413 protein-coding genes, 1 tRNA gene, 9 pseudogenes and 1 riboswitch (2 of these 424 running past the window's edge) are annotated in these 452,668 nt (G+C 66.3%); of the genes and pseudogenes, 228 read left to right on the top strand and 195 right to left on the bottom strand.

The window, feature by feature from the left end; translation table 11 throughout:
• On the bottom strand, positions 1-1,090 hold the 5' portion of the coding sequence (gene dinG / locus I0D00_RS05590; RefSeq protein WP_213638753.1) for an ATP-dependent DNA helicase DinG. Its footprint begins 1,055 nt before the window's first position; only the first 1,090 of its 2,145 coding nucleotides appear in the window; its start codon is at positions 1,088-1,090; the stop codon falls past the left edge of the window.
• A gap of 111 nt (positions 1,091-1,201) precedes the next feature.
• Between dinG and I0D00_RS05595 the strand changes: the two genes are divergently transcribed.
• On the top strand, positions 1,202-1,666 hold the full coding sequence (locus I0D00_RS05595; protein WP_213638754.1) for a CopD family protein: 465 nt from the start codon (positions 1,202-1,204) through the stop codon (positions 1,664-1,666).
• A 45-nt stretch (positions 1,667-1,711) separates the two neighbouring features.
• Here I0D00_RS05595 and I0D00_RS05600 read toward each other — a convergent pair whose 3' ends face one another.
• From I0D00_RS05600 to I0D00_RS21430, 3 genes and pseudogenes are all read right to left on the bottom strand, one after another.
• Complete coding sequence (locus I0D00_RS05600) at positions 1,712-2,005, bottom strand: DUF1145 domain-containing protein (RefSeq protein ID WP_213638755.1); 294 nt, start codon at positions 2,003-2,005, stop codon at positions 1,712-1,714.
• Positions 2,006-2,131: 126 nt separating this feature from the next.
• Positions 2,132-2,863 carry a PA1041 family peptidoglycan-binding anchor lipoprotein gene (locus tag I0D00_RS05605; protein ID WP_213638756.1) on the bottom strand — a complete coding sequence of 244 codons (732 nt, stop codon included), beginning with the start codon at positions 2,861-2,863 and terminating at the stop codon, positions 2,132-2,134.
• A 130-nt stretch (positions 2,864-2,993) separates the two neighbouring features.
• Positions 2,994-3,356 (bottom strand): annotated as a pseudogene (locus I0D00_RS21430) (OmpA family protein); the annotation flags it as partial.
• Positions 3,357-3,782: 426 nt separating this feature from the next.
• Here I0D00_RS21430 and I0D00_RS05615 point away from each other — a divergent pair.
• From I0D00_RS05615 to I0D00_RS05625, 3 genes are all read left to right on the top strand, one after another.
• Positions 3,783-4,280 (top strand): DUF6231 family protein, encoded by a 498-nt coding sequence (locus tag I0D00_RS05615; RefSeq protein ID WP_213638758.1) that lies wholly within the window; start codon positions 3,783-3,785, stop codon positions 4,278-4,280.
• 21 nt (positions 4,281-4,301) lie between these two features.
• Positions 4,302-4,784, top strand: coding sequence for a YchJ family protein (locus tag I0D00_RS05620; protein ID WP_213640227.1), 483 nt, complete (start codon positions 4,302-4,304; stop codon positions 4,782-4,784).
• 73 nt (positions 4,785-4,857) lie between these two features.
• Entirely contained in the window at positions 4,858-5,985 is a 1,128-nt protein-coding gene (locus I0D00_RS05625) for a hypothetical protein (RefSeq protein ID WP_213638759.1), read from the top strand.
• 54 nt (positions 5,986-6,039) lie between these two features.
• Here I0D00_RS05625 and I0D00_RS05630 read toward each other — a convergent pair whose 3' ends face one another.
• On the bottom strand, positions 6,040-6,603 hold the full coding sequence (locus tag I0D00_RS05630; protein ID WP_213638760.1) for a hypothetical protein: 564 nt from the start codon (positions 6,601-6,603) through the stop codon (positions 6,040-6,042).
• A gap of 112 nt (positions 6,604-6,715) precedes the next feature.
• Here I0D00_RS05630 and I0D00_RS05635 point away from each other — a divergent pair, with 112 nt between their 5' ends.
• From I0D00_RS05635 to I0D00_RS05650, 4 genes are all read left to right on the top strand, one after another.
• Positions 6,716-7,213 (top strand): LEA/WHy family protein, encoded by a 498-nt coding sequence (locus I0D00_RS05635; RefSeq protein WP_213638761.1) that lies wholly within the window; start codon positions 6,716-6,718, stop codon positions 7,211-7,213.
• Positions 7,214-7,219: 6 nt separating this feature from the next.
• Positions 7,220-7,414 (top strand): SEC-C metal-binding domain-containing protein, encoded by a 195-nt coding sequence (locus I0D00_RS05640; protein WP_213638762.1) that lies wholly within the window; start codon positions 7,220-7,222, stop codon positions 7,412-7,414.
• 7 nt (positions 7,415-7,421) lie between these two features.
• Positions 7,422-7,886 carry a DUF2489 domain-containing protein gene (locus I0D00_RS05645; RefSeq protein ID WP_213638763.1) on the top strand — a complete coding sequence of 155 codons (465 nt, stop codon included), beginning with the start codon at positions 7,422-7,424 and terminating at the stop codon, positions 7,884-7,886.
• Positions 7,887-8,056: 170 nt separating this feature from the next.
• The gene (locus tag I0D00_RS05650) at positions 8,057-10,567 is read left to right on the top strand and encodes a penicillin acylase family protein (protein ID WP_213638764.1); all 2,511 of its coding nucleotides are present in this window, start codon (positions 8,057-8,059) and stop codon (positions 10,565-10,567) included.
• A gap of 147 nt (positions 10,568-10,714) precedes the next feature.
• Here the strand turns inward: I0D00_RS05650 and I0D00_RS05655 are convergent, their stop codons facing one another.
• Both I0D00_RS05655 and dcd read right to left on the bottom strand, forming a co-directional pair.
• Positions 10,715-10,942 carry a hypothetical protein gene (locus I0D00_RS05655; protein WP_213638765.1) on the bottom strand — a complete coding sequence of 76 codons (228 nt, stop codon included), beginning with the start codon at positions 10,940-10,942 and terminating at the stop codon, positions 10,715-10,717.
• 211 nt (positions 10,943-11,153) lie between these two features.
• Positions 11,154-11,720 (bottom strand): dCTP deaminase, encoded by a 567-nt coding sequence (gene dcd / locus I0D00_RS05660; protein ID WP_213638766.1) that lies wholly within the window; start codon positions 11,718-11,720, stop codon positions 11,154-11,156.
• 323 nt (positions 11,721-12,043) lie between these two features.
• Between dcd and I0D00_RS05665 the strand changes: the two genes are divergently transcribed.
• Positions 12,044-12,253 carry a cold-shock protein gene (locus tag I0D00_RS05665; RefSeq protein WP_003245585.1) on the top strand — a complete coding sequence of 70 codons (210 nt, stop codon included), beginning with the start codon at positions 12,044-12,046 and terminating at the stop codon, positions 12,251-12,253.
• A 58-nt stretch (positions 12,254-12,311) separates the two neighbouring features.
• On the opposite strand, the gene apbC is transcribed toward I0D00_RS05665, so the two are convergent.
• Positions 12,312-13,400: an iron-sulfur cluster carrier protein ApbC gene (gene apbC / locus I0D00_RS05670; protein ID WP_213638767.1), complete on the bottom strand. Its 1,089-nt coding sequence runs from the start codon at positions 13,398-13,400 to the stop codon at positions 12,312-12,314.
• Between the two features lie 217 nt (positions 13,401-13,617).
• On the opposite strand from apbC, the gene metG reads away from it, so the two are divergent.
• From metG to I0D00_RS05715, 9 genes are all read left to right on the top strand, one after another.
• Positions 13,618-15,654, top strand: coding sequence for a methionine--tRNA ligase (gene metG, locus I0D00_RS05675; RefSeq protein ID WP_213638768.1), 2,037 nt, complete (start codon positions 13,618-13,620; stop codon positions 15,652-15,654).
• 138 nt (positions 15,655-15,792) lie between these two features.
• Complete coding sequence (rsxA, locus tag I0D00_RS05680; RefSeq protein ID WP_213638769.1) at positions 15,793-16,377, top strand: electron transport complex subunit RsxA; 585 nt, start codon at positions 15,793-15,795, stop codon at positions 16,375-16,377.
• Positions 16,374-16,949, top strand: coding sequence for an electron transport complex subunit RsxB (gene rsxB / locus I0D00_RS05685; RefSeq protein WP_213638770.1), 576 nt, complete (start codon positions 16,374-16,376; stop codon positions 16,947-16,949). Before rsxA ends, rsxB begins: the two co-directional genes overlap by 4 nt.
• Positions 16,946-19,246 (top strand): electron transport complex subunit RsxC, encoded by a 2,301-nt coding sequence (gene rsxC / locus I0D00_RS05690; RefSeq protein ID WP_213638771.1) that lies wholly within the window; start codon positions 16,946-16,948, stop codon positions 19,244-19,246. The genes rsxB and rsxC overlap by 4 nt, the downstream gene beginning before the upstream one ends.
• A gap of 138 nt (positions 19,247-19,384) precedes the next feature.
• Entirely contained in the window at positions 19,385-20,416 is a 1,032-nt protein-coding gene (locus I0D00_RS05695; RefSeq protein WP_213638772.1) for an RnfABCDGE type electron transport complex subunit D, read from the top strand.
• Between the two features lie 27 nt (positions 20,417-20,443).
• Positions 20,444-21,061, top strand: coding sequence for an electron transport complex subunit RsxG (gene rsxG / locus I0D00_RS05700; protein ID WP_215730865.1), 618 nt, complete (start codon positions 20,444-20,446; stop codon positions 21,059-21,061).
• Complete coding sequence (locus tag I0D00_RS05705; protein WP_213638774.1) at positions 21,054-21,761, top strand: electron transport complex subunit E; 708 nt, start codon at positions 21,054-21,056, stop codon at positions 21,759-21,761. Before rsxG ends, I0D00_RS05705 begins: the two co-directional genes overlap by 8 nt.
• On the top strand, positions 21,758-22,396 hold the full coding sequence (nth, locus tag I0D00_RS05710; protein WP_213638775.1) for an endonuclease III: 639 nt from the start codon (positions 21,758-21,760) through the stop codon (positions 22,394-22,396). Before I0D00_RS05705 ends, nth begins: the two co-directional genes overlap by 4 nt.
• Positions 22,397-22,509: 113 nt before the next feature.
• Positions 22,510-22,689: a PA3496 family putative envelope integrity protein gene (locus tag I0D00_RS05715; protein WP_213638776.1), complete on the top strand. Its 180-nt coding sequence runs from the start codon at positions 22,510-22,512 to the stop codon at positions 22,687-22,689.
• Between the two features lie 70 nt (positions 22,690-22,759).
• On the opposite strand, the gene gloA is transcribed toward I0D00_RS05715, so the two are convergent.
• The 3 genes from gloA to I0D00_RS05730 form a co-directional block, all read right to left on the bottom strand.
• Positions 22,760-23,152 (bottom strand): lactoylglutathione lyase, encoded by a 393-nt coding sequence (gene gloA, locus I0D00_RS05720; protein WP_213638777.1) that lies wholly within the window; start codon positions 23,150-23,152, stop codon positions 22,760-22,762.
• A 107-nt stretch (positions 23,153-23,259) separates the two neighbouring features.
• Positions 23,260-24,477, bottom strand: coding sequence for an argininosuccinate synthase (locus I0D00_RS05725; protein WP_213638778.1), 1,218 nt, complete (start codon positions 24,475-24,477; stop codon positions 23,260-23,262).
• Positions 24,478-24,609: 132 nt separating this feature from the next.
• A complete protein-coding gene (locus I0D00_RS05730; protein WP_213640228.1) occupies positions 24,610-25,506 on the bottom strand; it encodes a flagellar protein MotY in 897 nt (298 codons plus the stop codon).
• 217 nt (positions 25,507-25,723) lie between these two features.
• Here I0D00_RS05730 and pyrC point away from each other — a divergent pair, with 217 nt between their 5' ends.
• Complete coding sequence (gene pyrC / locus I0D00_RS05735; RefSeq protein WP_213638779.1) at positions 25,724-26,770, top strand: dihydroorotase; 1,047 nt, start codon at positions 25,724-25,726, stop codon at positions 26,768-26,770.
• Positions 26,767-27,441 carry a ribonuclease T gene (gene rnt / locus I0D00_RS05740; RefSeq protein ID WP_213638780.1) on the top strand — a complete coding sequence of 225 codons (675 nt, stop codon included), beginning with the start codon at positions 26,767-26,769 and terminating at the stop codon, positions 27,439-27,441. The genes pyrC and rnt overlap by 4 nt, the downstream gene beginning before the upstream one ends.
• 89 nt (positions 27,442-27,530) lie before the next feature.
• Here the strand turns inward: rnt and I0D00_RS21700 are convergent.
• Positions 27,531-27,653: pseudogene (locus I0D00_RS21700) on the bottom strand (peroxiredoxin); the annotation flags it as partial.
• 206 nt (positions 27,654-27,859) lie between these two features.
• Here I0D00_RS21700 and I0D00_RS05745 point away from each other — a divergent pair.
• Together I0D00_RS05745 and bfr are read left to right on the top strand one after the other, a co-directional pair.
• Positions 27,860-28,078: a bacterioferritin-associated ferredoxin gene (locus I0D00_RS05745; RefSeq protein ID WP_213638781.1), complete on the top strand. Its 219-nt coding sequence runs from the start codon at positions 27,860-27,862 to the stop codon at positions 28,076-28,078.
• A gap of 196 nt (positions 28,079-28,274) precedes the next feature.
• Complete coding sequence (bfr, locus tag I0D00_RS05750) at positions 28,275-28,745, top strand: bacterioferritin (RefSeq protein ID WP_213638782.1); 471 nt, start codon at positions 28,275-28,277, stop codon at positions 28,743-28,745.
• A 122-nt stretch (positions 28,746-28,867) separates the two neighbouring features.
• Here the strand turns inward: bfr and grxD are convergent, their stop codons facing one another.
• The 3 genes from grxD to I0D00_RS05765 form a co-directional block, all read right to left on the bottom strand.
• Positions 28,868-29,194 carry a Grx4 family monothiol glutaredoxin gene (gene grxD, locus I0D00_RS05755; RefSeq protein WP_213638783.1) on the bottom strand — a complete coding sequence of 109 codons (327 nt, stop codon included), beginning with the start codon at positions 29,192-29,194 and terminating at the stop codon, positions 28,868-28,870.
• Positions 29,195-29,326: 132 nt separating this feature from the next.
• Positions 29,327-31,435: a molybdopterin oxidoreductase family protein gene (locus I0D00_RS05760; protein ID WP_213638784.1), complete on the bottom strand. Its 2,109-nt coding sequence runs from the start codon at positions 31,433-31,435 to the stop codon at positions 29,327-29,329.
• Between the two features lie 146 nt (positions 31,436-31,581).
• A complete protein-coding gene (locus I0D00_RS05765) occupies positions 31,582-32,013 on the bottom strand; it encodes a hypothetical protein (RefSeq protein WP_213638785.1) in 432 nt (143 codons plus the stop codon).
• 328 nt (positions 32,014-32,341) lie between these two features.
• Here I0D00_RS05765 and argF point away from each other — a divergent pair, with 328 nt between their 5' ends.
• Both argF and I0D00_RS05775 read left to right on the top strand, forming a co-directional pair.
• Positions 32,342-33,262: an ornithine carbamoyltransferase gene (gene argF / locus I0D00_RS05770; RefSeq protein WP_213638786.1), complete on the top strand. Its 921-nt coding sequence runs from the start codon at positions 32,342-32,344 to the stop codon at positions 33,260-33,262.
• Positions 33,259-34,368 (top strand): ABC transporter ATP-binding protein, encoded by a 1,110-nt coding sequence (locus tag I0D00_RS05775; protein WP_213638787.1) that lies wholly within the window; start codon positions 33,259-33,261, stop codon positions 34,366-34,368. Before argF ends, I0D00_RS05775 begins: the two co-directional genes overlap by 4 nt.
• A 40-nt stretch (positions 34,369-34,408) precedes the next feature.
• Here the strand turns inward: I0D00_RS05775 and I0D00_RS05780 are convergent, their stop codons facing one another.
• The 4 genes from I0D00_RS05780 to ybaK all read right to left on the bottom strand — a co-directional run bounded on the left by I0D00_RS05780 (position 34,409) and on the right by ybaK (position 38,149).
• Positions 34,409-35,197, bottom strand: coding sequence for a PhzF family phenazine biosynthesis protein (locus I0D00_RS05780; RefSeq protein ID WP_213638788.1), 789 nt, complete (start codon positions 35,195-35,197; stop codon positions 34,409-34,411).
• A gap of 111 nt (positions 35,198-35,308) precedes the next feature.
• Entirely contained in the window at positions 35,309-36,067 is a 759-nt protein-coding gene (locus I0D00_RS05785) for a substrate-binding periplasmic protein (RefSeq protein WP_246533177.1), read from the bottom strand.
• Between the two features lie 80 nt (positions 36,068-36,147).
• On the bottom strand, positions 36,148-37,635 hold the full coding sequence (glpK, locus tag I0D00_RS05790; protein ID WP_213638790.1) for a glycerol kinase GlpK: 1,488 nt from the start codon (positions 37,633-37,635) through the stop codon (positions 36,148-36,150).
• A gap of 43 nt (positions 37,636-37,678) precedes the next feature.
• Positions 37,679-38,149 (bottom strand): Cys-tRNA(Pro) deacylase, encoded by a 471-nt coding sequence (gene ybaK, locus I0D00_RS05795; RefSeq protein WP_213638791.1) that lies wholly within the window; start codon positions 38,147-38,149, stop codon positions 37,679-37,681.
• Between the two features lie 96 nt (positions 38,150-38,245).
• On the opposite strand from ybaK, the gene I0D00_RS05800 reads away from it, so the two are divergent.
• On the top strand, positions 38,246-39,004 hold the full coding sequence (locus tag I0D00_RS05800; protein ID WP_213638792.1) for a DeoR/GlpR family DNA-binding transcription regulator: 759 nt from the start codon (positions 38,246-38,248) through the stop codon (positions 39,002-39,004).
• A gap of 146 nt (positions 39,005-39,150) precedes the next feature.
• Positions 39,151-40,680, top strand: coding sequence for a glycerol-3-phosphate dehydrogenase (gene glpD, locus I0D00_RS05805; protein ID WP_213638793.1), 1,530 nt, complete (start codon positions 39,151-39,153; stop codon positions 40,678-40,680).
• Positions 40,681-40,710: 30 nt separating this feature from the next.
• Here glpD and I0D00_RS05810 read toward each other — a convergent pair whose 3' ends face one another.
• The 6 genes from I0D00_RS05810 to speB form a co-directional block, all read right to left on the bottom strand.
• Positions 40,711-41,700, bottom strand: a complete 990-nt coding sequence (locus I0D00_RS05810; RefSeq protein ID WP_213638794.1) for an alpha/beta fold hydrolase — start codon at positions 41,698-41,700, stop codon at positions 40,711-40,713.
• A gap of 159 nt (positions 41,701-41,859) precedes the next feature.
• Positions 41,860-43,545: a choline dehydrogenase gene (gene betA / locus I0D00_RS05815; protein ID WP_213638795.1), complete on the bottom strand. Its 1,686-nt coding sequence runs from the start codon at positions 43,543-43,545 to the stop codon at positions 41,860-41,862.
• Positions 43,538-45,019: a purine-cytosine permease family protein gene (locus tag I0D00_RS05820; protein WP_213638796.1), complete on the bottom strand. Its 1,482-nt coding sequence runs from the start codon at positions 45,017-45,019 to the stop codon at positions 43,538-43,540. Before I0D00_RS05820 ends, betA begins: the two co-directional genes overlap by 8 nt.
• A 3-nt stretch (positions 45,020-45,022) precedes the next feature.
• On the bottom strand, positions 45,023-45,196 hold the full coding sequence (locus I0D00_RS05825; protein WP_213638797.1) for a hypothetical protein: 174 nt from the start codon (positions 45,194-45,196) through the stop codon (positions 45,023-45,025).
• A 95-nt stretch (positions 45,197-45,291) separates the two neighbouring features.
• Positions 45,292-46,800 carry an aldehyde dehydrogenase family protein gene (locus I0D00_RS05830; protein ID WP_213638798.1) on the bottom strand — a complete coding sequence of 503 codons (1,509 nt, stop codon included), beginning with the start codon at positions 46,798-46,800 and terminating at the stop codon, positions 45,292-45,294.
• A gap of 2 nt (positions 46,801-46,802) precedes the next feature.
• Positions 46,803-47,789 (bottom strand): agmatinase, encoded by a 987-nt coding sequence (gene speB / locus I0D00_RS05835; RefSeq protein ID WP_213638799.1) that lies wholly within the window; start codon positions 47,787-47,789, stop codon positions 46,803-46,805.
• A gap of 153 nt (positions 47,790-47,942) precedes the next feature.
• Here speB and I0D00_RS05840 point away from each other — a divergent pair, with 153 nt between their 5' ends.
• Positions 47,943-48,857: a LysR family transcriptional regulator gene (locus tag I0D00_RS05840; protein WP_213638800.1), complete on the top strand. Its 915-nt coding sequence runs from the start codon at positions 47,943-47,945 to the stop codon at positions 48,855-48,857.
• Between the two features lie 33 nt (positions 48,858-48,890).
• Here the strand turns inward: I0D00_RS05840 and metE are convergent, their stop codons facing one another.
• Entirely contained in the window at positions 48,891-51,176 is a 2,286-nt protein-coding gene (gene metE, locus I0D00_RS05845) for a 5-methyltetrahydropteroyltriglutamate--homocysteine S-methyltransferase (RefSeq protein ID WP_213638801.1), read from the bottom strand.
• Between the two features lie 188 nt (positions 51,177-51,364).
• On the opposite strand from metE, the gene metR reads away from it, so the two are divergent.
• The 8 genes from metR to I0D00_RS05885 all read left to right on the top strand — a co-directional run bounded on the left by metR (position 51,365) and on the right by I0D00_RS05885 (position 60,355).
• Positions 51,365-52,282, top strand: coding sequence for a LysR family transcriptional regulator (gene metR, locus I0D00_RS05850; protein WP_213638802.1), 918 nt, complete (start codon positions 51,365-51,367; stop codon positions 52,280-52,282).
• 108 nt (positions 52,283-52,390) lie between these two features.
• On the top strand, positions 52,391-53,047 hold the full coding sequence (locus tag I0D00_RS05855) for a TetR/AcrR family transcriptional regulator (RefSeq protein WP_213638803.1): 657 nt from the start codon (positions 52,391-52,393) through the stop codon (positions 53,045-53,047).
• A 5-nt stretch (positions 53,048-53,052) separates the two neighbouring features.
• Positions 53,053-54,135 (top strand): efflux RND transporter periplasmic adaptor subunit, encoded by a 1,083-nt coding sequence (locus I0D00_RS05860; protein WP_213638804.1) that lies wholly within the window; start codon positions 53,053-53,055, stop codon positions 54,133-54,135.
• Position 54,136: 1 nt separating this feature from the next.
• Positions 54,137-57,289, top strand: coding sequence for an efflux RND transporter permease subunit (locus I0D00_RS05865; RefSeq protein WP_213638805.1), 3,153 nt, complete (start codon positions 54,137-54,139; stop codon positions 57,287-57,289).
• A 144-nt stretch (positions 57,290-57,433) separates the two neighbouring features.
• The gene (locus I0D00_RS05870; RefSeq protein ID WP_213638806.1) at positions 57,434-58,318 is read left to right on the top strand and encodes a GNAT family N-acetyltransferase; all 885 of its coding nucleotides are present in this window, start codon (positions 57,434-57,436) and stop codon (positions 58,316-58,318) included.
• 36 nt (positions 58,319-58,354) lie between these two features.
• Entirely contained in the window at positions 58,355-58,762 is a 408-nt protein-coding gene (locus I0D00_RS05875; RefSeq protein WP_213638809.1) for a GFA family protein, read from the top strand.
• Between the two features lie 469 nt (positions 58,763-59,231).
• Positions 59,232-59,939: a hemerythrin domain-containing protein gene (locus tag I0D00_RS05880; RefSeq protein WP_213638810.1), complete on the top strand. Its 708-nt coding sequence runs from the start codon at positions 59,232-59,234 to the stop codon at positions 59,937-59,939.
• A 44-nt stretch (positions 59,940-59,983) separates the two neighbouring features.
• The gene (locus I0D00_RS05885) at positions 59,984-60,355 is read left to right on the top strand and encodes a hypothetical protein (RefSeq protein WP_213638814.1); all 372 of its coding nucleotides are present in this window, start codon (positions 59,984-59,986) and stop codon (positions 60,353-60,355) included.
• A gap of 11 nt (positions 60,356-60,366) precedes the next feature.
• Here the strand turns inward: I0D00_RS05885 and I0D00_RS05890 are convergent, their stop codons facing one another.
• The 7 genes from I0D00_RS05890 to I0D00_RS05920 all read right to left on the bottom strand — a co-directional run bounded on the left by I0D00_RS05890 (position 60,367) and on the right by I0D00_RS05920 (position 65,399).
• Positions 60,367-61,719 carry a GAF domain-containing protein gene (locus I0D00_RS05890; RefSeq protein ID WP_213638820.1) on the bottom strand — a complete coding sequence of 451 codons (1,353 nt, stop codon included), beginning with the start codon at positions 61,717-61,719 and terminating at the stop codon, positions 60,367-60,369.
• Positions 61,716-62,204 (bottom strand): hypothetical protein, encoded by a 489-nt coding sequence (locus I0D00_RS05895; RefSeq protein WP_213638821.1) that lies wholly within the window; start codon positions 62,202-62,204, stop codon positions 61,716-61,718. The genes I0D00_RS05890 and I0D00_RS05895 overlap by 4 nt, the downstream gene beginning before the upstream one ends.
• 80 nt (positions 62,205-62,284) lie before the next feature.
• The gene (locus I0D00_RS05900) at positions 62,285-62,914 is read right to left on the bottom strand and encodes a hypothetical protein (RefSeq protein ID WP_213638822.1); all 630 of its coding nucleotides are present in this window, start codon (positions 62,912-62,914) and stop codon (positions 62,285-62,287) included.
• A gap of 40 nt (positions 62,915-62,954) precedes the next feature.
• Positions 62,955-63,785, bottom strand: a complete 831-nt coding sequence (locus I0D00_RS05905) for an aldo/keto reductase (RefSeq protein WP_213640229.1) — start codon at positions 63,783-63,785, stop codon at positions 62,955-62,957.
• A 14-nt stretch (positions 63,786-63,799) separates the two neighbouring features.
• Positions 63,800-64,228, bottom strand: a complete 429-nt coding sequence (locus tag I0D00_RS05910; RefSeq protein WP_213638823.1) for a VOC family protein — start codon at positions 64,226-64,228, stop codon at positions 63,800-63,802.
• A 10-nt stretch (positions 64,229-64,238) separates the two neighbouring features.
• Positions 64,239-64,670, bottom strand: a complete 432-nt coding sequence (locus I0D00_RS05915; protein ID WP_213638824.1) for a VOC family protein — start codon at positions 64,668-64,670, stop codon at positions 64,239-64,241.
• Positions 64,671-64,715: 45 nt separating this feature from the next.
• Positions 64,716-65,399 carry a class I SAM-dependent methyltransferase gene (locus I0D00_RS05920; RefSeq protein ID WP_213638825.1) on the bottom strand — a complete coding sequence of 228 codons (684 nt, stop codon included), beginning with the start codon at positions 65,397-65,399 and terminating at the stop codon, positions 64,716-64,718.
• 149 nt (positions 65,400-65,548) lie between these two features.
• Here I0D00_RS05920 and I0D00_RS05925 point away from each other — a divergent pair, with 149 nt between their 5' ends.
• Positions 65,549-68,656: a transglycosylase domain-containing protein gene (locus tag I0D00_RS05925; protein ID WP_213638826.1), complete on the top strand. Its 3,108-nt coding sequence runs from the start codon at positions 65,549-65,551 to the stop codon at positions 68,654-68,656.
• 20 nt (positions 68,657-68,676) lie between these two features.
• On the opposite strand, the gene I0D00_RS05930 is transcribed toward I0D00_RS05925, so the two are convergent.
• Positions 68,677-68,895, bottom strand: a complete 219-nt coding sequence (locus tag I0D00_RS05930) for a VF530 family protein (protein WP_213638827.1) — start codon at positions 68,893-68,895, stop codon at positions 68,677-68,679.
• A gap of 228 nt (positions 68,896-69,123) precedes the next feature.
• Here I0D00_RS05930 and I0D00_RS05935 point away from each other — a divergent pair, with 228 nt between their 5' ends.
• Positions 69,124-69,777 (top strand): peroxiredoxin, encoded by a 654-nt coding sequence (locus tag I0D00_RS05935; RefSeq protein ID WP_213638828.1) that lies wholly within the window; start codon positions 69,124-69,126, stop codon positions 69,775-69,777.
• 65 nt (positions 69,778-69,842) lie between these two features.
• On the opposite strand, the gene I0D00_RS05940 is transcribed toward I0D00_RS05935, so the two are convergent.
• A complete protein-coding gene (locus I0D00_RS05940) occupies positions 69,843-70,481 on the bottom strand; it encodes an FMN-dependent NADH-azoreductase (protein WP_213638829.1) in 639 nt (212 codons plus the stop codon).
• A 136-nt stretch (positions 70,482-70,617) separates the two neighbouring features.
• Here I0D00_RS05940 and I0D00_RS05945 point away from each other — a divergent pair, with 136 nt between their 5' ends.
• Positions 70,618-71,499: a LysR substrate-binding domain-containing protein gene (locus I0D00_RS05945; RefSeq protein ID WP_213638830.1), complete on the top strand. Its 882-nt coding sequence runs from the start codon at positions 70,618-70,620 to the stop codon at positions 71,497-71,499.
• A 66-nt stretch (positions 71,500-71,565) separates the two neighbouring features.
• Here I0D00_RS05945 and I0D00_RS05950 read toward each other — a convergent pair whose 3' ends face one another.
• The 15 genes and pseudogenes from I0D00_RS05950 to putA form a co-directional block, all read right to left on the bottom strand.
• A complete protein-coding gene (locus I0D00_RS05950; RefSeq protein ID WP_213638831.1) occupies positions 71,566-73,200 on the bottom strand; it encodes a BCCT family transporter in 1,635 nt (544 codons plus the stop codon).
• Between the two features lie 600 nt (positions 73,201-73,800).
• Positions 73,801-74,364: a cysteine dioxygenase family protein gene (locus I0D00_RS05955; RefSeq protein WP_213638832.1), complete on the bottom strand. Its 564-nt coding sequence runs from the start codon at positions 74,362-74,364 to the stop codon at positions 73,801-73,803.
• A gap of 88 nt (positions 74,365-74,452) precedes the next feature.
• A complete protein-coding gene (locus tag I0D00_RS05960; RefSeq protein ID WP_213638833.1) occupies positions 74,453-76,006 on the bottom strand; it encodes a BCCT family transporter in 1,554 nt (517 codons plus the stop codon).
• A gap of 344 nt (positions 76,007-76,350) precedes the next feature.
• Positions 76,351-77,598: a M24 family metallopeptidase gene (locus I0D00_RS05965; protein ID WP_213638834.1), complete on the bottom strand. Its 1,248-nt coding sequence runs from the start codon at positions 77,596-77,598 to the stop codon at positions 76,351-76,353.
• Positions 77,599-77,645: 47 nt separating this feature from the next.
• Positions 77,646-78,935: an MFS transporter gene (locus I0D00_RS05970; RefSeq protein WP_246533179.1), complete on the bottom strand. Its 1,290-nt coding sequence runs from the start codon at positions 78,933-78,935 to the stop codon at positions 77,646-77,648.
• 75 nt (positions 78,936-79,010) lie between these two features.
• The gene (locus I0D00_RS05975) at positions 79,011-79,382 is read right to left on the bottom strand and encodes an ethanolamine utilization protein EutQ (RefSeq protein ID WP_213638835.1); all 372 of its coding nucleotides are present in this window, start codon (positions 79,380-79,382) and stop codon (positions 79,011-79,013) included.
• A complete protein-coding gene (locus I0D00_RS05980; protein ID WP_213638836.1) occupies positions 79,379-80,707 on the bottom strand; it encodes an NAD(P)/FAD-dependent oxidoreductase in 1,329 nt (442 codons plus the stop codon). Before I0D00_RS05980 ends, I0D00_RS05975 begins: the two co-directional genes overlap by 4 nt.
• 10 nt (positions 80,708-80,717) lie before the next feature.
• Complete coding sequence (locus tag I0D00_RS05985) at positions 80,718-81,980, bottom strand: FAD-dependent oxidoreductase (RefSeq protein WP_246533235.1); 1,263 nt, start codon at positions 81,978-81,980, stop codon at positions 80,718-80,720.
• Positions 81,969-82,133 (bottom strand): annotated as a pseudogene (locus I0D00_RS21435) (rubredoxin); the annotation flags it as partial. The pseudogene I0D00_RS21435 and the gene I0D00_RS05985, both read right to left, overlap by 12 nt.
• A 5-nt stretch (positions 82,134-82,138) precedes the next feature.
• The gene (locus I0D00_RS05990) at positions 82,139-83,584 is read right to left on the bottom strand and encodes an aldehyde dehydrogenase family protein (protein ID WP_213638838.1); all 1,446 of its coding nucleotides are present in this window, start codon (positions 83,582-83,584) and stop codon (positions 82,139-82,141) included.
• 10 nt (positions 83,585-83,594) lie between these two features.
• Positions 83,595-84,785 carry an aromatic ring-hydroxylating oxygenase subunit alpha gene (locus I0D00_RS05995; RefSeq protein ID WP_213638839.1) on the bottom strand — a complete coding sequence of 397 codons (1,191 nt, stop codon included), beginning with the start codon at positions 84,783-84,785 and terminating at the stop codon, positions 83,595-83,597.
• Between the two features lie 581 nt (positions 84,786-85,366).
• Complete coding sequence (locus I0D00_RS06000) at positions 85,367-86,284, bottom strand: LysR substrate-binding domain-containing protein (RefSeq protein ID WP_213638840.1); 918 nt, start codon at positions 86,282-86,284, stop codon at positions 85,367-85,369.
• An 83-nt stretch (positions 86,285-86,367) separates the two neighbouring features.
• Positions 86,368-87,492: a 2OG-Fe(II) oxygenase gene (locus tag I0D00_RS06005; protein ID WP_338050392.1), complete on the bottom strand. Its 1,125-nt coding sequence runs from the start codon at positions 87,490-87,492 to the stop codon at positions 86,368-86,370.
• Positions 87,493-87,764: 272 nt separating this feature from the next.
• Positions 87,765-89,249 (bottom strand): sodium/proline symporter PutP, encoded by a 1,485-nt coding sequence (gene putP, locus I0D00_RS06010; protein ID WP_213638842.1) that lies wholly within the window; start codon positions 89,247-89,249, stop codon positions 87,765-87,767.
• Between the two features lie 152 nt (positions 89,250-89,401).
• Positions 89,402-92,581: a bifunctional proline dehydrogenase/L-glutamate gamma-semialdehyde dehydrogenase PutA gene (putA, locus tag I0D00_RS06015; protein ID WP_213638843.1), complete on the bottom strand. Its 3,180-nt coding sequence runs from the start codon at positions 92,579-92,581 to the stop codon at positions 89,402-89,404.
• 1,270 nt (positions 92,582-93,851) lie between these two features.
• Between putA and I0D00_RS21830 the strand changes: the two genes are divergently transcribed.
• Genes I0D00_RS21830 through I0D00_RS06030 form a run of 3 tightly spaced genes read left to right on the top strand, consistent with a single transcriptional unit; the run spans position 93,852 to position 96,560 of the window.
• Positions 93,852-94,397, top strand: coding sequence for a methyl-accepting chemotaxis protein (locus tag I0D00_RS21830; protein WP_420850799.1), 546 nt, complete (start codon positions 93,852-93,854; stop codon positions 94,395-94,397).
• Positions 94,398-94,402: 5 nt separating this feature from the next.
• Positions 94,403-95,263, top strand: coding sequence for a nitrate- and nitrite sensing domain-containing protein (locus I0D00_RS06025; protein ID WP_213638845.1), 861 nt, complete (start codon positions 94,403-94,405; stop codon positions 95,261-95,263).
• 10 nt (positions 95,264-95,273) lie between these two features.
• On the top strand, positions 95,274-96,560 hold the full coding sequence (locus I0D00_RS06030; RefSeq protein ID WP_213638846.1) for an EAL domain-containing protein: 1,287 nt from the start codon (positions 95,274-95,276) through the stop codon (positions 96,558-96,560).
• 78 nt (positions 96,561-96,638) lie between these two features.
• Here I0D00_RS06030 and I0D00_RS06035 read toward each other — a convergent pair whose 3' ends face one another.
• The 5 genes from I0D00_RS06035 to I0D00_RS06055 all read right to left on the bottom strand — a co-directional run bounded on the left by I0D00_RS06035 (position 96,639) and on the right by I0D00_RS06055 (position 99,582).
• Positions 96,639-96,845, bottom strand: coding sequence for a DUF2905 family protein (locus I0D00_RS06035; RefSeq protein ID WP_213638847.1), 207 nt, complete (start codon positions 96,843-96,845; stop codon positions 96,639-96,641).
• Positions 96,846-96,854: 9 nt separating this feature from the next.
• Positions 96,855-97,142 (bottom strand): hypothetical protein, encoded by a 288-nt coding sequence (locus I0D00_RS06040; RefSeq protein WP_213638848.1) that lies wholly within the window; start codon positions 97,140-97,142, stop codon positions 96,855-96,857.
• Between the two features lie 90 nt (positions 97,143-97,232).
• Positions 97,233-97,484, bottom strand: a complete 252-nt coding sequence (locus tag I0D00_RS06045; protein WP_213638849.1) for a hypothetical protein — start codon at positions 97,482-97,484, stop codon at positions 97,233-97,235.
• Positions 97,485-97,682: 198 nt separating this feature from the next.
• Positions 97,683-98,804, bottom strand: a complete 1,122-nt coding sequence (gene zapE, locus I0D00_RS06050; protein ID WP_213640231.1) for a cell division protein ZapE — start codon at positions 98,802-98,804, stop codon at positions 97,683-97,685.
• A gap of 25 nt (positions 98,805-98,829) precedes the next feature.
• Positions 98,830-99,582: a helix-turn-helix transcriptional regulator gene (locus tag I0D00_RS06055; protein WP_213638850.1), complete on the bottom strand. Its 753-nt coding sequence runs from the start codon at positions 99,580-99,582 to the stop codon at positions 98,830-98,832.
• A gap of 258 nt (positions 99,583-99,840) precedes the next feature.
• Between I0D00_RS06055 and I0D00_RS06060 the strand changes: the two genes are divergently transcribed.
• From I0D00_RS06060 to cmoB, 6 genes are all read left to right on the top strand, one after another.
• Positions 99,841-100,533: a hypothetical protein gene (locus I0D00_RS06060; protein ID WP_213638851.1), complete on the top strand. Its 693-nt coding sequence runs from the start codon at positions 99,841-99,843 to the stop codon at positions 100,531-100,533.
• A 118-nt stretch (positions 100,534-100,651) separates the two neighbouring features.
• Positions 100,652-103,051 (top strand): endopeptidase La, encoded by a 2,400-nt coding sequence (lon, locus tag I0D00_RS06065; RefSeq protein WP_213638852.1) that lies wholly within the window; start codon positions 100,652-100,654, stop codon positions 103,049-103,051.
• 89 nt (positions 103,052-103,140) lie between these two features.
• The gene (locus I0D00_RS06070) at positions 103,141-103,533 is read left to right on the top strand and encodes a protease inhibitor I42 family protein (protein WP_213638853.1); all 393 of its coding nucleotides are present in this window, start codon (positions 103,141-103,143) and stop codon (positions 103,531-103,533) included.
• Between the two features lie 252 nt (positions 103,534-103,785).
• Positions 103,786-104,358, top strand: a complete 573-nt coding sequence (locus tag I0D00_RS06075; RefSeq protein WP_213638854.1) for a hypothetical protein — start codon at positions 103,786-103,788, stop codon at positions 104,356-104,358.
• A 215-nt stretch (positions 104,359-104,573) separates the two neighbouring features.
• A complete protein-coding gene (gene cmoA / locus I0D00_RS06080; protein ID WP_213638855.1) occupies positions 104,574-105,317 on the top strand; it encodes a carboxy-S-adenosyl-L-methionine synthase CmoA in 744 nt (247 codons plus the stop codon).
• Positions 105,314-106,282 (top strand): tRNA 5-methoxyuridine(34)/uridine 5-oxyacetic acid(34) synthase CmoB, encoded by a 969-nt coding sequence (gene cmoB, locus I0D00_RS06085; RefSeq protein ID WP_213638856.1) that lies wholly within the window; start codon positions 105,314-105,316, stop codon positions 106,280-106,282. The genes cmoA and cmoB overlap by 4 nt, the downstream gene beginning before the upstream one ends.
• Before the next feature lie 81 nt (positions 106,283-106,363).
• Here the strand turns inward: cmoB and pdxJ are convergent, their stop codons facing one another.
• The 12 genes from pdxJ to rpoE form a co-directional block, all read right to left on the bottom strand.
• Positions 106,364-107,110 (bottom strand): pyridoxine 5'-phosphate synthase, encoded by a 747-nt coding sequence (gene pdxJ / locus I0D00_RS06090; RefSeq protein ID WP_213638857.1) that lies wholly within the window; start codon positions 107,108-107,110, stop codon positions 106,364-106,366.
• Complete coding sequence (recO, locus tag I0D00_RS06095; RefSeq protein ID WP_213638858.1) at positions 107,103-107,801, bottom strand: DNA repair protein RecO; 699 nt, start codon at positions 107,799-107,801, stop codon at positions 107,103-107,105. The genes pdxJ and recO overlap by 8 nt, the downstream gene beginning before the upstream one ends.
• A gap of 43 nt (positions 107,802-107,844) precedes the next feature.
• Entirely contained in the window at positions 107,845-108,747 is a 903-nt protein-coding gene (gene era, locus I0D00_RS06100) for a GTPase Era (protein WP_213638859.1), read from the bottom strand.
• On the bottom strand, positions 108,740-109,429 hold the full coding sequence (rnc, locus tag I0D00_RS06105; protein ID WP_213638860.1) for a ribonuclease III: 690 nt from the start codon (positions 109,427-109,429) through the stop codon (positions 108,740-108,742). The genes era and rnc overlap by 8 nt, the downstream gene beginning before the upstream one ends.
• Positions 109,426-109,803: a DUF4845 domain-containing protein gene (locus I0D00_RS06110; protein WP_213638861.1), complete on the bottom strand. Its 378-nt coding sequence runs from the start codon at positions 109,801-109,803 to the stop codon at positions 109,426-109,428. Before I0D00_RS06110 ends, rnc begins: the two co-directional genes overlap by 4 nt.
• 106 nt (positions 109,804-109,909) lie before the next feature.
• Complete coding sequence (lepB, locus tag I0D00_RS06115) at positions 109,910-110,764, bottom strand: signal peptidase I (protein WP_213638862.1); 855 nt, start codon at positions 110,762-110,764, stop codon at positions 109,910-109,912.
• Positions 110,765-110,770: 6 nt separating this feature from the next.
• Positions 110,771-112,570: a translation elongation factor 4 gene (lepA, locus tag I0D00_RS06120; RefSeq protein WP_213638863.1), complete on the bottom strand. Its 1,800-nt coding sequence runs from the start codon at positions 112,568-112,570 to the stop codon at positions 110,771-110,773.
• A gap of 145 nt (positions 112,571-112,715) precedes the next feature.
• Positions 112,716-114,146, bottom strand: coding sequence for a DegQ family serine endoprotease (locus I0D00_RS06125; RefSeq protein ID WP_213638864.1), 1,431 nt, complete (start codon positions 114,144-114,146; stop codon positions 112,716-112,718).
• A 37-nt stretch (positions 114,147-114,183) separates the two neighbouring features.
• On the bottom strand, positions 114,184-114,639 hold the full coding sequence (locus I0D00_RS06130; RefSeq protein ID WP_213638865.1) for a SoxR reducing system RseC family protein: 456 nt from the start codon (positions 114,637-114,639) through the stop codon (positions 114,184-114,186).
• Positions 114,636-115,586, bottom strand: coding sequence for a MucB/RseB C-terminal domain-containing protein (locus tag I0D00_RS06135; protein ID WP_213638866.1), 951 nt, complete (start codon positions 115,584-115,586; stop codon positions 114,636-114,638). Before I0D00_RS06135 ends, I0D00_RS06130 begins: the two co-directional genes overlap by 4 nt.
• An 8-nt stretch (positions 115,587-115,594) precedes the next feature.
• On the bottom strand, positions 115,595-116,191 hold the full coding sequence (locus I0D00_RS06140; protein ID WP_213638867.1) for an RseA family anti-sigma factor: 597 nt from the start codon (positions 116,189-116,191) through the stop codon (positions 115,595-115,597).
• 31 nt (positions 116,192-116,222) lie between these two features.
• Entirely contained in the window at positions 116,223-116,804 is a 582-nt protein-coding gene (gene rpoE, locus I0D00_RS06145; RefSeq protein ID WP_213638868.1) for an RNA polymerase sigma factor RpoE/AlgU, read from the bottom strand.
• A gap of 377 nt (positions 116,805-117,181) precedes the next feature.
• On the opposite strand from rpoE, the gene nadB reads away from it, so the two are divergent.
• The gene (gene nadB, locus I0D00_RS06150) at positions 117,182-118,798 is read left to right on the top strand and encodes an L-aspartate oxidase (protein WP_213638869.1); all 1,617 of its coding nucleotides are present in this window, start codon (positions 117,182-117,184) and stop codon (positions 118,796-118,798) included.
• On the opposite strand, the gene I0D00_RS06155 is transcribed toward nadB, so the two are convergent.
• Together I0D00_RS06155 and I0D00_RS06160 are read right to left on the bottom strand one after the other, a co-directional pair.
• Positions 118,767-119,219 carry a protein YgfX gene (locus tag I0D00_RS06155; protein ID WP_213638870.1) on the bottom strand — a complete coding sequence of 151 codons (453 nt, stop codon included), beginning with the start codon at positions 119,217-119,219 and terminating at the stop codon, positions 118,767-118,769. The two genes, nadB and I0D00_RS06155, sit on opposite strands and share 32 nt — an antisense overlap.
• Positions 119,203-119,457, bottom strand: coding sequence for an FAD assembly factor SdhE (locus tag I0D00_RS06160; RefSeq protein ID WP_213638871.1), 255 nt, complete (start codon positions 119,455-119,457; stop codon positions 119,203-119,205). The genes I0D00_RS06155 and I0D00_RS06160 overlap by 17 nt, the downstream gene beginning before the upstream one ends.
• A 178-nt stretch (positions 119,458-119,635) precedes the next feature.
• Here I0D00_RS06160 and ygfZ point away from each other — a divergent pair, with 178 nt between their 5' ends.
• The 3 genes from ygfZ (at position 119,636) to I0D00_RS06175 (ending at position 122,277) form a co-directional block, all read left to right on the top strand.
• Positions 119,636-120,577 carry a CAF17-like 4Fe-4S cluster assembly/insertion protein YgfZ gene (gene ygfZ / locus I0D00_RS06165; RefSeq protein WP_213638872.1) on the top strand — a complete coding sequence of 314 codons (942 nt, stop codon included), beginning with the start codon at positions 119,636-119,638 and terminating at the stop codon, positions 120,575-120,577.
• Between the two features lie 38 nt (positions 120,578-120,615).
• Positions 120,616-121,452: an HDOD domain-containing protein gene (locus I0D00_RS06170; RefSeq protein WP_213638873.1), complete on the top strand. Its 837-nt coding sequence runs from the start codon at positions 120,616-120,618 to the stop codon at positions 121,450-121,452.
• Between the two features lie 66 nt (positions 121,453-121,518).
• Positions 121,519-122,277, top strand: coding sequence for a substrate-binding periplasmic protein (locus tag I0D00_RS06175; RefSeq protein ID WP_213638874.1), 759 nt, complete (start codon positions 121,519-121,521; stop codon positions 122,275-122,277).
• Position 122,278: 1 nt separating this feature from the next.
• Here the strand turns inward: I0D00_RS06175 and I0D00_RS06180 are convergent, their stop codons facing one another.
• Positions 122,279-123,670 carry a sensor histidine kinase gene (locus I0D00_RS06180; RefSeq protein ID WP_213638875.1) on the bottom strand — a complete coding sequence of 464 codons (1,392 nt, stop codon included), beginning with the start codon at positions 123,668-123,670 and terminating at the stop codon, positions 122,279-122,281.
• Positions 123,671-123,686: 16 nt separating this feature from the next.
• Positions 123,687-124,358: a response regulator gene (locus I0D00_RS06185; protein WP_213638876.1), complete on the bottom strand. Its 672-nt coding sequence runs from the start codon at positions 124,356-124,358 to the stop codon at positions 123,687-123,689.
• A 242-nt stretch (positions 124,359-124,600) separates the two neighbouring features.
• Between I0D00_RS06185 and I0D00_RS06190 the strand changes: the two genes are divergently transcribed.
• From I0D00_RS06190 to I0D00_RS06215, 6 genes are all read left to right on the top strand, one after another.
• On the top strand, positions 124,601-125,863 hold the full coding sequence (locus tag I0D00_RS06190; protein ID WP_213638877.1) for an OprD family porin: 1,263 nt from the start codon (positions 124,601-124,603) through the stop codon (positions 125,861-125,863).
• Between the two features lie 29 nt (positions 125,864-125,892).
• Positions 125,893-126,870: a Bug family tripartite tricarboxylate transporter substrate binding protein gene (locus I0D00_RS06195; protein ID WP_213638878.1), complete on the top strand. Its 978-nt coding sequence runs from the start codon at positions 125,893-125,895 to the stop codon at positions 126,868-126,870.
• Positions 126,871-126,989: 119 nt separating this feature from the next.
• Positions 126,990-127,433, top strand: coding sequence for a tripartite tricarboxylate transporter TctB family protein (locus I0D00_RS06200; RefSeq protein WP_213638879.1), 444 nt, complete (start codon positions 126,990-126,992; stop codon positions 127,431-127,433).
• 1 nt (position 127,434) lies between these two features.
• Entirely contained in the window at positions 127,435-128,943 is a 1,509-nt protein-coding gene (locus tag I0D00_RS06205; protein WP_213638880.1) for a tripartite tricarboxylate transporter permease, read from the top strand.
• Positions 128,936-130,000, top strand: coding sequence for an AbrB family transcriptional regulator (locus I0D00_RS06210; protein ID WP_213638881.1), 1,065 nt, complete (start codon positions 128,936-128,938; stop codon positions 129,998-130,000). Before I0D00_RS06205 ends, I0D00_RS06210 begins: the two co-directional genes overlap by 8 nt.
• A gap of 101 nt (positions 130,001-130,101) precedes the next feature.
• A complete protein-coding gene (locus I0D00_RS06215) occupies positions 130,102-130,983 on the top strand; it encodes a DUF6279 family lipoprotein (RefSeq protein WP_213638882.1) in 882 nt (293 codons plus the stop codon).
• 8 nt (positions 130,984-130,991) lie between these two features.
• On the opposite strand, the gene ung is transcribed toward I0D00_RS06215, so the two are convergent.
• Positions 130,992-131,684 carry a uracil-DNA glycosylase gene (ung, locus tag I0D00_RS06220; RefSeq protein ID WP_213638883.1) on the bottom strand — a complete coding sequence of 231 codons (693 nt, stop codon included), beginning with the start codon at positions 131,682-131,684 and terminating at the stop codon, positions 130,992-130,994.
• Positions 131,685-131,759: 75 nt separating this feature from the next.
• A complete protein-coding gene (locus I0D00_RS06225) occupies positions 131,760-132,662 on the bottom strand; it encodes a helix-turn-helix transcriptional regulator (protein ID WP_246533180.1) in 903 nt (300 codons plus the stop codon).
• Positions 132,663-132,849: 187 nt separating this feature from the next.
• Here I0D00_RS06225 and I0D00_RS06230 point away from each other — a divergent pair, with 187 nt between their 5' ends.
• The 5 genes from I0D00_RS06230 (at position 132,850) to mmsB (ending at position 138,545) form a co-directional block, all read left to right on the top strand.
• Positions 132,850-134,343, top strand: a complete 1,494-nt coding sequence (locus I0D00_RS06230; protein WP_213638884.1) for a CoA-acylating methylmalonate-semialdehyde dehydrogenase — start codon at positions 132,850-132,852, stop codon at positions 134,341-134,343.
• 77 nt (positions 134,344-134,420) lie between these two features.
• Complete coding sequence (locus tag I0D00_RS06235; protein WP_213638885.1) at positions 134,421-135,584, top strand: acyl-CoA dehydrogenase family protein; 1,164 nt, start codon at positions 134,421-134,423, stop codon at positions 135,582-135,584.
• Between the two features lie 73 nt (positions 135,585-135,657).
• Positions 135,658-136,476, top strand: a complete 819-nt coding sequence (locus tag I0D00_RS06240; RefSeq protein WP_213638886.1) for an enoyl-CoA hydratase — start codon at positions 135,658-135,660, stop codon at positions 136,474-136,476.
• Positions 136,477-136,516: 40 nt separating this feature from the next.
• The gene (locus I0D00_RS06245) at positions 136,517-137,620 is read left to right on the top strand and encodes an enoyl-CoA hydratase/isomerase family protein (protein ID WP_213638887.1); all 1,104 of its coding nucleotides are present in this window, start codon (positions 136,517-136,519) and stop codon (positions 137,618-137,620) included.
• A gap of 40 nt (positions 137,621-137,660) precedes the next feature.
• On the top strand, positions 137,661-138,545 hold the full coding sequence (gene mmsB / locus I0D00_RS06250) for a 3-hydroxyisobutyrate dehydrogenase (RefSeq protein WP_213638889.1): 885 nt from the start codon (positions 137,661-137,663) through the stop codon (positions 138,543-138,545).
• Between the two features lie 59 nt (positions 138,546-138,604).
• Here the strand turns inward: mmsB and I0D00_RS06255 are convergent, their stop codons facing one another.
• The 3 genes from I0D00_RS06255 to I0D00_RS06265 are packed head-to-tail and all read right to left on the bottom strand — an operon-like array spanning position 138,605 to position 143,507.
• Positions 138,605-139,909, bottom strand: coding sequence for an HlyD family type I secretion periplasmic adaptor subunit (locus I0D00_RS06255; RefSeq protein WP_213640233.1), 1,305 nt, complete (start codon positions 139,907-139,909; stop codon positions 138,605-138,607).
• A gap of 58 nt (positions 139,910-139,967) precedes the next feature.
• Positions 139,968-142,124 carry a type I secretion system permease/ATPase gene (locus tag I0D00_RS06260; RefSeq protein WP_213638890.1) on the bottom strand — a complete coding sequence of 719 codons (2,157 nt, stop codon included), beginning with the start codon at positions 142,122-142,124 and terminating at the stop codon, positions 139,968-139,970.
• A gap of 30 nt (positions 142,125-142,154) precedes the next feature.
• Positions 142,155-143,507, bottom strand: a complete 1,353-nt coding sequence (locus I0D00_RS06265) for a TolC family outer membrane protein (RefSeq protein WP_213638891.1) — start codon at positions 143,505-143,507, stop codon at positions 142,155-142,157.
• A 322-nt stretch (positions 143,508-143,829) separates the two neighbouring features.
• Between I0D00_RS06265 and I0D00_RS06270 the strand changes: the two genes are divergently transcribed.
• Positions 143,830-158,172: an immunoglobulin-like domain-containing protein gene (locus I0D00_RS06270; RefSeq protein WP_213640286.1), complete on the top strand. Its 14,343-nt coding sequence runs from the start codon at positions 143,830-143,832 to the stop codon at positions 158,170-158,172.
• 80 nt (positions 158,173-158,252) lie between these two features.
• The gene (locus I0D00_RS06275) at positions 158,253-158,591 is read left to right on the top strand and encodes a tryptophan synthase subunit beta (RefSeq protein ID WP_213638892.1); all 339 of its coding nucleotides are present in this window, start codon (positions 158,253-158,255) and stop codon (positions 158,589-158,591) included.
• A 16-nt stretch (positions 158,592-158,607) separates the two neighbouring features.
• Here the strand turns inward: I0D00_RS06275 and lapD are convergent, their stop codons facing one another.
• The 3 genes from lapD to I0D00_RS06290 form a co-directional block, all read right to left on the bottom strand.
• Complete coding sequence (gene lapD / locus I0D00_RS06280) at positions 158,608-160,542, bottom strand: cyclic di-GMP receptor LapD (protein ID WP_213638893.1); 1,935 nt, start codon at positions 160,540-160,542, stop codon at positions 158,608-158,610.
• A 22-nt stretch (positions 160,543-160,564) separates the two neighbouring features.
• Positions 160,565-161,203: a cysteine protease LapG gene (gene lapG / locus I0D00_RS06285; protein ID WP_213640234.1), complete on the bottom strand. Its 639-nt coding sequence runs from the start codon at positions 161,201-161,203 to the stop codon at positions 160,565-160,567.
• Positions 161,204-161,520: 317 nt separating this feature from the next.
• The gene (locus I0D00_RS06290; protein ID WP_213638894.1) at positions 161,521-161,958 is read right to left on the bottom strand and encodes a hypothetical protein; all 438 of its coding nucleotides are present in this window, start codon (positions 161,956-161,958) and stop codon (positions 161,521-161,523) included.
• Positions 161,959-162,184: 226 nt separating this feature from the next.
• Between I0D00_RS06290 and I0D00_RS06295 the strand changes: the two genes are divergently transcribed.
• From I0D00_RS06295 to I0D00_RS06365, 15 genes are all read left to right on the top strand, one after another.
• A complete protein-coding gene (locus I0D00_RS06295; protein WP_213638895.1) occupies positions 162,185-163,651 on the top strand; it encodes a sensor domain-containing diguanylate cyclase in 1,467 nt (488 codons plus the stop codon).
• Positions 163,648-163,875, top strand: a complete 228-nt coding sequence (locus I0D00_RS06300) for a cysteine-rich CWC family protein (RefSeq protein WP_213638896.1) — start codon at positions 163,648-163,650, stop codon at positions 163,873-163,875. The genes I0D00_RS06295 and I0D00_RS06300 overlap by 4 nt, the downstream gene beginning before the upstream one ends.
• A gap of 2 nt (positions 163,876-163,877) precedes the next feature.
• Complete coding sequence (locus I0D00_RS06305; protein WP_213638897.1) at positions 163,878-164,582, top strand: pseudouridine synthase; 705 nt, start codon at positions 163,878-163,880, stop codon at positions 164,580-164,582.
• A 402-nt stretch (positions 164,583-164,984) separates the two neighbouring features.
• Positions 164,985-165,869, top strand: coding sequence for an alpha/beta fold hydrolase (locus tag I0D00_RS06310; protein WP_213638898.1), 885 nt, complete (start codon positions 164,985-164,987; stop codon positions 165,867-165,869).
• Between the two features lie 99 nt (positions 165,870-165,968).
• Positions 165,969-166,042 (top strand) — tRNA-Gly (locus I0D00_RS06315).
• Positions 166,043-166,421: 379 nt separating this feature from the next.
• Positions 166,422-166,598: a DUF3422 family protein gene (locus tag I0D00_RS21440; protein WP_338050421.1), complete on the top strand. Its 177-nt coding sequence runs from the start codon at positions 166,422-166,424 to the stop codon at positions 166,596-166,598.
• A gap of 573 nt (positions 166,599-167,171) precedes the next feature.
• Positions 167,172-167,444, top strand: coding sequence for a hypothetical protein (locus I0D00_RS06325; protein ID WP_213638899.1), 273 nt, complete (start codon positions 167,172-167,174; stop codon positions 167,442-167,444).
• Entirely contained in the window at positions 167,441-167,737 is a 297-nt protein-coding gene (locus I0D00_RS06330; RefSeq protein ID WP_213638900.1) for a LasR-specific antiactivator QslA, read from the top strand. Before I0D00_RS06325 ends, I0D00_RS06330 begins: the two co-directional genes overlap by 4 nt.
• 220 nt (positions 167,738-167,957) lie before the next feature.
• Positions 167,958-168,470, top strand: a complete 513-nt coding sequence (locus tag I0D00_RS06335) for an antirestriction protein ArdA (protein ID WP_213638901.1) — start codon at positions 167,958-167,960, stop codon at positions 168,468-168,470.
• A gap of 597 nt (positions 168,471-169,067) precedes the next feature.
• Positions 169,068-169,349 (top strand): helix-turn-helix transcriptional regulator, encoded by a 282-nt coding sequence (locus I0D00_RS06340; RefSeq protein WP_246533240.1) that lies wholly within the window; start codon positions 169,068-169,070, stop codon positions 169,347-169,349.
• Positions 169,350-169,360: 11 nt separating this feature from the next.
• Positions 169,361-170,188 carry a replication initiator protein A gene (locus tag I0D00_RS06345; protein WP_213638903.1) on the top strand — a complete coding sequence of 276 codons (828 nt, stop codon included), beginning with the start codon at positions 169,361-169,363 and terminating at the stop codon, positions 170,186-170,188.
• A gap of 244 nt (positions 170,189-170,432) precedes the next feature.
• Positions 170,433-171,071, top strand: a complete 639-nt coding sequence (parA, locus tag I0D00_RS06350; protein WP_213638904.1) for a ParA family partition ATPase — start codon at positions 170,433-170,435, stop codon at positions 171,069-171,071.
• The gene (locus tag I0D00_RS06355) at positions 171,068-171,310 is read left to right on the top strand and encodes a hypothetical protein (RefSeq protein ID WP_213638905.1); all 243 of its coding nucleotides are present in this window, start codon (positions 171,068-171,070) and stop codon (positions 171,308-171,310) included. Before parA ends, I0D00_RS06355 begins: the two co-directional genes overlap by 4 nt.
• Positions 171,307-171,831 carry a S26 family signal peptidase gene (locus I0D00_RS06360; RefSeq protein ID WP_213638906.1) on the top strand — a complete coding sequence of 175 codons (525 nt, stop codon included), beginning with the start codon at positions 171,307-171,309 and terminating at the stop codon, positions 171,829-171,831. Before I0D00_RS06355 ends, I0D00_RS06360 begins: the two co-directional genes overlap by 4 nt.
• Before the next feature lie 350 nt (positions 171,832-172,181).
• Positions 172,182-174,131, top strand: a complete 1,950-nt coding sequence (locus tag I0D00_RS06365; protein WP_213638907.1) for a relaxase/mobilization nuclease and DUF3363 domain-containing protein — start codon at positions 172,182-172,184, stop codon at positions 174,129-174,131.
• A gap of 17 nt (positions 174,132-174,148) precedes the next feature.
• Here I0D00_RS06365 and I0D00_RS06370 read toward each other — a convergent pair whose 3' ends face one another.
• On the bottom strand, positions 174,149-175,003 hold the full coding sequence (locus I0D00_RS06370) for a helix-turn-helix transcriptional regulator (protein WP_213638908.1): 855 nt from the start codon (positions 175,001-175,003) through the stop codon (positions 174,149-174,151).
• Between the two features lie 154 nt (positions 175,004-175,157).
• Here I0D00_RS06370 and I0D00_RS06375 point away from each other — a divergent pair, with 154 nt between their 5' ends.
• The 5 genes from I0D00_RS06375 to I0D00_RS06395 all read left to right on the top strand — a co-directional run bounded on the left by I0D00_RS06375 (position 175,158) and on the right by I0D00_RS06395 (position 178,768).
• Positions 175,158-176,357, top strand: coding sequence for an MFS transporter (locus I0D00_RS06375; RefSeq protein WP_213640235.1), 1,200 nt, complete (start codon positions 175,158-175,160; stop codon positions 176,355-176,357).
• 22 nt (positions 176,358-176,379) lie between these two features.
• Positions 176,380-177,306, top strand: a complete 927-nt coding sequence (locus I0D00_RS06380; protein WP_213638909.1) for a LysR family transcriptional regulator — start codon at positions 176,380-176,382, stop codon at positions 177,304-177,306.
• Positions 177,306-177,584 carry an EexN family lipoprotein gene (locus I0D00_RS06385; protein WP_213638910.1) on the top strand — a complete coding sequence of 93 codons (279 nt, stop codon included), beginning with the start codon at positions 177,306-177,308 and terminating at the stop codon, positions 177,582-177,584. Before I0D00_RS06380 ends, I0D00_RS06385 begins: the two co-directional genes overlap by 1 nt.
• Before the next feature lie 84 nt (positions 177,585-177,668).
• On the top strand, positions 177,669-178,073 hold the full coding sequence (locus tag I0D00_RS06390; RefSeq protein WP_213638911.1) for an antitoxin Xre-like helix-turn-helix domain-containing protein: 405 nt from the start codon (positions 177,669-177,671) through the stop codon (positions 178,071-178,073).
• Positions 178,067-178,768, top strand: coding sequence for an RES family NAD+ phosphorylase (locus tag I0D00_RS06395; RefSeq protein ID WP_213638912.1), 702 nt, complete (start codon positions 178,067-178,069; stop codon positions 178,766-178,768). The genes I0D00_RS06390 and I0D00_RS06395 overlap by 7 nt, the downstream gene beginning before the upstream one ends.
• Positions 178,769-178,997: 229 nt before the next feature.
• Here I0D00_RS06395 and I0D00_RS06400 read toward each other — a convergent pair whose 3' ends face one another.
• Positions 178,998-179,846, bottom strand: coding sequence for a LysR family transcriptional regulator (locus tag I0D00_RS06400; protein WP_213638913.1), 849 nt, complete (start codon positions 179,844-179,846; stop codon positions 178,998-179,000).
• A 105-nt stretch (positions 179,847-179,951) separates the two neighbouring features.
• Here I0D00_RS06400 and I0D00_RS06405 point away from each other — a divergent pair, with 105 nt between their 5' ends.
• Positions 179,952-180,656, top strand: a complete 705-nt coding sequence (locus I0D00_RS06405; protein WP_213638914.1) for a haloacid dehalogenase type II — start codon at positions 179,952-179,954, stop codon at positions 180,654-180,656.
• A gap of 17 nt (positions 180,657-180,673) precedes the next feature.
• The gene (locus I0D00_RS06410) at positions 180,674-181,465 is read left to right on the top strand and encodes an aldolase (RefSeq protein WP_213638915.1); all 792 of its coding nucleotides are present in this window, start codon (positions 180,674-180,676) and stop codon (positions 181,463-181,465) included.
• 313 nt (positions 181,466-181,778) lie between these two features.
• On the opposite strand, the gene tnpC (I0D00_RS06415) is transcribed toward I0D00_RS06410, so the two are convergent.
• From tnpC (I0D00_RS06415) to I0D00_RS06430, 4 genes are all read right to left on the bottom strand, one after another.
• Entirely contained in the window at positions 181,779-183,305 is a 1,527-nt protein-coding gene (gene tnpC, locus I0D00_RS06415) for an IS66 family transposase (RefSeq protein ID WP_213638916.1), read from the bottom strand.
• A gap of 61 nt (positions 183,306-183,366) precedes the next feature.
• Positions 183,367-183,702, bottom strand: coding sequence for an IS66 family insertion sequence element accessory protein TnpB (gene tnpB / locus I0D00_RS06420; RefSeq protein WP_338050395.1), 336 nt, complete (start codon positions 183,700-183,702; stop codon positions 183,367-183,369).
• Positions 183,699-184,016 carry an IS66-like element accessory protein TnpA gene (gene tnpA / locus I0D00_RS06425; protein WP_213638918.1) on the bottom strand — a complete coding sequence of 106 codons (318 nt, stop codon included), beginning with the start codon at positions 184,014-184,016 and terminating at the stop codon, positions 183,699-183,701. Before tnpA (I0D00_RS06425) ends, tnpB (I0D00_RS06420) begins: the two co-directional genes overlap by 4 nt.
• Positions 184,017-184,220: 204 nt before the next feature.
• Positions 184,221-185,246: an IS110 family RNA-guided transposase gene (locus I0D00_RS06430; RefSeq protein WP_213638919.1), complete on the bottom strand. Its 1,026-nt coding sequence runs from the start codon at positions 185,244-185,246 to the stop codon at positions 184,221-184,223.
• Between the two features lie 321 nt (positions 185,247-185,567).
• Between I0D00_RS06430 and I0D00_RS06435 the strand changes: the two genes are divergently transcribed.
• The 5 genes and pseudogenes from I0D00_RS06435 (at position 185,568) to I0D00_RS06455 (ending at position 190,047) form a co-directional block, all read left to right on the top strand.
• The gene (locus I0D00_RS06435) at positions 185,568-186,446 is read left to right on the top strand and encodes a SphA family protein (RefSeq protein ID WP_213638920.1); all 879 of its coding nucleotides are present in this window, start codon (positions 185,568-185,570) and stop codon (positions 186,444-186,446) included.
• A gap of 51 nt (positions 186,447-186,497) precedes the next feature.
• Positions 186,498-187,985, top strand: coding sequence for an aldehyde dehydrogenase family protein (locus I0D00_RS06440; protein ID WP_213638921.1), 1,488 nt, complete (start codon positions 186,498-186,500; stop codon positions 187,983-187,985).
• 113 nt (positions 187,986-188,098) lie between these two features.
• Positions 188,099-189,175, top strand: a pseudogene (locus tag I0D00_RS06445) (IS3 family transposase); the annotation flags it as partial.
• Positions 189,176-189,209: 34 nt separating this feature from the next.
• Positions 189,210-189,359, top strand: a pseudogene (locus tag I0D00_RS06450) (IS5/IS1182 family transposase); the annotation flags it as partial.
• A gap of 211 nt (positions 189,360-189,570) precedes the next feature.
• Positions 189,571-190,047, top strand: coding sequence for a MarR family winged helix-turn-helix transcriptional regulator (locus I0D00_RS06455; protein WP_213638922.1), 477 nt, complete (start codon positions 189,571-189,573; stop codon positions 190,045-190,047).
• Between the two features lie 31 nt (positions 190,048-190,078).
• On the opposite strand, the gene I0D00_RS06460 is transcribed toward I0D00_RS06455, so the two are convergent.
• The 11 genes from I0D00_RS06460 to I0D00_RS06510 form a co-directional block, all read right to left on the bottom strand.
• Positions 190,079-190,462 (bottom strand): IS3 family transposase, encoded by a 384-nt coding sequence (locus I0D00_RS06460; RefSeq protein ID WP_274611217.1) that lies wholly within the window; start codon positions 190,460-190,462, stop codon positions 190,079-190,081.
• A gap of 80 nt (positions 190,463-190,542) precedes the next feature.
• Positions 190,543-190,890, bottom strand: a complete 348-nt coding sequence (locus I0D00_RS21835; protein ID WP_420850766.1) for an IS3 family transposase — start codon at positions 190,888-190,890, stop codon at positions 190,543-190,545.
• A gap of 85 nt (positions 190,891-190,975) precedes the next feature.
• Positions 190,976-191,224 carry a transposase gene (locus I0D00_RS06470; RefSeq protein WP_213638925.1) on the bottom strand — a complete coding sequence of 83 codons (249 nt, stop codon included), beginning with the start codon at positions 191,222-191,224 and terminating at the stop codon, positions 190,976-190,978.
• 53 nt (positions 191,225-191,277) lie between these two features.
• On the bottom strand, positions 191,278-191,934 hold the full coding sequence (locus tag I0D00_RS06475; RefSeq protein WP_246533181.1) for an aldehyde dehydrogenase family protein: 657 nt from the start codon (positions 191,932-191,934) through the stop codon (positions 191,278-191,280).
• 158 nt (positions 191,935-192,092) lie between these two features.
• Entirely contained in the window at positions 192,093-193,652 is a 1,560-nt protein-coding gene (locus tag I0D00_RS06480) for a methyl-accepting chemotaxis protein (protein WP_213638926.1), read from the bottom strand.
• Between the two features lie 18 nt (positions 193,653-193,670).
• Positions 193,671-194,435: a class II aldolase/adducin family protein gene (locus I0D00_RS06485; protein WP_213638927.1), complete on the bottom strand. Its 765-nt coding sequence runs from the start codon at positions 194,433-194,435 to the stop codon at positions 193,671-193,673.
• A complete protein-coding gene (locus I0D00_RS06490; protein WP_213638928.1) occupies positions 194,432-195,433 on the bottom strand; it encodes a ketopantoate reductase family protein in 1,002 nt (333 codons plus the stop codon). Before I0D00_RS06490 ends, I0D00_RS06485 begins: the two co-directional genes overlap by 4 nt.
• 48 nt (positions 195,434-195,481) lie before the next feature.
• Positions 195,482-196,276 (bottom strand): ABC transporter ATP-binding protein, encoded by a 795-nt coding sequence (locus I0D00_RS06495; protein WP_420850768.1) that lies wholly within the window; start codon positions 196,274-196,276, stop codon positions 195,482-195,484.
• A complete protein-coding gene (locus I0D00_RS06500) occupies positions 196,273-198,075 on the bottom strand; it encodes a branched-chain amino acid ABC transporter ATP-binding protein/permease (RefSeq protein ID WP_213638930.1) in 1,803 nt (600 codons plus the stop codon). The genes I0D00_RS06495 and I0D00_RS06500 overlap by 4 nt, the downstream gene beginning before the upstream one ends.
• On the bottom strand, positions 198,072-199,109 hold the full coding sequence (locus tag I0D00_RS06505; RefSeq protein WP_213638931.1) for a branched-chain amino acid ABC transporter permease: 1,038 nt from the start codon (positions 199,107-199,109) through the stop codon (positions 198,072-198,074). Before I0D00_RS06505 ends, I0D00_RS06500 begins: the two co-directional genes overlap by 4 nt.
• A gap of 149 nt (positions 199,110-199,258) precedes the next feature.
• Positions 199,259-200,410, bottom strand: coding sequence for an ABC transporter substrate-binding protein (locus I0D00_RS06510; RefSeq protein WP_213638932.1), 1,152 nt, complete (start codon positions 200,408-200,410; stop codon positions 199,259-199,261).
• 720 nt (positions 200,411-201,130) lie between these two features.
• Here I0D00_RS06510 and I0D00_RS06515 point away from each other — a divergent pair.
• From I0D00_RS06515 to I0D00_RS06565, 11 genes are all read left to right on the top strand, one after another.
• Positions 201,131-202,243 (top strand): amidase, encoded by a 1,113-nt coding sequence (locus tag I0D00_RS06515; RefSeq protein ID WP_213640236.1) that lies wholly within the window; start codon positions 201,131-201,133, stop codon positions 202,241-202,243.
• Between the two features lie 24 nt (positions 202,244-202,267).
• Entirely contained in the window at positions 202,268-203,440 is a 1,173-nt protein-coding gene (locus tag I0D00_RS06520) for an acyl-CoA dehydrogenase family protein (RefSeq protein ID WP_213638933.1), read from the top strand.
• Between the two features lie 27 nt (positions 203,441-203,467).
• Complete coding sequence (locus I0D00_RS06525; RefSeq protein WP_213638934.1) at positions 203,468-203,830, top strand: IacB protein; 363 nt, start codon at positions 203,468-203,470, stop codon at positions 203,828-203,830.
• 5 nt (positions 203,831-203,835) lie between these two features.
• Positions 203,836-204,354 carry a nuclear transport factor 2 family protein gene (locus I0D00_RS06530; RefSeq protein ID WP_420850800.1) on the top strand — a complete coding sequence of 173 codons (519 nt, stop codon included), beginning with the start codon at positions 203,836-203,838 and terminating at the stop codon, positions 204,352-204,354.
• A gap of 44 nt (positions 204,355-204,398) precedes the next feature.
• Positions 204,399-205,673, top strand: coding sequence for an aromatic ring-hydroxylating oxygenase subunit alpha (locus I0D00_RS06535; RefSeq protein ID WP_213638936.1), 1,275 nt, complete (start codon positions 204,399-204,401; stop codon positions 205,671-205,673).
• Positions 205,674-205,755: 82 nt separating this feature from the next.
• A complete protein-coding gene (locus I0D00_RS06540) occupies positions 205,756-206,232 on the top strand; it encodes an aromatic-ring-hydroxylating dioxygenase subunit beta (RefSeq protein WP_213638937.1) in 477 nt (158 codons plus the stop codon).
• Positions 206,233-206,242: 10 nt separating this feature from the next.
• Positions 206,243-206,983 carry an SDR family NAD(P)-dependent oxidoreductase gene (locus I0D00_RS06545; RefSeq protein ID WP_213638938.1) on the top strand — a complete coding sequence of 247 codons (741 nt, stop codon included), beginning with the start codon at positions 206,243-206,245 and terminating at the stop codon, positions 206,981-206,983.
• Between the two features lie 100 nt (positions 206,984-207,083).
• The gene (locus I0D00_RS06550) at positions 207,084-208,043 is read left to right on the top strand and encodes a PDR/VanB family oxidoreductase (protein WP_213638939.1); all 960 of its coding nucleotides are present in this window, start codon (positions 207,084-207,086) and stop codon (positions 208,041-208,043) included.
• Positions 208,044-208,060: 17 nt separating this feature from the next.
• Complete coding sequence (locus tag I0D00_RS06555) at positions 208,061-208,561, top strand: flavin reductase (RefSeq protein WP_213638940.1); 501 nt, start codon at positions 208,061-208,063, stop codon at positions 208,559-208,561.
• A gap of 343 nt (positions 208,562-208,904) precedes the next feature.
• The gene (locus I0D00_RS06560) at positions 208,905-210,185 is read left to right on the top strand and encodes an OprD family porin (RefSeq protein ID WP_213638941.1); all 1,281 of its coding nucleotides are present in this window, start codon (positions 208,905-208,907) and stop codon (positions 210,183-210,185) included.
• Positions 210,186-210,241: 56 nt separating this feature from the next.
• Complete coding sequence (locus I0D00_RS06565; protein ID WP_213638942.1) at positions 210,242-210,865, top strand: NIPSNAP family protein; 624 nt, start codon at positions 210,242-210,244, stop codon at positions 210,863-210,865.
• A 102-nt stretch (positions 210,866-210,967) separates the two neighbouring features.
• Here the strand turns inward: I0D00_RS06565 and I0D00_RS06570 are convergent, their stop codons facing one another.
• Positions 210,968-211,852, bottom strand: a complete 885-nt coding sequence (locus I0D00_RS06570) for a LysR family transcriptional regulator (RefSeq protein WP_213638943.1) — start codon at positions 211,850-211,852, stop codon at positions 210,968-210,970.
• Positions 211,853-211,989: 137 nt separating this feature from the next.
• Here I0D00_RS06570 and I0D00_RS06575 point away from each other — a divergent pair, with 137 nt between their 5' ends.
• The 6 genes and pseudogenes from I0D00_RS06575 (at position 211,990) to I0D00_RS21455 (ending at position 215,429) form a co-directional block, all read left to right on the top strand.
• On the top strand, positions 211,990-213,111 hold the full coding sequence (locus I0D00_RS06575) for a muconate cycloisomerase family protein (RefSeq protein ID WP_213640237.1): 1,122 nt from the start codon (positions 211,990-211,992) through the stop codon (positions 213,109-213,111).
• 15 nt (positions 213,112-213,126) lie between these two features.
• Complete coding sequence (gene catC, locus I0D00_RS06580) at positions 213,127-213,417, top strand: muconolactone Delta-isomerase (RefSeq protein ID WP_213638944.1); 291 nt, start codon at positions 213,127-213,129, stop codon at positions 213,415-213,417.
• A 29-nt stretch (positions 213,418-213,446) separates the two neighbouring features.
• Positions 213,447-214,379 carry a catechol 1,2-dioxygenase gene (gene catA / locus I0D00_RS06585; RefSeq protein WP_213638945.1) on the top strand — a complete coding sequence of 311 codons (933 nt, stop codon included), beginning with the start codon at positions 213,447-213,449 and terminating at the stop codon, positions 214,377-214,379.
• 179 nt (positions 214,380-214,558) lie between these two features.
• Positions 214,559-214,849 (top strand): hypothetical protein, encoded by a 291-nt coding sequence (locus I0D00_RS21445; protein WP_246533182.1) that lies wholly within the window; start codon positions 214,559-214,561, stop codon positions 214,847-214,849.
• Positions 214,834-214,959, top strand: a pseudogene (locus I0D00_RS21450) (alpha/beta hydrolase); the annotation flags it as partial. The gene I0D00_RS21445 and the pseudogene I0D00_RS21450, both read left to right, overlap by 16 nt.
• 68 nt (positions 214,960-215,027) lie before the next feature.
• Positions 215,028-215,429: a hypothetical protein gene (locus I0D00_RS21455; RefSeq protein ID WP_246533281.1), complete on the top strand. Its 402-nt coding sequence runs from the start codon at positions 215,028-215,030 to the stop codon at positions 215,427-215,429.
• Positions 215,430-215,453: 24 nt separating this feature from the next.
• On the opposite strand, the gene I0D00_RS06595 is transcribed toward I0D00_RS21455, so the two are convergent.
• From I0D00_RS06595 to I0D00_RS06605, 3 genes and pseudogenes are all read right to left on the bottom strand, one after another.
• On the bottom strand, positions 215,454-215,624 hold the full coding sequence (locus I0D00_RS06595; protein WP_213638946.1) for a hypothetical protein: 171 nt from the start codon (positions 215,622-215,624) through the stop codon (positions 215,454-215,456).
• Positions 215,625-215,720: 96 nt separating this feature from the next.
• Positions 215,721-216,317, bottom strand: a pseudogene (locus tag I0D00_RS21655) (methyl-accepting chemotaxis protein); the annotation flags it as partial.
• Between the two features lie 109 nt (positions 216,318-216,426).
• Positions 216,427-216,878, bottom strand: a pseudogene (locus I0D00_RS06605) (OprD family outer membrane porin); the annotation flags it as partial.
• Positions 216,879-217,273: 395 nt separating this feature from the next.
• Between I0D00_RS06605 and I0D00_RS06610 the strand changes: the two are divergent.
• Positions 217,274-218,002, top strand: a complete 729-nt coding sequence (locus I0D00_RS06610; protein WP_246533183.1) for a tyrosine-type recombinase/integrase — start codon at positions 217,274-217,276, stop codon at positions 218,000-218,002.
• Positions 218,003-218,054: 52 nt separating this feature from the next.
• Here the strand turns inward: I0D00_RS06610 and I0D00_RS06615 are convergent, their stop codons facing one another.
• Positions 218,055-218,249 carry a helix-turn-helix transcriptional regulator gene (locus I0D00_RS06615; RefSeq protein ID WP_213638948.1) on the bottom strand — a complete coding sequence of 65 codons (195 nt, stop codon included), beginning with the start codon at positions 218,247-218,249 and terminating at the stop codon, positions 218,055-218,057.
• 102 nt (positions 218,250-218,351) lie between these two features.
• Here I0D00_RS06615 and tnpA (I0D00_RS06620) point away from each other — a divergent pair, with 102 nt between their 5' ends.
• From tnpA (I0D00_RS06620) to tnpC (I0D00_RS06630), 3 genes are all read left to right on the top strand, one after another.
• Positions 218,352-218,669 carry an IS66-like element accessory protein TnpA gene (gene tnpA / locus I0D00_RS06620; protein ID WP_213638918.1) on the top strand — a complete coding sequence of 106 codons (318 nt, stop codon included), beginning with the start codon at positions 218,352-218,354 and terminating at the stop codon, positions 218,667-218,669.
• Positions 218,666-219,001 (top strand): IS66 family insertion sequence element accessory protein TnpB, encoded by a 336-nt coding sequence (gene tnpB, locus I0D00_RS06625; RefSeq protein WP_338050395.1) that lies wholly within the window; start codon positions 218,666-218,668, stop codon positions 218,999-219,001. The genes tnpA (I0D00_RS06620) and tnpB (I0D00_RS06625) overlap by 4 nt, the downstream gene beginning before the upstream one ends.
• A gap of 61 nt (positions 219,002-219,062) precedes the next feature.
• Complete coding sequence (tnpC, locus tag I0D00_RS06630; RefSeq protein WP_213638916.1) at positions 219,063-220,589, top strand: IS66 family transposase; 1,527 nt, start codon at positions 219,063-219,065, stop codon at positions 220,587-220,589.
• A 240-nt stretch (positions 220,590-220,829) separates the two neighbouring features.
• On the opposite strand, the gene I0D00_RS06635 is transcribed toward tnpC (I0D00_RS06630), so the two are convergent.
• Complete coding sequence (locus I0D00_RS06635) at positions 220,830-221,828, bottom strand: GlxA family transcriptional regulator (protein WP_213638949.1); 999 nt, start codon at positions 221,826-221,828, stop codon at positions 220,830-220,832.
• A 54-nt stretch (positions 221,829-221,882) separates the two neighbouring features.
• Between I0D00_RS06635 and I0D00_RS06640 the strand changes: the two genes are divergently transcribed.
• The 3 genes from I0D00_RS06640 (at position 221,883) to feaR (ending at position 224,126) form a co-directional block, all read left to right on the top strand.
• Positions 221,883-222,362 carry a YybH family protein gene (locus I0D00_RS06640; RefSeq protein ID WP_213638950.1) on the top strand — a complete coding sequence of 160 codons (480 nt, stop codon included), beginning with the start codon at positions 221,883-221,885 and terminating at the stop codon, positions 222,360-222,362.
• A gap of 47 nt (positions 222,363-222,409) precedes the next feature.
• Positions 222,410-223,096 (top strand): DJ-1/PfpI family protein, encoded by a 687-nt coding sequence (locus I0D00_RS06645; RefSeq protein ID WP_213638951.1) that lies wholly within the window; start codon positions 222,410-222,412, stop codon positions 223,094-223,096.
• Between the two features lie 106 nt (positions 223,097-223,202).
• The gene (feaR, locus tag I0D00_RS06650) at positions 223,203-224,126 is read left to right on the top strand and encodes a transcriptional regulator FeaR (protein WP_246533184.1); all 924 of its coding nucleotides are present in this window, start codon (positions 223,203-223,205) and stop codon (positions 224,124-224,126) included.
• A gap of 94 nt (positions 224,127-224,220) precedes the next feature.
• Here the strand turns inward: feaR and I0D00_RS06655 are convergent.
• Both I0D00_RS06655 and I0D00_RS06660 read right to left on the bottom strand, forming a co-directional pair.
• Positions 224,221-225,371, bottom strand: a protein-coding gene (locus tag I0D00_RS06655) for an IS3 family transposase (protein ID WP_213638953.1) whose coding sequence is annotated in 2 segments (ribosomal slippage) — positions 224,221-225,128 and positions 225,128-225,371 — 1,152 coding nt in all. Because the reading frame shifts where the segments join, the coding sequence is not laid out codon by codon here.
• A 59-nt stretch (positions 225,372-225,430) separates the two neighbouring features.
• Positions 225,431-226,000, bottom strand: a complete 570-nt coding sequence (locus I0D00_RS06660) for a hypothetical protein (protein ID WP_213638954.1) — start codon at positions 225,998-226,000, stop codon at positions 225,431-225,433.
• A gap of 355 nt (positions 226,001-226,355) precedes the next feature.
• On the opposite strand from I0D00_RS06660, the gene I0D00_RS06665 reads away from it, so the two are divergent.
• The 17 genes from I0D00_RS06665 (at position 226,356) to I0D00_RS06745 (ending at position 240,833) form a co-directional block, all read left to right on the top strand.
• On the top strand, positions 226,356-228,347 hold the full coding sequence (locus tag I0D00_RS06665; protein WP_213638955.1) for a conjugal transfer protein TraG: 1,992 nt from the start codon (positions 226,356-226,358) through the stop codon (positions 228,345-228,347).
• The gene (locus I0D00_RS06670; RefSeq protein WP_213638956.1) at positions 228,344-228,778 is read left to right on the top strand and encodes a CopG family transcriptional regulator; all 435 of its coding nucleotides are present in this window, start codon (positions 228,344-228,346) and stop codon (positions 228,776-228,778) included. Before I0D00_RS06665 ends, I0D00_RS06670 begins: the two co-directional genes overlap by 4 nt.
• Positions 228,775-229,791, top strand: coding sequence for a P-type conjugative transfer ATPase TrbB (trbB, locus tag I0D00_RS06675; protein WP_213638957.1), 1,017 nt, complete (start codon positions 228,775-228,777; stop codon positions 229,789-229,791). Before I0D00_RS06670 ends, trbB begins: the two co-directional genes overlap by 4 nt.
• Positions 229,788-230,129 (top strand): TrbC/VirB2 family type IV secretion system protein, encoded by a 342-nt coding sequence (locus I0D00_RS06680; RefSeq protein WP_213638958.1) that lies wholly within the window; start codon positions 229,788-229,790, stop codon positions 230,127-230,129. Before trbB ends, I0D00_RS06680 begins: the two co-directional genes overlap by 4 nt.
• A complete protein-coding gene (locus tag I0D00_RS06685; protein WP_213638959.1) occupies positions 230,126-230,398 on the top strand; it encodes a VirB3 family type IV secretion system protein in 273 nt (90 codons plus the stop codon). Before I0D00_RS06680 ends, I0D00_RS06685 begins: the two co-directional genes overlap by 4 nt.
• Before the next feature lie 11 nt (positions 230,399-230,409).
• Entirely contained in the window at positions 230,410-232,836 is a 2,427-nt protein-coding gene (gene trbE, locus I0D00_RS06690) for a conjugal transfer protein TrbE (protein ID WP_213638960.1), read from the top strand.
• Positions 232,836-233,570, top strand: coding sequence for a P-type conjugative transfer protein TrbJ (gene trbJ / locus I0D00_RS06695; RefSeq protein ID WP_213638961.1), 735 nt, complete (start codon positions 232,836-232,838; stop codon positions 233,568-233,570). The genes trbE and trbJ overlap by 1 nt, the downstream gene beginning before the upstream one ends.
• A gap of 13 nt (positions 233,571-233,583) precedes the next feature.
• Positions 233,584-233,775, top strand: a complete 192-nt coding sequence (locus I0D00_RS06700) for a hypothetical protein (RefSeq protein ID WP_213638962.1) — start codon at positions 233,584-233,586, stop codon at positions 233,773-233,775.
• Positions 233,772-234,950: a P-type conjugative transfer protein TrbL gene (gene trbL, locus I0D00_RS06705; RefSeq protein ID WP_213638963.1), complete on the top strand. Its 1,179-nt coding sequence runs from the start codon at positions 233,772-233,774 to the stop codon at positions 234,948-234,950. Before I0D00_RS06700 ends, trbL begins: the two co-directional genes overlap by 4 nt.
• A 12-nt stretch (positions 234,951-234,962) precedes the next feature.
• Complete coding sequence (gene trbF, locus I0D00_RS06710; RefSeq protein ID WP_213638964.1) at positions 234,963-235,670, top strand: conjugal transfer protein TrbF; 708 nt, start codon at positions 234,963-234,965, stop codon at positions 235,668-235,670.
• Positions 235,667-236,653 (top strand): P-type conjugative transfer protein TrbG, encoded by a 987-nt coding sequence (gene trbG / locus I0D00_RS06715; protein ID WP_213638965.1) that lies wholly within the window; start codon positions 235,667-235,669, stop codon positions 236,651-236,653. Before trbF ends, trbG begins: the two co-directional genes overlap by 4 nt.
• 2 nt (positions 236,654-236,655) lie before the next feature.
• A complete protein-coding gene (locus tag I0D00_RS06720) occupies positions 236,656-237,930 on the top strand; it encodes a TraB/TrbI/VirB10 family type IV secretion system protein (protein WP_213638966.1) in 1,275 nt (424 codons plus the stop codon).
• Positions 237,927-238,154 (top strand): DUF2274 domain-containing protein, encoded by a 228-nt coding sequence (locus I0D00_RS06725; RefSeq protein WP_213638967.1) that lies wholly within the window; start codon positions 237,927-237,929, stop codon positions 238,152-238,154. The genes I0D00_RS06720 and I0D00_RS06725 overlap by 4 nt, the downstream gene beginning before the upstream one ends.
• 182 nt (positions 238,155-238,336) lie before the next feature.
• On the top strand, positions 238,337-239,662 hold the full coding sequence (locus I0D00_RS06730) for a type II toxin-antitoxin system HipA family toxin (protein WP_213638968.1): 1,326 nt from the start codon (positions 238,337-238,339) through the stop codon (positions 239,660-239,662).
• Complete coding sequence (locus I0D00_RS06735; RefSeq protein WP_213638969.1) at positions 239,663-239,932, top strand: helix-turn-helix domain-containing protein; 270 nt, start codon at positions 239,663-239,665, stop codon at positions 239,930-239,932.
• Between the two features lie 150 nt (positions 239,933-240,082).
• Positions 240,083-240,442 (top strand): histone-like nucleoid-structuring protein, MvaT/MvaU family, encoded by a 360-nt coding sequence (locus tag I0D00_RS06740; RefSeq protein ID WP_213638970.1) that lies wholly within the window; start codon positions 240,083-240,085, stop codon positions 240,440-240,442.
• Positions 240,443-240,638: 196 nt separating this feature from the next.
• Positions 240,639-240,833 carry a helix-turn-helix transcriptional regulator gene (locus tag I0D00_RS06745; protein WP_213638948.1) on the top strand — a complete coding sequence of 65 codons (195 nt, stop codon included), beginning with the start codon at positions 240,639-240,641 and terminating at the stop codon, positions 240,831-240,833.
• A gap of 11 nt (positions 240,834-240,844) precedes the next feature.
• On the opposite strand, the gene I0D00_RS06750 is transcribed toward I0D00_RS06745, so the two are convergent.
• Positions 240,845-241,243: a tyrosine-type recombinase/integrase gene (locus tag I0D00_RS06750; RefSeq protein ID WP_246533185.1), complete on the bottom strand. Its 399-nt coding sequence runs from the start codon at positions 241,241-241,243 to the stop codon at positions 240,845-240,847.
• 76 nt (positions 241,244-241,319) lie between these two features.
• Positions 241,320-242,021 (bottom strand): DUF6901 family protein, encoded by a 702-nt coding sequence (locus tag I0D00_RS06755; RefSeq protein WP_215730795.1) that lies wholly within the window; start codon positions 242,019-242,021, stop codon positions 241,320-241,322.
• 160 nt (positions 242,022-242,181) lie between these two features.
• Between I0D00_RS06755 and I0D00_RS06760 the strand changes: the two genes are divergently transcribed.
• The 6 genes from I0D00_RS06760 (at position 242,182) to I0D00_RS06785 (ending at position 252,721) form a co-directional block, all read left to right on the top strand.
• Positions 242,182-243,468 carry an ATP-binding protein gene (locus I0D00_RS06760; protein ID WP_213638971.1) on the top strand — a complete coding sequence of 429 codons (1,287 nt, stop codon included), beginning with the start codon at positions 242,182-242,184 and terminating at the stop codon, positions 243,466-243,468.
• Positions 243,465-244,823: a response regulator c-di-GMP phosphodiesterase, NosR family gene (gene nosR / locus I0D00_RS06765; RefSeq protein WP_213638972.1), complete on the top strand. Its 1,359-nt coding sequence runs from the start codon at positions 243,465-243,467 to the stop codon at positions 244,821-244,823. Before I0D00_RS06760 ends, nosR begins: the two co-directional genes overlap by 4 nt.
• Positions 244,823-245,353, top strand: a complete 531-nt coding sequence (locus tag I0D00_RS06770) for a response regulator (protein ID WP_213638973.1) — start codon at positions 244,823-244,825, stop codon at positions 245,351-245,353. The genes nosR and I0D00_RS06770 overlap by 1 nt, the downstream gene beginning before the upstream one ends.
• A 257-nt stretch (positions 245,354-245,610) precedes the next feature.
• Positions 245,611-249,024: a PAS domain S-box protein gene (locus I0D00_RS21465; RefSeq protein WP_246533186.1), complete on the top strand. Its 3,414-nt coding sequence runs from the start codon at positions 245,611-245,613 to the stop codon at positions 249,022-249,024.
• Positions 249,025-249,029: 5 nt separating this feature from the next.
• Positions 249,030-249,464, top strand: a complete 435-nt coding sequence (locus I0D00_RS06780; RefSeq protein WP_213638974.1) for a response regulator — start codon at positions 249,030-249,032, stop codon at positions 249,462-249,464.
• Complete coding sequence (locus tag I0D00_RS06785; RefSeq protein ID WP_213638975.1) at positions 249,461-252,721, top strand: EAL domain-containing protein; 3,261 nt, start codon at positions 249,461-249,463, stop codon at positions 252,719-252,721. The genes I0D00_RS06780 and I0D00_RS06785 overlap by 4 nt, the downstream gene beginning before the upstream one ends.
• A gap of 305 nt (positions 252,722-253,026) precedes the next feature.
• Here I0D00_RS06785 and I0D00_RS06790 read toward each other — a convergent pair whose 3' ends face one another.
• Both I0D00_RS06790 and I0D00_RS21470 read right to left on the bottom strand, forming a co-directional pair.
• Positions 253,027-253,551, bottom strand: coding sequence for a helix-turn-helix transcriptional regulator (locus I0D00_RS06790; protein ID WP_213638976.1), 525 nt, complete (start codon positions 253,549-253,551; stop codon positions 253,027-253,029).
• Between the two features lie 4 nt (positions 253,552-253,555).
• The gene (locus I0D00_RS21470) at positions 253,556-253,876 is read right to left on the bottom strand and encodes a hypothetical protein (protein WP_420850769.1); all 321 of its coding nucleotides are present in this window, start codon (positions 253,874-253,876) and stop codon (positions 253,556-253,558) included.
• 299 nt (positions 253,877-254,175) lie between these two features.
• Here I0D00_RS21470 and I0D00_RS06795 point away from each other — a divergent pair, with 299 nt between their 5' ends.
• The 5 genes from I0D00_RS06795 (at position 254,176) to istB (ending at position 258,369) form a co-directional block, all read left to right on the top strand.
• Positions 254,176-254,643 (top strand): helix-turn-helix domain-containing protein, encoded by a 468-nt coding sequence (locus tag I0D00_RS06795; protein WP_213638977.1) that lies wholly within the window; start codon positions 254,176-254,178, stop codon positions 254,641-254,643.
• Complete coding sequence (locus I0D00_RS06800; protein WP_213638978.1) at positions 254,640-255,215, top strand: PIN domain-containing protein; 576 nt, start codon at positions 254,640-254,642, stop codon at positions 255,213-255,215. The genes I0D00_RS06795 and I0D00_RS06800 overlap by 4 nt, the downstream gene beginning before the upstream one ends.
• Positions 255,216-255,606: 391 nt before the next feature.
• On the top strand, positions 255,607-255,813 hold the full coding sequence (locus I0D00_RS06805) for a helix-turn-helix transcriptional regulator (RefSeq protein WP_213638979.1): 207 nt from the start codon (positions 255,607-255,609) through the stop codon (positions 255,811-255,813).
• A 233-nt stretch (positions 255,814-256,046) separates the two neighbouring features.
• The gene (istA, locus tag I0D00_RS06810; RefSeq protein WP_213638980.1) at positions 256,047-257,732 is read left to right on the top strand and encodes an IS21 family transposase; all 1,686 of its coding nucleotides are present in this window, start codon (positions 256,047-256,049) and stop codon (positions 257,730-257,732) included.
• Positions 257,620-258,369 (top strand): IS21-like element helper ATPase IstB, encoded by a 750-nt coding sequence (istB, locus tag I0D00_RS06815; protein WP_213638981.1) that lies wholly within the window; start codon positions 257,620-257,622, stop codon positions 258,367-258,369. Before istA ends, istB begins: the two co-directional genes overlap by 113 nt.
• 101 nt (positions 258,370-258,470) lie before the next feature.
• Here istB and I0D00_RS06820 read toward each other — a convergent pair whose 3' ends face one another.
• Positions 258,471-259,673: a tyrosine-type recombinase/integrase gene (locus tag I0D00_RS06820; protein WP_213638982.1), complete on the bottom strand. Its 1,203-nt coding sequence runs from the start codon at positions 259,671-259,673 to the stop codon at positions 258,471-258,473.
• A gap of 538 nt (positions 259,674-260,211) precedes the next feature.
• Here I0D00_RS06820 and I0D00_RS06825 point away from each other — a divergent pair.
• Positions 260,212-260,886: a GntR family transcriptional regulator gene (locus tag I0D00_RS06825; protein WP_213638983.1), complete on the top strand. Its 675-nt coding sequence runs from the start codon at positions 260,212-260,214 to the stop codon at positions 260,884-260,886.
• A 61-nt stretch (positions 260,887-260,947) separates the two neighbouring features.
• On the opposite strand, the gene I0D00_RS06830 is transcribed toward I0D00_RS06825, so the two are convergent.
• Both I0D00_RS06830 and I0D00_RS06835 read right to left on the bottom strand, forming a co-directional pair.
• A complete protein-coding gene (locus I0D00_RS06830) occupies positions 260,948-261,829 on the bottom strand; it encodes a HalD/BesD family halogenase (RefSeq protein ID WP_213638984.1) in 882 nt (293 codons plus the stop codon).
• 164 nt (positions 261,830-261,993) lie between these two features.
• Positions 261,994-262,866 (bottom strand): LysR family transcriptional regulator, encoded by an 873-nt coding sequence (locus tag I0D00_RS06835; protein WP_213638985.1) that lies wholly within the window; start codon positions 262,864-262,866, stop codon positions 261,994-261,996.
• A 139-nt stretch (positions 262,867-263,005) separates the two neighbouring features.
• Between I0D00_RS06835 and I0D00_RS06840 the strand changes: the two genes are divergently transcribed.
• Together I0D00_RS06840 and I0D00_RS06845 are read left to right on the top strand one after the other, a co-directional pair.
• Positions 263,006-263,890 (top strand): HalD/BesD family halogenase, encoded by an 885-nt coding sequence (locus I0D00_RS06840; RefSeq protein WP_213638986.1) that lies wholly within the window; start codon positions 263,006-263,008, stop codon positions 263,888-263,890.
• Positions 263,891-263,992: 102 nt separating this feature from the next.
• Positions 263,993-265,240 carry a M24 family metallopeptidase gene (locus I0D00_RS06845; protein ID WP_213638987.1) on the top strand — a complete coding sequence of 416 codons (1,248 nt, stop codon included), beginning with the start codon at positions 263,993-263,995 and terminating at the stop codon, positions 265,238-265,240.
• Between the two features lie 56 nt (positions 265,241-265,296).
• Here the strand turns inward: I0D00_RS06845 and I0D00_RS06850 are convergent, their stop codons facing one another.
• From I0D00_RS06850 to I0D00_RS06870, 5 genes are read right to left on the bottom strand one after another with little or no spacing between them, the layout of a single operon-like run.
• Entirely contained in the window at positions 265,297-265,995 is a 699-nt protein-coding gene (locus I0D00_RS06850) for an SDR family NAD(P)-dependent oxidoreductase (RefSeq protein WP_213638988.1), read from the bottom strand.
• 32 nt (positions 265,996-266,027) lie between these two features.
• Complete coding sequence (locus I0D00_RS06855) at positions 266,028-266,399, bottom strand: tautomerase family protein (protein WP_213638989.1); 372 nt, start codon at positions 266,397-266,399, stop codon at positions 266,028-266,030.
• A 29-nt stretch (positions 266,400-266,428) separates the two neighbouring features.
• A complete protein-coding gene (locus I0D00_RS06860; protein WP_213638990.1) occupies positions 266,429-267,202 on the bottom strand; it encodes an SDR family NAD(P)-dependent oxidoreductase in 774 nt (257 codons plus the stop codon).
• Between the two features lie 15 nt (positions 267,203-267,217).
• The gene (locus I0D00_RS06865; RefSeq protein WP_213638991.1) at positions 267,218-268,147 is read right to left on the bottom strand and encodes a 2-hydroxyacid dehydrogenase; all 930 of its coding nucleotides are present in this window, start codon (positions 268,145-268,147) and stop codon (positions 267,218-267,220) included.
• A gap of 28 nt (positions 268,148-268,175) precedes the next feature.
• Positions 268,176-269,261: a mandelate racemase/muconate lactonizing enzyme family protein gene (locus I0D00_RS06870; RefSeq protein ID WP_213638992.1), complete on the bottom strand. Its 1,086-nt coding sequence runs from the start codon at positions 269,259-269,261 to the stop codon at positions 268,176-268,178.
• Between the two features lie 232 nt (positions 269,262-269,493).
• On the opposite strand from I0D00_RS06870, the gene I0D00_RS06875 reads away from it, so the two are divergent.
• The 5 genes and pseudogenes from I0D00_RS06875 to I0D00_RS06895 all read left to right on the top strand — a co-directional run bounded on the left by I0D00_RS06875 (position 269,494) and on the right by I0D00_RS06895 (position 274,896).
• On the top strand, positions 269,494-270,606 hold the full coding sequence (locus I0D00_RS06875; protein WP_213638993.1) for a mandelate racemase/muconate lactonizing enzyme family protein: 1,113 nt from the start codon (positions 269,494-269,496) through the stop codon (positions 270,604-270,606).
• Positions 270,607-270,731: 125 nt separating this feature from the next.
• Complete coding sequence (locus I0D00_RS06880; protein ID WP_213638994.1) at positions 270,732-271,733, top strand: ABC transporter substrate-binding protein; 1,002 nt, start codon at positions 270,732-270,734, stop codon at positions 271,731-271,733.
• A 204-nt stretch (positions 271,734-271,937) separates the two neighbouring features.
• Positions 271,938-272,654: pseudogene (locus tag I0D00_RS06885) on the top strand (ABC transporter permease); the annotation flags it as partial.
• A gap of 12 nt (positions 272,655-272,666) precedes the next feature.
• The gene (locus tag I0D00_RS06890) at positions 272,667-273,719 is read left to right on the top strand and encodes a quaternary amine ABC transporter ATP-binding protein (protein WP_213638996.1); all 1,053 of its coding nucleotides are present in this window, start codon (positions 272,667-272,669) and stop codon (positions 273,717-273,719) included.
• Between the two features lie 175 nt (positions 273,720-273,894).
• Positions 273,895-274,896 (top strand): ABC transporter substrate-binding protein, encoded by a 1,002-nt coding sequence (locus I0D00_RS06895; protein ID WP_274611218.1) that lies wholly within the window; start codon positions 273,895-273,897, stop codon positions 274,894-274,896.
• A 229-nt stretch (positions 274,897-275,125) separates the two neighbouring features.
• On the opposite strand, the gene I0D00_RS06900 is transcribed toward I0D00_RS06895, so the two are convergent.
• The 7 genes from I0D00_RS06900 to I0D00_RS06930 all read right to left on the bottom strand — a co-directional run bounded on the left by I0D00_RS06900 (position 275,126) and on the right by I0D00_RS06930 (position 281,780).
• Positions 275,126-276,424: an MFS transporter gene (locus I0D00_RS06900; protein ID WP_213638998.1), complete on the bottom strand. Its 1,299-nt coding sequence runs from the start codon at positions 276,422-276,424 to the stop codon at positions 275,126-275,128.
• A 137-nt stretch (positions 276,425-276,561) separates the two neighbouring features.
• Positions 276,562-277,446 carry an NAD(P)-dependent oxidoreductase gene (locus tag I0D00_RS06905; protein WP_213638999.1) on the bottom strand — a complete coding sequence of 295 codons (885 nt, stop codon included), beginning with the start codon at positions 277,444-277,446 and terminating at the stop codon, positions 276,562-276,564.
• 18 nt (positions 277,447-277,464) lie between these two features.
• Positions 277,465-278,325: a DMT family transporter gene (locus I0D00_RS06910; RefSeq protein WP_338050396.1), complete on the bottom strand. Its 861-nt coding sequence runs from the start codon at positions 278,323-278,325 to the stop codon at positions 277,465-277,467.
• A gap of 83 nt (positions 278,326-278,408) precedes the next feature.
• A complete protein-coding gene (locus I0D00_RS06915) occupies positions 278,409-278,822 on the bottom strand; it encodes an aconitase X swivel domain-containing protein (RefSeq protein ID WP_213639001.1) in 414 nt (137 codons plus the stop codon).
• Positions 278,813-280,108, bottom strand: coding sequence for an aconitase X (locus I0D00_RS06920; RefSeq protein ID WP_213639002.1), 1,296 nt, complete (start codon positions 280,106-280,108; stop codon positions 278,813-278,815). Before I0D00_RS06920 ends, I0D00_RS06915 begins: the two co-directional genes overlap by 10 nt.
• Positions 280,109-280,224: 116 nt before the next feature.
• Entirely contained in the window at positions 280,225-280,995 is a 771-nt protein-coding gene (locus tag I0D00_RS06925) for an SDR family oxidoreductase (RefSeq protein WP_213639003.1), read from the bottom strand.
• A 29-nt stretch (positions 280,996-281,024) separates the two neighbouring features.
• Entirely contained in the window at positions 281,025-281,780 is a 756-nt protein-coding gene (locus I0D00_RS06930) for a class II aldolase/adducin family protein (RefSeq protein WP_213639004.1), read from the bottom strand.
• Positions 281,781-282,421: 641 nt separating this feature from the next.
• Between I0D00_RS06930 and I0D00_RS06935 the strand changes: the two genes are divergently transcribed.
• A complete protein-coding gene (locus I0D00_RS06935; RefSeq protein WP_213639005.1) occupies positions 282,422-284,137 on the top strand; it encodes an amidase in 1,716 nt (571 codons plus the stop codon).
• 141 nt (positions 284,138-284,278) lie between these two features.
• On the opposite strand, the gene I0D00_RS06940 is transcribed toward I0D00_RS06935, so the two are convergent.
• The 6 genes from I0D00_RS06940 to I0D00_RS06965 all read right to left on the bottom strand — a co-directional run bounded on the left by I0D00_RS06940 (position 284,279) and on the right by I0D00_RS06965 (position 289,114).
• Positions 284,279-284,530: a hypothetical protein gene (locus tag I0D00_RS06940; protein WP_213639006.1), complete on the bottom strand. Its 252-nt coding sequence runs from the start codon at positions 284,528-284,530 to the stop codon at positions 284,279-284,281.
• Between the two features lie 63 nt (positions 284,531-284,593).
• Positions 284,594-284,899 carry a hypothetical protein gene (locus I0D00_RS06945; protein ID WP_213639007.1) on the bottom strand — a complete coding sequence of 102 codons (306 nt, stop codon included), beginning with the start codon at positions 284,897-284,899 and terminating at the stop codon, positions 284,594-284,596.
• A gap of 135 nt (positions 284,900-285,034) precedes the next feature.
• Positions 285,035-286,273 carry an RNA polymerase sigma factor gene (locus I0D00_RS06950; RefSeq protein WP_213639008.1) on the bottom strand — a complete coding sequence of 413 codons (1,239 nt, stop codon included), beginning with the start codon at positions 286,271-286,273 and terminating at the stop codon, positions 285,035-285,037.
• An 85-nt stretch (positions 286,274-286,358) separates the two neighbouring features.
• Positions 286,359-287,120, bottom strand: a complete 762-nt coding sequence (locus tag I0D00_RS06955) for an ABC transporter permease (RefSeq protein WP_213639009.1) — start codon at positions 287,118-287,120, stop codon at positions 286,359-286,361.
• On the bottom strand, positions 287,117-288,049 hold the full coding sequence (locus I0D00_RS06960; RefSeq protein WP_213639010.1) for an ABC transporter ATP-binding protein: 933 nt from the start codon (positions 288,047-288,049) through the stop codon (positions 287,117-287,119). Before I0D00_RS06960 ends, I0D00_RS06955 begins: the two co-directional genes overlap by 4 nt.
• A gap of 171 nt (positions 288,050-288,220) precedes the next feature.
• Complete coding sequence (locus I0D00_RS06965) at positions 288,221-289,114, bottom strand: LysR family transcriptional regulator (protein WP_213639011.1); 894 nt, start codon at positions 289,112-289,114, stop codon at positions 288,221-288,223.
• Between the two features lie 99 nt (positions 289,115-289,213).
• Between I0D00_RS06965 and I0D00_RS06970 the strand changes: the two genes are divergently transcribed.
• From I0D00_RS06970 to I0D00_RS07015, 10 genes are all read left to right on the top strand, one after another.
• Positions 289,214-290,080 carry a pirin family protein gene (locus tag I0D00_RS06970; protein ID WP_213639012.1) on the top strand — a complete coding sequence of 289 codons (867 nt, stop codon included), beginning with the start codon at positions 289,214-289,216 and terminating at the stop codon, positions 290,078-290,080.
• A 130-nt stretch (positions 290,081-290,210) separates the two neighbouring features.
• Positions 290,211-290,897, top strand: coding sequence for a hydrolase (locus I0D00_RS06975; RefSeq protein WP_213639013.1), 687 nt, complete (start codon positions 290,211-290,213; stop codon positions 290,895-290,897).
• A gap of 73 nt (positions 290,898-290,970) precedes the next feature.
• Complete coding sequence (ycaC, locus tag I0D00_RS06980; RefSeq protein ID WP_213639014.1) at positions 290,971-291,597, top strand: isochorismate family cysteine hydrolase YcaC; 627 nt, start codon at positions 290,971-290,973, stop codon at positions 291,595-291,597.
• A 55-nt stretch (positions 291,598-291,652) separates the two neighbouring features.
• Complete coding sequence (locus tag I0D00_RS06985) at positions 291,653-292,603, top strand: pirin family protein (protein WP_213639015.1); 951 nt, start codon at positions 291,653-291,655, stop codon at positions 292,601-292,603.
• 130 nt (positions 292,604-292,733) lie between these two features.
• On the top strand, positions 292,734-294,530 hold the full coding sequence (locus tag I0D00_RS06990) for a monovalent cation:proton antiporter-2 (CPA2) family protein (protein ID WP_213639016.1): 1,797 nt from the start codon (positions 292,734-292,736) through the stop codon (positions 294,528-294,530).
• A 74-nt stretch (positions 294,531-294,604) separates the two neighbouring features.
• Positions 294,605-299,038 (top strand): DEAD/DEAH box helicase, encoded by a 4,434-nt coding sequence (locus tag I0D00_RS06995; protein ID WP_213639017.1) that lies wholly within the window; start codon positions 294,605-294,607, stop codon positions 299,036-299,038.
• A 281-nt stretch (positions 299,039-299,319) separates the two neighbouring features.
• On the top strand, positions 299,320-300,135 hold the full coding sequence (locus tag I0D00_RS07000; protein WP_213639018.1) for an enoyl-CoA hydratase-related protein: 816 nt from the start codon (positions 299,320-299,322) through the stop codon (positions 300,133-300,135).
• Between the two features lie 3 nt (positions 300,136-300,138).
• Positions 300,139-302,295: an acetate--CoA ligase family protein gene (locus I0D00_RS07005; protein WP_213639019.1), complete on the top strand. Its 2,157-nt coding sequence runs from the start codon at positions 300,139-300,141 to the stop codon at positions 302,293-302,295.
• 222 nt (positions 302,296-302,517) lie between these two features.
• Positions 302,518-304,119, top strand: coding sequence for a BCCT family transporter (locus I0D00_RS07010; protein WP_213639020.1), 1,602 nt, complete (start codon positions 302,518-302,520; stop codon positions 304,117-304,119).
• A gap of 114 nt (positions 304,120-304,233) precedes the next feature.
• Positions 304,234-305,412, top strand: coding sequence for an acetyl-CoA C-acetyltransferase (locus I0D00_RS07015; RefSeq protein ID WP_213639021.1), 1,179 nt, complete (start codon positions 304,234-304,236; stop codon positions 305,410-305,412).
• A gap of 230 nt (positions 305,413-305,642) precedes the next feature.
• Here I0D00_RS07015 and gcvA read toward each other — a convergent pair whose 3' ends face one another.
• Positions 305,643-306,548: a transcriptional regulator GcvA gene (gene gcvA, locus I0D00_RS07020; protein WP_274611219.1), complete on the bottom strand. Its 906-nt coding sequence runs from the start codon at positions 306,546-306,548 to the stop codon at positions 305,643-305,645.
• A 482-nt stretch (positions 306,549-307,030) separates the two neighbouring features.
• On the opposite strand from gcvA, the gene trhA reads away from it, so the two are divergent.
• From trhA to I0D00_RS07065, 9 genes are all read left to right on the top strand, one after another.
• Entirely contained in the window at positions 307,031-307,648 is a 618-nt protein-coding gene (gene trhA / locus I0D00_RS07025; RefSeq protein WP_213639023.1) for a PAQR family membrane homeostasis protein TrhA, read from the top strand.
• Positions 307,649-307,907: 259 nt separating this feature from the next.
• A complete protein-coding gene (locus tag I0D00_RS07030) occupies positions 307,908-309,254 on the top strand; it encodes a sensor histidine kinase (protein WP_246533188.1) in 1,347 nt (448 codons plus the stop codon).
• Positions 309,251-309,877: a response regulator transcription factor gene (locus tag I0D00_RS07035; RefSeq protein WP_213639024.1), complete on the top strand. Its 627-nt coding sequence runs from the start codon at positions 309,251-309,253 to the stop codon at positions 309,875-309,877. The genes I0D00_RS07030 and I0D00_RS07035 overlap by 4 nt, the downstream gene beginning before the upstream one ends.
• Positions 309,878-309,974: 97 nt before the next feature.
• Entirely contained in the window at positions 309,975-310,463 is a 489-nt protein-coding gene (locus I0D00_RS07040) for a GlcG/HbpS family heme-binding protein (protein ID WP_213639025.1), read from the top strand.
• Positions 310,464-310,530: 67 nt separating this feature from the next.
• Positions 310,531-311,025, top strand: a complete 495-nt coding sequence (locus I0D00_RS07045) for a hypothetical protein (protein ID WP_338050397.1) — start codon at positions 310,531-310,533, stop codon at positions 311,023-311,025.
• A 226-nt stretch (positions 311,026-311,251) separates the two neighbouring features.
• Positions 311,252-311,905, top strand: a complete 654-nt coding sequence (locus tag I0D00_RS07050; RefSeq protein WP_213639026.1) for a DsbA family oxidoreductase — start codon at positions 311,252-311,254, stop codon at positions 311,903-311,905.
• 35 nt (positions 311,906-311,940) lie between these two features.
• Positions 311,941-312,816 carry a glutathione-dependent disulfide-bond oxidoreductase gene (yghU, locus tag I0D00_RS07055; protein ID WP_213639027.1) on the top strand — a complete coding sequence of 292 codons (876 nt, stop codon included), beginning with the start codon at positions 311,941-311,943 and terminating at the stop codon, positions 312,814-312,816.
• A gap of 75 nt (positions 312,817-312,891) precedes the next feature.
• Positions 312,892-313,293, top strand: coding sequence for a hypothetical protein (locus I0D00_RS07060; protein WP_213639028.1), 402 nt, complete (start codon positions 312,892-312,894; stop codon positions 313,291-313,293).
• Between the two features lie 158 nt (positions 313,294-313,451).
• The gene (locus tag I0D00_RS07065) at positions 313,452-314,492 is read left to right on the top strand and encodes a sterol desaturase family protein (RefSeq protein ID WP_213639029.1); all 1,041 of its coding nucleotides are present in this window, start codon (positions 313,452-313,454) and stop codon (positions 314,490-314,492) included.
• A 455-nt stretch (positions 314,493-314,947) separates the two neighbouring features.
• Here the strand turns inward: I0D00_RS07065 and I0D00_RS07070 are convergent, their stop codons facing one another.
• The 5 genes from I0D00_RS07070 to I0D00_RS07090 all read right to left on the bottom strand — a co-directional run bounded on the left by I0D00_RS07070 (position 314,948) and on the right by I0D00_RS07090 (position 320,250).
• Entirely contained in the window at positions 314,948-317,260 is a 2,313-nt protein-coding gene (locus I0D00_RS07070) for an AAA family ATPase (protein ID WP_213639030.1), read from the bottom strand.
• Complete coding sequence (locus tag I0D00_RS07075; RefSeq protein WP_246533189.1) at positions 317,235-317,867, bottom strand: ABC-three component system middle component 1; 633 nt, start codon at positions 317,865-317,867, stop codon at positions 317,235-317,237. Before I0D00_RS07075 ends, I0D00_RS07070 begins: the two co-directional genes overlap by 26 nt.
• A 19-nt stretch (positions 317,868-317,886) precedes the next feature.
• Positions 317,887-319,116 (bottom strand): ABC-three component system protein, encoded by a 1,230-nt coding sequence (locus I0D00_RS07080; protein WP_213639032.1) that lies wholly within the window; start codon positions 319,114-319,116, stop codon positions 317,887-317,889.
• A gap of 280 nt (positions 319,117-319,396) precedes the next feature.
• A complete protein-coding gene (locus tag I0D00_RS07085; RefSeq protein ID WP_213639033.1) occupies positions 319,397-319,789 on the bottom strand; it encodes a GFA family protein in 393 nt (130 codons plus the stop codon).
• Positions 319,790-320,082: 293 nt separating this feature from the next.
• Positions 320,083-320,250, bottom strand: coding sequence for a hypothetical protein (locus I0D00_RS07090; RefSeq protein WP_213639034.1), 168 nt, complete (start codon positions 320,248-320,250; stop codon positions 320,083-320,085).
• Positions 320,251-320,284: 34 nt separating this feature from the next.
• Here I0D00_RS07090 and I0D00_RS07095 point away from each other — a divergent pair, with 34 nt between their 5' ends.
• Positions 320,285-320,791 carry a hypothetical protein gene (locus tag I0D00_RS07095; protein ID WP_213639035.1) on the top strand — a complete coding sequence of 169 codons (507 nt, stop codon included), beginning with the start codon at positions 320,285-320,287 and terminating at the stop codon, positions 320,789-320,791.
• A gap of 395 nt (positions 320,792-321,186) precedes the next feature.
• Here the strand turns inward: I0D00_RS07095 and I0D00_RS07100 are convergent, their stop codons facing one another.
• Both I0D00_RS07100 and I0D00_RS07105 read right to left on the bottom strand, forming a co-directional pair.
• A complete protein-coding gene (locus tag I0D00_RS07100) occupies positions 321,187-323,193 on the bottom strand; it encodes a peptidase U32 family protein (RefSeq protein WP_213639036.1) in 2,007 nt (668 codons plus the stop codon).
• A 112-nt stretch (positions 323,194-323,305) separates the two neighbouring features.
• Complete coding sequence (locus I0D00_RS07105) at positions 323,306-325,681, bottom strand: DNA polymerase II (RefSeq protein ID WP_213640242.1); 2,376 nt, start codon at positions 325,679-325,681, stop codon at positions 323,306-323,308.
• A gap of 324 nt (positions 325,682-326,005) precedes the next feature.
• Here I0D00_RS07105 and I0D00_RS07110 point away from each other — a divergent pair, with 324 nt between their 5' ends.
• On the top strand, positions 326,006-326,518 hold the full coding sequence (locus tag I0D00_RS07110) for an eCIS core domain-containing protein (RefSeq protein ID WP_246533190.1): 513 nt from the start codon (positions 326,006-326,008) through the stop codon (positions 326,516-326,518).
• 74 nt (positions 326,519-326,592) lie between these two features.
• Positions 326,593-327,525 (top strand): SdiA-regulated domain-containing protein, encoded by a 933-nt coding sequence (locus tag I0D00_RS07115; RefSeq protein WP_213639037.1) that lies wholly within the window; start codon positions 326,593-326,595, stop codon positions 327,523-327,525.
• Between the two features lie 51 nt (positions 327,526-327,576).
• Here I0D00_RS07115 and I0D00_RS07120 read toward each other — a convergent pair whose 3' ends face one another.
• Positions 327,577-328,236 carry a hypothetical protein gene (locus tag I0D00_RS07120; RefSeq protein ID WP_213639038.1) on the bottom strand — a complete coding sequence of 220 codons (660 nt, stop codon included), beginning with the start codon at positions 328,234-328,236 and terminating at the stop codon, positions 327,577-327,579.
• Between the two features lie 173 nt (positions 328,237-328,409).
• On the opposite strand from I0D00_RS07120, the gene arsN2 reads away from it, so the two are divergent.
• The 5 genes from arsN2 to I0D00_RS07145 all read left to right on the top strand — a co-directional run bounded on the left by arsN2 (position 328,410) and on the right by I0D00_RS07145 (position 332,184).
• Positions 328,410-328,889 carry an arsenic resistance N-acetyltransferase ArsN2 gene (gene arsN2, locus I0D00_RS07125; protein WP_213639039.1) on the top strand — a complete coding sequence of 160 codons (480 nt, stop codon included), beginning with the start codon at positions 328,410-328,412 and terminating at the stop codon, positions 328,887-328,889.
• Positions 328,886-329,128, top strand: a complete 243-nt coding sequence (locus I0D00_RS07130; protein WP_213639040.1) for a DUF6868 family protein — start codon at positions 328,886-328,888, stop codon at positions 329,126-329,128. The genes arsN2 and I0D00_RS07130 overlap by 4 nt, the downstream gene beginning before the upstream one ends.
• 119 nt (positions 329,129-329,247) lie before the next feature.
• On the top strand, positions 329,248-330,159 hold the full coding sequence (locus I0D00_RS07135) for an EamA family transporter (RefSeq protein ID WP_213639041.1): 912 nt from the start codon (positions 329,248-329,250) through the stop codon (positions 330,157-330,159).
• Positions 330,160-330,227: 68 nt separating this feature from the next.
• Positions 330,228-330,542 (top strand): I78 family peptidase inhibitor, encoded by a 315-nt coding sequence (locus I0D00_RS07140; protein WP_213639042.1) that lies wholly within the window; start codon positions 330,228-330,230, stop codon positions 330,540-330,542.
• Positions 330,543-330,645: 103 nt separating this feature from the next.
• Positions 330,646-332,184, top strand: coding sequence for a sigma-54-dependent transcriptional regulator (locus tag I0D00_RS07145; protein WP_213639043.1), 1,539 nt, complete (start codon positions 330,646-330,648; stop codon positions 332,182-332,184).
• Positions 332,185-332,210: 26 nt separating this feature from the next.
• Here I0D00_RS07145 and I0D00_RS07150 read toward each other — a convergent pair whose 3' ends face one another.
• The 4 genes from I0D00_RS07150 to I0D00_RS07165 all read right to left on the bottom strand — a co-directional run bounded on the left by I0D00_RS07150 (position 332,211) and on the right by I0D00_RS07165 (position 335,531).
• Entirely contained in the window at positions 332,211-333,122 is a 912-nt protein-coding gene (locus tag I0D00_RS07150) for an SDR family oxidoreductase (protein WP_213639044.1), read from the bottom strand.
• A 141-nt stretch (positions 333,123-333,263) separates the two neighbouring features.
• Positions 333,264-334,175 carry an alpha/beta fold hydrolase gene (locus I0D00_RS07155; protein ID WP_213639045.1) on the bottom strand — a complete coding sequence of 304 codons (912 nt, stop codon included), beginning with the start codon at positions 334,173-334,175 and terminating at the stop codon, positions 333,264-333,266.
• Positions 334,172-334,954, bottom strand: a complete 783-nt coding sequence (locus tag I0D00_RS07160) for a class II aldolase/adducin family protein (RefSeq protein WP_213639046.1) — start codon at positions 334,952-334,954, stop codon at positions 334,172-334,174. The genes I0D00_RS07155 and I0D00_RS07160 overlap by 4 nt, the downstream gene beginning before the upstream one ends.
• A gap of 124 nt (positions 334,955-335,078) precedes the next feature.
• Positions 335,079-335,531 carry a flavodoxin gene (locus I0D00_RS07165; RefSeq protein WP_213639047.1) on the bottom strand — a complete coding sequence of 151 codons (453 nt, stop codon included), beginning with the start codon at positions 335,529-335,531 and terminating at the stop codon, positions 335,079-335,081.
• Positions 335,532-335,635: 104 nt separating this feature from the next.
• On the opposite strand from I0D00_RS07165, the gene I0D00_RS07170 reads away from it, so the two are divergent.
• Complete coding sequence (locus I0D00_RS07170) at positions 335,636-336,088, top strand: PAS domain-containing protein (RefSeq protein WP_213639048.1); 453 nt, start codon at positions 335,636-335,638, stop codon at positions 336,086-336,088.
• Positions 336,089-336,144: 56 nt separating this feature from the next.
• The gene (locus I0D00_RS07175) at positions 336,145-336,753 is read left to right on the top strand and encodes a hypothetical protein (protein ID WP_213639049.1); all 609 of its coding nucleotides are present in this window, start codon (positions 336,145-336,147) and stop codon (positions 336,751-336,753) included.
• Between the two features lie 25 nt (positions 336,754-336,778).
• Here I0D00_RS07175 and I0D00_RS07180 read toward each other — a convergent pair whose 3' ends face one another.
• Entirely contained in the window at positions 336,779-337,732 is a 954-nt protein-coding gene (locus I0D00_RS07180) for a MerR family transcriptional regulator (RefSeq protein ID WP_213639050.1), read from the bottom strand.
• Between the two features lie 456 nt (positions 337,733-338,188).
• On the opposite strand from I0D00_RS07180, the gene folM reads away from it, so the two are divergent.
• From folM to I0D00_RS07205, 5 genes are all read left to right on the top strand, one after another.
• Entirely contained in the window at positions 338,189-338,893 is a 705-nt protein-coding gene (gene folM / locus I0D00_RS07185) for a dihydromonapterin reductase (RefSeq protein WP_213640244.1), read from the top strand.
• A gap of 21 nt (positions 338,894-338,914) precedes the next feature.
• The gene (folE, locus tag I0D00_RS07190; protein ID WP_213639051.1) at positions 338,915-339,475 is read left to right on the top strand and encodes a GTP cyclohydrolase I FolE; all 561 of its coding nucleotides are present in this window, start codon (positions 338,915-338,917) and stop codon (positions 339,473-339,475) included.
• Between the two features lie 2 nt (positions 339,476-339,477).
• Positions 339,478-339,849 carry a dihydroneopterin triphosphate 2'-epimerase gene (folX, locus tag I0D00_RS07195; protein ID WP_213639052.1) on the top strand — a complete coding sequence of 124 codons (372 nt, stop codon included), beginning with the start codon at positions 339,478-339,480 and terminating at the stop codon, positions 339,847-339,849.
• Between the two features lie 110 nt (positions 339,850-339,959).
• On the top strand, positions 339,960-340,253 hold the full coding sequence (locus tag I0D00_RS07200) for a DUF1244 domain-containing protein (protein ID WP_213639053.1): 294 nt from the start codon (positions 339,960-339,962) through the stop codon (positions 340,251-340,253).
• Entirely contained in the window at positions 340,250-340,591 is a 342-nt protein-coding gene (locus tag I0D00_RS07205) for a HopJ type III effector protein (protein WP_213639054.1), read from the top strand. Before I0D00_RS07200 ends, I0D00_RS07205 begins: the two co-directional genes overlap by 4 nt.
• A gap of 80 nt (positions 340,592-340,671) precedes the next feature.
• Here I0D00_RS07205 and trxB read toward each other — a convergent pair whose 3' ends face one another.
• A complete protein-coding gene (gene trxB / locus I0D00_RS07210) occupies positions 340,672-341,619 on the bottom strand; it encodes a thioredoxin-disulfide reductase (protein WP_213639055.1) in 948 nt (315 codons plus the stop codon).
• Positions 341,620-341,868: 249 nt separating this feature from the next.
• On the opposite strand from trxB, the gene cysZ reads away from it, so the two are divergent.
• The 10 genes from cysZ to I0D00_RS07260 all read left to right on the top strand — a co-directional run bounded on the left by cysZ (position 341,869) and on the right by I0D00_RS07260 (position 355,687).
• Positions 341,869-342,618, top strand: a complete 750-nt coding sequence (cysZ, locus tag I0D00_RS07215) for a sulfate transporter CysZ (RefSeq protein ID WP_213639056.1) — start codon at positions 341,869-341,871, stop codon at positions 342,616-342,618.
• A 465-nt stretch (positions 342,619-343,083) separates the two neighbouring features.
• The gene (locus I0D00_RS07220; RefSeq protein WP_213639057.1) at positions 343,084-344,013 is read left to right on the top strand and encodes a malate dehydrogenase; all 930 of its coding nucleotides are present in this window, start codon (positions 343,084-343,086) and stop codon (positions 344,011-344,013) included.
• 215 nt (positions 344,014-344,228) lie between these two features.
• Positions 344,229-345,455 carry a glycosyltransferase family 4 protein gene (locus tag I0D00_RS07225; RefSeq protein ID WP_213639058.1) on the top strand — a complete coding sequence of 409 codons (1,227 nt, stop codon included), beginning with the start codon at positions 344,229-344,231 and terminating at the stop codon, positions 345,453-345,455.
• Positions 345,456-345,642: 187 nt separating this feature from the next.
• Positions 345,643-346,419, top strand: coding sequence for an HpcH/HpaI aldolase family protein (locus I0D00_RS07230; protein ID WP_213639059.1), 777 nt, complete (start codon positions 345,643-345,645; stop codon positions 346,417-346,419).
• 11 nt (positions 346,420-346,430) lie between these two features.
• On the top strand, positions 346,431-348,512 hold the full coding sequence (locus I0D00_RS07235) for a TonB-dependent receptor family protein (protein ID WP_246533191.1): 2,082 nt from the start codon (positions 346,431-346,433) through the stop codon (positions 348,510-348,512).
• 90 nt (positions 348,513-348,602) lie between these two features.
• Positions 348,603-349,826 (top strand): ATP-grasp domain-containing protein, encoded by a 1,224-nt coding sequence (locus I0D00_RS07240; protein ID WP_213639061.1) that lies wholly within the window; start codon positions 348,603-348,605, stop codon positions 349,824-349,826.
• Positions 349,823-351,592, top strand: a complete 1,770-nt coding sequence (locus tag I0D00_RS21660; RefSeq protein ID WP_213639062.1) for an IucA/IucC family protein — start codon at positions 349,823-349,825, stop codon at positions 351,590-351,592. The genes I0D00_RS07240 and I0D00_RS21660 overlap by 4 nt, the downstream gene beginning before the upstream one ends.
• Positions 351,577-352,722 (top strand): MFS transporter, encoded by a 1,146-nt coding sequence (locus tag I0D00_RS07250; protein ID WP_213639063.1) that lies wholly within the window; start codon positions 351,577-351,579, stop codon positions 352,720-352,722. Before I0D00_RS21660 ends, I0D00_RS07250 begins: the two co-directional genes overlap by 16 nt.
• Positions 352,719-354,503, top strand: coding sequence for an IucA/IucC family protein (locus tag I0D00_RS07255; RefSeq protein WP_213639064.1), 1,785 nt, complete (start codon positions 352,719-352,721; stop codon positions 354,501-354,503). The genes I0D00_RS07250 and I0D00_RS07255 overlap by 4 nt, the downstream gene beginning before the upstream one ends.
• Positions 354,500-355,687, top strand: a complete 1,188-nt coding sequence (locus I0D00_RS07260; RefSeq protein WP_213639065.1) for a type III PLP-dependent enzyme — start codon at positions 354,500-354,502, stop codon at positions 355,685-355,687. Before I0D00_RS07255 ends, I0D00_RS07260 begins: the two co-directional genes overlap by 4 nt.
• Before the next feature lie 76 nt (positions 355,688-355,763).
• Here I0D00_RS07260 and I0D00_RS07265 read toward each other — a convergent pair whose 3' ends face one another.
• The 4 genes from I0D00_RS07265 to I0D00_RS07280 form a co-directional block, all read right to left on the bottom strand.
• Positions 355,764-356,873, bottom strand: a complete 1,110-nt coding sequence (locus tag I0D00_RS07265; RefSeq protein WP_213639066.1) for an NADH:flavin oxidoreductase — start codon at positions 356,871-356,873, stop codon at positions 355,764-355,766.
• 56 nt (positions 356,874-356,929) lie between these two features.
• The gene (locus I0D00_RS07270; RefSeq protein ID WP_476748429.1) at positions 356,930-357,523 is read right to left on the bottom strand and encodes a TetR/AcrR family transcriptional regulator; all 594 of its coding nucleotides are present in this window, start codon (positions 357,521-357,523) and stop codon (positions 356,930-356,932) included.
• 164 nt (positions 357,524-357,687) lie between these two features.
• Positions 357,688-358,170, bottom strand: coding sequence for a glutathione peroxidase (locus tag I0D00_RS07275; protein ID WP_213639068.1), 483 nt, complete (start codon positions 358,168-358,170; stop codon positions 357,688-357,690).
• Positions 358,171-358,320: 150 nt separating this feature from the next.
• The gene (locus tag I0D00_RS07280) at positions 358,321-358,806 is read right to left on the bottom strand and encodes an FKBP-type peptidyl-prolyl cis-trans isomerase (RefSeq protein WP_213639069.1); all 486 of its coding nucleotides are present in this window, start codon (positions 358,804-358,806) and stop codon (positions 358,321-358,323) included.
• On the opposite strand from I0D00_RS07280, the gene I0D00_RS07285 reads away from it, so the two are divergent.
• From I0D00_RS07285 to I0D00_RS07295, 3 genes are all read left to right on the top strand, one after another.
• Positions 358,775-359,125 carry a DUF3565 domain-containing protein gene (locus tag I0D00_RS07285; RefSeq protein ID WP_213639070.1) on the top strand — a complete coding sequence of 117 codons (351 nt, stop codon included), beginning with the start codon at positions 358,775-358,777 and terminating at the stop codon, positions 359,123-359,125. The genes I0D00_RS07280 and I0D00_RS07285 overlap by 32 nt on opposite strands.
• Before the next feature lie 77 nt (positions 359,126-359,202).
• Positions 359,203-361,263 (top strand): phosphate acetyltransferase, encoded by a 2,061-nt coding sequence (gene pta, locus I0D00_RS07290; protein WP_213639071.1) that lies wholly within the window; start codon positions 359,203-359,205, stop codon positions 361,261-361,263.
• Between the two features lie 180 nt (positions 361,264-361,443).
• Positions 361,444-362,349 (top strand): acyltransferase, encoded by a 906-nt coding sequence (locus I0D00_RS07295; RefSeq protein ID WP_213639072.1) that lies wholly within the window; start codon positions 361,444-361,446, stop codon positions 362,347-362,349.
• 16 nt (positions 362,350-362,365) lie between these two features.
• On the opposite strand, the gene I0D00_RS07300 is transcribed toward I0D00_RS07295, so the two are convergent.
• From I0D00_RS07300 to I0D00_RS07340, 9 genes are all read right to left on the bottom strand, one after another.
• Positions 362,366-364,516 (bottom strand): putative bifunctional diguanylate cyclase/phosphodiesterase, encoded by a 2,151-nt coding sequence (locus I0D00_RS07300; RefSeq protein ID WP_213639073.1) that lies wholly within the window; start codon positions 364,514-364,516, stop codon positions 362,366-362,368.
• Between the two features lie 47 nt (positions 364,517-364,563).
• Complete coding sequence (locus tag I0D00_RS07305) at positions 364,564-367,989, bottom strand: CHASE domain-containing protein (protein WP_213639074.1); 3,426 nt, start codon at positions 367,987-367,989, stop codon at positions 364,564-364,566.
• A 167-nt stretch (positions 367,990-368,156) separates the two neighbouring features.
• A complete protein-coding gene (locus I0D00_RS07310) occupies positions 368,157-368,813 on the bottom strand; it encodes a YiaD family glycine zipper/OmpA-like lipoprotein (protein WP_213639075.1) in 657 nt (218 codons plus the stop codon).
• Between the two features lie 147 nt (positions 368,814-368,960).
• Entirely contained in the window at positions 368,961-369,626 is a 666-nt protein-coding gene (locus I0D00_RS07315; protein ID WP_213639076.1) for a YiaD family glycine zipper/OmpA-like lipoprotein, read from the bottom strand.
• A gap of 60 nt (positions 369,627-369,686) precedes the next feature.
• Positions 369,687-370,334 carry an MBL fold metallo-hydrolase gene (locus I0D00_RS07320; RefSeq protein WP_213639077.1) on the bottom strand — a complete coding sequence of 216 codons (648 nt, stop codon included), beginning with the start codon at positions 370,332-370,334 and terminating at the stop codon, positions 369,687-369,689.
• A gap of 130 nt (positions 370,335-370,464) precedes the next feature.
• Complete coding sequence (locus tag I0D00_RS07325; protein WP_213639078.1) at positions 370,465-373,203, bottom strand: winged helix-turn-helix domain-containing protein; 2,739 nt, start codon at positions 373,201-373,203, stop codon at positions 370,465-370,467.
• 302 nt (positions 373,204-373,505) lie between these two features.
• Positions 373,506-374,873 (bottom strand): DUF1329 domain-containing protein, encoded by a 1,368-nt coding sequence (locus I0D00_RS07330; RefSeq protein ID WP_213639079.1) that lies wholly within the window; start codon positions 374,871-374,873, stop codon positions 373,506-373,508.
• A 30-nt stretch (positions 374,874-374,903) separates the two neighbouring features.
• A complete protein-coding gene (locus I0D00_RS07335; protein ID WP_213639080.1) occupies positions 374,904-376,853 on the bottom strand; it encodes a DUF1302 domain-containing protein in 1,950 nt (649 codons plus the stop codon).
• A 229-nt stretch (positions 376,854-377,082) separates the two neighbouring features.
• The gene (locus I0D00_RS07340; protein ID WP_213639081.1) at positions 377,083-378,765 is read right to left on the bottom strand and encodes a fatty acid--CoA ligase; all 1,683 of its coding nucleotides are present in this window, start codon (positions 378,763-378,765) and stop codon (positions 377,083-377,085) included.
• Between the two features lie 625 nt (positions 378,766-379,390).
• On the opposite strand from I0D00_RS07340, the gene I0D00_RS07345 reads away from it, so the two are divergent.
• The gene (locus tag I0D00_RS07345; RefSeq protein WP_213639082.1) at positions 379,391-381,220 is read left to right on the top strand and encodes a long-chain-acyl-CoA synthetase; all 1,830 of its coding nucleotides are present in this window, start codon (positions 379,391-379,393) and stop codon (positions 381,218-381,220) included.
• A gap of 53 nt (positions 381,221-381,273) precedes the next feature.
• Here the strand turns inward: I0D00_RS07345 and I0D00_RS07350 are convergent, their stop codons facing one another.
• A complete protein-coding gene (locus I0D00_RS07350) occupies positions 381,274-381,903 on the bottom strand; it encodes a LysE family transporter (protein WP_213639083.1) in 630 nt (209 codons plus the stop codon).
• Between the two features lie 79 nt (positions 381,904-381,982).
• Here I0D00_RS07350 and I0D00_RS07355 point away from each other — a divergent pair, with 79 nt between their 5' ends.
• From I0D00_RS07355 to I0D00_RS07370, 4 genes are all read left to right on the top strand, one after another.
• On the top strand, positions 381,983-382,948 hold the full coding sequence (locus I0D00_RS07355; protein WP_213639084.1) for a 2-hydroxyacid dehydrogenase: 966 nt from the start codon (positions 381,983-381,985) through the stop codon (positions 382,946-382,948).
• A 27-nt stretch (positions 382,949-382,975) separates the two neighbouring features.
• Positions 382,976-383,974 carry a class I SAM-dependent methyltransferase gene (locus tag I0D00_RS07360; RefSeq protein ID WP_213639085.1) on the top strand — a complete coding sequence of 333 codons (999 nt, stop codon included), beginning with the start codon at positions 382,976-382,978 and terminating at the stop codon, positions 383,972-383,974.
• Between the two features lie 39 nt (positions 383,975-384,013).
• A riboswitch (yybP-ykoY riboswitch) is annotated at positions 384,014-384,124 on the top strand.
• Positions 384,125-384,276: 152 nt separating this feature from the next.
• Positions 384,277-384,858 (top strand): TMEM165/GDT1 family protein, encoded by a 582-nt coding sequence (locus I0D00_RS07365; protein ID WP_213640245.1) that lies wholly within the window; start codon positions 384,277-384,279, stop codon positions 384,856-384,858.
• A gap of 109 nt (positions 384,859-384,967) precedes the next feature.
• Positions 384,968-385,411: a ketosteroid isomerase-related protein gene (locus tag I0D00_RS07370; protein WP_213639086.1), complete on the top strand. Its 444-nt coding sequence runs from the start codon at positions 384,968-384,970 to the stop codon at positions 385,409-385,411.
• A gap of 6 nt (positions 385,412-385,417) precedes the next feature.
• On the opposite strand, the gene I0D00_RS07375 is transcribed toward I0D00_RS07370, so the two are convergent.
• The 5 genes from I0D00_RS07375 to I0D00_RS07395 all read right to left on the bottom strand — a co-directional run bounded on the left by I0D00_RS07375 (position 385,418) and on the right by I0D00_RS07395 (position 388,604).
• Positions 385,418-386,407 carry an NAD-dependent epimerase/dehydratase family protein gene (locus I0D00_RS07375; protein WP_213639087.1) on the bottom strand — a complete coding sequence of 330 codons (990 nt, stop codon included), beginning with the start codon at positions 386,405-386,407 and terminating at the stop codon, positions 385,418-385,420.
• Positions 386,408-386,483: 76 nt separating this feature from the next.
• Entirely contained in the window at positions 386,484-387,305 is an 822-nt protein-coding gene (locus tag I0D00_RS07380; RefSeq protein ID WP_213639088.1) for a M48 family metallopeptidase, read from the bottom strand.
• 205 nt (positions 387,306-387,510) lie between these two features.
• On the bottom strand, positions 387,511-388,128 hold the full coding sequence (locus I0D00_RS07385) for an SOS response-associated peptidase (protein WP_213639089.1): 618 nt from the start codon (positions 388,126-388,128) through the stop codon (positions 387,511-387,513).
• Between the two features lie 33 nt (positions 388,129-388,161).
• Positions 388,162-388,422, bottom strand: a complete 261-nt coding sequence (locus tag I0D00_RS07390) for a putative signal transducing protein (protein ID WP_213639090.1) — start codon at positions 388,420-388,422, stop codon at positions 388,162-388,164.
• Complete coding sequence (locus tag I0D00_RS07395) at positions 388,422-388,604, bottom strand: CPXCG motif-containing cysteine-rich protein (RefSeq protein ID WP_213639091.1); 183 nt, start codon at positions 388,602-388,604, stop codon at positions 388,422-388,424. Before I0D00_RS07395 ends, I0D00_RS07390 begins: the two co-directional genes overlap by 1 nt.
• Before the next feature lie 113 nt (positions 388,605-388,717).
• Here I0D00_RS07395 and I0D00_RS07400 point away from each other — a divergent pair, with 113 nt between their 5' ends.
• Positions 388,718-389,884, top strand: a complete 1,167-nt coding sequence (locus I0D00_RS07400) for a 1-acyl-sn-glycerol-3-phosphate acyltransferase (protein WP_213639092.1) — start codon at positions 388,718-388,720, stop codon at positions 389,882-389,884.
• 64 nt (positions 389,885-389,948) lie between these two features.
• Here I0D00_RS07400 and I0D00_RS07405 read toward each other — a convergent pair whose 3' ends face one another.
• Positions 389,949-390,233, bottom strand: a complete 285-nt coding sequence (locus I0D00_RS07405) for a hypothetical protein (protein WP_213639093.1) — start codon at positions 390,231-390,233, stop codon at positions 389,949-389,951.
• 291 nt (positions 390,234-390,524) lie between these two features.
• Here I0D00_RS07405 and I0D00_RS07410 point away from each other — a divergent pair, with 291 nt between their 5' ends.
• A complete protein-coding gene (locus I0D00_RS07410) occupies positions 390,525-390,731 on the top strand; it encodes a hypothetical protein (protein WP_213639094.1) in 207 nt (68 codons plus the stop codon).
• Between the two features lie 66 nt (positions 390,732-390,797).
• Here I0D00_RS07410 and I0D00_RS07415 read toward each other — a convergent pair whose 3' ends face one another.
• Positions 390,798-391,382, bottom strand: coding sequence for a YajG family lipoprotein (locus tag I0D00_RS07415; protein WP_213639095.1), 585 nt, complete (start codon positions 391,380-391,382; stop codon positions 390,798-390,800).
• 168 nt (positions 391,383-391,550) lie between these two features.
• Here I0D00_RS07415 and I0D00_RS07420 point away from each other — a divergent pair, with 168 nt between their 5' ends.
• Together I0D00_RS07420 and mqo are read left to right on the top strand one after the other, a co-directional pair.
• The gene (locus I0D00_RS07420) at positions 391,551-391,784 is read left to right on the top strand and encodes a hypothetical protein (protein ID WP_213639096.1); all 234 of its coding nucleotides are present in this window, start codon (positions 391,551-391,553) and stop codon (positions 391,782-391,784) included.
• 461 nt (positions 391,785-392,245) lie between these two features.
• Positions 392,246-393,754, top strand: a complete 1,509-nt coding sequence (mqo, locus tag I0D00_RS07425) for a malate dehydrogenase (quinone) (protein WP_213639097.1) — start codon at positions 392,246-392,248, stop codon at positions 393,752-393,754.
• Positions 393,755-393,918: 164 nt separating this feature from the next.
• Here mqo and I0D00_RS07430 read toward each other — a convergent pair whose 3' ends face one another.
• The 3 genes from I0D00_RS07430 to I0D00_RS07440 are packed head-to-tail and all read right to left on the bottom strand — an operon-like array spanning position 393,919 to position 395,186.
• Entirely contained in the window at positions 393,919-394,275 is a 357-nt protein-coding gene (locus tag I0D00_RS07430; RefSeq protein ID WP_213639098.1) for a PilZ domain-containing protein, read from the bottom strand.
• A 60-nt stretch (positions 394,276-394,335) separates the two neighbouring features.
• Positions 394,336-394,758, bottom strand: a complete 423-nt coding sequence (locus tag I0D00_RS07435) for a DUF4124 domain-containing protein (RefSeq protein WP_213639099.1) — start codon at positions 394,756-394,758, stop codon at positions 394,336-394,338.
• Positions 394,759-394,811: 53 nt separating this feature from the next.
• On the bottom strand, positions 394,812-395,186 hold the full coding sequence (locus I0D00_RS07440) for a tetratricopeptide repeat protein (protein ID WP_213639100.1): 375 nt from the start codon (positions 395,184-395,186) through the stop codon (positions 394,812-394,814).
• A gap of 146 nt (positions 395,187-395,332) precedes the next feature.
• On the opposite strand from I0D00_RS07440, the gene I0D00_RS07445 reads away from it, so the two are divergent.
• Positions 395,333-396,259: a universal stress protein gene (locus tag I0D00_RS07445; protein WP_213639101.1), complete on the top strand. Its 927-nt coding sequence runs from the start codon at positions 395,333-395,335 to the stop codon at positions 396,257-396,259.
• Between the two features lie 55 nt (positions 396,260-396,314).
• On the top strand, positions 396,315-397,766 hold the full coding sequence (gene pyk, locus I0D00_RS07450; RefSeq protein WP_213639102.1) for a pyruvate kinase: 1,452 nt from the start codon (positions 396,315-396,317) through the stop codon (positions 397,764-397,766).
• Between the two features lie 114 nt (positions 397,767-397,880).
• Here pyk and I0D00_RS07455 read toward each other — a convergent pair whose 3' ends face one another.
• From I0D00_RS07455 to I0D00_RS07465, 3 genes are read right to left on the bottom strand one after another with little or no spacing between them, the layout of a single operon-like run.
• Positions 397,881-398,654, bottom strand: a complete 774-nt coding sequence (locus I0D00_RS07455; RefSeq protein WP_213639103.1) for an enoyl-CoA hydratase — start codon at positions 398,652-398,654, stop codon at positions 397,881-397,883.
• A 31-nt stretch (positions 398,655-398,685) separates the two neighbouring features.
• Positions 398,686-399,624 (bottom strand): iron-sulfur-binding ferredoxin reductase, encoded by a 939-nt coding sequence (locus I0D00_RS07460; RefSeq protein ID WP_213639104.1) that lies wholly within the window; start codon positions 399,622-399,624, stop codon positions 398,686-398,688.
• Positions 399,617-400,744, bottom strand: a complete 1,128-nt coding sequence (locus I0D00_RS07465) for a GGDEF domain-containing protein (protein ID WP_213639105.1) — start codon at positions 400,742-400,744, stop codon at positions 399,617-399,619. Before I0D00_RS07465 ends, I0D00_RS07460 begins: the two co-directional genes overlap by 8 nt.
• 237 nt (positions 400,745-400,981) lie before the next feature.
• On the opposite strand from I0D00_RS07465, the gene I0D00_RS07470 reads away from it, so the two are divergent.
• Entirely contained in the window at positions 400,982-402,505 is a 1,524-nt protein-coding gene (locus I0D00_RS07470; RefSeq protein WP_213639106.1) for a fumarate hydratase, read from the top strand.
• A 93-nt stretch (positions 402,506-402,598) separates the two neighbouring features.
• Here the strand turns inward: I0D00_RS07470 and I0D00_RS07475 are convergent, their stop codons facing one another.
• Entirely contained in the window at positions 402,599-404,167 is a 1,569-nt protein-coding gene (locus tag I0D00_RS07475; RefSeq protein ID WP_213639107.1) for a DUF3369 domain-containing protein, read from the bottom strand.
• A complete protein-coding gene (locus I0D00_RS07480; protein ID WP_213639108.1) occupies positions 404,164-405,672 on the bottom strand; it encodes a sensor histidine kinase in 1,509 nt (502 codons plus the stop codon). The genes I0D00_RS07475 and I0D00_RS07480 overlap by 4 nt, the downstream gene beginning before the upstream one ends.
• Before the next feature lie 143 nt (positions 405,673-405,815).
• Here I0D00_RS07480 and I0D00_RS07485 point away from each other — a divergent pair, with 143 nt between their 5' ends.
• Entirely contained in the window at positions 405,816-406,634 is an 819-nt protein-coding gene (locus I0D00_RS07485; RefSeq protein WP_213639109.1) for a substrate-binding periplasmic protein, read from the top strand.
• Between the two features lie 121 nt (positions 406,635-406,755).
• On the top strand, positions 406,756-407,019 hold the full coding sequence (locus I0D00_RS07490; RefSeq protein WP_213639110.1) for a YebG family protein: 264 nt from the start codon (positions 406,756-406,758) through the stop codon (positions 407,017-407,019).
• A 10-nt stretch (positions 407,020-407,029) separates the two neighbouring features.
• On the opposite strand, the gene I0D00_RS07495 is transcribed toward I0D00_RS07490, so the two are convergent.
• Both I0D00_RS07495 and I0D00_RS07500 read right to left on the bottom strand, forming a co-directional pair.
• Positions 407,030-407,797, bottom strand: a complete 768-nt coding sequence (locus tag I0D00_RS07495) for a TSUP family transporter (protein ID WP_213639111.1) — start codon at positions 407,795-407,797, stop codon at positions 407,030-407,032.
• A gap of 103 nt (positions 407,798-407,900) precedes the next feature.
• Positions 407,901-408,887 (bottom strand): YeiH family protein, encoded by a 987-nt coding sequence (locus tag I0D00_RS07500; protein WP_213640246.1) that lies wholly within the window; start codon positions 408,885-408,887, stop codon positions 407,901-407,903.
• Between the two features lie 326 nt (positions 408,888-409,213).
• On the opposite strand from I0D00_RS07500, the gene I0D00_RS07505 reads away from it, so the two are divergent.
• Positions 409,214-409,873 carry a hypothetical protein gene (locus I0D00_RS07505; protein ID WP_213639112.1) on the top strand — a complete coding sequence of 220 codons (660 nt, stop codon included), beginning with the start codon at positions 409,214-409,216 and terminating at the stop codon, positions 409,871-409,873.
• Between the two features lie 16 nt (positions 409,874-409,889).
• Here the strand turns inward: I0D00_RS07505 and I0D00_RS07510 are convergent, their stop codons facing one another.
• The 6 genes from I0D00_RS07510 to I0D00_RS07535 all read right to left on the bottom strand — a co-directional run bounded on the left by I0D00_RS07510 (position 409,890) and on the right by I0D00_RS07535 (position 417,592).
• Positions 409,890-410,189 carry a DUF6506 family protein gene (locus tag I0D00_RS07510; protein WP_213639113.1) on the bottom strand — a complete coding sequence of 100 codons (300 nt, stop codon included), beginning with the start codon at positions 410,187-410,189 and terminating at the stop codon, positions 409,890-409,892.
• 13 nt (positions 410,190-410,202) lie between these two features.
• Complete coding sequence (locus I0D00_RS07515) at positions 410,203-411,153, bottom strand: bifunctional enoyl-CoA hydratase/phosphate acetyltransferase (RefSeq protein WP_213639114.1); 951 nt, start codon at positions 411,151-411,153, stop codon at positions 410,203-410,205.
• 112 nt (positions 411,154-411,265) lie between these two features.
• Positions 411,266-413,026, bottom strand: a complete 1,761-nt coding sequence (gene xsc, locus I0D00_RS07520; protein ID WP_213639115.1) for a sulfoacetaldehyde acetyltransferase — start codon at positions 413,024-413,026, stop codon at positions 411,266-411,268.
• A 58-nt stretch (positions 413,027-413,084) separates the two neighbouring features.
• Entirely contained in the window at positions 413,085-414,197 is a 1,113-nt protein-coding gene (ald, locus tag I0D00_RS07525) for an alanine dehydrogenase (protein ID WP_213639116.1), read from the bottom strand.
• A 300-nt stretch (positions 414,198-414,497) separates the two neighbouring features.
• Positions 414,498-415,982 carry a MocR-like pyridoxine biosynthesis transcription factor PdxR gene (gene pdxR / locus I0D00_RS07530; RefSeq protein ID WP_213639117.1) on the bottom strand — a complete coding sequence of 495 codons (1,485 nt, stop codon included), beginning with the start codon at positions 415,980-415,982 and terminating at the stop codon, positions 414,498-414,500.
• A gap of 221 nt (positions 415,983-416,203) precedes the next feature.
• A complete protein-coding gene (locus I0D00_RS07535; protein ID WP_213639118.1) occupies positions 416,204-417,592 on the bottom strand; it encodes an aminotransferase family protein in 1,389 nt (462 codons plus the stop codon).
• A 308-nt stretch (positions 417,593-417,900) separates the two neighbouring features.
• Here I0D00_RS07535 and thiS point away from each other — a divergent pair, with 308 nt between their 5' ends.
• Together thiS and I0D00_RS07545 are read left to right on the top strand one after the other, a co-directional pair.
• A complete protein-coding gene (gene thiS / locus I0D00_RS07540) occupies positions 417,901-418,101 on the top strand; it encodes a sulfur carrier protein ThiS (protein ID WP_213640247.1) in 201 nt (66 codons plus the stop codon).
• Positions 418,102-418,138: 37 nt separating this feature from the next.
• Positions 418,139-418,936, top strand: coding sequence for a thiazole synthase (locus tag I0D00_RS07545; protein WP_213639119.1), 798 nt, complete (start codon positions 418,139-418,141; stop codon positions 418,934-418,936).
• Positions 418,937-418,972: 36 nt separating this feature from the next.
• On the opposite strand, the gene I0D00_RS07550 is transcribed toward I0D00_RS07545, so the two are convergent.
• Complete coding sequence (locus I0D00_RS07550) at positions 418,973-419,788, bottom strand: IclR family transcriptional regulator (protein WP_246533192.1); 816 nt, start codon at positions 419,786-419,788, stop codon at positions 418,973-418,975.
• Between the two features lie 192 nt (positions 419,789-419,980).
• Between I0D00_RS07550 and I0D00_RS07555 the strand changes: the two genes are divergently transcribed.
• Positions 419,981-421,642, top strand: coding sequence for a GMC family oxidoreductase (locus I0D00_RS07555; protein WP_213639121.1), 1,662 nt, complete (start codon positions 419,981-419,983; stop codon positions 421,640-421,642).
• Between the two features lie 68 nt (positions 421,643-421,710).
• Entirely contained in the window at positions 421,711-423,036 is a 1,326-nt protein-coding gene (locus I0D00_RS07560) for an MFS transporter (protein ID WP_246533193.1), read from the top strand.
• Positions 423,037-423,786: 750 nt separating this feature from the next.
• On the opposite strand, the gene I0D00_RS07565 is transcribed toward I0D00_RS07560, so the two are convergent.
• The 5 genes from I0D00_RS07565 to I0D00_RS07585 all read right to left on the bottom strand — a co-directional run bounded on the left by I0D00_RS07565 (position 423,787) and on the right by I0D00_RS07585 (position 430,148).
• Positions 423,787-426,222 carry a GcvT family protein gene (locus I0D00_RS07565; RefSeq protein WP_213639122.1) on the bottom strand — a complete coding sequence of 812 codons (2,436 nt, stop codon included), beginning with the start codon at positions 426,220-426,222 and terminating at the stop codon, positions 423,787-423,789.
• Between the two features lie 50 nt (positions 426,223-426,272).
• Positions 426,273-427,151 (bottom strand): ABC transporter permease subunit, encoded by an 879-nt coding sequence (locus I0D00_RS07570; RefSeq protein ID WP_213639123.1) that lies wholly within the window; start codon positions 427,149-427,151, stop codon positions 426,273-426,275.
• Positions 427,152-427,154: 3 nt separating this feature from the next.
• On the bottom strand, positions 427,155-427,922 hold the full coding sequence (locus I0D00_RS07575; RefSeq protein ID WP_215730879.1) for a taurine ABC transporter ATP-binding protein: 768 nt from the start codon (positions 427,920-427,922) through the stop codon (positions 427,155-427,157).
• Positions 427,923-428,051: 129 nt separating this feature from the next.
• Positions 428,052-429,065 (bottom strand): taurine ABC transporter substrate-binding protein, encoded by a 1,014-nt coding sequence (locus I0D00_RS07580; protein ID WP_213639125.1) that lies wholly within the window; start codon positions 429,063-429,065, stop codon positions 428,052-428,054.
• A 480-nt stretch (positions 429,066-429,545) separates the two neighbouring features.
• Positions 429,546-430,148: a helix-turn-helix domain-containing protein gene (locus tag I0D00_RS07585; RefSeq protein WP_213639126.1), complete on the bottom strand. Its 603-nt coding sequence runs from the start codon at positions 430,146-430,148 to the stop codon at positions 429,546-429,548.
• 325 nt (positions 430,149-430,473) lie between these two features.
• On the opposite strand from I0D00_RS07585, the gene I0D00_RS07590 reads away from it, so the two are divergent.
• The 4 genes from I0D00_RS07590 to I0D00_RS07605 all read left to right on the top strand — a co-directional run bounded on the left by I0D00_RS07590 (position 430,474) and on the right by I0D00_RS07605 (position 434,904).
• Positions 430,474-431,634, top strand: a complete 1,161-nt coding sequence (locus I0D00_RS07590) for an aminotransferase class V-fold PLP-dependent enzyme (RefSeq protein WP_213639127.1) — start codon at positions 430,474-430,476, stop codon at positions 431,632-431,634.
• Positions 431,635-431,654: 20 nt separating this feature from the next.
• Complete coding sequence (locus tag I0D00_RS07595; RefSeq protein ID WP_213639128.1) at positions 431,655-432,083, top strand: GlcG/HbpS family heme-binding protein; 429 nt, start codon at positions 431,655-431,657, stop codon at positions 432,081-432,083.
• Positions 432,084-432,181: 98 nt separating this feature from the next.
• The gene (gene glyA / locus I0D00_RS07600; RefSeq protein ID WP_213639129.1) at positions 432,182-433,435 is read left to right on the top strand and encodes a serine hydroxymethyltransferase; all 1,254 of its coding nucleotides are present in this window, start codon (positions 432,182-432,184) and stop codon (positions 433,433-433,435) included.
• Between the two features lie 86 nt (positions 433,436-433,521).
• Positions 433,522-434,904 (top strand): L-serine ammonia-lyase, encoded by a 1,383-nt coding sequence (locus I0D00_RS07605; protein WP_213639130.1) that lies wholly within the window; start codon positions 433,522-433,524, stop codon positions 434,902-434,904.
• Between the two features lie 335 nt (positions 434,905-435,239).
• Here the strand turns inward: I0D00_RS07605 and I0D00_RS07610 are convergent, their stop codons facing one another.
• From I0D00_RS07610 to thiC, 7 genes are all read right to left on the bottom strand, one after another.
• Complete coding sequence (locus tag I0D00_RS07610) at positions 435,240-436,874, bottom strand: electron transfer flavoprotein-ubiquinone oxidoreductase (RefSeq protein ID WP_213640248.1); 1,635 nt, start codon at positions 436,872-436,874, stop codon at positions 435,240-435,242.
• Between the two features lie 178 nt (positions 436,875-437,052).
• Complete coding sequence (folD, locus tag I0D00_RS07615; RefSeq protein ID WP_213639131.1) at positions 437,053-437,955, bottom strand: bifunctional methylenetetrahydrofolate dehydrogenase/methenyltetrahydrofolate cyclohydrolase FolD; 903 nt, start codon at positions 437,953-437,955, stop codon at positions 437,053-437,055.
• Between the two features lie 18 nt (positions 437,956-437,973).
• Complete coding sequence (gene purU / locus I0D00_RS07620) at positions 437,974-438,834, bottom strand: formyltetrahydrofolate deformylase (RefSeq protein ID WP_213639132.1); 861 nt, start codon at positions 438,832-438,834, stop codon at positions 437,974-437,976.
• 31 nt (positions 438,835-438,865) lie between these two features.
• Positions 438,866-439,795: an electron transfer flavoprotein subunit alpha/FixB family protein gene (locus tag I0D00_RS07625; RefSeq protein ID WP_213639133.1), complete on the bottom strand. Its 930-nt coding sequence runs from the start codon at positions 439,793-439,795 to the stop codon at positions 438,866-438,868.
• An 11-nt stretch (positions 439,796-439,806) separates the two neighbouring features.
• Positions 439,807-440,559 (bottom strand): electron transfer flavoprotein subunit beta/FixA family protein, encoded by a 753-nt coding sequence (locus I0D00_RS07630; RefSeq protein WP_213639134.1) that lies wholly within the window; start codon positions 440,557-440,559, stop codon positions 439,807-439,809.
• 31 nt (positions 440,560-440,590) lie between these two features.
• Positions 440,591-443,041, bottom strand: a complete 2,451-nt coding sequence (locus I0D00_RS07635) for a GcvT family protein (protein ID WP_213639135.1) — start codon at positions 443,039-443,041, stop codon at positions 440,591-440,593.
• A 427-nt stretch (positions 443,042-443,468) separates the two neighbouring features.
• Complete coding sequence (thiC, locus tag I0D00_RS07640) at positions 443,469-445,391, bottom strand: phosphomethylpyrimidine synthase ThiC (protein WP_213639136.1); 1,923 nt, start codon at positions 445,389-445,391, stop codon at positions 443,469-443,471.
• Between the two features lie 386 nt (positions 445,392-445,777).
• On the opposite strand from thiC, the gene I0D00_RS07645 reads away from it, so the two are divergent.
• Positions 445,778-446,167, top strand: coding sequence for a DUF3461 family protein (locus I0D00_RS07645; RefSeq protein ID WP_213639137.1), 390 nt, complete (start codon positions 445,778-445,780; stop codon positions 446,165-446,167).
• A gap of 7 nt (positions 446,168-446,174) precedes the next feature.
• Here the strand turns inward: I0D00_RS07645 and I0D00_RS07650 are convergent, their stop codons facing one another.
• Entirely contained in the window at positions 446,175-446,423 is a 249-nt protein-coding gene (locus tag I0D00_RS07650) for a hypothetical protein (protein WP_213639138.1), read from the bottom strand.
• Positions 446,424-446,614: 191 nt separating this feature from the next.
• Here I0D00_RS07650 and I0D00_RS07655 point away from each other — a divergent pair, with 191 nt between their 5' ends.
• The 5 genes from I0D00_RS07655 to I0D00_RS07675 all read left to right on the top strand — a co-directional run.
• The gene (locus I0D00_RS07655) at positions 446,615-447,595 is read left to right on the top strand and encodes an AAA family ATPase (protein ID WP_213639139.1); all 981 of its coding nucleotides are present in this window, start codon (positions 446,615-446,617) and stop codon (positions 447,593-447,595) included.
• Between the two features lie 20 nt (positions 447,596-447,615).
• Entirely contained in the window at positions 447,616-449,343 is a 1,728-nt protein-coding gene (locus tag I0D00_RS07660) for a cobaltochelatase CobT-related protein (protein ID WP_213639140.1), read from the top strand.
• A gap of 318 nt (positions 449,344-449,661) precedes the next feature.
• Positions 449,662-450,675, top strand: a complete 1,014-nt coding sequence (locus I0D00_RS07665; RefSeq protein ID WP_213639141.1) for a TRAP transporter substrate-binding protein — start codon at positions 449,662-449,664, stop codon at positions 450,673-450,675.
• A 166-nt stretch (positions 450,676-450,841) separates the two neighbouring features.
• A complete protein-coding gene (locus I0D00_RS07670; protein WP_213639142.1) occupies positions 450,842-451,414 on the top strand; it encodes a TRAP transporter small permease in 573 nt (190 codons plus the stop codon).
• A protein-coding gene (locus I0D00_RS07675) for a TRAP transporter large permease (RefSeq protein ID WP_213639143.1) crosses the window boundary here: on the top strand, positions 451,407-452,668 show its 5' portion. 82 nt of this gene lie beyond the right edge of the window; 1,262 of the gene's 1,344 nt are visible here — the first part of the coding sequence; it begins with the start codon at positions 451,407-451,409; the stop codon falls past the right edge of the window. Before I0D00_RS07670 ends, I0D00_RS07675 begins: the two co-directional genes overlap by 8 nt.

The raw sequence follows: 452,668 nt of genomic DNA on the forward strand, positions 1-452,668 counted from the left end.
GCAGGTGCTCCGGCACCAGGCCGCCGACGAAGCGGTGGCGCGGCCGCTCGCGGCCCTCCATGTCCTCGCCGGGCTTGAAGTCGGCCAGCTGCTCGCAGGCGCTGAACATGAACTGCTGCTGGGTCTTGATCTCCCGCGCCAGCTCCGGCACCTGCTCGATCAGCCGCCCCAGGTCCCCCGGCAGCGGGTGCTGGGCCAGCAGCTTGGTGAGGTTCTTGGCCGTCTGCTCCAGCCAGTCGGCGGTCGAGCGCAGGCGGGTGAAGTGGGCGAAGTGACCGATCGCCTTGTCCGGCAGGTGATGACCCTCGTCGAACACATAGAGGGTCTCGCGCGGATCGGGCAGCACGGCGCCGCCGCCCAGGGCCAGGTCGGCCAGGACCATGTCGTGGTTGGTGACTATGACGTCGACCTTGCCCATGCCCTCGCGGGCCTTGTAGAAGGCGCACTGCTGAAAGTTCGGGCAGTGGCGGCTGGTGCACTGGCTGTGGTCGGTGGTCAGGCGCGACCAGGTACCGTCCTCCAGCTCCTGGGGCCAGCTGTCGCGGTCGCCGTCCCACTTGTTGCCGGCGAGCTTGTCGATCATCGCGCCGAACAGCTTCTGGCTCTGCTCGTCGACGTCGATCTTGAAGCCTTCCTCCTCGAACAGCTGGGCGGTGGCGCTCTGGGCCTGGCCCTCCTGCAACAACAGGTCCAGCTTGGACAGGCACAGGTAGCGACCGCGCCCCTTGGCCAGGGCGAAGCTGAAATTCAGGCCGCTGTTGCGCATCAGGTCCGGCAGGTCCTTGTGCACGATCTGCTCCTGCAGGGCCACGGTGGCGGTGGCGATCACCAGGCGCTTGCCGGCGGCCTTGGCGGTGGGTATCGCCGCCAGGCTGTAGGCCACGGTCTTGCCGGTGCCGGTGCCGGCCTCGACCGCCACCACCGCAGGCTCGCCCTCGCGCTTGCCCTCGTCGTCGGCCTTGATAGTGCCCAGCACCTTGGCGATCTCGGCGATCATCAGGCGCTGGCCATAGCGCGGCTTGAGCCCCTTGGCCTCGAGAAAACGGGAATAGGCGCCCTGGATCTGGGACTTGAGTTCGGTACTGAGCATGCTGGTCTGGGCGCGAAAAGGCTGGATAAATTTTCAGTGCTTGTGATCGGCGGCTATCATAGCGCGCTAATCGATCCCGCGCAGAACCGCTTACCCCACTGGAGTACTTGCATGACCCCTTATGCCGCGATTTACGCCCTGCACCTGCTTGCCTCCCTCGTCTGGGTCGGCGGCATGTTCTTCGCCTGGATGGTACTGCGACCCTCGGCGGTCAGCGCCCTGGAGGCGCCGGCGCGCCTGAAGCTATGGCTGGAAGTCTTCCGCCGCTTCTTTCACTGGGTATGGGCCGCCGTGCTGATCCTGCCGATCACCGGCGTGGGCATGCTGCATCTGCGCTTCGCCGGCTTCGAGACGGCGCCGCGCTACGTACACGTGATGATGGGCCTGTATATCGCCATGCTCGCCCTGTTCCTGCGGGTCCAGGCGCTGCAGCTGCCGGAACTGCGCCGGGCGGTGGCCGCGGAGGACTGGCCGAGCGGCGGCGCCGTGCTCGGGCGGATTCGCCGCCTGGTGGGCATCAACCTGATCCTCGGCCTGCTGCTGGTCGGCATCGCCGCCGCCCGCCCCGGCCTCTAGTACCTGCCGGGACGCGCGGGCTGGCTGCCCCTCGCCCTCGCCCGGTCAGGCCTGTTCGGGCGCCAAGGGCAAGGCCTCGGGCTCCTCGGTCTCGGGCAAGGCCAGCAGGTGGAATATCCCGAACAGCAGGACGTGCCCACGCTCGACCCAGGGCCGCGGGCACTGATCGAGGCGCTGCTGGAACAGCAGCAGCTCAACGCCATGAATCAGCAATACGGAGGCGCCGGCCAGGTTCAGCAACAGGGCGAAGGGCTGTACGAACGGGTCGACCAGATTGGCCAGGGCCGCTCCCCAGAACAACGCGGCCAATAGTTTCCCCAGCCCCAGCAATGCTTTCATGACCGCCCCTAACAACTTTCGATGGTGCCGCACCTTAACCGCTTTGGCGTAGTACGACCAGCGCGCCCGGATGTGCGGGCCCCACGCCCCAAGCGAAGCCCGCCCCGGTTTCCAGCCGCACATCGACTATTGCGGCAAAGCCTCCACCTCGGCCTCCACCCGGCGGTTGATGGCCCGCCCGGCCTCGCTGTCGTTGTCCGCGACCGGACGTGACTCGCCATAGCCCACGGCGGAGACCCGTCCCGTATCGATGCCGTGCTGATTGACCAGCACATCGCGTACGGCATTGGCGCGGCGCTCGGACAAAGCCTGGTTGTAGGCATCGGTGCCGATGGCATCGGTATGGCCTTCGACGGTCGTGGTGGTCTGCGGGTACTGCTTCATGAAATCCGCCAGGCTGCGGATGTCATCCTGGGCGTCCTGCTTGACCACCGACTTGTCGAAATCGAACTTCACGTCCAACTCGACCCGCACGGCTTCCACCGGCTCGGGCTCGACGAGTTCGGGAGCGCTCGGATAGACCTTGAGCGGGCAGCCGTTGTGCTGCACCGGCGTGCCGCTCGGCGTGTGCGGACAGCGGTCGCGGCGGTCGAATACGCCATCGCCGTCCTCGTCACCGTCCTGAGCGTAGCAGAGCAGGCCGCCGATCACGGCACCGGCCACGGCACCGCCAGCGGCCCAGGTAGAACTCTCGATTGCGCCAAGGCCGCCACCGGCCACGCCGCCAATCGCACTGCACAGGGGCCAATTTCCCTGGTTGAGCGGCGCCTCTCCCGTACTGGAAGTCGTGACGCAACCCGCAAGAACACTGCTGGCCAGAAGAAGGGGGGCAATTGCCCTCGCTTGAGAAAGCCTCATGGTGTCGGTCTCCTGTGTCACCGGCTGCTTCCGGTCCCCCGGAGTAAAGGTGCATCTCCCCGACTGTACAAGCCGGACCCCGGCAGACGGCCTAAACTGCCGAGGTCTTGCCCCTGTCAGGCGGCAATGGCTAAGGACGCGCCTCGACCTCGGCCTCGACCCGGCGGTTGATGGCACGCCCGGCGTCGGTGGCATTGTCGGCAACCGGCCGCGACTCGCCGTAGCCGACCGCGTTGACGCGCCCACCCTCTACGCCGTACTGGTTGACCAGCACATCACGCACGGCATTCGCCCGACGCTCGGACAGGCCCTGGTTGTAGGCGTCCGTACCAATCGAATCGGTATGCCCTTCGACCACCGTGGTGGTTTGCGGATACTGCTTCATGAAGTCAGCCAGGTTCTTGATATCCCCGTAGCTTTCTTCCTTGACCCGGGACTTGTCGAAGTCGAACTTGACGTCCAATTCGACACGCACTACCTCGGCAGGCTCGGGCATGGCCGGCTCTTCGACCATCACCTCCTCGACCATCACCATTTTTTCCGCTTCGGCCCCATGCACCCAGCAATAGGCCGCGGCCATACCGGCACCGACCGCCGCACCGCCGGCCGCCCATGACGAACTCTCGATCGCGCCCAAGGCGGCGCCACCGACACCGCCGACAGCCGCACAAGTAGGCCAGTCGCTCTTCTGCAATCCGGCACACCCCGTCAACAAGCTGGCCGCTAAAATCACGGGCCCTGCTTTCCTGGTAATGCTCATATACAAGTCTCCTATAGGAATCGGCCCAAAACCGACACTTATGGATTAAAGACGGCAGTTCCACAATTCGCCAGACGATAGGCCCTACGCGAAGGCAATCGGCGGTAGGCCATAAACCGGCGGCACGTTAGTCTCTTGCTCTCGACCCAGGAGCCTTCGATGACTCAACGCCCTTCTTCCCGCACGCCGCAGCAGGCCCTGGCCGCACTGCTCGAGCGCTACCAGCCGGACCGACTGCTGCTGGTGGGCGCGAGCGAACTGCCGGCGCTGGCGGCCTTTCGCAGCGCCCATGCCGGCTGCCAGATCACCCACGCCGAGGCGGGCACCCTGCCGAGCGAGCTGGCCAGCCAACGCTTCGACCTGGCCCTGCTCGTCGACTGCCTGGAGCACCTGCCCAAGCGCACCGGGCTGCAACTGCTCGGCGGCATCCGCAACCTCAACGCCAGCCGCCTCGCCGTACTGGTCGACCTGCACGCCTGCGCCTGGCAGGACACCGACTTCTTCGCCCTGGCGATGCAGGCCAGCGAGCGCTTCCAGCGCGGCGAGCAGACCCTCAGCCTGTTCACCTATGACCTGCTCGACTACAAACAGGTGCCGGACTGGCTCAACGCCAAGTTCTGGGCCAACCCGGAAAACTTCGGCAAATACTGGTGGTGATGCATGCCCACGACCGACTCCATGACCAGCTGCCCGTGCGGCAGCGGCGACCCGCTGGACGCCTGCTGTGGCCGCTATCACGCCGGCGCGCCGGCACCCAGCGCCGAAACGCTGATGCGTTCGCGCTACAGCGCCTATGTCCTCGGCCAGGTCGATTACCTGCTGGCCACCACCCTGCCCGCCCAGCAGGCCGGCCTGGATCGCGAGGCGATTCGCGCCTGGAGCCTGCAGAGCACCTGGCTCGGTCTCGAGGTGGAGAAAGCCGAACTGTTCGGCGGCCAGCCCGAGCACGCCTTCGTCACCTTCACCGCCCGCTGGCACGATGATGCCGGCGAGCACAGCCACCGCGAATGCTCCGCCTTCGTTCAACGCGGCGAGCGCTGGTACTTTATCGACCCCACCGTGGGCCTGAACGCCGGGCGCAACGAACCCTGCCCCTGCGGCAGTGGGCAGAAGTTCAAGAAATGCTGCTCGAGCTTCCTCAACAGCGCCGCCGCCGACTGACAGCCACGCCAAACTCTGCTTGATTTATTGCCCCGGCAACCCGCCTCGCCGGGCAATCGACAAGGAGAGAACTATGTACAAGCAATATGGATGGCTAGTCGCGCTGGCCGGCCTGCTGTTCGGCTGCGCCGGCCAGCCCTCGGGCGAGCCGGTCGACCTGGGCAGCACCGAGCGGGTCAGCCGCCTGTTCGCCTACCCCAACAACTGCAGCGTGGTCTGCTACCGCGACTGGACCCTGGAACAGACCGTACAGCACTACCTGCGCCAGAGCCTGGAGCGCGATGGCTACGGCACCGCCCGGGTCGAGGTAGAGCGCAGCGGCGACAGGGTCTACGCACGGTTCAGCGGCACACCGGCCGGCTACGAGCGCCCGTTGCACCAACTGCTCGACAGCGGCGAGCTGGCCTACCAGGGGGCCAGCCGACTCAACCGCGACGGCAAGTGGCAGTACGACTGGTACTTCTTCCTGCCCCTGGGCATGGCGCTGGAAAACCGCAGGAGCGTCGAATTGCTGCACTTCCCACCGGACTACTCGCTGACCCAGGCCCAGGACTACCTGCGCTCCAGCACCACCGACCGCTGGGCCGAGTTGCTGACGGTCAACGGCGTACCGGTGGCCCAGACGCCGGCCTACCAGACCATCATCGACATCGCCCCCATCGCCGCACCGGCCAGCGCCGGCAGCACCCTGGAGGGGGTCTACGACTACTTCAGCGATTACCAGCAGCGCATGGTCAAGGAACTGAGCGCCGGCAATGGCGGCGCCTCCCTGCCCATGGTCGCCTTCGGCAGCCCGGTGCGCAACTGGGTACAACAGCGCTACGGCGTGCCTCTGGCCGTGCTCGGCCTCGGCCAGATCGCCCCGGCGCCGGGGCGCACGGTGGCGGTACTGGGGGCCAACCATCCCAGCTACATCTGGTACGCGGCCGACCCGAGCAACTACGGCGGTAACCAGCAGAAAGCCGACCAGGCCGGGCTCGAGGTCATGGGCCAGGACCTCTCCGCCGCCTGCTGGCAGGCCGACATGGGGCAGAATCCGGGGGCCGACAGCAGCGCCGTACTCGAGGGTTGCACCCAGAAGTGGCTGGTAAGCGACCGCCAGCAGACCTGCGAGCTGTTCTATACCTCGATCCGCCACCTGACGCCGACGCAGGCCCAGGCCAAGTGCAGCAGCGCGGACGACGCCGTCGCCCGCCATTGACGCACCGCCCTCCGGACGGATGCCACGAGGCCCGCCTAGGCGGGCCTTGCTCTTTCACTCCTGCAGTTTCAGGTGCGAGGTGTCCGGTGGCGGCGCGGCGGGCCCGGACGGCACCTGGCCCATGTCGCTGCCGGGGGGCGCCAGACTCAACTGCGACAGGTCGAGCGCCGGGGCTTGCGGCTGCGGCTTGTCGTCCTGCAGATCGTCGCCCAGGGGCGCGATGCCGAAGTCCGGCGCGTCCACCTCGGCAAACGCGGCCATGTACTCATCCCGCGGCAACACCTTCAGACGCCCCGGGGCGGCCTGCACCTGGCCCTGCGCCGCGGGCGGCCGGCTCGACGGCACCGCCACCCCGGCCGGCGCTGTCACCTCGCCTGCCGGCGCGAGCGAAGGCACGGCGGTAACCTCGACCACGGCCCCGGCGCGCTCCAGGGTGGCGCGGTATTTTTCCGCGCCGGCAGCATCCAGGTTGCTCTTGATCACGATGCGCCGCCCCGAGAACAGCAGGGCGATGCGCTGGGCGTCGGCCTGAAACAACTTGGCCAGATTGGCCTTCACCGACTCCAGTTGCGCGCCCTGCACCAACTGCCCGGCGAAGGCAATCTCGTAACTAGCCATGGTCACACTCCTGTCCTAATCGACGCTCAGTATGGCGCAGGTTTTTTTACCCCCACAACACGTTGCAGCCGAGCACTTGCTTGTTACACTGTGGCGTCCTTCGGAGTAACCAATGTTGTATCAGGCAAAAACTATAAGAATTCTCAGCCTACTGATATTTTTCGGCCTGCTTTCAGGCCTCGGCGGATGCTCCACCTGGATGACGGGTGGTTTCAAGGATCCGGATATCCGTCTGGTCAAGGTCGATGTCGTACGGGCCAAGCTGCTGGAGCAGCGCTTCGTCCTGCGCTTTCGCATCGACAACCCCAACAGCGTAAGCCTGCCGGTGCGCGGCCTGGACTACCGGGTCCATCTCAACGAGGTGAAGCTGGCCGAAGGCGAGTCCGATACCTGGTTCACCGTGCCGGCCCATGGCCATCACGTGTTCGACGTGCCGGTGCGCACCAACCTCTGGCGCCACGTGCGGCAGATCGTCAAGCTGCTCGAACACCCCGACGAGCCGATCCGCTACCGCCTCGACGGCGCGGTGAAAACCGGCTTCATGTTCGGTCGCAGCGTGCACATGTCGCGCAATGGCGAGATAATTCCCGGCGATTTCATCCCGGAGTAGCCCCACATGAACCAACACCCCCACGTCCACGGCCCAGATTGCGACCACGACCATGATCAGCATGAGCACGATCATGTGCATGGCCCGCACTGCAACCACAGCCACCAGGAGCCGGTGCGCAACGCCCTGAAGGACGTAGGCCGCAACGACCCCTGCCCGTGCGGCAGCCAGAAGAAGTTCAAGAAATGCCACGGCGCCTGATCCGCCCATGAGCGGCCTGAGCCTGCTTCTACTGCTGACCGGCGCGCTGCTGGTGCTGGCCCTCGCCTGCTATGCCCTGTTCCTGTGGCGGCGGGTATGGGCGCGGCAGCGCGAGCAGGCGCATGCCGCAGAGCAGCGCCACCAACGCCTCGGTGGCGACCTGCAGGTTCTCGCCGGCAGCCTGCTCGAAGGGCAGCTGCCGCTGATCGAAGGCGCCATCCGCATCAAGGTGCTGCTCGACAACTACGACAGCACGCTGAGCCAGGACGCCCGCTGCGAGGTGTTCCACCGGCTGTTCGCCGCCACCGCCCACGTGCCGACCCATGCCGACTGGAAGGCACTGGACAGGGCCGAACGCCGGCAGCACGAGAAGCACTTCAACGAGCTGGAACTGCAGCACAAGGCCGCGGCCCGCAGCGCGGCGCGCTGGCTGCTCGACGAGGGCCTGGCGCAGACACGCAAGCGCGCCTGATACACCGCGCGCCCGGCCTCTTGCCAGGCGCTGCCGCGCGCTCTACCTTACGCCACACCCTGCCCCGGCCCCCCTGAACATGGCCGCTCGCCTCGGCCGAGTTGCTAGGCTTTCCAGCGGCACCCACGCCATCACCGTCCGATTCCCGCGTCCCGCAAGGAGCCCGTTGCATGCCATCGCGCGCGTTTCGCCCACTGCCGCTACTAGGCCTGGCCACCCTCACCGTCAGCCTGCTGCTCAGCGGTTGCCAGTCCTTTCTGCAGAGTCGCTACAGCGACAGCCTGCACCCGACCCAGGGTATCGTCCGCGTCCAGGGCCTGGCGCAGAGCGTGGTGGTGCGGCGCAATGCCCTGGGCATGCCGCTGATCGAGACCACCACCTTCCACGACGCCCTGTTCGCTCTGGGCTATGTGCACGCCAGCGACCGCCTCAGCCAGATGGTCGGCCTGCGCCTGATGGCCGAGGGCCGTCTGGCGGAAATGGCCGGCCCCGGCGTGCTGGAGATCGACCGCTTCATGCGCGCTGTGAACCTGCGCAAGAGCGCCGAGGTGCTGTACCAGAATGCCTCGCCGCGTCTCAGGCGCTTCTTCGAGGTCTACGCCCGCGGCGTCAACGCCTACCTGTTCCGCTACCGCGACAAGCTGCCGATGGACCTCGCCGAATCCGGCTACCGACCGCCCTACTGGAAGGCCGAAGACTCGGTACTGGTATTCTGCCTGCTGAACTTCGGCCTGTCGGTCAACCTGCAGGAGGAGATTGCCGCCCTGGTGCTGGCGCAGAAGGTCGGCAGCGCGCAACTGGCCTGGCTGCTGCCGACCTATCCGGACGAGCCACTGCCGTTCGAGGAAGCCGCCAAGCTCGAGGGCCTCGCCCTGGACGGCCGGATCGCCGGCCTGGAGGCAGTCAACCGGGCCGCCGGCCAGCTCGCCGATGCCCACATGCTCGGGGTCGCCGCCTCGAACAACTGGGCCATCGCCCCGCGAAACAGCCGCAGCGGCAAGAGCCTGCTGGCCAACGACACTCACCTGCCGCTGTCGCTGCCCTCGGCCTGGAACTTCGTGCAGATCCGTTCGCCGAAGTACCAGGCCGCCGGCGTGTCGATCGCCGGCGTCCCCGCCGTGGTCGCCGGCTTCAACGGCAAGCTGGGCTGGGGCATGACCATGGTCATGGGCGACAACCAGGACCTGTTCCTGGAGAAGCTCAAGCGCGAGGGCGACCGCCTCTACTACCAGGCCGAGGGCCAGTGGCTGCCCGCCCAGGAACGCCACGAGACCTTCTTCATCAAGGGTGAGCGGCCGATCCGCGAGACCCTCTACGAGACCCGCCACGGCCCGCTGCTGAACTCGGTGCTCGGCGAACGCAAGCACCGCCTGCAGCCGCTGCAACTGGGTAGCGGCTATGGCCTGGCGCTGCAGACCGCCCAGTTCGAGGCGGACCAGTCGCTGGACGCGCTCTTCGACCTGTCCCGCGCCCAGTCGGTGGAGCAGGCGTTCGAGGCGACCCGCGAAGTGCGCGCCATCCCGCTGAACATCGTCTTCGCCGACGCCCAGCACATCGGCTGGCAGGTCACCGGACGCTTCCCCAACCGCCGCGAAGGCCTCGGCCTGCTGCCCTCGCCCGGCTGGGACGGCCGCTACGACTGGGACGGCTTCGCCGACCCGATGCTCCACCCCTACGACCAGGACCCGCCGCAAGGTTGGCTGGGCACCGCCAACCAGCGCAGCGTCGCCCGCGGCTACGGCATGCAGCTGTCCAATTCCTGGTACTACCCGGAGCGCGCCGAGCGCATCGCCGCCCTGGCCGGCAGCGGCAAGCACGACCGCGCCAGCATGATCGCCATGCAGTACGACCAGACCTCGCCCTTCGTCGCCAAGCTGCAGGCCATGCTCGCCGCGCCGGGCATGGCCGAGCCGCTGGCCCAGGCCATCGGCGCCCTGCCCCCGGCGCAACGCGACCTCGCCCGCACCGCCCTGCAGCGCCTGCAGGCCTTCGACGGCCGGCTCGCTGCCGACTCGGCCGATGCCGCGCTGTACGGTGCCTTCCTCCACGAGAGCGCACGGCAGACCTTCCTCGACGAATTGGGCCCGGATACCAGTTCCGCCTGGAAGGCGCTGGTGCAGGCCGCCGACAGCTCCTACTCGGCCCAGGCCGACCACCTGCTCGGACGCGAGGACAGCCCGTTCTGGGACGACCTGACCACGCCACAGAAGGAAGACAAGCCGGCCATACTCGCCCGCACCCTGGCCGCGGCCATGAACCTCAGCCAGGCGCGCTCCTGGGGCCAGCTGCACAGCTACGACTGGACCAGCGAGACCACCCAGCTGGCCAAGTACATGGGCGCCAGCCAACGTGCCAGCATCAACGCACTCAAGGGCTACCTGGATCGCGGCCCCTATCCGGCCGGCGGCGACCACAGCACCCTCAACGTCTCGGCCTACCGCTGGGGCGAGAGCTTCGATACCTGGCTGGTCCCGGCCATGCGCATCGTCGTCGACTTCGCCAGCGAGGAACCACTGCTCGGCCTGAACAGCTCGGGCCAGTCAGGCAACCCGGCCAGCACGCACTATGCCGACGGCATCGAGGCCTGGCTCAAGGGGCGCTACATGGTGTTTCCGTTCCAGCCGCAGAACCTCGACAAGGTCTACGGCACGCGGCGGCTGCTGCTGGTGCCGGGGCAATGACTACCGCTCATCGGAAAATTTTGAACCAAGGGCCGAGTGCGCCACTCGGAACACACGGACTTACTCCATAGTTCATCGTTTCAGGGCGCCCGTGGGCGCCCTTTCTTTTGCCTGCGGCCAAGCGGCGACCGCCCTGGCAGCGCCGCATCATTCCTCGCAGATACTGGTCACGGTGATACCGTAACGCTCGAGCAGGCGCACGGCCGGCGTCTGTACCTCATAGGGGCGATCCTTCGGCTCCTCGCGCTCATACTCCCGCTCGGCCATCTGCAGCAGCCACTGCACCGCCTGCTCCATGCTCGGCTTGGCCGCCGACTCGACCTCCAACACCCCGGTCCCCTCGTCTTTGCTGTAGGTAATCATCCACTTAGCCATACGCTGCGGTTCCCTCTCGAAGTCTTTCGGTTATCCCGCCATGGCGGCGGGCGCCATGTGTCTTAGAGTCCACCATCGCCCCGGCAGTTCGCCGACGCCAGTCCCGGGCGTCCGAGCGAGGCTCGCTCAGGGCCCGTGCAGGGGAATCGCCGGACACAAAAAAGCCGGGCTAGACCCGGCTCGTGCATCGCGCCCGCTGTCGCCAGGGCGATCAGGCCTTGGGCAGGGTGACGCCCTGCTGCCCCTGGTACTTGCCGCCGCGATCCTTGTAGGACACCTCGCAGGCCTCGTCGGACTCGAGGAACAGCATCTGCGCCACACCTTCATTGGCGTAGATCTTCGCCGGCAGCGTGGTGGTGTTGGAGAACTCCAGGGTCACGTGGCCTTCCCACTCCGGCTCCAGCGGGGTGACGTTGACGATGATGCCGCAGCGCGCGTAGGTGCTCTTGCCCAGGCAGATGGTCAGCACGTTGCGCGGAATGCGGAAGTACTCGACGGTGCGCGCCAGGGCGAAGGAGTTCGGCGGGATGATGCACACGTCGCTCTTCACGTCGACGAAGCTCTTCTCGTCGAAGTTCTTCGGGTCGACGGTGGCCGAGTTGATATTGGTGAACACCTTGAACTCGTCGGCGCAGCGCACGTCGTAGCCGTAGCTGGAGACCCCGAAGGAGATCAGCGGCGCATTGCCTTCGGTGCGCACCTGACGCTCGACGAAGGGCTCGATCATGCCGTGCTCCTGGGCCATGCGGCGTATCCACTTGTCCGATTTGATGCTCATGGCGGGCGTCCTGAATGGGCTGATGGTGAAAAAGTGAGCGCATCTTACCGGGGCGAGCGAGCGGGTTCAAAGGCTGTCGACCGACGCGCCCCGGCGGCTCGCCGCCCGCCCCCGAGCCATTAATTCGCGAAAAGGCGCACAGAGCATTCGCGCTCGGCGGCAAAAGCGGGTATGGTGACCCCACTGTGCTGCATGTGTCACCGCGAATCGCTACTTGATGCCTAGATTTCGATCCAAACATCGTCCGACTCCTAGTACTCGTTGCACTCAGTCCCGGCCTGGGCTTTTCCAGGGCTGCTATTACTTTTGTTAGGAGATATCACATGTCCAATCGTCAGACTGGCACCGTTAAGTGGTTCAACGATGAAAAAGGCTACGGCTTCATCACCCCGCAATCCGGTGACGACCTGTTCGTACACTTCAAAGCTATCCAGAGCGATGGCTTCAAGAGCCTGAAAGAAGGCCAGCAGGTTTCCTTCGTGGCCACCCGTGGTCAGAAAGGCATGCAAGCTGAGGAAGTTCAGGTTATCTAACCTGCACTGACTAAAAAAAGCCCCGCCTAGGCGGGGCTTTTTTGTGCCTGGAGAACAATCAGTCGTCGCTGACCTTGATGCTCGGCGTCGCCGGCTGCACGGTCTGGGCGATACGCGCACCGACACTGCGGGCCATGGCCTGGTAGAGCATGGCGATCTGGCTCTGCGGGTCGGCGATGGTGGTCGGCTTGCCGCCATCGGACTGCAGGCGGATGGCCATCGACAGCGGCATGGAGGCCAGCAGGTCGACGCCGAACTGCGCGGCCAGCTTCTCGCCGCCGCCCTCGCCGAACAGGTGCTCGGCATGGCCGCAGTTGGAGCAGATGTGCACGGCCATGTTCTCCACCACGCCGAGCACCGGGATATGCACCTTGCGGAACATCTCCACGCCCTTCTTGGCGTCCAGCAGGGCCAGGTCCTGGGGGGTGGTGACGATCACCGCGCCGGCCACCGGCACCTTCTGCGCCAGGGTCAGCTGGATGTCGCCGGTGCCCGGCGGCATGTCCACCACCAGATAGTCCAGATTGTCCCAGGCGGTCTGGGTGATCAGCTGGATCAGCGCACCGGAGACCATCGGCCCGCGCCACACCACCGGGGTGTTCTCGTCGGTGAGGAAGGCCATGGACATCACCTGCACGCCATGGGCCTCGAGCGGCACGAACCACTTCTGCTCCCTGACCTCGGGCCGGGTGCCGTCGGCGACACCGAACATGATGCCCTGACTCGGCCCGTAGATGTCCGCATCGAGGATGCCGACCCGGGCGCCCTCGCGGGCCAGGGCCAGGGCCAGGTTGGCGGCGGTGGTCGACTTGCCCACCCCACCCTTGCCCGAGGCTACCGCGATGATGTTCTTCACATTGGCCAGGGCCGGCACCTGCTCCTGGCCCTTGTGCGCCTCGATCCGGCAGTCGACCTGCACCTCGGCAGAGTCGACGCCCTCGAGATTCTCCAGGGCCATCTGCAGCGTCTGCGCCCAGCCGCCCTTGAACAGCCCGGCGGCGTAGCCCAGCTCCAGGCGCACGCGCACCTGGCCGCCCTGGATATCCACCTCGCGCAGGCAGCCGGCGCTGACCGGGTCCTGATTGAGGTGGGGATCTGTGTATTGACGCAGGGTGGCTTCCACCGCCTGACGGGTCACGACGCTCATGGCAACTCCAGAAAAGACCGAGTAAAACAGACGGCCATCCTAACCGAGCGCCGGCCTCGACGCATGCCCGCCGCCCTCCTGACGAGCGCCGGCGTCGCCGCCACGCATGCCGAGGCCGCAGTCAAGAAGCGCGGGCGGGCGCTCCGGCGGGTGAAAAAAAACCGCTGCGCCTATATAGTTGCCGACCTCCCTAGTGTTACCAGTGCAGCCGATCCCCATGTCCGAAGCCCGCAAGATTCTCGTCACCAGCGCCCTGCCCTATGCCAACGGCTCGATCCACCTCGGCCACATGCTCGAGTACATCCAGACCGACATGTGGGTGCGCTTCCAGAAACTGCGCGGCAACCAGTGCATCTACGTCTGCGCCGACGACGCCCACGGCTCGGCCATCATGCTGCGCGCCGAGAAGCAGGGCATCAGCGCCGAACAGCTGATCGCCGAGGTGCAGGCCGAGCACACCGCCGACTTCGCCGACTTCCTGGTGGACTTCGACAACTACCACTCCACCCATTCCGAGGAGAACCGCGAGCTGTCGGCGGCCATCTACCTGAAACTGCGCGACGCCGGGCATATCGCCACCCGCTCGGTGACCCAGTACTTCGACCCGGAAAAGGGCATGTTCCTCGCCGACCGCTTCATCAAGGGCAGCTGCCCCAAGTGTGCGGCCGAGGACCAGTACGGCGACAACTGCGAGAAGTGCGGCGCCACCTACGAACCGACCGAGCTGAAGAACCCGCGCTCGGCCATCTCCGGCGCCGTGCCGGAGCTGCGCGACTCCAAGCACTTCTTCTTCAAGCTGCCGGACTTCCAGGCCATGCTCCAGCAGTGGACCCGCAGCGGCACCCTGCAGGACGCGGTGGCCAACAAGATCGCCGAATGGCTGGATGCCGGCCTGCAGGAATGGGACATCAGCCGCGACGCGCCCTACTTCGGCTTCGAGATCCCCGACGAGCCGGGCAAGTACTTCTACGTCTGGCTGGACGCGCCGATCGGCTACATGGCCAGCTTCAAGAACCTCTGCGCGCGGCGCCCGGAGCTGGACTTCGATGCTTACTGGAACAAGGGCTCGACGGCTGAGCTGTACCACTTCATCGGCAAGGACATCGTCAACTTCCACGCCCTGTTCTGGCCGGCCATGCTCGAGGGCGCCGGCCTGCGTACGCCCAGCGCGATCAACGTGCACGGCTACCTGACCGTCAACGGGCAGAAGATGTCCAAGTCGCGCGGCACCTTCATCAAGGCGCGCACCTACCTGGACCACCTCAATCCCGAATACCTGCGCTACTACTACGCGGCCAAGCTGGGCCGCGGCGTCGATGACCTCGACCTGAACCTCGAGGACTTCGTGCAGAAGGTCAACTCCGACCTGGTCGGCAAGGTGGTGAACATCGCCAGCCGCTGCGCCGGCTTCATCCACAAGGGCAACGACGGCCTGCTGGTGGCCGGCAATATCGCCCCCGAGCTGACCGACGCCTTCAGCGCCGCCACGCCGTCGATCGCCGAGGCCTACGAGGCCCGCGATTTCGCCCGCGCCATGCGCGAGATCATGGCCCTGGCCGACCGCGCCAACGCCTGGATCGCCGACAAGGCACCCTGGGCGCTGAACAAGCAGGACGGCAAGCAGGCCGAGGTCCAGGCCATCTGCGCCCTGGGCATCAACCTGTTCCGCCAGCTGGTGATCCTCCTCAAGCCGGTGCTGCCGAAGCTGGCCGCCGACGCCGAGGCGTTCCTCAACATCGCGCCGCTGACCTGGGACGACCACCAGTACCTGCTCGCCGATCATCAGCTGAACCCGTTCAGCGCCCTGCTGACCCGCATCGAGCCGGCGAAGATCGACGCCATGATCGAGGCCTCCAAGGAAGACCTGGCCGCCGAGGCCAGCAAGCCGGCCGGCAACGGCGAACTGAGCAAGGAGCCCCTGGCCGCGGAGATCGCCTTCGACACCTTCGCCGCCGTCGACCTGCGCATCGCCCTGATCGAGAAGGCCGAGTTCGTCGAGGGTGCCGACAAGCTGCTGCGCCTGTCCCTGGACATCGGCGACGCCAAGCGCAACGTGTTCTCCGGGATCAAGAGCGCCTACCCGGACCCGAGTGCGCTGGAAGGCCGCCTGACCCTGTACGTGGCCAACCTGGCCGCGCGCAAGATGAAGTTCGGCGTCAGCGAAGGCATGGTGCTGGCCGCCGGCCCGGGCGGCGAGGAAATCTACCTGCTCAGCCCCGACAGCGGCGCCAAGCCGGGCCAGCGAGTCAAGTAGGGCGGCGCCTGGCGCCCCCCGCTACGCTGTGATGACGCGGCAACACGCCGGCCTATGCCGGCTTGTCTGCACCGGGCGCCTTCCCGATAATAGGCGCCCTTTACCCACGGCCCTTGCCTGTCCACAACGGTACCCGCAATGACCGAACTCGCCCTGATCATGGTAAGCGCCATCCTGGTCAACAACTTCGTCCTGGTGCAGTTCCTCGGCCTGTGTCCGTTCATGGGCGTGTCGAAGAAGATCGAGACGGCCATCGGCCTGTCCCTGGCCACCACCTTCGTCCTGACCCTGGCCGCCATGTGCAGCTACCTGGTCCAGCAGTACGTGCTCAAGCCCCTGGACCTGGAGTTCCTGCGCACCATCAGCTTCATCCTGGTGATCGCCGTGACCGTGCAGTTCACCGAGATGGTGGTGAACAAGACCAGCCCGCTGCTGTACCGCGTGCTGGGCATCTTCCTGCCGCTGATCACCACCAACTGCATCGTCCTGGGCGTGGCCCTGCTCAACGCCAACAAGGCCGAGTTCACCTTCATCAGCGCCACCGCCAACGGCTTCGCCGCCGGCCTGGGTTTCTCCCTGGTGCTGGTGCTGTTCGCCGCCATGCGCGAACGCATCGCCATCGCCGACGTGCCCAAGGCCTTCCAGGGTGCGGCCATCGGCATGGTCACCGCCGGGCTGATGTCCCTGGCGTTCATGGGCTTCACCGGGTTGATCAAGCTATGACTCTGGTACTCAGCGCGGTGCTGGCCCTGCTCAGCCTGTGCCTGGTGTGCGGCGCCATCCTCGGCTACGCCGCGGTGCGCTTTCGCGTCGAGGGCAACCCGATCGCCGAGCAGATCAACGCCCTGCTGCCGCAGACCCAGTGCGGCCAGTGCGGCTACCCCGGTTGCAAGCCCTATGCCGAGGCGATCGCCGGCGGCGACAAGATCAACAAGTGCCCGCCCGGCGGCGAGGCCACCATCGCCGCCCTGGCCGACCTGCTCGACGTCGAGGCCGAGCCGCTGGACGCGGTGGAAGGCGAGAAGCCGCAGATGGTCGCCTACATCCGCGAGGCCGAGTGCATCGGCTGTACCAAGTGCATCCAGGCCTGCCCGGTGGACGCCATAGTCGGCGCGGCCAAGCAGATGCACACGGTGATCGCCAGCGAGTGCACCGGCTGCGACCTGTGCGTCGAGCCCTGTCCGGTGGACTGCATCGACATGCTGGAAGTCGGCGGTACGCCGCAGAACTGGAAGTGGCAGCTGCCGCTGCCGCCTGGCCAGCTGATCGCCACTGACCGGGGGCAGGCCGCATGAGCGCGCAGAACATGATCTGGGACATTCACGGCGGCATCCATCCGCCCGAGCGCAAGGAACTGTCCAACCGCTCGGCCGTGCAGCCGGCGCCGCTGCCCAAGCGCCTGGTGCTGCCGCTGAACCAGCACGTCGGCGCCACCGCCGAGCCCCTAGTGGTGGTCGGCGAGGCGGTGTTCAAGGGCCAGAAGATCGCCGAGGCCAGCGGTTTCGTCAGCGCGGCGCTGCATGCACCGACCTCCGGCATCGTCAGCTTCATCGGCCCGCAGCCCTACCCCCATGTCTCCGGCATGCTCGCCCCGGCCATCGTCATCGACAGCGACGGACTGGAGCAGTGGTGCGACCTCGAGCCCTGCCCCGATTATCGCCAGCTGCCCCCCGAGGCCCTGCTGGAGAAGATCCGCCAGGCCGGCATCAGCGGCCTGGGCGGCGCCGGCTTCCCCACCGCGGTGAAGCTCGCCGCGCGGCCGACCCAGAAGATCCACACGCTGATCATCAACGGCACCGAGTGCGAGCCCTATATCACCGCCGACGACCTGCTGATGCGCGAGAAGGCCGCCGAACTGGTCGGAGGCATCGAGATACTGGTCCAGCTGATCCAGCCCGAGCAGGTGCTGATCGGCATCGAGGACAACAAGCCCGAGGCCATCGCCGCGGTCCGCGCCGCCGTGGGCGAGCACCCCTTCGCCGTGCGGGCGTTCCCGACCAAGTACCCGTCCGGCGGCGAGAAGCAGCTGATCCAGATCCTCACCGGCGTCGAGGTACCCAGCGGCGGGCTGCCGGCGGATATCGGCATGCTCTGCCAGAACGTCGGCAGCGCCGTGGCCATCCATGAGGCGGTGGTGCACGGCAAGCCGCTGATCAGCCGCATCACCACCCTCACCGGCGAGGCCCTGGCCCGGCCGATGAACGTCGAGGCGCTGCTCGGCACCCCGGTCGGCGAGTTGCTGGCCTTCGCCGGCCTGCAGGCCGACAAGCTGCACCGCCTGGTCATGGGCGGGCCGATGATGGGCTTCACCCTGCCGGGCCTGGACGTGCCGCTGATCAAGACCACCAACTGCCTGCTGGCCGCCAGCGCCGAGGAACTGCCACCGCCGCCGCCGGCGCTGCCCTGCATCCGCTGCGGCGAGTGCGCCGAGGCCTGCCCGGCCAGCCTGCTGCCGCAGCAGCTGCACTTCTTCGCCCTCGGCCAGGAGCACGAGCAGCTGCGCGCGCACAACCTGTTCGACTGCATCGAGTGCGGTGCCTGCGCCTACGTCTGCCCCTCGAACATTCCCCTGGTGCAGTACTACCGCGCGGCCAAGGGCGAGATCCGCGAGCTGGAGCAGAAGCAGATCAAGGCCGAGCACTCCAAGCAGCGCTTCGAGCTGCGCCAGGAACGCCTGCGCCGCGCCGAAGAGCAGAAGGAAGCCGAGCGCCAGGCCCGCGCCGAACGCGCCGCCCGGGCCAAGGCGATCCAGGCCGAGACCTCCGCCGGCCTGCTGGAGGAAGACGCCGTCGCCGGCGCGCCGACGGCCAAGGTCAGCAGCCTGAGCGATGCCCAGAAGAAGCTGAAGATCGAGGCCAGCATGGCCCAGGTCGCCCTGAAGAAGGCCGAAAAGCAGCTGGCCGCCCACGACACCCCGGAGCTGCAGGCCCAGGTCAAGGACCTGCGCGCCGCCGCCGAGGCCGCGCAGAAGGCCCTGGCCGCCGAGATGGCGAGCGCCGCGCCGGCTGGCCCGATGATCGACGACGCGGCGCTGAAGAAGGCCAAGATCGACACCGCCATGCTCCGCGCCCAACTGCGCAAGCTGGAGAAGCTCGAGACCCCGGACGACGACCAGCAGGCCGAGCTGGCGCGCCTGCGCCAGCAGCTCGAGGAGGCCGAGAAGCTGCTCGCCAGCCTGCAGGACCAGCCCCCTGCCGCGCCCGCCAAGGCGGCGCCGGGCGATAAGGTCGAGCCGCTGAAGAAGGCCAAGGTCGAACTGGCGATGAAACGCGCCGAGCTGAAGAAGGCCGAGAAAGCCGCGGCGGCCGACAGCGAACTGGAGCCCCTGAGAGCGGCCGTCGCCGCGGCCGAGCAGGCCCTGCATGCTGCCGAGGCGGCCTCCAGCAAGCCCGCTCCCGAGCTGGTACGCAGCGAGAAGCGCCCGGTCGACGAGGCCACCCGCGCGCTGAAGACCGAGGTGGCCTTCGCCCGCGCCGACCTGCGCAAGCTGGAGCGCGAGGACAACGCCAGCGCCGAGGCATTGGCGGCGGCCCGCCAGCGTCTGGCCGCGGCCGAGCGCAAGCTCAACGAACAGCAAGAACCTGAATCGTAGGGTGGGTTAGCCGAAGGCGTAACCCACCGAAGGCAGCCTGGCAGCCATCACCGCCGCCCCCTACGGCCGACCGGTGGGTTACGCCGCTACGCGGCCAACCCACCCTACAACTCGATAGCACCTGACACCGGAGCGCCAATGGCCCTGCCCCGTATCACTTCGCCCCACGCCAAGGGCGCCAACCGCACCCAGCAGGTGATGCTGCAGGTGCTGCTGGCCTGCGTGCCCGGCGTACTCGCGCTGACCTGGCTGTTCGGCGCCGGCACCCTGATCAACCTGCTCTGGGCCAGCGCCTGCGCCCTGGGCTTCGAGGCGGCGTTCCTGGCCCTGAGGGGCCGCCCGCCGGGGTTCTTCCTCAAGGACTACAGCGCCCTGGTCACCGCGGTGCTGCTGGCCCTGGCCCTGCCGCCCTACGCGCCCTGGTGGCTGACGCTGATCGCCACGGGTTTCGCCATCGGCTTCGGCAAGCAGCTCTACGGCGGCCTCGGGCAGAACCCGTTCAACCCGGCCATGCTCGGCTACGTGGTGGTGCTGATCTCCTTCCCCAGCGAGATGACCAGCTGGCCGGCACCGCAGCGGGTCGGCCCGGTCGACGGCCTGCTGCACGTCTTCGGCCTCGCCGCCCTGCCCGATGGCTGGACCCAGGCCACCGCCCTGGACGTGCTGAAGATCAACCAGAGCCTGACCGTCGACGAGCTGTGGGCGCAGCACCCGGCCTTCGGCCGCTTCGGCGGCGCGGCGGTCGAGGCGGTCAACCTGGCCTTCCTCACCGGCGGCCTGTACCTGCTGCACAAGCGCCTGTTCACCTGGCACGCGCCGGTCGGCATGCTCGCCACCCTGGCGCTGATGAGCCTGCTGTTCTGGAACGGCAGCGGCTCCGATTCCCACGGCTCGCCGCTGTTCCACCTGCTCAGCGGGGCGACCATGCTCGGCGCCTTCTTCATCGTCACCGACCCGGTGTCCGGCGCCACCAGCAACCTCGGACGCCTGCTGTTCGGCATCGGCGTCGGCATCCTGGTCTATGTCATCCGCGCCTGGGGCGGCTACCCGGACGGCGTGGCCTTCGCCGTGCTGCTGATGAACCTGGCGGCGCCGACCATCGACTACTACACGCGGCCGCGTACCTACGGCCACCGCAAGCCGACCCGCGGCTTCAAGTTGGGGGAATAGCCCGTGCTACCGGAAATCAGCCGTTCGATGCTGAAAAACAGCCTGGTGCTGGGCCTGTTCGCCGTGGTCACGGTCGGCCTGGTGGCGCTGGTCCAGCAGGCCACCGCCAGCCGCATCGCCGCCTCCGAGCGCGCGGCCCAGGTACGCGCCCTCGCCGAGATCCTCCCGGCAGGCAGTTACGACAACCAGCTGCTGGATGACACGGTCGCGGTGCACGACCCCGAACTGCTCGGCAGCAAGGGGCCGCGGCCCGCCTATATCGCCCTCAAGGACGGCCAGCCCAGCGCGGTGATCCTCCGGGCCACCGCGCCGGACGGCTACAGCGGGGCTATCCAGTTGCTGGTCGGTGTCCGCGCCGACGGCCGCCTGGCCGGTGTAAGGGTGCTCAGCCACAGGGAGACCCCGGGCCTCGGCGACAAGGTCGAGCTGAGCAAGAGCCGCTGGATTCTCGGCTTCGACGGCAAGTCCCTGGGCGACCCGGACGAGGCCGGCTGGGCGGTGCGCAAGGACCGCGGCCAGTTCGACCAGTTCGCCGGCGCCACCATCACCCCGCGGGCGGTGGTCAAGGCCGTGCATCGGGCCCTACAGTACTTCGACGCGCACAAGCAGGAGCTGTTCGCAGCCCAGGTGAAGCCCCATGGTTAGCTTTCGCGAGATCACCCTCAACGGCCTGTGGAAGAACAACCCGGCCCTGGTCCAGCTGCTCGGCCTCTGCCCGCTGCTCGGGGTCAGCAACTCGACGGTCAACGCCCTCGGCCTGGCGCTGGCCAGCGCGGTGGTGCTGGTCTGCTCCAACACCGCGGTGTCGCTGGTGCGCGGCGTGGTCAACACCGCCGTGCGCCTGCCCGCCTTCGTCATGATCATCGCCGCGCTGACCACCTGCATCGAGCTGCTGATGCAGGCCTACACCTACGAGCTGTACCAGATCCTCGGCATCTTCATCCCGCTGATCACCACCAACTGCGTGATCCTCGGTCGCGCCGACGGCTTCGCGGCGAAGAACGACCCGGCGCGGGCCGCCTACGACGGCCTGGTGATGGGCCTGGGCTTCGGCGTGGTGCTGGTGATGATCGGCGCCCTGCGCGAGCTGTTCGGCACCGGCGCGCTGCTGGCCAACATGCACCTGCTGTTCGGTCCGCTGGCGGCCGACTGGCAGGTGACCGTCATGCCCGACTACCCGGGCTTCCTGCTGGCCATCCTGCCGCCCGGCGCCTTCATCGTCCTCGGCCTGCTGATCGCCGGCAAGAATCGCATCGACCAGGTGCTGGCCGAGCGGGCCAAGGCCCGTCAGCCCCAGGCTCCGGCGCAGAGCCGGCGGGTGCGGGTCACCGGAGTGATCGAGTGAACGCGGCCAAGCGCTACGAGATCTTCCGCCGGCTGCACGAGGACAACCCGCAGCCGAAGACCGAGCTGGCCTACAGTTCGCCCTTCGAGCTGCTGATTGCGGTGATCCTCTCGGCCCAGGCCACCGACGTCGGGGTCAACAAGGCCACCGCCAGGCTGTTCCCGGTGGCCAACACCCCGGAGGCGATGCATGCCCTGGGTGTCGAGGGCCTTTCCGAGTACATCAAGACCATCGGCCTGTACAACAGCAAGGCGAAGAACGTCATCGAGACTTGCCGCCTGCTCGTCGAGCGGCACGGCGGCCAGGTGCCGGACAGCCGCGAGGCCCTCGAGGCCCTGCCGGGCGTCGGCCGCAAGACCGCCAACGTGGTGCTCAACACCGCCTTTCGCCAACCGGCGATGGCCGTGGACACGCATATCTTCCGCGTCAGCAACCGCACCGGCATCGCCCCCGGCAAGACCGTGCTGGAGGTGGAGAAGAAGCTGCTGAAGTTCGTGCCCAGGGAGTTTCTGCTGGACGCCCACCACTGGCTGATCCTGCACGGCCGCTACGTCTGCCAGGCGCGCAAGCCGCGTTGCGGCAGCTGCCGCATCGAGGACCTGTGCGAGTACAAGCACAAGACCTCCGATGATTGATCTTTCAGTGGAAATGTCGCCCCGCTGATTGAAAAAATCTTTTTTACCCGCCCCGGTTTTGCCGCTATAAGGTGCGCAAATGGCCCCCCGTAGCCAAGCTGGAGTGAAAGCCCATGAGCACTGCCAAAGAAGACCTCGAGCTCGACGACGATTTCGTCGCAGAAGATTCGGACGATGCCGAAGCCCCCGTCGAGGTAGCCAAGACCAACCTGACCAAGCGGCGCATCATCGACAACTTCCTCGAGGAACGACGTCTGCACAAGCAGCTGGCGGAGTACGATTTCGACCTCTAGCCGTCATCTGCCGCACAAAAAAGAAGCCCCGCCTGAGCGGGGCTTTTTCATTTTTCGACCGACTGGCGGCTCAATCGTTGCGCGACGGCGACAGCAGCTCGATCTTGTAGCCGTCCGGGTCCTCGACGAAGGCCAGGATGCTGCTACCGTGCTTCATCGGCCCCGGCTCGCGGGCGATATGGCCGCCGCGGGCGCGGATGTCCTCGCAGGCCTTGTAGACATCGGCCACCTCCAGGGCGATATGGCCGTATCCGGTGCCCGGCTCGTAGCTGTCCACTCCCCAGTTGTGGGTCAGCTCGATCACGCTGTTGTGCGCCTCGTCGCCGTAGCCGACGAAGGCCAGGGTGAACTGTCCTTCCGGATAGTCCTTGCGGCGCAACAGGGTCATGCCCAGCACCTCGGTATAGAAGGCGATGGACTTGTCCAGGTCGCCGACGCGCAGCATGGTATGCAGCAATCTCATCGGTTGTTCCTCCTTGCAAGCCGCTTGTGGCGGCGTAGAAAGCACGACCCCGGCATGGGCCGGGGTCGTTTGACGTCAGGCCATGGCAGGCCGCGGGGCGACTGCCGTTACAGCAGATTACGCCCCTTGTTCGCGGCAATGCGCATGCGCAGCGCGTTGAGCTTGATGAAGCCCGCCGCGTCCTGCTGATTGTAGGCGCCGGCATCGTCCTCGAAGGTGGCGATGTTGGCGTCGAACAGCGACTCGTCGGACTTGCGGCCGACCACCACGACATTGCCCTTGTACAGTTTCAGGCGCACCACGCCGTTCACGTTGGCCTGGGAGGCGTCGATCATCTGCTGCAGCATGACGCGCTCCGGGCTCCACCAGAAGCCGTTGTAGATCAGGCTGGCGTACTTGGGCATCAGCTCGTCTTTCAGGTGGGCCACTTCGCGGTCCAGGGTGATCGACTCGATGGCGCGGTGGGCCTTGAGCATGATGGTGCCGCCGGGGGTCTCGTAGCAGCCGCGCGACTTCATGCCGACGAAGCGGTTCTCGACGATGTCCAGACGGCCGATGCCGTTCTCGCCGCCGATGCGGTTCAGCTCGGCCAGCACGGTGGCCGGGGTCAAGTCCTTGCCGTCGATGGCGACGATGTCGCCGGCGCGGTAGGTCAGCTCGATGTAGGTCGGGGTGTCCGGCGCCGCTTCCGGCGACTTGGTCCAACGCCACATGTCTTCTTCGTGCTCGGTCCAGGTGTCTTCCAGCACGCCGCCCTCGTAGGAGATGTGCAGCAGGTTGGCATCCATGGAGTACGGCGACTTCTTCTTGCCGTGGCGCTCGATCGGGATCTCGTGCTTCGCGGCGTAGTCCATCAGCTTCTCGCGGGACATCAGGTCCCACTCGCGCCAGGGGGCGATCACCTTGACGCCCGGCTTGAGGGCATAGGCGCCCAGCTCGAAACGCACCTGGTCGTTGCCCTTGCCGGTGGCGCCATGGGAGATGGCGTCGGCGCCGGTCTCGTTGGCGATCTCGATCAGGCGCTTGGCGATCAGCGGGCGGGCGATGGAGGTGCCGAGCAGGTACTCGCCCTCGTAGACGGTGTTGGCACGGAACATCGGGTAGACGAAGTCACGCACGAATTCTTCGCGCAGGTCGTCGATGTAGATTTCCTTGACGCCCATGGCCTGGGCCTTGGCGCGCGCCGGCTCGACTTCTTCCCCCTGGCCGAGGTCCGCGGTGAAGGTCACCACTTCGCAGTTATAGGTATCTTGCAGCCACTTGAGGATCACCGAAGTGTCCAGGCCACCGGAATACGCCAGGACTACCTTGTTTACGTCGGCCATGCCAATCAACTCCACGGGGTTGTTCGGGAAAACCCGTGATTCTACTGACCCTGACGGTCAATTTACAGGGGCGCGACAGCTTGTGACGATGAAGCGACAGCTTCTTGCAGGCGTGCGACGCCTGCCGGGCACTCAGGAGCCGGCCGCGGGTGCCGGCGCGGCAGTTTCCGGCGCGGCCTCCACCGCCGGTGGCGGTGCCACCCGCTCCAGGCGTATGCCGACCCGCCGGTTCTTCGCCCGGTTGGCCGCGCTGCTGTTGGGCACCAGCGGATAGCGCTCGCCGTGGAAACGCAGGCTGATCTGCTCCGCCGGCACACCATTGGCCTCGAGGTACCGCTGCACCGCCAGGGCCCGACGGCGCGACAGGTCGCGGTTGGTCAGGCGGTTGCCGCTGTTGTCGGCATGGCCGTCGAGCTGGATGCGATTGACGCTGGGATCGGCCTTGAGAAAGCTCAGGATGATGTCCAGCTTGGCCTGGGCCAACGGCTCCAGGTCGACGCCGCCGCCGGGAAAGCCGACCTGGCTCTGGCGCACCTGCTCGAAGTTGACCGGCAGCAGCTTGGCGGTGCAGGCCAGGTAGTCCTCGTAGGCCTTGCGGAACTTGACCGGCAGCAGGCGCACCTCGAGGCGCTCGCCGCCCTGCAGGGTGCGATGGCGCACCAGCGGGCTGCGGCCCTCGAGCAGGCCGGTGAGCAGGCGCCCGGCCTGGTACTGCGAACTGCTCAAGGGCACCTCGCCGCTGCCAACGCTGACCGCGCCCAGGTTGATATCGCCGCGTCCCGGCTGCCAGGGCGCCGCCGCGGCCAACAGGGTGGCGGTTCCACGGCCCAGCCAGCGTTCGCGCACCTGCAGGCGGAAGGTCGCCTGTTCACCGGCGCGGCGGACGAACTGGCCGGCGCCGAAGTCGGTGATGGGCTGCGACAGACGGCACTCGAACTGGTCGCCGTCCACCAGCCACTCGACCTTTTCCAGGCGGGTCTGGAAGCTGATGGCCGCGGCAGGCGGGGCGAACGACAGGCTGACGAGCATGCCGACGAGCAGGCTGGGCAGACCGAACGGGCTGAGGCGGGACTGACGCACGGCGGGCTCCACGGGGAATTACGGAGTTCAACCGGGGTATCGGTGGCCTGCCGGAAAACTTAAGCCCGGGCGTTGTCCGGCAGCGCCCCAGGCATCGGCCCGACGTGCCCTGGCGGGGCTTTTCCGGTAGCATTCCAACCACGTTTTGCCCGCCCGGAAGCCCCCCATGACCGACCGCCTCACCCTGCTGCGTCCCGACGACTGGCACATCCACCTGCGCGACGGTGCCGTACTGCCGCACACCGTCGCCGATGTCGCGCGCACCTTCGCCCGCGCCATCATCATGCCGAACCTGGTACCGCCGGTGCGCAACACCGGCGAAGCCGAGGCCTACCGCCAGCGCATCCTCGCCGCGCGGCCGGCCGGCAGCCGCTTCGAGCCGCTGATGGTGCTCTACCTCACCGACCTGACCAGCCCCGCGGACGTGCGTGCGGCCAAGGCCTCTGGCTTCGTCCACGCGGCCAAGCTGTACCCGGCCGGCGCCACCACCAACTCCGACTCCGGCGTGACCAGCATCGACAAGATCTTCCCGGCCCTGGAAGCCATGGCCGAGGTCGGCCTGCCGCTGCTGGTCCACGGCGAGGTGACGCGCAGCGAGATCGACGTGTTCGACCGCGAGAAGGCCTTCATCGACGAGCACCTGAGCCGCGTGGTCGAGCGCTTCCCCGGGCTGAAGGTGGTGTTCGAGCACATCACCACCCGCGATGCCGTGCAGTTCGTCGAGGCCGCCTCGGCCAACGTCGGCGCCACCATCACCGCCCACCACCTGCTGTACAACCGCAATCACATGCTGGTTGGCGGCATCCGCCCGCACTTCTATTGCCTGCCGATCCTCAAGCGCAACGTGCATCAGGAGGCCCTGCTCGATGCCGCCACCAGCGGCAGCAGCAAGTTCTTCCTCGGCACCGACTCGGCGCCCCACGCCAAGCACGCCAAGGAAGCCGCCTGCGGCTGTGCCGGTTGCTACACCGCCTATGCCGCCCTCGAGCTGTATGCCGAGGCCTTCGAGCAGCGCAACGCGCTGGACCAGCTGGAAGGCTTCGCCAGCCAGCATGGTCCCGACTTCTACGGCCTGCCGCGCAATAGCGAGACCATTACCCTGGTCCGCGAGGAGTGGCGCGCCCCGGCCAGCCTACCCTTCGGCGAGCAGACCGTGATTCCCCTGCGCGCCGGCGAGACCCTGCGCTGGCGCGTACTGGAGGAGCAGGCGTGAGCGAAGACCTGTACGACGACGAAATCGAGAGCAGCACCCCGTCCGCCGCGCGCCACCCCATGGCGGCGCGCTTTCGCGGCTACCTGCCGGTGGTCGTGGACGTCGAGACCGGCGGCTTCAACTGCGCCACCGACGCCCTGCTGGAGATCGCCGCGACCACCATCGGCATGGACGAAGGCGGCTTCCTCTATCCGGACCACACCCACTTCTTCCGCATCGAGCCGTTCGCGGGCGCCAACATCGAGCAGGCGGCCCTGGAGTTCACCGGCATCAAACTGGACCACCCCCTGCGCATGGCGGTCAGCGAGGAGCATGCGCTGAACGAGATATTCCGCGGCCTGCGCAAGTCGCTGAAGGCCAACGGCTGCAAGCGGGCGATCCTGGTCGGCCACAACAGCAGCTTCGACCTGGGTTTCCTCAATGCCGCCGTGACCCGCACCGGCATCAAGCGCAACCCCTTCCACCCCTTCTCCAGCTTCGACACCGCCACCCTGGCCGGCCTGGCCTATGGCCAGACCGTGCTGGCCAAGGCCTGCCAGGCGGCCGGCATCGAGTTCGATGGCAAGGAGGCGCATTCGGCGCGCTACGACACCGAGAAGACCGCCGAGCTGTTCTGCGGCATCGTCAATCGCTGGAAGGAAATGGGCGGCTGGATGGAATTCGACGACTGACTGCGTCGCAACGCCTGAGAAAGCAAAAAAACCGGCCTAGGCCGGTTTTTTTGTGGGCAGGTGGTCGGCGCTCTCCGAGCCCACCACCTGCCCCTGTCGACCGGCGTATTGCGCCAGGCGCTGTGGCCGAAGCAGGAGTCGAGGGATATGCCGATCCGGTCGACGTTGCGCGCCAGGAACTCGGACATGCGATGTTCGAAGACGATCAGCTCGCACCAACTGATCCGCCCATGGCACACCTCGCTTTTGTGCACCGCCCAGCGTTGTCCGCCCGCCCTCGGCAGCCGCCCCCCGCACACGACCGTTCGTCAGCTTCGGCGAGATTGCGCAACGAACAGCTAAAAGGGTCTTTGACACGCATTCTCATTAACATTAGTATCTTTGCATATCGAACCACTGCCATGCGACGGACCCGACTATGTATGTCTGCCTCTGCGAAGGAGTCACCGACCACCAGATCCGCGACGCGATCTATGACGGGTGTTGCAGCTACCGCGACGTACGCACGACCCTCGGCGTCGCCAGCCAGTGCGGCAAGTGTGCCTGCCTGGCCAAGCAGGTGGTCCGCGAGACCCTGAGCGAAATGCAGAGCAGCCAGGCGGCCCTGGCCTACCCGGCCAGCTTCGTCGCCGCCTGATCGAATCGCCGCAGAAGAGCCGGACCCCGAGTCCGGTTTTTTATGCCCGCAGTGCAGCGGGCAAATGCCTGGATGCGGAGCTTAAGCGTTCGTATTCATATTTACTTTTACTTATATTTCAACCAGTTAAGTTTGACAGTCGCCTCCTGCCAGCCCAGAATTTTAAATTGACTTCCCCCTAAAGGCAGGCTCGGACATGAAAGGCGACAAGAAGGTCATCCAGCATCTGAACAAGATCCTCGGCAACGAGCTGGTTGCAATCAACCAGTACTTCCTGCATGCGCGGATGTATGAGGACTGGGGCCTGAAAAAGCTCGGCGAGCACGAGTATCACGAATCCATCGACGAGATGAAGCATGCGGACAAGCTGATCAAGCGCATCCTCTTTCTCGAAGGCCTGCCGAACCTGCAAGACCTGGGCAAGATCCTGATCGGGGAGAACACCAAGGAAATGCTCGAGTGCGACCTGAAGATCGAGCACAAGGCGCATATCGACCTGAAGGAGGCGATCGCCTACTGCGAAAGCATCGGCGATTACGCCAGCCGCGAGCTGCTGGAAGAGATCCTCTGCTCCGAAGAAGACCATATCGACTGGCTGGAGACCCAGCTCGGCCTGATCGGCAAGGTCGGCATGGAGAACTACCTGCAGTCGCAGATGGACGACTGAAGGCCCGCCTGACCTCTCGAAACGGGCGCCTCTGGCGCCCGTTTTGCTATCCCCCGCTCGGCGAGCCGAACGGCGCGCACAAAAAACCCCGCCATGGCGGGGTTTTCTGCGACAGCGCCGAATCAGGCGTCGGCTTTCTGCACCGCATTCTTGATCAGGGTCTGCAACTCACCCTTCTCGAACATCTCGGCCATGATGTCGCTGCCACCGACCAGTTCGCCATCGACCCACAGCTGGGGGAAGGTCGGCCAGTTGGCGTATTTCGGCAGGTTGGCGCGGATTTCCGGATTCTGCAGGATGTCGACATAGGCGAACTTCTCGCCGCAGGCCATCACCACTTGTGCGGCGCGGGAAGAAAAGCCGCACTGCGGAGCATTCGGCGAGCCTTTCATGTACAGCAGAACGGTGTTGTTGGCGATCTGCTCTTTGATGGTTTCGATGATATCCATGGGGCACCTCAGGACTTGGCTTTACGACGCGGGGTCGACACGGTGGCGGCATTGTAACCAAAAGCCGAGCGCAATGCTCGGCCTTGCCGGCCCCGCCTCGACCAAGACCGCACGACCCGCCGCGGCGGCCGCTCAGGCGGCCGTGACCTCCACCGGCACGCCGTTGAGCGCGGCATTGCCGGACAGGGCATCGAGCTGGCGCTCATCGGTCAGATCGTTGGCGCTGACCCCAGGCTGCCCGCTGGCGATCTGCATCTGCACCCCCGGACGGGCATGCCCCCAGCCATGGGGCAGGCTGACCACCCCGGGCATCACCTCATCGCTGGCCGCCACCTCCACCTCGACGCTGCCGACCCGCGACCGCACGCGCACGCGCTGGCCGTCGGCCAGGCCGCGGTGGGCCAGGTCGGCCGGATGCATCAACAACTGATGCCGCGGCTTGCCCTTCACCAGACGGTGGTAGTTGTGCATCCAGGAGTTGTTGCTGCGCACATGGCGCCGGCCGATCAGCAGCAAGGCATCCGGATCCGCCGGCGGCTGGGCGGCCAGGCGCTGCAGGTCCGCCAGCAGCAGCGCCGGTGCCGCCTGCACCCGCTGCGTCGCGGTCTTCAGGCGCGGCCCCAGGTTGGGCTGGAGCGGGCCGAGGTCCAGGCCATGGGGGTGGTCGCGCAGCGCGGCCAGGGACAGCTTGCGCGCGGAGGCATCGCCATGGGGGCCGGCGCGCAGGCCCAGGTCGATCATCTGCTGCGGGGCCAGGGTCGGCTTCAGCGTCACGCCGGTTTTCGCCGCGTAGGCCTCGGCCAGAGCTATGAAGATCTCCCAGTCGTGCAGCGCGCCGGCGGGCTTGTCCAGCACCGCCTCGTTGAAGCGGGTGACGTTGCGCACGGCAAACAGGTTGAAGGTGCTGTCGTAGTGGTCGTGCTCAAGCGGTGCGGTGGGCGGCAGGATCAGGTCGGCGTGGCGGGTCGTCTCGTTGATATAGAAGTCGACGCTGAGCATGAACTCCAGGCCCTCCAGGGCCCGTTCCAGCTTGCGCCCGTTGGGGGTGGACAGCACCGGATTGCCGGCCACCGTGACCAGGGCCCGCACCTGCCCCTCCCCGGCCGTGAGCATCTCCTCGGCCAGGGCGGACACCGGCAGTTCGCCGCCGTATTCCGGCAGGCCGGAGACCCGGCTCTGCCAGAGATCGAAATGCCCGCCGGAGGACGAGGCCACCAGGTCCACCGCAGGCGTGGTGCAGAGCACGCCGCCGACCCGGTCGAGGTTGCCGGTCACCAGATTGATCAGCTGCACCAGCCATTGGCAGAGGGTGCCGAAGGCCTGGGTGGACACCCCCATGCGTCCGTAGCACACGGCCTTGTCGGCGGCGGCGAAGTCCCGTGCCAGCTGGCGGATGGTCTCGGCCGGCACGCCGCAGCGCGCGCTCATGGCCTCGGCGGTGAGCCCGGCGATGGCACGGCGCACCTCGTCCAGCCCCTCCACCGCCAGGTGGCTGGCGCGCCCCAGGCCCTCCTCGAACAGGGTATTGAGCAGGCCGCACAGCAGCGCCGCATCCTGCCCCGGACGGATGAACAGGTGCTGATCGGCGATCGCCGCGGTCTCGCTGCGGCGCGGGTCGACCACCACCAGCCTGCCACCACGGGCCTGGAGGGCCTTGAGGCGCTTCTCCACGTCCGGCACCGTCATGATGCTGCCGTTGGAAGCCAGCGGGTTGCCGCCGAGGATCAGCATGAAGTCGGTGTGATCGATATCCGGTACCGGGATCAGCAGGCCGTGGCCGTACATCAGATGGCTGGTCAGGTGGTGCGGCAACTGGTCGACCGAGGTGGCGGAGTAGCGGTTGCGGGTCTTCAGCAGGCCGAGGAAATAGTTGCTGTGGGTCATCAGCCCGTAGTTGTGCACGCTCGGGTTGCCCTGATAGACCGCCACGGCGTTGTTGCCATGGCGCCCCTGGACGTCGCTCAGGCGCTCGGCGACCAGGGCGAAGGCCGCGTCCCAGCCGATCGGCTGCCAGTCGCCGCCGACTCGGCGCATAGGCTGGCGCAAACGGTCCGGATCGTTCTGGATGTCTTGCAGGGCCACGGCCTTGGGGCAGATATGGCCGCGACTGAAACCGTCCTGGGCATCGCCCTTGATCGACAGGATCCGGGTGCTGCCGTCGGCCTCGGACTGGGTCTCGATACTCAGGCCGCAGATGGCCTCGCACAGATGGCACGCACGGTGATGGAGGGTCTTGGTCATGGCCTGGCCTCATATTCTTGTTCGAGACGACCGTTGCGGCCGCATGACAGGACTATGGGGACTATGAGGAAACCACGCCAGCAGGGTTCGCTTCATGAATCGACCGGCATCATGCCAGCCGATTCAGCGGTGCAGGCAGCCTGTCCTTAACGGATGGCGGTTACCGTGCCTTTCTTGCCCGTCACCTTGACGTTGACGGTCTTGTAGACGAAGTAGTCCTCGACGTTCACTTCGTAGCGCGGTGCGACGATCAGGTCGGCACCCGAAGTGGTAACGGCTTTGTAGGCTGCTGCGGACTTGGCGGAAGCCACCGGGTCGAGACCCAGGGCAAAACCACCTTCGCCACCGCCATAGGTCACGCCATCGGCGAACTGGCTGTCGCCACCCAACTTGAACACGTTGAATAGGATGCTCACCGAGGACTCACCGGAGATGGACTCACCCACTTTCACATCGGCCTTCAGGTCGGTCTTGACGTTACCGTTCAGCGGCGCGGTCGGCTGGCTGACGTTCTGGCTGGCACAGCCAGTCAACAGGGCGAGGGCGGAGAAAGCGGCGGCGTAGGCTACGTGTTTCATGCAAAACTCCTTTGCATAACATTCCATGGATGTCCCGTTGCGAGACGATGCATTGCCCGAAAAAGGCGCGGGCATCCTAGAAGCCCGCCGACGCCCGGGGCAAGCACAGATGTCAATAATGTGACATCTCGCACGCCGATCGAGGAAAATGCTTACACGGCGCCTACTTATCCATGACCGACCGGACAATTTGCGCCTGCTCGTCATTTCCTTATAAGATCGCGCCTTCCCCGTTTCGTCGCCCCGTGCGGCTCCCAGCCGCAGGTTCTGCCCTTTCCTCGATAAACCTGGCCGTTGAACCTGCGCTGTTGTCAAAAGGTAGTTAACGATGAGCGCAAGACACTTTCTCTCGCTGATGGACTGCACACCGGAAGAACTGGTGAGCCTGATCCGCCGCGGCATGGAGCTGAAGAGCTTGCGCAATCGCGGGGTACTGTTCGAGCCGCTGAAGAACCGCGTCCTGGGGATGATCTTCGAGAAGGCCTCGACCCGCACCCGCCTGTCCTTCGAGGCCGGCATGATCCAGCTCGGCGGCCAGGCGATCTTCCTCTCGCCGCGCGACACCCAGCTCGGTCGTGGCGAGCCGATCGCCGACGCCGCCCGGGTCATGTCGCGCATGCTCGACGCGGTGATGATCCGCACCTTCGCCCACAGCAACCTGGTGGAGTTCGCCGCCCACTCGCGGGTACCGGTGATCAACGGCCTGTCGGACGACCTGCACCCCTGCCAGCTGCTGGCCGACATGCAGACCTATCTGGAGCACCGCGGCAGCATCGCCGGCAAGACGGTGGCCTGGATCGGCGACGGCAACAACATGTGCAACTCCTATATAGAGGCCGCCCAGCAGTTCGACTTCCAGCTGCGCGTCGCCTGCCCGGAGGGCTACGAGCCCAATCCCGAGTTTCTCGCCCGCGCCGGCGACCGCGTCAAGGTGCTGCGCGACCCGCGCGAGGCCGTGGCCGGCGCCCACCTGGTGACCACCGACGTGTGGGCGTCCATGGGCCAGGAAGACGAGATCGCCGAGCGTCACAAGCTGTTCAAGCCCTACCAGGTCGACCGCGCGCTGCTCGATGCCGCGGCCGCGGACGTGCTGTTCCTGCACTGTCTGCCGGCGCACCGTGGCGAGGAGATCAGCGAGGACCTGCTCGACGATCCGCGCGCGGTGGCCTGGGATCAGGCGGAGAACCGCCTGCACGCGCAGAAGGCGCTGCTCGAGTTCCTGGTCGAAGCGGCCTATCACCACGCATGAGCCACTCCCTGCTGCTGAGCCTGCGCGACCTGAGCTGTGGCTACCATGAGCACCGCGTCGTGCAGGACCTCAACCTCCACCTGAACGCCGGCGACATCGGCTGCCTGCTCGGCCCCTCCGGCTGCGGCAAGACCACCACGCTGCGCGCCATCGCCGGCTTCGAGCCGGTGGCCGAGGGCGAGATCCAGCTGGAAGACCAGGTCATCTCCCGCGCCGGCTTCACCCTGGCGCCGGAGAAGCGCCGCATCGGCATGGTGTTCCAGGACTATGCGCTGTTCCCGCACCTGACGGTGGCCGAGAACATCGGCTTCGGCATCCGCAAGCAGGCCAACTGCGAACGCATCACCGAGGAGCTGCTGGAGCTGGTCAAGCTCGGCCACCTGGGCAGGCGCTACCCCCACGAGCTGTCCGGCGGCCAGCAGCAGCGCGTGGCGCTGGCCCGGGCGCTGGCGCCGGAACCGCGCCTGCTGCTGCTCGACGAGCCCTTCTCCAACCTCGACGGCGAGCTGCGCCGGCGCCTCAGCCACGAGGTCCGCGACATCCTCAAGGCCCGCGGCACCAGCGCCATCCTGGTCACCCACGACCAGGAGGAGGCCTTCGCCGTCAGCGACCATGTCGGGGTGTTCAAGGAAGGCAAGCTGGAACAGTGGGACACGCCTTTCAATCTGTACCATGAGCCGCTGACGCCCTTCGTCGCCAGCTTCATCGGCCAGGGCTACTTCATTCGCGGCCAGCTGCTCAGCCCGGATTCGGTGCAGACCGAACTCGGGGTGATTCGCGGCAACCGCGCCTATATCTGGCCGGTGGGCAGCTCGGTGGACGTGCTGCTGCGCCCCGACGATATCGTCTACGCCCCGGACAGCGAGCAGAAGGCGCTGATCGTCGGCAAGACCTTCCTCGGCGCCGCCACCCTGTACCGCCTGCAACTGGCGACCGGCAGCCAGCTGGAGTCGATCTTCCCCAGCCACGCCGACCACCTGCCGGGCCAGGAAGTGGGCATCCGCGTCGCCGCCGATCACCTGGTGGCCTTCCCGGCCCCCGGCAGCATCGCCGCGCACCTGGAACTCGGCGACTCCGGCGTGCGCCGCTACAGCAGCGCCCACTGAGCCGCCGCCCGGTCACCAGATCCGGGCACTGCGGCGCTGCTTACGCCTCGCTCAGGACGAGCCGGCCGCTGGCCACCAGCACCGCATCGCCGGCGATCTTCACCCGCTCGCCCTGCAAGCGGCAGTGCAACTCGCCGCCGCGCGGCGAGCACTGGTAGGCGCGCAACGTCTGCTTGCCCAGGCGCCGCGCCCAGTAGGGAATGAGGCTGCAATGGGTCGAGCCGGTCACCGGGTCCTCGTCGATGCCGATGGCGGGAGCGAAGTAGCGCGAGACGAAGTCGTGCCGTTCACCGGGCGCGGTGACGATCACCCCCAGCCCCGGCAGCCCGGCCAGGGCCCGCAGATCCGGCTGGCAGGCGCGCAGCGCCTGTTCCGAGTCGATCACCGCCATCAATTCCTCGCCCTGGAAGGCGGCCAGCACCGGCAGGCCCAGCGCCTGTTCCAGCGCGGCCGTGACCGGTACCTCGCGCGTCTGGGCAGTGGGAAAGTCCAACACCAGGCGCTCACCCTCGCGCGTCACCCGCAGGGGCCCGGACCGGCAGACGAAGTCGATCGCCTCGCCCGCCTCGCCGTAGCAGTCGAACAGCACCTTGGCGCTGGCCAGGGTGGCATGGCCGCACAAGGGCACCTCGGCACTCGGGGTGAACCAGCGGATGCGCCAGGCGGCCCCCTCCTTCACCAGGAATGCGGTTTCCGCCAGGTTGTGCTCCCCGGCGATCTGCTGCATCAGGCTGTCGCCGAGCCAGCCATCCAGGCGATAGACCATGGCCGGATTGCCGGAAAAGGGGCGATGGCTGAAGGCATCGACCTGGTGAAATTCAAGCTGCATGGCACGCTCCTGCAAGATAGGTCGCCCAGCATGCCCCGAGTCGACCTCGAGCGCCCCATACAGCCGCCCACGAGCTGAACGCTACAGCTCAGCGTTGCAGCTGGCCGTCGCTCAGGGCTCGCTCACCCCATAGCGCTCCAGCAGGCGTTGCAGGCGGCCATCGGCCTGATAGCGGCGCAGGCCCGCCTCGAACAGCTCGGCGTGTCGCCGACTGCTCGCCAGCGCCGGCGAGAAGGCCAGGTAGATGGCCACGTCCGGGCTGCGGCAGCCGGCATTGCGCAGCTGCCCGGCGCGCCCGTGACGGCGCAGCCAAATCTGCATCACCCAGGTATTGGCCACCGTGACGTCGATGCGTCCGCTGAGCAGCTTGTCGACATTCAGGTCCAGGGCGTGGTCGCCATAGGCCTGCTGCACCCGCTGCGGATCGTCGGCATGTGCCTGCACGTAGGCATCCAGTTCACGGCCATAGCTGTAGTCGTTGATCACCCCGAGGCGCTGTCCGTCGAGGTCCCGCTGGACCGCGAAACGCCAGGGGCTGTCGGCCAGCACATAGAAGCACATGCGCGAACGACTCACCGGCGTCGGCGTGAAGAGAAAATCCGGGGCGTCGGCGTGGCCGGCCCCTATCACCGCGTTGATCCGCCCCCGGCGGGCCGCACGCAGGGCCCGCGCCCAGTTGATCAGCCGGTACTTCACCTCGATCCCCGCCTCGGCAAAGATGTCCCGCGCCAGTTCGACGAAGATCCCCGGCTGCGCCGAGCCCGGCTCGCAGTTCACCGGACACCAGGGGTCCCCGGCGATCACCAGGGTTTCCGCCCGCACGCCCGGGCTGCCAAAGAACAACGCCACTGCCAGGCCGACGGCCAGCAAGAAAGGACTCGACCAGGGCCTGGGAGGCATCGGGGTTACTCGCACAGAATGGAAGCACCTGCTTCCAGTTGTAGCAGTTCTCAAGCCTCGCTGCGCACCCGCTGCACTGCGTTCAGCCAGCCGCGGTAGAGCTCGGCGCGCGGCGCGTCCGCCATATGCGGCTCGAAGCGCTGCTGGCGCTGCCAGTGCCCGGCGATTTCCTCCAGGTCGCGGTAGAGACCGGCCTGCAACCCCGCCAGGTAGGCCACGCCGAGCGCCGTGGTCTCGGTGATTTCCGGGCGCTCCACCGGCACGCCGAGGATGTCGGCGAGAAACTGCATCAGCCAGTTGTTGACCACCATGCCGCCGTCCACCCGCAGCGCGCTGGGCGCCGCGGCGCCGTCCTGGCCCATGGCCTCGAGCAGGTCGCGGGTCTGGTAGCACACCGATTGCAGGCCTGCGGTGACGATTTCCTTGATCCCGGTGTCGCGGGTCAGGCCGAAGATCGCCCCGCGCGCCTTGGGGTCCCAGTAGGGCGCGCCCAGGCCGGTGAAGGCCGGCACCAGGTAGACCCCGCAGGCCTCGCCGGTCTGCTCGGCCAGGGCCTCGCAATCGCTGGCATGGCTGATCAGCTTGATGCCGTCGCGCAGCCACTGCACCGCCGCGCCGGCGACGAAGATGCTGCCCTCCACCGCATAGGTGACCTCGCCGCCCAGGCGGTAGCCGACCGTGGTCAGCAGGCGGTTGTTCGAGGTCACCGGGGTGCTGCCGGTGTTCTGGATCATGAAGCAGCCGGTGCCGTAGGTGCTCTTGACCATGCCCGGGCGGAAACAGGCCTGGCCGATCAGCGCCGCCTGCTGGTCGCCGGCCATGCCCAGCACCGGGATCGGCGCACCGAGCAGTTCGCTCGCGCAGGTGCCGAAGTCCGCCGCGCAGTCCAGCACTTCCGGCAGCAGGCTGCGGGGAATCTCCAGCAACTCGAGCAGGTCCTGATCCCACTGCTGGGTATGGATATTGAACATCAGGGTGCGCGAGGCATTGCTGGCGTCGGTGCGATGCACCTTGCCGCCGGTCAGGCGCCACAGCAGGAAGCAGTCGACGGTGCCGAAACGCAATTCACCACGCTCGGCGCGCTCGCGGGCGCCTGCCACGTTGTCGAGTATCCAGCGCAGCTTGGTACCGGAAAAATACGGGTCGATCAGCAACCCGGTCTTGGCACTGACCATCGCCTCGTGGCCGGCGGCCTTGAGCCCGGCGCAGTAGTCGGCGGTGCGCCGGTCCTGCCAGACGATGGCGCGATGGATCGGCTCGCCGCTCACCGCATCCCATACCAGGGTGGTCTCGCGCTGGTTGGTGATGCCGATGGCGGTGATCGCCGCGGCGCTCAGGCCGCCCTGCTGCAAGGCCTGGCGGCAGACCTCCAGGGTGCTGCGCCAGAGTTCCTCACCATCGTGCTCCACCCAACCGTCCTGCGGAAAGAACTGCTGGAACTCCTGCTGCGCCCGCGCCTGCACCACGCCCTCGCGGTCGAACACTATGGCGCGGCTGCTGGTGGTTCCCTGGTCGATGGCTAACAGATAGTGGGACACGGGCAATTCCTTATTGTTGTGGAGTGAGGGGCCAAGCCCCGCCTCAGTTGCGGGCGATGACGGCGAAACGAGCCTGGCTGTACCGGGCCAGCACCTCGGCCGCCAGTTCGACCTCCAGGCCGCGCCGCCCGGCACTGACGTAGATGGTCGCGAAACGCTGCGCCGACTCGTCGATGAAGGTGCGCAGGCGCTTCTTCTGCCCCAGCGGGCTGATGCCGCCGAGCAGGTAGCCGGTGGCGCGCTGCGCCGCCTGGGGCTCGGCCATCTCGGCCTTCTTCACGCCAGCCGCCTGGGCCAGGGCTTTCAGATCGAGGCTGCCGGCCACCGGCACCACCGCCACCAGCAACTCGCCCTTCTCGCTGGCGGCCAGCAGCGTCTTGAACACTCGCGCTGGCTCCAGGGCGAGCTTCTCCGCCGCCTCCAGGCCGTAGGAAGCGGCCTTGGGGTCGTGCTCGTAGCTGTGCACCCGGTGCTCAGCCTTGGCTTTTCTCAGCAGGTCGATGGCAGGCGTCATGTTCGAATGTGAAAACAGGCAACGAAGTTCGCGTACCTTAGCCGAAATCCAGGCCTACGACAGCCTATAATGTCGCGCAAAACAAGGATTCGCCCCATGACCCTGGCGCCGCGCCAACACGACATCCTCAACCTCGCCCGCGAACGTGGCTACGTCAGCATCGACGAACTGGCCCAGGCCTTCGCCGTCACCCCGCAGACCATCCGCCGCGACATCAACCAGCTGGCCGAGCAGGGCCTGCTGCGCCGCACCCACGGCGGCGCGGCGAGCGAGGCCTCGAGCACCCAGAACACCGCCTACGCCATGCGCGCCGGGCAGATGCGCGAGGAGAAGCAGCGCATCGCCGAGGCCATCGCCGCGCACGTCCCCGACCACGCCTCGCTGTTCATCAGCATCGGCACCACCACCGAGGCGATCGCCCGGGAACTGCTCAAGCGCAGGGGCCTGAAGGTGATCACCAACAACCTGCACGTGGCCGCCCAGCTCAGCGCCAAGGCGGATTTCGAGGTGCTGGTGGCCGGCGGCACGGTGCGCAGCGACGGCGGCGTGGTGGGCCAGGCGACCGTGGATTTCATTCGCCAGTTCAAGGTCGACTATGCCCTGGTCGGCATCAGCGGCATCGACGAGGACGGCAGCCTGCTCGACTTCGACTACCAGGAGGTACGGGTCACCCAGTCGATCATCGACAACGCCCGCCAGGTATTCCTCGCCGCCGACTCGAGCAAGTTCGGCCGCAACGCCGTGGTGCGCCTGGGCTCGATCGCCCTGGTCGACCGGGTGTTCACCGACGCGCCGCCCTCGCCCGCGATCAGCCGCCTGCTGCACGAACACCAGGTCCAGCTCGAACTGGTCTGAGCCCCTATCCGTCCCCTCTCCCGACCCCGGGCGACATACCGCTCGGCGCGAAAGCGCGCGCGAGATTGGCGATTGCATGCGCATTCGACTAGTATATTTTCGGAAGTGAACATTGACACATTCGTTTTCGACCACAAGGTGCCGCCATGCCCTCTCGCGCCAACCACGCATCCCCCCTCGCCGAAGTCTACGATCTGGCCGTCGTAGGGGGCGGCATCAACGGCGCCGGCATCGCCGCCGACGCAGCGGGCCGGGGCCTGTCGGTATTCCTCTGCGAGCAGGACGATCTGGCCCAGCACACCTCGTCGGCCAGCAGCAAATTGATCCACGGCGGCCTGCGCTATCTGGAGCACCATGAGTTCCGCCTGGTGCGCGAGGCCCTGGCCGAGCGCGAGGTGCTGCTGGCCAAGGCGCCCCATATCGTCAAGCCCATGCGCTTCATCCTGCCCCATCGCCCGCACCTGCGCCCGGCCTGGATGATTCGCGCCGGCCTGTTCCTCTACGACCATCTCGGCAAGCGCGAGCAACTGCCGGCCTCGCGAGGGCTGCGCTTCGGCCCCGGCAGCCCGCTGCGGGCCGAGATCAGCCGCGGTTTCGAATATTCCGACTGCTGGGTCGACGACGCCCGCCTGGTGGTACTCAACGCCATGGCCGCCCGCGAGCAAGGCGCCCACGTGCACACCCGCACCCGCTGCGTCAGCGCGCGGCGCAGCAAGGGCCTGTGGCACCTGCATCTGGAGCGCAGCGACGGCAGTCGCTATTCCATCCGCGCCCGCGCCCTGGTCAATGCCGCCGGCCCCTGGGTGGCGCGCTTCATCCGCGACGACCTCAAACAGCAGTCGCCCTACGGCATCCGCCTGATCCAGGGCAGCCACATCATCGTGCCCAAGCTGTTCGACGGCGAGCAGGCCTACATCCTGCAGAACGAGGACCGGCGCATCGTCTTCGCCATTCCCTACCTGGAGCACTTCACCCTGATCGGCACCACCGACCGCGAATACCAGGGCGACCCGGCCGAGGTGGCGATCAGCGACGAGGAGATCGCCTACCTGCTGGGCGTGGTCAACGCCCATTTCAAGCGCCAGCTCAGCCGCGACGACATCCTCCACAGCTACGCCGGCGTGCGCCCGCTGTGCGACGACGAGTCCGACGAACCCGCGGCCATCACCCGCGACTACACCCTGGCGCTGTCCGCCCAGCCGGGCGAGGCGCCGCTGCTCTCGGTATTCGGCGGCAAGCTGACCACCTACCGCAAGCTGGCCGAGTCGGCGCTGGCACAGCTGGCGCCCTTCTTCCCGCAGATGGGCCCGAGCTGGACCGCCAGCAGCCCGTTGCCCGGCGCCGAACAGCTGGTCAGTCGCAGCGCGCTGGTCGAGGCCCTGTGCGGCCAGCACCCGTGGCTGCCGACCGCACTCGCCCGACGCTGGGCCTGCAGCTACGGCAGCCGCAGCTGGCGACTGCTCGAGGGCGTGCAAACACTGGGTGACCTGGGCGAAGCGTTCGGCGGCGGACTCTATGCACGGGAGGTGGAGTACCTGTGCCAGGAGGAATGGGTCATGGATGCCGCCGATATTCTCTGGCGGCGGAGCAAGCTGGGACTGTTCCTGACCGCCGCACAGCAACAGCGTCTGGATCACTATCTACACGCGCACTCGCCGGACCTCCACGCTGCCTGACCCGCCAGGCCTGTAGCATGGCCCCATGCACTAGAGCCGGGCCCACAATCCGTGCTGCCGATAGGCGCGCAGATGAGGCAACACCGCCGCCAGCAAGGGTTCCTTGAAGGCGTCCTGGAATCGGTGGGCCAGGCCCGGGATCAGCTTGAGTTCGCTGCCCTGGATATGCGCCGCCACGTGCACGCCGTGCATCGCCGGCAGCAACGGATCGGCGGTGCCGTGCACCACCAGGGTCGGCACCCGCAGGCGATTGAGCAACTCGACCCGGCTCGGCTCGGCGAGGATGGCCAACAACTGACGCTCCACGCCCTCGGGGTTGAAGGCGCGGTCGTAGGCCGTCTCGGCCTGCTGCAGGAGCCGTTCGCGGTCGTCGCTGACCGCCGGGCTGCCGAGTGCGGCGAGCAGGTCGGCCTGCTGTTCCAGCGCCACCTCGCGGCTCGGCGCCTCGCGCCGGGCCAGCAGCGCCAACAGTTCCGGGCTGGGCGACGGCAGGCCCCGGGCGCCGGAGCTGGTCATGATCAGGGTCAGACTCTGTACCCGCGCCGGAACCAGGTCGGCCAGGTGCTGGGCGATCATCCCGCCCATGCTGGCGCCCAGTACATGGAACTGGCGCACGCCGAGAGCATCCATCAGGCCCAGGGCATCGCCGGCCATGTCGCGCAGGCTGTACGGCGCCGACACCGACAGCCCCAGGCGATGACGTAGCGCTCCGTAGGCGAGATCGGCCGCCGGTGCGTCCTGCCGCCAGCGGCTCAGGCCGACGTCGCGGTTGTCGAAGCGGATCACCCGGAAGCCCTGCCCACACAAGCGCCGCACCACCTCATCCGGCCAGTGGATCAGCTGCCCGCCGAGGCCCATCACCAGCAGCAAGGCCGGATCGCTGGCGCGGCCGATGCTTTGATAGGCCAGTTGCACCTCGCCCAGGGCAACCTTGGCGGTCGCCACTCGGGTGTCGCAGCGCTCGACTGCAGCCGACGGCAACCCCCATAGCAGTGCGACGAGAAGAAGAAACACTCGCATGAAAACACCAAAACGCAGAACCCCATTGAGACGCGAGTCTGGTGATATTCAGTCGAGCGCGCTGCCACAGAACCATGACAATTTGATGAATACTGCCGAGCGGCCGTCGCTCACCCGGCCCGCGAGCGGGGCCACCCGCACCAACTGGCCCCACCACGATTATCGTTCGACTCGGCGCAGCGGTGCGCCGCTGCGCTGCGCCGTTTCCCAGTTGGGCGCCAGGCCCACCTCGACCTCCTCCGCCGGCAACATGCCACGGCCGCGCAGCAGATCGGCGGCGCGCTCGGCGAGCATGATGGTCGGCGCGTTGAGGTTGCCGTTCGGCTCGGTGGGAAACACCGAGGAGTCGATCACCCGCAGCCCCGCCAGGCCGCGCACGCGCAGCTCGGAGTCGACCACCGCCAGTTCGTCCTCGCCCATGCGGCAGGTGCCGCAGGGGTGGTAGGTACTCTCCAGGTTGGCGCGGACGAAGGCGTCGATCTGCGCGTCGCTCTGCACGGCCGGCCCCGGCGCTATCTCGCCGTCGCGGAAGGCGTCCATCGCCGGCTGGCCGATGATCTCGCGGGTCAGGCGCACGCAGCGGCGAAAGCCCTCGCGGTCCTCCTCGCGCTGCAGGTAGTTGAACTGGATGCGCGGATGCTCGTAGGGGTCGGCCGAGCGCAGTCGCACGTGGCCGCGACTCTTGGGTTTGTTCGGCCCGGTGAGCACCATGAAGCCGTGGCCCTTGATCGGCTTCTTGCCGTCGTAGCGCATCGCCGCGGGCAGGAAGTGGAACTGGATGTCCGGCCAGCGCAGACCCTGCTCGGAGCGGATGAAACCGCCGGCCTCGAAGTGGTTGGTGGCACCCAGGCCGTCCTTGAACAGCAGCCAGCGCAGGCCGATCAGCAGCTTGCTCAGCGGGTCCATCTTGCTGTTGAGGGTCAGCGGCTGCTTGCAGCCGAACTGGATGTAGATTTCCGCGTGGTCCTGCAGGTTCTCCCCGACCCCGGGCAGTTCGTGCAACAGCGCCACCCCGGCCTGGCCGAGCACCGCCGCCGGGCCGATGCCGGAACGCTGCAGCAGGTGCGGCGAGCCGATCGGCCCGCCGGCCAGGAGGATCTCGCGGTTGCAGAACACCTGCCGGGTGCGCCCGCCCTGGTCGTACTCGATGCCCACCGCACGCTTGCCGTCGAGGAGGATGCGCCGGGTCATGGCCTGGGTCACCACGGTCAGGTTCGCCCGGTCCATGGCCGGGCGCAGGTAGGCGTTGGCGGTGGAGCAGCGCACACCGTCCTTGATGGTCATGTGCATGGCGCCGAAGCCTTCCTGCATGTAGCCGTTGGTGTCATCGGTCTTGACATAGCCGGCCTCGACACCGGCCTCGACCCAGGCGCCGTACAGGGGGTTGCTCATGTGGTTGCCGTTGCTGGTGTGCAGTGGCCCGGCATCGCCGCGATAGACGTCGCCGCCCCGCTCGTAATGCTCGGCCCGCTTGAAGTACGGCAGGCAGTTGCGGTAACCCCAGCCGCGCGCGCCGAGCTCTTCCCACTCGTCGAAGTCGTAGGCGTGGCCGCGGATATACACCAGGCCGTTGATCGACGAGGAGCCGCCGAGCACCTTGCCCCGCGGGCAATGGATGCGCCGCCCGTCCAGGTAGGGCTCCGGCTCGGTCTGGTAGCGCCAGTTGTACTTCTTGGTGTTCATCGGGATGGAGAAGGCGCTGGGCATCTGGATCAGCACGCTGCGGTCGCTGCCGCCGAATTCCAGCACCAGCACCGAGGTGGCCGGGTCCTCGCTCAGGCGGTTGGCCAGCACGCAGCCGGCCGAACCGGCGCCGATGATGATGTAGTCGTATTTCTTAGTCATTGCTCAGGCCCTGTGCATTGAGATTCAGGGGTTTGTTCATGGCGTCGTGGCGTGGCGCGTAGGCGCCCCAACCCAGGCGCGTGGCGAAGGCGCGGGTCAGCCCGAAGTGCACCACCCCGGCCAGCAGGCAGGACGGCAGCGAGGCGGAGACGAAGCTGAACAGCGTGGTATTGGCCAGGGTCTGCGGGTTGAACAGCAGCACGTAGACGCCGAAGCCGACCAGCAGCGCCAGCAGCGCGATGGGGTTGAAGCCGTTCCAGTAGTGGTACGGCGTCTGCGCCTCGGGGGCATAGAGGTGCCGCAGGTTCATCCGTTGCCGGCGCAGGCAGTAGTAATCGGCGATGCCGATGCCGGCCAGCGCGCTGTTCAGCGCCGAGGTCCACACCAGGAAGATGAAGAAGCCGTCGTAGATGCCCGGGGCGACGAACACGATGATCGCCGGCGCCACGCAGAACAGCAGCACCAGCAGCTCCCACCTCAGCGCCCTGAGCGTCTGGCCGGCCAGTTGGCGCAGGCCGACTATCGAGGTGTAGAGGATGTTGATCATGCTGGTGACGTTGGCGAAGGCGACGAAGCCCAGGGCGATGACGCCGAACACCAGGCCGCCGATATGGGTCATCCAGATGGTCGGGTCGCTGTCGCCCAGCGCGGCGGATGCCGTTAGGCCGACCACCTCGCCGAGCACCGCGGCGCCGAAGATGCCGATGATGTTCGGCCAGAACGCGCTGCGCTGGTTCTTGCTCAGCCGCGCCAGGTTGCCGATATAGGGCCACCAGGACAGGCCCGCGGCCATGTTCACCTCCACCGCGATCATGAAGTTGACCCGCTTGTCGGCGAACGGCGCATCCAGCGCCGGCAGGGCCAGCAGTTCGGCGACGCTGCGCTCGCTGAGGATCAGGTAGAGCATCGCGCCCATGATCAATACCAGCGCCGGGGCCACCAGGGTGTTGAACCACTTGATCGAGGTGGGCCCCCTGGCGACCACGAAGCCGGCCAGGAGGATCGCGAAGAAGCCCGAGAGCAGCACCAGCAGCCCGGTCGGCTGGGTCTCGTGCTCGCTCAGCAGGCCGCTCAGGCCGTCGATCGAGCGGCCGAACATCAGCCCCAGCACCGCCAGCCAGCCCATGGTCAGGAACACCACCGCCAGCACGTAGACCAGGCGGCTGCCGTTGCTGCCGAACATGCTGCGCAGGAAGGTGAACTGTTCGGTGCCGTACTTGCCGCAGGGCACGCAGGTGGCGAAGGTCGCCAGCAGCACGCCGATGATGTTGCCGATGACGATGGCGGCGATGCCCTCCTTCACGCCGACGAACAGCGCGGTGGCACCACCGATAAGGAAGGCCCAGGTGGCGATGGCCAGGGCCGAGTTGGCATAGGTGAACTCCCAGAAGCCCCACATGCGTTCGCTGGGCAACAGCGGCGTATCGCCGCGCTGGGCTTCGAGGCTGATATCGACGGTTTTAGGCGTGGTCATGGCTCAGTACCCCCAGAGGTAGAAGCCGATGACCAGCACCAGCGTCATCAGGGTGATCGCGAGATAGTCCGTGGCGTTCAGCGCCCCCGGCCATTGCTCGCCCTTCTCCATCTCCTCGTAGACGCGGATGCGTCGTTCCAGGTCTTGCGCACGTACGCTTTCGGCTTGACTGTTCATCTGGACATAACCTCGTATGGCTCTTGTTATTGGCTACCCGATGCGTCCCGGCACAACGCCTGGCGTTGTGCCGATGGTCTGTTTGCGTCCTTATCTCATGGCAGGGTGATCCACACCGCCTTGGTCTCCAGCAGGTGGTCGAGTTGCTCGGCGCCCAGGTCCTTGCCGAAGCCGGACTGCTTGTAGCCGCCGAACGGCATGGCCGGGTCGATGGTGCTGTGGGCGTTGACGTACACCGAGCCGGCGCGCAGCCGCGGAATCAGCCCGTGCACGCGGCCGAGGTCGTTGGAGTACAGCGCCGCGGCCAAGCCATACAGCGAGTCGTTGGCCAGGCGCAGGGCCTCTTCGTCGTCGTCGAAGGGTGCGGTGACCAGCACCGGGCCGAAGATCTCTTCCTGGACGATGCGCATGTCGTTGCGGCAGTGGGCGAAGATGGCCGGCTGCACGAAGTAGCCGGGACCTGCGACGGCTTCGCCGCCGTACCGCAGCTCGGCGCCCTCGCGTATGCCGGCCTCGATGTAGTTCAGCACCCGCTGTTGCTGTTGTTTAGACACCAGCGGGCCGATAAAACAGTCCGGGTCCAGGCCGGGAGCGAGCTTCAGGGTGCGGGTGTAGGCGATCAGCTCGGCGAGGAAGCGCTCGTAGATGCTGCGATGAATATAGGCGCGGGTGCCGGCATCGCAGACCTGCCCGGAGTTGAAGAACACCCCGTTGGCCACCGCCTGGGCGGCGGCCGGGATGTCGGCGTCGTCCAGCACGATGACCGCCGACTTGCCGCCCAGCTCCAGGGTCAGGCGCTTCATCTGCTCCATGGCCGACTTGCCGACCGTGCAACCGACCGGGGTCGAACCGGTGAAGCTGAGCTTGTCGATGCCCGGGTGGGTGGCCATCGCCGCGCCGACCAGACTGCCGCGCCCGGTGACTATGTTGACCACGCCGTCGGGAATCCCCGCCTCTTGCACCAGCTCGGCGAAACGCAGCGCCGACAGCGAGGTCAGCTCGGCCGGCTTGACCACCAGGGTGCAGCCGGTGGCCAGGGCGGCGCCGAGCTTCCAGGCCATGGTCTGCAGCGGGAAGTTCCACGGCACTATGGCGCCGACCACGCCCACCGCCTCCTTGCGCGTATAGGCCAGGTAGTTGCCCGGCAGCGACGGCTCGACGGTGCGCCCGTGCAGCTTGCTGGCCCAGCCGGCGAAATAACGGAAGCAGTCGACCGTGCCCTGGATATCCACGTCACGGGCCTGGGCGGCGGACTTGCCCATGTCGATCGACTCGATCTCCGCCAGTTCGACGGCGTTCTGCTCGATCAGGTCGGCCAGGCGCTGCAGCAGGCGCTCGCGCTCCAGCGGCTTGAGCAGGCGCCAGGGACCGCCGTCGAACTGCGCGCGGGCGGCCGCCACGGCGCGATCCAGGTCGTCCGTGGTGGCCATGGGAATGCGCGTCAGCAGGCCCTCGGTCGAGGGCTCGATGACCTCGGCGCTCTGGCCGTCGCTGGCCTCGACCCAGGCGCCGCCGATGAACATCTTCTGCGCCTTGGCCAGGAACTCTTGGGTGGCTTCGGATATGCCGAATTGCTGCAGGTACTGCTTAACGATGCTGTCCATGGTCATGCCTCCTGACCGGCGCGGGCCTCGGCGCGCGCGTGAAAGATGAAGCCGATGCTGTTGAGCAGCAGCTGCGCGGCGAGGATCGAGGTCATCCCGGTCGGGTCGTAGGCCGGGGCCACTTCCACCAGGTCCATGCCGACGATATTGCCGCGGCTGCGCTGGGCCAGCAGCTGGATGATCTCCAGCACCTCGTAGTAGAGGAAACCGCCGTGGCTCGGGGTGCCGGTACCCGGCGCGATGGAGGGGTCGAAGCCGTCGATGTCGATGGTGATGTAGTACGGCACGCCGCCGGGAATCAGATCGACTACGCCCTGGGCGCCGAGGCGCCGTACGTCGCGCACCGAGAGAATCTGCGAGCCGGCGCTACGCGCGGCGTCGTAGTCGTCGCGATTGGACGAGGACACGTTGCGGATGCCCAACTGGGTCATGCCGACTATGTGGTTCATCTCCGAGGCCCGGCGCAGCGGATTGCCGTGGCCGTAGCGCACGCCATGGCGCTCGTCGACGAAGTCCAGGTGCGCATCGAAGTGCAGGATGTGGATCGGCCCGCGTCCCTCGAACGCCTTGATCACCGGGGCATGCACCGAGTGGTCGCCGCCCAGCACCACCGGCATGGCGCCGGCCTCGAGGATCTTGCGTACGGCGTACTCGGTGTTGGCGTTGCTCTGCGCCATGTCGGTGTGCACGATGTCGGCATCGCCGACGTCGACCATGCGCACATCGGACGCGGTCAGGTACATCACGTCGTCTTCGTGGTCGTAGGCGCCGGCATGGCCGAAGGAGAACAGCGTGGAGGCCTCGCGGATGCCGCGCGGTCCGAAGCGGGCGCCGGAACGCCATTGGGTACCCATGTCGTTGGGCGCACCGAGAATCGCCACATCGGCGTCCAGTGCCGCCCAGTCGGTGCACACCGGGGACTTGGCAAAGGTGCAGTGCCCCACGAACGGCAGGTTGAGGCGACCGGATTCGTAACCGTGCTTAGCCATGTACAGCCATCTCCATTGTTGTTATCGAGGAGGGGCGGCCCTGCATTGCGACCGCCGATGGACCGACTATGGGCGCAGCTTTTCGTGGAAAAAATGCCCGGCATCAGATACTCATATCGGGTATTCCGATGCATCAACGGCTGGGAGGTGGGGATGATTCAGCTGCAGGACGTCGACCTGAAACTGCTCAGGGTGTTCATGACCATCGTCAAATGCGGGGGCTTTTCCGCCGCCCAGGCGGCGCTGAACGCCGGCCAGTCGACCATCAGCGAGCAGATGAACCACCTGGAGACCCGCCTCGGGGTCAAACTGTGCCAGCGCGGGCGCAGCGGCTTTCGCCTGACCGAGCAGGGGGTGGCGGTGCATGAGGCGAGCCAGCGCCTGTTCGCCGCGGTGGAGGACTTCCGCCTGGACACCGACGTGCTCAAGCAGCACATCAGCGGCATGCTCAACCTGGGGATCATCGACAGCACCATCACCGATCCGGCCTCGCCCCTGCCGAAAGCCACCCAGCGCTTCGTTTCCCGCGGCCACGACGTCCACCTCAACGTCTACGTCGGCAGCCCGGCGGAGCTGGAGGAGCGCGCCCTGGACGGCCGCCTGCACCTGGCCATCGGCCACTTCCCCAGCCATATCCCCGGCCTCGCCTACGCGCCGCTGTACCAGGAGGCGCTGGGCCTGTATTGCGGCCGCCGCCACCCGCTGTTCGGCTGCCAGGCGGAAGGCGCCGAGCTGCTCGCCGAGGTTGCCGACAGCCGCATCGTGGTGCGCGGCTTCATGCAGCAGCACGACCTGGAACAGCTGGGCATGAGCAAGGCCGCGGCCACGGTGGACAACATCGAGGCCCTGGCCATCCTGATCATCTCCGGCGCCTACCTGGGCTTCCTGCCGGTGCACTTCGCCAGCCAGTGGCTCAAGAACGGCGAGATGGCGCAACTGGGCTCAACCCACCTGCGCCTGATGTCGCCCTTCGACGTGATCACCCGCCGCGGCGCGGCGCCGCCGCCGATCCTCCAGGCCTTCCTCGAGGACCTGGCGGCCTGCGCCCGCCAGGGGGCGCCGGGCTGACGCCCCGGCCGCGCCGGACCAGGGCAGGCGACCTCAGGCCAGCTCGGCGCGCAGCTGGCGGGCCGCCGCCACCATATTCACCAGCGCCGCCTCGGTCTCGGGCCAGGCGCGGGTCTTCAGGCCGCAGTCGGGGTTGACCCACAGCCGCTCGGCCGGAATGCGCCGCGCCGCCTTGCGCAGCAGCGCGACCATCTGCGCCACCTCCGGTACCCGCGGCGAGTGGATGTCGTACACGCCAGGGCCGATCTCGTTGGGGTAGGCGAAGCTTTCGAAGGCCTCGAGCAGCTCCATGTCCGAGCGCGAGGTCTCGATGGTGATGACGTCGGCGTCCATGGCGGCGATGGCGCCGATCACGTCGTTGAACTCGCTGTAGCACATGTGGGTGTGGATCTGCGTCTCGTCGCGCACGCCCGAGGCGCACAGGCGGAAGGCCTCGGTGGCCCAGTTCAGGTAATGGTCCCAGTGCGCCCGGCGCAGCGGCAGGCCCTCGCGGAACGCCGCCTCGTCGATCTGCACTATCCTGATGCCGGCCGCTTCCAGGTCCAGCACCTCGTCGCGAATGGCCAGGGCCAGCTGGCGCGCCTGCTGCTCGCGGGAAATATCCTCGCGCGGGAAGGACCACATCAGCATGGTCACAGGGCCGGTGAGCATGCCCTTCATCACCTTGGCGGTGAGGCCCTGGGCGTAGCGGATCCACTCCAGCGTCATCGGCCGCGGCCGGCTCAGGTCGCCGACGATCAGCGCCGGCTTGACGCAGCGCGAGCCGTAGCTCTGCACCCAGCCGAAGCGGGTGAAGGCGTAGCCGTCGAGCTGTTCGGCGAAGTACTCGACCATGTCGTTGCGCTCGGCCTCGCCATGCACCAGCACGTCCAGGCCGAGCTGCTCCTGCGCCTCGACGGCGTGGCGGATCTCGCCGTGCATGGCCTCGGTGTACTCGGCGGCGGACAGCTTGCCCTGCCTGAAGGCCTGGCGTGCCAGGCGGATCGCCGCGGTCTGCGGGAAGGAGCCGATGCTGGTGGTCGGCAGCAGCGGCAGCTGCAGGCGCGCGCGCTGCCGCTCGATACGCTCGGCGAAGGGCGAGGCGCGCTGGCTGTCGGCCGGGGCGATGGCCTCCACCCGCGCCTGCACCGCCGGGTTGTGAATGCGCGATGAGGCCGCGCGACTGGCGTGCACGGCCCGGCTCACGGCCAGGGCGACCTGCACCCCGGCATCCTCCGGCTGGTTCAGGCCGCGGGCGAGCACCGCCACCTCCTCGCACTTCTGCACGGCGAAGGCCAGCCAGCTCTGCAACTCGGCGTCGAGGTGGGTCTCGCGATCCAGGTCGACCGGGCTGTGCAGCAGCGAGCAGGAGGGCGCCACCCAGAGGTTGTCGGCGAAACGCTCCTCGGCCTGGCGCAACTGGACCAGGGCGCGGTCCAGGTCGCAGCGCCAGACGTTGCGGCCGTTGACCACCCCCAGCGACAGCACCTTGTAGGCCGGCAGGCGGTCGACCAGCAACGGCAGCTGCTCCGGGGCGCGCACCAGGTCGACGTGCAGGCCGTCCACCGGCAGGCCCACGGCCAGGCCGAGGTTGTCCTCCAGGCCGCCGAAGTAGCAGGCCACCAGCTTCTTCAGCGGCGCGTGCTGGAGCAGGTGATAACCGCGCTCGAAGGCGTTCTTCCAGTCCTGGGGCAGGTCCAGGCCGAGGATCGGCTCGTCGATCTGCACCCACTCCACGCCCAGGGCCGCCAGGCGTCCGAGGATCTCGCCGTAGACCGGCAGCAGGCGCTCGAGCAGCTCGAGCTTGTCGAACGCCTGGCCCTTGGCCTTGCCCAGCCACAGGTAGGTCAGCGGCCCGAGCAGCACCGGCTTGACCCTGTGCCCCAGGGCATGGGCCTCCTCGACCTCCTCGAACAGTTGCTCCCAGCTCAGCTGGAAGCGCTGGTCGGCGCTGAACTCCGGGACCAGGTAGTGGTAGTTGCTGTCGAACCACTTGGTCAGCTCCTGGGCGTGGCCGCCACAACAGCCGTCGCCGGCGCCGCGGGCCATGGCGAACAGGGTGGCGAGGGTCGGCCGGCCGTCATGGGGGCGGAAGCGCTCGGGGATCACGCCGAGGGTCAGCGAATGACCGAGCACCTGGTCGTACCAGGCGAAGTCGCCGACCGGCAGCAGATCGAGGCCGGCGTCCTTCTGCAGTTGCCAGTGGGTGGCGCGCAACTCACGGCCGACGGCGCGCAGCCCGGCTTCGTCCAGTTCGCCCCGCCAGTGGGCCTCCAGGGCTTTTTTCAGTTCGCGGTCGCCACCGATGCGGGGAAACCCCAGGGAATGGGACAGGGCCATGTCGAAACGCTCCATAGATGCAAATGATGGCGCGCATTGTCGGCAGCCCAGTATCGTGAGACAAACTCAACCTATTCGCCTTGATCTATAGTTTTATTCATGTAGGGTGGCACCTTCTCAGCCACCGATCCGTAGCGCGCTGCCCGCCTGCTGGATGGGTCAAGCGCTCCCCCTACGCCGAGGCCGCCATGCTCGAACTGCGCCACCTGAAGACCCTGCACGCCCTGCGCGAGAGCGACAGCCTGGTGGACGCCGCCGAGCGCCTGCACCTGACCCAGTCGGCCCTGTCGCACCAGTTCAAGGAGCTGGAGGAACGCCTGGGCATGCAGCTGTTCGTGCGCAAGACCAAGCCGGTGCGCTTCACCAGCGCCGGCCTGCGCCTGCTGCAGTTGTGCGACGCGGTGCTGCCGCTGCTGCGCGGCGCCGAACGCGACCTGGCGCGCCTGGCCGGCGGCACCGCCGGCCGGCTGCACATGGCCATCGAGTGCCACAGCTGCTTCCAGTGGCTGATGCCGACCATCGACCAGTTCCGCGACGCCTGGCCGGAAGTGGAGCTGGACCTGGCCTCGGGCTTCTCCTTCGCCCCGCTGCCGGCCCTGGCGCGCGGCGACCTGGACCTGGTGGTGACCAGCGACCCGCTGGAACTGGCCGGCATCACCTACGTGCCGCTGTTCACCTACGAAGCCATGCTGGCGGTGGCCAACCAGCACCCGCTGGCCGCCAAGGCCTTCATCGTGCCCGAGGACCTGGCCGGCGAGACCCTGATCACCTACCCGGTGGAGCGCGACCGCCTGGACATCTTCACCCGCTTCCTCGAGCCGGCCGACATCGAGCCGGCGCAGGTGCGCACCTCGGAGCTGACGGTGATGATGATGCAGCTGGTGGCCAGCGGCCGCGGCGTCTGCGGCCTGCCCAACTGGGCCCTGCACGAGTACAGTTCGCGTGGCTACGTGACCGCCAAGCGCCTGGGCGCCAAGGGCCTGTTCGCCACCCTGTACGCCGGCATCCGCAGCGACATGCTCGACGCGCCCTTCATGCGCGACTTCCTGCTGACCGCCAAGGACACCTCCTTCGCCAACCTGGAGGGCGTCAGCGTGGCGCGCTGAGCCCGGCGCACGGCTGGCGCCGGCCAAGCGCCGTTACACCTTGCGACTTGCCCATCATGACCAACAGTCATAGCATGACCACTGGTCATACTCCGGTACTCGCCTGCCATGCGCTATCAGGATCGCCTGTTCCAGCAACGCCACGCCGCGATACTCGAGGCCGCCCGCCGGCTGTTCCGCGAGCAGCCATGGGACCGCGTGACCATCGCCGAGGTGGCGCTGGCCGCCGGCATCGGCAAGGGCACGGTGTACAAGCACTTTCCCAGCAAGGAGGCGCTGTACGCCCAGCTGGTGCTGGAGCTGTCGCGGAGCAACCTCGACGAGCTGCGTGCGCTGCATGCCGCCCAGCCGGGGCCGCAGGCCATGCGCCGGGTGATCCGCCAGGCCTTCGCGCAGATGCTCGCCGATCCGGTGCTGGTGCAGCTGTGCCTGCTGTGCGACCGCCCGGCCTTCCAGGAGCGCCTGGAGACGCCCTACCGCGAGCAGTTCCTCGCCCTGGAGCACGACTACCAGGAATTGTTCGGCCAGCTGCTGGCCGATTTCCTCGCCGACCACGACCTGTCCCATGACGACTGCCAGTACCTGCTGTGGGGCGTCGAGGCCTGTTTCAGCGGCGTGATGGCGCGCATCGCCTCCGGCGGCTTCAGCCACTGGGCCGAGCCCATCGGCCTGCCCGACTACTTCGAGCGCGTCACCGATTTCATCATCGCCGGGCTGCGCGGCCAGGCCGGCGGCCTGCGCGGCCAGCCCGCCGGCAGCGCGTGATCGGCATGTTCAGTCGACTCAGCAAAAGCCCCTGGCTGATCGCCATCGCCATCAGCCTGCTGTTGCTCCTGTGGCTGCTCAGCGGGGCGATCTTCCGTGCCCAGGACAACGTCGAACCCGACCGGCCCCAGGCCGGTGGCGGCCTGCCCAGGGTCGAAGTCCAGTGGCTGGCGGCCGAGCCGATGCAGCGTCGCCAGGTGGTGCAGGGGCAGATCGAGCCCTGGCGCCGGGTCGAGCTGCGCGCCCAGGTCAGCGCCAGCGTGCAGCGCCTGGAGCGCGACAAGGGCGACAGGGTCGAGCAGGGTCAATTGCTGCTCAGCCTGTCGCCGGACGACCGCCCGGCCCAGGTGGCCCGCGGCGAGGCCGAGGTGCGCCAGCGGCAGAGCGACGTCAAGGCCGCCACCCGCCTGCGCGAGCGCAACCTGATCTCGGCCAACGAACTGCTGCGCCTGCAGAGCGAGCTGGCCAAGGCCCGCGCCGAGCTGGACAGCGCCCGCCTGCAGCTGCGCCACACGCGCATCCTCGCCCCCTTCGCCGGGGTCTACGACCAGCGCCAGGTCGAACTGGGCGGCTTCGTCCAGCCCGGGCAGAGCCTCCTGACCCTGGTGGACATCGACCAGCTCAAGGTCAGCGCGCAGATCGCCCAGCAACAGGTGACCCAGCTGCGCCTGGGCCAGCCGGTGCGGGTCGAACTGCTCGACGGCCGCAGCCTGAGCGGCGAGCTGCACTTCATCGCCGCGGCCGCCGACCCCGGCTCGCGCAGCTTCCGCATCGAGGTACGGGTGGCCAACCCCGAGTCGCTGCGCCTGGCCGGCGCCAGCGCCACCCTGCACATCGACACCGGCGAGACCCTGGCCCATCGCCTGTCCCCGGCGCTGCTCAGCCTGGATCAGGCCGGCCGCCACGGGGTCAAGTGGGTCAACCAGCAGCAGCGGGTCGAGTTCACCCCGGTGCAGCTGCTCAGCGTCGACAACCAGGGCGCCTGGGTCAGCGGCCTGCCGTCGCGGGTCGCGCTGATCACCCTCGGCCAGGGCTTCGTCGAGCCGGGCCAGCAGGTGCTCACGCAGCTGGCCGCGGAGGGCCGCTGAGATGCACGGCCTGATCGCCGCCGCCCTGGACCGCAGCCGCACCAGCCTGCTGTTGCTGCTGTTCCTCCTGGGCGGCGGCCTGGCCGCCTACGTGGCGATCCCCAAGGAGGCCAACCCGGACGTCACCATTCCGATCATCTACGTCTCGGTGAGTCTCGAGGGCATCGCCCCGGAGGATGCCGAGCGCCTGCTGGCCCGCCCCCTGGAGCAGGAGCTGCGTAGCCTGGAAGGGATCAAGGAGATGCGCGCCATGGCCAGCGAGGGGCATGCCTCGGTGACCCTGGAGTTCGACGCCGGCTTCGATCCGCGGCGTGCCCTGGCCGACGTGCGCGAGAAGGTCGACAGCGCGCGCAGCAAGCTGCCGGACGAGGCCGAGGAGCCGACGGTCAACGAGGTCAACGTGGCGCTGTTCCCGGTGCTGTCGATCGGCCTGTCCGGGCCGCTCGCCGAGGCGGAGCTGGTGCAGGTGGCGCGGCGCCTGAAGGACGAAATCGAGGGCATCGCCGAGGTGCTCTCGGTGAGCATCGGCGGCGACCGCGAGGACCTGCTGGAAATCGTCGTCGACCCGCAGGTGCTCGACAGCTACGGCATCGACTACGGCGAGCTGTTCAACCTGGTCGCCCGCAACAACCGCCTGGTCGCCGCCGGCAGCCTGGACAGCGGCGCCGGGCGCATGAGCCTGAAGGTCCCGGGGGTGATCGAGAACCTCGAGGACGTGCTGTCCATGCCGGTCAAGGTGGCCGGCGCCAGCGTGGTGACCTTCGCCGACGTGGCGACCATCCGCCGCACCTTCAAGGACCCCACCGGCTACGCCCGGATCAACGGCCAGCCGGCCATCGTCCTGGAGGTGTCCAAGCGCGCCGGCGCCAACATCATCGAGACCATCGAGCAGGTCAAGGCGCTGCTGGCCCAGGCCCGCCCGCTGCTGCCCGAGGACCTTAAGGTCAGCTACATCATGGACCAGTCGCAGCAGGTCCGCAGCCTGCTCGACGACCTGCTCAACAACGTGCTGACCGCCGTGGTGCTGGTGCTGATCCTGGTGGTGGCGAGCATGGGCCCGCGCTCGGCGCTGCTGGTCGGGCTGACCATCCCCGGCGCCTTCCTCAGCGGCATCCTGCTGATCTGGATGCTCGGCTTCACCCTCAATATCGTGGTGCTGTTCAGCCTGATCCTGGTCGCCGGCATGTTGGTGGACGGCGCCATCGTCGTCTCCGAGCTGGCCGACCGCTACCTGCATCAGGGGCAGAATCCGCGCCAGGCCTGGGTCAACGCGGCGACGCGGATGGCCTGGCCGGTCATCGCCTCGACCGCCACCACCCTGGTGGTGTTCCTGCCGCTGCTGTTCTGGCCCGGGGTGGTCGGCCAGTTCATGAAGTACCTGCCGGCCACCGTGATCCTCTGCCTGCTGGCCTCCCTGGCCATGGCCCTGGTGTTCCTGCCGGTGCTCGGCGCGGTCACCGGCGGCCAGCCCCAGCCGCTGCCGCAGCAAGCCAGCCGCGGCGGCCGCGTCTATCGCCGCCTGCTGCAGCGCCTGCTGCGGCGCCCCGGCCTGACCCTGCTCGGCATGCTCACCCTGATCGCCCTGATCTACGCCGGCTACGGCCGCTTCAACCATGGCGTGGAATTCTTCCCGGAAGTGGAACCGGAGAGCGCACAGATCTGGCTGCGCGCCCGCGGCGACCTGTCCGTGCAGGAGAAGGACGCCCTGCTGCAACAGGTGGAGAAGCGCCTGCTCGGCATGGCCGAGGTCGAGGCGCTGTACGCCCGCTCCCTGGCCCAGCCCGACGGCCAGCTCGGCGCCGACGTGATCGGCACCCTGCAGTTCCAGTTCGTCGACTGGCATGCGCGGCGCCCGGCCAAGCGCATCCTCGCCGACATGGCGGCGCGCACCGCCGACATCCCCGGCATCGTCCTGGAGTTCCGCGAGCAGCAGGAGGGCCCGGGCGGCGGCAAGCCGGTCAAGCTGCAGCTCAGTGCCCTGGACCAGGCCCTGGCCGAGCGCTGGGTCGAGCGCCTGCGCGGCGAGATGCAGCGCCTCGGCGGCTTCAAGGACATCGAGGACGACCGTGCCCTGCCCGGCATCGAGTGGCGCCTGCAGGTCGACCGCGAGGCCGCGGCACGTTTCGGCGCCGACGTGCTGAGCGTCGGCAACGCCGTGCAGATGGTCAGCAACGGTCTCAAGCTGGCGACCTACCGGCCCGAGGACGCCAGCGACGAGGTGGACATCCGCGTGCGCCTGCCCGGCAGCTGGCGCTCCCTCGACCAGCTCGGCCGCCTGACCCTCAACACCCCCAGCGGCCAGGTGCCGCTGGGCAACTTCGTCAGCCTGCAGCCGGCGCCCAAGGTCGGCACCCTGCGGCGGGTCGACGGCGTGCGCACCATCACCCTGCAGGCCGAGCTGGCCGAGGGCGCGCGCCTGGACGAGCGCCTGCAGGCGCTGCGCCAGGCCATCGGCGAGCTGCCGACGGAGGTCAGGCTCGCGTTCGCCGGCGAGGATGCCGACCAGCGCGAGGCGGCCAACTTCCTCATGACCGCCTTCGTCGTCGCGGTGTTCCTCATGGCGATCATCCTGGTCACCCAGTTCAACAGCCTGTACCAGGCCAGCCTGGTCCTGTCCGCCATCGTGCTGTCCACCGCCGGGGTGCTGATCGGCCTGCTGGTCAACGGCCAGTCGTTCGGCATCGTCATGGTCGGCATGGGTCTGATCGCCCTGGCCGGCATCGTGGTGAACAACAACATCATCCTCATCGACACCTACAACCAGCTGCGCCGCCAGGGCCTGGCCCCGCGCGAGGCGGCCCTGGAGACCGGCAGCCTGCGCCTGCGCCCGGTGCTGCTCACCGCGGTGACCACCATTCTCGGCCTGCTGCCCATGGTGCTGGCCGTCAACGTCGACCTGCTGGCGCCGAGCCTGGGCTTCGGCGCGCCCTCGAGCCAGTGGTGGACCCAGCTGTCCAGCGCCATCGCCGGCGGCCTGGCCTTCGCCACCCTGCTGACCCTGCTGCTGACCCCCTGCCTGCTGGTGCTCGGCGCCCGCTTCGAGCGCCGCCCACCGCCGCTGGAGACTTTCGACGACGACCTCCTCGACCTGCCGGAACAGCTGCACACGCCGCTGCCGGGCAAGCGCGGGCTGAACAGCCCCGCCGACAAATAGCCCCCCGCCCGGTCCGCGCAGGGGCCGGGCGCAGCGCGCCCTTAGGGAAATTTTAGGAACTGCCTAGGGGTTATTTCGCAATTCACCCGATGGCCGCCGCCTAGCATGGACCTCCCCAGACCACCACCGAGGAGTCGATCGATCATGGCGGCCATTGCAGAGACCATCGATACCCGTTTCACCCTTCGCCCCGGCAGTGCAGACGATGCCACGGCGTGCGGACAGATCTGCTACGACGCCTTCGGCGCCATTTCCGCGCAGCACGGTTTCCCCTCCGACTTCCCCTCGGCGGAGGTGGCCACCCAGTTGCTGTCCGGGCTGCTGAGCCATCCCGGCTTCTATTCGGTTGTCGCGCAGTCCCAAGGGCGTATCGCCGGCAGCAACTTCCTCGATGAGCGCAACAGCATTGCCGGGATAGGGCCGATCACGGTCGCCCCCCGCATCCAGAACCAAGCCATCGGCCGGCGCCTGATGGAAGACGTGCTGCAGCGGGTGGCCGAGCGGCGCTTCCCCGGCGTGCGCCTGCTGCAGGCGGCCTATCACAATCGCTCGCTGTCGCTGTACAGCAAGCTCGGCTTCGTCGCGCGCGAACCGCTGTCGACGATGCAGGGCACGCCGCCCAGGGTCAGCCTGCCCGGCCATAGGGTCAGGCCGGCAACGCTCGACGACCTGCCGGGCTGCAACCGCCTCTGCCTCCAGGTGCATGGGCACGATCGCGGCGGCGAGCTGCGCGATGCCATCGCCCAGGGCACCGCCCGGGTCGTCGAGCACGAGGGGCGGATCGTCGGCTACACCAGCATCATCGCCTTCTTCGGCCACACGGTGGGCGAAAGCAATGACGCGGTGAAGGCCCTGATCGCCGCGGCGAGCGAGTATCCGGGGCCGGGCTTCCATGTGCCGACGCGCAACGCCGAGCTGTTTCGCTGGTGCCTGGAGCACGGCCTGCGGGTGGTCCAGCCGATGACGCTGATGACCATCGGCCTGTACAACGAACCGGCGGGGGCCTACCTGCCGTCGATTCTCTACTGACCGAGCCGTTGCTCAACCTTGACGGAGAACCATGCCATGGCCATACGTGGCAGCTGCCTGTGCGGCAGCGTTCATTACGAGATTACCGGCAGTTTCGCCCTCGCCGGCCACTGCCACTGCTCCATTTGCCGGAAGGCCAACGGCGCCGCCTACGTGAGCTGGGGCATCATCGACCCCGAGCAGTTCCGCTGGACGGCCGGCCAGGACCACATCGCGCAGTACGAGTCCTCGCCGGGCAAGCAGCGCTGCTTCTGCAGGCAATGCGGCGCATCCCTGGCCAGCAGCCACGGCGGCAGGGTGTCGGAAGTCGTGCTCGGCAGCGTCGACGGCGACCCGGGCACCCGGCCCCTGGAGCACATCTTCGTGGACTCCAAGGCCATCTGGCACGACATCACCGACGAGCTGCCCCGACACGGCGAATGGCCTCCGGGTATGGGGCTCTGAGCGAGCGCTGCATTGCTCCCGGATTGTCCAGGGGCTATCGACGCTTCGAACCCAAGGCGTAATCGACCGCAAGCGAACCCGCAGAGCCGGGATTATCTGTCCCGACACCTCTGCGGGTTTGTCATGCGCGCCTGACGCACGGCGACTCGCTCGGGCCGCGGGGCGCAACCCCCTTCTGCACCGAAACGCCGCCAGCATCCTCACCGAACGCCCCACGGCGATCGTCCCGCTGCCGCCCCAACAGCCTGATGCTACCCGCCATGGCGCCGTCCAGTGCCGGGACCGCGCCGCGCGCCCCCTTGAATCCCAGACGATCGAACTGCGGGCTCAGCCGGCACAGTCCGTCCGCCAGACAATCCGCTCGAGCCGTTAGGGAAGTTTTAGGGAACACCTAGGGTTTATTTCGCAAGCCGCCAAAGCGCCGCGCCCTAGCATGGACCTCCTCAGACCACCACCGAGGAGTCCGTCGATGCCGTCCACCGCCGCCCGTTTCGATATCTATGCGCTGATCCACAAGGGCCTGCGCGCCCACCTGGTCCATACCCTCGGCGCCCTCGGCCGCTGCGACTGGCAGGACTGCGGCGAGGCCCGCGCCGTGCTCGCCGGGTTGCAGGACCTGCTGACCTTCTGCCGCTCGCACATCGAGCATGAGGACGCCATGGTGCATCCCGCCCTGGAGCAGCGCCGGCCCGGCGCGACCCGCTACAGCTCGGCGGCGCACCGCCTGCATCGCCAGGAAATGGACGAGTTGAACAGCCTGGCCGAACAGGTCACCCACCTGCCGGCCTTGCGTCGGGGCGATATCACCCACCGCCTCTATCGCCGCGTCGCACGCTTCGTCGCCGAGAACTTCGAGCACATGGAGCAGGAAGAGCGCGACAACAACCGTCTGCTGTGGGAAACCCACAGCGACGCCGAGCTGATCGCCCTGGAGCAGCGCATCGTCGCCTCGCTCAGCCCGGACGAGATGCGCCGCGTCCTGTACTGGATGCTGCCGGCCCTGACCCCGCAGGAGCGCGCCGGGTTTCTCGTCCAGCTGCGCGCCGAGGCCCCAGCCGAGCTGTTCGCCGCCACCCTCGACACGCTGCGCACGCAGCTGTCGCCGAAGCACCACGCCCATCTCGATGCCGCACTGGGCCTGGCCCGGGCGGTCGAGCCGGCGGACCTGCCGGCCTGAGCCGACACGCCGCCCGAAAACCAAGCCTACTGAGGAGCTATGTAATGAGTCCGCTTTCCCGTCGTTGGATCTATGTCGCCATCGTCTATTTCTGCCTGGCCGTCGGCCTGGGCGTGTTCATGGGCCTGAGCGGCGACCACCGCCTGATGGCCGTGCATGCGCACATGAACCTGCTGGGCTGGGTCACCCTGACCCTGGTCGGCGTGATCTACCACTACTTCCCCAGGGCGGCGACCAGTCGCCTGGCCAGCCTGCAGTTCTGGCTGCACAACCTGACGCTGCCGGTGATGATGGGGGCCCTGGCCCTGGTGATCCTCGGCCTGCCCCAGGCCGGCCCGGTGCTCGGCAGCTCCGCGGTGGTGATGTTGCTGGCGGTGCTGCTGTTCGCCGGCAACGTCCTCTGGCGCCGCGCCTGAGCGGCGCCTAGCTAGCGGGCGGCGATCTCCTGCAGCAACACCGGGCGCCTGAGCAGCAGACGCAGGCGCCCGCGACCGCTCTTCTCCAGGACGATGTCACGGCTGCGTTCGGCCAGCCGGCGCTGCAGCAGGATCAGCCGCGCCTCCAGATTGTCGTCCAGCTCCGGTAGCTTGAGCGCCGGATCGACCCGCAGCTCGCGGTTGCTGAACTCGCTGCGGCCCTCGCCGAGGTGCAGGTTCAGCAGGCGCCAGAAGATGGCACCGGCCACCCCCTTGATCAGGTAGTCATCGCCGAGGAACAGGCTGCTGTTGGCCGGGTAGTAGCGCACCGCCAGGGGCGCACCGCTCAAGGGGGCGAGCGCCGGCGTCAGGCCGGTGTCGTCGGGCGGATTGTCGGCCACCTGCTGCAGGGCCAGGATCGAGGCGCCGAGCAGGCCGGCCAGGCCGAGCAGGCAGTCCTCCTCGTCGTAGCCGAAGCGATGGGGCTCGGCGCTTTCCACGTGCAGCACGCCGAGCAGGCGGCCGGCCGCGAGTATCGGTACCGACAGCTGACTGTGCGGCTCGGCCAGGCCGGGAAAGGCGATCTCGGTCTCCAGCGGGTCCACCGGGGCGGCTTCGGCCAGGTGCTCGCGGATGGCCCGGCCGTAGGCGTACTCAGAGGCCAGGTGGGCGATACGGATCGGCGTGCGGAACTGCGCCGCCACGCCGATGATGCCGCGCCCGACGGGAAACTCCGAGCCCACCCCGGACTGCGCATAGCCATGGCTGGCCACGGTGTACAGCTTCTGCCCCAGGGGATCGAGCAACAGGATCATGGCCTGGGGCATCTCGAGGAGGCCGGCCAGGCCGTCCAGGCACTGCTCCAGCAGGCCGGCCAGGTCGGTGCAGGCGGCCAGGCGCTGGCTCAGCTGGCGCAGGCGGGCGATATGGCAGGGCGCCTCCTGCGCCGGCGGCACCTCCTCGCCCGGTACATGTTCGATGTCCAGCACCTGATAGATATCCGCGCCGAGCAGGCGGAACACCCCGCTCATGCCGCTATGCGAGGCGATGCCGGCGAGCTTGGCCTTCATGCTCTCGAACAGCGGCCCCTCGGTCTCGGTGCGCCGGTACAGCAGCGCCAGGCGGTAGCGCGCGCTGCTCTGCGGATGCAGGAGGAACACGGTGGCCTGGGGGTTGGCCAGGATGTTCTCGCGGGTCTTGTTGAAGAACTGGAAGGACAGCGCCACATGCCTGGGGTCGACGTAGTGCACCTGGGACACCAGGGTCACATTCGGCGTGCCCTCGGCGTCGCAGGTGGCGATCGCCGCCGGCACCGCGCCCTCCAGACAGGGGCGGATGGCGTCCAGGCTCGGCCCGCCGCTCATGGCCCGGGCTCCAGGCGCACCCCGGCGTTGGGCCCCGGGGTCTGTTCGTAGAGGTCGCTCAGGGTGAAGCTCAGGGCCCGCAGCCGCTCGGCCTGGAAGCCGTGGGTGGCGCGGGCGAACGGCAGGGCGTAGCCCAGCGGCAACAGGTCCTCGGCGAAGGCCTGGCGATGGCGCTCGGCCACTTCGCCCTCGCCCGGGGCCAGCGCCACCTCGCGGGCATCGCGGCCCTTGAGCTGCAGGGTGCGATGGCTGCTGGGCAGGCAGAACACCACCGCCAGGGCGCCACTGGCGGCGACATCCTGCAGCAGCTGGCCGGCCTGGGCGGCATCGACCAGCACCCGCACCTGGCGCCGATCGCCCGCCACCGTGCAGCCCACGCCTTTGCTCACCGAGGGCACCCGGCGCACGTCGCGCGAAGCCACGCTGATCGACACGCCACTCTCGATGAACTGGATCTGCTCGTCACTCAGAGTCATGCCGCTCATGGCTTCGGCTCAAGGAATAAGGAGCGATATCCTGCGCCATCTCCGGTCGCCTGTGAAGCCGTCGGCAGGCGCGGCCGGGCTCAGGTGTAGCCCTGCTTCCAGGGCACCGGGCGAAAACGGATCGGCGGCACCGGCGGCTGGCCGCGCAGCTGCAGAGCAGCGGACAGGTCCAGACGAATGGCCTGCTTCGGCGCCGGCATCGGCGCGGCGAAGCGCAGCCAGAACTGGTAGTGGCGCCCCGCCCTGTCCAGGCTGTAACTCAACCCGGCCGGCGCCCGTTCCTCGACCTCGCGCAGCGGCGTCAGCGGCTGCCGGCCCGGATCGAACACCGTGAGTCGCTGCACCCCGCTGGGCCGGTACGCCTGGCCGTCGATCCACAGCACCGCGTGCTCCGGGCGGAAGTGCGCGGCCTCGGCGGCGCTGATCTCCAGCAGCAGGCGGGCCCCCTGGTCTTGCGAATACAGGGGCCGGTCCCGCGGGTCGATCATCACCGGGACGATGAACAGCACCACCTGATGCTCGCGCCGCTGGACCTCGTTGCGCAACTCCACGCGCAGCCGCGCCCCCGGCACCTGCAGCCAGTTCGGCGTGCCGCGGGCGATGGCCTCGGCCGGCGGCGGCATCTCGACATAGGCCCGGCTGACCTCGCCGGAACGGTAGCCGGCACAGCCGGCCAGCAGCACACAGAACAGCAGCAGCAAACGACTCATCCTGGTTCTCCTGGAGTGCGCCGGGCACAGTGCCCGGTCATCAGATCATTGCCAGTGGACGCTTGCGGCTCGGCGCCGGATACGCCTGGTCGATCAGCGCCAGGTCTTCGGCCGTCAGGGCCAGCTCCGCAGCCTCGGCGTTGAGCCGCACATGGGCGGGCTCCCGCGCCTTGGGAATGGCGATCAGGCCGTCCTGGCGCAACGCCCAGGCCAGGGCGACCTGGGCGGCCGTCGCGCCGTGGCGCTCGGCCACCGCCTGCAACGCCGGCTGGCGCAGCAGCGGCCCGCCCTGGCCGAGCGGACAGTAGGCCATCAGCGGCAGATACCGGCGCTGCTGCCAGGGCAGCAGGTCGAACTCGATGCCGCGGGCCGCCGGGTTGTACAGCACTTGGTTGCTCGCACAGCCCGCCAGGCCCAGTTCGGCCAACTCCTGCAGGTCGTCCAGGTCGAAGTTGGACACGCCCCAGCGGCCGATCTTGCCCTGCTCGCGCAGGCGCTCGAAGCCCTCGACGGTTTCCGCCAGCGGATACTGGCCACGCCAGTGCAGCAGGTAGAGGTCGATCGTCTCGCTGTTCAGCCGCCTGAGACTGCGCTCGCAGGCCGCCGCCACGCCGGCCCGGCTGGCGTTGTGCGGATAGACCTTGCTGACCAGGAACACCTGCTCGCGGCGCCCGCCGATGGCCGCGCCGACCACCCGTTCGGCGCCGCCCTCGCCGTACATCTCGGCCGTGTCGATCAGGCGCAGGCCCAGTTCGATGCCCAGCTGCAGGGCGGCCACCTCGCGGCGCCGCTCGCCGGGCACCTCGCCCATGCGCCAGGTGCCCTGGCCCAGCACCGGCACCCGGGCACCGGCCAATTCAAGCGTGCGCATCATCACCCCCTCGGCTATTCCGACAGCCAGGGATCATAGCTGCCGAACGTCCACAGATGCCCTTCCGGGTCGCGGCAGGTGAAGCCGCGGCCACCGTAGTCCTCGTCCTTCAGCTCGATGACGACCTCGGCGCCGGCCGCCACGGCCCGGGCATGCAGCGCATCGGCATCCTCGACCACCAGATACAGGCTCTGGGTGCAGCCGCCGGCCTGATCCGGCTGGCGCATCAGGCGGCCGTACGCCGAATCGGCCAGCGAACCGAGCATCAGCATGCCATTGCCGAAGCTGAGCTGGGCATGGGCGATGCCGCCCCGATCGTCGGGCACCACCAGGTGGCGTTCGAAACCGAAATGCCGGCACAGCCAGTCGATGGCCGCCGGCGCATCGCGATAGCGCAGGCAAGGGATCAGGCTGACCCGGGTGTGCTTCGCCAATCCAGACATAACGCCCTCCTCATTCGCTCACGTCATCGCTCACCGCGTCGGCCACTTCGGCGTAGCCCAGACCGCGCCATTGCAACAGGCACAGGCCATGGCCGAACGGGTCGCTCAGGCCGACCAGCCGGCCCCAGACCTCGCTCTTGATCGGCCCCTCCTGCCGGGCGCCGGCCGCCAGGGCACGGGCCAGGGCGGCCTCCAGATCGTCGACCACCAGGTCCAGGTGCAGCGGCGTCCAGTGCCGGCGGTAACTGCGGCCCGCGTCGCTGGCGGCGAACGGCGCGCTGCCGGCGGGCTTGGCCAGCAAGTAGAGCGGCACGGGCGCGCCGAGCAACTCCAGCACTTCACCGGCAAACAGGCGCCGCCCCAGGCGCAGGTCGAAGGCCTGAGTATAGAAAGCCAGCGCGGCCGGCAAATCCGGTACGTCGATATTCAGCAGCAGTTGCATGGCCACCTCTCAGCCGGCGATCAACCCGGTCTCCGGTGCCGGGCTTCAGCGTTCGGAACTCAGCAGCAACAACAACGACACCGGCTGCTCGCTCTGCGGGTGCAGCGGCTCCTGCAGCCATTGCAGGCGCCAGCCGGTCTCGCCGAGCAGGCCCAGCCAGGACTCCAGGGTGCGGAAGAACCAGGGCATAGGTGCCTGGAAGCCCTCGCCGAAGCCGGCGAAGGTCTCCACCCGCCAGCCGTCGCGATAGGCCGCGTCCTGGCCGGCGCGCCAGGGATGCAGGGTCTGGATCAGCAGGCGGCCGCCGGGGACCAGGAGCGAATGCAGGGCGCGCAGGATCGGCGCCAGTGGCTCCTCGAGCAGGGCGAAGTTGCACACCAGCACATCGAAGCGCCCCAGCTGCGCGGCCTGACTGGCCAGCTCGGCGTAGCCGCAGACCCGGTAGCGCGCCCCTGCCCCGTCGGCGGCCCTGGCCAGGTCGATCAGCGGCGCCGAGGCGTCCACGCCCACCGACGCTATGCCGCGCTCGGCCAGGCCGCGGCACAACCAGCCCTCGCCGCAGCCGACGTCCAGTACCCGCCCGGGCGCCAGGGCCACTATCGCCTGCAGGATCGCCGCGTCGGTGACCAGGCGGCGGCTTTCGATACGCCCCTCGCGCACGGCAGCCGCCCAGGCAGCGGCGTTGGCCTGCCAGCTGAAGTGCAGCTGCTCCCGGTGATCGTGCTGCATAGCCTCCTCCGCGGCTGTCTTAACGAGAAGATCGCGACCGGATCCCTTAGTTTTTTTTGCATCCGGGCCTATTGCATCGGCTGCTGTGCATCGGCCACCGACTAAGCTTGTCTTAACCCTAGGGGGCATTGAACAGGGTCGCGCAAATTATGGGTGCATTATGGCAATCGGGCACACAACAGGCTGCCGTCACGTCGAGCAGCCCACAGCGGGCTTGCCCGAAAGCGCCCGGGCCTAGGCGCATGCTGCGCCTCGCCGGCTGGGCGCTGCTGGGGCTGTTGCTGCTCGGCGCCGTCCTGCTGGCCCGCTTCGAACTGCGCACCTCCTACTTCCAGGCCCGCTACCTGAGCGACTACGCCAGCCGCCTGAGCTACAGCGTAGAGCCGGGGCCGAGCCCGGCCATCCGCTATCCCCAGGACGGCCCCTTCGACAAGCGCCTGGGCTACGCCTATCTGCCCCTGCTGCTCGAACGTCTGGAGCAGCGCGACTTCGGCGTCATCGCCCAGGCCCGCTTCTCCCCGGCGTTGCTGGAGTACAGCCAGCGCGGCTTCTTCCCGCCCTACCCGGAGAAGATCCAGGCGGGCCTGAGCATCAGCGACTGCCGCGGCACGCCCTTCTACCAGTTCCGCTACCCGCAGCAACGCTACCCGAGCTTCGCCGCCATCCCGCCCCTGGTGGTCAACAGCCTGCTGTTCATCGAGAACCGCCACCTGCTCGACGACGAGCTGCCGCTGGCCAATCCGGCGGTGGACTGGCCGCGTTTCGCCATGGCGGCGCTGTCGCAGATCGGCAAGGTGCTGGACGTGCAGGACCAGTCCGCCGGCGGCAGCACCCTGGCCACCCAACTGGAGAAATACCGTCACTCGCCGTTCGGCCTGACCCATTCGGCCGGCGAGAAGCTGCGGCAGATGGTGTCCGCCAGCGTCCGCGCCTACCAGGGCGGGCCCCAGACCCGGGAAGCGCGGGAGAACGTCGTGCGCGACTACCTCAACAGCGTGCCGCTGGCGGCGGCCCCCGGACACGGCGAGGTCCACGGCCTGGCCGACGGCCTGCGCATCTGGTACGGCGCCGACTTCGCCGAGGTCAACCGCCTGCTCGATCCGCCGCGCTCGCCCGAGGCCAGCAATGCCGAGCGCGGCCTGGCCCTACGCCAGGTACTGGCGCTGATGATCGCCCAGCGCCGTCCCTCCTATTACCTGGCCCAGGGCCGCCACGAACTCACCGCCCTGATCGACAGCCACATCCGCCTGCTGGCGGTGGGCGGGCTGATCGATCGACCGCTGCGCGATGCCGCCCTGGCCCAGACGCTGCGCTACCGCAACTGGGAGCTGCAGCCGACCCTGCAGACGGTGGACGGCAACAAGGGCATCAGCGTGGCCCGCTCGCGCCTGTCCGGCCTGCTCAACATGCCGCTGTACGACCTCGACCGCCTCGACCTGCACGCCAGTTCCACGCTCCAGAACGACCTGCAACAAGAGGCCAGCCGCTACCTGCAGCGACTCGCCGACCCGCAGTTCGCCGAGCAGATCGGCCTGTTCGGCGAACGCCTGCTGTCCGCCGAGAAGACCGCCGAGGTGCGCTACAGCTTCACCCTGTTCGAACGCACGCCCAGCGGCAGCCGGGTGCGGGTGCAGACCGACAGCACCGACCAGCCCTTCGACATCAACGAGGGCAGCAAGCTGGAGCTCGGCTCCACCGCCAAGCTGCGGGTGCTGGCCACCTACCTGGAGGTCATCGCCGAGCTGCACCAGCGCCATGCCGGACAGACCCCGGAGGCGCTGCGCGCGGTGGAGGTCGCCGATCAGGACTACCTGACCCGCTGGGCCATCGACTACCTCATCCGCACGCCGCACGCCGGCTTGCCGGCCATGCTCGAGGCCGCCCTGGAGCGCACCTATTCGGCCAGCCCCTACGAGCGCTTCTTCACCGGCGGCGGCCTGCACAGCTTCGCCAACTTCCGCCGCGAGGACAACGGCCGGCGCCCGACCCTGCGCGAGGCGCTGCGCGAATCGATCAACCTGCCGTTCATCCGCCTGATGCGCGACCTGGTGCGCTACAGCACCTACCAGGCGCCGGGCAACAGCGCCGAGCTGCTCAAGGACGACAAGGACCCGCGGCGCCAGGCTTACCTCAGCCGCTTCGCCGACCGCGAAGGCAAGACCTTCCTCCTGCGCTTCTGGCGCAAGTACCAGAGCCAGCCGGCGCAGCAGCGCCTGGAGACCTTCTTGGGCGGCCTGCGTCACACCCCGGTGCGCCTCGCCGCGGTGCACCGCTACCTGATGCCGGAGGCCGACGAGGCGACCTTCGCCGCCTTCCTGCACAGCCACCTGCCGGAGGACAGACTCAGCGACAAGCGCATCGCCGAGCTCTACCTGAACTACGGCCCGGGCGCCTACAGCCTGCCCGACCAGGGCTATATCGCCCGCGTCCACCCGCTGGAGCTGTGGCTGCTCGGCTACCTGCTGGAGAGGCCCCAGGCGAGCTTCAACGATGCCGTGGTCGCCAGCCGCGACCAGCGCCAGGAAGTCTACGGCTGGCTGTTCCGCAGCCGGCACAAGAGCGCCCGCGACAGCCGCATCCGCATCATGCTGGAGGTCGAGGCCTTCCTCGACATCCACCGGCGCTGGCAGAAACACGGCTACCCCTTCGAGTACCTGGTGCCGTCCCTGGCCAGCGCCATCGGCAGTTCCGGCGACCGCCCGGCGGCCCTGGCCGAACTCATGGGCATCATCCTCAACGACGGCATCCGCCAGCCGACCCTGCGCATCGACGGCCTGCACTTCGCCGCCGACACCCCGTACGACACCCGGGTCGCGCGCCCGGCGAGCGCCGGGGTACGGGTGATGCCCTCGGAGGTGGCCGCGGCCCTGCGCGGAGCCCTCTCCCAGGTGGTCGAGGGCGGTACCGCGCGGCGCCTGCAGGGCAGCTTCAGCCTGCCGGACGGCCGCCAGCTGACCCTCGGCGGCAAGACCGGCACCGGCGACAACCGGGTCGAGACCGTCAGCCGCGGCGGCCATGTGCTCAGCTCGCGGGCGATGAACCGCACCGCCACCTTCGTGTTCTTCCTCGGGCCGCGGCACTACGGCACCCTGACCGCCTTCGTCCCCGGCCGCGCCGCGGAGAACTTCACCTTCACCTCGGCGCTGCCGGTGCAGGTGCTCAAGGGCATGGCGCCGTTCCTCGCCCCCTACCTGGAGCCGGGCGCCAGCACCCAGTGCCAGGCGCAGCTGACGGCGCCGCAGGCCAGCTGGAAGTAGGCCCGAGGCGCGCGGCGGGATCAGCCCCGGCGCGTACGCAGGTACAGGGCCTCGACCTTCTCCCGCGCCCAGGGCGTGCGGCGCAGGAAGGTCAGGCTCGACTTGATGCTCGGGTCGCTCTTGAAACAGCGGATATCGATGCGCTGCGCCAGGCCGTCCCAGCCCAGCTGCGCCACCAGTTCGGTGAGCATGGCTTCCAGGGTGACGCCGTGCAGCGGGTTGTGCGGGGGGGTGTTCATGGCATGACCTGCGGGGGTTGGGGAAGGCGTCGGCACCTTAACCGAGCGCCGGCCGCGAGGGAAGGCAACGCCACCTGCAGCACACGGCCGGGACCGCTCGGCCGCCGCCGTTCGGCCCGGCCAGCGGGGACTATACTGCTTGCTGCCATCGGCCCGACACAGGAGTGCGGGACCATCCACAGCGCCGTCGCAGCGTCGACAGCCCCATTCCCCGCAAGGAGGTTGAGCATGACTATTCGCATTGGAGACGAAGCACCGGACTTCACCGCCGCCAGCACCGAAGGCCCCCTGCACTTTCATGAGTGGATCGGCGACAGCTGGGCCATTCTGTTCTCCCACCCCAAGGACTTCACCCCGGTGTGCACCACCGAGCTGGGCTACATGGCCAAGCTCAAGCCGGAGTTCGACAAGCGCAACACCAAGATCCTCGGCCTCAGCGTCGACCCGGTGAGCAACCACCAGGCCTGGGCCGCCGATATCCAGGAGACCCAGGGCCACGCGGTCAACTACCCGATGATCGGCGATGACGACCTCAAGGTGGCCAAGCTCTACGACATGCTGCACCCCAACGCCAGCGGCGGGGCGCGCACCGCCATGGACAACGCCACGGTACGCTCGGTGTTCATCATCGGCCCGGACAAGAAGGTCAAGGCCATGCTGGTCTACCCCATGAGCGCCGGGCGCAACTTCGACGAGGTGCTGCGCCTGCTCGACTCGCTGCAGCTCAATGCCAAGCACACGGTGGCCACCCCGGTGAACTGGCGCCCCGGCGAGGACGTGATCATCCCCACCTCGGTGTCCGACGAGGAGGCCCAGCGCAAGTACCCGGACGGCTTCAAGACCCTCAAGCCCTACCTGCGCGTGGTGGCCCAGCCGAAGTGACCGGCGGCACCCGGGGCCCCGCCGCCCCCGGCCCGCTGCCGGGCGAGGGGCCGCCCCGCCGCCGTTCAGAGCCTCGCGGCCAGCCCGAGCAACTCCCGTTCGGCCGCCGCACAGGACGCCTGGAACGCCCGGCTGTCGGACTCCTCGCCCTCCGCCGCGACCACCCTGACGTCCTCGATGCCGATGAAGCCGAGGGCGCTGCGCAGCAGGGTATCGGCGTGATTGAAGGCGGCATTGACCCCACCCGGACCGAAGCCATGGCCGCCGCGGCTGGTGACGATCAGCGCGCGCTTGCCGCGCAGCAGCGGCTGGTACTGGGCCACGCCGTTGTCCTCGGTGATCGCGAAGGTGCGGCCGATGCGCACCACATGGTCGACCCAGGCCTTGAGCCCGCTGGGTATGCCGAAGTTGTACATGGGCGCGGCGATCACCAGCAGCTGGTGCTCCAGCAGCTCGTCCACCAACTCATCGCTCAAGGCCAGGTCGGCCTGCATATGCAGCGGCCGCGCCGCCGGTTGCGGGTAGAAGGCGGCCGCCACGAAGGGCTCGCCGACATGGGGGATGGGCGCCCGCCCCACCTCGCGACGGGTCAGTTCGGCCCCCGGATGCCGGGCCAGCCAGGCATCGAGAAAAACCTCGGTCAGGCGCCGCGTATGGGAACGTTCGCCCCGTGGACTGCCGTGCACTGCAAGAATACTGCTCATCTGTCGGTCGTCTCCCCGGACAAGATCGGCTAGCCTCTGTGGCTATCCGCTACCCGGACACGCTATCCACGCCGACGGAGCCGGACAAACGAGCAGTAGTTGTCCTGCATGAGCTGAACTCACCCATGGAACCCGCATGTTCGCCTCCCTGCCCCTCAACGCCCTGCGCGCCTTCGAATCCGCCGCCCGCCTGCTGAGCTTCAAGGCCGCGGCCGCCGAACTGGCGGTGACGCCCACGGCGATCTCCCACCAGATCCGCGCCCTGGAAAGCCGGTTGGGCCAGCCGCTGTTCGAGCGCCTGCCGCGCCGGGTGCGCCTGACCAGCAGCGGCGAGCGCCTGTTCCACAGCCTGCATGGCGCCCTGCTGGAGGTGGCGCAGAGCGTCGACAGCCTGCGCCCGCAGCGCAGCGCCGGCCAGCTGACGGTGTCCACCACGCCGGCCTTCGCCGCGCTCTGGCTGGTGCCCAGGCTCGGCCGCTTCTATGCGGCGCAGCCGCACATCAGGCTGCGCCTGGACACCAGCTGCGCGGTCGTCGACCTGCAGCAGGATGCCAGCGTCGACCTGGCCATCCGCTACGGCTTCGAGCCCGCCGGCGGCCTCCATGGCATCCGTCTGTTCGAGGAGCGCTTCGCGGTCTACGGCGCCCCGCAGCAGGTGGCGCGCGCCGCCCAGCAGACGCCGTCGCTGATCAGCGTGCACTGGCACAACTCCGAGCTCTATGCCCATGGCTGGGAGGCCTGGTGCGCGCAGGCCGGCGAAGACTGGCTGAACGGGGCGGCGACGATCCGCGAATACGACGACGAGCACTATGCGCTGCAGGCGGCCATCGCCGGCCAGGGCCTGGTGCTGGCCAGCTCCATCCTGGTCTCGGAGAGCCTGGCCAGCGGCCTGCTGCAGCCCTATAGAGCCGCGATCGGCGTGCCCGGCGCCGGCTACAGCGCGCTGTGCGTGCCGGGCCGCGAGCGCCACCCGCCGGTCAGGGCCTTCTTCGACTGGCTTGCCCAGGAAGCCGGCTGACGCCGGCCCATAAAAAAAAAGCCCGCCACCTTGCGGTGACGGGCTTTTGCTGGGTCGCGAGGACGATCAGCCGGCCGAGGCCTCGTAGTCGTCGGCCACTTTCATCTGCAGGCTGCGCGCCGGCTCGACCAGCAGGGTGCGGTGCAGGGCCATGGCCATCAGCACCAGGATCACCCCGATCGGCAGGGCGGCGCAGATGGCCGCGGTCTGCACGCTCTTCAGGCCGCCCGACCACAGCAGACCGGCGGCGATGGCGCCGACCATCAGGCCCCAGACCACCCGGCTGGCCGCCGGTGGGTGCAGGCTGCCGCGCGCCGCCAGGGTGCTCACCACCAGGGTGCCGGAGTCGGCGGAGGTGACGAAGTAGGTGACGATCAGCAGCGAGGCCAGGGCGCCGAGCAGGCCGCCGATGCTCATGCCCGAGGACTGCTCGATCTTGTCGAACAGGGTGAACAGCGAGTTGGTGGCATCGGCCTTGGTCGCCACCAGGACGTCACCGCCCTTGAACTCGGCCGCCTCGCCTTCCAGCGCCTGGCTCTGCACCTGCTCCTGATGGGCGATGCGGTCGGCCTTTTCATAGTTCAGGGCGGCGCCGCCGAAGGTGCCGATCCAGACGAAGCTGAACAGCACCGGGATGACCAGCGAGCCCATCACCAGCTGGCGGATGGTGCGGCCACGGGAGATGCGCGCGATGAAGGTGCCGACGAAAGGTGCCCAGGTCAGCCACCAGGCCCAGTAGAAGGCGGTCCACCAGTTCTGCCAGCCGGCATCGTTCTGGGTATCGCTCCACAGGCTCATGCCGATCACGCTCTGGGCGTAGTCGGAGGTGCCTTCGAGGATGGTGTTGAGGATGTAGCGGGTCGGACCGAAGGCCATCACCGCCGCCAGGATCACCAGCGACAGGCCCATGTTCCACAGCGACAGCAGCTTGATGCCACGGTCCACGCCGGACACCACCGACATGATGGCGACCAGGGAGATGCCGAGGATCAGCAGCATCTTCATGCCGATGCCCATCTCGATGCCGGTCAGGGTCTTGATCCCGGTGGCCAGCTGCTCGACGCCCAGGCCGAACGAGGTGGCGATACCGAAGGCGGTGACCACCACGATGAGGATGTCGAAGGTGGCGCCGAGCCAGCCGTTCATCCGCGCCTCGCCGAACAGCGGGGTCAGGGTCGAGCGGATCGACAGCGGCTTGCCCTTGCGGAACGAGAAGTAGGCCAGGCACAGCGCCGGCATCAGGTACAGGGCCCAGGCGTGCATGCCCCAGTGGAAGTAGGTCACGCGCATCGCCGTTTGGGCCGATTCGGCACTCAGCGCGGTGGCGCTGAAGGGGTTGCCGGCGTAATGCCACATGGGTTCGGCCACCGACCAGAACAGCAGGCCGATGCCCATGCCGGCGCTGAACAGCATGGACAGCCAGGATACGGTGCTGAATTCGGGTTTCTCGCCATCCTTGCCGAGGGTGACATTGCCGAAGCGGCTGACCATCAGGTACAGCAGGTAGACCAGAACGCCCGAGGCCATGGCCAGGTAGAACCATTTGAAGTTCAACAGAATACCGGTCGAAAGCTCGCCGAATATGCTGCCGGCCTGCTCGCCCATCACCGCGCAGAAGGCGACGAAGGCCAGGATTATCGCTGTCGATACGAGGGTAATCCGGGCGTCGACGCCACGGAACATACCGCTGGAACGGCTCATATCAAGTTCTCCATTGTTATAGTTTGATATGTCTGATGTACAAACGACTCGAGGTGAGTCGGCAAGAAACTTTTCGCGCACGCCTCCACGCACTTTCAACCGCTCAAGAATTCGCCGGCAAGCGGCTTTTTACAAATGATTTTTGCGCAGCAGATTAATTACATTTAATCATCAATGATGACGTCAAGGGTCAGCTAACACGCACCCCTGAGCCCCCCGACAGGCTATGACCTGTGGGCAGTTCAAGCATGCCATTGACTACGACAAGGCGCGCCCACGCCTGACTTGAGCAGGCGCAGTTCGTTGCCACCGAGTGCAACTAACCGCCTCCGCCCAGACAACTCTTAATACGCCCTCAAGAGCAGCCTAAGTTGACGAAACCGACAACTAAACGGACGAACCTAAAGTATGCCGACGGCAGGCGACTTACTTTGCCTGCGGACGGCCACGCCACAACTTCGCGGCCGACTATAGGGTCGGGCACAGCCGCCGAGCGTTCTATCCGCGCCGCGCAGCAATCCATTCGCGTCATTGCCCCGGTGCATTGCGCCGCTGCCGACCAGAGGCCGCCGGGGGGAAGCACGCTGCGCGGCCATGCCCTCAGCGCGGACTGATCACGAACGGCAGCTCGCGCTTGTTCTCCGGGTCGAACTGACGTCGCCGGGTATGGTTGAGGTGGCGGCCGTAGACGTGGAACGACAGGCTGGTGCGCGCCGATTCGTTGATCACGCTGTGGATGCCGCCGCTGGGCATCAGCAGCACGTCGCCCGCGCCGATGCGCCGCTCGCCGCTGCACTCGAGTTCGGCGTGGCCGGGCCGGCTGGCGTCATCCAGACGGCGCCAGAACAGGTTGCGCTCCACGCCCTCGACGCCCACCACCACCGCCCAGGTGTCATGGTCGTGGGGGCGTACGCCGCGTCCGGGCAGCCAGCTGTCGACCACCACGAACAGCGACTGGTCGGGCTCGACGTGCAGCAGGGTGGTGCCGAAGCCCAGCTCCGCGTCGGCCTGGTACATGTCGTCGCGCAGCCAGTCGCGCGCCTGCACGACGCGCTGGGCCAGCGGCCCGACCTCGGCCAGCAGGCTGGCCTCGTCCGGCGCTGCGGCAGCGATCCGCCGCAGGTCGGCGACGAAGTTCTCCAGCCGGTAAGCATCAGTTGTCATCGCTCGCATCCTCGGGCCCATGGCCCATGAGTGTGCGCTGCGCGGGCCACCCCGGTCCCGCGCACCGCGTGTCGAAGGCGGACGCCGCTCAGTGCCGCGGCTCCTTGGCCAGGGCCTTGAGCAGGCCCAGCATCAGCAGCAGCATCAGCGCCATGAACGGCAGCCCCATGGCCACCGCGCCGGCCTGGATGCCCTTGAGGGCGGTGTCGCCGCCGACCACGAACAGGGTGATGGTGACCAGGGCGATCATCACCAGCCACAGCACGCGCTGCACCGGCGCGGTGTCGGGATCGCCGCCGGCCGCCAGGTTGTCGACCACCAGGGCGCCGGAGTCCATGGAGGTGACCATGAAGATGATCAGCAGGATCACCACCAGCACCGAGCCGATGCCCGCCAGCGGCAGGCCCTCGAGGAACTGGAAGATCGCCATGTTGACGTCCGTCAGCCCGGCCGCCAGCGCGCCCGTGCCGTCGATGACCTGGGCGATGGCGCCGCCGCCGAAGGCGCTGAACCAGAGGATGGCCACCAGGGTCGGCACCACCATCACCACGCCGACCATCTGCCGCAGGGTGCGGCCGCGGGACACCCGGGCGACGAACACCCCGACCAGCGGCCCCCAGGTGCACCACCAGGCCCAGTAGAACACCGTCCAGCCCTGGAACCAGTCGCGGTCCGGGCGATCCACCCAGTTGCTCAGGGGCAGGAAGAAGGTGGCGAAGTCCAGCGTGGTGTCGAGCACGCCGGAGAAGAACGCCAGCGCCCCCACCCCGGCCACCACCAGCACGAACAGGCCCAGGGCCAGCAGCATGTTGATGTTGCTCAGCAGCTTGACCCCGGCGTCCATCCCGCGCCACAGGGAGAAGCCGGCCAGGCCGGTCACCAGCAGGATGAACAGCAGCTGCAGGGCGAAGGTGTTGGGCAGGCCCAGCACATGGGAGATGCCGGCCGTGGCCTGCATGGCGCCCAGGCCCAGGGAGGTGGCCAGGCCGAACACCGTCAGCACCACGGTGAAGCTGTCCACCATCTGCCCGACCAGGCCCTTGTGGGCCTTGCCGATCAACGGCTGCAGGCCGGAGCTGAGGGAGAACGGCAGGCCCTTGTTGTAGGCGAAGAAGCCCACCACCAACGCGCTGGTCAGGTAGATCGCCCAGGGATGGAAACCCCAGTGGAAGATGGTCGAGCCCATGGCCGCATGCAGCGCCTCGGGGGTCTGCTTGGGCACGTTGAGCGGGGTCTTCCACCATTCGGTGTATTGCGCCACGGGCTCGGCCACGCCCCAGTACAGCAGGCCGACGCCCATGCCGGCGGCGAACAGCATGGAGAACCAGGACAGCAGGCCGAACTCCGGCTTGGCGTCCCGGCCACCCAGGCGGATCTTGCCGAAGGGCGACAGGGCCAGGCCGGCGCAGAACAGCACGGCCAGGTTGCCGGTGATCATGATGAACCAGTCGCAGTTGCTGAGGATCCAGCCCTTGACCCCCTCCAGGGCCTGGCCGAAGGCCGTCGGGTCGTTCAGGGCGCTGAGCACCAGGGCCAGGACGACCAGCAGCGACGTCGGGAAGATGATGCGATGGAAGTTCAGTCCCATCAGGCGGATGTTGAAATCCTCGGGTGCTGAACCTTCAGCGACCATGTCTCTCATGCAAGGGGCCTCGCTATTGTTTTTGTAGTCTCGAAAAATCCACGCCCAGGCTGCGCTGCCGGCAGAACCGGGAGGGCGCCCGGCTGTAAGCGGGGGCTCGATGGTCAGACAGGGCGGGCGTCGCGACAAGCCATTTTATCTGCGCGAGTAATGAGCATTGCTCATCAATAGAGGCGACCAGCGACGACCCTCCGTGGGCCGGCCAGATCCTGAAAAACGGCGGCCTTTCCTGCCATTTCCAGGGCGACACCCGGCTATTCGGCAGCGACACAAGCGACTTCGCGGAGGTCGTCCAGGCGCGGTCTATCGATGATTTTTACTGATCAGTCCGCCCTCTCCGGCGGTTACAGCCAGTCGTCCTGCCAGGGGAAGCGCGACAGCGCCTGGCAACCATCGGCGGTGATCAGCACCTGCTGCTCCAGCTTGATGCCCTCGGCGCCGCCCTGCTCGCCGATATAGCTCTCCACGCAGAGCACCATGTTCTCCTCGAACTGGCCGTCGTAACCGCTGCTGGCCCAGTCGGCGCCCTTGTGCGCCAGGGCCGGGTACTCGTCGGCCAGGCCGACGCCGTGCACCACGCAGCAGTAGCGGTTGTGCTGGTAGGCGGCCGGGATGTCCCAGGAGCGCTCGACGAACTCGCGGTGGCTGAGGCCCGGACGCAACAGGCTCATGTTGTGCTGCACCTGCTCATGGGCCAGGCGGTAGAGCTTGCGCTGCTCGGCGCTGGGCGGCACGTGGCCGACCGTCCAGGCCCGGGAGATGTCGGCGCAGTAGCCGTAGGGGCCGATCAGGTCGGTGTCGAAACAGAGGATCTCGCCTGCCTGCATCACCCGGTCGCTGGACTCCTGCATCCAGGGGTTGGTGCGCGGCCCGGAGGCCAGCAGGCGGGTCTCGATCCACTCGCCGCCGTGGCGGATGTTCTCGTAGTGCAGCCAGGCCCACAGCTGGTTCTCGGTCATGCCGGGGCGCAGCTCGTCGTGCATGCGCTGGATGCCACGCTCGCACACGGCGATGGTCCAGCGCATCAGCTGCAGTTCCTCGGCGGATTTGATCTTGCGCGCCTCCTCCATCAGGCTGTGGCCCTCGACCAGAGTCAGGCCGTGCTCGCGCAGCAGGTCGAGGCCCTCCAGATCGGCCTTGTCCACCGCCAGGCGGGCCTTGTCGCCGGCATGCCGACGCAGCACCGCGCGGATATCGCCGGCCCAGGCCACGGCCTTCTCGCCGATGCGCGAGCCGGCGCCGAAGTAGCTCCAGTTGATCGCCGGGCGGATCTCGTCGAGCAGCTCGTTGCCCTCGTGCAGGTGCTCGCAGTTGTGGAACTCGAACAGCACCACCGGCCCCTCGGCGAATACCAGGGCGTAGCGGGCGAAGTTGTGCAGGGTCCACACCTGCATGTTCGAGGTGTCGGTGGCGTAGCGGATGTTCACCGGGTCGTACAGCAGGATGGCCGCGCAGTCTTGCTTTAGCAGTTGCTGGCGCACCCGCTGCAGGCGATAGCCGCGGGCGGCCTTGTGGGTCTCGACGCCGACCGGGTTGCGCAGCGGCTGGGCGGCGGCCTCATCGGCCAGGTACTTATTCTTGTTGTCGAACATGACTGGATTTCCACTTGGGTGAGTTCAGGCAAAAAAAGGGAGCGCTCTCAACCGACCCGCGGCTCGCACGGCTCCGGTGGCTCGCCGGGGCTCGGGCTGCCGGCAGCCGGCTCGGCGGGCTCCACCGCCGCCGCCAGGGTGGCGCTGGCCAGACCGACCGGGGTGGCCTGGTGATGCAGCGGTGCGTCCTCCTGCAGGTGCGCGCCGCTGACCTTGCCCTGGCCGACGGCCAGGGCCAGCAGCGCGGCGCAGGCGGCGGAGAAGTAGTACAGGCTGGCGGCGCCGAAGCGCTCCATCAGCGCCCCGGCCAGCAACGGGCCGACACAGGCGCCGACGCCGTAGGTCACCAGCAGCAGGCCGGCCAGGGACACCCGCAGCTCGGGCTCGATGTTGTCGTTGGCCAGGGCCACGCCCAGTGGGTAGAGGCAGAACTGCAGAAAACCGATACAGCCGCCGACCAGCAGCAGGACGGCGAAGGACGGCGACTGATGGAGGCTCAGCGGCAGGAAGGCGAGGATCAGCAGCAGCGCCACGGCGCGGATCAGGCTGGCGCGCGGCAAGCGATCGGACAGCCAGCCCAGGGGCAGCTGGGCGAGCAGGCCGGCGCCGATGATCACCGCCATGAACTGACCGACCTCGGCGGTATCCAGGCCCTGCCGGCTGGCATAGATGGCCGCCAGGCCGAAGAAGGCGCTGTAGATCATCCCGGCCATCAGCACGGTGACCAGCGACTGCGGCACCCGCTGGATGAACAGCCTGATATCCACAGGCGTCGGCTGCAGCGCCGCCGGGTGCATGCTGCGGGTCAGGGCCACCGGCACCAGACACAGGGCGAAGGCCATGGCCACGCCGAGCAGCGCGTGGATGCCCAGATCGCCCTTCCAGCTCAGGGCCAGCTGACCGAGCACCATGCCGACGTATATCGCCACCATGTAGATACCCAGCACCTTGCCGCGCTGGTCGCTGCGGGCGCGGTCGTTGAGCCAGCTCTCCAGCACCATCAGCTGGCACATCATCGCCAGGCCGACCAGCGCCCGCAGCAGCAGCCAGAACGGCAAGGAGCCGCTGAACTCGTGGGCCAGTACCGCGGCGGAAATCACCCCGCCGCAGGCGACGTAGGTGCGGATATGCCCGACCCGCTGGATCAGCACGCGCCCGACCCTGCCGCCGGCCACCATGCCCAGGGCGTTGGCGGCCATCAGCGCGCCGCCCCAGAACTCGGCCACCCCGTCGGCGGCCAGGCGCAGCGCCAGGTAGGTCATCAGCAGGGTCGAGCCCAGCTGCATCAGCAGGCTGGCCAGGTACAGGGCGCCGAAGGTCCTGGTCAGGCCGAGCATGGTTGCGCCTGCCGAAGCCTGACGCGCGCAGGCGCTATCGCGAAGTGCATCCCCATGGCGCCGCTGCTCCTCGGCTCAGGCCAGACCGTGACGTTGCTTCCAGTCCCCCGGATGGACCACGTAGCCGAACAGCGCGTGGCCGCCGTAGACCAGCTCGGTGCCCTCTGGAATCCACAGTAGCTGGCCCGGTTCGACCCGGTACAGCTGGCCGTTGGCCTGCAGCTCGAAGCAGCCCTGGATGACGAAGATCACCTCGTCGTACAGCAGGGTCCAGGCCACCTCGGCGCCCTCCCAGCGGGCGAAGCCGATGCCGATGTTCGGCGATACCTCGTTGCTGATGGCCCGGGCCACGAAGGCGGCGCCGGGCGGGCCGCCGCGGGGGACGAAATCCAGGTCATGATGATCGACCAGCAGCACCGGGCCCTTCCCGGAAACGACCTGGCTCATAGCTCGCTCCGACTGTTCCAGGCCGCCAGGCGAATGCGCGAGCGCACGCCCAGGCCGAGAAAGGGCTCTGGCGGATTCAGCGACGGCATGCCGGTGACCGCCTGGATGTCGCGCAGCTGCGCCGAGTCCGCGCCGACCGCCAGATCGGCCAGCAGGGTGCCGGAGATGGTGCCCCAGGCCGCGCCGACGCCGTTGTCGCAGGCCGAGGCGAAGACGCCCGGCTCCAGCTCGCCGAAGAAGTTGGTGAAGTTGCGCGAGATGGCGTACACGCCGCCCCAGGTGTGGCTGAACGGCACGTTGGCCAGCTGCGGGAAGCGCGCCAGGAAGGCCTTGCGATGATCCATGCGGATCGACTCGCGCATGGCGTCGCTGGTGCTCTTGCCGTACTTGGGCACGTGCTTGTAGGTGTTGCGGATGATCAGGCGGCGGTCCTGGGTCATGCGCACCGTGGTGCCGGCGTGGTCGGCCGGGGTCAGGCCCCAGTCGAGCTGGCCGCCATAAACAGCCAACTCGCTGTCGCTCAGCGGCCGGGTCCAGCTGGCGAAGGTCATCACCGGCAGCAGGCGGTTGCGCAGGTAGCCGAACTCCTGGGTGAAGATGCTGGTGCCCAGCAGCAGGCGCGGCGTGCGGATGCGCCCGGCGCTGCCGTGGAGAACCCAGCCGCCCTGGCCGTCGCGCTCCAGGCGCTGGATCGGCGACTCTTCCAGCAGTTCGACGTTGCCCGGCAGGGAGCGGCCCAGGCCATTGACCAGGGCCGCCGGCTGCATCAGGTAGCAGCCGGGGGTGTAGATCGCCCCGCTGTAGTGGTCGCTGCCCAGCACCTTGCCCAGCTCGGCGCGCTCGACCCGGCGGAACGGCTCGCCGAGGTCCTTCATCAGCTTCTCGAAGTGCTCCAGGTAGGCCAGGCCGCGCGGGCCCACGGCGCCCTGGTACTTGCCGGCATGGGACCACTGGCAGTCGATGCCGTGGCTCTGGATCAGGCCCTGCAACTGGGCGATGGCGGCACGGTTGAGCGCCAGCAGGCGCTGCTTGTGCGCCGGGTCCGGGTGCTCCAGGGCGAACTTGTGCGGCAGGTCGATGACGAAGCCGGAGTTGCGCCCTGAGGCGCCTTGGGCCACGCGCTGGGCGTCGACCAGCAGGATGCGCGCCTCGGGGTGGTGCTCGGCCAGCCGGCGGGCCGCGGCCAGGCCGGCGAAACCGGCACCGATCACCGCGAAGTCGGCGCGCTGCTCGCCCTGCAGGCGGGTGGCGGGCGCGGCGGCGGGCAGCGCGGCGTACCAGCCGCAGCTGGCGTCGTCGTGGGGCAGGTTGATGGACTTTTTCATGCGACTGCCCTCAGGCCACGGCCCGTTGTGCGTTCTGACAGGACTGCAGCCAGGCATTGCGCTGCACTTGTGCTTGGCGACCGAGCAGGACGAAGCCGTGCAGCGCCCCCTCGGCATCGTAGTAACCGGCGCTCAGGCCATCGTCGGTGGCGCTGCAGCGCCACTCGCCGGCCACGCCGACGGCGGGCGGCAGCAGGCACAGCGGCGCGACCGGGGTCTTCACCGTCACCGGCATCAAGGGGTAGCTGACCGCCGTCGGCGTACCGAGCAGGGTCTTGCTCAACGCCTGAATGCCCTGGTTGATCGGCGCCAGGTACGGCAGCAGCTGGCCGTCGATCTCGATGCAGTCGCCCAGGGCATAGATGCCCGGCTGCGAGGTCTGCAAGCGGGCGTCCACCTGGATGCCCCGGCCCACCGCAACCCCGGCGCTCAGTGCCAGGTCCAGGTTGGGGCGCAGGCCGACGGCGGAGAGCACCAGGTCGGCCTCCAGCTGCTGGCCATCGGCCAGGCTCAGGCGGTAGCCCTGGTCGAGCGCGTCGATGCGCTGCAGGGTGTTCTGCAGGTGCCAGCTCACCCCCAGCCCGCTCAAGGCGACCTGCAACTGGCGACCGGCCTCGACCGGCAGCAGGCGCTCCATCGGCCACTGGCCGAGGCCGATGACGCTGACCTCGAAGCCGCTGGCGGCCAGGTCGTTGGCGAACTCGCAGCCGATCAGGCCGTCGCCGAGGATCGCCACCCGGCGCACGCCGACCAGGCGCTCGCGGAAGCCCTGGTAGTCGTGCAGGTTGTTGACGCTGAGCAGCGCTGCACTATCGCCCTCGATGGGCAGACGGATCGGCGCCGCACCACTGGCCAGCACCAGCTGGCCGTACTCCATCTCGCCGATGTTGGTGTGCAGGCGCCGTGCCGCGGCGTCGATGCGCTCGACCGTGCAATGGGGGTAGACGCGGATCTTCAGGCGCTTCTCGATGGCCATGGCCGACTCGCCGGCCAGGGCCGCGGCGCTCTTGCCCTGGGCCAGGCCGATGGACAGCGCCGGCTTGGAATACAGATGGCCGGACTCCTGGGTCAGCACGCGGATCTCGACCTCGGGATCGGCCCGGCGCAAGGCCTGGGCCAGGCCATAGCCGGCATAACCGCTGCCGATGATGACGATCGGCTCGCGCACCTGGGCGGCGAGCGGCTGCGCCTGGGGCGCGGCCGGCTGCGCCGGCGGCACCGGCAGCGGCGTGCTGGCCGCCGCGGCGGCCACCACCGGGCTGATGTCGAGCATCTCGAAATCTTCCTTGCCGACTTTGCACTCCGGGCACTTCCAGTCCGCCGGCACGTCTTCCCAACGGGTGCCGGCTTTGATGCCGTCGTCCGGCCAGCCGAGGGCCTCGTCGTAGATCAGGCCGCACACCACACAGAGCCAGGTCTTGAACATCTCGCTTACTCCCCCGCCACGCGAATGGCGACGTTCTTGGTCCGCACGTAGCTGTACAGCGCCTCCTGGCCCTTCTCGCGGCCGAAGCCGGACAGGCCGACGCCGCCGAACGGCGTCTCGATGCCGCCGGCATACCACTCGTTGACGAACACCTGGCCGGCCTTGAGGCGCCGGGCGCAACGCATGGCGCGGCTGATGTCCTGGGTGAACACCCCGGCCACCAGGCCGAACTCGGTGCCGTTGGCAATCGCCAGGGCCTGTTCTTCGCTGTCGAAGGGGATGATCGCCAGGACCGGGCCGAACACCTCCTCCTGGGCGATGCACATCTCGGGGCTGACGTCGCGGAACACGGTCGGGCGCATGAAGTGCCCGGCGCGGTCGCTGTAAGCCTCACCGCCGGTGGCCACCACCGCACCCTCATCGATTGCGCGCCGACACAAGGTTTCGATGCTGGCCAGTTGCCCGGCGCTGACCACCGGGGTGAGGTCCGGGTTGTCCTGGCCGAGGCCGACGCTGAGGCCTTCGGCCAGCTCGACCACGGACTGGACGATTTCTTCGTAGATCTCGCGCTGCACCAGCAGGCGCGACATGGCCGAGCAGACCTGGCCGGCATTGAAGAAGATGCCGCCCTTGACGCTGGCCAGCAGCTGCTGGCGGTCGACGTCGGCGAAGGCGATGGCCGCCGACTTGCCGCCCAGCTCCATGACACTGGGGATGGCGTGCGCGGCGGCGTCACGGAGGATGGTCTGGCCGGTCGGCACCGAGCCGGTGAAGACGATCTGGTCGACCTTGGCACTGCCCACCAGGTGCGTGCCGACCTCGCGACCGCGGCCGCAGATCAGGTTGACCGCGCCCTGGGGCAGGCCGGCCTGGGCGATGGCGCGCACCAGCACGCACATGCCCAGCGGCGACAGCTCCGGCGACTTGATCACCACCGCGTTGCCGGCCGCCAGGGCCGGGGCCAGGGAGCGGGCGCAGATCGACACCGGGAAGTTCCACGGCACGATCTGCGCGGAGACGCCCATGGGGTCGTAGACGGTGAAGTCCATGTAGCCGTCGCCCAGGGGGATCGAGGTGCCCTCGATCTTGTCGGCCATGCCGGCGTAGTACTCGAAGTAGCGCGCCGCCTCGATGAACTCGTCGCGGGCGTCATTCAGGCTCTTGCCGTTCTCCTGGCACAAGACCCAGGCGCCCTCCTCGGCCACCGCGCGGATCTCCGCGGCGATGCGCAGCAGCCAGGTGACCCGCTGCGCCGGGCGCACGCGGCTCAGCTCGCCGCTGTCGGCGCAGCGCCGGGCGGCGATCAGGGCGCGCTCGGCATCGGCGACAGAGGCCTGGGCGATGGTCGCCAGCGGCGCGCCGGTGCCGGGGTTGTTGACGGTCAGGCGCGACTCGCTGTCGCACCACTGCCCGTCGATATAGTTCTGCCAATGCTCGGCGATCGGATACATGGCGGCCTCCTCAGGCGTTCTGGGCGACGGCCAGCAGCTTGCGTGCGGCCCACTGGTGGAAGTAGTGGGTGGGGACGTCCATCTCCGGGGAGAAGGCGCCGCCGCCGTAGCCGGGCGAGTGACGGCCCTTCTGCATGCCTTCGACCGAGGCGATGTCCTCGGCGAACACCACCTTCCAGGATTCCAGGATGGCGTTGCGGCAGGCGGCGTACTCGTCGCCCAGGGCCTCGTCGCCGACGTAGAACAGGCGCAGGTGCTCGATGGTGCGGCCCGGCGCCACCGGCTCCAGCTGCATGGCGAAGGCGTGGTCGGCCTGGATGCCTAGCAGCACGTTGGGGAAGAAGGCCACGTACTCGGCGTTGCGCAGGCGGTCCTGGGGCCAGCTGGGGAACTGCGGCAGGTGGGTGCCGGCGACGTCGGAGAGGTTGTAGGCGTAGCTGCCCTGGCCGGCGAACTGCTCGTCGAACAGGATGTTGTAGTGGTCTTCCAGGCGCGAGTAGGTGTTCAGGCTCGGGTGCACCCAGGGCAGGTGGTAGGCCTCGCAGTAGTTCTCCACCGCCAGCTTCCAGTTGCACTTGATGTCCAGGGTGGTGGCGTCCATGTGCGCGCGGCGGCGCATCAGGTTCATGCCGTCCTCGCCGAGGAACTGGCTCCAGCGCGCGGTCAGCGGGGCCAGCATCTCCTCCAACGGCTGGGCGTCGCCGGACAGGTTGACGAACACCATGTCCATCCAGATGGCGCTGCGGATCGCCTTCAGGCCATGCTTCTCGCAGGCGAAGCGCTCGTCCTTGTGCTTGTCGATGCCGCCGACGTGGGGCGTGCCCTTGAGGCCGCCGTTGAGGTCGTAGGTCCAGGAGTGGTAGGGGCAGCGGATCACGCCCTGCACGGCGCCCTCTTCCTCCACCAGCTTCATGCCGCGGTGGCTGCAGACGTTGTGGAACACCTGCACCAGACCCTCGCGGTTGCGCATCAGCAGCAGCGGCAGGCCCATGAAGTCGACCGGCTTGACCGAGCCGTTCTGGCTCAGGTCGCTGGCGAAGCCGACGCAGGCCCAGGTCTTGCCCATGATCTGATCGCGCTCCAGTTCGAACAGGCGCTGATCGGTGTAGAACTCGTTGGACAGGCCGGTGGCCTCGTGGATCGGGGCGAGGACGGTTTCCAGCTGCTGCACTGGAATCTGCTGAGAAGTGGCTTGGGTCATTGTTGTTCTCCCCTGCTGGGCACGGTTGCTGATGAGCGGCAGGCGCATGGGCCTGGCGTCGTTGGCGGCGAGTTTCGGCAACCGGGGGCGTGTTCGACAAACGAATTTTTACGGGGCTATTTATGAGCTTTAATCACAAATTCCCGAAAGCGCCTGCGAGGGCCAGTTCCTGATGGATCGAAGCCTTGCGCGGCCATATCCATGTATAAAAGTCATTAATCCATGACCACGAATGGCTTGCCGGGTGGGCCCGGCGCGGGCAACCTGTCGCCCCGATGGAGCGTGGACACGGCGACCGCCGCCGGCCTCGATCCTGCAAGAGAGCCTGCACCGCGCCTCGGGCGTCGGCCAGGCTCCGGCGCCCCGCCCAGCACCCGTGGCAGGGCGCTCGCCCACCCGAAGACTCCCGGCACGACCCAGGCCCCATGCCCGGGCGTGCCGGGCGGGGCCACCCCGCGCTACCGGCGCGCCCGGCCTGCACAGGCGCCGCCGTCGCCCGCCCCGGCAAGCGACGAAGGCACAGCCCCACGCACCACTGCCGCAGGTCACAAGCCTGCGGCAGTGTCCGTTTCAGCCCGGGATCAGGCGCCCAGGCCCTCCGGCGGCAGCTGCTGCATCAGCCAGTCGCGAAAGCGCTTGACGCTCTGCCGGCTGCTGCCGTGCCCCAGGGGCTCGAGCAGGCAGAACTGCGCATCGGTGTGCAGGGCCTCGCCGATCGGCCGTACCAGGGCGCCGGTCTGCAGGTGATTGTCGATCAGGTTCGACCAGGCCAGGGCGATGCCCTGGCCGCTGAGCGCCGTCTGGATCAGCATCGAGTAGCTGTTGATATTGATCCGGTGGCGGGGCTTGGGCGCCGGCTGGCCGAGGCGCTGGAACCACTCGCCCCAGCCGATCCAGTCGCGTTGCGGGTCCTCCAGCCACAGCCAGGTGCAGCCGGCCAGCTGTTGCAGCTCATGCAGGTCCGGGTGCTTGGCCAGGTAACCCGGGCTGCACACCGGGAACACCTCCTCGGAGAACAGCGGGGTCACCTGCATGTCCTTCGGCGGGGTGCGGCAGTAGTACAGCGCCAGGTCGCAATCCAGGCGGGAGAAGTCCTTGACGTGGTCGTAGGCGATGATGCGCAGGTCGATCTCTTCGTTGTCACGCTGGAACTCGGCGACCTTGGGCAGCAGCCACAACGAGGCCATCGCCGTGCTGGTGACCACGGTGACCTGCTGCGCACCGTGCCAGTGGCGGATCTGCCCGGTGGCATGGGCCAGCTGCTGCAGCGACTCGCGCACGGTCTCGTAGTACTGGCCGCCGGTCGGCGTCAGGTGGATCGCCCGGGTGGTGCGCTCGAACAGGGTCTTGCCCAGGTAGTCCTCGAGCAGGCGCACCTGGCGACTGATGGCGCCCTGGGTGACGCTGAGTTCTTGCGCGGCCAGGGTGAAGCTGAGGTGGCGCGCAGCCGCCTCGAACGCCACCAGGCTGTTGAGCGGGGGCAGGGGTTGGATTTTCATGCAGGCAAGGTCACGCTGATATTCTGGTTTTATCGCGCCAGTGTAGGGCCTGGCCTCCGGCAAGCCCAGGGCCGCGCGCCCTGCTACCCGCCCCGGCCCGCCGCGCGCGACCCGGCGGGGGCCGGCTCGAGCTCGAGAAATGCCTGGTTTTCCTCGCGGATGCGCCGCGCCTCCTCGTCGTAGAGAAACGGCAGGAACATGTAGCGCTGCCCGCGGGTGACCTGGGTCGCCTCGTGCAGCAGGGCGCAGGAAAACACCACGGCGCCGCCGACTGGCGCCGAGTACAGCGCCGGGCCGAATTCGGGAAAGCGCAACTGGCCGCCCTCGTACTCGCCGGTATTGAGGAACAGCGACACGGCGAAGCGCCGATGGGCCGTGCCCTTGGTGGTGTTGTCGCGGTGCACGCGAAAATGCCCCTGCTCGCCGGCGTCGTAGCAGCCGACCAGGTAGCGTTCCATGCGCGTGACCCGGAACTGGAAGGCCTTGTGGATCTCCGGCACCAGCCGCTCGTGGATGCGCCGCTGGCAGGCCAGGCGCAGCGCCTCGTCCGCCAGCAGGCAGTCGCGCCGGCTCTTGTGGTCCTTGCCCAGCACCAGCACCGTCTTGCCGTCGATGTCCTGCATGAAGCCGGACGGCTCGCCGCCCTGGCTGCGGTAATAGTCGATCAGCGCCCGGCACAGCTTGGGCTCAAACACCCGCGGCAGCACCAGCACCGGGGCCTGCATCCGCGCCGGACAGGCCGCTCCGACCGCCGGCAGGCGATCGAGCAGCGCCAGCAGTTCCCGTACATGGGCCTGGGCGTCGCTGGCGAAGGGCAGCACGGCGAGCACCCGCAGCAGCGGGTCGAGCACATAGCTGACCCGGCGGTACTGGCTGTCGGCCTGCTGCGCGCCGTACAGGGTGCTGACCGCCCGCTCGAAGTCCCAGAAGAAGCGTACCCCCGGCAGCCGGCAGGTGACGCGCTGCTGGCGCTCGTCCTCGGGATCGACCGAGACGCCGAAGAAGCACAGGTTGTCGTCATCGAAACGCCGGCGCTCGGCGGCCAGCAACTCCAGCACCCGGGCACTGAGTGGCTCGGCGGCCGAGCCGAAGAAGCACAGGACGATATAGCGCCCGGCGGCCGTGTCGAAGACATAGCGCTCGCGCAGTGGACTGCGGCAGGTGAACCAGGGGGCGGGTTGGCCAACGCCCGGGGATGGGACGCTCACAGCTATCGACTCCTGCAGGCGCCTGAGAGCCGCCTGACGATCCGCCATGGGATATTCAAGAGCGTAGCTGCGGGCGGCAAAATTGCCCGGCGCGAGCGGGGTTCGGCCGGCGCTTTTTCGGCATCCGCAAAAAAAACCGGCCCGACACCCTGGGGTGTGGACCGGCGAAGCACTATCGGGTCGTCGTGGAACCCGAGGCGGGCATCGGCAATGCAATCCGCGCTCGAGTGCCCCACCTGCAGACGACCGGCTGCAGGCAGGGATGAAACCCGTCAGGCCAGCTGGCCTTCGACCTTGTCGAACTGGGCCTGCAGGGCCGACTCCGGCTCCTCGGTGAACAGGCTGACCAGCACGATGCCGACGGTCGCCAGGATGAAGCCGGGGATGATCTCGTACAGGTCGAAGATGCCGCCGGACAGCTGCTTCCACACCACCACGGTGACGCCACCGAGGATGATGCCGGCCAGCGCGCCGTTGCGGTTCATACGCTTCCAGTACAGCGACAGCAGGATGGCCGGGCCGAAGGCGGCACCGAAGCCGGCCCAGGCGTAGGACACCAGACCCAGTACGGTGGTATCCGGGTTCAGCGCCAGGATCAGGGCGATGATGGCGATCAGCACCACGGCGCCACGGCCGACCCAGACCAGTTCCGCGTCGCTGGCGTTCTTCTTCAGCAGCGCCTTGTAGAAGTCTTCGGCCAGGGCCGAGGAGCTCACCAGCAGCTGCGAGTCGGCGGTGGACATCACCGCGGCCAGCACGGCGGCCATCAGGATGCCGGCCACGACCGGGTGGAACAGGCTGTTGACCAGGACCATGAACACGGTCTCGGCGTCGGCCAGGTCGGTCTCCAGGTAGCCCACGGCGACCCAGCCGATGGCCAGGGCGGCGAACAGGGTCACGGCGGTCCAGCTCACGGCGATGCGACGCGCGGTCGGCATGTCCTTCTCGTTGGAGATCGCCTTGAAGCGCGCCAGGATGTGCGGCTGGCCGAAGTAGCCCAGGCCCCAGCCCAGCAGCGAGAGGATGGCGATGATGCCCAGCGGCTCACCCTTGGTGTCGCTGAAGAAGGTCAGCATTTCCGGGTTCTTGGCCAGGATCGCGGCATGCGCGGCGTCGACGCCGCCCACGGCGTTGAGGGCGAACACCGGCACCAGCACCAGCGCCGCGGCCATCAGCAGGCCCTGCACCACGTCGGTCCAGGCCACGGCGAGGAAGCCGCCGAACAGGGTGTAGGACACCACGGCCAGGGTGCCGACCACCACGGCGATCTGGTAGTCGAAGCCGAACACGGTTTCGAACAGCTTGCCCGCCGCCACCAGGCCGGAGCTGGTGTAGAACAGGAAGAAGGTCAGGATGATCACCGCGGCAATCACGCGCAGGGCACGGGACTTGTCGTTGAAGCGGTTCTCGAAGTAGGCCGGCATGGTCACCGAGTCATTCGCCGCGTGGGAGTACACGCGCAGGCGACGGGCGACGAACAGCCAGTTCAGCCAGGTACCGGCCAGCAGGCCGACGGCGATCCAGCTGGCCTCGAAGCCGGCCACCAGGGCGTAACCCGGCAGGCCCAGCAGCAGCCAGCCGCTCATGTCCGAGGCGCCGGCGGACAGCGCCGCGGTGCCCGGGCCGATGGAGCGGCCGCCGAGGATATAGTCGGACAAATTCTGAGTGCGACGGTAGGCGACGATGCCCAACCCCAGCATCAGCATCAGGTAGACCACGAAGGTCACCCCTACAACAAAAACGTTCTGCTCGCTCATCTTGTTGTTCTCGTGTTGGCACGGCTCGGGCCGTGGCTCTAGTTTTTAGCGCGCGCGGTATGCGCCCGCTGCCTGGGAACCGCTGACCGGGCCGCCTGTGGGCGGCTCGGCCAGGGCCGGGAGGAGCCTTTTGGGCGCCTCCCTGTGTTAGCTCAGACCTCGTCGCCCAGCGACAGCAGCGAGGCGTTGCCGCCCACCGCCGTGGTGTTCACCGAGATGGTGCGCTCGTTGACGAAGCGCAGCAGGTAGCTCGGGCCACCGGCCTTGGGCCCGGTGCCGGACAGGCCGCAGCCACCGAAGGGCTGCACGCCGACCACGGCGCCGATCTGGTTGCGGTTGACGTAGAGGTTGCCGACCCGCGCCTGGGCCTCGATGCGCAGGGCGGTCTCCTCGTTGCGGCTGTGCACGCCGAGGGTCAGGCCGTAACCGGTGCCGTTGATGGCCGCGATCACCTTGTCCAGATCGGCCGCCTGGTAGCGGACGATGTGCAGGATGGGACCGAAGTTTTCCTTCTTCAGCTCGTCGATGCCGCCGATCTCGAACGCCACCGGGGCGACGAAGTGGCCGTCCAGGCCGGCCGGCAGGCTGGCCTCGGCGATCAGCTTGCCCTCGCCCTTGAGCTGGGCGATGTGGGCTTCCAGGCCGGCCTTGGCCTCGGCGTCGATCACCGGGCCGACGTCGCTGACGCGCAGGTGGGTCGGGCCGACCTTGAGTTCGGCCATGGCGCCCTTGAGCAGCTCGATCACCCGCTCGGCGATGTCGGCCTGCACGTACATCACGCGCAGCGCCGAGCAGCGCTGGCCGGCACTGGTGAAGGCCGACTGCACGGCATCCTTGACCACCTGCTCGGGCAGCGCGGTGGAGTCGACGATCATGGCGTTCTGGCCGCCGGTCTCGGCGATCAGCGCGGCGATCGGGCCGGCCTTCTCGGCCAACTGGCGGTTGATGATGCGCGCGGTATCGGTGGAGCCGGTGAAGCACACGCCGGCGACGCGGGCATCGCGGCAGAACACGCCACCGAGGGTGGCGCCGTCGCCCGGCAGGAAGGCGATCACGTCGGCCGGCAGGCCGGCCTCGAACATCAGTTCCAGGGCGCGGGCGGCGATCAGGCTGGTCTGCTCGGCCGGCTTGGCCAGCACGCAGTTGCCGGCGACCAGGGCCGCGGCGATCTGGCCCAGGTAGATGGCCAGGGGGAAGTTCCACGGGCTGACGCAGACGAAGATGCCGCGGCCTTCGTGGAACAGCTCGTTGCGCTCGCCGGTCGGCCCCTGCAGCTCTTCGCGGCCCAGGCGCAGGCGCGCCTGCTGGGCGTAGTAGCGGCAGAAATCCACGGCCTCGCGCACCTCGTCGATGCCGTCCTGCAGGCTCTTGCCGGCCTCCAGGGTGCACAGGGCCATCAGCTCGGCGCGATTGGCCTCGAGCAGATCGGCCAGACGCTCGAGCACGCTGGCACGGGCGTCGATCGGCGTGGCGTTCCAGCGCGGCCAGGCGGCCTGCAGCACGTCCAGGGCCTGCTTGGCCTGATCGGCGCTGGCGAACTGGGCGCTGCCGACCACGCGGCTGAGTTCGTAGGGGCAACGGACTTCCTGGGCGCTGCCGGCCAGCTGCTGGCCGTTGATCACCGGGGCGGCTTGCCATTGACGGTCGAGGTGCGGCTGGTAGGCGGACTCGAGTTCGGCCCAGGAGTGCTGAATATTCATGTTGATGCCTTGGGAGTTTTTCCGCGCGGCGCCGAACAGCGCGGGCGGAAGGGGAATTTTCTCATTGCTGAGCGACTTAAACTTGCGCAGTTGCGTCACCGGGTGACCGAGAAGTGACTCGACCGGGGTGCTCGGGTCGACCAGCTGGTGGACGAACGAGGAGTTCGCGCCGTTTTCCAGCAGGCGCCGCACCAGGTAGGGCAGCAGGTCCTTGTGGGCGCCGACCGGGGCGTAGATGCGCACGGTCTTGCCATGCTTCTCCAGCACCGTGTCGTACAGCGCGTCGCCCATGCCGTGCAGGCGCTGGAACTCGAACTCGCGGGGCTGCTCGTGCTCGGCGGCCATGGCCAGGATGGAGCTGACGGTGTGGGCGTTGTGGCTGGCGAACTGCGGGTAGATCACATCGCGGGTGAACTCCGACAGCAGGAAGCGCGCGCAGGCCAGGTAGGAGGTGTCGGTGGCCTCCTTGCGGGTGAATACCGGGAAACCGTCCAGGCCCTGCACGTGGCACTGCTTGATCTCGCTGTCCCAGTAGGCGCCCTTGACCAGGCGCAGCGGCATCTTGGCGCCGAGTTCCTTGCCCAGCAGGGTCAGCCACACCAGCACCGGCAGGCAGCGCTTGGAATAGGCCTGCACCACCAGGCCGAACTCGCCCCAGCCGGCGATGGCCGGGTCGCGCATCAGCTTCTCGTACAGTTCCAGGGACAGCTCGAGGCGGTCGGCTTCCTCGGCGTCCACCGAGATGCCGACGCCCAGCTTGCGGGCGCGCAGCGCCAGCTCGCGCACATTGGCGAACAGCTCGGTGAGCACGCGCTCGCGCTGCGCCACTTCATAGCGCGGGTGCAGGGCGGACAGCTTGATCGACACCGAGGGCTTGGGGCCCGGGCCGACCTGCGGCTCGGCGCCGACGGTGTCGATGGCCTTGCGGTAGTCGGCCATGTACTTCTCGGCGTCGGCCTGGGTCAGCGCCGCCTCGCCGAGCATGTCGAAGGAATAGGTGTAGCCCTTCTCGCGCTCCGGGCGGCCGTTCTTCAGCGCCTCGGCGATGGTGCGGCCGAGCACGAATTGCTTGCCCATGAGCTTCATCGCCTGGTTCATCGCGGCGCGGATCACCGGCTCGCCGGAACGCTGGATGAGCTTGCCGAGGATGTTCTTCGGGCGGCCATCGGCGGTTTCCGGGTCGACCACCTTGCCGGTCATCACCAGGCCCCAGGCGGCGAAGTTGACCAACACGCTGTCGCTCTTGCCGAGGTGACGCTCCCACTCGGCGGCATTGAGCTTGTCGCGGATCAGCGCGTCGGCGGTGGCGGCGTCCGGCACGCGCAGCAGAGCCTCGGCCAGGCACATGAGCATCAGCCCTTCCTGGGTATCGAGGCTGTACTGACGAAGCAGTGCGTCGAGGGTATCGACGGCATTGTCCCGGCTGCGCACGTCTTCGATCAACGTGCGGGCACTGCGGCGGATAGCCTCGATGCCGTCCTGGCCGGGATCGGCGAGCTGCAAGAGCTCATCAAGATAGGCTGCCTCGTCAACGCTGTAGTTGGCGCTGATGACAGGGAAAAAATCGGCGGCCTTGGCGGCAGAGATCCGGGTTAGGAACTCGTCCTGCAAGACGTGACTGGCTTTGAACATCACGCCCATCCTCTTATGGAAACTGTTGTCGTAATGGCACCGCTACCGTTTGAGCTTAGACCCACTGGTCTGACCACGAACTGCTGGGGGCACGCACGGTGCGAGCGGATTGCGGAATTTAGTGGCAGAGGCATGACAGCTTCTTGCGAAAACCTCCGTATTTTTTGCAGAAAGCTATGAGCCGAGGCATCGAGGGCGGGCGCGGGGTCCCCCGCAACCGCCGGGGCGAAGGGCCGGACGCCCCGGGCTAGAGGCGCCCCGGGCTAGAGGCGCCCGGGGCGGAGCGCGAGCGTCATGGGCGGCGTGCCCGCGCCGAGGGCCTGGATGGCCGGCCGGCACGCGTTGCGCCCAACCCGCCGCGCGAGCGGGCGAGAATCGCACCAGCCGAAGGGGCCGACGCACCATTTTGGTGGCCCAGGCGCCCCGCCCACGGCAGGCGGCGACCCGCCCCGGCGCACAGCCGTGACGACCGGGCAGGCAGGCCGAGCTCGCGCCGGCCCAGGTCCGTCGCGCCCTGCCGCGGCCCCGCGCCTGCAGGCAATGGCACCACTCTTGCTTTGCCCCCTGTACCACGGATCACATCCGCAGGACTCGCTCCTGCAGGCAAAGGCGCCTGAACCCACTGCGGCTGTTTCGCAGGGCTTCAGGCGTTTTTTTCGGCACCAGCTGGAGAACCAGACCCATGAAGTGGCTTACCTATCCCGCCTTGTTGCTGCTCGGCGTCCTGGGCGTTACCGGCATGTTGCGCACCCTGCTCGGCATCGCCCTGGCAGCGAGTGCCGCGGCGCTGCTGTTGCCCACCCAGCCCGCAGCCCTGGCCTGGGCCCTGCTGGCCTACCTGGCGATCTCCAGCCTGTGGCTGCTGTGGCAGGACGTGCTGCAGCTGCAGCACTATTACGACGGCTGCGCCCGACAGGCCGGCCAGGCGGCGCCCAGTGCCATCGAATGGCCGGTGCTGCAGCCGCTCGGCCGCAGCCTGCAGCAGTGGCTGCATCGAGAGCAGCGCCAACAGCAGCTGCTGCAGCAGCGCCTGGATGAAATCTCCCACTCCTCGCAGGAACTCGAACACAGCGCCGTGCTGGTGACCCGCAACGCCGAAAGCCAGAGCGACGCGGCCAGCATGGCCGCCGCCGCCGTCGAGCAGCTGAACCTGAGCATCGTCCAGGTCGCCGCCCTGGCCGACGAGTCCCGGCAGACCAGCCTGGTGGCCGGCGAGCAACTGAACGACGGCATCGTCCGCCTCACCGAGCTGGTGCAGCAGGTCGCCGAAATGACCCGGCAGGCCCAGGCCACCAACCAGCTGATCCTGCAACTGAACAGCAACTCGCACACCATCAACGAAATGTCCGGCACCATCCGCGGCATCGCCGCGCAAACCAACCTGCTCGCCCTGAACGCGGCCATCGAGGCCGCCCGCGCGGGCGAGAGCGGCCGCGGCTTCGCCGTGGTCGCCGACGAGGTTCGCCGCCTGGCCTTGCACAGCCAGGAGTCGGCGGCCGAGATCAGCCGCAACATCGAGTCGGTGCAGCAGCACATCGAGGGCGCCACCCTGCAGGTGGCGGGACTCAGCGAGCTGGCACAGCACAGCGCCCAGAGCTCGGAGACGGTGCGCAGCCTGCTCGACCGGGTCCAGCAATGCACCCGGCACCTGACCGAGCAGGTCGACCAGGTGGCCGTCAGCACCGAGCAACAGGGCAAGGCCGTGGCGGAGATCGCCGAACTGGCCGACCACGTCCGCCAGGGCAACGCCGAGAACCTGCGGGCCGCCGACCAGGCCCGCACCATTGCCCATCATCTGGCCCATCTGACGAGGTAAACCACATGCATGGCTTGCACGGGCTCGCGCTCTACCTGTCCATCGGAACGGCCGGCACGGTCGTCCTGACCCTGGCCTTCTACGGCCTGCACCGGAGGATGCAGCGGCACAAGCGGGTGCAGATTCAGGCGAACATCCGCCAGTTGGCCCTGTTGCGCGCGCTGATCGCCGGCTTCCAGCGCCACCGGGGCCTGAGCAATGGCCTGCTCTGTGGCGATGCCAGCATGGGCCAGGACCTGGGCGATACCCGGCGGCAGCTGGACCAGCATATCCGTGAGGCGCAGGCGCTCGGCGGTAGCCACCGGGACGCCTGGAACGGCCTGATCGATCACTGGTCGCGGCTGCGCCAAGGGCGCATCGGCACCCCGGCGAACAACCTGACCCAGCACCACCTGATCATCCGCAACAGCATCTACCTGATGGAGGATGTGGCCAGCGAAGTCGACCTGAGCGAGGGCCGCGCCACCCTGGGCTACCTGCCCTGCATCTGGCGCGAGGTGGTGCAGGCGGCGGAATGGGCGGGCCAGGCGCGCGCCCTGGGCACCGGCATCGCGGCGGCCGGCCAGAGCAGTGCCGAGCAGCGGGTACGGCTGCGCTTCCTCTACCAGAAGATTCGCCTGCTCGCCGAAACCGCCTTCGCGACCCTGCAGCGCCATGCCGGCGAACACCCGCAGGGCGACCTGTTCCGCCTGCCCCATCGCCAGCGGGTGATCGACGACTTGCTGCACTGCATCGAACAGGAGTTGCTCGGCAAGGCGCAACCGGCCATCGCCGCCAAGACCTATTTCCAGCACGCCACCCAGGCCATCGACGAGCTGCTGGCGCTGGTGGATACCGCGCTGCAGCAACTGCAGCCACAGCGCTAGGGGAAGCCAGATGCACAATGCCGCCCTGCCCTTGCCCACGTTCGACGCTGGCGCCGCCAGCGCAGCCCCGCACGCGCCGCTCGCCGTGCCCATGCAGTTCACCCGCTATCGCGGCCTGTCGCTGGGCAGCCATTTCCAGCCGATTTTCAGCATCGCCCACGGCCGCGCCGTGGGTTACGAAGGGCTGGTGCGGGCCCAGCACGACGACGGCCGCCCGGAGTCGCCGGCGGCGCTGCTGGCCATGCCGCGCAATGGCCGGGAGTGCCTGGAGCTGGACCGCGCCTGCCGCACCCTGCACATGCAGAACTTCGCCCGGCAGGCCAGCGGGCAAGCCTGGCTGTTCCTCAACCTGAACTCGCAGTACCTGGTCAGCGAGCGGCCGGACATCGGCTTTACGCGAGACCTGCTGCAGGCCAGCGGCGTCCCCGCGCATCGCCTGGTCATCGAGATCATCGAGAGCGAAGTCCGTGACCAGGCCCAGCTGAAGCGGTTCATCCGCCATTTCCGGCAGCTCGGCTGCCTGATCGCGATAGACGACTTCGGCGCCGGCCACTCCAATTTCGACCGCATCTGGGACCTGCAGCCGGACATCGTCAAGATCGACCGCCGCCTGATCCGGGATGCCGGCAACTCGCCCCGGGTCGAGCGCATCCTCAACGGCATCGTCAGCCTGCTCCACGAGGCGGGCAGCCTGGTCGTCGTCGAAGGGGTGGAAAGCGAGCCCGAGGCCCTGCTGGCCATCGCGGCCAACGCGGCCAACGCCGACATGGTCCAGGGCTTCTTCTTCGCCAGGCCACAGCCGCGCCTCGGCGACCCGCCGGGCGCTGCCGAGCGCTTCGCCAGCCTGTTGCGCGGCCGGCAGTGGCATGGCCTCGGGCGCAGTGCCGACCTGCAACACTACGCGCGCGGCATCGAGGAGCTGTTCCGTCAGGCCCTGGCCGAGCTCGCCGAGCACCAGCAGTTCGCCCCGAGCTGCCGGGGTCTGCTCAACGATCCCCGCACCGTCCGTTGCTACCTGCTCGACGAGGCGGGCTACCAGGTGTCGCCCAACGTCTACCCCCTGCATTACCAGCAGCGGCTGAACCTGCGCTTCGCACCGCTGCTGTGCGGCGACAGCGCCAACTGGTCGCACAAGCACTACCACTACCGGGCCATGCGACAGCCGGGGATCGTCCAGGTCAGCCGCCCCTACCTGTCGGTGGCGGATTCGCGTCTGTGCATCACCCTGTCGCAGACCGTCACGGTCGACGGCCTGCGCCATGTGTTCTGCTGCGACCTGGATTGGCAGGATCGGTAGCGCCGCCCCGGCGGCTGGCGCGCCGGAGATCCGGGCGAAGCCGCAGCCCCGTCCGGCATCCAGTCGCCCCCGGCGAGATCAGCGCCGGAACAGATTGACCAGCAGCGTCAGCACCAGGCTGACCAGCAGCATCGAGGTCAGCGGGATGAACACCCGGCCACGCGCCGACTCGATGCGGATATCGCCCGGCAGGCGGCCGAACCACTGCAGCAGCCACGGCGCGAAATGCAGCGTGACGCCGAGCAGCAGCAGCGCCGCCCCGAACAGCATCAGCCAGCGCGCCATCGCCCCAGCCTAGCCGGCGCGCCCGAACTTCTCGTCGTAGCCCGACGGGGTCATGCCGGCATTGGCCAGGCACTCGCGCAGGTGCTTGATCTCCTGCTTGCTGCACTCGTTGCCTTTGTGCGGGTGGTGCAGGACGAACTCGTAGCCGTTGAGGATCACCCGGAAGCGCGCGCCGAGGATCGGCTCGACCGTGGCCTCGAGGTGATGCAGCAGCGACTCGACCTCACGCCAGTGGATGTTGCTGCGCAGCGGATCCTCGAAGATCGAGTACAGGAGATTCTGGTGTTTGTGGCTCATCGCGCGACCTCCTCTCGACTGCCCTCTTACCTCAAGGATAGCGAACCGCGTCTGGCGCCCCGCTCAGCCCCGGGGCGGCGGGCCCGGGGCCTAGTGGAACAGCGGTTTGCCGTGATCCAGGGCCTGGTCCACCAGCCACTTGCCGTGGGCGATCGAGGCGCGCTGGGCGCTCTCCAGCTCGGCGAGATAGAGGCTGTCCACCGGCAGGGTCAGGCGCTTGGTGGTTCGCCCATCCGGCGTGGTGATATGGCAGCCACCGGCCCAGGGCGTGGGGATACCCGGGTGTTCCACGACATCCGCGACTATGGTGTGGTCGCGATGGACGCATTGCATGGTGCTCATGAGACCTACCTCTCTGTTGAAATGCCGCCGGGTCGACGCCGCCCTCTGCGTTCGACTCCGACCCACTCGGCCGACGTGGATGTTCCAACTATAGAGCAGCAACTGGTGCGGTCTGCTTCCTCTGCCTGTCAAGGATATAACACAGGAACTCCGGGACGCCGTCCTCGCCGACGAAGCACGGCGCCCCCACGGCCGGTCCTAGGGGGCGGCCACGAAGCGCTGCAGCTGCATCTCCTGCAGCCGGCTCAGGGTGCGGCGGAACGGAAACTCCAGGTAGCCCTGGGTGTAGAGCTGCGCCAGGGGCACCTGGGCCTCCAGGTAGAGCGGGATGCGGCGGTCGTAACACTCGTCCACCAGGGCGATGAAGCGCCGTACGCCGTCGTCGTGCCGGGACAGCTCCGGCAACTGGCGCTCGCCGGCCTGCACCCGCTCCACCCCGTCCTCGGTTCCGCGGGCGATGTAGGCCGGCCGCTGCCGGGCGCCGAGCTTCGGCACCTCGCCGAGCAGGATGCTGGAGAAACGGTCGCACAGGACGATGAAGTCGAGGGCCGCCAGCGGCTGCTCGCACAGGTCGGCATAGCGGCACCAGAGCACGCGCTCGCCCTGGCGCACCGGCGCGACGCGGCGATGGCCCAGGGCGATGGGCTGGTCGCTGAACGCCCGAGCGCCGTTCAGCTCCGCGAAGACTCCGGCCAGGGCGCTTGGCCGACCGGGCTCGGCGACCCAGTAGCGCGGCTGCGCCACGCCGGGGTGCAGACGGTGGTCCTGGCCGCCGTCGACGCCGACCACCTGCATATGCCGCCCGATGGCCGCCACCGCCGGGAGGAAACGCTGACGATTGAACCCCTCGGCGTACAGCTGCTCGGGCGCCTGGTTGGAGGTGGCAACCAGCACCACGCCCTGCTCGAACATCGCCTGCAGCAGCCGGCCGAGGATGATCGCATCGCCGATGTCGCTGACGAACAGCTCGTCGAAGCACAGCACCCGCACCTCGGCGCCCAGCTCACGGGCCAGCGCCTGCAGCGGGTCGGCGGTGCCGCTCAGCTGGAACAGGCGGCGATGCACCCAGGCCATGAAGTGGTGGAAGTGCTGGCGGCGCGCCGGTACCCGCAGGCTGCGGTAGAAACTGTCCATCAGCCAGGTCTTGCCGCGCCCCACCGGCCCCCAGAGGTAGACCCCGTCCACCGCCGTACCGCCCCCGCTGGTCCGGTGCAGGGCCTCATGACAGCGCTGCAGGCCCTGCACGGCCTGCCATTGATCCTGATCGAAGGCGAAGCCGCCCTGCTCGACGGCCTGCCGGTAGGCCGCCTCCGGCGCCAGGCCAGCCTTCGCCCGAGCGGACAGGCTAGTCGGCACCGCGCAGGCGCTTGGGGGTCAGACCGAGGTAACGACGCATGGCCGTGGTCAGGGCGCTCTGGCTGGAAAAACCGCACTCCTCGGCGATGCGGATCAGCGGCAGGGGACTCTCGCGCAGCAAGCGTGCGGCACGATCCAGGCGCGTCTTGAGCAGGTACTGATGCGGCGTCAGGCCGACGCTGTCCTTGAACTGGGCATGGAAATGGCTGGGGCTGAGGCAGGCGACCTGGGCCAACTCTGCGACGCTGATGCGCCGCACCAGATGCTCGCCGATATAGGCATCCAGCCGTTCCAGGTCCAGCGGCCCCCGGGGGCGTGCCTGGCGCTCGCCGAACAGGCGCAGGTGCAGGGCCCGCAGCAGCACGCCGCCGAGGGCCCGGGCCAGCATCGGGTCGCTGCCGTAGCGCTCCAGTTCGGCGCCGGCGTAGCTCAGCAGGTTCTGGAAGTCGGCATCCAGCTGCGGGTAGCGCGGGGTCTCGAACAGATGGGTGAGCAGTTCGAGGTCCTCGCTGGGGGTATCCAGCTCGTCCAGGTCGAGGATCAGCATGCGATTGTCGCCCACGCCGGCGAACTGGTGATCGGCGTCGCCCGGCACCAGGCAGGCCCGCATCCGGCACACCTCGCCGCCCCGGCCGTTGACCTCGAACTCGGCACGCCCGGACAGCGACAGCACCAGCTGGTGGTGGTCGTGGGTATGCTCGTGGGCTTGGTCGTCCAGGCGAATCAGGCGGGCTTTGAGCATTGCGGCGGCAATTCCGGACGGTAAATGCGGAACTTTACCCAGTTCCGGCCCTCGCCGTCAGCCCCGCACGACCAGTGGCCTGCGGCCATGTCGGCGAACTGCACCAAAACCGCCGCCCGCGCCAGCGCTCGCCCAAAGATGGCGCACGAGCGCTCGCCCGGCGCCCGCCGGGGCCCGTGCCGCTGCACCTGCCGAGTGCCTGGCAGGAAAGTTGCTGCAAGGGTGTGCATACCTTCCCACGCCCCGAGAAGCCGCCCCATGCAACTCAGCATCGCCCTGATCCTGGCACTGGCACTGGTTCTGCTCGGCCAGTGCCTCAGCCGCCACGCCGCCCGTCGGCACCAGCTGCGCCTGCGCCGGCTGCACAGCGCCACGCTGCAACGCAGCCTGGAGCTGCTGCAGACCCTGCAGCAGCACCGCGGTCTCGGCGCCCAACAGGACATCGCCAGCACCAGCCAGCGCAACGCCCTGGCCCGCCGTATCGACCAGCTCTGGCTGAACTGGCCCGGGCCGAGCCTACAGCTGCCACCCTTGCAGCAGGACTGGCCGCAACTGCGGCGCAAGCCCGCCGACTTCGCCGCCCACTGCCAGATGATCGAGGCGTTGCTCGGCGTCATCGAACAGCTCGAAGACCGCCTGTGCCTGGAGACTGACCCGCCGCTGCGTGGCCTCGGCCAGGCCTGCCGCGTGCTGGAGGACCTCGCCCGCCTGCGCGGTCTGGCCATGCGCGCCGCCAACTACCGGCGCTGCCCCGGCGGCCTGCAGGTGCAGCTGCGCTCCCTGTGCCAGCGCCTCGCCGAACCGGGCCACGGCGAGCCGCTGCACGGCCTGCTGCGACGACTGGAACGGGAGCTGATCGAGGCGCCCCAGGCACGGCTGAGCCCAAGCGACTGCTTCGCCCTGCTCACCCCTTTGATCGACGCCGGCTGGCGAGACCTGCCCGGCCGCTGATGCGCCGTGGGCGACACGCCCGCCCCATCGCGTTCGATGCCCCCAGCGAACTGCCGAGCGATTGAAATACGCCGCGCACCGCCCCATGTAGCAGTCAACGTGCTACAGCAGGTGCCGCATGAACGACCCCGAAGACATCGAAATCGTCGCCGAGCCGGAGCAACAGGCTCCCACCAGCCACAGCCTGGCGCTGCCCGACCAGCAGCTGCCGGACAAGCTGTATGTGATCCCGATCCACAACCGACCGCTCTTCCCCGCCCAGGTATTGCCGGTGATCGTCAACCCGCAGCCCTGGGGCAAGACCCTGGAACGGGTGTCGAACACCGCGCACAAGTGCCTGGCGCTGTTCTACCTGGACAGTCCGCCGGGCGACGCCGCGGCCTTCGACCCCAACAGCCTGCCCGAGCACGGCACCCTGGTGCGCGTACACCACGCCACCGAGGAAGGCGGCAAGCTGCAGTTCGTCGCCCAGGGCCTGACCCGCGTGCGCATCCGCGGCTGGCTCAGCCGCAAGCCCCCCTACCTGGTGGAAGTCGACTACCCGAAGAGCCCGCTCGACCCGCGCGACGAGGTCAAGGCCTATGGCATGGCGCTGATCAATGCGATCAAGGAGCTGCTGCCGCTCAACCCGCTGTACAGCGAGGAGCTGAAGAATTACCTGAACCGTTTCAGTCCCAACGATCCCTCGCCGCTGACCGACTTCGCCGCCGCGCTGACCAGCGCCCCCGGGGCCGAGTTGCAGGAAGTGCTGGATACCGTGCCGATGCTCAAGCGCATGGAGAAGGTGCTGCCGCTGCTGCGCAAGGAAGTGGAGGTCGGCCGCCTGCAGAAGGAGCTGTCCGCCGAGGTCAACCGCAAGATCGGCGAGCGCCAGCGCGAGTTCTTCCTCAAGGAACAGCTGAAGATCATCCAGCAGGAACTGGGCCTGAGCAAGGACGACCGCAGCGCCGACCTCGAGCAGTTCCGGCAGCGCCTGGAGGGCAAGGTGCTGCCCGAGCAGGCGCGCAAGCGCATCGACGAGGAGCTGAACAAGCTGTCGATCCTCGAGACCGGCTCGCCCGAGTACGCGGTGACCCGCAACTACCTGGACTGGGCCAGCGCCCTGCCGTGGGGGGTCTACGGCCAGGACAAACTCGACCTCAAGCACGCCTGCAAGGTGCTCGATACGCACCACGCCGGCATGGACGACATCAAGTCGCGGATCACCGAGTTCCTCGCCGTCGGCGCCTTCAAGGGCGAGATCGCCGGCAGCATCGTGCTGTTGGTCGGTCCGCCGGGCGTGGGCAAGACCAGCATCGGCAAGTCCATCGCCGAATCCCTCGGCCGGCCCTTCTACCGTTTCAGCGTCGGCGGCATGCGCGACGAGGCGGAGATCAAGGGCCACCGCCGCACCTATATCGGCGCCCTGCCCGGCAAGCTGGTGCAGGCGCTCAAGGAGGTCGAGGTGATGAACCCGGTGATCATGCTCGACGAGATCGACAAGCTCGGCGCCAGCTACCAGGGCGACCCGGCCTCGGCCCTGCTGGAGACCCTCGATCCGGAGCAGAACGTCGAGTTCCTCGATCACTACCTGGACCTGCGCCTGGACCTGTCCAAGGTGCTGTTCGTCTGCACCGCCAACACCCTCGACTCGATCCCCGGACCGCTGCTCGACCGCATGGAGGTGATCCGCCTGTCCGGCTACATCACCGAGGAGAAGCTGGCCATCGCCAAGCGCCACCTGTGGCCCAAGCAGCTGGCCAAGGCCGGCGTGGCCAGGCAGCGCCTGTCGATCAGCGACGCCGCCCTGCGCGCCCTGATCGAGGGCTACGCCCGCGAGGCCGGGGTGCGCCAGCTGGAGAAGCAGCTCGGCAAGCTGGTGCGCAAGGCCGTGGTCAAGCTCCTCGATGCCCCCGAGCGCGCGGTGAAGATCGGCGCCAAGGACCTGGAGGCCTACCTGGGCATGCCGGTGTTCCGCAGCGAGCAGGTTTTGTCCGGCATCGGCGTGATCACCGGCCTGGCCTGGACCAGCATGGGCGGCGCCACCCTGCCAATCGAGGCGACCCGCATCCACACCCTCACTCGCGGCTTCAAGCTCACCGGCCAGCTCGGCGAGGTGATGAAGGAGTCGGCGGAGATCGCCTACAGCTACGTCAGCTCGCAGCTGAAGAAATACGGCGACGAAGCGGGCTTCTTCGACCAGGCCTTCGTCCACCTGCATGTGCCCGAGGGCGCCACGCCCAAGGACGGCCCCAGCGCCGGCATCAGCATGGCCAGCGCGCTGCTGTCGCTGGCACGCAACCAGGCGCCGAAGAAGGGCGTGGCCATGACCGGCGAGCTGACCCTCACCGGCCAGGTCCTGGCCATCGGCGGCGTACGCGAGAAGGTCATCGCCGCCCGCCGCCAGCGGCTCAACGAGCTGATCCTGCCGGAAGCCAACCGTGGCTCCTACGAGGAACTGCCCGACTACCTCAAGGCCGGGCTGACCGTGCACTTCGCCAGGCGCTTCGCCGACGTGGCCAAGGTGCTGTTCGCCTGACCCCGGCTCCGGCGAGCGCCGCGCCGGGTTCCGCCCGGCGTCGCTCTGCGGCTATGCTGGCAGGCGTTCGCCGATCACTGGAGCCCGTCATGTTCAACGCCCACCGCCTGTTGCTGCCCCTCGGCCTCGCCCTGCTGAGCGCCTGCGCCTACCAGCCTGGCAGCCTGACCGTGCAGAAGCAGAGCCAGTGCCCGCTGCGCCTGCACAGCGGCCAGCAGCTGGTGCTGATTCTGCCCAGCAACCCGACCACGGGCTTCCGCTGGGTGGTCCGCGACAGCGCCGCCGCCGTCCTCGCCAGCCAGGGCCCGGAGGTCTACAGCAACCCCGAGGACGCCGGCCTGGTCGGCAGCGCCGGGCAGTCGACCTGGCTGTTCAACGCCAGGCAGGCCGGCGAAGGCCGCCTGCTGCTGACCTACCAGCGCCCCTGGGAGGTCGAAGTGGCGCCGGCGAAGAGCTTCGACTGCGCCATCAGCGTCAAATAGGTTTCCCTCGCTCCAGCTCCCACAACGGACGGCGCTCAGGCAGCTGCCGAGGCTGCCCGCCGACCGTGCCAATCCCCTGGATTAGAGGCCCAGCCCAGGCCTCCCCGGCCAGCCGACCAGGCCCTGGATGGCGGCCGACAACTGCAGATTCGCCGCGCCACAAGCCCGCGGCGTGCAGCAGAAAAAACGGCGAAGCGCGGCCAGATCGACTATACGGAATAGAACACGGATCTAACTTCTGGGAGAGACGACATGAAGGTCGACTGGCGTGAAGTTGCAGTGATCGTGAGCCTGGTGTTCCTGCACGGCTGCAGCAGCCTGCTACCCAGCGAGCGTGTCGAAGTGCAGTCGCCGTTCGGCGACTACCTGGATGCGGAAATCCGCTATTCCCAGGCCATACCCGGCCGTACCAGCCGCTCGGAGCTGTTCTCCCTGGGCTTCGACCCGCTGGCCGAGGGTAACGGCAAGATGCTCTCGTTCATCGATGTGCGCCTGATGTTCGTGCAGCCGAATGTCCCCATCGACTACCTGCCGGACGGCCTGATGGAGTGCCTGGAGGCCAAGGACCGCTGCGTCGGCTACGCCTTCGAGTTCAACAAGACCGACACCCAGCGGGTCGGCAGCTTCTGGGCCGACGTGTTCAACTTCCGCAAGCAGCGCGAGCTGCAGGGCTGGACCTTCCGCGCGGTGTTCGTGCTGGTCGACGACAAGCTGGTGCACAAGGTCAGCAACGGCGAGCCGAACATTCGCCACTTCGAGGTCAAGCGCAACCCGCTGGGTCCCCTGCAGGGCGCCGGCGAGTTCTTCTCCGACCAGCTGAAGTGAGCCTGGCGGTCGACCCCAGGCGCAGGAACGCAGGGCCGCTGCGCATCCCAGGCCCTGCCTGGCCCGACTCTCTAATGCGGATTCGCCTCTGCACCACCTAGCTGGCACACCGGACACTGGTGGATGCTTGCCGCCCGCGCTCCGCCACCACCTAGGCTTTGGTCGCAGCCCCGTCTTGGGTAAAATGCGCCCCTCCCGCCTTGCTTGGAATCGCCGTGCGCCAGCCCCCCGACCGTCTCTTCGCCCATCCCCTGGCCCAGGTGCCGGACTTCGTCTTCAACGAGGACGTGGCGCGGGTGTTTCCCGACATGATCAAGCGCTCGGTGCCGGGCTACCCGACCATAGTCGAGAACATCGGCGTGCTGGCCGGGCGCTTCGCCCAGCCGCACAGCGTGCTGTACGACCTGGGCGCCTCCCTCGGCGCGGTGACCCAGGCCCTGCGCCGCCATGTGCAGATCGAGGATTGCCGGGTGATCGCGGTGGACAACTCCAGCGCCATGGTGGAACGCTGCCGCGAATACCTGCATGCCCAGGACGCCATGTTCCAGGAGCTGCTGCCGGTGGAGGTGGTCGAGGCCGATATCCTCGCCTTCCCGCTCCAGCCGAGCTCCCTGGTGACCCTGAACTTCACCCTGCAGTTCATCCGCCCCGAGCAGCGCCCGGCCCTGCTCGAGCGCATCCGCCAGGCCCTGCTGCCCGGCGGCGCGCTGATCCTCTCGGAGAAGCTGCGCTTCGCCGATGGCCGACAGGATGAGTTGCTGAGCGACCTGCATGTCGCCTTCAAGCGCGCCAACGGCTACAGCGAACTGGAGATCGCCCAGAAACGCAGCGCCATCGAGAAGGTGATGCTGCCGGACAGCCTCGAGCAGCACCGCGAGCGCCTGCTCGCCGCCGGTTTCAGCCAGGTGGTGCCCTGGTTCCAGTGCCTGAATTTCGCCTCGATGATCGCCCTGCCATGATCAGCCGCCTCGACCTCGACGCCCTGCAGCAGCAGCTGGCTGGCACGCCGCTGCAGGACTGGGCCGCCGGCCTGCCCGGCCAACTCGACGCCAAGCTGGCGGTCGGCCACGGCGATCTGCAGCGCTGGTATGGCGCGGTGCAGGCGCTGCCCGAGCTGCCGGTGGAACGGCGGGAGCTGCGGCAGCGCTTCAGCTTCGACGGCCCCTGCGACGAACGCAGCCGCGCCGCCTTGAAGAACGCCCTGCAGGGGCTGATTCCCTGGCGCAAGGGCCCCTTCGAGCTGTTCGGCGTAGAGGTCGACACGGAGTGGCGCTCGGACTGGAAGTGGCAGCGGGTCGCCCCCCACCTCGACCTGGCCGGCAAGCGGGTGCTGGATGTCGGCTGCGGCAACGGCTATTACATGTGGCGCATGCTCGGCGCCGGCGCCGACAGCGTGGTGGGCATCGACCCCAACTGGCTGTTCCTCTGCCAGTTCCTGGCGATGAAGAACTACCTGCCCGAACTGCCGGCCTGGCATCTGCCGCTGGCCTTCGAGGAGCTGCCGGCCAGGCTGCAGGGCTTCGACACGGTGTTTTCCATGGGGGTGCTGTATCACCGGCGCTCGCCGATCGACCACCTGCTGGACCTCAAGGAGTGCCTGGTCAAGGGCGGCGAGCTGGTGCTGGAGACCCTGGTGGTGGAAGGCGACGCCCAGCAGGTGCTGGTGCCGGAAGACCGCTACGCGCAGATGCGCAACGTCTGGTTCCTGCCCTCGGTGCCGGCGCTGGAACTCTGGCTGCGCCGCGCCGGCTTCGTCGAGGTGCGCTGCGTCGACGTCAGCATGACCTCGGTGGACGAACAGCGCGCCACCGATTGGATGCGTTTCCAGTCGCTGCCGGAATTCCTCGATCCGGCCGACCACAGCCGCACCGTCGAGGGCCTGCCGGCACCGACCCGCGCCGTGCTGGTCGCGCGCAAGCCGTAGGCTGGGTTAGCCGCACAGCCGCGTCACCCATCGACCGAAGGCAAAGCGATGGGTATCGCGCAGCTCAACCCATCCTAGGCTTCAACCGCGATCGGCCGCCGCGACGATCAGCTGCTTCATCTCCGCCACCGCCTGCTTGAAACCGACGAACAGGGCATGGGCGACCAGGGCGTGGCCGATGTTCAGCTCGTTGATCCCGGTGATCGCCGCCACCGGCTCGACGTTGTGGTAGTGCAGGCCGTGGCCGGCGTTGACGATCAGGCCATGGGCCAGGCCACAGGCCACGCCGTCGCGAATCCGCGCCAGCTCCCTGGCCGCCTCGACCGGGGTGGTGGCGTCGGCATAGCGGCCGGTGTGCAGCTCGACGGCCGGCGCGCCGACCCGCTTGGAAGCCTCGATATGCCGCTCCTCGGGGTCGATGAACAGCGACACCTCGCAGCCGATCCAGCTCAGGCGCTGCACCGCCGCACGAATCCGCGCCTCCTGCCCGGCAACGTCCAGGCCGCCTTCGGTGGTCAGCTCCTGGCGGGTTTCCGGCACCAGGCAGACGTGCGCGGGGCGGATGCTCTCGGCGAAGGCGAGCATCTCCTCGGTGACCCCCATCTCGAAGTTCATCCGCGTCTGCAGCACCTCCTTGAGCAACCGCACGTCGCGCTCCTGGATATGCCGGCGGTCTTCGCGCAGGTGCACGGTGATGCCGTCGGCGCCGGCCTCCTCGGCGTCCAGCGCGGCCTTGACCGGGTCCGGGTAGCGGGTGCCGCGGGCCTGGCGCAGGGTCGCCACATGGTCGATGTTCACGCCCAGCAGAATTCGATTGGCATCAGTCACGCGGTGGCTCCTTGAAGGTCATGAATAACTCGCGGCTGACCAGGGGTCGACCGCCTAGGTGGGGGGCGAGGGCCTGACGCATCAGGCGCTTGGCGGCCGCCAGGGCCCCCGGCACACGCCAATCGGCCTGAGCCATGGCCAAGAGCTCGACGCCCTGGAACAGGCCCGGCTGCAACTGCTCGACCGGCTCCAGCCCGGCATCCACCTGCAGGCGATAGCGTGCGCTGGCGACTATGGGCCGTCCATGCCGGTCCGTATCCAGGGCGAAACCATAGCCGAGTTCATCGAGCAAACGCCACTCGAAGCCGCGCAGCAGCGGCTCCAGCGGGCGGCCCTGGGCCAGGGCCTGCAACGTCAGGCCATAGTGTTCGAATACTTCCGGGTAAGGGGCTTCCGCCGGCAGCAGGCGGATCAGCAGCTCGTTCAGATAGAGGCCGCTGAACAGCGCCTCGCCACCGAGCAGGTTGGGAATGCCGGCGGCCTCCAGGCGGCCGACGTTCTTCAGCTCGCCGCGACCGCGAAACTCCGCCTCCAGCGGCACGAAGGGCCGCGCCAGGGTGCCGGCCTTGCCTCGCGCCCCGCGCAGCACGGCGCGCAGGCGGCCCTGGGGGGTGAGGAAGTCCACCAGGGCACTGCTCTCGCGGTAGGCACGACTGTGCAACACGTAGGCGGGCTGACTGAATGCAAGCATGGGGCTACTCGCAATGGCGGGCGCCGGCGGGCGCCCGGCTGACTCAGATGTCGTCGTAGCCCAGCGAGCGCAGGGCGCGCTCGTCGTCCGACCAGCCGCCCTTGACCTTGACCCAGAGGTTGAGCATGACCTTGGAGTCGAACATCACCTCCATGTCCTTGCGCGCCTCCTGGCCGATGCGTTTGATGCGCTCGCCCTTGTCGCCGATGATGATCTTCTTCTGCCCGTCGCGCTCGACCAGGATCAGCGCATGGATATGCAGGATGCGCCCCTCGCGCTTGAACTCCTCGATCTCCACGGTGATCTGGTAGGGCAGCTCGGCACCGAGCTGGCGCATGATCTTCTCGCGCACCAGTTCGGCGGCGAAGAAGCGGCTGGAGCGATCGGTCACCTGGTCTTCCGGGAAGAAGTGCACGCCTTCCGGCAGGCGCTCGCCCACCAGGCGCTCCAGGGTGTCGAGGTTGTGCCCGTGCTGGGCCGAGATCGGCACGATTTCGGCGTTCGGCAGCTGCTGCGCCAACCACTCCAGGTGCGGCATCAGCTCGACCTTCTCCTCGATGCGGTCGGTCTTGTTCACGGCCAGGATCACCGGCCCCTGGACGTACTGCACCCGCTCCAGGACCATCTGGTCCTCGTCGGTCCAACGGGTGCGGTCGACCACGAAGATCACCACGTCGACGTCCTTCAGGGCCGCCGAGGCGTTCTTGTTCATGTAGCGATTGAGGGCCTTGTCGCTGTTCTTGTGCAGGCCGGGGGTGTCCACGTAGATGGCCTGCACCTCGCCCTCGGTCTTGATCCCCAGCATGTTGTGCCGGGTGGTCTGCGGCTTGCGCGAGGTGATCGCCAGCTTCTGCCCCAGTATATGGTTGAGCAGCGTCGACTTACCCACGTTGGGCCGGCCGACGATGGCGACATAGCCACAGCGTGTTGCGGGTGAATCAGTCATTGCCATTCTCCACACCCAGGGCAATCAAGGCGGCGGCCGCGGCGACCTGTTCGGCGATACGGCGGCTGGCCCCCTGCCCCAGGGTCTTGTCGTTCAATAGGGTGACCTGACACTCGACCACGAATGTCCGGCAATGCGGCTCGCCCTGCACATCCACCACCTCGTAGCGCGGCAGCTCACAGGCACGCGACTGCAGGAACTCCTGCAGGCGGGTCTTCGGGTCCTTGTTGGTATCGACCAGGGTCAGGCCGTCCAGTTCGTTGGTCAGCCAGGCCAGCACCCGCTCGCGGGCCGCTTCCATGCCGGCATCCAGATAGATGGCGCCGATCAGCGCCTCGAGGGCGTCGGCGAGGATCGACTCGCGGCGGAAGCCGCCGCTCTTCAGCTCACCGGAACCGAGGCGCAGGTACTCGCCCAGATCGAAACCACGGGCCAGCACGGCCAGGGTCTCGCCCTTCACCAGACGCGCGCGCAGACGCGACAGCTGGCCCTCGCGGGCCTGGGGGAAGCGCTCGAACAGCGCCTCGCCGGCGACGAAGTTGAGGATGGCATCGCCGAGGAACTCCAGGCGCTCGTTGTTGCGCCCGGCAAAACTGCGATGGGTGAGGGCCAGGACCATCAGGTCCTGGTCCTTGAACTGATAGCCGAGCTGGCGCTCGAGACGGTCTAGCGAAACACTCACGGCATGCGCACGCGGTATTCTTTGTCGAACCGCGCCACCAGGTCGAGGTTCTCGATCAGCGGCTCGCGCTTCTCGTACTTCAGGTGGGCGACGAACTCGTTGTTCTCGACCTTGACCTTGAGCACTTCGCGCAGATTCAGGTCGCGAATGCTGTTGACCTCCATGCCCTTGCCGACGTGGCCATAGAAATCGCCCACCGTCCTGATCTCCAGGCCCTGCTCAGCCCCCGCCGAGGTGATGATCTTTTCCATCGACATGTAGTCGAGGTAATGCGGCAGCATCTTGAACGCGGTACTGGCGAAGAAAGCCACCACCGCCAGCACGACCAGCCAGCTCAATACCGACAAGCCCTTCTGCGAACGCGCGAATGTCATGTTTGACCCCAAATTTCCAAGTGAAGAGAGAGCCATGCCGACTCTAGTACAAGACTATAGATAGCCTGTGGCACCGCCTTGAACGGCGCCACAAAATTTCAGCACGTCAGTGAATCAGGCCGACGCGGGAAAAGTTCGGCAGATTGCGCAACTTCGGATCCGGCCAGCTCATCCACACGGCGAAGGCCTTGCCGACGATATTCCGGTCCGGGACCATGCCCAGCAGCGGCTTGGGGATGTTCGGATCGCTCCAGTAGCGGCTGTCGTTCGAGTTGTCGCGGTTGTCGCCCATCATGAAGTAATGCCCTTCCGGCACCACCCACTCGCGCCCCGGCTCGACGCGATAACGGTGCATTTCCTTGCGGATCAGGTGCTCCATCTCGCCCAGGCGTTCTTCGTAGAGCACCACGCTGCCGAGGCTGCCCGGCTCTTCGCCGAGCAGTTGCTCCGCCACCGGCTTGCCGTTGACGAACAGGCGCTTGTCGCTGCTGTAGCGGACATGGTCACCGGCCAGGCCGACGACGCGCTTGATGTAGTTGATGTTCGGGTCGCTCGGGTAGCGAAAGACCATGACATCGCCGCGCTGCGGATCGTCGACCTCGATGATCTTGGTGTCCAGCACCGGCAGGCGGATGCCGTAGGCGAACTTGTTGACCAGGATGAAGTCGCCGACCTCCAGGGTCGGCTTCATCGAGCCGGAGGGAATCTGGAAGGGCTCGACCAGAAACGAGCGCAGCACCAGCACTATCGCCAGCACCGGGAAGAACGACTTGCCGTACTCCACCAGCAAGGGTTCCTTGCTCAGGCGCTCGACCACCGCCTCATCGGGTTCGCCGACCTGCCCCTGGTACTGGGCGATGGCCGCGCGCCGGCGCGGCGCCAGGAAGACCAGGTCGAACAGGGCCAGGACGCCGCACACGGCGACGGCGATGACCAGCAACAGCGGAAAATTGATCGACATAGGCCCTTAACTATCCACCTTGAGCACGGCAAGGAAGGCTTCCTGGGGGATCTCCACGCTGCCGACCTGCTTCATCCTTTTCTTACCGGCCTTCTGCTTCTCCAGCAGCTTGCGCTTACGGCTCACGTCGCCACCGTAACACTTGGCCAGCACGTTCTTCCTGAGTGCCTTGACGGTGGTCCGCGCGACTATCTGTCCGCCGATCGCCGCCTGAATCGCCACGTCGAACATCTGCCGCGGGATCAGTTCCTTCATCTTCTCGGTCAGCGCACGACCCTTGTAGTGGGCCTTGTCCCGATGCACGATCAGGGCCAGGGCATCGACCTTCTCGCCGTTGATCAGGACGTCCAGCTTGACCAGGTTGGCCGACTCGAAGCGATCGAAACTGTAGTCCAGCGAGGCGTAGCCGCGACTGACCGACTTCAGGCGATCGAAGAAATCCAGCACCACCTCGTTCATCGGCAGGTCGTAGGACACCTGCACCTGGCTGCTGAGGAACTGCATGTCGCGCTGCACCCCACGCTTCTCGATGCACAGGGTGATGACGTTGCCCAGGTGCTCCTGGGGCACCAGGATATTGGCGCGCACGATCGGCTCGCGCATGTCCTCGACCGAGGCCAGGTCCGGCAGCTTCGAGGGGTTGTCGACGTAGAGCGTCTCGCCGCTCTTCATCACCACCTCGAAGACCACGGTCGGTGCGGTGGTGATCAGGTCCAGGTCGTACTCGCGCTCCAGGCGCTCCTGGATGATCTCCATGTGCAGCATGCCGAGGAAGCCGATGCGGAAGCCGAAGCCCAGGGCGTCGGAACTTTCCGGCTCGTACTGCAGCGCGGCGTCGTTGAGGGTCAGCTTCTGCAGCGCTTCGCGGAAGTCCTCGAAGTCGTCGGAGCTGACCGGAAACAGACCGGCATAGACCTGCGGCTTGACCCGCTTGAACCCCGGCAGCATGGCCACGTCGGGGGTGCTGGACAGGGTCAGGGTGTCGCCCACCGGAGCGCCGTGGATGTCCTTGATACCGGCGATGATGAAGCCCACTTCGCCGGCCTTGAGGTCGGCGGTGGCGGTGTGCTTCGGGCTGAACACGCCGACGCTGTCGACCTGATGGATCTTGCCGGTGGATTTCACCAGCACCTTGTCGCCCTTCTTGATGCGGCCATGGCGCACCCGCACCAGGGACACCACCCCCAGGTAGTTGTCGAACCAGGAATCGATGATCAGCGCCTGCAGCGGCGCCTCGATATCGCCGGTGGGTGCCGGGATGGTGGCGACCAGACGCTCCAGCACCTCGTCGACGCCCATGCCGCTCTTGGCACTGCAGGCCACGGCGTCGGTGGCGTCGATGCCGATGATGTGTTCGATCTCGTCCTTGACCCGCTCCGGCTCGGCCTGGGGCAGGTCCATCTTGTTCAGCACCGGCATGACCTCCAGGCCCTGCTCGATGGCGGTGTAGCAGTTGGCCACCGACTGCGCCTCGACCCCCTGACCGGCATCGACCACCAGCAGGGCGCCTTCGCAGGCCGCCAGCGAACGACTGACCTCGTAGGTGAAGTCGACGTGACCGGGGGTGTCGATGAAGTTCAACTGGTAGGTCTTACCGTCCCGCGCCTTGTAGTGCAGGGTCACGCTGTGCGCCTTGATGGTGATGCCGCGCTCGCGCTCCAGGTCCATGGAGTCCAGCACCTGGGCCTCCATTTCACGCTCGCTCAGGCCACCGCACATCTGGATGAAGCGGTCGGCCAGGGTGGACTTGCCATGATCGATATGGGCGATGATGGAGAAATTGCGGATATGACTCAGGTCACTCACAGAACAACACTCGAAAAGGCCGCAGGCGAATGCCCGCCGAAAATAGCCGGGAAGTGTACCCGATCCCTGCCCGGCACGTCACCTGCAGGCGCCGGCCGGCAGGCAGCAGAAGGGCGACCGCAGTCGCCCTTGCTCAATTCCGGATCTACTCGGCCAACTTGAAGGTGATGAAGCTGGCGCGCCCCTGGCGCAGCACCCGCATCGATACCGAGCGGTTCTTCGGCAACGACTGGGCCACCTGGGTAAAGGTGCGGGCCGAGTCGATCGCCTGGTTGTTGAGGTGGGTGATCACATCCCCGGGACGCAAGCCGATCATCGCCGCCGGCCCTTCCTGCACCTCGGTGATCACCACACCGCCCTGCAGATCGAGGCTCTTGCGCTGCTCGGCCGTCAGCTCGACCACCTTGACGCCCAGGCGGTTGCTGCTGCGCTCGCCGCCGGGAGTCGCGCTGCCTGCCAGCACCTCACCCTCTTCCGGCAGGGCACCGATGGTGACCTCGAGCTTCTTGCGCGAACCCTCGCGCACCACATCCATCTCGGCCTTGCTGCCGGGCTTGAGGCCACCGACCAGATGAGGCAGGTCCGCCGACATGATGATCGGCTTGTCGTTCAGGCTGAGAATCACATCGCCGACCTGCAGACCGCCCTTGGCCGCGGGGCCGTTGTCCAGCACCTGGGCAACCAGGGCGCCGGCCGGCTTGTCCAGACCGAAGGACTCGGCCAGGTCCTTGTTCACTTCCTGGATCACCACCCCCAGCCAGCCGCGGCTGACCTTGCCGTCGGTCTTGAGCTGGTCGGCGACATCCATGGCCACGCTCATCGGGATGGCGAAGGACAAGCCCATGAAGCCGCCGGAGCGGGTGAATATCTGCGAATTGATGCCGACCACCTCGCCATCCAGATTGAACAGCGGGCCACCGGAGTTACCCGGATTGATGGCCACGTCGGTCTGGATGAAGGGTACATAGCTTTCGTTCGGCAGGCTGCGCCCCTTGGCACTGACGATGCCGGCCGTGACCGAGTGGTCGAAGCCGAACGGCGAACCGATGGCCAGCACCCACTCGCCCACCTTGAGTTCCTCGGACTTGCCCAAGCGCACCGTGGGCAGGTTGCGCCCCTCGACCTTGAGCAGCGCCACGTCGCTGCGCGGGTCGGCCCCCACCAGCTTGGCCTCCAGCTCGCTGCGATCCGACAGGCGCACGATGATCTCGTCGGCGTCGGCGATCACATGGTTATTGGTCAGCACATAGCCGTCGGCAGAAATGATGAAGCCCGACCCCAGAGACTGCGCCTCACGCTGGCGACCGCCACCCGGCGAACGCGGCACCTGGGGAATGTTGCGCTCGAAGAACTCGCGAAATATCGGCGGCAACCCCTCCAGGTCCGGCATTGGCAGCTGCCCCCCACCCGTCGCGGCCCGCGCCGGCATCTTCTGCCGGGTACTGATGTTCACCACCGCCGGCGAGGCCTCCTCGACCAATTCGGTGAAGTCCGGCAATTGTGCATGTGCGGCAACCGCTTGCCCCAACAGCAGAACCGCCAGGACCGCGGAAAAACATAGCTTACGGCTAGGCATCGACATACAGCTCCCCATCCAGACCAAACAAAAAAACTCACGACACGGGCACATCACCCGCGATCAACGCACGCAGCACCACCGGCTGCAGCGCCGGGTCACCGGCGGTGCGGGCACTGCGCCAGCGCACGCCCAGCGCAGCCAGGGCCAGCCCGGCCAAGGCGCACAACACCACGACAGGCTCGCTCAAGGCCAGGCGCTCGGCGGCCAGCGCCGCGGCAAACAAGCCCATGAGCGGCACCAGATAGACCAACAGCGAACCGCGCACCAGCAAATCCTCGCGCACGCCGATCACCACGGCGTCCCCCACGCTCAGGGACAGGTCGGACAACGCCCGGACATGACCGCGGCGCCCACCGACCCCGAGCCGATCGAGCACCCCCTGACCGCAGCCGGCACTCATCGAGCAACTGGAACAGGTACTCTTACGCAGCGTCTCGACCCAGACGGCACCGGCCTCGACCGCGACGACCCTGCCCGACTCCTCGATCACTGCACGACCTGCGCGTGCTCGGAGCGCATCGACAACGCCACCCGTTCCGCCGTACCGAGGGGGATCTCGCCGACCACAGTGACCATCACGTCGCCATCGCTCGTCGCCATGCGCCGGGACACCGCGACGGTGGGGCCGAGCTGGCTACGCGCATCCCCGACCGCGGCGCCCTGCAGCGGCTCCAGAAACACACTGAAGCGGGCCACGCCATCGTCGTACATAAGGCACGCAACGGCCTCGTCCGACACCGGGCTGCGGCGTCGGCTAACGGTACTCAGGGTGAACCCCGGGGGCAACCAGTCCGCCCGCCAGGCGCCGGCGCCATTGGCCACCGCCTCGCTCAGGCGTACCGGCTGGCAGTCCGTACTGGGCCGCAATGCGGCGGCGTCGGGAGGCGTGGAGATATCCAGGCGGGTGAACTGAAAGCGCTCGAGCAACTGCCCCTTGTCATTGAGCAGCAGGGTTTTCAGCGGCAAGCCGCTCTCGCGGTCCAGGTGCAGCTCGACCCCATAGCGATGCTGGTCACGCGGTACCAGCGCCAGCACCACCGCGGCCCGGCCCGCAACACGGGACGCCCCCATCATCCGCAGTTCGTACCACTGCTCCAGCTGCTCGACATCGATTTCACGCGCCGGCCAGGCCTGGGCACCCACCACCTGATCGGCCAGGGTGCCGCTCACGCACTGGGCACGCCCGTTTACCCGCAAGACCTCCTGGGCGGGGCCGTCCAGCTGCAGCAGGCGCTCGCGCACGTCACCGTCCTCGACCCTCTGCCAGATGCCATGGGTCGAGAAGCTGCCGTTGCGCTCGTATACGAAAGTCCCCTGAAAACTTTGACTGCGCTCCGCCTCGGCCAGGCGCTGCAACCAATCTTGCGCGTCCTCGGCAGCGAAGGCGGACATCGCCCAGCCACCGCACAGGAAAAGAGAGAGAGGAATAAAGCGCATGCGCCTCCTTAACGGCTTTCCAGGCTGGCGGCGCGCGCGTAGGGCAATGCCCCCTCGCCGCCACTCATGGCCGCCTGCTGGGCATGCTGGCGCAGATAAGCCGGCAGGCGCTGCTCATGCCAGCCAGCCTCGGCATCGCCAGCAGCCGCGGCCGTGCCGGCCTGCTCGTTGGCCGTGCTGAAACCCGCCAGCATGGCCGGCCCTTGGGCCTGGACCTGCGGACCGAGCAGGGCCGGCTGGGCGGCTTGCTGCGCCAGCTGTGCAGCGCCGATCTCGTCCTGGTTGTACAGACGCACGCCGGCCAAGACGGCAACGGTCACCGAGGCCGCCACCGCCAGGCGACCGATCGAGCGCCAGGGACCACGAGCCGCCTTCTCCGCCACCGGCAGCGCCTCGTCAGCCAGGGCCGCGGAAACCGCAGCCGCGATATCCAGTTTCGGCTCCAGCAGCTCCTTGTGCATCACCGCACGGGCGATCTGATAGCGCGACCAGGTCGCGCGCAACTCCGCATCGTTGCTCGCACCGAGTACACGGCGCAATTCCAGTTCATCCGCTTCGTTATCCATCACCGCGGACAGCGATTCCTGCAGGGCTTCTCGACTCATGGCGGTTCCTCTCTTGGCTGTCGCCGCTGTCTTAGGCTTCCTGCAACAAGGGTTGCAGGGACTTGTCTATGGCCTCGCGCGCTCGGAAGATTCGCGATCGCACGGTACCCACCGGACACTGCATGACGCTGGCAATGTCCTCGTAACTGAGACCATCGAATTCACGCAAGGTTAGGGCCGTACGCAAATCTTCTGGCAACTGCTGAATGCTGCGGTGCACGGTGGCCTCGATCTCGTCCCGCAGCATGAGCCGCTCCGGCGATTCGATGTCCTTGAGGGCATGGTCGCCGTCGTAGAACTCCGCGTCCTCAGCACTTACATCACTGTCTGGCGGCCGCCGTCCCCGCGACACCAGATGGTTTTTCGCCGTATTGATGGCGATCCGATACAACCAGGTATAGAAGGCACTCTCGCCACGGAAATTACCCAACGCCCGGTAGGCCTTGACGAACGCTTCCTGCGCCACATCCTGGGCCTCATGACTGTCGTGTACGAAACGCACGATCAACCCGAGAATCTTGTGCTGATACTTCAGCACCAGCAGATCGAATGCCCGCTTGTCTCCGCGCTGCACGCGCTCGACCAGTTGCTGATCCTCTTCCTGGGTTAGCATGAACACTCCTCGTCAAACCCGAAGGAGTGCAGCGCCTGCCGGTAACTCGGCTTGCCAAAATAGACTCGGGCGTTGCGCAAAAGTTCTCCCCCCTTCAAACAAGCTTCCGGCAAAACCCTTCGGCGCGGCACGGAATAGCGCGACAGAGGTCTGCGCCTCGCCGCGCGAATAATCTTAGGTCACCCACTCACGCGACCGACGCCCCCGCTATCAGGGATGCCAGGCGCCATGCCGGATGGACGAAACCCACCTGTGGCGACCGTTAATGGAACTCGGAACGACAAGAAAGTTCCCACGCGCCACAGCCTGTCGCAGGCGCGCTATTGTGCCGACCACCCCCTCTATATACTAGGGGCGCTTTTTCGTGGAATCCGCACATGAGCCAACACTACCAGCACGACGTTCTAGTCATCGGCAGCGGCGCAGCCGGCCTGACTCTCGCCCTGACCCTGCCCAGGCACCTGCGCATCGCCGTACTGAGCAAGGGCAGCCTGTCCAACGGCTCCACCTACTGGGCCCAGGGTGGCGTGGCGGCGGTGCTGGATGACAGCGACACGGTCGAATCCCATGTCGAGGACACCCTCAACGCCGGCGCCGGCCTGTGCCGCGAAGAGGCCGTGCGCTTTACCGTGGAGCATAGCCGCGCCGCCATCCAGTGGCTGATCGACCAGGGCGTGCCCTTCACCCGCGACGAGCACACCGCCAGCGAAGACCGCGGCTTCGAGTTCCACCTGACCCGCGAGGGTGGCCACAGCCACAGGCGCATCATCCATGCCGCCGACGCCACCGGCGCGGCAATCTTCAACACCCTGCTGGAGCGGGCCAGGCAGCAGGCCAATATCGAGCTGCTGGAACAGCGGGTGGCAGTCGACCTGATCACCGAGCGCAAGCTCGACCTCGACGGCCAGCGCTGCCTCGGCGCCTATGTGCTCAACCGTGCCAGCGGCCAGGTCGACACCTACGGCGCCCGCTTCGTCGTGCTCGCCACCGGCGGCGCGGCCAAGGTCTACCTCTATACCAGCAACCCGGACGGCGCCTGCGGCGACGGCATCGCCATGGCCTGGCGCGCCGGCTGCCGGGTCGGCAACCTGGAGTTCAACCAGTTCCACCCGACCTGCCTGTACCACCCCCAGGCCAAGAGCTTCCTGGTGACCGAGGCCCTGCGCGGCGAGGGCGCCCTGCTCAAGCTGCCCAACGGCCAGCGCTTCATGCCACGCTTCGATCGTCGCGGCGAGCTGGCGCCGCGCGACATCGTCGCCCGCGCCATCGACCACGAGATGAAGCGCCTGGGCGCAGACTGCGTGTACCTGGACATCAGTCACAAGCCGGCGGAGTTCATCAAGGCGCACTTCCCGACCGTCTATGAGCGCTGCCTGGACTTCGGCATCGACATCACCCGCGAGCCGATCCCCGTGGTTCCCGCGGCGCACTACACCTGCGGCGGCGTGGTCGTCGACCACCACGGCCAGACCGACGTACCGGGGCTCTACGCCATCGGCGAGACCAGCTTCACCGGCCTGCACGGCGCCAACCGCATGGCCAGCAACTCGCTGCTCGAGTGCTTCGTCTACGCCCGCGCCGCCGCCAGCCACATCGCCCAGGCGCTGGACCAGGTGCCCATGCCCGCGGACCTGCCATGCTGGGACGCCAGCCAGGTGACCGACTCGGACGAGGACGTGATCATCGCGCACAACTGGGATGAACTGCGGCGCTTCATGTGGGACTACGTCGGCATCGTGCGCACCAACAAGCGCCTGCAGCGGGCCCAGCACCGAGTGCGCCTGCTGCTCGACGAGATCGACGAGTTCTACAGCAACTACAAGGTCAGCCGCGATCTGATCGAGCTGAGGAACCTGGCCCAGGTGGCCGAGCTGATGATCCGCTCGGCCATGCAGCGCCACGAGAGCCGCGGCCTGCACTACACCCTGGACTACCCCGAGCAGCTGGCCGAGGCCAGGGACACTATTCTGGCGCCGCCCACCTACGGCGACTGAACTTCAGCCGCACCCGCAGGCGCCTATGGCTGTCGCGGGGCAGCGCATCGCGCGGGATGCACAGACCACGCACCCAGCGCTCGTTCGCCAGGCGAAAGCGCAGCACCACGACCCAGGGCAGGGCCAGGCTGTCGGGGCGCAGCTGGATCGCCTGCCATCCCCTTGCGCTGCTCCACAGCTGCCAGCCGCCGGCATCGTGACGCAGCGCGCCGAATGCCCGGGGCGAGCTCAGCAGGATGTGCCGCGGCACTACCCAGGCCGCATGCCCCAGGCACAGGCCGCCTGCCAGCACATAGCCCCAGGGCGGCAGCTCGACCCATAGCAGGCCGAGCAGCGCCAGCGCCTGGCTCAGCCCATAGCACAGCAACAGCAGCCGCGAGGACCGCCAGCGGCACTCGAAGACCTCACCGGGGCTGGACACGGTCCAGGATCATGCGAACCATGCGCTTGAGGTCGGCATCCTCGGGTTCGCCGCGCTGCATGAACCAGCCGAACATGTCCTGATCCTCGCACTCGAGCAACTTGCGATAGCGCGCCTGGTCCTCGGCGTCGAGGTCGGCATAGACCTCCTTGACGAAGGGCACCAGCAGTACGTCCAGCTCCAGCATGCCGCGACGGCTGTGCCAGAACAGGCGATTGAGTTCAGTCGAGTCGACCATGAAAGGGTTCCTTGAAATTGCCCGGCATTGATTCAGCCCGGCAGTATAACGGCGAAAGACCGGGCTGTTGACCTTGGCCGCGCCCCGTTCGGCGGCTGTGCGCTCAGCCGCTGACAAGGCTCCGGCGGCACTCTATGATGTCGCCCCTAACTTTTCACTCAGCGACCTCCCCCTCCCCATGGCCGAAACCGCATTTTTCTGCACCCTCAGCCACGAAGGCATCCTTGCCGTTCGCGGCCCCGATGCCAGCAAGTTCCTCCAGGGCCAGCTGACCTGCAACCTCAACTACCTGAGCGAGACCCGCAGCAGCCTCGGTGCCCGCTGCACCCCCAAGGGCCGCATGCTGTCGAGCTTCCGCATTGTCAGCGTGGCGGACGGCTATCTCCTGGCGATGGCCGGCGAGCTGGTCGCGGCGCAACTGGCCGACCTGCAGAAATATGCAGTGTTCTCCAAGTCCAAGCTCGCCGATGAAGGCGATGCCTGGGTGCGCTTCGGCCTGAGCGGCGGCGACGGCGCGCTGGTCAGCCTGGGCCTGGACCTGGCCCAGGAGGCCGATTGCGTGGCCCGTGCCCACAACCTGCTGGCGCTGCGCCTGGGCGATGGCCGCAGCGAACTCTGGGCACCGGCCAGCGAGGCGCCGACCCTGCGCGCCCGCCTGGCCGCCCAGCTGCACGAGGCGCCGCTGAACGACTGGCTGCTGGGCCAGATCCGCGCCGGCATCGGCCAGGTACTGGGCGCCACCCGCGAACTGTTCATCCCGCAGATGCTCAACCTGCAGGCCCTGGGCGCGGTCAGCTTCAAGAAAGGCTGCTATACCGGCCAGGAGATCGTCGCGCGCATGCAGTACCTGGGCAAGCTCAAGCGCCGCCTGTACCGCCTGGCCCTGGATGACCGGCAACTGCCGGAGCCAGCGGTCGAGCTATTCTCCCCCGTACACGGCTCGGGGGTGGGCGAAGTGGTCCTGGCCGCCCGGAGCGGCGAAGGCATCGAGTTGCTCGCCGTGCTGCAGGAGGACGCCATAAAGGACGGGCGCATCCACCTGGGGGCCCCGGAAGGCCCGCCACTGCACCTGCTCGACCTGCCCTATAGCCTGGACGCCGACCGCGAAATCCAGCGCTGAACCCCTTCCACGCCATCCGACTGCGAAGAGAACCGCGCATGAGCAAGCTCGCCGAGAAAGTCCAAGAAGAACTGCTGCAGGCCATCGACAACGATGAACTGGTGCTGCCCACCCTGCCGGAAGTCGCCCTGAAGGTGCGCGAAGCCGCCGAAGACCCGAACATCGGTATTCCGGAGCTGAGCAAGGTGATCGGCAACGACGCGGCGTTGACCGCGCGCATCATCAAGGTGGTCAACAGCCCGCTGCTGCGCACCCACAGGGAAATCACCGACCTGCAGATGGCGGTGGGCCGCCTGGGCATCAACTACACCAGCAACCTGGCCACCGGCCTGGCCATGGAGCAGATGTTCCAGGCCACCAGCGACGTGGTCGACCGCAAGATGCGCGAGGTGTGGAACAAGAGCACCGAGATCGCCGGCATCTGCCACGTGCTGTGCCGCCACTACACCCGCCTGATGCCGGACCAGGCGACCCTCGCCGGCCTGGTGCACCAGATCGGCGTACTGCCGATCCTCACCTACGCCGAGGACCACAGCGAACTGCTGGCCGACTCGATCAGCCTCAACCATGTGATCGAAAAGATCCATCCGATCATCGGCGACCGGATCCTGCGCGCCTGGGAATTCCCCGAACTGATCGCCATGGTGCCCAGCCAGCACCTGAACTTCGGCCGCGACAGCGCCAAGGCCGACTACGTCGACATCGTCCAGGTCGCCACCCTGCAGAGCTACCTGGGCAGCCAGCACCCCTATACCCAGCTGGACTGGGGGCAGATCCCGGCATTCGCCAAGCTCGGCCTCGACCCGAACGTCGACATGCAGGAGGACGAGGACCTCTCCGCCGCCATGGACGCGGCCATGAGCATGCTGCAGTGAGATGAAGGCGGCGTGGCGCGCTATCGGCCACCAGACTTGGAGTCACTCGGTTAAGGAATCGACCATATGCGCGTTGTGGTGCTGCTGCTCTCCTTGCTCCTGGGCACCGGCGTGGTCGCGGCACAGCCGCTACGCCTGACCAGCGGCGAGTGGCCGCCTTTCCACGGCACGGAGCTGCCACAGCAAGGCGTCGCCTCGCAGATCGTCACGGAGGCCTTCGCCCTCGAAGGCATCGAGGTGCAGTGGGAGTTCCTGCCCTGGGCACGCGCCATGCAACTGGCCAGCCAGGGGCGGCGCGCCGGCACCGGGCTGTGGCGCCGCAACGCCGAGCGCGAGCGCCTGTTTTACATAAGCGACCCGGTGCTTGAGACCCAGACCCATCTCTTTCATCGCAAGTCCGTCGAGCTCACCTGGCAGACCCTGCTCGACCTCCAAGGCCTGCGGATCGGCGCCACCCGCGGCTATTATTACGGCGAGGCCTTCGAACGGGCCGAACTGAGCGGGCAACTGAATGTCCAGCGCATCATCAGCGACGAAGTGGCTCTGCGCCAATTGCTGGCGGGGAGAATTGATCTGTTTCCCCTCGCCAGAACGGTCGCCTCGAGCCTGCTGGCCCAACGCTTCACGAGCGCCGAACGGCTGCAGCTGAGCTTCCATCCCCGGCCGCTGAGCAGCCACAGCCTGCATCTACTGCTGTCGCGCCGGATCGCCGCTAACGCCGAGTTGATGGCGCGCTTCAACAACGGCCTGGCGCGCCTGCACGAGAGCGGCAAGGTAGCCCAGTGGCTGCTGGACGCCCAGCAGCCACTGGGCCTGACTCCCTAGCTCAACTCGCCTCCTGGGCAAACTCCACCCTTACCAGGAGACCGTGCGGCTGCGCCTGGTGCAGGCTGATCCTGGCCTGGTGGGCCCGGCAGATCTCGCCGACTATGGCCAGTCCGAGGCCGGCACCGCCGCCCTGGGCACCGCGCCGGTAGAAACGCTGGAAGACCTTGTCGTGCTCCTCGACGGGAATCCCGGGCCCGTCGTCCTCCACCTCCAGCACGCCGGGCGCCAGCACCCGCAGGGTCACGCTGCCGCCAGCCGGGGTATGGGCCAGGGCATTGTCGACCAGATTGCACAGCAGCTCGCTGAGCAGGCTCGGCTCGCCCAGCAGCCACACCGGCACCTCGGCCTCCAGGGCCAGGGCGATGCCGCGGGCATGGGCCAGGGGCGCCAGGGCCAGGCCCAGTTCGCGCGCCAGCTGGCCGAGGTCCAGGCGCTGCGCGCCGCCCTCGGCGATCGCCCGGGCGCCGCTCTCGATGCGCGCCAGGGAGAGCAACTGGTTGGCCAGCTGGGTCAGGCGCTCGGTGTTCTGCGCGGCCTCTTCCAGGGTGCCGCGCCATTCCTGCGGCTGCTGCGCGCGCAGGCCCAGCTCGACCCGCGCCTTGAGCGCCGCCAAGGGCGTGCGCAACTCGTGGGCGGCCTCGGCGATGAACTGCGACTGGCGCTCGAACAGACCGCGCAGGCGCTCGTTGAACTGGTTCAGGGCGCTCACCAGCGGACGCAGCTCCCGCGGCAACGCGTCGTCGGGCAAGGGTCGCAGGTCATCGCTGCTGCGCTCGGCCACCGCGCGGCGCAGGCTCTCCAGCGGGCGCAACGCGGCGCTCACCGCCAGCCACACCAGCAGCAGCGCACTGAGCGACAGCGCGCCCATGCGCCACAGAGTGCCGAGCAGCAGCTCCCGGGCCATGCGCTCGCGGGCGCCCTGGGTCTCGGCCACGCGGATCTCGGCGATGCCGTTGAGCTGCGGTTCGCTGACCGGCTGCAACAGGCTGACCAGGCGCACGCCCTGATCGCGAAACTGGCCGTCGTAGAAGCGCGCCAGGGCCGGGTAGTCATCGGTGCGGCGGGTGCCCGAGGGCGGTGCAGGCAGGCCCTGGTAACCGGAGATCAGCGCGCCGCCCGGGTCCAGCACCTGGTAGTAGATGCGCCCGGCGCTGTCGTAGGCGAAGGTGTCCAGGGCCACATAGGGCACGTTGGCCTTGAGCCGGCCGTCATCGCTGTACAGGCCGTCGGCGATGGCTCGCGCCGAGGCCAGCAGGGTCCGGTCGTAGGCGGTATCGGCGGCGCTCCTCGCGCTCCAGTAGGCGCTCAGGCTGCTGAGCAGCAGGATCAGCGCCAGCAGCAGCGCCAGACGGCGCAGCAGCCGCCCGCGCAAGCTGGCCGGCTCAGTCACCGCCGGCCTCCGGCCCTCAGCCACCGACAGCCTCCAACAAGTAACCCAGGCCGCGGAAGGTGACGATGCGCACGCCGCTGCCCTCGAGCTTCTTGCGCAGGCGGTGCACGTAGATCTCCATCGCATCGCTGCTGGCCTCCTCGTCCAGGCCGAACACCTGGGCCGCCAGCTGCTCCTTGCTCATCACCCGGCCGGGGCGGGCGATCATCGCCTCCAGCACCGCCTGCTCGCGGGAGGTCAGGCTCAGCGGCTCGCCGCGCAGGCTGAAGCGCCGGGTGCCGAGGTCGTAGAGCAGCTCGCCGCAACGCTGCTGCTGTTCGCCGCCAAGTACGCTGCGGCGCAGCAGGGCCTTGACCCGCGCCTCCAGCTCGCTCAGCTCGAAGGGCTTGGCCAGGTAGTCGTCGGCGCCCAGGTTGAGCCCGTGGACCCGGTCCTTGACCTCGCCGCGGGCGGTCAGCATCAGCACCGGCAGGGTCTGGCCACGGTCGCGCAAGCGCGCCAGCACCTCGAAGCCGTCCAGCCGCGGCAGACCGATATCGAGAACCGCCAGGGCGTAGTCCTCGCCGGCCAGGGCCAGGTCCGCGGCCACCCCGTCGTGCAGCAGATCCACCGTCCAGCCGGCCGCCTTCAGCGCCTGGGCCACGCTGGCAGCCAGCTGTGGATGGTCTTCGACCAGCAATATCCGCACCGCCACCTCCAAACCGGCTCACTGCCGCTGCTCACCTCATCAGAGGGCGGAAGTGTACCCCTGCCGCCTCTGCCGTGAAGCACCGAACACCCCGCCGCGGACAACCTGGGAAAACTTTCGGCCATGAAAGCTTGGCGAAAGCTTGAGTCTCTAGCATCGGCTTCAGGTGGCTCGACCCACCTGCCCAAACGGCCTGCACAGTGGTGTGCAGCCGCTACAAAAATAATAGTGGAGACCACCGGATGCCCAACGCATCACGCCAGGCATTGTCGCCTGCTCACCTGCTCAGCCTGGCCATCAGCACGGCCCTGCTCGCCCCTGCTGCACAGGCCGCCTTCATCGACGACAGCAGCGCCAGCCTGTCCACCACCAATATCTACCTGAACCGAGACTTCCGCGAAGGCGACGGCCAGAACAAGCGCGAGGAGTGGGGCCAGGGCTTTATCCTCGGCATCAAGTCCGGTTACACCGAGGGCAGCGTCGGCTTCGGCCTCGACGCCCTGGGCATGCTCGGCGTCAAGCTGGATTCCAGTGCCAGCCGCACCGGCACCGGCCTGCTGCCGAAGCAGGACGACGGCGGGGCCCCGGACGAGTTCAGCCGCCTGGGCCTGACCGCCAAGGTCAAGGTATCCGCCACCGAGCTGCGCTACGGCACCCACGTGCCCGACCTGCCGGTGGTCAAGGCCAGCGACAGCCGCCTGCTGCCCCAGGTGTTCGAGGGCGGCCTGCTGACCTCCTCCGAGCTGAAGGGCCTGACCTTCACCGGCGGGCATCTGGACAAGGCCATCGACCGCGCCTCGAGCAACTCCGAGGAGATGCTGCTCAACAACAGGAACAAGCGCTTCCCCGGCGGCGTGACGGCTGACCACCTGGACCTGCTCGGTCTCGACTACCAGTTCAACCAGAACCTCAAGGGCCGCTACTTCCATGCCGAGCTGGACGACATCTACCGGCAGAACTTCTTCAACCTGCTGGCCAGCTACCCCCTGGGCGGCGGCACCGCGGCCGCCGACCTGCGCCTGATGCTCAGCGACGACAGCGGCGCGGCCAAGGCCGGCGAAATCGACAACCGCGCACTGAACGGCGTGCTCAGCTACGCCCACAGCGGACACAAGCTGAGCCTGGCCTATCAGGACATGAGCGGCGACACCGGCTATGCCTACATCGAGGGCAGCGACCCCTACCTGGTCAACGACTCCGCCAACGACTACGCCAACCCGGACGAAAAATCCTGGTCGGCCCGCTACGACTACAACTTCGCCGCCCTCGGCCTGCCCGGTCTGAACTTCGTCGCTCGCTATATCAAGGGCACTGACGCGCGAATCATCGGCAGCGACGCGCGCGGCAGCGAGTGGGAACACAACTTCGAGGTCAAGTACGTGGTGCAGAGCGGCCCGGCCAAGAACCTCTACGTGCGCCTGCGTAACGCGAATTTCCGCTCCGACTTCGCCCGCGACTCCGACGAGTACCGCGTGGTCGTCGGCTACACCCTGCCGATCCTGTAATCCACAATAACAATCGAGAGGTAACGCCCATGAAAACTGTCTTCAGCACACTGGCCCTGGCCACCGCCTGCCTGGCCTTCAGCGGCCAACTGCTGGCCGGCGAACCCAAGCGCCCCGAGTGCATCGCCCCGGCCAAGCCCGGCGGCGGCTTCGACCTGACCTGCAAGCTGGCCCAGAGCGGCCTCAAGGACGGCGGCCTGCTCAAGGCGCCGATGCGCGTCACCTACATGCCCGGCGGTGTCGGCGCGGTGGCCTACAACGCGGTGGTCGCCCAGCGCGCCGATGACCCGGGCACCATAGTCGCCTTCTCCAGCGGATCCTTGCTCAACCTGGCCCAGGGCAAGTTCGGCCGCTACGACGAGCACGCGGTGCGCTGGCTGGCCGCGGTCGGCACCGACTACGGCGCCATCACCGTGCGCGCCGACTCGCCGTACCAGACCCTGAATGACCTGGTCGACGCCCTGAAGAAGGACCCGGCGAGCATCGTCTTCGGCGCCGGCGCGACCATCGGCGGCCAGGACTGGATGCAGACCGCGCTGATCGCCCGCGCCGCCGGCATCGACCCGAAGAACCTGCGCTACGTGGCCTTCGAGGGCGGCGGCGAGACCCTCACCGCCATGCTCGGCGGCCACGTGCAGGTGACCAGCAGCGGCCTCGGCGAAGTCACCCCGCAGCTGGCGGCGAACAAGGTGCGCATCCTCGCGGTGCTGGCCGACGAGCGCCTGCCGGGCAAGCTGGCCGCCATCCCCACCGCCAAGGAGCAGGGCTATGACATCAGCTGGCCGGTGATCCGCGGCTTCTACGTCGGCCCCGAGGTCAGCGACGAGCAGTACGGCTGGTGGAAGCAGCAGTTCGACGCGATGCTGGCCAGCGAGGACTTCGCCACGCTGCGCGAACAGCGCGACCTGCTGCCGCTGGCCATGACCGGCGACGAACTCAATGCCTTCGTGCTCAAGCAGGTCGAGGAGTACAAGGCGCTGGCCGGCGAGTTCGGCCTGGTTCAATAAGCGGCCACGCCGCCATTCGTAGGATGGGTTGAGCATCGCGATACCCCTCGCGCCGCCCCGTTGATGGGTATCGCTGCGCTCGCCCCTTCCTACGACGCCACCTCTCAAGGTAATCCGCTATGTATGTCCGCCTGTTTTCCGCGGTCTGGCTGCTGCTCTGCGCCGGACTCGCAGTTCTCGCCTGGGGCTTCCAGGCGCCCTTCTCCTACGACCCGGTCGGCCCGCGCGCCTACCCCCTGCTGCTGCTCGGTCTGATGGCCGCCGGCAGCCTGTGGCTGCTGTTCAAGCCCGGCGCCACGCAGCTCCGGCTGCACCTGCCCAGCGTCAAACGCACGCTGCTGTGCGTGCTGGCCCTGCTGGCCTATGCCCTGCTGTTCGAGGCCCTGGGCTTCGTCCTCAGCACCGCCCTGGCGACCTTCGCCCTGGGCCTGCTGTTCACCGGCCGCCTGCTGCCGTGCGCCATCAGCGGCCTGCTGATGGGCGTGCTGCTCTTTGGCCTGTTCGATCTAGTGCTGGACGTGCCGCTGCCGCTCGGCCTGTTCGCCGTCTTCGTGGAGAGCTGAGATGGAAACGTTGCATTTCTTGAGCCAGGGCTTCGAGGTCGCCACCCGCCCGGACAACCTGCTGGTGGCGCTGTTCGGCGCCTTCGTCGGCACCGTGGTCGGCCTGCTGCCGGGCCTGGGCCCGATCAACGGGGTGGCCCTGCTGCTGCCCCTGGCCTTCGCCTTCGGCCTGCCGCCGGAGACCGCGCTGATCCTGCTGGCCGCGGTGTACCTGGGCTGCGAGTACGGCGGGCGCATTTCCGCCATCCTGCTCAACGTGCCGGGCGACGCCGCGGCGGTGATGACCACCCTCGACGGCTACCCCCTGGCGCGCCAGGGCAAGGCCGGCATCGCCCTGTCGCTGTCGGCGGTCAGCTCCTTCGTCGGCAGCATAGTCGCCACCTGCGGCGTGGTGCTGTTCGCCCCGCTGCTGGCCAAGTGGGCGGTGGCCTTCGGCCCGGCCGAATACTTCGTGCTGATGATCTTCGCCATCGCCTGCCTCGGCGGCATGGTCGGCGACAAGCCGGTCAAGACCCTGATGGCGGCGCTGATCGGCCTGGCCCTGGCCACGGTCGGCGTCGACTCCACCACCGGGGTGTACCGCTTCACCTTCGGCAGCGTCAGCCTGTCCGACGGCATCCAGTTCATCATCGTGGTGATCGGCTTCTTCAGCGTCAGCGAGATCCTGGTGATGCTGGAGAACACCCACGCCGGGCAGCAGGCGGTGAAGACCAGCGGCCGGCTGCTGTTCAACCTCAAGGAGTTCTGCGCCACCTTCTGGACCATGCTGCGCAGCGCCCTGGCCGGCTTCGTCATCGGCACCCTGCCCGGCGCCGGCGCGACCATCGCCAGCGCCATGACCTACATGACCGAGAAGCGTCTGGCCGGTGCCTCCGGCAAGTTCGGCGACGGCGACCTGCGCGGCCTGGCCGCCCCGGAGGCGGCCAACAACGCCTCGGCCTGCGGCTCGCTGATCCCCATGCTGACCCTCGGCGTGCCGGGCTCGGGCACCACCGCGGTGATGATCGGCGCCCTGGCGCTGTACAACATCACCCCAGGGCCGATGCTGTTCGAGCAGCAGCCGGACGTGGTCTGGGGGCTGATCGCCTCGCTGTTCATCGGCAACATCATCCTGCTGGTGATGAACATCCCGCTGATCGGCCTGTTCTCGCGCATGCTCAGCGTGCCGAACTGGATTCTGGTGCCGGCCATCACGGTGATCAGCATGGTCGGCGTGTACGCCGTGCACAGCACCACCTTCGACCTGCTGCTGATGATCGGCCTGGGCGTGTTCGGCTACCTGCTGCGCAAGCTGGACTTCCCGCTGTCGGCGGTGATCCTCGGCTTCGTCCTCGGCGAGCTGATGGAGGACAACCTGCGCCGCGCCCTGTCGATCTCCGCCGGCGAGCTGAGCATCCTCTGGTCCAGCCCGATCAGCCTGTGCCTGTGGGCGCTGGCCGCGCTGATGCTGGCCATGCCGGGCCTGCGCTGGATGCGCGGACGCACCCGCGCGCGCCTGGCCAATGCCTGATCTGGCCGCCTCGCCGCCCGGCTGGCGCCGCTGGTGGGCCACGCCCCTGGTCGGCCTGGCCGGCGGCTACCTGGCCAGCCTGATCGGCTGGCCGCTGCCGTGGATCATCGGCTCGCTGCTGGCGGTGATCGCGGCGCGCTGCGGCGGCTGGCTGATCGGCGAACTGCCGGGCGGCCGGCAGACCGGCCAATGGCTGGTCGCCAGCGGCATCGGCCTGCACTTCACCGGCGAGGTGATGACGCAACTGCTCGGCCACTTCGCCCTGATCCTCGCCGGCGCGGTCGGCACCCTGCTGCTCAGCCTGATCGGCATCGCCCTGCTGCGCCGCGCCGGGGTCGATCGCGCCACGGCGTTCTTCGCCAGCATGCCCGGCGGCGCCAGCGAGATGGTCAACCTGGCGCAGCGGCATGACGCGCAGATCGCCCGGGTCGCCGCCGCCCACAGCCTGCGCCTGCTGCTGGTGGTACTGCTGGTGCCGGCACTGTTCGCCTGGAGCCTGACGCCCAGCCAGGCCCCCGCCCCCGCTCCGGCGGACTGGACCTGGCTGGGCGTGCTGCTGCCGGGCGGCCTGTTGCTGGCGCTGCTGTGGAAAAGGCTCAGGCAACCCAATCCCTGGATGCTCGGCCCACTGACCCTGTGCGCCCTGGCCAGCGTCGGCTTCGACCTCGAGCTGAGGCTGCCGCCGGGACTCGGCCAGGCCGGCCAGTGGCTGATCGGCTGCGCCTTGGGCTGCCACTTCGACCGCAGCTTCTTTCGCAGCGCGCCGGGCTTCCTGGCTCGCATCCTGCTGTTCAGCCTGCTGGCCATGCTCGGCGCCGCTCTGCTGGGCATGCTCCTCGGCCTGCTGCTCGGCCAGGGTGCCAGTTCGCTGATGCTGGGCATGATGCCCGGTGGCATCACCGAGCTGTGCCTGACCGCCGAAGCCCTGCAGCTGTCGGTGGCGCTGGTCACCGCGTTGCAGGTGCTGCGGCTGTTTCTGGTGATGTTCCTGGCCGAACCGCTGTTCCGCCTGTGGCAACGGCTCAGGCCGGTAACCCCTTCCACGACCACGCCTTAGCCCGCCTCGTGCGGGCTCTTTTTTGCCCGTATTTCCCGCCTGGCCGCCGACTGGCCTTTACTGGTCAGCAACTCCCACGTTTCATCGCGGAGGCGGTGCCGATGATTCCGAGCTGGCGAGTCTTCTGCAAAACCCTGCCCCTGCTGCTCGGCCTGGGCCTGCTGTTGAGCGCCTGCAGCCGGGTCGAGCTGATCTACCGCAACCTCGACTGGCTGCTGCCCTGGCGCCTGGAGCATTATCTCGACCTCGACCGCCAGCAGCGCGCCTGGCTCGAGCCGCGCCTGCGAGCCCACCTGGACTGGCACTGCAGCCGCGAACTGCCGCGCAACCTGGCCTGGTTGCAGCGCAGCCGCGAGCTGGTCGAGCAGCCGCAGGTCAGCGCCGCGCAACTGGTCGAGCACCTGGCCGAAGTCGATGCGGCGCTGCAGCGCATCGCCGTGCAGGTCACCCCGACCGCCATCGACCTGCTGCGGAGCCTCGGCGCCGAGCAGGTGGCCGAACTCGAGTCGGTACTTCGGGCGGACTATCACGACGATCGCCGGAGCTTTCTCGACCCACCGCTGGCGCGCCAGATCGACGAACGCGCCGCGCGCCTGGAACGGCGCCTGCAGCCCTGGTTCGGCCGGCTCAACGCCGCGCAGCGACGTCACCTCGCGCTCTGGTCCCAGGCCCTGGGCGAACAGAATCGCCTGTGGCTGAGCAACCGCCTGCGCTGGCAAAGCGAACTCCTGGCGGCACTGGCCGCGCGCGACAGCGCGGCTTTCCCCGCGCGCCTGACCCGCCTGCTGCAGGCGCGCGAGAGCTTCCACGACGCCGAGTACCGTGACGCCTACTCGCGCGCCCGACAGGCGGCCGCCGAGCTGCTCAGCCAGTTGCTCGGCAGCGCCGATGTTCGGCAGCGCCGGCGCCTGAGCCAGCGCCTGGCACAGCTCAGCCGCGACCTGGCCGAACAGCTCTGCGCTGCGTCGCCCGCGCGCGCCTGAGCGCCGCCTTACAGCTCGGGCAGGCGCCAGTCCACCGGCGTCAGGCCGTTCTGCTCGAGGAACTTGTTGGTGCGACCGAAGTGGCCGTTGCCGATGAAGCCGCGGTGGGCGGACAGTGGCGAGGGGTGCGGCGAGCGCAGGATCAAATGCCGGGTCGGGTCGATCAGGCGCTGCTTGCTCTGGGCATGGGCGCCCCACAGCAGGAACACCAGGTGCTCGCACTGCTGGCTGACGGTCTCGATCACCCTGTCGGTGAACAGTTGCCAGCCCTTGCCGGCATGGGAGCCGGCGACGCCGCGCTCCACCGTCAGCGAGGTGTTGAGCAGCAGCACGCCCTGCTCGGCCCAATGCTGCAGGCAGCCGTGGCTGGCGATGTCGATGTTCAGGTCGCGCTTGAGCTCCTTGTAGATGTTCAACAGGGAGGGCGGCGTCGGCACCCCGGGCTGCACCGAGAAACACAGGCCATGGGCCTGGCCCGGGCCGTGATAGGGGTCCTGGCCGATGATCACCACCTTGACCCGCGCCAGCGGCGTGGAGTTGAGCGCATTGAAGATCAGCGGCCCCGGCGGGTAGACCTCCTTGCCGGCGGCCTTCTCCTGGCGCAGGAAGTCGCCCAGCTCCTTCATGTAGGGCTTGTCGAACTCCTCGCGCAGGGCCTGCTTCCAGCCGGCTTCGAGTTTGATGTGGTCGACGGCGGTCATAGCGGATTCCTGGACTCGCGGGCAAAGGGAGACGGCACGCTAGAGAAGCCCCCCGCGCAAGTCAAGGCAGCCGCCTCAGCCCTGGTGCAGCGCCCGGTAGTGGCTGGGCGCCATGCCCACCACCTTGCGGAACAGCCGCGAGAAGTAATAGACGTCGTCATAGCCCAGCTGTTCGGCGACCTGGCGGATGCCCTGGGTGCCCTCGTCCAGCAGGCGGCAGGCATGGGCCATCTTCAGCTGGATGAAGTCCTGGATCGGCGCATGGCCGGTCAGGGCGCGGTAGGTCTTGGCGAAGTGGAAACGCGACAGCTTGAACTGCGCCGCCAGTTCATCGAGGTTGAGCGAGCCGTGCAGGTGGGCACGCATCACCGCCTGTACCGCGTCGACGTCCAGCACCCGCCCGGATTTCAGCTGGGCCCGGGCCGGCAGCACCGCCAGCGAGGCCAGCAGGGACTGCAGCTGGTGCGCCGCATAGATGAAGTGCGGCAGGCTCAGGCCCTGCCGGCGCAGGCCCAGCAGCGCATCGAACTCGGCCAGCAGGCGCGGCTGCACGCCGATGCGCCGCAACGTCCCCTGGCCCAGGGGACGCAGGAAGTCCGCCGCCAGCTCGCCGTCGAAGTGTACGAAGTACAGGGTCCAGGGCCGCTCGCCATCGGCGCCATAGGCGTGGGCCTGGCCCTTGGGCAGCAGCAGCAGATCGCCGCCGCCGACCGCCATTCGTCCATCCGCGGTTTCCAGCCAGCCCTGGCCGGCACGGCAGTAGATCAGCAGGTGATCGCTCGGCGCCGGCCGGCTCATGCGATGCCCCGACGCCTCCGGGTAGAAGCCCAGGGCCAGCGGGTAGCAGCCCTGGGCCAGGGGATGACGGGCCAGCAGCCGGCGCAGGCGCGGCGGGGTGATGAAGCGCACGCCGTTGGCCGGCAGCGGCCAGTTGGACGTATCGACGCGCGCACCTGTGCTGTTTTTATCCATCGCCATGCCGGCCCTCCCCCATCCGCTCGCCAACGCTTGCGCCTACCGGGGTACTGGCGGTGCAAATCGCGAACTCAATCCCAAGATCGTCCATCCAATGACCAAGATCGTCAATCCACAAGCACGCCTGCGGCGGCTATAACACTAAGGAACGTCACCCGGCGCCCAGCGCGGCCGCAATCAGGAGAGAGCGATGGCCAAGGCAATCCCGCAGTTGATCGAAGGGCAGTGGCGCGAGAGCCGAGCCCGCGAATTCATCGAAGTCACCGACCCGGCGACCCAGGAGGTGCTGGCCCTGGCACCGAAGGCCACCGCCGAGGAGATCGAGGCGGCCGTGGCCAGCGCCAAGGTCGCTTTCCTGTCCTGGCGCGAAGTGCCGGTACCGGAGCGCGCGCGCCTGATGCTGCGCTACCAGCACCTGCTCAAGGAGCACCACGACGAACTGGCGCAGATCCTCAGCGGGGAGACCGGCAAGACCCTGGCCGACGCCAAGGGCGACGTCTGGCGCGGCATCGAGGTGGTCGAGCAGGCGGCCAATATCGCCAGCCTGATGATGGGCGAGACGGCCGAGAACGTCGCCACCGGCATCGACACCGCCAGCTGGATCCAGCCCCTGGGCGTGTGCACCGGGATCACCCCGTTCAACTTCCCGGCGATGATCCCGCTGTGGATGTTCCCTCTGGCCATCGCCGCCGGCAACACCTTCATCCTCAAGCCGTCGGAGCAGGACCCGCTGACCCCCAACCGCCTGGCCGAGCTGTTCATCGAGGCCGGCGCGCCCAAGGGCGTGCTGCAGGTGCTGCACGGCGGCCGCGAGGTGGTCGACAGCCTGCTCACCCACCCGGACATCCGCGCCATCTCCTTCGTCGGCTCGGTGCCGGTGGGCCAGCACATCTACCGCACCGGCACCGCCCACCTCAAGCGCGTGCAGGCCTTCGCCGGGGCGAAGAACCACATGGTGATACTGCCCGACGCCAACAAGGACCAGGTGCTCAGCAACCTGGTCGGCGCCAGCTGCGGCGCCGCCGGCCAGCGCTGCATGGCGATCAGCGTGGCAGTGTTCGTCGGTGAGTCGAAACAGTGGATCGACGAGCTGGCGGCGCAGATGGCCGAGCTGCGCCCCGGCCCCTGGACCGACCCCCATGCCGCCTTCGGCCCGCTGATCAGCCAGCAGGCCAGGCAACGGGTGCTGCGCCTGATCGCCGAGGGCAAGGCCGAGGGCGCCGAGTGCCTGCTCGATGGCTCGCACTGCACGGTCGAGGGCTATCCCAACGGCAACTGGCTGGGCCCCACCCTGTTCCGCGGCGTGACCAGCAAGATGGGCCTGTACCGCGAGGAGATCTTCGGCCCGGTGCTGGTGTGCATGGAGGTCGACACCCTGGACGAGGCCATCGCCCTGGTCAACGCCAGCCCCTACGGCAACGGCACCAGTGTCTTCACCCGCTCCGGCGGCGCCGCCCGCCACTACCAGCATGCGGTGGAGGTCGGCCAGGTCGGCGTCAACGTGGCCATCCCGGTGCCGCTGCCGTTCTTCTCCTTCACCGGCTGGAAGGGCTCGTTCTACGGCGACCTGCACGCCTACGGCAAACAGGGCGTACGCTTCTATACCGAGACCAAGACGGTCACCACCCGCTGGTTCGACGAGAGCCCGGTGACGGGGCCGAACATGACCATCCACCTGAAATAGCTCCGCGCCGGGCCGGGCGCCGTGCCGGCCCGGTCCGGCCCACCCGCCGGCGACGGCGCGCCTGACAAGGATATGCAATGGACTTCGAACTCAGCGATGAACAACGCCTGCTGGTCGACAGCGCCCGCGCCTTCGCCCGCCACGAACTGGCGCCCCACGCCGGCGACTGGGACCGCGACCACCACTTCCCGGTCGAGGTGATCAAGCGCGCCGGCGAACAGGGCTACCTGGCCCTGTACCTCGACGAGGAGGATGGCGGCCTGGGCCTGTCGCGGCTGTCCGCGGCGCTGATCTTCGAGCAGCTGGCGGCCGGCTGCGTGGCCACCACGGCCTACATGACCATCCACAACATGGCCATCTGGATGCTCGCCAGCTTCGCCGACGCCGAACTCAAGGCGCGCTGGCTGCCGCGCCTGATCGGCGGCGAGCTGCTCGCCTCCTACTGCCTGACCGAGCCGGACGCCGGCTCCGACGCGGCGCGCCTGGCCACTCGCGCACGCCGGGAGGGCGAGCACTATGTGCTGGACGGCAGCAAGTGCTTCATCTCCGGCGCCGGCAGCACGGATGTCCTGATCGTGATGGCGCGCACCGGCCAGGAGGGCGCCAAGGGCATCTCCTGCTTCCTGGTGCCGGCCGACGCCGAGGGCGTGAAATACGGGCGCAACGAACTGAAGATGGGCTGGTGCGCCCAGCCGACCCGCACCATCGCCTTCGAGGGCGTGCGCATTCCCGTCGGCAACCGCATCGGCCCCGAGGGCCAGGGCTTCGTCTATGCCATGAAGGGCCTGGACGGCGGCCGCCTGAATATCGCCAGCTGCTCGCTGGGCGCGGCCCAGGCGGCGCTGGAGCAGTCGCTGCGCTACGTCGAGGAGCGCAAGCAATTCGGCAAGGCCCTCAGCGAGTTCCAGGCCCTGCAGTTCAAGCTGGCCGACATGCTCACCGCGCTCACCGCCAGCCGGCAGATGGTGCGCCTGGCCGCGCACAAGCTGGACCACCGGCATGGCGAAGCCAGCCTGTACTGCGCCATGGCCAAGCGCTTCGCCACCGACCAGTGCTTCGCGCTGTGCAACGAGGCCCTGCAATTGCACGGCGGCTATGGTTACCTGAACGACTACCCGCTGGAGCGCTGGGTGCGTGACAGCCGCGTGCACCAGATACTCGAGGGCACCAACGAAATCATGCGGGTGATCATCGCCCGCCGCCTGCTCGAGCAGGGCGGCATGCTCGATCGCCTGCTCTAGGGTGCGCCATGCGCACCATTCCTTCGGTGCACTCAACGCACCCTAGGCAACAGCCAATGACACGAGGACACTTATGACCACCGCCCTGGAACCCTACAGCCCCGGCCTGTTCGACCTGACCCACAAGATCACCGTGGAGAAGCACGGCCACACGGCGCTGATCACCATCAACCACCCGCCGGCCAATACCTGGGACCGCGACTCGCTGATCGGCCTCAAGCAGCTGATCGAGCACCTCAACCGCGACGACGATATCTATGCCCTGGTGGTCACCGGCCAGGGCAGCAAGTTCTTCAGCGCCGGCGCCGACCTCAACCTGTTCGCCGACGGCGACAAGGCCCGCGCCCGCGAGATGGCGCGACGCTTCGGCGAGGCCTTCGAGGCGCTGCGCGACTTCCGCGGGGTGTCGATCGCCGCGATCAACGGCTACGCCATGGGCGGCGGCCTGGAGTGCGCCCTGGCCTGCGACCTGCGCATCGCCGAGCGCCAGGCGCAGATGGCCCTGCCGGAAGCCACGGTGGGCCTGCTGCCCTGCGCCGGCGGCACCCAGGCGCTGCCCTGGCTGGTCGGCGAGGGCTGGGCCAAGCGCATGATCCTCTGCGGCGAACGCATCAACGCCGAGACCGCGCTGCGCATCGGCCTGGTCGAGCAGCTGGTCGATAGCGGCGAGGCGCGCAACCACGCCCTGCTGCTGGCGGCCAAGGTGGCGCGGCAGAGCCCGGTGGCGGTGCGCACCATCAAGCCGCTGATCCAGGGCGCCCGCGAGCGCAACCCGAACCAGTGGCTGCCGGAGGAACGCGAGCGCTTCGTCGACCTGTTCGACGCCGACGACACCCGCGAGGGCGTCAATGCCTTCCTGGAGAAACGCGAGCCGCAGTGGCGCAACAAGTAACCCTGGAGCGGCAGGCGAAGGCCGCCGGACGAGAACGACGATGAACGTGAGTTTCGAGCTACACCACAGCCTGCACGGCTACCAGATCGGCATCGCCAGCCTGGATGCCGAGAAGAGCCTCAACGCCCTGACCCTGCCGATGATCGAGGCGCTGGACGCCCAGCTCGCGGCCTGGGCCGCGGACCCCAGGGTGGCCTGCGTGCTGCTGCGCGGCAACGGCGCCAGGGCCTTCTGCGCCGGCGGCGACGTGGTCCAGCTGGTGCAGGAATGCCGCGCCCATCCGGGCGAGGTGCCGCCCCTGGCGCGGCGCTTCTTCGCCGACGAATACCGCCTCGACCACCGCATCCACCGCTATCCGAAGCCGCTGATCTGCTGGGCCCACGGCCATGTGCTGGGCGGCGGCATGGGCCTGATGCAGGGCGCCGGCCTGCGCATCGTCACCCCCTCGAGTCGCCTGGGGATGCCGGAGATCAATATCGGTCTGTACCCGGATGTCGGCGGCAGCTGGTTCCTCGCCCGCCTGCCCGGCAAGCTCGGCCTGTTCCTCGGCCTCACCGCCAGCGCCATCAACGCCCGCGACGCCCTGGACCTGGACCTGGCCGACCGCTTCCTGCTCGACAGCCAGCAGGATGCGCTGATCGACGGCCTGATCCAGCTCAACTGGCAGGAACAACCGCAACTGCAGCTGCACAGCCTGTTCCAGGCCCTGCAGCATGAGGCCCGCGGCGAACTGCCGGAAGCCCAGTGGCTGCCGCGCCGCGAGCGCATCGACCAGCTGCTCGACCAACCCGACCTGCCCGCCGCCTGGCTCGCCCTGACAGCCCTGCAGGACGACGGCGATGCGTTGCTGGCTCGCGCCGCCAGGACCCTGGCCCGGGGTTGCCCGCTCACCGCCCACCTGGTCTGGCAGCAGATCGCCCGGGCCAGGCGCATGTCCCTGGAGCAGGTGTTCCAGATGGAATACGCCATGAGCCTCAACTGTTGCCGCCATCCGGAGTTCCCCGAAGGCGTGCGCGCGCGGCTGATCGACAAGGATCAGACACCGCAGTGGCACTGGACGGACGTCGCGGGCATCGCCGCCGAGGTGGTCGAGGCCCACTTCAGCGAGACCTGGGAAGGCCCCCATCCCCTGGCGGACCTCTGAGTCCCGGCGGCACCACAGGCAATCCACAAGGAGAACGACAATGACCCAGATCGCCTTTATCGGCCTCGGCCACATGGGCCTGCCCATGGCCCGCAACCTGCTCAAGGCCGGCCTCAACCTGCGGGTCTTCGACCTGGTACCCGCCGCCATCGAGGAGCTGGCCAAGGAAGGCGCCCAGGCGGCCAGCAGCGCCGCCGATGCGGTACGGGGCACGCAGGTGGTGATCAGCATGCTGCCGGCCAGCCGCCATGTGGAGGGCCTGTACCTGGGCGACGGCGGCCTGCTCGCCCGGCTCGAGCCCGGCACCCTGGTACTGGAATGTTCGACCATCGCCCCGGAGTCGGCGCGCAAGGTACACAAGGCGGCCGCCGAACGCGGCCTGCGGATGCTCGATGCGCCGGTCTCCGGCGGCACCGCCGGGGCGGCGGCGGGCACCCTGACCTTCATGGTCGGCGGCGAGGCGGCGGTGCTGGAGCAGGCCCAAGCGATCTTCCAGGCCATGGGCAAGAACATCTTCCACGCCGGCCCGGACGGCGCCGGCCAGGTGGCCAAGGTGTGCAACAACCAGGTGCTGGCGGTGCAGATGATCGCCACCGCCGAGGCCATGGCCCTGGGCGTGGCCAACGGCCTGGACCCGGCGGTGCTGGCCGAGATCATGCGCCAGAGTTCCGGCGGCAACTGGACCCTGGAGAAGTACAACCCCTGGCCCGGGGTGATGGAGAACGCACCGGCCTCCAAGGGTTACTCGGGGGGCTTCATGGCCGAGCTGATGGCCAAGGACCTGGGGCTGGCCCAGGAAGCGGCCCAGGTCACCGGCAGCAGCACGCCGATGGGCGCCCTGGCCCTGCAGCTCTACCGTCTGCTGCTCAAGCAGGGCAAGGGCCAGCGGGACTTCTCGGTGGTGCAGCAGCTGTTCGTCGAATAGTCGACTGAGCAGATAAAAGCCGCAGATCCCTGCGGCTTTTTCATTAGCTCACACGCCCATCAGCGCTCGCGCAGGGCCTCGGCACGGGCACGGATGATCGGTTTTAGCAGGTAGCTGAGGATGCTCTTCTTGCCGGTGATGATGTCCACCGAGGCCACCATGCCGGGAATGATCAGCAGCGGTTGCTCCGGGCTGCCCAGGTGGCTCTTCTCGGTGCGCAGCTGGATCACGTAGAAGCTGTTGCCCTCGTCGTCGGTGACGGTGTCGGCGCCGATCTGCACCAGTTCGGCCTTGAGCCCGCCGTAGATGGTGTAGTCGTAGGCGGTGAACTTGACCATGGCCTCCTGCCCCGGATGCAGGAAGGCGATGTCCTGGGGACGGATACGCGCCTCGACCAGCAGCTTGTCGTCCAGCGGCACCACTTCCACCAGGTCGCTGCCCGGCTGGATCACCCCGCCTATGGTGTTGACCAGCAGTTGCTTGACGATGCCACGTACCGGCGAGGTGACCAGGGTGCGGTTGACCCGGTCTTCCAGCGCCTTGCCGGTGGACTGGATCTTGCTCAGCTCGGTGCGCGCCTCGTTCAGTTCGGCCAGGGCCTCGCTGCGAAAACGCCCGCGGGTCTCGTCGATCTTGCGCTCGACCTCCTTGATCGCCGCCTCGGCCCTTGGAATCGCCAGGGTCGTGGCCTCCAGCGAGCCGCGACTCTCCACCTCGGCACGCTTGAGCCGCAGCACCTCGACCCGGGAGATCGCGCCCTCCGCCACCAGCGGCTCGGACATGCGGATTTCCTGGCGCAACAGATTGAGGCTGTTGCGGAACTGCCCCTGCTTGGAGACGAACTCGCGCAACTCCTGGCGACGCTGAACCAGCTGCTCCTCCAGGCCGGCGACTTCGTCCAGCAGCTGCTGGCGACGGCTGTTGAACAGCTGTTCCTCGTTCTCGGCCAGTCGCGGCGCCTTGTCCCGCACCTCCTCGGCCACCTGCAGTTCGCGCCCCTGCACCTCGGCACTGAGCCTCTCCACGCGCAACAGCAAGGCCAGGCGATCGGCCTCGGTCTCGCCGACGTTGGAGGCGAAGCGCGTATCGTCCAGGCGCAACAAGGGGTCGCCAGGGTTGACCACCTGCCCCTCGCGTACGAACAGCTCGGCGACTATGCCGCCCTCGAGATTCTGGATCTTCTGCAGGCGCGAAGAGGGAATCGCCTTGCCGTCGCCGCGCGTGACCTCGTCGACCACGGCGAAATGCGCCCAGAGCAGGCAGAACGCGACGAAGGCGATCAGCGCCCAGATGGTCAGCCGCACCACCTTGGGCGCGTCTTCGATCAGCGCCTTGCTGACCTCGGGCAGCGGTTCGTCGCCCATGCCATTGCGGCTGCCGAAATAGGTCGACGCCAGCTGGCTCGACGGACTCGCAGACTGCTTAGCTGACACTGATCTGCCCCTTCTTCAGTGCTTCCATCACGCTGCCCTTGGGCCCGTCGGCGATGACCTGCCCGCGATCGACGATCACCAGGCGATCGACCAGGCTGAGCAGCGAGGCGCGGTGCGTCACCAACAACAGGGTCTTGCTGCCGATCACGGCGGCCAGGCGCTGCTTGAGGCGCTCCTCGCCGGTGTTGTCCATGGCGCTGGTCGGCTCGTCCAGCAGCAGGATCTGCGGGTCGAGCAGCAAGGCGCGGGCCAGGGCGACGTTCTGCCGCTGGCCGCCGGAGAGGTTCTGCCCACGCTCGCCGACCTGCAGCTCGTAGCCCTTGGGGTGCAGCCGGGCGAACTCGTGGACCCCGGCCAGTTCGGCGGCCTGCAGCACCAACTCGTCCTCGACGTAACGCGCCCCGACCACCAGGTTGTCGCGCAGGGTGCCGGAAAACAGCTGGATGTCCTGGGGCACGTAGCCGATGTTGTGGCGCAGGTCGCTGACATCCAGCTGGCGCACGTCGATGCCATCGACCAGCAGGCTGCCGCCATCGGCCTGATAGAGGCCGACGATCAGCTTGGCCAGCGAACTCTTGCCCGAGCCGCTGCGGCCGATGATGCCGATCTTCTCGCCGGGGCGGACCACCAGGTTGATGTTGTGCAACGCGGCCTGCTGCTGGTCCGGGTAGTGGAAGTCCAGCTGACGGAACTCGACGGCCCCCTGCAGCGACTGGCGCTTGAGCGGCCGCTCCTCCTCCTGGCGCTCCTGGGGCAGGTTCATCATCTGGTTGACCGAATCGAGGGTGACCCGCGCCTGCTGATATCGGGTGAGCAGCCCGGACATCTGGGTCAGGGGCCCCAGGGCCCGACTGCTGAGCATGTAGCAGGCGATCAGGCCGCCCATGCTCAGGTTGCCCTCGATGATCTGATAGACGCCGAGCACTATGATCACCACCCCGGCCAGCTGCTGCAGCAGCTGGGTCGAATTCAACGCCAGGCTGGACAGCATGCGCGCGCGCAATTCCAGGCGGCCGAGGGTACCGATGGTCTGCTCCCACAGGTACTGGCGCTCGCTCTCGGCGTTGTTGACCTTGACCGCATCCAGCCCGGCCAGACTCTCGATCAGGCTGGACTGGCGTTCGGCCGCCAGCGCCATGCTGCGCTCCATGGTCTGCGCCAGGGGCCGCTGCAGCGCCCAGCCGATCAGGGCCACCAAGGGGAAGGCCAGCAACGGAATCCACACCAGGTGGCCGCCGATCATCGCGATGACCGCGAGGATCAGCAGGGTAAACGGCAGATCGATCACACTGGCCAGGGTCAGCGAGGCGAGGAAGTCGCGCAGGCTCTGGAACTCGTGGATGTTCTGGGCGAAGCTGCCGACCCGCGCCGGACGGAACTTCATGGCCATGCCGGCGATGCGCTCGAACAGCGTCGCCGAGATGATCAGGTCGGTCTTCTTGCCCGCCAGGTCCAGACACCAGCCGCGCAGGGTCTTGAGCAGCAGGTCGAAGAGAAAGGCACCGGAAATGCCGATGGCCAGCACCCAGAGGGTCGCCACGGCCTGGTTGGGCACCACCCGGTCGTAGACGTTCATCACGAACAATGGCGTCGCCAGGCCGATCAGGTTGATCAGCAGGCTGGCGGCGATGGCATCGAGATAGAGCCAGCGCGAGCGCTTGAGGGTATCGCGGAACCAGGAGCCGGCACGGGGAATGAGCTGCTCGCGGTTGAAGTCGAACTTGTGCTGCGGCTGGGCGAAGAACACCTGGCCGCGGTAGTCCTCGGCCAGCATCTCGGCGCTCACCCGCACCTCGCCGCCTTCGCTCTCGCTCGGCATGATGCGTGCCTGGCCCTGCTCGTCCCAGCCGAGCAGCAGGGCGCTACGGCCCTCGCGCAGCTGCAGCAGCGCGGGCATGGCCAGCGCCGGAATCTGCCGCAAGCCGCGGCGCAGCCAACGTCCCTGCAGCCCCGCCCGCGCCGCCGCGCGCGGCAGCAACTCGACGGTCAGACGCTGCTCCGGCAACGGCAGGCCCGCCGTCAGCATGGCCCGGCTGACCGACTTCTGGTGAAAACTGCAAAGCGACAGCAGGCTGTCAAGCAACGGGTCGTCGTAGCGATCGCGCGGATCGCTGCGGGTCTGGGCCTGGCTGAGGTCTACTGCCACTGAGCTTCACTCTTGCATGGGGAACGGCACTCAATTGAGGGCAGGCAACGCCACCTTGGCCTTGACCACGTCCAGTGGCGCGGCGGCCATCGGCGCCACGACACCCTGGCTCTTGAGCAGGGAGCCCATGGTGGCCTTGATCCGGTATTGAGTAAACAGCTCAATGAAGCGCACGTCTTCCAGGCGCCGCGAGGCGGTGAACAACTCATTCTCGCTGTCGAGCAGATCCAGCAGGCTGCGCTCGCCCAAGGTGAATTGCTTCTGGTAGGAGGCGCGTACCCGGCTGCTGTGATCGACGTATTGCTGGGCGATCGGCAACTGCTGACGCGCATTGTCCAGGGCGTTCCAGGCCAGCCCCAGTTCCTCGATCAGCACCCGCAGGGCGTTGTTGCGGATATCCATGGCCTGATTGATCTGGTGCGCCTTGGACTGCAGGTCGGCCTTGTTGCTGCCGCCGGCGAACAGGTTGTAGCGCATGCGCAGCATCGCCTGCCACTCGTTGCTGTGACCCGGCGTGCCATCTATGTTGTTGTCCGCCCCCCGCGACAGTTCGGCATCGAAGCGCGGGTAGAAGGTCGACTTGGCCGCCTGATACTGCTGCTCGCTGGCCTGTACGTCGGCCTCGGCGGAACTCAGGAAGGGGTTGTTCGCCAGCATCTCCTCGCGCGCCGCCTGCAGGTTCTCCGGCAGGCCGCCCGGCAGCCCCTGCGGCAGGCTCAGCTCGCTGGCCCCGCGACCGACCACGCTGAAGTAGTTGACCTGGGCATCGGCCAGGTTGGTCTGCTCGGTGATCAGATTATTGCGGGCCTGGGCCAAGCGCGCCTCGGCCTGGTCCAGGTCGGCCATGCGCCCCACCCCACTCTGACTGCGCAGCGAGATCTGATCGTAGATACGTTCGTGACTGAGCAGGTTATCCTCGGCCAGGCGCACCAGGTTCTGGCGCTTGAGGACTTCCAGGTAGACCTGGACCACGTCCAGGCCAGTGCGCTCGGACGTACCCAGCACCTCATAGGCCCGCGCGTTGACGGTGGCGCGCTGGCGGCCGACCTCGCTGCTGGTGGCGAAGCCGTCGAAGAGCATCTGCTGCAGGCGCAGCGTCGACTCTCCGCGAGTCAGCGTCCTGTAGCCGTGCCCGCCACCGGCCCGGCTAGTGGGGCTATCGGTACCCTCGCGACCGTAGCCCGCGAGCAGGTCGACCTGCGGCAAATAGCCGCCCCTGGCCGCCTTCATCTGCTCCTCCACGGACAGGCGTGCATTGATCCCGGCCTGGATTTCCGGATGCACATCGAGGGCACTCTGCATCGCCTCACTGAGGGTCTGCCCCTGAGCAGACAAGGACACCACGAGGGACAGGGAAAGGGGGAAAAGGGCTGAAAAACGCATGATCTATAGGATTCCTTTCAGGCGGAGGCTGGCTGCATGCCAGCCAAGGGGAAGCTATTTCACCGCCCGGCGCGCTCGCACGCAAAGCAGCCCAAAGCCACCGATAGTATGATCTGCATCACACAAACGAAGCCAAAGATATCAAAGTGACATTATCGGCAGAGATTGTTTATGATCACGCCTACACGGTCAATACTCTGACATAAAGCAACTCGAAAAAACACAAATGCCACATTATTGACGCCAATTCTGCTTTAAAAAAAGAACACAAGCGACTTTAATCGAAGGATCACGCCGCGCCTACGCGCGCATGGAGCTGTCTATGTCTAGTTTCGTCGCCATCATCAAATCCATTGTCGGCCAGGTGTTCGCAACCTCCCTGGATGGACTGAAGCGCCAGGTCTTCGAAGGGGAACGCCTGTTCCAGGGCGAGCAGCTCATCACCGCCCTGGGCAGCTCGGTCACCTTGCAACTGGCCAATGGCGACCAAGTAGACATCGGCGAAAGCAGCCAGTGGCAGGCCGGCCGCGCCGAAGGTGCCGAACAGGCGCAAGCGGATAATGGGCCGACCTCCGAGCTGGAGCAGGCCATCGCCGCGGGCCTCGACCCGACCGCCGAGCTGGAACCCACTGCCGCAGGACCTGGCGCTACCGGTGGAGCCGGCGGCGCCCAAGGCGGCGGCCACAGTTTCGTGATGCTGGATGAAACGGGCCAGCAGCTGGATCCGACGGTTGGGTTTGAGACCGCTGGCTTGGCATTTACAGGCGCAACTACCACTGAAGAAGATAGTGCCCTCGTTAACCCTGCAACCACTCCGGCCGAAGCTGTTGCCCCCCCTTCTGTAGTCACCCTCAGCATCGCCGGCAAGGAAAACAGCTACAGCGAAGCCCAGCAGCCGGTCTTCGTGATCAGCATCAGCCAGGCCCAGGCCAGCGATGTGCTGGTCACCCTGAGCAATGGCGACACCGTCACCATCCTCGCCAATCAGACGTCGGCCGAGTACAGCGCCGCCGCGCAGGGCGATGATGTGCTGGTCGATGCCGGCACCCTGACCCTCGGCGTAGCCAACGCCACCGTCAACGGCGCCGCCTTCGAGAACCTGACCCTGGGCAGCGCTGCCAGCGTCGCCATCAGCGACACCCCCGACACCGTCACCGCGACCCTGACCAGCAACGTCGACACCGTCGCCGAAGGCGGCCAGATCGTCTACACCGTGACCCTGTCCACCACCAGCGGCCTGCCGGTCACCGGCCACAGCGGCCTGACCTTCACCCTGGCCAACGGTGAAACCCTGAGCATCGCCGCCGGCGCCACCAGCGGCAGCAGCGCCCCGGTCACCGTGGCCGATGACGCCCTGGTCGGCGGTCAGCCGGCCGTCGTCAACAGCATCGCCAGCGTCACCGGCGGCAACGTCTTCGAGAGCCTGGTCAACGCCGGCAACACGTCCGTGACCGTCACCGACGAGCCGGGCACGCCGGGCAACCCGGGCAGCCCGAATGAAGGTGATCCGATCACCCTCAGCATCGCCGGCAAGGAAAACAGCTACAGCGAAGCCCAGCAGCCGGTCTTCGTGATCAGCATCAGCCAGGCCCAGGCCAGCGATGTGCTGGTCACCCTGAGCAATGGCGACACCGTCACCATCCTCGCCAATCAGACGTCGGCCGAGTACAGCGCCGCCGCGCAGGGCGATGATGTGCTGGTCGATGCCGGCACCCTGACCCTCGGCGTAGCCAACGCCACCGTCAACGGCGCCGCCTTCGAGAACCTGACCCTGGGCAGCGCTGCCAGCGTCGCCATCAGCGACACCTCCGACACCGTCACCGCGACCCTGACCAGCAACGTCGACACCGTCGCCGAAGGCGGCCAGATCGTCTACACCGTGACCCTGTCCACCACCAGCGGCCTGCCGGTCACCGGCCACAGCGGCCTGACCTTCACCCTGGCCAACGGTGAAACCGTGAGCATCGCCGCCGGCGCCACCAGCGGCAGCAGCGCCCCGGTCACCGTGGCCGATGACGCCCTGGTCGGCGGTCAGCCGGCCGTCGTCAACAGCATCGCCAGCGTCACCGGCGGCAACGTCTTCGAGAGCCTGGTCAACGCCGGCAACACGTCCGTGACCGTCACCGACGAGCCGGGCACGCCGGGCAACCCGGGCAGCCCGAATGAAGGTGATCCGATCACCCTCAGCATCGCCGGCAAGGAAAACAGCTACAGCGAAGCCCAGCAGCCGGTCTTCGTGATCAGCATCAGCCAGGCCCAGGCCAGCGATGTGCTGGTCACCCTGAGCAATGGCGACACCGTCACCATCCTCGCCAATCAGACGTCGGCCGAGTACAGCGCCGCCGCGCAGGGCGATGATGTGCTGGTCGATGCCGGCACCCTGACCCTCGGCGTAGCCAACGCCACCGTCAACGGCGCCGCCTTCGAGAACCTGACCCTGGGCAGCGCTGCCAGCGTCGCCATCAGCGACACCCCCGACACCGTCACCGCGACCCTGACCAGCAACGTCGACACCGTCGCCGAAGGCGGCCAGATCGTCTACACCGTGACCCTGTCCACCACCAGCGGCCTGCCGGTCACCGGCCACAGCGGCCTGACCTTCACCCTGGCCAACGGTGAAACCGTGAGCATCGCCGCCGGCGCCACCAGCGGCAGCAGCGCCCCGGTCACCGTGGCCGATGACGCCCTGGTCGGCGGTCAGCCGGCCGTCGTCAACAGCATCGCCAGCGTCACCGGCGGCAACGTCTTCGAGAGCCTGGTCAACGCCGGCAACACGTCCGTGACCGTCACCGACGAGCCGGGCACGCCGGGCAACCCGGGCAGCCCGAATGAAGGTGATCCGATCACCCTCAGCATCGCCGGCAAGGAAAACAGCTACAGCGAAGCCCAGCAGCCGGTCTTCGTGATCAGCATCAGCCAGGCCCAGGCCAGCGATGTGCTGGTCACCCTGAGCAATGGCGACACCGTCACCATCCTCGCCAATCAGACGTCGGCCGAGTACAGCGCCGCCGCGCAGGGCGATGATGTGCTGGTCGATGCCGGCACCCTGACCCTCGGCGTAGCCAACGCCACCGTCAACGGCGCCGCCTTCGAGAACCTGACCCTGGGCAGCGCTGCCAGCGTCGCCATCAGCGACACCTCCGACACCGTCACCGCGACCCTGACCAGCAACGTCGACACCGTCGCCGAAGGCGGCCAGATCGTCTACACCGTGACCCTGTCCACCACCAGCGGCCTGCCGGTCACCGGCCACAGCGGCCTGACCTTCACCCTGGCCAACGGTGAAACCCTGAGCATCGCCGCCGGCGCCACCAGTGGCAGCAGCGCCCCGGTCACCGTGGCCGATGACGCCCTGGTCGGCGGTCAGCCGGCCGTCGTCAACAGCATCGCCAGCGTCACCGGCGGCAACGTCTTCGAGAGCCTGGTCAACGCCGGCAACACGTCCGTGACCGTCACCGACGAGCCGGGCACGCCGGGCAACCCGGGCAGCCCGAATGAAGGTGATCCGATCACCCTCAGCATCGCCGGCAAGGAAAACAGCTACAGCGAAGCCCAGCAGCCGGTCTTCGTGGTCAGCATCAGCCAGGCCCAGGCCAGCGACGTGCTGGTCACCCTGAGCAATGGCGACACCGTCACCATCCTCGCCAATCAGACGTCGGCCGAGTACAGCGCCGCCGCGCAGGGCGATGATGTGCTGGTCGATGCCGGCACCCTGACCCTCGGCGTAGCCAACGCCACCGTCAACGGCGCCGCCTTCGAGAACCTGACCCTGGGCAGCGCTGCCAGCGTCGCCATCAGCGACACCTCCGACACCGTCACCGCGACCCTGACCAGCAACGTCGACACCGTCGCCGAAGGCGGCCAGATCGTCTACACCGTGACCCTGTCCACCACCAGCGGCCTGCCGGTCACCGGCCACAGCGGCCTGACCTTCACCCTGGCCAACGGTGAAACCGTGAGCATCGCCGCCGGCGCCACCAGCGGCAGCAGCGCCCCGGTCACCGTGGCCGATGACGCCCTGGTCGGCGGCCAGCCGGCCGTCGTCAACAGCATCGCCAGCGTCACCGGCGGCAACGTCTTCGAGAACCTGGTCAACGCCGGCAACACGTCCGTGACCGTCACCGACGAGCCGGGCACGCCGGGCAACCCGGGCACCCCCGGCAGCCCGAATGAAGGTGATCCGATCACCCTCAGCATCGCCGGCAAGGAAAACAGCTACAGCGAAGCCCAGCAGCCGGTCTTCGTGATCAGCATCAGCCAGGCCCAGGCCAGCGACGTGCTGGTCACCCTGAGCAATGGCGACACCGTCACCATCCTCGCCAATCAGACGTCGGCCGAGTACAGCGCCGCCGCGCAGGGCGATGATGTGCTGGTCGATGCCGGCACCCTGACCCTCGGCGTCACCAACGCCACCGTCAACGGCGCCGCCTTCGAGAACCTGACCCTGGGCAGCGCTGCCAGCGTCGCCATCAGCGACACCCCCGACACCGTCACCGCGACCCTGACCAGCAACGTCGACACCGTCGCCGAAGGCGGCCAGATCGTCTACACCGTGACCCTGTCCACCACCAGCGGCCTGCCGGTCACCGGCCACAGCGGCCTGACCTTCACCCTGGCCAACGGTGAAACCCTGAGCATCGCCGCCGGCGCCACCAGCGGCAGCAGCGCCCCGGTCACCGTGGCCGATGACGCCCTGGTCGGCGGCCAGCCGGCCGTCGTCAACAGCATCGCCAGCGTCACCGGCGGCAACGTCTTCGAGAACCTGGTCAACGCCGGCAACACGTCCGTGACCGTCACCGACGAGCCGGGCACGCCGGGCAACCCGGGCACCCCCGGCAGCCCGAATGAAGGTGATCCGATCACCCTCAGCATCGCCGGCAAGGAAAGCAGCTACAGCGAAGCCCAGCAGCCGGTCTTCGTGATCAGCATCAGCCAGGCCCAGGCCAGCGACGTGCTGGTCACCCTGAGCAATGGCGACACCGTCACCATCCTCGCCAATCAGACGTCGGCCGAGTACAGCGCCGCCGCGCAGGGCGATGATGTGCTGGTCGATGCCGGCACCCTGACCCTCGGCGTCACCAACGCCACCGTCAACGGCGCCGCCTTCGAGAACCTGACCCTGGGCAGCGCTGCCAGCGTCGCCATCAGCGACACATCCGACACCGTCACCGCGACCCTGACCAGCAACGTCGACACCGTCGCCGAAGGCGGCCAGATCGTCTACACCGTGACCCTGTCCACCACCAGCGGCCTGCCGGTCACCGGCCACAGCGGCCTGACCTTCACCCTGGCCAACGGTGAAACCCTGAGCATCGCCGCCGGCGCCACCAGCGGCAGCAGCGCCCCGGTCACCGTGGCCGATGACGCCCTGGTCGGCGGCCAGCCGGCCGTCGTCAACAGCATCGCCAGCGTCACCGGCGGCAACGTCTTCGAGAACCTGGTCAACGCCGGCAACACGTCCGTGACCGTCACCGACGAGCCGGGCACGCCGGGCAACCCGGGCACCCCCGGCAGCCCGAATGAAGGTGATCCGATCACCCTCAGCATCGCCGGCAAGGAAAGCAGCTACAGCGAAGCCCAGCAGCCGGTCTTCGTGATCAGCATCAGCCAGGCCCAGGCCAGCGACGTGCTGGTCACCCTGAGCAATGGCGACACCGTCACCATCCTCGCCAATCAGACGTCGGCCGAGTACAGCGCCGCCGCGCAGGGCGATGATGTGCTGGTCGATGCCGGCACCCTGACCCTCGGCGTCACCAACGCCACCGTCAACGGCGCCGCCTTCGAGAACCTGACCCTGGGCAGCGCTGCCAGCGTCGCCATCAGCGACACATCCGACACCGTCACCGCGACCCTGACCAGCAACGTCGACACCGTCGCCGAAGGCGGCCAGATCGTCTACACCGTGACCCTGTCCACCACCAGCGGCCTGCCGGTCACCGGCCACAGCGGCCTGACCTTCACCCTGGCCAACGGTGAAACCGTGAGCATCGCCGCCGGCGCCACCAGCGGCAGCAGCGCCCCGGTCACCGTGGCCGATGACGCCCTGGTCGGCGGCCAGCCGGCCGTCGTCAACAGCATCGCCAGCGTCACCGGCGGCAACGTCTTCGAGAACCTGGTCAACGCCGGCAACACGTCCGTGACCGTCACCGACGAGCCGGGCACGCCGGGCAACCCGGGCACCCCCGGCAGCCCGAATGAAGGTGATCCGATCACCCTCAGCATCGCCGGCAAGGAAAGCAGCTACAGCGAAGCCCAGCAGCCGGTCTTCGTGATCAGCATCAGCCAGGCCCAGGCCAGCGACGTGCTGGTCACCCTGAGCAATGGCGACACCGTCACCATCCTCGCCAATCAGACGTCGGCCGAGTACAGCGCCGCCGCGCAAGGCGATGATGTGCTGGTCGATGCCGGCACCCTGACCCTCGGCGTAGCCAACGCCACCGTCAACGGCGCCGCCTTCGAGAACCTGACCCTGGGCAGCGCTGCCAGCGTCGCCATCAGCGACACCCCCGACACCGTCACCGCGACCCTGACCAGCAACGTCGACACCGTCGCCGAAGGCGGCCAGATCGTCTACACCGTGACCCTGTCCACCACCAGCGGCCTGCCGGTCACCGGCCACAGCGGCCTGACCTTCACCCTGGCCAACGGTGAAACCGTGAGCATCGCCGCCGGCGCCACCAGCGGCAGCAGCGCCCCGGTCACCGTGGCCGATGACGCCCTGGTCGGCGGCCAGCCGGCCGTCGTCAACAGCATCGCCAGCGTCACCGGCGGCAACGTCTTCGAGAACCTGGTCAACGCCGGCAACACGTCCGTGACCGTCACCGACGAGCCGGGCACGCCGGGCAACCCGGGCACCCCCGGCAGCCCGAATGAAGGTGATCCGATCACCCTCAGCATCGCCGGCAAGGAAAACAGCTACAGCGAAGCCCAGCAGCCGGTCTTCGTGATCAGCATCAGCCAGGCCCAGGCCAGCGACGTGCTGGTCACCCTGAGCAATGGCGACACCGTCACCATCCTCGCCAATCAGACGTCGGCCGAGTACAGCGCCGCCGCGCAGGGCGATGATGTGCTGGTCGATGCCGGCACCCTGACCCTCGGCGTCACCAACGCCACCGTCAACGGCGCCGCCTTCGAGAACCTGACCCTGGGCAGCGCTGCCAGCGTCGCCATCAGCGACACCCCCGACACCGTCACCGCGACCCTGACCAGCAACGTCGACACCGTCGCCGAAGGCGGCCAGATCGTCTACACCGTGACCCTGTCCACCACCAGCGGCCTGCCGGTCACCGGCCACAGCGGCCTGACCTTCACCCTGGCCAACGGTGAAACCCTGAGCATCGCCGCCGGCGCCACCAGCGGCAGCAGCGCCCCGGTCACCGTGGCCGATGACGCCCTGGTCGGCGGCCAGCCGGCCGTCGTCAACAGCATCGCCAGCGTCACCGGCGGCAACGTCTTCGAGAACCTGGTCAACGCCGGCAACACGTCCGTGACCGTCACCGACGAGCCGGGCACGCCGGGCAACCCGGGCACCCCCGGCAGCCCGAATGAAGGTGATCCGATCACCCTCAGCATCGCCGGCAAGGAAAACAGCTACAGCGAAGCCCAGCAGCCGGTCTTCGTGATCAGCATCAGCCAGGCCCAGGCCAGCGACGTGCTGGTCACCCTGAGCAATGGCGACACCGTCACCATCCTCGCCAATCAGACGTCGGCCGAGTACAGCGCCGCCGCGCAGGGCGATGATGTGCTGGTCGATGCCGGCACCCTGACCCTCGGCGTCACCAACGCCACCGTCAACGGCGCCGCCTTCGAGAACCTGACCCTGGGCAGCGCTGCCAGCGTCGCCATCAGCGACACATCCGACACCGTCACCGCGACCCTGACCAGCAACGTCGACACCGTCGCCGAAGGCGGCCAGATCGTCTACACCGTGACCCTGTCCACCACCAGCGGCCTGCCGGTCACCGGCCACAGCGGCCTGACCTTCACCCTGGCCAACGGTGAAACCGTGAGCATCGCCGCCGGCGCCACCAGCGGCAGCAGCGCCCCGGTCACCGTGGCCGATGACGCCCTGGTCGGCGGCCAGCCGGCCGTCGTCAACAGCATCGCCAGCGTCACCGGCGGCAACGTCTTCGAGAACCTGGTCAACGCCGGCAACACGTCCGTGACCGTCACCGACGAGCCGGGCACGCCGGGCAACCCGGGCACCCCCGGCAGCCCGAATGAAGGTGATCCGATCACCCTCAGCATCGCCGGCAAGGAAAACAGCTACAGCGAAGCCCAGCAGCCGGTCTTCGTGATCAGCATCAGCCAGGCCCAGGCCAGCGACGTGCTGGTCACCCTGAGCAATGGCGACACCGTCACCATCCTCGCCAATCAGACGTCGGCCGAGTACAGCGCCGCCGCGCAGGGCGATGATGTGCTGGTCGATGCCGGCACCCTGACCCTCGGCGTAGCCAACGCCACCGTCAACGGCGCCGCCTTCGAGAACCTGACCCTGGGCAGCGCTGCCAGCGTCGCCATCAGCGACACCTCCGACACCGTCACCGCGACCCTGACCAGCAACGTCGACACCGTCGCCGAAGGCGGCCAGATCGTCTACACCGTGACCCTGTCCACCACCAGCGGCCTGCCGGTCACCGGCCACAGCGGCCTGACCTTCACCCTGGCCAACGGTGAAACCGTGAGCATCGCCGCCGGCGCCACCAGCGGCAGCAGCGCCCCGGTCACCGTGGCCGATGACGCCCTGGTCGGCGGCCAGCCGGCCGTCGTCAACAGCATCGCCAGCGTCACCGGCGGCAACGTCTTCGAGAACCTGGTCAACGCCGGCAACACGTCCGTGACCGTCACCGACGAGCCGGGCACGCCGGGCAACCCGGGCACCCCCGGCAGCCCGAATGAAGGTGATCCGATCACCCTCAGCATCGCCGGCAAGGAAAACAGCTACAGCGAAGCCCAGCAGCCGGTCTTCGTGATCAGCATCAGCCAGGCCCAGGCCAGCGACGTGCTGGTCACCCTGAGCAATGGCGACACCGTCACCATCCTCGCCAATCAGACGTCGGCCGAGTACAGCGCCGCCGCGCAGGGCGATGATGTGCTGGTCGATGCCGGCACCCTGACCCTCGGCGTCACCAACGCCACCGTCAACGGCGCCGCCTTCGAGAACCTGACCCTGGGCAGCGCTGCCAGCGTCGCCATCAGCGACACCTCCGACACCGTCACCGCGACCCTGACCAGCAACGTCGACACCGTCGCCGAAGGCGGCCAGATCGTCTACACCGTGACCCTGTCCACCACCAGCGGCCTGCCGGTCACCGGCCACAGCGGCCTGACCTTCACCCTGGCCAACGGTGAAACCGTGAGCATCGCCGCCGGCGCCACCAGCGGCAGCAGCGCCCCGGTCACCGTGGCCGATGACGCCCTGGTCGGCGGCCAGCCGGCCGTCGTCAACAGCATCGCCAGCGTCACCGGCGGCAACGTCTTCGAGAACCTGGTCAACGCCGGCAACACGTCCGTGACCGTCACCGACGAGCCGGGCACGCCGGGCAACCCGGGCACCCCCGGCAGCCCGAATGAAGGTGATCCGATCACCCTCAGCATCGCCGGCAAGGAAAACAGCTACAGCGAAGCCCAGCAGCCGGTCTTCGTGATCAGCATCAGCCAGGCCCAGGCCAGCGACGTGCTGGTCACCCTGAGCAATGGCGACACCGTCACCATCCTCGCCAATCAGACGTCGGCCGAGTACAGCGCCGCCGCGCAGGGCGATGATGTGCTGGTCGATGCCGGCACCCTGACCCTCGGCGTCACCAACGCCACCGTCAACGGCGCCGCCTTCGAGAACCTGACCCTGGGCAGCGCTGCCAGCGTCGCCATCAGCGACACCCCCGACACCGTCACCGCGACCCTGACCAGCAACGTCGACACCGTCGCCGAAGGCGGCCAGATCGTCTACACCGTGACCCTGTCCACCACCAGCGGCCTGCCGGTCACCGGCCACAGCGGCCTGACCTTCACCCTGGCCAACGGTGAAACCGTGAGCATCGCCGCCGGCGCCACCAGCGGCAGCAGCGCCCCGGTCACCGTGGCCGATGACGCCCTGGTCGGCGGCCAGCCGGCCGTCGTCAACAGCATCGCCAGCGTCACCGGCGGCAACGTCTTCGAGAACCTGGTCAACGCCGGCAACACGTCCGTGACCGTCACCGACGAGCCGGGCACGCCGGGCAACCCGGGCACCCCCGGCAGCCCGAATGAAGGTGATCCGATCACCCTCAGCATCGCCGGCAAGGAAAACAGCTACAGCGAAGCCCAGCAGCCGGTCTTCGTGATCAGCATCAGCCAGGCCCAGGCCAGCGACGTGCTGGTCACCCTGAGCAATGGCGACACCGTCACCATCCTCGCCAATCAGACGTCGGCCGAGTACAGCGCCGCCGCGCAGGGCGATGATGTGCTGGTCGATGCCGGCACCCTGACCCTCGGCGTCACCAACGCCACCGTCAACGGCGCCGCCTTCGAGAACCTGACCCTGGGCAGCGCTGCCAGCGTCGCCATCAGCGACACCTCCGACACCGTCACCGCGACCCTGACCAGCAACGTCGACACCGTCGCCGAAGGCGGCCAGATCGTCTACACCGTGACCCTGTCCACCACCAGCGGCCTGCCGGTCACCGGCCACAGCGGCCTGACCTTCACCCTGGCCAACGGTGAAACCGTGAGCATCGCCGCCGGCGCCACCAGCGGCAGCAGCGCCCCGGTCACCGTGGCCGATGACGCCCTGGTCGGCGGTCAGCCGGCCGTCGTCAACAGCATCGCCAGCGTCACCGGCGGCAACGTCTTCGAGAACCTGGTCAACGCCGGCAACACGTCCGTGACCGTCACCGACGAGCCGAATCCCGGCATCGAAGACACCGTCTATGCCCACATCAGCGTTAATGCTGCCAGCGTCGCCGAAGGTGGCAGCCTGATCTACACCGTCAGCCTCAAAGATGCCGCCGGTAACCTGGTGAGCGTACCGCTCGACAAGGAGGTTGTCGTTGCTCTCACCTGGAGCGGCGCCGCCAGCGGCGGTGCCGACACCAGCGCTCTGCCGGCCAGCGTCACCGTCGCGGGTGGTAATAGTGAGAAAACTTTCACCGTCACCGCGACGGACGATACGTTGGTCGAAAGTACCGAGGCCCTGGTAGCCAGCATTAACATGGTCAGTGCAGTCGGTGTGTTCGAGGCAACGGCGATCAGCCAGACAGAGGGTACGGCGACCAGCGCTATCACCGACAACGACATCGACGATGATAACGAGTCCCGGAGCACGCTCGAAGACACGCCACTTAACGGCAACGTGCTTGACAACGCCACCACAGCTGTCGGCACTGCCACGGTAACCGGGTTCTCGGTGACGGGGGACTCGGCCTCATACAGCGCCGGTCAAACTGCGACGATCAACGGCGTGGGCACGCTCACGATCGCCGCGAACGGTACTTACAGCTTTGTGCCGGCCCATGACTACAGCGGCCCGGTACCTAGCGTCACCTATACCGTGACCAACGGTGTGAGTTCCGACACGTCCACTCTCGGCATCACCGTTACCCCCGTTGCCGATGCACCTATCGTCACCATCGATGTCGGTGCCGCCAGCGCCAGCACCACCACCATCACCAGCGCGAACGCGGCAGCCAGCGGCCAAGGCTACACCGTTCAGGCGTTCAATCCCGATGGCACTGCGGGGGTGATTTCCAGCAATAGCAGCCCTGTTGGTTTCGGCGTCGTCGGTGCGGCATCCGGCGCCAACAGTGAGCTTGGCTACTCCGGCGGCCAATCGGAGCGACTCACTGTGACGTTCGATGCGCCGGTAGCGAGCGCGACTGTTCGCTTCGCCTGGCTGCATACCGGCGAAAGAGCGACCTATAACCTCTTCGACAGCGCCGGCAATCTGATCGGTAGCAATACGATCGCCGGGATAACCGACTCCGTCGATCCAGCCATCACCCTGACCAGTAGCACCGGTGCCGCGATCAGCCGTATCGAGTTCACCGCACCGCGCGCAGGGGATGACTATCTGATCAACTCGATCGAGTTTGCCTCCAGCACTAGCTATCCACTCACAATCACGGCCACACCGAGCGACATCGACTACTCCGAATCCATTGCCAGCATCACGGTCGCGGTTCCCGCCGGCGCCACCCTGTCCGCCGGATCGGCCAATGGCGACGGCACCTGGACGCTGCCCCTTACCAGTTCGGGCAGCTATTCCATAACAATTGATCCGACCACCCAAGGCGTGAGCATCGGCGGCCTGACCATGACGCTCCCAGGCAATCCGGTTGGCAGCCTGAGCGTGACAGTGACGGCTACGGCGCAGGATGGCACTGATACGGAATCGAATTCCGCCACCATCACCATTGGTGACACCACTGCTCCCGAAACCGCTGATGTAGCCGTTGTCGCCAATGAGGACTCCGGCCCCATCACCATCACCCTGAGCGCGACCGATACCGCCAGCAGCATTGCCAACTTCACCATCACCAGCCTGCCGGTGAACGGCACGCTGATGTACAACGGCCAGGCGGTCCAGGTTGGCCAGGCCATTCCCGCAATTGGTGATCAGGCCAACCTGAGCTTCACACCAAACGCCGACTGGAATGGCAGCACCAACTTCCAGTACCGCGCCAGCGATGTCGCCGGCAACCCGGACCAAACCCCAGCCACCGTGTCCATCCTGATCAACCCGGTCAACGACGCGCCGATCAATCAACTGCCGGCGAACTACATCACCGATGAAGACACCGCGATCAAGCTGAGCGGGCTGTCGGTGAGCGATGTGGATGTGGCCTCCGGTCTTGTCTCGGTTACCCTGGCGGTTGCCCGTGGGTCCCTGAGCGCCGCAGCAGCCAGCGGTGTCGCGGTTAGCGGTTCGGGTACGGGCACTATTGTTCTGACTGGCACACTTGTCGATATCAATGCCTATCTAGCAGCTCCGGCGACCCAACCGAGCTATGTTCCGCTCAAGGATGACAGCGGCAGTGTTTCCCTGAGCATGACCAGCAACGATGGCGGCAATACCGGTGCCGGCGGCGCTTTGACTGATGTCGACACCAGCCTGATCACCATCAATCCAGTGGCCGACGCCATACCTGCCAATGATGTTTCCATTGTCATCGGCACCCCGGTCGTCAATGAAATCAGCTTCATCGGCGATAGCGGCCTGACCGGCAAGAGCGAATTCACCTTCGGCAACGGCGTGACCATTTCCACCGGCAGCAGTTCCACCTTCAACTGGTCGGGCGGCAACAACCTGGGTGTCAACAGCCCGGGCGACAACGGCACACAGTCCCAGCGCATCGACGGTAACGAAGCAATCAACTTCAGTTTTCCGACCGGCATGCAATACATGGCACTGCGACTGAAGAACTCTGCCGATGACGTGGTCAAGATCAGCAGCAAGCTGGAAACCGCCGACCTGGTGGGTCAAAGCACGCTGACTGGCTCGATCGGCACCTCGTCGACGTCCGTCGTTTCCTCCTCCAATCTCAAGGTGGAACTGCAACTGGAAGTGAACAATGCCGGTGTCACCAGCACCGTGACTCGCGTTGCCACTGTCAACTCCGGCGGTAGTTGGTCCGTAAGCCTCACTGGCATCACCGGCACCATCACCAAAGCCACGCTCAATGCCACGCTCGACGGCGGCCTGTTCAATCAGGGTGGCAATACATCCGCCAACGTGACCTATTCGATCGGCGCCGACATGAGCAGCCTGGCTATCGGCCTGGGCGCTGCCAATGCCTTCGGCGCCAATGCCAAGAACAACGGCTTCCAGATCGAGTACATTGCCATCGACCCCAACCCGACAGGCCTGACCAGCTACAGCTACCCGGTGGACGTGTATGCCGTGGTGCAGGACACAGTGGGAACGCCGGAGACCATCACCAGCCTGGCACTCAGCGACCTGCCGGCAGGCTCATCGATCAACGTGGTGCTGGCCGACGGCAGCTACCAGGAAATCAACGCCAACGCCCAGGGCGTGTTTGACCTGAGCCCCTATACGTCTCTGCTGAACACCCCCACAACGACCTCGGGGACCGACAAGATCTACCTGGTCACCAGTTCGGCACTGCCTACTGGCTTCGCTCCGACGCTGTCTCTCGAGGTCAGTGACGGTACCAGCACCGCCAAGACCATCATCGGCGGCTCGGCCGATTCGACCTTTGTCGGCGGCACCGGCAATGACTACATCAGCGGCGGTGCTGGCAACGACACGCTCAATGGCGGACTGGGTAACGACACCCTAGACGGCGGTACCGGCAACGACATCCTTATCGGCGGCGCGGGCGACGATATCCTCATCGGCGGCACCGGAGCGGATAGCTTCGTCTGGCAAGCAGGCCATACAGGCACCGACCGGATCACCGACTTCAATATCGGCCAAGGCGATCGTATCGACCTACGCGATCTGTTGGTCGGCGAAACCGACGCCACCATCGACAATTACTTGCAGGTAGTGACCAACGCCGGTACCTCGACCCTGCTGATCAGCACCACAGGCCAGCTGAACGCCGGTGGCGGTGCGGCGGTCAATGCCAATACCAGCATCGAGCTGACGGGCGTGGATCTGTCCGGTAGCAGCATCAACTCGCTGATTGCCGGTGCCGACCCGACCATCAAGATCGACCATAGTTGACACGCATGTCCCCCGCCGCCATCGCTACGGGTGGCGGGGGATCATGTTTGGCAAGTGCCTAGCCGAGTAAGGAGTGGTCGATGTTGTATGTAAAGCGGGATGCCTGGGGCAACCTGGAGCAGGTCGAAGCGGCACCGTTCGAGGGCATGGACGGAGAGATTGCCGCCGACAGCCAGGAGGCTCAGGCCTGGTACGCCAACCAGGCCGTGGAAAGCAGTCTGCTCAAGTTGCAGCAGAGCGATCTGGACATGATCCGGGTACTGGAAGACCTGATCACCGTGCTGATCCGCAAGGGCGTGGTGCGCATCACCGACCTGCCGGAGGCCGCGCAGAGCAAGCTGGTGGGCCGCAGCAAGGCCCGTGACGCCCTGGGCGGGCTACAGCGCCTGATCAACGACGACGAGTCCGGGCTGATCTGATCAGCCCTCCCCCCTTTTATCGCCAGGGCGCCGGCTCGCCGAACAGGCGGCCCTGTACCGCACTGATGCCCATCTCGCGTAGCACCTGCCATTCCCCCTCGGTTTCCACGCGCTCGGCGATCAAGGGCAGGTCGATGCTGTTGGCCGCCCGTTGCATGGCTTCGATGAACAGGCGCTTGTCGTTCTCCTGGTCGATGGCGCGGATATAGCTGCCATCCACCTTGAGGTAGCCGAGCCCCAGCTTGGCCAGGTTGCCGATCATGCTGAAGCGGCCGCCGAAATGCTGCAGTCCCAGGCCGAAACCCATGCCATGCAGGTGCTGGGTGAGCGCCTCCAGCGCGCCCTGCTCGGGCAGCTGGTCCTCGTCCAGCTCCAGGGTCAGGCGCGGCCCCAGCTGACTATGCTGGCGCAACATCTCGTACAGGGCCGCCAGGGCTTGCGGCTCACGCACCGTGGTTCCAGACAGGCTCAGCGCCAGGTGGACGTCGTGACCCTCCATCTGTGCCAACACCCACCCCAGCATCGCCAGGTCCAGACGGGCGGTCCAGCCGAAGCGCTCCAGCCAGGGCAGGAAGCGCCCCGCGGGTATCAATCCACCCTGCTCGTCGAGCAGGCGGGCCAGCACCTTGTGATGCAAGATGCGCCCGGGCTCGGCGGCATCGACCACCGGCTGGAAGTGCAGCTGGAATCGTCCCTGCTGCAGTGCCTGATCGAGCAGGCGGTGCCAGCTCTGGCGCTCGTCGGCGGCCGGGCTGGACACGCCGTCTTCGCTGCAGGCCCAGTGCTGCAGGGTCTGGCTGGCCGCCTGGGCCAAGGCCTCGTCCAGTCGGCGATAGAGGTCGGCGGTGTCCGCCCCCGGGGCGAAGGCGGTCATGCCGATGTGGGCCATCGGCAGGCGATCGCTGACGCCGGTCTGCTGCAGGCTCGCCAGCGCCGCATCGAGGCTTTCGGCCAGCTGTTCGGCTTCGTCGCGATGCAGGCCAGGCGCCAGGATGGCGAACTCGCCGCCCCGGTTGCGCGCCAACAGGTAACGCCCCTGGCAGAACTGCAACAGTTGCTCGGCCACGCTCTTGATCAGCTGGTCGGTGCGTTGACCACCCAGCCGCTGATTGAGCCCGGCCAGGTCGTCGACCCGCAGCAACACGAGAAAACCGCTGCAGGCCTGCTCCTCGACATTCAGGCGCGCATGCAGCTGCAGATCGAAGTAGCGCCTGTTGGCCAGGCCCGTGAGGCTGTCCTGATAGGCCTCGGCGCGCAGCTGCTCGCTGCGCGCGGCCTGCTCGGCGAACAACGCCTTGAGCTTCTCCACCATCTGGTTCATGGCCTTGACCACGCGGCGAAACTCCGGGGTCCTGGGCAAGTCCGGCAGACTGAGAAACTCGCGCCGGGCGATGGCGTTGGACTGCTCCACCAGATAATCCAGCGGGCGCAGCTGGCGCTTGAGCAGCAGGACGCCCAGGGCGATGCACAGCAGGCCGCTGAGGGCCAGCCACAGCAGGATACCCAGGGCGCTTTGCCACAGCTTGCCGATGGCGAACAGCGGGTGGCTGACCACTTCGACCCGCGCCGCCTGACGCCAGCCGTCGCTGACGATGGCATCGCCGCTGGCCGGCGCCAGGTCGACCAGGTCGGCGAACCACTGCGGCGCCTCGGCGCTGACCGGCACACCGCTGCGCTCGACCAGCACTTCGCCGCTGGCGGAGTCGATCACCCGGATGCTCTTGAAATAGCCACTGTCGAAGATCGAGCTGACCATCAGCTCGACCATGGCCGCATCCTCGATATGCGGGCTCAGCGACAGCCCCAGGGCCGTCGCCGCATCCTGGGCATGGGCGCGCAACTGGTTGACCTGCTGCTCGCGGGAACTCTCCACGCTGACCAGAAAACTGCCGGTGAAGCTCACCAGCATCAGCACACAGATGGCGATGAACAGCTGCTTGAACAGTGACATGAACGACTCCTTCCGGCCCGCTTCAGGGAAATCCCTCGGCCCTCATCTTTTTCAACAGATCCTGCCAACGCGACAAGCGCTTGCTGTCTCCGACTTTCTTGCCGCCACCGCTGCCCGGCAGCCACAGCCCTTCGCCATTGAAGGCATAGACCGGCACCAGGTCGGTGCGGCGGTTGGCCGGTTCGATGGCGTCGATCAGGTTGTCCAGTACCAGGGGCGTGGCCGTAGGGTGCGGGTAATAGGTGAGCACCATGTGTGCCTGGTTCAGGCGCACGGCCTTGACGTAGGTGATGCGCAATTTATCGCTCGGCACGCCGAGCTGGCGCAGGCTGAAATACTTGGCGATGGCGAAGTCCTCGCAGTCTCCGGCGCCCAGGTGCAGTGCCTCGACCGGCGTCGCCCAATAGTCGCGGACCCGCCACAGCTCGATATCGTCGCGAAAGCGCAGCCGCAGATTGAAGAAGCGGTTCACCGCCTCGAGCTGTTCGGCCTCGCTCGCGCCGACCTGCTCCTGCAATAGCCGTTGCCAGCTGGTGAGCCGCTCGCGACCGTCCCGCGAAGTGCCGTACAACTGCTCGGCCAATCGGCCGATGCGGGCGAAGTCCCAGTCCGCCGACAACGCGCAGGTGGCGAGCAGCATGACCAACGGCCAGACGATCATCCACGTCCGACGCCAGGCAGGCTGCGCCACGCTCCGTCCTATCTGCAAACCGAGGATTCCCTATATTCGCCCGACAGCCATGGTGCGGGGCATGGCCCAAAAAAACAATCGTCCCATGGCACTCTCCCGAGCAACCCGGCAGCAGTGGCCAGCGGACAGTCCCGGAATGTACACAGGGGATCGAGTCACACGGTCTGAACCCTGTACATGCGAGGCTCACTCGGCAGCATGGCGAAGCCTCCGGGCGGGCGCCGAGAACTAGGCTGTCGCGCTAGGCCCGCCCGCCGCAGCACCGCGACGCACGGGCCCTCCACGCACTAATACTGCCGACGCTGCCGGCCGCGATAACCGTCGCCACCTGCGCCGCGGTGCCTGTGCCGCAGTTTCGGCGTGCGCTCGTCCGGCTTGAAGTGCTGCCCCCGCCATCCCGGCCGGGGCTCTGCCGAGCGGTAATCGCGCCGCCCTTCCAGACGATGCACGGAGCGGCGATCGACACCATAGTGGCGCGCGTCGGGTGCCGGCAGATAGCGGCGCTGGTCATGCCGGCGAGGCGTGAAATGGCGCCCGTCATGCCGACGCAGGTCATGCCCGTGATAACGCGGCACCACATAGACCGGATAGCGCTGCACCTGGTGGTAGTTGCTCGAGTAATGGCGCTCGTAACCCCGGTAGCCATGGTCGTAGCCCCCGCCGTACACCGCACAACCGGTCAACGACAGCCCGAACAACGCAACGAGTAGGGATTTGTAGTGCATGGCGGCCTCCTTCGAGCGCAGGGCATTCACCGACCGACACCGGTTTCTGGGCGCGCTCACACAGCATCTGACCTTCCAGGGCGCATCCGGTGCGAAACGAATGGCGCCCCGATGGGTGACAAGGTGTTGCAGAGGGCTCGCGATGACCGCTCGGCGAGATCGAGTCGGTGACGCCAGGCCTGCGGCAGGCTAGCATGGCGGCCTCGCCCACCCCACAGAACCCCGCATGTCCCCCGCCACCGCCCAATCCAGCCAACGCGCGCTGATCCTGCTTCTGCTGCTCCTGCTCGGCGGCGGCTTTCTGGCCACCTCACTGGCCAGCTACCACACCGCCCTCGAGTCGATCCGCGACAACATCGTCAACACCGAGCTGCCGCTGACCTCCGACAACGTCTACTCGGAGATCCAGAAGGACCTGGTCCGCCCGGTGCTGATCGCCTCGATGATGGCCCGCGATACCTTCGTGCGCGACTGGGTGATCGCCGGCGAGCAGGACGTCGGGCAGATGACCCGCTACCTGGCCGAGGTGCAGCAACAGTACGGCGCCATCACCAGCTTCTTCGTCTCGGAACAGTCGCGCACCTACTACCAGGCCAAGGGCGTGCTCAAACAGGTGGACCGGGAGCAGCCACGCGACGCCTGGTACTACCGGGTGCGCGGCCTGGACACGCCCTACGAGATCAACGTCGATGTCGACCTGGCCAATCAGGACCGCCTGACGGTCTTCATCAACTACCGGGTGCTCGACTACCGGCAACGCTTCATCGGCGCCACCGGCGTGGGCCTGACCGTGGATGCGGTGGTCCAGCTGATCGACGCCTACCAGCAGCGCTATGGCCGAAGCGTGTATTTCGTCGACACCGACGGACGCATCACCCTCACCGGCGCCAGCGGTGGCCCCCAGGGCGCCCGGGTCGGCCAGGCGCTCGCACAAATCGAAGGGCTGCAGGACTTGCCGGCCCAGCTACCGCAGAACGGCAACTTCACCTACGAGGAGCAGGGCCGCGGGCATTACCTCAACGTGCGCTTCATCCCCGAGCTGAACTGGTACCTGTTCGTCGACAAGCAGGAAGACGGCGCCGTCGCCGGCATCCGCCGCTCGCTCTACCTGAACCTGCTGGTCTGCCTGCTGGTCACCGCCCTGGTGCTGGGCGTGGTCAGCTTCGCCCTGCGCCGCCATCAGGCCCGCATCGCTGCCCTGGCCACCACCGACGCCCTCACCGAGCTGCCCAATCGCCGGGGTTTCGAGCTGCTGGCCAATCAGGCGATTCAGGAGGCACGTCGCCAGCAGAGTCCGTTGTGTGCCCTGCTGCTCGACCTCGACCACTTCAAACAACTCAACGACAACCATGGCCACCTGGCCGGCGACGAGGTGCTGCGCGGATTCGCCGCCCAGCTGCGCGGCGACCTGCGCCAGTCAGACATCATCTGTCGCTGGGGTGGCGAGGAGTTCATCCTGCTGTTCAAGGACACCCACCCCGCTCAGGCGCGCCAGCTGGCGGAAAAGATTCGCCTGCACACCGAGCAGAACCGCTTCCAGCATGCCGGCGCCCAGCTGCGGATCACCACCAGCCTCGGCCTCGCCGAGCTTCATCAGGACGACGCCCTCGACCAGCTGATCGGCCGTGCCGACCGCGCCCTGTATCGGGCCAAGCAGTCCGGGCGCAACCGCCTTTGCGAAGAGAGCACATGAGCCACGCCGCCACCCGCTGCCCGCTCTGCGGCCGGCATAATCGGTGCGCCCAGGCCGGCTCGCCGACGCCGGTGCAGCAGTGCTGGTGTTTCGCGGCCCCCGTCGCCCGGGAAGCCCTCGCGCACCTGCCGGCCGCCCAGCGCAACCGGGCCTGCCTCTGCCCAGGCTGCGCCCAGGGCCTGCCACCGGCCCCGCCGGATCACACCGCGACCGGCCCCGACTGACCATGCGCCTCGATCGCTTCCTCAGCAATCTGCCGCGCTTCAACCGCCAGGATGCACGCCGCCTGCTCGCCGGCGGCAGCGTGCGCCTGGACGGCCAGATCAGCCGCGACGGCCGCAGCGAGGTGAGCGTGTTCAGCCGGGTCGAGCTGGACGGCGGCGAAGTGCTGCAAGCCGGCAAAGCCGCCTGCTACTTCATGCTGCACAAACCGCCCGGGGTGGTCAGCGCCACGGTCCACCCCGAACACCGCACCGTGCTCGACCTGCTGGACGAGCCGGACAAGCATGACCTGCACCTGGCCGGGCGCCTCGACCTGAGCACCAGCGGCCTGCTGCTGATCACCAACGATGGGCAGTGGTCGCGCCGGGTGACCCTGCCGAAGAGCAAGCAGCCCAAGGTCTACCTGGTCGATACCGCGGACCCGATCGACCCGATCTGCGTCGAGGCGTTCGCGCGTGGCCTGTACTTCCAGTACGAGGACCTCGTCACCCAGCCCGCCGTGCTGGACATCCTGGCACCCCGCCAGGCGCGTCTGACGCTCTACGAAGGCCGCTACCACCAGGTCAAGCGCATGTTCGGTCACTTCCGCAACAGGGTCGTCGGCCTGCACCGGCTCAGCATGGGCGCAGTGCGGCTCGACCCGCTGCTTGCGCCGGGCCACTACCGCGCCCTCACGGCCACCGAAGTCGCCAGCTTCGCCGCCGACTGACGCGAACGGCGCCGCGCGTCACATCGCCAGGCGGACTGGCCGACCAACGGCAAGAAAGAAATGGAATAGAGACTTGCAACTGTCACGGCGCCGCTGCTTAAATCGAACCATAAGGTCTTGAAGTGACCACGAGGTCACAAGAGCCGTCTAAGCGTTCTTTCGGTTGCCTGCGCTCTGCGCAAATTGGGTTCCTGCCTGGTTACAGACGCCTCCTCGGCCCCTCATGAAAGGGCTGGGCGGATGCTCTATTTCAACTCTAACTGATTGAAAATAAATAACTTTTAAAATACTCCAGCCTGACATTGGCTTGTCATGTCCAGGCGCTTTCCTAACTGTCCTACTTTGTCCGGCAAAACGGCCTCGCCGCTTGCCACGTCAATCTTGTGCCAGGAGGGAAGCAACATGAAGCCAGCCACCGCTGTCGTCGATGTTCTAGGGATATACAAGGTTCATACGGAGTTCTACGCCAGCCCCGCCGCCCGCAAGACCATCATTCTGGTCAACGGCTCGCTGGCCACCACAGCCGCCTTCGCCCAGACGGTCAAGTACCTGCAGGAGCAGTTCAACGTGGTGCTCTACGACCAGCCCTATGCCGGCCAGTCGAAGGTGCACAACAACCACAGTCGCCCGGTCACCAAGGAGGAAGAGGCGGGCATCCTCCTCGAGCTGATCGAACACTTCCGCGTCGACTACCTGCAGTCGTTCTCCTGGGGCGGCGTGGCGGCCATGATGGCCCTGTCGCAACGTCCTGCCCGCATAGAGAAGGCGGTGATCACCTCGTTCTCGCCGCTGCTCAACGAGCCCATGCTCGACTACCTGGAAAAGGGCCTGGTCGACCTGAAGGCCGTCGATGGCGGTAGCCTCGGCCATCTGGTCAACAACACCATCGGCAAGCACCTGCCGTCGCTGTTCAAGCGCTTCAACCACCGCCACATCAGCAGCCTGGACGAGCACGAATACCGGCAGATGTACGCGCACGTCAACCAGGTGGTGCACATGGAGAGCCACTGCCAGATGGACTGCCTGGCGGCCATCGAGATTCCGCTTCTGTTCGTCAACGGCGAACACGACGAATACACCTCGGCCGAAGACGTGCGCCTGTTCGCCGAGCACCTCCGCGACTGCCAGTTCGCCATCATCGACAATGCCGGGCACTTCCTCGACATGGAACACAAAGGCGCATGGCTGCAGAGCCGCGCCGTGCTGCTGGGCTTCCTGCAGGGCCCGGCCATGCGCGAAAAAGCCTACCGCGGACACCCGGAACTGCGGCATGCGATCGCCGTATGAGAGCTGACAGCGAGCCGCAGTAGCACCGAGACGCAGCACATCGCGCTCGGTGCGGGCTTCTTTTCGCCGACGAGTTCTGGTACAAAGTCACCCGCAAACGCGGGCGTCGTATAATGGCATTACCTGAGCTTCCCAAGCTCATGACGAGGGTTCGATTCCCTTCGCCCGCTCCAGAATTTATGCAGCCTCCAAGCCTACCAAGTATCCCCTCACAAGATTGGGGGCCGTTTCGGGGGCCGTTTCAACTCAGGGCATCCCGTCGGACACCCTGGATAGTCGGGCATATACCAGCGCTCTGAATAGCGAATGCCGTCAACTAGGCCAATCCAGCGCCCCATACGGTCGGTGATCTGTAGGCCTTGAATAACCAAGCCCTGCAGAAAGTCAGAACCACCGCGGCCAACTTTTGTTGGCAGTAGCGCTCGAGATTCTCCCGATTACGGGTCTCAGCCAGCTCGCACCGACCTGCCCTTCCTAAGTCCGGCTCGCAACAGAACCGTTTTCACGCCAAATTGCCCATGCTCCCAAACTGCTCGGACACCCTCGGATGCCATTGTCTGGAGTGACTCCCGGCTATCACCTGACGGCGTGAACCGCATCCCGCTAATCAACAAGACGTTGAACGCCTATCGGCTCGGCCGCATGGTCAAGCATCTACTGGAAATCGAAACCTACCGCATGATGGCGTCGCTCGCCTTGCCGGTCGCAAGGGCGTGGCCACGGCCCTGAAGGGGTTCGAGCGCGAATTGACCGAACTGTCCGATCAGAACGCCCACTCCAGACAACCGGATCAGGCCGCATCAAACAACGATGGGTTACCACCTACAAACAACGATGGGTTACCACCTACGGTGGCCGAAGAAAAACTTAACCCACCGTCAGGGACAGACCAACTACATAGAACACCCTTGTGGGACGATTTCGACTCACACCATCTACGCCCCAGCATGTTGCCATCCTGAAAACCCCAGGCTAGAGTGCGCCCGTCGTGGTCAATCCCACGGCCGGGCGTGACAACCTGTGAAGCAAGGGCGCGGTAGCACCTTAGGTGACTAGCAAGCACGTTTGTGCTCGGCTATCGCTTTTCTATGGTGGGCCGTGCGGGGCAGGCTTCGGCCTGGCCGGTTCCCTTGGTTCCCGGTTGTCACCCCCGTGCGGTCCACCACCAATCCGCGTGACAACGGATGGTAGTGGCTCCTTAATCGAACCAAGGAGCATAAGGAATGCGCTACCCCCTTTTTACCCAAGGGCTCCGCCTTGGGCCTCTGGCCTTGTTGTTTGCCTCCATCCAGGAGGTGCGCCATGGCTGAGTTCGAAACCTGCGTTGTGCCCTTCCCGCGGCAGCCGAGTCCGCTGCACGAATCCGAGCCTTCCCCCCTGCCCGTCGAAGCGGCCGCCGAACTGCGCGCCACCATGCTCGGCAACTTGCTGGATCAATTGGCCGAGCCGGACGGCTTTCAGCCAGATGACCTGCGTGTACGGGTGGCAGCCTACTCGGCCCTGGACCTGCTGGACGAGCTGGTCGTGCTGTACCGCCGCGCGCTGTCGGAAGCGCGAGGAGGTGTCGCATCATGAGCAAAGGTGTCGTCACCCTGCTGCCACCGCACGACGGCCATCCCGGCATGGAAATCAACTGGGCTGCGGACTGTCGGCCAGCCTTTAACCGGGGCGTGAGCTTTGCCCAAACCTGGCTCGACAACCCGCGCAGCGGCTGGCTCTGGGCGGCGATGATCGCCGAGCGCGATCACCTGCCCCGGGCCATCGAACGCCGCGCCTTCGAGGTGGGCTTTCTCAGCCGCATCCACCAGCGCCTGTGCTCACCCCACTGTGGGGTGGAGCCGCTCAGGGATGTGACCCTGAGCCTCTAGGCCAATCGCTGAGCCGGCGCTGCCGCCAGCTCAGCTGACAGAAGCAGGGGTTCTTGCCCCCTCAAAATCAAGAAAAATAGACGGTTTCCACCCTGCCGCTGTGCGGGGTGGAGCCTCCGCGATTTTTCCTGATTTTTTCACCACCGCCTTAGTCGCCCTAGTCGGCAGGGGTTCATGCGCAGCGCAAGCGCAGAACCCAGAAGACCAAGGAGCGAACGCCATGAGCGAACACATCAGGATCTACGTTGCCGACCTGGCCGCCTACAACGCCGGTCACCTGCATGGCGTCTGGATCGATGCCACCCAGGAGCTGGACGCCATCCAGGCGCAGGTCGACGCCATGCTGGCAGCCTCGCCGGTCGAGGATGCGGAGGAGTACGCCATCCACGACTTCGAGGGCTTCGACGGCTATCGCCTCGGTGAATACGCAGGCCTGGAGAGCGCTCACGAGGTTGCCTGCTTTATCGAGGAGTACCCCGAGTTCGGCGGCGCCCTGCTCGCCCATTTCAACGACCTGGAGCACGCGCGCAAGGCGGCCGAGGAAGACTACTGCGGCTGCTACAGCTCGCTGGCCGACTACGCCCAGGAGCTGACAGAGGAAACTAGCAGCATTCCCCAGCACCTGGCCCTCTACATCGACTACCGCGCCATGGCTCGCGACCTGGAGATGGGCGGCGATGTGTTCACCCTGGAGACCGGCTTCGAGCAGGTGCACGTGTTCCGGAATCGCTAGATTGAGCCCAAGGCACCGGGGCAACCCGGTGCCTTGGGTTTTTGCGCCCCTGTCCTGTCGGCCACCCGCGCGCCCCACCCAGGAGGCTGATCCACGGTGCGAGCACCTGGCGCTCAGCCTGAAGCCGTCGCCCTGTGGGGATGCTGATTCAGACCGTTACGGTCTTACGTCTTTACCCAAATCCGTAGATCCGTATCCACGGATCTACGGATTCGTGGGGATGCGGATTTACGCTTCTACGGATTTACGGAAATCCGTGAATACGTAGTTCAGGTTCTACAGAAAGCCGTAGATCCGCAAAACCGTAGTGCTGCGCGCGTCTATCTGAGTACGGGAGTTTACGGCCGCCAGTCGCTCGCGTAGCTCGGCGTACTCGGTCAGCACTCAGACTGTGTGGGTCTCGATCCACGCCCCTCATGCCTTCGCATTCGCCCAGACCCAACCCGGCATGATCAACCACGACGAGTGCCGCACGGTGCACCTCCCACGTCAACGGAGGACACCCCCATGTCGCGCTCACCCGAGCTTTCCCGTCACCCGCAGCCCATCGATCTCGACGCCCCGCTGCACCGCAAGGCCGGGCCGACGGCCCACGCCATGAGGCCCACGGAGCGCGCCAGTGAAGCGCTCACGCCCCAGGCCTGCCCTTCCCCGCGCTACCTCACCAACCACGAAGCCGCGGCCTTCCTGCGCCTGTCGCCGCGCACCCTGGAGAAGCAGCGGGTGATCGGCGGCGGGCCGCGCTTTCACAAGTTCGGCCGGCGGGTGATGTATGCGCTCACCGATCTCGAGGCCTGGGCCGGTGAACGCAGTTTCGAGACCACCTTCGACCCCGAGTACCTCGACCGCCACCCGGGAGCCCAGCGTGATGAGCAGTGAAGCCCTCGCCCATGAATCGCAACGTACGTGTCCTGCCGGCGCAGAGCGGGCAGCTGGAGCTGTTTCGTGCCCTGCCGGGCGATCTGGCGCCGCGCGACGCCCAGGACCTGATGGCGCACCCGTTCTTCTCCCTGGCCAAGTCGCGCCGTACCGTGCCCATCGACTTTCGCTCGGGCGAGGTGAGGGTGCGCGTGGAGGGCACCCTGGAGCATGGCATCGCCACCATCTGGGATGCCGACATCCTGATCTGGGCGGCCAGCCAGCTGGTCGAGGCGCGCGATGCAGGCATCCCCACCTCGCGGCTGATGCGCGCGACGCCCTACCAGATCCTGCGCTTCATCGGCCGCGGCACCTCGCTGCGCGACTACCAGCGCCTGAAGGCCGCCCTGGATCGACTGCAGTCCACCAGCGTGGCCACCTCGCTTCGCGCGCCCAGCGGCCGACGCCTGCACCGCTTTTCCTGGATCAACGAGTGGAAGGAGCTGGCCGCGGCGGATGGCCGGCCGCTGGGCATCGAACTGATCCTGCCGGACTGGTTCTACCGCGGGGTGCTGGATCAGGCCCTGGTGCTGACCATCGACCCGGCCTACTTCCGCCTCACCGGCGGCATCGAGCGCTGGCTGTACCGCCTGGTGCGCAAGCACGGCGGCAAGCAGAAGGGCGGCTGGCAGTTCGACTTTCGCCACCTGTACCGCAAGTCGGGGAGCTCGGCGCGCTATTCGGACTTCGCCAAGGATCTGCGCGCGCTGGTCGTTCGTCAGTCACTGCCGGGGTATCGCCTGGAGGTTGTGCGCCTGTGTCCCTCGACCGAACTGCTGAGCTTCCGGGCCTTGCCGTAGACGGCACGGGGATAACTTCGGGAAAAGCTGTGAATTCAGTCGTGCTATCAGGCGCAAGCGGACTCGTGCTATCGGGCGCATCACTATCGTGCCATCAGGCGCACAAACTCCTCTGCAGGCCACGGCTGGCGCGGCCTGCAGCCGCCCTTAACTTAACTAACTTAAAAGCTCTAACTTGTTATTGGGGCAGGCCCCGGTTGTGGACAACGGTTAGATCCTGTCGCTTGCACGGGGAAATCTGGCCATGATCCTCGCCCTGCTCAACCAGAAAGGCGGGGTCGGCAAGACCACCCTGGCCACCCACATCGCCGGCGAACTGGCCCTGCGCGGCCACAACGTCATCCTGCTCGATGCCGACCCGCAGGGCTCGGCCCTGGACTGGACGCAGCGACGCAGCCAGCAGGGCTTGCCCCGGCTGTTCAGCGCGGTCGGCCTGGCGCGGGAGACCTTGCACCAGGAGGCGCCGGAGCTGGCGCGCCGCGCCGACCACCTGATCATCGACGGGCCACCGCGCATCGCCGCCCTCGCCCGCTCGGCGTTGCTAGCCGCCGAGCGCGTGTTGATCCCGGTGCAGCCCAGCCCCTACGACCTGTGGGCCAGTGCGGAGATGGTCAACCTGATCCGCGAGGCGCAGCTGTTCAGGCCCACGCTGCGCGCGGCCTTCGCCATCAACCGCCGGGTCAGCACCACGGTGATCGGCCGCGAGGCGCGCGGCGCCTTGGCCGAGCAACCGCTGCCGGCGCTGCAGGCCGAGGTGCGTCAGCGCATCGTCTTCGCCGAGAGCGTGGCGGCCGGTCGCCTGGCCCGTGAACTGGCACCGGACAGCGCCGCCGCGCGCGAGGTCAGCCGCCTGGTCGACGAGCTGCTGGGGTGGTCAACATGAGTGGCAAGCGCATCGGTATCGGTGCACGTCCGCTGGCCGACCCGCAGGCCGAGGCCTGGATACGCCAAGGTGCCGCCGTCGACAGCGGCAAGGCCGCACGCTACACCGCGCGGCTGACGCTGGACGTGACGCCGGCACTGCGCACGCGGATCAAGCTGGCGGCGTTCAATCGCGGCGTAACGGTGGCGCAGTTGCTGCGCGAGGTGCTGGAGCGGGAATACCCGGAGGCCATGTCATGAGGCTGGGCACTCGCTGTGCGCGCTGGCCTCTGGCCCTGGCAGCCGGCGGCCTAGTTGCACTGGGCTGGGCGGCGCTCGCGAAGTCGCCGCCATGGCTGGTCTACAACGCCTCCGACAGCGCGCCCATCGGCTGGTACCGCATTACGCCAACCAGCTCGGCTTCAGCGGACGATCTGCTGCTGATTCATCTACCACCGGAGGCCATGACACTGGCGGCACGGCGTGGCTACCTGCCGGCGAACGTGCCGCTGCTGAAGACGATGGCGGCAGCGGCGCCGCAGCACGTGTGCGTGCAGGGCAATCAGGTGCGCATCGATGGCGAGCTGGTGGCCAGGCGTTTGCGACGAGATCGACAGGGTCGCGCGCTGCCAGCCTGGACAGGTTGCCGGCGCCTGGTTGGCGATGAACTGTTCATGCTTGGCAGCCACCCGGAGTCGTTCGACAGCCGCTACTTCGGCCCGGTGTCTGTCGACGCGGTGATCGGCCGGGCGCAGCTCTTGTGGCAGGAGTCGCGTCGATGAGCCAGTCGCTTTCGCGTCGATCCGCCTGCCGGCTTTGTGTGCTCGGCATACGCAATCGCGCGCCGCCACTCTCTCGGCAGAACTGCCCTTGCCCACCGGGTCGGACACTCGTCGGCACGCAACCTGATCACCCTGATCAAACACCCGGGACAGGCCAAGGCAGAGGAAAAGCGGAGGGCAAGATAAAAGGGGGCGGCACTTCGTGGCCCTGGAAAGCAGTCTGCACGGGGGTTGGAGACGGCACAGAGCCTGTTTTTCAAGGTGCCGCGATCGTGTTCAGCCCGCATCACCACTGGCCTACGAGCGTGCCTGGCACGCCGCACTGCGATCAACTTGGAGGAGTCATCAGCATGAGCAAGGAACGCGATCAGCATGGCGAAGAACGCTTTCGTCCCCGACCGGGGGCGCCGAAGCAACGCAGTCAGACCTATATCAACCAGGTGTTGCGCCAGGCGAACAAGGCCGGTACCGGCAAGCCGCGCAAGGCGGGCCACCAGCCCGGCGCCCGTCTCGGCCGCGGGCATGTCGCCGCCCGCTTCAGCGCGCAGCAACTGTCGCCCAATGCCCGCCGCGTCACCATCAAGACCCGTCTGGTCAACCTGCGCCAGGCGGGTAAGCGCTCGACTGCCAGCCACCTGCGCTACATCGAGCGCGACGGCGTCAGTCGCGAGGGCGATCCGGGCCAGGCCTACGGCCCGCTGACCGACCAGGCCGACGTCGAAGCCTTCGAGGAGCGGGGCCGGGAAGACCGCCACCAGTTCCGCTTCATCGTCTCGCCCGAGGACGCCGAGCAACTCGACGACCTGCGCACCTACACCCGCCATCTGATGAGCCGCATGGAGGCCGACCTGGGCACCCGTCTCGACTGGGTGGCGGTGGATCACTGGAACACCGACAACCCGCACACCCACATCGTCCTGCGCGGCAAGGACGATACCGGCAAGGACCTGGTGATCGCCCGCGACTACATCGCCGAGGGCATGCGTAACCGCGCCGCCGAACTGGCCACGGAGTGGCTCGGCCCGCGCACCGAACTGGAGATCCAGCAGGGCCTGCAACGCGAGGTGCAGCAGGAGCGCTTCACCAGCCTGGATCGCACCCTGCTGCGCGCACGCCAAGCCGGCGTATTGAGCCTGAAGATGCTCGCCAGCCATCCGCGCCGGCAGCTGCTGATCGGTCGCCTGCAGCACCTGCAGCGGCTGGATCTGGCCCATGAAGTTCGACCGGGACAATGGCTCATGCATGACGACACCGAGGCGACCCTACGGGCCCTAGGTGAACGCGGCGATATCGTGCGTACGCTGCAGCGCGCCATGGGCGGTACGCAGCGCGAGCTGGCGGTCTTCGAGCCGAATGGAAACAGATCCGAGGTGATCGGCCGGGTGGTGGCCAAGGGGCTGGCCGATGAACTGCACGACCGTGGTTACCTGGTGGTCGATGGTCTCGACGGCAAGGCCTACTACCTGGCCCTGCCGGCCCGCACGGAGCTGGCCGACTACCCCATCGGTGCAGTGGTCGAGGCGCGCAGTCTGAGCGAGCCGCGCACCGTGGATCGCGCTATTGCTGCACTGGCGGTGAACGGTATTTACCGCAGCGACCGGCACTTGGCACTGGCCAAGTCGCAGGCCAGCGAGGGGCATACCCCAGAGGCCCTGGTCGAACGCCATGTGCGGCGCTTGGAAGCCTTGCGCCGGGCCGGGATCGTCGAGCGGCTGGCCGAGGGCGTTTGGCGCGTGCCGACCGACCTGCCGGAACGGGGCCGGCAACACGACGCCCGCCGCCTCGGCGAGGTCGCGGTCGAACTGCGTACGCCCTTGCCAGTGGAGCGGCAGGTGCGTGCTGTCGGTGCGACCTGGCTGGACCAGCAGTTGCTTGGCGGCAGTCTGGTACTGAATGACAAGGGCTTCGGCGCCGAGGTGCGTGAAGCCTTGAGGCAGCGTGCCGACTTCCTGGTGGAACTGGGCCTGGCCGAGCGCCAGGATCAACGCGTCGTGCTGGCACGCAACCTGCTGGCCACCCTGCGTGGGCGCGAGCTGACGACGGCGGCACGGCAGATCTCGAGCCAGACGGGGATGCAGTACCGCCCCCTGGTTGAGGGCGAACGGGTCAGCGGGGTCTACCGGCGCAGCGTACAACTGGCCAGTGGGCGTTTCGCAATGCTCGACGACGGAGTTGGTTTCAGCCTGGTGCCCTGGAAGCCGGTGATCGAGCCAAAGCTCGGACAGCGCCTGTCCGCCGTGGTGCATGGCCACGGCGTGTCCTGGCAACTGGGCCGCCAGCGCGGGCCGGCGATTGGCTGAGCAGCCGGAGTTCACGCTTACACCAGTGCCGGCTCCTGCTGCAGCCACTGCTCGAAGGTCTGGCTCTGCGGCCGCCCCTCCTTCGCCGCGTAGTAAACCAGGCGCAGGTGGCGATCCTCGTCGATGGTCAGGGTGGTGTGCTCGAAGTCGACCGGGCCGATACCCTCGATGTGCAGGTGACGAACACCTTGGCAGGGGCCGTGGATGTCCTGCTGCCGCCACCAGGCCTTGAAGTCGGGCGAGGCCTTCTCCAGGTCCTTCACCAGGGCGACGATGTCCGGGTCCTGGGTCGCGCGCACAAAGTCGCGGCGAAAGCTCGAGAGGATCTGCAGCGCCTGCTCTTCCCAGGGGTTGAACAGCTCGCGCATGGGCTGCGCAGTGAACAGCAGCCACAGCAGGTTGCGCCGCTCCGCCGGCTGCGCCGAAAAACCGAAGAGCCGATCCGCCGCGGCGTTCCAGGCCAGCACATCCCAACGCAGGTTGAGCACGTAGGCCGGCCGTGACGGCAGGTCGCCCATCAGCCGGTGGATCAGCGGCGGCACCACGCACCAGGTGCGCCCCGGCTCTGGCGGCAAGCGCTGGTGGGCCAACAGGAACAGGTGCCGGCGCTCGGTCGCGTCCAGCTTGAGCGTGCGCGAGAGGTTGTCGAGGAAGCTGGCGGACACGCTGATGTCCCGCCCCTGTTCCAGCCAGGTGTACCAGGACAGCCCCACCCCCGCCAAAGCGGCGACCTCCTCACGGCGCAGCCCCGGTGTGCGCCGCCGACTGCCGGCGGGCAACCCCACCTTTTCCGGCGAGATGCGCTCACGACGGCTGCGCAGGAACTCGGCCAGCTCCGTCCGGGTGCGCTCGAGTGTGCGCGATGCGCTCATCCGATTACCTCCAGTAACAGCATAAACAGTCAAATTGTAACCCTCATATAACCAAAGAAGAATAGCCCTCCCAAGCCGCAGAGACTTGTACCAGACGCTACAGCCTTCAGCTGTTCCACCCACGCGCCGCCCTGGAGCGCAAGCGAGCATGAGCATGCACACACCCAAGCAATCCCCCATCTACCTGATAGCGCTGGGGGCCTTCGCCCTCGGCATGGCCTCCTATGTCACCGCCGGGTTGATTCCGCTGATCGAGGCCTCGTTCGCCGTCTCCGTCGCGGTGGCCGCGCAACTGGTCACCGCCTTCACCCTGGCCTACGGCCTGGGTTCGCCGATCTTCGTTGCCCTGACCCCGGCCCATCGCCAGCGCGCCGGCTTGTTGCTGGCCCTGGGCCTGTTCGTCATCGCCAACGCCGCCAGCGCGCTGGCCGAGAGCTTCACCGCGCTGATGGTCTGGCGCGCCATCGCCGGTATCGGCGCCGGCGTCTACCTGGCCATGGGCATCGGCGCCTCGACGGCGGTGTCCACCCCGGAACGCCGCGGCCAGGCCATCGCCATCATCATGGGCGGCATGGCCAGCGGCGTGGTACTGGGCGTGCCGCTCAGCCTGCTGATCGCCGAGCAGTTGGGCTGGCAGGCTGCCCTGTGGCTGGTCACCGGGCTCGGGTTATTGGCCCTTTTCGGCCTGTTGCTGAAACTCCCGGCGCTGCCGGCGGCCACCGCCAGCACGTTGAGCCAGAAGCTGACGATCCTCGGCGACGGCCATGTGCTGGTGATCCTGTTGGTGTCGCTGCTGGCGGCCATCGCCAGCCTGGGCATGTACACCTTCATCGCCCCGCTGCTGGCCGACCCGGCCTATGGCGCGGTGCGCTCGGTCACCCCCTACCTGTGGGTCTGGGGGATCGGCGGCGTACTGGGCAGCTTCCTGATCGGCCCACTAGTGGACCGCATCAAGGGCCCGGTGCTGACCTTCGCCATCATGCTGATCCTCGCCGTGTCGCTCTTCCTGCTGCCGCTGACGGCGGCCCTCAGCACCTGGCTGGTGATGCTGCCCATCGCCCTGTGGGGTGCCGTCGGCTGGGCCCTGCAGGTGCCGCAGAACAACGAGCTGATCCTCGCGCGCCAGGCCCAGGGCGACGGCAACCTGGCCATCGCCCTGAACGAATCGGCGCTCTACCTGGGCAGCGCCATCGGCGCCGCGGCCGGCGGCTTCGTCCTGCTGTTGCAAATGCCCACCTGGACCCTGGCGGTCAGCGCCGGCGGCGTGGCCGCCCTCGGTGCCCTGCTGCAACTCGTCAACCTGCGTCGTCAGCCGGGCTGGACAGGCGACGTGCAAGCCGAACCTTACAACTGATTCATCGCCAGGAGGTGTGGGCATGGAGTTGCGCCATCTTCGTTGTTTCATCGCCGTCGCCGAGGAGCTGCACTTCGCCCGGGCGGCCGCGCGCCTGCATATCGAACAGTCGCCGCTGTCCAGGATCATCAAGGAACTGGAGTACCGCCTGGGCGTGCAGCTGTTCGAGCGCACCACGCGGCGCACGCGCCTGACCTGGGCCGGCCAGGTGCTGTTGGCGGAGGCCCGTCGGGTGCTGACCGTGGTCGACCAGGCCAAGGCCAGCGTCAAGAGTGCCGCGGCCGGCTACCGCGGGCGCATCCGCGTCGCCCTGTCCGACGGCATCCCGCAGGCACGCCTGGTCGCCCTGCTCGCCAAGTGCCGCGAGGAGGAGCCCGAGGTAGAGATTTGCCTGGCGGAGGTCAGCTTCAGCGAGCTGGTCAGAGGGCTGAACGACGGGCTGTTCGACATCGGCCTGGCCCAATCCGCCGAAGTCGACGACGGCCTGGTGGCCGAGCCGGTCTGGTTCGATCCACTGGTGGTGGCGGTACCGGCCCGCCATCCCCTGCTGAGCTATCGGCAGGTGCCGCTCGACGAGGTGGTGCGTTATCCCTTGGTGCTCTGCGATCCCCAGGTCTGCGAAGGCTTCTGGCAGCAACTGCAGCACGTGCTGGGCTCTGTGAATACCCGCCTGACCATCGCCGATCGCGTACCGACCCTGGACCTGATGATGGCGCTGGTGGCGGCGGGCTACGGGCTGGGCTTCTCCAGCCTGGCCAAGATCACCGGGCTCAACAATCCCGACGTAGTGGCCCGGCCGCTGGCCGGCTGCACCGCAATGCTGACCACCTACCTGGTGCGGCGTGAGGGCGAACTGTCCGAACAACTCACCCGGTTTATCGGGCGGCTGAGCCCGGCCGAGGAACGGGCACTGCTGCCCGCACAAACATCACGAGAGGAGATCGCTTGATGAACAAGATTTGGTTGCTACTGAGCGCGCTGCTGTTGAGCGCGTGCGAAAAGCCTATGCCGTTCGAGTCGGCCGAATTTCTCGCCGAGAACCCCGAGCGTCTCAAGGAGCTGAACCTGCAGTGCCGGGCGGACCGTTCCAAGCTGGGCGACGCCCAATGCAATGCAGTGGGCGACGCCCAACGCATACGCTTCATGGGCAAGGGCACACCCTACACCCCCTACCCCGTCACGTCCTTCTCAATACCCGCCCAGGCACCGAAGGTGGAGGCCCGCTGAGACCGCGATGAAGCAACCACTCTTTGATCCACAGATGCACGGGTGCTAGATTTGACTCTACAGATCAAAATTGAGGCACCCGCCATGACAACCGCCAGCCAGGCCCAGAGTTTCTCGAAAAGCCAATGCGTGGCGGGCCTACGTGCGGCGCTGAACATCCTGGACAGGTGGAGGGCGTCCTGCGAGCAGGCCTGCCGCATCTTGCGCATCTCGCGCAGCACCTACACCCGGGCCCGGCAACAGGACTCGGCGTGGTCGGTCAGCCTGGACGCCGACCAGATGCAACGCATCAGCTTCGTCCTGAATATCCACGCGGCACTGCGCCTGGTGTTCGACAACCCGGAGAACGTCTACGGCTTCGCCTCGATGGCGAACCACAACGAGTTCTTCAACGGGCGCGCGCCGCTGGAGGTCATGGCCCAGGGCGACATGATCTCGCTGTACGAGACATTCCGGCGCATCGATACGCTGCGCGGTGCCCAATGGTAAGGCTCGGCAGCCTCGCCGCCCTGGAGGGCGACAGCCTGCAGGGCTACCGCCTGGTCAACTCCAAGTTCCCCCCCATCGCCCTGTTCGATGACGTGGCCGACGCCGCAGACTTCGAGGTGCTCTACCAGCTGCAGGCTCTGACCAACCCCAGGTTGCAGAACGAGGTTGGCCGACTGGAGCTGATCTCCCGCGAGCAGATCCCGTTCGGTATTCCGGGATGCTCCTACGCCACCGCGCCCTTCACCCATGTGAACCCGGCCGGCTCACGCTTCAGCAATGGCAGCTTCGGTGTGCTCTACCTGGCCGACAGGATGGACACCGCCATTGCCGAAGTGCGCCATCACCAGGAACGCTACTGGTCGAACGTGCCGGACCTGAATTACGAGCGCTTCGTCTTCCGTGGGCTGACCTGCAGCTTCACCAATGCCGGGATGCGGGACGCAACAGCGGTGTCGCTGTCTGACCCCATCTATGCCCCCGACGACTACACGCACTCGCATCAACTGGGAAGCGAGACCAAGCGAGCGAAATGCCCAGGCCTGCGCTATAACTCGGTCCGCTCACCCGGCAAGATCTGCTGGGCACTGATGACACCACGCCCCGTAAAATCAGTCATCCAGGCCGCGCATTTCGAGATGATCTGGAGCGGGCAGATTATCAGCGTCAACCGGATTACCACGCTGATGGCCGAATAGCTCGTGGTGCCATGGGGATATGTGCGCCTGACAGGGGCGATATTGGATCGCGAACTGCCGGTCACAACGGGCAGAAAGCGGCCAGAAGCGTCCGCTTCTGGCCCAGGCTGATCGGATAGATGGCCACTTGCAGCATTGGAGCTGCGTGAGTTCTGGGAAAGGCACACGCTGATATCTGGTAGATCTGCTGAGTTAGTTCTTCCCAGGCATTTGCCAAAGCAGAAGTTGATTAATTGGATGACTCGCCTAGTTCTTGTCGTAGAAACTCTACCAGCCCGCGCTGCAATCCGGTCAGAGTGCCTTCGCGACTGATCAGCGCCAACTCGGTCGGCGCCAATTCAGGAAGATCCATACACACTGTATGTTCTGGCAGTACCGCCGAAGCGGGCAGAACCGAGACCCCCAGCCCTGATGCCACCGCTGCCTGTATGCTCGTCAGGCTATGACTGCCAAATGCAACCCGCCAAGGCCGCTGTACCACATCTAACAAGCGGATCGCTCGTTGCCGATAAATGCAGCCCTGCGGGAATAACGCCAATGGCAAGACACCGTTGGCGAAGTTGCTACCTACCCCCCTAACCCACACCAGCCGCTCCGGCCATGTTGCCCAACTAGGCCCGCTGTTTGGCTCACGTTTGACCAATGCGATGTCAATGACGCCTATAGCAAGTTTCTGCTTTAGATCTGTACTCATGCCGCTGATGGTTTCCAGTCGCGCTTTGGGGCGGACCCACTTGAAGCCGGCGAGGATACTCGTCATGCGTCGTGAGTCGAAGTCCTCCGGCACGCCAATGCGCAGAGTTTCCGGGTCGACATCGTTGGCAAGGGCTTCTAGTGCCTCCGAGGACATGGCCAGCATGCGCCGGGCGTACTGAATCAGCATTTCTCCGTGTTCGTTGACGCTGATGTTCTGCCCCGTCCGGTCGCGAAACAAAAGCGTGTGGCCGACCATTTTTTCCAGTTTGCGCACCTGCTGACTCACAGTCGATTGGGTGCGGTGCACGCGTTCGGCGGCTCGTGTGAAGCTGCCCTCATCAACCACGCACACGAAAGTCTTGAGCAGTTCGAGGTCGAGCATGGGGAATCCTTGATATTTGTTTTTCAACTGACCCATGAATGGTAATTTAATTTCCAGCTAACAGCATTCACTCGTAAGCTGAGTTTCCCCATAGAGGAGAACAGCATGAAATTCGAAAATACCTCCCGTCCCGAATGGCTGACATTCGATTGCTACGGCACCTTGATTCAATGGGACGAGGGCTTGCAGGCGGTCGCCGCGAAAATCCTCGGCACCAAGGGGCAGTACAGTGTCGATGCCAATCGCCTGATCGACGTGTACGACCGACACGAACATCGCCTGGAACAGACGCCGCCGCACCGTTCGTTCCGTCAGTTGAGCACGCTGGGGTTGCAGCTTGCGCTGGAGGAATTGGAGTTGCCCAGTTCGGCCGAGGACAGCCAGCAGCTGGTCGGGGCGATTCCGCAGATGCCGCCATTTCCTGAAGTACTCGACACGCTCGCACGCCTCAAGGCTATGGGCTTCAAGCTGTGCATCGTGTCCAACACCGATGACGACATCATTGCCGGCAACGTCGCGCAGCTCGGTGGGCACATTGACCGGGTCATCACCGCCCAGCAGGCCGGTGCCTACAAGCCCAATCCGCGCCTGTTCGACTACGCTCACCAGCAGTTGGGCGTGCGCCGTGATGAAGTGGTGCACATCTGTGCCAGCCCGCACCTTGACCACACCGCCGCGCGCGACATGCAGTTTCGCTGCGTCTGGATCGACCGCGGTACCGGTCGGCAATTGCTGCCTGACTATCGACCCGATGCGACAGTTAGCACCCTCGATCGAGTCGTGCCGCTGTTCGAATCCCTTGGCTGGTAACCCGCGGAGTCATTGCCATGGCGCATACCCTTGAAGGCGGTCTGCGTACCGCCCGCTACACCGACTTGGACCTTGAAGCGCCCGCCGTCGTCACTGCGCGCTCGGAATTAGCCGCGTGCTTTCAGCTTGCAGCGCTGCACGGCTTGGAGGAGGGGATCTGTAATCACTTCTCCGCCATGGTGCCGGGACGCGATGATTTATTTTTCGTGAACCCGTACGGGTATGCGTTCGAGGAAGTTACCGTGGACAATCTGCTGGTCTGCGACTTCCATGGCAATGTCGTGGCCGGCGAAGGTCAGCCTGAAGCAACTGCGTTCTATATCCACGCGCGCCTTCACAAACAACTGCCAAGGGTGAAAGTGGCGTTTCATACGCACATGCCTCACGCCACGGCATTGTGCTTGCTGCAAGGTTCGCCGCTGTTGTGGTTTGGGCAGACCGCGTTGAAATTTTACGGGCGGACGGCGGTAGACGAGCACTACAACGGCCTGGCACTCGATGAGTCAGAGGGTGATCGGATTGCCAGCGTCATGGGTGATGCCGGCGTGCTGTTTTTGAAGAACCACGGTGTGATCGTTGCGGGCCCGACTATTGCCGAAGCCTGGGACGATCTGTATTACCTGGAACGCGCTGCCCAAGTGCAACTGCTGGCAATGTCGACCCATCGCGAGCTCAAACCAGTACCCCACGAAATTGCACAACGCACTTACGAGCAGATGCGTCAGGGGGATGCCGAAAGTGCCAGAGCGCATTTGACTAGTGCGATGCGGCGACTGTCACATAGGCAATCGGCTTATATCAATACATAGGCTTTCACCGGTCACTAAGCGTTATGGGTATTGCGGTGAAACTTACATGTGAATCGCCCCTAGTTCGTCATGGGGTATCTATCTACAGAACATTTGGCACCGTACTACCTACGGCGCCAGTACCTTGAAAATCGCCGCCCCCTACCCTCCCCGCCCATCTACGACTTAGCCTGTTTGCCATCAGACCTAGCGCCAATAGGCTGACCCCATTGGAATAGCGCTAAGGCATGGAAAAATGAAAGACACAATCAACACTTGGCCGGCAGAGGAGGACGTATGAACGTAAGCGTCCGCCGAACTCACCTTGCGTGATTCAGCCAGGTACCCACTGATGCGGCAACAGTTGGCCGATCTCAATCGCCCGCTGCGTCGGCAGGCGTGTCAGCACGTCCTTGAGATAGGCATACGGATCATGCCCATTCATCCGCGCCGACTGGATCAGGCTCATGATCGCCGCCGCTCGTTTGCCGCTGCGTAGCGACCCGGCAAACAACCAGTTCGAGCGCCCAAGTGCCCATGGCCGGATCTGGTTCTCGACCTGGTTATTGTCGATGGGCACAGCTCCATCTTCCAGGTAGCGCGTCAGCGCTACCCAGCGTTTTAGGCTGTAATCCAAGGCTTTCGCCGTGGCCGATCCGTTGGGCACAAGATCACGCTGGGCCAGCATCCAGTCATGCAGCGTATCGAGGATCGGTGAGGCTTTGTCCTGCCGTATTCGCCGGCGTTCTTCATTGCTCATGTCCCGTGCTTGCCGTTCGATTTCGTACAAGCCGCCAATCGCGTGCAGTGCCTGTTCGGCCAACTGGCTTTTGTTTGCAGCGTGAAGATCGAAGAACTTGCGGCGGGCGTGGGCCATGCAGCCAATTTCGGTGATGCCTTGCTCGAAGCTGGCCTTGTAGCCCGCGAAGTCGTCGCAGACCAGCTTCCCATTCCACTGACCCAGAAAATTGCGCGCATGCTCGCCGGCACGGCTGGGGCTGAAGTCGTACACCACGGCCTTCAGGTTGGCGAACGGCGTGGTGCTGTAGGCCCAGACGTAAGCCCGATGGGTTTTCTTCTCGCCCGGCGCGAGCATTTGCACCGGGGTTTCATCAGCATGGATCACGCGTTGGGCCAGCACGGCTTCGCGCAGGGCATCGACCAGCGGCTGGAGCTGCACGCCGGTTTGTCCGACCCACTGCGCCAGTGTCGAGCGGGCGATGGCCAGGCCGGCACGGCCAAAGATTTTCTCCTGCCGGTACAGCGGCAGGTGGTCGGCGAATTTGGCCACCATCACGTGAGCCAGGAGGCCGGCGGTGGGGATGCCCTTGTCGATCACTTGGGCCGGCACGGGTGCCTGGATCAGGGTTTCGCACTGGCGACAGGCCCATTTGCCACGCACGTGCTGCTCAACGGTGAACACGCCCGGCGTGTAATCCAGCTTTTCGCTGACGTCTTCACCGATGCGTTGCAGCTGGCAGCCGCAGGCGCACTGGGTGTTCTCCGGCTCGTGACGAATCACGGTGCGCGGAAATTGCGCTGGCAGCGGTGTGCGCTTGGGTTGTTGGCGCGGTTCGGCTGGAGCAACTGGGAGATTGACGGCTTTCAGCTCCGCCTCGATGGCGGCGATGTCGGTGTCGAGCAGGTCATCAAGCAGGCTGCCCTGGTCAGGGCTCAGTTGCTCGCTGCGCTTGGCGAACTTGTTCCGCTTGTACCAGGCGATTTCATGGGTGAGCTGCACGATGATTGTTTGATCGCGGTGGATCTTTTTGCCCATCACATCGACCTGCGTGAGCAACTGCGCGGCCAGTTCGCGCAGTTGCTCAGGTGTCAGTTGATCGAGATTGGGGGAGGAATTCATGCCGCTGATTGTGCCAGAGCAGGCGGTCAGCGCAGATACACCGATGGGCTAATGGCCGGTACTACAGCACTGTGATTGCGCCGGCTGCACCTACGCGCTGCCAGGGCAAACCCAGAACCAACGCCTGAAGTTGCTCGGCGTCGAGTTCGACTTCCGAACCGTGGCGGATGCCTGGCCAGTGAAACTTGCCCTGGTTTAACCGCCGCGCGGCCAGCCAGATCCCCACGCCGTCATGCACCAGGACTTTCATGCGGTTGGCGCGGCGATTGGCGAAGAGATAAGCGCAGTGCGGCTTCGCCGCACCGAACACGGACACCACACGCGCCAACGCGGTATCGGTACCGGCACGCATGTCCATCGGCTCGGTGGCGAGCCAGATAGTATCGATGCGGATCACTGGGCGAGCCCACGGATAAAACGGGCGCATCCTTCAGGATCGGAGGCTGGCCATTTCACCGTGACCGATTGCTCGCCAAGCGGTAGCTCGATAATCACCGCTGCTTCAGCCGGTCGTTTGGGCGTAACCCTCGCTGGAACGAACGCCGGCAACGCAGCTGGCAGTTGATCTCGATAAAGCGGTAGCCACTTGCGAATGACGTTGGCGTTGATACCGTGGCGAATGGCAATGCTGGATACGCTCGCACCGGGTTGCAGGTACTCCTGAACAACCTGGGCCTTGAACGGCTTGGGGTAAGAGCTTCGTTGGCGCATGGAAATCCCGGCGATAAGGGCTATCGCGTCCGCTTAAAAATACGCGGACACCATCGCCCTTAATGCGGGAGTTCGGAAGGTGACTTGGCTGGACGCTTACCTTGGCCCACAATCCCTATCAGGTTCACTCCGTCACGGTCTGACCTATTTCGCCATCACGTGCTTACCGCCTGTGCTCCTTGTGAAGTCTGTGGGTTACTGTTTTCACTTCCCCGTAGGGCATGCCGTAAAGAGTTCGGCTCGATACGTAGAGCCCTTGGCCAACACGGCCCAAAGGGTTCTGGCAAGCTTGTTAGCCACTGCGGCTACTACCACGTTATAAGGCCGCCTGGTTAACAGGCTTTCAGCCCACGCTGACCGATGCCCTTGATTCAGGATCGAACGAGCGGCATGCATCAACAGCGTGCGTAGATAGGTATCTCCGCGCTTGCTTAACCCCAGTTGCCGGACTCTACCGCCGGTGCCCGTTTGTCGAGGAACCAGTCCCAACCAGGCAGCGAACTGACGACCAGAATTAAAGGTTTTCGCGTCTCCCAGTGAGGCGACAGCGGCAGTCGCGGTCAATAGACCAATTCCGGGAATCTCTGCAATTTTCTGGCAGTCGGAGCTTTCGCGCAGGCACTGTTTCAAACGGAGTTCGATCTTTCGAATTTCCTCATCCAGCTGAATAACCCGCGCCCACTGATCGCGTAGGCTGTCCAATAACATGGAAGGCAACCGATGCTCAGCAGCGACCAATGCCTCCGGTACGGACTTGCTCAGCTGGGCATAACCCTCTGGCAGCACAATTCCGAACTCGTAAAGCAGGCCACGTAAGCCATTGCTCTGCATGATGCGAAATTTCAGCAGCTGCGCGCGGATACGGTGCAGTGAAAGGATCGCCTGCTGATCCGCCTGCTTGATTGCAACCAAGCAAGCACCGGGCTGCTGCACCGCTGTCCAGATGGCCTGGGCGTCAGCCGCATCCGTCTTGTTGCGCAGCACAAAGGGCCGTACCGAGCGAGGGGCGAGTAGTCGTACCTCATGTCCCTGCTGCTGCAGTTGACGCGCCCACCAATGGGCACTACCACAGGCCTCGATGGCCACTAGGCTGGTCGGATAGTTCGCGAAGAACGGCAGAACTTCCTCACGTCTTAAATTGATCCGCTCGATTGTTCCGCTGCTCTGATTGACGGTGTGCAGTTGGAATACCTGCTTAGCAATGTCTATCCCGATAACGCTATCTTTCATGGTGGATCCTCCTGCTCAAGTGGCGCGGGTTAACCACTCTCCACTTTGGCACGTCGATGCCGTGGCAGTGAGGATCCTCTCCTTCATGGAGGGACCACTGCTGCGGTCGGCCCGCTGCCGGGGGGCGTCCATATAAGACCATCCCTAGGGACCGATATTCTCAATCCGAGCTTTCCTCTATTCGTTTGTGTGGGCACTGCCTGGCGTTTAAATCCAAAGCCTTCGTCGCTGACGTACAAGCCCGTGGAAAATGGCGAGCTATTTAATCAGCTTGACCTTCACCGGTACACCACAACAATCCCAAATAAATAGGTGACGACAATGTTCAAGTCATTGAGGCAAGGCATATTCTTTTTGGCCGTTTCCCTGTGTCCGCTCGCAGGAGCGACCGAAGGTGGTGGTGGTGCCTACGCCAATGGTGCTGACAGTTTCATGGTTGCGGCGCTGCCGCCACCGGGTAATTACCTAGTCAGCTACAATGCGTACTATCGTGCTGATGAATTCGCCAACCCCTCGCCGGTCTTTGATAGCTTCAAGGTGGAGAGTTACGCATCAGTCTTACGCGCTATTCACGTTTCCGATAAGAAGATCCTTGGCGGTAACTGGGCAATGCTCGCATTCCTTCCATACGTCAACGTTGATCTTGATATGGGCTTTGCCAGTCAGCGGCGCGGTGGAATGGGGGACATCATCGTTGACCCGTTTGCTATCGGTTGGCATTCAGGCAACTGGCATTGGGCGGTCGGCATGGACATCTATCTTCCGACCGGTCGCTACGACAAGGACCAACTGGTAAACATCGGTCGCAACTACGTAACGCTAGAGCCGATTTTTGCCTTCACTTACAGGAATCCGGCCGGATACGAGTTCTCGATGAAAACCATGTTCGATTACAACTTCGAGAACACTGACACCAATTACCGTTCCGGCAAGGAACTGCATGCCGACTTCATAGCGGCAAAGCATTGGGGACCTTGGGCAGTAGGCGTTGGCGGTTACGCTTACCAGCAAGTAACGGGTGATAGCGGGGGGGGCGCCGTATTCGGCGATTTCAAGGGCCGAGTCTACGCCCTTGGTCCCCAGGTCTCGTACACTGGTCCCACCGGCTTCAATATCTCCGGCAAGTTCCAACATGAGTTCGATGCGCGTAACAAACCTGAAGGTGACAAGCTCTGGATCACCTTCTCATTCGCGCTTTGACCTTGCCTCAGAGTATTCAATCCCGCTTTCAAACTCGGCTTGGAGCCTGTCATGAATGACGTCATTCTGCTACCTGAAGTTCGCGATTTCCTCTCGCGTGGTCATGCCCACTTCATTGGCGGCGAGTTCCGCTCGGGCGCCTCCGGACATCGGATCCCGGTTTTCGATCCAGCGACAGGTGAGGTGCTAGCTCATGTCGCCAGCGCTGACCCGCGGGATATCGATGCGGCAGTTAGTTCTGCCAAGGCTGCGTACCATGGTGCATGGGCGCAAACATTGCCTTACCAGCGCGGGGTGATCCTCAATCGATTCGCCGATATCTTAGAGCAGAACGGCGAGGGATTGGCGCAACTTGAGTCGGTGTGTTCTGGGAAGTCCATCCATCTCTCGCGAGCTTTCGAGGTGGGGCAGAGCGCAATGTTCCTTCGCTATTACGCGGGTTGGGCGACGAAGATCAACGGAGAAACCATGACACCGTCCTTCCCGTCGATAGCCGGCGAGCGTTATACCGCCTTCACTCGCCGTGAACCTGTTGGTGTAGTCGCCGGGATCGTGCCGTGGAATTTCTCAGTGATGATTGCCATCTGGAAGATCGCGTCAGCTCTGGTTACCGGGTGCACTGTGGTGATCAAGCCCAGCGAGTTCACCCCATTCACCTTGCTACGCATTGCAGAACTCGCAATCGACGCGGGTGTGCCTGCCGGCGCCTTCAACGTACTAAATGGTGATGGGACGGTCGGCCAGGGGCTCATAGCGCATCCTGATATTTCCAAGGTTTCCTTCACCGGCTCGGTGCCGACAGGTCTTGCAGTAGGCAGCAGTGCAATGCTTGCCAACCTTACTCGCGTGACTCTGGAGTTGGGTGGCAAGAACGCTGCTGCTTTGCTTGAAGACGTCGATGTGGACCAGGCCGTGGCGGGCTTGGTTCAGACTGGCTACGTTCACCAGGGCCAAGTCTGTGCTGCGCCTGAACGAGTGTATGTGCACCGTTCGCGGTTGGACGAGGTGATGGGGAAGGTCAGTGCCGCCCTGGCTGGGCTTAAGATAGGTTCTCCGCTGGATGAAAGCGTGCAGTTCGGTCCCCTGTCTAATCGTGCGCATTTCGAAAAGATCTGCCACTACTTCGAGATCGCGCGCAAGGAGGGGCGGATCATCTGCGGCGGCAAGGCGCTTGGCGGTCCAGGTTACTTCGTCGAACCAACCGCAGTCCTCGCCGGCAGTCCGGCAGACCGCTTGCTGCATGAGGAAACCTTCGGCCCGATCCTTTGCTTCTTGCCCTTCGATAGCGACGAAGAGTTGCTGCAACTCTTGAACGATTCGCCCTATGGCTTGGCGGCCAGCCTCTGGACGAACGATCTGTCAAAAGCACTGCGTATGGTGCCCAGGATCGAGGCTGGGACGGTATGGATCAACATGCATACCTTCCTCGATCCTGCAGTACCATTCGGTGGTATCAAGAAATCCGGGACAGGACGGGAGTTCGGTACAGCCTTCATTGATGACTACACCGAACTGAAATCCGTCATGATCCGCTATTGAGGCTCAAAACTGAATTTGCGATGACCTGCTCCCCAATTTCAGTACCACGCTGAACTTAGTAGAGTCCGTTTTCCGAGCAGGAGACGGCAGCGTAGAAGCGTTTTACCAAAGAGCTGACTCTCGATTTTCTCAAGCAGGCCGAGGCTGGTGTACCGGTGAAGGAGCTGTGCTGGCGAATCGGCATCAGTGATGCCTCGTTCTACACCTGGCGAGCTAAGTTCGGCGGCATGACTATTTCGGACGCCAGACGGCTGAAGGATCTCGAGCTGGAAAACAGCCGGCTGAAGAAGCTGCTCGCCGAGGCCCACCTCGACATCGGGGCACTCAAGGTAGTCGCGCGGGGAAAAGGGTAAGCCCGACAGCGCGGCGGGAGGCGGTGCAAGAGATGCAGGCGCGAACCGGAATTTCCGAGCATCGTGCCTGTCAGTAGATCGGGCTGTCCCGCTCGGTGTTGCGCTATCAGCCCCCAGCCACCGCGCAAAACACCGAGCTGCAAGCCCAACTGATGGAACTGCCCCAGGTGCGTCGGCGCTTTGGCTATCGGCGTCTGCACATCCTGCTGCGGCGTGCTAGCGTGCTGGCGTGCAGGTCAACCACAAGCGGATCTATAGCCTGTACCGAGCCGCTGGCTTGATGGTGAAACGGCGGAGGCGCCCCCACGGTGTCGCAGTGGAGCGCGAACGCCTGAGTCTGCCGAGCGCACCGAACCAGGCCTGATCGATGGACTTCGTCGTCGATGCACTGAGACAGGTCGGCGGATCAAATGCCTGACGGTAGTCGACAACTTCACCAAGTAGTCGGTCGGCATCCTGGTGGAGCATGGTATCAGTGGTTTTCGTGTCACACGGGCGTTGGACGAGATGGCGCGGTTTCGCGGCTACCCGAAGGCGATCCGCATCAACTAGGGCCTCGAATTCACCGGCAAGGCGCTTGATCAATGGGCCTATCAGCGCGACATCAAACTGGAGCTGATTCAGCCTGGCAAACCCATGCAGAATGCCTTCATCGAGTCATTCAACGGCAAGTTCCGGGACGAATGCCTCAATGAGCACTGGTTCTGCTCGCTGGCCGAAGCCAGAATCCGCATCGCTGCCTAGCGGCGGGATTACAACGAGCACCGACCGCACAGCGCCCTTGGCAACCTCACCCGGGCAGAATTTGCTGCGAAGTGGCGAGCAAGCCAGCAGCAGATGAAGCAGGAAATATTGATATCAACCTCAGGGCCGAGTGATCAAGCGGCAGTTCGGCTACACCAAAGTGCGCTTCCGCGGACTGGCCAAGAGTACCGCGCAAATGGTGACGCTGTTTGCCCTGTCGAATCTGTGGATGGCCCGCCGACACTTGTTGGCCAGCGCAGGAGAGGTGCGCCTGTAATGCGGAAAATGGCCGTCGAGAGCTGCTCACGACGGCTGAAAACACCGAAATGAGCGGGTGATCCAATCATTTTTGATCGGCTCGCCTCTTTCAAAATCGGCAGTGGCTGAAGTCAGCCAGAAATACTGGGCTACTTCAGACCATCCTTGGAGTGCAGTTATTACTGTAAATATCTATTATAGTGTCTCGCAATCATGGAAGCAGTTCACGCATGAAAATCCCGAAAAAACGGCGCAATCGATATAACCCGGCCAGCGAAGATTTTCACAAGGAAGACTTTCCGTTTTACTGGTTGGCCCGTGTCCATGCCCGCTACTCAATGAACATGGAAAAGCTGCTGAAGAAGGTCGATCTGGATATCCCTCGATGGCGGGTGCTCAATATCCTTCACGAAAACCACGAGGCGAGCATTTCGGAGATATCCGAACACTCCATCGCCAAGCTATCGACCATTACCAAGATCGTCTATCGGATGAAGGATGACGGCTTGGTGGAAACCCGGCAGAGCGCCCAGGATGGCCGTGTCACTCAGGTATCCATCACCGCAAAGGGCCACCAAACGTTCCAGACCATGCACGAAGTGACGGAAGGGCTGTTCCATGCTAGCTTCCAGGGCTTGACCGAGGCCCAGATCCGCAAGCTCAACCAGACCCTAGCGACGATATTCGACAACCTGGCTGATACCTAAGTGGTCTGTCCTGGAGTTGCTGGACAGGTAGTTAAGAGCTATTGCTCAAATTCCGCCGCTCAAACTCCATCGGACTGGGGTAGCCCAGCGTAGAGTGGCGGCGGCGGTGATTGAAAAAGCGGATGTAGTCGAACAGGTCGATTTTCGCCTTCTGGTAGCTGGCATAGCGCGTCAGGTACACCCGTTCGGCCTTCAACAAGTGGAAGAAACTCTCCATCGCCGCATTACCCCAGCAGTTTCCCCGCCGCGAATGACTGGGCACGATGCGATGCCGCCGGAGCAGGGCCTGGTAGTCATAGGCGCAATATTGGCTGCCACGATCCGAGTGAAGTAGTACCTCCGCTTGTGGCTGTCGGCGTGCAACCGTCATCTCTAGCGCGGCATGTACCAGAGCCTGGTGTATGCGATGGTGCATCGCCTAACCGACAACGGCGCATGAATAGAGATTGAGCACGACAGCCAGATACAGCCACCCTTGCGCCGTCCTCACGTAGGTCATATCCGAGACCCAGTGCCGGTTGGCATGATCCGAAGCGAACTGGCGATCCAAGTGATTCGGCGCAATGGGTAGATCGTGGCGACTGCTGGAAACCAGCCGCCAGCGCTTGCGCAACCGAACATACAGGCTTCGCGCAACAGTCGAGCGACCCGATGCCGACCACGCGTATGCCCCATGGCCGTCAATTCTGCCTTGATGCGACGATGGCCATAGATCCCATTCAACTCATGGTGGATGGTGCGGATCTCCTTGCTTAGGCTCCGATTCGCCATCTCTCTCGCTGAAGCAGGCCGCCGCTGCCAGGCATAGAAACCGCTGCGCGATACCCGCAGTAGCCGGCACATTGGTGCTACGGGGTAACGACCGGCCAACGCCTCGATGGCGCGGAATCTAACTTCGTAGGTTGCGAGAAGATGGCGAGCAATTTTTTTATAACATCGCGCTCCATGGTGACCTGAGCCAGTTGCTGACGTAGCCGACGCAGCTCCGTGCTCTCACCACGCTGCTTGCCGTTGCCCGGAAAGCATCGCCACCTTGCTGCTCGTACTGGCGCTTCCACTTGGCCAGCAGGCTCTCGGTAATGCCCAGCGTCTGGTTCACATGGCGAAACAGCGTACAGGCAAGCACCTGGTCTACCGCCTCGTGCTTGAAGGATTCGGGAAAACTTCGTCTGGTCATGGGGCATGAACACTCCTTGCGGCGGACACTATCCATCTAAAGTCAGTGTTCACTCAGTCCGAGACAGACCAATTGCGTGACCTTGTCGAACTGCGCCGGCCGAATTGCACACTTCCGCCTAGGGTCGAGCTGAGGTTTATGCCCTGCAGGGCTGCGGCGATTTTCGCCAGGGTTTCTTCCTGGTGCGAGCGATGCGCGTAGATCCGTTCTGGGGCAGCGCAGACTTGGTCTTGATGCACATAGCCGGTCTGGATCAGGCCAGCGACAGCCATGCCGAGGTCCGCATCGGGCAGCAGTACTGCGGCGTTTATGCCGCCCAGAATCAACGTCACGCGGGCGAGGCTGCCGGCCATGGTGCTCTGGCCGACCTCGAACATCCGCGGCAGGTGGATGGATTTGCCCAAGCAGAGGGTTTCCAATTGCGCCAACTCCTCGCCGTTGGCTTCGATGAGATCGGTGAGGCGATTGATGGTTTGGCCTCGTTGATAGGGAGCAGTTTCCGCCCAGTTACTCGTGAAGGCTTGACGGACTGCTGTTGTGGCCGCGGAATCATCGGCGCCGGTGACCCGAGCAATAGCTTGGCCGTTGGCCGGATTGATGGTTGGGATTCGCGTGGCGCAGGCACTGGCGCAGTAGCGGCCATTGATGAAGTGGGCGTGGTCGCGTTGAAGAAAATCACGCACCTGGGGCAGTAGTTGTATTTCGCTCATGGTGGTTCCGAGTCGGGGGAATGTATTGCGGACGAGCAGTGATCTGCTTGGCCCTTCCGGCTATGTGGGGGTCGGACTCCATTAATAGCGTTACTCGGTCGTGAAAAATTGATCGTTTCGGACAAGCTCTTGTATGCGCTTGCCAGATTGATGCCCGCTCAGCCCCTCAGAAAGCGCATCGCCAGGCCCAGCTGCGACTCGGCCAACTGGTACAGGGCCTGGCTGACCTCATTGGTGCGGCCGGCTTGTTGGCTGGTGCGTTCGGTGAAGCCGGCGATCTCGGTGATCTGCTGGTTGATCTGCTCGGCGACCTGGCCTTGCTGCTCGATAGCGGCGGCCATCTGCAGGCTCATGCCACTGATCTGCGCCACCTCTTCGTAGATGCGCGTCAGCGCCTGGCGCGCCTGCTGCACGTCGGCGCTGGCGCGCAGCGCTGCCTGTTCGCCCCGCTGCGCGGTGGCCAGGGCGTTGCTGCTGCCGTTGCGCAGGCTTTCGATGGAGCGCTGGATTTCGTGGGTCGATTCGCGGGTGCGTGAGGCGAGGCTGCGTACTTCGTCGGCGACCACCGCGAAGCCGCGCCCGGACTCGCCAGCGCGGGCTGCCTCGATGGCCGCGTTGAGCGCCAGCAGGTTGGTCTGCTCGGCGATGCTCTGGATTACGCTGGCGATACTGCCGATGGATTCGATGGCTGCGGCCAGGCTGGCGACGGCGCTGCCGATTTCTTCCACCGAGGTGCGCATGGTCTGGGTGGAACCCTGGCTATCGCAGGACAGGCGCTCGCCATCGCGGGCCAACTGGTCGGCGTTCTGTGCAGCCTGGGCGGTACTCTGCAGGTTGCGTGACAGCTCCTGGATGGTGGCGCTCATCTGGTTGATCGCCGCCGCGGTCTGTTCGGTCTCGCGGACCTGCCTGTCCAGTTGCTCGGCGGCGTTCTCCACCACTTCGGCCGAGGTGTGGGCCTGCTGGCGCAGGACTTCGCTGTTGATGCAGATGCGTGACATCACCGTGGTCATCCGCGCACGCTGGCTGTTCAGCGCCATCGCCAGCAGGGCGCTGCTGTCGTCGTGATGGCTGTGTAGTGGTGCGAGCAGTGGGTCGCTGTAGATTTCCCGGTACTGGCCGAGGATGTTGCGGGCCAGTCGGCGCTGGCGCAGCGCCGGCTGCAGCCCGGCCAGCAGCAATGCGAACAGGGCCAGCAAGCCCGCGGCCAGCGGCAGGTGTGCCGTGATGGTACTGCCCAGCACGAGCATCCCGAGGCCCAGCTGCAGGCCATGGCCGGCGAGCAGCGATGCGATGCGTTGGCCTGGTGTCCAGGGCGATTGGCCACGGCGGAGGCGTGCATAGAGTGCTTCGGCCGCCTGTATCTCCTCGCTGCTGATCGGCTGGTAGACGGTGCCGAGGGCGGACAGTTTGCCGCCGTCGAACAACGGCACCACGTAGAGCTTGTGCCAGTAATGGCCGCCTTGTTTGTGTTGGCCCATGACTGGCCCTGTCCAGGGCACCCCAGCGCGCAGTGCACGCCACATGCTGGCGATGACCACGCTGGGCATCCGCGGGTCGTTGATCTGCTCGTGGGGCTTGCCGAGCAGTTCATCCTCGCGCAGACCGCACATGCGCAGGTAGGCCGCATTGCAGCTGAGCAGCACCCCTTGCGGGTCGAGCCGCGAGATGGGCGGTTCGTCGAAGGTGTCGATAGCGGGACGGACGGCTGCGTTCATGTCACGACTCCTTCGTTGTTACCAGGGCAGTTCGCGCTCGGCGCGCATCTTGCGCACCATGGCGTCGTAGAACTTGGTGGCGAAGCCGCTTTCGCGGATCAGCATGGCGGTGAGGTTGGCGCACTTCTCGGCGATACCGTCCTCGAGTGGATGGTCATCGCCACCCAGGGCGCCGGCGGCGCACTGGTTTTCGGCGGCGCGCTGCACCGTCCAGAGCAGGAAGAAGGCTTTCTCGATGCTGCTCTCGCCCACCGCGATGCCGTGGTTACGCAGCACCAGGATGTGCTTGTCGCCAAGGCTCTCGATCATTCGCGCCTTTTCGTCATCGAACAGCGTTATGCCTTCAAAGGTGTGGTAACCGATGCGTCCGTAGAGCTGGGCGCCGTAGAAGTCGTCATGGCCGAAGCCGCGCTTCTTCTGCACCACGGCGGAGATCGGTGTGGTGTGGGTGTGGATCACGCACTGGATGTCGTCGCGTGCGCCGTGTACGGCGCTGTGCAGGGCGAAGCCCGCTGGGTTGCCGTCGTAGGGCGATTCCTCCAGTTTCTTGCCGTGCAGGTCGACCTTGAGCAGGTTGGCCGGGGTGACTTCGCTGTAGTTGAGACCGAAGGGATTGACTAGGTAGTGGTGGGCCGGGCCGGGCAGACGCGCGGAGATGTGGTTGAAGATGGTCTCGGTCCAGCCGAAGTAGTCGACCAGGTGATAGCAGTGGGCGAGCTTGACGCGCAGCGCCCATTCTTCGTCGCTGCACTGTTGGTGCTGGGTCATGGCCATGGCGTTCATGTCGTACTCCTCGTGGGGTGGGCCTGGCTGCCACGAAAACGCGCCAGGGCGATCAGGTTGCGAGTGACGGGCATTGGCAGGTTCAGGCGCCCGGCCAGTTCCAGCACGGCGTCGCCGATGGCGGCCAGCTCCAGCGGATTGCCTTTGTCATAGTCCTGCAGCATCGAAGTGCGCACCGCGCCCATGCCGGCACCCTGTTCCAGGAAGCCGCGCGGGTCGATGTCTATCCGGGCGCCGTAGGCGGCGGCCACCAGCAGCGTTTCGTGCAGGGCGGCGCTGGCCAGTTCACGCAGTTCGGCCTGGCCATAGAGCTGCTCCAGAGTGGCGCCGGTGACCACCGACAGGGGATTGGAGCTGAGGTTGGCGATGATCTTGGTCCACAGCGGATCGCGGATGCGTCCGCTGGCGCGCGCCTCGATACCGGCGGCGGCCACCAGCGCGCGCAGGTGCTCCAGGCGCGGGCTCATGCGGTTGTCCAGTTCGCCGAAGATCATCAGGTGCGGGTTCTGCGCCTGGGACACGGCGGGCGCCGGGCAATGTGCGGTGATGAACACCACGCAGCCGAGGACGTGGCGCAGGTCCAGGGTGCGGGTGAGCACACCGTTCGGATCCACCGCGGCGATGTGCTGGCCAGCGAAGCGGCCCGGCTCGCCGTGGAAGTACCACCAGGGCACGCCGTTGACCACCGGCACCACCATCGTTTCGGGGCCGAGCAAGGGCGCTATGCGCGGCAGCAGGCCGGCCAGGGCGGGCGCCTTGGTGCAGAGGAACACCAGGTCCTGCCGGCCGAGCTCGGCGGCATCGTCACTGGCTTCGACCCGGACACGGTGTTCGCCGTCCAGGTCGCTGAGCAGGATGCCATTCTCGCGGATTGCCGCCAGGGTGGCGCCTCTGGCGAGTACCTTGACCTGCTGTCCGCTGGCGGCCAGGCGAGCGGCGAGCGTGCAGCCGATGGCGCCCGCGCCGGCCACGCAGATGCGGGCGGGGGAAGTGTGCATAAGTCCTCCGATGACGCAGCCCGAGCCTTCGGTCGGGCTGCCATGGGGTTAGCTGGAGAGCATTTCCTGATGCTTGCTGGTCAGGCCCAGGTAGGCCTCGATCACGCGCGGGTCGTCGGCCAGTTGCCGGGCCGGGCCTTCCATGGCGATCTGCCCGGTTTCCAGCACATAGGCGTAGTCGGCCACGCGCAGGGCGGCGCGGGCGTTCTGCTCCACCAGCAGGATCGACACTCCCTGCTGGCGCAGGGTGGTGATGATGCGGAAGATCTCGCGGGTGATCAGCGGCGCCAGGCCGAGGCTGGGCTCGTCGAGCATCAGCAGCTTGGGCTTGGCCATCAGTGCGCGGCCCACGGCGAGCATCTGTCGTTCGCCGCCGGAGAGGGTGGCGGCCATCTGCTCGCGGCGTTCCCACAGGCGCGGGAACAGCTCGTAGACCTCCTGCAGAGTCTGGGCATGGCTGCGGTCGCCGCGCCGATGGCGCTGGAAGGCGCCGAGCAGCAGGTTGTCGGCCACGCTCATGCTGCTGAACAGTTCGCGCTTCTCCGGTACCAGGCCAAGGCCGCGGGAAACCATCACTTCCACTTCCGGCACCGCTTCCAGGTTGCCATCGAAGTTGACCTGGCCACGCGAGCCGAGCACGCCCATGATGGCCGAGAGCAGGGTGGTCTTGCCCGCACCATTGGGGCCGATGACCGTGACGATCTGCCCCTCGCCGACACGCAGGCTGGCGTTGCTGAGGGCCTCGACCTTGCCGTAGGCGACGCTGAGGTCGTCGACCGCCAGTACCGCGTTGGCCACCTGGTTCCCCACCTGGGGCAGGGTTTCTACCGCCATGTTCATCATTCCGCTCCTCCGAGATAGGCTTCGAGTACCGCCGGGTCTTTCTGCACTTGTTCCGGCAGGCCGTGGGCGATGCGTTGACCGAACTCCATCACCACCACGAGGTCGACCAGGCCCATGACGAAGTCCATGTCGTGCTCCACCAACAGGATCGCCATGCCTTCGCTGCGTAGTCGGCTGAGCAGGATGCCGAGGGCTTCCTTCTCCTTGTGGCGCAGACCGGCGGCCGGTTCGTCGAGCAGCAGCAAACAGGGATCGGCGCACAGGGCGCGGGCGATTTCGAGGATGCGCTGTTGGCCGAGCGCCAGGCTGCCGGCCTCGGCGTATAGGTAGTCGCCCAAGCCGACACGCTCCAGTTGGCGTTTGGCCTCGGCCAGCAGTTCGGCCTCTTCCGTGCGATCCAGGCGCAGGGCGGAGGACAGCACGCCCTTGCCGCCGCGCAGGTGGGCGCCGATGGCGACGTTCTCCAGTACGCTCATCTCCGGCAGCAGCTTGACGTGCTGGAAGGTGCGGCTCATGCCCATGCGGGCGATTCGGCGGGAGCTCAGACCGTTGATGCGCTGGCCCATGAACAGGACGTCGCCGGAGGTCGGGGTATCGACACCGGAGAGCTGGTTGAACATGGTGCTCTTGCCGGCGCCGTTGGGGCCGATCAGGGCGAGGATTTCGCCGGCGCGGACTTCCAGGCTCATGTCGTTGTTGGCTACCAGGCCGCCGAAGCACTTGGTCACGTGGCGCGCTTCGAGAATGGTTTTGCCATGCTGCGGCAATTCGCGGCGCTCCAGTTCGGGCGCTTCGGCGGTGGGGGCGGCCAGGCGATTGCCGCGCTTCCAGCTTTGCGGTGCCAGGCGCCGCAGGATCGGCCACAGGCCGGCGGGGCTGCGCTGCATGAGCAGGATGATGATCAGGCCGAAGACGATCACCTCGTAGTTGCCGGTGCTGCCCAGCAGGTGCGGTAGCAGGTCCTGCAGCCATTGCTTGAGCATGGTCAGGATGCCGGCGCCGAGCAGTGCGCCCCAGACGCTGGCGACGCCGCCGATCAGCGCCATGAACAGGTAATCGATGCCCATATGCAGGCCAAACGGCGTCGGGTTGACGAAGCGCTGGGTGTGCGCGTACAGCCAGCCGGAGGTGGCGGCGAACAGGGCGGAGATCAGGAAGATCACCATCTTCGCGCGGAAGGTGTTCACGCCCATCGACTCGGCCATGACCTGGCCGCCCTTGAGTGCGCGGATCGCCCGGCCTTCGCGCGAATCCAGCAGGTTCTGGGTGAGCAGCATGGCCAGCAGCAGCACGGCCCAGATCAGGTAATAGATCTTTTCGCCCTTATCCAGTTGCCAGCCCAGTAGCGAGATCGACGGCAAGCCGCCGACCCCGGTGTGACCGCCGAGGGAGTCCAGGGTGCCGAACAGGTAATAGAGCGACAGGCCCCAGGCGATGGTGCCCAGCGGCAAGTAGTGACCGGACAGCTTGAGCGTCAGGGCGCCTAGCAGCAGAGCTACGGCAGCGGTGAGCACCAGCCCCACCAGCAGCGTCAGCCAGGGCGAGACGCTGGCCCAGGCCAGCCAGACGGGGAGATCCTGCACTGTGGTCAGGTAGGCGCTGGTATAGGCGCCGAGGCCGACGAAGGCGGCCTGGCCGAAGCTGGTCATGCCGCCGACGCCGGTGAGCAACACCAGGCCAAGCACCACCAGGGCATAGAGGCCAATGTAGTTGAGCAGGGTGACGTGAAACGGCGGCAGCACCAGAGGCGCGACGGCGAGCACGGCGACCAGGGCGGCAATCAGGTAACGGGGGTTCATTCTTCTTCCTCCACGTGGCGGCTGGTGAGGGAGCGCCAGAGCAGGAAGGGGATGATCAGGGTGAACACGATGATCTCCTTGTAGGTACTGGCCCAGAACATCGAAAAGGCTTCTACCAAGCCGACACCGAGCGCGCCCAGGGCCGCCACCGGGTAGCTGATCAGCCCGCCGATGATGGCGCCGACGAAGCCCTTGAGGCTGATGACGAAGCCGGAATCGAAGTACAGCGTGGTGATGGGGGCGATGAGGATGCCCGACAGGGTGCCGATCAGACTGGCCAGGAAGAAGGTGCTCTTGCCGGCGAGGCTCGGCGAGATGCCCATCAGTCGAGCACCCATGCGGTTCACCGCGGTGGCGCGCAGGGCCTTGCCATAGAGGCTGCGCTCGAAGAACAGGAACAGACCGATGATCAACGCCAGGGACACCGCGATTACCCACAGGGTCTGGCTGTTGAACGTTACCGGGCCGAGTGTCAGACCCGCTTCGGAGAAGGGCGTGGTGCGCGCGCCCTCGGGACCGAACAACAGCAGGGCGATGCCGACCATCGACACGTGCACGGCGATGGCGACGATCAGCAGCACCAGGGAACTGGCCGAGGCGATGGGCTGGAAAACCAGGCGATAGATCTGCGGCCCCATCGGCACCACCAGCGCCAGGGTGAGCAGGGCTTGGATGGCCATGGGCAGCTCGGCAAGCGGCAGTTGCGTGATCAGGGCGACCATCAGCAGCGCATAGCCCAGTTTGAGCACTATCCATCTGGGGGCGCGGAAAGCGTGGCCCGAGCGTGCGGCGCCGAACAGGTCAAGCGCACAGTCGACCAGGGTCAGGCCGAGTAGCAGCCAGACCATGGCCGTGGGATGTCCGGCCTGCAGGCTAGCCATGGTCAGCGCGCCGTAGACGACGAACTCGCCCTGGGGGACCAGCAGGATGCGCGTGACGGTGAAAACCAGCAGGATGGATAGAGCTAGCAACGCGTAGATGGCGCCGTTGGTGATGCCGTCCTGGCCGAGCAGCATGGCGATCTGGAAATTCATAACGGGAACTCTTGCTTGCGATGAGGGGGCTTCGTCGTTGGCGTAGGGTGGATGGGGCTAATTTCATCCACCTTCGGCGCTTGACCCGGGCGACTCGTGGCGGGACATGAAAAACGCTGTCCAACCTGAGAGGGGCCCGTGTCTGACGATCAGTTGCTACCGAGCAGGGTCCAGGTGCCGTTCCTCACCTGGATCAGTTCACGGCCGCGTTCGTCGAAGCCGCTATGGTCCTCGGGCGTCATGTTGTAGACCCCTTGGGTGGCGGCCACTTCAGTGCTCTGCTCGAGAGCGTCGCGCAGGGCGGCGCGGAACTCGGGGGTGCCCGGTTCGCCCTGCTGGGCGGCGATCGGGATGGCGCGTTGCAGAAGTATCCCGGCGTCGTAGGTGTTGGCACCGAAGGTGGCGGGTTTGCTGCCGTTGAGTTTCTCGTAGGCGGCGATGTAGTCACTGGCGATCTGCTTCGACGGATGCTCGTCCGCCATCTCGTCCAGTACCAGCATCAGGCTGGCGGCGAGGATAGTGCCCTCCACCTTCTTGCCGCCGAGCTTGAGGAAGTCGGGCAGTGCGGCGCCGTGGGTCTGGTACATCTGGCCCCGGTAGCCCTGGTCGAACAGCGTGGTCTGCGGCAACACGGCGGAGCTGCCGGGTGCGGCTACCAGTACGGCGTCCGGGCGAGTGGAGAGCACTTTCAGGCTCTGCCCGGTGACCGAGGTGTCCTGGCGCTGGAAGCGTTCGGTGGCGACCAGTTTGATGCCGTGTTCGGCGGCGAGGGTAGCGATCACCTTGGACCAGTTCTCGCCGTAGGGATCGGCGGTGCCGATGAAACCCAGGGTCTTCACATTGTTCGCCTGCATGTGCTCGACCAGCGCCTTGGCGATCAGGTCGTCGTTCTGGGTGGTCTTGAACACCCACTTCTTCTCCTCCGTCATGGGCAGCACCACGGCGGCGGTGCCCACCGGGGCCAGCAGCGGTACGCCAGCCTCGGCGACGAACTGGATCACGCCCATGGCGTTGGGCGAACCGCTCGGGCCGATGATGGCGTCGACGTTCTCCTCGCTGATCAGCTTTTTTAGGGCCTTGACCGTCGCGGTGGGGTCGCTGCCGTCATCCAGGTTGATGTACTTCACCTGCTGATCGCCGGCCTGGGTGGGTAACAGCGGCACGGAATTCTTCTGCGGCAGCCCGACCAGGGCGATGGGGCCAGTGGAGGAGGTGATGACACCGACCTTCACATCGGCCTGCGCGAAGGATGCGCACACGGCGCTGAGAAGGAGGGTGGACGCGGCTCGTTTGAAGTGCATGGCGTGCTCCGGGGTTGCAAGGCTATTGGAGAGGCAAGAACCCTCGTGACGCACCGCTCTATGGCGAGCGATGCGCGGGATGACTTGCCACTTTTTGTTGTTCTGGCGCCTTGGGGCGCTGCCGGTGGATGACCCGTCCGGCGAAACCTGTTTTGCACCTCCCGTGCCAGAACATCGTGCACCGTCGTACTGCATGCCCGTTAGTGCGGCCTGACGCACGCCATTTCGGCGTGGTTGGTCATGCTCGTTGAAGCCCTCTTACTGATCGCCTCGGTCGACACCTCATGCCAGCTGGAATCAGGCCTTGAGGTACTTTTTATGGGCGTAAAAGTACCGATTTAATGATCTTTTTTTATGTAAAAAGAATGCGTTTTTAAAGCGTCTTTACCGCTAATTTTTCTGTTCGATTATCGGCCGATTGACGATTGTTGGCATTTATCATTTATCCGTGTGCGCGTTGAGATTCTATCTCACTTGCTTTGTAATCTATTGATATATAATAATTTATGTATTGTTTTTACGTGAATTATGCGGTTTTTAGGTGTTACCGAACTGCACGAGAATGGTGCTCGAGAGTCCGAAGATGCACCGAATCTACACACTTATTTTTGGTGAAAATTCAATTGACATTTCACGTAATTGTTCCGATTCTGGATTTACGCGAACCGCTCACCCTGAGCCGGTTCGTTCTCCCAACAAGAACGGCAATGGGTGAAGCAGATGACGATAGTGGTGGAGAAGCTGGATCTCGGGGGGGGCGGGCGCAGCGTGATGGTGAAAGACACCATCGATGTGGCAGGCCATCCCACCCGTGCATCCAGCCGCGCCCTGGAGGAGGCGTCGGATGCCGATTGCCATGCCGAGGTGGTCCAGGCCCTGCTGAATGCCGGCTGCCGCCTGGTCGGCAAGACCAGCCTGCATGAGCTGGCCTTCGGCACCACCGGGCTGAACGCCTGGACTGGCACTCCGGAGAATCCGCGCTATCCCGGTCGCATCCCCGGCGGTTCCTCCAGTGGTTCGGCGGCCGCCGTCGCCGCCGGCCTGTGCGACTTTTCTCTGGGTACCGATACCGGCGGTTCGGTGCGCATCCCCGCCGCTTGCTGCGGAGTCTTTGGCCTCAAACCCACCTTTGGTCGCGTCAGTCGCGCCGGGGTGATGCCGGCACAAACCTCGCTGGACTGCGTCGGTCCGTTCGCCGCCGACATCGATACGCTGATCGCGGCCATGGCCGCCATCGATCCCTCATTCCAGGCGCTGCCAGCGGTGGCTGGCATCCGTATCGGCGTGGTGCCGGTAGCGGCCAATCCGGAAGTGCAGGCGGCCCTGGACGCCGCGCTGGAGGCTTCGGACTTCGCATTGCACGGCGCACCGCTGCCCGGCATGCAGGCTGCCTATGATGCCGGCCTGGCCGTGATCAACCGGGAAACCTGGAACGCTTGCGGCCACCTGGTGGAAACCGGCCTGGTAGGCGCCGATGTCGCATCCCGCCTGCTGGCTGCCAAGGGCACCACAGACGCTGCCCTCGCGAATGCAGAAGCTATTCGCGCCGCCTTCACCGCCGAGGTGGACGCCGCCCTGGCGAGCTGCCCGATCCTTGCCCTGCCAACCATGCCGGACTACCCGGCGCGGGTGGTGGACGCCGCCGACACACGCGCGGCCATCGGCATGACCGCCTTCGTGCGGCCGTTCAATCTCACAGGCCACCCGGCGCTGAGCATCCCCTTTGAGGGTGCCTCGAAGCTGCCGGTGGGCCTGCAACTCGTTGCCGCCAAGGGGGCGGACGAACTGCTGCTGGCAGTCGCCCGTGAACTGGTGCGGCGCCTTGAACAATAACCACAAGTACACCTGGAGAACCCCATGTCTTCGCTAAGCGCGCTGGATTGCCAGCACCCCGCCCCGATTACCGCGAGTGAAGGATTCCAGGCACTGCTCGCCGACATCCGCGAGCGTGCCCGGCAGGAGGAATTCGACCGGCAGAAATTCATTTCCCAGGACGTGATCGAGCGCTTCAAGGACCTCGGTGTCTACCGCGCTCTGGTGCCCACCCGCTTTGGCGGCGACCAGCGCTCGCCCATGGCGTTCTGCCAGATGGTGGAAGATATTTCCGCGGCCGACGGTTCCGCCGGCTGGGTGGCCAGCTTCGGCATGAACCCGGTGTACCTGGCGGCGCTGCCCTTGGCGACCCTGGAAGAGCTCTATGCCAACGGCCCGGACGTGGTCTTCGCCGGCGGCATCTTCCCGCCGCAGCCGGCCGCCTTCGTCGACGGCGGTCTGGAAGTGAACGGCCGCTGGAAGTTCTCCAGCGGCTGCATGGGGGCCAGCCTGATCGGTGTCGGTATCAGCCCGAAGAACGGCGACTCCGTTGGCCTGCCGCGCCTGGCGGTGATGCCGCGTGACAAAGTGAAGATCGAGGAGACCTGGGATGTGGTCGGCCTGATCGGCACCGGCAGCCACGACGTGGTGATCGAAGGCGTGGTGGTACCCGAGGAGTGGACCTTCGTCCGTGGCGGCCCGGCCAACCTCGACGAGCCGATGTTCCGCTATCCGTCGCTGTCCTTCGCCACCCAGGTGCTCTCGGTGGTCGGTCTGGGCGTTGCCCGCGCCGCCCTGGATTACCTATCCGGTATGGCCTCGGGGCGCTTCTCCGTCACCGGCGCTCCGGCCCTGGCTGACCGCCCGCTGGCGCAGATGCAGATGGCCAAGGCCGAAGCCGAGCTGCGCGCCGCTCGCGCCTGGTTTTACGAGGCCATGGAAAGCGCCTGGGCCACCGTACTGGCCGGCGACGCCGTGAGCGTGGAGCAGACCAACCTGCTGCGCCTGTCCTCGACCCACGCCGCCCGCGTGTCGGCCGAAGTGGCGCGCAGCGCGCAGATGCTCTCCGGCATGACCGGCGTGTACCGCGACAATCCGCTGTCGCGCTTCGTCAATGACACCCTGGTGATCACCCAGCACGCCTTCATGGGTGACATGACCTACCAGAACGCCGGGGCGATCTTCTTCGGCAACAAGCCGCTGCCCGGCTACCTGTGAACTTCAACTGACTGATCGGTGACTTTGATGAGCGAGAAAAAAGCCCTGCGCGTCCTGTTCTGCATGGGAATCAACCAGAACTTCTTCGACGCCCCGCGCGAGGAGCAACTGCAGGTGTGGGCCGCCTTCAGCGCGATGTGGAACGGCATCCACGACCTGCCCGGCGTAAAGGTGTTCGGCAATATGGACGACGACCAGAGCATGGTCGGCCCGTCCATCGGCTACCCCTGGACCACCTACCTGCTGGCCGACGTGCCGGATATCGAAACCGTGCACGCCGCCTGCAACCTGTTCCGCACCACGGCGGTGGGTGAAGGCACGTACAAGCTGTGGCGCTACGCCAAGGTCGAGGCCCGTACCGGCCGCGAACTAGTTATCCAGCGCGCGTGATGAGCATGGCCACCGAGCAACTCGAACTGCGCCTGCGCCAGCTGGAAAGCGAACACGCCGTGCGCGCCTGCATGAACCGCTATATGGAGCTGTGCGACGCCCTCGACGCCCGCACGCCCCTGGATGAGCTGGCCGGCCTGTTCACTGCCGATGCCGTCTGGGAAGGCAAGGGCGCCAAGTACGCCACGAACTTTGGTGGCTACCAGGGCCGCGAAGCGATCCGCGCCATGTTCGCCACCTACATGGTGGAGCCGGCGCATTTCGCCTTGAACGTGCACTTCCTCTGCTCGGAGCTGATCCGCGTCGAGGGTGTGGAAGCCACTGGCAGCTGGGTGATGTTGCAGACCTCGACCTTCGCCAGCGGCGCCTCGCACCTCAACGCGGCGCGCCTGACGGTGAAGTTCCGCGAGGAGGAAGGCGCCTGGCGCATGGCGCACTTCCAGACCGAGAACCTATTCAGCCGCCCGGTGGATGCCTGGAACGACTCCGCGCACCTGCCGGTGCCGGGCAAGACGGGCGAATGAACCAATTTCTGTGAGTCGGCACCCTGCGCCGACGAGGAGTGACCGTGACCAACCTGATCGAAACCGTAAACCTGGCCAGCTCGCCGGCCGACCTGGTGCTGCACGACCGCGTGCACACCTCCCTCTACACCGACGCCCGCCTGTTCGACGAAGAGCTGGAGAAGGTGTTCTACAGCACCTGGATCTGGGTCGCCCATGCCAGCGAGATTCCCGAGGCCGGCAGCTACAAGAGCACCTACGTCGGCAAGCAGCCGGTGATCGTGGTGCGTGACCGCAAGAAGGACGTGCATGTGCTGCTCAACCGCTGCCGCCACCGTGGCGCCACCGTCTGCGAGCACAAGAAGGGCAAGACCAACAGCTTCGTCTGCCCCTACCACGGCTGGAGTTACGCCCTCGACGGCAGCCTGCGCGGCGTGCCGCACCCGGAGAGCTACGCCGACTGCCTGGACAAGGGCGAGCTGCCGCTGGTGAGCCTGCGTGTCGAGCAATACAGCGGCATGATCTTCGCCACCTTCAAGGACGACATCGAGCCGCTGGTGGACTTCCTCGGCCCGGCGAAGAAGTGGATCGACCTGTTCATGAAGCAGGGAGCCGGTTACGGCGTGAAGGTTTCCGGCGAGCACCGTTTCCGCTTCCCCGGCAACTGGAAGATCCAGCTGGAAAACACCACCGACGCCTATCACTTCCCACTGGTGCACAAGTCCTTCCTGTCCTCGGTGGACGAGCAGACCCTGGAGCTCTTCGACTTCGTCAAAGGGCCGGGCTATGTCGAAGACCTCGGCAACGGTCACAGCGTGATGGTGATGATCCCCGACCTGGTGGACCTGGAAGCTGATCTGGACAAGCCGATCCCCGAGCGCTTCGAGGCCCTGGCCGAGGAACTGCGCGCCGAGGGCATCGAGGAAGAGCAGGTGCGCCGCATCGTTCGCGCCGTCGGTGGCTCCGGCTTCAACCTCAACCTGTTCCCCAACGTCGCCTGCTCCATGGCCTTCTTCCGCGTGCTGCAACCGATCTCGGTGAACGAGACCGAGATCCACCACGCAGTGATCACCATGGACGGCGGCCCGGCCGTGGCCAACCGTTACCGCCTGCGCCTGCACGAACACTTCCAGGGCCCCATGGGCTTCGGCACCCCGGACGACTCCGAGGCCTGGGAGCGCGTGCAGAAGGGCGCCCAGGCCGGCAGCGCCCTGTGGATCATGCTCAACCGCGGCCTGCCCGGCGAGAAACCGAGCGAGGACGGCCTGATCAGCGACGTGAGCGCCGAGACCGGCATGCGCGCGGCCTATCAGCAGTGGAAAAAGATGATGTCGGCCTGACCCCACCCGACGCTGCGCGCGCCCTTCCCCTGCAGTGAGAAGAGCGATACCGCCAAGCAACGCACTATTTGAGAGAACCACCATGAATCTTGAATTGCTCAACCACGTCAGCGCTTTCATCTGGCAGGAAGCGGATATGCTCGACCACGGCGATTTCGACGCCTGGCTCGATCTCTGGGCCGACAAGGGTACCTACATCATCCCCATCGACCCCAACGAGACCGACTTCGAGAACACCCTCAACTACGCCTACGACGACCACCACATGCGCCAACTGCGTGTGCAGCGCCTGATCGGCGGCGAGTCCATCTCCACCAGCCCGCGTGCCCGCACTGTGCGTGCCCTGTCGCGTTTCCGCGTGTTGGGCGAGGAAGACGGCGTGGTTACCGTGCGCTGCGCACAGAACCTGCGGGAGTTCCGCAAGGACGTGCTCAAGCACTACACCGCCGACATCACCTTCCAGCTCAAGCGCGACGGCGAGTGCTTCAAGATCCAGCGCAAGCTGATTCAGCTGATTAACTCCACCGACACCCTGGCGGGTATCGGTTACATCCTCTGAGGCGCCGGCCATGACCCAAGTAGCTCTGGTTACCGGAGCCGCCCAAGGGCTGGGCCTAGCGATCGCAAGCCGGCTGTTCGCCGCCGGCTACGCGGTGGCGCTCACGGACTTGTCGCTGGCAGCCGCCCAGGCCGCCGCCGATCGACTCGACCCCAGCGGCGAGCGCTGCCTGGCGCTGCGGCTCGACGTTTCCAGCAAGGCCGACTTCGAGGCCGCGCTGCAAGCGGTGCTGGCACGCTTCGGTGCGCTGCATGTGGCGGTGAACAGTGCGGCCATGACCCTGACCACGCCGGTGATGCAGATCAGCCCCGAGGAATTCGACCGCGTCCTGAGCCTCAACACCCGCAGCATCTTTGTCGGTTGCCAGGTGTTCGGCGCACACATGGCGGCGGCCGGCTATGGGCGGATCGTCAATATGGCCTCCCTGGCTGGGCAGAACGGTGGCACCGCTACGGGCGCGCACTACGCCGCGTCCAAGGGCGCCATCGTCACCCTGACCAAGGTCTTCGCCAAGGAGCTGGCGGCCAGCGGCGTCACGGTGAATGCCATCGCGCCGGGGCCGATCGAATCCCCCGCCGTGCGTGCGGCGGTGCCGGCGGAGCGCATGGAGGGGTTGCTCGCCAATATCCCGGTCAAGCGCCTGGGCGATGCGGACTTCCTCGGTGACCTGGTGGTGCAGCTGGCGCGCCCGGAAGCCTATTTCACCACCGGGGCGACCTGGGATGTGAACGGCGGCCTGTACATGCGCTGATGGCGCCACATGTGACGAAGCAGGGCCGCGCGTACGTGCCGCGCGGTCGGTACCAACCAACGAGAACAAGCAGCACCTCGAAAGGTGCGGGAAGGCCGGTATGAGTGAGCAAGTGTTGAACCTGGTGGTCCGCAAGCGGGTGGAGCAGGGCGAGGGCGTGGTGATCCTCGACCTCGCCGACCCGGCGGGCAAACCCCTGCCGGCGTTCGAAGCCGGCGCCCATGTGGATATCCACCTCAAGGCCGGCCTGGTGCGCCAGTATTCGCTGTGCGGTGATCCGGCCAACGCTGCGGTCTACCGACTGGGCGTCCTGCGTGACCCCGCGTCCCGCGGTGGCTCGGTGGCCGTTCACGAGCAGCTCACCGAGGGCGCCTGCGTCGATGTCGGTACGCCGCGCAACCTGTTCCCTCTGTCCTGCGATGCCACTCGGTCGATCCTGATCGGCGGCGGTATCGGCGTCACTCCGATGATCGCCATGGCCCACCAACTGACCGCCCAGGACAGTCCCTTCGAACTGCACTACTGCGGCCGTTCGCGCAGTCGCACCGCGTTCCTCGACGAGCTGGCCGTGGCCGACTTCGCCGCCTGCGTTCGTACTCACTTCGACGACGAGGACGATGCGCAGAAGCTCGATCTGCCCGCCGTGCTCGGCCAGCCGGACGCGGGCGTGCATGTCTATGTCTGCGGCCCGGCCGGGTTCATGGACTGGGTGATCAGCGAGGCGCGCAAGGCCGGCTACGCCGAGGAGCACATCCACCGCGAGTACTTCCAGGTGGAAGTAGACGCCAGTGGCGCAGGCTTCGAAGTGGTCGCTCAGCGCAGCGGCAAGACCGTGCAGGTGGCCGATGGGCAGAGCATCGTCGACGCCCTGGCCGGGGTCGGCATCAAGATCGAAATCTCCTGCGAGCAGGGCGTCTGCGGTACCTGCCTGTGCGACGTGCTGGAGGGTGAGCCGGATCACCGCGACGTCTACCTGACCGATGACGAGAAGGCCGCCAACGACCAGATCCTGGTCTGCTGTTCGCGGGCCAAGTCACAAAAACTGGTGCTGGATATCTGAGAGGCGAGGGCAAGACCATGGTCGATACCACAGGATTTCGTAATGCCATGGCGCTGCTGGGCGGCGCCGTTTCCGTGATCACCACCGATGGCACCGCCGGTCGCTGGGGTTTCACCGCCTCGGCGGTGTGCAGCGTCACCGACCAGCCGCCGACGCTGCTGGTATGCATGAACCGCTCGTCGTTCGCCAACGGCCACTTCAAGCAGAACGGCGTGCTCAGCGTGAACGTGCTGAGCGCCGAGCTGAAGGGCATTTCCGGCGTATTCGCCAATCGCGAGCTGGGCTCCGATGAACGTTTCGCTCAGGCCTGCTGGAGCACCTTGGAAAGCGGTGCGCCGCTTTTGGACGATGCCCTGGTGAACTTCGACTGCCGCATCGCCCAGGCTCATGAGGTGGGATCCCACACCATCTTCTACTGCGAGGTGCTGGCCATCCGTCACGGCAAGAGCCAGGAAGGCCTGATGTATTTCAACCGCGCCTACCATCGCTTGGGGGATGCGTCGCGCTCGGCCTGCTGATTCGCCGCCTTGTGCCAGGGGGGCAGGGCTTCGCTCTGCCCAGCCCGCGGAGGCTGACCCTAGGTTCTGGTCGAGCGTCGTACAGCCGAACTAGCAGTGTCGAAAAATAATTCCGAACTTTTTCGGAATACTGGATGACGTTTTCGTTCATTCAGTAGCTGGTAGTAAGAATAAATATAAATCGAGGGTGCCCATAATCTTCGGGTGACGGGATTGCCACGATCTTTTTTGCAGTAAGTGGTTATAAAAACAAGACTGCGGATTAACTGCCGAAGTTGTACTTCCTGCTCATTAGTCTGTTTCCACTGATTGTGCCTTGCACAAGTGACAAAGGATCAACCCTATGTTCTATAAAAATTTTATGGCCTGCGCTGTAAGCGCTGTGAGCCTGATCAGCGTGTTCGTGCCGATGTCCGCTCAAGCGGACTTTGTGGAGGATCGGCAAATCAGCCTGGGGCTGCGTAACTTCTATATCGACCGCGATTTTAAACAGGATGATGCCCCGAAGTCGCGCATCGGCAGTTGGACTCAGGGTTTCGACTTTCGTGCCGTTTCCGGTTATACCGAGGGCACGTTGCAGTTCGGTCTGGACCTGTCCGCGCAATATGCCTATCGCCTCGATGGCGGCGGTGGCCGTGGTCCGGATTCTATTATTCCCTACGACGACAGCAAGGGTGAGCAGGTGCGCGACTATGGCCGTGCCGCTCTGACCGGCAAGATGCGTTACTCCAAAACCGAACTGAAGGTGGGCGAACACCGCCCGATGCTGCCGGTGGCGTTCTTCGACGACTCCCGCCAGTTGATCACCACCTATCACGGCCTTTTGCTGGAGTCGCGCGAAGTGGAAGGCTTGACCCTTACCGGCGGGCGCTTTACCGAGATCAGCAGTCGTGAGTCTTCCAACCGCGAGAAGATGTATCTGTTCACCGGCCCCAACGGTCCGCGCCGTACCAGTGATGGACTGAACTTTGCCGGTGCCAGCTACGCCCTCAGCCCCAGTCTGTCTGCCACCTATTTCTATGGACAGTTGGAGGACATCTACCAGCAGCACTACTTCGGCCTCGCCCATAACGCCGATCTGGGCAACGGCTACGCTTTGAAGACCGATCTGCGCTACTTCGATAACAACGAAGACGGCGACGCGCTCTACGGCGCCATCGACAACCACTCCTATGGCGTCCTCAGCAAATTGAGCAAGGGCGCTCACGCGGTTTCCGTCGGCTACCAGCGCATGCTTGGCGACAGCACCTTTCCAACGCTCAACGGCTATGCACCGCAGCCCTACCTGGTGAACTGGTCGACGGTGGCTTTCGTCAAGCCCAACGAGAGCTCCTGGCAATTGCGCTACGACCTCGACTTCGCCAGCTACGGCGTGCCCGGGCTGAGGATGATGACTCGCTATATGCGCGGCAGCGGCATCGACCGTGGCGACAACGCCCTGGATCAGAACGTGGAGAGCGAGTTCAACTTCAACCTCGGTTACGTGGTGCAGTCCGGCACCTTCAAGAACCTGGGTTTCGAGTGGCGCCATATCGACGTCAAGACCCGCTACGGCAACGGCGGCGCATCCGGGCCGGATTACAAGGAAAACCGCCTGATCACCACCTACACCTTCAAGTTCTGACCCGCATGGGGCCGTCCTCAAGGGCGGTCCGTTCAGGGGCAATCAGTGAGGCAACGATGCGACTCTATGAACTCATCACCTTCACCCTGCAGGTACGTAGCCCAGCAGTCGCCCTGGCGCGCCTGGAGCGGACGCTCGCCGAAACGGTGCCCGGTTGCACCCTGGTGGGCTGCTGGTACTCGGAAATCGGTCCCCTGAACCAAGTCGCCGTACTGCGGGGTTTCAGCGACGAGGCGGCACGCCAAGCCGAGCGCGAGCGCGTGCTCCTGGCCCAGGACGCCTTCGCTATCGAAGAGTTCATGCTCGACATGAAGGTGGAGAACTACAGTCTCTTTCCCTTCCTCGAGCCCCTGACGTCGGGCAATCACGGCCCCTTCTATGAACTGCGCGAGTACAACCTGATCCCTTCCGGCCTGACGCCCACCCTGGTGGGATGGAAGAAGGCCGTTGGCCCTCGGACCGGGGAGCGTTACTCCCAGGTCTACGCAGCCTTCTACGCCACGGACGGGCGTACGCCGCGCTACCTGCACATTTGGCCCTACGCCAGTTTGGAGCAACGCCTGGATGTGCGTACCCGGGCGGTGGTGGACGGTGTCTGGCCGCCGGAAAACTCCGGCCCGCAGTTGCGCGAGATGCACTCCACCATCTACCTGCCGGCGGCGTTCTCGCCGCTGCAGTAGGCCCTGGTGACCTTTTTCATGTTTGCCTTAAGCCCGTTGCACTCCTTGCGGGCCTTTTTTATTCGGCCGGAGGATGCATCGGCATCCACCGGCCCAGGCGGGTTAGTCCTGCTGGCCTTGCGACAGCACCTCGATCAGCGTCAGGCAATGGCTCAGCGCCGGGGAGGAGTCACCGGCGCGGCGGCTGATGATGATGGGTGAGGTGGCGTTGCTTTCGCGCAGCGAGGTGTAGCCGATGTCGGCGCGATGCAGTACCTGCACCGAGGCCGGTACCAGGGTGATGCCGATGCCGGCGGCCACCAGGCCGATGGCGGTCTGCAGTTCGTTGGTCCACTGCGCCACACGGATCTGCAGGCCATGGCTGTCGAACAGCGCCAGCACATGGTCGGCGTAGCTCGGCCGCGGGTTGCCGGGGTAGAGCACGAAGGGTTCGCGGGCCAGTTCGGCGAGGCCGACCGGGCCGGCCAGCAGCGGGTGCCCGGTGGGCAGGACGGCCACCAGTGGGTCGAGGGTCAGTACCTGCTGCTGGATCGCCGGATCGTCGATGTGGATGCGGCCGAAACCGATATCGATACGCCCGGCCTTGAGCGACTCGACCTGCTGCAGGGTGGTCATTTCCGACAGGCCCAGCTCCAGCCCGGCGTCGCTACGCAGGCGGCGGATCAGCTCCGGCAGCACGCCGTAGAGAGTGGAGGGAGCGAAGCCGATACCCAGCCAGGCTTTCTCGCCGGAGCCGATACGCCGGGTATTGGCACAAACCTTGGCCAGCTGTTCGAGCAGGGTGCTGGAGTGTTCATGGAAGAACCGTCCGGCCTCGGTCAGACGCAGTGGGCGGCCGCGCTCCAGCAGGGCCACACCCAGCTCTTCCTCCAGTTGCTGGATTTGCCGGCTCAGTGGCGGCTGGGCGATATGCAGGCGCTCGGCGGCGCGGGTGAAGTTAAGGGTTTCCGCGAGCGCCTGGAAATAGCGCAGGTGGCGAAGCTCCATGGGGCCTCCAGGGCATTGGGTTCTGTCGGGTTAACGATACCCAGAGGGTATCGAGCTAGACAAACTCTATATTGGACGCCTGTGTTTGTGCTGGACAATATCCAGGGCCAGATGAAGTAAACCTGATGGGTATTGAAGTGAGCCAAGTCCTGATCGAAAGCATCGAGGCGATCATCGTCGATCTGCCGACCATTCGCCCGCACAAGCTGGCCATGCACACCATGCAGCACCAGACGCTGGTGGTGATCCGCCTGCGTTGCACCGACGGCATCGAAGGCCTGGGCGAGTCCACTACCATCGGCGGCCTGGCCTACGGCAACGAAAGCCCGGAGAGCATCAAGCAGAACATCGACAGCTACCTCGGCCCGCTGCTGGTCGGCCAGGACGCCACCAATATCAATGCCTGCATGCAGCGCCTGGACAAGGCGGCCAAGGGCAACACTTTCGCCAAGTCGGGCATCGAGAGCGCGCTGCTCGACGCCCAGGGCAAGCGCCTGGGCCTGGCGGTTAGCGAGCTGCTCGGCGGCCGCGTGCGCGACGGCCTGGAAGTGGCCTGGACCTTGGCCAGCGGTGATACCGCCAAGGACATAGCCGAAGCCGAGCAGATGCTCGATCTGCGCCGCCACCGCATCTTCAAGCTGAAAATTGGTGCCAATGAGGTCAGCCGCGATCTGCAGCATGTGATCGCTATCAAGCGGGCGCTGGGTGAGCGTGCCAGCGTGCGCGTCGACGTCAACCAGGGCTGGGACGAATCCCAGGCCATCCGCGCCTGCCAGGTGTTGGGCGACAACGGCATCGACCTGATCGAGCAGCCGATCTCGCGTATCAATCGCGCCGGGCAAGTGCGCCTGAACCAGCGCAGCCCGGCGCCGATCATGGCCGACGAATCCATCGAGAGCGTGGAAGACGCCTTTAGCCTGGCGGCCGACGGCGCCGCCTCGGTGTTCGCCCTGAAGATCGCCAAGAACGGCGGCCCGCGCGCCGTGCTGCGCACCGCGCAGATCGCCGAGGCGGCCGGCATTGCCCTGTACGGCGGGACCATGCTCGAAGGCGCCATCGGCACCCTGGCCTCGGCTCACGCCTTCGTCACCCTGCACCAGCTGACCTGGGGCACCGAGCTGTTCGGCCCGCTGCTGCTGACCGAGGAGATCGTCAGCGAGGCGCCGGTCTATCGCGACTTCCAGTTGCACGTACCGCGCACCCCAGGCCTCGGCCTGAGCCTGGACGAAGAGCGCCTGGCGTTCTTCCGTCGTAAGTAAGAGGAGAACGACCCCATGCTGTTCCACGTGAAGATGACCGTGAAGCTGCCGGCCGATATGGACCCGGCGCGTGCCGCTCAGATCAAGGCCGAGGAGAAGGAACTGGCCCAGCGCCTGATGCGCGAGGGTAAGTGGCGCCACCTGTGGCGCATCGCCGGGCACTACGCCAACTACAGCCTGTTCGATGTGGAAAGCGTCGAGGCGCTGCACGACACCCTGATGCAACTACCGCTGTTCCCCTACATGGACATTGAGGTCACGCCGCTGTGTCGGCATCCCTCGTCGATCCATGCCGACGACCGCTGATCCCCAGAACAACAACGAGGTACGCCACCATGACCGTGAAAATCTCCCACACCCAAGACGTGCAGAACCTGTTTCGCGAGGCCTGCGGCCTCAACAACGAGCAGGGCAGCCCGCGCCTCAAGCAGCTGATGCTGCGCATCGTCGGCGACGCGGCGAAGATCATCGAAGACCTGCAAGTGACCGACGACGAATTCTGGACTGCCGTCGACTACCTCAACCGCCTGGGCGCGCGCAGCGAGTTCGGTTTGCTGGTGCCGGGCCTGGGCCTGGAACACTTCCTCGACCTGCTGCAGGACGCCAAGGACGCCCAGGCCGGCCTCTCCGGCGGCACCCCGCGCACCATCGAGGGTCCGCTGTACGTGGCCGGTGCGCCGCTGGCCGAGGGCCAGGTGCGGATGGACGACGGCTCGGAAGACGGCGTGGCCACGGTGATGTTCCTCGAAGGCGTGGTGCGCGACACCCAGGGCAAACCGCTAGCCGGTGCGGTGGTCGATCTGTGGCACGCCAACACCAAGGGCAACTACTCCTACTTCGACCAGAGCCAGAGCGACTACAACCTGCGCCGGCGCATCGTCACCGACAGCGAGGGCCGCTACCGCGCGCGCAGCATCGTGCCCAGCGGCTACGGCTGCGACCCGCAGGGGCCGACCCAGGAATGCCTCGACCTGCTCGGTCGCCACGGCCAGCGTCCGGCGCATATCCACTTCTTCGTCTCGGCGCCGGGCCATCGCCACCTGACCACCCAGATCAACCTGGCCGGCGACCAGTACCTGTGGGACGACTTCGCCTACGCCACCCGCGAGGGCCTGGTCGGCGATATTCGCTTCGTCGAGGACGCCGAGGCGGCCGGGGCTCGAGGCGTAACGGGGCGCTTTGCCGAGATTAACTTCGACTTCCAGCTGCAGAAGGCCGCAGCACCGGAAGCCGAGCAGCGCAGCGCGCGTCCGCGCGTGCGGCAGTAAACCCGCTACCGTCAGGGGCGGCGTGCCGCCCTGACTTCGAGCCGGCCCTGGGCCGGTTTTTTTGTGCCTGTGCATCTGGGCGGCGCTGACGAAATCGACGGATAGTACTCGCTGACTATGGGGATTGAGAGGCGTTGATGAATGCCGCCTAATGTTTCGCCTGCTAACAGGACACTGCGATGACGAATCTCAGCGAATCCGCCGCTCTGGCGGCCTATTACGACCAGCAGTACAACGCTCGTGCCAGCGTCGACGACGTCGACCAGTACCCGCGTCTTTACCGCGCCCTGAGCGACCAGGCGCATGCCGGCCTGCTCTGTTTCAAGGATGTGGCCTACGGCCCGGGCGGCGTCGAGCGACTGGATATCTTTCCGGCCAGCCGCTCGGGCGCGCCGGTACTGCTATTCATCCACGGTGGTTATTGGCGGGCCCTGTCCAAGGCAGACTCGCCTTTATGGCGTCGGAGCTGACGGCGGCGGGGGGCTGTGTGGTGGTGCTCGACTACGATCTGGCCCCTGCGGTGACCCTCGATCATATCGTTGACCAGTGTCGTCGTGCCTTGGCCTGGCAGCACGGCAATATTGCCGACTTCGGCGGCGATCCCCAGCGTCTGTTCGCCAGCGGCAGTTCAGCGCGGGGGGGCACCTGGTGGGCATACTGCTGGCCGGCGGCTGGCAAGCCGATTACGGCGTGCCGGACGACGTGCTGCGTGGTTCTCTGTCGATCAGTGATCTGTTCGATCTGCACCCATTGCTGTCAACCCACATCAACGGCTGGATGAGCCTGGATGCTGACGCTGCCCAGCGCAACAGCCCCCTGTTCAACCTGCCACAGAGTGCCGGTGAACTGGTGGTCAGCCACGGTGCGCTGGAAACCGCCGAGTTTGCCCGCCAGAGCCAGGCATATCTGACGGCCTGGCGCGAATGCGGCTTGCCTGGCCGCTTCGTCGAGACGCCGCAGAAGAACCATTTCGACGTGGTGCTAGAGCCGGGGCAGCCGGGGGCGCCGCTGCACGATGCTGTACTGCAACTTATGGATATCGGTGAATAGGCAAAGCGGCGTTGTGCCGGGGCGCTAGTTGACTAGTAACTGCTGCAGTTGCCCGGCGATGCGCTGCTTCTTGTCCAGGCGTTGCATGATGCGCTGGACGATGGCGTAGCGTGCGGTGGCAACGGCCTTCATCTCGGCCAGTGCCTGCAGAGCGACGTCGGACTGCTCCCGCCCGACGCGGGCGGACTGGTCCACCTGTTGCAGGCTGCTGCTGGCGTTGCCCGATGCCTGCTGCAGACCGCCGACGATCTGGCGGATCTGTTTGCTGGCCTCGTTGGCGCGATGTGCCTAGTGATGCACCTCGTCGGCGACTACGGCGAAGCCGCGGCCTTGCTCCCCTGCGCGTGCTGCCTCAATAGCCGCTTTGAGGGCCAGCAGGTTGGTCTGCTTGGCGATTTCCTGAATGCTGCCGACTATGGCGCCGATTCGTTGTGACTGCTCGCCGAGGTCGTTGAATACCTCGGTGATGTGGTCCATGCAATTGGCCAATGCGTCGATGGAGTCGCGCGAATTCTGGATATTGAGGGTGCTCAGTTGCAGGTTCTCTCCCGCCTGACGGGCCTGGGTGTTGGCCTGCTGCATATCGGTTTCGCTCGCGGCGATGGCCTCGCTGAGCTGGCTCAGGAAGTCCAGCAGCTCGTCCAGCGGCAGGGGCGTTGCGGTCACGGGCGCTGGGAGCGGCGCGGGGGCGGGGGCGACGACAGGTGGGGCAGGAACGGCCACCTCGATTTCGATTAGCCGGGCGGGCTTTGTGTGATAGAGCCACCCGGCGATGCCGTTGCAGGCCAAGGCCAGGGCGAGCAGCCAGGGACTGGCCAGTTGCAGGGCGGCGACGCCGAGCAGGCCGCCGAGGCAGAGGAGCGATGCGGCGAAGGTCGTGCGGGACATGGGTAGGTTGTCCTGGGGGGGCGAGAGAGGCGCCAGCAGCGGCAGAAACTGGCGTGCCGGAAGGCAAGCCGGTTTCTGCAGGGCGTCATGTGCGTTGGACTCGGGCCGCTCAGAACAGCGCGAGGCTGTAGTTTAGGATCAGGCGCTCTCGTTGACGTCGGAGCGATAGTTGGAGCGAACGGTAGAGTTGCGCACCAGGATGCCGAGGTTTTTTAGCGCATCACTCTGGATGGCGTAGCCGATATCGGTATCGCGCTCCCATTCACGGCCTTCGCCGCGGCTAGCGAGGTCGACGTCGTCACCCTTGACGTAGCGCACCATGGCCGTCAGGCCAGGTACGCTCAGGGCGGCGTAGTTGTAGTCGTAACGCACCTGCCAGGAGCGTTCGCCGACGGAGTCGAACGAATAGGTCAGTACTTCATTGCTCAGCGGGCTGACGTTGGCGAATACCCAGGCAAAACCATGGTCGCTGTACATCGCCTGGTAATCGGTGGAGAAAGTGTGGCCACCGTATTTGGCCGACAGCATCGAATGGAATGCCTGGTTGTCCAGCTTGCCTATTCAGTTGCTTGAACGATAACCCACGACTGTTCATCCTGGCGCCGTGCGCAGCGATAGCAGGTATAACGTTTCTGGAAGCTTTCTCCACGGTCAAGGTCCCGTTTGACCTGTGCTAGCGTGGCGGGCTGATTGATGACCAGCTCGTTGCGCCCGGCCTTCGTGCCGTCGAAATCGGGCGGTAGTAAACGGCGTGATGAGTCGCTTTTTGCCACAAGTCTTGATGGCTGCTGGCCTCTGAATAGCGATACAGGGCATGATGTATGGCTACCTTTCGTCGGCTGATGAATGGTTGTCGTGGTGTTTGGTGCAGAAAATACAGCCATGGAAAAAGCGGGTATAGAAGCGGGTATCGATTGGAGCAATCGTCTAATTTATATCATAAAAATCAATAGCTTATGAGTAAAATAAAGATCATTCACGTAAAGCAGCAGCTTGAGAGTCAGTCCTCTTTCAAGGTGGTTGCCTTGGAATGGATCGCGACCAAGAGCAACGTCAGCGAGAGCTATCGCAACCAACTGACCAGGGCGTTCACTAAGAACCTGTTCCCCTATGTCGGCCGCCTGCCGGTTCGAGAAGTCACAGCAGCTCAGCTATTGGAGTGTTTGCGGCGAATGGAGAGCAGAGGTGCTACGTTCTATGCGATTGCTCTGTGCAACTGGCTCTCCCAGATGTTCCGTTTCGCTGTGCGGACGCTACGCGCCGATGCGGATCCCGCAGCCGCGCTGTATGGCGCATTCGTGCGCAAGCCGATTCAGCATAGCCAACCTATGTCCATCGCCGATATCGCCAGATTTCGGGAGGGTCTGCAGTCCTACGGCGGTTTTCGCACGAACACTATCGCGCTTGAGCTGCTACAGCTGCTCTTTCTTCGCACAGTAGAGATTCGCCGGGGGCGGTGGGAGCATGTCGACCTTGATGCGGGGCTCTGGGATATCCCGGCCAAGCTAATGAAGAAGGGGCGGCGGCATCTGGTACCGCTACCGTCAAGGGCTGTTGAATTGCTGCGAGAGCTGAAGGGCATCACAGGAGGTGGTGATCTGATGTTCCCAGGGCTGAGGCCGAGGGAAACAAGACGAAGGCAGCATACAACCACGCTGAATATCTGCAGGAGAGACGAGAGCTGATGCAATGGTGGCAGGACTTCGTCCTGGCTGCTGGTAACTGAAGTAGGGCGGCTCAGGCCGCCCTACTTTGCTTCATCTGCTCAATCCAGCCTTGTACTTCGATCTGTGACCAGCGGGAGTATCGGCCAAGCTTCACCGGTGCCGGAAATTCCTCTAGCTGGATCATGTCATAGAGCTTGGAGCGGCCGCACCCTACTTGCTCTAGTACTTCCTCGATCTTGATGAGGCGGTCGAGTGGCTTGTTCATACGTAAGCGTCCAGCCAAGTCACCTTCCGAACTCCCGCATTAAGGGCGATGGTGTCCGCGTATTTTTAAGCGGACGCGATAGCCCTTATCGCCGGGATTTCCATGCGCCAACGAAGCTCTTACCCCAAGCCGTTCAAGGCCCAGGTTGTTCAGGAGTACCTGCAACCCGGTGCGAGCGTATCCAGCATTGCCATTCGCCACGGTATCAACGCCAACGTCATTCGCAAGTGGCTACCGCTTTATCGAGATCAACTGCCAGCTGCGTTGCCGGCGTTCGTTCCAGCGAGGGTTACGCCCAAACGACCGGCTGAAGCAGCGGTGATTATCGAGCTACCGCTTGGCGAGCAATCGGTCACGGTGAAATGGCCAGCCTCCGATCCTGAAGGATGCGCCCGTTTTATCCGTGGGCTCGCCCAGTGATCCGCATCGATACTATCTGGCTCGCCACCGAGCCGATGGACATGCGTGCCGGTACCGATACCGCGTTGGCGCGTGTGGTGTCCGTGTTCGGTGCGGCGAAGCCGCACTGCGCTTATCTCTTCGCCAATCGCCGCGCCAACCGCATGAAAGTCCTGGTGCATGACGGCGTGGGGATCTGGCTGGCCGCGCGGCGGTTAAACCAGGGCAAGTTTCACTGGCCAGGCATCCGCCACGGTTCGGAAGTCGAACTCGACGCCGAGCAACTTCAGGCGTTGGTTCTGGGTTTGCCCTGGCAGCGCGTAGGTGCAGCCGGCGCAATCACAGTGCTGTAGTACCGGCCATTAGCCCATCGGTGTATCTGCGCTGACCGCCTGCTCTGGCACAATCAGCGGCATGAATTCCTCCCCCAATCTCGATCAACTGACACCTGAGCAACTGCGCGAACTGGCCGCGCAGTTGCTCACGCAGGTCGATGTGATGGGCAAAAAGATCCACCGCGATCAAACAATCATCGTGCAGCTCACCCATGAAATCGCCTGGTACAAGCGGAACAAGTTCGCCAAGCGCAGCGAGCAACTGAGCCCTGACCAGGGCAGCCTGCTTGATGACCTGCTCGACACCGACATCGCCGCCATCGAGGCGGAGCTGAAAGCCGTCAATCTCCCAGTTGCTCCAGCCGAACCGCGCCAACAACCCAAGCGCACACCGCTGCCAGCGCAATTTCCGCGCACCGTGATTCGTCACGAGCCGGAGAACACCCAGTGCGCCTGCGGCTGCCAGCTGCAACGCATCGGTGAAGACGTCAGCGAAAAGCTGGATTACACGCCGGGCGTGTTCACCGTTGAGCAGCACGTGCGTGGCAAATGGGCCTGTCGCCAGTGCGAAACCCTGATCCAGGCACCCGTGCCGGCCCAAGTGATCGACAAGGGCATCCCCACCGCCGGCCTCCTGGCTCACGTGATGGTGGCCAAATTCGCCGACCACCTGCCGCTGTACCGGCAGGAGAAAATCTTTGGCCGTGCCGGCCTGGCCATCGCCCGCTCGACACTGGCGCAGTGGGTCGGACAAACCGGCGTGCAGCTCCAGCCGCTGGTCGATGCCCTGCGCGAAGCCGTGCTGGCCCAACGCGTGATCCATGCTGATGAAACCCCGGTGCAAATGCTCGCGCCGGGCGAGAAGAAAACCCATCGGGCTTACGTCTGGGCCTACAGCACCACGCCGTTCGCCAACCTGAAGGCCGTGGTGTACGACTTCAGCCCCAGCCGTGCCGGCGAGCATGCGCGCAATTTTCTGGGTCAGTGGAATGGGAAGCTGGTCTGCGACGACTTCGCGGGCTACAAGGCCAGCTTCGAGCAAGGCATCACCGAAATTGGCTGCATGGCCCACGCCCGCCGCAAGTTCTTCGATCTTCACGCTGCAAACAAAAGCCAGTTGGCCGAACAGGCACTGCACGCGATTGGCGGCTTGTACGAAATCGAACGGCAAGCACGGGACATGAGCAATGAAGAACGCCGGCGAATACGGCAGGACAAAGCCTCACCGATCCTCGATACGCTGCATGACTGGATGCTGGCCCAGCGTGATCTTGTGCCCAACGGATCGGCCACGGCGAAAGCCTTGGATTACAGCCTAAAACGCTGGGTAGCGCTGACGCGCTACCTGGAAGATGGAGCTGTGCCCATCGACAATAACCAGGTCGAGAACCAGATCCGGCCATGGGCACTTGGGCGCTCGAACTGGTTGTTTGCCGGGTCGCTACGCAGCGGCAAACGAGCGGCGGCGATCATGAGCCTGATCCAGTCGGCGCGGATGAATGGGCATGATCCGTATGCCTATCTCAAGGACGTGCTGACACGCCTGCCGACGCAGCGGGCGATTGAGATCGGCCAACTGTTGCCGCATCAGTGGGTACCTGGCTGAATCACGCAAGGTGAGTTCGGCGGACGCTTACGGGCCAAGGGCAATGCCTGCAGCTCGATCTTCAGATGAGGGCTTCGTCAGCGGATTCCATCAGGGCCAGTAGGTTTCCGGCCTGCACAACAGGCCGGATATAAGACTGCTCCTACCTATACGCCAGCATGCCTACCTATTGAGCTCCGGGAGGCGTCCATATAAGTGTCCCTAGATCGAGCCCGCTACCGCAGGTGGGCACTCAATGGGTCAATCAAGACCCTCCCTAACGCACTGGCTCGGCAAACTGCCGAAGCGGCGGATGTAGGAGCGTCGCAATTGCTGTTCGTCGCCGAATCCGCAATCACGCGCTATTTGCTTCAAGGACGCATCCGTTTCGCAGATACGTCGGGCGGCGGCTTCCACACGAAAGAGCTCGACAGTCTTCGCAGGGGTTCGCCCCACCTTCTCAACATAACGCCTGGCGAACGTCCGCGTTGACATGCCCGAGCGCCTAGCCAGTGCCTCCACGCTTAGATCACTGGAAAGATTGCAGAGCATCCAAGCATGTAGCTTGCCGAAGTCAGCATCCCCTGCGTACTGAACTGCAAGGGACTGCGACTGCTGAGGCTGGTCACCGGGGCGCTTTAGGAATACCACCACCAGGCGCGCCACTTCGATTGCCGCGTTGTACCCCCAGTCGTCCTCCAGCAGCGACAAGGCCAGATCAATCCCGGCACTGAACCCTGCACAACTCCAGATCGTGCCATCGCGGACAAAGATTGGACTGTCCTCGATCCGCGCTGCCGGATAACGAGTAGCAAGCACCGGATTCGCCTTCCAGTGGGAGGTCATGCGCTTCCCATCCGCCAGGCCGGCTTCTGCGACGATGAAAGCGCCCGTGCAGATGGCACAGACCCGGCGGGCCCGCCCACCGAAAAGGCGCAACCATTCAATGAGGCCTTCAGGGAGGGGAGGATCGGAAGGAGGCCCGCCTCCCGGCACCAGTAAGGTGTCTACCGAGCTGATATCGATCGAGTCCAGCGGTTCGGTGGCGATTGCAATACCGCAGGAGGTTCGCACCCGGCCACCATGGACGGAGGCCACGACGATTCGATAGGTGGCAGGCCGGGCCCATGGCAGATACTCGCTGGCGATCTGGAACACATCGCTAGGGCCCGCGATATCGGTCAGGGTCACTCCGTCAAAGGCGAGTATCAGGACGAATTGGCTGCGCGCGATTGGCAGCAACTGATGGGTTTTTGTCATTTCGCGATATCCAGTAATGCATAAGAATCAGGTCACAGCGTGCCGGGAGGCCGCGTGTCCAGTACACACCCTTATCTCTGGCTCCAAACCGAAAAGGGTTGGTCCACTGGGGAATTGCGAACATCTCAACAAAAGGACAGCAACTTGACTCTTATATCCGAAATCCAGGCAGCTGAAAACTCGCTCGCCGAGGCCCTCGCCTCCGGCGATGTTCACAAATTCACCGCACTGTATACGGAGGACGCTCAACTGACTCCCAACCAAGCGCCGACGTTCTCCGGGCGCGATGAAATTGCCGCGTTCTTCGAATCGACACTTCAGCAGGGAATCGTAGCCGGCAGTTTCCAGACACTAGAGGTCGAAGGATTTGGCGAGACCGCAGTGGAAATCGGAAATTACGTGCTCTTTGCCGAATTAGCCCCTGGGCAACGCGTGGAAGCCGGACGTGGGAAGTACATGGTGTTGTGGAAGCGGATAGGTGGCCGATGGCTGATGCATCGCGATCTGTTCAACAACGCGGCGACTCCCGGTTAACAGTGAGCCGCCCCCTCCCCGGAAACTCATTTTCTCGAGATCACACCATGAAGGTTCAAGCGGTCGTATTCCCAGGTTTCACATTCATTGACCTTGCCGGTCCGATGCAGGCATTTTCTCTTTTGCCAGAGTTCCAAGCGCAAGTCGTGTGGCAGCAAAAAGGTGAGATTGCCTCCGATGCAGGTGTGCCGGTGGTAGCTTCCCATAGTTTCTCGGATGCCTGGAAAGATCCAGATATTCTTTTTGTTCCCGGAAACACCCTGGCTCTGTTCGACCAGCTCGAAAACCCGCGTATTCTGGACTTCCTCGCCGACCGAGGCACCCGCGCAGGTTGGATCACAAGCGTGTGCAACGGCTCCCTGCTGTTGGGTGCGTCGGGCCTGCTGCACGGCTACAAGGCCGCGGCCTACTGGTACACCCGCGAATATCTAGCCCACTTCGGGGCGAAGCCAGTGGCAGATCGCGTAGTCATCGACCGCAACCGCGCCACGGGTGGTGGCATGACGGCCGGCATTGATTTCGGCCTGACCATGCTCGGGCACTTGGTCGACAACACACACGGCCAACTGGCGGAATTGATTTTCGAATACGCCCCCGAGCCGCCATACGGCACTGGTCGCCCGGAATTGGCATCGGAAGAGACGCGACAAACAGCCCTTAGCATCGTCGCCAATCTTATGCCGGTCGAGCGGATTGCCAAGCTCAAGGCTCGCGCGGCACCCCGAACTCTCTGAGCGCAGGGGAGGCGGCCCATCCAGAAGCCGTTTTCGGGAAAGAGCCTCTTTTCATTGCACCCTAACGCGTCGAACAGGCCCACCCGGAGCACAGTGGGGAATGGCCATGAACAGGCAGAGCACTGAAGCCTTCGAACAATGGAACTTCGCCGTAAGCTCGATTTGTGGCGAATTCCTTACCCGACCCTCAGACAGGGAGAATCTTTTCATCGGTGAGATAAGCCAGCGCGATCTTGGCAGCCTAACGATCGCACATATCAGGTGCAACGCAGGCTCGATCCGACGTCCCCTTGTCAACGCAACGCACACGGATGACCGCCATTGCTTTCTGGTCTTACAACGTTCGGGACAGATGTACATTGAGATCGAGCAACAGACGATCCTGCTCGAACCTGGGGACATGGCCCTGCTCGATCCCGCTACGGCCTTTGAGATGAGGCCCAAAGGACTGTTCAGTCAAGCGTCTTTCCACCTCTCGCGGGACATACTGAGACGCCCCTCCTCGCAACAGGTGCCACGCTCCGGAAAACTGGCGCGAATTAGCAACTGCGCCCATCTATTGCGCAGCCTTGTACAGGAACTGATAGCAGGCGATGCGGTGTCCGTAGGAGCCATGCATGAGGGGCAGGCGCTGCAGGAAGCTATCGTCGCACTGCTGATTCCGGCGCTCCAGAGCACCGACGAACCTACCATACCGGTACCCTCAAGGCTTCACATCGAACGACTCATTATGCAGTCGCTCGCCGATGAAAACTTGAGGCCAGAATACATCGCACAGCGCTTCGGCATTTCCGTGCGGCAACTGCATCGCATATTCGAGGCCCAGAACGAAAGCGTCTGTCGTTACATACAGCGGCAACGCCTGCACCGGAGTGCGATAGATCTATGCGAGCCGATGTTGCACCGTCTGCCGATAACCGCCATTGCCCATAAATGGGGATTCGCTGACTCGGCGCACTTTTCCCGAGCCTTCAAACGCCAATACGGTATGGCGCCCATGGAATATCGCGCGCAAGATGGGGCCACCTGATCCAGGTCTCTCCACTCAGCCCCTACAGCATCCACTCGTAGGTCTGTCTATTTGTATACTACTTGAATCCTGCCCTTGAATCGCCCCGGATTTCTTAGACACTTTCCAGGCTCAGTAAATGTCGCTTCTCAAACTCTACCGGTGACAGCTGGTTGTTGAAACCGTGTCGGCGTTTTGGGTTGTAAAACATCTCGATGTAGTCGAACACATCAGCGCGTGCGTCCTGCCTGGTGCTATAGATTTTTCGCCTGATCCGTTCCCGCTTCAGCAGCTGGAAAAAGCTTTCCGCTACTGCGTTGTCATGGCAATTGCCGCGCCGACTCATGCTGCCAAGCAAGTTATTGGCTTTCAGGAAGCTCTGCCAGTCGCCGCTGCTGAACTGGCTCCCCTGATCTGAGTGAATCATCACTTCCTGCTTTGGCTTACGCCGCCAAACTGCCATCAGCAACGCATCAATAGCCAGGTCGCTGGTCATCTGCGGTTTCATTGACCAACCGATTACCTGCCGCGAGAACAGATCGAGCACCACCGCCAAATACAACCAGCCCTCATAGGTGCGGATGTAGGTGATGTCCGTGACCCAGACCTTGTTGGGTTCGGTGACATTGAATCGGCGCTCCAGATGATTCGGTGAAGCCGCTGGAGGCTTACCACCATAGCGGCCCGGTCGGCGACGATACCCTGTCTGTGAGCGCAGCCCTTCCAAGCGCATCAGTCGAGCAACACGATGCTTGCCGCATGCTTCTCCAAGCTCACGCAGGTCGTCGTGGATTTTGCGGTAGCCGTACACACCGCCGCTCTCTAGGCACGCGTGCTTGATCAGTCCAAGCAGGCGTTGATCATCCTTGGCTCGTGCAGACTTCGGTTCAGCCAGCCACGTGTAGTAACCACTGGCATGTACTTTCAGCGTCAGGCACAGGCGGCGAACCGAATAGTCAGCGGATAGCTGGTTGATGAAGGCGTACTTCAGCCGCACTCCTTGGCAAAGTACGCGGCGGCCTTTTTTAGGATGTCTCGCTCTTCGGTCACGCGCTTGAGTTCGGCACGAAGACGACGCAGCTCAGCTTGCTGATCGTCCTCTTGCGCGCGCTGCTCTTGGGGCTTGCTGTAGCGTTTAACCCAGGCATACAGGCTGTGGGTCGACATGCCCAAACGAACAGCTACCTCAGCCACTGGCAGACCTCGTTCGGTCACCTGTTTGACTGCTTCGATTTTGAATTCTTCGGGATAACGCGGGTTGCTCATGGCACCTCCTAGTGGGCCGTATTATGAGGCCTGGAGGTGTTTACGAAACTAGGGGCGATTCAGACGGCTCCAGGAGTTGCTCCGAGTCCCACTATGATCGCGCCCAGAGCCGCTCCGGTCGCAGCGCCAGTCAACGCGCCCTGCACGTCATGCGCGATCACCAGTGCCAACTTCTTTTTGTCCAGTCTCCCCGAGAGTTCCTTCACGTAGAGGAGACTATCCTCGGTGATGCTGCCGATCGCTGCGGCAACTTCGTTCGCCGCGCTCTTGAGTTTATCCGAGAGGGCTCGCAGATCGTCCTCGATCTCTTCGAACGCTTGCTCGCTCAGCAGGTTCTTGCTGAACTCCCTGAGTATCTCGGCATCGCCTTCTCCGATAATTTCTTTCTTCACAAGACTATCGACCTGCACATCGAAGGCTCCCTCAGAAAACAGAGGTTGACCGCTTAGCAGGTGGGTTGTCTCGAACAGGATTTCGCGATGGTACTTGCCAATATCGGTTGCCGGCACTTTCAATGAGCCGACAGTGCCGGATGGCTGCCCTATCCCAGCGCTGGGTAGCATTGCGGCAAGGCCGAGGCCGGCTGTTCCGAGCAGGACCTGGCGTCTTTCGTAGTTGGTGCCTTTCATTGGAATCGCTCCTGTCTTCCTTCGGGTCTCTCCCGACGTGCCGAGTCGTGGAGAAAGAGGACGTATTAATTTATAGGTCAGTCCGTCCCCTTTTTTGCCGGGTCAGCCGGTTTCCAGAGGCAGCTACGAAGCAATTTTGGCCGGCCGTGTGCGGCGCGCAGGTCCATGACCATCACCTTCCGCTGTACGCCATGCCCCGCTGACTTCTTCTCCCCCAATCCCTAGCTGGGACCATCGCGCTCGAAGTCAGCATCATCCTCGAAACGGTCTTTGACCCCTTCCCCGCCAATGCCCAACCTCTCGCCCGCGGCACCTGTGCGTGCCGCGCGATTCGCCAGGGAGGCTGGGCTCAGGGATGCAAGCGACGACGGTGCTGTACGGCCAGGTGCTGGCGGTGTTGGCCATCACCCTGTCTGGGATATGGGCTGCCACCCAGTGGACGGCGGCCGCGCTCGGCTACCAGGCACGCCTGGGTGCGCCCTGGTTCGAGTTGTTGGGCACGCCGGTCTATCACCCCTGGCGCCTGTTCGAGTGGTGGTTCGTCTTCGATGCCTATGCCCCGGAGGTATTCAACGTCGGTGGCAGTATCGCCGCCGGCAGCAGCCTGCTGGCGCTGGGAGTGGCTATCGGCATGGCGATCTGGCGCGCCCGTCAGGCACGGCGGGTCACCACCTACGGCTCGGCGCGCTGGGCCGAGGCGGATGAAGTCCGCCAGGCCGGGCTGACCCGGCCGGCCGGCGTGTTCCTCGGCCTGTTTCAGGAGCAGTACCTGCGCCATGAAGGCCCCGAGCATGTGCTGGCCTTCGCACCGACGCGCTCGGGCAAGGGCGTCGGCCTGGTGGTGCCCACCCTGCTCGCCTGGCCGGCCTCGGCGGTGATCCACGACATCAAGGGCGAGAACTGGAGCCTGACCGCAGGCTGGCGCTCGCGCTTTTCCCACTGCCTGCTGTTCAATCCCACCGACCGGGCCTCGGCCGCCTACAACCCGCTGCTCGAAGTGCGCCGCGGCACCCACGAGGTGCGCGATGTGCAGAACATCGCCGACATCCTGGTCGACCCGGAGGGCGCGTTGGAGCGGCGCAACCACTGGGAGAAGACCAGCCATGCGCTGCTGGTCGGCGCCATTCTGCACGTGCTCTATGCCGGCCAGGACAAGACCCTGCGCGGCGTCGCCAACTTCCTCTCGGACCCGGCCTGCACCTTCGAGCTGACGCTGCAGCGGATGATGACCACGCCACACCTGGACGAGGCCCCCCACCCGGTGGTCGCCTCGGCCGCACGGGAGGTGCTGAACAAGAGCGAGAACGAGCGCTCGGGCGTGCTGTCCACGGCCATGTCCTTCCTCGGCCTGTACCGCGACCCGACGGTGGCCGAGGTCACCTCGCGTTGCGACTGGCGCATCGCCGACCTGATCTCGGCCGAACATCCGGTGTCGCTGTACTTGGTGGTGCCGCCCTCGGACATCAGCCGCACCAAGCCGCTGATCCGCCTGATCCTCAACCAGATCGGCCGGCGCCTGACCGAGTCCCTCGAAGGCGCCGACGGTATCGCGCGCAAGCACAAGCTGCTGCTGATGCTCGATGAGTTTCCGGCGCTGGGACGGCTGGACTTCTTCGAGTCGGCCCTGGCTTTTATGGCCGGCTATGGCCTGCGCGCCTTTCTGATCTCGCAGTCGCTCAACCAGATCGACAAGGCCTACGGCCAGAACCACTCGATCCTCGACAACTGCCATGTGCGGGTGACCTTCGCCACCAACGACGAGCGCACCGCCAAGCGCATCTCCGAGACCCTGGGCACCGCCACCGAGCTGCGCGCGCAGCGCAACTACGCCGGCCACCGCCTGGCGCCCTGGCTGGGCCATTTGATGGTGTCGCGCCAGGAGACCGCGCGGCCGCTGCTGACGCCGGGCGAGGTGATGCAACTGCCCACTGATGAGGCCGTGGTGATGCTCTCCGGCCATGCGCCGATCAGGGCGAAGAAGCTGCGCTACTTCGGTGACGGCAACTTCCAGCGTCGGATATTGCCGGCGCCGCAACTGCAACCCGGTCGCTACGCGGATGCGCCCGCGCCGCGGGCGGACGATTGGAGTGGCCTGGCCGTGCCTGCGCTCGTGGACGCTTCACCGGTTAGCCTGGGCGACGACGAGACCGTCGAGGATGGCGGACCTCGCCGTCAGCCCGAATTGGCCGAGCTCGCCCAGCTGCCTGAGCCCGACGACCTGGCCAGCGACCTGCTGCTGCTCGACGAGGACGACGTCCCCGCTCCCTTCCCTACCCAGCCGGATCCGCGCCTGCAGCGCGTGGCGCGGCTGGCCGCCCTCGACCCCGACGATGGAATAGCCCTATGAGCCGAGCCCGCCTGAACCTGTTTATCCAACCCGAGCACGCCAAGCGCCTGAACGAACTGGCGATCAGCAAGGGCGTGTCGAAGTCCTCGATCATCGCCGCGGCGCTGGCTTCCTGGCTGTCGCCTGAGTCGGGCGAGCAACGGGAAGTGGCCATCGCCAAGCGCCTGGACCGGCTGTCGCGCCAGTTCGAGCGGCTGGAGCGCGACCAGCACATCCTGATCGAGACCGTGGCGCTCTACGTGCGCTACTACCTCACGGTCAGCACGCCGGTGCCAGAGGCCCATCAGGAGGCGGCGCGGGCCCAGGGCAAGCTGCGCTTCACCCAGTTCGTCGAGCAACTCGGCCGTCACCTGCAGCGCGGCCGCAGCCTGACCAGGGAGGTGCACGAGGAGGGTCAGCCGGCGCCTCAGGCCACGGGAGAGCGCTCATGAGCGCTGCTTACTCCCCAGTGCTGACCGCGGCAGCAGCCTCCCTGGACCGCCGCACCCGCATGCTGCGCACGGCCATGGGCCCGTTGATTGCCGCGGCCCTGGATGATCCGGACGTGGTCGAGGTCATGCTCAACCCCGACGGCGCGCTCTGGCTCGACCGCCTCTCGGGTGGCCGCTGCCGGCTGGGCACCCTGTCCGCCGCCGACGGCGAGCGGATCATCCGCCTGGTGGCCGCGCACATCGGCGCCGAAGTACATCGGGGCAAGCCGCTGCTCAGTGCCGAGCTGCCGGAGACCGGCGAGCGTTTCGAGGGTGTGCTGCCTCCGGTGGCAGCCGGGCCGACCTTCGCCCTGCGCAAGCGCGCCGCCGGCGTCATCCCCCTGGCGCGTTACGTGGCCGACGGCATTCTCTCCTACGGACAAGCCGAGTACCTGCGCGACGCTGTGCGCAACCGCCTGAACATCCTGGTTGCCGGCGGTACCAGCAGCGGCAAGACCACCCTGGCCAACGCGCTGCTGGCCGAGGTGGCCGGCAGTGGCGACCGCGTGCTGGTGCTGGAAGACACGGTGGAGTTGCAGTGCCCGGCCCTCGACCACGTCGCCCTGCGCACCAAACCCGACGTGGTGTGCATGGCCGACCTGGTCCGCACTACGTTGCGCCTGCGCCCCGACCGGGTGGTGGTCGGTGAGGTGCGTGGCGGAGAGGCGCTGGATCTGGTCAAGGCCTGGGGCACCGGCCACCCGGGCGGCATCGCCACCATTCATGCCGGCTCCACCCAGGGCGCCCTGCTGCGCCTGGAACAACTGATCCTGGAGGTCGCCCTGGCCGCGCCACGGGCGCTGATCGCCGAGGCGGTCAACCTGGTGGTGTTCCTCGCTGGGCGCGGCCGTACCCGCCATGTCCAGCAGATCGCCCGGGTCGTCGGCCATGACGAACGCGGCTACCGCCTCCAGCCCATCGACACCCTCGATAGCAACCCTTCCCTGCCCACTGCCTCAGGAGATCAGCCATGAATCCTCTTCATGTCCCCGTTGTGTTGCGCCGACGCACCACCCGCGCCCTAGTACTGGGTGCACTGCTATTCGGCGCCAACTTGCCGGCCTTTGCGGCGGGCTCCGGCATGCCCTGGGAAGGGCCGTTGCAGTCCATCCTCGACTCGGTGCAGGGACCGGTGGCACGCATCATCGCGGTGATCATCATCATTACCACCGGCCTGACCCTGGCCTTCGGCGACACCAGCGGCGGCTTCCGCAAGCTGATCCAGATCGTCTTCGGCCTGTCGATCGCCTTCGCCGCCTCGTCCTTCTTCCTCAGTTTCTTCAGCTTCGCCGGCGGGGCGTTGGTCGCATGAACGGCGAACGCGAACTCATCCCCGGTTTCGAGGTGCCACTGCACCGCGCCCTGGCCGAACCGATCCTGCTCGGCGGCGCGCCGCGCAACGTGGCCATCCTCAACGGCACCCTGGCGGCGGTGGTCGGCCTCGGTCTGCAGCTGTGGCTGCCGGGCCTGGCGCTCTGGCTGGTCGGTCACTCGCTGGCCGTCTGGGGCGCCCGCCTGGATCCGCAGTTCCTGCAGGTGTTCGCCCGCCATATCAAGCAGCCTTCGCTGCTGGACGTGTGAGGAGCGCCGCCATGCTGAACCTCAGCGAATACCAACGCCGTCCGGCCCAGCTCGCCGACTGGCTGCCCTGGGCCGGCCTGGTCGCCCCGGGCGTGGTGCTCAACAAGGACGGCGCCTTCCAGCGCACCCTGCGCTTTCGCGGGCCCGACCTGGACAGCGCCACCCAGGGCGAGCTGGTGGCCACCTCGGCGCGCCTGAACAACGCCTTGCGCCGCCTCGGCTTGGGCTGGGCGCTGTTCATCGAGGCCGAGCGTCTGGCGGCAGCCGACTACCCCGAAAGTGATTTTTCCGAGCCGCTGTCCTGGCTGGTGGACCAGGAGCGCCGCGCCGCTTTTGAGGCCCAGGGCAGCCACTTCGAGAGCGCCTACCACCTGACGCTGCTCTACCTGCCGCCGGAGGAGTCACGCGCCCGCGCCGCCGGCCTGCTCTATGAGCACCGGGCGCAGCGTGGCGTTGACTGGCGCGAGCGGCTGGCCGCCTTCGTCGCCGAGAGCGAGCGTTTCTTCGACCTGCTGGACGGGGTGATGCCGGAGCTTGCCTGGCTCGACGACAGCCAGATCCTGAGCTACCTGCATACCACGGTATCGACCCACCGCCAGCGGGTCGCCGTGCCGGAAGTGCCGTTTCACCTGGATGCCCTGCTGGCCGACAGCCCGCTGACCACCGGCCTCGCGCCGCGGCTGGGCGAACAGCACCTGCGCGTGCTGTCGGTGCGCGGCTTTCCCACCTCGACCTGGCCGGGTGTGCTGGATGACCTCAACCGCCTGGGTTTCGCCTATCGCTGGTCGACCCGCTTCATCTGCCTGGACAAGGATGAAGCCGAGAAAGAGCTGGTGCGCCTGCGTCGGCAGTGGTTCGCCAAACGCAAGGGTGTGTTGGCGCTGCTGCGCGAGGCGATCTACCAGCAGGAAAGCCCGCTGCTCGACAGCGACGCGGCGAACAAGGCCGGCGACGCCGATGCGGCGCTGCAGGAGCTGGGCGCCGATCAGGTCGCCTTCGGCTATGTGACGGCCACCGTGACGGTCCACGACCGCGACGCCCGGGTCGCCGACGAGAAACTGCGCCGGGTCGAGCGAGTGATCCAGGGCCGCGGCTTCGTCACCATTGCCGAGAGCCTCAACACAGTGGAGGCCTGGCTGTCGTCGATCCCCGGCAACGCCTACGCCAACGTGCGCCAACCGCTGATCTCCACCCTCAACCTGGCCCACCTGATGCCGCTCTCGGCGGTGTGGGCCGGCCCGGCCCGCAATGACCACCTGGACGGCCCGCCGCTGGTGATCACCCGCACCGACGGCGCCACGCCCTTCCGCCTGGTCACCCACGTCGGCGATGTCGGCCACACCCTGGTGGCCGGCCCCACCGGCATGGGCAAGTCGGTGCTACTGGCGACCCTGGCTATGCAATTTCGTCGCTACCCGGGCTCGCGCCTGTTCCTCTTCGACATGGGCCGCTCGCTGCGGGCGGCGGTGCTGGGCCTGGGAGGCGAGCACTACGACCTGGGCGGCGATGGCGACCTGGCCTTCCAGCCCCTGGCGCGCATCGACCAGCCCGGCTACCGCGCCTGGGCCGCCGAGTGGCTGGAGGCGCGCCTGCTGCAGGAGGGGGTTGCCGTCGGCCCGGAGCGTAAGGCCGCGCTGTGGACCGCCCTGGACAGCCTGGCCGGCGCCCCCGAGGCGCAGCGCACGCTGACCGGCCTGTCGGTGCTGCTGCAGGACAACGCCCTGCGCCAGGCCCTGCAGCCCTACGTGCTGGGCGGTGCCCATGGCCGGCTGCTGGATGCCGACCAGGATCGCCTGGGCACGGCCGAGGTGCAGTGCTTCGAGATGGAAGAGCTGATGCACAGCAAGGCGGCAGTGGCGGCCGTGCTGGGCTACCTGTTCGCCCGTTTCGAGGAGCGCTTCGACGGCGCGCCGACCCTGCTGATTCTCGACGAGGCCTGGCTGTTTCTCGACGAGCCGCTGTTCGCCGCGCGCATCCGCCAGTGGCTCAAGACCCTTCGCAAGAAGAACGTCAGCGTCATCTTCGCCACCCAGTCGCTGGCCGACATCCAGGACTCCAGCATCGCCGCGGCGATCATCGAGAGCTGCGCCAGTCGCATCTTCCTGCCCAACCCCCAGGCCGGCGAGCCGCAGATCCGCGGCATCTACCAGGGCTTCGGCCTCAACGACCGGCAGCTCGAGATCATCGCCCAGGCCACGCCCAAGCGCGATTACTACTACCAGTCGCGCCAGGGCAACCGCCTGTTCGACCTCGACCTGGGCCCGGTGGCGCTGGCCTTCGCCGCCTCCGCCAGCCCGGCCGAGCAGCGTGAGATCGATCGCATTCTGCAGGAATCCGGCACCGCGGATTTCGCCCCTGCCTGGTTGCGCCACCGCGGCCTGGACTGGGCCGCCGAGCTGCTCGCCTCTTATCCCCCGCCACGCCAGGAGTGCCTGTGATGAAGCCCCTTACCCGTCTTGCGCCTGTCGTCACGCTACTGACTCTGGGCCTGCTGGCATTGCGGCCGGCCAACGCCGTGACCGTAATCGACCCGACCAACCTGGTGCAGAACACCCTGACCGCGGTGCGCACCATGGAGATGATCAACAACCAGGTCAGCCAACTGCAGAACGAAACCCAGATGCTGCTGAACCAGGCCCGGCATCTGGCGAAGCTGGACTACAACGCGGTCAACCGCCTGCGGGTGACCCTGGCCAGCACCGAGCGGCTGCTGGCCGAGGCCCGGGGACTGGCCTTCGAGGTGCAGCGCCTGGACCGGGAGTTCGCCCGCCTGTACCCGGCCGAATATGCCAGCGGCATCAGCGGCCAGCGCCTGGCCCAGGAAGCGCGCGAGCGCTGGAGGAACGGGCTCGACGGCCTGCACACCGCCCTGCGCGTACAGGCCCAGGTGTCGCAGAACCTGGCCCAGGACGAGAGCGTGCTGGCCGAACTGGTACAGCAGAGCCAGGCCGCCGGCGGTGCGCTGCAAGCCACCCAGGCCACCAACCAACTGCTGGCCCTGCAGGCCAAGCAATCGATCCAGGCCCAGCAACTGCAGATCACCCAGAACCGCGCCATCGCCCTGGAGCTGGCGCGCCAGGCCGCCGCGGCCGAGGAAGCGCGGGAACTGCGCCGGCGTTTCATGGGCAGCGGCACGCCCTATACGCCCTACCCCGTGCAGTTCTATCGGTAGGGAGGTCGGGGCGATGAGAGTGTCGATTCTGTATTCGGTCCTGCTCGGCCTCGCGGCTTGCGGCCAGGGCGGCAACGCCAGTGACACCAGGCCCGACACTTCGTTGAGCGAGCGTTTCTATTCCGGCTGCGCGCGACCGGGCGAGTTCCGAAGCGCCGCGGAGTTGCCGGCGATCCCGCCGAGCTTCGACGAGGACGTGCGATGAACGACGTCAGCGTGATCGACCGTTTCCTCGAGGTGTTCGGCCTGTATATCGATACCGGCTTCGGCCTGCTCGGCGGCGAGGTGGCCTTTCTCACCCTGACCCTGGTGGCCATCGACATGACCCTGGCCGGGCTGTTCTGGGCCATGGGCGGCGAGGACGTCAGCGCCAAGCTGATCCGCAAGATTCTCTACGTCGGCGCCTTCGCCTTCATCATCGGCAACTTCAACGCACTGGCGAAAATACTCTTCCACTCCTTCGCCGGGCTGGGCCTGCTGGCCTCGGGTTCCGCACTGAGCCAGGCCGAGCTCCTGCAGCCGGGGAACCTGGCCGCCATAGGTGTCGAGGCGGGGCGACCCTTGCTCGATCAGATCAGCAGCCTCAGTGACTTCCCCAAGGTCTTCGGCAACCTGCACAGCATCCTGGTGCTGTTTCTGGCCTGGCTGGTGGTGATCGTCAGCTTTTTCTTCCTGGCCATCCAGCTGTTCGTCACCCTGATCGAGTTCAAGCTGACCACCCTCGCCGGCTTCGTCCTGGTGCCCTTCGCGCTGTGGAACAAGACCGCCTTCCTCGCCGAGAAGGTGCTGGGCAACGTGGTCGCGTCCGGCATCAAGGTGCTGGTGCTGGCGGTGATCGTCGGCATCGGCAGCAGGCTGTTCGCCGAGTTCCAGGCCGTGCCGGACGAGCCCACCATCGACCACGCCCTGGTGGTCATGCTCGCCGCCCTGGCGTTGCTCGGTCTGGGCATCTTCGGCCCTGGCATCGCCACCGGCCTGGTTTCCGGCGCCCCCCAACTGGGTGCCGGCGCAGCAGCCGGCACCGCGCTCGGCGCGGCGGGCATGGCGGCGGGTGCCGCTGCCGTGGCCCCTGGCGTCGGCGGCGCGGTGCTGGCCGGGGCCCGCATGGCACCTGGCGCGGCACGCCTGGCCATGGGCGGAGCCAAATCATCGGCCGCAGGCATGGCGCCGGGTTCTGCAGCAACAGGTGCAGAGACAGGTGGTGCCGCCACGGCGGCCGGCCCATCGACAACCCCTGCCAAGCAACCCGAATGGGCCAAGCGCCTGCAGCGCAGGCAGCAACTCACCCAGGCAGCCACCACCGTCGCCCATACCCTGCGCGGCGGCGATGGCGGTGGCTCATCCCCCGGGCCGCAGGTGCGCGACCCCTCGAATACGTGAAGGAGAACGACGATGCGCTTCAAACGCCCTCGGGTGCGCTACGGCGACAGCCCGCAACCGGCCACGCCCTACCAGGCCGCGGCCCAGGTCTGGGATCGGCGCCTGGGCAGCAGCCTGGCGCAGGCCCGAAACTGGCGACTGATGGCCTTCGGCTGCCTGAGTCTGGCCCTGCTGATGGCCGGCGGGCTGCTCTGGCGCTCGGCCCAGTCGACAGTGACGCCCTATGTGGTGGAGGTCGACCGTGCCGGCCAGGTCCGCGCCGTCGGCGAGGCCGCCAGCCCCTACCAGCCCGAGGATGCGCAGATCGCCCATCACCTGGCGCGTTTCATCGAGTTGGTGCGCGGGCTGTCCATCGACCCGGTGGTGGTCAGGCAGAACTGGCTCGAGGCCTACCACTCCACCACCGACCGCGGCGCCGCCACCCTCAACGACTACGCCCGCGCCAACGATCCCTTCAGCCGGGTCGGCAAGGAGTCGGTAACGATCGAGGTGAGCAGCGTGGTGCGGGCCAGTGACAGCTCCTTCCAGGTGCGCTGGATCGAGCGGCGCTTCGTCAACGGCGCAGCCGCCGGGGTCGAGCGCTGGACCGCGGTGATCTCGCTGGTGCTGCAGCCGCCGCGCACCGAGGAGAAGCTGCGCCGCAACCCGCTGGGCATCTACGTCAACGGCCTGTCCTGGAGCCGCGAATTGGACACTACGCAAGGAGCCAATAAGCCATGAAAAACGCCCTAAACCTCTGCATCTGCCCCCTGCTGCTGAGCCTGCTGGCCGGCTGCGCCAGCCATGAGCCACCGGTGATCGCGCTGGACGAACCGGTAGAAGCGAAGCGTCTGCCAGAGCCGCCCAAGCCCATCGAGGTGGTGGCGGTGCCGCAGCCGCTGGCCTTGCCGGCGCAGCTCAAGCCGCTGCCAGAAACTCAACCCAGCAAGCCGGCCAAGGAGCCGGCCGATGAGCGCGTGCGGGTCTCGCGCGCCAACCGCGATGCCCGGGTCCCACCGAGCCGAGAGGGCTATATCAACGCCATCCAGGTCTGGCCCTACTCCGACGGTGCGCTGTACCAGGTCTACACCAGCCCCGGTCGGGTCACGGCGATCAACCTGCAGGCCGGCGAAGAGCTGGTCACCGTGGCAGCGGGCGATACCGTGCGCTGGATCGTCGGCGACACCTCCAGCGGCAGCGGCGAAGAACTGCGGGTCAGCGTGCTGATCAAGCCGACCCGAACCGACCTCAAGACCAATCTGGTGATCACCACCACGCGGCGCACCTACCTGATCGAACTGAGCTCCACCGAGCACGCCTGGATGGCCTCGGTGTCCTGGGACTACCCCAAGGACCGCATGCTCGCACTGCAGCGTCGTGCCAGTGCCGCGCAAGTGGCGGCACCTGTGGGCGCCGGCCTGGCGCTGGAGCAGCTGCGCTTTCGCTATGCGATCAGCGGCGGCAACCCGCCCTGGAAGCCACTGCGCGCCTTCGACGACGGGCGCAAGGTGTATATCCAATTCCCCGCCGGCATTGCCCAGGGCGAGTTGCCGCCGCTATTCGTGATCGGCCCGGAAGGTGACGGGCAACTGGTGAACTACCGCTTCCGCTCGCCCTACTACATCGTCGACCGCCTGTTCGGCGCGGCCGAGTTGCGCCTGGGCGCCGACGAGGGCGACCTGGTGCGGATCGAGCGCACCGATGGCGTGGCACGGAGGCCCTGAACATGACGGCCAAGGACGACAACCAAACCGCGGCGCCGACGCCGCTGCCCAAGGAGGCACCGGAGTCGCTGGAGCTGCGTGCGCAACCGCGCCCGGTCACCCGCCTCAATCCACGCATGCTGGCGGTACTGGTCGGAGGGCTGGCCAGCGCGGTGCTCGGCGCCATGCTGTGGTCGCTGCAGCCCCAACCGCGCCGCGATGGCGCAGAGCAGACCGAGCTGTACAACGTCGAGCGCATCGCCCGCTCCGAGGGCCTGGAGCAGTTGCCCGCCGACTACTCACAACTGCCTCCCCCCGCCGCACCCGAGGTGCCGCAACTGGGGCCACCGCTGCCTGGCGACCTGGGTGGCGCCATTCTCAGGGCCGAGCAGCAGGCACAGGGCTATGGCTACGGCAAAGCCGGTCCCGACCCGGCCGAGGCCGAACGCCTGGCCAGGCTCAAGGAAGCCGAGGAAGCAGCGCTGTCTTCGGTGTTTTTCCAGACCGGCAGCGCGAGGAAATCGAACGTCGCACCCACTGGGGGCGCCCAACTCGATCCCGCGATCCTGGGCGCAGCGTCGTCAGCCACGGTATCCGGAGTATCTGGAACACCAGCCCAGCAGGAGCAGAACGGGGCGTTTCTCAGTAAATCCGTAAATGCACCAACTCGTAATTCCGGATTGCTGCAGATGCCCGACTCGCCCTACCAGGTGATGGCCGGTACGGTCATCGCGGCGGCCCTGGTCACCGGGATCAAGTCGGACCTGCCGGGTGATGTGATCGCCACCGTGACCGAGCCGGTCTACGACAGCGCCACCGGCCAGCATGTGCTGATTCCCCAGGGCTCACGCCTGCTCGGCCGCTACAACAGCCAGGTGAGCTACGGGCAGAGTCGCGTGCAGGTGGTGTGGCAGCGGGTGATCCTGCCGGACACCTCGTCCTTCCAGCTCGACAACCTGGTCGGCAGCGACGCCGCCGGCTATGCCGGCCTGGAGGATGGCGTCGACTGGCACTGGGACCGGATCGTCGCCGGCGCAGCCATGACCAGCCTGCTGGGCATCGGTGCCGAGTTAGCGGCGCCTGAAAGTCGCACCGACGGCGACCGCATCATTATCGCCGGACGCGACAGCCTGCAGGACACGGTGAACCAGGTCGGCCAGGAGGTCACCCGCCGCAATCTCGATATCCAACCCACGCTGACCCAGCGCCCCGGCTTGCCCCTGCGCGTGATCGTCAATCGCGACCTGGTGCTGCGCCCCTACCAGTCCTTCTCCACTCAACAGAGGAACCCGCAATGAGCACGCCCAAGCTGCGCCTCGGCCCGCTGCCGAAAACCGAGAGCCTGAAGCTGACCTTCACCTGCCCCGCCAGCCTGAAGGCCGACCTCGAGCGCTACGCCTCGCTGCACTCGCAAGCCTATGGCGAAGAGGTCGATGCCCTGACGCTCATTCCGCACATGCTGGAGGCGTTCATGGCGAGGGATCGGGTGTTCAGGAGAGCCAACACGGAGTCCACTTCTTGAAGTTGAACGCTTTGTCGCAAGCCAGCCATTGCGATCAAATATGGAAATCGCTACTTGATCAGCCCCAAATAAATCGGCACTAAAGTGCTCTTTAGACCTGGTAATGGAGTGATTTAAGGCATTTTATTGCCTTTATTCGCGACAACCAGTAGCCTTAACGGCATTAAAGTGCCGGAGTCCATATGCACTCTCTCACCCTGCAACTGTACAGTGGTCATGCCTGGCACGACGCCATGCACCTCAACTTCGAGCAGCCCGAGGTGGGTCTGGCAGGTGCGTGTTCTTTTGGCTATGAGCAGACATATCTGCTTGAGACGCTGGAGCACATGGGCAGCCGCCTTGAGCATGCAGTTAGCGCCACAGTGCCATTGGGCTGGGACTCCTATCGGGGCACCCCGGCTCCCGCATTCCTTCACGACATATTGCCCGCAGGGGCGGCACGCCGCTTCCTACTCCAGCGTCTGGGCGAACAGAAACCCGAGAATCTGGAACTGGATCTATTCCTGCTGAGTCGGTGCGCTCCGGCGCCGGTGGGCAACCTGCGCATCAAGGAGGCGGCATTAGCACTTCAAGGAAATCCGCTGCTGGGTTTCTCTCGCGAAGATGTAATCAACCGCGATTCGCGCTTTCTGGAATACGCCTACGAGCAGGGTGCGGCTATCGGTGGCGCCACAGGCGCGGGTGGCGAAGCGCCCAAACTGTTACTGACTGAAGACAGAGAAGGTGCCCTGCATCCGGATGCGGCTCTGCCGGATGCCTATGCGACCTGTCACTGGTTCGTGAAGTTCGCGCGTAACCAGGCTAGGCAGACCGACCAAGACATACTGCGTAGCGAGTTCTGCTTCTACAGGGCCGTCCAGCGGCTTGGCCTGGATACCGTACCTGCCGAAGGTCTGGCTCTAGAGGAAGGCCGCAAGCCTAGCCTGTGGATGCGTCGTTTTGACCGTCGTCTCAGTGCCGCTGGTGTAGAGCGCAGCGCCATGGAGTCCCTGTACTCGCTGGCAGGAGTAACCGTGCCGGGCAGTTACCTACTGCATACCGACGCCCTGAAGCACCTGGTCAGGCTGTGGCAGCAGACGGGGCAAGGCACGCAAGTTGGTGACATGATCTTTGAGTATCTGCAGCGCGACTTACTCAACCAAATCCTTGGCAATTCGGACAACCATGGCCGCAATACTTCAATATTGCGAAACAGCACTGGCCTGAAACTCGCCCCCATCTACGACCTTGCCCCCATGGTGATGGATGATGAAGGCATCACTCGCACTACAAAATGGCCTCAACCTATAGAGATTGCCGGCGTGGTTAACTGGCGCCAAGCCTGTGCCGCACTGGCGCAATGGACCGACGCAGATGTTCTATATGAAAGGCTCAGAGGCGCAGCGCACAACTTCCTCGCCCTTCCCGACCTACTGAACGATCAGGGGCTGCCAAACTCCACCATGAATCATCCACGTATTGCGCTGCGAAACCTCCAGCAACGACTCAGCCGATGGGGGCTTGTCTAAATGGACATCATCGAGCGCAACCGTATTCTGAGCGAAATACAGACCCAACTGGCGTCGGGCGAGTTGAGCATCGGCCAGGCTGTGCGCAAGTTGCGGAAGGAAATCACCGGATTGCAGCAGGCCCGTTTCGCGCAGATGTGCAAACTTTCCCTGCGTGCCCTTCGTCAGTTGGAGCATGACGAGTCAAATCCAACCGTGCAGACCCTGAATAGCGTGTTCAATCCATTTGGGATGCAAGTTGGCATTGTGCCGAAGACGCGATCTCAATAGAGGCAGCCTGCCCCTCCTCAAGGGTGATATTTCTGCCCACCGCTACGATCTTGAAAACCGGCGGCAACCCTCACCTTTATCGTCTGCAACAGTCGTGGAATCGAGTTATAGTTGATACTCAAATCAGCCATATAAAAGGAAGCACATAAAATGTCGAAGCTTGCCGAATTTCGCGCCCTTGAACAGCAACTGGCCGCTCAACTGGCAGAGCTGGAAGCTCTCAAGAAAGACGGTGGCCTGAAGAAGGAAATGGAATTCGAGGAAAAACTCCGCACCCTGATGTCGAAGTACGACAAAGGCCTGCGCGACATCATTGCTATCCTCGATCCGCAAACCAATATCGGCAAGCTCAGCAAACAGGACTCCGGCGTACGCCGTCCTCGCCAAGTTAAACGCTACAAGCATCCTAAGACCGGCGAGATTGTTGAAACCAAAGGCGGCAACCACAAAGTCTTGAAAGCTTGGAAAGAAGAGTTCGGCGCTGACGTCGTCGAAAGCTGGCTGCAATAACGATTTACCGAACCGTTGGCGCCGTTTCATCAACGGCGCCGACGCCGTCCAAGGCGTCACCCGCTCCCCCGCGCCCATCTACGACTTAGCCTGTTTGCCATCAGACCTAGCGCCAATAGGCTGACCCCATTGGAATAGCGCTAAGGCATGGAAAAATGAAAGACACAATCAACACTTGGCCGGCAGAGGAGGACGTATGAACAAGCCACTCGACCGCCTCATCAAGATCGAGGAAGTACTAGAGCAAGTAGGGTGCGGCCGCTCCAAGCTCTATGACATGATCCAGCTAGAGGAATTTCCGGCACCGGTGAAGCTTGGCCGATACTCCCGCTGGTCACAGATCGAAGTACAAGGCTGGATTGAGCAGATGAAGCAAAGTAGGGCGGCCTGAGCCGCCCTACTTCAGTTACCAGCAGCCAGGACGAAGTCCTGCCACCATTGCATCAGCTCTCGTCTCTCCTGCAGATATTCAGCGTGGTTGTATGCTGCCTTCGTCTTGTTTCCCTCGGCATGCGATAGCTGCATTTCAATCACCTCAGCCCTGAAAAGCCCAGATTCATATAGGTGTGTTGAGGCCGTCGCCCGGAAGTCGTGGCATGAAAACCCTTTCATCCCGAGCCGCTCCAGCGCTCGGTTAAACGTCGACCCATCGACTGGTTTGTCAGGGTGCCTCAGCCCTGGGAACATCAGATCACCACCTCCTGTGATGCCCTTCAGCTCTCGCAGCAATTCAACTTCGGAAGGTGACTTGGCTGGACGCTTACGCAAAGGTAGCAATTTCCACTTCTGGGTCGAGCGCATCCAAGTCAGCCACGGAGACTGATTATCGGCTCAAGTCACAGCATTTCTGCGCTTGCGAGGCTGCTCCCTAACCTACCTATTCAAAAAACGTAGTGAAATAACGATCTAGCTCGCCTTCGTATTGATCCAGTGAATAGAGGGTGTCGGCAGCCAACAAATCGAGCAGGATCATCCCGTTTGGCCCTGAATCCTCGACCATCGTAGCGCGCAAGCGGTTGGTCATGCCCAGGTTGACCAGGCGCAAGTTGCGATACGCCTCGCGTAGCCCACCCATTGACCAGTCCGCACTCAAACCTCGCTGCCCTCGCAGGTACTGGCCGAGCAAGTAGGTGCCGAACACGCGGTAGAGAGTTTCGTCGCTCCCACTGAAAGGCAAATGAAACCACGCCATGGCTTTCAGCAGGCGCATATGCGGACAATCCGAGGTCGCGCCGATAGCCCCGACCAAAGAGCCCAAGCCACGCTGCATAGATGTGCTCTGGCGAGTCTCCCGTCCGCGTGAGCGTACCTCGACCTCGACCTGCTCGTACGAAGGCGATTGTGCCAACATCTCGACCGGCGCCACCAGCAATGCCGCGTAAGGGCAGTTCGGGGTCGACTCTGGGCTCAGCGGACAGTGCATGCATTGATGAAAATCCAGTCGAGTCCACAATGGCAGCGGCGACGGCCCACGATCTTCCTCTTGAGGCTGCAGTTCCACATTGTGCCGCCACTTGCGACCGTCCTGAAAACGGAACTGGTAGCGGATGACCGAGTCATCCACATCCTCTAGAGCCATGGTCTAACCTGAGTTTGAGGAATGGTAAAAAAGCTATGGTAGCATTCAATTCATGACGTCATAATCAAGGCGCCATTAAAATGTCAATCGAGCACTCCAATCCTTGAGACAGACTTCACACCCCCTACCCCCCTCTCCGCTACCCGCCAAGGAGCCGGCGATGGATTGCAGCAGTAACAGCTGGTCCGCTGCTCTAGTAGATCAGATTGGAGTTGGGGTGATCATCCTTAACATGGGATTACGCATCCAATACTGGAACCCCTTTATCAGCCACTGCAGTGGCAAGCCTCTCGAGCAAGCTCGCCATCAACTGCTGACCGATATTTTCCCAGAGGCGGATACCCCTCGTTTCAGCCAGATGGTGGTGCAGGCACGAGATCATGGCCAGCACGTATACACCCAGTGGCGCGATAACCCCTACCTGATCCAACTGCCCTATAAACCATCGAGAGAGTCGGCAGATTTAATGCTGCAAAGCACCCTTCTGCTTCCTTTCCTGGATGCAAAAGGTGAGCAGTGCCTGGCACTGCTGCTGTATGACACCACCGAACTGGCGCGCTCAAATGAACAGTTGGATGCAGCCCTAAACGCACTCAGCGGCAAGCAAACCGAACAGGACCAGCTGATCAAGAAGCTGGAAAAAGCCAACGCCCTGCTCCTGCAATCGGAGAAGCTCGCGGCCATTGGTCAACTTGCCGCCGGCGTCGCTCATGAGATCAACAACCCCATCGGCTACGTGTTCTCCAACCTCAAGACTCTCGCCAGCTATGTTCATGACCTGCTGCGCATCAGCGACGCAGTCGACAGTGCGGCGGATCTGGACGAACTTCGGCAGCTCAAGCGCAGCCTGGAGTACGACTACATCCGCGGCGATGTCGAAGCCCTGATTGGCGAATCCGAGGATGGCATCGAACGGGTCAAGAAGATCATCACCGCCCTCAAGGATTTCTCCCACGTTGAGGAAGATGCGTTCCGTTTCGCCGAGCTTCACCCTGGCTTAGAGACCACTCTCAACATGGTGAACAACGAGCTGAAGTACAAGGCTGAAATCATCAAGGAATATGGCCAGTTACCCGCAGTGGAATGCATTCCCTCGCAGATCAATCAGGTGCTGATGAACTTGCTGATCAATGCCGCCCACGCCATCGAACAGTTCGGCCGCATCACCCTTCGTAGTGGCCACCAAGACGACTGGGTCTGGCTGGAAGTGGAGGACAACGGCGTGGGTATTGCGCCACATGTACTCAATCGTATCTACGAGCCCTTCTTCACAACCAAGCCTGTTGGCAGAGGTACAGGGCTGGGCCTGTCGCTGTCGTATAACATCGTACAGAAGCACCATGGCCGCATAGACGTCAGCAGCAAACCGGGCCAAGGCACGATTTTCCGCATCTGGCTGCCCATCCGCCAGCCTGGCACCGCGAGCGACGGCAGTGCCCTGACATGACCCAGCAGCACGAGCAGCACGAGCAGCTCAGCGCCACCCTGCTGCTGGTCGATGATGAGGAAAACATCCTCAAGAGCCTATGCCGCCAGCTACGTCACGAGCCTTACGAAATCCTCATCGCCAACGGCGCCGAACAGGCTCTGCAGTTGCTCAATCAAAAGTCTGTTGACTTGCTGATTTCCGACGCGCGCATGCCGGGCATGGATGGCGCCACCCTGCTTACCGAGGTGCAGCAGCGCTGGCCTGAATGCGTGCGCATCCTCCTCACCGGGCAAGCCGACCTCAGCACTACGATCAAGGCAATCAACCAGGGGCGAATCTACCGTTACATCAGTAAACCCTGGGATGATGAGGAGTTGCGCCTGACCATCCGTCAGGCGCTGGCATTCCAGCACTCCGAGCGTGAGCGCGAGCGCCTCGAGCAACTCACCAAGGAACAGAACCAAAGACTGCAAGAGCTCAACACGACTCTCGAGCTGCGGGTTCGCGCCCGCACCGAGGAGCTGCAGCAAACCGCCGACATGCTCGATCTTGCCTATGCCGAGTTGAAGCGCAGCTACGTGACTGCCACCGAGGTGTTCTCCGGACTGGTCGCCCAGCGTATTCCGCGTGACAAGCAGGCCAACAGCCAGGTTATCGCCTTGCTCCGCGCCTACTGCGAGCACCATGGCTACGATGAGAACATGAGCCGCGACCTGGCCATGGCTGCGGCGCTGTACAATCTCGGCAAGCTGACCTGGAATGACAATCTGCTCCGAAGTCCGGCGGATCTGCTCTACAAGACCGAACGTGAGCGCTATCGGCAATACCCGGTATTGGGTGAAAGCCTGCTGATGAGTCTCGAGCCGCTGCAGGATGCTGCCCGGCTGATTCGCCATCATCAGGAACGCTGGGACGGTGGCGGTTTTCCCGACCGCCTCAAGGGCGAGACTATCCCCCTGGGCGCACGCCTGCTCAAGCTGGCGGTGGACTTCGTCGAACTGCAATGCGGCCTGGTGTTGGAGCGCAGGCTGAGCCGCGACGAAGCCTTGCTGCTGATCCAGAAATACAGCGGCAAACTCTATGACCCACAGCTGTGCGAGCGCTTTGTCGTACTGTGTACTGAACTCGCTCCTGATCTGGCACTGGCGGACCCCAGCATCCTGGCAGTCGACACCCGGCGACTGGAGCCTGGCATGCTGCTGGCCCGAAATCTAAATGCTGAAAATGGCACCCTGCTGCTCAACGAAGGCAAGCAACTTAGCCGTGCGCTGATCGATAAACTGATCGCCTTCGAGCAGAGCGAAGGGGCGCGTTACACCTTGTTCGTTCGCCCCGCGCCCCAAACTAGCATCACCTCACAGGACGCCGTTTGATGATCAAGATCCAGCTGGTTGACGACGAACCGCAGATTCTCAAAGCCCTGCAGCGACTACTCCGGCTCCAGGACTGGGAGGTACACGCCTTCAGTGATGTAAATCAGGCACTGGATGCGCTGACAGAGCATGAATATGCGGTGATCGTTTCAGATTACAAGATGCCCCATGTGGACGGTATCACCTACCTGCAGTTCACCAAACAGCGGCAACCGAACGCCATGCGCCTACTACTGAGCGGTCAGGGCGATCGTCAATCGATGATGAAGGCCATCAACCAGGCGGAGGTTTATCGCTTTATCTCCAAACCCTGGGAAGACTACGAGGTCGAGTCTGCCCTGCGCAGCGCCATCGATCTCTACCTGCTGCGTACCGAGAACCAACGCCTACTCGAGCAGCTGCACCTGCAGCAAAGCGCTCTGGACCACCAGCAACAGGAACTACTGCGCCTGGAAACGGAGCATCCAGGCCTTACCCGAGTGCGCCGCGACAGTGACGGCTCGGTGCTGATCGATGGGTTCAACGGCTAACTGCGACCGTCCGGTATTCGGCGCACATCCTTTAGCAGGTCGTTGAAAAATGTAGTGAGCGAAAACTAGACAAGGCGAAATCAGCCGAAACGCAGCGAAGCGGAGTAACAGAAAGAGGCTGGTCCGCAGGGCGAGCGAAGCGAGTAAAAAGCGCAGCGCACGAGCTGTACATGAGCATTTTGAGATTGATTTCAACGCCGAATAGCCGAGCGCAGTAGTTTTTCAACACCCTGCTAGACGCATACAAGGATCTCAGGATGGACATTAGCCTTCGACATGTGGTCTGCCTGGTGTATCTCCATACCCTTGGCCTCGCCGCGCTGGCCATATCGACCATCAGCCTCGGCGGTTATCTGCTGGCTGACTCCGCCTACCTCGCCCACAGCATGCTGCTACTCGACAGCACCCTGGCCGCCCTGCTGTTGGGCGTCGGCATGCTGGCCTACGCCAATCACCGGCAAAGCCTGCTTCGCATAACGGCCGGACTGTTGCTGGCCATCGGTTTGTACAGCCTACTGGTCAATGCGCTAGCGCCAGACAGCACTCAGGCCCGCTCGCTGATCAGCGACGCCCCCCCCATGCGCAGCTCCATGGCCCTGGTTTTTTGTCTGGTTGCCGCAGGTCTGCTCATCGCTCGCTGGCACCCCCTGAGCAGGCGCTTGACTTGCGGCCTTGGCGTGGCGTTGATCGGCCTCGCAGGACTCTCACAACTGGCCACGGACCACCCCGCCCTGAGCGGTTGGCAACTGGGCACCAGCTATGCAGCCTACGACGCGGCCAACCTCTTAACCCTGTGCTGTGGGCTGGCCCTAGTGTGTATGGGCGTGAGCGCAGTAAAGCACATCACCCCGTTTGATCGAGTCACCCTGGCCGTCGGGTTACTGTGCGCCGTGATGAGCGCCATGGGCTGGTACCTCCTGAGCCTCCATAACCTGCAAGCGGATGTTCGTCGCAGCGAGATAATGCTCGACAAACTGAGTAGCATCATAGAGCGCACGGTTCAGGGACACCGTCAGGCGATGCTGCGTATGGCCGAACGCTGGCGAGCGAATAACGAGCTGCCTTCGGATTCGCTTTGGCGTAAGGAGACCCACAGTTTTTTCCGTGACCTTCTTGGTTTTGAGCTGTTCGCCCTGCTCGACCCAACTCTGCAGCCAAAGATGCTCTCCAGCCGCAGTTTTGCCGACACAGACCAGGCCTACCAACTGCTGAAGCAGCCGCAGTTGCGCACTTGGCTGCAAGCCCTCGACGACCACACTCGTCCTCATGGCATCACCGTCTCGAGCCAGGACATTCCGCCACATCGCTTAAGTGCCATACCGCTGGGTCTGCCCAACCAGCCCGGCTGGTTGCTGCTGGCAAGCATCGACCTCTCCCGCCTGCTCGGCGATGCCCTGAACGACCAACTTGAGGGTTTCCGCGTGCGCGTCTTCGAGGATGAGCAGCTGCTATTCGACTCCGACGCTCAGCCCCCCAGGACGACGCCCAAATCTGTCAGCCAGATGCGGATTCGCGGTCTGCGCGACTCGGAGTGGCGACTGGTCAGTTACGTGGGCAACATTGGCCTGGAACCGTCGGCGCGGCGCATGCCAAGCCTGGTCCTGCTGTTCGGCCTCACGCTGAGTTTCATGCTCATGCTCAGTCAGCGCTTGCGCCTGCAGACCGTGTTGCACTCACGGCAAGTGCAGCGCAGCAATCAGGCATTGGAGGCCAGTCTGCAGCGCCAGGCGTCACTGCAGACCCTGAACCAGCGGATCATGCTCCATTCGACCGACCTGCTGCTCACGCTGAATGCACACGGCCGCATCATCGAGATCAACTCCGCATGCTACCCGCTGCTGGGCTACCGACCCGAAGAGCTGGTCGGCCGAATTCTCCTGGACTATGTACTCGCAGAGGATCAAGCAGTCACCCGCTCCACCCTCAATGCCACCATGTCGGGGGAGCCGCCGCGTGACTTTCAGAACAGATGCCGGCACAAGGACGGCAGCATCGCCCACCTGCTCTGGTCATGCGGCTGGGCGGAGAGCGAACACAGCTTCGTCTGCGCGGGCCATGACATTACCCACCTGATGCTTTATGAAGCTTACCTTGAAGATCAACGCGATATTCTCGGGATGATCTCCACCAACCAACCGCTGAACGAAATTCTCAACGCCATCTGCCAAATGGCCGAATCCCGCGACCCGACCGGGCTCTGCTCGATATTGCTGGCGGACAAGGCGCAACAGAGCCTGCACCTAGGCGCGGCGCCCAACCTTCCGCAGACCTACAACCAGGCCATCGACGGAGTAGCCATCGGCCCAAGCGCTGGCTCCTGCGGCACCGCCGTGTACCGCCAGCAGCTGGTGATAGTCGAAGACATCGCGCAGGACCCGCTCTGGCAGGACTATCGAACCTCGGCCCTGGCGCACGGCCTGCGTGCGTGCTGGTCCATTCCCCTGAGATCCAACCAAGGACATGCGCTCGGCAGCCTAGCCATCTACCATCGCGAGGAGATGACACCGAGCGACGAACAACTGCAACTGCTGGCCAATGCCGCCCAGCTCGCGTCGATTGCCATCGAACGGGAGCAGGACCGCAAACACTTGCAGGCGAGTGAGCAGCGCTTCCGCTCGCTGTTCAGCTTCAGCCCCAACGCCGTCGCCGCCCTCGACCTCACTGGCCGGTTTGAAAGCCTCAACCACGCAGCGGGCGAGCTATTCGGCTCGGGCAAAGAACTGCTGGGGAAACAACTCTCCGACTGCATCCTCGATGCGGACCTACCCCAGGTTCGCCAACGTTTTGCCGAATCCTGCGCCGGCAACGCACAACGCGTTGAAGCGCGTTGCGTGGGTCTGTGTGGCAACCCTCGCGACCTGAGCCTGACCTTTTTACCTATTCGAGTGGACGACGCCATAGTCGGCGTTTTTGCCGTGGCCAAGGACATCAGCGCGCGTAAACAAGCCCAGGAGCAGCTACAGGCCACCCTGCAAGAACTTCAGCGCAGCAACAGCGAACTGCAGGAGTTCGCCTTCGTCGCCTCCCATGACCTGCAGGAACCCCTGCGCAAGATCCAGACATTTTCCGAACGGCTGGGAGCACGTGCGGAAAGCTTAGACCCACAGAGCCGTGACTACCTGGAGCGCATGGGGGCTGCCGCCAACCGCATGCAGGTACTGATCCGCGACTTGCTCGATTACTCACGCGTCAGTTCCCGCGGCAAGCCCTTCGAAATGCTGGATACCGAGCAAATTCTCGACGGCGTACTGCGTGACATGGAAACCGACCTCGAGAACAGCAATGCGCAAGTTCGGCGCGAACCGCTACCGCCGATCCTTGGTGACCCGACCCAGATACGCCAGCTCCTGCAAAACTTGTTGAGTAACGCAGTAAAATTCCACAAGGACGGTCAACCGCCATGCATCCGCATCTATTCTGAACAAGTAAAGAGCGGTGAGTGGGCACTCTGTGTCGAGGATCAGGGCATTGGCTTCGACGAGAAGTATCTGGATCGGATCTTCAATCCCTTCCAGCGCCTGCACGGCCGCGGTGTCTACCCAGGAACAGGAATCGGCCTGGCGATCGTAAAAAAAATCGTCGAGCGCCACCACGCGCGCATCAGCGCCTCCAGCACACCCGGGCAGGGCAGTTTATTTCGCGTCACGTTTACCCTGAACAAGCAGGAATAACCACCATGGACAGCATTAACGGCCTGGATATTCTCATCGTCGACGACGACCCCGACGACTGCCTGCTGTTACAGGAGGCACTGCAGGAAAATATGGTCGTCAATCAGGTGCTCATTAAACATGACGGTGAAGAGTTGCTGGACTACCTGCAGCATTGCTATCGCCTACCCGGGCTAATCCTGCTCGATCTGAACATGCCACGCAAAGATGGCCGTGAGGCCCTGACCGACATCAAGAACAACCCAAACCTACGCAGTATCCCCGTCGTAATACTGACGACCTCAGATGCAAGCGAGGATGTGCAGCAAAGCTACGAGAGTGGGGCCAATGCTTTTATCACCAAACCGGCCTCCTATTCTGGTCTGGTCACGTTAGCTCATAATGTACGCAGCTTCTGGCTCGAAACTGCCGTACTGCCAACGGAGTACGACATCCGATGAGTACCCACAACCTACGCCTGCTGTTGATCGAGGATGATGAGGACGACTACCTGATCACCCGAGATCTTCTAAGGGAGAGTGGGCAGCTGCGCTACCAGTTGGATTGGGTCAGCGACTACGAGGCGGCACTTACCGCCCTAGAGCAGCGGGCGCACGATCTCTACCTCGTCGATTATCGCCTCGGCACCGAAAACGGTCTCGACCTGATTGCCCACGCCCAGGGCCTGGGAATAAGGGCGCCGCTGATCCTCCTCACAGGGCAAGGCGACGACGAGCTGGATGCCAGCGCCATCGACATGGGCGCCGCCGACTACCTGATCAAGGGCGAATTCAATAGCCAGATGCTGGTGCGCAGCATCCGCTACGCCTTGGGCCGGGTGCATGCCCGAGACGCACTGGCCAGTAGCGAAGCCCGTTATCGCCTGCTGTTCGAAACCAACCCGGAAGCCGTGTACGTCGTTCACCAACAATCACTGGCCTTCCTGGCGGTGAACCCGGCCGCAGTCAAAGCGCATGGTTATTCGCGTGAAGAGCTGCTGCGCATGACGGTGGCGGATATCCTCGCCCCCAAAGAACGGGAACGTCTTTTGGAGTCCGTCACTCAGGTGCTCCACAGTGACGGTCCATCCAACCAGGGCATTTGGTCACATCGTCATAAGGATGGTCATGACGTGGCGATGGACGTGCTGGTCCATAAGTTCGAGTACGACGCTACACCAGCCTTTCTGGTGATGGCCAGGGATATCACCGAGACCATTCAGGCTCGCCGGGAGGTTGAACTCAAGAACAGGGCCCTTCTCCAAATCTTCACTAACAGCCTCGATGGCCAGTTGCTGGTGAAGCATGACGGCGGCGTACTCTTGGCCAACCCGGCAGCAGCAAGGCTGCTCGGCACACCACTCACGCCTCTAGCAGAGCCCTACCTGGCTAGGGCATATGAGCCAGGCCGGCTCTATGAATGGAGCATACCGCTGAGCGATGGCAGCACCCTGGAGGCGGAAGTGCAGTGCACCCAGACCAAATGGGACGGGGAACCGGTACGATTGCTGTCGCTACGCGATATCCACGAACGCAAGACTGCCGAACATAAATTGCGCTTGCTGCAGCGTAGCCTCGAGGCCAGCTACAACGGCGTGCTGATCTGCGATGCCCTGGCAGAAGACCTGCCGATCATCTACGCCAACACTGCATTTGAACGCATCACCGGCTACAGCGCCGAGGAGGCCATTGGCCGCAACTGTCGCTTCCTGCAAAACGACGACCGTGAGCAGGCTGGGATAAGCGAGCTCCGCCAGCGCCTCGCGCGGCAGGAAGATGCACACGTCGTGTTGCGCAATTTTCGCAAGGATGGCACGCCGTTCTGGAATGACCTGTATATCGCCCCGGTACCCAATGAACAGGGCAAGATCACCCACTTCATTGGCGTGCAAAACGATATTACCGAGCAGAAGCGCTACGAGTCCGAACTGGCCTACAACGTGAGCCACGACGTGCTCACCGGCCTACCTAACCGTTCGCTACTGGAGGATCGCCTCAACCAGGGCTGCCAGATTAGCCGGCGTTACAAACGTAGCCTGGCAGTAATGTTCATCGACCTTGACGGTTTCAAGACTATCAACGAAAGCCTGGGCCATCAGGTTGGCGATCAGCTGCTAATCCAAGTGGCCCAGCGCATTGGCCAGCAGGTACGTCCAGGTGACACCGCTGCGCGCCTGGACAGCGATAGGTTCGTGGTGGTGCTGCCTGATCTGGCACGGGAGGAAGATGTGTTGTTGGTGAGCGAGCGGCTAATCGGCCACATCGCCCGCACCTACCGAATCGATGATGCCGATCTGCACCTAACCGCCAGCATCGGCATTACCCTGAGCGATGGCAACATCGAACAGCCCACCCAGCTGATCCAGCAGGCCAACATGGCCATGCACAAAGCCAAGCAGCAAGGCCATAACAACTGTCAGTGGTATACCGCAGACCTGGAACACAAGATCAGCGAGCGCGTGAACCTGCGCAACGAAATGCAGAAAGCCATCGAGGCCGAAGCCTTTCAACTCCATTACCAACCACAGGTCGATGGCCGTAGCGGTAAAGTCGTGGGAGTCGAGGCCCTGTTGCGTTGGAGGCATGCCGAGTATGGTTTCATCTCACCAGCGCAGTTCATCCCAGTGGCCGAGGAAACCGGACAGATCATTCCGTTGAGCGACTGGGTGCTGAAAACCGCATGCCGTGATGCTCGCATACTGGCCGACAAGGGCTGGAGTGATGTGGTGATGGCAGTCAATGTTTCACCCGTTCAGTTCAGGCGGGCCAACTTCGTCGAGAGCGTGCGCAGCGTCCTCGAACAGGCGCATTTGCCGGCCAAACTGCTAGAACTGGAAATCACCGAAACAGTGTTACTGGATAACACCGAAAGAGCCGTCTACACGTTGCATGCGTTAAAGGATCTTGGCGTGCAGCTTTCGATCGACGATTTCGGCACTGGCTTCTCTAGTTTGAACTACCTCAAACGCCTGCCGGTCGACAAGATCAAGATCGACCGCTCCTTCGTCCAAGAGGTGATCAGCGACCGTCATGATGCGGCAATAACGCGAGGCATCATTTCGATGGCTCATCACCTCGAACTCAAGGTGATCGCCGAAGGCGTCGAAACGGAATCCCAAGTCGCCTTCCTTAAAAAAAGCCGCTGCGACGAATTCCAAGGCTACCACTTCGCCAAACCCATGCCGCTGGCCCAGCTAGAACACTTCCTGCGTAATCCACATGGACAGCACAGCCAGCAATCGCCCGCCAGCGAGTCATCCAGCCCGCCACAAACCCTGCTATTACTCGACGACGAAACTAATATTTTGCGCGCCCTGACCCGCGTACTACGCCGTGACGGCTATCGAATCATCACCGCTACCAAAGCCCAGGACGCCTTCGCCCTTCTAGCCAAACATGATGTACAGGTCATTCTCTCGGATCAGCGCATGCCGGAGATGAGCGGTACGGAGTTCTTTAGCCGGGTCAAGAACCTCTATCCGGAGACTATGCGCGTCATCTTATCTGGCTATACGGATCTCCAGTCGGTGACTGAGGCGATCAACCAGGGCGCCATCTACAAGTTTCTCACCAAACCCTGGGACGACGAGCAACTGCGGAACACTGTCGCACAGGCGTTCAAACAGCACAGTCTCAACACGCCAAGCGAAAATGATCGCGCTAGCGACAGCCAGACAAATACTGTATCGGCCCACGTGGAGCAGAGACTCCATGACTAGTCGCAAGCACCAGCGGTGAGAGCCTTCTACGCCACAGCAAGTTGTCTCAGTTGGTATTGAAACCACCATCCACCCATGGAGAGTAATCATGGAGATAGAGATGGATACTTCTTCGCATACACCGAGGTTCTCGATATTGACGCTGATCAGTCCCTCCCCTTACCGGGCACGGAAGCCTACGAATCGCTTCCGCAGTTTCCGAAGGACAGCCGCTGGCCTTCCGGCGCACAATCCGTCGGCATGAACTGAGGCAGATCGCACCCTGTCCGAGCGGGCTCCAACCAAGCATGAAGTCGGCGCCGGCCTCATCCGACAAGGGCTTGCAGTTCCGTAGAGGCCGGGCGAGTGAGCCGTCGCTCTTCCTTGGCTAGATTGACCTGCAGGGCCACCTGAGCCACGTCCAGGACGCCACTAGGCAGCAAATAGCTGCCTTTGGCCTGCAGCCAGGTCAGCACGTCCGCTAGATGCCAGATCGATGCACTGCCCTCATGTACCGGTGTAGGGAAACTGCTCGGATAAGCCAACATCATCTTGCGCATATTCTGGCGCGACACACCGACGATCTCCGCCACATCGGTGAGACCGACCAGATCCGGCGCCATCTCGATCAGCCTGGCCGACGGCACGGCACTGCGTACGTCGGTAAGTGCGCTGCGCACAGCCACTTCAGCGCTCTCCGCTTCACGGGTGAACTCCAGCGCCAGCCGGCCTGGCCGGCCAGTACCGATCAGGGCATCGTCGCAGCCAGCCTCGCCGAGGCGCTCGACCAACGCTTCCGGGTCACGGTCATCGTCGGCCAGTTGGTATTTCAGAGTGAAGGTGTATTCCATAGCACTACTCCTCTGCGCCCTCAGCGGCGTGCAGTTGCTTACGGTGCGTGGTGCAGTTATCTACGACGCGCCGAAGAGCACGCGCATGGTTGCCAGGGATCTTGGGGGGGCTCCACACGCTGGGGATGCAGAATTCGCCTGGGCGACACTCATCATCGTTGTCTGGACAGTAGATTCGCCCCCAAGCGTGACTTCCACCCAGCTCTATGCGCCAGCCCTGCCCCTCGGCATGCCTCAGTGCTTCTTCAACCTCTTTCTTCGAGTGAAAAGGACGGGGGGCGTGATCTCCAGTATTCGCACGGCCAACAAGGTTGTCAACCGACAACCTTTAACTTTAAAACCGATCCCCTCAACATCGGGACCACAACGCAGGGCGACCATGCGCTTGGTACCGAGCAACTTCTCGCAGGACACGGCCAAGGAAATGCCACTCAGACCACAGCGCCCGATAACTCAGCGTTTCTCGCGTCCGTTGAGACGACAGTCGTAGCGAGAGGGGATTGGACGTGCAAGCCTTCAGAGGCTTCGTTTCGTTTATTGTGATTTTCGTTTATTTCGTTTATAAAATAGCACCGATGCGCCGCACACCTGCCTGCGTGCACACAAGTAATTCTGGAGACACCCATGACCATCGCGGACCTCAATCGCACGATGCTCCCCGACGAAAGGGAGATTGCTGCTGCCGTAGAGTCGCGCCGCCAGCTCGCCGCCTTCCTGTCGACCAAGCTGGAGACCCAGCGCATTGAAATACTGGACGATGAGCAGCGGCCGCACACCGTTCAATTGCCCGTTTCGGCTCTGCGTCTTCTTGACGAAATCCTGAGCGAGCTGGCAATGGGGAATGCTGTGAAAGTCGTTCCGATCCATGCGGAGCTGACCACCCAAGAAGCAGCGGACCTGCTCAATGTCTCGCGCCCGCACCTGGTAAAGCTGCTGGATGAGAATGTCATTCCCCACACCAAGGTCGGCCGTCATCGCCGAGTGAAGTTCGCAGACCTCATGGGCTACAAACAGCGCAGGACTGCTGAAAGCCGCCAAGCCATGGATGAACTCGCAGCACAAGCTCAGGAGCTGGGGATGGGGTACGAATGAGGCACTCACCGTTCACCGCGGTGTATGACGCAAACGTCCTCTACCCAGCGCCATTGCGCGATCTACTCATGCACCTGGCGCTAACTGGTGTGTACCGCGCGCGCTGGACGGCCCTGATCCATGAAGAATGGAAGCGCAATCTCCTGCTCAATCGGCAGGATCTGACCCAGGCGCAACTGGATCGCACATCTGCCGCGATGGATAGAGCTATACCGGATGCCTTGGTCACCGGATACGAGCCCCTGTGTGCGGGGCTCAACCTCCCCGATCCAGATGATCGGCACGTCTTGGCTGCAGCAATCAAGTGCAACGCATCCGTGATCGTGACCTTCAACCTGAAGGACTTCCCATCTGAGGTCTTGGAGCCGTTTGAGATCGAGGCGGTGCATCCAGACGACTTCATTGCCGATCTCTTCGACTTGGATCAGGCCGCCGTGCTTGAGGCAGTGCAAGCACAACGAGCCTCCCTGAAAAATCCACCGCATACCGCCCGGGAGCTTCTGGACCGGCTTCTGGTTCAAGGTCTAACGCAGAGCGTCAAGCTTCTCTCGGAGTACGAGCGACTGATCTGACCTGAGCTGGCGCCTAACTGGCCTGAGCGGGCCGGCAGCTACGGGCGCTTGTTTCGACCTTGCTCCTGGGACAGAGAGTCCGTCAGGAACACGTTGCTTCGCGCCCCTGCTCGACCGCATTGAGACTGGCCCTTGCCAGCATCATCCGAACTGTCCTGACTCGACCACTGACCGGCCTGCTTACATCCCAAGCAACTCAATGAGAGTTTCAGCCCCCTTCCTCTACGCCCGTCTGCGATAGAGGTGGTTTGCCACCAAGAACACCGCCCATAGGCTGGACTCACTGGAATGACATGGTGGCATGGAGCGATGAAAACACTGTTAATTCTGAAACTGCAGCGCAACGAATACGCCAGCAACTCCCTCGACAGGGCAAGCCGAGGGCCTCGCTATGAACAGTGATCTGGACAGGTTCTTGCGCGAGGCCGAAGTACTCGAACTAACCAGCCTCGCACGATCCACTCTATGGCGAGAGATTAAGGCCAAACGCTTCCCGAAACCGGTGCCCATAACCCCTGGGCGCGTCGGCTGGAGGGCTTCGGAGGTAGCACGCTGGCAGAAGTGCCCGACAACATGGAAACCGCAGGAGGCCGCTTGAGCGGCCTGCGGATTTCGGAGCATCGTGACCGGCCGTTTCGGTTGATCGTGACCGGTCATTTCGCTAACGCGTGACCGCTCGTTTCGCTAGCAACGTGACCGACTTTTCGCCTGTTCCGAAACAGGCGGTCACGGCTTACCGAAATCGCCGGTCACGGCTTAGCGAAATCATTCCTCCTCGTTGCGCATGACCTGACGCGACCGTCACCCTCGCCCGATTTCGGGAGACGAGGGATGCCGGCGCCGCGAGTAGCCATGCGAAACATCAAAGAATGTCTGCGCCTCAAGCTTGAGGCCGGTTTGTCCCACGAAAAGATCGCCCGTGCCTTGCAGTTGTCCAAGGGCGTGGTCAGCAAGTACGTCACGGCAGCGCGGGTGGCCGGGCTGGACTGGCCGGCGCTGGTGGTCATGGACGAGGCCGCGCTGGCGGCTGCGTTGTTTGCGCCGGTGTCGACGGAAAAGTCGCGCGGTGAGCGGGTGCTGCCGGACGTGCTGAGCATCCACCGCGAGCTGCGCCGCAAGGGCGTGACCTTGCAGCTGCTGTGGGAGGAGTATCTCGCCGCACATCCGGGACAGCCGACCTACCGCTATACCCAGTTCGTCGAGCGCTACCGGCGCTATGCCCAGACCCTCAAGCGCTCGATGCGTCAGCTGCACCGCGCAGGCGAGAAGCTGTTCATCGACTATGCCGGGCCGACGCTGCCGGTAGTCGATCCGGCCACTGGCGAAGTCCGTCGGGCGCACATCTTCGTCGCGGCCCTGGGCGCCTCGAATTACACCTATGTCTGCGCGACACCGGGCGAAACCCAGGTGGACTGGCTGACTTCGCTGGGCCAGGCGCTGACCTATTTCGGCGGCGTGCCGGAGATGGTGGTGCCGGACAATCCACGCGCCCTGGTCGCCCAGCCGGATCGCTACGAGCCGGGCCTGAACCGCGCGACGCTGGAGTGCGCGCGCCATTACCAGACGGTGATTCTGCCGGCACGGCCCCGCAAACCCCAGGACAAGGCCAAGGCCGAGGTCGCCGTGCAGGTCGTCGAGCGCTGGATCATGGCGCGCCTGCGCCACCGGCAGTTCTTCAGCCTGCACGCGCTCAATCAGGCCATCGCCGAACTGCTGGAGGATCTCAATCGGCGCCCGTTCAAGCGCCTCGACGGCTGTCGACGCGACTGGTTCGAGCGCCTGGATCGCCCGGCCCTGCGCCCGCTGCCGGCCCAGCCCTACGAGGTCGCCAGCTTCAAGCGCTGCAAGGTCAACATCGATTACCACATCGAGGTCAATGGCAGCTTCTACAGCGTGCCCTCGGCTCTGGCCCGGCAGAGCGTCGATGTGCGGCTGACGGCGCACACCCTGGAGGTGCTGCATGGCAACCGGCGGGTGGCCAGCCACCTGCTGCTGGGTCGTCGCGGCGCCTACAGCACGCAGCGCGAACACATGCCCGCCGCGCACCAGGCGCATCGCGAGTGGACGCCCCAACGCCTGCTCGACTGGGGTGCGCGAATCGGCCCCTGCACGCGCCAACTGATCGATCACCAGCTGACCCACAAACCGCACCCGGAGATGGGCTACCGCGCCTGTCTCGGGCTGCTCTCGCTGGCCCGTCGCTATGGCCATGCACGCCTGGAAGCCGCCGCCGAACGGGCCGTCCAGCTGCGCGCCTTCACCGGACGCAGTGTGCGCAACCTGCTCCAGCAAGGCCTGGATCGACAGCCGCTGCCCAAGCGTGCAGCCGAGACGCGCCTGCCTACCCAGCATGCCAACGTCCGTGGCGCCGACTACTACCAACCCCCGCAACAGGAGCTGTTCGATGATGCCCCAACACAGCCTGAATCAACTGCACCAGCTACGCCTGGACGGCATGGCCCGCGCGCTGGAAGAGCAATGGACGCTGCCGGCCAGCCACAGTCTGAGCTTCGATGAACGCCTCGGCCTGCTGCTCGACCGCGAGCTGGCCTGGCGTGACAACCAGCGCCTGGTACGGCTGCGCAAGAAGGCCAAGCTCAAGTACGCCAACGCCTGCCTGGAAGATCTCGACCGCCGCTCCGGCCGCGGCCTGGATGAGCGCCTGATCGCCAGCCTGGCCAACGGCGACTGGATACGCCAGCAACACAACCTGCTGCTGACCGGCCCGACCGGCGCCGGCAAGACCTGGCTCGCCTGCGCCCTGGGCAACCAGGCCTGCCGTCAGGGCTACAGCACCCTGTACCTGCGCACCCCGCGCCTGCTGGAGCAACTGCGCATCGCCCATGGGGACGGCAGCTTCGGCCGCACCCTGCAACAGCTGGCCAAGGTCGACGTTCTGGTGCTGGACGACTGGGCGCTGGCCCCGCTGGAGGAAGGTGCTCGGCATGATCTGCTGGAAGTGATCGACGACCGCGCCGGCAGTCGCTCAACCATCCTGACCAGCCAGCTCCCCATCGAGCACTGGCATGGCTGGATCAACGACCCGACCCTGGCCGACGCCATCCTCGACCGCCTGGTGCACAACGCTTACCGACTGACGATGAAGGGCGAGTCACTGCGCCGGAAAAAAGCCGAGGAACAAACCGCATCGTGACCGATGCGATTACAATCCAGAACCCGCGCAACCGGGGTGGAAGCACCGGTCACGTACTAGCGAAACGCTCGGTCACGCTCACCGAAATCCGCAAGCGGCCTTCAGCGTTTTTGGCCGATAACGTTCTTTTCCAGCCAAATAGCCCAGCGATCGAGTCCGCGCTTCTTTTCCTTGAAGTAGTCGTAACGGTCATAGTGCTTTGCGGACACGTCGTTGAACGCATGTCCTTGGATTCGATCCCGCAGCTGCTTATCCAGCCCTGCCTTGCCCATCAACGTCTTGCAGGTACGACGCAGATCCCTGAGGGTGAAAGGCGCGTCGAACTTGTCGGCGTGTCGGCCATAGAGCTTGGTCACGGCACGCGACAGCGACTGCACGTTGAGCGACTGCCCCTCAATTTTTCCCTGGAACGGGTATGCACTGGTTGTGCTGATCTCATCCATGACCCTCAAGCAGCCTTTCATCAGCTTGTTCATGGGCACGACATGCAGCGAGCGCTCCCCCTCCACACCCTTCTTGCTGCGAATAGTGACATGGTCAGCCAGGTAAAGAGCCCGCTCAGACTGCAGCAACTGCTCGGGGCGCTGGCCACCTGCAGCTATCAGGAACTTGAGCAGCTCGGCCGTGGTGAGAGAAAGGTGTTCAGGCAGCAGATTCCAGAGCGTCGCCAGCTCCTTGACCGAAAGAGCACGGTCACCTGGCTGTTCCCAGTCAGCCTGCACCGGAATGCTGGCAACTGGATTGCTCTGCAGACCGAAGCGCACCTCGTCCTTGAGGTAGTTGCGCGGATTGAACTCCTGGCGCATGGCAAACTGAAAGGCGGCGTGCAGCCGCGAACGCAGACGGTTGGTCTGGGTTGTCACGCCATTGGCAATCATTCTCGCCAAGATATCCCGAATCTCGGCCGGACCAATCATCACTGCTGGGCGCGTGACGAGGCTGGGAAAGGGCTCACTGACATAGCGCTTGAAAGACCATTCGACGTGCTTGGCGGTAGCGGCCCCCTCAGCCTTGAGCTTGGCCACGTAGGAATCCATGAGATCACCGAAAGTGCCAGTAGAGAGCCGAACCTCTTTTTCTTCCCGGCTTTTATCCCGCGCCTCGGTCAGGCTGAGCGAGGGCCAGGTACCAAGTTTGATCTTGATCTTCTTACTGCCCTGACGACGCTGGAAGTAAAACTCTTTGGTGCCGTTCGGCCGCACGCGCAGCATCAGCACTCCTTCCCCTCTTGCACTACGCCCATCACTGACGGTGAATTCTTTCTCGGAGGGCTTGATCGCACGTATCTGCTTTTCAGTCAGCATTGGTATTCCTTTTTGGGGGCCGTTTCTGGGGGCCGTTTACCTAAAACAAGAAGGCACGCCCTGAAACACCACGAGACTCTGAAAACCCGTGAAAGCCCCTATTTTACTGGCTTACATGGCCAGTTGTGTATCTCCACACACGATACAAAAAACAACAAAAATGAGCTTCCCAAGCTCATGACGAGGGTTCGATTCCCTTCGCCCGCTCCAGATTCTTATCCCGGCATGTTTCGAGATGCCTCAACATGAACCGGGAACCCAGGCAGACCGGCCATCAGAGCCGGTTTTTTTGTGTCCGCGTGCCTTACCCCTCCCCCCTTAGGACACGCCGACTGACCGGCGTCCCTGCTCCCTAGAGGCTGCTCCGCTCGCCGAGCTAGTCGAGCCTCCGCCGCTCAAAGTACGGTTCGCCGAGCCAACACATGCCTGTGGATTTGCGACGCACGGCATGACAATTGTTAACAATTGTACGATAATCAGCCGCACCATCAGGGATGATCCCGTCTAAACACAGTACTGAGTGATCGGAGTAACCAACATGCCTGGAAGCAGTGCGATCTCGAAGCAGAGCTTCGACGTGCAAACGGCCAATATTCTTCGCGAGATGATCGTTACCGGAAACCTGGAGGCCGGCTCTCGCCTCACGGAGGCCAAGCTGACCGAGCAGTTCCACGTATCCCGCGGCACCATCCGCGCGGCCCTGCAGAAGCTGCACAACGAGGGCCTGGTTTCGCAGGTGCCCTACACCGGCTGGCATGTCATCGCCATCAACGCGCAGGACGCCTGGGAACTGCACAACCTGCGCCGAGTGCTCGACGGCTTGGCCGCGCGCCTGGCGGCGGAGCGCATCGAGCCCGAAGGCGCCAAAAAGCTTGAAGAAGCCTACCAGCGCCTCTGCCAAACCTGCGAAGGTAGCGACCCCAAGGACATCGCCAACGCCGACTTCGAACTGCACAAGCTGATCGTCTCGCTGTCGGGACATGGCCGGCTGCAGGAGCACTACAAGCTGACAGAGCAGCAGATTCGCGTGTTCATCGCCTCCTGCGACTCCGAATTCTCCGACTACAAGAATATCGGCCAACGCCATGCCGCGCTGGTCCAGGCGATACTGGCGGGCGACGCCGATGCCGCCGAGCGCCTGGCTAAGGAGCACAACGCCTCTCAGGGCGACGCCCTGATCAGCAGCCTGCGGCAGATGGAAACCCAGAAGTAGGCCTAACAACCCGGTCACTCGCCAAGGCCATGGCCGCTGGCGAGTGACCTTCCACTGCGGGTCAGTCGGTCAAGCGATCAGGCCGCTTGGCCTCTCGCTCATAGTGAATGGGCATGGCGTATCCATAGAACTGCTTCGCCCGCTCCGGCCGGTTGACCGTTTCAGGGTCCAGGACGTAGGTCGGCAATGCGGTGATCCACGCGCCCTCGCCTTCTACCCGGGTCACCCGATGCAGCGAGTAGCGCCCTTTGAACAGCTGCAGCGCGCCCGGCTCCCATACCAATCTGTGCACGCGACTGCGGTCGCCATCCAGCACGCGCCTGACCCCCTCGAAATTCTCATCCTCGAGCGAGCGCATGTTCGGCACGTACTCGAACTCCCCGCCCTGCTCCGGCTGCTCGACCGACACGCTGATGGTGAATTCATTGCCGTCGAAGTGCCAGGGAAAGTAGTGCCCGTCTTCCATGATCGCGTAGGGACAGCGGGCCAGGGGATCGGCCCATTGGTAGATCGGCCAGACGCCGACGCAGGCGCCGACGAAGCGGGTCATGGCATCCCAGTCGTAGAGCGCGCGCAGGTCGGAGTCGGCCTCGAGGATATCCGAGTTGATGAAGCCGCTGGTGCGCCGCTCGAAGAAGCGCTTCGGGTGATGTTCCGGCAGCGAGGGGTCCTCCGCGGTCATGTAGGGGTTGTGGCTCTGCTTCGACCAGAACGTCCGCTCACGCAGGCGGTAGGCTTCAGCCCGCATCCGCGCCACGGCCTCGGGCTGGATGAAGTCGGGCACCACGCTGCAACCGGTCTCATCCAGTTGCGCCCGGCACTGGGCGATCAGCGCCTGGGTTCTGGGGTGGTCTGGCGTGTTAATCGGGTAGCGCTCCAGGTCGATGATGTCGGCAAGCGACCGGGTGGCGCGCTCTGTAACGGACGCAGGTGCTGTAGTCATGGGGCCTCCAATCAGCCAATGGGTTGCACATCGGCCCGCATGATCACCACCGCTCTTACACCAAGCAAACAAATATAATTCCGGCCATCCATCGATTTATTAAATTCAACTGGCATTCGCCGGCACTGAGCGCTTGCGCCAGCGACTGGCCACATGGAGCTGCCTCACGGCATTTGCTCATGGCGCATGTCGATGGCCACCACGTCCTTCAGCGCCCCCTTGGCCAGCTCCAGCAGCTCCGCATCGATGGGCTCCTTGGGATGCAGCAGGTAGACCGGTCGCTGAAAGGTTGGCGCCTTCTCGATCAGGTGCAGCCGGCCCGCCTGCAGCAATGGTTCCACCGTGCGCGCGGAGAAGTAGCCCGAGCCACCATGTTTCAGGATGTAGTCCAGGCCGATCATGCTCAGCCCTACCGACAGGCGCGGCGCCCGGGTTTCCGGATAGGCGAGGCTGTGCGCCGCGCGGAATTCGGCGCCCCAGTCGACGAACACATAGTCCGGCTGCCAGTGCTTGGTCACCTTGCGCGCCGTGGTCGAGACCAGCACCAGGGTGTCCTCCATCAGCAGTTCGCAGGCCAGCCCGGGCTGCTGACGCGGGATATAGGTCATCGCCAGGTCGATCAGGCCGTCGCTGAGGTCGGCCAGGAGATTCTCCGAATAATCGGCCACCACCCGCGTGCCGACATTCGCCGCACGGGCCTGCATGCTCTCGACCCAGGCCGGGGCGATCCGCTCCCAGTGGTTCATCTGCACGCCCAGGGTCACCACCGCATTGAGCTCCTCGGGTAGGGCCACCTCCTGACGGGCCTGCTCCCAGGCCCGCACCGCCGCGTGGGCGAAGCGGTGGAAATGCCGCCCGGCCACGGTCAGCTCGCAGCCCTCGCGCTTGCGCACGAACAGCTGCCGGCCCAGTTGCGTCTCCAACACCTTGATGCGTGCGCTCACCGTCGACTGGGTGATGTGCAAACGATCGGCCGCCAGCTGAAAGCCGCCGCTCTTGGCGACTTCCAGGAATGCCTTCATGTGGTTGATGTTCAAGGTATTTCTCTACTCGAATCGATTTCTTGAATGGGGAGCAGCAAATAAAATCGTTTTTCTAATATAAGCGCTTTGCAGATGATCCGGCCATGCGCCCAGCGCGCCGCAACCCAAACATTTTCTGTCCGGAGACATCGCAATGCCTCAAGCCGCTCAAGCCCTCGCCGAACCCGTCATCAGCCCAGCGCTGGATGCGATCATCGACCTCGACCGCTACCCGATCCACCAGCCGGAGAACCCGCTGACCATGGCGCTGGTCGAGCAGTGCCGCGCCGAACTCGATGCCGTGGGTTGCTGCTGCGTGCGCGGCTTCGTCCGTCCCGAGTCGATCGCCCGCATGCTCGCCGAGGCCGAGCGTCTGAAGCCGCAGACCTACTGGTCCGAGAACGCCAACAACCCCTACATGACCAAGGACGACCCGTCGCTGCCAGAGGATCATCCCAAGCGCATCTTCAACAAGCGCACCAACGGCTTCATCAACTCCGACATCCTCGAGGCCGACTCGGACCTGCGCGCGGCCTATGACTCCGACGAGGTGCTGCGCTTCGTCTCCGACTGCCTCGGCGTGGCGCCGATCTACCGCTGGGCCGATCCGCTGGGGCGCAACCCCTACAGCGTGATGGACCCGGGCCACGAGTTCGCCTGGCACTTCGACGGCAACGAATTCACCGTCAGCATCCTGGTCCAGGGGGCCGAGAAAGGCGGCATGTTCGAGTACTGCCCGGACCTGCGCACCCCGGAGAACGAGAACCTCGAAGCCGTCACCAAGGTGCTGCGCGGCGACCGCGGCCCGGTCCATGAACTGGACTTGCAGCCCGGCGACCTGCAGATCTTCAAGGGTCGTTTCTCCATGCACCGGGTGACCAAGATCGAGGGCGAGCGCACCCGCTACATCGCCCTGCCGACCTATGTGCTGGACCCGCACAGCGTCAACCGCCCCGAGCGGGCCAAGCAGTTCTATGGTCGCGCCGAGCCGATCCACTACGAACGCGAAGCGCAGCGCCCGGATCGCCTGCTCGACTGAGCCCTGTGCTCCCTTACAGCGCCGTCCGAGCAATCGACGGCGCTTTTTTTGAGCCCGCCACCGCCACCACGCCCCCTACCACTACTTATCCGGTGCCATAGCATGAACAACATCGACATGGTTCGCCTGGCCCACACCTCGCCGGTGATGCGCCTGACCGATACCGAAGCGCAGATCGACATGCGCCGCCTGCGTGCCTACCGCCTGGGCCGCATCCGCGAGCAACTGATCAAGCGCGACTACGCCGCCTGCATCCTTTTCGACCCGATCAGCATTCGCTACGCCACCGGGTTTCGGAACTACGCCCTGTTCCAGATGCATATCCCCTGCAGCTACCTGTTCGTGCCGGCCCAGGGCCCGGTGATCCTCTACGAGTCGGAGTCCTCCTACCACATAGCCAAGGGCCTTGAGACCATCGACGAGTGCCGCCCGGCGCTGCAGCTCAACTATTTCTTCGGCGGCAGCCGGGAGCAGGAGTGGGTCAACCAGTGGGTCGATGAGGTCGCCTCCTTGCTGCATGAGCATGGCGGCGGCAACCGGCGCCTGGCGATTGGCCGCACCGATGCGCGCATTCCTTTGGCTCTGGCCAATTGCGGCCATGACATTTTCGATGCCCAGGAGCTGGTGGAAGCGGCACGGCTGATCAAGTCGCCGGAAGAAGTGCTGTGCATGAACCACGCAATCACCGTGGCCGAGGTCGGCATTTCGCGCATGCGCGAGGCGCTGACGCCCGGCATGACCGAGGTGCAGCTGTGGTCGATCCTGCACCAGACCAACATTTCCATGGGCGGTGAGTGGATCGATTGCCGCCTGCTGTCCTCCGGCGACCGCGCCAACCCCTGGTTGCAGGAGGCCAGCGAGCGGATCATCCGTCCCGGCGAGCTGGTGGCCTTCGACACCGACATGATCGGCCCCCTGGGCTACTGCGCCGACGTCTCGCGTACCTTCCACTGCGGCCCGGGCAAGCCCTCCGACTCCCAGCGCCGGCTTTACCAGCTGGCCCACCACGAGATCCAGCACAACCTCGCACTGATCCGCCCCGGCGTCAGCTACCGCGAACTGTCGGAAAAGGCCTTCAAGCCGCCAGCCGAGTTCGTCGCCAACCGCTACCCGTGCATCGCCCACGGCATCGGCATGTGCGACGAGCACCCGAGCATCTTCTATCCCCAGGACTTCGAGAAGCACGGCTACGACGGGGTGATCGAGGAGAACATGACCCTCTGCGTGGAAAGCTACATGGGCGCCGAGGGCGGCTTCGAAGGGGTCAAGCTGGAGCAGCAGGTACTGGTCACCGCCAACGGCTGCGAGGTGCTGTCGCGCTACCCATTCGAGGAAGACCTTATGGCTTGAGGCCTGAGCGCGGAAGGGGCGTCGTACTGAACGCCCCTTCCGCGCGAGCGGGTGATCTAGAAGCGCTCGACATCCGGGCGCAGGTCCAGTTCGAAGGTCCAGGCCGAACGGTCCTGCTGGATCAGGTGCAGGTAGCTGGCAGCGATGGCCTCGGCCTTGAGGGTAGAGGCCTCATCTTCCCCTTGCGCCCAAATGACCCCGTCGAGAATCACGTGCGCCACATGAATCCCGCGCGGCCCCAGTTCACGGGCCATGGCCTGGGCCAGGCCGCGCTGGGCGGACTTGCTGGCGCCGAAGGCGGCGAACTGGGCGCCCGGCTTCACCGCCGAGGTGGCGCCGGTGAAGATGACGGTTCCCTTGCCTGTGGGCAGCATCCGCGAAACGGCCTGCTGCGCGCAGAGAAAGGCCCCCAGGCAGTTGCCCCGCCACAGCGTTTCGAAGTCGGCTGCCGTGGTCTCGAGCAAGGGTTTGCAGAGGAAGGTGCCGGCCGTGCAGACCAGCACCTCGGGCACCCCGAGTTCACGCTCGATGGCCGCGAAGGTCCGCTCCACAGCGGCCTCGTCGGTCAGGTCGCACGGGTACGCGCGCATCAGGCCTCCGGCATTGCCGATCTCCTGGGCGAGGCCGTCAGCGACTTCCTGGCGCCGGGCCAGCCCGGCCACCGCATACCCCTGCGCCGCCAGCGTGCGGCAGACCGCGGCGCTCAGCCCGGGACCGACCCCGGCGACCACGGCGACAGCTTTTTCGGTACTCATAGTCGACCTCCCTCTGTATCTGTGGTGGCGGATCAGCAGATATCCCCGCCGCTGAAGGCCTGGCCCTTGGGAATATCACGGTACTCGGCGAACACCTGCTCGAGCGGCACCGCCAGGGACTCGGCGACCACAGCGGCGGTGGCGCGCAAAACCGCCGCCTTGAGTTCGCCCGTGCGCCCTTCCAGGGCGGTGATCGAGATCAGCGGCGCGGCTCGCCCTGCTTCCGACGCGCTCCAGACGCGGTCGCCCTCGGCATAGGTGCCGGGGGCGACCGGCTGGAATATCGCCCAGCAATAACCCTGGGGGATGCCCAGCGCATCGGCCGCCGCGGCGGTGCAGCGGGTCAACAAGCGGCCGATGTCGCAACTTGCGGGGGCGATGGCCTGGATTCGAATGGTCGGCATTCAGCTTACTCCTGGTGGGTTGATCGAAATCATTGTTTACGCCCCTGCACGTAGGGGGCATGGGCGGTCAGGCCGCCGTCCAGCACGAACAGCTGGCCGCTGGCGAATGAGGCCTCGTCCGAGGCCAGCCAGGTCGCCAGGCTGGCGATGTCCTGCGGCTGGCCGAGACGACCGACCGGATGCTGGGCGATCACCGCCTCCTCGGCCTCGGCCGGGTCCGCCTGGCTCTTCAGGTAGGCGTCCATCATCTCGGTGCGAATCCAGCCCGGGCAGATGGCGTTGCAGCGAATGCCCGCGGCGCCGTAGTCCACGGCGATGGCCTTGCTCAGGGCATGCACGCCGCCCTTGGAGGCGCAGTACGCGGCCAGCCCCGGATCGGCGGCGAAACCGTCGTAGGAGCCGATATTCAGAATGACCCCGCCGCCGGCTTTGCACATGGGTTCCAGCGCGGCCTTGGCGCAGAGGAACACGCCCTTGAGGTTGATGCCCATCAGCCAGTCCCACTCGGCCTCGCTGGTCTCGCCGATGGGCTTCTCCAGCTGTACACCCGCGCTGTTGACCAGCACGTCCAGGCGCCCGCAGCGTTCGAGGGTGAAGTCCAGCAGCGCCTGCACTTCCTCGGCCTTGGCCACATCGGTACGGCAGAACATAGCACTGCCGCCGGCCAATGGCCGATCGGGCTCACTGCGCCCGGCCACCACCACCCGCGCGCCCTCGGCCAGGAAACGTTCGGCGATGGCCCGGCCGATGCCGCGGGTACCGCCGGTGACGATCGCCACCTTGCCAGCCAGCCTGCCGTTCATCTCAGCCTCCCGGGCTCAATAGCCGCGAACCGGATCGTAGATCGGGAACGGCTGCTCCCCCGCCTCGATGCGTTTGATGTTGTCGGCCATCAGCCTGGCGGCCGAGTGGGCGTAATTGATGCCGGCGATATGCGGGGTGACGAACACCTTGGGGTGACTCCACAGGGGGCTTTGCGCCGCCAGGGGTTCGCTGCAGAACACGTCCAGGGCCGCGGCCTCCAGATGACCGCTGTCCAGCGCCTGCACCAGGTCCTTTTCGACCAGGATCGGCCCGCGGCTGATGTTGATCACGCAGGCGCCGGCCGGCAGCAGGGCGAAGCGCTCGGCATTGAGCAGGTTCTCGGTGGCCGGGGTGAGCGGCAACACGTTGATCAGGATGTCCGTGCGCCGCAGGAAATCGGCCAGGCGCTCGTCGCCCTGGTAGAACTCGACGCCTTCGACGCTGACCGGATCGCGTCCCCAGCCGGCCACGCTGAAACCCAGGTCGCGCACGAACGTCGCCGCCACCGCGCCCATGGCGCCCATGCCGAGAAAGCCGACGCGGCGCTGCGCGGGATCGCGATGGGGATGGCGGCGCCACAGCTTCTTCGGCTGATCCTGCTGGTAGAGATGGTAGTTGCGGTGAAAGTGGATCACCCAGTGCACGGCGTGCATGGCCATGTCGCGGACCACCAGATCGTCCACCAAGCGCACGATGGGCACGCCCTCGGGCAACTCCGGATCACGGATGATGTGCTCCACGCCGGCGCCGAACGACAGGATCGCCTTGAGATTCGGGTAGCGCCGCAGGTCACCGAGCGGGTGCATCCACAGCGCCACGTACGCGATGTCGGCCGGGTCGCCGACATCGGGAAAGACCCGGAAGTCCAGGTCGGGTATGTGCTTGGCGAACTCCTGGCGCCAGGACTCGGGGTCGGCGCCTGCGTAACTGAACAGCAATGCCATGGGGCCTCCGCTGTGGAAGTGGATGGGATCAGCGCACGCGGTAACGGTCCACGGCATCGGGATCGAGGCTGAAGCCCAGCCCCGGACGCTGCGGGATGGCGATCTTGCCCTCGACTATTTCCATCTTTTCCCGGTACAGCGGCGAGAACCAGGACACATGCTCCACCGAGATGCAGTTGGGCGCCGAACCGGCGATGCTCAGGCTCTGCTCGGTGAAGATATGGGTGGACACCGGCACATTGTGGGCGGCGGCCAGGCTCGCGGCGCGGCGGAACTCGGTGAGCCCGCCGATCCGCTGCAGGTCGGGCATCAGGATGTCCGCGGCCTTGGCTTCGATCATCGCGCGCATGCCATGACGGGTGTACTCGGTTTCGCCCGAAGCGATCGGCACGTCCAGCGCCGCGGCCACGGCGGCATGGCCCTGGTGATCGTAGGAGGCCACCGGCTCCTCGAACCAGCCCAGGTTGAAGGGCTCCAGCATGCGCCCCAGACGAATCGCCTGATGGGGCGCGAAGGCCTGGTTGCCGTCGGCCAGCAGCTCAATGTCCGCACCGATCGCCTCGCGCACCGCGGCCACGCGGGCCACATCCTCTTCCATGCGCGGCTTGCCCAGGCGGATCTTCATGGAGCGGAAGCCCTGGGCCAGAAAGCCCCTGGCCTCCTCCACCAGCTCGTCGACACTCTGCGACAGCCACAGGCCGCTGCTGGCATAGGCCTTGACCGAATCGCGGTAGGCACCGAACAGCTTGTACACGGGCTGGTTGGCGGCCTTGCCGATCAGGTCCCAGCAGGCCGTGTCCAGCGCCGCCATCGCGCCGATGGTGATGCCTTCGTGGCCGATGGGGTTGATCTCGCGCCACATGCCGTCCCACATCCGCTCCACGTAGTGCGGGTCCTGCCCCACCACATGGTGGGCCAGGCTCTTGATCATGGTGTCGAACACGCTCAGCCGGGCGCTATTGAGGGTGAAGATGTAGTTCTCGCCGACCAGGCCGTTGTCGGCCTCCAGATAGACCAGCACACAGCCCACCGAGCGCGTCTCGTGAATGGCCGTGATCAGCGGCTTCTCCAGGGGCACCTCGACCAGCACGGTACGCAGATTCGTAATCTTCATTTGCACAGTTCCTGACTCGCTTGATTTGAGCGCCTACCTGAGGCTCAGCACGGGACAAGCCGGTCGCTCGGGCACTGTTCGTGCACGAGCCTGGCCTGCTACTTACGGTGACCAGCATAGTGTCGCTGATGATGGTTGACAATCATCAATTATCGATTTACAAAGAACACCAGTCGCAGCGCCAACTGGCCTGTATGGCCCGCAGAACAACTCCCCGACTCAGGAGCGAACGGTGAAAATCACGCGCATCTCGATCTATAGAAAGAGTCTCAGCTACGAAAGCGGTGCTTTCGCCTGGGGACGCGGCAACGTGATCGAGTCCAGTTCCTCCACGGTGGTGGTGATCGACACCGATGCGGGTATAAGCGGCGTCGGTGAGTTCTGCCCTTGCGGCGAGAACTACATGGTGGCCCACAGCGAGGGCACGGAAGCCGCCGCACGCCTGCTGGCGCCGCGCCTGCTGGGCGAGGACCCGCGGCAGCTGGCGCGCATCGAGCGGCTGATGGACAGCGTGATTCTCGGCCATGGCTACGCCAAGGCGCCCTTCGATTCGGCGTGCTGGGACATCCTCGGCAAGGCCACCGGCCAGCCGGTGTGGATGCTGCTCGGCGGCAAGCTCACCGACGGCGCGCCCATGTACCGCTCCGCGCCCCAGGGCGCGGCGCAACAGCTGGAGGTCGAACTGGAGCGTCTGCGTGGCAACGGCTACCGCCAGTTCCAGATCAAGGTGGGCAACGACTGGAAGGCCGATGTGGAACGCATCCACGCCGTGGCGCCCTTGCTCCGCAGCAACGAAAAGGCCATCGCCGACGCCAACCAGGGCTGGTACATGGACGAGGCCATCCAGGTGGCCCGCGCGACCCGCGGCCTGGACTTCATCATCGAACAGCCCTGCCACAGCTACGAGGAATGCCTGCAGGTGCGGCGCCATTTCGACCAGCCGATGAAGCTGGACGAGTGCATTGCCGACCTGCGCATGGCCGAGCGGGTGGTGGCCGACCGGGCATTCGAGTACGTGTGCCTGAAGCTGTCCAAGCAGGGCGGCCTGTCCAAGGCCAAGCGCATGCGCGACTACCTGGTCGACCACCGCATCAAGGTGGTCAGCGAAGACACCTGGGGCGGCGAGATCGCCACCGCGGCGGTGGCGCACTTCGCCGCCTCCACGCCGACCGACTTCCTCCTCAACACCACCGACCTGCACAGCTACAACAACGAGCGTACCGGCCAGCCGGCGCCCCGCATGGCGGACGGCAAGCTGTATGCCAGCGACGCACCGGGCCTGGGCGTGGAGGCCGACCTCGAGTCGCTCGGCACGCCGGTCGCGGTGTACGGGCGCCCCGCGTGAGCGCCAGCCCGTGGCTCGGCCATCCGCGCACCCGGCGAAGGCCGAGGTCTCCATGGCGGACCCGCCCCACCGCTCGCGCCCCATCGAACATCACTTGCATAACCAATAAGTACAAGAGGTAAACCATGCGCACTTCAGTCAAGACCCTCAGCACCCTAGCAGCCTGCATCCTCTCGGCCGGCGCGCTCACGGCCCAGGCCAGCTGCGAGCTCGACGAGACGATCCAGATCGCCGACATGAGCTGGGCCTCGGCTTCGACTCTTGCCCATGTGGAGTCGAAGATTCTCGAACATGGCTTCGGCTGCAAGACCGAGTTCGTCCCGGGTGAAACCGTCACCACCGCCACCACCATGGTCAAGAAGGGCCGTCCGCATATCGCCCCGGAACTGTGGAGCAGCAATGCCAAGAAACTGCTCGAGGAAGGCGAACAGAAGGGCAGCGTGAGCGTGGCCGGCAGCGTGTTCGCCGGCGGCGGCATCGATGCCTGGTGGGTGCCCAAGTACGTGGTCGAGCAGAACCCGGACATCAAGTCGGTGCAGGACCTGGCGCGCCACAGCGAGCTGTTCCAGGTGGCGGGCTCGGACAAGGGCCGCTTCTACAACAGCATCCCCGGCTGGTCGAGCGAGGCCCGCAGCAGCAACCTGATGCGCGCCTACGGCCTGGATGAGCAGTTCGAGGTCTACTCGGCCGGCTCCGGCGCCGCTCTGGATGCGGCCATCGTCTCCAACTACAAGCGCAAGAAGCCGATTTTCTTCTTCTACTGGGCGCCCTCGGCCATCCTCGGCAAGTACGACATGGTCAAGCTGGACATGGTCCCGTTCGATGCCGCCAACGACTCCTGCAACGCCGAGCCCAACTGCCAGACGCCATCGACCAGCGGCTTCCCGGTGGTGGCGGTGAACACCGTGGTGGCGGGGAAGATCAAGCAGCAGGCCCCGGCGATCTACCAGTTCCTCAGCAAGGTGCAGCTGGAGAACGACACGGTGAACAAGTTGCTCGCCTGGGGCGAGGACAACAGCGCCGATCCGGAACAGACCGCCGAACACTTCCTGAAGACCCACCAGGCCATCTGGACCACCTGGGTACCGCAGGACGTCGCCGCCAAGGTGATTGCCCAGCTCAAGTAACCATCCGCCCCTGGGCGCGACCCTGGTCGCGTCCAACCGATGCGAGGCCCTGCCGCCATGTTTCCTGAATTGATAGACCCCCGGTATTTCCGGGGCGCCGTCGACGACTCCATCGAGCAGTTCGTCATCCAGTGGGCGACCTTCCTCGAGGAGGCCTTCTACCCCTTCCTGCAACTGCTCAACCTGTTCGAGTCGCTGCTGCTGGGCAGCCCCTGGTGGCTGATCATCGGCCTGGTCGCCGCCGCGGCCTACGCCAGTTCGCGCAAGGTCCTGCTCGCGGCGTTGATCGCCCTGGCCATGTTCGCCATCGGCTTTCTCGGGCTCTGGGAAGACGGCATGCGCACCCTGGCCTTGATGCTGGTGTGCACCCTGGTGGCCACGTTGATCGGCATCCCGATGGGCATCCTGATGTCCTGGTCCAACCGCTTCCGCGCGCTGATGCTGCCGGTGCTGGACATCATGCAGACCATGCCCAGCTTCGTTTACCTGATCCCGGCGATCATGCTGTTCGGCCCGGGCAAGATCCCCGCCGTGCTGGCCACCGTGGTCTACGCCGTACCGCCGCTGATCCGCCTGACCGACCTGGGCATTCGCCATGTCGACGGCGAGATCATCGAGGCGGCCCAGTCCTTCGGCGCCAACCGCATGCAGAAGCTGTTCTGGGTGCAGATCCCCCTGGCACTGCCGAGCATCATGGCCGGCATCAACCAGGCCACCATGATGGCGCTGTCGATGGTGGTGATCGCCTCGATGATCGGCGCCCAGGGCCTAGGTTTCCAGGTCCTGCAGGGCATCACTCGCCTGGAAGTCGGCCGCGGCCTGCTGGCCGGCCTGGCCATCGTCCTCCTGGCCGTGGTCTTCGACCGCATCACCCAGGCCTTTGGCAAGCGCGCCCAGGCGCACCTGCACACCAACAGCTGATTGGGTACGACTATGAGCAGCAATTACAAGATCGAGATCAAGAACATCTACAAGGTGTTCGGTGCGGACCCGAGCGCCGCCATCGCCAAGATCAAGGGCGGCGCCAGCAAGAGCGAGATTCTCAAGCAGACTGGCAACGTAGTCGGTCTCAACGACGTCTCGATGGCCATCGAAGCCGGGCATATCCATGTGATCATGGGCCTGTCCGGCTCCGGCAAGTCGACCCTGATCCGCCACTTCAACCGCCTGATCGAGCCGACCAGCGGGCAGGTGCTGGTCGACGGCCAGGACGTGCTGCAGTTCAGCAAGAAGGAACTCGAGCACTACCGCCGGAACAAGGTCAGCATGGTGTTCCAGCGCTTCGGCCTGTGCCCCCACGACACGGTGCTGGCCAACGCCGCCTTCGGCCTCAAGGTCCAGGGCGTGAACCGCGCCGAACGCGAAGAGAAGGCGCGCTACTGGCTGGAACAGGTCGGCCTGGCCGGGGTCGAGCAACACTACCCGCGGCAACTCTCCGGCGGCATGCAGCAGCGCGTCGGCCTGGCCCGGGCGCTGGTCAACGACCCGGATATCCTGCTGATGGACGAGGCCTTCAGCGCCCTCGACCCGCTGATCAAGAGCGAGATGCAGGATCAGCTGCTGCAGCTGCAGAAGAAGCTCAACAAGACCATAGTGTTCATCACCCACGACCTCGACGAGGCGCTGAAGATCGGCGACCGCATCGCCATCCTCAAGGATGGCGAGCTGATCCAGCAGGGCACCCCGTCCGACATCCTGATGCGCCCGGCCGACGCCTACGTCAAGGAGTTCATCGGCGGAGTCAATCGCTACAAGGCGATCCGCGTCAGCCACCTGCTGCGCAAGCCGGCGCTGAGCATGGTCAGCGCCGGCGACAGCGCCGCACCCCAGTCATCCAGCATCCGCCACGTACAGCTGCACCAGTCGCTGGAGCAGGTGCTGCCGCTGCTGATGGACAACGATGACCCGCTCGCGGTGCACAACGACGAAGGCACGCTGGTCGGCTACCTCGACAAGCCCGACGTGATGGCCGCGCTCAGCCGCTGAACAGGCGCCTGCCCGTAAGCCAGAGTGGCCGGGGCCCGACACCTGCGCCCTGCCCGCCGCGCCGAACGCTCCGCCGGCCCCCTGGCCGCCACCGATTCATCCCGCAAGACCGCAAGACCGCAAGACCGCAAGACGCAACATTCGTGAGCCCGTCTACAACAACAAGAGGTGAAGCATGAATACACGCGTGAAAAAGCTCCCACTCCTGGTCGCTGCCTTGATCTCGGCCGGGGCGCTGAGCGCCCAGGCAGCCTGCCCCCTAGACGAAAGGATCCAGATTGCCGACATGAGCTGGGCCTCGGCCTCTGCGATTGCCCATATCGAGTCGAAAATTCTCCAGCTCGGCTACGACTGCAAGACCGAACTGGTCCCCCTCGAAACCGTCACCGCCGCCACCACCATGGTCAACAAGGGCCGCCCGCACATCGCCCCCGAGGTGTGGAGCAGCAACATCGCCACGCTGCTGGAAGAAGGCGAGAAAAAGGGCACCATCAGCATCGCCGGCAAGGTCTTCGCGAGCGGTGGCCTGGATGCCTGGTGGGTGCCCAGGTACGTGGTCGAGCAGTACCCGGACATCAAGTCCGTTCAGGACATGGCCCGCTACGCGCACCTGTTCAAGAGCCAGGGTTCGGACAAGGGACGCTTCTACAACAGCCTGCCCGGCTGGTCCAACGAAACCCGCAGTACCAACCTGTTCCGCGGTTACGGCCTGGACCAGCACTACGACATCTACTCGGCAGGCTCCGGGGCCGCGCTTGATTCGGCCATCAGCTCCAACTACAAGCGCAAGAAGCCGGTGTTCTTCTACTACTGGGCGCCGTCCGCCATTCTCGGCAAGTACGACATGGTCCAGCTGAGCATGAACGACTACGATGCGGCGAACGACGCCTGCAACGCCGAGGCCAATTGCCCGACGCCCAGCGCTGGCGGTTATCCGGTGGTGGATGTCAACACGCTGGTCTCGAGCAAGCTCAAGGATGGTGCGCCGGAGCTCTACCAGTTCCTGACCAAGGTCAGCTTCGAGAATGACACGGTCAACAAGCTGCTGGCCTGGGGCGAGGACAACAAAGCCGATCCTGCAGAAGTCGCCGAACACTTCCTGAAGACTCATCAAGCCATCTGGACGACCTGGGTACCGAAGGAGGTCTCCGCCAAGGTCATCGCTCGCCTCGAGTAACGCCCGCCAGGCCGGCGCGACGGCGTCACGCCGGCCTGTGTCCCCTGCGCTCGGCCGATTCGCCCCGTCCGGGAGCGACCGGCCGCCCCCACGGACCCTTCGCGCGTTGCGAGCGGGCGCCACGGCGCCCGGCCCGGCGCCGACCTGCCGCGAATCGCCACACGAGCGATAAGCACCGCTCGATAGCGGGCCAGTTTCGCGCCGGGACAAGTCCCGGGGCGAAGATGCCTCATCCCTTGCCGTCGCCCTGGGCCGCGGCCACGACGACCGGCGGCTGCGCCGAGCCTTCATCCGCCTGACCGACCACGGTTTCCTGGACCATGGCCATGGCGACCCGGGAAGCCGCCGAGCCGACCGGTACGCACAGCCCCTGCTCGTCCAGCGGCACGGCGCTGCGGCGCGTCATGCGGTACAGGGCGAAGCAGCCGATGGCAGCATGCACCGTGCCCAGGTACCAGAAGAAGCCATCGGGACCCACGGCGCCCATGACCGCGGCGGCCAGGCTCGGCCCTATGGCGGCGCCAAAACCGAAGGCCAGCACCAGGTTGCTGCTGGCCGCGACCATCTGCCGGGGCTCTAGGGCATCGTTGGTATGCGCCACGCACAGGGAGTACATGGGGAACGCCAGGCCACCGCAGACAAACGCCACGGCCAGCTGGCCCACCGGCGAGGCCTTGGCTATCGCCACGGCCAGCAAGGCGTTCAGCGCCGCCAGGGCGGTGACGACGAAGATGACCCGGCGCCTGTCGAGGCGGTCGGAGAACCGTCCGATCGGCCACTGCAGCACCACCCCACCGACGAACACCAAGCCCATGAACAGGGCGATCTGGCTCAGCGGCAAGCCCGACTGCTGGGCATAGATCACCCCCATCCCGAACATCGCGCCGATCGACATGCCGGTGCCCATGCACCCGACGATCCCCAGGGGCGAGCTGCGGTAGAGGCGCAGCAGGCTCATGTGCTCGGGGGCGGCAAAACTCGGCGCCGGCGTCACGCTCAACAGGATAGGCAGCAGCGCCAGGGAGACCAGCACCGAAATCAGGATGAACAGCTCATAGCTGGCGGGGTCGGCCAGGTTCAACAGCAGTTGGCCACAGGCCATCGCGCCGGTGGTGATCACCATGTAGAGCGACAGCAACTGCCCGCGCGTAGCGTTGCTGGCGCTGTCGTTGAGCCAGCTCTCGGCGACGATGAACAGCCCGGCGATGCAGAAGCCGCTGACCAGGCGCATGCCGAACCACAGCCAGGGGTCGATGAACACCGGGTGCAGCAGCACCATGCTCGAGGCCAGCGAGGCCAGTGCGGCGAACACCCGGATGTGGCCGACCTGCGCCACTATCCTGGAGGTCAGCGTCGAGCCGGCGAGGAAACCGAGAAAGTAGCCGCTCATCAGCAGGCCGGCGATCTGCGTGGAGAACCCCTCCAGCGAGGCACGCAGCCCGATCAGCGAGCCCTGCAGGCCATTGCCCAGCATCAGCAGGCCCATGCTGAGCAGCAGCGCTCCCGTCGTCTTGACCACCGTTCTCATCGCCTTCCCCCTGGTGTGCGCAACGCTGTCGACCTTGCCGCCACACAAAAAAAAGCCCTGGAATCCAGGGCTAAAAGCACCGAAGTGCCACTATGTCATCTAGGTGCTGGACAGTGTCGTCCCGTCCGCGCCCTGCGCTAGCCCCGCAGCGGCTTGTCGTTGGCCTGCTCCAGCAGCTTGACCGCCATCAGGTGCGGCGCCTTGCCGCCGAACTGCTCGACCGCCTGGGCGTAGACCTTCTCGACCTGCTCGCACATCGGCAGCTGCGCCGAAACCTGACCGGCCAGCTCCAGGGTCAGGCGCATGTCCTTGAGGGCCAGGCCCAGTTCGAAGGTCGGATCGTAGTCGCCGTTGAGGATGCTCGGGCCATAGCGATCGGCGACGTAGCTGCGCCCGGTGCTGTTCTGGATGATGGCGAGCATCTTGTCTGCCGGCACGCCGCCCTTGACGCCGAGCATCAGGGCCTCGGACAGGGCCACCGAGTGCAGGTAGCAGAGCACCACCTGGGCGATCTTGGCGACGTAGCCGGCGCCGGCCTCGCCCAGGTAGTCGATGCGCTTGCCGATGGCGGCGAAGATCGGCTGGCACTGCTCGAAGGTGGCCTGATCGCCACCGACCAGCACGGTCAGGGTGCCGGCGGCCGCGCCTTCGGCACCGCCGGAGATCGGCGCATCGAGGGTGCGGATCTGCTTGGCATCGGCCAGGGCACGCACCTCGCGCCAGACCTCCAGGTTGTTGGTACTCAGCTCGATCCAGATCGCACCCTGGCGCATCAGGGCGATCAGCCCGTCCGCCCCGCTGGCAACCTGCTTGATGATGGCCGGCGATGGCAGCGAGGTCATCACCACGTCGGCTTCGCTGACGGCAGCCTGAATGCTGTCGGCCCAATGCGCGCCGGCCTGCAGCAGAGGTTCGGCCTTGCTGCGGTCGACGTCATGGACGTTCAGATCGAAGCCGGCCCTGACCAGATTGGCGGCCATCGGCGCGCCCATGTTACCCAGACCAATAAAAGCGATTTTCATGAAGAGCTCTCTCCCGTATCAGACGGCCGATGAGTTGGTTAACTTAGGTGCACCTATGGCGTAACAACCGCCTGCCACCACCAGGGCGGCACCGACCAGGGTCCAGGTGTCGGGGAAATCCCCGAAGACCACCAGACCGATGACCATGGCGAAAATCAGCAGGCTGTAATTGAACGGTTGCAGGACCCCGGCCGGTGCATACTCCAGGGCCTTGACCAGAAACAGGTGAGCGATTATCCCGCTCACCGACAGCAGGCCCATCAGCCCCCACTCGCCAGGGCTCGGCGGCTGCCAGGCCTGGAGGCCGAATACCGTCGATACCACGGCGCCGACGGCTGCCATGTACAGCATGTTGGTGGTGAAACCATCCTCGCGGCTGACCAGGCGCGTGACCAGGTTGTAGACCGCGAACGCCAGCGCCGCCGAGAGCGGAATCAGCGCCGCCAGCTCGAACAACCCCTGCCCCGGACGCAAAATCACCAGGGTGCCGGCAAAACCCACCGCCGCCGCCAGCCAGCGGCGCAGGCCGATGAACTCGCCCAGCACGGCCCCCGCCAAGGCCATGGCCAGCAAGGGGAACACCGCGAACAAGGCATGGCTTTCGGCCAGGCCCAGATAGCGCAGGCCCAGACTGAAGATGGCGATCTCGCCGACCGACAGCAGCGAGCGCAACAGTTGCAGCCAGGGGTGCCGCGTCCTTGCCGCCAGTGCGATGCCGCCGCGCAGGTGGGCATAGCCCAGGGCGAAGACCAGAAACAGCCAGTAGCGCAGCATGATGAACTGGGCCACGGCGAAATCCTGCACCAGCACCTTGGTGATGGCGTCCTGGCTGGCGAACACCAGCATCGCCAGCAGGCAGAGGCCGATGCCTCGATTCACCGTCGCGCCGCCTCCAACAGCAGGCGCATTTGCCAGAGTTTCGCGCATGGTTTCCCCCAACCGTTGCCGATGCCATTGGCCGCTCACTGCTGCAGCAGCACTTCGCCATCACTCTCTAGCCTGACCATCTGCCCATTGCGAAGGCCCGCGTAACCATCCTTCGCCAGGACAAGCACGGGCACCGGCATGTTATACAGCTCGGAAACCACCAGGGCGGCCGCCATCACGTTGACATCCGGCTTACCGAGAATCAGGCCGATCGGGCCAGTGCCCAGGCGCAGGGATTCGCCCAGTACGCCTGGAGTGCCCGACGAACCGCGTGTTCCTGGCATCACCAGCACCTTGCCAGTCACCTTGATCCCCACCTGAGGATGCTGCTGATCGATGATTGTGCCGGTCTGCGGATCATAACCGCCCCAGAAGCTCAGGGGCTCATCCAGCACCAACAGCTCCCCACTGACACAGCCTGGATTCAGCACACTGGCTTTCATTGACATGTCGCCGCCCCCCAGAAATCACCGCTCCACAGGCGCTCGTCGCGCCAGACCTCACCACTCACCGCTGACTCCACGCACTCTTCGAGGCTGCCAAAGACCACATCCACATCGAGAATGCCGGGGGCGTAGTAGGCCCACTTGCCCGAATTGGTCATCACCCGGCCCTTGATGCCGTTGACCACCGGGGTGAAGTAAGTGCAGGTATCGACCACGATCTTTACCCCGGCCTGCTCGAGCTGCGCGAGCCAACCCTGTTCACGCACTTGCGCCAACACGTAACGACTGGTCGAGACGTACAGTCCGAGATCAGCATGCACCCGGCGACCCGACAGCAGTGGCGTGAGGCGCTCGAACTCGGTGAAGGAAAAATGCGGCGTTCCCAGGCACACGGCACTGACGCTGCCAGCGGCCGTGGTGGTCAGGGCATCGCGCGCCTGGATCAGCATCTGTGGCGTCACCTCTACGACCCGGTCCGGCTGCTGGCCGTGGAAGGCATCGCTCAGGCTGGTAGCCTCCGGCGTGATGCCGACGGCATGGAACAGGGCGACCGCGCCCGAGGCCGCTCCGGCCGCCGAGATCGCCTTGAGCTGATCCTCGCTGGTCGCGGCCGGCAAGCCCTCGATCACCGGTACACTGCTGCCGGCTTCACGTCCCAGCACGATGCCGAGTACGTGGTAGAAGATGTCCTGCTCCAGCAGCTTCCGGGGAACCCCTGCAAGGCTGAACAGAATCTCTCCTTTGCGGCATTCGTCACGGTGCAAACCGGCATAGGGGACTCGGCCGGTGATCGCGGCACAGATGTCGAGGAAGTCACCGTACTTGTTGGTTCTGGCGCCAATCACCGAGTTGTAGAAGGCCACGGCGTTGGATTCCGAACCGACGATCTGGTCGCCCAGCTTGGGCCGCACTTTGTGCTGATAGGGCGCGCAGGTCCACACTACTTCGCAGCCCAGTTGTTCGTAGATCTTCATCAGGCGACGAGCGCCCTGCACCTCTTCGGTGCTGGCCTTCTCCGGGCGCAGCTCGGGGTGCAGCAAATCTACAAGGCCGACATTGGTCTTGGTTGGCACCGCCACCTTGACGCCGTCCGCCAAGAGAAACTCGGCAAAATCCAGCCCGACCTTGCCGCTGTAGAAGCAGCTGTTGACATGGGCCATGGACACATCGACCAGTCGCTCGGCCCCCATCGCCTCTGCAGCTTTGACCATCATCTGCATGGCCAGCCGCTTGGCCTTGCCCTCGGCGCCTGACAGCAGGCGCTTGTCATATTCACTCAGCTGCACCATCACAAGCCTCCTTTCACCTGCCAAGCCTATTCGCTAGCGCGCACTGTCGCCGACGCACAACCGGTGGCCACCTGTACGACTATGGGGCCACCCGTCGCGCCTGACGCAGCGATCCGTTACTGCCGCGGGTACAGGGTCTCGGTGTTTCCGTCCACCCCGACGATCTGCCCCGAGACATGCTTGGCGTAGTCGGAACAGAGGAAGCAGATCATGTCGGCGATCTCCTCCGGGTCGACGTAGCACTGCATGGACACGCCGATGCCGTAGAGCCGGCGCACTTCCTCGGGATCCAGACCCTCGGCCTCGGCATGGGCCTTGATCACCCGCTCCATGCGCTCGCCATTGACGTTGCCCGGGACGATGCCATTGACCCGGATATTGTCCTGGCCCAGCTCCATGGCCAGGGTCTTGGTGAACCCGGTGACTGCCCATTTCGCCGCCACATAGGGGCTGCGATTGGGGAAACCGAGGATGCCAGCCGCCGATACCAGGTTGATGATCACGCCGTGTTGCTGCTTGCGGAAGGTCGGCACGGCACGACGCGCACAGTAGAACTGCGAGTCGATGCACACGCTCATGCAGGCCCGCCACTCTTCGTTGGTGACATCCTCGACCGGCTTGGTCGGCCCGCCAATGCCGGCGTTGTTGACCAGGATGTCGAGACCGCCCGGGAGGATCGCATCGAACATCGCATCGACCGCATCTGGATCGGAAACGTCGGAGACGAAGGTGGTGATACCGTCCGGCAGCGTAGAAAGCGCCTGCTCATCCACGTCACAGGTGAACACCTGGGCGCCAAGCTTGTGCATGGCCAGGGCAGTGGCGCGGCCCATGCCGGCACCGCCAGCGGTGATGAAGACGCGCTTGCCTTCCAGAGAAATCTGCATATCGGGTTCCTGCTATTAAAGGACGTTGATCAGTACTTGTAGGACGGGTCGATGCGATCGATCTGGCGCAGCAGGGCCGGCCACTCGTACTTGCCCGGCACGAAGGCGGCGTACTGCTGGGCGGCCTTCTCCCACATCTTCGGATCGGTTTCGGCCAGCGGCAGGCCGGTGGCGCACACCTGCAGCATGTTGGCGCAGGCACGCACCAGGTAGTGCATGTTCATGAAGGCCTCACCAGCGGTTTCACCCACCGTCAGGAAGCCGTGGTTGCGCATGATCAGGCACTTGTTGTTGCCCAGGTTGTCGGCGATGCGCAGGCTCTCGTCGGTGTCCACCGACAGGCCTTCCCAGTCGTGGTAGCCGATCTTGCCGTAGAGCATCGAGGAGTCCTGCACCAGGTGCACCACGTCGCGGATCGCGGTGGCGGCCAGGCCGGCCGGCGCATGGGAGTGGAACACGAACTTGGCGTTCGGAATGCTCAGGTGGATGCCGCGATGGATGACGAAGCCGGCGGTATTCACTTCGGGCGGACCGTCCAGCACGTTGCCGTGCTCGTCGATCTTGATCAGGTTGGAGGCGGTGATCTCGGTGTTGTGCAGGCCGAAATGATTCATCAGGAAGTGGTGATCGGTGCCCGGAACCCGCGCGGTGATGTGGTTCCAGACAATGTCATCGTAGCCGTAGACATTGGCCAGGCGATGCATCGCTGCCAGGTCGACTCGTACATTCCACTCGTCCTGGGTGAAGCGCGGCTTGGCCGAAGTGGCCCCTTCAAACTCTGCCATCGTTACATCCTCCGCTAGTAGTCACTGCTTATGGGTTCCGCACGCGTTCGGCGGCATGGGCAAAACTACCATCATGGTTAATGGTTGACAATCATTTATTAACAAACGCTTGCCGCACTGGCTCGCCGGCAGCGTCAATCACACAATGGACGGCTCTAACGCGCCGCTCTGCGCGCCGGCAATGGTCGAAAACGGGCGGCGACTTCGCGCCCTCGTCGGCAAGGGAATGGCACGGTATACCGCTCGAGCGCCCCAAGAAGCCGCAGGCCAGGGCCCTGCTAGCCGAACCCTAGACTCAGTCCAACGGGGTCGCCTCATCACAGACGCCGCCGACCCATATGATTTGCGCCGTCACACGGGGCGGCGACCGAGCGACCGCGCCGACCTGTACCTCCAGTCTCGTCCAGAAGCCGCGATCGGCGAGGGAGTCGTTACACTAATGCCCTAACACCTGGCCTGGCGCCCAGCAGAATGCTCAGGCGCTCCGCCAGCCCAGACGCAAGTCCAGACCCTATCGCGCGGTGCGGCACAACGAGGACCGATATGAGAACCCACTCCGAGAAACCTGCTGTGCTCGAACCCAGGCTCGCACATGAGGCCAGCCTGCTCCCCGCCGCCCATCGACTGCCGGCGGTGAGCCCATGATCGAGGTCACCGAGGTATCCATTGCCGAACTGCGTGCGGCGCTCGAATCCGGCCAGACGACGGCGGTCGAGCTGGTCCAGGCCTATCTCGCCCGAATCGCTGCCTACGACGGCCCGGACACGCCCACCGCCCTAAACGCCGTCGTGGTGCCCAATCCCGATGCCCTCGAGGAGGCACAGGCTTGCGATGCGCGCCGGGCCAGAGGCGAGACCCTGGGGCCGCTCGATGGCATCCCCTATACGGCCAAGGACAGCTACCTGGTCAAGGGCCTCACGGCCGCTTCCGGCAGCCCCGCGTTCGCCAAGCTGGTTGCCTATCGCGATGCCTTCACCGTCGAACGCCTGCGCGCGGCCGGCGCGATCTGCCTGGGCAAGACCAATATGCCGCCCATGGCCAACGGCGGCATGCAGCGCGGCGTATACGGCCGGGCGGAGAGCCCGTACAACGCCGACTACCTCACCGCCCCCTTCGCCTCGGGCTCCTCCAATGGCGCAGGCACGGCCACCGCCGCCAGTTTCGCCGCATTCGGCCTGGCTGAGGAAACCTGGTCGAGCGGCCGCGGCCCGGCCTCGAACAATGGCCTGTGCGCCTATACGCCGTCGCGCGGAGTGATCTCGGTGCGCGGCAACTGGCCGCTGACCCCGACCATGGACGTCGTCGTGCCCTTCGCCAGGACCATGGCGGACCTGCTCGAGGTGCTCGAGGTGGTGGTGGCGGAAGACCCCGACACACGGGGCGACCTGTGGCGCATGCAGCCCTGGGTGCCCATTCCCGGCGTGGCCGAGGTGCGGCCCGCCGCCTATGCCGAACTTGCCGCGACTTCCGAAGCACTCAAGGGCAAGCGCTTCGGCGTGCCGCGCATGTACATCAACGCCGACTCCGACGCGGGCACGGCCGAGTCGCCGGGCATCGGCGGCCCGACGGGCCAGCGCATCCACACCCGCCCCTCGGTGATCGAGCTGTGGCAGGCCGCCCGTCAGGCACTCGAGGCCGCCGGCGCCGAAGTGCTCGAAGTCGATTTCCCGCTGGTCTCCAACTGCGAGGGCGATCGCCCCGGTGCGCCGACCGTGTTCAACCGCGGCCTGGTATCCAAGGAGTTCCTCCATCACGAGCTGTGGGACCTGACGGCCTGGGCCTTCGACGATTTTCTTCAGGCCAACGGCGATCCCAATCTGAATCGCCTGATCGACGTCGACGGACCGCAGATCTTCCCCCATGACCCGGGAACCCTGCCCAATCGCGAGGGCGACCTGGCCGCAGGCATGGACGAGTACGTGCGCATGGCCGAGCGCGGCATCACCCCCTGGGACCAGATCGCCACGCTGCCCGACGGCCTGCGCGGGCTTGAGAAGACCCGCCGCATCGACCTCGAGGACTGGATGGCGCATCTGTGCCTGGATGCGGTGCTCTTCCCGACCGTCGCCGACGTCGGCCCGGCGAACGCCGATGTCGATCCGCAGTCCGCCGACATCGCCTGGAGCAACGGCGTCTGGGTCGCCAACGGCAACCTCGCCATCCGCCACCTGGGGGTGCCGACGGTGACCGTGCCGATGGGCGTCATGGCGGATATCGGCATGCCCGTCGGGCTGACCTTCGCCGGTCGCGCCTATGACGATTCGGCGCTGCTGCGCTTCGCCTCGGCCTTCGAGTCGCTCGGCAGCAAGCGCCAGATCCCGCCGCGCACCCCGCCCCTGGTCAGTGGCCGGCGATAGACGCCGTGGACCGCGCCGGGCCCAGGGACGGCCCCCGCGCGGCCGTGCCCGGGGCCTCTGCACGATCCGAGCCTGCCAGGGGAGCGTGGGTGACCGTGCAGGAGACTCGGACAGGGCCCGTCACGCCACCCACGCGTTCGCTCAGCGTGGCGAGGCCAGCCTCCTGACCTCGCGCTGCACCATGCTGGCGTATTCGGCCGGCGACATCTCGCCCAGCTGGGCACGCAGCCACTCCTCCCACTTGCCCTTGCGCTTGCTCTTCTCGGCGAACAGGCGCGCCGCGTCGGCCTTGGCGCGCTGCAGGTTGTGCTGCCACAGCTCGAACAGGCGGGCCTTCTCCGCCTCCGCCACGTCGCGCTCTGCCGCGGGTTTGTCTGCCAGGTTGTAACTCATCGGGCACTCCAGCCGGTGGAAAAAAGCCGCGCATTCTACGCGCTTTCCCCCGGCCGACCAGGCCTAACCGCCACCGCCGGAGGACCAGTCGTCGCCGGGCGCGGCCTGCATCTGCACCTCGATCACCAGGTCGGTCTTCTCCTCGGGCACGGGCTGGCCGGTCAGCGCGCCGATCATCGCCCACTGCTGGTCGATTTCGCCGCTGATCTGCGCCAGGTGGTCGATCATGCGCTGCCCGGCGCGCTGGCTGGATGGGTCGCCGCTGCGCATCAGCTCGAACGACAGCTGAGCCAGCGCGGCAGTCAGGTGGGTCATGCTGCGCGCGGAAAGACTGAGCAGTTCCGTGACTTGGCGGCTTTTCGTATCCATACGATTGCTCCTTGGCCTGGGCCGGTACGCAACTAGGCTACCCGGAAAATGGGACGAACGTCATAGGTCAGGCAAAGAAATCCGCCCTCTGCCGCACCTGGGCATGAGCGCCAGGATCGGGGCGGCCCTGCCCTGTTACCCTAGCGGCTCCTCGGCCAATTCGCGCAGGCGGCGCTCGAGGAATACCCGGTCCGGGGCCTGTCGGGCCAGCGCCAGGGCGCGACGATAGGCCTCGCGCGCCTGCGGCCACTGGCCCAGGCGCCGGTGCAGGTCGGCAAGGGCGGCGTGGGCCAGGTGATAGTCGGTCAGCTCGCCGCGCTGCAGTATGGCCTCGATGGGCGCCAGGCCGGCCCGCGGGCCGTCGCGCATGGCCAGGGCGACCGCCCGGTTGAGCTCGATCACCGGCGAGGGCGAGGCCTGCAGCAGCGCGTCATACAGCCCGACTATCTGCGCCCAGTCGGTGGCCGCCATGCTTGGCGCCTCGGCGTGTACCGCGGCGATCGCGGCCTGCAGGCTGTAAGGGCCGAAACGCCGCGAGCGCAGGGCCTGCAGCACCAGCGCCTGGCCCTCGGCGATCAGCCCGGCGTCCCACAGCGCACGGTCCTGCTCCTCCAGCAGCACCGGCTCGCCACTGGCCGAGAGGCGCGCCGGGCAACGAGCCTCGTGCAGCAGCATCAGCGCCAGCAGGCCCATGACCTCGGGCTCGGGCAGCAGTTCGAGCAGCAACCGCCCCAGGCGGATGGCCTCGGCCGACAGCTGGCCGCGGGTCAGCGAGTCGCCGCAGCTGGCGAAATAGCCCTCGTTGAACACCAGGTAGATCACCCGCAGCACCGCTTCCAGGCGCGCCGCCAGCTCGCCGCGTCCCGGCACCTCGTAGGGGATGCGCGCGTCGCGGATCTTCGCCTTGGCGCGGACGATGCGCTGGGCCAGGGTGCTGGGCGTGCTGAGGTAGGCGCGGGCGATCTCCTCGGTGGTCAGGTCGCAGATCTCGCGCAGGCACAGGGCCACCTGGGCATCGGCCGAGAGGGCCGGGTGGCAGCAGGTGAAGATCAGCCGCAGGCGGTCGTCCTCGACCCCCTCGGCCTCCTCGACCGCCGCAGCGGCCACCGCCTCGTGCCGCTCGTCGAGGGGCTGGAAGCGCCGCTGGCGGCGCAGGTTGTCGATCGCCTTGAAGCGCCCGGCGGACACCAGCCAGGCCCGCGGATTGGCCGGCACGCCATCGCGCGGCCACTGCTCCAGGGCGGCGCGGAACGCCTCGTGCAGGGCCTCCTCGGCCAGGTCGAAATCGCCCAGCAGGCGGATCAGGGTGGCCAGCACCCGCCGCGACTCGGCGCGGTAGGTGTCCTCGAGCCGGGTACGTAGCGCCTCGTCCATTGCAGTCTCCGTTGCCTGTGGAACACCGGTATTCGACCCGCTTCCGAGCGGGGCGTTTGCCCCTCGCCGGGCGCGGCGACGGGCGTCAGTTCTTCAGCCGGTAGCCGCTCTTGAAGATCCAGCCGACGGTGAGCACGCACAGCAGCAGGAAGCCGAGGATCATCGCCAGGCTGAGGCCCACGTCGACGTCCGACACGCCGTAGAAGCTCCAGCGGAAGGCGCTGATCAGGTAGACCACCGGGTTGAACAGGGTCACCGTCTGCCACAGCGGCGGCAGCATGCTGATCGAGTAGAAGCTGCCGCCGAGGAAGGTCAGCGGCGTGACGATCAGCGCCGGGACTATCTGCAGCTTCTCCCAGCCATCGGCCCAGACGCCGATGATGAAGCCGAACAGGCTGAAGGTCACCGCCGTCAGCACCAGAAATGCCAGCATCCAGACCGGGTGGAGAATCTGGTAGTCGACGAACAGCCGCGCCGTGGCCAGGATCACCAGGCCGAGGATGATCGACTTGGTGGCCGCCGCGCCGACGTAGCCGACGAGTATCTCCAGGTAGGACACCGGCGCCGACAGCAGCTCGTAGATGCTGCCGGAATACTTGGGCATGTAGATGCCGAAGGAGGCGTTGGAGATGCTCTCGGTGAGCAGCGCCAGCATGATCAGCCCCGGCACGATGAAGGCGCCGTAGCTGACCCCGTGCACCTCGGTCATGCTGCTGCCGATGGCCGAGCCGAACACCACGAAGTACAGCGAGGTGCTGATCACCGGGGTGGCGATGCTCTGCAGCAGGGTGCGCCAGGTGCGCGCCAGCTCGAACAGGTAGATGGCCTTGATGGCATAGAGGTTCATGGGCGCTGCTCCCGGTGCACCAGGTTGACGAAGATTTCCTCCAGCGAGCTCTGGCTGGACTGCAGGTCCTTGAAGTCGATGCCGTGCTGGGCCAGGTCCTTGAGCAGCTCGGCGATGCCGGTGTGTTCGCGCTGGGCGTCGAAGGTGAACACCAGGGCGTGGCCCTCGTCCGCCAGCTCCAGCGGGTGGCCGTCGAGCTCGGCGGGGATGTTCGCCAGCGGCTGCTGCAGCTGCAGGGTCAGCTGCTTCTTGCCGAGCTTGTGCATCAGCACCTGCTTGTCCTCCACCAGGATGATCCGCCCCCGGCTGATCACCCCGATGCGGTCGGCCATCTCCTCGGCCTCCTCGATGTAGTGGGTGGTGAGGATGATGGTCACCCCGCGCGCGCGCAGGCCGCGGACCATGTTCCACATGTCGCGGCGCAGCTCCACGTCGACCCCGGCGGTGGGCTCGTCGAGGAACAGGATCTGCGGCTCGTGGGACAGCGCCTTGGCGATCATCACCCGGCGCTTCATGCCGCCGGACAGCTCCATGATCTTGGCGTCGCGCTTGTCCCACAGCGACAGGTCGCGCAGCAGGCGCTCCAGGTAGGCCGGGTCGGGCTTCTTGCCGAACAGCCCGCGGCTGAACCTGACCGTGGCCCAGACCGTCTCGAACACGTCGCTGACCAGCTCCTGGGGCACCAGGCCGATCTGCGCACGGGCCGCGCGATAGTCCGCGATGATGTCGTGCCCGCCGACCCGCACCGAGCCGCTGCCCGGATTGACGATGCCGCAGATGATGCTGATCAGGGTGGTCTTGCCGGCGCCATTGGGCCCGAGCAGGGCGAAGATCTCGCCCTGGCGGATGTCCAGGTCGATGTCCTGCAGCGCCGGATGGCCGGACGCGTAGGTCTTGTTCAGTTGCTGGATGGAGATAACCGGTTGCACGAAATGGCCTTGGCTGGAGAAGAGAAAGGCAGAGTGTAGGGAAACAGGGGTGGGGTCAGGCAAGTGCCATGCTCATCGAGCCGGCGGCGCGCAATCCGTAGGGTGGGTTAGCCGCACAGCGGCTTAACCCATCTATTGAGGGGTATCGCTGCGCTCAACCCATCCTACGCGCTAGGCCTGCCCCAGATGCTCGGCCAAAAAATCGATCAGGCCGCGTACCGAAGGCAACAGGCCGCGGCGCGACGGGAACAGCGCATGCACCACCCCGCTGCGCGGCGCCCATTGCGGCATGATGTCGAGCAGGCGCCCGGCCTGCAGGTCGCCCTCGACCACCATGCACGGCAGCTGCACCACGCCGACGCCACGCAGGGCGGCCTGGCGCAGGCAGGTCATGTCGTCGCTGATCAGCCGCGGTCGGTGGCGCACCTCGGCCGTGGCGCCGTCCGGCCCCTCCAGGCTCCACAGATGGTCCCGCGGCGGCCCCCAGTCGAGGCTGGGCAGGCCGCTGAGGTCGGCCGGTCGCAGGGGCAGTTCGAGCCCGCGCAGGAACTCGGGGCTGGCGACCAGCCGCTGCGGGCTGTGGCCCAGCACGCGCATCACCAGGTCGCTGCTGTCGAGCGGCGGGAAGCGCACCCGCAGCGCCAGGTCGAGGCCTTCGCCGAGCACGTCGACGCGCCGGTTGGTGGCCTCCAGCTGCACCTGGACCCTGGGATGCTCGACCATGAAGCGGCCGACCAGGTCGCCGACCCGGTACTGCAACAGGGTGGTCGGGCAGCTCATGCGCACCAGCCCCTGGGGTTCCGCGCGGCTGCGCTCGATGGCCTCGCGCGCGGCCTGCGCCTCGACCAGCATGGCCAGGCAATGGCGGTGATACTCCTGGCCGATCTCGGTGACCGAGAAATGCCGGGTGGAACGCTGCAGCAGGCGCACGCCGAGGCGTTCCTCGAGCAGGGCGATGCGCCGGCTGAGCTTGGACTTGGGCGTGTTCAGCGCCCGGCCCGCCGGGGCGAAACCGCCGTGCTCGACCACCTGGGCGAAATAGTAGAGGTCGTTGAGGTCGTCCATAGGTGTTCTCCAGATAGAACACTGAGACTAATTTATCCGGTCTACCGCACCAAGCGTTGCAATTCTATGGTGTCTCCATGCACAAAGAGGAGGCACAGCATGAAAAAGGTACTCGGTCTCTACGGCAGCCCCAGGCCGCACTGGGTCGGAGACGGCTTTCCGGTTCGCTCGCTGTTTTCCTATGACAGCCTGGGCCAGCACATCAGCCCCTTCCTCCTGCTCGACTATGCCGGCCCCCATGACTTCGCCCCCACGCAGCGACCGCGCGGCGTCGGCCAGCACCCGCATCGCGGCTTCGAGACGGTGACCATCGTCTACCAGGGCGAGCTGGAGCACCGCGACTCCACCGGCAGCGGCGGCCTGATCGGCCCCGGCGACGTGCAGTGGATGACCGCGGCCTCGGGCATCCTGCACGAGGAATTTCATTCCGCCGCCTTCACCCAACAGGGCGGCACCCTGGAGATGGTGCAGCTGTGGGTCAACCTGCCGGCCCGGGACAAGCGCGCCGCACCCGGCTACCAGACAATCCTGAACCAGGACATTCCGCTGATTCCGCTCGCCGACGGCGCCGGCTCGCTGCGCCTGATCGCCGGGCAGTTCGCCGGCCAGCAGGGCCCGGCGCGCACCTTCACGCCGATGGATGTCTGGGACCTGCGCCTGAATGCCGACAAGCCGCTGAGCCTGCCGCTGGTCGAGGGCCGCAACAGCGCCCTGATCGTGCTGCGCGGCAGCGTGCAGATTAACGGCAGCCAGTTGGTCAGGGAGGCGCAGATGGTGCTGCTCGACCGCGCCGGCGACGAACTGCTGCTGGAAGCCGACAGCCAGGCGCTGGTGCTGCTGCTCAGCGGCGAGCCGATCGACGAGCCGGTGGTCGGTTACGGCCCCTTCGTGATGAACAGCGAGGCCGAGATCGCCCAGGCGGTCGAGGACCTGCGCAACGGCTCGTTCGGCCAGTTACCCGCCTAACGGTTCTGCGCCAGCGGCCCCAGCGCCTAGTCTCAATGGACCGGCGCACAGGGACCCGTGACCCTCTCCTAACCCAGACCCTGACCGCCGGAAACGGCCAGGGTCCCCCACCTAGCAAGGGAGCCTGAACATGCACAGCTTCGCGAATATCGCCAACTTCAACGGCCAGAAGCCGACCATCGACCCCAGCGACACGGCGATGTTGCTGATCGACCACCAGAGCGGGCTGTTCCAGACGGTCAAGGACATGCCCATGCCCGAGCTGCGTGCCAACGCCATCACCCTGGCGAAGGTCGCCAGCCTGGCGAACATCCCGCTGATCACCACCGCCTCGGTGCCGCAGGGCCCCAACGGCCCGCTGATTCCCGAGATCCACGAGGCCGCCCCGCACGCCCAGTACGTGGCGCGCAAGGGCGAGATCAACGCCTGGGACAACCCGGATTTCGTGGCGGCGGTGGAGGCCACCGGCAAGCAGACCCTGATCATCGCCGGCACCATCACCAGCGTATGCATGGCCTTCCCCAGCATCAGCGCGGTGGCCGCCGGCTACAAGGTGTTCGCGGTGATCGACGCCTCCGGCACCTACTCGAAGATGGCCCAGGAAATCACCCTGGCCCGGGTGGTCCAGGCCGGCGTGGTGCCGATGGACACCGCGGCGGTCTGCTCGGAAATCCAGCAGACCTGGAACCGCCCGGACGCCGCGCAGTGGGCCGAGGCCTACAGCCGGGTTTTCCCCAACTACCAACTGCTGATCGAGAGCTACCTCAAGGCGCAGGCCGTGGTGAGCAACCAGGAAGTCCTGGACTCGCAGCGCTGAGCGCTTTCGCCCCGCGATCCCCCGCCGCGCGCCGCCGTGCGCCCGGCCTTCACCCACGCATGAGGACATCACCATGAGCACTGCCTACACACGCCTCGACAAGAACCAGGCCGCCGTCCTGCTGGTCGACCACCAGACCGGCCTGCTGTCGCTGGTGCGCGACCTGGACCCGGACAAGTTCAAGAACAACGTGCTGGCCCTGGCCGACCTGGCCAAGTACTTCGAACTGCCGACCATCCTCACCACCAGCTTCGAGAGCGGCCCCAACGGCCCGCTGGTGCCCGAGCTCAAGGAGCAGTTCCCGGACGCGCCCTATATCGCCCGCCCCGGGCAGATCAACGCCTGGGACAACGAGGACTTCGTTGCGGCGGTGAAAGCCACCGGACGCAAGCAACTGATCATCGCCGGGGTGGTCACCGAGGTCTGCGTGGCCTTCCCTGCCCTCTCCGCCATCGAGGCCGGCTTCGAGGTGTTCGTGATCACCGATGCCTCCGGCACCTTCAACGAGATCACCCGCCACTCGGCCTGGGACCGCATGTCCTCCTCCGGCGCGCAACTGATGACCTGGTTTGGCGCGGCCTGCGAACTGCATCGCGACTGGCGCAACGACATCGAGGGGCTGGGCGCGCTGTTCTCCAACCATATCCCCGACTACCGCAACCTGATCAACAGTTACACCACGCTCACCGCCGGCAAGTGAGCCAAGTCGCCGGGACCGTGCGTGCGCGGTCCCGGCCCGCAGCGGAGGTAACGCAATGAGCACTCACGAGAGCCCATGCCAACTGTCCTCGTCCGTCGATTGCCCGCTGGACGACGGCCAGCGCGCCATTCAGCGGGTGACCGCGCGCGCCGCAGAGATCGGTGGCGGCATCGGCGTCAGCCGCCTGCTGCCGTCGCCGCAGCGGCGGATGATCGGCGCCTGGTGCTTCCTCGACCACGCCGGCCCGGCCACCTTCGCCGCCGGCGCCGGCGCCGGCCTGCGGATCGGCCCCCACCCGCACATCGGCCTGCAGACCTTCACCTGGATGATCGCCGGCGAGGTGCTGCACCGCGACAGCCTCGGCCATGTCCAGGTGGTGCGCCCGGGCCAGGTCAACCTGATGACGGCCGGGCGCGGCATCAGCCATAGCGAGGAAACCCTGCCCGCCGAACAGCAGCTGCACGCCGCGCAACTGTGGATCGCCCTGCCCGGCCCCGAACGCCAGCGCGAACCGGCGTTCGAGCACCACCCCGATCTGCCCGGCTGGCAACAGGACGGCTGCCGCCTGACCCTGCTCGCCGGCCAGTACGGCGACCAGCGGGCGCCGGCCCGGGTACATTCGCCCCTGCTCGGCATCGACCTGCACAGCCCACAGGGCGCCAGCCTCGAGCTGGCCCTCGAGCCGGCCTTCGAGTACGGCGTGCTGCCGCTGCAGGGCTCGGTGGAGATTCAGGCCGAGCGTTTCGAAGTCAACCAGCTGGCCTATCTCGGCCGCGGCCGCGAGCGCCTGGCCCTGCAGCTGGAGCCCGGTAGCCGGGCGCTGCTGCTGGGCGGCGAACCTTTCGCCGAGGAGATCCTGCTGTGGTGGAATTTCGTCGGCCACAGCCGCGCCGAGCTCGCTCAGGCCCAGCGTGACTGGGCGGCGGGCCACCCGCGCTTCGGCCGGGTCGAGGGCTACGACGGTGCGCCGCTGGTGGCCCCTGCGCTACCCTGGGCGGACGACTGAGGCGACCGTCTCGCCGCGACGCAGTGCCTGCCCCCCGAAACCGGGCCGCTGGCGGCCTGAGGACTACGCGTGCGCCTGCCCATTGTGCGCCGGGAGAACCCGCTCCCCCGCCCCCGACAAGGAGTGATCCATGCCCCATGAAGGCAGCCTGCTGCAGACCGCCGTGGTGTTCCTGCTGGCGGCGGTGCTGGTGGTGCCCCTGGCCAAGCGCCTGCAACTGGGCGCCGTGCTCGGCTACCTGCTGGCCGGCGTGCTGATCGGCCCGGCGGTCCTGCGCCTGGTGGACGACCCGGCGGGGGTCAGCCACATCTCCGAACTGGGCGTGGTGCTGCTGCTGTTCATCATCGGCCTGGAGCTGTCGCCACGGCGTCTCTGGGTGATGCGCCAGGCCGTGTTCGGCGTGGGCCTGGCCCAGGTGCTGCTGACCGCCCTGGTGATCGGCGCGGTGGCCATGCTCGGCTTCGACCAGCCGCTCAACGGCGCGCTGGTGCTGGGCCTGGGCCTGGCGCTGTCGTCCACCGCCTTCGGCCTGCAGATCCTCGCCGAGCGCAAGGAGCTGACCAGCCCCCACGGCCGCCTGGCCTTCGCCATCCTGCTGTTCCAGGACATCGCCGCCATTCCGCTGATCGCCCTGGTGCCGCTGCTCGGCGCCGCCGAAGCGGCGAGCGACGGCGGCGGGCTGGGGCAGTTGCTCAAGGTGCTGGGCAGCATCGGCCTGGTGGTCATAGGTGGGCGCTACCTGCTGCGCCCGGTGTTTCGCATCGTCGCCAAGACCGGCCTGAAGGAAGTCTCCACCGCCACCGCGCTGCTGGTAGTGATCGGCACCGCCTGGCTGATGGAGCTGGCGGGCATCTCCATGGCCCTGGGCGCCTTCCTCGCCGGGCTGCTGCTGGCCGACTCGGAATACCGTCACGAGCTGGAATCGCAGATCGAGCCGTTCAAGGGGCTGCTGCTCGGCCTGTTCTTCATCAGCGTCGGCATGACCGCGGACGTCGGCCTGCTGCTGGACGAGCCGATGCGGGTGCTGGCCCTCGCCGCCCTGCTGATCCTGATCAAGCTGCCGCTGCTGTTCGCGGTCGGCCGCCTGGCCGGCGGCCTCGGCGCACGCAGCGCGCTGAACCTGGGCATCGTCCTGGCCGCCGGCGGCGAGTTCGCCTTCGTGGTGTTCCAGATGGCCCGCGACCAGGGGCTGTTCGAGCCGCGCCTGCACAGCGAGCTGGTGCTGGCCATCACCCTGTCGATGGCCGTCACCCCCTTGCTGATGCTGCTGTTGGCACGGCTGCTCAGGGCCAAGCCGGTAGCCCGCGAGGTGCCGCCGCACTACCGGGAGATCGACAGCGACGCGCCGCGGGTGGTGATCGCCGGCATGGGCCGCATGGGCCAGGTCGTCGCGCGCTTCCTGCGCGCCCAGCGGCTGCCCTTCGTGGCGCTGGATATCGAGGTCGACACCATCGAGCTGTCGCGCAGCCTGGACAACATGCCGATCTTCTACGGCGACCCGCTGCGCCCGGAAATCCTGCGCGCGGCCAAGGCCGACCAGGCCGAGTTCTTCATCGTCGCCACCGACGACCCGGACGTCTGCCTGCAGCTCACCGAACTGGTGCGCCGCCTCTATCCGCAGATGAAGATCATCGCCCGCGCGCGCAACCGCCAGCATGTCCATCGCCTGCTGGATGCCGGCGCGCAACCGGTGCGCGAGACCTTCCACTCGAGCCTGGAAATGAGTCGGCAGATCCTGATCGGCCTGGGCCTCGACGCCGAGCAGGCGGCGCGCAGGATCGAACGCTTCCAGCACCACGACGAACAGGTGCTGGAGGCCCAGCACCGCGTCTACAACGACAAGGCCGCCGTGCTGCAGACGGCCCGCGAGGCACGCGCGGAGCTGGAGACGCTGTTCGATGCCGACCAGGGGCAGCGGCCGCAATAGCCGCCGGCCCGCCCCGTAGGCTGTCCGGCGCCCGACCGTTGAGCTGGCCGGGCGGCGCGAGCATTATGGACGCCATGAGCCAGCCCCCTCTTTCAGCGCAACCCGACGCCGTGCTGGAGGCCTTCCATCCGGCCGTCGCCGCCTGGTTCCGCAGCCAGTTCGCCGCGCCCACCGCGGCCCAGGCCGGCGCCTGGCCGGCGCTCGGCGCCGGGCGCTCGACCCTGGTGGCCGCGCCCACCGGCTCGGGCAAGACCCTCACCGCCTTCCTCGCCGCCATCGACCTGCTGGTGCGCCAGGGCCTGGCCGCCGCCGGCAGCCTGGAAGACCGCTGCTGCGTGGTCTATGTGTCGCCGCTCAAGGCGCTGTCCAACGACATCCGCCTGAACCTGGAGCAGCCCTTGGCCGGCATCCGCGCCGAACTCAGGCGTCAGGGCCTGGCCGATGTGGAGATCCGCACGGCGGTGCGCACCGGCGACACCAGCCCCGGCGAGCGCGAGGCCATGCGCAAGCGGCCGCCGCATATCCTGGTGACCACCCCGGAGTCGCTCTACGTGCTGCTCGGCTCCGAGTCCGGGCGGGCCATGCTGGCCGGCTGCCGCAGCCTGATCGTCGACGAGATCCACGCCATCGCCGGCAGCAAGCGCGGCAGCCACCTGATGCTCAGCGTCGAGCGCCTGGAGGCCCTGTGCCGGCGGCCGCTGCAGCGCATCGGCCTGTCCGCCACGCAGAAGCCGCTGGAGGCGGTGGCGCGCCTGCTGCTCGGCAGCCAGGCGCCGCTGCCGCCACCGGATGAGCAGGCCGAGCACTGCGAGCCGCCCCTGTTTGCCGAAGCCGAGAGGCTACCCGCAGGGCCCGGCGACTGCGTGATCGTCGACATCGGCTACCAGCGCGCCCGCGACCTGGCCCTGGAGCTGCCGCCGGTGCCCCTCGAGGCGGTGATGAGCAACGAGGTCTGGGACAGCGTCTACGACCGCCTGGCCGAGCTGGCGCGGCAACAGCGCACCACCCTGGTATTCGTCAACACCCGGCGCCTGGCCGAGCGCGCCTGTCGCCACCTGGCCGAGCGCCTCGGCGACGCCGCGGTCGCCGCCCACCACGGCAGCCTGGCCAAGGAGGCGCGCCTGGACGCCGAGCAGCGGCTCAAGCGCGGCGAACTCAAGGTGCTGGTGGCCACCGCCTCGCTGGAGCTGGGCATCGACATCGGCGAGGTGGAGCTGGTCTGCCAGCTCGGCTCGCCGCGCAGCATCGCCGCCCTGCTGCAGCGGGTCGGCCGCTCCGGCCACAGCGTCGGCGGCACGCCCAAGGGCCGGCTGTTCCCGCAATCGCGCGACGAACTGGTCGAATGCGCGGCGCTGCTCGACTGCGTGCGCCGCGGCGAGCTGGACGCCCTGGTCATCCCCCGCGCGCCGCTGGACGTGCTGGCCCAGCAGGTCGTCGCCGAGGTGGCCTGCCGCGAGTGGCGCGAGGACGACCTCTACCAACTGCTGACCCGCGCCGCGCCCTACGTCGACCTGCCCCGCAAGACCTTCGACGCCCTGCTGAAGGTGCTCGCCGAGGGCTACAGCGGCCGCCGCGGCGTGCGCGCCGCCTATCTCCATCGCGACGCGGTCAACCGCCGCCTGCGCGGTCGCCGCGCCGCCCGCCTGACCGCCCTCACCAGCGGCGGCACCATCCCCGACAGCGGCGACTACGCGGTGCTGCTGGAACCCCAGGGCCTGACGGTCGGCAGCCTCAACGAGGACTTCGCCATCGAGAGCATGGCCGGCGACATCTTCCAGCTGGGCAACCAGTCCTACCGCATCCTGCGCGTCGAGCCGGGCAAGGTGCGGGTCGAGGACGCCCGCGGCCTGCCGCCGAGCATCCCGTTCTGGCTGGGCGAGGCGCCGGGGCGCAGCGACGAGCTGTCGGCGTCGGTGGCGCGGCTGCGCGAGGCGATCGAACAGCAGCTAAGCCATGGCGAGGCAGCCGCCAGCGCCTGGCTCACCGACGAGCTCGGCCTCGGCGAATCGGCGGCGCAGCAGATCGTCGACTACCTGGCCCGCGCCCATGCCGCCCTGGGCGCCCTGCCGACCCAGAAGCGCCTGGTCATGGAGCGCTTCTTCGACGAGTCCGGCGGCATGCAGCTGATCATCCACTCGCCGTTCGGCAGTCGCCTCAACCGCGCCTGGGGCCTGGCCCTGCGCAAGCGCTTCTGCCGCAGCTTCAACTTCGAGCTGCAGGCCGCCGCCACCGAGGACGCGCTGATCCTCTCCCTGGCCACCAGCCACAGCTTCCCGCTGGACGAGGTGTGGCGCTACCTGCACAGCCACAGCGCCGAGCACCTGCTGATCCAGGCTGTGCTGGACGCACCGCTGTTCGCCGTGCGCTGGCGCTGGAACGCCGCCGTCGCCCTGGCCCTGCCGCGCTTCGCCGGCGGGCGCAAGGTGGCGCCGCAGTTGCAGCGCATGCGCAGCGAGGACCTGCTGGCCACGGTGTTCCCCGACCAGCTGGCCTGCCTGGAGAACATAGTCGGCGAGCGCGAGGTTCCCGACCACCCGCTGGTGGCCCAGACCCTCGACGACTGCCTGCACGAGGCCATGGACTGCGAGGCCTGGCTGGCCCTGCTGCGGCGCATGGAGCGCGGCGAAATCGAGCTGGTCGCCCGCGACCTGCCGGCGCCCTCGGCCCTGGCGGCGGAGATACTCAGTGCCCGGCCCTATGCCTTCCTCGACGACGCGCCGCTGGAGGAGCGGCGTACCCAGGCGGTACACAGCCGCCGTTGGCGCGAGCCGGAATCCGCCGACGAGCTCGGCGCCCTGGATGCCGGGGCCATAGCCGCGGTGCGCGAGGAAGCCTGGCCCGAGGTGCGCGAGGCCGACGAGATGCACGAGGCGCTGCTGAGCCTGGGCGCCGTGACCGAGGCCGAGGCCCGCGGCAACGCCGGCTGGCCGGCCTGGCTGGCGCAGCTGGCCAAGGGCAAACGGGCCTGCTGCCTGCTGCTCGACGGCGCACCGGCCCTGTGGCTGGCGGCCGAGCGCCTGGGCCAATGGCAGGCGCTGCACCCGCAGGGCACTTTCCAGCCGGCGATCCAGGCGCCCCTGGGGTTCGACGATGCCTGGACGGCCGAGGAAGCCCTGGTCGAGCTGGTCCGTGGGCGCCTCGGCGGCTTCGGCCCGCTGGCGTTGTCGCGCCTGGCCGCCGATCTGCGGCAAACGGAGTCGGGGGTGAATCAGGCCCTGCTCGCCCTGGAACGCGAGGGCTATGTGCTGCGCGGGCGTTTCTCCCCAGGTGGCCGGGAGGAGGAATGGTGCGAACGCCACCTGCTGGCGCGTATCCACCGCTACACCCTGGGGCGCCTGCGCCGGGAGATCGAGCCGGTGTCGCGCGCCGACTTCATGCGCTTCCTGTTCGACTGGCAGCGCGTGGCCGCGGACAGCCGGGTGCGCGGCGCCGAGGCCCTGGCCGGGGTACTCGGCCAGCTGGAAGGCTTCCAGGCGGCGGCCGGCGCCTGGGAGAGCGAGATACTGCCGAGCCGGGTGGTCGACTACGGGATCAACTGGCTGGACGAGCTGTGCCGTTCCGGCCGCTGGCTCTGGTGTCGCCTGGCCGGCCGCAGCCGCGCCGCCGGCGGCCCGCTGCGCAGCACGCCGATCGTCCTGCTGCCGCGCAAGAGCCTCGGCCTGTGGCGTGCCTGCCTCGGCGATCTGCCGGCGGCCGAGCCGTCGCCCCGCGCCGAACGCCTGCGCCAGGTGCTGGCCGGCCAGGGCGCGCTGTTCTTCGACGAGCTGCAGGACGAGGCGCACCTGCTGCGCAGCGAACTGGAGGACGCCCTCGGCGAACTGGTCAGCCTCGGCCTGGCCCACGCCGACAGCTTCGCCGGCCTGCGCTCGCTGCTGCTGCCGGCGGCCAAGCGCAGCCAGCAGCAACGCCGCGCCCGTCGCGCCCTGGCCAATATGCAGGATGCCGGGCGCTGGGCGCTTCTTCGAGAGCGGAGCGCCGAGGCGGCCGGCGCAAAGATCGACGCCGAGGCCCTGGAGCATGTGGCGCGGACCCTGCTGCGCCGCTACGGCGTGGTCTGCTGGCGCCTGCTCGAGCGCGAGGCCGACTGGCTGCCGGCCTGGCGCGAGTTGCTGCGCATCTACCAGCGCCTGGAGGCGCGCGGCGAGATCCGCGGCGGGCGCTTCGTCAGTGGCGTGGTCGGCGAGCAGTTCGCCCTGCCGGAGGCCGTGGCCCTGCTGCGCGAGGTGCGCAAGCGCCCGGCCGACGGCGCCCTGCTGAGCCTGTCGGCCTGCGATCCGCTCAACCTGCTCGGCACCCTGCTGCCCGGCGACAAGGTGCCGGCCCTGGCCGGCAACCGCCTCCTCTACCGCGACGGCGTGCCGGTGGCCAGCCTGACCGCCGGCAGGATCGCGCTGCTGCAGGAGGCCGACGCCTTCACCGCCGGCCAGTGGCAGGCGGCATTGATCCGCCAGACTGGCACACCGCCGCCTGCTGGCCGCGACTCGCACCGCATCGGGTCACAGCCCTAACCCGCCGCGACCGCCTGCCCTCGCACACCCTCCATCAGTGCTCAGCGCGCGTTCGGCCTCAGTGCCTCGCTTACCGCAGCAGCCCAACCATACGCGTCATCCCTCCACCACTGCCCAACCAGAACCTGGCGTTATTGGTTAGCTGATTAGACCAGTAATCATATTTATATCAATTTACGGATCCAGCCTAAGCGCGCAGCATTTGACCCGGGCCTAGCGCAACAGCAAAAAGTTCCAGCCTAGTTCCCCCGATCAACTAGCGGCTTACTTGGGATATACCGATGAGCACTTCAGTCACCCGCATTCAACATGACAAAGTTCTGGAAATAATCCTTAACCGGCCACCGGTGAATGCCATTGATCTAAGAACAAGTACCGACCTGTATGAGGCCTTTAAAGACTTTCAGGAAAACCCTCGATTAAGGGTTGCTGTTCTCACCGCCGCTGGTGAGCGGCTATTTTCCGCCGGCTGGGACCTCAAAGAGTACGCCGCGAACGGCGACGACCTGCTCGCCAGTGGCGACTACGATCTGGGCCCAGGTGGCCTGGGCGGCCTCAGCGAGTTCTGGGGGCTGAGCAAGCCGGTGATCGCCGCGGTCAACGGCAAGGCCATCGGTGGTGGCTTTGAAATGCTCCTGGCCGCCGACCTGATCATCGCCGCCGAGCATGCACAGTTCATGCTCCCGGAAACCCGCCTGGGCTTCCTGCCCGACGCCGGCGGCCTGCAACGCCTGGCCAAGCGCCTGCCCTACAACCTGGCCGCCGAGTTGATGCTCACTGGCCGCGCCATGGGCGCCGATGAGGCACAGCGCTGGGGGCTGGTATGCCAGGTGGTACCGGCCGCCGAGTTACGCGAGCGCAGCCTCGCACTGGCCCAACACATAGCCGAAGGCGCACCTCTGGCCCAGCAGGCCATGAAAGAAGTATTGGCACAGACCCACGCTTTGAATGTCGAGGCCGCCTTTGCCTGCACACGCCGCGCCTGGCAAGGCAACAGCAGCTTGCCGGCCTACGAAAAGATGCTGCATTCAGATGATTATCTGGAAGGCTCGCGAGCATTCACGGAAAAACGTAAACCTGTATATAAAGGGTGTTAGCAGATGAACAGCAACAACAATAGCCATACACACTTTCTCGATCCTCTGCTAAAACCCAGAAGTATTGCACTTGTCGGTGTTTCACCGCGCCCTGGAAGTGTCGGAAACGACATGTTCCAAGTGCTTCGTAAGGGTGGTTACCGCGGCCAGATATTCTTGGTAAACCCAAACTATCAGGAAATAGATGGCATTGCCTGTTTCCCCAGTCTGAGTGCCATTCCCGCCAGCATCGAGATGGCGGTATTGAGTGTCGCCGGGCATCGCATGGAAGAGTTGCTGGACGAAGCCATTCACCTGAAGGTGGGTGGGGTCACCATCTTCGACTACTGCATGATCGAAGGTGAGAAGTCGGATCTGTTGCTCGACCGCCTGAAGGCCAAGGCCAAGCAAGCCGGCATGCCGATCTGCGGTGGCAACTGCATGGGCTACTACAACTTCGACAGCAACACCCATGTCAGCTTCCAGTCGCCCAGCTCACGCCAGCCGGGGCACATCGCGTTGATCGCCCACTCCGGCTCGATCTTCGTGCTGCCTACCGGCAACGACCCGCGCTTTCGTTTCAACCTTGTGGTGTCCGCCGGTCAGGAAATCTCCACCAGCCTCGACCAGTACATGGACTTCGCCCTGGAGCAGCCAACGACTCGCGTGCTGGCCGTATTTATGGAGGCCATCCGCAACCCGCAGGGCTTCGTCGCCGTGCTGGAAAAAGCCAAGGCCAAGGGCATACCGGTGGTGGTCACCAAGGTCGGTCGCACCGAAGTCAGTGCCCAGCTGGCGGCCACCCATTCCGGCGCCATCGCCGGCAACAATACCGCTTATGAGGCGCTGTTCAAGAAGTACGGGGTGATCTGCACCGAGACCCTGGACGACCTGATGACCACCGCCCTGGTGTTGTCCCAGGGGCATGCCCTGGGGCAGGGCGAGCTGGGTTATGTGTCCGACTCCGGCGGGCTGCGCGAGCTGTTCGTGGATACCGCGGAGAACTATGGCGTGCCCTTCGCCCGGATCAATCAGGCGACCGTCGACAAGCTGCGCGAGAGGCTGCCCCATGGCCTGGAGCCGGTGAACCCACTGGATGCCGCCGGTTCCTTCACCGCCGACTACGCGCAGGTGTTCCGCGATTGCGTGCGCTACATCATGAGCGACCCGGCCGTGGCCATAGGCGTGTTCGAGTTCGAGGCCCGCGACAATTACATCTATATGCCGGAGTTCATCGAGATCGCCAAGGAAGTAGCGAGCTACTGCGACAAGCCGTTTTTCGTCATCAACACCTTCTCCAGCGCGATGAACGCCGGCATCGCCAACGACCTGATGGACGCCAACGTGCCGCTGGTCAATGGCGTGGAAAACGCCGTGAAGGTGGTGCGCAACCTGCTCAAACAGCGCGATATGGTCCAATACCGCACGGTGCTCGAAGACAGTCCGGCGAACGACGTCAGCCTGCTGGGCAAATGGCGATCGCGCATCGCCAACGGCGTCCAGCTCAGCGAAACCGAGAGCCTCAACCTGCTCGCCGACTTTGGCATCCCGGTGGCGACCCCCAGGGAAGTCGACAGCCTGGCCGCCGCCCTGGCCGCCGCCGAAACCATGGGTTACCCGGTGGTGCTAAAGACCGCCGAGCCGGGCATCCACCATAAATCCGATGTCGGTGGGGTCAAACTCAACCTGACCGGCGCCACCTATGTACAGCAGGCCTACAACCAGTTGCGCGAGCGACTGGGCCCGCGGGTCACCATCGAGCCCATGGTGGCGACTGGCATCGAGCTGGCCTTCGGCATGGTCAACGACCCGCAGTTCGGCCCTATGGTGATGGTCGGCAGCGGCGGCATCTATATCGAGATTCTCGAGGACCGCTGCTTCTCGCTTGCGCCCTTCGACCAGTCGGAAGCGCTGCGCATGCTCGACAGCCTGAAAACCCGTCCGCTGCTCGATGGCGTACGCGGTCAGCCGGCGGCAGACCTCGAGCAACTGTCCAGAACCCTGGCGCAGTTCTCCCGCCTGGCCGCGGCCCTGGCCGATGTAGTCGCCGAAATCGATATCAACCCGTTGATCGTCGGTGCCAATGGCTGCATCGCCGTAGACGCGCTGATCATCGCCCGCGAAACGGCTCCGGGGCCGCAGCTCAAGCACAGCCGGCAAGCCTGCGAAGCGGCGCTATAAAGCGTCGAATCAAGCGCACCAAACGCTCGACAGCCTGCCACCCTGCACCTGTCGAGCAGCACAAAAGCAGGCTACACGGCAGCCATGAGGCATGGCTGCCGTGCCATTTCAAATCTCGGTCACCGGCCTACGCCGGCGCACCAACAAGGCAGGACGCATAACCAGCACTGGGCACTACGCACAATAAAAACAATCGCATGCGAATGCAGAGAGGTTAGCTACATGAACACGCAAGTCTTACCAGAAAGATTAGCCATTGCCACGGCTGAGAATGGCTTCTTCAAAGGTTATAACCACACCGTCACCCTTGGCTCGATGCTGTTGATTACCGCCTTCGTGCTCTGGGCCGCGCTGCAGCCCGAACAAGCCGGTGCCGTGCTGGCCAACATCCAGGGGCAGGTCCTAGATACCTTTGGCAGCTATTACATCTACGTGATGGCGCTGTTCGCCGTGGTCTGCTTCCTGCTGACCATCCCGCCGCGCATTGGCAGCATCCGCCTGGGTGGCGCGGACGCCAAAGCCGAGTTCTCCAGTTTTTCCTGGTTCGCCATGATGTTCGGTGCCGGTATCGGTGTCGGGATGCTGACCTACGCCACCGGCGAGCCGATTTACCACTTCGCCGACAACCCAGAGATCATCAAGGGCCTGGTACAGGCGAAAATGCCGGAAACCCTCGACTCGGTGTATCGCTACTCCTTCCTGCACTGGGGGTTCTCGGCCTGGACCGTGTACTCGCTGATTGGCCTGTCCCTGGCCTACTTCGGCTATAACCGGGGCCTGCCGCTGACCATCCGCTCGGGCCTGTTCCCGCTGTTCGGCAAGACCCTGAATGGGCACCTCGGACATCTGGTCGATATCACCGCGGTACTCGCCACCCTCCTCGGCATCGCCGTGACCATCGGCTTCGGCATCACCCAGCTCGCATCCGGCCTGTACAACATCAGCGGCGCCGAATGGATAGTCAATGCCGGTAAACCCACAGGTCTGGCGCTGGCGTTCTCGCTGGTGGTGGTCATGCTGTTGTCCACTGTGTCGGCCATCAGCGGCGTCGGCCGCGGGGTCAAGTGGCTGAGCAATATCAACATGAGCCTGTCGTTCGTCCTGTTGGTGTTCTTCCTGGTGTTCGGCTCCACCCTGGTCGCCCTCCAGCTACTCGGCAACGGCGTGGTCGATTACCTGATCACCTTTATCCCACTGGCCTTCAATGTCGAAGAGAAAGGCACCGCACTCGGCGACTGGCAAGCCGGTTGGACGATCTTCTACTGGGCCTGGTGGATCGCCTACGCGCCGTTCGTGGGCATGTTCTTCGCGAAGATCTCCAAGGGTCGGACCATCCGCGAGTTCATCCTCGGCTCGGTGCTGATCCCGTCCCTGGTCTGCTTTATCTGGTTCACCTTCGTCGGTGGCACCGCCCTCGACCTGGAGCTGAGCGATATCGCAAACGGGCAGATTCTGAATGCGGACATTTCCGCGCAGATATTTCAGGTGCTGAACGTGATGCTCTCGGCGGATGCCGCGAAAGCCATGTCGGCGCTGGTGGTGGTACTGCTGCTGACCTTCCTGGTGACCTCAGCGGATTCGGCGATCCTGGTGATCAACAGCATCAACACCGGTGGCGCCACGGAAAGATCCAACAATAACCACACCATTATCTGGGGCGTTTTCCTCACCGCCATCATCGCCGTGCTGCTGCTGGCCGGAGGCCTGGGGGCGCTCAAGGCAGCCATGATCATCGGCACCTTGCCCTTCTCGTTCATCATGCTGCTGATGACGATCGCCCTGGTGAAATCCCTCATCGCCCCGCAAAAGCCGATCCTGGCATAACACCGTCAGCGTGGCGGTAACTGCGAGCAACGGTTGAGCGTTTCGCGGCGTCCATTGAGGCCGTCGCGTTTTTTTATTCGAGCCACTGGGTGCCCTGGCACCACGAGGAAGAGCATGCAAGAAGTCGTCATAGTCGCCGCCACCCGCACCGCCATTGGTGCCTTCCAGGGTGCGTTGAGCAGCGTTTCAGCCGTCGATTTAGGAGCTGCGGTAATCCGCCGCCTGCTAGCAAACACCGGTCTGCCTGCCGAGCTGGTGGACGAAGTGATACTCGGCCAGGTGCTCACTGCCGGTGCCGGGCAGAATCCCGCCCGACAGAGCACACTCAAGGCTGGCCTGCCGCACAGCGTACCGGCGCTGACCCTGAACAAGGTCTGCGGTTCCGGGCTCAAGGCGGTGATCATGGCCACTCAAGCGATCCGCTGTAACGACGCCGAGGTGATCATCGCCGGTGGTCAGGAAAACATGAGCCAGTCGCCCCACGTCTTGCGTGGTTCACGCAATGGTCTGCGTATGGGCCACGGCCAGTTGCTCGACAGCATGATCCACGATGGCCTGTGGGACGCCTTCAACGATTACCACATGGGCATCACCGCCGAAAACCTGGCCGAGCAGTACGGCATCAGCCGCGTCGAACAGGATGCCTTCGCCGCTCGCTCGCAGCAGCGCGCCTGCGCCGCTATCGAAGCGGGCCGCTTTGCCGGTGAAATCACTCCGATCGAGATCCCCCAGCGCAAGGGCAACAGCCTCATCGTCGCCGCCGATGAACAACCGCGCGCCAGCAGTACCCTGGAAACGTTGAGCAAACTCCCCCCAGCGTTCAAGCGTGACGGCAGCGTCACCGCCGGCAATGCCTCAACCCTCAACGACGGCGCTGCCGCCGTTATGCTGATGAGCGCACGCAAGGCCGCCGAGCTGAACCTACCGGCGCTGGCGCGGATCAGGGCCCACGCCAGTGCCGGCGTAGATCCGGCGACCATGGGCATTGGCCCGGTGTTCGCCACCTGCCGCGCCCTGGAAAAAGCCAACTGGAGCCTGGAGCAACTCGACTTGATCGAAGCCAATGAAGCCTTCGCCGCCCAAGCCCTCGCGGTCGGCCGCGAACTGCACTGGGACAGCGCCAGGGTCAACGTCAATGGCGGCGCCATTGCCCTTGGTCACCCGATCGGTGCGTCCGGTTGCCGTATTCTGGTCAGCCTGATCCATGAAATGGCTCGCCGTGACGCCCACAAAGGCCTGGTCACCCTGTGCATAGGTGGCGGTCAAGGCGTTGCACTGGCCATCGAACGCTAGACCCGCACGACGCGCACCCGATATCACCCCAAGGTGTAATGGTCGACGTCGGCTGCGCCCGCCACCCTGGTAACAACTCCAGCACAGAAATTGAGAGAAGCCCATTCGAACCCTGACCGGCAACAGCCAAAAACTCGAGGGAAGCGCCATATTCGGCACTGCGCCCAAAGCCCTGCGGCAGCGTTGGTTGCCCCCCGATGAACTCAATCGCATCGACCGCGGTTGCCGACTCAGCGGATCTTCACATGGGGGTCCTGACGGACCTGCTCCAGCAACCACTCCTTGAACAGGATGATTTCATTTTTGATGCTGCGCTCCTTCGGGTAGACCATAAACCAGCTGCCCGGCTCGTCGATACTCAGCGCAAACGGCCTGACCAGGCGCCCGTCCTCAAGATCCTGATGAGCAAATGCCTCTCTCGCCATCACCAGCCCATCGCCCTTATAGACCCGGCCAAGCGCCTGCAGATAATTGTCGACCACCGCCCCCTGGCTGCAGAGTTCCGGATCCAGGCCTGCCGCCTCTAGCCATAAACGCCAGTCTTCGGCGGCCAGTTCGATATTGATCAAGTTATGCTGTTTTAAATCGGCGGGCGTCGCCAACGTGTGTGTTTCCAACAACTTTGGCGAACACACCGGAAATATATCCGTATCAAACAGATATTCATAAGACCAGTGCGACCAAGCTTGCTCGCCCATGATAATGCCGATATCGGCATCATCCTTATCGAAGTCGACATTCACAAAGGAGATGGAAATTCTTACCCGGATATCCGGGTGCTTGCTTTGGAACTCATTCAGCCGAGGCATCAACCAGGTGGTGCCAAAGGTCACATAGGTTTGAATCGTCAGGGTTTTCGATTCATGACTGGCCTTGATATGGCTCACTGCCTCGCCAATGTTGTGGAAGCTGTCACGCACCACCGGATAAAGGTAGAAGCCATCCTTGGTCAGGGCAATGCTTCTGCCGGCCCGATGGAACAGCAGCACCCCCAGATCATCCTCCAGCAATTTGACCTGATGGCTGACAGCCGAATGGGTCACGCATAATTCATCCGCTGCGCGCCTGAAACTCTGGTTACGCGCCACCGACTCGAATGCGCGCAATGAATTCAATGAGGGCAATTTCCTTGTCATATGGTTATCACCCACCTCGTGCAACTAACAATTAAATCCACATCACGCAATACGCAATACGCAATACGCAATACTAACCCATCGCCTGCACAAATGGCGCCTCAAGAATTCACAGCAAACCAAATGTTGGTGTTCGCATACAAAGCAAGTAACGGCCACTTGCTCACGCCTGCAGCTCAGCCCGATGTATTGCCCCCCCGACTCGATAACTATCCGGCTGGCATTTCCAAGTATCCGAGCACACGAAACCGCTCGCATCGGCGTCACCCCGTTGCCACGCTACGGCAACGCTAGCCTAAGCCAGCAATTCGGGGGGGGGGGCAGAACAAGCTGATCCCGACGAAGCCGATTGGCAATCGCCGCCGACTCATGCAGCAGCAGACCTGCGGCTGCAACCGAGCACCGTGCCGAGCAGCGGTTGCAGGCGGCGATCCTTTGGGCCATAAGCCAGGGATGCCATAAGCGGCTGAAGGTAGGAAGCGATGTATCACGGAGAACGCCTCAACGCCTGGACCCACCTGGTCGGCGCCCTGCTCGCCGGCCTGGGCGCGGTCTGGCTGCTGGTGCGCGCCGGCCTCGAGGGCGACCCCTGGAAGATCGTGGCCGTGGCCATCTACGGCTTCAGCCTGGTGCTGCTGTACAGCATCTCCACCCTCTACCACAGCCTGCGCGGGCGGACCAAGGCGGTGATGCGCAAGCTCGATCACCTGTCGATCTACCTGCTGATCGCCGGCAGCTACACGCCGTTCTGCCTGGTGAGCCTGCGCGGTCCCTGGGGCTGGTCGCTGTTTGGCGTGGTCTGGGGCCTGGCGCTGGGCGGCATGTTGCAGGAGCTCAAGCCGCGCTCCGAGGCCCGGGTGCTGTCCATCGTCATCTATGCGCTGATGGGCTGGATCGTCCTGGTGGCGGTGCAGCCGCTGCTGGCCACCCTCGGCAGCGCCGGCTTCGCCTGGCTGGCCGCCGGCGGTATCTGCTACACCCTGGGCATCGTCTTCTTCGCCTTCGATGAGCGCTTTCGCCACTGGCACGGCATCTGGCACCTGTTCGTGATGGCCGGCAGCCTGCTGCACTTCGTCGCGGTGTGGCGCTACGTGCTGTGAACCCGGGCAGGCATCCGCGGCCGGTCCCGACGCGACCCGGACACGGCGACCCGGCCCGAGGGCGTCCATGCCCACCGCGGCCATGCAACAATGGCCGCTCCACGGCACGGGCATGCTCGCCAGGCGAGACGGGCGGCGCCGTGCCGATTCCCGGAGTCCAGGCCGAACGGAGGCCCGCTATCGACACCCCAGCTCAGCGCGGCCGCCCATGGCGTGCCTCCGTAGCCCTACGGATGGCCGGCGCCCGAGGCGGCAAGGCATGATGTCCGCCGTGAAGCCCCTGACCAAGATCCGCACTTCCCTGCTCTGGCTGGTCCTGTTCTGCCCCGGCGCGGCCTGGATCGGCTGGCAGGACTACGCCGCCCGCTACGAACGTTTCGCCCAGGACACCAGCATCGCCCAGCGCATGCTCAGCCAGAAGACCGTGCAACACGAAGCGGTGCTGGCCACCCTGGGCGCGCTGTCGCATCCGCCCGTGGCCGAGCGCCTGCTCCCCAGCCTGCAGCCCGCCATGCCGCAATTGCTGGGGCTGGGTCACCTGCGCGACGGGGTCTGGGCAGGCAGCCGCACGCCGCCGTCGAACCTGGCGGCGGCGGTCGAGCACGCCCGCCAGGCGGGGCGCCCGGTCACCCTGCCGCTGGACGCGTCGCGCTATTGGCTGGTGGCCCCGTCGAGCTGGAGCCTGCTGCTGGACGCACGGCAACTCATAGCCGCAGCCGACTTCCCCGCCTCCCTGGCCATGCTGACCCTGGACGTGGGAGCCGGCCCGCTCACGCTGCTGGCGCGCCAGGCCGCCGCCCGCCCAGCGGGCTGGCACATCGACCTGCGCAAGCCGCTGGGCGCGGCCAGCCAGCCCTTTCCCCTGCACAGCTGGCGCACCCTGACGCCCGCCGACTGGCCCTGGGCGGCGTGGCTGGCCTGGGCGGCCGCCAGTGGCCTGCTGCCGCCGGGCGTCGCCCACGAACTGAACCAGCCGCTGACCGCCATCCTCGCGCAGGTGCGTGCCGCCGAGCGCCTGCTGGATGACGAGGAAGAGCGCCCCGCGGTGCGTCAGGCGCTGCTCGCCAGCGCCGGCCAGGCGCGCCGCGCGGCCGACATCATCAGGCGCATGCGCGAGCTGGTGACGCCCAGCTCGCCCTCGTCGCCGGCGGCGGTGGACCCCGATACGCTGGCCGCTTCCCTGCTGTTCCTGCGCCAGGACGAGCTGGCCCGCCGCGGCATCCGCCTGACGTGGCGCAACACCAGCCCCGGTGCCCGCCCGCTGGGTGACCGGGTGGCGCTCGAGCAGATCCTGCACAACCTGGTGCAGAATGCCGCCGACGCCCTGGCGGACGCGCCGGGCGCCCGCCACATCGTCCTGAGCGGCGGCGTCGAAGGCACCGAATACCAGTTCAGCGTCAGCGATAACGGCCCCGGCATCCCCGACGAGGTCCTGCCGCGCCTGTTCGAGCCGTTCTACACCACGCGGGCGCACGGCATGGGCCTGGGCCTGGCGCTGTGCGAAACGCTGGCCGGCGCCATGGACGGGCGCATCAGCGCCCGCAACCTCGACCCCCTGGGCGCCTGCGTCGCGCTGCGCCTGCCCCTCGCCGGAGCCGATGCATGAGCCTTCCCGCACATTCCCCCCTCGTATACCTGGTCGACGACGACGACGCCGTGCGCGCTGGCCTGGCGCTGTTGCTGCGCAGCGTCGGGCTGCGCAGCGAGGGGCATGGCGACCCCCAGGCCTTCCTCGCCGCGCTGTCGCCGCAGTCGATAGGTTGCGTGGTGCTGGACATCCGCATGCCGGGCATCGGCGGCCTGGAGGTGCTGGCGAGGCTGGCGGAGATGGCCGATCTGCCGGTGGTGATGCTGACCGGCCACGCCAACGTCGACCTGTGTCGCCGCGCCTTCAAGGGCGGCGCCATGGAGTTCCTGCAGAAGCCGGTGGACGACGACGTCTTCCTGGACGCCGTGCAGGCCGCCGTGCGCAGCCATGTCGCCAGCCGCGAACGCCAGGCGCTGACGCAGGCCGCCGCCGAACGCCTGGCACGCCTGTCCGGGCGCGAGCGTGAGGTGCTGGCGCGCATCGTCCAGGGCATGAGCAACAAGGAAATCGCCCGCGCCTTCGCTCTGTCGCCGCGCACCGTGGAAACCTACCGGGCCAACGTCTTCGCCAAGCTCGAAGCCGACTCGCTGGCGCAACTCATCCGCCAGTACGCCACCCTGCTCGACGCGCCGCCTCCGTAGCACTACGGAGCGCGTCGGGTAATCGGGCGTATACCGCGGCCGACGCGCCCCGGCCACACTGGCCACTCCTCAAGTCGACTCACCCAAGGACGTCGCCATGTCTCGTTATTCGCTTGCCGCACTGCTCTGCACCCTGACCGTCGCCGGCGCCGCCAATGCCGCCGTGCTGAAGGAAAGCAACCTCGCAACCGCCGACGCGCAGCAGCTGGCGGCCGCCACCGTCGCCGCCTGCCAGGCCAAGGGCTACAACGTCAGCGCGGCGGTGGTCGACCGTGCCGGCCTGCTGAAAGCCTTCGCCCGCGCCGACAACGCCGGCCCCCACACCATTGAAGCCAGCCGCGCCAAGGCCTTCACCAGCGCCTCCACCAAGGCGCCGACCCTGGCCGTCATGGAGACCGCGCAGAAGAACCCGGGGGCCGCCAACCTGAGCGATATTCCGGGCTTCCTGCTGCTGGGCGGCGGCGTCCCGGTCAAGGCCGGCGACAGCGTCATCGGTGCGATCGGCGTGGCCGGCGCCCCGGGCGGTCACCTGGACGCGCAGTGTGCCGACGAAGTCCTGGCCGCCAACGCGGCACTGTTCCAGTAAGCCAGACGACCCGGCGGAGCGCTGCGGGGAAGACGCTACGCGGCTCGCCACCCGGGCGCCCGCGGCTTTGGCGGACGCGCGCGGCGCCGGCGCAGGGCCCGGCGCATGCCTGCAGGTAGCGCTTCGGCCCGCCCACCACGCCCGTCGACGCCTCGACTGCCTGGCGCAAGCTGTCTGCGCCACTGCCGGCATAGGCCTGCAGCGCCTGGGCAAGATGCATCCAATAAGCGGCTTTACCCTGCACGACCAGAACAGCGCCGCCGAAGCAGCCAGCCCCCTGCTGAAACAGTCGCAGCAGGCCTTCGGCATGATTTCGGGCCGGCATGGGGTGATGGCCGAAGCCCCCGGTCTGCTCGAGGGCTATCAAGTGCTGCACGGCCTGTTCGTGAGCAGCAGTTTCAGCGCCGATGAGAAGACCGTGGTGTGGCAGACGGTCAAGAACGTGCTGGAAGTCATCCTGGGCCTGAGCCGGAAAATCATGGGCAACTACACCAACCACATCGCCCGGACGCCTGTGGACGAGCCGTTCGAGCGGTTCGCCTGGAGCAAGAAGCAGTCCTGACGACGGCCATCGCGCCCCCTCGACCGCCCGGCACAACCGAGGAGCCCACGGCATGGCGCAACGCATCGAGGCGCCTCTGCGAATCGGCGGCGGCCGGCGCCCAGGCAGCCTGCCCACGGTTGCATGCCGCGCTCGGCAGATGGGCGCAAAGCGCTCACCGCCAGGCCGAAAAGTGGCACCATCCGGGTGCGGGGACGCTCACCCCACCCACTCCAAGGAGGCCGCCATGCCCAGCCCAAGCCAAACACTGCGGATCGACATCGTCTCCGACGTGGTCTGCCCCTGGTGCATCATCGGCTATCGCCAGCTCGCCCAGGCCCTGGAGGCGAGCGGCAGCGCCCATGAGATCCACTGGCATCCGTTCGAGCTCAATCCCGACATGCCGGCCGCAGGCCAGAACCTGCGCGAGCATGTGGCCGAGAAGTACGGCACCACGAAGGCGCAATCGGCGGACAGCCGGAGCAGGATGAGCGAGATCGGCGCGGACCTCGGCTTCGAGTTCCGCTTTGCCGACGACATGCGCATGCACAACACCTTCAACGCGCATCAGCTCCTGCATTGGGCCGACCGGCACGGGCGCATGCACGACCTGGAGCAGGCGCTGTTTGCCGCCCACTTCACCCAGCGGCGCAACCTGTCGGACCCCGCCGTGCTGGCGGACGTGGCCGCGGAAGTCGGGCTGGAGCGGGGCGACGCCCTGGCGGTGCTGGCGGATCAACGCTTTGCCGCGGACGTGCGCGCCGCCGAGCACGCCTGGCTGAGCCAGGGCATTCGCGGCGTGCCGGCGATGATCTTCAACCGCCGCCACCTGGTGACCGGTGCCCAGGGGGTCGAGAACTACAGGCGCATCCTGGCACAGTTGGCCGAGATGGCGGATTGAGCGCGCCCTCAACAATCAATGGAGAACGCCGAAGCATGTCTGACACGCACAGCTACGTCCCGCCGAAAGTCTGGACCTGGGACGCCGAGAATGGCGGGGAATGGGCTAGGATCAACCGCCCCATCGCCGGTCCCACGCACGAGGCCAGCCTGCCGCGCGGCAAGCACCCGCTGCAGCTCTACTCGCTGGGCACGCCCAATGGCCAGAAGGTCACCATCATGCTGGAGGAGTTGCTGGCGCTGGGCGAGACCGGAGCGGAATACGACGCGCACCTGATCCGCATCGGCGAGGGCCAGCAGTTCTCGACAGGCTTCGTCGAGATCAATCCGAACTCGAAGATCCCGGCACTGCTCGACAGCGCAAGCGGCAGCCGGGTCTTCGAGAGCGGCGCGATCCTCCTGTATCTCGCGGAAAAGTTCGGGCACTTCCTGCCCAAGGACGCCGCGGCGCGCACCGAGGTGATGAACTGGCTGTTCTGGCTGCAGGGCTCGGCGCCCTATCTGGGCGGCGGTTTCGGGCATTTCTACACCTACGCGCCGGAGAAATTCGAATACCCGATCAACCGCTTCGCCATGGAAGTGAAGCGCCAGATGGACGTGCTCGACCGCGAGCTGGCCGAGCACCGCTATCTGGGTGGCGACGAATACTCCATCGCCGACATCGCCACCTGGCCCTGGTACGGCAACCTGGCGCTGGGCCTGGCCTATGGCGCGGGCGAGTTCCTGCAGGTCGAAAGCTACAAGCACCTGCGGCGCTGGGCCGAGGAGATCCTCGAGCGCCCCGCCGTCCAACGCGGTCGCAAGGTCAACCGCACCTGGGGCGAGCCGTCGGAACAGCTGCATGAGCGCCACGACGCCTCGGACTTCGACCTGAAGACCCAGGACAAGCTGGCCGCCGCCAGCCTCGCCTGAGCGGCTGGCCCGCCATGGCAAGGCCCGCCGAAGCCTATGGGCAACCACGGCCTCGGCTGGCTATTATCGGAGCCCATGAGCCCTTCTCCCCAGATCCGCCAACCCTGCCCGCCCGGCGCCTGCGATTGCGGGCGCGAACGGCTGCTGGACGCCCCCGGCGGCGATGCGCGCATCCTGCTGCTGACCCGCCAGGAGGAGAAGCGCCTGCTCGAGCGCCTGGAGACTATCGAGAGCCTGGACGATCTCGAGCGCCTGCAACAGCGCATGTACCAGCAGCTGGGCATCCGCGTGGCCGTCGCGCCGGGCCCCAACGAGGTACGCAGCATGCGCGGCATCGCCATCCAGATCGACGAGCTGCCCGGCCTGTGCCGCAAGACCCGCCAGTCGATTCCGGCGGCCATTCGCCGCGGCCTGGAGCGCCGACCGGAGATCGCCTACCGGCTGCTGGATGCCCACGACCTGTTCGGCCAGCTCTGAGACACGGGCGAAACGACGCTTGCGCGCCCCGGACGAGCGACCCGCCAGGCTCCGTACGCGACAGCGGCAGCCCCAGCCGCGGCGCAAAGCGCATACGCAATACAGTTAATTCGAATTCTTATTTACAATAGCCGCCTTTTACCCGAGGCCGGCCCGTTGTGGATGTTCTCTCCCTTGCCCATGACCTGTTGAACACGCTGGTGATCGAGCCGGTCACCGCGCAGTTTTCCGGGATTTTCGACCTGAACGGCCGCTTCGGCCTGCTGTTCCTGTTGATCTCCTGCGGTGTCGCCTACGGCCTGTTCCGCCTGCGCAAGCGCCGCGGCGAGACGCAGGCGCCCTCGTTCTGGCAGTTCATCGGCGGCAGCCGGGTCCACCTCCATCCCTCGGCGCTGCTCGACTACCGCTACTACTTCGTGCGGGCCATCCTCAAGGTCGCCCTGGTGCTGCCCATCGTCGGCCTGATAGACCCCTATATCCTGCGCTCGGCCGACTACGTCGCCTTCTTCACCAAGCTGTGGGGGGCGCGCCCGCAACTGGGCGAGAACCTTTGGCTGTCGCTGCTGTACGGGCTGGGGCTGTTCCTGGTGCTGGACTTCACCCACTACTGGGTCCACCGCGCCTTCCATTCCCGCTGGCTGTGGCCGTTCCACAAGGTCCACCACTCGGCCCCGGTGCTGGTGCCGGCGACCGCCAGCCGGGTGCACTTCGTCGAGAAGATCGTCGGCAAGCTGGCCAAGGGCGTCTGCGTCGGCGCCTACGCTGGCCTCTTCTGGTACGCCTGTGGCGGCAAGATCGGCAGCTACACCCTGTTCGGCGTGACCTACCTGATGTTCATCTTCAACGCGCTGGCGGCCAACCTGCGCCACAGCCACGTCTGGCTGTCGTTCGGCCCGGTGATCGAGCATGTGCTGAACAGCCCGGCCCAGCACCAGATCCACCACAGCGACGCGCCCCGGCACTTCCACAAGAACTTCGCCACCAACCTGTCGCTGTGGGACTGGATGTTCGGCACGCTCTACGTCACCGGCGCGCAGCCGGAAACCCTGGCCTACGGCACCGAAGACCGCGACCCGCACCGCTACCTGACCCTCTACAGCCTGATCGTCACCCCCTTCGTCGACATCGCCCGCCAGCTCGGCCTGGCCAGACGCCTGCGCTCGATTGCCCCGGAAAGGCCGGAGACGCCCTATTCATAGCGGAGGGTGACGGCCCCCGCTGCAAGACCCCTCAGTCGCTCCGGACGGGCATTCGCCGGGGCTGGAGCGGCATCGGGAGAAGGCCCGCTGGTAGCTCGCGTGGCAGATGTTGAGGGACTGGATACGGCCATTTGCAGACGCTCGCAGATTTATACAAAGTCAGAATTCATTTACTCGCACACTAATCTGAAGAGGCGTTGGGTATGTGGATTATTCACTCAGTGGATAGCACTAGTTAAACTTTATTGACGAGCTCTCTGGAGAACTGTAAGCGAAAAATTAGAGAGCTCCCGGAAAATCCAATCGAGAACGCAGAAACTTTTAAAATAAGAGCGCGAGAATACTCGGATGTAGTTTCCTGCCACGGCGACTCACATCAAAGTGAAGCCTACCGATGTTGCTTCGAATGAAGCTACCTAGCTACTCAGGTAGCTTCCCAGTTACTCGCCGGCAGATCAACTTGCCTCTCTCGACAGACTTTGCATGTTAAGCGTCAAGGGCGTTAGTCCAGCTTTTGCAAATCGATACCTCATGTAAGATGAAATATCCTCCTCGTGAGAGGAGACGATCAGCTGACGGTCCTTGAGTTCGCAGCGAAGTAGATCAGTAAGAGAAGCTATGTTGACTTCGTCCAAAGATTGAGAAGGGTCATCAATCATTACAATTGGAACACGGGAGTATACTTTATTTAACGAGAAGAAAAACGCAAGACTCAGCGCTGAGATCTGTCCGGAGCTCATGGCCAGAATGGCGTCATGCTCAGAACTTTCGGCAGTTGAGAATCTAAGCTGCTTCCCATCTCGACTTTCTATAAATAGTCCGAGTCCGCGCTGGTAGTTTTGTATAAGCCTTCCACTGTAGATGTGAAAAATAAGTTCAATTTCTGAAATTGTCTGGTCTGAGTAGACTTTTTCAACACCAATCAAGATATTCTTCAGCTGTGTTAGTTTTTCCTTCGCAGCCGTCGCAGCTTGTTTCTCTTTGAGTATCTTTTTTAGCTTTTCCGTGTGGTTACTCAGATCCGCACTCTTGGCTTCGTTCGCCTTCAGGGCGATGTATTTGGATTTCAGATCGAGATTACTCATTTCAAGCAAATAAAAATCATCCTCAGCCTTAAATGCTGAGTTAATAATACTTCGCCAGTCCTCAGGTAGCGCCTCTATTTCATCTTTCTTTGTTGCTCGAATGGATGCAAGGATTTGGGAGTGACGACCTTCTATATCCAGATGATCAAGAGTGTAATTATGTGGGCAGGTATAATTATTTGCTTCAAGGCGAATAATTATTTCTTGAATCCGGGGGATTTTTTCTTTTTGTTCTATCAGAAGTCTATGTAGATCCGCATTGTAGGCCTCTAGAATTTTTGCAATACGCTCGTCAACTCTTTGGGAGAGAGTGCCTAATGCTTGCCCAATAAGGATTGCAACTTCTAGAAGCGTTTTTCCATCTGCGCTCAGTGAGCTCTCAATGGCCTCGGCTCTTTTTTCTATTGCAAGCAGTAGCGCTTGATGAGAACCCCAATCGGCACCACAAAGCGGACAGTCTTTATCATCAGCTACTAGCTTAAGGTGCTCGGCAACAAGCTCTCTCTTTAGCCTAGCTATTTCGGCCGATATGGTAGCGCCTGCGGCTGTTGTCTGAACCAACCTGTCACGATGCTTGATCTGCTCCTCAAGCTCTTTAAATTCATCAGGATCCCAAGAGGGCAGCATTGCTATTTCCGCAAAACTTATAGCAATTGACCCTTTTTGCAACGCGCCCTGGGCAGACCTTAACAGGTCGAGTTCCTTTTTTAAGCTATCGAGATTACTCAACTCTCCGGTAGTTTTTCCAAGCTGGGCTATGGCCTTTAGAAGTTCATTGTTTCGAACTATGTAAGTTTCAATTCTCTCATTATCGACTCTAATCTTTATGGCTTGCTTAAGAGGGATTAACTCAGAAAGCTTTCGTACATCCGCGATATAATTATCATGTGCCTCCTTGGAATATGTAGTAAATAACTGTTCCTTGTCCCACCCGGGCTGAATGTCGCTAGTGCTAATTCGTTTGTGCTCTACACCTTCCAATCCAAATTCCAGTAGAGCTCGGAGCAAATTACTGGCATCAACAAGCTCCTTTTCCTGAGCTTCATGAACTTTGATTTTCTGGTTCAGTCCGCGCTCGGCCTCCTTGCACTTTTCAATATCTGCATTTATCGCTGTAGTGTTAATCAGCTCCTCAAGAGCACTCTTTCTATGATCTATGCGAGTGGAGAATAAATATTCACTTTGTCCTTGCTCTAAATAGTTTAGGAAGGCATAGTTTCCTTGAAAGCCACTACCAAACTCCTGCGCAATTAAGCTCTCGCTGACAGGTATAAGTTCAGTAGACTCGAAGCTGTCAAGTTTATAAAGCCGAAATGGCTCAAACTTGTCCGCTCTATTGGTTGTGGTTTTGCGGTCTTTAGCCTTCGCGTGACGTGCAAGCACGAGGCTTCTGGTGCCGTCTGAAAACTCGACCTTAACATATAAATCGGATTCCGTTGAGCGGACATTCCAGTATAGGTTGTCTTGATAATGTATCTTCTGCGCTGTCATTAGTTTTGTGAATAGACGCTTTACTCGCTCTATTTTCCCGGTGAACAGCAGTTCAAGCGCATCAAAGATGCTGGTTTTTCCGAAGCCGTTAGGCCCGTCTAAAGTCAATAGTGAGGCGCCCGTCACGTCCAGACTCAACTTCCTAAAGGCTTTAAAACTGGCAATTTCAATCCGGGATATTTTCCAATTCATGATTAATCAAATCCGTGATTGTTTTTTGAATATCGCTATTTTTCTGAATCAGATCATAGTAATGATTTAGACCTGACTCACTTACGACTTCCAATGCCTGTTGCTTCAAAGGGACTAACTCGCGCTTCTTGAAGGGCAGTTTCAGAAAAGGAAGCTTTATAAATACCTTCGCTGCAATGCTGTACATTGAGGGAGCCAATGGTTTGTCTTTGTAGTCATCGAACTGTTTCTTGTCGGAAATGGTATCGATGATGTCTTTGTAGCTTGCGTTGCTAAGAAGCTGCTCCTCTGAGTCGCTGTAATATAAAACATACTTCTTGTAGTGGTATGGATCTTCCTCGATTGAGAAGATACTGTCTTCAATGTCTTTAAAGCCTGATAACGTTTCAAGCTTAAAGATGCAGATTAGGTCGCAGTTCTTTTTGAAGGCTGGGTGTTCAATAAAAGACGAAGGAGCATTTTGCGTAACCTCAGAGTTCAATTCCTCTGGGGTTGGCAAAGAGGTCATCTGATGCAGGATAGAGAATCGTACAGCATCGCCCTGCTCGGAGACGTAGTAACTTGTGAAGTCACTTTGATGGATCAGCTCGAAGTCGTTTTCAGTCAAGGCAGAGTTTATTATATCCCTAAGCATTTAACTTGCTCTCCGCATCCGCTATCGTAAGCACGCTTACGCTAAGTAGCTTAGTTATTCTATCACCTCTATTGTCTTTGGTGTTCTGCGGGTCGAATTCATCTCCTTCAGTTATTCTTGAGTCAACTTTGAATGACCTAGGCGCGTAAGCCGCAATTAAATTATTGTATTCAAATAATATTGAGATTAAATTCCTGTTTTCCGATAGCTGACGCCTCAGATGCTCCGTACATCTTTTGCTTTCATTTTCACTAACTAGAGAAATCGCTGTTGGAAGATAGAATTTTTTCTCCTGATCTCTGTAGTGCGGCAAACCGTTGAATATCGGATCGACGCAGAAGGACTTTATAAGCTCAGAGTAACGCTCAATATCCATTTGCTGGATCTTTGAGAAGTTCTCTGACGGTTTGATCATTTGACAGAGGCGCTGCAATTCGCTCGAGCTTAATTCTTGTAGGTGATCGAACAGATTTCTCGCTCTTTCATACTGAGCATCAGACATCGATGGGAGCAGGTCATCCAGCGTTACCTCCAGATGTTCATAGAGATCCTTTCGCAACTCCGAAGAGTAGTGCCCAATATCTTTGTATGGATCCTTATTTAGCAAGTCGTCTAGAATCTCCATTGAGCTGATTCTGTATTTATAAGCTGCCTCGTCTTCAGATAATCCATCCACCTGATTTTTCTTGTGGATTTCGATTGCTTTCGAACTGATTCTCTCGGACAGCAAGCAGTAATTCAGATTCAGGCTATTCTCACTAGATACGACACTACCATTCCAACTTTGGCAGATTCTTTTAACAAGCTCCTTGGATATTGGCTCTATTTCACCTAGGCCACAGTACTTCTTTCCGTTATAGTCATAAAATTTGACGACTTCCTTGTTGGGGGCCGTATAGTCCTTTGTGTCGGAGATTTCCACTGAAATGTGGAAAAATCTTTTAGTTCCTTGAATTCTATCCCCAGATATTGCTGCTGATTTTTCAAGAGCCCCTTGGTAAGCCGAGCGATATTTTCCAACCTTCGCCTTAACCTGGTGAGAGCTTTTCAGTTCACCATCTTTATAGATTGCAAAGTCGTCCGTGCTGTCCAGCTGAAGTTCAAAGTCTTGTTCGCCACCCTCAATAAGCTTTAAACAATGGTAGAGAGCTACTTTCCCCTGGTATACAAAACCACTCCAAGATGAAATTGCGCTTTCGGGATACGCCTCTTCTTCACTCACCGCCGAATCCTTTCCAGTTGTTTTTTTGCTTAGTTATGCATCAGTGATACCACTCTGAGCCATGATGCCAAGAATGTCTGAGGCTGTCGATATATCAGCCCTACAACTGCTTCCCTGATGATGGCAGGAATTTTCCCAAACGCTTGGGTTTGCTGAGTATTAATTCCAGAACAGAGCGTATTGATATACTGACGCTATTGCGTAGCACTACAACTAAACCGTCCGCTATTGGCCGGTTGTTACCCGTCACGACCGGCATCTGTTGGTCGGCTCCTGCCATCTACTCCTCGAAACGCCCCTCGGCGTCACGATCGCGCTCGTAGCGCCGCTTGAGCGGAAACGCCGGCAACCAGGCCTCGCGGCGGACGGTCCACAGCTCGTAGGTGGGCGTCAGTTGGTCGGGGGCATCCAGGGCGCCCAGGTTCACTTCGATCTCGTCTGCGCTGCGGCCGAACACCGACGAGCCGCAGCGGGGGCAGAAGTAGCGCCCGGCGTAGTCGTGAGTTTCGCCCTCGATGGTCACCGCCTCCTGGGGGAATACCGCGGAGGCGTGAAACAGGGCGCCGTGATGCTTGCGGCAGTCGAGGCAGTGACAGAGGCCGACCCGGTAGGGGCGTCCCGATGCCACGATGCGCACCTTGCCGCACAGGCAACCGCCGGTGAATCGGTCCATGCCGCGCCTCCTCTGTACTAAGCGACCGGGCTCTACTCCCGGCATCCATTAAAGATAGGCCGGCCTTGCGGTCGTGGGCGCTGCCGTGGCGAGAAAGTCGGCCTTCGACTGCGCGCTACGCCTCTCGTGGCGGCTGCGTAACCGATAACGCCGCGTCCCCGCGGCCTCACCGCCTGGCTCTCCGGGGCGATATTCGCGATGCCGCGGTGCTTGAGCGCGCTGGCCGGGCAGGCTTGGGGCGGCTGCCCAAACCTGCTCGCCCGTTGCTCCCATAGCGCTGGCGATGCGCAGTATCATGCCGCGGGCTTGCGCTTGATGGTCTGCGCCAGGTCGTCCGGGTTGATATAGCCGAGCGTGGCGGCGGCGCTGCCGGGTTGCGGCAGGTTGAGGATGTGGCCCTTGATCTTGCCGATGATGGGTCTCTCGCAGAATACAAATTGCGCCCGATTACCCTGGGCCATGAATATGGCTGCACCGAACCAGGAACTCGCCTCCATGGCCTCCCCAGATAAACAGCAAAAACGCGCCCAGCGGGCCAAAGCCAAGGCCAAGCAGAACCGTTCCGGCAAGGCCAAAGCCAATGTCATACATCCGCTGCTGGCCAATCCGTTGATCAACGAACCGTTCGATGATGTCGAAATCGACCTGAGCACCTTCGACTTCAAGGACATCCAAGAGAATGGCTTCGACCCGGCGGACTTCGACGATCTGTTCCAGGCGATGAAAGTCGGCGAAGGCATCAGCCTGCTCGCGATGTGCCTGGTATTCCTGCAATACCCGGTGTTGGAGCTGGTGGTCGCTGAGGAGGAGGAAGACGCGGCCACCGACTTCATGATGGGCCTGCTGATCACCTATCGCGGGATCTTCCACGATGAAGACGAAGACACGGCAGTGGCTTGGATCGGCGGCGACGCCTTCCTGAATGCCTACAACGAAGCCTCGATGGTCCTGCAGAAGAAGTACGCTGGCGGCGCCTCAGGCGCCCCAGGCGCCCGCGTTTAGCCGTGGGCAAGTCGATTCGGCCGGTGTCCGGACCAGCCGGGCGTGGTCATTGCGCTGAACCTGCTCGATGACGACTCTTGGCCGACCCTGTTGAAAAATTCGACCTTGGTTCCCGCGGCAAAAACGTACGTGACTGAGATTCCCCCCGCTTTGGACAGAGGTTTCCGGGCCCTGATCTCACGCAGCAGCGTGCACAAAGAGCGTTTTCACTGGCCAATATTTGCGCAGCCTCGGCGAACTGACTTTTTCAACACTATCGGTCGCCTCCAGCCATGCGTCCTTGACGCAAGCGCCCGGGCGCGGCGCTCCCCTCCTCTGCGCAGGCTGGCAACGGCAGAGCAGGCCGCCGGGGGCTAGCTGCTAGCCTGCCCCGCGCGCTCCGGACCGGCGAGCGATCAGTGCGAGCCGGCCGGCTTGCGCTTGATGGTCTTGAGCAGGTCGTCCGGGCTGATATAGCCGACCGTGGCGGCGGCGCTGCCGGGTTGCGGGGCGTTGAGGATATGGCCCTTCATCTTGCCGATGATGTGCATCTCGCAGGGCTTGCAGTCGAACTTCAGGGTCAGCACCTCGTCCTGGTGGATCAGCTGCATGTCGGCGACCTTGGTGCGCACGCCGGTGACGCCCTTGGCCTGCTTGGGGCACAGGTTGAAGGAGAAACGCAGGCAGTGCTTGGTGATCATCACCGGCACCTCGCCGGCCTCCTCGTGGGCCTCGTAGGCCGCTTCGATCAGCTGCACGCCGTAGCGCTGGTAGAAGGCGCGGGCCTTGTCGTTGTAGACGTTGGCGAGGAAGGTCAGGTGCGACTCGGGGTAGACCGGCGGCGGCACGCTGACCGCCTTGCGCCCGCCGCGCGGGTGGGCGGCCAGGCGCGCCGCGCCCAGGGCCTCGATGGCCTCGCGGCGCAGGGCCTTGAGCTGGGAGTTGGGTACGAACAGGGCCTGGGGCGCGTCGATCTGCACGTCCTCGGCGTAATAGATGGTGGTGCCCAGCTTGCTCAGGGTGTCGCGCAGCTGGCCGAGGGCCTGCTCGGCATCCTTGGCCGGGCCGAAGGGACCGGGCAGGCTGGCGCCGGCCTGGATGCCCTCGCTGCTGGTGACGCTCAGCTCGAGCCGCGCTTCATCCAGGCGCGCCTGCCAGCGCACCGCCACGCGGCGTTCGGCCGAGGTCTTGAGCAGGGCCTGTTGCCAGTTGTGGTCGAGGTTGCGGTTGAGCACCTGCTGCGGGCGCAGCTGCTTGAGCGCCGCCGGCATCTCGTTGGGCTCGACGCGGTAGCGGAAGCGCTTGGCGCCCTCTTCCTCGAACTCGCCCTTGAGTTCGGCGAGGTTGGCGCGAAAACCCACCACCTCGCGCTTGATCAGCACATTGAGGCCGTCGCCATTGGACAGCGGCGTATCGGTCACGGCGATCAGGTCGCGCTTGTTCACCTGCTCCACCTGACCCACCGGCAGGCCGGTGAAGGTCGGCGAATCGAAGGCGCCGATGTCGATCTTGCGTTCGCTGACGAAGTAGTCGGTGCTGCCGCGGTGGAAGGTCTTGTCCGGGTCGGGGACGAAGAAATGCTCGGTCAGGCCGCTGGAGGCGCGGGCCAGCGCCGGGCGCTGCTCGAGGATGGCATCCAGCTCGCGGCGGTAATGAGCGGTGATGTTCTTCACGTAGCTCATGTCCTTGTAGCGGCCCTCGATCTTGAACGAGCGCACGCCGGCGTCGACCAGATCGATCAGGTTGGCGGTCTGGTTGTTGTCCTTCATCGACAGCAGGTGCTTGTCGTAGGCGACCACGCGGCCCTGGTCGTCCTTGAGGGTGTAGGGCAGGCGGCAGGCCTGGGAGCAGTCGCCGCGGTTGGCGCTGCGCCCGGTCTGCGCATGGGAGATGTTGCACTGCCCGGAAAACGCCACGCACAGGGCGCCGTGGATGAAGAACTCGATGGCCGAGTCGACGCCGGCGCTGATCGTGCGAATTTCCTGCAGGTTGAGCTCGCGGGCCAGCACCAGCTGGGAGAAGCCGGCCCGGGACAGGAAGCGGGCCTTGTCCAGGCCGCGGATATCGCACTGGGTGCTGGCATGCAGCTCGATCGGCGGGATGTCCAGCTCCAGCACGCCCATGTCCTGCACGATCAGCGCGTCGACGCCGGCCTCGTAGAGCTGCCGGATCTGCTGGCGGGCCGGCTCCAGCTCGTCGTCATGCAGGATGGTGTTGAGGGTGACGAACACCCGGGCGTGGAACTGGTGGGCGAAGCGCACCAGTTCGGCGATGTCCGCCACGCTGTTGCTGGCGTTGTGCCGCGCACCGAAACTGGGGCCGCCGATGTACACGGCGTCGGCGCCATGCAGGATGGCTTCCCTGGCGATGGCGGCATCGCGCGCCGGGCTCAGGAGTTCGAGGTGGTGGGCTGGCAGGGACATGGCTATTCGTCGCGGCGTGAACGGGGCGCGCATTTTAGCGTGAAAGCGGGCGGCGCCGGACAGCGGCTGACGGAAAGCCTTGCGCGGCGCTCCGGCGGCCGCCGCGGCCGGCTCAGAACAGGCCCAGCTGGCGGTCGATCAGGGCGGCGAAGTCGTCGCCGACGAACGGCAGGATGGCATCGGCCACCGGCTGCAGCTGGCGGCTCAGGTAATGCTCGTAGTCGATGGCCGCGCCTTGGTTCTCCAGGCGCTGGGTCTCCAGCGGCTGCGGTCCGGCCAGGGTCATCAGGTAGCTGATCCAGCCGCCGTTCTGGTACTGCCGCGGCCGGCCCAGGCTGTCGTTGTAGGCGTCGGCGATGCGCGCGGCGCGCACATGCGGCGGCACGTTGCGCTGGTAGTCGTGCAGCGGCCGGCGCAGGCGCTTGCGGTAGACCAGCAGCTCGTCGAGCTCGCCGGCCAGGGTGCGGCGCACGTAGTCGCGCACGTAGTCGCGGTAGGGCCGGCGGTCGAAGATCAGCCGGTAGAGCTCCTGCTGGAAGCGCTGGGCCAGCGGCGACCAGTCGCTGCGCACCGTCTCCAGGCCCTTGTAGACCATCTCGCGGCTGCCGTCGGCGCGCACCACCAGGCCGGCGTAGCGCTTCTTGCTGCCCTCCTCGGCGCCGCGGATGGTCGGCATCAGGAAGCGGCTGTAGTGGGTCTCGTACTGCAGCTCCAGGGCGCTGTCCAGGTTGAACTCGGCGCGCAGGTGTTCGCGCCACCACTGGTTGACCTTCTGCACCAGGGCGCGGCCGATGCGCGCGGCGTCCGCCTCGGCATGGGCGCCCTTGAGCCAGACGAAGGTGGAGTCGGTGTCGCCGTAGATCACCGCATAGCCCTCGGCCTCGATCAGCTCGCGGGTCTGGCGCATGATCTGGTGCCCGCGCATCGTGATGGACGAGGCCAGGCGCGGGTCGAAGAAGCGGCAGCCGCTGGAGCCGAGCACGCCGTAGAAGGCATTCATGATGATCTTCAGCGCCTGGGACAGCGGCTGGTTGCCGTCGCGCTTGGCCGCCTCGCGGCCCTGCCAGACCCGCTCGACTATGGCCGGCAGGCAATGCGTGCGGCGCGAGAAGCGCGCGCCGCGAAAGCCGGCCACCGAATGGGCGTCGTCGGGCTGGCGCAGGCCCTCGACCAGGCCCACCGGGTCGATCAGGAAGCTGCGGATGATCGAGGGGTACAGGCTCTTGTAGTCGAGCACCAGCACCGACTCGTACAGCCCGGGCCGCGAATCCATGACGAAGCCGCCGGGGCTGCTGTCGCCCTGCACGTCGCCGAGATTCGGCGCGACGAAGCCCTGGCGGTGCATGGCCGGCAGGTACAGGTGGGTGAAGGCCGCCACCGAACCGCCCATGCGATCGGCCGGCAACCCGGTGACGCTGGCGCGCTCGAGCAGGAAGTCGAGGATCTCGGTCTTGGCGAAGATACGCGTGACCAGCTCGCAGTCCTTGAGGTTGTAGCGCGCCAGCGCCGGCTTGTCCTCGGCGAACATGCGGTTGATTTCGTCCATGCGCTGGTAGGGCGTGTCGATCGCCTTGCCCTCGCCGAGCAGGCTCTGGGCGACGTGCTCCAGGCTGAACGAGGGGAAGCTCCAGGTCGCCGAACGCAGCGCCTCGATGCCGTCGATGATCAGCCGCCCGGCGGCCGCGGCGAAGTAATGCTTGCCGCTGCCGTGCTCGCGCCAGCCCATCGCCTCGCCGCCGCGACCGAGCAGCAGCGGCACCTCGAGCTGCTCGGCGTGGGCCTGCAGCACGCGCAGGTCGAACTGCACCAGGTTCCAGCCGATGATGGCGTCGGGGTCGTGCTCGGCCAGCCACTGGTTCAGCCGTTGCAGCAGCTGGGCGCGGCTGGCGCAGTATTCGAGGGCGAAATCCGGCGCGGCGCGCGCGCCGCTGTCCGCGCCGAGCATATACACCTGGCGCTGGCCGCAGCCCTCCAGGGCGATGGAGTACAGCTCGCCGTGCTCGCTGGTCTCGATGTCCAGGGACACCAGTTTCAGCGCCGGGCGGTAGTCCGCCGCCGGCTTGAGCTGCGCCTCATGCAGCACGCCCCGCTCATCCGCCGCACCGCCGAACCACACCGGCGCGGTGATGAAGCGCTCCATCAGGTAGCGCTCCGGCGGACGGACATCGGCCTCGTAGACGTCAACGCCGGCCTGACGCAGGCGCTTGTCGAGGTCGATCAGGCGCCGGTGCTGGCGGCAGTACAGGCCGAGCACCGGGCGCTGGTGGAAGTCGCGCAAGCCCAGCGGGCGCAGCTCGACCCCGTCCTGGCCGCGCAGCAGCGCCTCGGCGCGCGGCCGCTGCTCGGCCGGGATGAAGGCCACCGAGGGCTGAACCGGCAGGCATACCCGCCGCGGCCCCTGGTCGGTCGCCAGCCAGAATTCGACCTGGGTACCGGCGGGCGTATCACGCCAATGCCGGGTCAGGACAAAGCCCTGCTGTAGATCCACCGCCGCCACCTCAACCCTGTTCACCCGGCGATTCTACGTGCCATCGCCGAGGATTGCGCGGCCGCCCGGGCGGCACCGGGCGGCCACCGATGCGGCAGGCGATAATTCACCCGCCGCGCGGCAACCAACGCCTGCGGCCGCGGTCCAACCCGCGGCTGGCGCCGAGCCACGGCCCAGCCTGTCGTTCGTCGATCGTCCTTGCCTGTGGGAGTCACCCTTGCCGTCTGTCCACGTCCCTCGCTCGCTGCGTTGGGCGGCCCTGTTCGCCGCCCTCGGCTTGTCCTCCCCGCCCTCGCCTGCCCGCCCGGTCAGCACCAGGTCTGCATGGTCAGCTGCTTCTGCGCACCGGGCAGTCGGGAGGACATGGGCGCGCTCTTCGAGGACATGGGCCAGATGGCCGCCTCCGGCCTGGGGCAATGGCTGCGGCGCTCGCGCAATAGCGCCGCGACGGCGGATATACGGCCGATCCCGCTGCACATTCGCGCCCACCTGGAGCCCTACTTCGACCTGCAGGTGCTCGACTCGGCCCGCTACAAGGTCGGCGACACCACACAGTTCGGCGCCGCGCACACCCTGCTGCAGAACCCGGACGTCAGGGCCGTGACGCTCATCGACATCATCGTCTTCCGCGAGGCCGACGATGCCCTCGACGATGTGGCGCTCTGGGCCCACGAGCTGCACCACGTCCAGCAGTACCTGCAATGGGGCGTCGACGGCTTCGCCACCCGCTACAGCCGCGACTACCAGGCGGTCGAGGCGCCGGCCTACGAGAGTCAACACAGGGTGGCCAAGGACCTGCCGCCCAGGACGGCCCCCGAGCAGCGGCCTCGGCCCTGACGGGCGAAGCCGCACCGAGTTGAACCACCCATGATCATTGAGGTCATTCTCATTCACGCTTGAGAGTGTTCCCCATGCTTACCCTTGCCCACCCCTGGACCAAGCCCTGGCTGAAACCACTGGCCCTGACCAGCCTGATCCTGCTCGCCGTGCAACAGCTGCTGCTGTGGACGGACCTCGACGATCGCCTGTATCTGGTCTGGCTGAAGTTCAGCACTCCCGCCGAACAGCAGGCCCACGCCATCGGCCTGGACGGCTATCGCGTCGCTATCGAGGCGCGGCCATTGCCCGGCGTCGAGGACAATGCCTCCGGCCTGACCTGGAACCGCGAACGCCAGAGCCTGTTCCTGGTGCTCAACGGCCCCAATCGGCTGCTGGAGCTGAGCCCCCAGGGCGAACTGCTGCGCCGCATCGAGCTGCTGGGCTTCGATGACGTCGAAAGCGTCGACTGGGTGGGCGGCAATCGCTATGTGCTGGCCGACGAGCGCCAGCAGAGCCTGATCCTGATCGAGCTGGCGGACGCCGCCACCCAGGTCGAGCGCAGCCAGGCGCGCAGCTTCACCCTCGGCCTGGAGGGCGGCAACAACAAGGGCTTCGAGGGCGTGGCCTGGGACCCGACGGACGACGGCCTGTTCGTCGTCAAGGAGCGCGATCCGATGCGCCTGTACAAGCTCCAGGGCCTGCTCGCGCAGCCCACCCCGGGACAGCTCGAGCTGCAGAGCGACCTGCCCCAGGCCCAGGGCGCGCTGGCCTTCAACGACGACCTGGCCGGCCTGCACTACGACCCGGCCAGCGGCAGCCTGCTGGTGCTCAGCGACGAGTCGCGGCTGCTGAGCGAGGTCAGCCCCCAGGGCCGCCTCCTCAGCTTCCTCGAACTGAGCCGCAACTGGCATGGCCTCAAGCAAGCGGTGCCACAGGCCGAAGGCGTGGCCCTGGACGAACGCGGCACGCTCTATCTGGTCAGCGAGCCCAATCTGCTCTACGTATTCCGTCGCGACGGGGACTGAGGCCAGGCCCTCGGCAGGCGGCGCTGGCGCAGTGAGCCGCGACCGGCTACCTCAGTCCTGGGCGAAGCAGTACAGCAATCCCGCCCCGCCGGTACTGGCCAGGGCCTCGTCGCTGCAGCCGCGGCTGGCATGGGAGGAGTTCCACGAGCGCGACGGCGCGTCGTCGCGCAGGCCCATGCGGTCGTGGTGGCCGACCTGGGCGGCGCCCTCGCCACTGCTGGTCCAGTTGCCGCAGGTACGGTCCTCGCCGGGGGCGAACGCGGTGCCGTCGGCCCGGGAGCCGGTGAGGATGTCGTGCTGATTGGGCGAGTCGCCCCGCCCCTTGATCGGCATGCCCCGCTCGTCCAGGGCCGTGGCCTTGTCCAACTGGTTGTCGCCGTGCAGCTGCGCGACATTGCCGGCGATGACCACGCCCTCGGCGTTCTGCCAGGGTCCGGGGCCGATGCGGTCGCGGGCATTGACCGCCGGCGCACCGTCGACGGCGCTGCTGCTGAGGTAGGCGCGCCAGGTATGCTGGCCCGCCCCTGCGGCGGCGGCCAGGCGCTGGCAATGCGCATCGGCGCCGATCAGGCCGCCGAAGTCGGCGCCCTGGCCGGAGCCCTGGCTGGTGACGAAGAAGGTCATTTCCGCCTGCTCGGCCTGGCTGGCGAAACTGCAGGCCAGGGCCAGCACGGCCGCCGGCAGGGCGCGGGTGAGAGTCAAGCTGTGCATCTTGGTTTCTCCTGTTGAACAAGGCCCCCAACTCAATCGGCTAACCCCCATCAGCCTAGTCGACTGCACGCCCGGGGCCGGGACTTTTGCCCACGACCTGCCACACTGAGTCAGAGCAGCGACATACCGCCAGCATCCCGGTCGCGGCACCGGCAGAACCCGAGCGAACGTCCATGAACCGAACTCCAACCCCTCTCACCGAACCCGCGGATCTCCTGCCGCTGCTGCGCGCCTGCGACCTGCCGGTGGGCGACATAGCCCCCGGTCCGGCGCAGCGCTTCTTCGGCCTGCGCGGCGCGGGCGGCTGCATCGCCGTGGTCGGGCTCGAACCGAGCGGTGCCCTGGGCCTGTTGCGCTCCCTGGCCGTGGCCCCGGCTTACCGCGGCCAGGGGGTGGCGCGGCAGCTGGTGGCCTACGCCGAGACGCAGGCCCGCGCCCTGGGCGTCGAGCGGCTGTTCCTGCTGACCACCGACGCCGCGCCCTTCTTCACCCGGCTCGGCTACGCGGCGCTGGACAGAGCCGCGGCGCCCCCTGCCATCCGGAGCAGCGCGCAATTCGCCGGCCTGTGCCCCGCCTCCGCGAGCCTGCTGTGCAAGACCCTCGGCGCAGCGGCGCCTGGCACGCAGCCCCTGCAGGAGGCAGCCCAACCATGACCCTCCAACTGTGGCAAGACCTGCTCCTGTGCAGCACGCTGATCAACTACACCGCGCTGCTGCTGTGGTTGCTGTTCTTCGCCTTCGCCCGCGACTGGCTGCACGAGCTGCACGGCCGCTGGTTTCGCCTGACGGAGGAACGCTTCGACGCCATCCATTACGCCGGCATGGCGCTGTACAAGCTCGCCATCCTGCTGTTCAACCTGGCGCCCTACCTGGCCCTGCGCATCGTCGCCTGACCCCGCCCCCGCCCCCGCTCCTCGGCTGCCGCGCGGGGCTGACCGGACGCCCCGACCGCGCTACCCTGCGCCGGCGGCCGGAATGCCGCTGCCCCCTGCCAAGGAGCTGTACGCGCTTTATGTCCACCCCCGCGCCCTTTCCCCGCCACCTCGCCGTCGCGCTGCTGGCCGCGCTCGCCTGCACCTTCGCCGGCAACCATATCGCCGCGCGTATCGCCTTCGACCACGATGCCGGCGTGCTGCTGGCCATCCTCTGCCGCTCCGGCGTGGCCCTGCTGCTGCTCGGTACCCTGGTCGCCTGGCAACGGCAACCGCTGCGCCTGCCGCCCGGAACCTGGCACTGGCAGCTGCTGGCCGGCCTGCTGATCGCCATCCAGAGCCTCTGCCTGTATTCGGCGGTGGCGCGCATTCCGGTGGCCCTGGCCCTGCTCGCGGCCAACACCTTCCCGATCATCCTGGCGCTGCTCACCTGGGCCCTCGGCGGCCCGCCGCCGAGCCGGCGCAGCGCCGGGCTGATGGGGCTGATCCTGTTCGGCCTGCTGTTCGCCCTGGACGTGCCGGCCCGCCTGGGCGGCCAGGACAGTGGCGGCCCGGAATGGCTGCCGGGCATCGGCCTGGCCCTCTGTGCGGCCTGCGCCTTCGCCGGCGCGCTGTGGGTCACCGAGCACCGCCTGGCGTCCTTGCGCGGTTCGCTGCGCAGCCTGCTGACCATGCTGGTGGTGTTCGTCGGCGCGCTGCTCGCCGGCGCCAGCGACCTGTTGCCCGGTGCCGTGGCGCCGCCCACGGCCAGCGCCGGCTGGCTCGGCCTCGGCGTGCTGGCACTGCTCTACGGCCTGGGCTTTACCCTGCTGTTCGTCTGCATGCCGCGCCTCGACCTGGCGCGCAACGCGCCGGTGATGAACATGGAGCCGGTGGCCACCCTGCTGCTCGGCTGGCTGATCCTCGGCCAGACCCTGAGCCCCATGCAGATCGGCGGCGCAGCGATAGTGGTCGGCGGCATCGTCCTGCTGTCCTATCGTAAACAAGCATGAACATGCCGCTGCCCGCCCCTGCCGGCGGCTCGGCGCAACCCGCACGCGTCCACAAGGAGGACCCTCGCATGTCGCTCAAGCCCATCCACACGCTCGCCGGCCTGGCCGCACTCGCCCTGCTCGGCGCCTGCAGCACGACCGCCACGCCCGGGTCCGAGCCCCGGGGCGCCGCCGCACACAGCGGCTGCAAGGCCGAGGCGGTGCCGGGCATGCTCGGCAAGCCGGCCACCGCCGAACGGGTCGAGCGGGCGCGGGAACAGACCGGGGCGAGATCCGTACGGGTACTGGCGCCCGGCGATGCGGTGACCCTGGACTACGACTCGCAGCGCCTGAATATAGAGATCGACGAGGCCGAGCTGATCCAGCGCATCAGCTGCGGCTGAGAGTGAAGCCCTGATCCGGCCTGCCGCCGCGCGCCTCGGTTAACTAAGGCGCGCAGACCGGGCATACTGCCGCACCTGCATTCCAGCCGCCCAGCCCTATCCTATGCGCATCCACGTCACCTTCATCGACCGCGTCGGCATCACCCAGGAAGTCCTGGCCCTGCTCGGCGGGCGCAACCTCAACCTGGATGCGGTGGAGATGGTGCCGCCGAACGTCTATATCGACGCGCCGACCCTCAGCGCCGCGGTGCTCGACGAGCTGCGCGAGGCGCTGTTCAAGGTGCGCGGCGTGCAGGCGGTGACCGTGGTCGACATCCTCCCCGGCCAGCGCCGGCGCCTGCAGCTCGACGCCCTGCTGGCGGCGATGAGCGACCCGGTGCTGGCGCTCGACGGCGAGGGCCGGGTGCTGCTGGCCAACCCGGCCCTGGCCGACCTGTGCGGCCGCGAGCCGGAAGGCCTGGCCCTAGGCGAGCTGTTCGCCGACCCGGCGCTGCATGCCGCGCTGCTGGAGCAGCGCTTCCGCCTGCCGCTGCGCGAGGTCACGCTCAATGGCCAGGCGCTGCTGCTCGATGCCACGCCGATCAGCGAGACCGGCGACACCGGCCTGCACCAGCTGGCCGGCGGCCTGCTCACCCTGTATGCGCCGAGCCGCATCGGCGAGCGCCTGGCGGCGCTGCACCACGACCACGTCGAGGGCTTCGATTCGCTGCTCGGCGAGTCGGGGCCGATCCGCACCCTGAAGACCCGCGCCCTGCGCGTCGCCAGCCTCGACGCGCCGCTGCTGATCCACGGCGAAACCGGCACCGGCAAGGAACTGGTGGCCCGCGGCTGCCACGCCATCAGCGCCCGCTGCAACGCGCCGTTCCTGGCGCTGAACTGCGCCGCCCTGCCGGAGAACCTGGCCGAGAGCGAGCTGTTCGGCTATGCCCCCGGCGCCTTCACCGGCGCCCAGCGCGGCGGCAAGCCGGGCCTGCTGGAGCTGGCCAACCACGGCACGGTGTTCCTCGACGAGATCGGCGAGATGTCGCCCTACCTGCAGGCCAAGCTGCTGCGCTTCCTCAGCGACGGCAGCTTCCGCCGGGTCGGCGGCGAGCGCGAGGTCAAGGTCGATGTGCGCATCCTCAGCGCCACCCACCGCGACCTGGAGAAGATGGTCAGCGACGGCGGCTTCCGCGAGGACCTGTTCTACCGCCTCAACGTGCTCAACCTGGAGGTGCCGCCGCTGCGCGAGCGCGGCCAGGACATCCTGCTGCTGGCGCGGCACTTCATGCGCCAGGCCTGCACGCAGATTCAGCGCCTGCAGTGCCACCTGGCGCCGGACACCTATCCGGCGCTGCTGGCCAACCGCTGGCCGGGCAACGTGCGCCAGCTGCAGAACGTGATCTTCCGCGCGGCGGCCATCTGCGAGAGCAACCTGGTGCAGATCGACGACCTGGACATCGCCGGCACCGCGGTGGCGCCACAGCCGCACGAGGGCGACATCGGCAGCCTGGAAGCGGCGGTGGCGGGCTTCGAGAAGGCCCTGCTGGAGAAGCTCTACGCCAGCCACCCCTCCAGCCGGCAGCTGGCCGCACGCCTGCAGACCTCGCACAGCGCCATCGCCATGCGCCTGCGCAAGTACGGCATCCCGGCCAAGCGCTAGCTGCGCCCGGCCGCCTGCCGGGCCGCTTAGAGGGCGTAGCGCTGCAGGTTGGCCATCATCTCCTTGAGCGCCTCGATGTTGTCGGCCGGGTGCGCCGCGCCGTCGAAGTCGCAGATCTGCTGCCAGTGGGCGGCCACGTCGTCCGGACCGAAACCGCCGCGGGGGTCGAAGCCCACGCCCAGGCTGCGCTCCCAGCGCAGCTTGCCGATCCAGCCGCCGCCGACCTCGAACAGCCCGGAGGTTTCCTCGCACGCCGTGCTGCCCAGATAGACCACCAGGGGGCTGACCAGCTCCGGCTTGAGCTGTGCGAACACCTGCGGCGGGATCAGCCCCTCGGTCATGCGCGTGCCGCCGGTGGGGGCGATGGCGTTGACCAGGATATTGCTCTTGCGCCCCTCGATGGCCAGGGTGCGGGTCAGGCCATAGAGGCCGAGCTTGGCCATGCCGTAGTTGGACTGGCCGAAGTTGCCGTAGATGCCCGAGGTCGAGGCGGTGAACACCACCCGCCCGTAACCCTGCTCGCGCAGGTGCGGCCAGGCGGCGCGGGTGACCTTGTAGGCGCCCTCGACGTGGACCTTGTAGACCTGCTCCCAGTCGGCGTCCTCCATCTTGTGGAAGGTCTTGTCGCGCAGGATGCCGGCGTTGTTGACCAGCACGTCGATGCGGCCGAAGGCGTCCAGGGCGTGCCGGACTATCCTGTCGCCGTCGGTCACCGAGTCGTGGTTGGCCACCGCGGTGCCGCCGGCGGCGCGGATCTCCTCGACCACCCGATCCGCGGCCGAGGCGTTGGCGCCCTCGCCGTGGGTGCTGCCGCCCAGATCATTCACCACCACCCTGGCGCCGTGCTTGGCGAACAGCAGGGCATGGGCGCGACCGAGGCCACCCCCGGCGCCGGTGACGATGACGACCTGGTCCTGGAAACGCACGGCATCACTCATGGATCGACTCCTGATCAGTTACACGGATGCCCCGAGTGTCGTGCAGGCGCTTCCCGGTCACAACCAAGACGATCGCGGGTGAATGGTGCGCGATAAGGTGCCGGGATAGTCGCGGGCCGGCGCGCCGCGGCCCTTGCCCGTTCACGCCTGGCCGACGCTGGCGCCAGGGCCCTGCAGCGTCCGGCGAAACGCCAGGTAGTGCTCCAGCACCAGGTCCGGCGCCTCGCTCTGCGGGTAGTGGCCGATGCCCTCGAGCAGCACGCAGTCGGCGTCCGGGATCAGCTCGCGGTAGCGCGCCAGCATGTGCGCGCCGGAGATCGGATCGAAGCCTCCGTCGATCAGCCGCAGCGGCACCCCGCCGCGCTGCATCGCCGCCAGCCAGCGCTCGCGCTGCACGCGGCGTTCCGGCATGTAGCGGATCAGCCGGTGCATCACCCGCTGCCCCTGGTTGTGGGCGATCAGGCGCCAGTAGGCGTCCAGCTCGGCGGCATCGGGCCGGGTGCGTGGGCCGAAGATCCGGGCGAAGCTGGCCGCCAGCTGCTTGCGCCCGAACAGCCGGCCGAGCAGCGGCCCGAGGGGGCCGAGCAGCAGCTTCTGCACCAGCACGGGTCTATGGGTCTCGGGAAACAGGCCGCCGTTGAGGAGCACGCAGCCGCCCAGGCGGATGCGCCCTTCGTAGTGCCGCGCCAGCAGCTCCTGGGCGACGCTGTCGCCGTAGTCGTGGGCCAGCACCTGCACGGCGCCGTCGACACCCAGATGCGCCAGCAAGGCCTGCTGCAGATCGGCCTGCTCCAGCAGGCTGTAGGCATGGACGCGCGGTTTGGCCGAGTAGCCGAAGCCGAGCATGTCGCAGGCGATCAGCCGGTAGCGCTCGCCGAGCGGCTGCCACAGGCGGTGCCAGTCCCAGCTGGCGGTGGGAAAGCCGTGGATCAGCAGCAGCGGCTCGGCATCCTGCGCACCCGCCGTCCAGTAGCGGATGGCCTGGCCGCGAAATTCGAAGCGCTGCGCCCGCTCGCGCCAGTCGTCCGGGGCTATGCCGGCCAAGGCCGTCACTCGGCGTAGCCCGGCAGCTGCGCATCGAGCTTGCGCAGCAGCGCCGGCCAGGGCAGCGCGCCGCCCATGCCCTGGGGCGACTTCATCACCCCGGCGACCATCGCCCGGGCGCCGTCGAGGATCGGCTGGGGGATATGGATCAGCTCGGCGCCGCCGCTCTGCGCCATGACCTGGATCTCGCAGGCGCGCTGCAGGGTGAACATCATCAGGAAGGCGTCGGCGATGCTGGCGGCGGCGGTGAGCAGGCCGTGGTTGGGCAGGATCATGAAGTGCTTGTCGCCCAGGTCGGCCTGCAGCCGGGCCTTCTCGTCGTGGTTCAGCGCCACCCCCTCGTAGCCGTGGTAGGCCAGGCTGGAGAGCACGAACAGCGACTGCTGCGACAGCGGCAGCAGGCCCTGCTGCTGCGCCGACACGGCGATGCCGGCGGCGGTGTGGATGTGCAGCACGCAGGCAACGTCGTGGCGCACCTCGTGCACCGCGCTGTGGATGGTGTAGCCGGCCGGGTTGATGTCGAAGGGGCTGTCCATCAGCTTGTTGCCGGCCAGGTCGATCTTCACCAGGTTCGAGGCGGTGATCTCGTGGAACATCAGGCCGTAGGGGTTGATCAGGAACTCGTCGCAGCCCGGCACCTTGGCCGAGATGTGGGTGAAGATCAGGTCGTCCCAGCCGTACAGGGCGATCAGTCGGTAGCAGGCGGCGAGGTCGACGCGGGTCTGCCATTCGGCGGCGGACACCTGGTCCTTGAGGTTCTCGGCGGGCAGGGCGTGGGCAAGGCTCATGGCGGCTCCGGGGCAGTCATTCGGATGATCTGCCCTGGAGTCTAGCGAGACGGGCGGCGGCGCGGAGTCGCCCTGCCCGCCAGCTTAGTGGCCCAGCGGGTCAAGTGCGGGCGTGGGCCCGTGCTCAGGCCCGCAGCGCGGCGCCGAAGGCGGCCAGCCAGGGCTCGGCGTCGCTCTCCGGGGTGACCGTCTCGCTGGCATCCAGGCGCAGCATCTCGACCACCTCGCGGATGCCCAGCTCGGCGTACAGCTCGCGCACCAGTTCGCCGCCGCCGCAGAAGGTGTCGCCGTAGCTGGCGTCGCCCAGGGCGATGACGCCGCCGGGCAGGCCGCCCCAGGCGGGCAGATGGTCGCGGATGGCGAAGTACAGCGGCTGCAAATTGTCCGGCAGCTCGCCCATGCCGGTGGTGGAGGTCACCACCAGGAAGGCCTGGGGGGCGAAGGCCTGGACGTCCGCCAGGCTGGCGCGCGGGTCGTGCCAGGCCTCGAGACCGGCCTGGCGCAGCAGGCGCTCGGCGTGCCGGGCGACTTCCTCGGCGGTGCCGTAAACCGACCCGGACAGGATGGCGACTCTCATAGAACAGCTCCATAACGTGCGGAAATCGCCGGGCATTATGCCGCAAGTGGACAGCCCATCCGGATGTTTTAGAATGCAACGATCAGGTTCTGGAAAACGCCCCCATGATCAACGCCAAGCTGCTGCAACTGGTGATCGACGCCTCGAACGACGGCATAGTGGTGGCCGAGCAGGAAGGCGACGACCACATCCTCATCTACGCCAACCCCGCCTTCGAGCGGCTCACCGGCTACTGCAACGATGAAATCCTCTACCGGGACTGCCGCTTCCTCCAGGGCGACGACCGCGAGCAGCCGGGCCTGGCCATCATCCGCCAGGCGGTGAAGGATCGCCGCCCCTGCCGGCAGATCATCCGCAACTACCGCAAGGACGGCAGCCTGTTCTGGAACGAGCTGTCGATCACCCCGGTGTTCAACGACGCCGACCAGCTGACCTACTACATCGGCATCCAGAAGGACGTCACCGAACAGGTGCAGGCGCAGCAGCGCGCCGAACGGCTGGAGGTGCAGCTGGCCGGCCTGCAGGCCGAACTGGCGCTGCTGCGGGCACAGCCGTAACAAAAGGCGAAATCCGCTGTCAGAGGAGTTCTAGCCCCTTTGTGTAGTACTCCTCCATGCAAGACCAACCTCTGCTGACCAAGGCGGAAAGGGACTTCATCCAGCAACTGCAACTTCAACCGGCAGCGGCCAAGCGCAAAGCCACGCCCAACCTGCAGGTCGACGCCGGCGAGCAGCTGATGGCGTTACTGGCCAACTGCGCCGCCAGCCAGCCGCTGACCATCGAAGCGCACTTCGCCAACCAGCGCCTGACCTTCACCGTGCAGCTGAGCGAAAACGCCCACCACGAACAGCTCCTGGAGCTCGGCACCCCGCAGATCTTCGACGAGGGGCCGGCCAGCCGCGCCTGGCGCCTGCCCCTGGAGCCCGCCGTGGCGCTGCGCCATCGCAATGGCAAGGCCAGCGAGCTGTGGGTCCATGAACTGTCGATGAACGGCCTGCTGATCGACTACCGCGGCAAGCACGAGGCGCCCAGCCACTTCAACCTGCTCCTGCCGCTGACCGGGCAGAAGCCGATCGCCATCGCGGGGACGCGGGTGCGCCACACCGGCGACGGCCTGCTGGCCTACCGGCTCGAGGCCCTCGACCAGCGCGGCAACGATCGCCTGTTGCAGTTCATCTACGACCAGCACCGCACCCTCTTCCCGGACGCCCACCGCGCCTAGCGCCGGCGCGGGGGAGCGGCGGCCCTCAGGTGTCCAGGTGGCCGGCGAGGAACTGCCGCAAGCGCCGCTGCATCAGGCGTCCCTCGTTGCCCAGGCAGGCCACGGGCGTGCCGCGCAGGCTCTCCTCGGCCAGCTCCGCGCCCTCGCCGGCCAACAGCAGCGGGCAGTTCACCGCCAGGGCCAGGCGCGCCAGCAGGCGCGGCAGGTCGCCGCTCGGCGGCTGGTTGGAGAACAGCACCAGCGCCTGCGGCCGCAGCTTGTCGCAGACCAGGGCCAGCTCCTCCGGCGGCAGGCCTGGCCCCAGCACGCTCACGGCGCCGTCCGCACCGCTCAGCAGCAACCCGGCCACCAGCAACTCCAGTTCGCGGCAATGCCCGGGCAGGGCCGCCAGCAGCACCCGCTCGCGGGCCTGGGCACGCTGGTTCTGCAGGCGCTGCAGGACGCGGCCACGCAGGAAGCCGTCGAGGAACAGCCACTCGCTGGTCTGGCCGTACTCGTCCTGGCGGACCAGCAACTCCTGCCAGAGCGGCATCAGCACGTCCTGGAACACCACCGCCAGCGGATAGCTGGAGAACACCTGGCCATACAGGCGCTCGAGGCCGGGCTCGTCGAAGGCGGTTACCGCCCGGCGCACCTGGGCCTGCCAGTCCGCCCACTCGCCCGTGTCCGATTCCGGCTGCTCCGCCGCGCCGGCGGCCTTCGCCGCGCCGCTCTTGGCGAGGATCTTGCCGACCTTGCTGACGGCCACCCCGCGTTCGGTCCAAGCCAGGATGCTGCGCACCGCCTCGATATCGGCCTGCGAGTACAGGCGGTGGCCACTCTCGGTGCGGGTCGGCTGGATCAGGCCGTAGCGTCGCTCCCAGGCGCGCAAGGTCACCGGGTTGACGCCGGTCAGGCGCGCCACTTCACGGATGGGGAACAACTCTTCCTGCTTGAGGACACTGGAAGCGAGGGACGGGGCACCAGCGAAATCGGACATGGGGAGCTATCACGACGGTAAGGTTGCCCGCATTGTAACCCAGCTCCCGGCGGGCACCTTGGCCAAAATCTATACAGCGCTCCCACGGCCGCCAGGGGTCGTCCAGCTCGCCACGCGCCCCCGCTCGGCCCCGGCACCGCCCACATGCGGCGCCACCGCGGCACGGACGGCGGCCCGGGGCCGCCTGCACGACGAAAATCTATACAAAAACACTAATCTGCATAACTTAAGGACAGCAGCCCCACCCCCATCGCCATCCACAGAAAGCCATGCAACTCAGCCAGGCAGGCACTTGCCCGGGCCGGGCGGTGGATCGCCCAGGCGCACCCGGCTTGTACAAAGCGGCCCACTGCTATAACTTCGCCGCAGGCCCAGTCGATGCGGCGCCCCACTGGTCAGGTTCCCGGGCACTGCGTCGCTGGGCCGCCCCGTCATCAGCCCGAGCCGTCCATGAGCCTGAGCCCAGCCCCCATTCTGATCACCGGCGCCAGCCAGCGCATCGGCCTGTACTGCGCCGAGCGCCTGCTCGACGACGGGTACCCGGTGATCGTGAGCTTCCGCCGCGAACGCGAAGGGCTGCAGCGCCTGCGCGGGCGTGGCGCGCTGACCCTGCCGGCGGACTTCTCCGACGAGGCCGGCATCCTCGCCTTCATCGCGCAGCTCAAGCAGCACACCGACAGCCTGCGCGCCATCGTGCACAACGCCTCCGCCTGGCTGAGCGCGGCGCCGGGCCAGGAAGCGGCGGTGTTCCAGCAGCTGTTCAGCGTGCACATGCTGGCGCCCTACCTGATCAACCTGCACTGCGCCGAGCTGCTGCGCCGCTCGACGCCGGCCGACATCGTCCACATCGGCGACGACGTGACCCGCAAGGGCAGCGCCAAGCGCCCGGCCTACTGCGCCAGCAAGGCCGGGCTGGACAGCCTGACCCTGTCCTTCGCCGCGCAGTTCGCCCCGCAGATCAAGGTCAACGGCATCGCCCCGGCGCTGATCCAGTTCAACCCCGAGGACGACGCCGAATACCGCGCCAGGACCCTGGCCAAATCCGCCCTGGGCCTCGAGCCCGGGCCGCAGGTGATCTACCAGAGCCTGCGCTACCTGCTGGACAACCCCTACGTGACCGGCACCACCCTCACCGTCAACGGCGGCCGCCACCTCAAGTGAGGGCGCCGCGAGGATGCTTCGATGAACCGAGAATTGCCCGACCACTACCGCGAGATCCTCATCGGCGTCGGCGAGGACCCCGAGCGTGAAGGCCTGCAGGACACGCCCAAGCGCGCGGCCAAGGCCATGCAGTACCTCTGCCACGGCTACCAGACCAGCCTCGAGGAGGTGGTCAACGGCGCCCTGTTCGCCTCCGCCAACGACGAGATGGTGATGGTCAAGGACGTCGAGCTGTATTCGCTGTGCGAACACCACCTGCTGCCCTTCATCGGCAAGGCCCATGTCGCCTACATCCCCACCGGCAAGGTGCTCGGCCTGTCGAAGATCGCGCGCATCGTCGACATGTTCGCCCGCCGCCTGCAGATCCAGGAGAACCTCACCCGGCAGATCGCCGAGGCGGTGCAGCAGGTGACCAACGCCGCCGGCGTGGCGGTGGTGATCGAGGCCCAGCACATGTGCATGATGATGCGCGGGGTGGAGAAGCAGAACTCGCTGATGAGCACCTCGGTGATGCTCGGCGCCTTCCGCGAGTCGAGCAACACCCGCCAGGAATTCCTGCAACTGATCGGACGGAGCAAATAGCCATGCCGCGACTGGAACCCGGAATGGCGCGCATCAGGGTCAAGGACCTGCGCCTGCGCACCTATATCGGCATCAAGGAAGAGGAGATCAACAACAAGCAGGACGTGCTGATCAACCTGACCATCCTCTACCCGGCGGTGGACGCGGTGCAGGGCAACGACATCGACCACGCGCTGAACTACCGCACCATCACCAAGGCGATCATCCAGCACGTCGAGGGCAACCGCTTCGCCCTGCTCGAACGCCTGACCCAGGAGATCCTCGACCTGGTGATGGCACACCAGGCGGTGCGCTACGCCGAGGTGGAGGTCGACAAGCCCCACGCCCTGCGCTTCGCCGAGTCGGTGTCGATCACCCTGGCCGGGCATCGCTGAGGCCGCTGGCGGACCGCCCGGCGCGACACCGCGCCGGGCCATTGCCGGGCGGGCGGCGGACTCTTATCATCGGCGGCCTCCCTCTCCAGCCAGTCCCCGAGAGCATCGCCATGACCGAACAAGAACGCCTCGAACTCGAGGCTGCGGCCTTCCGCAGCCTGGTCCAACACCTGCGCAGCCGTCCGGACGTGCAGAACATCGACCTGATGAACCTGGCCGGCTTCTGCCGCAACTGCCTGTCCAAGTGGTACAAGGCCGCCGCCGACGACCTCGGCCTGCAGGTCAGCCCGGACCAGGCCCGCGAGGAGATCTACGGCATGCCCTATGCCGAATGGAAGGCCAAGTACCAGAAGGAAGCCAGCGCCGAGCAGCAGGCGGCGTTCGCCAAGGGCAAGCAGCCATGAGCGCGCTGACCGACTTCCGCGCCCGCCTGCGCAGCGAGCAGTTCGCCTTCGCCGAGACCCTGGCCTTTATCGAAGCGCACTACGACTACCAGCCGAGCGCCTTCCGCAACGGCGCGGTGGAGAATGCCGCCGGGCAGAACGAGGGCTCGTGCAAGACCCTGGGCCTGGCCCTGCTCGAAGGCCTGAGCCTGGAAGAAACCCTGCTGTGCTTCGGCGAGCACTACCGCAGCGTGCTGGCCACCCCGGACGGCAGCGACCACGGCAACATCCGCGCGCTGATGGACACCGGCCTGGCCGGCGTGCGCTTCGAGCGTGAGCCCCTCCAGCGCAAGGACTGAGCCCCCGGACCAGCTCCTCCGCGCAGAAAACGCGCAGAAAAAAGCCCCGCAGCATGCGGGGCTTTTTCGTCTCGTACGCCTTACTGGCCGTCGAGGTAGCGCTCGACGTCCAGGGCCGCCATGCAGCCGGCACCGGCCGAGGTGATCGCCTGGCGGTAGACGTGGTCGGCCACGTCGCCGGCGGCGAACACGCCGGGCAGGCTGGTCGCGGTGGCGTTGCCGTCACGGCCGCCATTGACCACCAGATAGCCGTCCTTCAGCGCCAGCTGGCCCTCGAACAGCGAGGTGTTGGGCGTGTGGCCGATGGCGACGAACAGGCCGTCGACCTTCAGCTCGGCGCTGCCGCCGTCGCGCTGCTTCAGGCGCACCCCGGTGACGCCCAGGTTGTCGCCCAGCACCTCGTCGACCTCGGCGTTGAGGCGCAGCTCGATCTTGCCCTCGGCGATGCGCGCGCGCAGCTTGTCCTGCAGGATCTTCTCGGCGCGGAAGGTTTCGCGGCGGTGCACCAGGGTCACCTTGCTGGCGATATTGGCCAGGTACAGCGCCTCCTCCACCGCGGTATTGCCGCCGCCGACCACCGCCACCTCGCGGTTGCGGTAGAAGAAGCCGTCGCAGGTGGCGCACGCCGAGACGCCCTTGCCCATGAAGGCCTCCTCGCTCGGCAGGCCCAGGTAGCGCGCGCTGGCGCCGGTGGCGATGATCAGTGCGTCGCAGCTGTAGGTGGCGCTGTCGCCGACCAGGGTGAAGGGCTTGCCGGCCAGGTCCACGGCATTGATGTGGTCGTAGACGATCTCGGTCTCGAAGCGCTCGGCATGCTCCTGCATGCGCTGCATCAGCGCCGGGCCGGTCAGGCCGTGGACGTCGCCCGGCCAGTTGTCGACCTCGGTGGTGGTGGTCAGCTGGCCACCGGCCTGCAGGCCGGTGATCAGCAGCGGCTTGAGGTTGGCCCGCGCGGCATACACCGCGGCGCTGTAACCGGCCGGACCGGAACCGAGGATGATCACCCGGGCGTGACGTGCTGCAGACATAGCGGACTCCTCCCGGCCAGGGGCCGGTGCGAATTAAAAGGGGCTAGCCAAGCACTTGGGGAAGGCTGGGTAAAGGCGCTAGCCCGGCAAAGGGAAACTGCGCGCAGGCTACCCAAGCCCGGCCGGCCGGGGAAATGCACTTTGCCAATCCAGGGGATAGAGATCGGCAATGGCGGTGCGCTGCCGTGGCTTTCCCCTGCCCGGCAAAGCCGGTAAGGTCGGCGCGACTTTCACCTGGCGGAGATTCCCATGCCTGCTCCCGTGCTAACCGGTCCGCAGTACCTCGGCGAAGGCCTGAAGCTGGTGCTCAGCCCCGGCCTGCGACTGTTCGTGCTGCTGCCCCTGACCATCAACCTGCTGCTGTTCGCCGCCCTGGTCGGCTTCGCCGTGCAGCAGTTCGGCGGCTGGGTCGACACCTTCATGCCCAGCCTGCCGGACTGGCTGAGCTTCCTCGAATACCTGCTCTGGCCGCTGTTCGTGGTGCTGGTGCTGCTGATGGTGTTCTTCAGCTTCACCATGCTGGCCAACGTGATCGCCGCGCCCTTCAACGGTTTCCTCGCCGAGAAGGTCGAGGTGGTGGTGCGCGGCGAAGACCCCTTCCCCGCCTTCAGCTGGGGCGAACTGCTGGCCATGGTGCCGCGCACCCTCGGCCGCGAGGCGCGCAAGCTGGCCTATTTCCTGCCGCGGGCCATCGGCCTGCTGATCCTCACCTTCATCCCGGTGCTCAACCTGGTGGCCGCGCCGCTGTGGCTGCTGTTCGGCGTGTGGATGATGGCCATCCAATATATCGACTACCCCGCGGACAACAACAAGATGAGCTGGCAGGACATGCTCGCCTGGCTGCGCGAGAAGCGCTGGCAGAGCCTGGGCTTCGGCGGCATCACCTACGCGGCGCTGCTGGTGCCGGGGCTGAACATCCTGATGATGCCGGCGGCGGTGGCCGGCGCCACGCTGTTCTGGGTGCGCGAACGCGGCGAGCGGGCGGTCACTCGGTCGTAACGCCAGCACCGTACCCCTATGCCCAGGCCTTGGGGATGAGCCCACACTGGGTAGACGCAAAGGCACCAGCGTTGCTTATGAAGTGATCCGCACCTGGCACTTGAGATTCTTCACCCAACCTTGGCCCAGAGCGGCCGGTGGCGACAGACAGCGACCGGCCAGGAACGGACTGATCACTCCAGCTCTGACAGAACTCGAGGCATCTCAACGTCGGCTGCCCTATCGAAATCCCGTAGCGCCACTACAACAGCGATCAATCCCTGATCGACTTGGAGCGGTCCGCTAAGGCCGCACGACTCGGCCTATGGGGGTATCGGAGGCTGAAGTAATGCCCCCCATGGGATTGGCAAAAAGCAGGTAGAACAACTACAGGCCACCTTCGGGTGGCCTTTCTGCATTAACGGGTAATACTTTTCTGTATAGGTGGGCGTGATGCCGGTGGCGCGCGCTGCAGGGAGGTGTGAGGTGAACAAGCTATCAATTGTGGGTGTCGGGATGGTGGGTGAGGCCGCGGCCCAGATCATCGCCCGGGAAGAGTTCTGTCGTGAGTTGATGTTGCTTGATGTGCAGGGTGAGTTGGCACAGGGCAAGGCGCTGGACGTCTGGCAGGCGGCAGTTGAGTCGGGTTCCGATACCCGGGTTTACGGCGGGTCCAATGCCGAACTGCTGCAGGATTCTGACCTGGTGGTGATTACGGCGGGAGTGCCCCGCAAGCCAGGTCAGTCGCGCCAGGACGTCTTGAGTATCAATCTGCCAATTCTCGATGGCATCATGCTGGACATTAAGCGTCATGCGCCGGCGGCGACGGTGTTGGTGGTGTCGAACCCAGTCGACGTGCTGACCTATCGGGCTTGGTCTCTCAGCGGGCTGGGACGCGGCAAGGTGTTCGGCCAGGCGGGGGTGCTGGATACGGCGCGCATGAAGTGTTTCATTGCCGAGGAGACAGGGTTTTCTGCTCGGGATATCACGGCGCTGGTGCTGGGCGGACATGGCGATAGCATGGTGCCGCTGATGCGCTACTGTGCGGTCGGTTCGGTGCCGCTGTCTCACTTCCTGTCCAGTCAGCAGATAGAGCGGATTGTGGAGCGCACACGCCAGGGCGGCGGCGAGATTCTGGGACTGAAGAAGCTGGGGAGCGCCTGCGATGCGCCGGGCGTGGCAATTGCTCAGATGGTGGATGCTATCGCCAATGGGCGAAACCGCATTTTGCCGGCGGTCGCGATTCTCGAAGGCGAGTACGGGCGAACAGATATCGCCATGGGTGTCCCCTGTGTGCTGGCAGAGGAGGGGATTGCGCGGGTGCTCGAGTTGCCTCTGGATGCGCAGGAGCAGGCGATGTTCGACCGCTCGGCAGATCAGGTGGTGCGTGATATCGCTGAAATGAAGGCTATGTGAGCGGGAGTAGATGAGGGGTTTTGGGCACAAGGGGATCGTGTCCCGGGAAGTGCTGTGACTGAGGTCTAGCCGAAGCGCCCAGAGGCTCACTGCGCATCGCTAACGCAGCTGTCCTGCAGAATCAAAGGCGGGCCGGCCGGACAGGTTCCGCCTGGCTGCGCGAGCACGACGAAGGCGCTGTCACACTAGCGCAACGCTAGCGTCATATTCGCTACATGGCGACAGTCGAGACTGCGGTCATGAGCGCATCCCCCCTGTATATCGCCCTGATCAGCGAAACCTTCCCGCCGGAAATCAACGGCGTGGCCAATACCCTCGGCCGCCTGGCCGACGGCCTGCGCGCCCGCGGCCACTGCCTGCAGCTGGTGCGCCCGCGGCAGGCCGGCGACCAGGGCCAGAAGAGCAGCGAGCAGCTGCTGCTGACCCGCGGCTGGCCGCTGCCCGGCTACCCCGGCCTGCAGTGGGGCCAGCCGGCCCTGCGCAAGCTGCTGCGCCACTGGCGGCAACGCCGGCCCGACGTGCTCTACATCGCCACCGAGGGCCCCCTGGGCCTGTCCGCCCTGCGCGCCGCCCGGCGCCTGGGGATTGCGGTGGTCAGCGGCTTCCACACCAACTTCCAGCAATACACCGGCCACTACGGCATCGGCCTGCTGGCCCGCGCCATGACCGCCTACCTGCGCTGGTTCCACAACCGCTCGCGCCTGACCCTGGTGCCCAGCGCCAGCCAGCAGCTCGAGCTGCAGCGGCGCGGCTTCGAACGCCTGGTGCTGCTGGCCCGCGGCGTCGACGGCCAGCTGTTCCACCCGGCCAAGCGCTCGACCGAGCTGCGCCGCAGCTGGGGCCTGGCCGAGGAGGATATCGCCGTGCTGCACGTCGGCCGCCTGGCCGCGGAGAAGAACCTCGGCCTGCTGGTGCAGGGCTTTCGCGCCCTGCAGGCGGCCCAGCCGCAGCGGCGCCTGAAACTGATCCTGGTGGGCGACGGTCCGCAGCGCGCCAGCCTCCAGCAGCAGCTGCCGGAGGCCCGGTTCTGCGGCCTGCAGCGCGGCGAGGCGCTGGCCGCCCACTACGCCTCGGGCGACCTGTTCCTCTTTCCCAGCCTCTCGGAAACCTTCGGCAACGTGGTGCTCGAGGCCCTGGCGTCCGGCCTCGGCGTGGTCGCCTTCGACCAGGCCGCGGCAGCGCAACATATCCGCCACGGGCATAACGGCGCGCTGGCCACCGCCAAGGACTCCCAGGGGTTCATCGAGGCGGCGCAGTGGCTGCTGGACGATCCGGAGAGCCTGCGCCGGGTGCGCCTGAACGCCCGCCAGCATGCCGCCCGCGAGGGCTGGGCCGGCATTGTCGAGCTGTTCGAACGTCAGCTGCGCGGCGCCCTCGACCCGGGCTGCGGGCCGGCCCGCGCAAGCCCGGCCCCCTGGCCGGGCGTCGAAGAACGTCACTAGTTCGTTCGACGCCCGGCCAGGCGCCACACCTCCCCTCCCTCCCGCGGGTCGGCCTCGACCCGCGCCTCGCTTGCGCCGCGGCGGGGCGCCGTTTCGGTCGCCCGGCGAAAATGAGAACCGAAGCATTTACAGCAGCAAACGATAAACATTACCATTAAGCAATTGATCGCAATAATGGAACGGCGCCATGCTTCGCCCCTCTACCGTCTTCGCCCAGCTGGAACGCGGCGAAACGGTCTACGGCCTGCTCAACTCACTGGCCTCGCCGCTGCTCTGCGAGATGATCGGCCACGCCGGCTACGACTTCGTGATCCTCGACCTGGAGCACCTGCTGCGCGACGGCGATGAGCTGATGCACTGCCTGCGCGCCTGCGAGGCCGCCGGCCTGGCGCCCTGGGTGCGGGTGCCGGAGGTCGACGACAAGCTGATCGGCCGCCTGCTCGACGCCGGCGCCGAGGCCATAGTGCTGCCGCGCGTGGAGAGCGCCGCCGAGGTGGCCCGCGCCGTGGCCGCCGCGCAGTTCCCGCCGCAGGGCCGGCGCGGCATCAGCGGCGGGCGCAACACCGGCTTCGGCGCCCTGGCCCTGGGCGACTACATCGCCCTGAGCAACCGCCAGCCGCGCATCGTGCCGATGATCGAAAGCGCCGCCGGCCTGGCGGCGCTGCCGCAGATCCTCGCCGTGCCGGGGCTGGCCATGGTGCTCGAGGGCGCCCTGGACCTGGCCCTGGACCTGGGCGTCGGCCCCGCGCCGCTGCACCCGCAGGTCTGGCAGGCCCTGCAGCGAATGGCCACGGCCTGCGCCACCGCCGGCATCCCCTTCTGCGCCAACCCGCGCAGCCCCGAGCAACACGCGCACTGGCGCGCCCTGGGCCTGCGCAGCTTTCTCGCCGGCGAAGACCGCGGCCTGCTGCACCAGGCCCTGAAGGCCCGCCTGCAGACCCTCAACCCCACTCCTATAACCTGATGAAGTCCGCCATGACCCCCAACCGTTTGCTTTCCCTGCCCCTCAGCCTGCTGAGCCTGGCCATCGCCCACCCCGTCCTCGCCGAACAGCGCGCGGAGCAAGCCACCCTCGCCCCCATGGTGATCAAGGGCGACGTGCTGGGCAGCGCCAGCGACGAGGAAGTGCGCACCTACCCGGGCAGCCGCAGCGTCGTCGACGCCGAAGAGCTGAGCAAGGCCAGCGTGCGCGGCCTCGACGACGCCCTGCAGCGCGTCCCCGGCATCAAGGTGTTCGACGAGACCGGCACCGGCGCCCTGCCGCAGATCGCCGTGCGCGGCCTCTACGAGAGCCGCAGCGGCCGTGTCCAGGTGCTCTCCGACGGCATCCCGCTGGCCCTGGCGCCCTACGGCCAGACCAGCCTGTCGCTGTTCCCGCAGACCCTGGCCACGGTCGAGCGCATCGACATCGTGCGCGGCGGTGCCGCCGTGCAGTACGGACCGAACAACGTCGGCGGGGTGATCAACTTCATCAGCCGGCCCATCCCCCGCCAGTGGGAAACCACCCTGCAGGAGAAGGCCACCTTCGCCCCGGGCGGGCGCAGCCTGTGGGACAGCTACCTCGGCACCGGCGGCTACCTCACCGACAACTTCGGCCTGCAGCTGGACCTCAACACCATCACCGGCGAATACGGCCGCGAGCACTCCGACAGCGAGGTGCAGAACTATCGCCTGCGCGGCCAGTGGGACATCGATGACAGCCGCAGCCTGAGCTTCGGCGTGCAGCGCTACAAGGCCGACCTGGACCTGGCCGGCGCCCTCAGCGTGGCCGACTACAAGGACGACCCGCGCCAGTCGACCCGCGACCTGGACCGTTTCGAGGGCGACAGCGACCGCGTCTGGGGCACCTACAGCCAGTACCTGGGCGCCATGGGCCCGTTCGACGCGGTGGAGTTCAGCTGGACCAACTTCGCCCAGCACAGCTACCGCAACTTCCTCATCGGCCTGCCCTTCACCCCCGACGCCACGCCGACCACCTTCCAGGACGCGCCGCGGGACTTCCGCGTCTGGGGCAGCGAGCCGCGCCTGAGCCTGAGCCTGGACGGCGACAGCGTCAGCCAGACCTGGCTGCTCGGCGCGCGGCTGGTCAAGGAGGACGTCGACTTCGAGGTCAACCGGCAGAACCTCGGCACCGGCGCCCACAGCGTGATCCGCGACTGGACCTTCGACGACGAGGCCAAGGCCGCCTATGTCAGCAACGAGATCAAGCTGCTCGACGGCCGCCTGACCCTGACCCCCGGCGTGCGCTACGAGCACGCGCGCATGGAGTACGCCGACGGCGTCAGCGGCGTGGAGCGCCAGAGCATCGCCGAGGAATGGCTGCCGGGCCTGAGCCTGGGCTACCAGCTCGACGACGCCTGGTTCCTCTACGCCAACGCGCAGAAGTCGCTGCGCGTGCCGCAGATCACCTCGATCGTCAAGGACGGCGACGTCGCCGCCGAGCTGGCCTGGAACTACGAGACGGGCGTGCGCTACACCCCCTGGCAGGGCCTGCGCGTCGACCTCGGCCTGTACCGCATCGATTTCGAGGATCAGATCGAATACAACCGCAGCAACGACCGCTTCGAGAACCTCGGCAGCACCCGCCACCAGGGCCTCGAGAGCGAGGTGTTCTGGACCCCGGCGGCGCTGCCGAACCTCGACCTGCACGCCGGCTACGCCTACCTCGACAGCGAGCAGCGCGCCGGTGCCTTCGCCGGCAACGAGGTGCCCTTCGCCTCCCGCCACCAGATCACCCTGGACGGCCGCTACCGCTTCGCCGAGGTCTGGACCTACAGCCTGGACGGCCTGTATGTCAGCGGCGCCTATACCGATGCGGCCAACAGCCGCGACGAGAACGCCAACGCCTCGGTCGGCCGCCTGCCGGCCTACTGGCTGTGGAACACCGCCATCGAGCGCGAGTTCAAGCTCGACGACGGCAGCCTGCTGACCACCTCCGCCGGGGTCAGCAACCTGTTCGACCGCCAGTACTACTTCCGCGGCATCGACACCAGCCCCTGGGGCCGCCAGCCGGCACCCGGCCGCACCCTGACCCTCGGCGTCAACTACCGCTTCTGATCCGCGCCCCCGCGCCCAACCCCCTGCCCCTCCTTCCCGGTCGCGCCCCGCGCCCCGGGGCGGGAGGCGGCTGCCCGAAGGAGACTCCCCATGCACGGTCGCATCGCCTCGCAACAGCCCATCGTCATCCTCAGCCACGTGCTGCACCCGGCCGTCGTCGAGGGCTTCCTGCCCGCGGCGCGCCAGCGTGGCCGGCCGGTGCTGCTGATCAGCGACCATGCCCAGGAGCACCGCCGCCGCCTCGCCGAGCTGGAGGTGCCGGCGGACGGCCTGCAGGTGCTGGAGTGCGACGTGTTCAACCCCCTGGCGGTGGTGGAGCTGCTCGACGCCCAGGGCCTGCGCCCGGCGGCGGTGTTCAGCAACAGCGACCACCTGCAGACCGCTGCCGCCCTGGTCGCCGAACTGTTCGGCTGCCCCGGCAAGGACTGGCGCCTGTGCTACGCGGCGAAGAACAAGGCCGCCATGCGCGAGCGCCTGCAGCGCCTGGGCCTGCCCGGGCCCTGGTTCCAGGTGCTGACGCCCGGCGCCGAACTGCCGAGCGATGCGCCCTACCCGCTGGTGGCCAAGCCTCGCGAAGGCGTCGCCAGCCTGGATGTGCGCCTGTGCCGCGACGCCGTCGAGCTGGCCGACTACTGCGCGCAGTTCTGGCGCCAACAGCCCCGCCGCGCCCTGCTGCTGGAGGCCTACCTCGAGGGCCCGCTGTTCACCCTGGAGACCCTCGGCGACGGTCACAACCTGCGGGCCGTCGGCGGCTTCGATGTCGAACTGTCGCCGGCGCCGCACTTCATCGAGCAGGCGGCGCGCTGGAACGGTGCGCTGAGCCAGGCCCAGCGGGCCGCGGCGCTGGCCCAGGTGGCGGCCTTCGGCATCAATTTCGGCGTCTGCCACAGCGAGTTCATCCTCACCGCCGCGGGGCCGGTGCTGGTGGAGATCAACTACCGCAGCATCGGCGACGGCCGCGAGTTCCTCCTCGACCGCCTGCTGCCCGGTGGCTGGTTCGCCCCCATCCTCGCCCTGCACCTGGGCGAGCCCTTGGCCACCGCCGACGCCGACGCCGGCGACGCCTGCGCCCTGGTGCACTACCTGATCGCCGCGCGGGACGGCCAGCTGCGCCAGGCGCCGGCCAGCTTCGAGCAGCAGCGCCCCGGCCACTGGTGCGACTACCGCGCCCTGCGCCAGGTCGGCGACGCCATCCGCCTGAGCCACTCGAACAAGGACTACCTCGGCGTGCTGCGGCTGATCGCCCCGGATGCCGCCAGCCTCGACGCCCAGCTGGCGACGATCCTCGCCGACCTGCGCTGGGAGCAGGCATGAACGCCGCCCGCGACGCGGCCGTGATCGGCCAGCGCATCATCGACTGCTGCCTGCGCGAGGACCTGCGCGGCCTGCTCAGCCGTGGCCGGGTGCAGCCCCTGCCCCGGGCCCTGGCCAGCCACTGGCCGCAACCGGCCGACGGTCACTGGCTGCACATCGCCCACCTCGGCGCCGGCGAGCTGTGGCTGCCGGTGCGCCGCGGCGCGCCGCTGCAGGCCTGGAGCGCCTGTGGCGACGCCTGGTTGTGGCGGCAGGCCGGACGGGTCGAGCCGGAACAGGGCTACCGGCGCTGGCTGGAGCACCTGGGCCAGGGCCTGGACGCCGACAGCCTGGCGCTGTTCGCCGCCTACCGGGACGAGGCCGACTGCGCGGCGCAGCACCGCAGCCTGTGCCGGGCCGCCCAGCGCCGGCACGGGCCGGCGCTGGCCCGGGTGCTCGAGGAGCCCGACTGGGGCCGGCGCCTGCTCGGTATCGACCGCCTGGCCAGCTACCTCGACCACCCCTTCTACCCCACCGCCCGGGCCAAGAGCGGCTTCGACGCCGCGGCGCTGGCGGCCTACGCCCCGGAGTTCGGCCCGCGCTTTCGCCTCAACTGGCTGGCCGTGCCCCGCGCCGAGCTGCACCTGAGCAGCCCGCCGCCGGCGCTCTGGCCGCGCTTCGCCGAAGTCGGCCTGGACCCGGACCTGGCCGCCAGTCATGCCCTGCTGCCGGTGCACCCGCTGACCTGGGCGCAGCTGCAGCGGCACGGCCTGCCGGCCGGCGCGCACCAGGCGCCCTCGAGCGCCCTGGAGGTGGAGCCGACCCTCTCGGTGCGCACCCTGATGTGCGTCGCCCAGCCCGAGCTGCACATCAAGCTGCCGCTGCTGGTCAGCACCCTGGGCGCGCGCAACCTGCGCCTGATCAAGCCCAGCACCCTGTACGACGGCCACTGGTTCCAGACCTGCCTGCAGGCGCTGGCCGGGCGCGACGCCGCGCTGGGCGCGCGCTACCTGCACGTCGACGAGCAGCACGGCGGCCACGCCGCCGAGCAGCGCCACCTGGCCTACCTGGTGCGCCGCTACCCGGCCGGGCTGGAGGACTGCACCCTGGTGCCGGTGGCGGCCCTGGCCAGTCCCCAGGCCGACGGCCGGCTGTTCGTCGCGCAGCTGGTCGAGCGCTTCCATGGCGGCGACCTGCAGCGCTGGTGGCAGGACTACCTGGAGCTGCTGCTGCAGGTGCACCTGCGTCTGTGGCTGGGCTACGGCATCGCCCTGGAGGCCAACCAGCAGAACGCCGTGCTGATCTTCCAGGCCGGCCGCCCGCTGCGCCTGCTGATGAAGGACAACGACGCCGCCCGCCTGTGGCCGGCACGCTTCGCCGCGGCCTGCCCGGACCTGGCGCAGTGCCCGGACGCCCTGCGCGACGAGCGCATCCGCGTCGACGGCTGGCGCGCCCTGGCCGAGATGTTCTGCACCATCACCCTGCAGCTGAACATAGTCGCGCCCCTGGAAGCCATCGCCGACGCCGGCCTGGCCCCGCGCGCGGCGCTGTACGCCGAACTGCGCGCACGCCTGCACGCCTGCCTCGCGCAGCTCGAAGACGAGGGTCTGGATACCGCGGAGGCACGGTGCTTCCTGCTCGACAGCCCGCAGCTGCCGGTGAAGTACCTGCTGAGCGCCGGCAGCCTGCTGAGCAAGGCGCAATCCGGCGCCGCCGACATCAACAAGTTCTACGGCTACAGCGCGGCGAACTTCCTCCTGGAGGACGGCCCATGCAGCGCCGACTGATCGCCAGCGTGCTGCTCGGCCACTACCTGTCGGCCTTCACCGCCCTGGGCATCCCCCTGTACCTGCCGCGCATCCTCGCCGACCTGGCGCCGGACGCGCCGCTGTGGAGCATCGGCGTGCTGTTCGTCCTGCCGACCCTGTGCACCGCCCTGGCGGCGCCGCTCTGGGGCCGCCTGGCGGATCGCCACGGCTGCCGCCTGTCGCTGCTGCGCGCGCACCTCGGCCTGTGCGCCGGCTTCCTGCTGGCCGGCTTCAGCCCCAACTTGGCGCTGTTCGTTCTGGCGCTGGTGATCCAGGGCACCTTCGGCGGCGCCATGGCGGCGTCCAACGCCTACCTGGCCACCCAGCTGGACAAGGACGGCCTGGCGCGGGCGCTGAACTGGACCCAGTACTCGGCACGCCTGGCGATGATCAGCGGGCCGATCCTGCTCGGCCTGCTCACCGCCCAGGGCCTGGGCCTGGAGCTGTACCGCTGGCTGGCGCCACTGCCGTTGCTGGCCTTCGCCCTGGTCCTGCCGCTGCCGGCCGACCGGCCGCGGCGGCCGGCGCGTGCCGCGGGGAGCGCCACGACGAATATCCGGCTGCCCGGAGACCTGCAGCGCCTGCTCGCCGTGCAGTTCCTGTTCAGCTTCGCCATGGTGGTGACCTTCCCCTACTTCGTGCCCTACGGCGAGGGGCTGGGCATCGCCAACGACGCCCTGCTCGGCCTGCTCTACAGCCTGCCCCACGGCGTCTACCTGCTGGCCCTGCCCTGGGCCCAGCGGCGGGCGGCCAACCCCCTGGGCGTCGGCCTGGCGCTGCTGGCCCTGGGCAACGCCCTGCAGTTCGCCATCGTCCAGCCCGAACCGCTGCTGGCCCTGCGCCTGCTCAGCGGCGCCGGCATGCTGCTGGCCTTCGTCGGCCTGCACCGCTGCCTCAGCCAGCGCAGCCGCCAGGGCGGCGCCGGCCGCCTGTTCGGCTGGTACGACGCCAGCGGCAAGTGGGCCGGCACCGTCGCCGGCGTCAGCGCCGGGCTGCTCAGCCAGGGCTACGGCATCGCCTCACCCTTCCTCGTCGCCTGTGTCGCCGCCTGCGCGGCCCTGCTGTTGGCGCGCCCCCTAGTCGCCTGTCCACGGGAGCTACCCGCATGAACCTTGCCCCCTCCACCGATTCGCTGCGCGACCTCGCCCTGGACGGCGAGGCGCAACGCCACGCCATCGAGTGCCTGCTCAACTGCTACCTGCGCGAATACGCCCTGCCCCGCGGCGAGGCCGACCTGGACTGCCGCGACCTCGACCTGCCCATGAGCCTGCGCCAGCTCGCCGCCCGCCGCATCCTCATCCGCCTGCCCGAGGGCGGGCGCCTGGCCCTGCTGGTCGAGCGCGCCAGCGCCCTGGGCCGCTGCCGCTTCCTCAGCGCCCCCTACCTCAAGCGTCCCGGCCAGCTCTGGCAGGCCCTCGGCGCCGCGGAACTGGCCCGGCTGCTGCTCGCGCCGCTGAACGGCCCCGAGCGCCACGGCGAGCTGCTCGCGCAGATCGACAACAGCCTGCAGATCACCGGCACCTTCCTGCGCCATGCCCGCGCCGCCAACCAGCAGGCGGGCGACGGCCCCGAGCCCGCGGACAGCCTGCTGGCCTCGGAACAGCACCAGGTCTGGGGCCACGCCCTGCACCCAACGCCCAAGAGCCGCGAAGGCGTCGCCCTCGACGCCCTGCTGGCCTGCTCGCCGGAGGTGGGCGCCTGCTTCGCCCTGCACTGGTTCCGCGTCGACCCGGCGCTGATCCGCCACCAGGGCGCCGACCCGCGAGCGACCCTGCGCCAGCTCGGCGGCCACGACGATCGCTACCCCTGCCACCCCTGGGAGGTGGCGCGTATCCTCGCCGACCCGCTGGTGAAACAGGCGCAGGCGCTGGGACTGATGGAGCACCTCGGGCCCCAGGGCCTGACGCTCTACCCGACGTCCTCGGTGCGCACCCTCTACCACCCCGACCTGGCGTACTTCCTCAAGTTCTCGGTGCACGTGCGCCTGACCAACTGCGTGCGCAAGAACGCCTGGTACGAACTGGACAGCGCGGTGGCCCTGACCGAGTTGCTGACCCCGCTGATGGACGAACTGGCCCGGGAGCAGCCCGGCTTCGCGCTGATGCCCGAGCCGGCTGCCAGCACCCTCGACCTCGGTGCCCTGGGCAGCCTGGAACAGGCCCGGGAAGTCACCGAGTGCTTCGGCATCCTCTACCGGCAGAACCTCGATGCCGACTGCCGCCGGCGCTACCGGCCGCAGGTGGCCATGGCCCTGTTCACCTGGGACCGGCACGGCCAGAGCGTGGCCCAGGCCGCGGTCGAGCGCAGCGCCGGCCGGCTCGGCGTCGGCTACGCCGAGGCCGCCCTGCGCTGGTTCGCCGGCTATGCCGAGCAGTTGCTCGGCGGCGTGCTGCATTGCCTGTTCCGCCGCGGCGTGGTGCTGGAGCCGCACCTGCAGAACACCCTGCTCGGCTTCGACGCCGACGACCTGCCCTGCCGGGTATGGATCCGCGACCTGGAGGGCACCAAGCTGGTGCCCGAGCACTGGCCGGCGGCGCGCCTCGCACACCTCGCCGAGCGCACCCGCGCCTCGCTCTACTACGACGCCGACAAGGCCTGGAAGCGGGTGGTTTACTGCACCCTGGTGAACAACCTGGGCGAGGCGATCTTCCACCTCGCCGCCGGCGACGAGACGCTGGAGCGACGCCTGTGGCGTCAGCTCGGCGAGCGGCTCGACGCGCAGCGCCTGCGCCTCGACGATCCGCCGGCCCTGGCCGAGCTGTGCGCCGGTGCGCCCTGGCCGAGCAAGGAGAACTTCATGACCCGCCTGCTGATGCGCGCCGACCGCGAGGCCGGCTACACCCCCCTGCCCAGTCCCCTGGCCGGTCCGGCCACGCAGGTGCGCCCATGAACCTGCCTGACGCCATCGTCCGGGCCATCGACGGGCTGCGCGCCGAGCGCACGCAGCCCCTGTGCGCCTACCTCTACGACCTCGCCGCGCTGGCCGAGCATGTGCGCACCATGCGCGCGGCGCTGCCGGCCAGCTGCGAGCTGTTCTACGCCGCCAAGGCCAACCCGGAGGCGGCGATCCTGCGCACCCTGGCACCGCTGGTGGACGGTTTCGAGGCGGCCAGCGGCGGCGAGCTGCGCTGGCTGCACGGGCTGCACCCCGAGCTGCCGCTGATCTTCGGCGGCCCCGGCAAGCTCGACGGCGAGCTGGCCGCCGCGCTGGACTGCGGCGTCGCGGCGATCCACGTGGAGAGTCTCGGCGAACTGCGCCGCCTGGCCGTCATCGCCGCCGCCCGGGGGCGCCGCGCCCCGGTGCTGCTGCGCCTGAACCTGAAACTGGCCGAAGCCCCGGACAGCCGCCTGGTGATGGGCGGCAAGCCGACCCCCTTCGGCCTCGACGAAGAGGCGCTGGACGAGGCCCTGGCGCTGCTGCGCGGGGAGCCCTGGCTGGAGCTGCAGGGCCTGCACTTCCACCTGCTGTCGCACCAGCTGGACGTGGCCGCGCACCTGCAGCTGATGCGCGCCTACCTGGGCTGCTTCCGCCGCCTGTGCGCCGAACACCGTCTCGAGCTGCCGCTGCTCAATGTCGGCGGCGGCATGGGCATCGACTACCGCGACCCGGGCAACTCCTTCGACTGGCCGGCGTTCTGCCAGGGCCTCGCGGCGCTGCTCGACGAGCAGCGCCTGGGCGACACCCGCCTGCGCTTCGAGATCGGCCGCTTCATCAGTGCCGCCTGCGGCTACTACCTGATGGAGGTGCTGGACATCAAACGCAACCACGGCCAGTACTTCGCCATCGGCCGCGGCGGCACCCACCACTTCCGCACCCCGGCGGCCCAGGGCCACGACCACCCCTTCGCGGTGGTGCGCGGCGCGCGCCCGGCCGAGCTGCGCGAGCAGGCGGTGACCCTGGTCGGCCAGCTGTGCACGCCCAAGGACGTGCTGGCCCGCCAGCAACCGGTGGCCGAGCTGGCGGTGGGCGACCTGCTGGTGTTCCCCCTGGCCGGCGCCTACGCCTGGAACATCTCGCACCGCGACTTCCTGATGCACGAGCCGCCGCAGATGCTGTTCCTCCCCGCCGGCTGAAACCCAGACGAAAAAAAGCCCCGACAGGTCGGGGCTCGAGGAGCGCGGCGCCGGGTCGCGCCGCAGCAAAGCTGGATCAGACCAGGCTCATCAGCGCCTGGCGGCTGAACGGCAGGATGTCGCCCTCGCGGCCTTCGCGCACCTTCAGCGCCCAGTCCGGGTCGACCAGCAGGGCACGGCCGACGGCCACCAGGTCGAACTCCTGCTTGTGCAGGCGCTCCAGCAGGCCCTCCAGCTTGGCCGGCTGGGCCACCTTGTCGGTGTTGACCATGAACTGCAGGAACTCGCCGTCCAGGCCGACGCTGCCCACGGTGATGGTCGGCTTGCCGGTCAGCTGGCGCGTCCAGCCGGCCAGGTTGAGGTCGGAGCCGTCGAACTCCGGCTCCCAGAAGCGCCGGGTCGAGCAGTGGAAGATGTCCACGCCGGCCGCGCTGAGCGGCTCGAGGAAGGCCGCCAGGGCCTCGGGCGTCTCCACCAGGCGGGCGCTGTAGTCCTGCTGCTTCCACTGCGAGAAGCGGAAGATGATCGGGAAATCCGGGCCGACCGCGGCGCGCACCGCCTGGATCAGCTCGATGGCGAAGCGCGAGCGCCCGGCCAGGTCGCCGCCGTACTCGTCGCTGCGCTGGTTGCTGCCGGCCCAGAAGAACTGGTCGATCAGGTAGCCGTGGGCGCCATGGATCTCCACCCCGTCCATGCCGATGCGCTGGGCGTCCGCGGCGGCCTGGGCGAAGGCGGTGATCACCTCCTGGATGTCGTCCCTGCTCATGCCATGGACGATGACCTTGCCGTCCTTGAGCTTCTCGCTCGGGCCGTAACCCGGCACCTCGGCATCCGGCTCGGTGCCGAGCTTGCGCACGTTGCCCACGTGCCACAGCTGCGGGGCGATCTTGCCGCCCTCGGCATGCACCGCCTCGACCACCTGCTGCCAGCCGGCCAGGGCATCCTCGCCGTAGAAGCGCGGCACGTTGGGGTAGCCGTTGGACGCCTTGTGGCCGACCGTGGTGCCCTCGGTGACGATCAGGCCGACGCCGGCGGCGGCGCGGCGGCGGTAGTACTCGATGACCTTGGCGTTGGGCACCCCGCCCGGGGAGAAGGAGCGCGTCATCGGCGCCATCACCACGCGGCTCGGCAGCTCCAGGGCGCCGAGGCTGAAGGGTTGGAACAAAGCTTGTACCGGGGCGTTCATGGTTGCTCCTCTGTGCCGGCCAGGCGACCGGTCGTCTCGTTCGTAGGGGGAAGAATTCAGGCCGCGAGCAGCCGCTCGAGGCGCTGCAGGAAGTCGTCCAGCACGCGGGTGTCGCTGGCCACCTTGAGGCGGGTCAACGCGCCCTGCCAGGCGTTGGCGATGAACGCGGCCAGGTTGCGGCAATCCTCGTCCGCCGCCAGCTCGCCGGCGGCCTGGGCCTGCTCCAGGCAGGCCTGGAGGATGTCCGCCGAGCGTTGCAGGATGGCGTCCACCGCCGCGCCGATGGCCGGCGACAGCTCGGCCATCTCGAAGCTCAGGCTGCCGATGAAGCAGTGGTACTCGAGCTTCTCCTGGCGGGCGAATCGCTGCACCAGCTCGGCGTAGTAGCCGAGGATGCGCTGGCGCGGACTCAGCGCGGGGTTGCCCAGGGCCAGGGCGTAGCGTTCCAGGCGCGGCTGGTAGACCTGCGCCAGGGCCTGCAGGGCGAAGTCTTCCTTGCTGGCGAAGTAGTGGTAGAAGGAGCCCTTGGGCACCCCGGCGGCCAGGACGATCTCCTGCACGCCGGCGCCGTGATAACCGCGGCGGGTCATCACCTCGGCGCCCTTGGCGAGGATCAGGTCACGCTTGTCGAGTCGGATGGATGTGCTCATGGCGGCGAGCATATGACCGGTCGTCTCGCCCGCCCAGCACTATTGATGGCGGTGATTGGCGACGACAGGCAGACGGCCCGTGACCGCCGGGAGGGGGAGCCGACGGGCGCCTGGCACACGCCGGCATCGGCGCACCGGACCGCGCCGATGCCGGTGGCCATGGCTCAGCTCAGGGCATTCTCGATGGCCTGGATCAGCGCCGGGTCGTCCGGGGCGGTCCGCGGCGAGAAGCGCGCCAGTACCCGGCCGTCCTGGCCGACCAGGAATTTCTCGAAGTTCCAGGTGATGTCGCCGGGGAACTCGGCGCCCTCGCCGGCCAGCAGGCGATACAGCGGATGGCGCTCGGGGCCGTTGACCTGCAGCTTGCTGCCCAGGGGAAAGGTCACCCCGTAGTTGAGGCTGCAGAACTCACGAATGGCCGCCTCGTTGTCCGGCTCCTGCTCGGCGAACTGGTTGCACGGCAGGCCCAGCACGCTGAAGCCGCGGGCCCGGTATTGCTGGTGGAGCTTCTCCAGGCCGGCATACTGCGGTGTCAGACCGCACTTGGAGGCGACGTTGACCACCAGTACCACCTGCCCCTTGAAAGGAGCCAGCGGCAGGTCCTCGCCATCCAGAGCACGCAGATTGAGGTCGTGAAAGGCACTCATGACTAACTCCTTGAAACTGCTGCGGAAAAGGTACCCCGGACAGAAAAGGCGCCGTTGTCGGGCGCCTTTTCGTTGTACTCAGCGTAGCAGCCACCGCCGCGGTCGGGACGCGCAAGAGTCATCCGACGACGGCGGCGAGCGATGCCTGGATCAGTGGTGGTGACCACCCTCGCCGTGGATGTGACCGTGGGCCACTTCCTCTTCGCTGGCGTCACGCACATCGACCACCTTGACCTGGAAGTTCAGGCGCTGGCCGGCCAGCGGGTGGTTGCCGTCGACGATCACGTCGTCGCCGTCCAGCTCGCGGATGGTGACGATCTGCATGCTGCCGTCCGGGCCGGAGGCGTGGAACTGCATGCCGACTTCCAGCACGTCGACGCCTTCGAACATCGAGCGGTTGAGGGTCGCGACCAGCTCGGCGCTGTACTCGCCGTAGGCGTCTTCCGGCTCGACGGCCACGGTCAGCTCGTCACCGGCCTGCTTGCCCAGCAGGGCCTTTTCCAGGCCGCCGATGATGTTGCCTGCGCCATGGAGGTAAACCAGCGGCGCGCCGCCAGCGGAACTATCGATCACCTCACCGGCATCGTTGGTCAGGGTATAGTCGATGGAGACGGCCTTGTTGGCGGCGATCAGCATGGGGCGAGACCTTTTGCATATGAAGAATGAACGAACGAGTGTAACCAAGGCCACGCCCGAAAGCGACCCGAGCCCGGCCCCTCGCCAGACGGGCGGCGCCGTGCGCCTGCTGGATTTGCGCCAGGACGAGGACGGTCATTGGGTCGCCGTGCTGTCCTGCGGTCACACCCAGCACCTGCGCCACCAGCCGCCGTGGCAGAATCGCGCCTGGGTGCTCGACCCCGCCCAGCGCGACGCCCGCCGCGGCCAGCGGTTTCGCTGCGGCTGGTGCCTGAACGGCGCTCGACCGGCCCCGCCCCCTGCGGACGAAACGCGCTAGCCCCGGACCCGCCTCGACCCCGCAGGCGAATCACAGCGGCCAACGACGCCAATCGCCCCCCTTGCCAGGAACCCTCCATGCATTGCTTCTTCATCGCGCCGACCGGTTTCGGCGTCGGCCTGACCTCCACCAGCCTCGGCCTGGTCGGCGCCCTGGAACGCGCCGGGCTCAGGGTCGGCTTCTTCAAGCCCGTCGCCCAGCCGCACCCGGACGACACCGGCCCGGAGCGCTCCAGCGCCCTGATCGCCCGCACCCACGGCCTGCACTCGCCCGCGCCCCTGGCGCTGAGCCGGGTGGAACAGATGCTCGGCGACGGCCGGCTGGACGAGCTGCTGGAGGACCTCCTCGAGCGCTATCGGCAGGCCGCCGCGGACAAGGACGTGGTGATAGTCGAGGCCATGGTGCCGACCCGCCACACCAGCTACGCGGCGCGGGTCAACTTCCACCTGGCCAAGAGCCTGGATGCCGAGGTGATCCTGGTCGCCGCCCCGGAGCAGGAGGGCCTGGGCGAGCTGTGCGACCGCCTGGAGATCCAGGCGCAGCAGTTCGGCGGCACCCAGGACCCCAAGGTGCTCGGAGTGATCCTCAACAAGGTGCGCAGCGAGGACGGCATCGCGGCCTACGCCCGGCGCCTGCAGGAGTGCTCGGCGCTGTTCAGGGGCGAGCACTTCCGCCTGCTCGGCTGCGTCCCCTGGCAGGACGAGCTGAATGCCCCGCGCAGCCGCGACATCGCCGAACTGCTCGGCGCGCGGCTGCTCAATGCCGGCGACTACGAACAGCGCCGCGTGCTGCAGATCGTGCTCTGCGCCCGCGCCGTGGCCAATACGGTGCAGCTGCTCAAGCCCGGGACCCTGGTGGTGACGCCGGGCGACCGCGACGACATCATCCTCGCCGCCAGCCTGGCGGCGATGAACGGCGTGCCGCTGGCCGGGCTGCTGCTGTGCAGCGACTTCAATCCCGACCCGCGGATCATGCAGCTGTGCCGCGGCGCGCTGGCCAGCGGCCTGCCGGTGATGACCGTGAGCAGCGGCTCCTACGACACCGCCACCCACCTGAACCGGCTGAACAAGGAGATTCCCCTGGACGACCGCGAACGCGCCGAGAAGGTCGCCGAGTTCGTCGCCGGTCACGTCGATCACGACTGGCTGCGCGGCCGCTGCGGCGGCACGCAGGCGCTGCACCTGTCCCCCGCGGCGTTTCGCTACCAGCTGCTGCAGCGGGCCATGGCGGCGAACCGGCGCATCGTCCTGCCCGAAGGCAGCGAGCCGCGCACCGTGCAGGCCGCCGCCCTCTGCCAGGCCCGCGGCATCGCCCGCTGCGTGCTGCTGGGCAAGCCCGAGGAGGTCCGGGCCGTGGCCCAGGCGCAGGGCATCGAGCTGCCGCCCGGGCTGGAGATTCTCGACCCGGACCTGGTCCGGGCGCGCTATGTCGCGCCCATGGTCGAGCTGCGCCAGGGCAAGGGCCTCAACGCGCCGATGGCCACCGCGCAGCTGGAGGACAACGTGGTACTGGGCACCATGATGCTGGCGCTGGGCGAGGTCGACGGCCTGGTCGCCGGTGCCATCCACACCACCGCCAACACCATCCGCCCGGCCCTGCAGCTGATCAAGACCGCGGCGGACTACAGCCTGGTGTCCTCGGTGTATTTCCTGCTGCTGCCGGACCAGGTGCTGGTGTATGGCGACTGCGCGGTCAACCCGCAGCCGAACGCCGAGCAGCTGGCGCAAATCGCCCTGCAGAGCGCCGACTCGGCCAGGGCCCTGGGCATCGTCCCACGACTGGCGATGCTCAGCTGCACCAGTGCCGACAGCGCCAAGGTCGCCGAGGCGACCCGCCTGGCCCGGCTGCGCCGGCCGGACCTGGCGCTCGACGGCCCGCTGCCCTACGACGCCGCCGGCGGCCGGCTGCAGACGCCGGACCGGCCGCCGGCAGAGCGTGCCACCGTGCTGGTGTTCCCCGACCTGGACAGCGGCAACAGCGCCTACCGGGCGCTGCAACGCGACACCCACTGCGTCGGCGTGGGGCCGATGCTGCAGGGGCTGCGCAAGCCGGTGAACGACCTGCCGCGCGGCGCCCAGGTCGATGACATCCTCTATACCGTCGCCCTGACGGCCATCCAGGCCGCCGACCTGCCATAGGCCGCGGCCTCGCTGGCAGAAACAGCGGCAACTGGTGGCGATTTGTGCTGATCGCCAGGGTTCGCCGGGCTTGCAGTTCGGTCGGCAGCGGTTAACCTGTGCGCCGACCGACCCGCGGAGGACAACCGCGGGCATCCGACGACCGGGGCCTGTCCCCCTTGGCCGAGGCACATGCCCCCCATGTTGCATTTCCTGCCCGCCGCCCTGCGCGGCCTGCTCGGTGCCAGCCTGCTGGCGCTCAACACCCTGTTCTGGTGCTGGCCCCTGTTCGCCGTGACCCTGCTGAAGATCTGCCTGCCGTTCGCCGCCGCGCAGCGCCTGGGCAATCGGCTGATGAACTTCATCCACGAGGCCTGGATCAGCTGCAACAAGGCCTGGATGAATCTGCTGGGGCAGACGCGCTGGCGAGTCGAGGGCCTGCCGGATCTGGATTACCAGCACTCCTATCTGGTCACCAGCAATCACCAGAGCTGGGTCGACATCCTGGCCCTGCAGTACCTGCTCAACCGGCGCATCCGTCCGCTGAAGTTCTTTCTCAAGCAGGAGCTGATCTGGGTGCCGGTGATCGGCCTGTGCTGGTGGGCCCTGGGCTTCCCCTTCATGAAGCGCTACTCCAAGGCCTACCTGGCCAGGCACCCGGAGAAGAAGGGCAAGGACCTGGAGACCACCCGGCGCACCTGCGCGAAGTTCCGCGACAACCCGGTGAGCATCTTCAACTTCCTCGAGGGCACGCGCTTCACCCCGGCCAAACATAGCGCCCAGGCCTCGCCGTTCCGCCACCTGCTCAAGCCCAAGGCCGGCGGTATCGCCTTCGTGCTCGATGCCATGGGCGAGCAGCTGCACGCCATCGTCAACGTCACCATCCATTACCCCCAGGGCAACCCGAGCTTCTGGACCCTGCTCAGCGGCGAGCTGGGGGACGTGGTGGTGAACCTGCGCCGGCTGCCGATCGACCCCGCCTTCATCGGCCGCAACTACGATCAGGACGATGACTACCGCCTGGCGTTCCAGCAATGGGTCAACCAGCTGTGGCTGGCCAAGGACGCCGAACTGGCCGAGCTGCACCGCCGCGACCCCGCCCGCTGACCCCGCGCTCCGGCGGCTAGCGTTTGGGCTTGGGGTACAGCGGCAGCGCGTCCCAGTCCAGCTGCGCCGGGAAGTCCTGCGCGTCGTCCAGCGGCAGCCCCGGCGCGACCAGGAAGCCCTGCATGATCGCGCACTGGTGCTCCACCAGCCAGTCGCGCTGGGCGGCGGTCTCCACCCCCTCGGCGATCACCTCCAGGCCGAGGTTGCGGCCCAGGTCGATGATGGTGCTGACCACCGCCGCATCCCGTGGCGACTCCAGCATGTTGGCGATGAACAGGCGGTCGATCTTCAGCGTGTCCAGCTCGAAGTGCCGCAGATAGGCCAGGGAGGAATAGCCGGTGCCGAAGTCGTCGATGGCGATCTTCACCCCCAGCTGGCGCAACTGGCGCAGCTGCTCCTGGGTGTTCTCCAGGCTCTGCATCAGCGCGCTCTCGGTCACTTCCACCTCCAGTTGCGCCGGGTTCAGCTCGTACTCGTCCAGCACCCGCCCCAGGTCATCCGCCAGTTGCGGCATGCCGAACTGCACCGGGCTGACGTTCAGGCTGAGCACCAGGTCGCCGCCGGCGGGCCGCGGCATGTCGCAGAACTGCCGCGCCCCCTGGCGGAAGATCCAGTCGCCCAGGCGGTTGATCAGGCGGGTTTCCTCGAGCAGGGGGATGAACACGCTGGGGGCCACGGTTCCGGCGACCCGGTGCTGCCAGCGCAGCAGGGCCTCGAAGCCGCGCAGCCGGCCGCTGTCCAGGTAGATCTGCGGCTGGTAGACGAGGGTGAAGTCGTCCTGCTCGATGGCGGTGCGCAGGCTCTCCTCGAGCATCAGCCGCGAACGCGCACGGCCGTTCATCTCCGGCAGGAAGAAGCGGTACTGCTGGCGGCCGGCGCGCTTGGCCTCGTACATCGCCATGTCCGCCGCACGCAGCAGGCTCTCCACGCTCTGTCCGCACTCGGGAAAGCAGGCGATGCCGACGCTGGCGCCGACCGTGAAGTCGACGCCGTTGAGGCTGTGGCGCACCGACACCTGCTCGATCAGCTTTTCCGCCACGCGCGCCGCGTCCTCGGTATGGGAAAGGCCGTCGATCACCGCGGTGAATTCGTCGCCGCCGACCCGAGCCAGGGTGTCGTAGGGGCGCAGGCTGTGCCTCAGTTGCTCGCCGACCCGGCGCAGCAACTGATCGCCGACGCCATGGCCGAGGGAGTCGTTGATCCGCTTGAATCCATCCAGGTCGAGGTAGAGCAGGGCCAGACGCTGGCCGCTGCGCCCCGAGCGCGAGAGCGCCGCCTCCAGGGCCTGGTGGAAGCCGCGCCGATTGAGCAGGCCGGTCAAGGGGTCGGTCACCGCCAGGGATTCCAGCTGGGTGTGCAGGGTTCGCACCACCGACATGTCCAGGGCCAGGACCACCATGGCCCGCTGCAGCCTGGGCAGCGGCGAACAGGACAGGGCCACCGGCACGCTGTCGCCGTCCCCGGTGCGCAGGCTCGCCTCATGCACGCGATAGGTCTTGCCCTGCTGCCATTGCTGGTAGAACTCTGACGAGCGCCAGTCGCAGCCGACCTCGGGGCTGCGCAGGTGGGACAGCAGCGCGCTGCCCTGCAGCTCCGCCACCGTGCAGCGCAGCATCTGCGCCATGGCCGGGTTGGCGAAACGCACCAGGCCATCCTCGCCGACCACCATGATGCCTTCGGCGGCGTTATCCAGTACCGAGGCGTTGAAGGCCCGTGCGCTGTCGAGCTGCTGGGTCAGCTGCAGCAGCTCGCTGCGGTTGCGTTCGTGATCGAGCAGCGAGTGGATCTTGTGGCGCAACACCTTGGGGTCGAAGGGCTTGAGCATGAAGTCCACCGCACCGGTGGCATAGCCCTGGAGCACGGCATCCTCGGTCTGGGCGATGGCCGAGACGAAGATGATCGGGATGAAGCGGGTGCGCGGGTTGCCGCGCATCAGCCGCGCCACCTCGAAGCCATCCATGTGCGGCATCTGCACGTCCAGCAGCACCAGGCCCACATCCTCGTTCAACAGGCACTGCAGCGCGGCTTCCCCGGAGCTCACGCAACGCAGCTGCCAGTCGCCGTCCTCGAGCAGCGCCTGCATGGCCTCGAGATTTTCCGGTCGGTCATCCACCACCAGCAGGGTCTGCGCCCGCCCCGGCTTTCGCTTTTCCTGCAGCTGTGCCATGCCTGTCTCCTGTGTTCTCGATGACGTTCCCTGCCGATCCTCGCGGATCAGGCAGGGCCGGCGGGGACGCTCCGTGTCCCGTCCAAGCCCTGGGGCGGCGTGCTCAGCCAGCGGGTCAGCATGTCCATCAACTGCCCCTGGCTGACCGGCTTGGCCAGGTAGTCGTCTGCTCCGGCCGCCAGGCATTTCTCCCGGTCGCCCTTCATCGCATGGGCGGTCAGGGCGATGATCGGCACGATGCAGCCGTGCTCCTGCTTGAGCACCTGGGTCGCGCTGTAGCCGTCCATCCGGGGCATGGCCATGTCCATCAGGATCAGGTCGCTGCCCGCCTGCAGGTAACTGGCGATGGCCTCCAGGCCGTCGCCGGCGACGCTGACCTCGAGGCCGGCCTCGTCGAGCAGCGCGCTGAGCGCGTAGACGTTGCGCACATCGTCGTCCACCAGCAGCACGCGCCGGCCGGCCAGCCCCGCCGTCACCGACCGGGCCGGCAGCGCCAAGGGCTGCTCCACGGCACCCACGCTGCCGAGGAAGCCCTGCACGGCCAGGCTCAGTGCGTGCAGGTCCTCGCCCTGCTTGCGCACCACCACCGCGCTGTAGCGCCGCAGCCGCTGCAGGCTCAGCTGGGTGACGTCCACCCCGGTATTGATCACCACCCGGGCGCCCTTCAAGGGGCTGTGCCGGTCGAGGGTCTCGAGCAGGTCGAAGCCGTCCCGGTCGGGCAGGTCGAGATCGATCACCAGCGCCGCGAAATTGCGCTCGGCATAGGCATCCAGCGCCTCGCCGGCGTTGGCGCAGCTGACCACCTCGAAGCCCAGCTGCTGCAGATGCTCGCGGTAGTGCTCGCGCTCGACCTCGACGTCCTCCACCAGCAGCAGGGCCGGCGCCGGGGTCTGGCCGTCGCGCCGCAGCTCGACGAAGACCCGTTCGAGGTCGTCGCGGCTGATCGGCTTGACCAGGTAGCGCGGGCCGTCCTCGCTCCAGTCGGCCGGCTGCGGCACGCAGGAGATGATGTGCACCGGCGTCTCGCGATGCTCGGCCTGCCCGCGCAGGTGCCGATACAGCTGCCAACCGCTGATGTCCGGCAGCAGGATGTCCAGGATCACCGCGCTGAAGCTTTCGTGCCGCAACAGCTCGAGCGCCTGCCGGCCGGTGCGGCAATGCACGCTGGCGAAGCCGTGCGCATAGGCCTCCTCGGCCAGCACCGAGGCGAAGCTGGCATTGTCCTCGACTATCAGCACCGCGGGGCCCACGCCGCGCCGCTGCGGTCGGTCGTCGGGGGCCGCCTCCTGCACCGGCGGCTGCTGCAGGGGCAGGCTCAGGGTGAAGCACGCGCCCTGCCCCGGCGCGCTCTGCACCCGCACCTCACCGCCGAGGGCCTGCGCCAGTTGGCGGGTGATCGCCAGGCCCAGGCCGGTGCCGCCGAAGCGGCGGCTGGTGGAGCCGTCGATCTGCTGAAACGCCTGAAAGATCAGCTCGTGCTGGTCGGCGGCGATGCCGATGCCGCTGTCGCGCACGTCGAAACTCAGGCGCGGTCCATCGTCGTCGGCACGCCCGGCCTCGACCGCCACGTCCAGGCGCACCTCGCCCCGCTCGGTGAATTTCACCGCGTTGGACACCAGGTTGCGCAGTATCTGCTGCAGGCGGGCGCGGTCGGCATACACCAGCGGCGGCACCTCCGCCTGCACCTGGGTATGCAGCTGCAGGCCCTTGAGTTCGGCCATCGGGCGCATGCTCGCATCCAGCTCCACCAGCACCTCGCGCACGTCCAGCGGCTCCAGCTTGAGCTGAATGCGGCCGGATTCGACCTTGGCCAGATCGAGCACGCTATTGATCAACTGCAGCAGGTCGCTGCCGGCGCGGTGCACGATATCCGCGTGCTGGGCCTGCTTCTGCGTGAGGTTGCCGGCGCTGTTCTGGCGCAGCTGGTCGCTGAGGATCAGGATGCTGTTGAGCGGGGTGCGCAGCTCATGGGACATGTTGGCGAGGAACTCGGACTTGTAGCGGTTGGCCAGCACCAGTTGCTCGGCCTGCTCGTGCAGCCGCCGCTCGGCCGCCTTGCGCTCGCTGATGTCGATGATCACCGCCTGCACCAGGATGTTGTCGCCGCTGCGCAGCGGCGACAGGCCGACTTCCAGGGGGATCAGCCGGCCGTCGCGGTGCTGGCCGAACAGTTCGCGGTTGCTGCCCATGCGCCGCGGCTCGGGGTTGTCCTGGTAGGCGCGGCGGGACGGCACGTGCCCGGCGCGCTTGTCCTCCGGCAGGAGGATCTCCAGCGGCTGTTCGAGCAGCGCCTGGCGCGGATAGCCGAACAGCAGCTCGGCCTGCTGGTTGACCATGGCGATCCGGCCATCGCTGTCGACCAGGACGATGGCGTTGGGCGAGGCCTCCACCACCATACGAAAACGCTCCTCGCGTTCGCGCAGCTGCTCGGTCGCCGTCTGGCTGACGTACAGCTGGCGCTCGCGCTGGTACAGGTAGCCGCCCGTCAGCAGGGCCAGCAGACCGGCGGCGGTCAGCCCCATCCACAGGCTGAAGGTCATGCTCCGCCGCGCCAGCGAGACTTCGTACAGCCGGCTGCTGCTGACGGTCAGGGTCCAGGTGCGGCCATACAGCGGCAACTCCATGGTGTGGGTGAAGAGCGCAGCCGCGCCTGCGGTTTCGGCGGCCTCGCCCAACAGGGCGCTGCCCGCCTGGCGATCCACGACGCGGATATCGAACAGCCGACTCTGCGCACCGAGAATGCCGGCCATCAGGTCATGGCTGCGAAAGGCACCGTAGACGTAGCCATGCAAGGCCTCGCGCCGCGCCCGCTCGGTGTCCAGCGGCAAGCCGGGACGAAACACCGGCAGGTACAGCAGCATCCCGGCCTGCACGTCCGACTCGGTCTCCTGCATCAGGATCACCGGCGCACTGAGGGCCGCATCGCCACTGTGCAGGGCCAGGACGATCGCCTCCCGGCGCAGCGGCTCGCTGAACATGTCGTAGCCCTGGGCTCGCCGGTTGCGCCAGTCGAACGGGCTGATGTAGTCGATCAGCACGTATTCCTCGCGCGGGCCGGCGGGAAAGGCCCGATAGTCCTCGCGACCGGAGGCCTCGATCGCGCCGAGAAAGTCGTCGAGCTGCCCCCGGCGCAGGTAGCGGGCCCAGCCCAGGGCCTGGATGCCCGGATAACGGTCCTGCAGATGCAACTGCTCGACCGCCCTCTCCCACTCGAGCAGGGAAACCTCGTCGCTGCCGATGATCAGCCCGGACATACCGCGCAGCACCATTTCGTAGGCGCGCATGCGATGGATGATCCGCTGGCCGACGTCCTGCGCCTCGAGCTCGAAGCGCTGCCGCGCTTCTTCCCGACTGCTCGTCTCGAGGGCCTGCCACTGCCAGACGATCGAGCCACCCAAGCCGAGCAGCAGGGCCAGGGTGACCCCTAGCGCCAACCAGGGTTTGGGGGAAACGGATCGCGACTGGTCGTCCATGACTTCTCCTGAATCCTGCCATGACGGCCATGCCCAACCAGAGGGGCAAGCACGTCGTGGAACTCAAGGAAGCAGTCTAGTCAGGAATCGGGCACAGGGCCGGCGCTGGAGGTCAGTGGCGCACAGAAAAAAGCCCCGCAGACGCGGGGCTTGCCGTCTGCGCCGGCTCAGAGCGGGCGCAGATTGATCTCGACGCGACGGTTCTGCGCCCGGCCGGCCTCGTTGGCATTGCTGGCGATCGGCTGGTTGGGGCCGGCGCCATAGGCGGAGATCCGCGCCGGCGCTACGCCGTTGCCCGACAGGTAGGCCGCCACGCTCTGCGCACGGCGATTCGACAGGTCCTGGTTCAGTGCCAGCGAGCCGGTGCTGTCGGTATGGCCGACGATGTCGATGCCGTTCTTGTCGAACTCCTTGAACACCAGCACCAGGGAATTGAGCGTCGGGTAGAAGCCGCTGGAGACATCCGCCGAATTGCTGGCGAAGGTGATGTTGCCCGGCATGATCAGCTTCAGCTCATCGCCATTGCGCTGGACCTGCACCCCGGTGCCCTGCAGCGTCTGGCGCAGCTTGGCCTCCTGGGTATCGACGTAGTAGCCGTAACCGCCACCGGCGGCGCCGCCCACGGCCGCGCCGATCAGCGCGCCCTTGGCGCGGTCCTTCTTGCTCGAGGTCGCCGCCCCGATCACCGCTCCGGTGACGGCGCCGACGCCACCGTAGATTCCCGCCTTGCCGGCCTCGCGCTCGCCGGTGTAGGGGTTGGTCGTGCAGCCGGCCAACAGGGTCAAGGCGGCAGCCAGCAGGGTCGGGTTACGCCAGTGCTTCATAGATAGGTCCTTATCGGGGTTGTTCTGCGAGTTGGAGGTCGAGCAGAGGTGTTCGAGGCGCCAGGCGCCTCGAAGTTCCGTGGCAGCTTAGCAGGCGCTTCCCCGACATGTTGCGACGCGTCGCAAGGGGCCGCCGGCCGAGCGCCGCTATTGCGCGCCGGGCAGCGGTCGCAGGTTGACCTCGACCCGTCGATTCTGCGCCCGCCCCTCGGCCGAGGCGTTGCTCGCCAGCGGCTGGTCGGGACCCACACCCCGGGTGCTCAGGCGCGTCTGGTCGACGCCCTGGGCGATCAGGTAGTTGGCCACGCTCTGCGCACGGCGTTGCGACAGGCCCATGTTGTAGGCATGGGAACCGGTGCTGTCGGTATGGCCGACGACCTCGATGCTGTTCTGCGGGTACTGGCGGAAGGAGTTGGCCAGGTTGTTCAGCGGCGTGTGGAAGCTGCCGGCGATCTCGGCCGAGTCAGTGGCGAAGGTGATGTTGCCGGGCATGATCAGCTGGATCACGTCGCCCTGCCGGGCCACCTGCACACCGGTGCCCTGCATGCTGCGTCGCAATTCGGCTTCCTGCTTGTCGGCGTAATAGCCATAGCCGGCCCCTGCCGCCCCCCCCACGGCCGCACCGATCAGCGCGCCCTTGCCACGGTCGTCATGGCTGATCGCCGCCCCGGCCACCGCGCCGGCCAAGGCGCCGAGGCCGCCATAGGTCGCCGTCTTGTTGCTGCTGGGCTGGCCGTCGTAGGGGTTCTGGGAGGCGCAGCCCAGCAGCAGGGCTGCGCCGCAGCAGCTCAGAATCAGGCGCGAATGAGGCATGACGAACCCTCCATCGAAATGGTCAGCGTTCAGTCTAGTCAGCCACGCGACCTTTCGCCGTCAGGCACGGACAAACGGGTTCTCGCGCATCTCGTCGCCCAGCCGGGTGTCGGCACCATGACCGGTGACCACGGTGGCGTCTTCGTCCAGGCGGTACAGGCGCTGCTTGATCGAGCGCTCGATGGTCGGGTAATCGCCGCCCCACAAGTCGGTGCGGCCGATGCCGCGCTTGAACAGGGTGTCGCCGGCGATCAGCAGTTTGTCCCGGGGAAACCAGAAGCTCATCGAGCCCGGTGTGTGCCCGGGGGTATGCAGGGCCACGCCACAGCCGCAGGGCAATGCCTCGTCGTCGGCCAGCCAGCGGTCCGGTGCGGGCACCGGCGTGTAGGGCACGCCGAACATGCGGCACTGCACCTCCAGGTTATCCCAGAGGAACTGGTCCTCCTTGTGCAGGTGCAGGGTGGCGCCGGTCTTCTCCTTCATCTGCCCGGACGCGAGGAAGTGATCGAGGTGGGCATGGGTGTGGATGATGCTGACCACCTTGAGCCCGTGGCCGTCGAGGCGCGCCATGATCAACTCGGGGTCACCGCCCGGATCGACCACTATGGCCTGCTTGCTGACGGGGTCGCCGATGATCGTGCAGTTGCACTGCAAAGGCCCGACGGGGAAGGTTTCGCGGATCAGGGCAGGTGACGCGGCAGAACTCATCGGTGACTCCTCGGTAGGGTAGGCGCCGGTTAGCTTACCCATCCACCTGGGCAATGCACGACGAAAATCGCCGCCGGCCCCTATCGCCCGTCACACCCGCCGCGTCCGGATGCATGCCCCAGGGCAAGCCTCAGCTCAGCAGGCCCAGGCTCTTGGCCCGCGCCACCGCCTGGGTACGACGCTCGACTCCAAGCTTGCTGTTGATGTGGCGGGCGTGGGTTTTCACCGTATGCAGCGAGATGAACAGGCGTTCGCTGATCTGCTGGTTGGAACACCCCTGGGCGATCAGGTGCAGTACCGCCAGCTCGCGGGAGCTGAGACTCCCCAGCACCAGGCCTGGGTCATGACCCGCTAGCGTCGGCGGCGCGGGCAGTTCGCCCAGCAGAGCCTCGCGCAGCGGGCTCTCGGGCTGGTTCAGCAGCTGCTCGCGCAGCCAGTCCGGTTGCTTCTGCAGGGCCGCCAGGAACGGCGACAAGGCGCCTCCGGCAGCCGCCTGCAGGCTGGCGCTGAGCTGCTGCTGAGCCTCGCGCTCCTGGCCATTGGCGCGCAGCAACAGGGCCAGCTGCACCTGGGCGATCAGCGCCAGCAACTGCCCGCCCATGGCCTGCGCGCGCTGGATCAGGGCGCGCAGGCGCCGTTCGGCCTGGACCAGCTCACCCTGCCGTTGCTCCAGCAGCGCCTGCTGCAATTCGATGTACAGCGGCAGTTGCGGATGGAACTCCGGCGCCGCGGTGGCCTGTTCGCCACCGTAGGCCTCGGCCAGGCGTACCAGCCAGGCGGCCGCCACCTCGGTCTGGCCCTGGCGCAGCCACAGTTCGCACTTGGTCAGGGTGATCATCGCCAGGTAGTAGATCGGCGGCACGTCCCAGATATGCATCAGACGCTCGGCCTCGGCGAGCCGCGCGAACGCCTCCGGCAGGTCGCCTTCGCGCCCCTCCAGGCTGGCCAGCACGCAATGGCCGATCAACAGGCTGATATCGCGACAGGCACGTCCTTCGGCGATCCCCGCCTGCAGCCGCTGGCGGGCCAGCTGCGGTTGCAGGCGCAGGCTGAGCAGGTAGCCCTCGTACAGGGTCAGACGTGCCCGTAGCGCATACAGCCGCTGCGGCGGCAGCCCGCGCAGACGCTCCAGCCCCTGGCGCACCTCGTCGAGGGCACGCAACACCTCGCCCCGGGCCTGCAGCACGCGCGCCCGGTCATAGTGCGCCAACGCCTCGAACAGCGGATTGCCGACCCGCTGCGCCAGCTCCAGGGCCTCGCGGTTGAGGCCCCGGGCCCGCCACAGGTCGCCCTGGACGATGGCCAGGTTGGCCAGGGTCGACAGGCACATCAGGCGCTGGCCGTAGCGCTCGGCCGGCAACCCGGCCAGCGCCTCGGCGCAGTGGCGCTGCGCCTTCAGACTGTCGCCGCGACCGCGGGCGATCACCCCGCAGAGGGCCTGCCACTGCGCCAGCAGGCTCTGCTGCTGGGCCGCCGTGGACGCCGGCAGGAAGCGACTCAGCTGTGCGACCAGCTCCTCGGCCGCGTCCAGCTGACAGGCCAGGGCCAGGGCCCAGCTGTACAGGACGATCAGCCGCGGCGTACTGGCCAGCAGGCTGTCCGGCAAGTCCATCTTCCAGCGCAGCAGGGTGGCGACGTTCTGCTCGGCCAGCAGCTGCTCCTCGGACAGGTTCTGCACCAGGTTGGCGGCGACATCCGGCTGGCCGGCGCGCAAGGCCTGTTCGACCGCCTCGTCCAACAGGCCCTGGGCGCTGAACCAGCGACAGGCCCGCAGGTGCGCGCCGGGCGGAGCCGAACGCAAGGCCGCCGTGGGCCGCGCCCGCAACAGGTCGGAAAACAGGTGGTGATAGCGGAACCAGCGCCCCTGCTCGTCGAGCGGCACCAGGAATACCTGATGCGCCTGCAGGTGCTCCAGGATCGCCGAGCTGTCGTGGGCCTCGCGCACCGCATCGCACAGCTCGGCGCAGAAGCGCTCCTGGCAGGCGGTGTCATAGAGAAAGGCCTGCACCTGCGCTGGCTGCCGGTCGATCACCTCCTCCAGCAGGTACTCACGGATCAAGCCTTCGGCGCCGTGGGGCCGGGCCATATCGCCGTCATCGGCAGACGCCTCCGCAGCCGCCAGCAACCAGAGACGTAGCCCGGCCACCCAGCCCTCGCTGCGCTGCAGCAGATCGACCTGCTGCTCCTCGGTCAAGGCGGCGCCGTGGCCGGAGAGCAGCTCGCCGACCTCCTCGGCGCTCAGGCGCAGCTCCTGCTCCGGCAGCTCGAGCAACTGCCGCGACAGACGCAGGCGGGCCAGGTGCCAGTCCGGCCGCTGGCGGCTGGTCACCAGCAAGAGCAGGCCGGGCGGCAAGTGGTTGAGGAAGAACTGCAGGCAGCGATCGAGTACCGCGCCCTGGGCCAGGTGGTAATCGTCCAGCACCAGCAGCAGCGGGTTGTCCGGGTCCAGGCGCAGCGCCAGGTCGTCGAGCAGGCCATCCAGCCACTCCTCGAAGGCGAAGGGCTGGTGCCGCTGACGCAACCGCAACAACCCCAGCGCGTCGCTCCCCAGCCCCGGATAGAACTGTTGCAGACCGCTCAGCAGCCGTTCCAGAAAGCGTCCGGGGTCGCCGTCGCGGCGGCTCAGGCCGAACCACAGACTCTGCCACTGCCCGGGCAGCCGTTCGCAGAACTCGATCGCCAGCGAACTCTTGCCGAAACCCGCCGGCGCGCTGACCAGAATCAGGCGCCCGGAGAGGCCGCCGGCCAGGCGCTCGCACAGGCGCGGGCGCAGGATGTGGCCGGCCGGCAGCGGCGGACGGAAGAAATGCCCCTCGGCCCCCGGCGTGTTCGGACTGGCGAATCGATGAGAACTGGACAGCTCGGTCATTACCCGGATTCTTGGCGCAGGAGCGCCTTCAGCTTGGCTCGAGCAGCCAGCCTAGCCCCTTGGGCCGGCCATTTGAAGTGCGTCCCGTGCGCCTTAACAATTCGTTGCAATTGCCGCGCGCGGCCTCACCCGGGGCGACACGCCCCTGTCGGGAATGTCCCGGGCGGAACGGCGACGCCCCGCCGCGGAGCCCAAAACAACAATGCCCGTATCGACAGATACGGGCATTGCCTGGATCGACCACTCGGCAAGCGGGGTATGCCCCGCTTGCCGAGTCCGGCGCTCGGCCGTCTGTCGCGCGCTTAGCGCACGCCAGCCTGGCGCAGGGCCGCCGGGGTGTAGTCGCTTTCCTTGGAGCCGATATCGAACTGATAGGACTCCTTCTCTTCGTTCTTCATGCCGAGGGCCAGATAGCGCCCGGACTGCAGGTCGTACAGCGCCTCCAGGGTGTACCACGGCACTTTCTTGTCGTAGTAGTACTGGGCATGCGCCTCGGCCACGCGCCACAGAGTACCGCGACCGTCGTAATGGTCGATGGCGGCGGCCTGCCAGGTGTCCTCGTCGATGAAGAAGTCGCGCTTGGCATAGATATGCCGCTCGCCCGACTTCAGGGTCGCGGTCACGTGCCAGACGCGGTGCAGCTCGTAGCGACTCAGCTCCTGGTTGATATGACCGGGCTTGATGATCTGCTCGTACTTGAGCTTCGGCGAGTCCAGGTCATAGGTGTTGTAGGCGATGTAGACTTCCTTCTTGCCGTTGAGCTGCCAGTCGTAACGATCCGGCGCGCCGTTGTACAGGTCGAAGTTGTCCGAGGTGCGCAGGCCGTCCGAGGCGGTACCCGGGCCGTCGTAGGACACCTGCGGTGCACGGCGCACGCGACGCTGGCCGGCGTTGTACAGCCACGCCAGGCGCGGTTCCTTGACCTGGTTCAGGGTCTCGTGCACCAGCAGCACGTTGCCCGCCAGGCGCGACGGCGCAGTCACCCGCTGCTTGAAGTAGAACAGGATGTTGCTCCCCTTGCCGTTGCCGGCATCCTTCAGGGCATCGCGGAAGGTGAACTCGTCCTCGAAGTAAACCAGGCTGTAGGAGCCGTTCGCCTGCGGGGTCGCCTGGGTCACCAGACGCTTGGCGCTGCCGCCACGATAGCGGGTGATGTGGTTCCAGATCACTTCCAGACCGTTCTTGGGGATCGGGAAGGGGTTGGCCGTCGTGAAGTTCTCCAGACCGTTGCCGCCCTCCACCAGCTTGGTGTTGAGCGCGTTGCTCTTGGCCGCGGCGAGGACCGCGTCCGGCAGGGTGGCGCTGCGATGGGTCGGATACACCGGCATCTTGTAGCTGTCGGGGTAGCGCTTGAACATCGCCAGCTGGCCGGGGGTCAGCTTGTCCTTGTACTGCTCCACGTTCTGCGCGGTGATGGTGAACAGCGGCTGCTCGTTGGCGTAGGGATTCGACAGGAAACCCCGGGAATCGACGGTGCCGGCGTTGGTCGCCAGACCGCCGGTCCAGGCCGGGATCGAACCATCGGCGTTACCCGCCATCTCCGCGCCGATCGGCGTCAGGCTGGTGCCCAGCTGGGCGGCTTCTTCCGGCGAGACCGCCGCCATCACGCTGCTGGCCAGCAGCGACAGGGTCAGGGCGCCGGTTTGCAACAGACCTTTTGTTGTTTTCATGTACATAGTCTTCCTCAAATGTCCTGACCGTTAGAAGTTCATACCGAAGCTGAGCGCAACGAAGTCACGGTCGATCGACGTGTTGTACTTGCCGCCGAAGAAGTCGGTGTACGACAGGCCCGCGGTGTAGGTGTTCTGGTACTCGGCGTCCAGGCCCAGGCTGACGGCCTTGTTGCCTTCGTTGAACACACCGTTGGCGCCATAGCCATCGACGTCATGGGACCAGGAGACACTGGGCTTCAGGTTGATGCCGGCGATGGCATCGTTGTAGTCCCAGATCGCCCGCACGCGGTAACCCCAGGAGGTGGAAGTGGCGAAGCCATCGTCCTCGCAGTACTTGCTGACGTTCTCGGCATTCGGGTTGTTGCCCAGGGTACCGACGTTGAGCGCCTGGCAGGTCGGCAGGCCACCCAGGGTACCCGGCAGCGGCCCCGGACCGAAGACCGGGTCGCGGCCGTAGCGCACCTCGCTGGTGCTCTCCAGTCCACCGATGTGGCTCACGCCGATCTCGCCGACCAGGGTCATGCGGCTGGCACCCATCACCTGGTCGAAGAAGTGGGTGAAGGTGGTCTGGAACTGGGTGATTTCCTTGCGCCGATAGCCGTTCAGATCGGCACCCGGAGCACCCTGCAGCACCGAGAAGTTCGGATTCAGGGGGGTCAGGCCGGCGAACAGGATGTCGGTGGTGTTGATCTGCACCGGGGCATTCGGCCGGTAGCTGATCTCGCCGCTCCAGGCGGTGCCGGTGGGCAGGGTGGTGGAGAAGCTCAGGCCGTAGAGGCGAATGTCCTCAGGGTACTCGACGAAGTACTGGGAGTTGCCGGCGATCAACAGCGGCGCCACCTGCGTGGCCACGGTCGGGATGAGTGCACCGGGCACACCGGCGCCGCCCAGCTGCGCCCCGAGCCCGGCCGGGTTCAGCGGGCTGAGCAGGCCGAAGGTGCTGGCAGGCGCGCCCGTGGCGCTGAACACCGGGGTACGGCTGTGGTAGTTCATGAAGTAGGCGCCGAACTCGGTGTCCAGCTGCTCGGCGAAGTAGCGGAAGGCCACGCCGAACTGGCCGTCGTCCCGCGCATCGCGGTCGCCACCGCGGCGCACGATCACGCCTTCATCCGGGTTGCCCCAGGTCACTCCGTTGTTGGCGAGCACGCCACGCACCGCCGGATTCAAAGGCCCCAGGGCACCGGCCAGTTGGCTCTGGGTACGCAGCACCGCCAGGTTCTGATCGCAACCGTCGGCAATCACGTCCGGCTGGGCGAAGAAGGTGCCGCAGTTGTCGACGACCGTCTGGTCCCACTCCAGCTGGTAGAAGGCCTCCATCGACAGGTTGTCGGTCAGGCTCTGGGACACGTAGAACATGTTGACCGGAATCAGGCCTTCCTTGATCTCCGCACCGGGACGGCGAAACGCCGACACGTCGACCGGGTTGATCGAGTTGATCGAGTTGAGGATGAAGGTGCTTTCACCCCAGCTGACCACCTGCTTGCCCAGGCGCACCGAGCCCGGCAGGTCGGCGATGTCGTAGTTGTGATAGACGAAGGCGTCGAGGATCTGCGCGCCGGAGGCCTGGGCGCCTTCCTTGCGGTTGCTGTCGCTGATCTGCTTGAACAGGCGATCTTCGTCCTTCAGCTCGAAGTCATACCAGTACTTGCCGCGGATGAACGCGCCGGTATCGCCGTATTTCAGCTCGAGGTCGTGGATACCCTTGAAGATCTTCGAGAAGGTCTCGCCCCGCTTGAAGTTCTGCCGGGAATCGTCCGAGGTCTGCGACAGGCCGTCGCCACCGTTGTTGAAGCCGATCAGGTCTTTATCGGCACCGCGCACCGACCAGCTGGCCCCCACGGACAGCGCCGAGTCGAACTGACCTTCGATCTCGCCGATGTTGAAGGTGACGCCGAACGCCGGTGCAGCGAGGGTGGATGCGAGGCTGACGGCCAGCGGCAGTTTTGCCAGGCGCCAGAACGGTTGTGTCTTTGTCATCGACGCTACTCCATGTGCTTTTTTGTTATGGATGGTGCGGACTATAGCCAGCGGGTCGTACTGCTTGATCCCTCGAAAGTGTGATTTGCAGCCCCAGGCACTCTGGCCCGCCGCTTCTGACCGACCGGTCCGGTTCACGACGGTCCAAGAATGGCTTGAAAGCAGCAATTAGCAAGCCAAACGCTTGTTTGACTGTGTAGTCACTTTGCCGAGGTAGCAATAGCGGGACCTAGAGCGTGGAGAGAAACTCGCTTCCGGCCGCCTGCCACTGGGCGATATCCAGGCGAATGCGTTTCTTATCCAGCTTGCCGACACTGGTCTTGGGAATTTCGGTAACAAGGGCGATCTGGGTGGGAATCGCCCACTTGTTGATGTGTCCCTGCTCGACATAGGGCTTGAGATGCTCCTTGAGCCCCTTGGCGTCCAGCGCCTGCCCGGCCGCCAGCACCAGCAAGGCGAAGGGCCGCTCGCCCCACTGCGGGTCGGGCACCCCGACCACCGCCACTTCGCGCACGGCCGGATGGCGGCTGACCAGGTCTTCCAGCTCCAGGGAGGAGATCCACTCGCCGCCGGTCTTGATCACGTCCTTGATGCGGTCGCGAATGTCGACGAAGCCCATGCCATCGAGCGTGGCGACGTCGCCGGTATGCAGCCAGCCGTGTTCCCACAGCTCCTCGCCCTTCTGCGCCTCGCGGAAGTAGCCCTGGGTCAGCCAGGGCGAGCGCAGCACCAGCTCGCCCTGGGTCTCGCCATCGGCCGGCAGCAGCTTGCCGTCGGCACTCATGATCGCCGCATCGACCAGAGGCACCGGCACCCCGGCCTTGATCCGGTAGGTAATGCGCTCGTCCTCGCTGCCGGCCAGCAATTCCTCGTTGATGTGCGCGCAGGCGATCAGCGGACAGGTTTCCGACATGCCGTAGGCCGCGGTCAACTGGATGCCGCGGGCCTTGGCGGCGTCATACAGGGCGCGGTTCAGGGCGCTGCCGCCGATGATCATCTTCAGCCCGCCGAAGTCGTGGTCCTGGGCGCTTGGCGTGTTGAGCAGCATCTGCAGGATGGTCGGCACGCAGTGGGAGAAACTGACCTTCTCCTCCCTGATCAGGCGGCAGAGCATCTCCGGCTCGTAGCGGCCCGGATAGACCTGCTTGATGCCGAGCATCGTGGCCGCATAGGGGATGCCCCAGGCATGCACGTGGAACATCGGCGTGATCGGCATATAGACGTCGTTGGTCCCCAACAGGCGCACACTGTCCAGGCTGCCGAGCACGCTGGCCTCGGCCAGGGTGTGCAGCACCAGCTGCCGATGAGTGAAGTACACGCCCTTGGGGTTGCCGGTGGTGCCGGTGGTGTAGAAGGTGGTGGCCACCGAGTTCTCGTCGAAGTCGGCGAACGCATAGCTGGTGCCCGCCGCCGCCAGCAGCTGCTCGTACTCCCCGACCAGCCCCGGCAGGTCGGCGCCGGTGTCCTCCGTGTCAGTCAGCAGCAGGGTCTTCTCGACCGTGGTCAGCTGACCGGCGATGCCGTTGTAGAGGGGCACGAACTCGCTGTTGACCAGCACGAAGCGGTCCTCGGCATGGTTCATGGTGTAGAGGATCTGCTCCGGCGACAGGCGGATGTTGATGGTGTGCAGCACCGCACCGAGCATGGGGATGGCGAACATGCACTCGAGGTAGCGATGACTGTCCCAGTCCATCACCGCCACGGTGTCGCCGGCCTTGACCCCGACCGCCGTCAGCGCATTGGCCAGGCGGGCGACGCGCTCGTTGAAGGTCGCGTAGCTGTAGCGCATGCGATCGCGATAGACGATCTCCCGGGTCTTCTCGTAGCGCACCCCGGAAAGCAGCAGGCTCTTGATCAGCAGGGGAAATTGATAGGCATTGGTCGCGGGCGAAATGATGCGGGTTTGCAACATGGGGAGGCACCTTGTCTGCGGTCGTATCGGTTTCGGATGGTTATGACTCTAGGCCGCCAGCCTGACGCACAAATCAGTCAAAAGAATGAATTTGCCCATGGCCGCAGGTTCCATGATGGTCGCGCACGCCCGCGCGGCCGAAAAATAGTTCCGTAGCGGTGGCGGCGAAGCCTCGCGCGCGACAGGCAAAGCGCGCTAGGCGCCGACATCGATCATCGACATCCGTCCTCGACTCGTCCCGCGCACGGCCGACGCGCGCCGCTGCCCAGGCGACTACAAATCATTACAAAGCCAGGGTCGCCCCCAAGCGGATTTCCTTCGATATTCGGAGGGACCGCCCCGGTGTCCTCCGGCTAATGCAGGCACTCGGCAATAACCACAAACGCTATGGATGGCATGTGATGACCAGACGCTTCCCCAACGCCCCCCTCGCCTGCCCTCGCTCGACCGCCGCGCCCCTTCGCCGAACAGCGCGCGGCTTAGCCCCCGCGCAGAGGCTGTAACGCCTTTCGAATCACCAGTACCCGGAGCGCCCAGGCAGGGCCTCGGCGAGATTGGTTTCGCCCCGAGGACAGCGGTGAACTTAGCCTGGCCCAACCTTAGACGCCGTCACAAGGAACCTGTCATGGACACGACAAGCAGCGACATGATCACCTGGGCCAAGATGGCCAGAAAGGCCCCCCGCATCCTGCAGAGCCTGCCACGGGTGATCAGGGGGTTGAGGCTCTCCAAGGTCGCCTCGCCGACCCAGCCCTGCGGCCTGGGCTGGAGCTTCGAGCAGGCCGCGCAGCGCAACCCGGATGGCGCCGCGCTGCTGTACGAGGACAGCCGCTTCAGCTACCAGGAGATGAACCGGCGGGCCAATCGCATCGCCCACTATCTGGCCCAGCAGGGCATCGGCAAGGGCGAGGTACTGGGCATCTTTCTCGAGAACCGTCCGGAGCTGCTGCTCGTCGTGCTGGCCGCAGCCAAGCTCGGCGCCGTCAGCGCCATGCTCAACACCTCGCAGACCCGCGACGTGCTGGCCCACAGCCTCAAGCTGGTCAACCCCGCCGCGGCGCTGGTCGGCGAGGAGCTGCTGGGGGCCTATGCCGAGGTGCGCGAACAGGTCGGCCTGGCGCCCGAGCGGACCTTCTTCGTCGCCGAGCACGGCGGCCAGACACCCGCCCCCGCGGGCTACCGGAATCTGCTGGAGGCGTCGTGCAACCAGCCCGAGCACAACCCGGCCAGCACCCAGCAGGTATTCGCCGACGACCCCTGCTTCTACATCTACACCTCGGGCACCACCGGCCTGCCCAAGGCCGGCATCTTCAAGCACGGGCGCTGGATGAAGACCCAGGCCGGCTTCGGCATCATCGCCCTGGACATGCGCCCCCATGACGTCCTCTACTGCACCCTGCCGCTCTACCACGGCACCGGCCTGTGCGTCTGCTGGGGCTCCGCGATGGCCGGCGCCGGCGCCCTGGCGATCCGCCGCAAGTTCAGCGCCAGCGCGTTCTGGGCGGACGTGCGCAAGTTCCGCTCCACCACCATCGGCTATGTCGGCGAGCTCTGCCGCTACCTGCTGGACCAGCCGACGCGCCCGGACGACGCGGACAACCCGGTGGTGAAGATGGTCGGCAACGGCCTGCGCCCTGGCGTCGGCACCCCGTTCAAGGCGCGCTTCGGCATCGATCATGTCTGCGAGTTCTATGCCGCCAGCGAAGGCAATATCGGTTTCAGCAACGTGCTCAACTTCGACAACACCATAGGTTTTTCCCTGATGTCCTGGGCCCTGGTCGAATACGACCAGGAGAAAGGCGAGCCGGTGCGCGACCACCGCGGCTTTCTCAAGCGGGTGGCCAAGGGCGGCCAGGGTCTACTGCTGGCGAAGGTCGACGACAAGGCGCCACTGGACGGCTACACCGACCCGGAGAAGACGCGCCAGGTCCTCCTGCAGGATGTGTTCGAGCAGGGCGACCGCTACTTCAATACCGGCGACATGCTGCGCGACATCGGCTGGGGCCACGCCCAATTCGTCGACCGCCTGGGCGACACCTTCCGCTGGAAGGGCGAGAACGTGTCGACCACCGAGGTGGAGAACCTGCTGGTCCAGCACCCGCGGATCGCCGAGGCGGTGGTCTATGGCGTCGAGGTGCCCAACACCAACGGTCGCGCCGGCATGGCCGCGCTGACCCTGGCCGATGCCGAGCAGCCCCTGGACATGGACGACCTGCTGCGCTTCGCCCAGGGCAAGCTGCCACCCTATGCCGTGCCGCTGTTCATCCGCCTGCGGCCGGGCATGGAGACCACCGGTACCTTCAAGTACCAGAAGAAGACCCTCAGGCAACAGGCGTTCGACCCCGGGCAAAGCAACGGCGAGCCGGTCTACGCCTGGCTACCCGGCACCGACGGCTACCGTCTGCTGGACGCGGCGCTGTTCCAGGCCATAGGTGCGGGCCGGCACCGCTACTGAGGCGAACGCAGCGACCAGGGGCGCCCGCCGGATTGGCGCCCCTCGGCTGGCGCTCAGCGCATCTCGCTGAACGCCAGCTTCACCCCCAGCCCCACCAGCACCGCCCCGGTCAGGCGGTCGAACCAATGGCCGAGCCGGGCGAATCCGGCGCGCACCCGTGCCTGGCTGAACAGCAGCGACACCAGGCAGAACCACAGCGCCGTGGCCGCGGCCAGATAGAGACCGTAGCCGGCCTGCACGGCCAGCGGCGTATGCGGGTCGATCACCACGGTGAACAGCGACAGGAAGAACAGCGTGGCCTTGGGGTTCAGGCCATTGGTGACGAAGCCGGTGACGAAGGCCGCGCCGGCCGTCCGCCCTCCCGCCCCGGCCCCCGGATCGGTGCTGGCCGGCCCGGCGGCCTTGGCCCGCAGCGCGCGAATGCCGATGTACAGCAGGTAGGCCGCCGCCAGCCATTTCAGCGCATTGAACAGCACGATCGACTGCGACACGATCAGGCCGATGCCCAGCAAGGAATACGCCACGTGCACGAAGATGCCGGCGCCCACCCCCAGGGCGGTGAAGATGCCGGCGCGCCGTCCATAGGCCACGCTCTCGCGCACGACGATGGCGAAGTCCGGTCCGGGGCTGGCCACGGCCAGCAGATGGATCAGCGCCACGGTGAGAAATTCAGTCCAGTACATCGAGCCTCCGCGACGTCATTCGGGTCTGTTAGGCTCGCCACATTACCCCTCGCCTGGACAGTTAGGAAAGGTACAGCTGATGAGCAACAACAGCCTCGCGGTATTTCTCGACCACCGTTCACTCGACCTCGGCGACCTCGACCTGTCCCCCCTCGAACAGTGTTTCGCCGACCTGCAACTGCACGCCCAGAGCACCCCGGAGCAGGTCATCGAGCGGCTGCAGGGCGCCCAGGTGGCCATCAGCAACAAGGTTGCGCTCGACGCCGCGACCCTTGCCGCCTGCCCCGAGCTGCGCCTGGTGCTGGTCGCGGCCACCGGCACCAACAACGTCGACCTGGGCGCGGCCCGCGCCCGGGGCATCACCGTGAGCAACTGCCAGGGCTACGGCACGCCTTCGGTGGCCCAGCACACCCTGATGCTGCTGCTGGCCCTGGCCACGCGCCTGCCGGACTACCAGCAGGACATCCGCGCCGGACGCTGGCAGCAGGCGCAGCAGTTCTGCCTGCTGGACCACCCCATAGTCGAGCTGGAGGGCAAGACCCTCGGCCTGCTCGGCCACGGCGAACTGGGCGGCGCGGTGGCCCGCCTGGCCGAGGCCTTCGGCATGCGCGTGCTGCTCGGCCAGCTGCCGGGACGCCCGCCCCGGCAGGACCGCCTGCCCCTGGACGAACTGCTGCCCCGGGTCGACGCCCTGAGCCTGCACTGCCCGCTGAACGCGGCGACCGAGAACCTGATCGGCGAGTACGAGCTGAGCCTGATGAAGCCGGGGGCCTTCCTGGTCAACACCGCCCGCGGCGGCCTGGTCGACGAACAGGCCCTGGCCGACGCCCTGCGCCGCGGCCACCTGGGCGGTGCCGCCTGCGACGTGCTGACCCAGGAGCCGCCGCGCAACGGCAATCCCCTGCTGGCCGCCGATGTCCCGCGCCTGATCGTCACCCCCCACAGCGCCTGGGGCAGCCGCGAGGCCCGCCAGCGCATCGTCATGCAGCTGGCGGAGAACGCCCAGGCGTTCTTCGCCGGTGCGCCGCGCCGGGTAGTCGGCTAAGCTTCGCGGCTTTTGCGAGGAGCGCTTATGGACCCGCGAAGCGAAGTGCTGCTGCGCCAGGCCGAACTCTTTGCCGGCGCCACCCTGCTGGCCGGCCTGCCGGCCGACGATCTGCTCGGCCAGCTGCCCGCGGCCCACGGCTGGAGCTGGCATGCCGGCGAGCAGGCGGCCCTGGCCGGCCGCTTTGCCGGGCGCAGCCAGTTCGGCGTCAACCCGCCGGAGCACGGGTTCGACGCCGCGGTGCTGTTCCTGCCGAAGTCCCGCGAGCTGACCGACTACCTGCTCGCCGCCCTGGCCGCCCGCCTGGCCGGCCGGCCGCTGTTCCTGGTCGGCGAGAAGCGCGCCGGCATCGAACGGGCGGCCAAGCAGCTGGCCGCCTTCGGCACGCCGCGCAAGCTCGACAGCGCCCGCCACTGCCAACTGTGGCAGGTGCAGGTGGAACAGGCGCCTTCCCCCCCCGACCTGCAGGCCCTGGCGCGACGCTACGACCTGCAGCTGGCCGATGGCCCGCTGACCGTGGTCAGCCTGCCGGGGGTGTTCAGCCATGGTCGCCTGGACGTCGGCAGCGCCCTGCTGCTGCAGCATCTGGAGCAGCTGCCGGCCGGCCACCTGCTGGACTTCGGCTGCGGCGCCGGCGTGCTCGGCGCCACCCTGAAACGGCGCTACCCCGACAGCCGGGTGACGCTGCTGGATGTCGACGCCTTCGCCGTGGCCAGCAGCCGCCTGACCCTGAGCGCGAACGGCCTGGAGGCCGAAGTCATCAGCGGCGACGGCATCGAGGCCGCGCCCCGGGGCCTGAGCGCCATCCTCAGCAACCCGCCCTTCCACCAGGGCGTCCACACCCACTACCAGGCCACCGAGCAACTGCTGCGCCAGGCCGCCCAGCACCTGCAGCCCAACGGCCAGCTGCGCCTGGTGGCCAACAGCTTCCTCAAGTACCCGCCGCTGATCGAGCAGCATCTGGGCCCCTGCCAGACCCTGGCCGAGGCCAACGGCTTTCGCGTCTACCGCGCCAGCCCCCGCTGAGCAGGCAGATCGGCCTTGCCCGCAGCCGGTCGACTGGGCACAATGCGCCCGTCCTAGGGGAGTAGTCTCCCGCGAGCGCCGGTTGCAGCGCCCGCCCGGCGCGCGTCAACATACTTGGTCAACCGACCATGGCGCGCGCGACCCGAGGTCCGCCCAGGCGGACCGGCAGATTGTCAGCCACCCGCCCAGGGGGCGCGGCAGGTGCCGGGGTTTGACAAGACCTATGACACGCACACCTCACCCGGGGCGGGAAGGTCGTACGTGTCATAGCCGAGTCGACCCGCCCCTCTGGAACTTCGATGCTGGAATCCCTGTTCGTCCCCACCCTGATCGTCGCCCTGGCCGAAATCGGCGACAAGACGCAGCTGCTCGCCCTGTTGCTGGCCGCGCGCTTTCGTCGTCCCTGGCCGATCATCGCCGGCATCCTCGCCGCCACCCTGGCCAATCATTTCGCCGCCGGCGCCCTCGGCACCTGGGTCGCCGGCCTGTTCTCGCCCGCTCAACTGGGCTGGAGCCTCGCCGTCAGCTTCGCCGCGGTGGCCCTGTGGACGCTGATCCCCGACCGCCTGGACGATGACGAAGGCGCCCGACTCAAGCGCCATGGCGCCTTCCTCACCACCCTGATCGCCTTCTTCCTCGCCGAGATGGGCGACAAGACCCAGGTCGCCACCGTGATGCTGGCCGCGCAATACCCGCACTTCGTGCTGGTGGTGCTCGGCACCACCCTCGGCATGCTACTGGCCAACGTGCCGGTGGTGCTGGTCGGCGACTTCGCCGCCGAGCGCCTGCCGCTGGCCCTGATCCGTCGCCTGGCCGCCGCTGCCTTCGCCGCACTGGCGCTCTACGCCGGCTACCAGGCGCTGCAGCTCGGCGGCCTGGCCTGAACCCGGCGCAGCGCTGCGGGGAGGCGCCCCGGCCGATACCCAGCCGGGGCGGCGACTGATATCCTGCGCAAGATCTTGCTCAGTCTCATCGCACGTCATGGAGGGCGTCATGTCATTGGAAGAACGGAAGAAACTGGTTCGTCGACATATCGACCTGTCATGGAACAAGGGCCACCTGGCCCTGGTGGAACAGCTGCACAGCCAGGACTTCCTGTACAAGAGCTCCTTCGCCGGACGCCCGCTGAGCAGCCGCTCGTTCGCCCAGCTGGTGCAGGACATTCGCCGCGCCATGCCGGATCTGGAGGTGGTGGTCGAGGAGTGCATCGCCGAGGGCGACAAGGTGGTCACCTGGAGCACCCTGATCGGCACCATCGAACAACCGGCCCTGGGCTACCCACCGAGCGACAAGGTGCTGAGCATCTCGGCCATGGCCTTCTGGACGCTGACCCCCGCCAACGAGGTCCGGGAAATCTGCACCATGTTCGACATGGAGAGCTTCCGCGCCCAGCTCGGGCTGGACGCCCGCCCCTACGCGGAAAAGGCCCTGCCCTGAGGGCACTCAGCCCTCGATATAGCCGTTCTCGCGAAACCACTGGATGGCCCGCAACAGGGTGTCATCCAGGGACTGCACGGCGACGAAGCCGAGTTCCTCGCGCGCCTTGCTGCCGTCGAGGTATTGCCCCCCCGCCATCACCGCCAGCGCCGTATCGTCCAGCAAGGGCGCGCGGCCGGTCAGCCGATAGCGCAACCGCCCCAGCGCCGCCACGCCCCGGGCCAGCGCCAGCGGCATCGGTCGCGGCGCCGCCACGCCCAGCAACGCGGCGATGCGCGCGGTGAGTTCGGCCAGCTGGATATTCTGCCCGGTGAGCAGATAGCGCTCGCCCACCCGGCCGCGCTCCAGGGCCAGCAACAACCCGCGCCCGGCCTCCGCCGCGTCGATCAGGTTGCGCGCCCCCGGCACGAAGTAGCGCATCGCGCCGCTGGCGATCGCGGTGATCAGCCGCCCGGTACTCGGGCCGACGTCGAAGGCGCCGAGGGTCATCCCCGGAATCGCTATCACCACCGGCAGACCGCAGCGGGCCTGCTCGCGGGCCTGCTCGTCGAGGGCCCACTTGCACAGCAGGTAGGCATTGCGCCAGTGCGGCATGCCCTCGTAGAACAGCCCTTCGTGCCCGGCCAGCCCCTGCGGATGCCGCGGCAGGGCGATGGCCGCCCCGACATAGAGGATGCGCGGCACCTCCACCGCCTGGCAGGCGGCATAGAAGTGATTGCTCTGGTCCAGCGCACTGGCCACCTCGTCCTGCCAGCGCCGCGGCGGGCCCGGGTAGTGGCCGGCGCAGAACAGCACACCGTCGACCCCATCCAGCGCCCGGCACAGCTCGGCATGGTCGAACAGTTCGGCGGCCCGGCACTCGGCACCGAGATAGGCGAGCCGCTCGATGCGCGTGGAGGGACGATGGATCAGCCGCGGCTGATGGCCCGCCGCCTTGATGGCGCGGGCGGCATGATGGCCCAGCAGGCCGGTGGCACCGAGCACGGCGAATTTCACGACCGCTCCTTGCGCAAGAAAAACCGAAACGCCCGGAGCCGGATAGCGGTCGCCGGACGCAGGGGCCCCGCCGAGATCAGCGTGCGGTTCTGGCCTGCTCGTAGAGCGGCATGACCTTGGGAATGGCTGCCTGCAGCGAGGCGATCCGGCTGCTCGACGAGGGGTGCGTACTCATGAACTCCGGTGGCGCGCCGTTGCTGGCCTGGGCCATCTTCTGCCACAGGCTGATGGCGGCATTGGGGTTGTAACCGGCACGCGCGGCCAGTTCCAGGCCGATCAGGTCGGCCTCGTTCTCGTTGCCCCTGCTGTTGGGCAGGGTCATGCCGTACTCCACCGCCGCGTCGGCGATGGCCATGGTGCCCTCGCCCAGGCCGAGCAAGGCACCCGCCCCCTGCTTGGCGAGCCCCAGGCCGTAGGCCTTGGACATGGCTTCACGACTGTGCTCGCGCAGGGCATGGGCCATCTCGTGGCCCATGATCGCGGCGATCTCGTCATCGGTCAGCTGCAGCCGGTCCATCAACCCGCTGTAGAAGATGATCTTGCCACCGGGGCCGCAGTTGGCATTGAGCTCGTCGCTCTTGATCAGATTGACCTCCCATTGCCACTGCGCGGCATCGGGACGGAAGATCGGCGCCTTGGCGATCAGCCGGTCGGTGATCGCCCGCAGGCGCCTGGCATTGCCGCTGTTTCTGTCCAGCACGCCCTTGCTCGCCGCCTCCCCCAGGGTCTGCTGGTAGGACTGGGCGTACATCTGATTGACTTCCTGGCTCGAGAGCATGCTGAACATGTACTGCTGGCGCTCGACCCCCACCGCACCGCCGCTGGTGGTGTTTACAGCCTGGCATCCGGCCAGCAGCAGGGCCGCAGTCAGTCCACAAAGGTATAAAGGCTTGGCCATGGTGCTTCTCCATAAATGTAAGCCCGGTATGCTACGGCGGCGCGGGAATAACCGGCAACCGCGTGGCATCTAGACAGACACCAGCTTCACGCATTTCACGCAATGCCTCTTTTTCTGCACGGCCGGCGTGAAGCACAACCCGGCACAGCAGGCCACGGGCGAATCCAGGGCATGATCGAGCGGCGGCGCCGGATGGCGGCGGGCGTCAGGCCGGGGTCAGGCACTCCGGCCCGTCGAGCCGGGGGTCGTTGACCAGGTTGGCCAGTACCCGCTCGCGCAGCGGCTGCTGCGGGCGGGCCAGCAACGCCAGGAGCTGCTCCTGGGACGTGTCCTCGGCCAGCCAGGCCGCCTGCCCCGCCTCGTCGAGGATCAGCGGGCGGCGCTGGCTGGCCGCCGCCTGGGTCACCAAGGCTGTGCTGAGGTAGACATGCCCCTGCACCGGATAGGCCTCCCACAGCGCGGCGAAATACAGCATCGAGCCCTCTCCGGTCAGCCAGTAGGGGCGCTTGCGCGCGCTGCCGCGCCATTCGTAGAAGCCGTTGGCCGGCAGCAGGCCGCGGCGCTGGCGAAAGGCCTGGCGAAACATCGGTTGTTCGGCCAGGGTCTCGGCACGCGCCTGCGCCGGGGTCTTCGACAGGTCGGTCAGCCAGGCGGGGGTCAGGCCCCAGCGCGCCCGGGTCAACTGACGCTCGCCGGCGATCTGCCGCAGCAGCAGCACCTGGGCATGGGGCGCGATGTTCCAGTGGGGTAGCTGGTCGGCGGGAAAGCCGGGCAGCGCCGCGAAGGCGGGCGTCCAGCGGAACAGGGCGTAACGTCCACTCATGGGGCAACTCGATAGCGGGCGGGCGCTGGCGGATCAGCAGATCAGCACGCCCTGGGTGTTTTCCGGCTCGTCGCCGGGCAGCGGTTGGGCGGCATTGTACGCGGCGATCAGCCGCTGTGCGCGCTCGGCCTGGGGGTCCTCGACCATCAAGCCGAGCAGGCCGCAGGCCGGCAGCTCGCCGACGGCGCCCACCAGGTGACGCCCGACGAGATGGGCCTCGATGCCTTCGCTGGCCAGCATGCCCAGCAGCATCTCCCCTTCCATCAGGTCCAGCGGTTCGTAGATGCGCTGCATCAGTCATTCTCCCCACGGACTTCCAGACTCCAGTCTACGCCATCGCTGCGCAGGTCGAAGACGATCGGCCGGCAGCACACCGGGCAGTCCTCGATGTACTGCTGGTCGCCGGCGGACAGGTCGAGCACGGCCTCGACCGCCTCGCCACAGTAGGGGCATTGATATTCCTGGACTTCCAGCATCGCGGCCTCCTTGTGACTTGCGCGTATAATCGCCGGTCTATTGCTGGCCCCGGGCTACCGGGCAGTCACCCTCAACAGGCCTGTTTAGTGCAGCCGAATCACGACAAGAGAGCATGATGGGCGAATTCGATGCCATCCGACCCTACGCCGACGCCGAAGTCCCCGCCGTCCTGGCACGCCTGCTGGCCGACGATGCGTTCCTCGACATCCTCACCCAGTTCCGCTTTCCGCGCCTGGCCGGCTCGCTGGGCTGGCTACTCAAACCCCTTATAGCCTATCGGCTGCGCCGTGAGTTCCGCGACGTCGCCTCGGTGAGGACACTGCAGGACAAGATCGAGCAGTACGTCGACCGCACCATCGAACACGCCACCGACGGCGTCACCTACTCCGGCGTCGAGCGGCTCAAGCCCGGCAGCGCCTACCTGTTCCTGGCCAACCACCGCGACATCGTCATGGACCCGGCCTTCGTCAACTATGCCGTGTACCACGCCGGCCTGCCGACGCCGCGCATCGCCATCGGCGACAACCTGCTGCAGAAGCCCTTCGTCAGCGACCTGATGCGCCTGAACAAGAGCTTCATCGTGCACCGCTCGCTCAGCGGCCGCCGCGAGAAACTCGCCGCCTACCAGCTGCTGTCGGCCTACATCAACCACTCGATCCGCCAGGACGGCGAGTCGATCTGGATCGCCCAGGCCGAGGGCCGCGCCAAGGACGGCGACGACCGTACCGACTCGGCGATCCTCAAGATGTTCCACATGAGCCGCAAGGACGAAGCCTTCGCCGAGGTCATCGCCTCGCTGAAGCTGACCCCGGTGTCGATCAGCTACGAATACGACCCCTGCGACCAGGCCAAGGCCCGCGAGCTGTTCGTCCGCGCCAGCAGCGGCCGCTACGACAAGGCCCCCGGCGAGGACGACAAGAGCATCGCCCTCGGCATCACCGGCTACAAGGGGCGCGTCCACGTGCATTTCGGCGAGCCGCTGAGCCGCGGCCTGGACGACAGCAAGCAACTGGCCGCCGAAATGGACCGGCAGATACTCGCCGGCTATCGCCTGTTCCCGGTGCACTACCTGGCCTATGCCATGTGGAGCGGACGCGATCCCGAGCTGCAGGTGCCCGACGCCACCCAGCTGTTCCCGGCCGAGGAACTGGCCGCCGCCCAGGCGCAGTGGCAGCAGCGACTGGCCACCTGCCCGGCCGAGCAGCAGCCCTACCTGGTGCTGCAGTACGCCAATCCGGTGCGCAACCAGTACCGGGTCAAGGCCGGCCTGCCGCTCTAGGAATGAGCGGAAATGCAAAAAAGGCAGCCCCCCGGCTGCCTTTTTTCTGTTCCGCGCGCACCGCTCACAGCCTGGTGCTGATCCCGGAGACCGCCAGCGCCAGCCCCAGGCAGCTGTAGCCGAAACGGTAGAAGAAGCGGTTCATCCGCAGCGTCGCCTCGCTCAGCAGGCTGGCCTGGGCATCTTCTTCGAGCGGGTTCTCGGCGGCCAGACGGGCCAGCCCCCGCTGTTCGCGCAGACGGGTGGCCAGCAGCAACCAGGCCCCGGCCACGGCGAAGAACAGCGCCAGGGCGTTGGCCAGCTGGGCCGGGTGGGCGAGAAACAGCGACCAGAGCGCCTGCAAGGACATCGACAACCTCCACATCACAACGGTGCATGGCCCAACCAGGCGCACCGGAATAGGGACGATCTCGCCCCGCTCGGCCGGCGGGCGGCGAACGGGGCGGGTGAAATACGCCGGGCAGTTTACCGGAGCCCCGTGGTTATAAGTTTTGCTCCCGACGAACGCGGCCGCTATCCCGAAATCGTCTGAATACATCCCGGAATCGTCACAAAGCTGGCCTAGGGTTTGAATCCTATCCCGGTACGCCACCGTGACCGCCGTACGGCAGCGTATTCAACCCGCCACGGAGACCCTGCCATGCTCAACCCACAACCCCTAGACCGCGACTACCTGATCGACTCGCTGGACGAGGTGCAAGACCTGGTCGACGGCCTGTCCTTCAACGTGCACGACCATCAATGGCTGATCTATTGCGCCCTCGGCGGTCACGAGCACTACGACCTGCCGGACATCGACCGGCGCACCGGCCTGAGCCTGCCGGAGCTGTACGCCGAAGCGGCCTGACGCCCGACCGACGCCCCAAAAAAAAAAGCCCGGACATGTCCGGGCTTTTCATTGACCGGCGTCGACTCACTGCTGCAGCAGCTGGCCGATGGTCGGGTCCTTGAAGGCGCGGGTCAGGGCATCGCTCAGCACGTCGCTGACCAGCTTGGTGTTGGTTTCCTGGTTCGGCGCCATGCCGAAGCGCTGGTTCAGCGAGGCGCCGTAGCGGCCGCTGTAGCGGCGCGAGCTGTTCTGCACATCGGCGCGGAAGGTGGCGGTGATGTCCGACTCGGTGACGTACAGGCCCTCTTTCGGCGACTGGTACTTCAGTTCGGCCAGGGTCAGGGTCAGTTGCGGCGCGTTGTAGGCATTCGGCGTCGGGGTGAAGCCGAGCAGGCGCACCGCGGCCTCGGCCTGGGCCTGCAGCTTGGGCAGAATGTCCTGGCCGCTGACGCTGATCGCGCTGGTTTCCGGGTACAGGCCGCCGCGGGTGCCGAGCACCGGCGACGGGCGTCCGTCGACCACCCGCACCACCACCGGCTGGCCCTGGCCGACGGCGACCAGGGGGCTGTTGATCTTCGGTTGCGGGCTGAGTTGTTGCGGGCTGTGGGCGCAGCCGACCAGGGTCAGGCTGGCGACAGCCATCAGGCCAAACAGCAGGCGATGCAGCATGCTCATCTCTCCATAGAGGGGGGCGAAGTGGCCGGCAGTATAACCAGCGGCTCGTTGCGCTGACAGCGTCGCCTTTATGACCTCTCCCGCCCCGCAGGGGTTCCTGTCACCGGCCTGTCATGGCGCTCTGGCATAAGACTTTAGTCGTCATCGCCCGAGGGCCGCGCCATGCATTTCATCCGCTCGTTGTTCGCGCCTCGCCGGCCGCTGCGGACCTTCGTCCTGCTCGACGCCGAGGGGCGCTGCCGCGCCTTCCGCCAATCGCTCCAGGCCCCGCGGGGCGCGGGCTGGAGCGAGGTCAACGAGCAGCGTCTCGGCTGGCTCGGCCAGCCACTTCCGACCAGTGCGCGCCTACTGCCGGTCGCCGCGCACCCGTCGTCCGCCAAGGCGTTGGCGGCCTGACCGGCGGAAGAAGAAAAGTCACACGGGACGATCAATTTTCCCGCTTTCGCCTTATAATCGCGCCCCGATTATAAGGACGCCTCCTGATCGGGCCTCGCCGTCCCGCTGATGCACTAGCCATCGGCCTCGCCCCAGAGAGTCGCCCACTTCGCGCTGCCCTTGCGGCTGCCGCCTATTGCCTCGCCGAAAACACCGTGTCGCTTCGCCACGGCGTGTTGCGCAGAGGAACAAGGCCAGCCCGGGCAGACGCGTTTCTTTGAGGTTCACCGCTCCAAAAGAGCGTGAAAAAACGGTTTCAACAACTTCACAAGAGTGTGGCGAATAATGAACGATCTTGCGGCGGGCACAGGCACCGTCATCACCTCCGCGCCCCCAGGACAGTCCAGCGACCGCTGAACCGCGTGTTCGCACGCGAAGGTCTCTTGCCGTCAATTGGGTGCTGATTTTTTGGAGAAGTGGTAATGGCGCATAACGATTACGAAACACTGGATGTGGTGCTGGTCGGAGCCGGCATCATGAGCGCGACCCTGGCCGTGCTGCTGAAGGAACTCGACCCGGCTACCAAGCTGGAAATCATCGAGCTGATGGAGTCCGGGGCGATCGAAAGTTCCAATCCCTGGAACAACGCCGGCACCGGCCATGCCGGGCTGTGCGAGCTGAACTACACGCCGGAATCGGCGGATGGCTCGATCGACATCAAGAAGTCGGTGACCATCAACACCCAGTTCGAAGAGTCCAAGCAGTTCTGGGCCTACCTGATCGAGAAAGGCAGCTTCGGCGCGCCCAAGTCGTTCATCGCCTCGGTGCCGCACCTGAGCTTCGTCCGCGGCCATGAGGGCATCGCCTACCTGAAGAAGCGCTTCCAGGCGCTGACCCAGCACCATGCCTTCGCCGAGATGGAGTACACCGAAGACCGCGCCACCATGGCCAAGTGGATGCCGCTGATGCTGCCGGGACGCGATCCCAACGAGCCGATCGCCGCCACCCGGGTCCTGGGCGGCACCGATGTCAACTTCGGCGCCGTGACCAGACACCTGCTCGAGCACCTGGCCAAGCAGCCGGACGCCCGGGTCAAGTGCAGCCAGAAGGTCACCGGCCTGAAGCGCAACGCCCAGGGTTGGCGTGTCAGCATCAAGAACCAGGCCGACGGCAGCCACCGTGAGATCCAGGCCAAGTTCGTCTTCCTCGGCGCCGGTGGTGCCGCCCTGCCACTGCTGCAGCTGTCCGGCATCCCGGAAGGCAAGGGCTACGGCGGCTTCCCGGTCAGCGGCCAGTGGCTGCGCTGCGACAACCCCGAGGTGGTCAAGCAGCACCAGGCCAAGGTCTACAGCCAGGCGGCCGTGGGCTCGCCGCCGATGTCGGTACCGCACCTCGACACCCGCGTGGTGGATGGCAAGACCTCGCTGCTGTTCGGCCCCTACGCGGGCTTCTCCACCAAGTTCCTGCGCCACGGCTCCTACCTCGACCTGCCGCTGTCGGTGCGTCCGGGCAATATCGGGCCGATGCTGGCGGTGGCCCGCGACAACTTCGACCTGACCCGCTACCTGGTCAAGGAAGTGCTGCAGTCCGAGGAGCAGCGCCTGGAAACCCTGCGCGGTTTCTACCCCGAGGCCAGGGCCGAGGACTGGCGTCTGGAAGTGGCCGGCCAGCGCGTGCAGATCATCAAGAAGGACCCCAAGCGCGGCGGCATCCTGCAGTTCGGCACCGAACTGGTGGCCGCCGAGGATGGCTCCATCGCCGCCCTGCTCGGCGCCTCGCCGGGCGCCTCGGTGACCGTGTCAATCATGCTCGAGCTGATCCAGCGCTGCTTCCCCGAGCAGTCCAGGTCCGAGCAGTGGACCCGCAAGCTGAACGAGATCTTCCCCGCCATGGGCAAGGTATTGGCCAGCGATGCCGAGCGCTACCGCGAAGTGCAGGCGCGCTCGGATGAGCTGCTGCAATTGACCGAGAAGGAAGCGGCACTGGCCTGAGCCTGCGCCCGGAACGAAAGAACCGCCCTCCCAGGCGGTTTTTTCATGACACCGGAAAACGCTCAGGCGCCGCTCTTGGCCTGTGCGGTTAATTGGTTGAGCGGCAACGCAGTATCAGGGCCTCAGGCGGCGAAGTTGACTAACTGAATTAACCAAACAGGCCACTAGGTGGAGGCGGCCAGGGAGCGAAAGCTGAAGTAGCGGCGCAAGGCATCGACCATCTCGACGTACTCGGCCGGCGGCGCCACCAGGGCGAAACCCGAGTCGAAGTAGCCTGGGGTGACATCCTCCCGGCACCACTGACAGGTGGCGGAGAAGTCGACGCAGCGCGCGCCTTCGACCCCGGGAATCTTCAGCCGCAGATCGAAACGCGCGCCCACCAGCAGCGGCAGCTGGCTGATCAGCATCAGACCGTCCAGCGACACGTTGCCGATGTAACCCATCGGCTTGTCGGTGACACGGTTGAACACCTTCAGGTAGCTGGGCAGCTGGTGGCGTTCGATATGGCGCTGGGCATGCATAGTGGCGGGTCGCCTTGGGTGGCCCTTGAGTAGGACCGCACTACTGCCGTTAAGCCCGCTTCAGGTGCAGCGCTCGGCCAGGCGCTGGCGGAGCTGGCGGCGCGCGGCGTCGAGTTCCTCATCACTGTAGTAGCTGCGCTCGCCATTCGCCTCCTTCCGGTAATAGCGCAGCCCTTCCGGCACCTGGGCCAGGCGCCGGCGCAACTCGCCGCACTCCTGGTCACGCTTGGCCTGGCGCTGGGCCGAGGAGGCGGCCGCATCGGCCTGTTCCTGGCGGCGGGCATCGTAGAAACGCTCGGTGCGCTCCAGCCGCTCGCGGGTGGCGGCATCGCGTTCGATCACCTGCGGCCGGACCTCGACCTGCTCGGCCCCCGCCGCGGCTGGCCGCTGACCGAAATGCACCCGGCCGTCGGCGTCGACCCAGCGATAGATCTCCGCCGCAGCCAGCCCCGGCAGCAGCAACAGGCAAAGCCATGTGCGCATGTTTTCCTCCCTGGACGAATCACAGACCCGACCGCGGCCAGGCACACCGCCGGCTAGAGCCCGGCCGGCGCAGCCGTGGCGGCCTCTGGTCGGTCATAGTGACCGAGCTGGCGCAAGGTTTCCAGGCGTGCCTTGGCACGGAAGCCATACTCGCTGCGTGGATACTGGCTGACGATGAACTGGTAGGTCTGCGCCGCGTCGACGAACAGGTTCTGCCGTTCCAGGCACTGGCCGCGCAGCAGGGAGATCTCCGGCTGCAGGTAGCCGCGCGCGCGACTCTTGCGCTCGGCTTGCGACAGCTCGAGCATGACCCGCTCGCACTCGCCCTGCGCGTAGGCACGGTAGGCGCTGTTCAGGTGATGGTCGAGCGACCAACGGGTACAGCCGGCGGCGCTCAGCGCCAGACTCAGGATCAACAGGGTTCGCATGGGCCACTCCTCCACTGCCCACTGTATCGACCGCGGCCGGGAAATCTACAGGCCCGCCCACGGGCGTGGCGCGACGTGGGGCTATGCTGATAGAGATAAACGCCGCTGCCCCGCGCGGGCAGCTTCGCCCAGCGAGGTTCGGAGCCATGCGTCTGCGCCAGCTACTGGTCATCATAGACCCCCAGCAAACCCGCCAGCCGGCCCTGGAGCGCGCCGCGTGGCTGGCGCACAAGTGCCAGGCGCAGCTGTACCTGCTGCTGGTCGAATACAGCGCCGCCCTGGACGCCAGCCGCTTCTTCGACAGTGCCCTGCAGACCAGGGCCCGCGCCGCGCTGCTCGAGCAACGCGGTACCTGGCTGGAGGAACTGGTCGCGCCGCTGCGCGCCGAGGGCCTGGAGCTGCACCTGGATGTGCGCTGGGGCAAGCCGCCCCATGCCCTGATCGAGGAGAAAGTGGCGGAGATGAGCCCGGACCTGGTGCTCAAGTCCATGGTCCACGACAACCTGTTGCAACGCCTGCTGCACAGCAACAGCTGTTGGCAGCTGGTACGCCACTGCCCCGTGCCGCTGTGGCTGGTGCAACCCGGCGAGTGGCAGGGACGCACGCTGTGCGCCGCACTCGATCCGTTGCACAGCGCCGACAAACCGGCGGCCCTGGACCACCAGCTGATCCGTGCGGCCATCGGCCTGGGCGAACAGCTCGGCCTGCAGGCCCATTACCTGCACTGTCACGCGCCACTGCCGCGCAGCCTGGTATTCGACGCCGAGCTGGTGAGCGACTACGAGGACTATGTGCAGCGCAGCGCAGCGCAACACCGCGAGGCCTTCGAGCAGCTGCTCGGCCACTACCCCATCGCCCTGCCCGACACCCACCTGATCGAGGGTTTCGCCGAGGAGGTCCTGCCGCGCTTCGTCGGCGAGCGGCAGATCGACCTGCTGCTGTTGGGCGCCATCGCCCGCGGCCATCTGGACACGGCGCTGATCGGCCATACCGCCGAGCGCATCCTGGAGAGCGTGAGCTGCGATCTGCTGATCCTGAAACCCGAGGAGCAAGGTAGTGCAGAGGAACGATGACTACAGGGGGGCGCCGTAGTAGCCTCCCGGCCAGCTTCAATTCAGGAGTCTGCGCATGACCTTTCGTCGTACCAAAATCGTCGCCACCCTCGGCCCGTCCAGCAACTCGCCCGAAGTCCTCGAAAAACTCATCCTCGCCGGCCTCGATGTGGCCCGCCTGAACTTCTCCCACGGCACGCCGGACGAGCACAGGGCCCGCGCCCAGCTGGTCCGCGAGCTGGCCGCCAAGCACAGTCGCCACGTCGCCCTGCTCGGCGACCTGCAGGGACCGAAGATCCGCATCGCCAAGTTCGCCGGCAAGCGCATCGAGCTCAAGGTCGGCGACCGCTTCACCTTCTCCACCAGCCATCCGCTGAGCGAGGGCAGCCAGACGATCGTCGGCATCGACTACCCGGACCTGGTCAAGGACTGCGGCGTGGGCGACGAGCTGCTGCTCGACGATGGCCGGGTGGTCATGCGCGTGACCAGCGCCACCGCCGACGCCCTGCACTGCGAGGTGCTGATCGGCGGCCCGCTGTCCGACCACAAGGGCATCAACCGCCGCGGCGGCGGCCTGACCGCGCCGGCGCTGACCGAGAAGGACAAGGCCGACATCAAGCTGGCCGCGGAGATGGAACTGGACTACCTTGCGGTGTCCTTCCCGCGCGATGCCGCGGACATGGAATACGCCCGCCAGTTGCGCGACGAGGCCGGCGGCAGCGCCTGGCTGGTGGCCAAGATCGAGCGCGCCGAGGCGGTGGCCGACGACGAGACCCTCGACGGCCTGATCCGCGCCAGCGACGCGGTGATGGTCGCCCGCGGCGACCTCGGCGTGGAGATCGGCGACGCCGAGCTGGTCGGCATCCAGAAGAAGATCATCCTGCACGCGCGCCGCCACAACAAGGCGGTGATCACCGCGACGCAGATGATGGAGTCGATGATCCACAGTCCCATGCCGACCCGCGCCGAGGTCTCCGACGTGGCCAACGCCGTGCTCGACTACACCGACGCGGTGATGCTCTCGGCGGAAAGCGCCGCCGGCGCCTACCCGCTAGAGGCGGTGCAGGCCATGGCGCGCATCTGCCTCGGCGCGGAGAAGCACCCCACCAGCCAGCAGTCCAGCCACCGCGTCGGCAAGACCTTCAACCGCTGCGACGAGAGCATCGCCCTGGCGGCCATGTACACCGCCAACCACTTCCCCGGGGTCAAGGCGATCATCGCCCTGACCGAGAGTGGCTACACCCCGCTGATCATGTCGCGGATCCGCTCCGGCGTGCCGATCTTCGCCTTCTCCCCGCACCGCGCCACCCAGGCCCGGGCGGCGCTGTTCCGCGGCGTCTACACCGTGCCCTTCGACCCGGCCGCGCTGCCCCCGGAGCAGGTCAGCCAGGCGGCGGTCGACGAACTGCTGCGCCGCGGCGTGGTCGAGCCGGGTGACTGGGTCATCCTGACCAAGGGCGACAGCTACCACACCATCGGCGGCACCAACGGCATGAAGATGCTGCATGTCGGCGAAAAGCTGGTGTAGTACCCGCCGCCACACGACAAAGGCCGCTCGATGAGCGGCCTTTTCGTTTGTCCGGCGCAGGGGGCCATGGGAGCTGCCGGCGGGCACAGCGCACTGCCCCCGACAGGTTGGCGCTTAAACGAACTGGGAAAAATCCGCCGGACGCCGCTGCATGAAGGCGCTCAGGGCCTCCATGGCTTCCGGGGAGCGCAGGCGCTGACCGAACAGGGCGCCCTCCTCCTCGATCACCCGGCGCAGCTCCTCGCGGCCCGGCGCGCGCATCAGGCGCTTGCTGTCCAGCACCGCCGAGGGCGCCAGGCGCTGGAAGCCCAGGGCCATCTCGCGGGCCCTGGCCAGGGTCGCCGCGCCGTCGTCCAGCAGCTGGTTGGCAATGCCCCAGGCCAGCGCCTGTTCGCCGCCGAAGCTCTCGCCCAGCAGCAGCAACTCGGCCGCCCGGGCATGCCCCAGCAGCCGCGGCAGGATCAGGCTGGAGCCGAACTCCGGGCACAGCCCCAGGTTGACGAAGGGCATCTTCAGCAGGGCATCGCGGCTGACGTAGACCAGGTCGCAGTGCAGCAGCAGGGTGGTGCCGATGCCCACCGCCGGGCCGCTGACCGCGGCCACCACCGGCTTGCTGAAATCGAACAGCGCCCGCATGAACCGGAACACCTCGCTGTCGGGCCCGCTCGGCGGCGCCTGGATGAAGTCGGCGACGTCGTTGCCGCTGGTGAAACAGGTCTCGCCTCCGGTCAGCAGCACGGCACGCACGCTGGCGTCCCGCTCGGCCTGCTGCAGGACCTCGGCCATCCGCCCGTACATGGCGCGGGTCAGGGCATTCTTCTTGTCCAGGCGGTTGAGGCGCAGGGTCAGCAAGCCTTGCTCGCGCTCGACCAGCACATGTTCGCTCATCGCTCCTCCTCGGGCAGCGCCGCCGGGGTCATCACGCATGCGGCAGAAACAGATCGGCGAACACCTGGTTGCGCGGAACACCGGCCAGATACAGGCGCCGCGCGAAGGTATCGACGCTGTGGGGCTGGCCGCAGAGTAAGGCCAGGGTCCTGCGCGAGACAAGGCGCAGTTCGGCCAAAGCCGCGGGCAACTGCGCCGCGCAGGTGTTGGCGACCTGCAGCTGCGGGTGTGCGGCGGCCAGGGCGGCCAGGCTCTCGGCGAGGTAATGCTCGGCGGCATCGTGGGCCAGATGCACGACCCGAATGGCCCCCTGATGCTCCTGGCGCAGCGCCTCGCGCAGGATGCCGTAGAGCGGCGCCAGGCCGGTGCCGGCGGCCAGCAGCCAGAGCGGCCGGGCCTGCCAGTCCGGGTCGTAATGCAGCGCGCCGCCGCGCAACTCGCCCAGGCGCAGGCTGTCGCCGGGCCGCATGGTCCGCGCCGCGTCGCTGAAGGCCCCGCTCTGCCGGCAGTCCAGGTGGAACTCCAGCCAGGGGTCCTCGCCGGGCAGGCTGGCCAGCGAATAGGGCCGGGCCACCCCGGCCTCGGTCCACAACACCAGATGCTGGCCGGCGCGGTAGTGCAACGGCCGCTGCGGGATCAGGCGCAGGCGCAGCACGCTGGGGCTGAGCCAGTCGCAGCTGTCGATGCGGGCCGGCCGGCCGTCGCGCAGGGGGTCGAACACCTCGAGCTGCAGATCGTCGACGACACGGCACTGACAGGCCAGGCGCCAGCCCTGGTCGCGGCTCCGTGCATCGAGCGCCCCCGGCTTGGCATCCAGCGGCTCGCCGTGCAGGCAGCGCACCAGGCAGGCATGGCAGCTGCCCGCACGGCAGCTGTAGGGCACGGCGACACCGCCCGCGAGCAAGGCATCCAGCAGGTTGCAGGCAGGGCTGACGGCCAGGCGGCGCTCGCCTACCCGCAGTTCAGGCATCGACGGCCTCCCAGGCCGCCGTGCAGCGGTTGCGCCCGCTGCGCTTGGCCTGGTACAGCGCCTGATCGGCGCGGTGCAGCGCCTCGTCCAGATCATCGTGCAGGGTCAACAGGGTCATTCCGACGGACAGACTCAGATCGTCCACCTTAACACCCATGGGCTCGGCCCGGCTGAAGGCATCGCGCAGGCGCTCGCAACAGGCGGCGAACTGCTCGCAGTCGGTGTTGGGCAGCAACAGCACGAACTCCTCGCCGCCGTAGCGGGCGAGGATGTCGCCGTCGCGCAGGCAGGCCCGGGCGACGGTGGCGAAGGTCTGCAGTACCCGGTCCCCGGCGGCATGGCCATGGACATCGTTGATGCGCTTGAAATGGTCCAGGTCGATCAGCGCCAGGCCGTGGTGGCGCCCGCCCTCCAGGGCCTCCAGCGCGCGGCTGGCCAGGCGCAGGAAGTGGCGGCGGTTGAACAGCCCGGTCAGCTCGTCCGTCGCCGCCAGGTCCTCCAGCTGGCGCATCATGCCGCGCAGGGTGTCCTGATGCGCCTGCAGGGCGAAGCGTCGCTGGCGCATGCGCCGGCGCAGGGCCTGCACATAACTGGCGAACAGGCTCAGCCAGACCAGTACCACCGCCAGGACGCTGATCTGCAGGATCGCCACCGCCGGGTCGGCCAGGCGCAGGCTGTACGCCTCGAACAGGTTCAGGCCGGCGAATCCGAAGAAGGCCAGCAGCGCGCAGCGCACGAAGACCCTGGGCTGCAGCTGGAACACGCCGAACAGCATGATCAGCGGGTAGATCACCAGCAGACTGCCGCGCCCCTGGTCGAACGCCGCCAGCAACAGCGTCAGCCAGACCAGGGCCACCAGTATCTGCGCCTCGGTCAGACTGGGGTCGCGAAAACGCAGGTTCTTGCCGGTACGAAACAGGATGAAGAAGCCCAGCTGACTCAGCGCCACCAGGCCGCCGAACAGCAGGCCGGTGCCGGCTGGGGGCGGCAACAGGTCGTTGAGGAGCGCGACCGCGCACACGAGGGCGATCAGCGCATAGGTCGCCGCCGCCATGCCGAAGCGCTTTAGCAGCAAGCCTTTTAGCCTATGCTGAGTGACCCGCTGGCTGCTCGAGCTCATGGGTTTATGGGCTCCATCCCATACTGGCATCTGGCCGTCACTCTACCCCTGTACCGGGCAAATGCCTAGCACCCGGCGGGCGATCAGCGACCGCCTTCGCCCCTGCTCGGGTGTCCCCTGCGTGCGCTGCGCGCTATACTGCCGCGCCTTTTTTAAGCGCCAAGTTACCTTGAAAGCCTGCGCCGGGTCGTGGTCCGGCGCCCCTCGCAGTTCCTGCCCTACAAAGGAGCGCCCAGCATGACCGTGATCAAGCAAGACGACCTGATCCAGAGCGTCGCCGACGCCCTGCAGTTCATCTCCTACTACCACCCCGTGGACTTCATCCAGGCCATGCACGAGGCCTACCTCAAGGAGGAGTCCCCGGCCGCGCGCGATTCCATGGCGCAGATCCTGATCAACTCGCGCATGTGCGCCACCGGTCACCGGCCGATCTGCCAGGACACCGGCATCGTCACCGTGTTCATCCGCGTCGGCATGGACGTGCGCTGGGACGGCGCGACCATGAGCGTCGACGACATGATCAACGAGGGCGTGCGCCGCGCCTACAACCTGCCGGAGAACGTCCTGCGCGCCTCGATCCTGGCCGACCCGGCAGGCGCGCGCAAGAACACCAAGGACAACACGCCGGCGGTGATCCACTACTCCATCGTCCCCGGCGACAAGGTCGAGGTGGACGTCGCGGCCAAGGGCGGCGGCTCGGAGAACAAGTCGAAGATGGCCATGCTCAACCCCTCCGACTCCATCGTCGACTGGGTGCTCAAGACCGTGCCGACCATGGGCGCCGGCTGGTGCCCGCCGGGCATGCTCGGCATCGGCATCGGCGGCACCGCGGAGAAAGCCGCGGTGATGGCCAAGGAAGTGCTGATGGAGTCCATCGACATCCACGAGCTCAAGGCCCGCGGCCCGCAGAACCGTATCGAGGAGCTGCGCCTGGAGCTGTTCGACAAGGTCAACCAGCTGGGCATCGGCGCCCAGGGCCTGGGCGGCCTGACCACGGTGCTCGACGTCAAGATCATGGACTACCCGACCCATGCCGCGTCCCTGCCGGTGTGCATGATCCCCAACTGCGCCGCCACCCGCCACGCCCACTTCGTGCTGGACGGCAGCGGCCCGGCCGAACTGGAGGCGCCGGATCTGTCCGCCTACCCGGACATCGTCTGGGAAGCCGGGCCGAGCGCGCGCCGGGTGAACCTGGACACCCTCACCCCGGAAGAGGTGCAGAGCTGGCAGCCGGGCGAGACCGTGCTGCTCAACGGCAAGATGCTCACCGGCCGCGACGCCGCGCACAAGCGCATGGTCGACATGCTCAACAAGGGCGAGCAACTGCCGGTGGACCTCAAGGGCCGCTTCATCTACTACGTCGGCCCGGTCGATCCGGTCGGCGACGAAGTGGTCGGCCCGGCCGGCCCGACCACCGCCACGCGGATGGACAAGTTCACCCGGCAGATCCTCGAAAGCACCGGCCTGCTCGGCATGATCGGCAAGTCCGAGCGCGGTCCCATCGCCATCGAGGCGATCAAGGACAACAAGGCCGTGTACCTGATGGCCGTCGGCGGCGCCGCCTACCTGGTGGCCCAGGCCATCAAGAAGTCCAAGGTGCTGGCCTTCGCCGAGCTGGGCATGGAAGCCATCTACGAGTTCGAGGTCAAGGACATGCCGGTGACCGTGGCGGTCGACACCAACGGCGAGTCGGTGCACATCACCGGCCCGGCGATCTGGAACAAGAAGATCGCCGAAAGCCTGGCGGTGGAAGTGAAGTAAGCGGCCCACGCCCACCACCACCCCGCTCAGCCCGGCCCAGTGCCGGGCTGAGCGTTTCTGCCGTCCGGCCAAGCCGCCGCCCGTGGGGCGTGCCTAGGCCTGGGCGTACTCCTGCTCCACCTCCTCGAGGAAGGCCGCCACCACGCGCGGGTCGAACTGCTTGCCGCTGCGCGAACGGATATAGTCCAGCGAGTCGGCCAGGGACCAGGGCTCCTTGTAGGGGCGCCGGTGCATCAGCGCGTCGAACACGTCGACCACCGCGACGATGCGCGCCGAGAGGGGAATCTCCTCGCCCTTCAGGCCCTGGGGGTAGCCGTTGCCATCGAAGTGCTCGTGGTGGCCGCCGGCGATCTCCGCGCCGATCGACAGGTAGCTCTGCCCCTCCACCATGCGCGCCGAACGCTGCAGGATGGCCGCGCCGATGCTGGCGTGGCGGCGCATCACCTCGCGCTGCGCCTGGTCATGCACCCCGGGCTTGAACAGCACCAGGTCGGGGGTGGCGACCTTGCCGACGTCGTGGAGGATGCTGGCCATGCCGACCAGCTCGAGGAAACGCGGCGTCAGCTGATCGGGGTAGTCGCCGCGCGCGGCCATGCGCCGGGCCGTGCGCGCGGTCCAGCGTTCGACGCGCAGCACGTGATCGCCGGTGTCGCAGTCGCGGTACTCGGCCAGGTCGGCCAGGGCCACCACAGTCGCCTCCTGCGCGCGAGTCATCTGCAGGTGATGATGGAGGTTGTCGAAGGCCGAGGCGATGCGGCTGCAGAACACCTCCAGCAGGTCCTTGTCGACCTCGGTCAGCGGCCAGGGCGGGGTGAAGTACAGGAGGAACTCGTGACGGGTCTGGGTCGGGATGTAGAGCACCTCGTTGGGATAGGCATAGAGGCTCTGGCGCGTCTCTATGGCCCGCAGCATCAGCGGGTAGGCCGGATGGTCCTCATCCAGCTCGTCGTGCCGGGCCGTCTCGGCGAAGCTGCCGGTGGCGCCGAGCACCTGCAGGGCGACCGAGCCCGAGCCGGCGCCGCGGCGCACGCAGAGGATGCCGTGGGTGCCGACGTCGAGGATGGCGCCGATCTGCGCCAGCACGCCGGAGGCGAACTCGCGTAGCGAGTGGATCTGGTAGAGGTTGGCCGAGCCCTCGAGGATCTTGCTCAGACCCTGGCGGCTGCGCTCGATGGCCACCAGGCTCTCGTAGGCGCGCAGGGAGGAGATGACCGTGGTGTAGAGCTTCTGCAGGGTCAGCTCGGTCTTGGCTTTGTAGTCGTTGATGTCGTAGGCGACTATCACCTCCTGCTCGGGCGCCTGCCCCGGCTGGCCGGTGCGCAGGACGATACGCACCAGCGAGTTGCCCAGTTCCTCGCGCACCCGCTGCACCAGGCGCAGGCCGGCATCCTCGGTCTCCATCACCACGTCGAGCAGGGTCAGGGCGATATCCGGCTGGTCGCGCAGCAGGGCGAAGCCCTCCGCGCCGCTATAGGCGCTGAGCAACTCCAGCTTGCGCCCCTTGTACTCGACGTCGCGCAGGGCCAACTGGGTGACCCGGTGCACATCCGGCTCATCGTCGATGATCAGCAGCCGCCACGGCATTTCACAGTGCAATACCGCCGGTTCGGCGCTGTCGTCGATCAGCCAGTCGTCCTCGTCGTAGGCCTGTTCTTTGCTCACGTTGCCTCCTCTGGCGGCTGCGGGGCGATGCGCGGAATGCGCAGGGTGAAGCAGGTGCCCTGCCCCGCCGTACTCGCCACCTGGATCTGGCCGCCCAGGCGCCGGGTCACAAGGTTATAGACCACGTGCAGGCCCAAACCGCTGCCGCCGACGCCGCGTTTCGTCGTGAAAAAGGGCTCGAAGATGTGCGGCAGATGCTCGGCGGCGATGCCCTGGCCGTCGTCCTCGAAGCACAGCACCAGCCAGTCGCCGTCGACCCGGGCGTCGAGCCGGACCTGCCCCGCCGCCCCGTCCGGGAAGGCATGGGTCACCGCGTTGACCAGCAGGTTGGTCACCACCTGGGCCAGCGCGCCGGGGTAGCCGTCCAGCTGGATGCCCTTCGGGCAGCCGTTGCGCACCTGGATCGGCAGGCGCTTGTAGGTCGGCCGCAGACTCTCGACCACCTCGTCCAGGTAACGGGCGAGGTCGAACTCGCGGCGCGCCTCGCTGGTCTGGTCCACCGCCACCTGCTTGAAGCTGTGCACCAGGTGCGCCGCGCGGTTGGCGTTGGCCAGGATCAGCTCGACGCCCTCCCCGGCGCTGCGCAGATAGCCCTCGACCTCCGACTTCTTCAGACGCCCGGCCTCCAGCTGGGCGGTAAAGCGCCGGGTCTGTTCGGCCAGCACGCTGGCGCCGGTCAGGGTGATGCCCAGGGGTGTGTTGATCTCATGGGCCACGCCCGCCACCAGACCGCCGAGGGCCGCCAGCTTTTCCGCCTGGATCAGGGTGGCCTGGGCGCGCTGCAGCTCCTCGTAGGCGCCGCGGATGTCGCTCTCGGCCTGCCGCCGGGCCTCCAGGTCCTCGGCCAGGCGCTGGGCGATGCGCCTGAAACCGCCGAGCACCTCGCCGAACTCGTCGAGCCGGGTACCCGGCAGCACCAGCGACTCCGGCGGGCCACGGTGCTCGGCGGCCTGGTGCAGGGCGTCGCGCAGCGCCGCCAGGGGCTTGAGCACCTGCAGGCGCAGGCTCAGCGACAACGCCGCGACCAGCAGCACGTCGAGGGCGAGGATCTCCAGGAAGCGCCGCCACACCTGCTCGTTCAGCGTGTCGTGCATGGCCTGGCGCGACAGCAGTACCTGCACCCGGCCGAGCACCTGCTGCTCGTCCCGCCCGCGGTTGCGCAGGGGAAACTCCAGGTGATCGTAGCGGGCGCCCTGGCGGCGCGCGGGCTCCCGCACGCCGGCGGAGGCCAGCCGTTCGCCGTGCTCGCTGTGCACCTCGATGCCCAGCACCGGCGGCTTCACCTCGGCGGCCAGGTTTTCCTGCAGGGTCGCGGTGTCGAAGTTCCACAGCGGATTGACCAGGTTGGTCTGCAGGCGCTGCTGCACGCTGTCGCGGTCGCGCTGGTACTGCTCGAGCAACTGACTGCGCATGCTCCAGTAGGCCAGGGCCCCGGAACAACTGAGCAGCGCCGTGACCAGCACGACGAACAGGGCATTGAGGCGGAAGCCTATACTGTTTCTCATCACCTACCCCCGCCGCTCACCGGCGAGATCGACCCGCACCGGGGCGACGGTGCGGGATGGACGAGGCGCAAGCCTTACCTACCACGATAGTCCACCGGGCCCATGCCGACTCCGGCCCCCGGCAGCGCAAGCGAATGACGCCGATGATCGAATGCCTGAAGCGCCGCCTGAGCGGCCTGTTGACCCTGACCCTGCTGCTGGCCCTGACAGCGGCGAGCCATGCCGAGACCCGGGTCACCCTGCTGATCGACGAGGCCTATCCGCCGTTCACCTACCGCTCGAGCGAAGGCCAGGCCGCCGGCATCTATGTCGAGATACTGCGCGCGGCCGAACCGCTGCTGCGCGGCTATCGCCTGGAAATCGAGCCCATGCCCTGGCTGCGCGCGATGACCGAGATCGAGGCCGGGCGGGCGCTGGCGGTCGTCCCGCCCTACTACCGCCCGCAGCAGCGGCCGTGGATCAAGCCCTATTCGCGGCCCATCCTGCAGGAGCGGGTGGTGGTGTTCTGCCACCGCGAGGTGTTCGCCGAAGGGCCGCGCCCACGCTGGCCGCGGGACTATCACGGCCTGCGCTTCGGCAACAACCCGGGCTACCTGTCGGCGGACCAGCCGTTCTGGCGCGCCGTGCGCCGCGGCCAGATCCGCATCGAGGATGCCCCGGGCAATCGCGCCAACCTGCAGAAGCTGCTGCACCGGCGCATCGACTGCTATTTCAACGAGCGCCTGTCGGTCCTCGCCGAGCTGGCGCAGATGCGCCGCGACGGGCTGTACGGCACCACGAACGCCGGCGCGATAGTCGAGGGGCCGACCATCTCCATGGAGAACAGCCATGTCGGCTTCAGCGACCGGACCGGCGAGCGCTTCCCCTTCAAACAGGACTTCGCCCGGCAACTGGACGCCGCCCTGCAGCGCCTGCACCGCTCCGGGGAAATCGAGCGGATCGTGCGGCGCCACACCCAATGACCCCCGCCGGGCCGCCGCGCGACGCTTTGCAGGACGCCGCCCGTGCAGTACACTGCGCCACTACTGTATAAATAAACAGTTTTCTAGCAACCCTATCAGCGTGAAGGCGTAGAGGTGATGAATGGCCGTCGAAGTGGTGTACCGCAGCAGTCGAGACCTGGAGCGTTTGTTTATGGATAAGGCCGAAGCCGATCGTCACGACAAGATGCTGGAACTGGCCGAGTTGCTCGCCGAGGTGCTGCAGAAGGCCGTGCCCTCGCTCAACGAGCAGCAGGGCGAGGAGCTGGGTATCTATATGGCGAAGCACCGCGAGATCTTCGCCAAGGCCTTCAAGAACCAGCCCGACGCCCTGGGCGAGCTGGGCAAGGACGAGGCCGCGCAGTAGCCGCCACCCTCTAATAGACGGCCAGCAGGCCGGGCAAGGCATCGACGATCAGGCCGACGCCGGCCAGCGCCATCAGCGCGAAGACCAGCCAGCGTACGCCCCGCAGGGACAGGCGCGGCGGATAGCGGCGCAGCAGCCAGCTGAGCAGCAATACCAGCGGCAAGGCCTCGGCGCTCAGCCACAGGGTGGCGGCATGCAACTGCCCCTGCGCCAGGACCAGCCCCAGGCGCGCCGCCGCATTGGCGGCGAACAGCGTGATCAGGGTGTTGCGGATCACCTCGTAGGCCAGGGGCTGGCGATACAGGTGATAGACGATCGGCGGCCCGCCACTGGAGAACAGGCCGTTGAGCAGCCCGCACAGGCCGCCGGCCAGCCAGAACGAGGGCTGCCCCGACAGCTTCGCCCGGGGTCTGCTCTGCACCACCAGCATCAGGCTGGCGACGACGATCAGCACGCCGAGCAGCAGGCGCAGCCAGACGATCTGCTGGTCGCCCAGGGCGCCCAGGCCCCAGATACCCAGGCTGACCCCGAGCAGGCTGCTGAGCAACACCGGCATCAGCACGCCGCGATCCAGTTGCGGCCTGTCCCCGCCCAGGGTGCCCATGGCATTGCCCAGGGTCAGGATGCTGATCACCACCGCCACCTCGCCGAGCGGCAGCACCTGCAGGTTGGCGACCAGGCCGAGCAGGATCAGGCCGAAGGCGAAGCCGGTGAGGCCCTGCGCCAGGGTCGCCAGGGCGACGCAGCCGAGGAACAACAGATGCACCTGCACACTCATCCCGCCTCCCTGGCCGGCCACCTCGGCCGGCCCGCCTATGGGCCCGCGCCAGCCACAGCCGGCCCATGGGCACGCAGCTGGACATGCCGGCCGGTGGCCGGCCTCATCCCAGCCAGTTCACCGCGCCGAGGATCAGCAGCGCGAGGAACAGCGTCTCGCTGACCAGCAGGGTGGCCGGGCGCCAGCCGACTTCCAGCAGCGACTTCAGCGAGGTCTTCATGCCCAGGGCGGCGATGGCGGTGATCAGGCACCAGCGCGACACGTCGCCGGCGAATTCCTGCACCTGCGCCGAGGCCACGCCGCTGCTGTTGATGGCCACGAAGACCACGAAGAAGATGATGAACAGCGGCAGCGGCAAGGCCGGCCGCGGCCCCTCGCCGTTCTTGCGCAGCAGCAGCGACAGGCTGAAGACGATAGGCACCAGCATGGCCACGCGCAGCAGCTTGATCACCGTGGCGCTGTCGCCGGTTTCGTCCGACATGCTGTAGCCGGCGCCGACCACCTGGGCCACGTCGTGGATGGTGGCGCCGAGGAACACCCCGGCCTGCTGGGCATCGAGGCCCAGCCACTGGGCGATCGGCGGGTAGGCGATCATCGCGATGGTGCTCAGCGCGGTGACGCTGATCACGGTGAAGATGGTGTTGCGCTCGCTGTCCTTGTTCTGCGGCAGCACCGCGGAGATGGCCAGCGCCGCCGATGCGCCGCAGATCCCCACGCTGCCGCCGCTGAGAATGCCGAAGTCGCGCGGCTGGCCGAGCAGACGGGCGAGCAGGATGCCGAAGCTGATGGTCAGGAACACCGCCCCGATCACCACCGCCATCAGGGTGCTGCCCAGGGAGAGGATCTGCTCCAGGGTGATGCGCATGCCGAGCAGGGCCACGCCGATGCGCAGGATGGTGCTGGAGGTGAAGCGGATGCCGGCGACCGCGCGGCCCTCCTCGGAGAGGAAGCCCAGGGCCATGCCCAGCAACAGCGCCATCAGCATCACCGGCGCGCCGTAGTGCTCGGAGAGGAAGGCCGCGCTGGCGGCGACCACGGCCGAGGCGATCACCCCGGGCAGCAGCAGCGCGAGGCGCTGTCGGCGGCACATCAGCCAGGACGTCGGCACCGCCGCATCCGTGGTCTGGCTGTGGCTGGGCGGGATCGTGTGGTGTTGTTTTATTGTCATGTCGGCACCTACACCCTTAGAGGCTAAGACTCGGAGTCTCGATGCTAGAGAAACCGTCCACCCCCCATTAGGGCCACGCCGCGGGCGTCGTAGGGGCCAGCCGCCGGAGCGCGCTTGGCCCAGAACGAAGGCGCCAGCTGGCGCTACGGGGCCACCGCGGCCGGCCCCTATAGTGGTGCGCGCACGCCCCGCGACAGGCCCCCGCGTGGGGAGACGGCGGGCGCCCGCCCATCACCCGGAGAGCCCCCATGACCCTGGATAACCTGCGCATCGTCCAGCTCGGCGAACGCCTGTGCGCGACCTGGCAGCAGCCGCACCCGGCGTTCGCCGCGGGCCGGGATGCGCGCAGCAGCGACAACGGCCTGCTGCTGACCTGCTACGGCAACCTGGCCAGGGCCGCCGGCGCCGCCTGGCAGAACGCCGGGCGCACGCTGATCGACAAGACCTACCTGCGCATGCTCGGGGACCGTGCCGGCCTGGACTTCCTCGGCCTGAGCGCCGACGAGCTGGCCGCGCGCCTGGATGGCTTCATCCGCCGCGAACTGGCGCCGCGCTGGGTGCAGCTGGACGAGTGGCGCGGCGGCGAGGGCCTGGAGCCGGCCCTGGCGCTGCTGGAGGCCGGCAACCGGGCGCTGTTCGACGACGACTCCGGGCAGCGCGCGACCAGCTGGCTGCTGTTCTACCTCTGCCCGCAACTGCCCCTGCTGCCGATGCCGGCCGGCGCCGCGCAGCGCCCCTGGCTGCAGCGCGCGCAGGAGCTGCAGGCCCAGCTGCCGGTGCTGCCACGGCCCCGGCAGTTCGCCGGCGATGCCCGCCAGCAGGCCCTGATCCGTCAGCTGATCGAAGGCGGCGACTGGTGGCGCCGGCGGGTGCTGGCGGCCTGGCTGGCCGCCTCCGCCACGGACTGACGCCGGCCGCGCCGGCTCAGGCGAACGCCTGCTGCAGGCGCTCGCGCTCCGCGGCGCTGTACTGCACGGCGCCCACCGGAATGCGCCCGCCGAGGGCGCCGCGCACCTGCTCGACCTCCGCGGCGCTGAAGGCGCCGCACAGCTCGATCAGCTGCACGTTGCGGGTCAGCAGCTCCTGGGCCACCAGCACCGCCTGCTCGACGTCCGCCACGCCGCACAGGGTCGCGGCGAACGCCTCGGACTCCAGGCAGCCGTTGTGGGTGAGAAAGTCCATGCCGGGGGCCTTGAAGATGAAGGCATAACGTTGCAGAGCCATTGGCGGTTCCTCGCTAGTGGGCCAGGGCGCGGCGCGGCGCCTGCTGACGGTGGTCGATGAAGATGGAAGCCAGGGCGCAGGAGGCCAGCCGCGCCTCCAGCGGGTCGGCGCGCGAGGTCAGCACGATCGGCACCCGCGCCCCCAGCACCAGGCCGGCGGCGGTGGCGCTCATGAAGTACACCATCTGCTTGAACAGGAAGTTGCCGGCTTCCAGGTTCGGCACCAGCAGGATATCGGCATTACCCGCCACCTCGCCGCCGATGCCCTTGATCCGCGCCGCCTCCAGCGATACCGCGTTGTCGAAGGCCAGCGGCCCCTCGACGCAGGCGCCGCTCAGGGCGCCGATGGCCGCCAGCTTGACCAGCTCCGCGGCATCCTGGCTGGAGGGCATGCTGCGGGTCACCTCCTCGGTGCCGGACAACACCGCCATGCGCGGCAGCTGGTAGCCCAGGGCATGCATCAGCTCGATGGCGTTGCGGGCGATATGGATCTTGTCGACTATGCTCGGCTGCACGTTGATCACCGCGTCGGTGATCGACAGCGCCTTGTCGCTGCCGGGCAGGGTCATGTGGAAGACATGGCTGAGGCGGCTGGCGGTGCGCAGCCCGGCCTCGCGCTTGAGTACCGCGCGCAGCAGGGTGTCGGTGTGCAGGTGGCCCTTCATCAGCGCCGCCGCCTCCCCGGCGCCGGCCAGGGCACAGGCCAGTTCGGCGCTCTGCCCTTCGTCGGCGGCGGCGAGGATGCGCAGGTCGTGCAGGTCCCAGTCGATGGCCTCGGCCAGGGCGCGGATCTGCGCCGGATCGCCGACCAGCACCGGCTCGATCAGCCCCGCCTCGCTGGCCTGCCTGGCGCTCTCCAGGCTCAGCTGGTTGACCGGGTTGACCACCGCCGTGACCACCCGCGGCAGGGCCTTGGCCCGCTCGAGGAGGAACGCCGGGCATTCCCGTGGAATAGTGCTCAACATGATTGCTTTCCCGATTGTTCGCGGTCGAAGCCGCAACGGCGCCCTAAGGCGCCGCTGCGGTGTTACCTAGGGACTCTTTCCCTTTCATCGCGAAGCGCGTTGCCGCGGCGACTCAGACGTAGTCCTTGTACTTCTCCAGGAAGCGCACCGGCTTGGACAGCGCATCGCGGCGGAACGGATCGCCCAGCTCGCGGGTGCACATGATCTCGATCACCGTGGTCTTGCCGGCCTTCTGCGCCTCGCAGGCGGCCTTCAGCGCCGGGCCGACGTCCTCCAGGCGGTCGACGGTGACGCCTTCGGCGCCCATGGAGCGGGCGATACCGGCGAAGCTCTGGTTCTCCAGGTCGCCGGCGACGAAGCGGCGGTTGTAGAAGTCCACCTGGTTCTTCTTCTCCGCGCCCCACTGGCGGTTGTGGAAGACGATGGAGGTGACCGGGATGTTCTCGCGCACGCAGGTCATGATCTCCATCATCGACATGCCCCAGGCGCCGTCACCGGCGTAGGAGATGGCGGTGCGGTGCGGCGCGGCGACCTTGGCGCCGATGATGGTCGGCAGGGCGTAGCCGCAGTTGCCGAAGCTCATGGCGGCGAAGAACGAGCGCGGCTGCTCGAAGCGCAGGTAGCTGTTGGACACCGAGTTGATGTTGCCGATGTCGGTGGAGACCATGGCGTCGGCCGGCATGGCCTTCTCCAGCTCGCGCAGGACCTGGCGCGGGTGCAGGTAGCTGCCCTCCTCGCCGCTCTGCTCCTTGATCATGTCCAGCGAGTATTCGTCCTTCTCATGGATCCAGGCGTTCAGCTCGGCTTCCCAGTTGGCCTTCTCCAGGGCGATTTCCTCGGCCCGCGCGCCCTTGTTCTCCAGGCAGCGTACCGCCAGGTTCTCCAGACGACCGAGGAGGTCGCTGGCGGCGGCCTTGGCGTCGCCGCAGATGCCGACGGTGATCTTCTTCACCAGGCCGAGCATCTTCGGATCGCAATCGATCTGGATCACCTTGGCCTGCTTCGGCCAGTAGTCCAGGCCGTGCTGCGGCAGGGTGCCGAACGGGCCCAGGCGGGTGCCCAGGGCGATCACCACGTCGGCCCGCGACAGCAGCTTCATCGCCGCCTTGGAACCCTGGTAGCCGAGCGGGCCGCACCACAGCGGGTGGCTGGCCGGGAAGGAGTCGTTGTGCAGGTAGCTGTTGACCACCGGCGCGCCGAGGTACTCGGCCAGCGCCTTGCACTCTTCCACCGCGTCGCCCATGACCACGCCGCCGCCGGAGATGATCACCGGGTTCTGCGCCTCGGCCAGCAGCGCCGCGGCCTCGGCCAGGCTCTGGGCGCCACCGGCGCTGCGCTCGATGCGGATCGGCGCGGGGATCTCGACGTTGATGTCGCCGTAGAAGAAGTCACGCGGGATGTTCAGCTGAGTCGGGCCGTTCTCCAGCATGGCGCGGTCGAAGCAGCGGGCGGTCAGCTCGGCCATGCGCGCCGGATTGGCGACGTGGCCCTGATACTTGGTGATGGTCTCGAAGAACGGCAGCTGCTGGGCTTCCTGGAATCCCCCCAGGCCCTGGCTCATGGAGCCGGTTTCCGGGGTGATCACCACCACCGGGCTGTGCGCCCAGTAGGCGGCCGCCACGGCGGTGACGAAGTTGGTGATGCCCGGGCCGTTCTGCGCGATGCACACGCCATGGCGGCCGCTGACCCGCGAGTAGCCGTCGGCCATGTGCCCGGCGCCCTGCTCGTGGACCACGGGGATGAAGCGGATGCCGGCCGGGGCGAAGATATCCATCGCATCCATGAAGGCCGAGCCCATGATGCCGAAGATGTCGGTAACGCCGTTGGCGACCAGGGTTTCTACCAGGGCTTCGCTGGGAGTCATGCGTGGCATGTCGGTATTCCTCTCGTTGCTTAAGGGACGGCGACGGAGCCGCCGGTTTTATCGGGGCTCAGCCGCGCGGCGGCATGGGCGCACAGGGATAGCCGAGGGCCTCGGCCACTTCCGGACAGGTGACCTGCCCGGCATGGATATTCAGGCCATTGGCCAGGTGCGGATCGCGGCGCAGCGCCTCCTCCCAGCCCAAGTCGGCCAGGGCGACGATGTGCGGCAGGGTGGCGTTGTTCAGCGCCAGGGTGGAGGTGCGCGCCACCGCACCGGGCATGTTGGCCACGCAGTAGTGCACCACGCCATCGACCAGGTAGGTCGGTTCCTGGTGGGTGGTGGCACGGGAGGTCTCGAAGCAGCCGCCCTGGTCGATGGCCACGTCGACCACCGCCGAGCCCGGCTTCATGGCCCGCACCATCTCGGCGCTGACCAGCTTGGGCGCGGCGGCACCGGGGATCAGCACGCCGCCGATCACCAGGTCGGCGGACAGCACGTGCTCCTCCAGCTCGGCGCGGTTGGACAGCACCGTCTGCAACTGGGTGCCGAACTCGCTGACCAGGCGCCGCAGCACCTCGATGCTGCGATCCAGCACCACCACCTGGGCGCCCAGGCCGAGGGCCATGCGCGCGGCGTTGGAGCCGACCACGCCGCCGCCGAGGATCACCACCTTGGCCGGCTCCACCCCCGGCACGCCGCCGAGCAGCACGCCGCGGCCGCCGCGGGACTTCTCCAGGCAGCTGGCGCCGGCCTGGATCGACATGCGCCCGGCCACTTCCGACATCGGCGCCAGCAGCGGCAGGCCGCCCCGGCTCGAGGTCACGGTCTCGTAGGCGATGCAGGTGGCGCCGCTCTCCAGCAGGTCGACGGTCTGCTCGCGGTCCGGCGCCAGGTGCAGGTAGGTGAACAACAGTTGATCGCGGCGCAGCTGCTTGCGCTCGCTGGCCTGGGGTTCCTTGACCTTGACGATCATCTCGGCCCGGGCGAACACCTCCTCGGCGCTGTCGGCGATGCACGCGCCGGCGGCACGGTAGTCGTCGTCGCTGAAGCCGATGCTGGCGCCGGCCTGGGTCTGCACCAGCACGGCGTGGCCACGGCTGGTCAGCTCCTGAACGCTGGCTGGCACCATGCCGACGCGGTACTCGTGGTTCTTGATCTCTTTCGGAACGCCGATAAGCATGCCGGTCTCTCCCGTTGTTGTTGTGTGGAGTCAGTGAGGCAAGTCGAGCGAGCCGCCGTGGCGCACCCGAGGGTGGTGCGGCTGGCTTGGGGCTAGAGTAGGAGCCGGGGGAAAGAGCCAGATAGAACCAGTTGCGGGGCAGCTGTTGCGCCAGGACGGCGCGCTTCGCTGGCGGCGCGATGCGCCGCTGCCCCATGGCGCCGGGCGGCGGGCACGGCGAGGGCCAGGCGCCTGGCGGCCTGTCGCGCTAGTGGTCGGTGGATCGGGAGGGGGTGGCCGCGGCGCCGGCCACCCGGGCCGCTAGGCCTGGCGGCGCAGCTGCTGCTGGATCAGCTCGGCGAGCAGCTTGACGCCCGGACGGATGCGCTCGGTGGCGATCGAGGAGTAGCCGAGGCGGAAGTAGTTCAGCGGCGGGTTGTCGCCGCAGAAATGGATATCGCCCGGCTCGATGAGAATGCCCTGGGCCGCGGCCTCCTTCTGCAACTGCCGCGCATCCAGGCCTTCCGGCCCCTGGACCCAGTAGCAGGAACCGCCGAAGCTCGGCTCCTGGGACGACTCCGGCAGGTACTCGTGCAGGGCGTCGCCCATCTGCTCGTGGCGCTCCTGGTAGGCGCGCATCAGGCTCATGATCAGCGCGTCGTGGTAGCCGCGCTCGAGGAACAGCGCCACCGAACGCTGATTGTTCGCCGCCGGGTGGCGCACCATCAGCCGGCGCAGCGCCCGCGCCTCGCGGATCAGCGCCTCGGGGCCGACCAGGTAACCGACCCGCAGGCCCGGCGCCAGGGTCTTCGACAGGCTGCCGACGTAGAGCACCCGGTCGTTGGTATCCAGGCTCTTGAGCGCCGGTATCGGGTTGGCCTTGAAGTTGGTCTCGCTCTCGTAGTCGTCCTCGATGATCAGGAAGTCGTGCTGGTTGGCCCGGCGCAACAGCTCGTAACGGCGCTCCAGCGGCATGGTCACGGTGGTCGGACACTGGTGGCTGGGCGTGGTGTAGATCAGGTCGCAGCGGTCCAGCTCGTCGCCGAGCACCAGGCCATGCTGGTCCACCGCCAGCGGCTGGATCCGCGACGGATTGAGCGTGGCGATATTGCGGATGTCCATATAGCCCGGGTCTTCGATGCCCATCAGGCTGTCGGGACGCAGCAGCAGGCGCGCCAGCATGTACAGGGCGTGCTGGGCGCCGACCGTGACCAGGATCTGCTCGGGCGAGGCCCAGACCCCGCGGCGCGGCAGCAGGCGGGTCCTGATCTGCTCCATCAGCAAGGGGTCGTCGTTGTCGAAGCGGTCCGAGGCCCAGTCGCGGATCGCCGGAATGCTCACCGCATCGCGGCAGCATTCGCGCCAGTTGGCCGTGGGGAACAGGGCCGGGTCGAACTGCCCGTAGATGAAGGGGTACTGGTACTTCTGCCAGTCCCGCGGCTTGCTCATGTTGCGCTGCTGCGACGGCTGCACCACCAGGCGCCGCGACCAGTCCGGCGCGCTGCCGTCGGCTGCGGCCGTGGCCGTGGCCGCCGACGGCGTTTCCACCTTGCGCGCCAGGATGTCCGGGTTGACGTAGTAGCCGCTGCGCTCGCGGGCCAGCAGGTAGCCGTCGTCGAGCAGGTGCTCGTAGGCCAGCACCACGGTATTGCGCGCGATGCTCAGCTGCTTGGCCAGCTTGCGGCTGGAGGGCAGCGCCGTGTCCAGCGGGATATTGCCGTTGAGGATGGCCTGGGCGATCTGCTCGCGCAGCTGCTGCTGCAGACTGGTGGCTTTTGCGGCTGACAGGTGGAACAGCTGGAACATGGATGGCCTCGGCTGAAAGGACGACGAACGTTGGCCCACCCTAGCGCGGCCAACGCCTTCACAATGCGCGGACTGTCGCCTGCGCGACACCTGCGCCGCAGACTAGCAACAACAGCCGGGGTAAGACCATCGGCAACGCGCGCCCCGGTTCACCCGGACACGGCAAAAGCCGGGCCGCCCACCTGGGGTGGGGAGCCCGGCTGCGCACCCGCGGCCCGCTATCAGGCGTTGGGCGCCAGGCGGCCGAAGGCGCTGTCCAGGGCGGCGATGATGGTGTCCAGCTCGGCCTGGGTGGCGATCAGCGCGGGGCTGAAGCACAGGGTGTTGTTGTACTGCTCGAAGCTGCGGTTGGTGCGGCCGATGATCACCCCCTGGCGCATGCAGTCGGCGGCGATGGCCATCGGCAGGCTCTCGGCCACCGGCTCCTTGGTCGTGCGGTCCTTGACCAGTTCCAGGCCGCAGAACAGCCCCTTGCCGCGCACGTCGCCGATCACCTGGTACTTGTCCTGCAGCTCGCGCAGGCGGCCCAGGAAGTATTCGCCCATCTGGGTGACGTTCTCCAGCAGGCCTTCCTCCTCGATGATGCGCATGTTCTCCAGCGCCGCCGCCGGGCCCGCGGTGCAGCCGCCGAAGGTGCTGATGTCACGGAAGTAGCCCATGCGGTCGTCGGCCTCGCCCTTGAACGCCTCGAACACCGCCTCGGTGGTCACGGTGCAGGAGATCGCCGCATAGCCGCTGGCCACGCCCTTGGCCATGGTGACTATGTCCGGCTGGATGCCGTAGTGCTGATAGCCGAACCACTTGCCGGTACGGCCCAGGCCGCAGACCACCTCGTCGATGTGCAGGAGGATGTCGTACTTCTTGCAGAGCGCCTGGATGGTTTCCCAGTAGCCGGCCGGCGGGGTGATCACCCCGCCGCCGGCGGTGATCGGCTCCAGCACCACGGCGCCGACGGTGTCCGGCCCCTCGGCGAGGATCACCTTCTCCATCTCCAGGGCGGCGCGCACGCCGTAGTCGGCCACCGCGCCGAACTGCGAGCGGTATTCGCAGCAGTGCGGGAACTCGACGAAGCCCGGGGTGAAGGGGCCGTACTGGTTCTTGCGCTCGAACTGGCCGGTGGAGCTCAGGGCGGTGATGGTGGTGCCGTGGTAGTCACGCTCGCGGAACAGAATCTTGTGCTTCTTGCCGCCGTACTTCTTGTGGGCGATCTGCCGCACGATCTTGTAGGCCTTCTCGTTGGCCTCGGAACCGGAGTTGGAGTAGTAGACCCGGCTCAGGCCCGGCATCTTCTCGATCAGCTTCTTGGCGAACAGCGCGCCGGGGATGTTGCCGGCGGTGTTGGCGAAGTAGTTCATGGTCACCAGCTGCTCGCGCACCGCATCGGCGATGCTCTCGCGGCCGTAGCCGACGTTGACGGTCCACACCGCGCCGGAGACCGCATCGAGGTATTCGTTACCCTTGGCGTCCCAGACCCGCATGCCCTTGCCCTTGACGATCATCAACGGGTCGTTCTGCTCCAGCGGCTTGTGCTGGGAGAGGTGATGCCAGACGTGGGCGCGGTCGCTGGCCAAGGCCTCGGCTGCATCGTATTCGTGAGCTGTGCTGTTCATGCTTACCTCCTGACTGGAGCATTTTTATTGTGGGCCGCCGGGCGGGAGAGGAACTCCAGACACCGATAGGTCGACGGCGGCGACGACGCTGCGCATCGCGATGCGGCACGCGCCACGCCACCCTTGCTGACGAAACTAAGAGCAAGCCGCAGGCGCAGTTAGAACCAGTTGTTGTCCGCCCGTGATGCCAGCCCCCGGCGCGGCACTGGACCAGTGCCGCGGCCGCGACTGGCCCTTCAAGGACGCCGCCGACGCGCCAACCATGCAGGCACTACAGCCACAAGTGCCCATGCCAGGAGGGGTGGATGATTGACGTGCAGATCAACGGCAAGCGCGAGCGCCTCCCCGATGGCCTCAGCCTGGCGCAACTGCTGGTCCGCCTGGACCTGCAGTCGCGCCGCCTGGCCATCGAACACAACCTGGACGTGGTGCCCCGCAGCCAGTACGCCACGGTGCGCCTGCAACAGGGCGACCGCCTGGAAATCGTCCACGCCATCGGCGGCGGCTGATCGGCGACCACGCCCCTTCCCCTACCCGGAGCCTCTTATGACCATCGCGACCTCAGCCCCCGATCCGCTGCTCATTGCCGGCCAGGCCTTCGCCTCACGCCTGCTGGTCGGCACCGGCCACTACGCCGACCTCAGCGAGACCCGCGCGGCGGTGGAGGCCAGCGCGGCGCAGATCGTCACCTTCGCCGTGCGCCGCAGCAACCTCGGCCAGGACGCCGACCAGCCCAACCTGCTCGAGGTGATCGAACCCGGGCGCTACACCCTGCTGCCCAATACCGCCGGCTGCTACACGGCCCAGGATGCGGTGCGCACCTGCCTGCTGGCGCGCGAGCTGCTGGACGGCCACGACCTGGTCAAGCTGGAGGTGCTCGGCGACCGCCAGACCCTCTACCCGGACATCGGCGAGACCCTGATCGCCGCCCGCCAGCTGGTCGAGCTGGGCTTCAGGGTGATGGTCTACACCAGCGACGACCCGCTGGTGGCGCGGCGCCTGGAGGAGCTCGGCTGCGTGGCGGTGATGCCGCTGGGCGCGCCGATCGGCTCCGGCCTGGGCATTCGCAACCCCTACAACATCCGCCTGATCGTCGAGAACGCCAAGGTGCCGGTGATAGTCGATGCCGGCGTCGGCACCGCCTCGGACGCCGCCATCGCCATGGAACTGGGCTGCGCCGGGGTGCTGATGAACACCGCCATCGCCCGTGCCCGCGAGCCGATCCGCATGGCCCAGGCGATGCGCAAGGCGGTCGAGGCCGGCCGCGAGGCCTACCTGGCCGGGCGCATGCCGCGCCGGCTCAGCGGCGACGCTTCCTCGCCGCTTAGCGGGCTGTTCCTCTAGCCGCTCAGCCGCGCCGCCGCAGGCGGCGCCCGGGCCTCAGACGCCGGCCGCCGGCAGGGCGAAGGACGCTGCCAGCTGCGCGGCGGCGGCCTGCAACTGGGGAATGTACTCGATCAAGTCGTTCAGGCTCTTGCGCGCCGTGGGCGCATGGCAGGCCAGCGCCGCCACGCAGTGCCCCTCGGCATTTCTGATCGGCACCGCCACGGCCACCATCCCCCTGACGAATTCCTCGCTGTCGAGGCCCACGCCGCGCGCCTGGACCCGGCCCAGTTCGCTCTCCAGCAGGTCGACATCGGTAATGCTGCGGTCGGTCTGCGGGCGCAGTTCGAGGCGTTCGAGCAGCGCGCGGCGGCGCTCGCCCGGCATCTCGGCGAGGAACAGCTTGCCGCTGGCGGTGCAGTGCAGCGGCACATGGGTACCGGGCTGTACATGCAGGCGCAGGGGCTCGCTGGTTTCGACGCGATCGATATAGATCACCTGATCCCCGTCCAGCGCCGTCAGGTTGCAGGTCTCGCCGAGCTGGCGCACCAGCGCCCGCAGAATCAGGCGGTGCCGCTGCAGCACCACCTCGTTGCGCAGCAGCAGCAGCCCCAGGCGCCCGGCGCGCGGCCCGAGCAGGTAAGTCTTTTCGTCCACCTCGCGCAGCAGATAACCGAGCCGCTCCAGCGCCCCCAGCAGGCGCAGCAGCGTGGCCTTGGGCGCCTCCAGGCGCTCGCTCAGCTGGGCGAGCGACAGGGGCCCGTCGGCCGTGGCGACGATCTCCAGCAACAACAGGGCGCGCAGGCTGCGATCCGGGCCGCTGCCGGCATCCCCGGAAGGCAGCCATTCGGTTTTTGGATCATTTTGTTCCATTATCAAAAAATCCGTATCGAGTTGGACATCGAGCCAAGCCATTCATTTACAAGAAAATACCGAGCAAAACAGGCGCAGCAGCGGCGCGTGGCCTCACTCCAACCCCACGGCTGGCACCACAAAAATGAACCACCTTGTTCTACTTTAATCCTGCTGTTCGGTTTCACGCCTATAAAAACAAGAGGATTTCGAATGTCACGCGCCTATGACTTCGTCGTTGTCGGTGCCGGTTCCGCCGGTTGTGTGCTGGCGAATCGACTCAGCGAGAACGGACGATACAGCGTTTGCCTGCTCGAGGCCGGACCTGCGGATCGCTATCCGTGGATCCACATCCCGATCGGCTACGCCAAGACCATGTTTCACCCCGTCTACAACTGGGGCTTCTACACCGACCCGGACCCCGGCATGAACGGCCGGCGCATCTACTGGCCACGCGGTCGGGTGTTCGGCGGCTGCAGCTCGATCAACGGCCTGATCTATATCCGCGGCCAGCGCGAGGACTACGATGCCTGGGCCCGCGCCGGAAACCAAGGCTGGGGCTGGGACGACGTGCTGCCCTACTTCCGCCGGGCCGAGTGCAATGACCTCGGCCCGGGCCCCACCCGCGGCACCGACGGCCCGCTGTCGGCCTCGAGCATCAAGGCGCGGCACCCGCTCACCGAGGGCTTCATCGCGGCCGCCAACGAGCTCGGGATACCGCGCACCGACGACTTCAACGGCGGCGACCAGGAAGGCGTCGGTTATTACCAGCTGACCACCCGCAAGGGCCTGCGCTGCAGCACCGCGGTGGCCTACCTGCGCCCCGCCAAGCGGCGCGCGAACCTGACCATCGAGGCCCTCGCCCAGGCGGAGAAGGTGCTGTTCGAGGGCAATCGCGCCGTTGCCGTACGCTACCGGCAGAACGGTCAATCGCTGATCGTGCGCGCCAGGCGCGAGGTGATTCTCAGTGCCGGGGCGCTGCAGTCGCCGCAGCTGCTGCAGCTGTCCGGCGTCGGGCCGGCCGAGCTGCTCAAGCAGTTCGACATAGCCCCGGTGCATGTCCTGCCCGGCGTGGGCGAGAACCTGCAGGACCACCTGCAGATTCGCCTGATCTACGAGTGCAACCAGCCCATCACCACCAACGACGAGCTGCGCTCGCCGCTGCGCAAGCTGCGCATGGGCCTGCAGTGGTTGCTGACCCGCAGCGGGCCGCTGGCCATCGGCATCAACCAGGGCGGACTGTTCACCCGGGCGCTGGCGCAGAGCAGCACTCCGGACATCCAGTACCACTTCGGTACCCTCAGCGCCGACTCCGCCGGCGGCAGCGTGCACCCCTTCTCCGGCTTCACCATGTCGGTGTGCCAGTTGCGCCCCGAGAGCCGCGGTTACGTGCGCATCACCTCCAGCGACCCGCAGCAGCCGCCGTCGATGCAGCCCAACTACCTGTCCACCGAACTGGACCGCCAGACCGTGATCGCGGCCGTGCGCCTGACCCGCCAGCTGGCCGCGACGGGACCGCTCAAGCGCCTGATCCGCCGCGAGTACCGCCCCGGTAGCGAGCAACAGAGCGACGAGCAGATTCTCGAGTTCTGCCGCCAGTACGGGGCGACCATCTTCCACCCGTCCGGCACCTGCAAGATGGGCAGCGACCCCCTCGCGGTGGTCGACGCGCGCCTGCGCGTGCACGGCCTGCAGGGGCTGCGAGTGGTCGACTGCTCGATCATGCCGACCCTGGTCTCGGGCAACACCAATGTCCCGGTGGTGATGATCGCGGAGAAGGCCAGCGCGATGATTCTCGAAGACTGCCTGCAGGCCGACGCCCCGGCGCCCAGGGCCGCTGCGACGGCCCCCGAACTGAGCACGCTCGCCTCCTAATGGAAGCCTGAAGGGAGCGCGCCAGCCGCGCTCACCATCCATACAAAGACAACAATAGGAATACTGACATGTCCACGCCCAACCCCGTGCGCAAGGTCGTTATCGCAAGTGTCATAGGCGCCACCATCGAGTGGTACGACTTCTTCCTCTACGGCGTCGTCGCCGGCATCGTGTTCAACCAGCTGTACTTCCCGGCCGACGACCCGCTGGTGTCGACCATGCTGGCCTATGGCACCTTCGCCGTCGGCTTCCTCAGCCGCCCCATCGGCGGGGTGATCTTCGGCCACTTCGGCGACAAGATCGGCCGCAAGAGCATGCTGGTCATGACCATGATGATCATGGGCGTGGCCACCTTCCTCATCGGCCTGGTGCCCAGCTACGACAGCATCGGCATCTGGGCGCCGCTGCTCCTGCTGCTGCTGCGCATCTTCCAGGGCATCGGCCTAGGCGGCGAATGGGGCGGCGCGGTGCTGATGGCCTTCGAGTACGCGCCGAAACACCAGCGCGGCTTCTACGCCAGCCTGCCGCAGATCGGCCTGGCCATCGGCCTGTGCCTGGCCTCCGGAGTGGTGGCGGCGCTCTCCTACAGCCTGACCGAAAGCCAGTTCCTCGACTGGGGCTGGCGCATCGCCTTCCTGCTCAGCGCCGCCCTGGTCTTCCTCGGCACCTGGATCCGCCTGAACGTGATGGAGAGCCCGGAGTTCGCCAAGGTCAAGGAAGCCAACGCCGAGGCCGCCATTCCCTTCGTCGACATGATGAAGCGCTATCCGAAGAACGTGCTGGCCGGCATGGGCGCGCGCTATATCGACGGGGTGTTCTTCAACGTGTTCGGCGTGTTCTCGCTCAGCTACCTGACCCAGACCCTCAACCTGCCGCGCTCCGAGGCGCTGATCGGGGTGATGGCCGCCGCGGTGGTGATGTGCTTCACCATCCCGCTGTTCGGTGCCCTGTCCGACCGCATCGGCCGCACCCGGGTGTACTTCTGGGGCGCGCTGATCACCGCCTTGTCCGCCTTCCCGGCCTTCTGGCTGATGACGACCAGCGGCGGCGACATGTTCATGATCTGGATGGCTATCGTGATTCCGTTCGGCATCTTCTACGCCGCGGTCTACGGCCCGGAGGCCGCGCTGTTCTGCGAGCTGTTCGACGCCAAGGTGCGCTACACCGGAATCTCCTTCGTCTATCAGTTCTCCGGCATCTTCGCCAGCGGCCTGACCCCGATCATCGCCACCGCGCTGATGCGCAGCAGCGATGGCGAACCCTGGAGCACCTGCTTCTACGTGCTGTTCGCCGGCGCCGTCAGTGCCTACTGCGCCTGGTGGATCGGCAAACGCAAGGGCGAACAGGTGGCCCATGAGGAGGTCGGCATCACCGCCAGCACCGCCACGTCCTGACCGCCCAACCCGCTGCCCCCTGCCCTTCGCCCGGCGCCTCGCCGGCCGAAGGGTTTTTTATGCGATGCGCCGGGCGGGTGGCGCATGCCACGCCGCTCGCCCGCGCTGGCGAGCCACGCCCGCAACGCCAAGAGCCAGGGCTCCCGCCCTGGATACAGGCCCCCGCTCCACTCGATGCCTCGGCGCCCGGCGGGCCACAGGCCAGCTAGCCAGCTGCCGGAAGGCCCCATCCCCGGTTCGCCCCTTGGCCGTTGGCCGCGAGGGCTGTCCCGGACGGGTCGACAACTCCCCAGACCGAGACCTAGCCCCGCCCGGAGCCTATGCGGCACGTACGGCTGCGGCCAGGCACTGAGCACCGTCGCGCGTCACGGTCTGCCTGCCCGCGCGCCCGGCGAAAGCGACGACCCCCTGCCGCGCCACTGGCGCGGCAGGGGCGTGGAGCGTGGGACGTGGGGAGATGGGGAGATGGGGAGATGGGGAGATGGTGGTGCCGGGGGCGGACAAGGGCGAGCGAGGCCGGGTCGCGATCATCGCCGCCGCCACCGGCGGAGCGACGGCAGCGGTGGCCGCCGACCGCTCGGCGCGCCCAGCACTGCCCGGGGACACCGGGGCCAGAACGAGCATGGCCCACTGGCCAGCCGAACCCGAACCGCCATTGCGACGGTCGATGATTCTGCTGGCCAGTGGGCCATTCGGCTTGGCTGGGAAACGAGCAACCCCGCTCCTTGCGGGAGCGAGGCCGCCGGCCCATCAGCCCTCGTAGTTCCCTCTCGGGCGCAGGTTCTGCGGATCGAAGGCCGGCGCCTTGATCACCCGGGCCGCACGCCGCTGGCCGAGGATCAGCACGCTGAGCGCGGTGCCGACGGCCGCCTGATCGGCCTGCACATAGGCGAACGCCAGGCTCTTCTGCACACAGTGGCCGTAGCCACCGGAGCTGACCACGCCGACCACCTTGTCACCGGCGAGCACCGGTTCGAAGTTGAAGGCATCGGCCCCCTCGGCGTCGACTTCCAGGTAGGCCAGTTGCACCTTCACACCCTGCTCGCGCTGCTGCACCAGGGCTTCGCGACCGACGAAGTCGCGCGCGTCGGTCTTGACGAAGAAGCCCAGCTTGGCTTCCAGCGGGGTGTTCTCGCAGGTCAGCTCGTGGCCCCACATCGGATAGGCCTTCTCCAGGCGCAGCGAATCCATCGCCCGCGTGCCGAAGTTGCGCATGCCGAACTCGGCGCCCGCCTCGACCAGGGCATCGTATAGGCCCAGTTGATACTCGATGGGGTGGTGCAGCTCCCAGCCCAGTTCGCCGACGTAGTTGACCCGCAGGGCCCGTACCGGGGCGCCGGCCACCGAGATCTCCTGGGCGCTGAGCCAGGGGAAGGCCTCGTTGCCCAGATTGCTAGAGGTCAACTGGCTCAGCACTTCACGGGCCTTGGGCCCCGCCACGACCAGGGTGCCGTAGCGCGCGGTGACGTCGTCGAGGCGCACCGAGCCGTCGGCCGGCAGGCGGCGGCGCAGCTCGTCCCAGTCGTGCACCTGGGCGGCGGCGGCGCTGATCAGGTAGAAGCGCTCGGCCGCCAGGCGGGTGATGGTGAACTCGCCGAGGATCCGCCCCGAGGGGGAGACCATGTAGGTCAGGGCGATGCCGCCCACCTCGGCGGGCAGGCGATTGGTCGACAGCCGCTCCAGATAGGCCACCGCCCCCGCCCCCGACACCTCGAACTTGGCGAAGGCCGACAGGTCCAGCAGGCCGACCCTCTCGCGCACCGCGCGGCACTCCTCGCCGACGGTCTCGAACCAGTTGCTGCGGCTGTAGCTCAGTTCGTCGCGCGGCGCCATGCCGGCCGGGGCGAACCAGTTGGCGCGTTCCCAGCCGAAGCGGGCGCCGAACACCGCGCCATTTTCCTTCAGGCGGCTGTAGATCGGCGTGGTCTTGGCCGGACGCGCCGCCGGGCGGTTCTCGTACTCGTAGGGCAGGCCGTTGGCGTACTCGTGGGCATACACCTCGGTGGCCTTGGCCACGGTGTAGCGGGCATTGGCGTAGTCGCCGAAGCGGCGCGGGTCCAGCTCGTTGAGATCGATCTCCGGATGGCCGTCGAGGATCCACTGGGCCATGAAATAGCCGGCGCCGCCGCCCTGGACGATGCCGAAGTTGAAGCCGGAACAGACGAAGTAGTTGTCGAAGCCGGCCACCGGGCCGATCAGCGGATGGCCGTCCGGGGTATAGGTGATCGGACCGTTGATCACGGTCTGCACGCCGGCTTTCTCCAGCAGCGGGATCTGCTCCATGGCCGTGGCGATGATGTCCTCGAGGCGGTCCAGCGACGGCTCGAACAGCTCCTGGCCGAAGTCCGGCGGCACGCCGTCGGTCCAGCACGGCAGGCCGCCGGGCTCGTAGGGGCCGAGGATGAAGCCGTTGCGTTCCTGGCGCAGGTAGTAGGACACGTCGGGGTCGCGGACCATGGGCAGTTCGCGACCGCAGTCGGCGACTTCCTGCAGGCCTTCGGTGACCAGGTACTGGTGCTCCATCGAGGCGATCGGCAGCTGGTGGCCGATCATCGCGGCGATCTCGTTGGCGCGGAAACCCGCGGCGTTGACGATGATGTCCGCGGTGATGGTGCCCTTGGCCGTGTCCACCTGCCACAGGCCGTCGGCCGTGCGGGTGATGGCGCTGACCGGGCTGTTGCGGTAGATCTGCGCACCCAGGTCGCGGGCGCCCTTGGCCATGGCGTTGGTCACGCTGGTCGGGTCGATGTGGCCGTCGTCCGGGTCCCACAGGCCGCCCACCAGGTCGTGACTCTCGAGGAACGGGTGGTATTGCTGCAGTTCCTCCGGCTTGAGCAACTTGAAGTCGAGCCCGCAGGAATCGGCCATGCCGGCGACCCGCTGGAATTCCTCGAAACGCTCCTGGGTATGCGCCAGGCGCAACGCGCCGCTCTTGTGGTGGCCCACCGCCTGGCCGGTCTCGGCTTCCAGGCGCTGATACAGGGCGATGCTGTACTGCTGCAGGCGCATCACGTTGAGGCTGGTGCTGAAGTGCGGCAGGTTGCCCGCCGCGTGCCAGGTCGAGCCGGCCGTCAACTCGGTTCGCTCCACCAGGGCGATGTTGTCGCAGCCCCTCTTGGCCAGATGGTAGAGCGTGCTCACCCCGGCGATGCCACCGCCGATCACCAATACTTTTGCATGCGTCATCATGTCTTCGTTCTCCGGAAACGGTCTCAGGAAATCTGTTGAACTGGGGTTTAACCGCGGCCTTTGCTCTTCCACGGGATCAGCTTCTGCTCCAGGCGGCGCATGCACAGGTCGATCATGAAGCCGACCACGCCCATCAGGATCACCCCCATCAGCACTATGTCGGTGTTCAGGTAACGGCTGGCATTGAGCACCATCCAGCCCACACCGGAGGTGGCGGCGACCATTTCGGCGGCCACCAGGGTGCCCCAGCAGACGCCCATGGCGACGCGCATGCCGGTGAAGATCTCCGGCAGGGCATTGATCAGGATGACGTGGCGCAGGATCTGCCAGCGGCTGGCGCCCAGCGAGTAGGCCGCGTGGATCTTCTCGATGGCCACGCTGGCGACGCCGGCCCGGGCGCTGATCACGATGATCGAAAAGGTCGCCAGGAACAGCAGCAGCACCTTGCCGCTGTCGCCGATGCCCATCCAGATGATCACCAGCGGCACATAGGCCAGCGGCGGCACCGGACGGTAGAACTCGATCAGTGGGTCCATCCAGCCCTTGATGACCTTGTTCAGGCCCATGCCCAGGCCGACCGGAATACCGAGCAGGCAACCCAGGCCGAAGCCCGCCAGGACCCGGTACAGGCTGATGCCCAGGTGCTCGGCCAGGGTGAAGCCCTTGTAGCCCTCGGTGGCGATCAGGACGAACTTGTTCCACACCGCTTGCGGGCTCGGCCAGAACAGCGGCGAGACGATCTCGGCCATGGAGACCAGCTGCCAGATGAGTGCCGTGGTCAGCACCGACAGCACCCCCCAGATGGCGCCGCCCTGGACCGCGGCCGGGTCGCCGAAGGTGACGGTCTTGCGCTGGGCCAGGCCGTCGGTGTTCCACAGCCGGTACAGGAAAAACATGCGTTTCTTGCTTACATTGGCTTCAGACATGATTCATACCCCTGCTGGCGAGAGCTGCTCTTCCATCGACCAGATCATCTCGAGCACCTCCTCGCGGACCGCGATGAACTCGCGACTGGACTTGATCTCGCGCGGGTTGGCGTCCCGCCCCGCGGCGGCGAACGGCAGCTGAAACTCCTTGACGATATGCCCCGGCCGAGGCGCCATCACCACCAGGCGCGAGCCGAGGAAGATCGCCTCCTCCACACTGTGGGTGATCACGAACACCATCTTGCGGGTCTCCTGCCAGAGCTTGAGCACCAGGGTCTGCATCTTTTCCCGGGTCAGCGCATCCAGCGCGCCGAGGGGCTCGTCCATCAGGATCACGTCCGGGTTGTTGGCCAGGCAGCGGGCCAGCGCCACGCGCTGCTGCATGCCCCCGGACAGGTTGTAGATCGGCGTATCGCGAAAGCCGTCCAGACCGACCAGGCCGAGCAGCTCGTCGACCTTCGCCGCGCATTGGCGGGCATCGACGCCCGCCATGCGCGGCCCGAAATTGATGTTCTCGCCGACGCTGAGCCACTCGAACAGCGCGCCGTGCTGGAACACCATGCCGCGATCCTGGCCGGGCCCGGCGATCTCGCGGCCGTCGACCAGGACCTTGCCCGCCGTCGGGCTCAGGAAGCCGGCGATGATGTTGAGCAAGGTGCTCTTGCCGCAGCCGGACGGACCCAGGACGGTGACGATGTCCTCCTGGCTCATGGAAAAATTGATATTTTCGAGCGCCCTGACCGGCTGACCATCGCTGCCGTCGTAGGTCATCGACACGCCCTTTACACACAATTCACTCACAGCCTTTCCCCTTGCAGACGAATGTCATGGAACCCTTAGGCAGGGCAGGTAGCCGGGCTCGGCCCGCGCACGCGCGATCGGGCCCGGCCGCCAGGTGCACTAAGGTGCGGTGGTGTCGGTGTAGTAGCCGGCCTTGACGTAGGGGCTGTAGTCGTCCAGCGCCTTGTCCATCTCGCCGTTGGCGACCATCACATCGGCAACGCCTTTGAGGAACGCGGGCACGTCCTTGCCCAGCCAGGCCTGGCTGAGCTGCTCTTCACGCTTGGGGAAGCCGAACTTGGCCATGATCGAGCGGGTCTGCTCTTCGGAGATACCGGCCTTCTTGCTGATGATCGCCGTCGCCTCGGCGGCGTTGGCCTGGTAGAAGTCGGTGGACCGGTCCACCGTCGAGAGGAATGCGGAGATCTTCTCCGGGTTCTGCTTGGCGAAGTCGCGATTGACCACGATCACGTCGAACACCTTCAGCCCCCAGGACTCCTGCTCCTTGGCACTGACCAGCAACTCGCCGTTCTTCAGCATGCTGGACAGCGCCGGCTCCCAGCCGCAGCCCAGGTCCACGTCGCCACGGGTCATCGCCGCGGCCACATCCGGCGGCGCCATGTCGACCACCTTCATGGTGCCGACATCGACGCCGACGTTCTCGAAGGTCTTCAGCATCTTGTAGTGCGACACGGTGCCGAACGGCACGCCGACGGTCTTGCCCTTGAGGTCGAGCGGCGAGGCGATGCCGCTGCCATTGCGCACGACGCAGTTGTCGTTCTCCGAGTAGGTCACCGCGACACCCACCAGGTCCAGCGGTGCGCCTTGGGTGACTGCAATAACAAAGGGGATGACGCCCATCGAATAGGCGACCTGAACATCGCCCGAGAGCATCGCCGCCGCCATGGCGGCGCCGGTGTCGAACTCGCGGAACTGTACGTCCATGCCCACGGCCTCGTTGAACCAGCCCTTCTCCTCGCCGACCTGGTGGGTGGTGGGCCAGCCCGGAAAGTAGGCGACCGTAAGGTCTGCGGCCTGGGCGTACGCCCCCATCATCAACGCCAGCACGGAGCCGCAGAGGCCCCTACGCAGCAGGCGCCCGGGAGTGCTGCTCGGTTTGCGGTGGTAGCTCATAACGTATTCCTCACTGTTTATATTGTTATCAGAGAGTTCAGTGCGGCATCGAAGGCCATGCAGCCACGCCACGAGCAAGAGACTAACAGAAAAAAATAATCTCAAAATGAAAATTACAAATTAATTTTCACTTAAAAGCCGGTTGATTATTCTATTTACCATGCGCACATGAAAAACAAGCACTTAGCTTGTCCCATGAGCCGGCATGCCTGTGGCCAGGCTCGGCAGGGGTGGTCGCGGGGCGACGGCGGGCGTCCGCAAGGGCGGTCGAGGGCGGGGTTCGAGCGGCCCGATCGAGGCCGCAGCATCCGAGGCGGCCAAGGCCGGCAGCGGCGCGGACCACGGCCGTCTCGGGCAGTGACGGCGGGGATTCGGGACAGCGGCCAGGAGGCTCCGGCCGCTGCGGGCTCAGGCGCCACAGGGGCTAGGTTGGGCCGCCCCTGGAGGACGGGCGGTCGGCCGCGCGGCGGTGGGCAGCGATCAGTATTCGACGCCCGTCATCACCCAGATCACCCGGGTCTCGACATCACCCGGGTTGTAGATCAGGTGGGGCTCGTCGCCGGTGATGGCGAAGCTGTCGCCGGGACCGAGGAGGAAGGTCTGCTGGCCGATCTTCAGCTCCAGGGTCCCCGCCTCGACATAGCCGGCCTCCTCGCCCTTGCGCTGGCGTGGCTCCTTGCCACCGCTCGCCCCGGGGGCGAGGCGCGTCATGATCAGCAGCAGCTGACCACTCAAGCGGGGCGACAGCAGTTCTTCGCGAACCCCGATCCCGGAGAAGGTCATCGAGCGCCGGTGATCGGCGCGGACGAGGTACTCGCGCTCCTCGGTGGGAATCTCATCGTCCCCCTGGAAGAACCAGCTGACCCTGACCCCCAGTATCTCGCTGATCGCCTGCAACACGCCGATCGGCAGGGATGAAACGCCGCGTTCGACCTGGCTCAGATAGCCGACGGAGCGGTCCAGCTTCTCCGCCAGGGCCGCGAGGGTTATCCGCTTCGATTTGCGCAGGTCACGGATCTGCCGGCCGATCCGCAGACTCTCGGGGTCGGTTCCGTTGCCCTTGGCGGGAAGTGGCTCTGACATGAGGAATGCATTGCTCTGTGACGTATGAGTGGACAAAGCATAGCAGAAACCTTGCCACATTAAAAAAACAGGATTTTTTTCATGAATACAGGGTTATCAGAAGTCGATGAAATTCTGCCCCGGCGATGCCTCGGCCCAGTCGCGGCGACCGCCGGCTGTCGGCTTTCAGTCTGCCGCAAGGGCCATCCCACGGCGACGACGCCGTGGATAGCGGGCCGGGACCGACGGCAAGCCGCCGAAAATCGGACCTCGGCACCCTTGTCAAGCAGAACGCCTTGGTGCAGCATAGTGAAAAACAAAACAATTATTTCACGAGGGTGTAAAAATGAAAAATGCGATCTCCGCCGTGGACCCCGATGGCCTCCTCGAATACTCGGTGGTCTACACCGACCGCTCCCTCAACCATATGTCGCAGTCGTTCCAGCGGGTGATGAACGACATCTCCAGTACCTTGAAAGAGGTCTACAACGCCCAGGCCGTGGCGGTCGTACCGGGTAGCGGCACCTTCGGCATGGAGGCGGTGGCCCGCCAGCTGGCCACCGATCAGGAATGCCTGGTCATCCGCAACGGCTGGTTCAGCTATCGCTGGTCGCAGATCTTCGAGATGGGTGGCATACCTGCGGCGACCACCGTGCTGAAAGCCCGTCCGCTGGCGGCGCAGCGCCAGGCCGCCTTCGCCCCGCCGCCGCTCGAGGAGGTGCTGGCCACCATCCGGGCGCAGAAGCCCCAGGTGGTCTTCGCCCCCCATGTCGAAACCTCGTCGGGCATGATTCTGCCCGATGCCTACCTGCGCGCCGTGGCCGATGCCGTGCATGGCGTCGGCGGCCTGTTCGTGCTGGACTGCATCGCGTCGGGCACCTTGTGGATCGACATGCAGGCCTGTGGCATCGATGTGCTGATCAGCGCGCCGCAGAAAGGCTGGAGCGGCTCGCCCTGCTGCGCGCTGGTGATGCTCAGCCAGCGGGGACTCGAGCGCGTCAACGCCACCCAGAGCAGCAGCTTTGCCTGCGACCTGAAGAAGTGGCTGCAGATCATGCAGGCCTATGAACAGGGCGGCCACGCCTACCACGCCACCATGCCCAGTGACGCCCTGGCCCGCTTCCGTGACGTGATGAAGGAAACCCAGGCCTATGGCTTCGAGGCCGTGCGCGCCGAGCAACAGGAACTGGGTGACCGGGTGCGTGCGTTGTTGAGTCGCAGAGGCTTCAAGAGTGTCGCCGCGCCGGGCTTCGAGGCGCCCGGCGTGGTGGTCTGTTACACCGACGATGGCGATATCAAGAACGGCAAGAAGTTCGCCGCCCAGGGCCTGCAGATCGCCGCCGGCGTGCCGCTGCAATGCGACGAGCCGAGCGACTTCCAGACCTTCCGCATCGGCCTGTTCGGTCTCGACAAGCTGAACCACGTCGAACGCACCCTGGCAACCCTCGAGCAGGCCCTCGACGGCGTCCTCGACGCCCGAGCGGCGCTCGCCAGCCCGAATCACTGACAAGACTGAGGTCGATAACAATGAAAATGGTACCCAGACTTACCCTGGCCGACGCCCAGGTCATCATGCAGGCCTGCGTGCGCAAGGCCAGGGAAATCGCCGTCGACATGGACATCGCCATCACCGACGACGCCGGCCACCTGCTGCTGTTCCAGCGCATGGACAACGCCCGCATCACCAGCATCGACATCGCCATGGGCAAGTCCTTCACCGCCTCCGCCGCCCGTAAATCGACCCGCGCCTATGGCGAGGTGAGCGTACCGGGCAAACCGGCCTTCGGCATCAACACCAGCAACCAGGGCCGCTTCTCCATAGTCGCCGGCGGGCTGCCGCTGTTTCTCCACGAACAGATCATCGGCGGCATCGGCTGCAGCTCGGGCACCCCCGACCAGGACGAGATCGTCGCCCAGGCCGGTGTCGAGGCCTTCCAGGCCTATGTCATCAACTGACCGTTAGCAGGCCCCCAGGCGCTGAGCCGTCCACAGCGAGCGGACAGCGCCCCTTCCAGGCGGGCCATGGCCCGCCTTGCTGCAGGAGATAGCACGCAATGTTCGGCAAACAAGATCAAATCCAAGGCTACGACGACGAACTGCTGGCGGCGATGAACGCCGAAGAAGCGCGTCAGGAGCACCACATCGAGCTGATCGCCTCGGAAAACTACACCAGCAAGCGCGTCATGCAGGCCCAGGGCAGCGGGCTGACCAACAAGTACGCCGAAGGCTACCCGGGCAAGCGCTACTACGGCGGCTGCGAGCACGTCGACGTGGTCGAGCAGCTGGCCATCGACCGCGCCAAGCAGCTGTTCGGCGCCGATTTCGCCAACGTCCAGCCGCACTCCGGCTCCTCGGCCAACAGCGCCGTGTACCTGGCCCTGCTCAATGCGGGCGACACCATCCTGGGCATGAGCCTGGCCCACGGCGGCCACCTGACCCATGGTTCCAAGGTCAGCTCCTCCGGCAAGCTGTACAACGCCGTGCAGTACGGCATCGACACCGCCACCGGGCTGATCGACTACGACGAAGTCGAGCGCCTGGCCGTGGAGCACCAGCCGAAGATGATCGTCGCCGGCTTCAGCGCCTACTCCAAGACCCTGGACTTTGCGCGCTTCCGCGAGATCGCCGACAAGGTCGGCGCGCTGCTGTTCGTCGACATGGCCCACGTCGCCGGCCTGGTCGCCGCCGGCCTGTACCCGAACCCGCTGCCCTACGCCGACGTGGTCACCACCACCACCCACAAGACCCTGCGCGGCCCCCGTGGCGGCCTGATCCTGGCCAAGAGCAATCCCGAGATCGAGAAGAAGCTCAACGCCGCGGTGTTCCCCGGTGCCCAGGGCGGCCCGCTGATGCACGTGATCGCCGCCAAGGCGGTGTGCTTCAAGGAGGCCCTGGAGCCCGAGTTCAAGGAGTACCAGGCCCAGGTGATCAAGAACGCCCAGGCCATGGCCAAGGTGTTCATCGAGCGCGGCTTCGACGTGGTCTCCGGCGGCACCGACAACCACCTGTTCCTCCTCAGCCTGATCAAGCAGGGCCTGACCGGCAAGGACGCCGACGCCGCCCTGGGCCGCGTCGGCATCACGGTGAACAAGAACTCGGTGCCGAACGACCCGCAGTCGCCGTTCGTCACCTCGGGCCTGCGCATCGGCACCCCGGCGGTGACCACCCGCGGCTTCAAGGAGGCCCAGTGCGTCGCCCTGGCCGGCTGGATCTGCGACGTCCTCGACCACCTCGGCGATGGCGAGGTGGAAGCCCGAGTCGCCACCCTGGCGGCAGAGCTGTGCGCGGACTACCCGGTCTACGCCTAGAAGGTCCGCGAACGTCGCGATCCGCATGGAGGCCGGGCAAGGACATCCGCTCGCCCTCCCCCAATGCCCCTACCGGAGGCCGGCACATGGCAATCAGTCTGTTCGATCTGTTCAAAGTGGGTATAGGGCCCTCGAGCTCCCATACCGTGGGGCCGATGCGCGCGGCGCAGATGTTCGCCCAACGGCTGCAGAACGACGCGCTCCTCGACCGCGTGGCGCGCGTGCGCACCGTACTCTACGGCTCGCTCGGCGCCACCGGCAAAGGCCACGGCAGCGGCGCGGCGGTGCTGCTCGGGCTGGAGGGGCACGCCCCCGATCTGGTCGACCCGCAGATCATGGGGCCTCGCGCCGAGGCCATTCATGCGCGCGAGCGCCTGTTACTCCTGGGTACCCACGAGATCGCCTTCCAGGCCGAGCACGACCTGGTCTTCCACCGCACGGAATCCCTGCCCTTTCACCCCAACGGCATGATTTGTACGGCGTTCGATCAGACCGGCGACGAGCTGTGCCAGAAAACCTACTACTCGGTCGGCGGTGGCTTCATCGTCGGCGAAGACACCGTCGGCGCCGGCGTCATCCAGGCTGAGACAGTCGCATTGGTGCACGACTACAGGTCGGCGGATGAATTGCTGCGGATCTGTCAGGAGACAGGCCTGTCGATCGCCGAGATCACCCTGGAGAACGAGAAGCTGTGGCGCAGCGAAGCGCAGATCCGCCGCGAGATCCTCGGGCTCTGGCAGGTCATGCAGGACTGCGTCGGGCAGGGTATTAAGAATGAAGGCATCCTCCCCGGTGGGCTGAAGGTCAAGCGCCGCGCCGCCGCCTGGCACCGCGACCTGCAGAACCGCACGCGCATGGACCTGATCACCCCGTCCCTCGGCGCGATGGACTGGGTCAACCTGTATGCCCTGGCGGTGAATGAAGAGAACGCCGCCGGTGGGCGTATCGTCACCGCTCCGACCAATGGCGCCGCCGGGATCATTCCGGCCGTGTTGCACTACTACGTGAACTTCTGCCCGAACGCCGACGAGGAGGGGGTGATCCGCTTCTTTCTCGCGGCCTCGGCGATCGGCTTCCTGTTCAAGGCCAAGGCCTCGATCTCCGGCGCCGAGGTGGGCTGTCAGGGCGAAGTCGGCTCGGCCTGCGCCATGGCCGCGGCGGGCCTGGCCGAAGCCGTCGGGGCCACGCCGCAGCAGGTGGAGAATGCCGCCGAGATCGGCATGGAGCACAACCTCGGCCTGACCTGCGACCCGGTTGGCGGACTGGTACAGGTGCCCTGCATCGAGCGCAACGCCATGGCCGCCATGAAGGCCATCAATGCCGCGTCCATGGCCCTGCGGGGCGACGGCCATCACTTCGTCTCCCTGGACAAGGTGATCAAGACGATGCGCGACACCGGCAGGGACATGCTCGACAAGTACAAGGAGACCTCCCGCGGCGGTCTCGCGGTCAACGTCATCGAGTGCTGATCGGCCCAGACCCCGGCTCGGGGTGGCACGGAGGCCGCCCATTCCCCCCTGCCCCCCGCCGCGCCGCTTCCGGGCGGCGCTCGACAAAGCCGCCAGCGCAATGCAGCCTGCCCCGACCCCACCCGACCAGCCGAGCACCTCGGCCCTGCGCGCGTAGCGCCGTGCGCCAGGACTCCCCCGTGCCATGACCTGCCGCCAGGGCCGGCGCGGCGGTCCACGCACATGCAAAAAAAAAAAGCACGAGCCGGGTTCGTGCCTTCAGGAAAGTGCCGCCTGCAAAGCTGCCAGCCCCCCAGCGCACCCGCGGGCGCATGAGCCGGCAGCACGGAGAATCCTCACATGTTCGGGTAGCTGGGACCGCCGCCGCCCTCCGGGGCCACCCAGCGAATGTTCTGGGCCGGGTCCTTGATGTCGCAGGTCTTGCAGTGCAGGCAGTTCTGCGCGTTGATCTGCAAGCGCTTGCCGGCCTCCTCCTCGATCACCTCGTAGACCCCCGCCGGGCAGTAACGCTGGGCCGGTTCGTTGAATCGCGGCAGGTTGTGCTGCAGCGGCACTTCCGGGTCCAGCAGCTGCAAATGGCAGGGCTGGTCCTCGACGTGGTTGGTGTTGGAAAGGAACACCGAGGACAGCTTGTCGAAACTCAGCACGCCATCCGGCTTCGGGTAGACGATCCGCGGACACAGCGCCGCCTGCTTCATCTGGGCATGGTCTGGCACATTGTCACGCAGGCGAATCGGCAGTTTGCCGCCGAACAGGTTCTGGTCGATGAAGTTGAAGGCGCCCCCGAGCAGCGGGCCGAACTTGTGCAGCGCCGGACCGAAGTTGCGGCTGCGGTACAACTCCTCATGCAGCCAGGAGGCCTCGAAGCGTTCGCCGTAGGCCGACAGCTCGTTGCCACCGCCGTCGCCCCGGCACAGCGCCTCGAACACCACTTCGGCGGCCAGCATTCCCGACTTCATCGCCGTATGGGTGCCCTTGATCTTGGCGAAGTTCAGGGTACCGGCGTTGCAGCCGATCAGCAGCCCGCCCGGGAAGGTCATCTTCGGCAGGGCATTGAAACCGCCCTTGGCGATGGCCCGCGCGCCATAGGCCACGCGCTTGCCGCCCGCCAGGTACTGGGCCAGCGCCGGGTGGTGCTTGAGCCGCTGGAACTCATCGAAGGGGCTGACGTGCGGGTTCGAGTAATTGAGGTCGACGATCAGGCCGACCACCACCTGATGGTTGTCGCCATGGTAGAGAAAGAAACCGCCCGAGGTGCCGTCGCTGAGCGGCCAGCCGGTGCCATGCAGGACCAGGCCGGGGCGGTGCTGGCCCGGCTCGATGTCCCACAGCTCCTTGATCCCCAGCCCGTAGTGCTGGCTGTCGGCGTCGGCATCCAGGGCGAAGCGCTGGTACAGCGTCTTGCCCAGGTGCCCGCGGCAGCCCTCGGCGAACAGGGTGTACTTGGCATGCAGTTCCATGCCCGGCATGAAGCCGTCGCTGGCCTCACCGTCGCGGCCGACGCCCATGTCGCCGGTGGCGATGCCCTTGACCGAGCCATCCTCGCGATAGAGCACTTCGCTCGCCGCGAAGCCGGGGAAAATCTCCACGCCCAGGGCTTCGGCCTGCTCGGCCAGCCAGCGACAGAGGTTGCCCAGGCTGATGATGTAGTTGCCGGCGTTGTGCAGGCTTTTCGGCACCATCCAGTCGGGCAGCTGCAGGGCGCGCCGCTGGTCGCGCAGCAGCAGGATCCTGTCCTGCACCACCGGGGTGTGCAGGGGCGCGCCGCGCTCGGCCCAGTCGGGGAACAGCTCATCCAGCGCACGGGTTTCCAGGATCGCCCCGGAGAGGATATGGGCGCCGACCTCCGAGCCCTTCTCGACCACACAGACACTCAGCTCCTGCCCCGCCGCCTGGGCCTGCTGCATCAGCCTGCAGGCGGCGGCCAGACCCGATGGGCCGGCACCGACGATGACAACATCGAACTCCATGGATTCACGCGCAGTCTGGCTCACGAAAGGTTTCCTTATTGTTGTAGGTAGCCGGGACCGGTCCGGCTAGCGGATTGACTCGGGCTCGAGAAAAACCGGGCGCAGGGGCAGGCCGCCGCTGCGCGTCATGACGCGCAGCGGCGTGGCTGTTACAGCCTCGGACGCCGAAGGCGAATCGTTAGCGGGTGCGCTGCCGGGCGGCGGTCAGCGTGTTGCGCAACAGGCAAGCCACCGTCATCGGCCCGATGCCGCCGGGCACCGGCGTCAGGGCGCCGGCCACCCGTGAGGCCGCGGCAAAGTCGACATCGCCGACCAGGCGCGACTGCCCCTGCTCGTCCTCGACGCGGTTGATGCCCACATCCAGCACCGTGGCGCCCGGCTTGATGTGCTCGACCCCGACCAGTCCCGGACGACCGACGGCCACCACCAGGATGTCGGCCTGACGGCACTCCTCGGCCATGTTGCGGCTGCGCGAGTGCACCGTGGTGACCGTGCAGTTGGCGTTGAGCAGCAATTGCGCCATCGGCTTGCCGACGATATTGGAGCGCCCGACCACCACCGCCTTGAGACCGGAGAGGTCGCCCAGGCGATCCTGCAACAGCAGCAGGCAGCCCAGGGGCGTGCAAGGCACCATTACCGGCTGCCCGGCACTCAGGCGTCCGACGTTGTAGGGATGGAAACCGTCGACATCCTTGGCCGGCGCTATCGCCTCGATCACCGCGGCCTCGCTGATTCCGGCCGGCAGCGGCAGCTGCACCAGGATCCCATCGACACTGTCATCGTGGTTGAGCGAGTCGATCAGGGCCAGCAACTCGGCCTCGCCGGTGTTGGCGTCCAGCAGATGGGGAAAGGAGGCGATACCCACCTCCGCGGCCTGGCGCATCTTGGTGCGCACATAGACCTGACTGGCCGGGTCGTTGCCGACCAGGACCACCGCCAGACCCGGCTGGCGCCCGGTGTCGCGGCTAAAGCCGGCCGCACCCTCGGCCACTTCGCCACGCAGCTGCGCCGCGAAGGCCTTGCCGTCGATTAGCTCTGCCGCGGGTACAGCCTGGTGGATTTCGGTTGCCAGATCGCTCATCGGTGCAAGTCCTCGGTCTCAGAAAACGACGGTGCGCAGCCCGTTCAGGAACACGCGGTGGGATACGTGATACTTCACCGCCCGGGCCAGCGCCTGGGCTTCCATATCCCGCCCAATCTGGGTCAGATGCAACGCATCATGCGAGTGATTCACTCGATCGACCATCTGCTCGATGATCGGCCCCTCGTCGAGGTCGCCGGTGACGTAGTGCGCCGTCGCCCCGATCAGCTTCACGCCGCGGTCGTAGGCCTGGTAATAGGGCTTGGCGCCCTTGAAGCCCGGCAGGAAGGAGTGGTGAATATTAATGCAGCGGCCGGCCAGCTTCTGGCTCAGTTCGTCGGACAACACCTGCATGTAGCGCGCCAGCACCACCAGCTCGGTGCCGGTGCTGTCGATGATCTCCAGCAGGCGGGCTTCCTGCTCCGGCTTGGTTTCCTTGGTCACCGGCAGGTGGATGTACTCGATGCCTTCGTGCTCGGCCATCGCCCGCAGGTCTTGGTGATTGGACACGATGGCGGTGATGTCGATCGGCAGCTCGCCGGTCGCCCGGCGGTAGAGCAGGTCGCGCAGGCAGTGATCGTACTTCGACACCATGATCAGCACCTTGGCGCGCTCGGAGGCGTCGTGAATCTCCCAGTCCATCTCGAAACGCAGCGCCGTGACCTCGAAGGCCGCCTTCAGCTGTTCGACGCTGAAGGTGCGCTCGCCCTCGAAGACGAACTGGATGGTGGAGAAGAAGCGACCGGAATCCAGGTCGTCGTACTGGTGCAGTTCCTTGATGAAACAGCCCCGGTCGGCCATGAAGTTGCCGATGGCGGCGACGATGCCGACACGCCCCGGGCAGGAAACCTTGAGGATATATGAGGGTTTGTTCTTCATTTCGATTCTCTTCTGACTCGCACGGGTTGAATTAGAGCGCCGCTTCGAGCTGCGGCAGGACCTCGAACAGATCGCCGACGATACCGTAATCGGCCACCTGGAAGATCGGCGCGTCGGCATCCTTGTTGATCGCCACGATCAGCTTGGAGTCTTTCATGCCCGCCAGGTGCTGGATCGCCCCGGAAATGCCCACGGCGATATACAGCTCGGGGGCCACCACTTTACCGGTCTGGCCGACCTGCAGGTCGTTCGCGGCGAAACCGGCGTCCACTGCGGCGCGCGAAGCACCGACCGCGGCGCCGATCTTGTCGGCGACCGCCTCGAGCAGGGCGAAACTTGCACCACTGCCCATGCCACGTCCACCGGAAATCACCACGCGCGCCGTCGCCAGTTCGGGCCCCTCGGACTTGGCCTCGGTGCGGCTGAGCACCACGGCACCCTGCCGGGGTGCCGGTGCCGGTCGGCTCAGCTGTTCGGCGGCGCCACCGGTGGCGGCCACCGGCTCGAACTTGGTGCTGCGTACGGTGATCACCTTGATCGCCTCGCGACTGCGGTAGGTGGCCAGGACGTTGCCGGCGTAGATCGGCCGCTCGAACGTCTCGGCATCGATCACCGCGCTGATATCGGAGAGCTGCGCCACGTCCAGCAGAGCGGCGACCCGCGGCATCAGGTTCTTGCCGAAGCTGTTGGCCGGGGCCAGCAGGTGGCTGTAGCCCTCGGCATATTCGCGCACCAGCGGCGCCATGTCTTCGGCCACCGGCTGCTTGAGGTACTCGGCCTCGACGCTGATCACCCGGCGCACCCCGGCGATGGCCGCGGCCGCCTGACTGACGCCAGCGCAGCCGTGCCCCATCACCAGCAGGTCGATGTCACCACCGATCTGCTGCGCAGCGCCGAGGGTGTTGAAGGTTGCAGCCGCGATGGCGGCGTTGTCATGTTCGACAATTACCAGACTGGACATTCTTCGACTCCTCAGAGCACTGCCGCTTCGGTTTTCAGTTTGGCCACCAGCTCGGCGGCAGTCGCTACCAATACCCCACCCGCCTGCCGCACCGGCGGCTCGGTCGCCGAGAGCAGCTCCAGGCGCGGCGTCAGGTCGACACCCAGCTCCTGCGCAGTGACCTGCTCCAGGGGCTTCTTCTTGGCTTTCATGATCGCCGGCAACGAGGCGAAGCGCGGCTCGTTCAGGCGCAGATCGACGCTGACCACCGCCGGCAGATCGAGGGCCAGGGTCTCCAGGCCGCCGTCGACCTCACGCATCACTTCGATCTTGCCGTCGGCCAGCTTCAGGCCCGAGGCGAAGGTGCCTTGCGGCCAGTCCAGCAGTGCCGCCAGCATCTGCCCGGCCTGGTTGCAGTCGTCGTCGATCGCCTGCTTGCCGAGCATCACCAGTTGCGCCGACTCCCTGGCCACCAGCGCCTGCAGGGTCTTGGCCACCGACAGCGGTTCGGTGATGCCGTCGTAGGGGATGAGAATCGCCCGATCGACGCCCATCGCCAGGGTCTGGCGCAAGGTTTCCTGAGCCTTCTCCGGGCCGATGGACACCGCCACCACCTCGCTGGCGACCCCGGCTTCCTTGAGCCGGATCGCCGCCTCCACGGCGATTTCGTCGAACGGGTTGATCGCCATCTTGGCGTTGTCCAAGTCCACGCCCGAGCCGTCCGGTTTGACTCGCACCTTTACGTTGTGGTCGATAACCCGCTTCACGCCTACCAAGATCTTCATGCGCTGTTCTCCTGCTTGAATGCCTAATCAATCAACACTTGATGCGTTCGTTAGTCGGATCGTAGAAGGGCCGCAGCGACGGCTGCACCTTGTAGCGCACGCACTCCACCTCGATCTCGAACTGGGTGTTCTCCAGCCACTCCTTGCTCACGCCCGGAGCATGCTCGACATAGCCCATGGCGATGGTGGTGCCCAGGGTGTGGCCGAACATCCCCGCCGTGGTGCGGCCGACGATCTCGCCATCGGCGTAGATCGGCTCCTCGTGGTAGCAGAGCGGCTCGGGGTCCTCGAACAGGAAGGCCACGAAGCGCTTGCTCGGAGTGCCCTTGGCCTTCTGCGCCAGCAGCGCCTCCTTGCCGATAAAGCCGCCGGCCTTGTTGAAGTCCACGGCAAAGCCCAGCCCGGCCTCGAGCGGCGTGTCTTCGTCGGTGATGTCGTGGCCCCAGTGGCGGTAGCCCTTCTCCATGCGCAACGAGTTCATGGTGTGGTAGCCGTAGGGGCGAATGCCGAACTCCTGGCCCGCGGCCAGCACCGCCTCATAGACGCTCGGGGCGTATTCGGTGGGGATATACAGTTCCCAGCCCAACTCGCCGACGTAGGTGATGCGCGAGGCGCGCACCACCGCATAGTTCAGGTCGATCTCCCGCGATGTGGCGAACGGGAAGCCCTCGTGGGACAGGTCGGCTTCGGTCAGCTTGCTCAGCGTCTCGCGGGAACTCGGGCCCATCACCGTGACCACCGCATAGGCCGAGGTCATGTCGGTGATCACCACCCGGGCGTCCTCGGGCTTGTTGCGCTTGAGCCAGTCGAGGTCGCGGTTCTGGCAGGCCACGCCGGAGACCACCAGGAAGCGCTCGGCGGCCAGGCGGGTCACGGTGACATCGGCCTCGATGCCGCCGCGCTCGTTCAGCCACTGGGTGTAGACCATCCGCCCCACCGCGACCGCGACGTTGTTGGCGCAGATACGGTTGAGGAAGGCCTCGGCGTCGGCCCCCTCGACCTGGTACTTGGAGAAGGAGCTCTGGTCGATCACGCCGACCGCGTTGCGCACGCAGGCGTGCTCCAGGGCATTGTTGGCAAACCAGTTCTGCCGCCCGAAGGAGTATTCATACTCCGCCTTCTGCCCCTCGCCGGCGAACCAGTTCGCCCGCTCCCAGCCGTTCTCGACGCCGAAGCAGGCGCCCTGGGCCTTGAGCTGTTCATGCAGCACGGAGCGGCGCACGCCGCGGGCGGTCTTGAACTGCTTGAACGGGTAATGGGTCTCGTACAGCAACCCCAGGGACTCGGTGGTGCGCTCGTACAGGTAACGCTGGGTGCCCTGGAACGGCATGTTCCGGCGGATGTCCACGCCCCACAGATCGCGCGGCGCATGGCCCTTGTGAATCCACTCGGCGAGCATCTTGCCGGCACCGCCGGCGGACTGGATGCCCACCGAGTTGAAGCCGGCCGCGACGAAGTAGTTCTTCAGCTCAGGCGCCTCGCCGATGTGGTAGCGGTCATCCGGGGTGAAGGATTCGGGACCATTGAAGAACACCTGCAGGCCGGTGCGCTCGAGTACCGGCAGGCGGTGCATCGCCGACTCCAGGTAGGGTTCCAGGTGCTCGAAATCGGTCGGCAGTTCGTCGAAGCAGAAGCTCTCCGGGATGCCCTCCATCCCCCAGGGCTTGGCGTTGGGCTCGAAGGTGCCGATCAGCAGCTTGCCGGCATCCGGCTTGTAGTAGTTGAAGCCGTCCATGTCGCGCAGCGTGGCCAGGCCGGCCTGCAGCTCGGGGATGCTTTCGGTCACCACATAGTAGTGTTCCGCCGCGTGCAGCGGCACGTTGACCCCGGCCTTGCGGCCGAACTCGCGGGCCCACATGCCGGCGCAGTTGACCACGTACTCGGCGTCGATATCGCCCTGCTCGGTGACCACCCCGACGGCGCGGCCATCGCGGGTCTTGAGGTCCAGCACGCGGGTATTCTCGAAGATCCTCGCGCCGCCCATCCGTGCGCCCCTGGCCAGCGCCTGGGTGGTGTCGACCGGGCTGGTCATGCCATCCATCGGCAGGTGGATGGCGCCGATCACGTCGTCGATGTTCAGCAGCGGCCAGAGCTCCAGCGCCTGCTGCGGGCCGATCAGGTTGCAGGGAAAACCCGCCACCTTGGCCATCGAGGCACCGCGCTTGATCTCCGCCAGACGCTCCTTGTTGGTGGCGATGGTCAGGGAACCGTTGCGCACGAAACCGGTGGCCTGGCCGGTCTCGGCCTCCAGCTGCTCGTAGAGGCTGGCGCTGTAGTTGGCCAGCATGGACATGGTGTAGTTGGCGCGCAGGGTCGGGACCAGGCCGGCGGCGTGCCAGGTGGTTCCGCTGGTCAGGGTCTTGCGCTCGAGCAGCACGACATCGCGCATGCCCAGTTTGGTCAGGTGGTAGGCCAGACTGCAGCCGATCACGCCGCCACCCACGATCACCACTTGCGCCTGATTCGGCATTGAGCTGCTCATAAACCCTCTCTTTTATTCTTGATGGCCGGTTCGCAATGCGCAGGCGGATGTACATCGACCCCGGCGCGCGAAGCCGCCCCGGCGAATCCGCACCCGCCTAGATCGATCTGCCTGGACAACCCGCGCACCACCCCAAGCAGAGCTCTTGCCAGAGCAGTGAACATTACGAGATCAGCTCCGGGTAAAAATGATGCTATACACAATAAAAAAATAGATCAATGAAAAACTATATTATTTTTTCACTAAACTGAAATAAGCAGATGGCATTCGCTTCTATGGCCGTCAAGGCGCCGAGAGCTTCAGCCCGTGAGGGCCCCGCGCAGGCCGGGAGACGGCAGGCAGACCGCGGGACCGAGGCGAATTTCAGGCATAAAAAAACGGGCCGTTCGGCCCGCTCTCTCCCTACCCGTTCATCGCCGCAGCCCCGTCACACCTTGTGATAGAGCTGCGCGCCCTGCGCCTTGAACTCCTCGGCCTTGGCCTGCATGCCCTGCTCGACCTCTGCATCCAGGTCCAGGGCGGCGATGCGTTGCTCTTCAGCATAGACCCGCACTTCCTGGGTGATCTTCATCGAGCAGAACTTCGGCCCGCACATGGAGCAGAAGTGCGCCACCTTGGCCGAGTCCTTCGGCAGCGTCTCGTCGTGGTAGCTGCGCGCCGTGTCCGGGTCCAGGCCCAGGTTGAACTGGTCCTCCCAGCGGAACTCGAAGCGCGCCTTGCTCAGGGCGTTATCGCGAATTTGCGCCCCCGGGTGGCCCTTGGCAAGGTCGGCGGCATGGGCGGCGATCTTGTAGGTGATGATGCCCGTCTTGACGTCGTCCTTGTTCGGCAGCCCCAGGTGCTCCTTGGGGGTAACGTAGCAGAGCATGGCGCAGCCGAACCAACCGATCATCGCCGCGCCGATGCCCGAGGTGATGTGGTCGTAGCCCGGGGCGATGTCGGTGGTCAGCGGGCCGAGGGTGTAGAACGGCGCCTCGTCGCAGCACTCCAGCTGCTTGTCCATGTTCTCCTTGATCAGCTGCATCGGCACGTGGCCGGGGCCCTCGATCATCACCTGGACGTCGTGCTTCCAGGCGATCTTGGTCAGCTCGCCGAGGGTCTCCAGCTCGCCGAACTGCGCCTCGTCGTTGGCGTCGGCGATGGAGCCCGGACGCAGGCCGTCGCCCAGCGAGAAGGACACATCGTAGGCCTTCATGATCTGGCAGATTTCCTCGAAGTGGGTGTAGAGGAAGTTCTCCTTGTGGTGCGCCAGGCACCACTTGGCCATGATCGAGCCGCCACGGCTGACGATGCCGGTGACCCGCTTGGCGGTCATGGGCACATAGCGCAGCAACACCCCGGCGTGGATGGTGAAGTAGTCCACGCCCTGCTCGGCCTGCTCGATCAGGGTGTCGCGGAACAGCTCCCAGGTCAGGTCCTCGGCCACCCCGCCGACCTTCTCCAGGGCCTGGTAGATCGGCACCGTGCCGATCGGCACCGGCGAGTTGCGGATGATCCACTCGCGGGTCTCGTGGATGTGCTTGCCGGTGGACAGGTCCATCACGGTGTCCGAGCCCCAGCGGATGCCCCAGGTCAGCTTGGCCACTTCTTCCTCGATGGAGGAACCCAGCGCCGAGTTGCCGATGTTGCCGTTGATCTTCACCAGGAAGTTGCGGCCGATGATCATCGGCTCCAGCTCCACGTGGTTGATGTTCGCCGGGATGATGGCGCGACCGCGGGCGATCTCCTCGCGGACGAACTCGGCGGTGATTTCCTTGGGAATGCTGGCGCCGAAGCTGTGACCGGCGTGCTGCTGGTCCAGCAGGCCGGCGGCGCGGGCCTCCTGCAGCTTGAGGTTCTCGCGGATGGCGACGTATTCCATCTCCGGGGTGATGATGCCCTGGCGCGCGTAGTGCATCTGGCTGACGTTCTGGCCGGGCTTGGCGCGGCGCGGGTTGCGCACGTGGGCGAAGCGCATGGCGGTCAGTTCGGGGTTGGCCAGGCGCTCCTGGCCGAAGCTGGAGCTCAGGCCGGCGAGCAGCTCGGTGTCGCCGCGGTCCTCGATCCAGGCGCTGCGCACGTCGGCCAGGCCCTGGCGCACGTCGATGGTCACGCTCGGGTCGGTGTAGGGGCCGGAGGTGTCGTAGACCAGCACCGGCGCGTTGACCTCGCCGCCCCCCTCTCCCACAGAAAACTCGGTGGGGGTGACGTCCAGGCTGATCTCGCGCATCGGCACGCGGATGTCCGGGCGCGAACCCTGCACGTAGATCTTCCGCGAACGGGGGAAGGGCTGGATCGACTGCTGGTCGACCTGGGCCGACTCACTCAAAACCGGGCTCTTGCGGCTCAGCGGCGCGGAACTCTGACTCATGGAGGACTCCTGAATAAAACAAAAGAAGGACGCTGCGTAAATCAAAGGAAAACCTTAACCGGGGGCGCAGCCGAGCCCCAGAGCCAGTGGCCGCCAAGCCACCGATCCAGCCCGGCGACGGCCGGCACTGGCCCCATCGGCCACGCGGGGCTGGTCCTTGGCCGGCGGTCTACGCCGACTAAACTGCGCGTACCTCTCGCTCGACGAGAGAGGCCTCCTCACCCCGGCCCACCTGCCGCCTCGCGACGGCGCACGCAGCCGAGGGTCGAAAAACAATAACAATCCCGCCAGACCTCCCCGCGCCCGCCCCTGGCCGACGCGGCGGTCTGCCGTCTATGCGCCACAGGAGCCCGACAACCCAACAGAACCACAGACGAGAGACCCGCATGACCGAATTCGCCACCCTCAAGGAAATGGGCATCAGCTCCTTCGAACTCATCTCCCGCTTCAGCCTGCGCCGCGAGCACGACCGCGACGTGCTCAAGATCTACTACCTGCGCCCCACCACCTCGCTGCGTCCGCACAGCCAGAAGTTCACCTTCGCCCGCCCGCGCCAGGCCATTCCCGGGCAGAGCCGTCACAGCCAGGCCTGGCAGCAGCTAAGCGATTGCAGCCCGATGCTGCAGAAGGCCCTGGACGAGCTCAAGCAGCTGACCGGCAGCAGCGAGCATGCCCTGTCACCCAAGCAGGAGCTGCTGCAGGACCTGCAGCACCTGGAGAAGGTGGTCGAGGCCAAGCTCGCCGAGATCCGCGAGAAGATCGAGCGCCTGCACTGAGGCGCCCTCAGGCGCCGGCCGGCTCGGCCTGCTGCTGCATCAGGCTGGCCATCTTGCGACCGAACAGCTGGGCCAGGGCCTCGGAGTCGCCGGCAGCCTCGTCCAGGGCCTCGACCACCGCCTGCAGGGTCGGCCGGGTCTTGGCCAGCAGTTCGCCGACATACAGTTGCGCGGTGATCCGCGTGTGCGCCTCGTAGCGACGAAACAGCTCCTGCAACTGCGGGTCCAGCTCGATCGTCAGGGTGTGCGTTGCCATCGCGTCGACCTCCGGTGAAATAATCTGGCCCCATCCTTAGCCGCCAGCGCCCCGGACCATAGAGCCAGTTGTGCCCCGGGCGTAGCGCCAGGGCGGTACTGGCCGCATCGCGTGCCGGCAACTGGTCCCTCTCGCGGCCGTACCGCCTCCCTAGAATCGATGCTCATCTCCCGGCCCAGAGGCGACATCCCATGACCGACCTGAATATCGAACCCGCCAGCCGCCTGGTGCCCGCCCGCGAGCTGTTCGGCATCGACTCGAGCCTGCGCGTGCCGGTCTTCCTCAACCGCAGCGAGCAGGTGCCGGAGATCGACCCGGCCTACCGCTTCAACCCGGAAGTGACCCTGGCCATCCTCGCCGGCTTCACCCGCAATCGCCGGGTGCTGCTCCAGGGCCTGCACGGCAGCGGCAAGTCGACCCATATCGAGCAGGTCGCCGCGCGGCTCAACTGGCCCTGCGTGCGGGTCAACCTGGACGGTCACATCAGCCGCCTGGACCTGATCGGCAAGGACGGCATCGTCCTGCGCGACGGCCTGCAGGTCACCGAGTTCCAGGAGGGCATCCTGCCCTGGGCGCTGCGCCGGCCCACGGCGCTGATCTTCGACGAGTACGATGCCGGTCGCCCGGACGTGATGTTCGTGATCCAGCGCATCCTCGAGCAGGGCGGCAAGCTCAACCTGCTCGACCAGAACCAGCTGATCCATCCGCACCCCTACTTCCGCCTGTTCGCCACCGCCAACACCGTCGGCCTGGGCAACCTCAACGGCCTGTACAACGGCACCCAGGTGCTCAACCAGGCGCAGCTGGACCGCTGGAACATAGTCGCCACCCTCAACTACCTGCCCCCGGCCGAGGAGGTCGCCATAGTCGCCGGGCGGGTGCCGCACCTGCTCGCCCGCCACGGCCAGGCGCTGCTCGAGTCGATGGTGGCGGTGGCCGGCCTGACCCGCCAGGGCTTCGCCGCCGGCGACCTGTCGACCCTGATGTCGCCGCGCTGCGTGATCTCCTGGGCGGAAAACCTGGAGATCTTCGGCGACCCGGCGCAGGCCTTCCGCCTGTCGTTCCTCAACAAGTGCGACGAAGCCGAGCGGCCGCTGGTCGCCGAGTACTACCAGCGCTGTTTCGATCACGAGCTGGGCGAGTCGGCGCTGCCCCGCCTCGCCCTGGCCTGACCCCGCACAGGAGCCGCCCCATGAGCCAGCCGCCACGCCGCGAGAAGCGCCAGCAACAACTCGAGGAACTCTGCGCGGCGACGCTGCGGGCGCTGTCCGGCGAGGCGCGCCTGCGCTACCGCGGCGGACGCCTGGAGGTCCGCGGCCGCCATGTACCGGTGCGCGCCCCGCACCTGCACCCGGACCCCGAGCGCGATGAGTTCCCGGCCTGGCGCGGGGTCGCCGACAGCCTGGCGCTGCGCCTGCAACACAGCGATCCGGAGCAGCTGCGCCAGACGCTGCCGGCGCAGCCGGTCGAGCGCCTGGTGTTCGAGCTGCTCGAGCAGCTGCGCGTGGAATCGCTGGTGGCCGACTGCCATCCAGGGGTGCGGCGCAACCTTCTGCGGCGCTTCGAGCAGTGGAGCCAGCAGTTCCTCGACTCGGGACAGACCGAGGGCCACGTCGGCCTGCTGCTCTTCACCCTGGCGCAGATGAGCTGGATGCTGCTGTGCGGCGGGCGCGCCAGCGAACAGATGGAAATGCTCATCGAGGCCCCCAGGCTGAGCCTGCTCGGCCACTTCGGCGCGGCCTTCGGCCTGCTGCGCCGCTGTCGCCATGACCAGGCGGCATTCGCCGAGCAGGCGCTGAGCATTGCCGCCAAGGTGCAGGAACTGCTCGAGCAGCTGGATGCCGAACTGCTCGGCAACGACGAGCGCAAGGTCTCGGAGGTCGCCGAGAAGACCCACCTGGCCTTCGCCCTGCTGCTGGACGTCGAGCACGACGGCGAGGGCGACGGCAGCAGCGGCGGGGTCGGCGCGGGCAATCCGCGCGACGGCGCCGAGAGCTTCGCCTACCGGGTGTTCAGCCGCGACTACGATCGCGAACGCAGCGCCGCCAGCCTGGTGCGCCCCGAGCTGCTGCACGAGCTGCGCCTGCGCCTGGACCGTCGCCTGGCCGGCCAGGGCCTCAACCTGCCGCGCCTGGGCAAGCGCCTGGGCGCCCTGCTGGCCGCGCCGCGCCGCGATGGCTGGGCCTTCGCCCAGACCGACGGACAGATCGACAGCGGCCGCCTCAGCCGCCTGATCGTCAGCCCCGAGCAACGCGACATCTTCCGCCACGAACGCGAGCGACCGCACAGCGATTGTCTGGTCAGCCTGCTGATCGACAACTCCGGCTCCATGCGCAACCACATCGAGCACATCGCCCTGCTCGCCGACGCGCTCGCCCGCGCCCTGGAGCTGGCCGGGGCGCGCAGCGAGATCCTCGGCTTCACCACCGGCCAGTGGAACGGCGGGCGCCCCCTCAAGCGCTGGCGCGGCCTGGGCCAGCCGGCCGAGCCGGGGCGCCTGAACGAGCTCAGCCACCTGGTCTACAAGGACGCCGAGACCTCCTGGCGCCGCGCCCGGCCGCACATCGCCGCGCTGCTCAAGTCCGACCTGTTCCGCGAGGGCATCGACGGCGAGGCGCTGCTCTGGGCGCGCCAGCGCCTGCTGCAGCGCGAGGCGCGACGACGCCTGCTGATCGTCGTCAGCGACGGCTGTCCGATGGACAGCGCCACCCACCAGGCCAACGCCCAGGACATCCTCGACCTGCACCTCAAGCAGGTGACGCAGCAGATCGAGCAGGAGGGCCGCATCGAGCTGTACGCCCTGGGCGTCGGCCTGGACCTGAGCGCCTACTATCGCCACAGCCTGGAACTGGACCTGTCGCGCAGCCTGGACAACGCGGTGTTCGACGAGGTGCTGCAGCTGCTGGCGCGGCGCCGCTGATGCGGCGCCGCGGCGACGCTAACGGGCGTTCCAGAGCGCTTGCATCGGCTTTCGTCCGCCCGCCACACTGGCTCCAGAAACGCCGTGAATGTGGCCCTAAACAGCTCGGTAGCCTGGGGGGACTATTGGACCTGTCGAAGGGAGGCGACCTGGAGTTTCCAGCGAGACGAGCGTCGCCCAGAGCACAACGCCACCGACCTCACCTTGAGACACTCCCCTGGAGGGCACTGCCCGAGCCGCTACGGAGCCACCGGCTCGGCGACATGGCCCCATCCTGCACTTTCGTAGCCAACAACAACTACAACGGAGTACGCAGTTATGACACCCAGCAAGCACTTCACCCGCACCCTCGGCCTGGCCCTGTGCCTCACGGCCACCGCCCTGAGCAGCACCCTGGCCCAGGCCAAGACCTTCCGCATGGCCATCGGCGACAATGTCGGCGGCACCCAGTACGAGCTGGGCGTCAAGTTCGCCGAGGAGTTCAAGGCCCGCACCGGCGGCAAGCACGAGGCCAAGCTGTTCCCCAACAGCCAGCTGGGCAGCGAGGAGGACACCGTCAGCAACGCCGCCATGGGCACCCTGGACTTCTCCATCCTGGCCATCAACAACGTCACCCCCTTCTCGCCCTCGGTCGGCGTACTGACCCTGCCCTACATGATCCAGAGCCTGGACGATGCGGTGACCCTGACCCAGAGCGAGATCGGCCAGAACCTGACCGACAACACCGTGCGCGACGCCGGTGTGCGCATCATCGGCTGGGCCTACTCGGGCTTCCGCGTGCTGACCAACTCCAAGCGCCCGGTGACCACCCTGGCCGACCTGGAAGGCCTGCAGATCCGCGTGCCGAAGAACGAGATCATGATCGACACCTACCGCGCCTGGGGCATCAACCCGACGCCCATGGCCTGGGCGGAAACCTTCACCGGCCTGCAGCTCAAGGTGGTCGACGGGCAGGACAACCCCTATATCACCGTGTCGGCGATGAAGTTCGACGAGGTGCAGAAGTACATTACGAACATCCGCTACCTGTTCTCCATCGAGCCCCTGATCATCAGCGAGTCGGTGTTCCAGGAGCAGCCGGCCGATGTGCAGCAGGCCATTCTCGCCGCCGGCAAGGCCGCCACCGAGCATAGCGCCCAGTTCCTGGTGGCCGAGGAAGAGAAGATCAAGAAGGAGCTGACCGCCAAGGGCATGGTCATCGCCGACCCGGCCAACGGCGAGAAGGAGTGGATCGACCGCGCCGTGGCTCAGGTCTGGCCCAAGTACGTCGACCAGCTCGGCAAGGACAACCTGAACAAGGCCTTGCAAGCCATGGGTCGCGACCCGCTCTAGTCCCCAGCGCGAGGGCCCAGGGCCCACTGTACGAGCGCCGGGAGGTCGTCCCCCCGGCGTTGTCCACCCAGCGCCGCCAGCCCGCCATCCGGCCACGCCTGGCGCCTCGTTCCACGCGATGAAACGCTGTGTCCCGGCCTGGGCGCAGCGCTTCGGGAGGCCCACCATGAAACCGGCCAGTACCCTGTTCAAGATCATCGACAACCTGGAAAACTACATCTGCCGCACCCTGCTGGCACTGTTCGTGGTCATCCTGTTTGCCCAGATCCTCAGCCGCAACCTGTTCAACCACTCGATCTCCTGGACCGAGGAGCTGGTCACCTACATGTTCGTCTGGTTCGCCTTCTTCGGCGCCAGCTACGCCGCCAAGCTGGCCGCCCACAACCGCGTCACCTTCCAGTTCAAGTTCATGCCGCGCAAGCTGGCAACCGGCCTGGAGGCCTTCTCCGACCTGATCTGGGTCGCCTTCAACGGCTACTTCGTCTACCTCAGCATTCTCTTCTTCACCAAGGCCAACCTGTTCTGGAAGTCCCAGACCCTGGGCATCCCGATGAAGTACCTGTATCTGGTCCTGCCCATCGCCTTCAGCCTGATGGCCCTGCGCGTGCTCCAGGTCAACTACTACAAGCTGGTCAAGGGCATCGACATCCGCGACCCGGAAACCGAGGAGCTGGACAAGATCATCCACGACTCCGCGCAGAACGACGGCAAGCAATTCCGGGAGCGAGTCCATGGTTGATACCAATATTGTCTACATCCTCTTCGGCTCCTTCATCCTGCTGCTGCTGATCGGCACGCCGATCAGCATCTCCCTGGCGGTCTCGGCGCTGGCCTCGTTCCTCTACCTGGGCGAGAACCCGATCAAGTTCGTGCAGATCGCCTTCACCTCGGTGGGCTCCTTCCCGCTGATGGCGCTGCCGGCCTTCATTCTCGCCGGCGCGCTGATGGAGGCGGCGGGCATCTCGAAACGCCTGGTGACCCTGGCAGAAAGCTGCGCCGGGCCGATCACCGGCGGCATCTCCGCCTCCGCGGTGATGGCCTGCCTGTTCTTCGGCGCCATCTCCGGCTCGGGCCCGGCGACCACCGCGGCGGTGGGCATGCTGATGATCCCGGCCATGGTCAAGCGCGGTTATGCCAAGGGCTACGCCTCGGCGGTCACCGCCTCCTCCGGCGGCCTGGGCATCATCATCCCGCCGTCCATCCCCATGGTGATCTTCGGCATCTCGGCCATGGGCCTGCTGCCGTCGCCCGAGGCGGTGGAGAAGTTCGGCGCCTTCGGCTCGGTGTCCATCCCCAAGCTGTTCATCGCCGGCGTGGTCCCCGGGCTGATGCTGGCCGGCGGCCTGCTGGTGATGAACTACTTCCGCTGCAAGAAACTGGGTTACACCGGCAGCGGCGAGGGCTGGTCCTGGAGCAAGATCCGCAAGGCCCTGCGCGATGGCATCTGGTCCATCCTCGCACCCTTCGTGATCCTCGGCGGCATCTACACCGGCCTGTTCACCCCCACCGAGTCGGCCATAGTGGCGATCTTCTACACCCTGTTCGTCGGCCTGTTCATCCACCGCGAACTGCACCTGCCGGAACTGTTCAAGTCGCTGGAGACCACCACCTGGATCACCGGGCGGGTGCTGGTGATACTGTTCACCGCCACGGTGTTCGGCCGCCTGCTGGTGGAGAACCAGATTCCGGCGATAGTCGCCGACGGCATGCTCAGCCTGACCGACAATATCTACCTGATCTGGATCCTGATCATCGGCTTCCTGCTGTTCGTCGGCATGTTCATGGAGACCCTGGCGGCCATCATGATCCTCACCCCGGTGATACTGCCGGTCGCCTACAGCCTGGGCATCGACCCGGTGCACTTCGGCATCGTGCTGATCTGCTGCCTGAGCATCGGCTTCATGACCCCGCCGATGGGCGAGAACCTGTTCATCGCCTCCGGCATCTCCGGCACGGCGATCGAGGACATCTCGCACAAGGCCCTGCCCTTCGT

Source organism: Pseudomonas lalucatii, assembly GCF_018398425.1.
Classification (GTDB): Bacteria; Pseudomonadota; Gammaproteobacteria; order Pseudomonadales; family Pseudomonadaceae; genus Aquipseudomonas; species Aquipseudomonas lalucatii.

Bases quoted from the DNA above. Each gene is read 5' to 3' on its own strand.
- I0D00_RS05595 (WP_213638754.1), top strand. From the start codon at position 1,202: ATGACCCCTTATGCCGCGATTTACGCCCTGCACCTGCTTGCCTCCCTC.
- I0D00_RS05600 (WP_213638755.1), bottom strand. From the start codon at position 2,005: ATGAAAGCATTGCTGGGGCTGGGGAAACTATTGGCCGCGTTGTTCTGG.
- I0D00_RS05605 (WP_213638756.1), bottom strand. From the start codon at position 2,863: ATGAGGCTTTCTCAAGCGAGGGCAATTGCCCCCCTTCTTCTGGCCAGC.
- I0D00_RS05615 (WP_213638758.1), top strand. From the start codon at position 3,783: ATGACTCAACGCCCTTCTTCCCGCACGCCGCAGCAGGCCCTGGCCGCA.
- I0D00_RS05620 (WP_213640227.1), top strand. From the start codon at position 4,302: ATGACCAGCTGCCCGTGCGGCAGCGGCGACCCGCTGGACGCCTGCTGT.
- I0D00_RS05625 (WP_213638759.1), top strand. From the start codon at position 4,858: ATGTACAAGCAATATGGATGGCTAGTCGCGCTGGCCGGCCTGCTGTTC.
- I0D00_RS05630 (WP_213638760.1), bottom strand. From the start codon at position 6,603: ATGGCTAGTTACGAGATTGCCTTCGCCGGGCAGTTGGTGCAGGGCGCG.
- I0D00_RS05635 (WP_213638761.1), top strand. From the start codon at position 6,716: ATGTTGTATCAGGCAAAAACTATAAGAATTCTCAGCCTACTGATATTT.
- I0D00_RS05640 (WP_213638762.1), top strand. From the start codon at position 7,220: ATGAACCAACACCCCCACGTCCACGGCCCAGATTGCGACCACGACCAT.
- I0D00_RS05645 (WP_213638763.1), top strand. From the start codon at position 7,422: ATGAGCGGCCTGAGCCTGCTTCTACTGCTGACCGGCGCGCTGCTGGTG.
- I0D00_RS05650 (WP_213638764.1), top strand. From the start codon at position 8,057: ATGCCATCGCGCGCGTTTCGCCCACTGCCGCTACTAGGCCTGGCCACC.
- I0D00_RS05655 (WP_213638765.1), bottom strand. From the start codon at position 10,942: ATGGCTAAGTGGATGATTACCTACAGCAAAGACGAGGGGACCGGGGTG.
- dcd (WP_213638766.1), bottom strand. From the start codon at position 11,720: ATGAGCATCAAATCGGACAAGTGGATACGCCGCATGGCCCAGGAGCAC.
- I0D00_RS05665 (WP_003245585.1), top strand. From the start codon at position 12,044: ATGTCCAATCGTCAGACTGGCACCGTTAAGTGGTTCAACGATGAAAAA.
- apbC (WP_213638767.1), bottom strand. From the start codon at position 13,400: ATGAGCGTCGTGACCCGTCAGGCGGTGGAAGCCACCCTGCGTCAATAC.
- metG (WP_213638768.1), top strand. From the start codon at position 13,618: ATGTCCGAAGCCCGCAAGATTCTCGTCACCAGCGCCCTGCCCTATGCC.
- rsxA (WP_213638769.1), top strand. From the start codon at position 15,793: ATGACCGAACTCGCCCTGATCATGGTAAGCGCCATCCTGGTCAACAAC.
- rsxB (WP_213638770.1), top strand. From the start codon at position 16,374: ATGACTCTGGTACTCAGCGCGGTGCTGGCCCTGCTCAGCCTGTGCCTG.
- rsxC (WP_213638771.1), top strand. From the start codon at position 16,946: ATGAGCGCGCAGAACATGATCTGGGACATTCACGGCGGCATCCATCCG.
- I0D00_RS05695 (WP_213638772.1), top strand. From the start codon at position 19,385: ATGGCCCTGCCCCGTATCACTTCGCCCCACGCCAAGGGCGCCAACCGC.
- rsxG (WP_215730865.1), top strand. From the start codon at position 20,444: ATGCTGAAAAACAGCCTGGTGCTGGGCCTGTTCGCCGTGGTCACGGTC.
- I0D00_RS05705 (WP_213638774.1), top strand. From the start codon at position 21,054: ATGGTTAGCTTTCGCGAGATCACCCTCAACGGCCTGTGGAAGAACAAC.
- I0D00_RS05715 (WP_213638776.1), top strand. From the start codon at position 22,510: ATGAGCACTGCCAAAGAAGACCTCGAGCTCGACGACGATTTCGTCGCA.
- gloA (WP_213638777.1), bottom strand. From the start codon at position 23,152: ATGAGATTGCTGCATACCATGCTGCGCGTCGGCGACCTGGACAAGTCC.
- I0D00_RS05725 (WP_213638778.1), bottom strand. From the start codon at position 24,477: ATGGCCGACGTAAACAAGGTAGTCCTGGCGTATTCCGGTGGCCTGGAC.
- I0D00_RS05730 (WP_213640228.1), bottom strand. From the start codon at position 25,506: ATGCTCGTCAGCCTGTCGTTCGCCCCGCCTGCCGCGGCCATCAGCTTC.
- pyrC (WP_213638779.1), top strand. From the start codon at position 25,724: ATGACCGACCGCCTCACCCTGCTGCGTCCCGACGACTGGCACATCCAC.
- I0D00_RS05745 (WP_213638781.1), top strand. From the start codon at position 27,860: ATGTATGTCTGCCTCTGCGAAGGAGTCACCGACCACCAGATCCGCGAC.
- bfr (WP_213638782.1), top strand. From the start codon at position 28,275: ATGAAAGGCGACAAGAAGGTCATCCAGCATCTGAACAAGATCCTCGGC.
- grxD (WP_213638783.1), bottom strand. From the start codon at position 29,194: ATGGATATCATCGAAACCATCAAAGAGCAGATCGCCAACAACACCGTT.
- I0D00_RS05760 (WP_213638784.1), bottom strand. From the start codon at position 31,435: ATGACCAAGACCCTCCATCACCGTGCGTGCCATCTGTGCGAGGCCATC.
- I0D00_RS05765 (WP_213638785.1), bottom strand. From the start codon at position 32,013: ATGAAACACGTAGCCTACGCCGCCGCTTTCTCCGCCCTCGCCCTGTTG.
- argF (WP_213638786.1), top strand. From the start codon at position 32,342: ATGAGCGCAAGACACTTTCTCTCGCTGATGGACTGCACACCGGAAGAA.
- I0D00_RS05775 (WP_213638787.1), top strand. From the start codon at position 33,259: ATGAGCCACTCCCTGCTGCTGAGCCTGCGCGACCTGAGCTGTGGCTAC.
- I0D00_RS05780 (WP_213638788.1), bottom strand. From the start codon at position 35,197: ATGCAGCTTGAATTTCACCAGGTCGATGCCTTCAGCCATCGCCCCTTT.
- ybaK (WP_213638791.1), bottom strand. From the start codon at position 38,149: ATGACGCCTGCCATCGACCTGCTGAGAAAAGCCAAGGCTGAGCACCGG.
- I0D00_RS05800 (WP_213638792.1), top strand. From the start codon at position 38,246: ATGACCCTGGCGCCGCGCCAACACGACATCCTCAACCTCGCCCGCGAA.
- glpD (WP_213638793.1), top strand. From the start codon at position 39,151: ATGCCCTCTCGCGCCAACCACGCATCCCCCCTCGCCGAAGTCTACGAT.
- I0D00_RS05810 (WP_213638794.1), bottom strand. From the start codon at position 41,700: ATGCGAGTGTTTCTTCTTCTCGTCGCACTGCTATGGGGGTTGCCGTCG.
- betA (WP_213638795.1), bottom strand. From the start codon at position 43,545: ATGACTAAGAAATACGACTACATCATCATCGGCGCCGGTTCGGCCGGC.
- I0D00_RS05820 (WP_213638796.1), bottom strand. From the start codon at position 45,019: ATGACCACGCCTAAAACCGTCGATATCAGCCTCGAAGCCCAGCGCGGC.
- I0D00_RS05825 (WP_213638797.1), bottom strand. From the start codon at position 45,196: ATGAACAGTCAAGCCGAAAGCGTACGTGCGCAAGACCTGGAACGACGC.
- I0D00_RS05830 (WP_213638798.1), bottom strand. From the start codon at position 46,800: ATGGACAGCATCGTTAAGCAGTACCTGCAGCAATTCGGCATATCCGAA.
- speB (WP_213638799.1), bottom strand. From the start codon at position 47,789: ATGGCTAAGCACGGTTACGAATCCGGTCGCCTCAACCTGCCGTTCGTG.
- I0D00_RS05840 (WP_213638800.1), top strand. From the start codon at position 47,943: ATGATTCAGCTGCAGGACGTCGACCTGAAACTGCTCAGGGTGTTCATG.
- metE (WP_213638801.1), bottom strand. From the start codon at position 51,176: ATGGCCCTGTCCCATTCCCTGGGGTTTCCCCGCATCGGTGGCGACCGC.
- metR (WP_213638802.1), top strand. From the start codon at position 51,365: ATGCTCGAACTGCGCCACCTGAAGACCCTGCACGCCCTGCGCGAGAGC.
- I0D00_RS05855 (WP_213638803.1), top strand. From the start codon at position 52,391: ATGCGCTATCAGGATCGCCTGTTCCAGCAACGCCACGCCGCGATACTC.
- I0D00_RS05860 (WP_213638804.1), top strand. From the start codon at position 53,053: ATGTTCAGTCGACTCAGCAAAAGCCCCTGGCTGATCGCCATCGCCATC.
- I0D00_RS05865 (WP_213638805.1), top strand. From the start codon at position 54,137: ATGCACGGCCTGATCGCCGCCGCCCTGGACCGCAGCCGCACCAGCCTG.
- I0D00_RS05870 (WP_213638806.1), top strand. From the start codon at position 57,434: ATGGCGGCCATTGCAGAGACCATCGATACCCGTTTCACCCTTCGCCCC.
- I0D00_RS05875 (WP_213638809.1), top strand. From the start codon at position 58,355: ATGGCCATACGTGGCAGCTGCCTGTGCGGCAGCGTTCATTACGAGATT.
- I0D00_RS05880 (WP_213638810.1), top strand. From the start codon at position 59,232: ATGCCGTCCACCGCCGCCCGTTTCGATATCTATGCGCTGATCCACAAG.
- I0D00_RS05885 (WP_213638814.1), top strand. From the start codon at position 59,984: ATGAGTCCGCTTTCCCGTCGTTGGATCTATGTCGCCATCGTCTATTTC.
- I0D00_RS05890 (WP_213638820.1), bottom strand. From the start codon at position 61,719: ATGAGCGGCGGGCCGAGCCTGGACGCCATCCGCCCCTGTCTGGAGGGC.
- I0D00_RS05895 (WP_213638821.1), bottom strand. From the start codon at position 62,204: ATGAGCGGCATGACTCTGAGTGACGAGCAGATCCAGTTCATCGAGAGT.
- I0D00_RS05900 (WP_213638822.1), bottom strand. From the start codon at position 62,914: ATGAGTCGTTTGCTGCTGCTGTTCTGTGTGCTGCTGGCCGGCTGTGCC.
- I0D00_RS05905 (WP_213640229.1), bottom strand. From the start codon at position 63,785: ATGCGCACGCTTGAATTGGCCGGTGCCCGGGTGCCGGTGCTGGGCCAG.
- I0D00_RS05910 (WP_213638823.1), bottom strand. From the start codon at position 64,228: ATGTCTGGATTGGCGAAGCACACCCGGGTCAGCCTGATCCCTTGCCTG.
- I0D00_RS05915 (WP_213638824.1), bottom strand. From the start codon at position 64,670: ATGCAACTGCTGCTGAATATCGACGTACCGGATTTGCCGGCCGCGCTG.
- I0D00_RS05920 (WP_213638825.1), bottom strand. From the start codon at position 65,399: ATGCAGCACGATCACCGGGAGCAGCTGCACTTCAGCTGGCAGGCCAAC.
- I0D00_RS05925 (WP_213638826.1), top strand. From the start codon at position 65,549: ATGGGTGCATTATGGCAATCGGGCACACAACAGGCTGCCGTCACGTCG.
- I0D00_RS05930 (WP_213638827.1), bottom strand. From the start codon at position 68,895: ATGAACACCCCCCCGCACAACCCGCTGCACGGCGTCACCCTGGAAGCC.
- I0D00_RS05935 (WP_213638828.1), top strand. From the start codon at position 69,124: ATGACTATTCGCATTGGAGACGAAGCACCGGACTTCACCGCCGCCAGC.
- I0D00_RS05940 (WP_213638829.1), bottom strand. From the start codon at position 70,481: ATGAGCAGTATTCTTGCAGTGCACGGCAGTCCACGGGGCGAACGTTCC.
- I0D00_RS05945 (WP_213638830.1), top strand. From the start codon at position 70,618: ATGTTCGCCTCCCTGCCCCTCAACGCCCTGCGCGCCTTCGAATCCGCC.
- I0D00_RS05950 (WP_213638831.1), bottom strand. From the start codon at position 73,200: ATGAGCCGTTCCAGCGGTATGTTCCGTGGCGTCGACGCCCGGATTACC.
- I0D00_RS05955 (WP_213638832.1), bottom strand. From the start codon at position 74,364: ATGACAACTGATGCTTACCGGCTGGAGAACTTCGTCGCCGACCTGCGG.
- I0D00_RS05960 (WP_213638833.1), bottom strand. From the start codon at position 76,006: ATGAGAGACATGGTCGCTGAAGGTTCAGCACCCGAGGATTTCAACATC.
- I0D00_RS05965 (WP_213638834.1), bottom strand. From the start codon at position 77,598: ATGTTCGACAACAAGAATAAGTACCTGGCCGATGAGGCCGCCGCCCAG.
- I0D00_RS05970 (WP_246533179.1), bottom strand. From the start codon at position 78,935: ATGCTCGGCCTGACCAGGACCTTCGGCGCCCTGTACCTGGCCAGCCTG.
- I0D00_RS05975 (WP_213638835.1), bottom strand. From the start codon at position 79,382: ATGAGCCAGGTCGTTTCCGGGAAGGGCCCGGTGCTGCTGGTCGATCAT.
- I0D00_RS05980 (WP_213638836.1), bottom strand. From the start codon at position 80,707: ATGAAAAAGTCCATCAACCTGCCCCACGACGACGCCAGCTGCGGCTGG.
- I0D00_RS05985 (WP_246533235.1), bottom strand. From the start codon at position 81,980: ATGCTCGACATCAGCCCGGTGGTGGCCGCCGCGGCGGCCAGCACGCCG.
- I0D00_RS05990 (WP_213638838.1), bottom strand. From the start codon at position 83,584: ATGTATCCGATCGCCGAGCATTGGCAGAACTATATCGACGGGCAGTGG.
- I0D00_RS05995 (WP_213638839.1), bottom strand. From the start codon at position 84,785: ATGACCCAAGCCACTTCTCAGCAGATTCCAGTGCAGCAGCTGGAAACC.
- I0D00_RS06000 (WP_213638840.1), bottom strand. From the start codon at position 86,284: ATGAAAATCCAACCCCTGCCCCCGCTCAACAGCCTGGTGGCGTTCGAG.
- putP (WP_213638842.1), bottom strand. From the start codon at position 89,249: ATGAGCGAGCAGAACGTTTTTGTTGTAGGGGTGACCTTCGTGGTCTAC.
- putA (WP_213638843.1), bottom strand. From the start codon at position 92,581: ATGTTCAAAGCCAGTCACGTCTTGCAGGACGAGTTCCTAACCCGGATC.
- I0D00_RS21830 (WP_420850799.1), top strand. From the start codon at position 93,852: ATGACCCGGCAGGCCCAGGCCACCAACCAGCTGATCCTGCAACTGAAC.
- I0D00_RS06025 (WP_213638845.1), top strand. From the start codon at position 94,403: ATGCATGGCTTGCACGGGCTCGCGCTCTACCTGTCCATCGGAACGGCC.
- I0D00_RS06030 (WP_213638846.1), top strand. From the start codon at position 95,274: ATGCACAATGCCGCCCTGCCCTTGCCCACGTTCGACGCTGGCGCCGCC.
- I0D00_RS06035 (WP_213638847.1), bottom strand. From the start codon at position 96,845: ATGGCGCGCTGGCTGATGCTGTTCGGGGCGGCGCTGCTGCTGCTCGGC.
- I0D00_RS06040 (WP_213638848.1), bottom strand. From the start codon at position 97,142: ATGAGCCACAAACACCAGAATCTCCTGTACTCGATCTTCGAGGATCCG.
- I0D00_RS06045 (WP_213638849.1), bottom strand. From the start codon at position 97,484: ATGAGCACCATGCAATGCGTCCATCGCGACCACACCATAGTCGCGGAT.
- I0D00_RS06055 (WP_213638850.1), bottom strand. From the start codon at position 99,582: ATGCTCAAAGCCCGCCTGATTCGCCTGGACGACCAAGCCCACGAGCAT.
- I0D00_RS06060 (WP_213638851.1), top strand. From the start codon at position 99,841: ATGCAACTCAGCATCGCCCTGATCCTGGCACTGGCACTGGTTCTGCTC.
- lon (WP_213638852.1), top strand. From the start codon at position 100,652: ATGAACGACCCCGAAGACATCGAAATCGTCGCCGAGCCGGAGCAACAG.
- I0D00_RS06070 (WP_213638853.1), top strand. From the start codon at position 103,141: ATGTTCAACGCCCACCGCCTGTTGCTGCCCCTCGGCCTCGCCCTGCTG.
- I0D00_RS06075 (WP_213638854.1), top strand. From the start codon at position 103,786: ATGAAGGTCGACTGGCGTGAAGTTGCAGTGATCGTGAGCCTGGTGTTC.
- cmoB (WP_213638856.1), top strand. From the start codon at position 105,314: ATGATCAGCCGCCTCGACCTCGACGCCCTGCAGCAGCAGCTGGCTGGC.
- recO (WP_213638858.1), bottom strand. From the start codon at position 107,801: ATGCTTGCATTCAGTCAGCCCGCCTACGTGTTGCACAGTCGTGCCTAC.
- era (WP_213638859.1), bottom strand. From the start codon at position 108,747: ATGACTGATTCACCCGCAACACGCTGTGGCTATGTCGCCATCGTCGGC.
- I0D00_RS06110 (WP_213638861.1), bottom strand. From the start codon at position 109,803: ATGACATTCGCGCGTTCGCAGAAGGGCTTGTCGGTATTGAGCTGGCTG.
- lepB (WP_213638862.1), bottom strand. From the start codon at position 110,764: ATGTCGATCAATTTTCCGCTGTTGCTGGTCATCGCCGTCGCCGTGTGC.
- I0D00_RS06125 (WP_213638864.1), bottom strand. From the start codon at position 114,146: ATGCCTAGCCGTAAGCTATGTTTTTCCGCGGTCCTGGCGGTTCTGCTG.
- I0D00_RS06135 (WP_213638866.1), bottom strand. From the start codon at position 115,586: ATGCGCTTTATTCCTCTCTCTCTTTTCCTGTGCGGTGGCTGGGCGATG.
- I0D00_RS06140 (WP_213638867.1), bottom strand. From the start codon at position 116,191: ATGAGTCGAGAAGCCCTGCAGGAATCGCTGTCCGCGGTGATGGATAAC.
- rpoE (WP_213638868.1), bottom strand. From the start codon at position 116,804: ATGCTAACCCAGGAAGAGGATCAGCAACTGGTCGAGCGCGTGCAGCGC.
- nadB (WP_213638869.1), top strand. From the start codon at position 117,182: ATGAGCCAACACTACCAGCACGACGTTCTAGTCATCGGCAGCGGCGCA.
- I0D00_RS06160 (WP_213638871.1), bottom strand. From the start codon at position 119,457: ATGGTCGACTCGACTGAACTCAATCGCCTGTTCTGGCACAGCCGTCGC.
- ygfZ (WP_213638872.1), top strand. From the start codon at position 119,636: ATGGCCGAAACCGCATTTTTCTGCACCCTCAGCCACGAAGGCATCCTT.
- I0D00_RS06170 (WP_213638873.1), top strand. From the start codon at position 120,616: ATGAGCAAGCTCGCCGAGAAAGTCCAAGAAGAACTGCTGCAGGCCATC.
- I0D00_RS06175 (WP_213638874.1), top strand. From the start codon at position 121,519: ATGCGCGTTGTGGTGCTGCTGCTCTCCTTGCTCCTGGGCACCGGCGTG.
- I0D00_RS06190 (WP_213638877.1), top strand. From the start codon at position 124,601: ATGCCCAACGCATCACGCCAGGCATTGTCGCCTGCTCACCTGCTCAGC.
- I0D00_RS06195 (WP_213638878.1), top strand. From the start codon at position 125,893: ATGAAAACTGTCTTCAGCACACTGGCCCTGGCCACCGCCTGCCTGGCC.
- I0D00_RS06200 (WP_213638879.1), top strand. From the start codon at position 126,990: ATGTATGTCCGCCTGTTTTCCGCGGTCTGGCTGCTGCTCTGCGCCGGA.
- I0D00_RS06205 (WP_213638880.1), top strand. From the start codon at position 127,435: ATGGAAACGTTGCATTTCTTGAGCCAGGGCTTCGAGGTCGCCACCCGC.
- I0D00_RS06210 (WP_213638881.1), top strand. From the start codon at position 128,936: ATGCCTGATCTGGCCGCCTCGCCGCCCGGCTGGCGCCGCTGGTGGGCC.
- I0D00_RS06215 (WP_213638882.1), top strand. From the start codon at position 130,102: ATGATTCCGAGCTGGCGAGTCTTCTGCAAAACCCTGCCCCTGCTGCTC.
- ung (WP_213638883.1), bottom strand. From the start codon at position 131,684: ATGACCGCCGTCGACCACATCAAACTCGAAGCCGGCTGGAAGCAGGCC.
- I0D00_RS06225 (WP_246533180.1), bottom strand. From the start codon at position 132,662: ATGGCGATGGATAAAAACAGCACAGGTGCGCGCGTCGATACGTCCAAC.
- I0D00_RS06230 (WP_213638884.1), top strand. From the start codon at position 132,850: ATGGCCAAGGCAATCCCGCAGTTGATCGAAGGGCAGTGGCGCGAGAGC.
- I0D00_RS06235 (WP_213638885.1), top strand. From the start codon at position 134,421: ATGGACTTCGAACTCAGCGATGAACAACGCCTGCTGGTCGACAGCGCC.
- I0D00_RS06240 (WP_213638886.1), top strand. From the start codon at position 135,658: ATGACCACCGCCCTGGAACCCTACAGCCCCGGCCTGTTCGACCTGACC.
- I0D00_RS06245 (WP_213638887.1), top strand. From the start codon at position 136,517: ATGAACGTGAGTTTCGAGCTACACCACAGCCTGCACGGCTACCAGATC.
- mmsB (WP_213638889.1), top strand. From the start codon at position 137,661: ATGACCCAGATCGCCTTTATCGGCCTCGGCCACATGGGCCTGCCCATG.
- I0D00_RS06255 (WP_213640233.1), bottom strand. From the start codon at position 139,909: ATGGGCGACGAACCGCTGCCCGAGGTCAGCAAGGCGCTGATCGAAGAC.
- I0D00_RS06265 (WP_213638891.1), bottom strand. From the start codon at position 143,507: ATGCGTTTTTCAGCCCTTTTCCCCCTTTCCCTGTCCCTCGTGGTGTCC.
- I0D00_RS06270 (WP_213640286.1), top strand. From the start codon at position 143,830: ATGTCTAGTTTCGTCGCCATCATCAAATCCATTGTCGGCCAGGTGTTC.
- I0D00_RS06275 (WP_213638892.1), top strand. From the start codon at position 158,253: ATGTTGTATGTAAAGCGGGATGCCTGGGGCAACCTGGAGCAGGTCGAA.
- lapD (WP_213638893.1), bottom strand. From the start codon at position 160,542: ATGTCACTGTTCAAGCAGCTGTTCATCGCCATCTGTGTGCTGATGCTG.
- lapG (WP_213640234.1), bottom strand. From the start codon at position 161,203: ATGATCGTCTGGCCGTTGGTCATGCTGCTCGCCACCTGCGCGTTGTCG.
- I0D00_RS06290 (WP_213638894.1), bottom strand. From the start codon at position 161,958: ATGCACTACAAATCCCTACTCGTTGCGTTGTTCGGGCTGTCGTTGACC.
- I0D00_RS06295 (WP_213638895.1), top strand. From the start codon at position 162,185: ATGTCCCCCGCCACCGCCCAATCCAGCCAACGCGCGCTGATCCTGCTT.
- I0D00_RS06300 (WP_213638896.1), top strand. From the start codon at position 163,648: ATGAGCCACGCCGCCACCCGCTGCCCGCTCTGCGGCCGGCATAATCGG.
- I0D00_RS06305 (WP_213638897.1), top strand. From the start codon at position 163,878: ATGCGCCTCGATCGCTTCCTCAGCAATCTGCCGCGCTTCAACCGCCAG.
- I0D00_RS06310 (WP_213638898.1), top strand. From the start codon at position 164,985: ATGAAGCCAGCCACCGCTGTCGTCGATGTTCTAGGGATATACAAGGTT.
- I0D00_RS06325 (WP_213638899.1), top strand. From the start codon at position 167,172: ATGGCTGAGTTCGAAACCTGCGTTGTGCCCTTCCCGCGGCAGCCGAGT.
- I0D00_RS06330 (WP_213638900.1), top strand. From the start codon at position 167,441: ATGAGCAAAGGTGTCGTCACCCTGCTGCCACCGCACGACGGCCATCCC.
- I0D00_RS06335 (WP_213638901.1), top strand. From the start codon at position 167,958: ATGAGCGAACACATCAGGATCTACGTTGCCGACCTGGCCGCCTACAAC.
- I0D00_RS06340 (WP_246533240.1), top strand. From the start codon at position 169,068: ATGAGGCCCACGGAGCGCGCCAGTGAAGCGCTCACGCCCCAGGCCTGC.
- I0D00_RS06345 (WP_213638903.1), top strand. From the start codon at position 169,361: ATGAATCGCAACGTACGTGTCCTGCCGGCGCAGAGCGGGCAGCTGGAG.
- parA (WP_213638904.1), top strand. From the start codon at position 170,433: ATGATCCTCGCCCTGCTCAACCAGAAAGGCGGGGTCGGCAAGACCACC.
- I0D00_RS06355 (WP_213638905.1), top strand. From the start codon at position 171,068: ATGAGTGGCAAGCGCATCGGTATCGGTGCACGTCCGCTGGCCGACCCG.
- I0D00_RS06360 (WP_213638906.1), top strand. From the start codon at position 171,307: ATGAGGCTGGGCACTCGCTGTGCGCGCTGGCCTCTGGCCCTGGCAGCC.
- I0D00_RS06365 (WP_213638907.1), top strand. From the start codon at position 172,182: ATGAGCAAGGAACGCGATCAGCATGGCGAAGAACGCTTTCGTCCCCGA.
- I0D00_RS06370 (WP_213638908.1), bottom strand. From the start codon at position 175,003: ATGAGCGCATCGCGCACACTCGAGCGCACCCGGACGGAGCTGGCCGAG.
- I0D00_RS06375 (WP_213640235.1), top strand. From the start codon at position 175,158: ATGCACACACCCAAGCAATCCCCCATCTACCTGATAGCGCTGGGGGCC.
- I0D00_RS06380 (WP_213638909.1), top strand. From the start codon at position 176,380: ATGGAGTTGCGCCATCTTCGTTGTTTCATCGCCGTCGCCGAGGAGCTG.
- I0D00_RS06385 (WP_213638910.1), top strand. From the start codon at position 177,306: ATGAACAAGATTTGGTTGCTACTGAGCGCGCTGCTGTTGAGCGCGTGC.
- I0D00_RS06390 (WP_213638911.1), top strand. From the start codon at position 177,669: ATGACAACCGCCAGCCAGGCCCAGAGTTTCTCGAAAAGCCAATGCGTG.
- I0D00_RS06395 (WP_213638912.1), top strand. From the start codon at position 178,067: ATGGTAAGGCTCGGCAGCCTCGCCGCCCTGGAGGGCGACAGCCTGCAG.
- I0D00_RS06400 (WP_213638913.1), bottom strand. From the start codon at position 179,846: ATGCTCGACCTCGAACTGCTCAAGACTTTCGTGTGCGTGGTTGATGAG.
- I0D00_RS06405 (WP_213638914.1), top strand. From the start codon at position 179,952: ATGAAATTCGAAAATACCTCCCGTCCCGAATGGCTGACATTCGATTGC.
- I0D00_RS06410 (WP_213638915.1), top strand. From the start codon at position 180,674: ATGGCGCATACCCTTGAAGGCGGTCTGCGTACCGCCCGCTACACCGAC.
- tnpC (WP_213638916.1), bottom strand. From the start codon at position 183,305: ATGAATTCCTCCCCCAATCTCGATCAACTGACACCTGAGCAACTGCGC.
- tnpA (WP_213638918.1), bottom strand. From the start codon at position 184,016: ATGCGCCAACGAAGCTCTTACCCCAAGCCGTTCAAGGCCCAGGTTGTT.
- I0D00_RS06430 (WP_213638919.1), bottom strand. From the start codon at position 185,246: ATGAAAGATAGCGTTATCGGGATAGACATTGCTAAGCAGGTATTCCAA.
- I0D00_RS06435 (WP_213638920.1), top strand. From the start codon at position 185,568: ATGTTCAAGTCATTGAGGCAAGGCATATTCTTTTTGGCCGTTTCCCTG.
- I0D00_RS06440 (WP_213638921.1), top strand. From the start codon at position 186,498: ATGAATGACGTCATTCTGCTACCTGAAGTTCGCGATTTCCTCTCGCGT.
- I0D00_RS06455 (WP_213638922.1), top strand. From the start codon at position 189,571: ATGAAAATCCCGAAAAAACGGCGCAATCGATATAACCCGGCCAGCGAA.
- I0D00_RS06460 (WP_274611217.1), bottom strand. From the start codon at position 190,462: ATGCACCATCGCATACACCAGGCTCTGGTACATGCCGCGCTAGAGATG.
- I0D00_RS21835 (WP_420850766.1), bottom strand. From the start codon at position 190,890: ATGTGCCGGCTACTGCGGGTATCGCGCAGCGGTTTCTATGCCTGGCAG.
- I0D00_RS06470 (WP_213638925.1), bottom strand. From the start codon at position 191,224: ATGACCAGACGAAGTTTTCCCGAATCCTTCAAGCACGAGGCGGTAGAC.
- I0D00_RS06475 (WP_246533181.1), bottom strand. From the start codon at position 191,934: ATGAGCGAAATACAACTACTGCCCCAGGTGCGTGATTTTCTTCAACGC.
- I0D00_RS06480 (WP_213638926.1), bottom strand. From the start codon at position 193,652: ATGAACGCAGCCGTCCGTCCCGCTATCGACACCTTCGACGAACCGCCC.
- I0D00_RS06485 (WP_213638927.1), bottom strand. From the start codon at position 194,435: ATGAACGCCATGGCCATGACCCAGCACCAACAGTGCAGCGACGAAGAA.
- I0D00_RS06490 (WP_213638928.1), bottom strand. From the start codon at position 195,433: ATGCACACTTCCCCCGCCCGCATCTGCGTGGCCGGCGCGGGCGCCATC.
- I0D00_RS06495 (WP_420850768.1), bottom strand. From the start codon at position 196,276: ATGATGAACATGGCGGTAGAAACCCTGCCCCAGGTGGGGAACCAGGTG.
- I0D00_RS06500 (WP_213638930.1), bottom strand. From the start codon at position 198,075: ATGAACCCCCGTTACCTGATTGCCGCCCTGGTCGCCGTGCTCGCCGTC.
- I0D00_RS06505 (WP_213638931.1), bottom strand. From the start codon at position 199,109: ATGAATTTCCAGATCGCCATGCTGCTCGGCCAGGACGGCATCACCAAC.
- I0D00_RS06510 (WP_213638932.1), bottom strand. From the start codon at position 200,410: ATGCACTTCAAACGAGCCGCGTCCACCCTCCTTCTCAGCGCCGTGTGC.
- I0D00_RS06515 (WP_213640236.1), top strand. From the start codon at position 201,131: ATGACGATAGTGGTGGAGAAGCTGGATCTCGGGGGGGGCGGGCGCAGC.
- I0D00_RS06520 (WP_213638933.1), top strand. From the start codon at position 202,268: ATGTCTTCGCTAAGCGCGCTGGATTGCCAGCACCCCGCCCCGATTACC.
- I0D00_RS06525 (WP_213638934.1), top strand. From the start codon at position 203,468: ATGAGCGAGAAAAAAGCCCTGCGCGTCCTGTTCTGCATGGGAATCAAC.
- I0D00_RS06530 (WP_420850800.1), top strand. From the start codon at position 203,836: ATGGCCACCGAGCAACTCGAACTGCGCCTGCGCCAGCTGGAAAGCGAA.
- I0D00_RS06540 (WP_213638937.1), top strand. From the start codon at position 205,756: ATGAATCTTGAATTGCTCAACCACGTCAGCGCTTTCATCTGGCAGGAA.
- I0D00_RS06545 (WP_213638938.1), top strand. From the start codon at position 206,243: ATGACCCAAGTAGCTCTGGTTACCGGAGCCGCCCAAGGGCTGGGCCTA.
- I0D00_RS06550 (WP_213638939.1), top strand. From the start codon at position 207,084: ATGAGTGAGCAAGTGTTGAACCTGGTGGTCCGCAAGCGGGTGGAGCAG.
- I0D00_RS06555 (WP_213638940.1), top strand. From the start codon at position 208,061: ATGGTCGATACCACAGGATTTCGTAATGCCATGGCGCTGCTGGGCGGC.
- I0D00_RS06560 (WP_213638941.1), top strand. From the start codon at position 208,905: ATGTTCTATAAAAATTTTATGGCCTGCGCTGTAAGCGCTGTGAGCCTG.
- I0D00_RS06565 (WP_213638942.1), top strand. From the start codon at position 210,242: ATGCGACTCTATGAACTCATCACCTTCACCCTGCAGGTACGTAGCCCA.
- I0D00_RS06570 (WP_213638943.1), bottom strand. From the start codon at position 211,852: ATGGAGCTTCGCCACCTGCGCTATTTCCAGGCGCTCGCGGAAACCCTT.
- catC (WP_213638944.1), top strand. From the start codon at position 213,127: ATGCTGTTCCACGTGAAGATGACCGTGAAGCTGCCGGCCGATATGGAC.
- catA (WP_213638945.1), top strand. From the start codon at position 213,447: ATGACCGTGAAAATCTCCCACACCCAAGACGTGCAGAACCTGTTTCGC.
- I0D00_RS21445 (WP_246533182.1), top strand. From the start codon at position 214,559: ATGACGAATCTCAGCGAATCCGCCGCTCTGGCGGCCTATTACGACCAG.
- I0D00_RS06610 (WP_246533183.1), top strand. From the start codon at position 217,274: ATGAGTAAAATAAAGATCATTCACGTAAAGCAGCAGCTTGAGAGTCAG.
- I0D00_RS06615 (WP_213638948.1), bottom strand. From the start codon at position 218,249: ATGAACAAGCCACTCGACCGCCTCATCAAGATCGAGGAAGTACTAGAG.
- tnpA (WP_213638918.1), top strand. From the start codon at position 218,352: ATGCGCCAACGAAGCTCTTACCCCAAGCCGTTCAAGGCCCAGGTTGTT.
- tnpC (WP_213638916.1), top strand. From the start codon at position 219,063: ATGAATTCCTCCCCCAATCTCGATCAACTGACACCTGAGCAACTGCGC.
- I0D00_RS06635 (WP_213638949.1), bottom strand. From the start codon at position 221,828: ATGACAAAAACCCATCAGTTGCTGCCAATCGCGCGCAGCCAATTCGTC.
- I0D00_RS06645 (WP_213638951.1), top strand. From the start codon at position 222,410: ATGAAGGTTCAAGCGGTCGTATTCCCAGGTTTCACATTCATTGACCTT.
- feaR (WP_246533184.1), top strand. From the start codon at position 223,203: ATGAACAGGCAGAGCACTGAAGCCTTCGAACAATGGAACTTCGCCGTA.
- I0D00_RS06660 (WP_213638954.1), bottom strand. From the start codon at position 226,000: ATGAAAGGCACCAACTACGAAAGACGCCAGGTCCTGCTCGGAACAGCC.
- I0D00_RS06665 (WP_213638955.1), top strand. From the start codon at position 226,356: ATGCAAGCGACGACGGTGCTGTACGGCCAGGTGCTGGCGGTGTTGGCC.
- I0D00_RS06670 (WP_213638956.1), top strand. From the start codon at position 228,344: ATGAGCCGAGCCCGCCTGAACCTGTTTATCCAACCCGAGCACGCCAAG.
- trbB (WP_213638957.1), top strand. From the start codon at position 228,775: ATGAGCGCTGCTTACTCCCCAGTGCTGACCGCGGCAGCAGCCTCCCTG.
- I0D00_RS06680 (WP_213638958.1), top strand. From the start codon at position 229,788: ATGAATCCTCTTCATGTCCCCGTTGTGTTGCGCCGACGCACCACCCGC.
- I0D00_RS06685 (WP_213638959.1), top strand. From the start codon at position 230,126: ATGAACGGCGAACGCGAACTCATCCCCGGTTTCGAGGTGCCACTGCAC.
- trbE (WP_213638960.1), top strand. From the start codon at position 230,410: ATGCTGAACCTCAGCGAATACCAACGCCGTCCGGCCCAGCTCGCCGAC.
- trbJ (WP_213638961.1), top strand. From the start codon at position 232,836: ATGAAGCCCCTTACCCGTCTTGCGCCTGTCGTCACGCTACTGACTCTG.
- I0D00_RS06700 (WP_213638962.1), top strand. From the start codon at position 233,584: ATGAGAGTGTCGATTCTGTATTCGGTCCTGCTCGGCCTCGCGGCTTGC.
- trbL (WP_213638963.1), top strand. From the start codon at position 233,772: ATGAACGACGTCAGCGTGATCGACCGTTTCCTCGAGGTGTTCGGCCTG.
- trbF (WP_213638964.1), top strand. From the start codon at position 234,963: ATGCGCTTCAAACGCCCTCGGGTGCGCTACGGCGACAGCCCGCAACCG.
- trbG (WP_213638965.1), top strand. From the start codon at position 235,667: ATGAAAAACGCCCTAAACCTCTGCATCTGCCCCCTGCTGCTGAGCCTG.
- I0D00_RS06720 (WP_213638966.1), top strand. From the start codon at position 236,656: ATGACGGCCAAGGACGACAACCAAACCGCGGCGCCGACGCCGCTGCCC.
- I0D00_RS06725 (WP_213638967.1), top strand. From the start codon at position 237,927: ATGAGCACGCCCAAGCTGCGCCTCGGCCCGCTGCCGAAAACCGAGAGC.
- I0D00_RS06730 (WP_213638968.1), top strand. From the start codon at position 238,337: ATGCACTCTCTCACCCTGCAACTGTACAGTGGTCATGCCTGGCACGAC.
- I0D00_RS06735 (WP_213638969.1), top strand. From the start codon at position 239,663: ATGGACATCATCGAGCGCAACCGTATTCTGAGCGAAATACAGACCCAA.
- I0D00_RS06740 (WP_213638970.1), top strand. From the start codon at position 240,083: ATGTCGAAGCTTGCCGAATTTCGCGCCCTTGAACAGCAACTGGCCGCT.
- I0D00_RS06745 (WP_213638948.1), top strand. From the start codon at position 240,639: ATGAACAAGCCACTCGACCGCCTCATCAAGATCGAGGAAGTACTAGAG.
- I0D00_RS06750 (WP_246533185.1), bottom strand. From the start codon at position 241,243: ATGCGCTCGACCCAGAAGTGGAAATTGCTACCTTTGCGTAAGCGTCCA.
- I0D00_RS06755 (WP_215730795.1), bottom strand. From the start codon at position 242,021: ATGGCTCTAGAGGATGTGGATGACTCGGTCATCCGCTACCAGTTCCGT.
- I0D00_RS06760 (WP_213638971.1), top strand. From the start codon at position 242,182: ATGGATTGCAGCAGTAACAGCTGGTCCGCTGCTCTAGTAGATCAGATT.
- nosR (WP_213638972.1), top strand. From the start codon at position 243,465: ATGACCCAGCAGCACGAGCAGCACGAGCAGCTCAGCGCCACCCTGCTG.
- I0D00_RS06770 (WP_213638973.1), top strand. From the start codon at position 244,823: ATGATCAAGATCCAGCTGGTTGACGACGAACCGCAGATTCTCAAAGCC.
- I0D00_RS21465 (WP_246533186.1), top strand. From the start codon at position 245,611: ATGGACATTAGCCTTCGACATGTGGTCTGCCTGGTGTATCTCCATACC.
- I0D00_RS06780 (WP_213638974.1), top strand. From the start codon at position 249,030: ATGGACAGCATTAACGGCCTGGATATTCTCATCGTCGACGACGACCCC.
- I0D00_RS06785 (WP_213638975.1), top strand. From the start codon at position 249,461: ATGAGTACCCACAACCTACGCCTGCTGTTGATCGAGGATGATGAGGAC.
- I0D00_RS06790 (WP_213638976.1), bottom strand. From the start codon at position 253,551: ATGGAATACACCTTCACTCTGAAATACCAACTGGCCGACGATGACCGT.
- I0D00_RS06795 (WP_213638977.1), top strand. From the start codon at position 254,176: ATGACCATCGCGGACCTCAATCGCACGATGCTCCCCGACGAAAGGGAG.
- I0D00_RS06800 (WP_213638978.1), top strand. From the start codon at position 254,640: ATGAGGCACTCACCGTTCACCGCGGTGTATGACGCAAACGTCCTCTAC.
- I0D00_RS06805 (WP_213638979.1), top strand. From the start codon at position 255,607: ATGAACAGTGATCTGGACAGGTTCTTGCGCGAGGCCGAAGTACTCGAA.
- istA (WP_213638980.1), top strand. From the start codon at position 256,047: ATGCCGGCGCCGCGAGTAGCCATGCGAAACATCAAAGAATGTCTGCGC.
- istB (WP_213638981.1), top strand. From the start codon at position 257,620: ATGATGCCCCAACACAGCCTGAATCAACTGCACCAGCTACGCCTGGAC.
- I0D00_RS06820 (WP_213638982.1), bottom strand. From the start codon at position 259,673: ATGCTGACTGAAAAGCAGATACGTGCGATCAAGCCCTCCGAGAAAGAA.
- I0D00_RS06825 (WP_213638983.1), top strand. From the start codon at position 260,212: ATGCCTGGAAGCAGTGCGATCTCGAAGCAGAGCTTCGACGTGCAAACG.
- I0D00_RS06830 (WP_213638984.1), bottom strand. From the start codon at position 261,829: ATGACTACAGCACCTGCGTCCGTTACAGAGCGCGCCACCCGGTCGCTT.
- I0D00_RS06840 (WP_213638986.1), top strand. From the start codon at position 263,006: ATGCCTCAAGCCGCTCAAGCCCTCGCCGAACCCGTCATCAGCCCAGCG.
- I0D00_RS06845 (WP_213638987.1), top strand. From the start codon at position 263,993: ATGAACAACATCGACATGGTTCGCCTGGCCCACACCTCGCCGGTGATG.
- I0D00_RS06850 (WP_213638988.1), bottom strand. From the start codon at position 265,995: ATGAGTACCGAAAAAGCTGTCGCCGTGGTCGCCGGGGTCGGTCCCGGG.
- I0D00_RS06855 (WP_213638989.1), bottom strand. From the start codon at position 266,399: ATGCCGACCATTCGAATCCAGGCCATCGCCCCCGCAAGTTGCGACATC.
- I0D00_RS06860 (WP_213638990.1), bottom strand. From the start codon at position 267,202: ATGAACGGCAGGCTGGCTGGCAAGGTGGCGATCGTCACCGGCGGTACC.
- I0D00_RS06865 (WP_213638991.1), bottom strand. From the start codon at position 268,147: ATGGCATTGCTGTTCAGTTACGCAGGCGCCGACCCCGAGTCCTGGCGC.
- I0D00_RS06870 (WP_213638992.1), bottom strand. From the start codon at position 269,261: ATGAAGATTACGAATCTGCGTACCGTGCTGGTCGAGGTGCCCCTGGAG.
- I0D00_RS06880 (WP_213638994.1), top strand. From the start codon at position 270,732: ATGCGCACTTCAGTCAAGACCCTCAGCACCCTAGCAGCCTGCATCCTC.
- I0D00_RS06890 (WP_213638996.1), top strand. From the start codon at position 272,667: ATGAGCAGCAATTACAAGATCGAGATCAAGAACATCTACAAGGTGTTC.
- I0D00_RS06895 (WP_274611218.1), top strand. From the start codon at position 273,895: ATGAATACACGCGTGAAAAAGCTCCCACTCCTGGTCGCTGCCTTGATC.
- I0D00_RS06900 (WP_213638998.1), bottom strand. From the start codon at position 276,424: ATGAGAACGGTGGTCAAGACGACGGGAGCGCTGCTGCTCAGCATGGGC.
- I0D00_RS06905 (WP_213638999.1), bottom strand. From the start codon at position 277,446: ATGAAAATCGCTTTTATTGGTCTGGGTAACATGGGCGCGCCGATGGCC.
- I0D00_RS06915 (WP_213639001.1), bottom strand. From the start codon at position 278,822: ATGTCAATGAAAGCCAGTGTGCTGAATCCAGGCTGTGTCAGTGGGGAG.
- I0D00_RS06920 (WP_213639002.1), bottom strand. From the start codon at position 280,108: ATGGTGCAGCTGAGTGAATATGACAAGCGCCTGCTGTCAGGCGCCGAG.
- I0D00_RS06925 (WP_213639003.1), bottom strand. From the start codon at position 280,995: ATGCAGATTTCTCTGGAAGGCAAGCGCGTCTTCATCACCGCTGGCGGT.
- I0D00_RS06930 (WP_213639004.1), bottom strand. From the start codon at position 281,780: ATGGCAGAGTTTGAAGGGGCCACTTCGGCCAAGCCGCGCTTCACCCAG.
- I0D00_RS06935 (WP_213639005.1), top strand. From the start codon at position 282,422: ATGATCGAGGTCACCGAGGTATCCATTGCCGAACTGCGTGCGGCGCTC.
- I0D00_RS06940 (WP_213639006.1), bottom strand. From the start codon at position 284,530: ATGAGTTACAACCTGGCAGACAAACCCGCGGCAGAGCGCGACGTGGCG.
- I0D00_RS06945 (WP_213639007.1), bottom strand. From the start codon at position 284,899: ATGGATACGAAAAGCCGCCAAGTCACGGAACTGCTCAGTCTTTCCGCG.
- I0D00_RS06950 (WP_213639008.1), bottom strand. From the start codon at position 286,273: ATGGACGAGGCGCTACGTACCCGGCTCGAGGACACCTACCGCGCCGAG.
- I0D00_RS06955 (WP_213639009.1), bottom strand. From the start codon at position 287,120: ATGAACCTCTATGCCATCAAGGCCATCTACCTGTTCGAGCTGGCGCGC.
- I0D00_RS06965 (WP_213639011.1), bottom strand. From the start codon at position 289,114: ATGGACGACCTCAACGACCTCTACTATTTCGCCCAGGTGGTCGAGCAC.
- I0D00_RS06970 (WP_213639012.1), top strand. From the start codon at position 289,214: ATGAAAAAGGTACTCGGTCTCTACGGCAGCCCCAGGCCGCACTGGGTC.
- I0D00_RS06975 (WP_213639013.1), top strand. From the start codon at position 290,211: ATGCACAGCTTCGCGAATATCGCCAACTTCAACGGCCAGAAGCCGACC.
- ycaC (WP_213639014.1), top strand. From the start codon at position 290,971: ATGAGCACTGCCTACACACGCCTCGACAAGAACCAGGCCGCCGTCCTG.
- I0D00_RS06985 (WP_213639015.1), top strand. From the start codon at position 291,653: ATGAGCACTCACGAGAGCCCATGCCAACTGTCCTCGTCCGTCGATTGC.
- I0D00_RS06990 (WP_213639016.1), top strand. From the start codon at position 292,734: ATGCCCCATGAAGGCAGCCTGCTGCAGACCGCCGTGGTGTTCCTGCTG.
- I0D00_RS06995 (WP_213639017.1), top strand. From the start codon at position 294,605: ATGAGCCAGCCCCCTCTTTCAGCGCAACCCGACGCCGTGCTGGAGGCC.
- I0D00_RS07000 (WP_213639018.1), top strand. From the start codon at position 299,320: ATGAGCACTTCAGTCACCCGCATTCAACATGACAAAGTTCTGGAAATA.
- I0D00_RS07005 (WP_213639019.1), top strand. From the start codon at position 300,139: ATGAACAGCAACAACAATAGCCATACACACTTTCTCGATCCTCTGCTA.
- I0D00_RS07010 (WP_213639020.1), top strand. From the start codon at position 302,518: ATGAACACGCAAGTCTTACCAGAAAGATTAGCCATTGCCACGGCTGAG.
- I0D00_RS07015 (WP_213639021.1), top strand. From the start codon at position 304,234: ATGCAAGAAGTCGTCATAGTCGCCGCCACCCGCACCGCCATTGGTGCC.
- gcvA (WP_274611219.1), bottom strand. From the start codon at position 306,548: ATGACAAGGAAATTGCCCTCATTGAATTCATTGCGCGCATTCGAGTCG.
- trhA (WP_213639023.1), top strand. From the start codon at position 307,031: ATGTATCACGGAGAACGCCTCAACGCCTGGACCCACCTGGTCGGCGCC.
- I0D00_RS07030 (WP_246533188.1), top strand. From the start codon at position 307,908: ATGATGTCCGCCGTGAAGCCCCTGACCAAGATCCGCACTTCCCTGCTC.
- I0D00_RS07035 (WP_213639024.1), top strand. From the start codon at position 309,251: ATGAGCCTTCCCGCACATTCCCCCCTCGTATACCTGGTCGACGACGAC.
- I0D00_RS07040 (WP_213639025.1), top strand. From the start codon at position 309,975: ATGTCTCGTTATTCGCTTGCCGCACTGCTCTGCACCCTGACCGTCGCC.
- I0D00_RS07050 (WP_213639026.1), top strand. From the start codon at position 311,252: ATGCCCAGCCCAAGCCAAACACTGCGGATCGACATCGTCTCCGACGTG.
- yghU (WP_213639027.1), top strand. From the start codon at position 311,941: ATGTCTGACACGCACAGCTACGTCCCGCCGAAAGTCTGGACCTGGGAC.
- I0D00_RS07060 (WP_213639028.1), top strand. From the start codon at position 312,892: ATGAGCCCTTCTCCCCAGATCCGCCAACCCTGCCCGCCCGGCGCCTGC.
- I0D00_RS07070 (WP_213639030.1), bottom strand. From the start codon at position 317,260: ATGAATTGGAAAATATCCCGGATTGAAATTGCCAGTTTTAAAGCCTTT.
- I0D00_RS07085 (WP_213639033.1), bottom strand. From the start codon at position 319,789: ATGGACCGATTCACCGGCGGTTGCCTGTGCGGCAAGGTGCGCATCGTG.
- I0D00_RS07090 (WP_213639034.1), bottom strand. From the start codon at position 320,250: ATGGCCCAGGGTAATCGGGCGCAATTTGTATTCTGCGAGAGACCCATC.
- I0D00_RS07095 (WP_213639035.1), top strand. From the start codon at position 320,285: ATGGCCTCCCCAGATAAACAGCAAAAACGCGCCCAGCGGGCCAAAGCC.
- I0D00_RS07100 (WP_213639036.1), bottom strand. From the start codon at position 323,193: ATGTCCCTGCCAGCCCACCACCTCGAACTCCTGAGCCCGGCGCGCGAT.
- I0D00_RS07110 (WP_246533190.1), top strand. From the start codon at position 326,006: ATGGTCAGCTGCTTCTGCGCACCGGGCAGTCGGGAGGACATGGGCGCG.
- I0D00_RS07115 (WP_213639037.1), top strand. From the start codon at position 326,593: ATGCTTACCCTTGCCCACCCCTGGACCAAGCCCTGGCTGAAACCACTG.
- I0D00_RS07120 (WP_213639038.1), bottom strand. From the start codon at position 328,236: ATGCACAGCTTGACTCTCACCCGCGCCCTGCCGGCGGCCGTGCTGGCC.
- arsN2 (WP_213639039.1), top strand. From the start codon at position 328,410: ATGAACCGAACTCCAACCCCTCTCACCGAACCCGCGGATCTCCTGCCG.
- I0D00_RS07130 (WP_213639040.1), top strand. From the start codon at position 328,886: ATGACCCTCCAACTGTGGCAAGACCTGCTCCTGTGCAGCACGCTGATC.
- I0D00_RS07135 (WP_213639041.1), top strand. From the start codon at position 329,248: ATGTCCACCCCCGCGCCCTTTCCCCGCCACCTCGCCGTCGCGCTGCTG.
- I0D00_RS07140 (WP_213639042.1), top strand. From the start codon at position 330,228: ATGTCGCTCAAGCCCATCCACACGCTCGCCGGCCTGGCCGCACTCGCC.
- I0D00_RS07145 (WP_213639043.1), top strand. From the start codon at position 330,646: ATGCGCATCCACGTCACCTTCATCGACCGCGTCGGCATCACCCAGGAA.
- I0D00_RS07150 (WP_213639044.1), bottom strand. From the start codon at position 333,122: ATGAGTGATGCCGTGCGTTTCCAGGACCAGGTCGTCATCGTCACCGGC.
- I0D00_RS07160 (WP_213639046.1), bottom strand. From the start codon at position 334,954: ATGAGCCTTGCCCACGCCCTGCCCGCCGAGAACCTCAAGGACCAGGTG.
- I0D00_RS07165 (WP_213639047.1), bottom strand. From the start codon at position 335,531: ATGAGAGTCGCCATCCTGTCCGGGTCGGTTTACGGCACCGCCGAGGAA.
- I0D00_RS07170 (WP_213639048.1), top strand. From the start codon at position 335,636: ATGATCAACGCCAAGCTGCTGCAACTGGTGATCGACGCCTCGAACGAC.
- I0D00_RS07175 (WP_213639049.1), top strand. From the start codon at position 336,145: ATGCAAGACCAACCTCTGCTGACCAAGGCGGAAAGGGACTTCATCCAG.
- I0D00_RS07180 (WP_213639050.1), bottom strand. From the start codon at position 337,732: ATGTCCGATTTCGCTGGTGCCCCGTCCCTCGCTTCCAGTGTCCTCAAG.
- folE (WP_213639051.1), top strand. From the start codon at position 338,915: ATGAACCGAGAATTGCCCGACCACTACCGCGAGATCCTCATCGGCGTC.
- folX (WP_213639052.1), top strand. From the start codon at position 339,478: ATGCCGCGACTGGAACCCGGAATGGCGCGCATCAGGGTCAAGGACCTG.
- I0D00_RS07200 (WP_213639053.1), top strand. From the start codon at position 339,960: ATGACCGAACAAGAACGCCTCGAACTCGAGGCTGCGGCCTTCCGCAGC.
- I0D00_RS07205 (WP_213639054.1), top strand. From the start codon at position 340,250: ATGAGCGCGCTGACCGACTTCCGCGCCCGCCTGCGCAGCGAGCAGTTC.
- trxB (WP_213639055.1), bottom strand. From the start codon at position 341,619: ATGTCTGCAGCACGTCACGCCCGGGTGATCATCCTCGGTTCCGGTCCG.
- cysZ (WP_213639056.1), top strand. From the start codon at position 341,869: ATGCCTGCTCCCGTGCTAACCGGTCCGCAGTACCTCGGCGAAGGCCTG.
- I0D00_RS07225 (WP_213639058.1), top strand. From the start codon at position 344,229: ATGGCGACAGTCGAGACTGCGGTCATGAGCGCATCCCCCCTGTATATC.
- I0D00_RS07230 (WP_213639059.1), top strand. From the start codon at position 345,643: ATGCTTCGCCCCTCTACCGTCTTCGCCCAGCTGGAACGCGGCGAAACG.
- I0D00_RS07235 (WP_246533191.1), top strand. From the start codon at position 346,431: ATGACCCCCAACCGTTTGCTTTCCCTGCCCCTCAGCCTGCTGAGCCTG.
- I0D00_RS07240 (WP_213639061.1), top strand. From the start codon at position 348,603: ATGCACGGTCGCATCGCCTCGCAACAGCCCATCGTCATCCTCAGCCAC.
- I0D00_RS21660 (WP_213639062.1), top strand. From the start codon at position 349,823: ATGAACGCCGCCCGCGACGCGGCCGTGATCGGCCAGCGCATCATCGAC.
- I0D00_RS07250 (WP_213639063.1), top strand. From the start codon at position 351,577: ATGCAGCGCCGACTGATCGCCAGCGTGCTGCTCGGCCACTACCTGTCG.
- I0D00_RS07255 (WP_213639064.1), top strand. From the start codon at position 352,719: ATGAACCTTGCCCCCTCCACCGATTCGCTGCGCGACCTCGCCCTGGAC.
- I0D00_RS07260 (WP_213639065.1), top strand. From the start codon at position 354,500: ATGAACCTGCCTGACGCCATCGTCCGGGCCATCGACGGGCTGCGCGCC.
- I0D00_RS07265 (WP_213639066.1), bottom strand. From the start codon at position 356,873: ATGAACGCCCCGGTACAAGCTTTGTTCCAACCCTTCAGCCTCGGCGCC.
- I0D00_RS07270 (WP_476748429.1), bottom strand. From the start codon at position 357,523: ATGAGCACATCCATCCGACTCGACAAGCGTGACCTGATCCTCGCCAAG.
- I0D00_RS07275 (WP_213639068.1), bottom strand. From the start codon at position 358,170: ATGAGTGCCTTTCACGACCTCAATCTGCGTGCTCTGGATGGCGAGGAC.
- I0D00_RS07285 (WP_213639070.1), top strand. From the start codon at position 358,775: ATGGAGACGGCCTTGTTGGCGGCGATCAGCATGGGGCGAGACCTTTTG.
- I0D00_RS07280 (WP_213639069.1), bottom strand. From the start codon at position 358,806: ATGCTGATCGCCGCCAACAAGGCCGTCTCCATCGACTATACCCTGACC.
- pta (WP_213639071.1), top strand. From the start codon at position 359,203: ATGCATTGCTTCTTCATCGCGCCGACCGGTTTCGGCGTCGGCCTGACC.
- I0D00_RS07295 (WP_213639072.1), top strand. From the start codon at position 361,444: ATGTTGCATTTCCTGCCCGCCGCCCTGCGCGGCCTGCTCGGTGCCAGC.
- I0D00_RS07300 (WP_213639073.1), bottom strand. From the start codon at position 364,516: ATGGCACAGCTGCAGGAAAAGCGAAAGCCGGGGCGGGCGCAGACCCTG.
- I0D00_RS07305 (WP_213639074.1), bottom strand. From the start codon at position 367,989: ATGGACGACCAGTCGCGATCCGTTTCCCCCAAACCCTGGTTGGCGCTA.
- I0D00_RS07310 (WP_213639075.1), bottom strand. From the start codon at position 368,813: ATGAAGCACTGGCGTAACCCGACCCTGCTGGCTGCCGCCTTGACCCTG.
- I0D00_RS07315 (WP_213639076.1), bottom strand. From the start codon at position 369,626: ATGCCTCATTCGCGCCTGATTCTGAGCTGCTGCGGCGCAGCCCTGCTG.
- I0D00_RS07320 (WP_213639077.1), bottom strand. From the start codon at position 370,334: ATGAGTTCTGCCGCGTCACCTGCCCTGATCCGCGAAACCTTCCCCGTC.
- I0D00_RS07325 (WP_213639078.1), bottom strand. From the start codon at position 373,203: ATGACCGAGCTGTCCAGTTCTCATCGATTCGCCAGTCCGAACACGCCG.
- I0D00_RS07330 (WP_213639079.1), bottom strand. From the start codon at position 374,873: ATGAAAACAACAAAAGGTCTGTTGCAAACCGGCGCCCTGACCCTGTCG.
- I0D00_RS07335 (WP_213639080.1), bottom strand. From the start codon at position 376,853: ATGACAAAGACACAACCGTTCTGGCGCCTGGCAAAACTGCCGCTGGCC.
- I0D00_RS07340 (WP_213639081.1), bottom strand. From the start codon at position 378,765: ATGTTGCAAACCCGCATCATTTCGCCCGCGACCAATGCCTATCAATTT.
- I0D00_RS07345 (WP_213639082.1), top strand. From the start codon at position 379,391: ATGGACACGACAAGCAGCGACATGATCACCTGGGCCAAGATGGCCAGA.
- I0D00_RS07350 (WP_213639083.1), bottom strand. From the start codon at position 381,903: ATGTACTGGACTGAATTTCTCACCGTGGCGCTGATCCATCTGCTGGCC.
- I0D00_RS07355 (WP_213639084.1), top strand. From the start codon at position 381,983: ATGAGCAACAACAGCCTCGCGGTATTTCTCGACCACCGTTCACTCGAC.
- I0D00_RS07360 (WP_213639085.1), top strand. From the start codon at position 382,976: ATGGACCCGCGAAGCGAAGTGCTGCTGCGCCAGGCCGAACTCTTTGCC.
- I0D00_RS07370 (WP_213639086.1), top strand. From the start codon at position 384,968: ATGTCATTGGAAGAACGGAAGAAACTGGTTCGTCGACATATCGACCTG.
- I0D00_RS07380 (WP_213639088.1), bottom strand. From the start codon at position 387,305: ATGGCCAAGCCTTTATACCTTTGTGGACTGACTGCGGCCCTGCTGCTG.
- I0D00_RS07385 (WP_213639089.1), bottom strand. From the start codon at position 388,128: ATGAGTGGACGTTACGCCCTGTTCCGCTGGACGCCCGCCTTCGCGGCG.
- I0D00_RS07390 (WP_213639090.1), bottom strand. From the start codon at position 388,422: ATGCAGCGCATCTACGAACCGCTGGACCTGATGGAAGGGGAGATGCTG.
- I0D00_RS07395 (WP_213639091.1), bottom strand. From the start codon at position 388,604: ATGCTGGAAGTCCAGGAATATCAATGCCCCTACTGTGGCGAGGCGGTC.
- I0D00_RS07400 (WP_213639092.1), top strand. From the start codon at position 388,718: ATGATGGGCGAATTCGATGCCATCCGACCCTACGCCGACGCCGAAGTC.
- I0D00_RS07405 (WP_213639093.1), bottom strand. From the start codon at position 390,233: ATGTCCTTGCAGGCGCTCTGGTCGCTGTTTCTCGCCCACCCGGCCCAG.
- I0D00_RS07410 (WP_213639094.1), top strand. From the start codon at position 390,525: ATGCTCAACCCACAACCCCTAGACCGCGACTACCTGATCGACTCGCTG.
- I0D00_RS07415 (WP_213639095.1), bottom strand. From the start codon at position 391,382: ATGCTGCATCGCCTGCTGTTTGGCCTGATGGCTGTCGCCAGCCTGACC.
- I0D00_RS07420 (WP_213639096.1), top strand. From the start codon at position 391,551: ATGCATTTCATCCGCTCGTTGTTCGCGCCTCGCCGGCCGCTGCGGACC.
- mqo (WP_213639097.1), top strand. From the start codon at position 392,246: ATGGCGCATAACGATTACGAAACACTGGATGTGGTGCTGGTCGGAGCC.
- I0D00_RS07430 (WP_213639098.1), bottom strand. From the start codon at position 394,275: ATGCATGCCCAGCGCCATATCGAACGCCACCAGCTGCCCAGCTACCTG.
- I0D00_RS07435 (WP_213639099.1), bottom strand. From the start codon at position 394,758: ATGCGCACATGGCTTTGCCTGTTGCTGCTGCCGGGGCTGGCTGCGGCG.
- I0D00_RS07440 (WP_213639100.1), bottom strand. From the start codon at position 395,186: ATGCGAACCCTGTTGATCCTGAGTCTGGCGCTGAGCGCCGCCGGCTGT.
- I0D00_RS07445 (WP_213639101.1), top strand. From the start codon at position 395,333: ATGCGTCTGCGCCAGCTACTGGTCATCATAGACCCCCAGCAAACCCGC.
- pyk (WP_213639102.1), top strand. From the start codon at position 396,315: ATGACCTTTCGTCGTACCAAAATCGTCGCCACCCTCGGCCCGTCCAGC.
- I0D00_RS07455 (WP_213639103.1), bottom strand. From the start codon at position 398,654: ATGAGCGAACATGTGCTGGTCGAGCGCGAGCAAGGCTTGCTGACCCTG.
- I0D00_RS07460 (WP_213639104.1), bottom strand. From the start codon at position 399,624: ATGCCTGAACTGCGGGTAGGCGAGCGCCGCCTGGCCGTCAGCCCTGCC.
- I0D00_RS07465 (WP_213639105.1), bottom strand. From the start codon at position 400,744: ATGAGCTCGAGCAGCCAGCGGGTCACTCAGCATAGGCTAAAAGGCTTG.
- I0D00_RS07470 (WP_213639106.1), top strand. From the start codon at position 400,982: ATGACCGTGATCAAGCAAGACGACCTGATCCAGAGCGTCGCCGACGCC.
- I0D00_RS07480 (WP_213639108.1), bottom strand. From the start codon at position 405,672: ATGAGAAACAGTATAGGCTTCCGCCTCAATGCCCTGTTCGTCGTGCTG.
- I0D00_RS07485 (WP_213639109.1), top strand. From the start codon at position 405,816: ATGATCGAATGCCTGAAGCGCCGCCTGAGCGGCCTGTTGACCCTGACC.
- I0D00_RS07490 (WP_213639110.1), top strand. From the start codon at position 406,756: ATGGCCGTCGAAGTGGTGTACCGCAGCAGTCGAGACCTGGAGCGTTTG.
- I0D00_RS07495 (WP_213639111.1), bottom strand. From the start codon at position 407,797: ATGAGTGTGCAGGTGCATCTGTTGTTCCTCGGCTGCGTCGCCCTGGCG.
- I0D00_RS07500 (WP_213640246.1), bottom strand. From the start codon at position 408,887: ATGTGCCGCCGACAGCGCCTCGCGCTGCTGCTGCCCGGGGTGATCGCC.
- I0D00_RS07505 (WP_213639112.1), top strand. From the start codon at position 409,214: ATGACCCTGGATAACCTGCGCATCGTCCAGCTCGGCGAACGCCTGTGC.
- I0D00_RS07510 (WP_213639113.1), bottom strand. From the start codon at position 410,189: ATGGCTCTGCAACGTTATGCCTTCATCTTCAAGGCCCCCGGCATGGAC.
- I0D00_RS07515 (WP_213639114.1), bottom strand. From the start codon at position 411,153: ATGTTGAGCACTATTCCACGGGAATGCCCGGCGTTCCTCCTCGAGCGG.
- xsc (WP_213639115.1), bottom strand. From the start codon at position 413,026: ATGCCACGCATGACTCCCAGCGAAGCCCTGGTAGAAACCCTGGTCGCC.
- ald (WP_213639116.1), bottom strand. From the start codon at position 414,197: ATGCTTATCGGCGTTCCGAAAGAGATCAAGAACCACGAGTACCGCGTC.
- pdxR (WP_213639117.1), bottom strand. From the start codon at position 415,982: ATGTTCCAGCTGTTCCACCTGTCAGCCGCAAAAGCCACCAGTCTGCAG.
- I0D00_RS07535 (WP_213639118.1), bottom strand. From the start codon at position 417,592: ATGAACAGCACAGCTCACGAATACGATGCAGCCGAGGCCTTGGCCAGC.
- I0D00_RS07545 (WP_213639119.1), top strand. From the start codon at position 418,139: ATGACCATCGCGACCTCAGCCCCCGATCCGCTGCTCATTGCCGGCCAG.
- I0D00_RS07550 (WP_246533192.1), bottom strand. From the start codon at position 419,788: ATGGAACAAAATGATCCAAAAACCGAATGGCTGCCTTCCGGGGATGCC.
- I0D00_RS07555 (WP_213639121.1), top strand. From the start codon at position 419,981: ATGTCACGCGCCTATGACTTCGTCGTTGTCGGTGCCGGTTCCGCCGGT.
- I0D00_RS07560 (WP_246533193.1), top strand. From the start codon at position 421,711: ATGTCCACGCCCAACCCCGTGCGCAAGGTCGTTATCGCAAGTGTCATA.
- I0D00_RS07565 (WP_213639122.1), bottom strand. From the start codon at position 426,222: ATGACGCATGCAAAAGTATTGGTGATCGGCGGTGGCATCGCCGGGGTG.
- I0D00_RS07570 (WP_213639123.1), bottom strand. From the start codon at position 427,151: ATGTCTGAAGCCAATGTAAGCAAGAAACGCATGTTTTTCCTGTACCGG.
- I0D00_RS07575 (WP_215730879.1), bottom strand. From the start codon at position 427,922: ATGACCTACGACGGCAGCGATGGTCAGCCGGTCAGGGCGCTCGAAAAT.
- I0D00_RS07580 (WP_213639125.1), bottom strand. From the start codon at position 429,065: ATGAGCTACCACCGCAAACCGAGCAGCACTCCCGGGCGCCTGCTGCGT.
- I0D00_RS07585 (WP_213639126.1), bottom strand. From the start codon at position 430,148: ATGTCAGAGCCACTTCCCGCCAAGGGCAACGGAACCGACCCCGAGAGT.
- I0D00_RS07590 (WP_213639127.1), top strand. From the start codon at position 430,474: ATGAAAAATGCGATCTCCGCCGTGGACCCCGATGGCCTCCTCGAATAC.
- I0D00_RS07595 (WP_213639128.1), top strand. From the start codon at position 431,655: ATGAAAATGGTACCCAGACTTACCCTGGCCGACGCCCAGGTCATCATG.
- glyA (WP_213639129.1), top strand. From the start codon at position 432,182: ATGTTCGGCAAACAAGATCAAATCCAAGGCTACGACGACGAACTGCTG.
- I0D00_RS07605 (WP_213639130.1), top strand. From the start codon at position 433,522: ATGGCAATCAGTCTGTTCGATCTGTTCAAAGTGGGTATAGGGCCCTCG.
- I0D00_RS07610 (WP_213640248.1), bottom strand. From the start codon at position 436,874: ATGGAGTTCGATGTTGTCATCGTCGGTGCCGGCCCATCGGGTCTGGCC.
- folD (WP_213639131.1), bottom strand. From the start codon at position 437,955: ATGAGCGATCTGGCAACCGAAATCCACCAGGCTGTACCCGCGGCAGAG.
- purU (WP_213639132.1), bottom strand. From the start codon at position 438,834: ATGAAGAACAAACCCTCATATATCCTCAAGGTTTCCTGCCCGGGGCGT.
- I0D00_RS07625 (WP_213639133.1), bottom strand. From the start codon at position 439,795: ATGTCCAGTCTGGTAATTGTCGAACATGACAACGCCGCCATCGCGGCT.
- I0D00_RS07630 (WP_213639134.1), bottom strand. From the start codon at position 440,559: ATGAAGATCTTGGTAGGCGTGAAGCGGGTTATCGACCACAACGTAAAG.
- I0D00_RS07635 (WP_213639135.1), bottom strand. From the start codon at position 443,041: ATGAGCAGCTCAATGCCGAATCAGGCGCAAGTGGTGATCGTGGGTGGC.
- thiC (WP_213639136.1), bottom strand. From the start codon at position 445,391: ATGAGTCAGAGTTCCGCGCCGCTGAGCCGCAAGAGCCCGGTTTTGAGT.
- I0D00_RS07645 (WP_213639137.1), top strand. From the start codon at position 445,778: ATGACCGAATTCGCCACCCTCAAGGAAATGGGCATCAGCTCCTTCGAA.
- I0D00_RS07650 (WP_213639138.1), bottom strand. From the start codon at position 446,423: ATGGCAACGCACACCCTGACGATCGAGCTGGACCCGCAGTTGCAGGAG.
- I0D00_RS07655 (WP_213639139.1), top strand. From the start codon at position 446,615: ATGACCGACCTGAATATCGAACCCGCCAGCCGCCTGGTGCCCGCCCGC.
- I0D00_RS07660 (WP_213639140.1), top strand. From the start codon at position 447,616: ATGAGCCAGCCGCCACGCCGCGAGAAGCGCCAGCAACAACTCGAGGAA.
- I0D00_RS07665 (WP_213639141.1), top strand. From the start codon at position 449,662: ATGACACCCAGCAAGCACTTCACCCGCACCCTCGGCCTGGCCCTGTGC.
- I0D00_RS07670 (WP_213639142.1), top strand. From the start codon at position 450,842: ATGAAACCGGCCAGTACCCTGTTCAAGATCATCGACAACCTGGAAAAC.